Here is a 461373-nt window from a genome sequence, read left to right as displayed (position 1 = left end):
GGGCAGCGCGACGTCGTGGTCCCCGCGCAGGTCCAGCACGCGGGCGACGAAGGCGGGGTGCAGCAGCGGCAGGTCGACCGACGCGACGAACGCCGCCTGCGCGCGGCCCGCGACGGCGGCCAGCCCGGCGCCGATCGCGGGCAGCGGGCCGAGCCCGGGGACCGGGTCGTCGACGACCTCGGTGCCCGGCGGCAGCTCCGGCAGCTCCTGCCCGGCGGCACGCACCACGACCAGCGGCCCGTCCACCGCCCGGCCCAGTACGGCGACGGTGCGGGTCAGCAGTGCCGCCCCGTGCCAGTCCAGCGACGCCTTCGCCGACCCCATCCGCGAGGACGCACCGCCCGCCGGCACGATCCCTGCCCCCGGCCGCCGACCCCCGTACCCGCGCACGCGGCCGATCCTCCTCCTACCCTGGGGGGTCGACAGCGGGAGGGGATCGGAATGGGACGGCTCACCGTGCGGCGCCCGGTGCTGCACCTGAACGCGGACGGCAGCACCCGCTCGCGGCCGGACACCCTCGTGGCCGAGGAGCCGCTGGAGCTGCGCGTCGGGGGGAAGGCGCTGTCGGTGACGATGCGCACCCCCGGCCACGACGTGGAGCTCGCGCACGGGTTCCTGCTGACCGAGGGTGTGATCGGCTCCGGGCTGGACCTGGCGGGGGCCCGCTACTGCAACTCCGTCGACGAGCAGGGCCGCAACACCTACAACGTGCTCGACGTCGACCTGGCCGAGGGGGTCGCCCCGCCGGACGCGTCGGTGGAGCGGAACTTCTACACCACCTCGTCGTGCGGGGTGTGCGGGAAGGCCTCGCTGGACGCGGTGAAGCTCAAGACCCGCCACTCCCCGGCCGCGGACCCACTGCGGATCGGCCGGGAGCTGCTGCTGGAGCTGCCCGACCGGCTGCGCGAGCACCAGAAGGTGTTCGGCTCCACCGGCGGGCTGCACGCCGCCGCCCTGTTCGACGCCGACGGCGGCCTGCTCGCCGCCCGCGAGGACGTGGGCCGGCACAACGCGGTGGACAAGGTGCTGGGCCGGATGGTGATGGACGGCCGGGTGCCCGCCACCGGCACCGTGCTGATGGTGTCGGGGCGGGCGTCGTTCGAGCTGGTGCAGAAGGCCGTGATGGCCGGGGTGCCGATGCTCGCGGCGGTGTCGGCGCCGTCGTCGCTGGCGGTGGAGCTGGCCGAGGAGTCCGGGATGACCCTGGTCGGGTTCCTGCGCGGGCGGACCGGCAACGTCTACACGGGGGCCGAGCGCATCGAGCTCTGATGACGTGGGTCAGGCCCGCGGGGTGAGGGTGGCCCAGGCCCGTTCGTGGCGGTCCACCACCCGGCGCAGCCGCCCCGTGGTCCCGGCCGGACCGACCAGCGCGGCGACGGTGGCGACGACCAGCGCGCAGCCCGCGACCTGCCACGCGGTCAGGGTCTCCCCGAGCACCAGCATGCCGAGCACCACCGACAGCACCGGGTGCACCAGCAGCAGCGCCCCCGCGGTGCCCGGCGCCAGCCCGGCCGAGCCGCGCCCGATCAGCACCCAGGACACCACCTGCCCGGCCAGCGCCAGCACGATCAGCCAGGCCCAGGTCGTCGCGGGCAGGGCGACCGCGATCCCGCCCCCGGCGACGCCGACGATCCCGCACGTCACCCCGGCCCCGACGGTCGCCAGCGCGACCGGGGTGACCAGGTGCCGCGGACGGCCCCGCGACACCGAGCGGTTCAGGTGCAGGAAGCCGGCGTAGGCGATCCCGGCGAGGGTGCCGAGCACCGCGCCGCGCACCGGCTCCGGTCCGCCGACCCCGGCGCCGAGCACCCCGCCGGCCAGCGCGATGCCGCCCAGCAGCAGCGGCGCCGCGTACACCAGCCGGCGCGGGACCCGCTCCCCCGCGACGACCCAGGCGATCAGCGGCAGCGCCAGCACCTGGATGTTGAGCACCACGTTCGCGATCCCGGCACCCGCGTCGAGCACCGCGCGGGTCCACAGCAGGAAGTCCGCCCCCAGGAACACCCCGGACAGCAGGGACCAGCCGACCGTCGCGAGCGGGAGGCCACCGGCGCGGCGGTACTCGGCCAGTGCCCACGGCCCCAGCACGACCAGGGCGAGCACGCACCGCCAGACCGACGCCGTCGCCGGGTCGGCGCCCGCGAGCGCGACGAGGATGCCGGTCCAGGCCAGGACCGAGGCGCCGGCGACGAGAAGGAGGGCGGAGTGCGGATCGGGGGTGGTGCGTGCGTTCACGTGACCCACGATCCCCGCCTGTACCGCGAAGCTCCAATGATTGTTCCTACCCGGTACCGCTAAGCTGTGCTGTGTGATTTCCTGGGACCGGCTGCGGGTGTTCGACGCCGTCGCCGAACACGGGTCGGTCGGCGCCGCCGCGGCCGCGCTGCACATCACCGGGCCCGCGGTGACCCAGCAGCTGCGCAAGCTCGAACGCGAGACCGGCACCCGGCTCGTCGAACCGGACGGGCGGGGCATCCGGCTCACCGCGGCCGGGCACGTGCTGGCCGGGCACGCGGCCACCGCGGCGGCGACCGTCGCCGGCGCCGAACGCGACCTCGCCGCCCTGCACGACGACGCCGCCGGACCCCTGCGGATCGGCTCGGTCGCGAGCGCCCTGCGGACCCTGCTGCCCGAGGTCATCGACGGACTGGCCGCCGCGCACCCCCGGCTGGTCCCCACCGTCGACGACGGCGAGGTCGTCGACCTGCTGCCCGCGCTGCAGTCGCGCGACCTGGACGCGGTGCTCATGGAGAGCTGGACCCAGCGTCCGGCCCGGCTGCCCGCGGGGATCCGGGTGACCGCGCTGGCCACCGAGCCCGCGATGCTCGCCGTCCCCGCCGACGACCCGCTCACCGGGCCCGACCCGGTGCCGCTGCGCACCCTGGCCGGGCGGGTGTGGACCTCCGGCCCGGTCGGCACCGAGCCCTACGAGGCGCTGCTGCAGCTGCTGCGCGGCGTCGGGACCGAGCCGGACATCCGCTATCGGGTCGGCGACTTCGCCACCCAGCTGGCGCTGGTCCGCGCGCGGCTCGCGATCGCGCTGGTCCCGGGCATGGCGGTGGCGGGGTCCGCGGTCCCCGGCGGCACCGGCCCGGTCCCGGTCACCGCCGACGACGGCGTGCGCCTGCTGCCCTGCCGGCCCGCGGCGGGCCGTTCACTGGTCCTGGCCACCCGCGGGTCCGACGCCGACCTCCCCGCCCTGCGCGCCCTGGTCGACGGTCTGCGCGCCGCGGCGGCCCGCATCATCCCCGCCTGACCACCGGGGCCGCAGCCACGCCCTCCGGCCGCCGCCCAGCAGGGGATGTGAGCCCGCTCAGGCGAGCATGTCGCGCACCATCGGGATGACCCGGGTGCCGTACAGCTCGACCGCGCGGAGCCGGGCCGACACCGGCTGCGGCCCGACGGTGTAGATCAGGTCGAAGCGCTGGGCGCCCAGCGAGCGGACCGAGTCGGCGATGCGGCGGGCCACCGTCTCGGGGGACCCGACGTGCAGCGCACCGCCGGAGACCTCGGCCTCGAACCGGGCGCGGTCCAGCGGCGGCCAGCCGCGCTGGGCGCCGATCCGGTCCATCTGCGCCTTGTACGGGCGAAGAAGATCTCCTTCGCCTCCTCGTCGGTGTCGGCGACGAAGCCCGGCGAGTGCATGCCCACCGGCTTCGCCGCGTGCCCGAACTGCTCGACGGCGCGGTGGTAGAGGTCGACGTAGGGCGCGAAGCGTCCGGCCGGGCCGCCGATGATGGCGAGCATCAGGCCCAGGTCGTGGCGGGCGGTGCGGACCACCGACTCCGGCGAGCCGCCGACACCGACCCACACGGGCAGCCTGCGGCCGGTCGTCGGGAAGACCTCGACGCCGTCGAGCGCGGCTCGGGTGGCGCCCCGCCAGGTCACCGGCTTCTCGTCGAGGAGCTGCACGAACAGCTCCAGCTTCTCCTCGAACAGCTGCTCGTAGTCGTTCATGGAGTAGCCGAACAGCGGGAAGGACTCGGTGAACGAGCCGCGGCCCACGATGACCTCGGCACGGCCGTCGGACAGCGCGTCGAGGGTGGCGAAGCGCTGGTACACCCGCACCGGGTCGTCCGAGCTGAGCACGGTGACGCCGGAGGACAGCCGGATCCGGGACGTGCGGGTCGCGATCCCGGCGAGCACCGTCTCCGGGGTGGTGATGGCGTACTCGGGGCGGTGGTGCTCCCCCAGCGCGACGACGTCGACGCCGGCCCCGTCGGCCAGCACCACCTCGTCGACGACCTGGCGGATGGACTGCGGGTGCGACAGCGGCGTGCCGTCGTCGCCCACCGGCACGTCGCCGAAGGTGTCCATGCCGAAGACGATGTCGCTCATCCGCTCCCCCAATATGGTTGATTCTTCAACCATCATGCCACGGAGGCGGACCGTGCGTGGACGGGGCCCGGAACGGGGAACCCGGGCACATGCGACGTACCGCGCCCGCGCTGCTGGCCCTGTTCCTGCTCTCGGGGTGCGGCACCGCCGCACCCACCGTCGACCTGGACGACCCGATGGGCACCGCGGGCGACGCGTTCGCCTCGATCGGCACGATCGAGATCCGCGACGCGGCCATCGCACCCGCCGACGACGCCGAGGGCGGGATCGCCCATCCCGCGGGCTCCGACGTCGAGCTGCGCCTCGTCGCGGTCAACAGCGGCGACGCCGCCGACCGGCTGGTCTCGGCGAGCTCCCCGCTGGCCGAGGACGTCGCCGTCGGCGGCGAGCAGTCCTTGCTCGGCGGCGCGACGCTGCTGGTGGGTGACACCGGGTCCACCGTCCCCGCCGGCGCGGCGTCGGTCACCCGGGCCACGGTGACCCTCGACGACCTGCGCCAGGCCCTGTCGGTCGGCCCGACCTACCCGGTCACCCTGACCTTCGAGCGCGCCGGGTCGGTGACGCTCGAACTGCCGGTCGACAACTCCTGAGCCGTCAGCGGTCCTCGAGGGCCTCCCGGAAGGACCGCTCGGCCAGCACGAGGTAGCGCTCCACCCCGGCCCGCTGCTCCGGGTCGAGGTCCGCCAGACCTTCTCCGATCGGGTCGCGGACCCGGGCCAGCAGCTCGTCGAGCCCGCCGGGCAGCACCCCCGTGTGCACGACCAGCACCCGCCGCCGGTCTTCGGCGTCGACGACCCGCCGGGCCACCCCCGCGGCGACGAGCCGGTCCACCACCCGGGTCGCCGACCCCGCGGTCAGGCCGAGACGCCCGCCCAGTGCACCGGTGGTTGTCGGTCCGTCGAGCTCGAGCAGGCTCGCCGCCTGGTAGTCGGTCGGGCCCAGCCCGGACCGCTCGGCGGCGACCAGATGGAACCGCACCACCGCGGCCAGGTAGCGGCGGTAGAGATCAGCGGACGGGGACGTCGCGAGCACGGTGCACCTCCGATTTCACTTGCAGATGTGCAACTATACCTGCTATCCAATGATTGCACGCACGCAACCATTGGAGGAGCCGTGACCACTCCGTCCGCACGAGCCCGGGTCCGCCGCCGGACCCGCATCGCCCTCGCCGCCACCGGTGCGCTCGCCGCCCTCGCCGCGGCGGGGTACGCCTGGTTGTCGGCAGGCGCGTACCCCCAGGTCACCGGGCATCCGGACTGCCAGGCGGCCCCGGTCACCGGCCCCGTGGAGCCGGGCGGGCCCGACCACCGCGCGGTCTGCGCCGTCCTCGGCGACCTCACCCGGGCCTGGGACACCCATGACGCCGACGCCTACGGGGCGCTGTTCACCACCGACGCCACCTACACCAGCTGGGTCGGCACCCACTACGCCGGACGGCGGGACATCGTCGCCGGCCACCGGGCGCTGTTCGACGGTGTCCTCGGCTCGACCCGGCTCACCGACCGCGTCCTGTCCGTGCGGTTCGCGACGCCGGACGTCGCGCTGGTGGCCACCCGCGGCGACACCTACGAAACCGCGCCGCCCGCGCAGCCGTCGAAGGTGCAGACCTACACCGTGGTCCGCGACGGCGGCGCGTGGCGGATCGCGTCGTTCCACAACAGCGCCCGCCGCCCGGTCCTGGAGCGCGTCCAGTTCCTGTGGATGCCGGGATCCCGACCGGAGGCCGAACGGTGAGCGCCCTCAGCGCTCACGCGCTCCCAGGCGACGCAGCAGGTTGGCTGCGAACCGGTCCCCGGTCGCGTCCATCGTCGCCTTCATCGTGCGGGTCACCACCGGCGCCGCGAGCCGCGACAGCGGCATGTCGACGTCGACGGTCAGCGAGATCTCCAGATGCGTCGCCGGCGAGCCGTCCGGCTCCGGGTCGGCGTCGCTCAGCGCGTAGTAGCCCTCCGCGCCCGCCCACTCGCTGACCCCGGTGGGCGGCGCGTGGGTGAACTCGATCCGCTTCCCCTCGACGAAGGTCATCCGCTCGGTGAACACCGGCTTGATGCCCACCCCGAGCACCGCGATCCGCACCATGTGCCAGCGCCACAGCTCGTAGCCGTCGACGGCCGCGTCCCGCGCGGAGTCGGCGTCGATCCGGTTGAGCAGCGGCGTCAGCGTCGGCAGCACATCGGGATCGGTCAGGACGCGCCAGACGTCGTCTCGCGAGGCCGTCACGACGGCCTCGGACGCGGTGGTCGCGGAGAAGCGGGTCAGGACGCCCCGTCCCCGCCCAGTGCCCCACCGGCGGCCGGGGTGTCGTCCCCGCCCGCCACGTCGGGCTCGGGCTCCTCGGTGCCGCGGTTCGCGGCCGGGAGCAGGTCGGCCAGCGCCGCACCCTCGAGACGGCGGAAGGTCCGCCGTGGCCGGGTCCGGTCGAGCACCGCGACCTCGAGCGCCTCGGCGCCCAGGACCCGCGGCTGCGCGTTCGCGCCGTTGCCGGGCGACGCCGGGTCCGCGCCCGGCACCTGCAGCCCGCCCAGCGCCACCTCGATCGCCGCGCCCAGCTCCAGGCCGTGCTCGTAGGTCTCGGACAGCTTCTGCGAGATCGGCTCGGTCTGACCGCCCATGACGACGAACCGCGGCTCGTCGGTGATCGACCCGTCGTAGGTGATCCGGTACAGCTGGTCCCCGGCGGCCTCGACGCCCACCTCGGCGACGCAGAGCTCCACCTCGAAGGGCTTCTGCTGCTCCACGAACGCGGTGCCCAGCGCCTGGGCGTAGGCGTTGGCCAGCATCCGGCCGGTCACGTCGCGCCGGTCGTAGGTGAACCCGCGGAAGTCGGCCATCCGGATCCCGCCGGTACGCAGGTTCTCGAACTCGTTGTACCGGCCGACCGCGGCGAAGCCGATCTTGTCGTAGATCTCGGAGACCTTGTGCAACGCCGTCGACCGGTTCTCCGCGACGAACAGCACGCCACCGGCGTAGGTCAGCACGACCACGCTGCGGCCGCGCGAGATGCCCTTGCGGGCCAGCTCGGAACGGTCGCGCAGCAGCTGGTCGACGGAGGAGTAGAACGGCATCGTCATGGGGAGGCGCTCCAGGCTCGTGCTTCGTGCGGGGAGGGGTCAGCGGGACGGACCGCCGGGGCGCTCCCGGCGCCCGGCGATCACCTGGTCGACGACGGCGGCGATCTCGGCGTCGTCGCGGCGCACGGCGCCCTCGGCGGTGATGCCGACGACCACCGGGTAGATGCGCCGCACCGTGTCCGGCCCACCCGTGGCGGTGTCGTCGTCCGCGGCGTCGTAGAGCGCCTCGACCGCGGTGCGCACCGCGCCGTCGAGGTCCGCGGCCGGGTCGTGCAGCTTCTTCAGCGACGACTTCGCGAACACCGAGCCGGAACCGACCGCGTGGAAGCCGAGGTTCTCGTCGTACCGGCCGCCGGTCGGGTCGAAGGTGACGATCCGGCCGGCCTGTGCCGGGTCGGCGGCGTCGGTGTCGTAGCCCGCGAACAGCGGGACGACGACGAAGCCCTGCATCGCCGCGCCCAGGTTCTGGCGGACCATGCCGGCGAGCTTGTTGGCCTTGCCGTCGAGCGAGAGCGGGACGCCCTCGAGCTTCTCGTAGTGCTCGAGGTCGACCGAGAACAGCCGGACCATCTCCAGCGCGATCCCCGCGGAGCCGGCGATGCCGACGGCGGAGTGGGTGTCGGTGACGAACACCTTCTCGATGTCGCGCTGGGCGATCACGTTGCCCGCGGTCGCGCGCCGGTCACCGGCGATCACGACGCCGCCGGCGAACAGCAGCGCGACGATCGTGGTGCCGTGCGGGACGCCCAGGGCGTCGGCGGAGGTGCCGGGACCGGCTGTCCGGTCCAGGCCCGCGCCGGGGAGCAGGTGCGGGGCCGCGCCGCCGACGAAGTCGGAGAACGACTGCGACCCGGTCAGGAAGGTGCCGAGCTGACCCGTGTGGTGCCCGGGCACCAGCCCGGAGGTGACCGACGGCCGGAACTCCATCTCTCGGACGTGCCTTTCGTTCGAACTGCGTGCGCCGGTGGTCCCGCTCCCCCACGTCGGCGGGGTCTGCGGCCCTTCCGGCACGGCCGGGCCCGCAGGTGCGGACCCGGCCGGGACGGTACTGCTGGTGCCGGGGTGCGGCAGGGTGAGCGGCCCCGTGGGGCTCACTCACCGCCCTTCTGCACGTAGGACCGCACGAAGTCCTCCGCGTTCTCCTCCAGCACGTCGTCGATCTCGTCGAGGATGGTGTCGACGTCCTCACCGAGCTTCTCGCGGCGCTCCTGACCGGATCCGGACGCGTTCTCCCCGGACTCGTCGTCTCCGTCGCCGCCACCCTGGCGCTTGGTCTGCTCCTGGGACATGACGCCTCCTCCTCGCAGAGTTGCCTGCAGGTTCACCCTACCCACCGGGGGCGACAAAATCGCCTGTTGCGCAGCGGCGTGTGATCCGCTCCCCCGGCGGGCGGGCTCAGGAGGCGGTGAGCTTGTCGACCAGCTCCTCGGCCGTCGACACCGCCTCGAACAGCTCCCCCACGTGCTTGCGGGTCCCGCGCAGCGGCTCCAGCGTCGGGATCCGCACCAGGGACTCGCGGCCCAGGTCGAAGATCACCGAGTCCCAGGACGCGGCGGCGACCTCCACCGGGAACCGGCCCATGCAGGTGCCGCGGAAGTAGGCGCGGGTGTCCTCGGGCGGCTCGGTCATCGCCGCGGCGACCTGCTCCTCGGTGACCAGCCGGCGCATCGACCCGCGGGTGACGAGCCGGTTGTAGAGACCCTTGGCCAGCCGCACGTCGGAGTACTGCAGGTCGACCATCCCGAGCCGGCCCGACGCCCAGGTCAGGCCGTCGCGCTCGCGGTAGGCCTCGAGCAGCTTGAGCTTGGCCGTCCAGTCGAGCCGGTCGGCGGTCAGCATCGGGTCGCGCTCCAGGTCGACCAGCACCGACTCCCACTCCTCGACGACCTCGCGGGTGTCGGGGTCCCACTCCTCGCGGCGCGCGGAGACGGTCTGCTCCATGTGCTCGACCGCGCGGGCCAGGTACTCCTGCTGGATCTGCACCGCGGTGAGGTGACGGCCGTCGGCCAGCGGGACGGTCCGCTGCAGCGTCGGGTCGTGGCTGATCCGCGAGACCGACTTCACCGGCTCGGCCAGGCGCAGGTCCTCGAACGAGCGCCCCTTCTCGATCATGTCGAGGACCAGGGCGGTGGTGCCGACCTTGAGCAGCGTGGAGATCTCGGACAGGTTCGCGTCGCCGATGATGACGTGGAGGCGGCGGTACTTGTCGGCGTCGGCGTGCGGCTCGTCGCGGGTGTTGATGATGCCGCGCTTGAGCGTGGTCTCCAGCCCGACCTCGACCTCGACGTAGTCCGAGCGCTGGGCGATCTGGTAGCCGGCCTCGTCACCCTGCTGGCCGAGGCCGACCCGGCCGGCGCCGCAGACGACCTGACGGGTCACGAAGAACGGGGTGAGGCCGGTGACGATCGACGGGAACGTCGTCGTCCGGGCCATCAGGTAGTTCTCGTGGGAGCCGTAGCTGGCGCCCTTGCCGTCGACGTTGTTCTTGTAGAGCTGCATCCGCGGCGCGCCCGGCACGGTGGCCGCGCGGTTCGCCGCCTCCAGCATGATGCGCTCGCCGGCCTTGTCCCACGTCACGATGTCGCGCGGGGACAGGACCTCGGGAGTGGAGTACTCCGGGTGGGCGTGGTCGACGTAGAACCGGGCGCCGTTGGTGAGGATGACGTTCGCCGCGCCGAGGTCGTCGAGGTCGGTGTCGAGCTGCGGCGCCAGCGACGGCGCCGACAGGTCGAACCCCCGGGCGTCGCGCAGCGGCGACTCCACCTCGTAGTCCCAGCGCGCCCGGCGGTTGCGGGGCACGTCCGCCGCGGCGGCGTAGGCCAGCACCACCTGCGTCGAGGTGACGACGGGGTTCGCGGTGGGGTCACCGGGCACGGCGATGCCGTACTCCACCTCGGTGCCCATGATCCGGCGGGCCGTCACGACCGGCCCCCTGCGCGAGAGTGCATTGCACGAGACTAACCGTCCGCGCCCCCACCCGGGGTGCACCGCGGCCCGGCGGGATCATCGTGGCGTGACCGATCCCGCACGTGAGCGCCTGACCGTCTTCGACGCCGGGGGCACGCCCACCGGCGTCGCCGAGCGCGGCGAGGTATACGCGCGCTCGCTGTGGCACGCCACGACGGCGGTCCTGCTCCGCTCCGCCGACGGCACGCGGGTCTACGTGCACCGTCGCACCGACACCAAGCTGGTCATGGCCGGGATGTGGGACTGCCTCGCCGGCGGGGTCCTCGACGAGGGCGAGACCCCCGACGCGTGCGCCGCCCGCGAGCTGGGCGAGGAACTCGGCGTCACCGGCGTACCGCTGGAGAAGCTGGCCGTGGTCGCCTTCGACGCCGCCGCGCTGGGTGTCGACACCGGGCCCGGCACCGGCCCGGACGGTCTGCGCGCCCACGTGCACGTCTACCGCGCCTTCTCCGACGGCCCGGTGACCCACCAGCCCTCGGAGGTGGCCGAGGGCGGCTGGTGGACCCTCGACGAGCTGGCGGCCCGGATCGGCGTGCCGGACCGGGCCTGGGTCCCCGACGGCCTGTACGTCACCCGCCTGCTGCTGGCCGACCTCGTCCGTTAAGGTCCTCGGGCCAGCGCGTTCACCAGTGGGTAACATTTGTCACCCACATCGGTGCCTGAATCGGTCAACACCGGGCGGGTCGCGCGACGCCACCCCGGGAAGGGCCCAGCGTGGGGCCTTCCCCGAGGCCCACCACGCCCACCACGCGACAGTTCCAGGAGTCACCCATGGTCAGCATCTCGGTCTCGGCCCGTTCCCTCGCCGCCGCCAGGCTGATCGATCCCGACGTCAACACCGCCGCCGTGCAGGCCGCGGTGGAGGCGGCACTGGCCGCCGAGCGGCACGAGCAGCGCGCCGCCGCGGGCTCCACCACGCGCCGCGAGCACACCGCCCGCCGCGAGCCGGACTCCCGCCGCTCCTGACCCTCCCCGCCCGCCGGCGGGTCCCGTGGCCCCGGAGGCGGGGCCGGACAGCGCGACGGGCCCGCACCCCGGGTGGGATGCGGGCCCGTCGCGGCCGTGATCAGAAGTTGATCATGTGGCCGGCCAGGCCGTGGATCGCCTCCTGCAGGCACTCCGACAGGGTCGGGTGCGCGTGCACGTTGCGCGCCATCTCGTGGACGGTCAGGTCCCACTTCTGGGCCAGGGTCAGCTCGGGCAGCAGCTCGGTCGCCTCGGCGCCGATGATGTGCCCACCCAGCAGCTCGCCGTAGGTGTCGTCGGCGATCAGCTTGACGAAGCCGGCGGGCTCGGCCATGCCGTGCGCCTTGCCGTTCGCGGTGAACGGGAAGGTCCCGGTGTTGACCTTCCAGCCCTTCTCGTCGGCCAGCTCGCGGGCCTCGGCCTCGGTGTAGCCGAACGACGCGACCTGCGGGTTGCAGAAGGTCGCGCGCGGCATCATCTTGTAGTTCAGCTCCTGGGTCTCGGCGCCCGCCAGGGTCTCGGCGGCGACGATCCCCTGCGCTTCGGCGACGTGGGCGAGCATGAGCTTCGCGGTGACGTCACCGATGGCGTAGACGTGCTCCACGCTGGTGCGCATGTAGTCGTCGATCTCGATGGCGCCGCGCTCGGTGAGGTTCACGCCGAGCTTGTCGAGGCCGTAGCCGTCCACCCGCGGGGCGAAGCCGATCGCCTGCACGACCTTGTCCGCGCGCAGGTCCTCGCTGCCCTTGGACGAGGAGACCGAGACGGTGACGCCCTTGCCGTCGTCGGTGATGGACTCGACCTTGGTGGAGGTCCGCACCGTCACGCCGAGCTTCTTGTAGGCCTTGAGCAGCTCCTTGGACACGTCCGCGTCCTCGAGCGGGAGCAGCCGGTCCAGGTACTCGACGATGGTGACGTCGACGCCGTAGTTGGCCAGCACGAACGCGAACTCGACACCGATCGCACCGGCGCCGGCGATGATCACGCTCTCCGGCAGTTCGCGGGTGAGGATCTGCTCCTCGTAGGTCACGACGCGGTCGGACAGCTCCGTGCCCGGCAGCAGCTTGACCGTGGATCCCGCGGCGATGATCACATCGTCGTAGGTGACGGTCTCGTTGCCGCCCTTCGACAGCTCGACCTCGATCTCGCCCGGCTTGGTGAACCGGCCGAACCCGTCGAGCTCGGTGATCTTGTTCTTCTTCATCAGGAAGTGCACGCCCTTGACGCGCCCGTCCGCGACCGAACGGCTGCGGTCGAAGGCGGCGCCGAAGTCGAGCGACACCTCACCGGACAGACCGAAGGTCTTCTGCTCCTTGGTGACGATGTGGGCGATCTCGGCGTTGCGCAGCAGCGCCTTGGAGGGGATGCAGCCCACGTTGAGGCAGACACCGCCCCAGTACTTCTCCTCGATCACCGCCACACTGCGGCCGAGCTGGGCAGCACGGATGGCCGCCACGTATCCACCGGGTCCGGCTCCGAGTACGACGACGTCGAAATGAGGCATGTGCCCAGCCTAGGACGCCTGGGCCGGGTCCGGGCCGTCCGGTCCCGAGTCCCCGGTCACCGGCCACTGCCCGCTCCCGGACAGGTGCGCCACGACCGCCTCGCACGCCTCGCGCAGCCCCGCCTGCTGGGTCGGGGTCAGGCCGTCGAACACCGCCTCGCGCACGCTCTCGACGTGGTCCGGCGCCGCCGCGGCCAGCACCTCGAACCCGCGGTCGGTGAGCCGGGCGAGCTGGCCCCGCCGGTCGGTGGGGCACGACCGCCGCTCGACCCAGCCGGCCTCCTCCATCCGGGCCACCGCGTGCGAGACCCGGCTGCGTGAGGACAGCGCGCAGTCGGCCAGCGCGCTCATCCGCAGCGTGCGCTCCGGCGCCTCGGAGAGCCGGACCAGGATCTCGTAGTACGCCTGGGGCATCCCGGCCCCGGACTGCAGTCGTCGCTCGACCTTGTCCGACACCAGCCGCTGCGCGGCGAGGAACGCCCGCCACGTCCGCTGCTCCTCGTCGTCGAGCCAGCGTGTGTGACCCACAGCACCCTCCGAAACATTTGAGCGTTACCCTTGTTGTCCCTAGTATCGCTCTCAACAAGTGAAAGTTCAACTATCTCCCGAGGAGACATCATGACCACAGCCACCACGATCCCCGGCTACGTCGTCGGCACCTGGGACATCGACGCGGCGCACTCCGACGTCTCGTTCTCCGTCCGTCACATGATGGTCAGCAAGGTGCGCGGGCGCTTCACCGGCGTCTCGGGCGAGCTCGTCACCGCGGAGAAGTTCGAGGACTCCACCGTCACCGCGACCGTCGACGCCACCTCCCTCACCACCGGCCAGGACCAGCGCGACGGCCACATCCGCTCCGCCGACTTCTTCGATGTCGAGAAGTACCCGGAGTGGACCTTCCGGTCCACCGGCATCGCTGCGAAGGGTGACGACCACGTCCTCACCGGCGACCTCACGATCAAGGGCGTCACCAGGCCGGTCGAGTTCGACCTCGAGCTCAACGGCTTCGGCCCGGACCCCTACGGCGGCACCCGCTCCGGCTTCACCGCCACGACCACCATCAAGCGCTCGGAGTTCGGTGTCGACATCGAGCTGCCGATGGACGGCGGCGGCGTCGTCGTCAGCGAGAAGGTGAACGTGCAGCTGGAGATCGAGGCGGTCCTGCGCGCCTCCTGACCCTGCGCACGCGGCCACGGCCCCGGACCGGCGACGCCGGCACCGGGGCCGTCCCGCGTCCGTAGGCTGGCGCGGTGCGCAGCTACGCCGAGACGCCCCCCGCCGGGCCGCTGCGCGCGGTCGTCGAGGTGGCCTGGCGGGCGCACACCGGGACCGCGCCGCACACCCAGCGGGTGCTCCCCGACGGCTGCATGGACCTGCTCCTGTCCGGCGGCGAGGCGGTCGTCGCGGGCCCCGACACCACGGCGCACCTCGCCGGCTCGCCCGCGGGCGGCGTGACCACCGGCCTGCGCTTCCGCCCCGGTGCCCTCCCGGCCCTGCTGGGCGTCCCGGCCGACGCGCTGCGCGACCGCCGCGTCCCGCTCTCCGACGTGCTCGACCCCGGCCGGCGCCGGCTCCTCCGGCCCGCCCCGGCCGACGGCGACGACAGCGGAGACACCGGCGACGCCGCGTGGCTCGCCCGACTCGCCCTCGCCCTGCACGCGGCGGCCGGGGACGACCGGACTCCCGCCTCGCTCCCCCAGCCCGCGCTGCGCGCCCTGGCCGGGGGCATGCCCGCCGCGGAGCTGGCCGACCGGCTCGGCGTCACCGGTCGCACCCTGCACCGGCGCTGCGTCGCCACCCTCGGGTACGGACCGGCCGTCGCACGGCGGGTGCTGCGCTTCCGGGCCGCGGCCGCGCTGCTGTACGACGGCGTCGCCCCGGCCGCGGTCGCCGCCCGCACCGGCTACGCCGACCAGCCCCACCTGTCCCGCGAGGTCCGGGCCCTGGCCGGGGTGTCCCCCGGTGCCCTCCCGGCCGCCGCCCGGCCGGGCTCCTAGGCCCGGTCTCCCGTGCCGGGGGGCGCGACCGGTGCCGCCCACCGCGCGTGCGCCGGCAGGGGCGGCCGTACCGACGCCCCGGTCAGCAGCCCGGCGAACGCGGACGCGGCCGGGACGGGGCGGCGTCCGCGCGGGAGCACCAGCGCGATCCGCCGCCGGACGACCGGATCGGCGAGCGGGACCGCGACCAGTCCGGCGAAACCGGTGAGCGGCACCACCAGCCCGGGCACGGCCGTCACGCCGAGGCCGGCCGCGACGAGCCCCGCGACCGCGGCGATGTTGCGGGCCGCGACGCCGCGCCCGGGGCGGCTGCCCGACTCGGCCAGCGCCCGGTCCACGTGCTGGCGGATACTCGTGGACGCGTCGAAGTCGACGAACTCCTCACCGTCGAGGTCGGTCCAGCGCAGCTCCGAGCGCCCGGCGAGCGGGTGCCCCGGAGGCAGGAGGGCGCAGAACCGGTCGGCGGCCACCGGGGTGACCAGGAGGTCCTCGGAGGCCCGGCCGTGCACGACGGTGACGGCGAGGTCGGCCCGGCCGGAACGCACCCGCTCGGTGACCTCGTCGGCGAGGGCGTCGGAGATCTCCGGGCGGACCCCCGGGCGGCGGCGCAGGAACGCCGACACCACCCCCGGGAGCAGGATCGCCGCAAGCGACGGCAGCGTCGCGATCCGCACGGTGCCCGCCTGCCCGTCCAGGACGTGCTCGACGTGGCGCAGCTCCGCCGCGACCCCGTCGAGGGCCCGGCGCGCGGCCGCGACGACCGCCGCGCCGGCCGGGGTCGGCTCCAGGCGGCGGGTGGTCCGCTCGAACAGCCGCGCCCCGAGGAGCCGCTCGACCTCGGCGACCGTGCGGCTCAACGAGGGCTGCGCAGTCCGCAGCACGACCGCGGCCGCGGTGAATCCGCCCGCGTCGTGCACCGCGACCACCGTCCTGAGCTGCTGCAACGTCAGATCCATGTCGCCACCGCATCAGTCGATCCGGATTCGATCTTTGACGATCATAGGTACCGGCCCGCACCGTACGTCCGGGCCGATGCCGGCCCGGACGCCGACGAGGAGGTCGACGATGCTCGCCGCGATCGGATTCCTGACCATCGCCGTGTTCCTGGCGGCCGTGCTGTCCGGGCGGGTGTCGGTGCTGCTGGCCCTCACCGTCGTCCCGGCCGCCGCCGCCGTCGCCGCCGGGCTGGGCGGCGGGCTGGGCGAGTACGTCGCGACCGGTCTGGAGACCGTCGCCCCGGTCGCCATCATGATCACCTTCGCGATCCTGTACTTCAGCCTGATGCTCGACACCGGGCTGTTCGACCCGGCGATCCGCCGGGTGGTCCGGTGGGCGGGCGGGGACCCGTTGAAGATCTGCATCGGCACGGCCGCGCTGACCGTGCTCGTCGCCCTCGACGGTGATGGCGCCTCCACCTTCCTGATCATGGTGAGCGCCATGCTGCCCCTCTACGACCGGCTCGGGATGCGCCGGATCGTGCTGGCGGCGCTGGTGTGCCTCGGGGCCGGGGTGATGAACATGATCCCGTGGGGCGGCCCGACGGCGCGGGCGATGGCCGCGCTCGACCTCACCGCCTCCGACGTGTTCGTGCCGCTGCTGCCCGCCATGGCCGCCGGCATCGCCTGGGTGCTGCTCGCGGCCTGGGTCATCGGTCGCCGCGAACGCGCCCGCCTCGGCGTCGTCGCGCTGCCCGAGCCCGCCGACGCACCCGGGGCCGCCGGGGCGCCCGCCGTGCGGTCGCGGGCAGACCGGGTCCGGTTCGTGGTCAACGTCGTGCTCACCCTGACCCTGGTCGTCGTGCTGCTCCTGCAGCTGGCCGACCTGCCGGTGGTGTTCCTCTGCGCCTTCGTCGTCGCACTGCTGGTCAACCGGCCGACCTGGGACGGCCAGCGCGCGCTGTTCGAGAAGCACGGCCACAACGTCGTGCTGGTGACGGCGATGATCTTCGCGGCGGGCGTGTTCACCGGTGTCCTGGGCGGCACCGGGATGATCACCGCGATGGCGCAGTCGCTGGTCGGGCTCGTCCCCGAGGGCGCGGGCGGTGTGCTCCCGGTCGCGGTGGCGCTGACCTCGATGCCGCTCAGCCTGGTGTTCACCCCGGACGCGTACTACTTCGGCGTCCTGCCGGTGCTGGCGGAGACCTCGGCCGCGCTGGGCGGCGACCCCGCGGAGATCGCCCGAGCCGCGATCCTGGGCCAGATGACCACCGGGTTCCCGCTCAGCCCGCTCACCGCCTCGACCTTCATCCTGCTCGGGCTCACCGCCGTCGAGCTGGGCCGCCACCAGCGGTTCGTCTTCGGGTGGGGGTTCGGCACCACCGCCGTCATGACCGTCGTCGCGCTGCTCACCGGCGCCCTGAGCGCCTGAGGAGAGACCCCGATGCCCTCGGCCACCACCCGGATCGGCAGCGGTGCAGGCTTCGCCGGTGATCGCATCGGGCCCGCGGTCGACCTGGCCCGCCGCGGCGCGCTCGACGACCTCGTCCTGGAGTGCCTCGCCGAGCGCACCATCGCCCTCGGCCACCGCCGGCGCCTCGCCGATCCTGCCACCGGGTACGACCCCCGGCTCGGGCAGCGGCTGACCGCGCTGCTGCCGGACCTGCTCGCGGGCGGGGTCCGGCTGCTCACCAACATGGGGGCGGCCAACCCACCGGCGGCCGGTCGTGTCGTGCGCGAGCACCTCGACCGCCTCGGGTCGGCCGCGCCGGTGGCCGTCGTGACCGGCGACGACGTGCTCGACGTGGTCGACCCGGCGGCGCGCGCGGCCGAGGACGGCGTCCCCCTGCACGAGCACGGCGAGCTCGTGTCGGCCAACGCCTACCTCGGCGCCGACGCGATCGCGCCCGCGCTGGACACCGGGGCCGCAGTCGTCGTCACCGGGCGGGTGGCGGACCCGTCGCTGTTCCTCGCGCCACTGGCGCACCGGCTCGGGTGGGATCTCGACCACCCGGACGAGGCCGCCGCGGGCACCCTGGTGGGACATCTGCTGGAGTGCGCCGGACAGCTGACCGGCGGGTACGCCGCCGACCCCGGGCACCTCGACGTCCCCCGGCTCGCCGATCTCGGGTTCCCGTTCGCCGACGTCGCCGCCGACGGGACCGCGCGCTACGGCAAGCTCGACGGCACCGGCGGCCGACTCGACCGGCACACGGTCCGCGAGCAGCTGCTCTACGAGGTGACCGACCCGACCGGCTACCGCACCCCCGACGTCGTCCTGGACCTTCGCGGCGTGTCCGTGGACGACGACGGGCCCGACCGGGTCCGCGTCACCGGCGCCACCGGCCGGGCCCGCCCCGACGAGTTGAAGGTCAGCGTCGGCTACCGGGCCGGGCACCGGGTCGAGGCCGGGATCTCCTACGTGGGCCCGAACGCCGCGGCCCGGGCCCGGCTGGCCGCCGACGTCGTCGCCGAGCGGGTCCGCGGCCTCGGCGTCGCCCCCCGGATCGAGGTCCGCGGCGGCGACACCGACGCGCGGCTGCGGGTAGCGGCGCTGCACCACGACCCGGACGTGCTCGACGTCCTCGCCCACGAGGTGGAGGCGCTCTACACCAACGGCCCGGCGGGCGGGGGCGGTGTGCGCACCCGGCTCGACGAGGTCGTCGGTGTGCTGTCCACCCTCGTCCCCCGCGCGGCCGTCGTCCCGCGGGTCACCGTCCTGGAGGCCGGCTGTGCTGCTGCATGAGATCGCGCACTGCCGCGCGGGGGACAAGGGGACGGTGGCGACGCTGACCGTGGTCCCGTACGACGACGCGTCCTACCCGCTGCTCGTGGCCGTGCTGACCCCGCAGCTGGTGCAAGCGGGTCTGGACCGCTGGGTCGGCGGCGAGGTAACCCGCTACGAGCTGCCCCGGGTGAGCTGCCTGCAGTTCGTCTGCACCGGGATCCGCGGCGGCGGGGTCACCGTGTCGACCGAGCTGGACACGCACGGCAAGTCGTTGTCGTCGCGGCTGCTGGCACTGGCGCTCCCGCCGCCGCCCGGCCCGCGGTGAGCGGGGTCCGCGCCGCGGGTCAGGCCCAGGCGAACAGGTCCAGCGACGAGCCGTCGGGGTCGGTGACGGTGGCGTAGCGCTGCCCCCACGGTGCGTCGAACGGGTCCAGCACCGAGGCGTGACCGGCCGCGGTGATCAGGCGCCAGGCGTCGTCGACGGCCGCGGCGGTCGGCAGCCGGAACGCCAGCCCGATCCGTCCGTGGCCGTCCGGGGCGACGCCCGGGTGGAAGCCCTCCACCATCGACTGCAGGTCCAGGGCCAGGCGCACACCGCCGCGCAGCGTGGTCTCCACGTGCGCCTCCGTCTCGGAGCCCTCGGGGAACTCCAGCCCCAGCAGGCGATAGAAGGCCAGCGAGCGGGTCATGTCGGTGACCACGATGCCGATCATGTCGAGCTCGGCGCCGATCGAGGTGTCCATGCCCACGACGCTAGGCCGCGGCAGGCCCGGCGTCGTGAACGGATCGGACAGCGCTCAGCGCTTCCCGCGGAAGCGGCGCAGCATGTCCTGCGCCCGCTGCCGGTTGCGCGGATCGCTCGCCATCCGCTTGGCCTGGTCGCTGTAGCGACGCCCCTGCGGGCTCTTCAGGAATGCGCTGATGCGCCCGATGATGCCGGCCATGACGACCTCCGTGGTGGCGGGCCGCGACACGGACGTGTACGGCTCCGTGCACAGGATGCCCGTTTCGTCCGGACATCATTCCACCGGGTGACGATCCCCGGACACACGACGGGCCCCGCCGCAGGATGCGGCGGGGCCCGTGTGCGCGGAGCGCGCCTACAGGTACTGGCCGGTGTTCGACGCGGTGTCGATCGCGCGGCCGGTGGCGTCGTTCTTGCCGGTGACCAGGGTGCGGATGTAGACGATCCGCTCCCCCTTCTTGCCCGAGATCCGCGCCCAGTCGTCGGGGTTGGTCGTGTTCGGGAGGTCCTCGTTCTCGGCGAACTCGTCGACGATCGCGTCCAGCAGGTGCTGGACCCGCAGGCCCGGCTGGCCGGACTCGAGCACCGCCTTGATCGCGGACTTCTTCCCGCGGTCGACGATGTTCTGGATCATCGCGCCGGAGTTGAAGTCCTTGAAGTAGAGGGTCTCCTTGTCGCCGTTGGCGTAGGTGACCTCGAGGAACCGGTTCTCCTCGGACTCGTCGTACATCCGCTCGGTGATCCGCTGGATCATCCCGTCCACGCAGGCCTTGCGGCTGCCGCCGAACTCGGCGACGTCGTCGGCGTGGATGGGCAGCGTCTCGGTCAGGTACTTCGAGAAGATGTCCTTCGCGCCCTCGGCGTCCGGACGCTCGATCTTGATCTTCACGTCGAGCCGGCCCGGCCGCAGGATCGCCGGGTCGATCATGTCCTCACGGTTCGAGGCACCGATGACGATGACGTTCTCCAGTCCCTCGACGCCGTCGATCTCGGCGAGGAGCTGGGGGACGATCGTCGTCTCCACGTCGGAGGACACACCCGAGCCGCGGGTCCGGAAGATCGAGTCCATCTCGTCGAAGAACACGATCACCGGGGTGCCGGCGCTCGCCTTCTCCCGCGCGCGCTGGAAGATCAGCCGGATGTGCCGCTCGGTCTCGCCGACGAACTTGTTGAGCAGCTCGGGGCCCTTGATGTTGAGGAAGAACGCGCGCCCCTCGTCCGGGTCGTCGCCCCGCTGCTTGGCGATCTTCTTCGCCAGCGAATTCGCGACGGCCTTCGCGATGAGCGTCTTCCCGCACCCGGGCGGCCCGTAGAGCAGCACGCCCTTGGGCGGACGCAGCTCGTACTGAGTGAACAGCTCGGTGTGCAGGAACGGCAGCTCGACCGCGTCCTGGATCTGCTCGATCTGCCGGGACAGGCCGCCGATGTCGGAGTAGGCGATGTCCGGGACCTCCTCGAGCACGAGGTCCTCGACCTCGGCCTTGGCGACCCGTTCGTAGGCGTAGCCCGCCCGCGAGTCGACCATGACCGAGTCGCCGGACTTGAGCGGGCTGGTGCCCTCCTCCTGTCCGAGCTCGAACAGCGGCGCCGCCAGCCAGACGACCCGCTCCTCGTCGGAGTGGCCGACGACCAGGCCACGACCGGCCGAGCCGTCCTCACCCGGACGGGAGATGATCTCCCGCAGCGAGTAGAGGTCACCGACCTGCTCGAAGCCCATGGCCTCGACCACGGTGAGCGCCTCGTTGAGCCGGACGGACTGGCCGCTGCGCAGCGTCTCGCCCTCGACCGCCGGGGACACGGGGACCCGCATCCGGCGGCCGGAGGTGAAGACGTCGACCGTGTCGTCGTCGTACCGGCCGAGGAAGACCCCGTAGCCGGACGGCGGCTGCGCGAGCCGGTCGACCTCCTCGCGGAGCGCGACCAGCTGGCCGCGGGCCTCCTTGAGGGTCTCGGTCAGCTTCTCGTTCCGAGCGTTGAGCGCGGAGAGCCGGCTCGTGGTCTCGGCGAGACGCTGTTCCAGCACTCGGGCGTGCCGGGGCGTCTCGGTCAGCCGTTGACGCAGCGTGGAGATCTCGTGCTCGAGGTGACGGATGTGCTCGGCGGCCTCAGCGGGGCTGAGGTCGCGGTCAGACTGGAAACCCTGGTTGCCGGGACCGTCGTCGTAGGGGTGGTTCACGGCAGCCTCCCTCCGTGTTCCGTCTCACCACGGTACCCGTGACGGGTGACCGCGACGGTGCGTCGAACCGGTGATCCGGGCCTCAGCCGGTCGGCACCATGTGGTCACTCTGCGGCTTCACGGGCGTCACCGCCACGTCCACACGGAGGGTAGTTCGTAACGTTCTCGTTCCGCGCTCGGGCGCGTCGTGGTCGTGATCCGGTCGAAACCGGACAGAACGCCCGAGTTCAGCGGCCGGTCGGCCGTCGCTGCTGCCGGGGCGGCGTGACGCCGTCGGCGAGCCGCCGGGTGGTCAGCAGGAAGGCCGTATGGGCGATCATCCGATGCTCCGGACGGACGGCCAGACCCACCACGTGCCAGGGGCGGACCATCGCCTCCCACGACTCGGGCTCGGTCCAGCACTGCATCTCGCGCAACGCCTCGGTGAGCACCGACAGCTGGGTGGTGGTCGCGACGTAGCCGACGAGGATCCCGCCCGGCACCAGGCAGTCGCGGACGGTGTCGAGCACGTCCCACGGCGAGAGCATGTCCAGCACGACCCGGTCGACCTCGCCGCGGTGCTGCCGGACGTCACCGACGGTCAGCTCCCAGTGCGGGGGCCGGTGGCCGAAGAAGGTCTCGACGTTGGTGACCGCGTGCGGGGCGTGGTCGTCGCGGACCTCGTAGGAGATCACCTTGCCGGTCGGCCCGACGGCCTGCAGCAGCGAGCAGGTCAGCGCACCGGACCCGGCGCCGGCCTCCAGCACCCGCGCGCCGGGGAACACGTCGCCCCACATGAGGATCTGCGCGGAGTCCTTGGGGTAGATCACCTGGGCGCCCCGGGGCATCGACAGCACGTAGTCGGCCAGGCGGGGGCGCATGGTCAGGTACGGCGTGTTCGCCGCCGAGTGCACGAGCCCGCCCTCGGGCGAGCCGATGATGTCGTCGTGGTCGATCTGGCCGCGGTGGGTGTGGTACGCCCCGCCGGCCTGCAGGACGACGGTGTAGCGGCGGCCCTTGGGGTCGGTGAGCTGCACCCGGTCGCCCTCGCGGAACGGCCCGCCGCGGCGCGGGGGCACCCAGGTGGCCGGCTCGGGCTCGGCCGGCTCGTCGGCGGAGGGGACGGTGTCGATAATCTCCGCGTCGATGATCGCCGCGTCGACGGGCGCCGCGTCGACGGGCTCCTCGGCCTGCGGGGTGTCGAGGGGCGCGGACTCGGTCGGCGCGTCGGGCGTCGGGGCGTCGTGCACGGGCGACGACGCTATCCGCGCGCACCCCCGGCCCCGACGCCGGGGCACGTGGGCTCCCCCGCGGCGCCCGGAACCGTCGGGGGTCGCGGCTAGCCTGCCGCCATGACCGCAGCCCCCGCCGACGAGCCCGGCCCGGACCCGGCCGCACCGGGCCCCGCGGTCGTCCCCGCACCGGTCGCGGCACCGCCGCGGCCGCCCGCGCTGTCACCGTCGCGGGCGGCGGACTTCCGCCGCTGCCCGCTGCTCTACCGGTTCCGCGCGGTCGACCGGCTGCCGGAGCCGCCGTCGCGGGCGCAGGTCCGCGGCACCCTGGTGCACGCCGTGCTGGAGCAGCTGTTCGCGCGGGACCCGGCCGACCGGACCCCACAGGCCGCCCGGGAGCTGCTCGGCCCCTGCTGGGACGACCTCGCGGCCGCGGAGCCCGCCGCGGCGGCGCTGTTCACCGGCCCGGAGGACCCGCAGCTCGCGCTCTGGCTGGACTCGGCCTCGGCGCTGCTCGACCGCTACTTCGCGCTGGAGGACCCGGCCGGCGTCACCGCGACGGCGGTGGAGGCCCGCATCGAGGCGACCCTGCCCGGTGCCGACGGCGCGGCGCCGGTGCCGCTGCGCGGCATCCTGGACCGGCTCGACGACGGCCCCGACGGGCTGCGGGTGGTCGACTACAAGACCGGCGCGACGCCCGGCGAGGGCTACGAGTCCGGCGTGCTGTTCCAGCTCAAGTTCTACGCGCTGGCCGTCCTGCTGACCCACGGCCGCGTCCCCGACGAGCTGCGCCTCCTCTACCTGGCCGACGGGACCGCCCTGACCTACCGGCCCGACGCCGAGGAGCTCACCCGCTTCGGGCGCCTGCTCGAGGCGGTGTGGACCGCCATCCGGCTCGCCGCCCCCACCGGGGACTTCCGGCCCCGCACCGGCCCGGCCTGCCGCACCTGCGACCACAAGGCCCACTGCCCCGCCTGGGGCGGCACTCCCCCGCCCTACCCCGGCTGGCCGGGCGGCGCGGCATGATCGACGGGTGAGCGCACCGCCCCCGATCCCGCCCGGCCCGTTCTACCTGCCCCGCGGCGAGCAGACCGCCGACGGCGTCACCCACGCCGCGTTCGAGGCGACGCCGTCGACGACCGGCCCCTGGTTCGCCGACGCCCAGCACATGGGCCCGCCCTCGGCGCTGCTGGTCCGCGCCCTCGAACGGCTGCCCGAGTCCCGCCCCGGCGGCGCCGAGGCCGGGTGGCGGATCGCCCGCGTCACCGTCGAGGTGCTCGGGGCGGTGCCCGCCGGGCCGGTCACGGTCACCGCGGGCGTCGAGCGGCCCGGGCGGACGATCGAGCTGCTGTCGGCGACGATGCGCGCCGGTGACCGGGACGTGCTCCGGGCCCGGGCCTGGCGGCTCGCCGCGTCCGACACCGCCGTCGTCGCGCAGGGGCAGGCGGCCGCGCTGCCCGGGCGGGACGCCGCCGTCGTGCGCACCGAGCGGCCGGACGGCTGGCTGCCCGGGTTCCTCGACGCGATCGAGTGGGCCTGGCTCGACGGGGGCCGCCTCGGCGACGAAGGCCCGGGGCGCGGCTGGATCCGCATGCGGGTCCCGCTCGTCGAGGGCGAGGAGCCGAGCCCGGCGCAGCGGCTGATGGTCGCCGCGGACTGTGCGAACGGGCTCGCCGCACCGCTGGACGTGACGCGCTGGCTGTTCGTCAACACCGAGCTGACGGTGCACCTGCACCGGGCCCCGGCCGGCGAGTGGATCGGCGTGGATGCCGCGACCGTCGTCGGGCCGGACGGGCTGGGCACCTGCTCGGCCACCCTGTTCGACGACGACGGGCACACCGGCCGGATCGCCCAGTCCCTGACCGTCCGGGCCCGCTAGCTGTGATGCCCAGCCAGGTTGTTCAACCTGGTGATGGGTGTGGCCTTTCCGATTGCCGAGTGGGGCCTGTGGTGGTTGTAGTCGTGGACCCATGCTGGCAGAGCCGCGAGTCGGGCTGACTCGGAGTTGTAGAGCTTCTTGAAGGCCCAGCCCTCGGCCAGGGTCCTGTGGAAGCGCTCGATCTTCCCGTTCGTCTGCGGCCGGTAGGGCCGTGTCTTTTTCGGGGTGATGCCCAGCTCGGCACAGGTGTCGCGCCAGAGATGAGACTTGTAGCAGCCGCCGTTGTCGCTGAGCACGCGTTTGACCGTGACACCGCGGCAGGCGAACCAGGCGACCGCGTTACGCAGGACCGCGGCCGCGGTCTGCTTGGTCTCGTCCTCGTGTGCTTCGACATAGGCGACTCGAGAGTGATCGTCGATGACGGTGTGCAGGTAGCAGGTGCCCAGCAGAGGCTGGTGGTACCGACTCCTGGGCAGACCGGTTCGTGTCGAGGTCACCGCACGGTTCTTCTCGCCTTGTCGACGACCGACGTAGCGCCATCCGCCTCCGTCGGGGACCTTGCCGAGCTTCTTGACATCGACGTGGATCAAGTCGCCGGGCGCCTCGTGCTCGTAGCGGCGGATCGGCTCGCCAGTAGCCCGGTCGATGTGGGTGAGCCGGTTGATGCGACAGCGCACGAGCACGGCGTGCACGGTCGAGGACGCCATGTCGAGCCGGTCGCCGATCTCGACCGGTCCCAGGCGCTGCTTCCAGCGCAGGTGCACGATCTTGCGGACCACCGGCGCCGGCGTGCGGTTCGGCTGGTGACGGGGGGCCGAGGACCGGTCGTGCATCCCGGCCGGGCCTTCATCGCGGTAGCGCTGGGCCCACTTGTTCGCAGTCCGCCACGAGACGTCGTAGCGCTCGGCGGCGCGGGCCACAGACCAGCCTAGATCGACGACCAAGCGAGCGAGTCGGAGTCGGGCACGACAGGTGAGCGCGGCATTGGAGTGGGTAGCGTGGGACACGAAGGCCTCCTGGGTGCGGAGCGGTTCCTCGACAGCTCCACTCCACACCCGGGAGGCCTTCGCCCATCTACAGATCAGACCGTGTCGTCACACGATCTCGACCAACGTGCCTGGGCATCACAGCTAGCCGTACGGCGGCACTGCCCGGGCGACGCGACGGCGGCCCGCCACCGGAGTCACCGGGGGCGGGCCGCCGTGGGGGGAACGGACGTCGGACGGGGTGGGCTCAGTGGCCGTGGCCGTTGACCGTCATCGCGCGGCAGGACCGGATCTCCGAGGTGAGGATCGCGGTGGCGCCGATGTCGGCGAGCTTGTCCATCACGCGGTTCGTGTCCTTGGTGCGCACCATCGTGCGGACCGCGACCCAGCCCTTCTTCGACAGCGGCGAGACCGTCGGCGCCTGCAGGCCCGGCGCGACCTTCTCCACGGCCTCCAGCAGCCCCTCCGGGCAGTCGAAGTCCATCATCAGGTACTCGCGGGCCACGACGACGCCCTGCAGCCGGTCGGCGAAGACCTTCTTCAGGCGGGTGGTCTCTGCGTCCTCGGCGCGGTCGTGCCGCTTCTCCCGCTCGATGAGCGTGGCCTGCGAGGTGGCGATGGCCTCGCCGATGATCTGCAGACCGTGCTGGCGCAGCGTGCGCCCGGAGGACACGACGTCGGCGATCGCGTCGGCCAGACCCAGCTGGATGGAGATCTCCACCGCGCCGTCGAGCTTCACGATCTCCGCGCCGATCCGCTTGCCGGACAGGTACGAGCGGACCAGGCGGGGGTAGGACGTCGCGATCTTGCGGCCGTCGAGGTCCTCGATCTTCCAGTCGGCGTCGGCCGGGGCCGCGAAGTGGAACCGCGACTTGCCGAAGCCGAGCGGGATGATCTCCTGGGTCTGGCTGCCCGACTCCTCCATGAGGTCGAAGCCGGTGACGCCCAGGTGCAGGTCACCCTTGCCGACGTAGGTCGCGATGTCCTTGGGCCGCAGGTAGAAGAACTCGATCTCGTTCTCGTCGTCGACCACGCTGAGGTCGCGTGAGTCGGTCCGCTGGCGGTACCCCGCCTCGCGCATCATCGTCGCGGCGGGCTCGGCCAGGGTGCCCTTGTTCGGCAGTGCCACGCGGAGCATTTCCGCTCTCCTGACGGTCGTCGTCGGTGGTGGTGTCGGTGGGTCGGGTCGACCTACAGATGCTTGTACACGTCCTCGAGGGTGAGCCCCCGCTGGAGCATGATCACCTGCAGCCGGTACAGCAGCTGCGAGATCTCCTCCGCCAGCTCGTCGTCGCCCTGGTACTCGGCGGCGATCCAGACCTCACCGGCCTCCTCGAGCACCTTCTTGCCCTGGGCGTGCACCCCGGCGTCCAGCGCGGCGACGGTTCCCGAACCGGCCGGCCGTTCCTGGGCCTTGGCCTGCAGCTCGGCGAACAAGTCGTCGAATGTCTTCACGGGTACCAGTGTGAACGGTGACCCACGCCGCACGCCGGGCGCATCCGGGGCGGTAAGCCGTGTGGGCAACGGACCGCGCCGGATGGTTCACCCGGAGTGAGCAAGACCAGGTCGAGGTGCCGCTCGTCGCCGCGAACGGCCCGCTCACACCGGCCGTTGGGCCGTTCAGCGGACCCGGACCTCCGCGAGGACCGCCCCGAGCTCGGCCGGCCCGATCCCGGCGAGGGTCTCGCGCAGCACCCGGCGCGGACCGGCGGGCACGTCGAGCTCGCAGGGCACCACCAGCACCGCGCAGCCGGCCCGCTCGGCCGACAGCGCACCCGTCGGCGAGTCCTCCACCGCGACGCAGTCGCCCGGGTCGACCCCGAGCAGCTCGGCGCCGCGCCGGTAGGGCTCGGGCTGCGGCTTGGGCTCGCGCACCTCGTCGCCGGGCACGACGGCGGTGAAGTGCTCCCGGCCCAGGGTCTCCAGCGCCCGCTCCACCAGCACCCGGATGGTGTTGGTGACGAGCACGGCCGGGATGCCCGCCTCGCGCAGGGCGCCGAGCAGCTCCCGGGCGCCGGGCCGCCACGGCACGCCGTGGGAGAACAGCTCCCCGGCGCGGTCGTAGAGCCACTCGCCGGTCTCCCGGTACTCGTCGGCGGGGATCGTGTCGGGGTCGCGCCCGGCCTCCCGGAAGCAGATCCGCAGCGACGAGTCGAGCGAGCCGCCGACGGACTCCAGCCGGGCCTCGAGGCTCAGCTCCGGGGCGCCGAGGTGCTTCATGAGGTCGTTGAGGGCGACCTCCCACACCTTCTCCGAGTCGATCAGGGTGCCGTCCATGTCCAGCAGCACACCCGCGGGCCGGGTCGTCGTCGGCTCAGGCATCGGGGGTGTACCCCAGGTTCGGGCGCAGCCACTTCTCGACGACGGCGACGTCCACGCCGAGCCGGCCGGCGTAGTCGGCGACCTGGTCGGGCCCGATCCGGCCGACGGTGAAGTACCGCGACTCCGGGTGGGCGAACATCATGCCGCTGACCGCGGCCGCCGGGGTCATGGCGAAGGACTCGGTGAGCCCCACGCCGGTCTCCTCGGCGCCCAGCAGGTCGAACAGCGGCCGCTTGAGCGTGTGGTCCGGGCAGGCCGGGTAGCCGAACGCGGGCCGGATGCCCCGGAACCGCTCGGCGTGCAGGTCCTCGACGGCCTGGTTCGCGTCGGGCTCGAACCACTCGCGGCGGGCCTGCCGGTGGGCGTACTCGGCGAAGGCCTCGGCGAGCCGGTCGGCCAGCGCCTTCACCATGATCGCCTTGTAGTCGTCGAGCGCGGTCTCGAACTCCTTCGCCATGTCCTCGGCGCCGTGGATGGACACCGCAAACGCGCCGAGGTGGTCCCCGGCGGGCGCCACGTAGTCGGCGAGGCTGCGGTTGGCCCGCCCCTGCGGCTTGACCGTCTGCTGGCGCAGCATCGGCAGCCGCACGTCACCGCCGTCGGGTGAGATCACGATGTCCTCGCCCTCGGCGCGGGCCGGCCAGAAGCCGTAGACGCCGCGGGCGGTGAACCGGTCCTCGGCGATGATCTGGTCGAGCATCGCGTTGGCGTCGTCGTAGAGCTCCTTGGCGACCGGCGAGTTCAGGATCTGCGGGAACTTGCCCTTCAGCTCCCAGGCCAGGAACAGGAACTGCCAGTCGATCAGCTCGCGGAGCTCGGCGATCGTCGGCTCGCACGGCCGGACCCCGGTGAACTCCGGGACGGGCAGCTCGCCGAAGTCGATGCTCTCGCGGTTGGCGACGGCGTCGGCGAAGGGCAGCAGCGGCTTGGCCTGCCGTCCCTCGTGCTGCTCGCGCAGCCGCTGCTGGTCGGCGTCGTTGCGCTGGGACAGGGCCTCGGCGCGGTCGTCGTCGAGCAGGTCGGAGACGACCCCGACGACCCGGGAGGCGTCGATGACGTGCAGGACGTCGCCCTGGTACTGCTGGGCGATCTTCACCGCGGTGTGCTGGCGGGAGGTCGTGGCGCCGCCGATGAGCAGCGGCAGCTTCAGGCCGCGCCGCTCCATCTCGGTGGCCACGTTCACCATCTCGTCGAGCGAGGGGGTGATGAGGCCGGACAGCCCGACGACGTCGGCGCCCTCGGCGACGGCGGTGTCGAGGATGGTCTGCGCGGGCACCATCACGCCGAGGTCGATGACCTCGTAGCTGTTGCAGCCCAGCACGACGCCGACGATGTTCTTGCCGATGTCGTGCACGTCGCCCTTGACCGTGGCCATGACGACCTTGCCGTGGCCGCGGGCGTCGATCTCGCCGCGGGCCTTGGCCTCCTCCTTCTCCTTCTCCATGAAGGGCTCGAGGTAGGCGACGGCGCGCTTCATCACGCGGGCGGACTTCACGACCTGGGGCAGAAACATCTTGCCGTCGCCGAACAGGTCGCCGACGACCTTCATGCCGTCCATCAGCGGGCCCTCGATGACGTCGAGCGGCCGCGCGGCCTGCGCGCGGGCCTCCTCGGTGTCGGCCTCGACGAAGTCGACGATGCCGTGCACGAGCGCGTGCGACAGGCGGGCGCGGACGTCGGCCTCCCGCCAGGACAGGTCGACCTTGCGCTGGGTGCCCTCGCCCTTGAACCGGTCGGCGTTCTCCACGAGCCGGTCGGTGGCGTCGGGGCGGCGGTTGAACAGGACGTCCTCGACCATCTCGAGCAGGTCGGCCGGGATGTCCTGGTAGACCGCGAGCTGACCGGCGTTGACGATGCCCATGTCCAGGCCGGCCTTGATGGCGTGGAACAGGAAGGCCGAGTCCATGGCCTCGCGGACGACGTTGTTGCCGCGGAAGGCGAAGGACAGGTTCGAGACACCACCGGAGATGTGGGCGCCGGGGCAGCGCTCCTTGATCCGGGGGCAGGCCTCGATGAAGTCCTTCGCGTAGTCGTTGTGCTCCTCCATGCCGGTGGCGATGGCGAGGATGTTCGGGTCGAAGATGATGTCGTGCGGGTCGAGCCCGGCCTTCTCGACGAGCAGGTCGTAGGCGCGGCCGCAGATCTCGACCTTGCGGTCGGCGGTGTCGGCCTGGCCGGTCTCGTCGAAGGCCATGACCACGACGCCCGCGCCGTAGGCCTTGACCTTGCGGGCCTGCTCCAGGAAGGGCTCCTCGCCCTCCTTGAGGCTGATCGAGTTGACGACGCCCTTGCCCTGCACGCACTGCAGGCCCGCCTCGATCACCGACCACCGCGAGCTGTCGATCATGATCGGCAGCCGGGCGACCTCGGGCTCGGTGGCCAGCAGGTTGAGGAAGGTGCGCATCTCGTCGGCGGACTCGAGCAGGTCGGCGTCCATGTTGACGTCGAGCATGTTCGCGCCGCCGCGGACCATGTCCAGCGCGACGTCGAGCGCGCCGTTGTAGTCCTGGGACTCGATGAGCCTGCGGAACCGCTTGGAGCCGGTGACGTTGGTCCGCTCACCGATCATCACGAAACCGGTGTCGGGGCCGATCTCGAAGCGCTCCAGGCCGGAGAAGCGGGTGCGCCGCGGGGCCTCGGTCGGCACCCGCGGCGGCAGCCCCTTGACCCGGTCGGCGATGTGGCGGATGTGCTCCGGGCCGGTGCCGCAGCAGCCGCCGACGATGTTGACCAGCCCGGACTCGGCGAACTCCTTGAGGAAGTCCGCGGTCTGCTCGGGGGTCTCGTCGTAGCCACCGAAGGCGTTCGGCAGGCCCGCGTTGGGGTAGGTGGCGACGAACGCGTCGCTGATCTCGGCGAGCGCGACGGCGTGCGGGCGCATCTCGTCGGCGCCCAGCGCGCAGTTCAGCCCGACGACGAGCGGCGCGGCGTGGCGCACCGAGGTCCAGAACGCGTCGACGGTCTGCCCGGACAGGGTGCGCCCGGAGCGGTCGACGATGGTCACCGAGATCCACACCGGAAGGTGCGGGGCGACGTCGTGCGCGGCCTGCAGCGCGGCCTTCGAGTTCAGCGTGTCGAAGATGGTCTCGATCAGCAGGATGTCGACGCCGCCGGAGTCCAGCGCGGCGATCTGCTGGGCGTAGGAGTCGTAGACCTGCTCGTAGGTCACCGCGCGGTAGGCGGGGTCGTCGACCTTCGGCGACAGCGACAGCGTGACGTTCAGCGGACCGATGGAGCCGGCCACCCACTTGGGCTCGCCGGTGGCCTTCTCGGCCTCGTCGGCGGCCTCGCGGGCCAGCCGCGCCGCGGCCACGTTCATCTCGTCGACCTTCGACTCCAGGCCGTAGTCCGCCTGGCCGATCGTGGTCGCGGTGAAGGTGTTGGTCGTCGTCAGGTCGGCGCCCGCGTCGAAGTAGTTGCGGTGCGCCTGGAGGATCAGGTCCGGACGGGTGAGGTTGAGCAGGTCCGGGTCGCCGTTGGTGTCCTTGGGGTGGCCGTGCAGCCAGTCCGCGGAGTAGTCCTCCGGGGTCAGGCCGAGGCCCTGGATGACGGTGCCCCAGGCGCCGTCGATCACACCGATGCGACGACCGAGGAGCTCCGTCAGCTGCTCGGTACGCTGCGCCGCCCGCCGGACCCGTTCGGGGTCGACCGGACGGAGGGTGCTGTCGTGCGCAGAGGTGCCCACCGAGTGATCCGCTCCCGTCGTAGATGACACGATCAGCCACGGTACCTGGTAGAGGGGGAGGAACCCGGCCCCGCGCCCGCGGGGTCGTAGGCTGGGGTGATGACCGACCGAGAGCCGAGCATCACGGGTGGCGACAGCACTCCGCAGCTGGTCGATCCGGTCCTCATCGCCGCGTTCGAGGGATGGAACGACGCCGGTGAGGCCGCGAGCACCGCGCTGGAGCACCTCGAGCTCAGCTGGGACGCGAAGCCTCTGACCTCGATCGATCCCGAGGAGTACTACGACTTCCAGGTCACGCGCCCGCACGTCAAGCTCTCCGACGGCGTCACCCGGCGGATCGAGTGGCAGACCACGCGGCTGTCGTGGGCGACGCTGCCGGGCACCGACCGGCATGTCGTCCTGGTGAACGGGATCGAGCCGAACCTGCGCTGGAAGACGTTCTGCGCGGAGCTGGTGGGCCACGCGGAGCGTCTCGGCGTGACGAAGGTCATCACATTGGGAGCCCTGCTCACCGAGGTCCCGCACACCCGTCCGACGCCGGTGAACGGCACCTCCTGGGACGCGGAGTCGCAGAAGGCGATGGGCACCGAGCCGTCGAACTACGAGGGCCCGACCGGGATCGTCGCGGTCTTCCAGCAGGCCTGCGTGCAGGCCGGCATCCCGGCCGTCTCCTACTGGGCCGAGGTGCCGCACTACGTCTCGCAGGCCCAGGTCCCGAAGGCCGCGGTCGCGCTGCTGCACCGGATCGAGGAGTCCCTCGACGTCGAGGTGCCGCTCGGGGTGCTGCCGGAGAAGGCCGAGGAGTGGGAGCGGACCGTCTCGGAGATGGCCGACGCCGACGACGAGGTCCGCGAGTACGTGCGCCAGCTGGAGGAGCAGGCCTCGGAGTCCGACGACGAGGAGGCCCGCACCGAGCTGCGCGAGACCTCCGGGGACTCCATCGCGGCGGACTTCGAGCGCTACTTGCGCCGCCGCGGCCCCAACTCCTGACCGGCCGCGGCTCGTGGTGGCGCTGCGCCGAGCGGCGCTGTTCCTGGGCGCCTTCCTCGGGCCCTTCGGCGGTGGCCTGACCGCGGCGATGCTGCCGGAGCTGGGCGCCGACTTCGGCGTCCCGACGGCGACGGCGTCGGTGTCGATCACCGCGTACCTGCTGCCGTTCGCCGGGGTCATGCTCGTCTCGGGCACCCTCGGCGACCGGTGGGGCCGGGGCCGCACCGTCGTCGCCGGGTACGCGCTCTACGTCGTCGCCTCGCTGGCCTGCGTGCTGGCGGTGGCCTGGCCGGTCTTCCTGGCCGGGCGGGCGCTGCAGGGCGTCGCGAACGCGTTCACCACTCCGGTGCTGCTGGCGGCGCTGGCCGCCGCGGTGGAGCCGGACCGGCTGGGCCGGGCGCTGGGCTGGTTCGGGTCGCTGCAGGCGGCCGGGCAGACCTCGGCCCCGCTGTTCGGCGGGCTGGCCGCCGAGGTCGACTGGCGGTGGGCCTTCTGGGGTGCGGCCGGCGTCGCGCTGCTGCTCGGCGTGGTCGGGATCCCCGGCGGCTCGGCCCGCGCCACCGGCGACGCCCGCCCCCGGCTGCGCTCGGCGTGGACCGGTCCGGTACTGCGGCTCGGGCTGGTCGCGGCGATCGGCTGGGGCTGTCTGGCCGGGCTGAACTTCCTGCTCGCCCTGCGCCTGGAGGAGCAGTTCGGGCTGGGTGCTGGGCCGCGCGGGCTGGTGCTGACCGCGCTGGGGGTGGCCGGGATCCTCACCGCGCGTCTCATCGGCGGCGCGGTGGACCGGCTCGGCCCGCGCCGCTGCGTGCTGGCCGGGGCCGTCGGGGGCGGCGTACTCGTCGCCCTGATCGGACTGGTGCCGGTGCTGGGCGTGGTCGTCGCACTGTGGGCGCTGGGCGGTGTGTGCAGCCAACTGATCCTGGTCGGGGTGAACGCACTGGTCCTCGGCCCTGCCGGAGGGGGCGGGGGCGGGGCGGTGTCGGTGGTGCAGGCGGTGCGCTTCGCCGGGACGGCCGCATCGCCGGTGGCGCTGACGCCGGTCTACCACGCGGACCCGCTGGTGGCGTTCTTCGCGCCCGCGGCGCTGCTCGCAGCGGGCGTGCCGGCCGTGCTCGCGGTCGACCGGACGCGCCGCGCCTGAGTCTCACCCGGCGGCGTGCGCCCGCAGGTCGTCGAGGTCGACCCACTCGAGGGTGCGGGCGTGCGTCGCCTCGAGCACCACCGGCGGTGCGACGCCCTCGCGCAGCGCCTCGGCCCAGCGGCTCGCGCACAGGCACCACCGGTCCCCCGGCATTAGGCCGGGGAACCCGAATCGCGGGTTCGGGGTCGTCAGGTCGTTGCCCTGCTCGCGGGAGAAGTCGAGGAACTCGGCGGTGACGCGGGCGCAGACGGTGTGCACGCCCGCGTCCTCGCCCCCGGTGTCGCAGCATCCGTTGCGGTAGAAGCCGGTGAGCGGATCGGTCCCGCAGGCCTCCAGCTCACCGCCCAGCACGTTGAGGGCCATCCGTGGAGTGTCCCGGCCGGGCGCCCGCCCCGCCGGTCGGGACGGGTGCCGGACCGGCTACAGGGTCACGCCGAGCAGCGCGTCCAGCGCGGTGCGCACCTGCTGCGGGGCCGTGGTGTCGGTGCCGCGGCGGGTGAGCGCCTCCTCGGCCCAGGCGTCGACGGCGGCGAGCGCACCGGGGGTGTCGAGGTCGTCGGCGAGGTGGGTCCGCAGCTTCGCGACCAGCTCGGCCGCGTCCGGCCCGGCATCGAGACCGACGGCCTCGCGCCAGCGGGTCACCCGCCGGTCGCCCTTCGCGTGCACCTCGTCGGTCCAGGACCGGTCGGTGCGGTAGTGCCCGTCGAGCAGGGCGACCCGGATGACGTTCGGGTCGACGCGGGCGTTGCGCAGCTTCGAGACGAAGACCAGGTTGCCCTTGGACTTCGACATCTTCTCGCCGTCGAGGCCGATCATGCCGGTGTGCACGTAGTGCCGGGCGAACGGGTGCTCACCGGTGAGGGACTCGGTGTGCAGGGCGCCGCACTCGTGGTGCGGGAAGATCAGGTCCGAGCCGCCGCCGTTGAGGTCGATCTGCGGGCCGAGCCGGTTCAGGCCGATCGCGGCGCACTCCACGTGCCAGCCGGGGCGGCCGCGGCCGAGGCCGGAGTCCCAGGCGGGCTCGCCGGGGCGCGCGGTGCGCCACAGCAGCGGGTCGAGCCGGTTGCGCTTGCCCGGCCGGTCCGGGTCGCCGCCGCGCTCGGCGGAGAACCTCAGCATGGTGTCGAGGTCGTAGTTCGACTCGTAGCCGAAGTGCCCGGTGGCGGTGACGTCGTGGTAGACGTCGGGGTACTCCGGGTCGTCGATCCGGTAGGCCGCACCGGCGGCGACGAGCTTCTCGACCAGCTCGGCGATCTCGGGGATCGCCTCGACCGCGCCGACGAACTGGCGGGGCGGCAGTACCCGCAGCGCCTCCATGTCCTCGCGGAACAGGGCGGTCTCGCGCAGGCCCAGCACGACCCAGTCGTCCTGGTCGCGTTCGGCGCGCTCCAGCAGCGGCTCGTCGATGTCGGTGACGTTCTGGACGTAGTGCACGTCGTGACCGAGGTCGCGCCAGTAGCGGTTGACCAGGTCGAACGTCAGGTAGGTGGCGGCGTGGCCGAGGTGGGTCGCGTCGTAGGGGGTGATCCCGCAGACGTACATCGTCGCGACCGGGCCCGGCGCCGTGGGCCGGACCCGGCCGGTGGCGGTGTCGTGCAGGCGCAGCGGCGGGCCGCTGCCCTCCAGTGCCGGGACGTCGGTCGGGGCCCAGGTCTCCATGCGGTCAAACCTACCTAGCTCTCGGAAGCGGTCACGCATGCGAACGCGCAGCGTCCGTCGCAGATTCCGGTGCGGGACGGGGTGCCGGTCACCACCACTCGGCGTCGAGCTTGGACTCGATGTCGCGGACGTGCCGGCGGGCGCAGGCCGGGCACAGCCGGCCGTCGCGGCCGCGCTCGTCGCGGTCGGTCACCCAACCCGCGACGGCGGCGACCCCGGCGTCGTCGGGACCGGGGGCGCCACAGAGACGACAGGCGGACGGCGTCACGCCCGCGATGGTGCTCCGGCGGCCCGGTCGCTGTCGAGCGCCGCGCGGCGCCGGCCGACCCGGTCGGCGATCATCGCGCACGCCATCAGCTGGATCTGGTGGAACAGCATGAGTGGCAGCACCACCAGCGCACCGGCGGGACCGCCGAACAGCACTCCGGCGATCGGCAGCCCGCTGGCCAGCGACTTCTTCGACCCGCAGAACACGATCGCGATGCGGTCGGCGTCGTCGAAACCGAGCGCGCGGGCCCCGAGCGAGGTCACCGCGAGCACCAGCGCGAGCAGCACCAGGCAGATCCCGAGCAGCACGAGCAGCGAGACCGGGGTGAGCCGTCCCCAGATGCCGGCGACGACGCCCTCGCTGAACGCGGCGTAGACGACGAGCAGGATCGAGCCGCGGTCCACCAGCGACAGCCGCTTCTTGTGCCGGGCCACGAACCGGCCGACCAGCGGCCGTGCGGCCTGCCCGGCGAGGAAGGGCACCAGCAGGCGCAGCGCGATGTCACCGAAGCTCGACGCGTCGAACCCGCCGCTGGTGGCCAGCAGCAGCGCGGCCAGCACAGGGGTGAGGACCACCCCGAGCACGTTCGACACCGACGCCGCGACGATCGCGGCGGGCACGTTGCCGCGGGCGATGCCGGTGAAGGCGATCGAGGACTGCACGGTCGACGGCAGACAGCACAGGAACACGACGCCGGCGGCGAGCGGCGCGGGCAGCAGCCACTCCGGCAGCAGCAGCACCGACAGGCCGAGCAGTGGGAACAGCACGAACGTCGCCGCCAGGACGGTGCCGTGCAGCCGCCAGTTCCGCAGCCCGCCCAGCGCCTCGGCGGCGGAGAGGCGGGCGCCGTAGAGGAAGAACAGCAGGGCGATCGCGGCGGTGACGGCGACGTCGACGACCCCGACCATCGCGCCGCGCGCGGGGAACAGCGACGCGACGCCGACGGTCACGAGGAGCAGCACCAGGAACGGATCGGGACGGACGCGCATGGGTTCCATCCTGCAAGCCGTCAGCCCATCGGGAAACCGACTGATCACCATGACTGTGTCCGCGATCTATGATGACAGGGTGCTCGACCCCGTCCAGCTGCGGTCCTTCGCCGCCGTCGCGCGCGCCCGCAGCTTCACCCGGGCCGCCGCCACGCTCGGCGTCGGTCAGTCCACCGTGAGCCAGCACGTGCGGCGTCTGGAGGCGACGGTCGGCCGCCCACTGCTCGACCGCGACACCCACTCGGTGTCGCTCACCGTCGACGGCGAGGCGATGCTGGAGTTCGCCGCCACCATCCTCGACGCGGGTGACCGGGCGATGGCGCACTTCCGGGCGTCGCGGGTGCACGGCCGGGTGCGGTTCGGGGTGTCGGAGGACCTGGTCCTGACCCGGCTGCCCGCGGTGCTCGCGGACTTCCGGCGCCGCCACCCCGAGGTCGACCTGGAGCTGACCGTCGGTCTGGCCGGCGGGCTCGAACACCGTCTCGACGCCGGGGAGCTGGACCTGATGTTCGCCAAGCGCCTCCCCGGTCCCGACGACGGCCGGCTGGTCGTCCGCCGCGACCGCTTCGTCTGGGTCGGGGCGCCCGGACTGCCGCTCGGCCCCGGTGATCCGGTACCGGTCGTCGCCTATCCCCCGCCGAGCCTGTCGCGCACCGCCGCCGTCGGGGCCCTGGAGGCGGTCGGGCGGCCGTGGCGGATGGCCTGCACCAGCGGCAGCCTGTCCGGCCTGCGGGCCGCCGCCCTCGCCGGGCTGGGCGTGCTCGCGCACGCCGCGACGCTGGTCCCCGACGGGCTGGAGGTCGTCGGGGACCGTGCCGGGCTGCCCGAGCTGGGCCCGGTCGAGCTGGTGCTCGCGCACGGGCGGCGGCGCAGCGACCCGGCCGAGGCGCTGGTCCGGAGCATCCGCACCGCAGACCTCCGTCCGGAGTCGTGGACACCCCCGAACGGCGGCTAGGGTCCCGGGCCGTGCGCCGCCTGCCGATCGTCCTGCTGCTCGCGATGCTGGTCGCCGGATGCGGTGCGCCCGCCGCACCGGGGCCCCCGACGCTGGACCGGGTCGCGTCGTCGGACGTGCTGCGGGTCTGTTCCACCGGGGACTACCGGCCGCTGACCGCGCTGGCCGCGGACGGCACCTGGTCCGGGATCGACGTCGACATGGCACGCGACCTCGCCGCCGAGCTCGGTGCCCGCGCCGAGCTGGTCCGCACGACCTGGGCGACCCTGCTCGACGACGTCGTCGCCGGGCGCTGCGACATCGCCGTCGGCGGCGTCTCGGTCACCCCGGACCGCGCGGAGCGGGCCGTGTTCACCGAGCCCTATCTCCGCGACGGCAAGACACCGATCGCGCGCTGCCCCGACGTCGCGCGCTACGGCACGGTCGCCGACATCGACCGGCCCGGCGTCCGGGTCGTGGTGAACCCGGGCGGGACCAACGAGCGCTTCGCCCGGGCGACCTTCACCCGCGCGACGATCGTGGACCACCCGGACAACTCGACGATCTTCGACGAGATCGTGGCCGGCCGCGCGGACCTGATGGTCACCGACGCGATCGAGACCCGCTGGCAGGCCGCACAGCACCCCGGGGTGCTGTGCGCGGTGCACCCCGACGCCCCGTTCACCGACTCGGAGAAGGCCTACCTGACCCCGGCCGGCGACCCGGCGTTCACCGAGCGGGTGAACACCTGGCTGCGCACGGCGCGCACCGACGGCACCTGGGACCGCCTCGCCCGCCCCTGGCTCGGCTGAGTCCACACCCCCTGCCGGGCGGCCCTGCCCGGTACGACGGGGTGCGGCAGCCGGTGAACGGGTGTGGCTGTCGAACCCCTGTGCGACGGTGCGGGGATGCGCATCGTGGTGACGACACCGACCGGCACCGTCGGCTCCCGGCTGCTGCGCCTGCTCGTACAGGCCGGGGTGCACCCGGTGGCCCTGCTCCGCGACCCGGCCACGCTGCCCCCGGACCTCGCCGGGCTGGTCGAGCCGGTGGTCGCGAACCAGACCGACGCCGACGCCGTCGTCGGCGCCACGCTCGGCGCAGACCGGCTGTACTGGGTGAACCCGCCCGCACCGCCCGGCACCGACCCGCTCGCCCACCAGGGAGCCTGCGCCGCAGTCGTCGCGGAGGCCCTGCGCCGCAACGGGATCGGCGCGACGGTGCTGCAGAGCAGCGGTGGCGCGGAGCTGCGCCGCGGCGCCGGGGACATCGACGGCCTGGCCGCGACCGAGCAGGCGCTCGACGCGACCGGTACCCCGGTGCTGCACCTGCGGTGCGGCTACTTCATGTCGAACCTGCTGAGGTCGGCCGACGAGATCGCCGGCGGGACGCTGTCGACGCCGTGGCCGCTCGACCACCCCCTGCCGTGGGTCGCACCGGCCGACATCGCCGCCGTCGCCGCGGTGCGGCTGCTCGGGCCGGCGTGGTCGGGGCGGTTGGTGCAGGCCGTGCACGGACCGGCGGACCTGACGTTCGACGACGCCGCAGCAGTGCTCACCGGGACACTCGGCCACCCGGTCCGCGCGGCGCACCTGCCCCGCGACGGGTTCCGGTCGATGCTGGCCGGCCTCTGCATGACGGCACCGGAGATCGACGCGGTCGCCGGGATGGCCGAGGGTCTCTCGGCCCCCGGGTACGTCCCCGAGCAGCGCCGCGACGCGGTGTCGACGACCCCCACGACGCTGCGCGCCTGGGCCGCGGAGCACCTGCACCCCGCCCCCGCCTGATCCCACCGGCCCGCCGGGTACCAGCAGCGTCCCGCCCTGGCCCGCCGCGACCTGTCACGTGCTGCGGCGACCCCTCGCGTGCTGCGGCGACCCACGCGGGGGGCGCCACGGCACGCGACGGGTCGCCACGCGGTCAGCCGGTGCGGCGGCGCAGGTAGTCCGAGACCACCTCGGCGCCGAGGCCGTCGAGGTCGGGCTGCACCACCCGTCCCCCGGCGCGGCGGGCGAGCCGGTTCACGAACGACAGCAGCCCGGGGTCGTCGCCGAGCACGAAGAACGTGAACGCCGCGTCCATCCCGATCAGCCGGTCCAGCCCGTCGACGGTCGCCCGCAGCGTGTGCGGGCTGGGCGGGTAGTCGAAGAACGCCTCGCCGTCGCGTTCCAGGTGCGCGGTCGGCTCGCCGTCGGTCACCACCAGGACCACCGGCGTCGCGTCGGGCTGGCGGGCCAGCCGTTCCCGGGCCAGGAGCAGGGCGTGGTGCAGGTTGGTGCCCTGCATGTACACGCCCTCCAGCCCGATCAGCTCGGCCAGGTCCACGGTCTGCGCGTGCCGCCCGAAGGTGATCAGCGACAGGTCGTCGCCGCGGAACCGGGTGGAGATGAGCTGGTGCAGCGCCAGCGCGGTGCGCTTCATCGGCACCCACCGGCCCTCGGCCACCATCGACCACGACGTGTCGACCAGCAGCGTCACCGCGGCCCGGGTGCGCTGCTCGGTCTCGACGATCTCGACGTCGGACACGTCGAGCGCCCGGTCGTCGCCGCCGGCGCGGCGCAGCTGGGCGTTGAGCAGGGTCCGCGGCACCGACCAGGCCTGGGTGTCACCGAAGGCCCACGACCGGGTCGCCCCGGTCGCGTCGCCCGCCGCCCCGGCATGCCGGGTGTCGCGCTGCCCCTGGCGCCCGGAGATCCGGTCGGCGACGTCGCGCAGCACCGACTGCCCGAGCGTCCGCAGCGCCTTGGGCGAGAGCATCAGCGAGCCGTCGGGGGCGCGGCGGAACAGGTCCTGGCGCTGCAGCTCGCGTTCCAGCTCGGCCAGGGTGCGGGCGTCGGCGGCGGCCTCCGGGCCGAGCATCTCGGTGAGCGCGTCGAGGTCGATGTCCTCCATCCGCGCGCCGGGGTAGCTCTGCGCGAGCTGTTCGGCCAGGGCGTCGAGCTGCCCCAGCTCCTCCATCGCGCGGGTCGCCTCGCCCATGCCCATCGGGTTCTCGCCGCGGAAGTTGCCCTCCCCCGACCAGTCCTCGCCCGGGCGCAGGCCCTGCAGCTGGGCGTCGAGCCGGGCCAGCGACTGCGACAGACGCGGGTCGCCGAACGCCTGCTGGGCCAGCTCGGCCAGCTCGGCGCGCTGCTCGGCCGACATCGAGTTCATCATCCGCTGGGCCGCGGCGGCCCGGGCGGCGAGGGCGTCGACCAGCTCCTCGGTGTTCTGCGGGTTCTCCGGGAAGTGCTCGCCGTGCTCGCCCATGAACTCGGCGAACTGCTCGGTGGTGTCCTCGCCGCGGGCGTGGCGGTCGAGCAGGTCGTTGAGGTCGTCGAGCATGGCGTTGATCCGCTCGACATCCTCGGGGGTGGCGTTCTGCATCGCCTGCTTCATGCCCTCGAAGCGCTGGTCGAGCATCTCCCGGCCGAGCAGGTCGCGGATCTCCTGGTAGGCCTCACGGGCGTCGGAGGACCGCCAGCCGTAGGAGTTCAGCTCCCGCACCGAGCCGCCGGTGTCGGGCGGCAGGGCGTCGAGCTGCATCTCGCGGAACCGCGCGTCGTCGGAGTCCTCGTTGCCCAGCGCCTCGCGCTCGGCGTCGAGGGCCCGTTGCAGCAGCTCGCGGACCTCCTGCAGGGTCCCGTCGATGCGGTTGTCGCGCTGCAGGTCCCGGCGCCGCTCCCACACCCGGCGGGTGAGGTCGTCGAGCCCGCGCCGCCCGTCGAGGCCGCGACGGAGCAGCTCCTGCAGCGCCTGGCGCGGCGAGGAGCCCTCCATGACGTCGCGGCCGATCTGGTCCATCGCCGCGCGGATGTCGTACGGCGGCGCCAGCGGGTCGGGCCCGCCGGCGTAGGGGCCGTAGGCGTACCGGCGGCGACGACGCCTGGGATCAGCCATACGACACCGTGTCACCGTCGTCGGACTCGTCCTTGGCGAGCTTGCGGGTCAGGAACAGGTACTCCAGCGCCAGCTCCGCGGCCGAGGCCATCGGGCCCGGGTCCTCGGTGCCCGCGGCGCCGAGCTTGGCGGCGATATCGGTGAGGGCGTCGACCTGCGGCAGCGCGGCGACGACGTCCTTCGCCGGGATCCGCTCGCCGGTCCGGACCGGGCGGGTCGAGACCGCGACGGCCAGCTCGTCGAGGTCGACCCCGCGCAGCGCGAACCGCGCGGTGTCGGCGGTCGCGCGGCGCAGCAGGTGCTCGAGCACCTCGTCCTCGCGGCCCTCCTCCCCCGACGCGAACTCGATCTTGCCGCGGAGCACCGCGGGGACCGACTCCAGGTCGACGGGCCGGGCGTAGGGGAGCTCCTCGCCGGTCAGCGCGGCACGGCGCAGCGCCGCGGCGGCGACGGTCTCGGCCGCGGCCACGGCGAACCGGGCCGACACCCCCGAGCCCTGGTCGACCGCGGAGGAGTCGCGCAGGTGCCGGGTGAACCGGGCGACGACCTCGAGCAGGTGCCGCGGCACCTCGGCGACGAGCTCGGCCTCCTGCGCGACGAGCTCGACCTCGGGGGCCAGCTCCAGCGGGTAGTGGGTGCGGACCTCGGCGCCGAACCGGTCCTTGAGCGGGGTGATGATCCGCCCGCGGTTGGTGTAGTCCTCGGGGTTCGCGCTGGCCACGAGCAGCACGTCCAGCGGCAGCCGCAGCGTGTAGCCGCGGACCTGGATGTCGCGCTCCTCCATCACGTTGAGCAGCGCGACCTGGATGCGTTCGGCCAGGTCGGGCAGCTCGTTGATGGCGACGATGCCGCGGTGCGACCGCGGGACGAGCCCGAAGTGGATGGTCTCGGGGTCGCCCAGCGAGCGGCCCTCGGCGACCTTGACCGGGTCGACGTCGCCGATCAGGTCGGCGACCGAGGTGTCGGGCGTGGCGAGCTTCTCGGTGTAGCGGTGGTCGCGGTGCACCCAGGCGACCGGCAGGTCGTCGCCGAGCTCGTCGGCGCGCCGGATCGAGGCGGGCACGATCGGCTCGTAGGGGTGCTCGCCGATCTCGGAGCCCTCGATGACGGGGGTCCACTCGTCGAGCAGGCCGGCCAGCGAGCGCAGCAGGCGGGTCTTGCCCTGGCCACGCTCACCGAGCAGGACGAGGTCGTGACCGGCGATGAGGGCCCGCTCGAGCTGCGGGACGACGGTGTCGTCGAAGCCGACGATGCCGGGCCAGGGGTCGCGGCCCTCGCGCAGGGCCGCCAGGAGGTTGTCGCGGATCTCGTGCTTCACGGGGCGCTGTACGTGACCGGACGCACGCAGCGCACCGACGGTACGGGGAAGGTCAGGTGTGACGGGCACGATCTCCACGCTACGCCCGGTTCCGGGGTGCAGCGCGTCGTCGCGGAACCGCGTTCCGCGGACCGGACTGGAATCTGTCTGGTTGTACAGATAGTTTGTCGGGTATGGCCGACCCCACCCCCGACGGGCGACGACGACGCGGCGCCGACACCCGTCGCGCGCTGGTGCGGGCCGCCGTCGACGTCGTCACCGCGCACGGCTTCGACCGGCTCACCCTGCGCCAGGTCGCCGACCGCGCCGGCGCCTCGGCCGCGTCGGCGACCTACCACTTCGGCACCGTCGACGCGCTGCTGGAGGCGGTCGCCGCCGAGCTGGAGCACGACGCCGTCGCACGGCTGGGCGAGCTGACCCGGCGGGCCCGCTCCGGTGACCTGACCCTGCTCGACGCCTGCACCGCCTACCTGGTCGACCTGCTCGGCCCCCGCCGGCCGGTGTTCCTGACCATGCTGGAGCTGCGCGTCCGCGTCGCCCGGGGCCACGGCGGCACCGCCACCGGCCCGGCCGCCGCGGAGCCCGACGCGGCGCTGGTCGACCTCATCCAGGACCACGTCGGGAACCGGGAACGGGCCCGCGAGCTGTTCGCCGGGGTCTTCGGGCTGTCCGCGCTGGCCGCGTTCGCCCCCGTCCCGCCGGGCGAGCCCGAGCTGCGGGCCCGGATGGCCCGGCTGCTCGCCGGAGCCGGGCTCGCCACCCACGACGACCGCGCCACCCCGCACGAGACCCCGCACGAGACCCAGGAGGACCGGTTCCCGTGACCGCCACCCGACCCCCCGGCGCGCCCGACCGCGACGCCCTCGCCGCCCGCTTCGGCCCCCGGCGGGCCGACCTCGCGCTGCGCGCCCGGACCGCGGGCGACCCGCTCGCCGACGCCGTCGTCGCCGAGATCCGTGCCGCGGGCCGCGAGGGCGGCCGCGCGCTCACCGCGGCGCTGCAGCGCGGCATCCGCGACGGGCTCGCCTCGCTGACCGATCCCTCCCCCGCCCTCGCGGCCCTGCTCACCTCGGCCGAGTCGCTGCCCGCGGGCACCGACCCCGCGATGCTCGACACCGGGGTCCGGCCCATGTTCACCGCGCCCCCCGCGGTGCACACCCTGTCGCTGTCGGCCGGGGCGCTGCTGCGCACCTACGGCTCCCCGTCGATCGCAGTGCTGCTCGGCACCACCGGACGGCTGGTGGAGTCCGCCGAGCGCCGCCTGACCGAGACCGGCACCTGGCTGCTCGCCGCCACCCTGCCCGGCGGCATGCGCCCCGGCAGCCCCGGCTACGTCGGCACCCTGCAGGTCCGGGTGCTGCACGCCCACATGCGCGTACTCGCCCGCGAGCGCGGCCTCGACGAGGCCGTGCACGGCGTCCCGGTCAACCAGGTCGACCTGGTCCGGACCTGGCTGGACTTCACCCTCGTCTCGATGCGGGCCGAGGCGACCATCGGGTTCGGGCTCACCCCCGCCGAGACCACCGAGGTCTACGCCTGCTGGCAGCTGCTGGCCCACCAGCTCGGCATCGACCCCGAGCTGGTCCGCGACGTCACCTCGCACGCCGACGCCGAGGAGCTCGACGCGCTGGTCACCGCCGTCACCGGACCGCCAGCCCCCGAGTCACGCGCGCTGGCCGGGGCGCTGATCGGGGCCGTCGCCGCGCTGCTCGTCCAGCCGCTGCGGCTGCCCGTGCCGCAGGGGCGCCGCCTGCTGCAGGCGCTGGCCCGGCGCTTCCACGGCGCCGCGGTGACCACCGGGCTGGGTCTGCGGCGCAGCCCCGGCTGGGAGGTGGCCGTCGCCGTCCTGGGGCGGGTGATCGCGGTGCAGCGCCGGTGGGTCCGGCGCAGCCCGGCGTCGCTGGAGGCCGCGCGGGTCCGCAACGTCGCCGCCACCCGGGCGCTGCTCGCCGACGACCGCGGCGGCCCCTCCCTGTTCGAGACGCACGGCGCCTGAGGTCAGGCCGGGTCGTCCCACCAGCGCTCGGACAGCCCGGCGGCCCCGACGGCCGCGGTCAGCGCGTCGCGGCGCCGGTCCGGCCCGACCAGGACCAGGCCGCCGTGGCCCAGCGCGGCCGCGACCCGGTCGGCGGGCTGCAGGTGCAGCCCCGGCCCGAGGTCCGGCGAGCCGAGCTGCGGGTAGGTGTCGGCGACGGCGAGCAGCGGCCCGCCCGGCCCGTCCCGGCGCCCCCACAGCGCGACGACGTGCGCGACCGACCAGTCCGGCCCCGGCCGGGCCCCGGCGTCGAGGTCGGCGACCGGGGTGGCCGCGGCGACCAGCTCCCCGGTCCACAGCGCGGCCAGCACGCCGACCGGGCCGTCGGCGATGACGGCGTCGAGCAGCGCGGTCAGGCGCGAGGCGGTCCAGTCCCCCGCGGCCGGGACCGCGGCGAGCGACTCCCCGGAGAACTCCTCGACCGCACGACCGAGACCGGCCACCGGGGTGCCCGCCCGCCCGTCGTCCGCGGCGACCGGCAGGCCCCGCAGGTAGTCGGCGTCCGCCGGCGCCCCGGGCGGCCGCGACGACGCGTCGTCGCCGGCCCGCACCCGGGTGCCCGCCGCGTGCGCGAAGGCGGCCACGGTCGGTGCCGGCAGCGACGACAGCGCGGCCACGAGCAGCCGGGCGACGAACGGCCCGGCCAGCTGGTCGGGCTGGGGCAGCGACGCCGCGTGCACCCGCAGCAGAGCCTCCGCCCCGGGGAACGCACGGACCGCGCCGGGCACCGGGGTGCTCACGGGGCGACCAGCAGCCACACCGGCACCGCGACCAGCGCGACGGCGACCAGCCGGACCAGCCAGCGCACCAGCACCGGCAGCGGCGTGGGCGGGGAGGTGATCCGGTCGATCCGGGCCTCCAGCGCGTCGGTGAACGACGACAGCGCCGCCGCCGGCGCGGACCCGCCGACGGCCTTGAGCGCGGTCGCCAGCTCGGTCGGGTCGCACAGCCTCCGGGCGACGTCGTCGGCCCGCATCTCGATCAGCCGGGCGACCGCGAGCTGGGCGTGCACCATGCCGCGCACGAACGGCGCCGTCGCACCCCACGCCACGAAGGGCAGCACGACCAGGTCGTGGCGTTCACGCAGGTGCGCCCGCTCGTGCGCGAGGACGGCGACGACCCCGGCGGTGTCGAGCGCGTCCAGCACCCCCGCCGACACCACCAGCCGGGAGCTGCGCCCGGGCAGGCAGTACGCGACCGGGACGGGATGGTCCAGGACGCGGGTACCGGAGGCGTAGGGCCAGGGCGTGGCGAGCACGTCGAGCAGGTCGCGGTGGCGGCGGCGGGCCCGCAGGGTCCGCACGGTGGTGATCACCAGGACCGACAGCAGCCGCAGCAGCACCCCGACCGCGATCAGCAGTGCCCCGACGTGCAGCGGGTCCATCCGGTCCGGCCACCGACCCGCCGACACCGACTCCGACAGCGCCGCGGCGGCCGAGGGCAGGCTGTGCCCCATCGGGGAGAGCCCGTAGGCCAGCCCCGCGCCGAACAGCGAGATCCCGCCGCCGAGCCCGACGGCCTGCCACAGCAACAGGGCGCCGACGGGGTCGCGGCCGGGCCAGCTCGCCCGGGCCAGGGCACGGCTGACCGGCTCGGCGAGCAGTACGCCGAGCAGTCCGAGTCCGAGCGCGGTCAGCTGCATCGCGTCACATCGTCGCGGAGCGCGCGGCGCGGCGCCGCATCACCCCCGCGACCGGACAGGGTCCTCGACCGTCCGGCGCTCAGCCGAGCAGGTCACGCAACCGCGACCGCTCCTCCTCCGACATCGAACCGAGGAACCGCGCGAGGGCGGCACCCCGGTCGGACGCGTCGTCGAGCGCGTCGGTCATCAGCTCGGCCACGTGGTCCTCCCGGCTGGCCACCGGGCGGTAGTGGTGGGCGCGGCCGTCGCGGATGCGCCGGACCAGCTGCTTGCGCTCGAGCCGCCCGAGGACGGTGAGCACGGTCGTCGTGGCCAGGTCGCGGTCGGCGAGCTGGTCCTGCACCTCACGGGCGGTCATGTCCCGGTCGGTCTCCCAGAGGACGTTCATGACCGCCCGCTCCAACTCGCCCAGACTCGTCACGAAGGTCATCCTTCGCGAACCTTTCTACCTCGCGTAGAACCCCTGCGGGAGATGGCTCACACCGGGCGTGTCGTCAGTGGATCTGCACCTGGTCGCCGACCTGGAGGTAGCCGAACCACTGGCGGGCGTCGGCCTCGGCGAGCTTGACGCAGCCGGCCGAGGGGGTCGAGAGGTCGCCCTGGTGGAAGGCGATCCCGCCCTGGGCGAAGAACACCGACCACGGCATCTGGGTCAGCCGTTCCCGGCTGGTCCACTCCTCGGCCTTCCACTGCACGGCGAAGGTGCCGGTCGGCGTCGGGGCCTCCGGGTCGCCGGGGCGCATCGCGACCGGTCCGGCGACGACCTGACCGGCGTCGACGAGCCAGGTGGAGCGGCTCTCCAGATCCACGCAGGCCCGCGCCGAGGACGTGCACGGTGTGCCCGGGACGAGCTCGCCGGTGGCGACCTGCCGGTCGGTGGGGTCGGGCTGCTCCGACGGCTCGGCCAGGGCGGGGCCCGCCACGAGCCCGGCGGTCAGGGCGCCGGTCAGGGCGACGCCCACCGCGAGGAGCCCGGCGGTCCGGCTCCGTCCCCGTGCCCGCATCCGTCCGCCCCTCCGCCGGGCCCGGCGGGCTCGACGTCCTCGGCCCGCCCGGACCGACCGGACGCGCTGCGCAGCCGGTCGGTTCCGGACCGTAGCCCAACATGATCTTGGGCTGAACGGGTGTATCGCATACCGCCGATCGACGGTTGCCGGGGTGCGCCGGACGGTCGTTGCGGCGTCCAGTACTCCGGTCAGCGGCCCCGGAACACCGGGGTGCGCTTCTCGGTGCGGGCGGCGCGGCCCTCGGCGATGTCCTCGGCGGCCCAGCAGCCGCGGAAGTCCGCGGTCAGCCCGTCGACGACGGCCGGGTCGGTGTGCCCGCCGCGGCCGAACGCGTCCACCGAGCGCTTGTTGTAGGCCAGGGTCAGCGGGGCCATGGTGGCGATGTCGCGGGCCAGGGCGAGCGCGGCGTCGCGGTCGCCGAGGGTGTCGGCGAGGCCGCGGGCGTGCGCGGTGGTGGCGTCGACGGTGGCGCAGGCCAGCAGCAGGCTGCGGGCCGTGCCGCCGCCGGCGATCTGCACCAGGCGCTCGATCGTCCACGGGTCCACGGCCAGCCCGAGCCGCGCGGTCGGCAGCCCGAACACCGCCTCCGGGGCGGCGACCCGCAGGTCGCAGGCCAGGGCCAGCTGCAGCCCGCCGCCGATCGCGGGCCCGGTCACCGCGGCGACGGTCGGCATCGGCAGGTCGGCGACCGCGTGCAGCCCGGTGTAGAGCGCGTCGAGGAACTCGTCGGTGTAGACCTCGCCGAAGTCGGCGCCGGAGCAGAACGCCGGCCCGTTCCCGGCGACGACCACCGCCCGTGCGCCGGCCGCGCGGACCTCGGCCGCGGCGTCGACCAGCTGGCGGCAGGTCGCGATGTCCAGGGCGTTGCGACGCTCAGGGCGGTTCAGCTCGATCAGACCGACGTCGTCGTGGGTACTCACGGAGATCACGGGCCGGACCCTAACCCGCGGCCGCGGCCCCGGACCCGTCCGCGTGACCGGCGCCGCGCCCGGCGGGGGCGGGCTCGCTCCAGGTCTGTCCGCACAGCTCCCGGGCCAGCCCGACGGCGAGCTGGTCGATCCGGCGCAGCAGCCGCGCCGCGGCCAGCCGGCGCGTCCGCTCGGTCCCGGCACCGGCGGCGGTCCGCGACGCCGCGTCCGCCTCGGCGGCGTCGAGCAGCTCCTCCGCGGAGCCGACGCCGTAGTCGGCGGGGCCCGCGCCACTCGGGTGCTCGCGCCGGTCGGCGGGGCCCCAGCCGTCGTCGAGGATGCGGCGCAGGCCGTCGAGGTCGGCGCGGACCCGCTCCGCCGCGGGCTCCAGGGTCGCGGCCCAGCCGGGCACCGACGCGGTCGCGGCCTGGGCGGCGAGCTGGCGGGTGTAGTGGTCGACGGCCCCGACGACCCGCACCGTGTGGTGCACCCCGCGACGCAGCGGCCTGCGGGCGACGGGGTGCTGCAGCGGCACCGCGCGGGTCCGCACGGTGGCCACCGCGGTGTCGACGGCGCGGGCCTTCTCCAGCGGGTCACCGGCGCCGGGGCGGCCCAGCGCCGCGTCGACCGAGGTGCGCAGGGAGACGTCGACGGCGGTGAGGGCGTCGTCGAGGGCCTCGGCGAAGGCCGTGCGCGAGCGGGTGGGCAGGATCAGGTAGGCGGCGAGCATGCCCAGCGCGCCGCCGACGACGGTCTCCTCGACCCGCAGCACCAGGGTCTGCACGCTGAACTGGCCGATCACGCCGTAGAGCAGGGCCAGCACCGCGGTGATCCAGAACGCCATCATCGCCTGCGAGATCCGCACCAGGTACAGGGCGAGGAACACGCAGACGAACAGCAGCGCGAGGCTGGCGACGACGTTGCCGCCCACCAGCAGCGCCAGGAGCATCCCGGCCACGACCCCACCCGCGGTGCCCACCGCGCGGGCCCAGCCGCGGCTCAGGACGTCGCCGCGGCTGGCGGTGCCGGCGAACACCACGAACGCGGCGATCACCGCCCAGTACCAGCGGGCCGGGGAGATCAGCTCGCCGACGACGATCGCGAGGCTGGTGGCGACGCCGACCTGCACGGCCTGGCGGGTGTGCAGCGCGAGCCCGCCGAACCGGTCCCGGCCCGCCGGCGGCTCCACCTGCTCGGGGACGGGCTCGGGTGCCGGGTCGCCGCCCGCGGTCTCCCGGTCGGTGTCATGGTGCTCGGCGATCCGCAGGCGGGCCTGCTCGACGGTGGTCTGCATCGCGTCGGCGAGCCGGACCACGGCGAACCCGATGCGCTGCTCGCGCGCGGCGGGCCCGACCCCGGCCGGCCGGTCCACGATGCCGGCGACGGCGGACCGTGCGCCGTCGTAGAGGCGGGCGGCGATCGCGCCGGGCGTCCCGACGGCGGTGGCCGCGGCGAGGGCCCGCAGCCCCTCGGCCAGCTCGGCGCGGTCGTCGTCGGGGATCGGGTCGTGGTGCTCGACCGACCGGCGGACCGACATGGCGACCCGTTCGGCGGCGAGCTCGGAGTCGATGATCCACTGCCGCAGGCCCGCGACGGGACCGGCCGCGGCGTCGGGGCCGTCGTCGGTGTCGTCCAGCCGGTCGGTCACCAGCAGCGCGGTCTCGTTGAGCCGGGCCTGGGCGCGCACCAGCGGGTCGAGGTCGGGCTCACCGGCGGTGGTCTCCACCGCCTCGACCGCGGTGAGCAGCAGCGCGTGCAGCCGCGCCTCGAACGCGCGGAACAGCGCGTCCAGCACGGCCTCGGAGCGGCGGGTGAACACCAGGCAGCGCAGCAGGAAGGTGCTGCCGATGCCGATCACCGCCCCGGCCAGCAGGTACGGCAGCTCGCCGGGACCGGCGTGCAGGAACTGCACGAAGAAGAACGGCATGAACGCCGCCATCCCGAGCGCGACCCCGCGCGGCCCGTACCGCCGGACCGCGACGGCGACCATCATGACCAGGACGAACACGACGTCGGCCGCGACCCGGTTCGTCGCCAGCAGCGCGGACACCGTCGCCGACGCCGCGGCGGGCAGGACCATCAGGGCGGTGGTGACGCGCCGCCGTCGCAGGTCGTTCTCGTTCACCGCCAGGTTGCTGATCATCGCCAGCACCACGGAGAACAGCACGATCGTGATCGGCTGCCCGGTCAGGGCGCGCAGCACGCTCGCGGCGACCGCGGCCAGCAGCATCGCCGCGGTCGCGACCGAGGCCAGGTGCAGCCGGGTGTGGCCCGGGTCGACCGCGGCCGCCCACGTCCGCAGCTCGTCCCACCGGGCCGGCACCGGCAGGCGTCGTCCCCGCTCGACCGTCCCCGTCACGGTGCGAGTCTGACACGCACCGCGGCCCGGAGGTCCCTGCCTCAGTTCGCGGTGCGGGCCTGCGGCGGCAGCGACGCGGTCGGCACCGGGTTGGTCGCCCCCGGGACCGGCTGCGAGGTGGGCCGGGCGACCCGGATGCCGAGCACGTCACCGGCGGCCGCGGCCATCGCGCGCATGCCCTGGGCGTTGGGGTGCACCGGCGCGGCGGGCGAGGTCGGGACCAGGCCCTCGACCCACTTCACGCCGGGCAGCGTGCAGGCGTCGTGGCCGATGGTCGGGGTGTAGGTGTCGACGTAGTCGACACCGGCGTCGCGGGCGGCGTCGGCCAGCATCGCGTTGAGCTTCTTCTCGGTCTCGCGCAGGTAGGCGGTGTCGCCCGGGCTGAACGGGATGACCGGGTAGCAGCCGGGACCGGTGTCCGGGAGGATCGACGGGTACCCGACGACGGCGACCCGCGCGGCCGGCGACCGGTCGCGGATCTTCGCCAGCACGTCGGACACCTTGGACTCGGTGCCGTCGATCCGCTCGGCGAGCTGGTCGGTGCCGCCCGCGGTGTAGAAGTCCTTGCAGGCCGCGCCGAACAGGTTCGCCGAGGAGCGGCGCACGCACTCGGTGATGATCCCGGAGAAGCCGATGTCGTTGCCGCCGATGGTCAGGGTGACCAGCGACTCGGAGCCGTCGAGGGCGTCGAGCTGCGGCGGGTTCGGGCCGGCCTGGACCTGCTGGGGAGCCGTCATGTCCTCGGTCGTCGCGCCGCTGCAGGACACGTCGGTGAAGCGGCCGATGCCGGCCGAGCGGGCGAGCACCGACGGGTAGTTCTGGTTGGAGCGCAGGCACCCGGACGGCGTGCCCTGCTGCACCGGGACCAGCGGGCCCGCGGCGTAGGAGTCGCCCAGGGCGACGAAGCGCCCGACCGGGGCGGTGTCGAGGTTGCGCGCGGACAGCGTGGTCTCGGCGAACGTGGTCGGCGCCTCCGCCTGCGCGGGCGCGAGGGCGCTCATCCCCGCCGAGCTCAGCAGGGTCATGGTCGCCACGGCGAGCCACCGGGACGGACGGGGACGGCGCACGGGCTCTCGGACCTCCGGTCGGACGTCGCCGGCGTGGGCACGCCGGTCCTGTCCGACCAACGATCATCGTCGCCGACCGGTTACGCCCCGTTCGGCGCACGTGACGGGCCGGGTAGGACCCGGCCCGTCACGCACCGTGGGCGGGGCTCGCTCAGTCGGTGAGCCTGCGCAGCGACAGCGGCGCCACCAGGCGGTGCCGCAGCGCGGTCGCGTCCCAGAGCTCCGGCTGCGACGGCATCGACGCGAGCCGCCCGGCGGCGACCGCGCCGGGGTCGTCCATCGGCTCGCGGACACCGGCGAGGAAGGCCCACTCGTGCTCCTCGCAGCCGATGTAGACCCCGCGCCCGCCGGTCTCGCCGAACACCGCGGCGAAGCGCTGCCAGGCCGAGCGCAGCGTCGCGTCCCGCCACACCGCCGGGCTGCCGGCCTGGAACACCAGGACCCCGCCGGGGGTGAGCCGCTGCGCGCAGGCGCGGACGAAGTCCTCCTCGTAGAGCCGGTTGATCTGGGCGTCGGGCTCGTCGGGGCGCTCGTCGGGCAGGTCGACGACCACCAGGTCCCAGTGCTCGTCGGAGTCCAGGACGAACTGCCGCCCGTCGCCGTAGGTCAGGTGCACCGGGCCGTCGCCGCGCTCGGCCGCGGCGAGGGACTCGGGGGTGTAGCCGTAGGGCAGGTGCTCGGCGCAGATCCGGACGGCCTCGGCGTCGATGTCGACGTGGTCGACCCGGCTCGCACCGGCCGCGACCGCCATCTCCGACGCGACACCCTCCGAGGAGCCGACGATCAGCACCCGGTCCAGCTCGCGGGCCAGCAGCGCACCCGGCCACACCAGCGCCTCGTGGTAGGTGAGCTGGGTGTGCTCGGTGGACTGGCGCTCGTCGTCGCAGAACAGGGTGACGCCGTGCGCGGTGTCGGCGACGACGACGTGCTGGAACCCGGTGTGCGCGACGTGGTGGACCCGGCCGAGGTCCCAGCGCCGGGTCAGGCCGGGCGAGATGGGCTCGGTGACCGTGCGCGGGGCGCCGCCGCGGGCGACGACCTGCAGCGCGGTGTCGGTCGCACCGACGCGGTCGGCGAGGCGGCGCACGGCGTCGACCGGGTCGGCGCTCTCGCCGCAGGTGAACACGTCGACGTGCATGCCGCCGTGCTCGGGCCAGGTGTGGATCGAGGCGTGCGACTCGGCCAGGACCGCGACGACGGTCGCCCCCTGCGGCTCGAACCGCTCGACGACCACCTGGCGGACCTGGGCCCCGGCCTCGGTCAGCGCGGCGGTCAGGTCGCTGCGCAGGCGTTCGCAGTCGTCGAGGATCTCGGGGGCGATGCCGCCGAGCTCGGCCAGGACGTGTCTGCCGACCGGTGACGACGTGCTGGGCAGCGCGGGTGCGCCCGTCCCGAGCCCGACGGCCGGATGCAGTTCTCCGGCCGCGGCGGCGGGCACGGACATGATCGGCGAGGTGGAGGATGACACGTCCGGACACGTTAACCGGGATGTGGGAGCGACGCCCCCTCCCCCGCGACGATCACCTCGAGCGGTCCGAACCCGTTGAACCCCACCGAGGCGTAGCTCGAGGTGTAGGCGCCGGCCCCGATCAGGTCGACGACGTCGCCCGCGGCCAGGTCCAGCGGCAGCGCGACCGGGGTGCGGCGGTAGAGGACGTCGTCGCCGTCGCAGGTGGGGCCCGCGACGACGACCGGTCCGCACGGCCCGGTGCGCCCGGGCACGCGCAGCGGGTAGGCGATCGCCTCGCCCTCGGTCTCGGCGAGGCCCTGGTAGCGGCCGACGTCGAGGTACACCCAGCGGCGGTGGTCGACGCCCGGGCGGCGGGACACGCGCAGGACCCGGGCGCGCAGCACCCCGGCCGGGGCGACCAGCGCACGGCCCGGCTCCAACAGCAGCGTCGCGCCGTCCACGTGCCCGGCGTCGACGGCCGTGGCCACCGCGGTGCGCACGGCCGCGGCGTAGTCCTGCGCGGGGGCGACGCCGGCGCGGTAGGCCACCGGCCAGCCGCCGCCCAGGTCGAGCTCGGGACGGCGCAGCCCGGCCCGCCCGGCGGCCGCCAGCGCGAGCGCGACGGCCCCGGCGTAGGTGGCGGGGCGGGTCTGCTGGGAGCCCGCGTGGAAGGTGACCCCGGCCGCGACCAGGCCGCGGTCGGCGACCCGGCGCAGCAGCGCGACGGCGGCGTCGGGCGGCGCCCCGAACTTGCCGTGGAACGGCGTCGCCGAGCCGGTGTCGTCGACCGAGAGCCGGACCTGCACCCGCGCGCCGGGGACCTCGGCGGCGAGGGCGTCGACGTCCTCGGCGCTGTCGGTGACGAACCGGGTGACGCCGTCGCGGGCGGCCCGGGCGGCGGCACCGGGGCCACGCACCGGGTTCCCGTGCTGCAGCGTCGCCGGGTCCGCACCGGCGGCCAGGCACAGGTCGATCTCGGCCTGGGAGGCGACGTCGAACCCCGCTCCGGCCGCGACGAGGGCGCGCAGCACGGCGGGCTCCGGGCAGGCCTTGACGGCGTAGAGGATGCGGGCGTCACCGAACGCGGCGGCCAGCGCGCGGTAGCGCTCCCCGGCGACGGCGGGGTCCAGCGCCAGGTACGGCGTGGGACGGTCGATGGCGAGAAGCTGCTCCAGGCCGGGGCTCAGGTCGTGCACGTGGTGATGCTCTCCCCGGCCGCACCACCCGCACCGGCCGGGGTCTGATCTAGGTTCGGACCATGACCGCACCGAAGCCGCAGCGCCGCGCCCGGAAGATCGCGATGACCCCGGAGGAGGTCACCGCCTTCCTCGACGCCGAGCGCACCTGCCGGGTCGCCACCAACGGCGTGAACGGCCCGCACGCCACCCCGCTCTGGTACCTCTGGGACGGCGAGGCGCTCTGGCTGACCTCGCTCTCGCGCTCGCAGCGCTGGGCGGACCTGCAGCGCGACCCGCGGATCGCCGTCGTCGTCGACGCCGGGCACGACTACACCGAGCTGCGCGGGGTCGAGCTGCGCGGCTCGGTCGAGGTCGTCGGCGAGGTGCCCCGCACCGGCGAGCCGAACCCGGAGCTGGAGCGGGTCGAGCAGGCCTTCGCCGCGCGCTACACCGGCGACCAGGTCGTGATCGACGGACGGCACGCGTGGCTGCGGCTGCGCCCGGAGAAGATCACCAGCTGGGACTTCCGGAAGATGTGATCGCCGGGCGTGAGGGGCCCGGTGCCGGATGTGGCACCGATCCCCTCACCCGTGGCGATCACCGGGTTCGGGCCGGGTTCAGGGCCGCCCGGTCACCAGCGGCCAGAGCCCGTCGGCGCCCGCGTCCAGCGCCGCCGCCCCGACCCGGTCGTTCCAGAACGCCTCGTCGCCGTCCTCGTCGCGCCAGGCCCACAGCCGGGTCGTGACCAGTCGCAGCGCGTGCTCGCGGGTGAACCCGATCGCCCCGTGCACCTGGTGGGCGATCCGCGCGACGGCCGTCGCCGCCTCCGAGCAGCGGGCCTTCGCCGCGGCGACGGCGAACGCGGTCTCCGGGGCGGCGAACCCCGCGCGCCGCGCGGTCGAGGTCGCGGCGGCGGAGGCGGCGGCGGCGGCCGCGACCTCGGCGCCCGCCTCGGCGAGCATCTGCTGCACGGCCTGGAAGCGGCCGATGGGACGACCGAACTGGGTGCGCTCCCCGGCGTAGGCGACCGAGCGGGCCAGTGCGCCGCGGGCCGCGCCGGCGAGCAGCAGCGACCGCGCCAGCGCCGCCCGCAGGGTCAGCTCCGCGGCCGCCCCGGCGGGGGCGGTGCCGGTGGCCAGGGGCGTGACGCCGTCGAGGGTGAGGCCGTCGCGGGGCTCCTCGGCGAGGTTGGCGCCTTCGGTGACCGCCGCCGCGCCCGTGTCGAGCACGAGCACCCGGTCGCCGTCGAGGACGACGACCGCGGCCAGCGAACGCCCCCACGGCACCCGGGTCAGCGTCGCCGACACCGTGCCGGCCCTGCCGCCGCTGCCGGTCACCGTGCCCCCGGCAGTCCCGGCCGGGCGGTCCCCGCCGGTCGCGTCGGTGACGACGGCGGCCAGCGGCCCGTCCGGCACGGCGAGCCCGGCGGCGCGGGCCAGCCACCCGGCGAGCAGGTCGGTCTCGGCCAGCGGCAGGCGGGCCGCGTCGGCACCGGCGACCTCCAGCAGCACGGCGGCGTCGTCGAGGGTGCCGCCGGTGTCCGGGTCGGTCAGCGAGGTCAGCCCGGCCCCGGCGCACGCCTTCCAGGCCGCGGTGTCCAGGCCGGTCCCGTCGCGGTCGTCGGACCCGGCGGCGAGGATCGAGGCGGCCAGGTCGGCCAGGTCGCTGTTGCGGGCCATCAGCGCAGTCCCATCCCCCGCGCGACGATGCCGCGCAGGACCTCGTTGGTGCCGCCGCGCAGGGTGAACCCGGGCGCGTGCAGCACGGCGTCGGCGAGCAGCCGGGCGAACCCGGACTCCGCGCCGGGGTCCGGCGGGATGTCGACCAGCAGCCGGGCGGCGTCGACGATCTCGTTCTCGTAGCGGGTGCCGAGGTCCTTGACCAGGGCCGCGGCCAGCTCGGGGGCCCGGCCGGACTCCAGCGCCCCGGCGACGGCCAGCGACATGGCCCGCAGCGTCCACAGCCGCGACACCAGCGACCCCACGCGACGACGGGTGCCGGCGTCGGCGCGGCCCGCCCCGGCGAGCTCGCCGACCAGCGACGCCAGCAGCGGGTAGGTCGACAGGAACCGCTCCGGTCCGGACCGCTCGAACGCGAGCTCGCCGGTGACCTGGGCCCAGCCGTTGCCCAGCTCGCCGAAGACCCGCGCGTCGGGGATGAACACGTCGTCGAAGCGGACCTCGTTGAAGTGGTGCGCCCCGGTGAGCAGCGGGATCGGGCGGATCTCCACCCCGGGCGAGTCCAGCTCCACCAGGAACTGGGACAGCCCCGCGTGCCGGTTCGTGTCGTCGCGCGGCTCGGTGCGCACCAGCGCGAAGAACGCGTGCGCGTGGTGCGCCCCGGAGGTCCACACCTTGGTGCCCGACAGCCGCCACCCGCCGTCGACGCGGGTCGCCCGGGTCCGCACCGACGCCAGGTCGGAGCCGGAGTCCGGTTCGGACATGCCGATGCCGAAGTACACCTCGCCGCGGGCTATCCCGGGCAGGAACGCGCGACGCTGCTCCTCGGTGCCGTGGCGCAGCAGCGACGGCCCGATCTGGCGGTCGGCGATCCAGTGCGCGGCCACCGGGGCGCCCGCGGCGAGCAGCTCCTCGGTGACGACGTAGCGCTCCAGCGCGGTCCGGCCGTGCCCGCCGTACTCGGTGGGGATGGTCATCCCGAGCCAGCCGCGCTCCCCCAGCCTGCGGGAGAACGACTCGTCCCAGCCGGAGAGCCACACGTCCGCGCGCGGGGTCCAGCGGGCGGCGCCGCGCTCGTCGTCGAGGAAGGACCGGACCTCGGCCCGCAGGTCCGCCAGCCCGGCGGGGAGCTCGACCGGGTCGGGCACGAGCTCGGGCAGGGCCGCTGCCGGTGTCGATGTCGCTGCCACGGGCCTCATCATGACCCAGCCCCGCCGGCGCCGCCGGTGTCTATGGGCCGACTCACCGGGGTACGTTCCGGGCATGACCACCAATGCTGACGAGCGCAGGGTGCTGGATGCCGTCCCCACCGGCCTGTTCATCGGCGGCCAGTGGCGGCAGGCGGAGAACGGCGCGACCGCGAAGGTGGAGGACCCGGCCACCGGAGAGGTGCTGACCGAGGTCGCCGACGCCTCCCCCGCCGACGGCATGGACGCCCTCGCCGCCGCGCACGCCGCGCAGCCCACGATCGCCGCGATGGCGCCGCGGGAGCGCAGCGAGATCCTGCGCCGCGCCTACGACCTGCTCCACGAGCGGATCGACGACCTGGCCCTGCTCATGACCCTGGAGATGGGCAAGCCCTTCGCCGAGGCCAAGGGCGAGGTCGTCTACGCCTCGGAGTTCCTGCGCTGGTTCTCCGAGGAGGCCGTGCGCATCGACGGCGGCTACCAGGTCGCCCCGAACGGCCAGACCCGCTTCCTCACCATCCGCCAGCCCGTCGGGGTCTGCGTGTTCGTGACCCCGTGGAACTTCCCGCTGGCCATGGGCACCCGCAAGATCGCCCCGGCGGTCGCCGCCGGCTGTGCGTCGGTGATCAAGCCCGCGCCGCAGACGCCGCTGACCATGCTCGCGTTCGCGCAGGTGCTGGCCGACGCCGGCCTGCCCGACGGCGCCCTGAACGTCATCAACGCCACCGACGCCGGCGCGGTGATGGAGCCGATCCTGCGCGACGGCCGCGCCCGCAAGATGTCGTTCACCGGGTCCACCCCGGTCGGGAAGCTGCTGCTGTCCCAGGCCTCGGACAAGGTCATGCGCTCGTCGCTGGAGCTGGGCGGCAACGCCTCGTTCATCGTGCTCGACGACGCCGACGTCGACGCCGCCGTCGAGGGCGCCATGATCGCCAAGATGCGGAACATGGGCGAGGCCTGCACCGCCGCGAACCGGTTCTACGTCCAGCGCGGCGTCGCCGAGGAGTTCACCGCGAAGCTCGCCGAGCGGATGGGCGCGCTCAAGGTCGGCCGCGGCACCGAGGAGGGCGTGAACGTCGGCCCGCTGATCGACGCCAAGGGCCTGGACAAGGTGACCGACCTGGTCGCCGACGCCGTCGCCGCCGGCGCCTCGGTCGCGATCGGCGGGAAGGCCCAGGACGGGCCGGGCTACTTCTACCCGCCGACCGTGCTCACCGACGTGCCGGTGAACTCCCGGCTCAACCACGAGGAGATCTTCGGCCCGGTCGCGCCGATCACCGTCGTCGACAGCGCCGACGACGCGCTGGCCGCGGCCAACGCGACCGAGTTCGGCCTGGTCAACTACGTCTACACACGCGACCTGAACCGGGCGCTGCACATCGCCGAGAACCTCGACAGCGGCATGATCGGGCTCAACACCGGTCTGGTGTCGAACCCGGCCGCCCCGTTCGGCGGCGTCAAGGAGTCCGGACTGGGCCGCGAGGGCGGCAACGTCGGCATCGACGAGTTCCTGGAGACCAAGTACGTGGCCATCGGCTACAGCGGCTGACCCCACGCACGACCGAGGGCCCCGGTGCCGTACGGCACCGGGGCCCTCGTGTGTCGCGGGTCGGTCAGTTGGCCGGGGCCGCGGGTGCCGCCGGGGCCGGGGCCTGCGGCTGGATCGGCACCGCCGGGTCCTGCCCGGGCAGCGGCTCGGCGGGCTGGGTCACGTCGGCCCGGCCCCCCGAGACGAGCTCGACCAGCTCGACGCCGCCGTTGAGGGTCAGCAACACGACAACCAGCGCCACCGAGGCGACGGCGGCCGCGGTGAGCCCGCGCTGCGCGGACCCGCTGGTGACCAGCCGGCCACGGCTGGTCTCCACCACCCAGGCGCGGGCGGCGAACACGGCCAGCATCAGGCCGAAGGCGAGCCAGGTCAGGAGGAATCCGTTCACGGGTTCGGCACCTCCCCGCCGGCCGCCGGGGCCGGGGCCGTCGCCGGTGCCGGGACGCCCGGCGCCGGGAGCGGCTCGTTGCGCACCAGGATGGCGTCGAAGCCGCTCTCGTAGGTCGCGCGGTACTGGCCCGACGCGATGAGCTGGTTGCGGATCTCGATCGTCCAGCCCGGCTGGCGGTCGTTCAGGACGACGCCCTGCTTCTCGATCGCCGGGTAGAACAGGATCGTCTGCGGCTGGACCTGGTCGATGCAGCGGAACGGGTCCGCGGCGAGGACCGCGCAGCCCTGACCGCCCGAGGCCATGTTGTTGTTCTCGCCGACGCCCTCCAGGGCGTAGGGCCCGACCGTCGACAACGGCTGCACCGTCGCCCCGGGCGGCGCCTCGGCGTAGGCCTTGCGGGTCATCTGGACGTCCTCGGTGGTGACGTCGGTGTAGGCCTCGTTACCGCCGCGGATGAAGATCAGCAGCCCGAAGACGACCACCATGCCCACCGCGAGCAGCCGTTCGCGCTTGCGGTCGACGCGGGCGAAGGCCCGCAGCGCGTCGACGGCCAGGATCGACAGGATCGGCAGGCCGTAGAGCAGCACGCGCAGGAGCAGCTCGCCGCCGTAGCTCTGCACGACCGCCATCCCCATCGGGATGATCGCCAGCAGGATCGGCACGAGGTCGCGGCGGCGGCGCCAGTAGACCCAGGCACCGGCGAAGCCGAGGACGTAGGTCAGGCCGGTCATCGCGACCCGGAACCCCTTGCCGACGAGCTGGCCCGTGTCGCCCTGGAAGCGGTCCGCGACGCCGGCCTGCAGCGCGCTGCCGTCGTCGCCGCTACCGATGATCATGCTGATCTGGTTCATCCAGAAGTCGCGGGCGCCGATCAGCACGAACACCGTCACCGCGGCGATCGCGACGATCACCAGCCCGCGGCCGCGGAACCGGCCGACGACCGCCAGCACGGCCAGCTGGCCGATGATGGCGAACGGGGTCAGCTGGTGGGCCGGGGCGACGGCGATGACGCACAGCGCCGCGCAGAAGTAGATCAGCAGCAGCTGCCGGGCGGGCAGCGTCGGTGTGTTCGGCGGGGTCAGCGCCGACACCAGCCAGCGCCGCCACCGGGGCAGCGGTGGCGCCCCGCGGTGGGCCCGTGGCCAGCCCGGGACCCCGGCGTTGTCGACGCGGCGGGTCGCCAGCGGGCCGAGCGCGAAGGTCAGCACCGTCAGCAGCAGCACGATCGCGGTCGCCTGCGGCGAGAAGTAGTCCTGCTCGATCCAGTTCAGGCCGATGAACAGCCAGGCCGCGACCCACGGCGCGCGGGTGCCCCCGAGCATCGAGCGGGCCAGGGCGTAGACGCCGATCGCCCACACCGCGGTGACCGCGGGCGGGTACCAGCGCAGGATCGTGTCGAGCTGGTCGGCGCCGGCGGCGTCGCGGATCCAGGCCCACTGGGCGAAGAACGCGGGCCAGTAGAACCGCGCGTCCACGCCGGTGGGCGGGACGCCGTTGTTGCGGGCGACCGCGTCGACGAACCCGGAGATCAGCCAGGCGGTGGTGAACCGGGCCTGCGGCTGCACGACCGAGGGCAGGCCGGTGGAGCACAGCAGCAGCACACCCGTCGCGGCACCCAGCATCGGGATGCGCGGGCGGCGCGACCAGAGCTCGAGCAGGCAGGCGCCGATGGCGAGCAGCAGCGCGACCCACGCGAACGGGCTCAGCGCCGGGGCCAGGCCCCAGCCGCCCAGGTCGGACAGGTCGGTCGTCGCGGCGGCGACGGGCAGCAGCAGCACCGCGAGCACGGCCAGGACCGGCGCGCCCCAGACCCACAGCGGGGACAGCGGCTCGGCGGTCTCGGGTGCGGGCGGCGGGGGCGGCGGCGGGCCGTCACCGGGCGGGCGCGGGACCGGGCCGCGGACGGCCATGGTCGGCGAGTCCGGGCCGGGCGGCGTGACGAACTGGGTCCGCTCGCTCGCGCTCTCCTCCGCGACGCGGGTCCGCGCGACGGCGGGCTCCTCGCCGCGGTGGCCGCGGGTGGACGGGTCGGGGCCGCCCGTCCGGCGGGTCTCCGACGTCACGACTTCACCTCCGGTGTGCTCCGGCGGTTCCACGCCGGGACGAATCTGAGTGCCAGTGCGCAGAGGATCTGCGCGCCGACGTAGCCGAGGACGACCGGCAGCATGGTCATGCTGACCGATGCGGTTCCGGGGTCCGGCAGCGGGACCAGACCGGCGAAGACCACGACCAGGCCGGTGTTGAGCAGCTGGATCTTCGCGTAGCCCATCCCGTCGCCGTCGGCCTGGCGGCGGGCGAGCTCGAACACGACGATCAGCCGGAAGAACAGGCCGCCCATGAGCACGGCCAGCGCCGGGGCGCCGGGCGCGTAGCCCTCACCGAGCAGCGACAGCACCGGGTAGCCCAGTGCCGCGCCGAGCCCGAGCGCCGGGACGAACAACAGGAGCATCCGGCGCCGGGCGACGCGGGCGAACTCCTCGGCGCGGTGCGGCTCCCGGGCGGTCTGCACGGTCAGGGAGTTGGTGAAGAACGTCGCGGCCAGGTCGATGACGGTCACCGCCTGCCAGCAGATGAAGAAGACCGCGCCGATCTCGTTGCCCATCCGGAAGTTCGCGAACAGCGGGACCTGGTTGTAGAGCAGCGCGTTGCCGCACTGCGCCAGCGCGGTCGGCGCCAGGAACGCGATCATCTCCGGGCGCGACGGCAGCGTGCCCGGCCCACCGGAGCGGGCGAAGCGCCGCACCATGAACCAGAGCAGCACGGTGCCCGCGGCGATCCACAGCACGACCGGGATCGCCCAGGACAGCACCAGCGCCTCGGAGGCGAGCGTGGTGCCCAGTGCCAGCAGCAGCACGATCCGGGTCACGGCGAAGGTGCCGTTGCGCCACACCGCCACCCACGGCCGCCCGATGGCGACCATGACGAAGTCGTGGACGACGAACACGCACCAGCCGGCGCAGGTCAGGACCAGGACGACCAGGCCCCAGCCGAACGATCCGCCGCCCGCGGCCTCCGCGACCCGGGGCACGAGCGTGCCGTAGATCAGGCCGATCAGCCCGGACAGCGGCATGATCAGCAGCAGCGAGCCGAAGGTGAGCCGGACCGACCTGCGGCCGGCGCCGGGAAGCCAGCGCAGCAGCGCCAGCCCCAGGTTGAGCTGGGCGACGCCGCCGATCAGCTGGAAGGCCGACACGAACTCCGAGGCCCGGCCGACCTCGGCCTGCGGCATGATCCGGGTCGCGATCAGCACGCCGAGCAGCCCGGCGACCGAGCCGAAGCCGGAGCACAGGGTCAGGGCGATGCCGTCGCCGATGCCGCCGTTGCGGTCCGGGACCTGCTCGCCGTCCTCACCGCCGCCGTCTCCGCCGCCCGGTCCGGGCGGTGGGGTGGGCGGCGGGGTCGGCGGGTTCTCGCCGGGACCGCGAAGCCCGACCAGCGGCGGGAGGTACTCGGTGTGCTGCTCGGCGTTGCGGCGCGAGTGCGCCCGCGCGTGGGCGGTGGCGAGACGCTGGGTCGGGGCGTCCGGGTCGACGCCCGCCGCCTGCGGTCCGGGGACGGGGCCGGGACCGGACGTACCCGCGGCGGGGCGGGGACGCGCCGGCCCGACCGGCCTCACCGGGAGGTCCCGCTCACTGGGCCACCACGGCGTGGCGCAGCAGGAACGGGACCGACAGGAGCGTGACGACGAACAGGGCGACGCTCGGGTACCAGAGCCCCAGGCTGACCATGAGCTGGCCGCCGATCAGGGTGACGGCGGTACCGACCCCGAGGGTCAGCAGCCAGACGTGCGCGGCGGGCGCGCGGCGCAGGAAGCCCGCGGCGGCCCAGCCGGGACCCAGCAGCAGGAAGCCGATGGTGACCAGCAGCCGGAACTCGCCCAGCGCGCCCCCGCTGATCCCGGCGATGCTCAGGCCGCAGGCGATGACGCCGGCGGCGACGAGCAGGATCGCCACGTACCGCCGCGCGGTCCTCGCGCGGGTCAGCTCTGCTGCGGACTGCACGCTCACCGCGGCTCACTCCTCTTCACTGGTGGTTCTCCCGGCGCCACGCCCCTCGTGGGGCGTGGGCCGGTGGGGCACGGACCGGCCCGATCCGGTCCCGGGGCGCTCAGGACGCCTCTTCCCCCCATGCGTACCGCACACCGGTCCGCTCGGGACGGGCGGACCCGTCGCGCTCGGCGCCGACGGGGCGCTGCTCGCGGGCGACCGGCGACGGGGCCGGCTGCTGCGGGGCGGCCTGACCCGCACCGGGCTGCGGCTGCGGGGCCGGACGCGACGGCTGCTGCTGCGGGCGCTGCGGGGCCGGAGCGTCGGCGTGCGGCCGCGGGGCCGGGCGCTGCGGCTGCGCCGCCGGGACGGCACGGTCCGGCACCGCGGGCGGCACCGGCGCCGTGGCCGGGGTGGCGGGCACCGCCGGGTGTCCGGCGGGCGGGACCACCGCGGCGGGGCCGGGGACGGCCGTGCCGGGTGCGGCGGGCCGGTCGTCGCGACCGGCACGGCGCCGCTCGGCGGCGAGGGTCCGCAGGACGCGGGTGCCGTCGGCGAAGGTGCGCAGGTTCGTCTCGCCGAACATCCGCTCCTTCTCCACCGAGGGGACCTCGGTGATCGACAGACCGGCGGCGGCGACGCGGCAGTTCAGGACCGTCTCGATCTCGAACCCGTCGCCCCAGTACATCCCGCCGTCCGGGTGCGGCGGCATGTCGACCGCAGGCAGCTCCAGCAGCGGCAGGATGTCGGCCCAGAAGGCGTTGTAGCCGTAGCAGAGGTCGCTGTAGCGGGTCCCGAACAGAGTGTTCGCGATCAGGTTCAGACCGGCGTTGCCACCCTTGCGGAGCAACGTGATGTCGTCGCTGCCGCCCCCCTTGGTGAACCGGCTGCCCTTCGCGAAGTCGGCGCCCTCGACGAGCGCGGCGACGAAGCGCGGGATCTCCTGCGGGTCGGCCGAGCCGTCCGCGTCGAACATGACGATGGCGTCGCCGGTGGCCGCGGCGAAACCGCAGGCCATCGCGTTGCCCTTGCCCTTGCGGGTCTGGCGGACGATCCGGACGCCGGGCAGGACACGGCGTGCGGTCTCGACGGTGCCGTCCTTGGAGTCGCCGTCGACGACGATCACCTCGTACACGGCGGGACGCACGGCCGCGACGGCCGGCAGGACCACCTCGAGGTTCCGTGCCTCGTTGCGGGTCGGCACGATCACCGACACCCTCGGTTGGTTCGGACGACGTGGTCCGTGGTCAGGGCGCTTGTTCACCGGTCTCTCCCCCGAATCGATCGGTCCTGGCGCGCGGTTGGCGAGCAGTGCGTGTCCGGTCGTGACGACGATGCCGACCTCGACCGGATCCGTTACCCCACAACGGGGGTCATCCGGCATATCTCCGGCGCCGTCGGTCGCGTTACGTGACCCGCACCGCATGGGGTGTCGCCCGGACGGCGCAAGGCCTCCGGACTCCGTCGCCGCGGCGTGGACCGACCACGCGAACACGACGACGGATACTACGGACGTCGCCCGGGCCGCCGCGGCGCGGGACCGGCCCTCCGGGGCCCCGGCCGACGAGCGGTGATCGTCGGGCGGCGAGCGGCGGGACGTCCGGCCGGTGATCACAGTGCGTATCCGTTCCGTCCCGATGGTCCCGGTCGGACGTCGCTCGTCCGCGCCGCCGTCCGGCCCGCCGACCGGGGCGGGTAGCGTGGGTCGCCGCCTGCTCGTCCGATCCGTTCCACCCCTGCGAGGTACCCGATGAGGCCCGGCGGCTTTGTGCCCAGCGTGTCCGTCTGCATCCCGGTCTACAACGGCGAGGCCTATCTCGCCGAGACCATCCGCAGCGTGCTGGAGCAGACCTGGCGGGACTTCGAGCTCGTCGTGCTGGAGAACGGCAGCACCGACGCGAGCTGGGAGATAGCGACCTCGTTCCGCGACCCGCGGATCCGGGTCGAGCGCAACCGGCAGACCCTGCCGCAGGGCGACAACTGGAACCGCGCCGTCGAGCTGTGCCGCGCACCGCTGGTGAAGCTGGTCTGCGCCGACGACCTGCTGCACCCGCGCTGCCTGGAGCTGCAGGTGCCGCCGATGCGCGACGACCCGTCGCTGTCGGTGGTGGCCTCGCGCCGGCACATGATCGACGAGCAGAGCCGGGTCATCGTCCCGCGCCGCGGCCTCGGCGGCGGCCTGGTCGGGCTGCACTCGGGCAGCGAGGTCGCACGGCGGGTCATCCGCAACGGCGCGAACCCGATCGGCGAGCCGGGCAACGTCCTGTTCCGTCGCGAGCAGTTCGTCACCGCGGGCGGGTGGCGCCCGGAGCGGCGCTTCATCATGGACCTCGACCTCTGGATGCGCCTGCTCCAGTACGGCGACTTCCTCGGCGTCCCGGAGACCCTGGCCGCGTTCCGGATCGCCCGCGGCTCGGTCTCCTCGGAGTTCGAGCAGCAGATCTCCGAGGAGCAGCAGCTGCTGTTCGACGAGCTGGGCGACTCCGGGGTGTTCGACGTCCGCCCGATCGACGTGCGGATCGGCCGGCTCGCCCTGCCGCTGGGCCGGGCCCGGCGCAAGGCGCTGTTCAAGGTCTCGCGCATCGCCGCCCGCAAGGACGACAAGCTGATCGCCGAGCGCGACGAGGCCGCGGCGGCCGACGCCCGCTGACCGCGGGCGCCCGACCGCGCGCCGCCCGGACGGACGGCATCCCGGACTCTCCGATCGGCGGGGCCGATACCGGACATCCGGGACATGCAGTCGCCTATCTACTGCCAGGTCTTTGCGGCAGCACTGCCGTCGCGTTGAATCCCCTCACCCGGCCGGGTGGCGGCCGGTCCGACCGGTGAGGGGGCGCGATGCAGACGCACGCGGTCGCCATGCACATGAGCGACGGGCTGGTGAACGGCCCGACGGCGCTGCTGTTCGCCGTCGTCGCGGTGATCGCGCTGACGGTCGCCGTCCTGCGCGCCCGCGCGGATCTCGACGACCGCACCGCGCCGATGGCCGGGCTGGTCACGGCGTTCGTCTTCGCCGTCCAGATGATCAACTTCCCGATCCTGCCCGGGGCCAGCGGGCACCTGCTGGGCGGTGCGCTCGTCGCGATCCTGGTCGGCCCGTGGGTGGGCATGATCGCGATCTCGATCGTGCTCGTCGTGCAGGCGCTGCTGTTCGCCGACGGCGGCATCACCGCGCTGGGCCTCAACATCACGAACATGGCCGTGATCGGGGTGGTCGTCGGCTGGCTGGTGGCGCGCTCGCTGCGCCGGTTCGCGGTGCGTTCCCGCGGCGGGCTGGTCGCCGTCGCCTTCGTCGCGGCCCTGCTCAACACCGTCGTCGCCGCGATGGGCTTCGTCCTGGAGTACGCGATCGGCGGCGCCGGCGGCGCCACCCTCGGCACGGTGTTCGCGCTGATGGGCGGGCTGCACGTGCTGATCGGCATCGGTGAGGGCGTGATCACCGCGGCCACCGTGGGCGCGGTGGCCGTCGCCCGGCCGGACCTGGTGTACCTGCTGCGCGGCACCGGGCGCCCGCTGGTCCGCCGCTCGACCTCCGAGGAGGGTGCGCGATGAGCGCCACCGCCCGCCGTCGCCCGCTGCTGTTCTTCGCCGGGTTCCTGATCGTGTCCCTGGTCGTGGCCGGGCTGGTCTCCTCCTTCGCCTCCCCCGACCCCGACGGCCTGGACACCGTCGCCCGGGACGGCTGCACCGCGGTCGCGACCCCGGACGGCGGGGAGCGGCTGGAGGGCACCTGCATCGCGGCCCACGAGAGCGACCACGCCATGGCGTCGAGCCCGCTCGCCGGGTACTCGGTCGTGGGCGGCGAGGGCACCACCGGCGTCGCCGGGGTGGCCGGGGTGCTGGTGACGGTCGTCGTCGCGGGCGGGGTGTTCCTGCTGCTGCGCCGCCGGGACGGCTGATGGGCGCCGGGCACGCGCACCCGCTGTACCTGCACCGCGACTCCCCCGTCCACCGGCTCCCACCCGAGGTGAAGATCGTCTCGGCGCTGCTGGTGGTGGTCTGCGTGGTCGCGACCCCGCGCGAGGCGTTCGCGGTGTTCGGCGGGTTCGCGCTGCTGCTGGCTTCGGTGTGGGCGATGGCCGGGGTGCGCCCCGGCTGGATCCTGCGGCGCTCGGTGATCGAGCTGCCGTTCGTGGTGCTCGCGGTGCTGCTGCCGTTCACCGGCCCGGCCCCGACGCTGGACTGGCTCGGCCTCACGCTGTCCCAGCCGGGGCTGCTCGGGGCGTGGAACATCCTGGTCAAGGGCACCCTGGGCGTCCTGACCTCGCTGACCCTCGCGGCGACGACGCCGATGCGCGACCTGCTCGTCGGCCTGCAGCGCCTGCACGCCCCGGCGATCGTCACCACGATCGCCACCCTGATGCTGCGCTACGCCGACGTGATCACCGGCGAGGCCCGCCGGATGCGGCTGTCCCGGATCTCCCGCGGCCACGACCCGCGGTTCCTGTGGCAGGCCGGGGCGACCGCCCGCGGGATCGGCTCGCTGTTCGTGCGGTCCTACGAGCGCGGCGAGCGGGTGCACCTGGCGATGCTGTCGCGCGGCTGGACCGGCACCATGCCGCCGTCGGGCGACGCCCCGACCACGTCGCGGCAGTGGCTGGCCGGGCTGACCGTGGCCGGGGTCGCGGTGCTGCTGGCCGGGTCCGGCTGGGTGGCCGCATGAGCGCGCCGTCGCTGCGGCTGACCGACCTCGCCTTCGCCTACCCCGACGGCCACCAGGCGCTGTTCGGCGTCGACCTGACGATCGCCCCCGGCGAGCGGGTCGCGCTGCTCGGCCCGAACGGCGCCGGGAAGACCACCCTGGTGCTGCACCTCAACGGGATCCTCGGCGGCGGCGGGGACGGCGCCGCGGGCACCGTCGAGGTCGGCGGGCTCCGGGTGGAGAAGCGGCACCTGCGCGAGATCCGCCGCCGGGTCGGGATCGTCTTCCAGGACCCCGACGACCAGCTGTTCATGCCCACCGTCGCCGAGGACGTGGCGTTCGGCCCGGCGAACTTCGGGCTGCGCGGGCCCGCGCTGCGCGAGCGGGTCGACGAGGCCCTGGCCGCGGTGGGGATGGCCGACGCCGCCGACCGCTCCCCGCTGCACCTGTCCGGCGGGCAGCGCCGCCGGGTCGCGCTGGCCACGGTGCTGGCGTGCGACCCGGAGATCCTGGTGCTCGACGAGCCGTCGTCGAACCTGGACCCGGTGGCCCGCCGCGAGCTGGCCGAGGTGCTGCTGGGGCTGGGCCGGACCATGCTCATGGTCACCCACGACCTGCCGTACGCGCTGCAGCTGTGCCCGCGCAGCGTCGTGCTGGACGGGGGCACCGTCGTCGCCGACGGGCCGACCCGCGAGCTGCTGGCCGACGCCGAGCTGCTCGCCCGGCACCGCCTGGAGCTGCCCTACGGCTTCGTGCTCGCCTGATCCCGGCCCACCCGGCGGCGTAGGACGAGCACCGCCAGCAGGATCACGGCCAGCGCGCCGAAGGCGACGAACTCCATCGACGTCGGTCGTGCCGGGTCGACCTGCGTGCTCAGCACGCTGAAGTCCCACCAGCCGTGCGCGAGCATCGCCGCCGTCAGCGCCCCGGTGCTGCGGAACACGAGGTAGAACACGAACCCGGTTCCCGTGGTCAGCACGACCTGCAGGAGTGCGTTGCCGTACTCACCGGTGACGAGCCCGTTCGAGCCGTGCGCCACACCGAAGACGACGCTGGTCCACAGACCGACCCGGAACTCGCTGCACCCGCTCCGGCGGAAGACCTGCACCCCGACGCCGCGGAACAGGAGCTCCTCGGAGAACCCGACCATGAGGGTGGCGACCAGCAGCGCCCCGGTGAAGGTGAGGCCCTTGCCGGCGAGGCCGCTGTAGTCGGTCACGACCAGGCCGGTCACCAGCAGCACGACCGGGATCGCCAGGACCCAGGCGCGCAGCCGGCGGGGTTCGACGAAGACCGTCTGCCAGGCGCGCAGGTAGGTCACGATCCCGAGGACGAACGCGGCACCGATCCCGACCGGGACGACGACCTGCCGGAGGATCGCGTCCGTGGAGGTCAGGCCGTGCGCGTCGGCGCCCGGCTCCGCGGCCAGCAGGAGCACCGCGCCCTGGACCAGGACCAGGTATCCGACGACCAGGACCAGGAACTGCCACACCTGCAGCCGCGGCCCCCGGGAGCCGGCGTCCTCCGGGCGGTCGCTGCCCGGAGCCGCACCCGCGTGCCCGGGTGTCGAGGCCGTGACCACTGTCGATCTCCTTCTCGTCGGCTGATCGGGAGCCGTTGTACACGACACCGCCCCACCCGGCGAACCGGATGGGGCGGTGTCGTCACCGTTCGGGTGACGTGCGGCCGAGGTGGCTCAGCCGCGCTGCTCCTGGCCGTTCGGGTGGCCCTGCACCGCGCCCGGGGCGCCGATGCCGGGGACCTCGCGGGAGGCCTCCAGCTGGGCCGGGGCCGCACCGCTGCCGCCGTTGCCGGCCTCGGCGCCGGGGACCGGCGGGACGTCCGAGCCGACCGGCGGGACCTCCTGCTGGGCCGCCGCGGTGGCCGCCGCGACCTGCTTGGCGATCTCCGGGTCGGACGAGGTGTCGAACCAGTCCTCGACGCCGTCGTCCTCGGCGGGCCGGGAGACGGTGCCGTCGTCGGGGCTGGGCTCGTAGCGGAAGACGCCGTCCTCGCCGGGCGCACCCAGCATCCGGGTGAAGCCCTCCAGGGCCTTCCCGAAGTCGGACGGGACGACCCACAGCTTGCTGGCCTCGCCCTCGGCCATCTGCGGCAGCGTCTGCAGGTACTCGTAGGCCAGCAGCTCCGGGGTGGGCTTGCCGGCCTTGATCGCGGCGAACTTCTTCTCGATCGCCTTCGACTCACCCTGCGCCTCGAGGTACAGCGCGGCCCGGCGGCCCTGCGCCCGCAGGATCTCCGACTGCCGCTCGGCCTCCGCGGCGAGGATGGCCGCCTGCTTGGCGCCCTCCGCGGTGAGGATCTGGGACTGCTTGTTGCCCTCGGCGCTGCGGATGGCCGACTCCCGCTGGCCCTCCGCGGTGAGGATCATGGCCCGCTTCTCGCGGTCGGCCTTCATCTGCTGTTCCATCGAGTTCTGGATCGAGGGCGGCGGGTCGATCGCCTTGATCTCGACCCGGGCGACCCGGATGCCCCAGCGCTCGGTGGCCTCGTCCAGCTCACCGCGCAGCGCCGTGTTGATCCGGTCCCGCGAGGTCAGCGTCTGCTCCAGCGTCATGCCACCGACCACGTTGCGCAGCGTCGTGGTGGTGATCTGCTCGACACCGGCGATGTAGTTGGCGATCTCGTAGACCGCCGCCTTCGCGTCGTTGACCTTGAAGTACACGACCGTGTCGATGTTGACGGTCAGGTTGTCCTGCGTGATGACCGGCTGCGGCGGGAACGACACGACCTGCTCACGCAGGTCGACCCGCTCGCGGGTGCGGTCGACGAACGGCACCAGGATGGCGGGGCCGCCCTCCCGGATGCTGTGGTAGCGGCCCAGCCGTTCGATGATGTAGGCCCACTCCTGCGGGACGATGACGACCGACTTGACGACGATCGTCACGACCAGCACGAGCAGGATGATGCCGATGATGAACTCGGCGCCCATGTGCTCTCCCCTCCTGCGCGCCGGAGAACCGGCGCCCGTGTCGCCCCGGAGTCCCCGGGGCGTCGTGCCGTCCCACCGCGGTGGCGGGTCAGGACGGCGGTAGCTCCCCCCGACCGGTGACGAGCACGGCCGCCCCGGTCACCTGCAGGATCGTGACGGTGGCGCCGGCCTCGAGGACCTCCACCCCGTCCATCGACCGCGCCGACCACACCTCGCGCCCGATCCGCACCTGCCCGCGCTCGCCGTCGACGCGCTGCACGACCTCGGCGGAGGCGCCGACGAAGCGGTCCTGGTGGCGTTCGAGCGTGCCCATGTGCTCCTGCAGCCTGCGTTTCGCCACCGGTCGCACGGCCAGCAGCAGCAGTACCGCGACGGCGCCGCCCACCCCGGCGGCCGGGAGGAGCGTCAACCCGAGTGCGGCCCCGGCCGCCGCGGCGAGTGCGCCGCCGCCGAGCATGACGAGGAACAGCTCTCCGGACACGACCTCGCTGCCGATCAGTACGAGACCGATGAGCAGCCAGATCAGTGCCGGATCCATGGCTCCAGGGTGCCAGAATGTCCGATTCCCTGTCGGCGTTTCGTCGGGATGCTCCGCACCGGTCGACCAGATCGTTACCGGTCGGTGCCGGAGTTCGCCCGCGGTGTCGGGGTCAGGCCCCCTCGGCGGTGACGAAGTCGATGAGGCGCTCGACCGCGCCGATCATCGGGGTCTCCAGGTCGCGGTAGCTGCGCACGGCCCCGAGCACCCGGCGGGCACCGTCGGCGGGCTCGCCCCACCGCAGCGCCGCGCAGACCCCGGTCTTCCAGTCGGTGCCGCGCGGGATCACCGGCCACTCGCGGATCCCGACGACCGAGGGCTTCACGGCCTGCCAGACGTCGACGTAGGGGTGGCCGGTGACCAGCACGTTCTGCTGGGCGTCGCGGGTGGCGCGGTAGGCCTCGCGGGCCTGCCGGGTCTCCTTGGTGCCCTCGACCAGGTGGTCGACGAGGATGCCGAGGCGCCGGTGCGGTCCCGGGTCGAAGTCGCGGACGGCCGCGGCCAGGTCGTCGACGCCGTGCAGCGGCTCCACGACGACGCCCTCGACCCGCAGGTCGTGGCCCCACACCCGTTCGACGAGCGCGGCGTCGTGCAGGCCCTCGACCCAGATCCGGGCGGCGCGCGCGGTGCGGGCCTTCAGGTTCGCGACGTGCACCGAGCCGGACGCGGACAGCGTGCGGCCCGCGGGGGCGGCCCGGGGCCGGACCAGCGTCGCGGGGCGGCCCTCGTACAGGAACCCGGCGGGGCGCAGCGGGAAGATCCGCCGGCCGCCGAAGCGGTCCTCCAGCGTCACCTCCGAGCCGGTGACGGTCACCACGGCACCGCAGAACCCGCTGGCCGGGTCCTCGACGACCAGGCCCGGCTCGGCGGCGACCTCGGTCACCCGGCTCTCCCGTGGCGCACGGGTCCCCGCGGTGTCGAACATGCCCCGGTAATCGTGGGTCCGGCTCATGGTGAGCCAGTATCGGTCGACGCCGGTCGGTGACCGCGGCGCGACACGCCCACACTCCGGTGGTCACGCTCAGCGTGAACCTCGTAGCGCTACGTCACCCACGTGCCGGGTGTGCGACGCCGGACGGGCCGTTAGCCTGACCGCCGTGTCCTGTGCCTCCACGACCTTCGCCGTGTGGGCCTCGGCCTGGCTGGCCGGGTCCGCCGCACCCGACGACGTCCTCGACGCGCTCGCGCCGTGGTCGGAGGCGCACGACGTGCTCGCCGCCGACGACGTCACCGCCGCCACGACCGGACTGCCCGGCCCCGGGTCGGCGCCGACCTCGACGGCGATGCTGCTCGCCGCCGTCCGCCGCGGCGCCCCGCGCGGACAGGCCCGGCTGGTGCTGCCGGCCCCCGGGGACGTGCGCGGCCTGCCCGGCCCGGGCCCGTTCTCCGACGCAGCGATCACCGCGGGCGAGGGCGTGCTGTTCGCCGACGCCGGGTTCGGCGTCGTGCCGTCGCCGATCGCCGACGGGGTGGTCCGCTGGACCGCGCACGCCGTCGCCGACCCCGGCCCGGTCCCCGAGTACGTGGCGCTGAACGAGGCCGAACGGGAGCTGCGCGGCCAGGTGCGGGCCGCCGCCGCGGCGCTGACCGACCTGGGGGCGGCCCGGCACCGGCCCGGTGTGCGCGAGGAGATCGCGGCCTGGCTGCGCCGCCGCCCGCAGGCGCTGTGGCCCGGCGGGATGCCCCCGCAGGCTCTGCGGGTGCTGCAGCAGGCCGACGAGGTCGACGCGATCCTGTCCGCCGCCTCCGGCGACGAGCCCGGCGGCGCACTGTCGGCGTCGGCGGCCGTCGCCCGCTCCGACGCGCTGCGCCCCATCGCCACCGCGGTGCGGGTCGCGCGGCGCGCCGCCGTCGCCGAGGCCGTCCGGGTCCTGGTGTCGGTCCCCCGCTGATCCCCGCGCCGGGCGCTACCGGAGCAGGGACTCCAGCAGCGCCCGCGCCGCCGGTCCCCCGGGCCCGCCCGAGCGCCACACCAGGTGCAGCCGGGTCCGGATCTCCGGGGTGATCGGCACCGCGACGGGCGGCCGGGCCAGGGCCGCCACCCCGGCCGCGCCGAGCGCGGGTTCCGGGACCACCGCCACCCCCGCCCCGCGCGCGGCCAGGCGCAGCAGCAGCGTCATCGCGCCGGACTCGAACCCGACCCGCGCGGTGAGCGACCGGGCCGCCAGCGCCGCGTCCAGCGCGGCGCGCAGGCCGTGCCCGCGGGGCAGGCAGATCAGCGGCCGGGCCGCGAGCTCGTCCAGGGTCACCGCGGCCCGCCCGGCGAACGGGTCGTCCGCCGCGACCGCCGCGACCAGCGGGGACTCGACCAGCACCCGTCCGTCGAGACCGTCGGGCGGGGCGTGCGGGAACCCCAGCACGGCGACGTCGAGCCGCCCGGCCCGCAGCTCGTCGACCAGCTCGTCGGTCGTCCCCTCCCGCAGGGTCACCTCCAGCTGCGGGTGCGCGGCGGCGAAGTCCCCGACCGGGTCGGCGAGCACGGTGTCGGGCAGCGACGTGGCCATGCCGACCGCGACCCGGCCGCGCAGCAGCCCGTGCAGCGCGGCGACGGCGTCGCGCGCGTCCTCCACGGCGGCGAGCGCGGCGCGGGCGTGCGGCAGGACCGCCCGCCCGGCCTCGGTCGGGGTGACCGCGCGCGGGCCGCGTTCGACCAGCGGTGCGCCGAGCTCGCGTTCCAGCTGCCGCAGCTGCGCGCTCACCCCGGGCTGCGCGACGTGCAGCGCCGCGGCGGCCGCGGTGACGGTCCCGCAGTCGACGACCGCGACCAGGTAGCGCAGGTGCCGCAGTTCCATAACCGATGATGCTAGCCGGTAGACGATCCATCTCTTCGACTTCTGCCGCGGCCGGGCCCAGGCTCGGTGCCATGACCAGCACACGCAGCTTCCAGACCGGGATCACCCACCGTCCGTCGGCCGTCGTGGCCGCCACCGGCGCGCACGACGTCGTCGCCGCGCTGGCGCGGGCCGGCCGCGACGGCCTCGCCGTCACCGTGCACTCCACCGGGCACGGCCTGCGCCGCCCCTGCGACGGCGGCCTGCTGATCGACACCGCGGCGATGGCCGGGGTCACGGTCGACCCGGGCACCCGCACCGCCCGCGCCGGGGCCGGCGCGACCTGGGGCGACGTCGTCGCCGCGGCCGCGCCGCACGGCCTGCGCCCGCCACACGGCAGCGCACCGTCGGTCGGCGTCGTCGGGTACCTGTCCGGCGGCGGGCTCGGCCTCACCGTCCGCGCCGACGGCTGGGCCGCCGACCACGTCCACGCCGTCGAGCTCGCCCGCGCCGGCGGCACCGTCCGGGTGTCCGCGGCGTCGGACCCGCGCTACTTCGCCCGGCTGCGCGGCACCGGCCCCGACGACGGCGACGTCGTCACCGCGGTCGTCGTCGGGCTGCTCGGCTCCGACGGCCTGGTCGGCGGCGGCCTCGTCCGCGTCCTCGGCGCCGCCGACGCCCCCGGCGACCCGTCCGCGCTGCACGCCTGGGCGGACTGGACCGCGACCCTGCCCGACGACGTCACCTCCGGGGTGTCCGTGGTCCCCTACCCCGACCTGCCGTTCCTGCCCGCCCACCTGCGCGGACGCCGCGTCCTGCGGGTCGGGGTCGTCGGCACCGGCGGGCCCGGCCGCACCGACGCGCTGCTCGCACCGCTGCGCGCCGCCGTCGCCTGGGACGACGACACCGTCGCCCCGCTGGACCCGCGTGCGTCGGCCCGGGTGTACGCCGAGCCGGAGTTCCCGCACGCCTACCTCGGCGACGACCTGCTCGTCGACGGGCTCGACCGCGACGGCCTCGACCGGGTCGTCGCCCGCACCGGGCCGATGGTCGTCACCGGGATCCGGCACCTCGGCGGCGCGGCCGGGCGGGCCCCGGCCGTCGCCGACACCGTCCGCGGCCGCGACGCCGCCCACTGCGTGAACGTCCTGGCCCCGTTCGGCGACGACGCCGTCCCCGCGCCGGTCGCCTGGCGGGAGGTCGACCACGTCCTGGCCGGGTTCGCCCCGCGCGCGACCCGCGAGCGGTCGCACCCGGCGTTCCGGTTCGGGCCGCCCCGCCCGGACGCCGGCTGAGCCCGTGCCCCGCCCCGGGTCAGACCGGCGGGGACAGCCCGGCGTCGTGCACCAGCAGCGCCACCTGGACCCGGTTGTTCAGGTCGAGCTTGGTCAGGATCGCCGAGACGTGGGTCTTCACCGTCGCCACGCTGATGTGGTTCCGGGCGGCGATCTCGGCGTTGGACCGGCCCGCGCCGAGGTCGAGGGCGATGGTGCGCTCCCGTTCGGCGAGGCGCTCCAGCCGTCGCCGGGCCGCGGCCCGGGTGCTGTCCCGGTCGGTCTCGGCGACCCGGTCGATGAGCCGGCGGGTCACCTCCGGCGAGAGCACCGGGCGGCCCGCGGCGGCGTGCCGGACGGCGAGGACGAGCTCGTCGGGCGGGGTGTCCTTCAGCAGGAACCCGGCGGCGCCGGCCCGCAGCGCGCGCAGCACGTGGGCGTCGGCGTCGAAGGTGGTGAGCACGACGACCTGGGGAGCGCCGGGGCGGCGGCGCAGCGTCTCGGTGGCGGTGAGCCCGTCGGTGCCCGGCATCCGGATGTCCATCAGCACGACGTCGGGCCGGTGCCGCTCGGCCAGCGCGACACCCTCGGCGCCGTCCCCGGCCTCGGCGACGACGGTCAGGCCGTCGGCGCCGCGCAGCATCATCGACAGTCCGAAGCGGACGACCGGGTCGTCGTCGACGATGAGCACCGCGACGGGGTCGGAGGCGGTCACGACGGCCACGGTAGCCGCATCCCGGTCCGCCACCCGCCGTCCGGGGTCGGGCCGTGGTCCAGCCGGCCCCCGACGAGCGTCGCCCGCTCGGCCAGCCCCCGTAGCCCCTGCCCGGCCCCCGGCCGGTCGGCGCGGGCGGGCCGGACCGGTGCCGGGTTCGCCACCTCGACGACGAGCCCGTCCCCGGCCCCGCCGGTCACCGTCACCGTGACCGGGGCACCCGGCGCGTAGGTGCGCGCGTTGGTGAGGGCCTCCTGCACCAGCCGGTAGGCGGTGCGCCCCGCGGTCTCGGGCACCGGGTGCTCCCCTGTGGTCACGCCGGGCCCGTCGTGCAGGACGACCGCGGTCCCGGTCCGGCGGGTCTCCTCGAGCAGCTCCCCGACGTCGGTGATCCCGGGCAGCGGCAGCTCCCCCACCGGCGCCCGGAGCACCCCGATGACCTCGCGCAGGTCCTGCAGCGCGCGGTGGGCGTTCTCCCGCACGACCTCGGCGGCCCGCGCGGTCTCCTCCGCCGGCGCGTCGCGGTGGAACGCCAGCGCCCCCGCGTGCACGCTGAGCAGCGACAGCCGGTGCCCGAGCACGTCGTGCATCTCCCGGGCCAGCGCCTCCCGCGCCTCGTGCGCGGTGTGCTCGGCCCGCAGCGCCGCCGCGGACTCGGCCATCGCGGCCCGCTCCCGCAGCGACGCGACCAGCAGCCGGCGGCTGCGCACGAGCAGCCCCCAGCCGAACACCGCCGCGTGCACGGCCACGACCGCCCCGACCAGCAGCCACAGCGGGGCCTCCGGCGCGGGGCGCCAGGAGTAGTACACCGCGAACGAGGCGAAGCTGCCCAGGAACACCGCGGCCGAGACCCGGGCCGGGCAGCGGGCGGCGACCGCGAACAGCGCGACCAGCCCCGGGACCGACGCGACCTCGGAGAACGTGCACAGCACGACGATGCCCACGGCCACCGGCAGCGGGTACCGGCGCCGCCACCAGAGCGCGACGCAGGCGAGCATCCCCGCCACGACGTCGACACCCAGCAGCACCTCGGGCCCACCCGGCGACGCCACCACCCGCAACCGGGCCATGAGCAGCCCGATCAGGGCCGTCACCACGACCACCAGGCCGTCGACGACCCACCGCCGGTACGCCGCGACATCGGTCATGACGCCGAGGCTAGGGCCCGTACCGGCCCGGGCACCTCCGTCCCGGGACCCGGACGCACTCATCCTTCGGACGGACCCCGGACGGGCAGGACACTCCCCCGGACCGATCCGGACGGCCGGGTGGCCGCCGCAGCATCGGCCCCATGCCCGTCCCGCACCGACGCCTCCGACCGCTCGCCGTACTCGCCGCCGCCGTCGCACTGGCGGTCACCGGCTGCGCCGCGGCCGTACCCGACGCGCCCGCCGGCCCGCCGCCCGACCCGGTCACCTGGACCGGGTGCGGTCCCGGCCTGGAGTGCGGCACCCTCGAGGTCCCCCAGGAGTACACCGACCCCGGCGGCCCCCGGATCACACTCGCGGTGATGCGGCACCGTGCCACCGACCCGCAGCGCCGGATCGGCACCCTATTCTTCAACCCGGGCGGCCCCGGGGTCGCCGCGACCGACACGCTGCGCGCGATGCCCGCCACCCCGGGGTCGCCGGGCACGTTCGGGCCGGAGGTGCTGGCGCGCTTCGACGTCGTCGCGATGGACCCGCGCGGCGTCGGCGCCTCGTCGGGGGTGCGCTGCCGCACCGACGCCGAGCGCGCCACGGCCGCCGCGAGCACCGCCGCCGACCCCGCCGTCCCGGGCGGTGCCCCGCTGCCGACGCTGCTCGCCGAGGCGAGGGCGCTGGCCGAGGGCTGCGCGGCGCACCGGGACCCGGCGTTCCTGGCGAGCCTGTCCACCGACAACGTCGCCCGCGACCTCGACCGGCTCCGCGCCGCGCTCGGCGAGGAGACGATCACCTACTACGGCATCTCCTACGGCACCGTCGTCGGCCCGATGTACGCCACCCTGTTCCCGGACCGGGTCCGGCAGATGGTCCTCGACGCACCCGTCGACACCACGCTGTGGACCGGGGACCCCCTGGAGTTCCTCGACGAGGTCGCCGTCGCGAGCGAGCGGACCCTCGACGCCTGGTTCGACGCCTGCCGTACGGAGGGCACCGCGGTCTGCCCGGTCGGCGACGGCGACCCGGCCGCCGCGTTCGACGCGCTCGTCGCCGGTCTGGAACGGCGCCCCGCCCCGGCCCGGGCGGTGGAGGGTCTCGCCCCGGCCGGCGTCGTCGACGGCGCGATGCTGCTGGAGACCGCCCGCGGCGCGGCGGGCGACCGGACCCTGTGGCCGGTGCTGACGACGGCGCTGGCAACCGCGCAGCGGGGCGACGGCACCCTCGCCCACCTGCTGTACCGCAACCTGACGGTCTCGCCGTTCGGTGTCCCGACCGCGACGCAGGAGCAGCACACCGCGGTGCGCTGCGCGGACTGGACCACCCCGGCCGACGTCGCCGCGCACACCGCGGCCGCCGAGCGGGCGGTCGGGCACGCACCGCGGATCGGCACCCGCGCCGCCTACAGCGCGCTGGCCTGCGCGGTGTGGCCCGCGCCGAACACCGACCGGGTCACCGCGCCGCTGACCGGCGCGGGCGCCCCGCCGACGCTGGTGGTCGGCGGCCGCCTCGACCCGGTCACCCCCCACACCTGGGCGAAGCGCACGGCCGACACCCTGGAGCAGGCGGTCCTGCTGACCCGCGAGGGTGTCGGGCACGGCTCGTACGGCACCGACCCCTGCGTCGACGCCGCGGTGGAGGCCACGCTGCTCGACACCACGCTGCCGGCGGCGGGCACCGTGTGCACACCGCCGCCGGCCACCACCCGTCCCGGGGCGGTCCCGGGCGGCTGAGGTCAGCCGTGCGCGAGCAGCTTGACCACGATGACGAGAGCGCCGAGCCCGACGAGCGCGACGACCAGCAGCACCCGTCGCCACCACGACAGCGGAGTCCGCCGGGCCGCGAGCACGGCGAACAGGGCCAGCACCAGCACCGTCACCCCGGTCGCGAGCTCCAGCGCGGTGGTCAGCTCCAGCAGCCCGGCCGCGGCGGCGGCGAGCAGCACCACCGGCGCGGCGGAGGCCTGGAGGATCTGCCCCGAGCTGCGCAGCGCGGCGACGAGCTCGTGGCCGCGGGGCCCCTGTCCGTGCACGGCCAGGTGGGCGACGACGTCGGAGAGCAGGCTCGCCGCCCACAGGGCGCCCGCGGCCACCACGACGTCGACGATCGCGGACCCGGCCGAGGAGCCCTCGCCGCCGTGGCCGAGCAGGACCAGCAGGGTCGACAGGCAGGACAGGGTGCCGTAGAGCCGCTCCCGCAGCACCGTCACCACGACCGGGGCGGGAGCCTCGCCGTCGGGGCGACGACGCGAGGGGACACGGGAGGTCATGGCGCCGAGCGTGCCAGGCCGCAGCGACGGCGGGTCACCACGGCCAGGTGCAGCCCCGGCGACGCCACCGGCCGCGGGCGCGGTGCCGCCCGCGCCGGAGCCTGCCCAGCATCCATCTCATGTGGACCCCGTGACCGTGGTCGGCATCGACGGTGACACCTCCTGCATCCGGCCAACTTACAGTCACGCGTGACCGTCGGTAGGTCCGAACGGCCTAGTACTACAGTCGCGTTTATGTTGAGGGTGATCGGTGTGTTTCCGGTTCTGGTGTTCGTGACTGTGTTAACCCTTGGCGGTGGGTGACGATATTGGTGTGGCGGATGTGCGGGAGTGGGCGGCGGGTCTGGACGAGATCGCGCGGTTGATTGGGTCGCGGTTCGCGCGTTCGGAGCCGCGGGCGAACGCGGTCGCGTATGTGCGGGGGCTGCTCTCGGAGCGGGAGCGGAAGAACTCGTGGACGATCTCCGAGCAGGCCGGTCAGCCGGTGCCGGATCCGATGCAGCGGCTGCTGTCGACGACGGACTGGGATCCCGATGCAGTGCGGGACGATCTGCGCACGTATGTCGTTGCGCACCTGGGCGACCGGGCTGGGATCCTCGTCGTCGACGAGACCGGGTTCCTGAAGAAGGGAGACCGGTCGGCGGGTGTCGCGCGGCAATACACCGGCACGGCGGGTCGGATTGAGAACGCGCAGGTCGGTGTGTTCCTGACCTATGCGACGCCGCATGGGCGGACGTTCCTGGACGGGGAGCTGTATCTGCCGAAGGCGTGGACCGAGGATCGCCCCCGATGTGACCGTGCGGGGATCCCTGCTGATCGTGAGTTCCGCACCAAGCCCGAGCTGGCGGTCGAGATGATCGCCCGCGCGATCGACGGCGGGGTTCCGGCGTCGTGGGTGACCGGCGATGCCGTCTACGGACAGCACTACCGGCTCCGCAAGAGCCTCGAAGACCGTCAGATGAGCTACGTGCTCGCGATCCCCTCCAACCAGCGCGTGATCGCCAAGACCACCTCGTCGATCATCGGGAGCGAGTACCGGGCCGACGCGCTCATCGCAGGACTGCCGGCCACCGCGTGGCGCAGCAGGTCAGCCGGCGCCGGATCGAAGGGCGACCGTCGCTACGCGTGGGCGCGGGCGCGGATCAACGGGGAACGCGATCCCGACGCCGAGTACTGGCTGCTGGCCCGCCGCAGCCTGACTGCCCCCTCAGAGCTGGCGTACTACCTCTGCCACACGCCCAAGCGAGTCGCGCTCAGCGAGCTGGCCCGGGTCGCCGGCGCGCGGTGGGCGATCGAGGAGACCTTCCAGACCGCGAAAGGCCAGACCGGCCTCGATCATTACCAAGTCCGGCAATACACCGGCTGGTACCGGCACATCACTCTCTCCATGCTCGCGCACGCCTTCCTCACCGTGACACGGTCAAAAAGGGGGCTCTCCACGCCGACAGCGGCGAGCTCATCGCGCTGAGCCTGCCCGAGATCCGCCACCTCATCGCCACCCTCGCACTGGACACGATCGCCGACCCCGGCCACGTGCTGCGCCGCTCACGCTGGCGACGAAGACACCAACACACCGCCCAACAGCACCACTACCAACACCGCAGCCACAACCCATAAACGCGACTGTAGTACTAGCCGCGGGCCCGCAGGGCGGAGACGACCTGCTCGGCCATCGGTGCGCTCGACGCCGGGTCCCGACCCGCGACCGGGTTGCCCCTGTCCGAGCGGGAGCCCGGCCGGCCCGGTCGCCGGCCGCCGGGCCTCACCCGCGCACCGCGGCCGCGAGGGCCGCGAGGTCGTCGGGGTGCATCCGGGCCGGGCCCGGCTCCGGTGCCGCGGCGCGCAGCCGGTCCCGTTCCGCGGCGAGCCCGTCCCGCTCCCGGCGGGTGTCGTCGAGCCGGCGGGTCAGCTCCTCGGCCGCGGTGCGGGCGGTCTCGTGCTGCGCGCGCAGCCCCTCGGCGACGGCCCGGGCCTCGGTCAGCAGGTCGCGCTGCGCGGCGAGCCGGCTGCGCTGCTCGACGACGGTCTCGACCAGACCTGCCCGGTCGGCGATCACCGCGGCGTGGTCGGCCCGCAGCGCCGCCAGGTCGGCCTCCAGGCGGTCCCGGTCGTGGGTGGCGGCATCGGCGCGGGCGAGGGCGGCGTCGCGCTCGTGCTCGGCGGTCCGGGCGGCGAGCACCGCGGCCTCCCGGTCCCGGGTGGCGGCCGCGGCGGTGTCCCGGGCCTCGCGGGCGTCGGCGACGGCGGCGTCCCGGGCGGCGACGGCGTCGGCGGCCTGCTGCCGCGCCGCACCGAGGGCCTCGGTCGCCGCGAGCGCGGTGGCGGCGGCCTCCTCGGCCCGGGTCACCGCCTCGGCCCGCTCCTGCCGGGCCTCGGTCGCGGCCCGGTCCGCCTCGCGGGCCCGGCGCTCGGCCGTCTCCCGGGCGGTGTCGGCCTGCTGCCGGGCGGCGTCGGACTCGGCGGCGCCCGCGCGGGCGGCCTCGGTGGCGGCCAGGGCGTCGCGCTCGATCTCGTCGAGCCGGTCCAGCACGGAGGTCAGCGCCCCGGACAGCTCGGCCACCGGCCCGGCGAGCGCGCCGACGTGCTCGCGGAGCCGGTCCGCGTCGAGCGCGAACGCCCCGGTCCCGGTGTCGAGGCCGAGCGCACCGAGGGCCTCCCGCTCGGCGCGGGCCATCTGCGCGCACGTCCGCCCCTGCTCCCACCGGGTGTCCCGGCAGAACGACCGTGGACGGCCGCCCTGCGGCCCGGGCGAGGGCAGCTCCGCCCGGCACCGGCTGTATCCGCACCGCACCACCGTGTCCGTCACGCCGACCATGCTACCGGTTCAGGTTGTAAGAACCATGAACCGGTTTCAGGTTAGTTATCGTGGAACATGCGACACACGGGATAATGCAGAGAATCCCGGGTTGTCCGGGCCCCGGGTGCACCGACCGACGCCGGGGCGCGCGGGAGCACACGGGGGCGCACGGGGGCGCCGTGGTGGAGAGGGACCGCCGGGGCGGTGGAGGGTGTGCGGTCAGGCCGGCACGGAGGCGCCGAGCCACTCCGCGATCATCGTCGCGACCACGTCGCTGTTGGTGTCCATCATCGGCATGTGGCTGTTCCCCGCCCGGCCGGCGGCGGGCAGGTCCAGGTGCCCGACGGGCCCGGCCGCTCCCCCGACGTAGGCCGACCACTGGGCCCGGAGCCGCCGGTACAACGGGGTCCGGTCGAGGAAGTCCCCGGACACGAGCAGCTGCCGGACCCCGGCCGGTCCCCCGTCGTCGGGCAGGCCGTGCGGCTCGACGAGCACGAGCGACTCGACGAGCGCGGGCGTGGCCGCCGCGGCCGCGACGGCGATGCCGCCACCCTGGCTGTGCGCCACGACCCGGCACCGCCCGATCCGCTCGACCAGCGCCGTGACCGCCCCGACCGCGAGCGCGGTCGTGGTCATCCACCGCGGGACCTGCTGACGGGCCAGCGCCTCCAGCGCCTCGACCGGGAACAGGCAGCCGGGATGGCACGCGCGCGCCGGGTAACCCTCCGGCGGCCCGATGCGGAACGCGTCCCAGGCCTCCTGCTCGGTGCGCAGCAGCGCGCCGTCGGTGGGGCCCGCGGGATCCGGGAGCCAGCCGGCCCGGCCGCGCTCGACGTTGTCGACGACGTAGCAGGGGTGGCCCCGCCGGAGGAAGTACTGGAGCCAGCCCTCGCGCCCGTCCGGGGTGCCCTCCCAGGTCGTCCCCGCCATGCCGCCGCCGTGGACGAACACCAGCGGCGGGTGCCCGACCGGTTCGGGGACGAAGTACTGCACGTAGGCGTGGTCGACGGCGTACGTGCCGTTCGGGTCGACCGGGTAGGCCGGCAGGTCCCGGGAGAGCTGGACGTGCCGCAGCGGGAGGCCGGTGACCTCGGCCCGGCGCCCGGCGACCGTGAAGCTGCCGAAGGTCGACAGCGCGAACGGTTCCCGTCCCTGCATCAGCGGTCCCCTCCCGGCGGCGGAGCAGCCCGAGCGTAGCCGTCGCCGCGCGGCACGCCGGCCCCGATCACCGGCCCGGGTCGAGGCTGATCCTCCCGGTGTCGGTGTCGAAGTCGAACAGCTCGCCGTAGCGGCCCCAGTCGATCGCGGTGTCGAGCTGCTGCTGGGCGTCCTCCGCCGAGAACCCGCGCCGCAGCAGGTCGAGGAAGAACGTGGCCCGCAGCGACCCGTCGCTGCTCGCCGACAGGGCCCGGTGGATGGTGCGCACCAGCGGCGCCCGCTCCCGGGCCTGCCCGGCGAAGATCCGCTTGCTCTCCTGGATGTCGGCCGTGGTGAACGCCGTACCGGTCGGGGTGAGGTGCAGGTCCGCCCCGGAGACCGCGACCAGGTCGAGCATCGCCGCGGCGTCGACGAGCGGCAGCAGGTCGTCGACCTCGAAGCTCAGCTCGCCGGCGAGGTCGGGCAGGTCCGCCCGGCCGCCCCGGGCGTGCACGATCTCGGCGAGCCCGGCCAGACCACCCACCGAGGCGGCGGGCAGCGGCCGGGCCGTCGGGGTGAGGTCGCCCGCCCCGGACGGGAGGTCGTCGGGCTCCCGTCCGGTCAGCAGGTCGTAGAGCCGGTCGACCAGCGCGGTGAACGCCGGTGCGGTGCGGTCCCGCGGCCGCGGCAGGTCCACCTCGACCTCGGCGCGGACCCGACCCGGGCCCGCCTCCAGCACGACCACCCGGTCGGCGAGCAGCACCGCCTCCTCGATGTTGTGCGTGACGATGCAGATGCCCGTGGTCGGGAACCGCCCGCCGGTCCACAGGCCCATCAGCTCGCTGCGCAGGTTCTCCGCGGTGAGCACGTCGAGCGCGGAGAACGGCTCGTCCATCAGCAGCAGGTCGGGCTCCAGGACCAGTGCCCTGGCGAACCCGACGCGCTGCCGCATCCCGCCGGAGAGCTCCTTCGGGTAGGCGGACTCGAACCCGTCCAGCCCGATCAGGTCGATCGCGGCGAGCGCGCGCTCCCGGCGCTCGGCGGCCGGGACACCGCGGGCGGCCAGACCCAGCTCGACGTTGTCCTGGACGGTCAGCCACGGCATCAGGGCGAAGGACTGGAACACCATCGCGACGCCGGGGTTCGCGCCGTTCAGCTCCCGCCCGCGGTAGCGGACCGAGCCGGAGGTGGGGGCGATGAGCCCGGCGACGGTGCGCAGCAGCGTCGACTTGCCCGAGCCGGACCGGCCGAGCAGCGCGACGACCTCGCCGGCGTGCAGGTCGAGCCGGATGTCCTGCAGGACCCGCAGCTCACCGCCCTCCGCGCCGGGGAAGCTGGTGCTGACCGCGTCGACGGAGATCAGGACGTCGGACCGGGTGGGGGTGAGGGTCGACATGGTTCCTCCTGGCAGCGGGACGGTCACAGGGCGAAGCGGCGCTCGGCCAGCGTCTGCAGGGGACGCCAGAACAGGCGGTTGAGCCCGACGACGTAGACGCTCATGACGAGCACGCCGATCAGGATCCGGGGCCCGTCACCGGCGGCGGTGGCCTGCGCGATGTAGGCACCGAGCCCGGTGGCGGTGAGGGTGACGGGGCCGTAGGACACGATCTCGGCGACGATCGAGGCGTTCCAGGCGCCGCCCGCGGCGGTGATCCCGCCGGTGACGTAGCTCGGGAAGACCGCGGGCAGGGCGAGCCGGCGCCACCACAGCGCCCGCGGGAGGCGCAGGTTCGTCGCGGCCTCGCGCAGGTCGTGCGGGACCGCCGAGGCCCCGGCGATGACGTTGAACAGGATGTACCACTGCGCGCCCAGGCTCATCAGCAGGATCCCGCCCCAGTCCAGGCTGATCCCCGTGGCCACGAGTACGCCGGTGACCAGCGGGAACAGGAAGTTCGCCGGGAACGAGGCCAGGATCTGCACCACCGGCTGGGCGAGCCGGGACACCCGGGGGTTCATCCCGATCCACACCCCGACCGGCACCCACACCACGGTCGCGACGACCACCAGCACGACCACCCGGCCGAAGGTGACCAGCCCCAGCAGCAGGGCGTGCCCGACCTCGCCGAAGCCGGTCGTCGCCGCGATGTAGCCGGCCGTCCGGACCAGCCCGTAGGCCGGCAGCGCCACCACCGCGGCGGTCAGGACGACGTCCCCGGCCCGGCGGCGCGCCACCGACCCGCGCAGCGGGTGCTCAGCACGGCCGAACACGGCCATGACCCGGTCCGTGGGCCCGACCAACCGGCCCGCGACGACGCCGAGTGCCCGCGGGACCCGCGAGCGGCGCAGCAGGTCGAGCACCACGCTGCGCGAGGCGTCGGCGCCACCGGAGTCCTCGACCCGGAACCGCTCGGCCCAGGCGGTCAGCGGACGCCAGAACAGCACGTTGACCCCGACGACCATCACGACCATCACCCCGATGGCCAGCAGCACCCGGCCGAGATCGGCGTCCTCGGTCGCGGTGGCGACGTAGGCGCCGATGCCGGGCAGGGCGTAGGAGCGCCCGCCGACGGTGAGGGCCTCCGAGGCGACCAGGAAGAACCAGCCGCCGCCGAAGCTCATCATGCCGTTCCAGACGAGCGGGATCATCCCGCTGGGCACGTCCACCCGCCAGAAGCGCTGCCACTTCGACAGCCGCAGCAGCCGGGCCGCCTCGTCCAGCTCCCGGGGCTGGGAGACCAGCGACCGGTGGAAGGCGAAGGTCATGTTCCAGGCCTGGGAGGTGAAGATCGCGAAGATCGACGCGCACTCCAGCCCGAGCTCGGACCCCGGGAACAACGCCAGGAACCCGGTGACGGTCACCGACAGGAACCCGAGGATCGGCACCGACTGCAGGATGTCCAGCACCGGCAGCAGCACCTTCTCCGCCCGCCGCAACCGGGCGGCCGCGGTCGCGTAGACGAAGGTGAACAGGACCGACAGCGCCAGTGCGACGAACATCCGCAGCAGCGAGCGCGCGGCGTAGTAGGGGAGCTCGGCCGGGTCGGTCGAGATCCGCGACGGGGCGGTGGCCTCGTCGAACGGCACGTCCAGCCCGTGCGAGAGTTGCACCAGCGCCCACAGGAGCGCGGCCGCACCCACCAGTACGGCGACGTCGACGGCACCCTGCCGCGGCCGGGACAGGGCCTCGCGGGAGGGGAACACACGCAGCACCACGACGATGTCCTCTCTGCCTCGCGGGGCTCAGCTCGCCGCGCCGGTGTCGCGGGCCGGGGTCCGCACGTCCCAGCGCACGCTGGTCACCGAGGGCTCGAGCGAGAGCCTGCTGACCGCGGACTCCATCTGGGTGTCGTCGCGGTGGTCGGCGGACAGGTCGGCGCGGACCTCGACATAGCCCTCGGTCGGGGTGTTGCTCGACCGCACCGACGCGAGCCGGAAGTCGGTGCGCCCCAGCGCCTGGACGAGCAGGGCCCGCACGTGGGCCTCGGCGTCGTCGCGGGTCACCGCGTGGAAGCTGTAGACGGTCGGGGTCTCGTCACCGGCCTCGGGACGGCGGTCGATCGCCCTCCCGAGCGGGCGCAGCGCCAGGTTGACCACCACCACGACGGCGGTTCCCGCGGCGGCGACCTGGTAGAGCCCGGCCCCGGACAGTGCACCGACCGCGGCCGAGCACCACAGGGTCGCCGCGGTGTTGAGGCCGCGCACGGTCAGGCCGTCGCGCAGGATCACCCCGGCGCCGAGGAACCCGATCCCGGACACGATCTGGGCCGCCACCCGGGTGGGGTCGGCGCTGCCGGCGTCGGACAGTCCGCCGAACCCGTGCGCCGACAGCAGCACGAACAGCGTGGCGCCCACGGCGACCAGTGCGTTGGTGCGCAGCCCGGCCATCCGTGCCCGGTACTGCCGTTCGAACCCGATCACCGTGCCCAGGCCGACACCGGCTCCCAGACGCAGCAGCATCTCGACGGTCGTCATCGTCGTACTCGCGCTCGTTCGTGCGGAGGTGGACGGCCCGGACCACCTCCGCCGCCGCGCGGCGGGCACCGGCCGCCGGACGGCGGTGGAGCGGGCGCGCGCACGGGAGGGCGCCGGCCGTCAGGGCCGGTGCGCGGGCACCACGGTGTGGGGCGGTCCCGTCGGCGGAGGCGTGGTCGAGGCCTCGGACACCACGTGGACCGCCGGGCTCAGCCCGGTGTCTCCCGGTAGGGCCGGGGACCCACGTGGTCGTACGTACTGTTCCCCTCGTCGGACACCCGGCTCACCTCCCCTGTGGACGTTCCGGACCCGCTGCGTCCCGCGGACCGGCTGCACGACCAGTAGACCGTATCGAGCTGCAACGATCAAACGGTTGTGAGAATGTTTGACCGTCGTCACGTGCGACGACACCGCACGGAAGGAGCCCGGTTGCCCGCCGACCCTCCCCCGCCGGGCCCGGCGGACCCACCGCCCGAGGAGCTGCTGCACGAGACCGCCGCCGCCTTCGGCATGCTCTCGGCCACCGTCCGCCTGCACATCATGTGGCTGCTGGCCTCGGGCGAACGCGACGTCGGGACCCTCGCCGAGGAGCTGGGGCACTCGGTCGCGACGGTCAGCCACCACCTGGGCAAGCTCAAGCTGGCCGGCTGGGTCCGTGCCCGGCGCGAGGGCAGGCGGCAGATCTACCTCGTCGACGACGACGAGGTCGTCGACATCGTCCGGCGCGCCGTGCACCACCAGCACGAGCTCCGCCACACCGCGCGCGCCCGGCGGCGGCGGCGCGGGGCCTGACCGGCGCTAGCCTGGCCGGGAACCGGGCGGGAGGAGCAGCGATGGACAGGACACCGTGGTTCGGGCCGAAGCGGGTCGGGTGGGGACTGCGCCCGCAGACCTGGCAGGGCTGGGTGGTGACCGCGGCGTTCGCCGCGGCACTGCTCGTCGTCGCCGCGGTCGTGCACTGACCGTGCCCCCGGTCCCGCGCCCCGCCGACCTCGACGCCGTCCGCGACTCCTACGACCGCGTCGCCGACAACTACGTCGACATGGTCGTCACCACCGGCCTCGGTGACGTCCGCACCCACCCCTGGCTCCGGGCCGCCATGGACACCTTCGCCGACGCCGTCGCGGGCCGCGGGCCGGTCCTCGACGTCGGCTGCGGGCCGGGGCAGGTCACCGCCCACCTCGTGGAGCGCGGCGTCGACGCGTCCGGGGTGGACCTCTCCCCCGCCATGGTCGCCCACGCCCGGCGGCTGTACCCGCACTGCCGGTTCTCGGTCGGCTCGGCCACCGAGCTCGCGGTCCCCGGCGGCTCGCTCGCCGGGATCCTGGGCTGGTGGTCGCTGTTCCACCTGCCCCGCGACGTCCTGCCGCACGTCCTGGCCTCCTTCACCCGTGCCCTCGCCCCCGGTGGGCGGCTGATCCTGGCGACCCACGTCGGCGACGGCGAGCTCGAACGCACCGAGTGCTACGGCGGCGTGCCCGTCCGCTGGACCACCCACCTGTGGCGGCCCGAGCAGCTGCGCGACCTCCTCGGGCGGGCCGGGCTGCACCCCGAGGCCGAGCTCCTCCTGCACCCCGACGAGCGGACCGGCCCGGGCGTGGTGATCGTGGCGCGGGCGCCGGGACCGGCAGGATGACCCCGTGACCGACCCCGCCCGCACCGGCGTCCCCGGCGCCGAGCTGCTCGCGCCGCAGGTGGACCTCCCGCTGACCGAACAGGAGGCCGCCTACGTCGCGGCCGCCCGGTCGGCCAACACCCGTCGCGGCTACGCGTCGGACTGGCGGGAGTTCAGCGGCTGGTGCGACCGGCACGGGCACGCGGCGCTGCCCGCCGCCCCCGAGGCGCTGTCCGGCTACATCACCGAGCTCGCCGGGGCCGGGGCGAAGGTCGGGACCATCAGCCGCCGGCTGTCCTCGATCCGCTTCGTGCACGTCATGCGTGACCTGCCCGACCCCACCGACGCCCGCCGCGTCACCGCGGTCTGGGAGGGGATCCGCCGCACCCACGGCGCCCCGCCGGTCCAGGCCCGTCCGCTGATGCCCCCCGACCTCGACGACGTCGTCGACGCCTGCCCCACCACCCGCAGCTACGTGACCCGCGCGGGCGAGGACGACCTCGCCGGCCTGCGCGACCGGGCCCTGCTGCTGGTCGGGTTCTTCTCCGCGTTGCGCCGCTCCGAGCTGGCCGCGCTCACCGTCGCCGACGTCGCCGACCACCCGCGCGGCCGCGTCCTGTCGATCCCCCGGTCCAAGACCAACCCCTACGGCACCGAGCCCGAGCTCGTCGTCCTCCCGCACGCGCACCGGGCCGCGCGCTGCCCGGTCACCGCGCTGCGGACCTGGCTCGACGCCGCCGGGATCACCGAGGGCCCGGTGCTGCGCAAGGTCACCCGCGGCAACCGGGTCACCGACCGGCCGCTGCACCCGGAGTCGGTCAACGAGATCGTCCAGCGCGCGGTCGCCCGTGCCGACATCGGCCCCGGCCCCTGGTCGGCGCACTCCCTGCGCGCGGGCCACGTCACCTACGCCCACCAGCGCGGCGCCTCGGACCGGGCCATCGCCCACCAGACCCGGCACCGCTCCCTGGCCACCGTCGGCGCCTACATCCGCATCGACAACGCCTGGGAGGACAACTCCGCCGCCCTGCTGGCAGGTTTGTAGCCGTGCCCCTGTACCCGCCGATCGAGCCCTACGACGCAGGCACCCTCACCACCGTCGACGGCCAGGCCCTGTACTGGGAGACCTGCGGCAACCCCGACGGGCGCCCCGCCCTGGACCTGCACGGTGGACCCGGATCGGGCGCCTCGGCCGGGACACGCCGGTACTACGACCCCGAGCGGTACCGGATCGTGCTGCTCGACCAGCGCGGCTGCGGCCGCAGCAGGCCGCTCGCCTCCGACCCCGCCGTCGACCTGGGGCGCACCCAGACCACACAGCTGCTCCTCGACGACATCGAGCGGCTCCGCGAGCTGCTGGCCGTCCCCTCCTGGGTCGTGCAGGGCGGCTCCTGGGGCAGCACTCTCGCCCTCGCCTACGCCCAGGCCCACCCGGAGCGCGTCGACGCGCTCGTCCTCGCCGCGGTCGTGACGACGACCGAGCGGGAGATCCGCTGGGTCACCGAGGACATGCGCCGGATCTTCCCCGCCGCGTGGGACCGCTTCGCCGACGCCGTGCCCGCCCACCTGCGCGGCACCCGTCTCGTCGACGCCTACGCGACCCTGCTCGCCGACCCCGACCCGGCCGTCCGCGAGGACGCCGCCCGCGAGTGGTGCCGCTGGGAGGACACCCACGTCTCCCTCGCACCGGGCCACCTGCCGAGCCGACGCTACGAGGACCCGGCGTTCCGGCTCGTCTTCGCCCGGCTGGTCACGCACTACTGGCGGCACGCCGCGTTTCCCCCCGACGGCGCCCTGCTCCGCGGCGTGTCCCGGCTCGCCGGGATCCCCGGGACCCTGATCCACGGCCGGTACGACGTCAGCGGACCCCCGGACATCGCCTGGCACCTGCACCGGCGCTGGCCGGGCAGCGAGCTGCGGATCATCGACGACGCCGGGCACGGCGGCGCCGGGGCGTTCACCGACGCCGTCGTCGACGCGCTGGACCGGGCCGCCGAGCGACCCCGCTGACCCGGGGGCGGGCACCGCCCCGCACACCGGTCCCCCGGCCGGCGTCACCGGACCTCCCCGGCCGGCGCCGGTCCCTCAGGGTCCGGGCGGTTCGGTCGTCGTCGTTTCGTCGACGATGTGCTGGCGTCAATGTTTCATTGACTTCGAAGGACCACGACGTGTCGACGAGCCGGGGTGGCCGGCGCCGTCGATCGCACCGGCGGGCCGCTCGTCGGCCGGTGCAGCTCCTGCCGGTGCGGTCGCCCCGGACCTCCCGGCCTGGACCCGATCGGCGCGGGAACCCGTCGACCCCCGGCGGCACGCGACCGTGTCCCGACACCACCGACGTGCGCCGTCGACACCGGACCGGGCCCGGGAGCCGAGGCGCGGCCGGCGCCCCGTCGTCGCACCGGCCCGACCGGACCGCGGAACCGTCCGATGATCCGCACCGGCGGGACCCCACCGGCACCCCGCGCCCGGTGACGGCCGTCCCGGCCCGACCGCGCGAGCCGGCCTCCCCTCCCCCGGCTCCGCGGCCGGCGGGTGTCGCCGCTCGGTTGACCGCGCGTAGGCGTCAATGATTCCTTGACAAGGTGAGTCCCGACGCCACGGCCCCTGCCGCGTTGACCCCCTGCCCGCGGCGGCTCTAGATTCGAACGATCCCGGTGCCGACTCCGTGCACCCCGCCTGTCGCTGGAGTGCACCCTGTCCACGATCCCGCTGTCGTGCCTGGACCTGAACCCGGTCCGGCCCGGCGGAACCGCCACCGACGTCGTCTCCGACGCGGTCGTGCTCGCACGCCACGTCGAGTCGCTCGGCATGTTGCGCTACTGGGTCGGCGAACACCACCTCAACCCGGCACTCGGGTCGACCAGCCCGATGCTGCTGCTCTCGCACCTCGCGGCCCGGACCGACCGCATCCGGCTGGGCGTCGCCGCGACCCTGGTCGCCTACCACCCGCCGCTGCGCATGGCCGAGGACGCGACGCTGCTGTCCGCGCTGTCCGGTGGCCGCACCGACCTCGGGCTGGGCCGGTCGGTCGCCGCCCGCACGCCGCGCACCGTCGGGCTCGACCACGACCGCCCGCACGTCGAGGCCCGGCTGCTCGAACGCGGCCTGGGCACCTTCACCGGGCGCTGCGACCAGCTCCTGCGTCTGCTTGCCGGCAAGGAGCCGGGGCTGCAGGGCACGCCGGTCGACCTGCTCGACGCCGTGACCCCGCAGGTCTGGGTGCATGCGGCGGGCGCGGGCGAGAGCGCCGAGTACGCCGCGCGCAACGGGCTGCCGATGGGCGTCGCCTACTTCTCCCGGCCGACCACCGTGCTCGAGGCGATCGACCTGTACCGCGAGCGGTTCGTACCGGGCCCGTACCGGGACCGCCCGCACGTCGCGATCGCGGTATCGGCGCTGGCCGCGGACACCGAGGACGAGGCCGCCGCGCTGGGCTCCGGCTACGACGTCTGGCTGCGCGGGCTGGCCCTCGACGCCGGCGCGCACCACTATCCCACCGCCGACGAGCGGGCCGGTCTCCCCCCGCTGGACCCGGACGAGCAGGTCGCGCTCGACGACCGCCTGCGGACCCGCGTCGTCGGCCGGGCGGACGCCGTCGCGCGCCGGCTCGCCGCGATCGTCGAGGCCGCGGAGGCCGACGAGCTCGTCGTCGAGACCGTCGCCCCCACCCTGGTGGACCGCCTGCGGTCCTACGAGCTGCTCGCGCGGGCGTGGGCGCGGATCTGACCGCGGCCCACTTGACCTGAACCCGGGTTCATCCCCGACGCTCCCCCGTGTCACCACCGGCGAGGGAGCACTCATGGACACCACACCACCCGTGGCCCGCTTCGAGCAGGCCTACCGCGACGGCGACCCGCCCTGGGTCATCGACGAGCCGCAGCCGGTCGTCGCCGCGCTGGCCCGCGACGGCGCCGTCACCGGGACCGTCCTCGACCCCGGTTGCGGCACCGGCGAGCACACGATCCTGCTCGCCGGGCTGGGGTACGACGTGCTCGGCGCCGACGCCGCCCCGACCGCGGTCCGGCGGGCCCGGGAGCGAGCCGCGGCCGCGGGGGTGGACGCCCGGTTCGTCGTCGCCGACGCGCTCGCCCCGGACGGCCTCGGCCCGTTCGACACGGTGGTGGACAGTGCCCTGTTCCACCTGTTCGACCCCGGTGACCAGGCCCGCTACGCCCGCGCACTGGCCGGGGTGGTGCGTCCCGGCGGCGTGGTGCACGTGCTCGCCCTGGCCCGGACCGGCGCCGCCGCCGAGTTCGGCCCGGTGATCGACGCGGCCGACATCCGGGCCGCGTTCACCGGGCCGGACTGGACGGTGGAGACCGTCGGACCGGCGTCCTACCGGGGGGTCGTGACCGCCGGCCTGGCCGGGTCCTACGGCGAGCCGGCCGGGACCCGGGTCGAGGTCCCCGCCCATCTGGCCCGGGTGCGGCGCCGCTGATCAGCTCGGCCGGGCGGGCCGCCGCTGCGGCACGCAGCAGTCGACCGCGCAGGGCGCCCCGTTGCGGGTGCACCCGGCGGACGGGCCGGTGCCCAGCCGCCGGGCGGGCACGCCGTCGGAGTGCTCCCGCACGAGCTCGACCACCATGTCGGCGAAGCGTGGGTCGGGTCCGGCGGTGGCGGCGCGGGCGAAGCCCATGCCGTGCTCGGCGGCGCGCTCGGCCGCCTCGTTGTCGAGGTCCCACACGACCTCGACGTGGTCGGACACGAACCCGACCGGCGCGACGACGACCGCGGGCACGCCCTTGGCGTGCAGGTCGTCGATGTGGTCGACGATGTCGGGCTCCAGCCACGGCACCTGCGGCGGACCGGAGCGGGACTGCCAGACGACGTCGAACTCGTCGACGCCCACCTCGGCGGCGACCAGCGCCGCGGCCTCGGCGACCTGGCGGGAGTAGCGGTGCCCGCCGTCGGCCGGGGTCCCGGCGGCCGCGTCGGCCGAGGTCGGGATGGAGTGCGCGGTGAACACCAGCCGCGCCGCCTCGCGACGGTCCTCGGGCAGCTGCGCCCACGCGGTCCGCACGGCGTCGGCGTTGGCGCGCACGAAGTCCGGGTGGTCGTAGAAGTGGCGCAGCTTGACCAGCTCGGGGGCCGCGTCACCGACCGCGTCCCGGGCCCGGGAGATGTCCTCGTGGTACTGGCGGCAGGCGGAGTAGCCGCCGTAGGCGCTGGTCGCGAAGACCAGCGCCCGCTCGACGCCGGCCTCGGTCATCTCGCGCACGGTGTCCTCGGCGAAGGGCCGCCAGTTGCGGTTGCCGAAGTACACCGGCAGCTCGGTGCGCGCGGCGATCGCCGCGATCAGCTCGCGGTTGCGGGCGTTGATCGGCGAGACCCCGCCGAAGTGCTGGTAGTGCTCCTCGACGGCGTCGAGGCGCTCCGGCGGGACCCCGCGCCCCCGGGTCACGTTCTCCAGGAACGGGCGGACCTCGTCGGGGGCCTCGGGGCCGCCGAAGCTGAGCACCAGGATGGCATCGGGGTCGGAGCAGGGCTGTTCGGGCACGGTCCCGATTATCGACGCCACCCGGTGCGCGCGCTCCCCGGCCTCACACGCCGACGGCGTGCACCCCGCCGTCGGCCATGATCATCGAACCGGTGGTGGTCGGCATCCAGTCCGACAGCGCGGCGCACACGGTCTTGGCGACCGGCACCGGGTCGTTCATGTCCCAGCCGAGCGGTGCGCGCTTGTCCCACACGTCCTCGAACGCGGAGAAGCCCGGGATCGACTTGGCGGCCATCGTCTTCACCGGGCCGGCGGCGACCAGGTTGACCCGGATGCCGTCGCGGCCCAGGTCGCGGGCCAGGTAGCGGGTGACCGACTCCAGCGCGGACTTCGCGACGCCCATCCAGTCGTAGGCGGGCCACGCCTGCCGGTTGTCGAAGTCCATGCCGACGATCGAGCTGCCCGGGCCGAGCAGCGGCTTGCACGCCATCGCCAGGGACTTCAGCGAGTACGCCGACACCTGGATCGTGGTGGCGACGTCCTCCCACTGCGCGTTGAGGAACGCGCCCTCGCCGAGCGCACCGGCCGGGGCGAACCCGATCGAGTGCAGCACGCCGTCGAGGCGGGGCTCGTCACCCAGGTGCGGGGTGATCCGCTCGACGAGCGAGTCCAGCTGCTCCTGGTCCGAGACGTCCAGCTCGACGACCGGTGCGGGCTTCGGCAGCCGCATCGCGATCCGCTCGACCAGCCGCATCCGGCCGAAACCGGTGAGCACGACCTCCGCGCCCTGCTCCTGGGCGATCTTGGCGGAGTGGAAGGCCAGCGAGGCGTCGGTGATCACACCGGTGATCAGCAGCCGCTTGCCGTCGAGCAGTCCCATGACGTCCTTTCGAGAGTTCTGCGTGGCCGGGCCGGTGGCCACGGTGTCGATGTCCGCTCCGCGGGCGTCGCTCAGTGACCCATGCCCAGGCCGCCGTCGACCGGGACGACCGCCCCGGTGACGTAGCCGGCGCCGGGCGAGGCGAGGAAGGCGACGACCGAGGCGATCTCGCCGGTGTCGGCGTAGCGGGAGAGCGGGATGGTCCCGAGGATCTCCTCGCGCCGCTTCTCGGGCAGCGCGCGGGTCATGTCGGTGTCGACGAACCCGGGGGCGACGACGTTCGCGGTGATGCCGCGGCTGCCCAGCTCGCGGGCGACCGAGCGGGCCAGGCCGACGAGCCCGGACTTCGAGGCGGCGTAGTTGACCTGCCCGGCCGAGCCGGAGAGGCCCACGACCGACGAGACGAAGATCATCCGGCCCTTCTTGGCCTTCAGCATCCCGCGCGAGGCCCGCTTCGCGACCCGGTAGGCCGCGGTGAGGTTGGCGTCGACGACCTTGGTGAAGGACTCCTCGGCCATCCGCATGAGCAGGCCGTCGTCGGTGATGCCGGCGTTGGACACCAGCACCTCGACCGGGCCGTGCGCGGCCTCGACCTCGGTGAACGCGGCGTCGACGGACTCGGCGTCGGTGACGTCGCAGTGCACCGGCAACAGCCCGTCGGGGATGTCGTCCTTCCCGGAGCGGTACGTCACCGCCACCTGGTCGCCCTCGGCCGCGAACGCCTGTGCGATCGCCAGGCCGATGCCGCGGTTTCCTCCGGTCACGAGCACGCTACGTCCCACGGGGGGTGAACCTAACGCACTACCGGCCGGTACCCGCGAGCGGAGATCACCCTCACGGCAGTCGCCTGCCGAGCAGGATGCCAGCACCGAGCCCGCCGATCAGGAGCACGAACCCGCCGATCATCCAGGGCCTGCTCGCGTCGACCTCGCGTTCCTCGTAGCCGAGCTCCTCGGACAGGTCGGAGTAGACCGCGCGCAGCTCGGACTCGGTGGCGGCGGTGAAGAACCGGCCGCCCGAGAGCTGCGCGATGCGCTCCATCGAGGCGTCGTCGACGGCGACGGGGGTGCGCCCGCCGTCGAGCTCGATCGTGCCGTAGCTGGTGCCGAAGGAGATCGTGGACACCGGGATGCCGCGGTTCTTCGCCTCGGCGGCCGCGGTGAACGAGCCGCGCGGTTCCGTCTCCCCGTCCGGCCCCGGCACGGTCTGGGTGCCGTCGGAGAGCAGCACGATCCGCGCCGGTGGCGGCACACCCGCCGCGTCCGGGCCGCCCTGCAGCGAGCGCGAGAAGGTGTCGATCGACTGCATCGCCGTGAAGATCGCCTCGCCGGTCGCGGTGGACTCGGCGAGCTGCAGGTTGTCGACGCCGTTCTTGACCGCGCTGCGGTCGGTCGTGGGCGAGACGAGCACCGCCGCCGTCCCGGCGAAGGACACCAGCCCCAGGTTGACGCCGGGGGTCAGCTGGTCGGCGAACTGCTTGGCCGCGGCCTGCGCGGCGGCCAGCCGGGTCGGGGCGACGTCGGTGGCCTTCATCGACAGCGACACGTCGATCACCAGCATCACCGTGGCCCGGTTGCGCGGCACCTTCGCCATCGCCTGCGGCCCGGCGAGCGCCACGGTGAGCACCGCCAGCGCCGCGATCAGCGCGATCGCCGGGAGGTGCCGCCACCGGCCCGGCCGCTTGGGGGCGACCGACTCCAGCAGCTCCAGGTTGGTGAACCGCACGACGTCGCGACGGCGCCGCCGCAGCAGCCACACGTAGGCCACCGCGAGCGCGGCGACGACGAGCAGCCCGAGCAGCCACCAGGGGGCGGTGAACGTCACGCGAGCCTCCGCGGAGCGGCGGCGTGCTTGCGGGCGACGGCGAACCGCACGATGTCGGCCACCCAGTCGGTGTCGGTGCGCAGGGTCAGGTGCCCGGCCCCGCAGCGGCGCAGCGCGTTGGCCACCCGGTCGCGGTGCTCGGAGGCGGCGGCGGCGAACTCGCGGCGCAGCAGCGGCGTGGTGTCGACCTCGCGCTGGCGCCCGGTCTCGGGGTCGGCGAGCACGACGGTCCCGACGTCGGGCAGCTCCAGCTCCCGCGGGTCGACGACCTCGATCGCGAGCAGCTCGTGGCGGGCCGAGAGCGCCCGCAGCGACCGCTCCCAGGTGGGCTCGCCGAGGAAGTCCGACACCACGACGACCAGCCCGCGCCGGCGCGGCGGGCGGCGCAGCTCGTCGAGCGCACCGGACAGGTCGCCGCGGGTGCCCTCGGGCGCCGGCGGCATCGTCGCGACCCGGCGGACCAGGCCGCGGGCGTGCGCCAGTCCGCCGCGGGCGGGCAGCCGCAGCGTCGACTCCCCGTTCGCGACGACGGCGCCGAGACGGTTCCCGCCGCCGGTCGTCAGCTGGGCGACCGCGGTGAGCCCGGCCAGCGCCAGGTGCCGCTTGTCGGTGCGGGCGGTGCCGTAGTCGATGCTGCGCGACAGGTCCACCACCGCCCAGGTCTCCAGCTCGCGGTCGGCGACGGTCTCGCGCACGTGCGGCGCGGTGGTGCGGGCGGTGACCGACCAGTCCATCCGGCGGACGTCGTCGCCGGGCTGGTAGGGCCGCGCGTCACCGGGCTCGGTGCCGGGCCCGGGCAGCAGGCCGATGTGGTTGCCCTGGAGCAGCCCGTCCAGCCGGCGCCGGACGGTGAGCTCCAGGGTCCGCAGGGATGCCTCGAGCCGGACGAGGTCGGCGGACCCCGCCGTCACGCCGGGCCCTGGCCGGCACCCGGTGCGGGCGGCCACGCCGTCGACGCTCCCTCGGGACCTCCCCCGGGACGGGCGCTGACCTGCGGCAACGGCACGGTCTGCAGGACCCGGGTGACGATGTGGTCGACCGGCACCTGGTCGGCGATCGCGTCGTAGGACAGCACCAGGCGGTGGCGCAGCACGTCCGGGGCGACCTCGAGCACGTCCTGCGGGAGCACGTAGTCCCGGCCGCGGACCAGGGCCAGCGCGCGGGCGGCGGACACGATGCCCAGCGACGCGCGCGGCGAGGCGCCGTAGGCGATCCAGGACGCGACGTCGGACAGGCCGTGCTCGGACGGCAGCCGGGTCGCGACGACCAGCCGCACGACGTAGTCGACCAGGGCGTGGTGCACGAACACGTCCGCCGCGGTGCGCTGCAGCCGGACCAGCTCCTCGGGGGTGAGGATCTGGGAGGGCACCGGCGGGGTGGACCCCATCCGGTAGATGATCTCCCGTTCCTCCTCGACGCCCGGGTACTCGATGATCAGCTTGAACAGGAAGCGGTCGCGCTGCGCCTCGGGCAGCGGGTAGACGCCCTCGTTCTCGATCGGGTTCTGGGTGGCGAGCACGAGGAACGGGTCGGGCATCGGGTGGTCGCGACCGGCGAGGGAGAGCTTGCGCTCGGCCATCACCTCGAGCATCGCCGACTGCACCTTGGCCGGGGCGCGGTTGATCTCGTCGGCGAGCACGAAGTTCGCGACGACCGGACCGAGCTCGACGTCGAACTCCTCGCGGCCCTGCCGGTAGATGCGGGTGCCGAGGATGTCGGCGGGCACCAGGTCGGGGGTGAACTGCAGGCGGGAGAAGCTGCCGCCCACGACCGTCGCGAAGGTCTCCACGGCGAGGGTCTTCGCGACGCCGGGGACGCCCTCCAGCAGCAGGTGCCCCTTCGCGAGGAGCCCCACCAGCATCCGCTCGACGAGGCGGTCCTGGCCGACGATCACCCGCTTCACCTCGAGCACCGCACGCTCGAGCCGCTCGGCGTCGCGGGCGGGGGTGATCGGGTCCGGACCGGTCGAGGCAGTCGTGCTCACGGTCCCATCCCACCGTGTCGGCCGTGTGGATCCGGTGAGGCGTGCGGCTCCGGGCCGCCGGGCCCGCCCGCGGCGGGGTCCTGCGCGGCGAACCGGATCGTCATCGCCAGGTAGTCGCGCAGCGACACGGTCCGCGGCACCGCCCGGTGCCGGGTCCAGACCGTGTTCGCCCGGGCCGGGGTCAGGCCGTGGGCGTGCGCGACGACGGCCCGCGCCTCGGCCGGACCGATCTCACGACCGGCCAGCGCGGCGAGGGCCACGGCCAGCTCGGCGGCGCGGTCGTCGTCCACGACCCCAGGAGAGCAGACACCCCCGACAGTTCCGGGCGCTCACTCCACCAGCAGGAACACGATCGCCGCGACCCCGATCACGACGATCACGGTCCGCAGCACCGCGGGCGGCAGCCTGCGGCCGACCTTCGCGCCGAGCAGCCCGCCGACGATCGAGCTGACCGCGATGATCCCGACGACCGTCCAGTCGACCGGCGCGACGACGGCGTAGATCGCCCCGGCGACGATGTTCACGACCGAGGCGAGGGTGTTCTTGAAGGCGTTGAGCCGCTGGAGCGGGTCCGCGACGAGCAGCCCCATCACCCCGACCAGCATGATCCCCTGGGCGGCGGTGAAGTAGCCGCCGTAGACGCCCACCAGGAACACCAGCACGTAGAGCACCGGCGAGCCGGTCCGGTCCGGACGCGGGCGGTCGCGCAGCCGGCGGGCCAGCAGGGGCTGCACGGCGACCAGGAGCACCGAGGTGCCGACCAGGACCGGCACGATCGTCTCGAACGCGTCCGGCGGCAGCGACAGCAGCAGCGCCGCACCGACCACGGCCCCCAGGAACGACGCGACGCCGTACTTCGCGAGGCGGCGGCCGTGCCCGGCCCACTCCTTGCGGTAGCCGACGGCGCCGGTGATCGAGCCGGTGATCAGGCCGATGGCGTTCGACGTCGTCGCCGTCACCGGGGGGAAACCCAGCGCCACGAGTACCGGGAAGGTCACCAGCGTCCCGGACCCGACGACGGTGTTGATCAACCCCGCCCAGAGCCCGGCCAGCGCGATGACCCCGACCTCCCACAACTCCATCGGGACACCCTACGAACCGCACGCCGCCGCTCCTCCCGGCGCGGTACGCGTAGGGCTTACGCATCGTGCGTAGGGCTGTCTACGAGGTGCGTGGCATGATCGACGCCGTGACCGCCGCCGACGACCCCCGCTGGGCCGCTCCCACGGCCCCGGTGCGCCGGACGCTGGACCGCGGGTCGATCGTCGCCACGGCGCTGCACCTCGCCGACGCCGACGGGCTGGCCGCGGTGTCGATGCCGCGGCTGGCCCGCGAGCTGGGGTCCGCGCCGATGTCGCTGTACCGGCACGTGCCCGGCAAGGACGCGCTGGTCGACCTCGTCCTGGACGTCGCGCTGGGCGAGCCGCCGGACCTGTCGGGCTGCGGGCTGCGGCTGGGCTGCGAGATCTGGGCGACCGCCCTGCGCGATGTGCTCGACGAGCACCCGTGGACCGTCGGGCTGCTCGCCGGTCCCCGCGCCACCGGGCCCGCCGAGTGCGCGTGGTCGGAGGCGCTGCTGGCACACGTCGTCGGGGCGGGGCACCCGCTGCACGCGGCCGTCGAGGTGCTGCACCTGCTGCACGGCTACGTCCGGGGCGCGGCGGCCCTGGCCGGGGACCGCCTGCCCACCCTCGACGACGTCCGCCGCTCCGGCCGGGCGGAGGGGCTGCCGGTGCTGTCCCGGCTGCTCGGCGGCGCCGTCGTGCGCGGGCCCGGCGGCGGCGAGCCGCTGTTCGACTCCGGGCTGCGCCGCACCCTCGACGCCGTCGAGGCCGGGCTCCGGCCCTGATCACCCGGCCGGGCCGAGCTCCAGCCGCGGCCAGTCGGCCAGGTCGCGCAGCAGCTGCCGGTCGTGGGTGGCGACGACGACGGCCGCCGAGGTGTCCCGGACCATCCCGGTGAGCTCGTCCACGAGCCGCGCGGACAGGTGGTTGGTCGGCTCGTCGAGCAGCAGCGTCGTCGGGCGCTCCGCCAGCGCGCGGGCCAGGTCGAGCCGGCGTCGCTGGCCCTCCGACAGCCGGCCCACCGGGGTCCGCAGCGCCGCCGCGTCGAGCAGGCCGTGGGCGCCACCACCGGTGTGCTCCAGCACGGCGCGCGCGGGCCGCCGCGGGTCGAGCACCGCGGTCTCCTGCCCCAGCCGGACGACCCGGGCGCCGCGCGCGGTGCGCACCGTCCCGGCATCCGGAGCGAGCACCCCGGCCAGTACGGCGAGCAGCGTCGACTTCCCGGCCCCGTTCGGCCCGGTCACGAGCAGCCGGTCGCCCGCATCGAGGACCAGGTCGACCGGACCGGCGAGCCGGCCCCGCACGCCGACCCCGTGCGCACGCAGCTGGGGCGCGCCGGGGCGCACGTCGAGGTCGGGCCGGCGCAGCGACGACGGCGGCACCGGTACGTCGATCCGGTGCGCGTCGAGCTCGGCGCGGCGCCGGTGCAGTGCCTGCACCACCCCCGGGGCCCGGGACTGGCGGGCGTGCTTGCCGGTCCCCTTGTCCGGGCGCCAGCCGGTCGAGAGCCGGTCCCGCGCGGTGGCGACGGCGTCGGCGAGGCGACGGTGCTCGGCCTGCTGTTCGGCGTGCTCGGCCTCCCAGGCGGCGCGGGCCCGGTCCCGCGCGGTCCGCCAGCCGTCGTAGCCGCCCGCGGTGAGCCGGGGCGTGCCGTCGCGGCTCGGGTCGAGGTCGCAGAACTCCTCGGCGACGTCGCGCAGCAGGGCCCGGTCGTGGCTGACCACGGCGAGCCCGCCCGGGTGCGCGCGCAGGGTGCGGGTCAGGAAGTCGAGCCCGGCGGCGTCGAGGTGGTTGGTGGGCTCGTCGAGGAGCAGGACGTCGTGGCGGGCACCGAGCAGGCACGCCAGCCGCACGCGGTGGCGCTGCCCCACCGACAACGTCTCCAGTGGCCGGGTGCGGTCGGTGCAGGCGCCGAGCGCGCCGAGGGCGACGTCGACGCGGCGTTCGGCGTCCCAGGCGTCGAGCCGGGTCGCGGTGTCCAGGGCGGCGGCGAACCGGTCGTCGGCGCCGGGCGCGCCGTCGGTGAGCGCCGCGGTCGCCGCGTCGAGCTCGCGCAGCGCCGTCCGCGGGGCGGCGAGGGACTCCGCGGTCAGGGTGCCGACGGTCTCGCCGTCGCGGGCGGGCACCTCCTGGCGCGCCAGGGCGACGGTGCCGGCGCGGTGCACGACCCCGGCGTCCGGGACGAGCAGGCCCGCGAGGACGTGCAGGAGCGTGGACTTGCCGCGCCCGTTCTCGCCGACGACGGCGAGCCGCGAGCGGGCGGAGACGGTCAGCGTCACGCCGGTGAGGACGCGGTGCGACCCGCGGGTGACGACGACGTCCTCGGCACGCACGTGGGCGGCCGCGCCAGCGTCGAGGGCGGGCAGGGGTGAGGACGGTTCGGGGGTGGTGTGCACGAGAGAGCTCCGCGGCATCCGAGATCGGAGCCGGGCAGCACGGGATGCGCCGCCCGGCGGGGACCGGGACGGCGGACGCGCGTGCGACGTCGCGAGGACGAAGGGAGGGGCGCCGCCGTCAGCGGGCGGAGCGGACCTTCTGCGACCAGATGCCTCGTGCCATGGTTCGAGCCTATCCATCGGCAGGTGTCCGTGTCGCCCGGTTTCGGACACGCCCACCCGCCCCGTCCCGCCGGAGGACCGATGCCCGCCCGTGCCCTGCCGTTCCTGACCTTCCAGCCGCCGCGTGGCCCGAGCGCGAGCGAGGCGATGGAGTTCTGGACCTCCCTGTTCGACGACGGCGAGATCGTCTCGGTCACCCACCGCCCCGACGACCCGACCGCGGTGGCGCTGGCCGAGTTCGTCGTCGCCGGGCAGCGCCTGCGGTGCAGCGACAGCCCGCCGGTGCACCAGTGGGACTTCTCCCCCGCCGTCTCGCTGTGGGTGGACTGCGAGTCCGGCGACGAGCAGAAGCGGCTGCTGGCGGCCCTCGCGACCGGTGGGCGGGAGTTCATGCCGCTCGACGACTACGGCTTCGGTCCCTTCGCCTGGGTCGAGGACCGCTTCGGCGTGTCCTGGCAGCTCGCCGCCCCGGCGGCCTGAGCAGCGCTCAGAAGGGCGCTACGACAGCGTCGGCGTCGTGGTCGGCCGCGTCCGGCAGCGGATCGGTGAAGACCCGGTGGTCGAACGGCCGCGTCGTCGCCCGGCGGCCGCACGGTGCCACCCAGGTCAGGCTGCCGTCGGCCCCGGCGAGCACCTGCCAGCCCGGCGCGTCCTTCAGCGCGTGGTCGGCCCGGCACAGCCCGAACAGGTTCTCCGCGCTGGTCGGCCCGTCCCGGCCGCCCAGGGGCGGTGGTGGTCGAGGTCGCGGACCCGGCGGCTGCACGCGGGGCCGCGACAGGTGCAGTCCCGCGCCCGGACGTGGTCGGCCATCGCGACCGGCGGGCGGTAGCGGGTGCGTCCGACGTCGAGCACCGTGCCCGACAGCGGGTCGGTCACCAGCCGCTGCCACACACCGCCGGCGGCGAGGGCCCGGGCGAGGTCGGCGGGGATCGGGCCGTGCCCGACCAGCTCGGCCGGTGCCGCACCACCCATCAGCGTGCTGAGCGGGACGACGACCTGGATCAGCGGACGGCGCCCCACCGCCTCCTCCGGGTCCGGCTTCGCGGCGAGCACCCGCGCGACCGCTGCGAGCAGGCCGTCCTCGTCGGCGCCCTTCCCGTCCGCGCCGAGCCCGTCCCGCACCGTGCCGACGTCGGTGAGCGTCAGCGTGCCCTGCAGCAGCTGGTGGGCGAGGTCGACGCGCTTCTGGTCCAGGGTGCGGTCGTCGCACGGGTCGTCCAGGGAGCGCGCCAGCCGGTCGACGCACTGCCACGACGCCTCCACCTGCGCGGCGGTGCCACCCAGCCACAGCGAGCCCATGCCGTCGTCACCCGGGGAGATCGACATCCGCCGTTCCGACCGGGCCCGTTCATGGCGCTCGCGGGCACCGTCCGGGTCGACCCGGACGATGTGGCGGCGCAGCCGGTCCCGCAGCAACCGGCGGTGCGCCTCCGGAGCGCCCGGGAGGACCGCGGCCTGCACCCGGCGGGCGCGCTCGTCGTCCAGGACGAGGGTCGACGACGAGATCGCCTCGGCGGCGCCCTGGTCGATCGCCCCCGACTCCCACGCGGCCAGGGTCTCCGGCAGCACCTGGGCGAACCGCTGCGCCTGCCCGATCAGCGACCGTGCGTGGTCGCGCGGGACCCGCAGCACGATCGCCACCTGGTCCGGCAACCACCGCGAGACGGGCTGAACCGCACGCGGGTCCGCGCCCGGCGGCGCGGCGCCGCTCCCGGCCGGGTGGCGCTCCGCGATCTGCGCGACCGACCGCATCCGCAGAGCGGTCGAGCGCCGCACCCAGTGCTCGGCGCCCTCCAGGACGTCGAGCACCTGCAGGTCGGTGAGCCGGTCGGTCGGGACTCCGGCGACCAGGCACCGCAGCGCCTCCCAGGCGACGTCGTCGATCCCGCCGGAGCGGTCGGACGGGGGCTCGGGACCGCACATCTCGCCGCACAGGTCGATCGCGAGACCGTGCGGGCACCGGGTCGCCTCCTCCACCGCCTCGCGGCGGCGCCGGTGTTCGAGCCAGGCCGGGTCGTCGGCGGGATCGGTGTGGCTCACCACGTCCAGCACGTCCACCTGATCGATCATACGTTCGATTATAGGTCTCCTGGCTGGGCGTCTCCAGGTCGTTCGGCGCTCGCATCCGGCCGTCCGCCGCAGCCCGGCAGCGGACGATCCCCGCGCACCAGCTCGCGCCGCCATCTCCTCGGCCTCATCACGCCTGGGCCTCGCGCCCCCGCGGCCACTCCCCGAGCCCCCGACCGACGCGCCCGCCGGAGCACGGCGGTCGTGCCTCGACGGCCGGGCCGTCCCACCACGACTCGAGCTCCGCTCCGAAGACGGCGTCCCGGACCCGGCCACTCGGCTGGACGGCGGAGGCGCGCGACCCCCGCACGCGCGAGGATGACCCCGTGCCCCGTCTCGCCGTCCCGTTGCTCGTCGCCCTGGCGCTCCTCGCCCCGACGAGCCCGGCCGGCGCGACGGATGCGGCCGGGGAGACCGCGAGACCGTCGGCCCGCACGTCGTGCGTCCCCGGCCCCCTCCGCTCCGAGCACGCGTTCACCGGCACCGTCGCCTCGACCTCCGCCGACGGCCGCGTCGCGCAGGTCCGCACCGACGACGGCCGCGACGTCCAGGTCGTCGGCTCCTCGAACCCACTGCCGAACACCGCGACCACGGTCGACCGGTCGTACGCCACCGGGACCCGCTACGAGTTCCACCCGTTGAACCCGGCGAGCCCGTACGAGGACAACATCTGCACCGCCACCCACGAGGTCGCGGCCGTACCCGCGGCACCGCCCGAGCCCCCGGCGACCACGGTGTCGACGGGTGCGTTCGTGACGGCCCTCGTCGCGCTCGGGGTCGTCGCCCTGGTCGGGACCGCGGCGGCGTTCCTCGTCCCGAGCCGCCGTCGCCGCAACCGCCGGCGGCGCCGGCGCGCCTGACTCACGGCCCGGACAGCAGGTCCCACCGGTTCCCGGCGACGTCGCGGAACACCGCGACCGTGCCGTAGGCCGCCACCCGCGGCGGTCCCTCGAACTCCGCCCCGAGTGCCACGAGCCGCTCGTACTCCGCGGCGGCGTCGTCGACCTCCAGGAAGTGCCCCACCCGCCCGGCGAACTGGTCACCGACGGCGGCCCGCTGCCGGTCGCCGTCGGCGCGGGCCAGGAGCAGGCCGGTGTCGGCGCCGGGCGGACGCACGACGACCCAGCGCTTCGCCGCCCCGGTCGTCGAGGTCGTCGCGGGCGAGTCCTCGACCAGCTCGAAGCCGAGCACGTCGACGAAGAAGGTGATCGCGGCGTCGTAGTCGTCGACCACGAGGGTCGTGTAGCGCAGCCTCATACCGTCACCTCTACCCGACGCCGGGCCGGCGCGGACGCCACCAGCACCCCGCCGACCACCACCGCCCCGGCCACCAGCTCGGTCACCGACGGCCGCTCCCCGAGCAGCACCATCGCCAGGCTCATCCCGACCACCGGCACGAGCAGCGAGTGCGGCGCGACGAGCCCCGCCGGGTAGCGGCGCATCAGCCCGGTCCAGATCCCCGCGGCGAGCACCGTCGCGACCAGCGACAGGTACACGAGCGCGACCAGCCCGGCGACGCCGTCGGGGGTCACCATCGCGACGACGTCGCCCCAGGCGCCCGGACCCTCCACCACGGCCGAGGCGGCCAGCATCGGCACCGGCGGCACGACGGTCATCCACAGCGTCAGGTGCAGCGGGTTGACCGCCTCGCCGTCGCGCTGGGCCAGGCGGCTGCACAGGTTCCCGGCCGCCCAGCCGAGCGCGCCGAGCAGGGTCAGCACGACCGGCAGCAGCGCCGCGGACTGGGCGCGGGCGAGGGCGATGCACCCCAGCCCGACGACGGCGACGCCGATCCCCGCCCACTGCCGTGGCGTCACCCTCTCGCGCAGCAGCAGCGCGCCCAGCACGAGCGTGAACGGCCCCGACGCCTGCAGCACCAGCGACGCGAGCCCGGTCGGCATCCCGGCGTACATCCCCAGGAACAGGAAGAGGAACTGCACCGTGCCGAACCCGAGCCCGTAGCCGACGAGCCAGCGCAGCGGCACCCGCGGCCGCGGCACGAGCAGCACCGTCGGGACCGCGAGCACGAGCATCCGCAGCCCGGCCAGGAACAGCGGCTGGAAGTGCTCGAGCCCGACGTGGATGGCGATGAAGTTGGCGCCCCACAACACGGCGACGACGACGACGAGCAGGCGGTCACGAACGGTCACGGCGTCCACGCTGCCGTCCCGGGACCGTGCAGACCAGCGACTAGAACTGAAACGATGTTGTAGCGTTCCTGCATGGACGTGCGGCGGCTCCGGATCCTGCGCGAGCTCGCCGACCGCGGCTCGGTCACCGCCGTCGCCGCGGCGCTGAACTTCACCCCGTCCGCGGTGTCCCAGCAGCTCAAGGCGCTGTCCCGGGAGGCGGGCCTGGAGCTGACCGCGCCGGACGGGCGCGGGCTGCGGCTCACCGCGGCCGGGCGGGCCGTCGTCGACGGGGCGCAGGAGGTGCTCGACGCGCTGGGCCGGCTGGAGGAGACCGCCGCGGGCCTGCGCGAGCAGCCGCTGGGCACGGTGCGGGTGGTGTTCTTCCCGTCGGCGGCCCGGCTGCTGCTGCCCGGGCTGCTGCGCCGGGCGTCGGCCCACCCCGGGCTGGCGCTGTCCTGCCGCGACCTCGACCTGCGCCCGGAGGAGGTACCGGCCGCCGCGGCCGACGCCGACGTCGTCGTCACCCACCACGACGAACGGTTCGATCCGCTGCGCACGGGCCGGCTCACCGTGCACCCGCTCCTGCGCGAGCCCCTCGACGTCGCGCTGCCCCCGGACCACCCGCTGGCCCACCGTGCCGAGGTGCACCTGTCCGACCTCGTCGACGCCGACTGGATCTCGGTCGCCGTCGGGTGGCCGGTCGACGACGTGCTCACCTCGCTCGCGCTGGTCACCGGCACCGTGCCGCGGGTGGTGCAGCGGATCAACGACTTCTCGGTCACCGAGGAGCTCGTCGCACACGGGCACGGCGTCGCGCTGCTCCCCCGCTACTCCACCGACCACCGCGACGGCGCCCGGCTCGCTCTGCGCCCGCTCGCCGGGGTGCGGGCCGCCCGCCTGGTGCGGGCCGTGACCCGCGGTGCGGTGACCCGGCCCGCGGTGCGGCTGGTCCTCGACGAGCTGACCGCGGAGGCGGCGGCCGTCAGAGCATCCGGGTGACCTTGTTCAGGCCGCCGTAGCGGACCGGGGTGACCCGCACGCTCGCACCGGAGTAGGGGGCCTCGAGCATCTTCCCGTCGCCGAGGTAGATGGCGATGTGGTGGGTGCGACCGCCCTCGGCCCAGGACAGCATGTCCCCGCGCCGCATGTCCGAGATCGGCACCAGCTGCCCGGCGTTGGCCTGGTTGCCGCTGTAGCGGGGCAGGCTGATGCCGACCCCGGCGAAGGCGAACTGCATCAGCCCGGAGCAGTCGAAGCCGACCTTGCGGAAGTCGCCGTGGGCGTCGGCGACGCCGCCGTCGCGGATCCCCCGGGTCGGTCCGCGCGAGTTGCCGCCGCCCCAGGCGTAGATGGTGCCGAGCTGGGCCATCGCCCGGTCGATCACGGTCTCGATCGCCGCCGACCCGGTGCGCCGCGGCGCGGGCCCCTCCGACGGCCCGGCCTCCTGTGCGACCCGCGACGCGGCCTCCTCCCGGGCCCGCCGGTCGGCCTCGGCCTGCAACCGGGCCTGCTCGGCCCGCCACGCCTCGTAACGCTGGCGCTGGGCCCGCAGCCCGGCGTCGGCGTTCTCCGCGGCGTCGAGGCGGGACTGCACGTCGGCGCGCTCGGTGTGCACGGCGTCGAGCCGCACCTGCTGGGCGTCGGCCGCCGCGACGGCCTCGTCGACGGCGGAGTCGGCCGCCGCGGACGCCTGCTCGGCGTCGGCGCGGCGCCGGTCGGCCTCCTCCTGCGCCGCGCGGGCGAGGGAGTCGGCGTTGGCCTGGGCGATGCGGGCCTGCTGGAGCTGCTCCAGGACGGCGGCCTGGTCCTCGCTCAGCGCGTCGGTGAGCCGGGCCCGGTCCATCAGGTCCTGCGGGTCGGTCGCCCGCGAGAGCAGGCCGAGCGGGCCCAGGTCGAGACCGTGGGTGTAGACGTCGCCGACGAAGGCGTCGATCCGGGTGCGGGCGTCGTCGACGGCGCGGCCCGCGGCCTCGGTCGCGGCGCGGGCGTCGGCGGCCCGGGCCGCGGCGGTCTCGGCCTCGCGGCCGGCGGCGTCGGCGGTGTCCCGGGCGGCGAGTGCCTCCTCGTTGCGCCCCGCGACCTCCATCTGCAGCTGCTCGGCCTGCGCGTCGAGCTCGGCGAGGCGGGCGGTGAGCCTGCCGACTTCGGCGGCCCGGTCCTGCACCGACTGGCGGCTGCGCTCCAGCTCGTCGTCGCCGGGGTTGGGCGGCGGCGGGGGCGGGGGCTGCGCCGGGAGCACCGCGGCGGCGGGCACGACGGCGGTCGCGGCCGCGCCCACCCCGGGCGAGGCCAGCGCGACCGCGACGAGCGCGGCCACCACGACGAGGGTCGCCGGCGGCTGGCGCGTCACGGGGAGGTCCTTCCGGGGGGCGGGCGGGATCGACGGGGAATCGACTGGGAACAGTGCCACTCGTGTCACCCGAACCCCGTGCGACACACCGGACCCGTCCACCGCACGGGGGACCCCACCCGCCCGACGGCACCGCGACCCCGGCCACACCCGCCTCGCCAGGCTTATAGGACAGGCGTACTATTTGCGGTACGAGGGTCCGCGCTGCTGCCGACACGGCGGTGCGCGAGACTCCGACACGACGCAGGTGAGCACCTCCTCCCCCGCGAGGCGGGGCGGGCTCACCGCACCGGACAAGCGACCGCCCACCACCACGGGAGGACCACCAAGTGGCCAGCACCGACAGCTTCGGCGCCAGAGGACAGCTCGACGTCGGGGGCACCGGTTACGAGATCTTCCGGCTCTCCGCAGTGGAGGGCTCGAAGCGCCTGCCGTTCAGCCTGAAGGTCCTGCTCGAGAACCTGCTCCGCACCGAGGACGGTGCGAACGTCACGGCGGACCACATCAACGCCCTGGCGAACTGGGACCCGCAGGCCGACCCGGACACCGAGATCCAGTTCACCCCCGCCCGGGTGATCATGCAGGACTTCACCGGCGTGCCCTGCGTCGTCGACCTGGCGACCATGCGCGAGGCCGTGACCGAGATGGGCGGCGACCCGTCCAAGGTCAACCCGCTCGCGCCCGCCGAGCTGGTCATCGACCACTCGGTGATGATCGACTTCTTCGGCACCGCCGACGCGTTCGAGAAGAACATCGAGTTCGAGTACGGCCGCAACAAGGAGCGCTACCAGTTCCTGCGCTGGGGCCAGGGTGCCTTCGACGAGTTCAAGGTCGTCCCGCCCGGCACCGGCATCGTGCACCAGGTCAACATCGAGAACCTGGCGCGCGTGGTCATGCCGCGCAACGGCCAGGCCTACCCCGACACCCTGGTCGGCACCGACTCCCACACCACCATGGTCAACGGCCTGGGCGTGCTGGGCTGGGGCGTCGGCGGCATCGAGGCCGAGGCCGCGATGCTCGGCCAGCCGGTCTCGATGCTCATCCCGCAGGTGCTCGGCTTCAAGCTGACCGGGGAGATCCCGACCGGCGTGACCGCCACCGACGTGGTGCTCACGATCACCGAGATGCTGCGTCGCCAGGGCGTCGTCGGCAAGTTCGTCGAGTTCTACGGCGCCGGCGTCGGCGCGGTGCCGCTGGCCAACCGCGCCACCATCGGCAACATGAGCCCGGAGTTCGGCTCGACCGCGGCGATCTTCCCGATCGACGACGAGACCGTCCGCTACCTGAAGCTGACCGGCCGCTCCGCCGAGCAGATCGCGCTGGTCGAGGCCTACGCCAAGGAGCAGGGCCTCTGGCACGACCCGGACCACGAGCCGGTGTACTCCCAGACGATGGAGCTGGACCTGTCGACGGTCGTCCCGTCGATCGCCGGCCCGAAGCGCCCGCAGGACCGCATCGAGCTGACCGACGCCAAGCCGGCGTTCCGCAAGACCGTGCACGACTACACCGACGACGGCGTGGCCCCGAGCCCGCTCGCCGGCGTCGACGAGTCGTCGAACGAGTCCTTCCCGGCCAGCGACGCCCCGGCGCTCTCCTTCGCCGACGACGACGCCGCGCCGGTCATCATGTCGGCCGCGGACGGCTGCGAGGGCCGCCCGTCCAAGCCGGTCACCGTGAAGTCGGACTCGCGCGGTGAGTTCGTGCTCGACCACGGCGCCGTGGTGATCGCCTCGATCACCTCGTGCACCAACACCTCGAACCCGAGCGTCATGCTCGGTGCCGCGCTGCTCGCCAAGAACGCCGTCGACCGGGGCCTGACCACCAAGCCGTGGGTCAAGACCTCGATGGCCCCGGGCAGCCAGGTCGTCACCGACTACTACGAGAAGGCCGGTCTCTGGCCCTACCTCGACAAGCTCGGCTACAACCTGGTCGGCTACGGCTGCACCACCTGCATCGGCAACTCCGGCCCGCTGCCGGAGGAGATCTCGGCCGCGGTCAACGACAACGACCTCACCGTCGTCTCGGTGCTCTCGGGCAACCGGAACTTCGAGGGCCGGATCAACCCCGACGTCAAGATGAACTACCTGGCGTCCCCGCCGCTGGTCATCGCCTACGCGCTGGCCGGGACGATGGACTTCGACTTCGAGAACCAGCCCCTGGGCCAGGACTCGGACGGCGCCGACGTCTTCCTGCGCGACATCTGGCCCTCGACCGAGGACATCAACGCGGTCGTGGACTCCTCGATCACCTCGGAGATGTTCACCAAGAGCTACTCCGACGTGTTCCGCGGCGACGACCGCTGGCGCGCGCTGCCCACCCCGGAGGGCCGGACCTTCGAGTGGGACCAGAAGTCCACCTACGTCCGCAAGCCCCCGTACTTCGAGGGCATGAAGGGCGAGCCGGACCCGGTCACCGACATCTCCGGTGCCCGCGTGCTCGCGCTGCTCGGCGACTCGGTCACCACCGACCACATCTCGCCGGCCGGTGCGATCAAGCCGGGCACCCCGGCCGCGGAGTACCTGGACTCCCACGGCGTCGAGAAGAAGGACTACAACTCCTTCGGCTCGCGGCGCGGCAACCACGAGGTGATGATCCGCGGCACGTTTGCGAACATCCGGCTGCGCAACCAGCTCCTCGACGACGTCTCGGGTGGCTACACCCGCGACTTCACCCAGGACGGGGCCCCGCAGTCGTTCATCTACGACGCCGCGCAGAACTACGCCGCGCAGGGCACCCCGCTGGTCGTGCTGGGCGGCAAGGAGTACGGCTCCGGCTCCTCGCGTGACTGGGCGGCCAAGGGCACCGCGCTCCTGGGCGTGCGCGCCGTCATCGTCGAGTCCTTCGAGCGGATCCACCGTTCGAACCTGATCGGCATGGGCGTCGTCCCGCTGCAGTTCCCCGACGGCGAGTCGGCGAAGAGCCTCGGACTCGACGGCACCGAGACCTTCGACATCGCCGGCATCACCGAGCTGAACGACGGGAAGACCCCGAAGTCGGTGCACGTGACCGCCACGAAGTCCTCCGGCGAGACCGTCGAGTTCGACGCGAAGGTGCGCATCGACACCCCCGGTGAGGCGGACTACTACCGCAACGGCGGCATCCTGCAGTACGTCCTGCGGGGCATGCTGAAGAGCTGACGCGCGCAGTACCCACCACCACGCGGAGCCCGTCCCCTCACCGAGGGGGCGGGCTCCGTCGTGCTGCGGGGTCGTTGCTGCGGGGTCGTTCCTACGGGCGGGCCCCTAGGTCGCGGGAGATGCGCCGGGCGGCGTCGGCGGCGGCGCGGCCGTGGTCGTCGAAGACCTCCTCGGTCATGCGCACCGTGGGGCCGGACACCGACAGCGCCCCGACCGGGCGGCCGTCGGGACCGAGGACGGGGGCGCCGACCGCGGCGATGCCGTCGGAGAGCCCCTCGGGGTTGACCGACCACCCGCGCTCGCGCACCTCGGCGATCCGGGCCCGCAGCCGGTCGGGGTCGACGACGGTGTGCCGGGTGGAGGGGTCCAGCGGGCCGGCGAGGTAGGCGTCGACCTCCGCCGGGGTGCAGGCGGCGAGGTAGGCCTGGCCGGTGGCCGAGGCGTGCAGCGGGATGCGGTGGCCCAGCGGCAGGAACGCGCGCAGCCGGTGCGCGGTGTCGAGCCGTTCGAGCAGGACCAGCTCGCGGCCGTCCGGGGCGGCCAGGTGCACGGTCTCCCCCGTCGCGAGCTGCAGCTCGTGCAGCACCGGGACCGCCACCGCGCGCAGGCCACCGGCGTCGCGGGCCTGGTTGCCGACGGCGAACGCGCGGTAGGTGAGCCGCCAGCGCGCGGTGTCGTCGGCGACGCACCAGCCGACCTCGGCCAGGGTGCGCAGGATCCGCTGCACGGTGGACTTCGGCAGCGCGACGGTGCGGGCGAGGTCGGACAGCCCGACGGGCTGCCGCTCCCCCACCGCCTCCAGCACGCGGACCGCGGAGACGACGCTGTTGGTCGGAGCCATGGCCGGTGTTGACCTCCCCCGTTCGGGCGACCTAGTGTCCGCCACCAAACGGTCCACTGTACGAACCACTGTGCCACCAGGTGGACCGATACGACAAGCGCGTACCAACGGGGGTAGGCATGGCGGTGCAGGTCATCACGCTGGTGGTGTTCGCGGCGGTCTTCGTGATCGCCGAGGTCCGCCGGTCCCACATCGGGATCGTCATGTTCGCGGCCGCCGCCGGCATGGGGCTGCTCGTCGCGGGCCTGCCGCTCGACGACATCGTCGCGGGCTTCCCCGTCGACATCCTGGTCCTGCTGGTCGGGGTGACGTTCTTCTTCGGGATCGCGAAGTCCAACGGCACCATCGGCCGGCTGGTGGACCGGGCGCTGGTCGTCGTCGGCGACCGGACCGCGGCGCTGCCGCTGACGTTCTTCGTGCTCACCGGTGTGGTGTCGGCGATGGGGTCGCCGCTGGGCGGGCTGGTCATGGCGCCGATCGGGATGACGGTGGCGCACCGGCGCGGGATCGACCCGATGCTGATGGCGCTGGCGATCGGGACCGGGCTGTCGGCGGGCGGGTTCGCGCCGACGTCGCTGTTCGGGATCGTCACCTGGGGGACGGCGTCGGCGGCGGGCATCGCGCTCAACCCGCTGACCCTGTTCGCGGTCGCGATCATCGCGAACCTGGTGCTGCTGGGCGCGTCCTACCTGATGTTCTCCGTCCGCAGCCGCGTCCCGGTCACGGCGGGCGGCGGCGGGCCCGAGGTGCCCGGCGACGAGGAGCCCCCGGCCCGCGAGCCGTTCCGCGCGACGCACTGGATCACCGTCGTCGCGATGCTCGGCCTGGTCGCGGCGGTCGTCGTGCTGGCGGTGCTCGGCGCCGAGCCCGACGTCGGGGTGCTCGCCTTCGCCTTCGGCGCGGTGCTCACCCTGATCGACCCGGACAGCGGCCGCGGCGCCCTGAAGGAGATCGACTGGTCCACCGTCCTGCTGGTCGGCGGGATCATCACCTACGTCGGTGTGCTGCAGGAGATCGGCTCGGTCGACCTGCTGGGTGACCTCGCCGCGAGCCTCACCGTCCCGCTGCTCGCCGCCCTGGTGATCTGCGCGGTGTGCGGGCTGGTGTCGGCGTTCGCGTCGACCACCGGCATCCTCGCCGCGCTGGTGCCGCTGGCGATCCCGCTGGTCCAGCAGGGCGGGATCCCGGGCTGGGCGCTGATCTGCGCGCTCGGGGTCTGCTCGTCCATCGTGGACGTGTCACCCTTCTCGACGGTGGGTGCGACGCTGGTCGCCACCACCGTCGACGAGCAGGAACGTCCCCGCATGACCGCGCTGCTGACCCGCTGGGGCCTGTCCATGGTCGTCATCGGCCCGATCGCGCTGGTGGGAGCCCTCGTGCTGCCCGCCATGGCGGTCTGACCCCGTCACCACCAGGAGAACGACGTTGTTCCTCACCTCGCTCACCGGCACCCGGGACCTGGAGCGTGCCGTCACCGTCGGCGACGACGTGCTGTCCCGCGCCGAGCTCCTCGACCGGGCCGGCCGGTTCGCCGCCGGCATCCCCGGCGACGGCCCGGTCGCCGTGCACGCGACCGCCTCGATCGACACCGTCGTCGCCATCACCGCCGCGATCCTCGCCGGGGTGCCGGTCGTGCCGGTCCCGCCGGACTCCGGGCCCGCCGAGCGCGGCCACGTCCTCTCCGACTCGGGTGCGACGGCCTGGGCCGGGGAACGACCCGACGACGTCGACCTCCCCGTGGTCGTCCCCGGCTCACAGCCGATCGGCCCCCGTCCGGTCGACCCCGCGGCCACCGCGATGCTGCTCTACACCTCCGGCACCACCGGACGCCCCAAGGGCGCCCAGCTCTCCGGCGCCGCGATCGCCGCCGGCCTCGACGCCCTCTACGAGGTCTGGGACTGGACCCCCGACGACACCGTCGCCCACGGCCTGCCCCTGTTCCACGTCCACGGCCTGATCCTCGGTGTCCTCGGATCACTGCGCCGCGGCTCCCGCGTCGTGCACACAGTGAAGCCCCAGCCCGCCCGCTACGCCGCGGTCGAGGCGTCGATGTACTTCGGGGTGCCGACGGTGTGGAACCGGATCGTCGACGAACCCGACGCCGCCCGCGCCCTGTCCCGCGCCCGGCTCCTGGTCTCCGGCAGCGCACCGCTGCCCGCATCGCTGTTCGACCGCATCGCCGCCCTGACCGGGCAGGCGCCGGTGGAGCGCTACGGCATGACCGAGACCATGATCACCCTGTCCGCACACGCCTCCGGAGAGCGCCGCGCCGGCTGGGTCGGGTTGCCCGTCCCGGGCGCCGAGACCCGGCTGCTCCCCGCCACCGACGACGCGACCGACGCCGACACCGTCCCCGACGACGGCGAGACCGTCGGCCGCCTGCAGGTCCGCGGCCCCATGCTGTTCGACGGCTACCGGGGCCGCCCCGACGCCGACGACGAGTGCTGGGCCGGCGAGGGCTGGTTCCGCACCGGCGACCTCGCCGTCCGCGACCCCGGCGGGTTCCACCGCATCGTCGGCCGCGAGTCCACCGACCTCATCAAATCCGGCGGCTACCGCATCGGATCCGGCGAGATCGAGGCCGTCCTGCTCGACCACCCCGCCGTGTCCGAGGTCGCCGTCGTCGGCGCCCCCGACCCCGACCTCGGCCAGAAGATCGTCGCCTACGTCGTCGGCGACGGACACGACGCCCAGGCGCTGATCGACCACGTCGCCGCACAGCTGTCCTGGCACAAGCGGCCGCGCGAGGTCGTGTTCCTCGACGCCCTGCCCCGCAACCCGATGGGGAAGGTCCAGAAGAAGCTGCTCGGAACCTGAGCGGACCGGGCCGATCGGTCCTAGGTTCGGATCATGCCCGGTGCGCACTCACCCTCGGAGGACCGCGGCGACGACCGCGCGGTCCCGGTCAACCCTGTCTTCGCGGCGGAGCCCGTCGACATCCCCCGCTTCCGCATCCCCGACACCGGGATGCACCCGGAGATCGCCTACCAGGTAGTGCACGACGAGCTGATGCTCGACGGGAACGCCCGGCTGAACCTCGCCACGTTCGTCACGACGTGGGCGGAGCCCCAGGCCGCGCGGCTGATGGCCGAGTCCTTCGACAAGAACATGATCGACAAGGACGAGTACCCGCGGACCGCGGACCTGGAGCAGCGGTGCGTGCGGATGCTCGCCGACCTGTGGCACGCCCCCGACCCGGGGCGGGCCATCGGCTGCTCGACGACGGGGTCGTCGGAGGCGTGCATGCTCGGCGGGCTGGCGCTCAAGCGGCGCTGGCAGCACCGGCGGAAGGCGGCGGGTCTCCCGACGGACCGGCCGAACATCGTGATGGGCGTGAACGTCCAGATCTGCTGGGACAAGTTCGCGAACTACTGGGACGTGGAGCCGCGGCTGGTCCCGATGGAGGGCGACCGGCTGCACCTGGGCGCCGAGGAGGCCGTCGCGCTGTGCGACGAGAACACCATCGGCGTCGTCGCGATCCTGGGATCCACCTTCGACGGCAGCTACGAGCCGGTCGCGCAGCTGTGCGCGGCGCTCGACGACCTGCAGTCCCGCACCGGGCTGGACGTGCCGGTGCACGTCGACGGCGCGTCCGGGGCGATGGTCGCGCCGTTCTGCGACCCGGACCTGGAGTGGGACTTCCGGCTGCCGCGGGTGGCGTCGATCAACACCTCCGGCCACAAGTACGGCCTGGTGCACCCGGGCGTCGGGTGGGCGGTGTGGCGCGACACCGACGCACTGCCCGAGGACCTGGTGTTCCGGGTGAACTACCTCGGCGGTGACATGCCGACGTTCGCGCTGAACTTCTCCCGCCCCGGCGGCCAGGTCATCGCGCAGTACTACAACTTCCTGCGGCTGGGGCACGAGGGCTACGCCCGGGTGCAGGGCACCTGCCGGGAGATCGCGACCGGACTGGCCCGGCGGATCGAGGCGACGGGCGCGTTCCGGCTGCTCACCGACGGCTCGCAGCTGCCGGTGTTCGCGTTCACCGTCGCCGACGGCGAGCCGTTCTCGGTGTTCGACGTGTCGGCGGGTCTGCGCGAGACGGGGTGGCTGGTCCCGGCGTACACGTTCCCGGAGAACCGGGAGGACCTGGCGGCGCTGCGGATCGTGGTCCGCAACGGGTTCAGCCACGACCTGGCCGCGCTGCTGCTCGACGACCTGGCGCGGCTGCTGGAGCGGCTGCGCCGCCAGGCCGGTCCCGTCCGCGGGAGCGAGGCCGCGGGCTTCGCCCACGGGACGTGAGCCGGTCCCGGCGGGACACCCGCACCGCGTACCTGCTGCTGGCCCCCAGCCTGGTGGGCGTGGTGCTGTTCCTGCTGGTCCCGGTGCTGATCGTGCTGGGGCTGGCGCTGTTCCGGTGGGACCTGGTCGGGCCGCGGACCTTCGTCGGGCTGGACAACGTCGTCGCGGTCGCCGCGGACGGCCGGTTCGCGCGGTCCCTGCTGGTGACGGCGTTCTTCGTGCTCATCGTCATCCCGGTGCAGACCGTGCTCGGGCTGGCGGCCGCGCTGCTCCTGGACCGCGGGCTGCCCGGGACGACGGTGTTCCGGGTGGTCTTCGTGCTGCCGTGGATCTGCGCGCCGCTGGTGCTGGGCGTGGTGTGGCGGTGGATCCTGTCCCCCACCGACGGCGCGCTCAACGCGCTGCTCGGGATCCGCGTCGAGTGGCTGGCCGACCCGGCGCTGGCGCTGCCGTCGGTCGCCGCGGTGACCGCGTGGACCCAGGTCGGCTACGTCGCCCTGTTCTTCCTGGCCGGGCTGCGCGCCATCCCGGACACGATCGTGGAGGCGGCCCGGCTCGACGGGGCCTCGGCGTGGCAGCTGCTGTGGCGGATCCGGTTGCCGCTGCTGCGCCCGACGCTGTTCTTCGTGCTGGTCACCGGGGTGATCTCCAGCTTCCAGGTGTTCGACTCGGTGTACGCCCTCACGCCGAACGGCGGCCCGCAGGGTGTCACCGACGTCGTCGCGGGGCGGATCTACTACGAGGCGTTCGAGAACCGCGCGGTCGGGCAGGCCGCGGTGATGGCGGTGGTGTTGTTCGTGATCCTGGTGGTGGTGACCGTGGCCCAGCAGCGGTGGTTCAGCCCTCGCACGACCTACGAGCTCGACACGTGAGGCGCGGAAGGCTCGTCGACGCGGCCGTGCTGGTCGCGCTGCTGATGGGCGCGGTGGCGACGCTGGCGCCGTTCGTGCTGAGCGTGACGACGGCGCTGAAGACGACCCGGCAGTTCGCGTCGACGCCGGTGCTGTCACCGCCGGCTCCGCCGACGGTGGAGAACATCGTGACCCTGTTCGGCCGGGACTACGACTTCGTGACCCCGATCGCGGTGACCGCCCAGGTGGTGGTCGTCGTGCTGGTGGGGCAGCTGCTGTTCTCGGTGCTGGCGGCGTACGCGTTCGCCCGCCTGGAGTTCCCCGGCCGGGACGCGCTGTTCTGGGTGTACCTGGGGACGCTGATGGTGCCGCAGGCGGTGACGGTGATCCCGCTGTACCTGATGATGACCGAGGTGGGGCTGCGGAACACGTTCTGGGCGCTGGTGCTGCCCTACGTGCTCGGGTCGCCGTTCGCGATCTTCCTGTTGCGTGAGCACTTCCGGACCATCCCGCAGGACCTGATCGACGCCGCCCGGCTCGACGGCGCCGGGACGGTCGGGATCCTGCGGCACGTCGTCGTGCCGGTGAGCCGGCCGATCCTCACGACGCTGGCGGTGATCACCGTGGTGACGCACTGGAACAACTTCCTGTGGCCGCTGGTCATCACCTCCGGCCGGACCTGGCAGGTGATGACGGTGGCGACCGCCGGTCTGCAGACGCAGTACAACGGGAACTGGCCGGTCGTGATGGCGGCGACGACGGTCGCGATCGTCCCGCTGATCCTGCTGTTCCTGGTCTTCCAGCACAGCGTCGTCCGCTCGATCACGATCACGGGGTTCCGGTGAGACGGCGGCTCGGCGCCGCCCTGGCGCTGGTCGGGGTACTGCTGCTGGCGGCGTGCTCACCGGCGTCCCGTTTCGACGACGACGCCGACGGCGTCACCACGGTGACGCTGCGGCTGTGGGACACCCAGGTCGCGGCGGCCTACGAGCGCTCGTTCGCGGCGTTTTCGCAGGCCAACCCGGACATCCGGGTCGAGCTCGTGCAGGTGCCGTTCAAGGACTACTTCACCTCGCTGCCGCTGGACGTCGCGTCCGGCACCGCGACCGACATCTACTGGGTCAACTCGTCGAACTTCGGGGCGTTCGCCGACGCCGGGAAGCTGATCGACGTCGGTGCCGCACTCGCCGACCAGCGCGCCGGCTGGGTGGACGCCGCCGCCGCGCAGTACACCCGCGGCGGGACCCTGTGGGGCGTCCCGGTGGTGACCGACGGCCGGATCGCCGTGTTCTACAACAAGGACCTCGTCCGCGCGGCGGGCGTCGACCCGGCCGCGTTGCGCTGGGACCCCACCGACCCGGCCCGCGACACCCTGCTCCCCGCGGCCCGGAAGCTGACCCGCGACGCCGCCGGACGCAGCGCCGGCACGCCCGGGTTCGACCCGGGCACCGTGCGCCAGTACGGCTTCAACGCCGCCCGGGACCTGCAGGCGATCTACCTCGACTTCCTCGGCTCGGCCGGTGGCCGGCTCCAGGCGCCCGACGAGACCTTCGACGTCGCGACGCCCGCGGGCGAGCAGGCGTTCGGCTACCTGGTGAACATGATCAACACCGAGCGGGTGGCGCCGTCCGCGGCGGACACGAACCAGAACCCGGACTTCAGCCGCGACCAGTTCCTGCAGGGCCGGATGGCGCTGTTCCAGAGCGGCACCTACAACCTGGCCAACATCGCCGAGGGCGCCACGTTCGACTGGGGCGTCGCCCCCATGGTCGAGGGCCCGCGGGGCCGGGTCAGCGTGGTGTCGAGCATCGTCGCCGCCGGCAACGCCGACAGCCCGAAGCGCCCGGAGATCCTGCGGGTGCTGCGCTGGCTGGGATCGCCCGAGGGCGCCGCCCCGGTCGGCGACAGCGGCGCCGGGCTGCCCGCGGTGACGGCGGCCCAGCGAGGCTGGTTCGACTACTGGGCCCGGCGCGGCGTCGACACCCGGGAGTTCGTCGCGGACGGCCCGACGACCCCGGCCCCGGCCGGCCCGAAGGTGGGCGCGGCGACGACGGCGATGGAGCCCGCGCTCGACGAGCTGTTCGCCGGCCGGGTCCCGGTCGGCCCGGGGCTGCGGGCCGCGCAGGACATCGGCAACGCGGCCCTGCGCTGATAACCTCCGCGGTGCGCCCCCGATGGGCCCAGCCGGAAGGAGTTCTCGCCAGTCCCGCACGGGCCCGCGGGCGCAGCTCCTTCCGCAGGTCGTTCGCGTGGTCCCCGCTGTCGTCAGGAGACCCGTATGACCTGCACGTTCAACCACACGATCATCGCCACCCGCGACCGGGTGGCCTCCGCCGCGTTCTACCGGCACGTCCTGGAGGCGGCCGAGGCGCCGTCCTGGGGGCCGTTCACCAACATCGCCCTCGACGGCGGTGTCCTCGTCCAGTTCGCCGACCTGCCGCTCCACGTGGTGCCCGAGATCCAGCCACAGCACTACGCGTTCCTCGTCGACGACGCACTGTTCGACCGCGCGTACGCCCGCCTCGTCGAGGACGGGACGGAGCACTGGGCCGACCCGCAGCGCACCCGTCCCGGGGAGATCAACCACGGGCACGGCGGGCGCGGGGTGTACTTCCTCGACCCGGCCGGTCACTATCTGGAGATGATCACCCGGCCGTATGTGTGACGTCGCCGCGGCCCGGCGCTGGCTCGACGCCGCCCGGCCCGACCCCGGCCGGGCCCCGGACTGGATGGGGCCGCTGCTGCGCGGGCTGGAGCACGCCGGGCCGCGCGACATCAGCACGAACGACCTGCCCGCCGACCACGTCGGGCCCCGGCAGTCGGCCGTGCTGGTACTGCTCGGCCAGGGCCCGGACGGCCCGGAGGTCGTGCTGCAGCGGCGGGCCCGGCGGCTGCGCCACCACTCCGGGGAGATCTCCTTCCCCGGTGGGCGCGCGGACCCGGGCGACGCCGACCCGGCCGCGACGGCGCTGCGGGAGGCCACCGAGGAGACCGGGCTGGACCCGTCCGGTGTGGACGTCGTCGCGATGCTGCCGCGGCTGATCCTGCTGACCGGGTTCCACGTGACCGCGGTGCTCGGGCACTGGCGGTCGCCGACCCGGCTGCACGCGGTCGACCCGGCCGAGACCGAGGCGGTGCTGCACGTGCCGCTGGCGGTGCTGGCCGACCCGGCGCACCGGTTCCGGCTCCGGGCCGGTGGCGGGGTGTGGCGGGGCCCGGGGTTCCGGGTGGGCGAGGACGTGGTGTGGGGGTTCACCGGCGACGTCGTCGACGCGGTGCTGCGCCTGGGCGGGTGGGAGCGGCCGTGGCCGCCCGGCCCGGAGCTGGAGTGGGAGTCGCTGTCGCCGTCGTGACTACCGGCCACCGCCGACCGGCCCCGGTGCGCGATCCCCCGACGGCTCCAGAGCGACGGCGACGACGGCACGCAGCTCGGCGGCGGTCGCGCCGCCACGGCTCAGCACGGCGAGCAACTGGTCGACCGCGGCGCAGTGCAGCGTTCCGCCGTCGTCAGCGATCCACCACGGCACATCCGTCAACCATCTGCCGGCAGGAGGACCGCGCGACCGACGATCCGCCCCTCGCGGAGCCGCGCCACGGCCTCGTCGGCCGCCACCAGCGGGAACGGCACGGTCTCCACATCGAGCGATCCGGCGAGCGCGAGGCCCACAACCTCCTCCAGCTCCGGCCGGGACCCCCAGAACGGCAGCCGCAGGCATCCGCCGAACGGGAGCGGACCGGGCTTCGTCACCGCCAGCACGCCTCCACCCGCGCCCACGTAGACGAGCTCGCCCGCGGTACGCAACAGCGTCGCGGCGAGCTCCACGGTGCGGGGAGCGGCGACGAAGTCGAGGACCGCGTCGGCCCCACGACCGTCGGAGACCTCGGCGACCACCTCGGCCGCCTCCGCCGGCCGGGCCACGGCGTCCGCGCCGCACCGCCGGGCGAGGTCCAGTGCGTCGTCTCGGGTGTCCAGGGCGACGATCCGGGCCCCGGTCGTCGCCCGCAGGATCCGGATCGCCAGATGCCCGAGTCCCCCGACGCCGAGCACGACCGCCACGGAGCCGGGTCGATCGAGCGACGCGCGACAGGTGCCGATCGCGTGATAGGAGGTCAGACCCGCGTCGGTGAGCGCCGCCGCGGAAGCGGGGTCCAGCCCGTCGGCGGCGACCAGGTGGTCGGCGCCGACGACGACGGCGTCCGCCATCCCCCCGTCCGTGCCGAGCCCGATCCCCGCGACGGGGACGGCGGCGCGGCGGTCGCAGTAGTTCGTCCGGCCGCACCGGCAGCGGTCGCACGCCCCGCATCCGATCGGGGCGTGGACGACCACCTGGTCCCCGACGACGACCTCCGCCACACCCTCCCCCAGAGCGGCGACCCGACCACAGATCTCGTGCCCCAGGGTCATCGGCAGCGGCCATCCCGATCCGGCCGATCCTGCGAGCACCGCCAGGTCCGAGTGGCACAGTCCGGCCGCCGACACGTCGAGACGGACCTCTCCCGGTCCGGGCTCGGGGTCCGGGAGGTCCACGAGCCCGGCCCGGCCCGGGCCGGTCATCCGGTAGGCACGCATGCCTACGCCTGCCTGCCGTGGTCGGAGAGCAGCCCGCTCATCGAGTGCGGGCCCTGGTCCGGCGGCATCACCGAGGCACCGCCGTCGGCGAGCAGGACCTGACCGGTGATCCACTCCAGCTGGGGTCCGCACAGTGCCGCGACGATGCGGCCCACATCGGCGGGCCTGGCCAGCCGACCGGGCACGGTGACCGCCGACTGCCAGGAGCGCAACCGGTCGAGTCCGGCGTCGTCCAGACCGCGCACGATCGTGGCGGTCTCGACCGGCCCGCTCGCGACGGCGTTGACGCGGACACCCGCCGGACCGAGCGCCGCCGCCAGGTACGTCACCGCACGCTCGACCGCGGCCTTCGCGCTCCCCATGGCGAGATGCATGCTGCTCACCACCGAGTGCGCCGACGTGCCCGACAGCGCGACGACCGACGCGCCGCGCGTCAGGTTCGGGGCGAACGCCTTGACCGCACCGACCAGTCCCCCGGCGAACACGTCGAGTGCCCGGTCCCATGCGTCCTGGGAAAGCTCGTCGAGCGGCCGGAAGTCGCGGTCACCGGCCGGGGAGTACACGAGGGCGCGGACCGGCCCGTCGACCCGGGCGGCGACCGCCGCCAACGAATCCCAGTCGGACACGTCGCAGCGCAGAGCCTCGGCCCGGTAGCCCTGCTCGGTCAGAACGGCACAGGCCGACTCCCCGCTCGACGAGCGACCGCGGGTCAGGACGACGGCGCGGTCGAAGCCGCCGCCGCGCAGCTCGATGGCCGAGGAGACCGCGATGTCCCCGGCGCCGACGAGCACCACCGTGCTCACAGCAGGGCCTCCCCGCCGTCGACGGCCAGGTTCGCGCCGGTGACGAAGCCCGCACCGCCGCCGAGCAGGAACACCGCGGCCCGGGCGACGTCGGAGGGCAGACCCGCCCGTCCCAGCGGGATCCGCTCCGCGGCGATCTCCTCGACGTCGGGCGTCCGCTCCAGCATCAGCGGGGTGACCGTCATACCCGGGGCCACGGTGTTGACCCGGATGCCGTGCGGCGCGAGCTCGATCGCCGTCCCGCGCACGAACTGGTCCACCGCCGCCTTCGAGCACGAGTAGGCGAGGGTCCCCGGACGGAACTGACGAGCCCGGACCGACGACACGACGAGAATCGAGCGGTCGGTGCCGGGGTGCGGGATCATCAGCCGGGCCGCCATCTGCGCGACGAGGAACGTGCCGCGCAGGTTGACGGTCATGATCCTGTCCCATTCGGCCACGTCGAGATCGAGGAACGACGTGAGGCCACCCGTTCCCGCGTTGGCGACCAGGCCGTGCAGCACCGGGATCCGCTCGCCGAGCTCGGCCCCGAGTCGCTCGACGGCCGCGGCGTCCCCGGTGTCGGCCTGGAAGGCGGCGACCTGCGAACCGGCAGGGGCGGCCGCGTCGAGTTCGCCCCGTGCGGACTCCAGATCGGCGGCGCTCCGGGCGACGATGCCCACGTGGGCCCCGCGGGCCAGCAACGCGTGGGCGATGCCGAGGCCGATGCCCTTGCTCCCGCCGGTGACGACGATCCACCGTCCGTCGAGCCGCTGGTCCTGCGGTGCGGTCATGGCTGCAGCTCCTCCCGGAAGTCGGCACCCCTGGTCTCCGCCATGGTCCACAGCGTCAGCAGCGCGACCAGCGCAGCGAAGATCATGTAGAAGGCCGGCATGAGCATGATGCCGGTGACCGCGATCAGCCAGGTGACGACCAGCTGGTAGGGCGCGGCGCCGACGACACCGGCGAGGTTGAAGCCGATGGACACACCGCTGTAGCGGACGCGAGTCGGGAACAGCTCCGCGAAGATCGTGTACATGACCCCCTGGATGATGCCGTAGGGGACGTTGAGCACCAGGCCCGCGACGAGGGCGAGCCCCAGGCTGCCCTGCTCCATCAGCCAGAAGCAGGGGATCGCGAGCACCGCGAACCCGATAAACCCCGCTGCGACCACCCGCTTGCGTCCGAGCCGGTCGGACAGACCGCCCGCCCAGGGCATGAGCGCGATCGGCATGACGGCGATGACGGCGATCAGCCACGTGGAGCCGGTCAGCGCGTACCCGAGCTGGGAGAAGTGCACGACGAGGTAGACCGAACCGATCCCACCCGCGACCATCTGGCCGAACGCCAGGCCGATCAGCTGCAGAACCGCCCTGGGGTGCCGGCGGAAGACCTCGCTGACCGGCGCCTTGGGCGGCTCGTGCTTCGCCGCCATCTCCTGGAAGACCGGCGAGTCCTCGATCCGCACCCGGTAGAACAGGCAGAGCACGAGCAGGGGGAAGCTCACCAGGAACGGCACGCGCCAGCCCCAGGTCGTCATCTGGTCGCCCGCGATCAGGGCCACCAGCCCCACCACGACCGCGGCGGACGCCATACCCGCCGCAACGCCGATGGACGTGGCCGAACCGAACAACCCGCGCCGCTTGTGCGGCGCGGACTCGGCCACCAGCGCCGCGGCGCCGCCGATCTCGCCGCCCGCCGAGAAGCCCTGGACCACCCGTAGGAGGGTGAGCAGGGCCGGGGCGGCCAGACCGATCGTCGCGTAGGTCGGGAGCAGCCCGGTGAGCACCGTCGCGACGCCCATCAGCACGACGGTGATCAGCAGGACCTTGCGCCGTCCGACGCGGTCGCCGAGACGACCGAAGAACAGGCCGCCGAGCGGACGTGCGAGGAAGCCGCTCCCCAGCACCGCCAGCGTCGCGAGCAGGCCGGTGACCGGGTCGTCGTTCGCGAAGAACAGCGCGGCCAGCACGGTGGTCATGTACCCGTACACGGCGAAGTCGTAGTACTCGATCGCGGTCCCGGCCGCGGCGGCAATGCTCGCCCGGCGGCCGGTGGCGGCTCGCTCCGCCTCCGAGAATCGGGACCCGCCGGTAGCGGGATGGGTGGGTTCGGTAGTCGCCATCGACCACTCCACACTCGTCGGTCGGGGCGCCGCCGACGGCGCCCTCGAGGCTTCCAGCTTGGACGAACTCGAAGTTGCCGTCAAGTTCGAATTGTTCGGGTGTCCCGACCCGGCGGCACCGGGCAGGCGTCGGCCGTGTCCGGGGAGAGAGGCCTCCCCGGACACGCAGCAGCCGCGGACAGCTTGTGGCCGGCGCAGACGCGTCAGGTGGGGTCAGGTCAGGTCGACGATGCTCTTGCCCACGGAGCCGCCGTCGAGCATGTCCAGGAAGGCCGGCCAGGCCGCCTCGATGCCGCCGGTGACCCGCGTCTCCAGTGGACGGACCATGGAGGCTCGCAACCACGCACGCATGTCCCGCTCGAAGTCGGGTCGCAGGTCCTCGTGGTCCCCGACGAGGAAGCCCTCCATCCGCAGCCGACGCCAGATCATCAGCAGCAGGTTGCGCGGTCCCGGAACCGGTTCGGTCGCGTTGTACGTCGCGATGGCGCCGCACAGGGTGAGCCGGCCGCCCTCGCGCATCCGGCGGACCGCGGCTTCGAGCTGCTCGCCCCCGACGTTGTCGAAGTAGACGTCGATGCCGTCGGTACCCGCCCGTTCGAGGGCTGCGGCGAGCTGCTCGCGGGCGGGCCCGGCGCGGTGGTCGAAGGCGGCGTCGAAGCCCAGCTCCCCGGTGAGCCGGGCGACCTTCTCCGGCGAACCTGCGCTCCCGACCACGACGCATCCCTGTGCCTTCGCGATCTGGCCGGCCGTGGAGCCGACGGCGCCTGCGGCGGCCGAGACGAACAGGGTCTCCCCGGGGCGGAGGGCGGCGATGCGCCGCAGGCCGACATAGGCGGTCATGCCGGTGAGCCCGAGCACGCCGAGGAAGGCGGCGGGGTCGACGCCCTCGACGTCCACGACGTCCACGGCGTCGCCGGGGACGACGGCCAGCTCGCGCCACCCCAGCTCGTGACGGACCCAGCTCCCGACCGGCGGTCCGTCCGGACCCGATGCGACCACCCGACCGACGGCGTGCCCGGTCATGGGCGCGCCGAGGGGGTAGGCGTCGGCATAGGAGCGCGTCTCCGACATCCGTCCGCGCATGTACGGCTCCACCGACATCGCGGTGTTGCGGACCAGCACCTCGCCCGGCCCCGGTTCGGGCACCATCACCTCGACGAGCGCGACGTCGTCGGCGGTGGGGGTGCCACGCGGCCTGCGCCGAAGGTGCCACTCCCGGCCCTTCACGAGCCCACTCCGACCAGTTCCAGCACGCGCTCGTGACGCCGGTGCCGGTCCCCGAACAGCACGGCGTCCGTCGCCGCGCGCCGGACGTGCAGATGCGCCGGGTGCTCCCAGGTGAAGCCGATCCCGCCGTGGACCTGGACGTTCTCCGCGGCGACCCAGGTGTAGGCCTCACCGCACACCGCGCCGGCGGTGGTGACGGCCAGTTCGGTGTCCGGGGCCCCGTCGCTCACGGCTGCGGCGGCCCACAGCGCGGCGGACCGCGCGGCCTCGACCCGGACCATCATCTCCGCGCACCGGTGCTTGATCGCCTGGAAGCTCCCGATCGGGCGACCGAACTGCAGCCGGGCGCCGGCGTAGGCCACCGCCATGTCCAGCGCCGCCGCGGCCCCGCCGGCCTGCTCGGCGGCCAGCGCCGCCTCCGCCCGGTGCCGGACCCGCTCGACCAGCGATGCCGCATCGGTGCTCAGCAGTCGTGCCGGGCTGTCGTCGAACCGGACGTGCGCAAGCTCCCGGGTCGGGTCCATCGCCCGCAGACGCTCGCGTACGGCGCCGTCCTCGACCGCGTAGAGCGACCCGCCGGCGGGCACGAGGACGACGTCCGCGCTCGCCCCGTCCACGACGAGCGGCGCCTCGCCGCTCAGCCTCCCGTCGGTGGCGACCACCTCGGCGCCGATCGCCAGGGTCCCCGTCGCGTCACCGGTGAGCAGCCGCTGCAGCAGATCCGGGGCGTCGAGCTCCCGGAGGGCACCGACGGCGAGCACCGAGGTGCCCAACCAGGGCAACCGGGTCACGGACCTGCCGAGCTCCTCGGCGACGACCGCCACCTCGCGGAACGTCGCCCCGGCCCCGCCGTGCTCCTCGGGCACGTCGAGCGCCACGGCACCCAGCTCGGTGGCGAACCGGGCCCAGGTGGCGGAGGACCACCCGGGACCGTCGTCCGGCCCGGCCGGGCAGTGCCTGTCCAGGAACGCCCGGACGACTCCCCGGAGCTCCTCGGCGTCCTCGTCGGGGGTCAGTCGCACATCTGCTCCACTCGTGTGTCCAGCTCGGCGCGCAGCACGCGGCGCAGCGCCTTGCCGGTGTCGGTGTGCGGCAGGCTGCCGCGGAGGAACACCCGCGCCGGCGTCTTGGCCGAGCGGAGCCGGGTCCGCACGTACTCACGGAGCCGCAGCTCGAAGTCCGCCGGCACGTTGCCGACCGGCACCACGGCGGCGACGGGGACCTCGCCCCACTCCGTGTCCGGCACGCCGAGGACCATGGCGTCGGCGACCTGCGGGTGGGTGAGCAGGACGTCCTCGATCTCGCCGGGCGAGAGGTTCTCCCCGCCGCGCACGATCACGTCGTCGGCCCGGCCGTCGAGGAACAGGTAGCCGTCGGCGTCGAGGTGGCCGCGGTCGCGGGTGGGGAACCACCCGTCGGCACCGGTCGCGTCGTGCGAGAGGTACTCGCCCGAGACCTGCTCCCCGCGGACGTGGACCTCGCCCACCTCGCCCGGCTCCGCCCGTCGGCCGTCGGCCGACCGGACCTCGACCTCGACGCCGGGCAGCGGGCGGCCCACGGAGCCGAGCCGCGCACGCACCGCGGGGTCCGGCGAGTCCACGGCGGCACGGTGGTCGGCCGGGCCGAGCACCGCGATCGTCGAGCTCGTCTCGGTGAGGCCGTAGGCGTTGACCAGGTCCACATGTGGGAGCAGGCGGAGCGCGCGCTCCACGACCGGGCCGGGCATCCGGCCCCCGCCGTAGGACAGATGCCGGAGCAGGGGCAGGCCCGTCCCCCGCTCCTCCAGGACGTCCAGGATCCGCCCCAGCATCGTCGGCACGACCATCGCGTGGGTCACCGACTCGGCGATCACCTTGTCGACCCAGGCCTGCGGGGTGAACGACGGCAGCACGACGATGCGGCGGCCGGCGAACAGGCTCGTCAAGACCGTCGAGACCCCGGCGATGTGGTAGGGCGGGACCGCGACGAGCTGCGTCTCGTCCTCCCCCGCGGACAGGAAGTCCACCGTGGACAGCACGTAGGACGTGAGGTGACCCGGCCGCAGCACGGCGATCTTCGGATCGCCGCTGGTCCCCGAGGTGAACAACAGGACGCTGACTGCTGTCGCGTCGTCGGGCTGCGCGGGGGCGGGCAGGGTGTCGTGGTCCGGGGCACCAGGTGGCGCGTCGAGCACGGTGATCCCGTCGATCCCGGCACACCGGCCGTGCTGGCCCTCCCCCGCGACCACCACGGCGGGGGCGATCCGGGCGAGCGCGGAGCGCAGGCCGTCGTCGGAGAGCCGGTAGTTCAGGGGGACGAACGGCAACCCGGCGCGCTGCGCCGCGTAGAACAGCACCGGCACGGTCTCGGAGTACTCGTCAACGAACGCCACGTGGGTCGCCCCGGTCTCGTGGAGAGCGGCCGCCACGGCGGTGGCGCGCGCGTCGAGTTCGGCGTAGGTCGTCCCACCCACCGCACGACGGTCGGGCGCGGCGCCGGCGACCATCTCCAGGAGCAGCGACGGGTTCATCAGTCGCTCGCGGGGAGGGCGCGGGCACCGACCATGTCCATGGTCCTGCCGTCGACGGCGAGCGGACCGGAGCCGCCGCGGGTGCAGAGCACCTCCAGACCGGAGCCGGGGTCGCTGTAGCGCTTCCCCAACACGGTCCCGCCGGACGGCGGACCACCCGCGGACTGCTCGCTGTCGACCATCGTGGCTCCGCCACAGGTGACCGCGACGTCACCGGTCGGCGGACGCACGACCACGATCGCCGTCGAGGACTCGGGCGACCACAGCCGGGCACCGGGCTTGAGAATCATGACTGTCCTTCCAGGTCAGGCGGCGGAGCGGGGTGCACGCAGGCGGGCCATACCGCGCTCGACGAGCACGGCGATGTGGTCGCCACGGGCCGCCATCCGTTCGTCCGTGGTCTCCCCGCGCACAAAGCGCGCGTAGAGCTGTTGGAGGATCACAGCGGTCTTGAAGCAGCCGTAGGCCTCGTACCAGTCGACCTCGTCGACCGCCACGCCGGAACGGACCGCGTAGCGCTCGACCAGCTCGTCGCGGGCGGGCAGGCCCAGCGACGACAGACCGAGGGCCGCGAGTGCCCCCGCGTCGCCGTACTCGGGGTCCGGCCAGTAGTTCAGCAACGTACCGAGGTCCACCAGCGGGTCCCCGAGCGTGGCCATGTCCCAGTCGAAGACCGACACCACCTCGTCGGGATCGGACGGGGCGAACTGGCAGTTGTCGATCTTGAAGTCGTTGTGCAGGACCGCCGGGGGGCCGGAGGCCGGCAGGGTGGCGGCCAGGCTCTCGCCGAGGCCCGCGGCGTGCGGGTCGGCATCCGGCGTGGCCGCCAGGTCCCACCGCTTGCGCCACCCTCGGACCTGGCGTGCGAGGAACCCGTCGGGCCGCCCGAGGTCACCGAGTCCGCATTCCTGCGGGACGACCCGGTGGAGGTCGGCGAGTGCGTCGACCACCGCGAGCCCGATCCGACGTCCCGCCTGCGGGACCTCGGCCATCGACGCGGGCACGGCGTCCCAGACCACGACGCCGGACCGGTACTCGACCAGCAAGAAGTCCGATCCCACGATCTCGTGGTCGGTGCACAGCATCAGCGCCCGAGGCGCGCGGGGGAACACCGCGCCGAGGCGGGACAGCACGGTGTACTCCCGCCCCATGTCGTGGGCTCCCGGCGCGATGCGTCCGAACGGTGGCCGGCGCAGCACCAGCCTCGTGTCGCCGAAGCGGAGCTGGTAGGTCAGGTTGGCGGAGCCGTGCGGGAACTGCAGAACGGAGAACTCCCCCGTGAGCTCCGGCAGCTCGGAACGCAGATGCGCCTCGACGCGTGGCCAGTCCAGGTCCTCGCCGGGACGGACGGGAGCGGTGTCGCCGTCCCGGTTGGTGGGCTCAGGCACGGACCTCGCCTCCGTCGTCGGCCGCCGCCGCGAGGACCTCGGCGAACCGCTCTCGCGACTCGGCGCGTCGAGTGGGCAGGATGTAGGGCGGGAACAGGCCGTCGTCGGGTTCGGTCCCCCGCAGCAGGAACTGCGCGAGGTTGACCTTGTGGACCTCCGTGGCGCCGTCGGCGAGTCCCATGTGGAAGGACTCCATGACCCACTTGCCGAACGGCAGCTCCTTGGAGATGCCCAGCGAGCCGTGGATCTGGATCGCCCGGCCCGCCACGTCGGCGAGGATCTTCGGCATCGCGGCCTTGACCGCGGAGATGTCGGCCCGCACCCTGCGGTAGTCGTTGTACCGGTCGATCCGCCAGGCCGTGCGCAGCACCAGCAGCCGGAACTGCTCGATCTGGATCCAGGAGTCCGCGATCATCTCCTGTACCAGCTGCTTGTCCGCCAGTCGCTCACCCTTGGTCGTCCGCGAGACCGCGCGGCGCTTCATCATCTCGAAGGCGCTCTGCACCAGCCCGACCGTGCGCATCGCATGGTGGATCCGCCCGCCACCGAGCCTGGTTTGGGCCACGGCGAAGGCCTGGCCGCGCTCGCCGAGGAGGTTCTCGGCGGGCACTCGCACATCGGTGTAGCGCAGGTACTGGTGGGTGCCCACCGGCTCGTCGTGACCCCAGACGCTGACGTCGCGGACGCGCTCGATCCCGGGGGTGGCGGCCGGGACCACGAACATCGACATCGACCGGTGCGCCGCGGCGTCCGGCTCGGTCACCGCCATCACGATCAGGAACTCGGCGAACAGGGCGTGGCTGGAGAACCACTTCTCCCCGTTGATCACCCACTCGTCGCCGTCGAGCCGGGCGGTGGTCCGGAATCCCGTCGGGTCCGAGCCCCCGTGCGGTTCGGTCATCGAGAAGCAGGACACGATGTCGCCCTCGACGAGCGGCTCGAGGTAGGTCTTCTTCAGGTGGTCCGTGCCGTAGTGCGCGAGGATCTCCGCATTGCCGGAGTCCGGGGCCTGGCAGCCGAAGACGACCGGGCCCGAGTGGGTTCGGCCCAGCTTCTCGTTGAGCAGCGCGAGCCGCAGCTGGCCGTAGCCCGGTCCCCCGAGCTCGGGCCCCAGGTGGCAGGCCCAGAGCTTGCGGTCGCGGACCTTCTGCTGCAGAGGCCTGATCAGGGCGTTGCGCACCGGGTCCCGTGGGTTCCACGCGTGCTCGATCACCTGGTCGATCGGTTCGACCTCGGTCCGTACGAACTCCTCGACCCAGTCGAGCTCCTCCTGGACCTCGGGGTCGTTCTCGAATCCCCAGCTCATCGACTCACTCCTAGCGGGTCAGGACGGTGCAGGCGGAGATGCCCGGCGCCCCGTAGACGTGGGTGAACCCGACTCGCGGGCCCCCCGGGACCTGGTGCCCGTCCGCCCGGCCGCGGAGCTGGAGGACGTTCTCGTAGACCTGGCGCAGGCCGGAGGCACCGATCGGTTCGCCGTTGGCGATGCAGCCGCCGTCGGTGTTGATCGGGAGCCGTCCGTCAACGGCGGTGGCCCCGGAGCGGATCAGCTCCTCCTGTTCACCGTGGGCGCACAGACCGGTCTCGGCCATGTGCATCAGCTCGGCGCCGCTCTCGGTGTCCTGGATCTGCGCCACGTCGACCTCGGACGGGTCGACGCCGGCCGCCCGGAAGGCGGCGGCTGCGGCCTCCACGGTCGGTGAGTCCGCACGGTCGGTCGCCAGCCACGGGGAGAACACCTCCACGGAGCCGTACCGGCGGGAGCGGAAGGCCGCGCCGGCCAGGAACACCGGGTCCTGTGCGTGGTGACGCGCCAGGTCGGCGCGGCAGAGGACGAGCGCGACCGCACCCTCCCCCGGGCTGCAGTACATGGACTGGGTCAGCGGATCGGAGATCATCGGAGCCGTGGCGATCTCGTCCGCCGGGATCTCCTTGCGGCGCCACGCCATCGGGTTGCGGGCACCGTTGCGGAAGGACTTCTCCGCGATCGTCGCCAGAACCCCCGGGGCCAGATCGTGTTCGTGCAGGTATCGCTGGATCTTCATACCGAAGAACTGGGTCGTGACCATGAGACCGGTCTCGCCGTACCAGGAGCCGATGCCGTGCTCGGACGGGTCGGTGTTGAACGCACCCCGGGGATGCTTGTCGAACCCGATCACGATGCCGATGTCGTGCTGCCCCGACCTGATCGCCGCGTCCGCCGCGATCAGCGCCGAGCCGCCGGTCGCACAGCCGTTGGCGACGTTGATGAACGGCAGCCCGGTCAGCCCCAGCTCGGACACGAGGGTGTCCGCGTCCCCGGCGGAGTGCGAGCCCCCGAAGCCGAACTGCATGTCGGAGAACCGCAGTCCGCAGTCCGCCAGCGCGGCGCGTGCGGCGTGCACCGCCTGGGCCCGTCCCGACACCCCGGGGGTGCGCCCGAAGCGGTGCATGCCGATCCCGACGACGGCGACCTCAGACATCGCGCACCGCCACGAACGCGAACGTGTGCACCGGCCAGCCGTAGTCGTCGTCGCGGAAGGGGACCAGGACGAGTTCCATCGGCATCCCGATCTCGAGATTCGACGGGGTCGTCTCCACCAGCCTGGTCTCCACGATCAGATGGCCGGGGAGCTCGACGTACCCCACCCCGAACGGCTCGTAGGACTCCGTACCGGTGTACGGCGTCTTGGGCCGGAAGCCCTGGCTCGTCCAGGACCACAACCTCCCGCGGCGGGGAAGCGCGACATCCTCCATGGCGTCGCCGGTACAGCGCGGGCACCCGTCCTGGCGGGGGAACGTGCAGGCCCCGCAGGTGGTGTAGCGGCTGCCGAGCAGAGCCGTGCGGTCCTCGGTGAACAGGGAGTCGTCGACGGTCCGGACGGCGGCGGCCACGGGACCGGAACCGGCGTCGGCGGTCACGGCGCGGCCAGCCTTCCGCCGTCGACGGCCAGCAGTGCACCCGTCGTGTAGGTGGCGTGCGGACCGCACAGGTACAGCGCGGCCCCGACGATCTCCTCCGGCTCGCCCACCCGCCGGGCAGGCCAGTCCCGGGCCATCGCGGCGACGGTCGCCGGGTCCCAGGACCTGCTGATGTCGGTGGCGAACGGTCCGGCCAGGATCGTGTTCACCCGGACCGACGGGCCGTACTCCTGTGCGAAACCGGCCGTCAGGGTGTTCAGCGCGGACTTCGCCGCGGTGTAGGGCAGGTCCGCCGTCGTGGGGCGCTTCGACCCCATCGACGACACGTTCAGCACGACGCCGCCGTCCCGGTCGGCCATCCGCCTCCCCGCCGCGGCCATCAGCCGGAACGGGCCCTTCACGTTGACCGCGAAGACCTTGTCGAACAGAGCCTCCGACACCGTGTCGAGCGAGTCGTAGAGCGGCGCCATGCCGGCGTTGTTGACCAGCACGTCGAGCGGGCCCAGCTCCTGCTCGACCTCGTCGAGCAGGGGGTCCAGCCGGTCCCAGTCGCCGACGTGCGCGGCGTGCGCGCTCACGCGGCGTCCCGTCGCGGCAGCAAGCTCTGCGGCCAGGTCCTCGCACGCGTCCTTCTTCCGGGAGGCCACCGCCACGTCGGCGCCCGCCGCCGCGAATGCGATCGCGATCTCCCGGCCCAGCCCGCGCGAGCCACCCGTCACCAGCGCCCGCCGGCCTGCCAGGGGCTGTCCGGCCGCGGCCCCGGAACGGGCCGACGCCACGGACCGTTCCACCGTCGTCGTCATCTCGGGATGTCCTTCCACGCCACGCCGCGGTCGGCGCGCGGTTCCGGCGGCAGGCCCAGCAGGCGCTCCGCGATGATCGTGCGCTGGACCTCGTCCGAGCCACCCGCGATCCGGTAGCCCGGTGCGCCCAGGTAGTGCTCGGTCCAGCGGTAGGTGCCGTCCCCGGCGTCGGCCACGAGCCGGGGCCCCAGGACCACGGCCGCGGCGTCCGACACCTGCTTCAGCCGCTGCGCCCAGTCCAGCTTGCGCAGTGACCCCATCGGCCCCGGTTCGGCCCCGTCGAGCCGGGACTCCCGGTCGCGCTGCGCCGACAGCGCCCCCACCTTCTCCGCCAGCCAGACTTCCGCCAGCGCCCTGCGGACCTCGGGGTCACCGGTGCGGCCGAGCTTCCGCGCGTCGTGCGCGAGCTGGGCGAACCCACCACCCACGTCGGCGGTCGCGCCGGAGTGGCCGCGCTCGAAGCCGAGGGTGGCGAGCGTGACCGCCCACCCGCTCCCGACCTCCCCGAGACGCAGTGCGTCCGGGATGCGGACGTCGTCGAGGAACACCTCGCAGAACGACGACCCGCCCGACATCTGCCGGAGCGGCCGTACGTCCACTCCGGGTGTGTCCATCGGCAGCAGGAAGGCGGTGAGGCCCTTGTGCTTGGGCACGGACGGGTCGGTCCGGCAGATCAGTTCCCCCCACCCGGCGAACTGTGCCCCCGAGCTCCAGACCTTCTGCCCGTTCACCACCCACCCGGTCCCGTCGGGCACCGCCCGGGTGGCGAGGCCCGCCAGGTCCGACCCGGCCGAGGGTTCCGAGAACAGCTGGCAGGCCAGCTCATCGCCACGCAGCAGGGGTTCGACGAGCCGTTGCCGCTGCAACGAGGTCCCGAACATCTGCACGGTCGGGGCGATCAGCGCCGTGGACACGGAGGTGAGCTCGTGCTGCCCCGGCGTCACGAACTCCCGCTCGACCTCCGCGAAGGCCTCCTCGTGCAGCGGGGTCAGTCCGGCTCCGCCGTGCTCGCGCGCCCAGGAGATCGCGCCGTAGCCCGCGTCGTACCGGACCCGCAGCCAGTCCTGGATGCGGCCGATCAGCGCCCGTTCCTCGTCGTGGGGCAGGTCGTGGAACACCGCCACCGACTCGCGTGGATCGCCGCCCCGGACCGGCAGCCGCGAGGCGAGCCAGGCCCGGGCGGCGTCGGCGAACTCCTCCACGCCGGGAGCGTCCCGGGCGGTCACGCCGGCTCCCACTGCGGCACGACGACCCCGGCGCGGTCGTCGAATCGGACTCGCATCGGCTGTCCGGCTCGAAGGTCCGGAGAACCGGGAAGGTCCCCCACGAAGCGGACCCTGGGATGGTCGTCGAGCTCGACGAGCACGACGGTGTACGGAGCCGGGAACGCCGGGTCGACGGTGTGGACGGTGACCGTCCACGAGTGGAGCCTCGCCGTTCCGGCGGCCTCCACCCAGCGGATCGGCGTGTTGTGTCCGGCGTTGCGGGGCGGGTGCACGGCGGTGCCGTCCTGGCCGATCGCGACCAGCAACCGCCCCTCGGCGACACCGGCCCAGAACTCGGCCTGGTCCGGGTCGGTCGTGCGGGGTACCGGCAGACTCACGAGTCCCTCCTCAGGATCAGCGCGCTCGATGCGGGGGGTGACCCGCCGGTGACCAGACAGACCTCACCGCCGGCGACCTGTGACGTCGATCCGCCCCGCATCTGGCGCACGCCCTCGACGACGTGGTTCAGGCCGTGGATGTAGCCCTCGGACAGGTGCCCGCCGCCGGTGTTGATCGGGAGCGAGCCCCCCGGCCCGATCGCACCGCTCGCGGCGAACGGGCCGCCCTCGCCCTTCGCGCAGAACCCGTAGTCCTCGAACTGCACGAGCGCGGTGATGGTGAAGCAGTCGTAGAACTGTGCGACGTCGACATCGCGCGGCCCGAGCCCGGCCCGCGTCCACAGGGTCTCGGCGACCGCGGCGGACGGGAAGGTCGTGTACGACTCGCGGAACAGCGCCGGGAAGACCACGCCGCCCCGGGGCGACGGGCCGCTGCCCATCGCGACCGCGCGGATCAGGACTCCTCCGTGCCGCGCGTCGCGGGCCCGTTCGGCGGAGGTCACGACCAGCGCGCAGGCTCCGTCGGTCTCCAGACAGTAGTCGAACAGCCGCAGGGGGTCGGAGATGATCCGGGCGGCGTCGTAGTCGGCCCTCGTCATGGGCTTGTGGTGCATCTGCGCGCGCGGGTTCGCGTTGGCCCGCTCACGGCAGGTCAGTGCGATGTGTCCCAGCTGCTCGGGGGTGGTGCCGTACTCGATCATGTGCCGGCGGGCGACCATCGCATAGGCCTGGCCCGCCGCGGCGAGACCGTAGGGCAGGAAGTACTCGTCGTAGGTGCTGCCCCCGCCCACCTCCGCAGGCCCGTCCACCGGCCGCCGGCTCTGCCCGTACCGGTCGCCGCCCGACCGTCCGTTGAGAGCACGGAACACCAACACGGTCGAGGCCTGTCCGCTCTCGATCGCCGCGACCGCCTGGGCGATCTGCGCCGGAGCTGCGGAACCGCCGGCTCCGTTCAGTCCCCAGTAGGTCAGGTTCGGGATCCCGAGGGCGTCGGCGAGCTCGTTGTGGGTGACGGTGTCGAAGTCGTTGCGGACGATCCCGTCGACCTCCGACGCCGGGATGCCGGCGTCCGCCAGGGCCGCCTCGCACGCTGTGACGGCGAGTCCGAGTTCGCTCGTCCCGGACGCCCTCGTGTAGGCGGTCTCCCCGATCCCGGCGACGGCACAGCGATCGCGGTGCGGTGCGTAGTCGTTCATTCGCGGACCACACCCGCGGCGAGCAGCTCCTCGACGTCGGCGACGCCGAGCTCGCGGAGGATCTCGCGGGTGTGCTCGCCGAGCATCGGCGAGCGTCCGGACGCCCGCGCACCGGCCAGGTCGAACAGCCGTCCGGCCATCTCCATGTCTCCCGTCATCGGGTGGTGGAACGCGGCCATGAGGCCACGCTCCTTCAGGTCCGGGTCGTCGAACAGCACGGTGCCCGGGCCGGGGGCGACGACCTCGGCGGGGACGCCGTGGTCGTCGAGGGTCTTGATCCACGCCTCCGCGGTGCCCGAGGCGAACGCCTCGGCGAGTCCCTCGGCCAGCGCCTCCCCGGCCAGACCGGCGACGTCGGGGACGGCGGCGTCGAGTCGGACACGGTCGGTCTCGTCACGCAGAGCGAGGCACAACCAGCCCTCGGCCGCGGGGTAGATCCGGTGCGTCGGTGAGATCCCCCAGCTCTGTGCGTCCACAGCCGGCCGATTCCCGGTGACGGAGCCGTCCGGTGTCGTCCAGGCCGCGGAGGCGTTCGCCAGGTGGGCGTAGAGGATCGAGGTGTCGACGAGCTGGCCACGCCCAGTGCGGTCACGGTGGTAGAGGGCCTGCAGCACACCGATCGCGGACAGTAGGCCGTTTCCGGTGTCACCCAGCGAGGTCGACGGCCACAACGGTGTCCCGCCGCCGTCCGCGGCGCCGTCCACCCATTCCGTACCCGCCAGCGCTGCCGCCGTCTGGTCGTTGGCCGGCTTGCCCTCCCGGTCACCGTGCTCGTAGCCCCGGGTGTGGCAGTAGACGAGCGCCGGGTTGATCGCGCGCAGGGACTCGTAGTCGACCTGCAGACGCTGCGCCGCCGGGTAGCGCATGTTGTGGTGCACCACGTCGGCACTGCGCACCAGGTCGTGGAACAGCGCGAGGCCGCGCGGGTCCTTCAGGTCGATCGCCAGGCTGCGCTTGCCGCGGTTGGACATGTGTGAGTACTGGGTGCGCATCCAGAAGTCGTCCCGCATGGAGTTGACCTTGATGACGTCGGCGCCCAGGTCCGCCAGCAGCTGCGCGCCGTAGGGGCCCGCGATCGCCAGGCCGAGGTCCAGGACCCGCACTCCCGCCAGCGGCGCCGCCGCGTCCGCTCCCCCTGCCCACGGCACGGCGGTCGCCACGGCGGCCTGCTCCCGGGCCCAGGCGGTGTCGGCACCCTCGGCCGCCGTGCCGCGCTCGATCGGTGCCGGGCAGTCGCCGAGACGCACCACCGACCCGACACAGCGGACGGCACCCAGCTCCGGGTCCGGCAGTTCCACGACGCTGCCGTCGGCGAGCAACGCCGGGTCCCGCAACGCCTCCTCCGGGGAACGGACGATCTCGAACGGCACCCCGGCCGCCGCCGCGACGCGCTCCCAGTCCTGGGCCGGGAAGCGTGCCGCCGCCGCGGCCATCTCGGGGTGGAAGTGCTGCAGCAGCACCATCTCGGTGTACGAGGTCTCGATGCGCAGGTCCGCGTCCTTGGGTGATGCGCCCCGCTCGGGCAGCACCAGCTCGTCACCGGCGCTGACCCCCAGCATGAAGCCGGGCAGCTGGACCCACTGCTGGATCCACCGGCCGTCGGAGGTCCGGTAGAAGCCCTTGGGCGCCCGCGGATCGGTGGTCCACCCGAGGTAGTCCTCGGCGTCCGGGTTCTCCGCCCGCTGCCAGGCGATCGCGGTCGAGCAGATCACTCCCTGCAGCAGCGACGTGGACACGTGTTGCCCGCGACCGCCGACCTCGCGTGCGCGCAATGCGGCCGCGACGGCGATCGTGGCGAGGTAGGCCGCGCCGTTGCTGGCCCACGGGATGCCCATGAACATCGGGCCCTCGCGATCCGGGCCGACGGCCGTGTCCGGGTCCACCTCCAGGTCGGCCAGTGGGTCGACCCGCCCCGACAGGGCACCGATGGTGGTCCCCGGGACACCCCGGGCCTCCCAGTACAGGCCGGTACGGGCTGCGACGAGTGCATCCACCGCCGGCCTGCCCCGGTGTGCCGCCGCGTCGCCGTAGGCGGTGATCGAGCAGTGCACGAGTCGCGGGTTGAGACGTGCGAGCGCTGCCGGGTCGAGTCCGTCGGGTGCCTGCTCGAACGTCTCGACCAGCACGTCCGCACCGGCGATCAGACCGCGGACGGTGTCGAGGTCGGCGACCGGGTCCAGGCTCGCGCGGCGCTTCCCCCGATGCCACACACGGTTGCCGGAGAGCTCCGCGAACCGGTCGTCGGGCTGGTCGATGCGCACCACCTCGGCCCCGGCGTCGGCCAACAACATCGTGGCCATCGCCCCGGCGATGCCCTGGGACAGGTCAACGACCCGCAGGCCCGAGTACACGGCCACCATGCCGACCCCCTGTGCTCATCCGCTCTGATGGGCCGAGGCTACGTCGATCCTGACTTCGACGTCAAGTTCGGATCTAATGATGGGGAGGCGGGCCCAACGGCACCGTGACAGGGCGCCACACGCACGGGGGCGACGGCTGTCGCGGCGTCAGCGACGGTGCGGGGGAACCCGGACCCCCAGGGCGTTGGCCCAGAGGAGCGAGAGCTGCTCCGCAGCCCGCGTCACGTCGAAGTCCGCTCCGCTCGCCGACCATCGATAGGCGAAGTTGCTGACCATCCCCGTGAGTGCGAGGGCGGCGTAGCGCGCGTCGAGCCCGGGGTCGGCGGCCCCCGTCTCCTGCCAGTGCCGTACGACCAGCTCGATACGCCCTGCGAAACGCTCGCTCGCCGCGTGCCGCAGTCGCTCGACCTGGGCGTCCAGTGTGGCGACCTGTTCCCACACGATCATGATCGCCGCGTGCCTGCGGTAGGCCTGGAGGTAGTCACGGTTCGCGCGGAGGATCGACTCGTAGGGTTCGTGGGCCCGGACTCCGTCCTGCACGCCGTCGTCCCGCCCGGGACTGCGCAGGTCCTCCTCGAGCTCGTGGATCAGCGCCACGAAGATCTCTTCCTTGGAGGAGAAGTAGGTGTAGAACGAGCCGTGCGCCACCTTCGCGGCGTCGGCGATGTCGGTGATCCTGGCCTCGGAGAACCCGTCACGGGCGAAGACCGTGCGTGCGGCGTCCAACAGCGCCTGCCTGCTACGTCTGCCGCGGGCCGTGGCCGGCAACGGACGCGGCCGGCGGTCCAGTTCGTCCACCCCGTCGGCGCCGTCCATGCATGCTCCTCACCGGGTCGGCGCACCGTCACGCGCGACCGAACTCGACGTCGGATTCACAGTAGCATCCGGCCGGTCCGCGTCCGGGTCAACGCATCGGCACCCCGCCGATCCACACCTGCCGCACCCCGTCCATCGAGGGGGCCTGCAGCGCGACGTCCAAGGGTTCGTGCATCAGTACCAGGTCGGCCTCGGCGCCGGCGGTGACGCGCCGGACCGGCCCGCCCGGTCGTCCTGCGAGGTAGAGGTCGAGCGCGTCGCGGGCCGACACGGCCTCTCCCGGGCCGAGCGCGTCGCCGTCGGGCGTCGCGCGAGTCACTGCCGCGTCGATGACCCGCCAGGGATCGACCGGACCGTAGGGGGCGTCGGAGGAGAACGCGACGGGCACGCCGTGGTCGCGCAGGCTGGCGCACCGGTAGAGGTCGGGGTGCTCCACCGCGGGCACCTCCCGGCGGAACAGGTCGCCCCTGTCGGCGAGGAAGCCGGGCTGGGTCACGACCGCGAGACCACGCAACTCCCCGATGAGCTCCGCCGGTACCAGCGCGGCGTGCTCGACACGGTCGCCCGGTAGCCGGCCGGCGTCGTCCAGAGCCGCGAGCAGCAGGACCAGCGACTCGCGCGTCACGGTGTGGACCGCGACCGGTCGCTGCGCCGCGTGGGCGGCCCGGATGCGGTCGGTCAGCTCATCCAGGTCGGGGAGACCTGAGTCCGCGAGCACCATCTTGTAGGGGCCTGTGACCGTCCCCTCGGGAGCGGTCTCCCCCAGCGGCACGCCGAGCAGGGTGAGGCGCTGCGGCACCGCGGTGAGCGAACGGGCCGCCCCTGCCTCGACGTCGGGGGTGGCGTCGGTGAGGGCGGTCAGGCCGAGCCCGGCCAGACGGGCTCCCAGGGCGGCGAGGTCGAACGGTTCCGCAGGCGGCAGCCGGCTGCGCAGCCAGTCGTCCCCGCGGAGGATGCGCCCGGTCGGGGCTCCCGCCACCCGCTCGACACCGGGGTGGTCCAGCGGTCCGATCCGCTCGAGCGCCGCGGTGTTGAGCACCCACAGGGCACCGCTGCGGTGCTGGACGCGTACCGGGCGCGAGGGGTGCAGCCGGTCCAGGAGGTCGACGTCGAGGTCGTCCCCCGGGAAGCCCACACCGCGGACCCATCCGTGCACGTCACCGGCCGCTGCTGCGAGGACACGTCCCAGTGCGGCCGGGTCCGACGGGCAGCGCACGGACCGTTCGGCCGCCGCCAGCGCGTGCAGGTGGAGGTGATGGTCGACGAGACCGGGCAGCAGCGCGCCGCCCGCGCACTCGACGACCTCGTCGACCCGGCGGCCGTCGACAGGGACCACCCGACCGTCCCGTACGAGGACGTCGGTCCGGCGCCCGTCGACCTCGGCGCCGCGCAGGAGGAACGAACGAACCGTGGTCCGTCGGCGTCCGGCGGTCACGGACGGATCCCGAGCCGAGCGAGTACTGCGGCCGTACCCCGCCCGCCCCCGGGAGCGGGATCCGGGACGGGACGGTGCCGGGGCCGCGGCGCCTCGGCGGACGGCCCGCCGACGGTCCCGTCGAGGGTGCCTGCGACCACCGCCGTCATCGAGACGTCGTGCAGCACCCCGGGCTCGGACGCCGCGAGCGCGGCAGCGGTGAGACCGGTGAGCGGGTCGGCGATCGCGTCACCGACGAAGACGGGCGCCCCGTCCGCGTCCCGTGCGACCAGACCCGCTGCGGCAGCCACGTCGTCGCCGAAGCCGACCCGGTCCGAGGACCGCCCGGCCGCGGTGATCGAGACCCAGGTCGCACCGCGGGCCACCTCCTGCTCCGCGCTGAGCCCGAAACCCCGCAGGGCACGCGGACGGGACGCCTCGATCACGACGTCGGCGGCAGCCACGAGGGCGTGCAGCGCGGCCCGGTCCCGGTCGGGGTCCAGCACGACCTGCTGCTCCCCGTGGTGCAGCAGTGCGTAGAAGCGGGGGTCACCACGACGCGCGCCGTCGGGCCGCTGCGGGGTCTCGACCGTCACGACGTGCGCCCCGGCCCGACCCAGCAGTTGGGCACACAACGGCCCGGCCCAGAGCGCCGCGAACGAGACGACGAGCCGGCCGCGCAGGTCGACGTCATCGGAGACCGTCGGCGCCGCCGTCCCCCCCGGGGTCGAGAGCGGCGCGGCGGGCACACCGATCAGTTCCGCCCGCTCGGCCAGCTCCCGTCCCGGCATCGCGGCCAACGCGGCGGTGACCACCGGCCACGGGTCGTCGTCGGGGAGGACCTGCTCCACGACGGCACCGAGGAGTACCGGATCGTCCGGACGGGCGCACGACACCGCCGCCCAGCCGTCCGCGGTGCGCAGCAGCCGGGATGCTCCCCCCACCGCCGTGCGACCGGCCCGACCGCGACCGGACAATGCGGCACGCTCGCCCAGCAACGCCGCGCCGTCGACCCCGAACGGCCAGCCCAGCGCCGCGGCCACCGTTGCCGCCGAACCCGGCGGGACGAGAGCCGGGCCGTCCGGATGACCGGTCAACGCGACGACCCCCGAGGCCGTCCAGTCCTCCCACGCCCCCACGGTCGCGGACCCTACCGGGACCCGACGGTAGGGTCCGACTCGATGAGCGTCCCCGTCGTCGCCCCCCGGGAACTGCTGGGTCCCGGGCTCGCACCGGACCGGCTCGACGAGCTCGCCGACCCCCTGGTGGTGGTCGACCTCGACGGTCCCGGTGCGGAGGACCCGGCCGTGGCCTCGGCCGCCGGACGGTCCGACCGGATCCTGGTCGGGGTCGGGACCCCGGGCCCCCTGTGCGAGGCGCTCGACACCACGCTCGTCCGTAGCGCGGGCGACCATCGCCACGTGGCGGTCGGCGACGTCGACGCCGCCGTGCCCGCACTGTACGACCGCGCTCGTGCACACCCGCTCGCTGCGACCGTTCTCGCCCGGCTGTTGCGGTGGTCGGCCACCCTTCCGGTCGACGCGGCTCTGGACGCCGAGTCGCTGGCCTACTCGACCCTGCTCGGCGGCCGCGAGTTCACGGCCTGGACGGAGCGACGCGGATCCCGCCCCACCCCGGTCGACGTGGCGGAACCCGTCGTCGCCGCCCGGACCGGTCACCTCCTGCGGCTCACGCTGAACCGCCCGGAGCGGCGCAACGCCTACGGCCGTCAGCTCAGGGACGCCCTCGTGTCGTATCTGGACATCGCGCTGCTCGATCCGTCCGTCGAGCGGATCCTGCTCGACGGCGCAGGAGCTTCGTTCTGCGCGGGCGGTGATCTCGACGAGTTCGCCACGACCCCCGATCTCGTGACGGCGCACCTGATCCGTACCCGAGCCGGCGCGGCCCGTCCGCTTCACCGGCTGCGTGACCGGATGCAGGTGCACCTGCACGGCGCATGCGTGGGCGCGGGGATCGAGCTGCCGGCATTCGCCGGCCGGGTCGTCGCCGCGCCGGGAACGACGATGTGGCTGCCCGAGCTGCCGATGGGGCTCATCCCCGGAGCGGGCGGAACCGTGAGCATCACCCGCCGGATCGGCCGGTGGCGGACCCTCTGGCTCGCCCTCTCGGGCGTCGCCGTGGATGCCGACACCGCACTCGCCTGGGGTCTGGTCGACGAGATCGCGGACGTCGGTCCGGCTGCGCCGCACCGACCTGGATGATGCAGGCCGGAACAGTCGGCCGCTGCTCGTGGCCCAGCGGCGGCGGGCGGGTACCCCCGACCCGCAGGAGTCCGGCGACCGGCCGCCGGTGAGGTGGGGAGTGGAAGGCCTCCAGGTGCGGGCGCAGCGCCATCGGCCGGGCCGGGGCGGGCAGGTCCGTCCAGCGCGGCACCGGGAGGCGCCACCGCATCGGTGCCGCCGCCCCCACCCCCGCAGCGTCCCCGGAGCCCACACGCCCGGGTGAGGGCGGGCCCCGTATCGTCGCCCGCCGTGAGCGCAGTGCCGTCCGAGGTGCCCTGGGCGCCGCCGCCCGTGGCGCCGTCCCGGGCGACACCGGTCGTCGCCGCGGTGGTCGCCGTCCTGGTCGTCGCCCAGCAGGTGCCGGGCCTGGTCTTCCGGCAGGGGACGGCGGTACCGGTGCTGCCGGTCGGGCTGTGGCGGGCCTGGCTCCCGCTGATCCTGGCGGGGCTGGTGCTGCTCGCGCTCGCGGCGCTGTGGGGTCGCCGGCACCCGGGGCCGGCGGGCACCGCGGGCCGGGTCGTGGGGCTGCTGCTCGCGCTGGGACCGGCGACGCTGCTCGCCTATCGCGGGCGGCTCGTGGATCCGCTGGCCGTGTTCACCCTGGGGCTGGACCCGTCGGTGCGGGCGTGGCCGGTGATCGACGTCGTGCTGGGGACGCTGCTGGCGCTCGCCCTCGTGGCGGCGCTGCTCAGTGCGGTGGGTGCAGGGGGTCGACCCAGGGGACGTGCTCGGGGTCGGGCACCCCGGTGACGTCGAGGTTGACCACGATCGGCTCCTGACCGGACCGGGTCAGCACGCACTCCAGCGGCTCGTCGTCCAGGGCGTTGATCTCCTGGTGCGGCACGAACGGCGGCACGAAGATGAACCCGCCTGGCCCGGCCTCGGCGGTGAACTCCAGATTCTCGCCCCATTTCATCCGGGCGCGGCCACGGACGACGTAGATGACGCTCTCCAGCTCACCGTGGTGGTGCGCGCCGGTGCGGGCGCCGGGGTGGATGGTCACCGTGCCCGCCCACAACCGCTGCGCGCCGACCCGGTCCCCGGTGACGGCGGCGGCGCGGTGCATGCCGGGCGTCTGCGGGGTGTTGGCGTCGAGCATGTCGCCGGGGATGACCCGGACGCCGTCGTGGCGCCAGTCGGTGCTCATGCACCCGACCCTAGCCGCGGCCGGCCCGGAACCGGAACGACCGCGCACCCAGCTCGGTCTCCGGCCGCGCGAGCCCGGCCGCCCCGAGCCGCCGCGGCAGCGTCGCCGGATCGACCGCGGTCAGGGTGTCCCCGATGTGGATCGTCCGGAACCGCAGCGACATCCGGGAGTCGATGCCGGCGAACGTCCCGCCCGGACGCAGTACCCGCGCGGCCTCGGCGAAGAGCCGGTCCTGCTCGCCGGGCGTCGGGACGTGGTGGAGCATCGTGAAGCAGACGACGGCGTCGAAGCTGCCGTCCGGGAAGGGCAGGGCGGCGCCGTCGCCGTGCCGGACGTCGACGCCGAACTCACCCCCGATGCCCGCCCGCAGCTCCGCGGCCAGCTCCGGGTCGACCTCCAGCGCGGTCAGCGGCCCCGTGCGCGGCGCGAGCCAGCGGGTGGTGACGCCGTAGCCGGGGCCGATCTCCAGGACCTCGCCGGTGAGGTCGACGTCGCGGACGGCCCAGGGCAGCGTCGTCCCGTGCATCCGGTCGGCCCAGGAGTCGGAGCGGCAGATCCGTCGGTGCAGCGCGTTCATCGCCATGCCCGCGACGCTAGGCGCCACCCGCGGTGGCCGGGAGCCGTTAGGCTGCCGCATCGTGTCGCGTTCCGGCCTGCCCGCGCACGTCCCCGACGTGCCGGGCGCCGCGGTGCTGGTCTCCCGCATCCCGCTCGACCGCGGGCACGCGTTCGCCGAGCACACCCACCCGGCCCACCAGCTCGCCTGGGCGGCGGCCGGGGTCCTGCGGGTCACCGTCGCCGACACCAGCTGGGTCCTCGGCCCCGGACGGGCGCTGTGGCTGCCGGCCGGGGTCCCGCACGTCACGGCCGCCACCGAGACCGCGGCGATGCGCGGGATCTACCTGTGGCCCGGCCGCTGCCCGATCGACTGGCCCACGCCGTGCGTGCTCGCGGTCGAGCCGCTGGTCGCCGCCCTGCTGGAACACCTGGCCGGGCCGGGACCCGCGACGCCCGAGCGGGCCCGGGCCGAGGCGGTGCTGTTCGACCGGCTCCGCCCGGCCCGCGACGCCGGCGGGCCCGGCGCGGCGGTCCGCCTCGTCCTGCCCACCGACCCGCGGGCCCGCCGGGTCGCCCTGGCCCTGCTCGACGACCCCTCCGACGACCGGGACACCGCGGCCTGGGGCCGGGCCGTCGGGGCGGGGGAACGCACCCTGTCCCGGCTGTTCCGCGCCGAGACCGGGGTGGGTCCGGGCCGGTGGCGGACGCTGCTGCGGATGCGGGTCGCGCTGGAGCAGCTGGCCGCGGGCCACCCGGTCGGCGTGGTCGCCCGGCAGGTCGGCTACGCGACGCCCTCGGCGTTCGTCGCGGCGTTCCGCCGGGAGACCGGGACCACGCCGTCGGCGGTGCTGCGCCCCGCCGGCGCAGCACCGCCGGACCTCAGGCGGCGGTGAGCAGCGTCAGCGCGAACCGCGCGTCGGGGTCGACCCAGCGCCGCGTCGTGGCGAACCCGGCGGCGGCGGCGAACGCGTCGACCGTCGCGGGGGTGAACTTCGCCGAGATCTCGGTGGCGAGCTCCTCCCCCGCGGCGAACGCGACGTCGAGGTCGAGGTCGGCGATCCGGACCCGCATGTCGCGGGTGGCGCGCAGCCGCATCTCGATCCAGGAGTTCTCCGCGTCCCAGACGGCGACGTGGTCGAACGCCTCGACGTCGAAGGTCGCGTCGAGCTCGCGGTTGAGCACGTGCAGCACGTTGCGGTTGAACTCCGCGGTGACCCCGGCTGCGTCGTCGTAGGCGGGGACCATCACGGCCGGGTCGGTGGCCAGGCCGGTGCCGAGCAGGAGCTGCTCACCGGGCCGGAGCACCGAACGGACGTGGCGGAGGAAGTCGTGGCGCGGGCCGGGCATCAGGTTGCCGATGGTCCCGCCGAGGAAGGCGATCATCCGCTTCCCGCCGGGCTCGGCGCCGGGCAGCCGGTCCAGGTCGCGGGTGAAGTCGCCGACCACGCCGTGCAGCTCCAGCTCCGGGTAGTCGCGGTGCAGCTCGTCGATGGCGCCGCGCAGGGCGGACTCGCTGACGTCCTGGGGCACGTAGCGGCGCAGCGTCCCGGCACGGGCGAACGCGTCGAGCAGCAGCCGGGTCTTGGTCGACGACCCGGACCCCAGCTCGACGACGGTGTCGGCGCCGGAGGACCGGGCGATGTCGTCCACGGAGTCGGCGAGCAGCGCCCGCTCGGTGCGGAACGGGTAGTACTCGGGCAGCTCGGTGATCCGCTCGAACAGCTCGGACCCCCGGGCGTCGTAGAACCACTTGGGCGGCAGCTCCTTCGGTGACGCGGCGAGCCCGCGCGTCACGTCGGACCGCAGCGCGGTGCCGGCATCGGTGTCGGAGAGGTGGACGTCCAGCTGGATGGCGCCGGGAGTGCTCACGGAGCTCCTAGGTCATGACTCTCGTGATGGCCCGGTCGGGCCACCACCAGGTGCCGGTCGGGCACCTGTGTCCAGTCGGGGAACACATCGGTGGGTTCGGAGGCGACGGTGACGCCCGCCGATCCGGCCCGGACGGCGAGTGCGTGCCGCCAGGCCGTGGCCCAGATCGTCGTGCCGTCGGTCAGCAGCAGGTTCAGCCTCGAGCCGGGTGCGCTCCGCTCGGTGTCGACGCAGACCCTGGCCAGCAGGTCGGCGGGGTCGGCGCCGTCGGCGAGACCGCGCCGGACCACCGCCCACAGCAGCGCGGCGTCGGTGGGGGCGTCGAGGGTCATCAGGTCGGTGACGGGCAGCGCCGCCGCGGCGGCCGCGAGGGAGTCCGGCCAGCCGCGGACGACGCCGTTGTGGCTGAACAGCCACCGCCCGTCGGTGAAGGGGGCGGCGGCGGTCGCCGTCACCGGCATCCCGACCGTCGCCGAGCGGACGGCGGCGAGCACGGCGCCCGACGTCGTCGCCCCGGCCAGCGCGGCGTAGGAGGTGTCGGCCCACAGCGGCGACGCCGAGCGGACCCGCACCGGCGTCGTGGCACCGGGCGGGTACCAGCCGGTGCCGTGGCCGTCGGCGTTGATCGAGCCGCCGCCGCGCATGTCGGCCGGGGCGTAGGACTGCGCGAGCAGCCCGTGCTCCGGCTCCAGGACCAGCGACGCCAGTGTGGCCGGCTCCCCCAGGTACGCGAGGTGCCTACACACCGGCGTCGCGGACCAGCCGGAACCCGGCGAAGATCTGCCGTCGGATCGGGTGGTCCCAGTTGCGGAACGTCGCCCGGATCGCGGCCGGGTCGGTGCCGAAGGAACCGCCGCGCAGGACGGCGTAGTCCCCGCCGAAGAAGACCTCGGAGTACTCGGGGTAGGGGAACACGGTGAACCCCGGGTAGGGGTGCCAGCCGGAGTCGCACCACTCCCAGACGTCGCCGACCATCTGTTGCACCCCCAGCGCGGACGCCCCCGCCGGGTAGGAGCCGATCGGGGCGGGCTGCAGGTGCCGCTGCCCGAGGTTGGCGTGCTCGGCGCGCGGCTCGTCGTCGCCCCAGGGGAAGCGCCGCGAGCGGCCGGTCGCCGGGTCGAAGCGGGCGGCCTTCTCCCACTCCGCCTCGGTGGGCAGCCGCTTGCCGGCCCAGCGGGCGTAGGCCTGCGCCTCGTGGAAGGACACGTGCACGACGGGCTCGTCGTCGGGCACCCGCTCGACGACGCCGAACCGGCGCCGCCACCAGGTGCCGTCGCTGTCGCGGGACCAGAACCGCGGTGCGACCAGCCCCTCCTCGGTGCGGTGCGCCCACCCGGCGTCGGTCCACAGCCGCGGGTCGTCGTAGCCGCCCGCGTCGACGAACGCCGCGAACGCGCCGTTGGTCACCGGGTGGACGTCGATCCGGAACGCGGGCAGGTCCACGACGTGCGCGGGCCGCTCGTTGTCCAGCGCCCACGGCTCGGCCGAGGTGCCCATCTCGAACGGGCCCGCCGGGACGAGCACCTCCGCGGACGGGTCGACCGCACCGGCCGGGCGGGGCGGCGGGGCGGCGTCGAGCACCGGCCCCCCGGAGCGCAGCTGGTGGGTGGCGAGCATGGTCTCGTCGTGCTGCTGCTCGTGCTGCACGATCATCCCGAACGCGAAGCCCTCGGCCTCCAGCGGGCGACCGCGCAGCGGGCTGCGGTGCAGCGCGTCGAGCGCCTTGTCCCGCACCTCGGCGACGTAGCCGCGGGCCTCGGCCGGGGTGAGCAGCGGCAGCTCGACCCGTGAGGAACGGGAGTGCTGGAACGCGTCGTAGAGGCCGTCGATCTCCGGGCGCAGCGGCTCGCGGCCGCCCACGTCGCGGACGAGCCACAGCTCCTCCATCGACCCGATGTGCGCGAGGTCCCAGACCAGCGGCGACATCAGCGGCGAGTGCTGGGCGGCCAGCTCGCCGTCGTCGAGGGCGGTGAGCGCGGTGCTGCGGTCGCGGGAGCGGCCCAGCAGGGCGGCGACGCGGGTACGCATCGTCTCCGGGCTCTCCCCCGGGGTCGCGGGGCCGGTCAGCGGTCCGGCGGGAACGGCGGGATCGGCGGTCATGCCACGTCCTCCTGAGCAGCCTGGTCGGCGGTGTCGACGGCGGACCGGCCGGGTCCTCGACCGGTCCCCTCACGTGCGGCGGGCGCGCCGGGCACGGCGGAGCCCAGGTGGAGCCCCGGCGGGAACGGGTCGGCGGTCGGGCCCGCCCCCTGCTCGGCGGGGTCGGTGTCGTCGGCGGGGCAGCGCCCGCGCAGCACCCGCTGTCCGGTGACCTCGCGCAGCCGGTCCAGCACCGGCCCCGGCACGGTGGTCAGCGGGTGGTCCGCGGCGGCCAGCACGTCGCAGGCCAGCGGGAACAGCCCGGCGGCCGCGGCGGCGAGACCGGGGTGCTCCAGCCCGTCGCGGGCGGCGGCGACCCACTCGTCGCGGACCGGCTCGCACAGCTCCCGGACCCGGTCGACGACCGCGCCGGAGGAGGTGAGCGCCAGCAGCACCGCGGTCGGCAGCGCCCAGTCGTCGCCGGCCTGGCCGTCGACGTAGCGCACCTCGAGGTGCCCGTGCGGGCGGACCGGCGGGAACAGGGTCGAGACGTGGTAGTCGAGGTCGGCCAGTGTCGGCGGCCGGTCGAGGACCCCGCCGCGGGCGCGGCCGGACACCCAGTCGGCGAAGGTGACCCCGGTCGGCACCGACCAGGTCCCGGTGCCGCGCACGCACAGCAGCGGGGTGTGCAGCACCCGGCGGGCCCAGGCGCCCGCGACGTCCTGCCCCGGCGCCGGGATGGGCGGCGGGGCGGTGCGGGCCGGGTCGAGGCTGAGCCAGCACGCCTGGCGGGAGGACTTCCAGCCGGTGCGCCTGCCGTGCTGGACCGGCGAGTTCGCGAACGCCGCGACGAGCACCGGGCCCAGCTCGTGCAGGGCCGCCCAGCGGTCGGCGATCCCGGCGGCCGGGCCGGCGTCGAGGCAGACCTGCACGGCGGCGGTGGAGCACATGCCGCTGCGTCCGTGCGGGCCGACACCGTCGAACACGCACTCCATGGCCGCGTAGCGCGGCAGGTCCAGCAGCCGCCGGGCGGGCCGGACCGGGTCGGCGGCGCGGGCATGCGGGCGCAGGTCGTGCTCGGCGAGCAGTCCGTGGAGGTGGGCGGAGTCGGCGCCGAGGGCGCCGAGGAGGGCCTCGAGCGAGTCCGCGGGAGCGCTGGAGATCTCGATCTGGCCGCCCGGCTCGACGGTCACGGTGCCGCCCGCGGGGAGCGGGGCCGCGTGCGAGGCGGGGTCCAGGGAGGCCGGGCAGTGCGGGCCGAGAGCGGCACGCACGGCGTCGAGGTCGACCGGGTCGGCCGGTCGACCGGGTCGGTGGAGCATCCATTCGATCTCGACACCGGCCAGGGTCGGGGGGCCGTGTTTGAAGCAGACCGAGGCCACGTAGGCCTCGGCCTCCCCCACGCTGCGGAGCACACCGTCGGTGCTCTGGTCGTCCAGGGTCACCACGTCGACGCTACCCCCGCCGTGTGACACCCGCACGCGATGAAATCGTGGTCGTCGGCACCGCGGGTGACCGGCGACACGACCGTCCACACATGCAGGACAAGCGTACGGAATACTGGGGTGCATGCCCCGCGTCAGCACCGACCAGCTCGCCGCCCGCCGGCAGCAGATCCTCACCGGTGCCCGGACCTGCTTCGCCGACCACGGCTACGAGGGCGCCACCGTCCGGCGGCTCGAGGAGTACACCGGGCTGTCCCGTGGCGCGATCTTCCACTACTTCCGGGACAAGGAGGCGCTGTTCCTGGCCCTGGCCGAGCAGGACGCCACCCGGATGGCCGACGTCGTCGCCGAGCAGGGCCTGGTGCAGGTCATGCGCGACCTGCTGCGCGGCGGCTCGGACCGCAGCTGGCTGGGCACCCGGCTGGAGGTCTCCCGACGGCTGCGCACCGAGCCGGAGTTCCGGGCCCGCTGGCAGGAGCACTCCGGCGCGCTGACCGCCGCGACCCGGGCCCGGCTGGAACGCCAGGCCGCGGCCGGCGCGCTGCGCGACGACGTGCCGGTCCCGGTGCTCGCCCAGTACCTGGAGCTGGTGCTGGAGGGGCTGGTCTCGCACCTGGCGATGGGACTGCCCGCCGACGACCTCGGCCCGGTGCTCGACCTCGTGGAGAACGCCGTCCGCGCGCCGTTGATGCGCTGACCGCCCACGGCCAGCATGATCGGCGCCATGCCGTTCCCCTTCCACCCGGCGGGCGACGACCCCGTCCCGGCCGCCGTCCGCGGGTTCGCCCGGGCCCACGCCGACCTCGTCGCGCTGCACGAGGACCCGATCCACCTGGTCGCGCGTCACCGGGCGCCCGGCAGGCGGGTCGGGCTGGTCTCCGGCGGGGGTTCCGGCCACGAGCCGCTGCACGCCGGGTTCCTCGGCCGCGGGATGCTCGACGCCGTCGCCCCCGGCCCGGTGTTCACCTCCCCGCACAACAAGGCCGTGCTGCACGCGTCCCGGGCCGCCGCGGGCCCGGACGGGGTGGTCCACGTCGTGAAGAACTACACCGGCGACCGGATCAACTTCGGCATCGCCGCCGAGCGGCTGCGGATGGAGGGCGTCGACGTCGCCCGGGTGCTCGTCGACGACGACCTGGCCACCGACGGGCTCGACACCGCGACCGGGCGGCGCGGGACCGGGGCGACCGTCGTCGTCGAGAAGATCCTCGGCGCCGCCGCGGACACCGGCGCCGGGCTGGCCGAGCTCGCGACGCTCGGTGCGGACGTCGCCGCCGCCTCGCGCAGCCTCGCCGTCGCCTCCCGCGCGCAGACCTCGATGCGCACCGGGGAGCCCGCGTTCGCCCTCGACGGGCAGCTCGACTACGGCGTCGGCATCCACGGCGAGCGGGCCCGGCGCTCGGTCGACCGGCCGCCCACCGAGGAGCTCGTCGACCGGATGCTCGACGAGGTCGTCGCGGGCCTGCCCGACGGCCCCGACCAGGTCGTCCTGGTCGTCAACGGCATGGGGGGCACGGCACTGCTGGAGCTCTACGTGCTCGCCGAGCTGGCCGCCGCCGGGCTGGAGGCGCGCGGGCTGGAGCGGGTGGGCCTGCTCGTCGGCACGTTCGTGCCCGCCCTGGACATGGCCGGGTTCTCGCTCACCCTGACCCGGATGCGCCCGGAGTGGACGGGCCTGTGGGCCGCGCCGGCGCAGACGGCCGCCTTCCCCCGGACGGAGACCTCATGACCGGCCACCCCCTCGACCAGGACGCCGTGCTGGCCCGCTTCGCCCGGGCCGTCGAGGACGGCCACGGCGTGCTCACCGACCTCGACCAGCACTCCGGCGACGGCGACTACGGCGACAACCTCCGCGCCGGGGTCCGGTTGGCCGTCGCACTGGCCGACCGCGGACCGCAGCGCGGGTTCGGCGCGCTCGGCGAGGTCTTCCTCGACGAGGTCGGCGGCACCAGCGGCCCGCTGCTGGGCCTGCTGTTCTCCGAGATCGCCCGCGCTCTGTCCTACGGTTCGGCCGACACCGCCGCGTTCGCCGCGGGCGCCCGGGCCGGGCTGACCGCGATCCAGCGGGTCGGCGAGGCCGAGGTGGGCGACCGGACGATGGTCGACGCGCTGGCCCCGGCCGTGACCGCGCTCGACCGTTCGGGGTACGCCGCCGCGGCGGCCGCGGCCCTCGACGGCGCCGAGCGGACCGCGGAGCTCGCGGCCCGGCACGGTCGCGCGTCCTACGTCGGCGAGCGTGCGAAGGGCGCGCCGGACCCCGGCGCGGTCGGCGTCGCGCTGCTGTTCGCCGCGGTCGCCGCGGTGGCCGAGCCCGGCGCCGAGGTGGCGGACCCGCTGGCGGGCCGGGCCTGAGCGCCGTCCCATCCGGTGGGACGGCGGGCGGCGGTTCGTCCCGCGACACCCGCGACGTCCTGATTGAGGTTAGCCTGTCCTCTTGTAAGCCTTGACTGCATACTCTGCGTCGTCTTCTCTCTCGCCCGGACGAGTGAGCGGGAGGAACCGTGGGACGACGGGGCAGGAACAGGCGCGCGGCACGCGCCGGGAGCGCGACGCGCCGCTGGAGTGCCGCGCTGCACCGCTGGCTCGGGCTGCTGGTCGCCGCCGTGCTGGTCTTCCAGCTCGCCTCGGGGACCCTGCTGCTCTACCGGCCCGAGATCTTCGCCCTCACCCACCCGGAGCTGTTCGCCGCCACCGCGGGCACGGTGGCCGCGGGCCCGGCCGAGGCGCTGGCCGCGCTGCACCGCGCGCTCCCGCAGTTCAGCACCTCCTACGCGGCGTCCGTCGAGGGTGTGTGGCAGATCTGGGACGCCGACTACCACCGGGCCGCCTACATCGACCCCGGTACCGGGAACCTGCTGGGCACCGCCGAGCCCGACGGCGGCTTCTGGGGCGTGCTGCTCAACCTGCACGACTGCGGGCTCAGCTGCGAGACCTACCCCGGCTACGTCGCCGCCCTGAACGTGACGGTCCCCGGGGCCGACGAGCTGACCTGGGGCGGGCTGGTGCTGGGTGTGCTCGGACTGGCCCTGCTCCTGCTCACCCTCAGCGGCACGGTCGCGTGGTGGCCGTCGATGGGTCGGTTCCTGCGGGCGCTGCGGACGAAGATGCGGCCGCGCCTCGACCGCGGCGCCTACCGGGCGCACCGGGACCTGCACGACGTCGGCGCGGTGCTGGCGCTGCCGCTGATCGTCGTCTGGGCGGTGACCGGTGCCGGGTACGCGCTGCCGTTCGTCGGCGACGCCTGGTACGCCGTCACCGGCGGGGTCGCCCCCGAGCACTCCTTCACCGCCGACGCGGCCCCCGAGGGCGCACCCGACATCGGTCCCGACGCGGCGCTCGCCGCGGCCCGCACGGTCCTGCCCGGCCAGGAACTCGTGTTCGTCATACCACCGGGGCCCGACCAGGACCACTACCTGGTCGGCTTCCAGGACGGGGTCGCTCCCGCCCGCTACGGCGGTGTCCGGACCTTCTCCGAGAGCGACGTGGCCGTCGACCCGCACACCGGCCGCGCCGCCCTCTACGACGGCGGCCCCGGCCAGCCGTGGCCGGAGTGGCTGTGGGAGTCGGGCAACTACGGCGTCCACTTCGGCTACCTCGTCCCGTGGTGGGCACGGGCCCTGTGGTTCGCCGCCGGCAGCGTGTCGGTCTACCTGGTCGGGTCGGGCCTGTGGACCTGGTGGTGGCGACGGCGCCGGATCCGACGCGCCGCCCGTCCCGTCCCGGCGCCGCGCCGTGCCGCCGCGGCGGTGGAGCAGGTGCCCGCGGAGTAGCTCAGCCCGCGGTCGTCGCCGCCGGGAGGAACTGGGTGCGGTAGAGCGTGGCGTAGCGGCCGTCGGCGGCCAGCAGCTCGTCGTGGGTGCCGGACTCGACGACCTGCCCGCCCTCCAGCACCGCGATCCGGTCGGCCGCCCGCACGGTGGACAGCCGGTGCGCGATGACGATCGCGGTCCGCCCGACCAGCGCCTCGGCCAGTGCCTCCTGCACCGCGGCCTCGGACTCGGAGTCGAGGTGGGCGGTGGCCTCGTCGAGGATCACCACCCGCGGGCGGGCCAGCAGCAGCCGGGCGATGGTCAGGCGCTGGCGCTCGCCGCCGGACAGGCGGTAGCCGCGCTCCCCCACCACGGTGTCGAGGCCGTCGGGCAGCGTGTCGAGCAGGTCGCCGAGCCGGGCGCGGCGCAGCGCGTCGACCATCTCGTCGTCGGTGGCGGCGGGCGAGGCGTAGCGCAGGTTCCCGGCGATGGTGTCGTGGAACAGGTGCCCGTCCTGGGTGACCATGCCGACGGCCCCGCGCAGCGTGGCGAACGACAGGTCCCGCACGTCCACCCCGGACAGCTCGACCGAGCCGGCGTCGACGTCGTAGAGACGTGGGACCAGGGAGGCGAGCGTGGACTTCCCGGCCCCGGACGACCCGACCAGGGCGAGCAGCCCGCCGCCGTGCACGTGCAGGTCGACGCCGTGCAGCACCTCGGCGTTGACCCGCTGGTCGAGCACCGCGACCTCCTCCAGCGAGGCCAGGGAGACGTCGGTGGCGCTGGGGTAGGTGAACCGGACCCCGCGCAGGGCGACGTCGACGGGGCCGTCGGGCAGCGCGGCCGGGTCGGGCCGCTCGGTCAGCATCGGGCGCAGGTCGAGCACCTCGAAGACCCGCTCGAAGGCGACCAGCGCGGTCATCACGTCGACGCGGGCGTTGGCCAGCGCCGTCATCGGGGTGTAGAGCCGGGTCAGCAGCAGCCCGAGCGCGACGACGGTGCCCGCCGGGATCGCCCCGGTCACCGCGAGGTAGCCGCCGAGGCCGTAGATCATGGCCTGGGCCAGCGCCGACACCAGCTGCAGCGCGGTGACGAACAGCCGCGACACCATCGCCGACCGGACACCGATGTCGCGCACCCGCGACACCTGGCCGCGGAAGACGGCGGCCTCGGAGTCGGGGTCGCCGAACAGCTTCACCAGGGTGGCGCCGGGCGCGGAGAAGCGCTCGGTCATCTGGTTGCCCATGGTGGCGTTGAGCTCGGCGGCCTCGCGGCGCAGCTCGGCGAGCCAGGTCCCCATCCGCCGGGCCGGGAGCACGAACACCGGCAGCAGCAGCATCGCCAGCACGGTGACCTGCCAGGCCAGACCGATCATGACCGCGATGGCCAGCACGAGCTGGATGCTGTTGGACAGCACCGTGGACAGGGTGCCGGTGATGGCGGTCTGGGCGCCGATCACGTCGTTGTTGAGCCTGCTGACCAGCGCCCCGGTCCGGGTGCGGGAGAAGAACGCCAGCGGCATCGACTGGACGTGGCGGAACACCGCGACCCGCAGGTCCTCGATGAGGCCCTCGCCGAGCCGCGCGGAGAACCAGCGGCCGGCGAGCCCGACCACCGCCTCCAGGACGGCCATCCCGGCGATCGCCCCGGCGATCACCATCACGACGCGGGCGGCGTCGGGCAGCTCGTTCGCCGCGACGATCGTGTTGACCACGCGCCCGGCCAGCACCGGTGTCGCGACCCCGATGACCGCGGTGACGGTGGTCAGGGCCAGGTAGGACAGCAGCCAGCGGCGGTAGGGCCGGACGAAGCCCCAGATCCGGGGCCAGGTGCCCGGCGCGATGGAGCCACGGCGGATGGACGTCGAGTCCGCCCCCCGGATGACCCCGCGCATCAGGGTGAGCGGGCGATCCAACGGTGTTCCCCTTCGCCGGTGGTGGACGGCGAGGGTTCACGTTACGGCGCGTACGGCGGGCGGGCGCGGTGGTCCCGCGCGCGGCGCCCCACGACGCACCCCGGACACACGACGACGCCGCCCCGGGCTCGCTTCTCGACCCGGTCGGCGGCGCCGACGAGAGGACTACTTCTTCTTGGTACGGGTGGCGCCGCCGCGCCCGCGCAGCGTCACACCCGTCTCGGACAGGACCCGGTGGACGAATCCGTACGACCGCCCGGTCTGCTCGGCCAGCGAACGGATGCTGGCGCCCTTCTCGTACTTCTTCTTCAGGTCGGCAGCGAGTTTGCCCCGCTGCGTCCCGGTGATCCGGGCGCCCTTCTTGAGCTCGGCCATCGGCCCTCCTCATCCCCTCCGCGGATGCCCCCGCGGACCGCCGCATCAGGCGCGACGATCAGGCCATGATGATCCAGTTGACGATTTATGACCAGAACGCGGAAAACGCGATCGGCGAACGGTTACCCCGAACGGCGCAGCACTGCGGGTACCGTTCGGAATCGTCATCCGTCGGGCAGCGCAGTGCATTACCCCGTCGGAACGGGTCGTGCACGATTCCGACGGCCGCACGCGGTACGGCCCGGACACGTCCGATGATCTTGGTGGTCCGGTCGGGTGATCACCGCGGCGTGCGGTGACCGGTCACGCGAGCTGGACGAGTTCCAGGTAGTCGGCCGACCAGTGGTCCTCGGTGCCGTCGGGCAGGACGATCACCCGGTCCGGCTCCAGCGCCTCGACCGCGCCCGGGTCGTGGGTGACGAGCACGACCGCGCCCTCGAAGCGGCGCAGCGCGTCGAGCACCTGCTCGCGGCTGGCCGGGTCCAGGTTGTTCGTCGGCTCGTCGAGCAGCAGCACGTTCGCCGCCGAGGACACCAGACCGGCCAGTGCGAGCCGGGTCCGCTCACCGCCGGACAGCGTCCCGGCGGGCTGCTCGAGCTGCTCCCCGGAGAACATGAACGACCCGAGCAGGGTCCGCAGCTGCTGCTCGGCGGCGTCCGGGCTGGCGTGGCGGATGTTGTCCCAGACCGAGGCGTCCATGTCGAGCGTGTCGTGCTCCTGGGCGAAGTAGCCCCGTCGCAGCCCGTGGCCGGGCACGACCCCGCCGGAGTCGGACTCCTCGGTGCCGGCCAGGATCCGCAGCAGCGTCGTCTTGCCGGCACCGTTGAAGCCCAGCACCACGACCTTCGACCCGCGGTCCACCGCGAGATCCACCCCGGTGAACACCTCCAGCGACCCGTAGGCCTTGGACAGGTTCTCCGCGGTGAGCGGGGTGCGCCCGCAGGGCGCCGGGGTCGGGAACCGGATGTGCGCGACGCGGTCGGCCTGACGCTCGTCGTCGAGACCGGCGAGCAGTGCGTCGGCCCGGCGGGCCATGTTCTTGGCGGCGACGGCCTTGGTGGCCTTCGCGCCCATCTTGGCGGCCTGGACGTGCAGCGCGGACGCCTTCTTCTCGGCGTTGGCCCGCTCGCGGCGACGACGCTTCTCGTCGGTGGAGCGCGCCTCCAGGTACCGCTTCCAGTCCATGTTGTACTGGTCGGCCTCGCCGCGGGTCGCATCGAGGAACCAGACCTTGTTCACCACTGCGGCCAGCAGGTCGGTGTCGTGGCTGATGACGACCAGACCGCCCTCGTGCTGCTGCAGGAACCCGCGCAGCCAGGTGATCGAGTCGGCGTCGAGGTGGTTGGTGGGCTCGTCGAGCAGCAGCGTGGTCGCCGACTGCGACCCGCCGTCGGAGGCGGCGAACAGGATCCGGGCCAGCTCCACGCGCCGGCGCTGACCGCCCGAGAGCGTGCGCATCGGCTGGGCCAGCACCCGCTCGGGCAGCCCCAGGTGCGTGCAGATCCGCGCGGCCTCGGACTCCGCGGCGTAGCCGCCGAGGGCGGAGAACCGCTCCTCGAGCCGTCCGTACTCGCGGACCGCCTTGTCGTTCGCGGCCGGGTCGGCCAGCTCGGCCATCGCGGTCTGCGCCTTCTCCATCTTCGCCAGCAGCACGTCCAGGCCGCGGGCCGAGAGCACCCGGTCCTTCGCCGTGACCGACAGGTCGCCCTCGCGCGGGTCCTGCGGCAGGTAGCCGACCGGGGAGTTCGCGCTACGCTGCCCGGAGTACGGCTCGCCCTCGCCGGCCAGCACCCGCATCGAGGTGGTCTTGCCCGCGCCGTTGCGCCCGACCAGACCGATCCGGTCGCCGGGCTGCACCCGCAGGGTGGCACCGGAGAGCAGGATGCGGGATCCGGCGCGCAGTTCGAGGTCGGTCGTGGTGATCACGTGGAAGAGCTCCAGACGGAGGACGAGGAGTGACGCTGAGAGGACCGGATGCGGGCACGGTCGTGCCCGGGGCGCCGGTCTACTCGATCAGGATCACGCGACCAGACTACCGGCCGGGTCCACCGGATTCCCCACGTAGGGTCGGGCCCCATGACCGATCTCACCTCCCTGGCCGGTCGGGCGGCACTGGTCACCGGCGCCTCGCGGGGCATCGGGTACGGCGTCGCCGCCGCGCTGCTGGCGCGCGGCGCGTCGGTGACGATCACCGGTCGGCGCGCCCCGGAGCTCGACGCGGCGGCGGCCGAGCTCGCGGCCGGCGCGGGGGTCGGCACCGGCCGGGTGCTCGCCGTCGCCGGCAACGTCGGGGACGCGGCGCACCGGGCCGCCGCGGCGGAGGCGACGGTGGCCGCGTTCGGCTCGCTGGACGTGCTGGTCAACAACGCCGGGATCAACCCCCAGCACGGGCCGCTCGTCGAGGCCGACCTCGACGCCGTCCGCAAGATCCTCGACGTCAACGTGGTCGCCGCCCTCGGGTTCGTCCAGCAGGCGCACCGGGTGTGGATGGGCGCGCACGGCGGCGCCGTCGTCAACGTCGCCTCGGTCGCGGCGCTGCGGCCCACCGGCGTCATCGGGGCCTACGGGGCGTCGAAGGCGGCGCTGCTCACCCTGACCGAGGAGCTGGCCGGCCAGCTCGGCCCCGGCATCCGGGTCAACGCCGTCGCCCCCGCCGTGGTGCGGACGCGGTTCGCCGAGGCGCTCTACGCCCACGACGAGGCGTCCGTCGTCGCGGGCTACCCGCTGGGGCGCCTCGGCGAGCCCGCGGACGTCGCCGAGGCGGTCGCGTTCCTCGTCTCCGACGCCGCGTCCTGGGTCACCGGGGCCACCCTGCGGATCGACGGCGGCAGCCTGTCCGCCGGGCGGCACCGGCCGGGCCCACAGTGACCGGGACGACGAGCGGGACGGCGTCGTCGAGCCGGTCGGGCACCCCCGGCACGACGGTGGCCGACGTGCTGGTCCTCGGCGGCGGTCCGGCCGGCCGGGCGCTCGCGGCGGCGTGCGCGGAGGCCGGGCTGCGCCCCACGCTCGCCGACCCCGCCCCGGAGCGGGCGTGGACGGCGACCTACTGCGCGTGGCCCGAGGAGCTGCCCCCGCACCTGCCGGCGGCGATGGTCGCGACCCGGCCGGAGGCGGTGGCCGTGCTGCCCCGCGGTGGCACCCGCGCGCTGGGCCCGTACGCGGTGCTCGACACCGCCGGGCTGCGCGCCCACCTCGACGCCCGGCTCGCCGGGGTCACGGTGCTGGCCGGGCGCGCCGCCGCCGACGACGTCCGGCCCGACGGCCACCGGTACCGGGTGCGGCTGCACCCTCCGGGCGGCCGGGGCGGGAGCGGCGACGCCGGCGACGGCGGGGCCCCGCGGGACGACGCGGCGCGGGTCGTCGACGCGGCCCTGGTCGTCGACGCCACCGGGGCACCGTCACGGCTGCGCCCCGGCCCGGCGGGCGGGACCGAGCAGACCGCGTGGGGCGTCGTCGTCGACGAGCGGGTGGCCGCGCCGGTGGTGGGGCCCGGCGAGGCCGTCTTCATGGACTGGCGCTCCCCCGGCCCGCACCGCCCGGAGTGGACGGACTGGCCGACGTTCCTCTACGCCGTCCCCTACGGCGACGGCACCGTCCTGCTGGAGGAGACCTCCCTGGCGCGACGGCCGGGGCTGGGGCTGCCCGAGCTGCGCGACCGGCTCGCGGCCCGGCTCGCCGGGGCGGGGGTCATCGTGCCCGACGACGCCCCCGTCGAGCGGGTCCGCTTCCCGGTCGACACCCCGCGCGGCCCGCGGCACCCCGTCGGGTTCGGGGCGGCGACCCCGCTGGTGCACCCTGCGACCGGGTTCAGCGTCGCCCCCGCGCTCGGGCTGGCCCCGCAGCTCGCCGCGGAGCTGGCCCGGCACCTGCCGCACGACCCCGCCGCCGCGACGACGGCGGCCCGCCGGCTGCTCTGGCCCCGGTCGGTCCGCGCGGTGCACCGCCTGCGCCGGCACGGGCTGCGCACCGTGCTGGAGATGCCGCCGCGGCTGGTGCCGGACTTCTTCGACGCGTTCTTCGCCGGCCGCAGCGGCCGGGCGTTCCTCACCGGCCGCGACGACCTGACCGGCACCCTCGCCGGGATGGCCGGTGTGTTCCGGGCCGCTCCGCCACCCGTACGAGCGCACATGCTGCGATCGGCCGCCGCATTTCACTCGAAAGGGCGATGACGGGAGGGAGTCGGGACAAGTTGATCGGATACCACGTAGTAACGTCGTCGCACGCGGTGACGCCGGCCGCAGACCCGGCGACGCGCGACCGTTCCCCCGGGAGGCACCTGTGTCCGCATACAAGACCATCGTCGTCGGCACCGACGGCTCGTCGACGTCGTTCGCGGCCGTCGAGCGCGCGGCCGGGGTGGCCGCGGACAGCGGCGCGAAACTGGTCATCGTCTCCGCCTACACCCCGGCCAGCCGCGAGGACACCTCGGCCGCGGAGGACGCGCTGAAGGACGAGGCCTTCCTCGTCACCGGCTGGACCCCCGCCGAGGAGGCGCTGCGCGAGGCCTCCGACCGGGCCGCCGCCGCCGGCGCGAAGGACGTCTCGACCTTCGCCGAGGACGGCGCGCCGGTCGACGTGCTCCGCAAGGCCGTCAAGGAGCACAGCGCCGACCTGCTCGTGATCGGCAACCGCGGTCTGAACACCTTCTCCGGGCGGCTGCTCGGCTCGGTGCCCGCCGACGCGACCCGCCGTGCCGGCGTGGACGTGCTCGTCGTGCACACCACGTGATCGCGTGACGTCCGAACCCGGACCGCCCCGTCCGATGCCCGACCCCGCCTCCATCGACTGGAGCGAGATCGACGACGGGGCGCTGGACGAGTTCATCCTGGGCGCGCCCCGCGAGTTCACCCGCGACGAGCTGGTGGAGGCCGCGGGGCTCGACCCGGAGGAGTCGGGGCGGCTCTGGCGTGCGCTGGGGTTCGCGGACTCGGATCCGGAGGACCGGGTCTACACCCGCGCCGACCTGGAGGCGGCCAGCACCGTCGCCCGACTGACCCGGGACTGGCTGCCCGACAAGAACGCCCGCGAGGCCGTCGCCCGCGCGGTCGCGCAGTCGCTGTCGCGGCTCGCCGAGTGGCAGATCGGCATGCTCGCCCAGGTCGCCGCCGCGCACATCGGCGAGCTGACCCCGCGCGACGCGGCCCGGCTCGCCGCCGACGTGCTGCCCGAGCTGGAGTCGCTGCAGTCCTACGTGTGGCGGCGCCACCTCGCTGCGACGGCGTCGCGCTGGGTCGCGGGGGCGCAGCGGATGGACGCCGCGGACATCGCGGCCGACACCTGGCCGCTGTCGGTCGGGTTCGCCGACATGGTCGGCTTCACCCGCACCACCCGCCGCCGGTCGATGGACGAGCTCGGCGAGATGATCGAGCGGTTCGGCTCGGTGACGACCGAGGTCATCGCGAACGGCCGGGGCCGGGTGATCAAGACCGTCGGCGACGAGGTCCTCTACGTCACCGAGCACCCCGCCGACGCCGCGGCCATCGCGCTCGGCCTGCGCGACCGGGTCCGGACCGAGCCGGCGCTGCCGCAGCTGCGGATCGGCCTCGCCCACGGCATGGTGCTGGCCCGCTACGGCGACGTCTACGGCGAGGTCGTCAACGTCGCGGCCCGGCTCACCTCCGAGGCCCGCCCGGACACGGTGCTGGTCGACAAGGAGATGTTCGAGTCGCTGCGCGACGACCCGCGCTTCGACCTGCGGCGGATCGCGACACTGCACACCCGCGGCTACTCCCACCTGCGGGCGTGGGCACTGCGCGGCGCCCGCGAACGCTGATCCTTGACCTGAACCCGGGTCGAGGTGACAGCCTCGGGCACCATGACGAGCACGGTGACCACCTCAGCCGCCGCGTACCTCGACCTCCTCGGGGTCGACCGGGCGACACCGGACCGGGCGCTGCTCGACCGGGTCGTGACCGCGCACAACGCGACCATCCCGTTCGAGAACCTCGACCCGTTCACCGGCGTCGAGCCGCCGACCACCTCCGACGGCGTCGCGGCGAAGCTGGTGCACGGCCGGCGCGGCGGCTGGTGCTTCGAGCACAACCGCCTGCTGTACGACGTGCTGGCCGCGGTGGGGTACCAGGTCACCCCGCTCGTCGGCCGGGTCCGCCTGGGCCTGGCCCCGGCGGACCCGCCGACGTCGCGCACCCACCGGCTCACCCTCGTCGACACCACGGAGGGCCGCTTCACCGTCGACGCCGGGTTCGGCTCGACGGTGCCGACCACCGCGCTGCGGCTCGTCGCCGGACTGGAGCAGCCCACCCCGCAGGCGACCTACCGCTACGCCCGCGACGACCACGGCGCCTGGGTCCTGCAGCGGCGCGGCAGCGGTGACTGGGCCGACCAGTACGTCTTCGACCTGGTCCCCGCCCCGGACGTCGACTTCGCGATGGGCTCCTGGTATCTGACCCACCACCCGGCGTCGCACTTCCGGACCGGGCTCGTCGCCGCGCGCACCACCCCGGAGCACCGGACCACCCTCGACGGGACCCGGCTCACCGTGCGCACCGCCGACGGCGACGCACAGCGGCACGACCTCACCTCCCCCGCCCGGGTCCGGGACGCGCTGGAGGAGCACCTCGGTGTCGACACCGGCGCCGTCGCGGGGCTGGAGGACCGGCTGCGGGAGGTCTACTTCCGGTGAGACGACGACGGGCCGGACCCCCGGGTGGGGATCCGGCCCGTCGGGTCGGTGCGGGGTCGTCAGACCCGGAAGCCGAGGGCGCGCAGCTGCTCGCGGCCGTCCTCGGTGATCTTCTCGGGGCCCCACGGCGGCATCCAGACCCAGTTGATCCGGACGTCGTCGACGAGGCCGCCGTCGGGACCGGCGGTGAGCGCGGAGCGGGTCTGCTCCTCGATCACGTCGGTCAGCGGGCAGGCCGCCGAGGTCAGCGTCATGTCGATGACCGCGGTCCCGCCGTCCCGGTCGATGCCGTAGACGAGGCCGAGGTCGACGACGTTGATGCCCAGCTCGGGGTCGACGACGTCCTTCATCGCCTCCTCGAGGGCCTCGAGGGTCGCGCCGTCACCGGCGTCGGCCCGGGCGGGCGGCTCGGGCATGCCCGCCGCGCCGCGCACCACGTCCTCGGAGGTGCTCTGTTCGGTGGTCTCGCTCATGCCGGACTCCCCTCGGAGTTCTCGATGCGGGCGTCGGTGCGGCTCACCGCGTCCTTGAATGCCATCCAGCCCAGGAGAGCACACTTGACCCGCGCCGGGTACTTGGCGACGCCGGCGAAGGCCACGCCGTCGCCGATGACGTCCTCGTCGGGCTCGACCCTGCCGCGTCCCTGGGCCATCTCCTGGAACGACGCCATGATCTTCCACGCCTCGCCGACCGGCTTCCCGGCGACGAGGTCGTGCAGCACCGACACCGACGCCTGGCTGATCGAGCAGCCCAGCGTCTCGTAGGACACGTCGGTGACCACGTCGCCGTCGACCTTGACCCGCAGCGTGACCTCGTCCCCGCAGGTGGGGTTCACGTGGTGGGTCTCGGCGTCGTAGGGCTCGCGCAGACCGGCGCCGTGCGGGTCGCGGTAGTGGTCCAGGATGATCTCCTGGTACATCTGCTGCAGCTGCACGTCACACCGTCCCGAAGAACTTCTGGGCGGCGCGCACCCCGTCGGCCAGCGCGGTGACCTCGTCCAGGGTGTTGTACACCGCGAACGACGCCCGGGCGCTGGCCACGATGCCGAAGCGCCGGTGCAGCGGCCACGCGCAGTGGTGACCCACGCGGATGGCGACGCCGGCGTCGTCCAGCACCTGGGACAGGTCGTGGGCGTGGATGCCGTCCACGACGAACGACACCGCTCCCCCGCGGTCGACGGTGCCCGTGGGCCCGACGATCCGCAGGCCGTCGATCGCCGACAGCTGGTCCAGCGCCGCCGCGGTGAGCGCGTGCTCGTGCGCGGCGACGGTGTCCATCCCGATCGCCCCGAGATAGTCGACCGCGGCGCCGAGGCCGACGGCCTGCGACGTCATCGGCACCCCGGCCTCGAACTTCTGCGGCGGCGGCGCCCAGGTCGCGCCCTCCATCCGGACGGTCTCGATCATCGAGCCACCGGTGAGGAACGGCGGGAGCGCCTCGAGGAGCTCCCGGCGGCCGTAGAGGACGCCGACCCCGGAGGGCCCGAGCATCTTGTGCCCGGAGAAGACCGCGAAGTCCACCCCGAGCCGGTGCAGGTCGACCGGCATGTGCGGCACCGACTGGCAGGCGTCGAGGACGGTCAGCGCGCCGACCGCGGCGGCCCGCTCCACCAGCTGCGCGACCGGCGCGACGGCGCCGGTGACGTTGGACTGGTGGGTGAAGGCCACGACCCGCGTCCGGTCGGTGAGCTCGAGCGAGTCGAGGTCGATCCGGCCGTCGTCGGTGACGGAGTACCAGCGCAGGGTCGCGCCGGTCCGCCGGCACAGCTCCTGCCACGGGATGAGGTTCGCGTGGTGCTCCAGCTCGGTCACGACGACCTCGTCACCGGGGCCGAGCGCGAACCGCTCGGAGGCGGCGTCGAGCCCGGTCCGGACCGAGGCGTTGCCCAGGCCGTAGGCGACCAGGTTGATGCCCTCGGTCGCGTTCTTGACGAACACGACCTCGTCGTCGTTCGCACCGGCGAACGCCGCGATGCGTGACCGGGCGGACTCGTAGGCGTCGGTGGCCTCCTCGGCGAGCTGGTGCGCGCCCCGGTGGACGGCCGCGTTGTGCCGCTCCAGGAACGTGCGCTCGGCGTCGAGCACCTGGCGCGGCCGCTGGGAGGTCGCACCGGAGTCGAGGTAGACCAGCGGCTTCTCCTCGCGCACGGTGCGCGCGAGGATCGGGAAGTCCGCCCGGATCCGGGCCACGGCGTCGGCGTCGAGGCCGGCCGTGGTCCCGGTTCCGTGGGTGAGGGTCATGGTCAGGCCAGTGCCTTCTGGTCCGCCGCCGCCTTGTCGGCCTGGGTGAACCGGACGTAGCCGTTCTTCTCCAGCTCGTCGGCCAGCTCGGGGCCGCCGGACTCGACGACGCGGCCGCCGGAGAACACGTGCACGCGGTCCGGCTTGATGTGGTTCAGGATCCGCGTGTAGTGCGTGATCAGCAGGACGCCGGTCTCGCCGCTCGACCGGTACCGGTTCACGCCCTCGGACACGACGCGCAGGGCGTCGACGTCGAGGCCGGAGTCGGTCTCGTCGAGCACGGCGAACTTCGGGTTCAGCAGCTCGAGCTGGAGCACCTCGTGGCGCTTCTTCTCACCGCCGGAGAAGCCCTCGTTGACCGAGCGGTCGGCGAACTCCGGGGAGATGTCGAGGCCGGCCATGGCCTCCTTGACCTCCTTGACCCAGGTCCGCAGCTTCGGCGCCTCGCCGCGGGTGGCGGTGGCCGCCGAGCGCAGGAAGTTCGCCATCGACACGCCCGGGACCTCGACCGGGTACTGCATGGCCAGGAACAGCCCGGCCCGCGCCCGCTCGTCGACCGACATCTCCAGGACGTTCTCGCCGTCCAGCAGCACCTCGCCACTGGTGACGGTGTACTTCGGGTGCCCGGCGATGGCGTAGGCCAGCGTGGACTTGCCGGAGCCGTTCGGCCCCATGATCGCGTGCGTCTCGCCCGCGCGGACGGTGAGGTTCACACCGCGCAGGATCTCCTTGGGGCCGTCCTCGGTCTCGACCGAGGCGTGCAGGTCCTTGATCTCCAGAGTGGACATCGGTGGTGGTCGCTCCGTATTCGGGAAAGTGTGCGGAATCGGTGCCGAGCTGCGCTCAGACGCCGGTGAGCGCGAGCTCGGCCTCGACGGCCGCCTCGAGGCGCTCCTTGAGCTCCGGCAGTGTGATCTTGTTCAGGACCTCGCCGAAGAACCCGCGGACGACCAGGCGACGGGCCTGGTCCTCGGGGATGCCGCGGCTGCGCAGGTAGAACAGCTGCTCGTCGTCGAACCGCCCGGTGGCGCTGGCGTGGCCCGCGCTCACGATCTCGCCGGTCTCGATCTCCAGGTTGGGCACGGAGTCGGCGCGGCAGTGCTCGGTGAGCACCAGGTTCCGGTTGAACTCGAAGGTCTCGGTGTTCTCGGCGGCGGCCCGGATCAGCACGTCGCCGATCCACACCACGTGCGAGGAGTCCTTCGTGAGGCTCTGCAGCGCGTTCTTGTAGAGCACGTTGGACTTGCAGTTCGGCATCGCGTGGTCCACCAGCAGCCGCTGCTCGAGGTGCTGGCCGGCGTCGGTGAAGCCGAGCCCGATGAGCTCGGCGTCGCCGCCGGGGCCGGCGTAGCGCACGGTCGAGGAGACCCGGACCAGGTCGCCGCCCAGCTGGACCGTGGTGGCCCGCAGGGTGGCGTCGCGCCCGATCGAGTAGTGCTCGGCGCCCACGTGCACGGCGTCGTCGGCCCACTCCTCGGTCACGACCAGCGTGAGCTGCGAGCCGTCGCCCAGGACGACCTCGGTGTTGTCGGCCAGCACGCCCGACCCCCGGTGCACGACGACGACCGTCGCCTGCGTGTGCGGGGTGGTGCGGATGTGCAGGTGGCCGGCCGCCGTGACGCCCTCGCCGGGGCCGTCCACGGTGATCGTCACCGGGTCGAGCTTCTCCCCGTCCAGGGTGACCAGGGTGGCCTCGCCGAACCCGGACCAGGCCGCGGCGGCGACCCGATCGAACGGGACACCGCCCTCGCCGATCCGGGCGTCGTCGCGGCCGACCTTCTCGACGGTCACCCCGGCGGCCTCGGTGACCGAGACCGGCGCGGTGCCCTCGAACGCGGCACTGCCGTCGTGCAGGCCCTTGAGCCGGCGCAGCGGGGTGAACCGCCAGTTCTCCTCGCGGCCACCGGGGACCTCGAACGCCTCCACGTCGAAGGACTGGAAGCGCTCGCCGGCCGAGGCGATCGGGACCTCGCCCTGCCCCTCCTTGGCGCCCTTCAGCTCGGGCGCGAGGCCGGCAACGTCACTCGTCGTCATCCGACGGAACCCTCCATCTGCAGCTCGATCAGCCGGTTCAGCTCCAGCGCGTACTCCATCGGCAGCTCGCGCGCGATGGGCTCGACGAACCCGCGCACGACCATGGCCATGGCCTCGTCCTCGGTCAGACCGCGGCTCATCAGGTAGAAGAGCTGGTCGTCGGAGACCTTGGAGACGGTGGCCTCGTGCCCCATTGACACGTCGTCGTTGCGGATGTCGACGTAGGGGTAGGTGTCCGAGCGCGAGATCGTGTCGACCAGCAGCGCGTCGCACTTCACCGTCGAACGGGAGTTCTTCGCGCGCGGGTTGACCTGGACCAGGCCGCGGTAGGACGTACGCCCGCCGCCGCGCGCCACCGACTTCGACACGATCGTCGAGGAGGTGTTGGGCGCGAGGTGGACCATCTTGGCGCCGGCGTCCTGGTGCTGGCCCTCGCCCGCGAACGCGATCGAGAGGACCTCGCCCTTGGCGTGCTCGCCCATCAGCCACACGGCCGGGTACTTCATGGTCACCTTGGAGCCGAGGTTGCCGTCGACCCACTCCATGGTCGCGCCCTCCTCGGCCTTGGCGCGCTTGGTGACCAGGTTGTAGACGTTGTTCGACCAGTTCTGGATCGTGGTGTAGCGGCAGCGGCCGCCCTTCTTGACCACGATCTCGACGACGGCCGAGTGCAGCGAGTCGGTCTTGTAGATCGGCGCGGTGCAGCCCTCGACGTAGTGCACGTAGGCACCCTCGTCGACGATGATCAGCGTCCGCTCGAACTGGCCCATGTTCTCGGTGTTGATCCGGAAGTAGGCCTGCAGCGGGATGTCGACGTGCACGCCCGGCGGGACGTAGATGAAGGAGCCACCGGACCAGACCGCGGAGTTCAGGGCGGAGAACTTGTTGTCACCGGACGGGATGACCGAGCCGAAGTACTCCCGGAACAGCTCCGGGTGCTCCTTCAGCGCGGTGTCGGTGTCCAGGAAGATGACGCCCTGCTGCTCGAGGTCCTCGCGGATCGAGTGGTAGACGACCTCGGACTCGTACTGCGCGGCGACACCGGAGACCAGGCGGGCCTTCTCGGCCTCCGGGATCCCCAGCTTGTCGTAGGTGTTCTTGATGTCCTCGGGCAGGTCGTCCCAGGTGGCGGCCTGCTTCTCCGAGGAGCGCACGAAGTACTTGATGTTGTCGAAGTCGATCCCGGACAGGTCGGAGCCCCAGCGCGGCATCGGCTTCTTGCCGAAGATGTCGAGCGCCTTCTGCCGGAACTCCAGCATCCACTCGGGCTCGCTCTTCAGGCGGGAGATGTCGGCGACGACCTCGGAGGACAGGCCACGCTTCGCGATGGAGCCCGCCTCGTCGGAGTCGGCCCAGCCGAAGTCGTACCGGCCGAGCGCCGCGATCGTCTCCTCCTGCGTGAGCTCGGTGCGCACATCAGGAGTGGTCGTCATAAGGACTGCCTCCCTTTCGGGGACCGTGGTGGGAGAAGGTCCCGCCGTCGGCGGGGCCCCCTTCTTCTTGCACCTGCCGCACCTGCGCAGTGGGTCTCCCACTCACGGTGACGGAACGGCCTTGCTTCTTACCTCGTGCCCGCGCGAGGAGTTCGGGATCCTCGAGCGGGACGTGTGTGGTGCACGCGGCGTCGCCGCGGGCGATGGTGGCCAGCCGCTGCACGTGCGTGCCCAGGAGCTCGGCGAAGGCACGCGTCTCGGCCTCGCAGAGCTCCGGGAACTCGGTGGCCACGTGGGCCACCGGGCAGTGGTGCTGGCACAGCTGCACCCCGAACCCGCCGTGGCGGGCCTGCGCAGCGTAGCCGCGGGCGCTGAGCACCCGGGCGAGCGCTTCGACCCGTTCCGCGGGTTCCGCCGGGGCGGTCACCGCGTCGAGGTCGGACCCGAGCAGCTCGCGCACCCGGTGCCGGGCGAAGGCGTCGACCGCCTCCTCCCCCGCCGTCTCGGCGAGGAAGCGCAGCGCCTGGGTGGCCAGGTCGTCGTACCCGTGCCCGAACCGGACCCGGCCCGTGTCGGTGAGCAGGTACTCCCGGGCCGGACGGCCCCGGCCGCGCGGACGGGCGGACCGGGCCGGGGCCCGGACCTCCGCCTCGCCGTCGGCGATCAGCGCGTCGAGGTGCCGGCGCACGGCGGCCTCGGTGAGCTCCAGCTCGGCCGCCACGACGGCGGCCGTGACCGGACCCTGCTCCATGAGCACCCGTGCCACGAGGGCGCGGGTACCCGTCCCGGACGCGGCGGGCACCACGGCGTCGCCGCCGACGCCGTGCCCGCAGGCAGGGTCGTCGAGGCGCCGCGGCGCTGTCCGGTCCGTTTTCACAACATCAGTGTTGCGTATATCGGTCGGCACGGCAAAACAGACCCCCCGCCGTGGTGACCGGGCTCACTCCACCCGCAGGTGAGGGCCGGTACCGGACCCCCCGTGGCCGCACCACTAGCCTCTTCTCCCATGGTGACGCCCGAGGTCGCCCCGCCCGGGCGCGACGACCCCCCGACGCGTGCGGCGCCGTCCGATCCCCCCGCCACACCGCCGTCGACCGGCCACCGGGCCCGGCGCGGCCTGCGCGAGCAGGCCCGGATCGCGCGGATCCTCGGCCTGACCGGCGCGCTCCTGATGGGGATCAGCGCGCTGGGGTCCGGGGCCTTCCCGGTGCCGAACCCGCTCAACGGGCTGCGCGTGATCGGGCTGCCGTCGCGCAACGTCACCCTCGCGATCGCCGTCACCTACGCGGGCCTGCTCATGGTGGTCACGGCCTGGCTGTGGATCGCCCGGATGCTCACCACCCGCGGGGCGCACCACCCCGCTCCCGAGCGCCGCGAGCTCGGTCGCACCGCGATCCTGTGGGGGGTGCCGCTGGCGCTGGCGCCGCCGATGTTCTCGAAGGACATCTACAGCTACCTCGCCCAGAGCGCGACGCTCGCCCGCGGGATCGACCCGTACTCGATCGGCCCGGCGCAGGCGCTCGGCATCGACGACCCGCTGGTCCGCGGCATCCCCACGGTCTGGCGCGACACCCCGGCGCCCTACGGCCCGCTGTTCCTCGGCCTCGGTCGCGGGATCACGGCGCTGTCCGGGGAGAACGTGGTGCTCGGCATCCTCGAGCACCGGGTGCTCGCGCTGGTCGGCGTCGCGCTGATGGTGTGGGTGCTGCCCCGGCTGGCCTCCCGGTTCGACCTCGACGCCGGCCTGGTCCTGTGGCTCGGCGCGGCGAACCCGCTGGTGCTGTTCCACATGGTCAGCGGCATCCACAACGAGTCGATCATGCTGCCGCTGCTGCTGCTCGGGCTCTGGGTGATGCTCGGGCGCGACGACACCGTCCAGCCGTGGTGGCGGATCACCGGCGGTGCCGCGCTGATCGTCGCCGCGGCCTCGGTGAAGCTCCCGGCGCTGCTCGCGCTGGGCTTCGTCGGTGTGTACCTGGTCCGCAGGCGCGGCGGCAGGCTCGTCGACTGGGCCGTGATGACGGCCTGGCTGTCCGCGATCGCCGCGGCCGTGCTCACCTTCTTCAGCCTGGCCACCGGGCTGGGCTTCAACTGGGTGCGCGGGCTGTCCGCGCCCAGCGTGCTCATCTCGCCCATGTCGATCAGCACCAACCTGGGGCTGCTCGCCGGGCAGGTCGGCAGACTCGCCGGGCTCGGTGACCACACCGAGACCACGATGGGCCTGATGCGCAGCCTGTTCGTGCTGCCGATCGCGGTGATCGTGGTCGTGCTGCTGCTCGGCTGCCTGCGCGGGCGGGTCGACCCGGTCACCGGCACCGGCCTCGGGCTCGGCGCCGTCGTGCTGCTCGGCCCCGTCGTGCACCCCTGGTACCTGTTCTGGGCGCTGCTGCCGCTGGTCGTGACCCGGGCGATGCCGTTCTACCGCCGCGGCCTGCTGCTGCTGTCGGTCGTGCTCGCGCTGGCCGTGCCGCCCACCGGCGCCGACTTCTTCTTCCGCGGGTTCCAGCTGCCGCTGGCCATCACCGCGGGCGCGGCCATGTACACCCTCGCGCTGTACGTCGTCGCCCGGCTGATCCGCTCCCCCGGCGACGCCGGTGACCCGGCCCGCCCGGACGGGGGCACCGACGGCAGCGGCACCGACGGCAGCGGCACCGACGGCAGCGGCACCGACGGCAGCGGCACCGACGGCAGCGGCACTCCGGGCGACACCGGCGCCGGGACCCGCGCGCCGTCGGACCAGGAGCCCGCCCGGTGAGCGCCGCCCTGGAGATCCGCGGCCTCGTCGTGCGCTACGGCGCCACGACCGCCGTCGACGGGATCGACCTCGACCTCGCCCGCGGCGAGGTGCTCGCCCTGCTCGGCCCGAACGGCGCCGGCAAGTCCTCGACCGTCGAGGTGTGCACCGGGTTCCGGGCGCCCTCGGCCGGACGGGTGCGGGTCCTCGGCCACGACCCGGCCGACGAGGCCGTCCGCCCCCGGGTCGGCGTCATGCCGCAGGGCGGCGGCGCCTACCCGGCCGTGCGGACCGGGGAGATGCTGCACCTGGTCGCCGACTGCGCCGCGCACCCGCTCGACGTCGACATGCTCATCGACGTGCTCGGCCTGCGCCCGCGGGCGGGCACCCCGTACAAGCGGCTGTCCGGCGGGGAGCAGCAGCGCCTGGCGCTGGCGTGCGCCGTCGTCGGGCGCCCGGAGCTGGTGTTCCTCGACGAGCCGACCGCCGGTCTGGACCCGCAGGCCCGCCACCTGGTGTGGGACCTGGTCCGGGCGCTGCGCCGCGACGGCGTGGGGGTGCTGCTGACCACCCACCTGATGGACGAGGCCGAGCAGCTCGCCGACGACGTCGTGATCATCGACCACGGCCGGGTCGTCGCGCACGGCTCGCCCGCCCAGCTCACCGCGGGCGACCAGACCGAGCTGCGCTTCCGGGCCCGGCCCGGGATGGACGTCGCCGGTCTCGACGCCCGGCTGCCCGCCGGCTACGCCAGCTGCGAGACCTCCCCCGGCCGCTACCGGGTCCGCGGCCGGATCGACCCGGGCGCGCTCGCCGCCATCACCTCGTGGTGCGCCGACCAGGGCGTGCTCGCCGACGACGTCCAGGTCGTGCGGCGCAGTCTGGAGGACGTCTTCCTCGACCTCACCGGACGGGAGCTGCGCTCGTGACGACCCCGCGGACGACGCCGCCGTTCCCCGACGGCATGTTCACCCCCGCGCCCGGCCGCGGCCGGGCGCTGACGATGCTGCGGGCCCAGGGCGGTCTGGAGACCCGGCTCGCGCTGCGCAACGCCGAGCAGGTGCTGCTGACCCTGCTCATCCCGGCGGCCCTGCTGGCCGGGCTCACGCTCGTGCCCGCGGTGCCCGCCCCGGAGCCGCGGGTGGCGTGGCTGTTCGCCTCCATACTGGCGCTGGCCGTGATGAGCTCGGCGTTCACCAGCCAGGCCATCGCGCTCGGTTTCGACCGCCGCTACGGGGCGCTGCGCAGGCTGGCCGCGACGGCGCTGCCCCGCTGGCTGCTGGTGTGCGGGCGACTGGCCGCGGTCGCCGCCGTCGTCGTGATCCAGGTGGTGCTGCTCGGCGTGCTGGCGGCGCTGCTGGGCTGGTCCCCGGCCGGTGCCCGGCTCGACGGCGCCGCGCTGGCGGTGCTGCTGGGCGCGGCCGCGTTCGGGGCGCTGGGCATCCTGCTGGGCGGGACGCTGCGCGCGGAGATCGTGCTCGCCGTCGCCAACCTGGTGTGGTTCGCGCTGCTGCTGGCCGGTGGGATCGTCGTGCCGGTGGCGGACCTGCCGGGGCCGCTGGCGGCGCTCGCGCCGTGGCTGCCCTCCGGGGCGCTGGCCGAGGCGCTGCGCTCGGCCCTCGGCGCGGGCGAGTTCCCCGCGGCCGGGCCGCTGCTGGTGCTGACCGGCTGGGCCGTCGTCGCCGGGGTGGCGGCGTCGCGGCTGGTGCGCTGGACCTGAGCCCCATCTTCTACGATGCGTAGTGTGCTGCTGTCGCGCGTGCCCTCCACCCCGCCGGTGCTGATGCGCCGGCTGGCGATCGCGAACCTCGTCGCCCAGATCGGGATCGGGGTGACCGGCTCGGTGGTCCGGGTCACCGGCTCCGGCCTCGGCTGCTCGACCTGGCCGCAGTGCGAGCCGGGCAGCATGATCCCGGTCGACCACGCCGAGATCGCTCCGCTGCACATGTGGATCGAGTTCTCCAACCGGCTGCTCGGCATCCTGGTGGTGCTCACCGCGGGCGCGGCGCTGCTCGGCGCGCTGTACACCCGGCCGCGGCGCCGCCGCCTCACCGGGCTGGCGCTGGCGATGCCGCTCGGCGTCGTCGCGCAGGCCGTCATCGGCGGGATCACCGTGCTGCTCGGGCTGGCCTGGTGGACGGTGATGCTGCACTTCCTGGCCTCGATGGTGCTGGTCTGGTTCGCGGTGCTGCTGGTCGGCGCCGCCGGCGAGGCCGACGGCCCGGTGACCCGCACCGTGCCCGTCGCCGGGCGTGGGCTGGTGCTGTTCTCCACCGCGGTGCTGGGCGTCCTGCTCGTCGCGGGGACCCTGGTCACCGCGGCCGGTCCGCACGGCGGCGACCCGGAGACCCCGCGCCTGGACGTGCCGATCCCCGCGCTCGCGCAGCTGCACGTCGACACGCTGTTCCTCTACCTCGGCACCCTGGTCGGGCTCGGGTTCCTGCTGCACGCGGTGTCCGCCCCGCGGGCGCTGCTGCGCCGGTTCCGGGTGCTCGTCGTGGTCGTGCTCGCCCAGGGCGCGCTCGGCGGGGTCCAGTACGCCCTCGGGGTCCCGGAGCTGCTGGTGTCGCTGCACGTGCTCGGCGCCGGGCTGACCGCCGCCGCGGCCGCCTGGGTGTGGGCCGGCACCGCGACCCGCCCGGCCGCCGCCGACCCCCGCGCGACCCCGACCGGCGACCCGGCGGACGCCGCCGCGCCGGAGCCCGCCGCCGCGTCGGTCTGAGTCGGTCCGACCGGCCGCTGCACGATCGGGTGACACTCGGGCACTCTGGAGTCATGACCTCCGCATCCCGGTTGCGACGCGGCGGGATCGCCGTGGTCCTCGCGGCCGTCCTGGCCGTCGCCCTCATCGTGTCGCTGTCGGTGGGCCTGCTCACCACGCGGGCCTCCGCCGCCCCCGAGCTGCCGCCCGTCACGCCGGAGCAGCTCGTCGCCTCGGTCGTCGCGGCGGAGCCGGTCGCGCTGGCCGGCACCGTCGCCGTCGACAACCGGCTGGGGCTGCCCGCCGTGCCGGGCCTGCCCTCCGACGGGCTGACCGACGGCACCTCCACCGCGCGGGTCTGGTCCGACGGGAAGGGCGACGGTCGCCTCGCCGTCCCGAGCGACGACGGCGAGCGCACCTACGTCCGCGACGGCGCCACGACCTGGGCCTACGACTCCACCGACCGCACCGCGACCCGGTTCCCGAGCCGGGGGCACGCCCCGGACGCCGACGCCGCGAAGGACCCGGCCGAGGTCGCCCGGACCGTCGTCGCGCGGCTGAGCGCCACCAGCGTGCTGCGGGTCGACGGCACCACCGAGGTCGCCGGCCGCCCCGCCTACACCCTGGTCCTGGCGCCGAAGCCCGGTGAGCGCACCGTGCTGCGCGAGGTCCGCGCCGCCGTCGACGCGCAGACCCGGACCCCGCTGGAGCTAACCGTCCTCGGCGCCGGGACCGACCCGGTGCTGCGGATCGGCTTCGACGACGTCACGTTCGGCCCGCAGGACCCGGCCCTGTTCACCTTCACCCCGCCGCCCGGCGCCACCGTCCGCGACGGCACCGCCGGGACGGTGAAGCAGCCCGGCCCCGGCATCCGCCCCGGCCCCGCCAACCCCGGCACCGGCAGCCCCGGCAGCACGCCCGCACGGGCCGCCGCGCCGACCGTCGTCGGCGAGGGCTGGGACACCGTGGTCGTCGGCCGGGTCCCGCAGCGCTCCGGCGACGGGCAGGGCCCGGACCTGTCCGCGCTCGGCACCCCGGTGTCCGGACCGTGGGGCGCCGGCCGCGAGATCACCACGAACGCGGGCTCGGTGATCCTGGCCGACGACGGCCGCGTCGCCGCCGGTGCCGTCGGCCCGGACGTCCTCGGCGAGGCCCTGGCCCGGTGACGACCACCCGCTCCGCCCCCGCTGGCCACGTGGCGGACGGGGCCGCGGACGAGCAGCTCCCGGCCGCCCGCGTCCGGGACCTGCGCAAGGTGTTCGGGCGGGTCACCGCCGTCGACGGGGTGGACCTCGACGTCCCGGCCGGGTCGGTGTTCGGGATGCTCGGCCCCAACGGCTCGGGCAAGACGACACTGATCCGGATGCTGCTCGGGCTGACCACGCCGACCTCGGGCAGCGTCGAGCTGCTCGGGCTCCCGGTGCCGGGCGGGCTCGCCACGACGCTGCCCGACGTCGGCGCGCTGGTCGAGGGGCCGGGGTTCCATCCGTTCCTGTCCGGGCGGGAGAACCTGCGCCGGGTCGCGGCGACCGAGCCGCGGCTCGCGGCCGGTGAGGTGCGGCCCGCGGTGGAGGCGGCACTGGAGCGGGTCGGGCTGGCCGCGGCCGCCGGGCGCCGGTTCCGCGGCTACTCCCTCGGGATGAAGCAGCGCCTCGGGCTGGCCGCGGCGCTGCTCGTCCCGCGCCGGCTCGTCGTGCTCGACGAACCCACCAACGGTCTCGACCCGGCCGGCACGCGGGAGATCCGGACGATCGTCGCCGAGCTGCGGGCGGGCGGGGCGACGGTGCTGCTGTCGTCGCACCTGCTGTCGGAGGTCGAGGCGGTGTGCACGCACGTGGCCGTGCTCAAGCAGGGCACGCTGCTCGCGGCGGGACCGCTGGACCGGCTGCTCGGCGCCGCCGACGGCGACTGGGAGATCGCGACCACCGACCCGGCGGCGGCGCTGCGGGAGCTCGGGGCCGCCGGCGCCGACGCCCGGGCCGAGGGCGCGGCCGTCGTCCTGGCCGCCGACGCCGACGGACCGCGGCTGTTCGCCGGCCTCGTCGGGGCCGGGGTGGCGGTGCACGGGCTGGCCCGGCGCCGCACCGGCCTGGAGGAGCTGTTCACCCGGATCACCGAGGGCGACGCGTGAGCGCCCCGCCCGCCCCGCCCCGGCCGGTGTCGTGGCGGCGGCTGCTCGGGGCCGAGCTGCGCTGGGTGCTGCGCAGACCCCGGACCTGGGTGATGGTCGCGCTGCTCGGCGCGGTGCCGGTCCTGATGGCGGTCGGGCTCGTGCTGGCCGACGGGCCGCGCCGCGGCCTGCTGTCGGAGGTCGTCGGCAACGGGCTGACCCTGCCCGTCGCGGCGCTGACCCTGCTGATGGCGCTGCTGCTGCCGCTGGTGGTCACCGTCGCGGCCGCGGACGCGATCGCCGGGGAGGCCCAGCACGGCACCCTGCGCGGCCTGCTGCTGGCCCCGGTGGGGCGGCTGCGGCTGGTCGCGATGAAGGCGTTCGGCGTGCTGGTGGTGGCCGCGGTCGCGGTCGCCGTGGTCTGCGTGGTCGGGCTGGTGGCGGGGTGGGCGCTGATCGGGCCCCCCGCCGTCGTCGGCGACGGCGGCGCGCTGCTGACGATGTCCGGCTCGGTGCTGGACCTGACCTCCGCGGCCGGTCGGATCGCCCTGGTCGCGCTGTGGACGCTGGGTCAGCTCGCCGCGGTCGGCGCGGTGGCGCTGGTGGTGTCGTCGTTCACCGAGCACCCGCTGGTGGTGCTGTCCTCGGTGCTCGGCGGGATCATCCTGTCCGGGGTGCTCGGCGCGATCCCCGCGCTGGAGCCGATCCGCCCGTTCCTGCTCACCGACGGCTGGGCCGCCGGGGTCGACGTGCTGCGCGACCCGCTGCCGACCGACGGGCTCGTGTCGAGCACCGGGCTCGCGGCGGGCTGGTTCGCCGTCGCCGCGGTCGTGCTCGTCTCCCGGATGCTCCGCCGCGACGCGTGAGGGCATGATCGGGCCCGTCAGCAGCGGCGAGCGACGAGGAGGACACATGCGTGCGGTACGGGTGACGAGGCCCGGCGGGTCCGAGGTGCTGGAGGTCGTCGACACCGACGCCCCGGTGCCGGGTCCGGGCGAGGTGCTGGTGGAGGTCGCCGCGGCCGGGGTGAACTTCATCGACACCTACCAGCGCGAGGGCATCTACCCGATGGAGACGCCCTACGTCGCCGGGCTGGAGGGTGCGGGCCGGGTCACCGCGCTGGGCGCGGACGTCGACGGCGTCGCGGTCGGGGACCGGATCGCCTGGGCCAACACCCTGGGCAGCTACGCCGAGCAGGTCGCCGTGCCCTGGGGGAAGGCCGTCCCGGTGCCCGAGGGCGTCGCCGACGACGTCGCGGTCGGCGCGGCACTGCAGGGCATGACCGCGCACTTCCTGGTCAACGACTGTGTCGCCCTGCGCGGCGGGGAGACGATCCTGCTGCACGCCGCCGCCGGTGGCGTCGGGCTGCTGCTCACCCAGCTGGCCGTCGCGAAGGGCGCCCGGGTGATCGCGACGACGTCGACGCCGGAGAAGGCCGAGCTGGCCCGCGGCGCCGGCGCCGACGAGGTGATCGACTACACCGCCGTCGACGACCTGGCCGCCGCCGTCCGCGACCTCACCGGCGGCGCGGGCGTGCACGCCGCGTTCGACTCGGTCGGGCGCACCACCTTCGACGCGAGCCTCGCCTCGGTGCGCCCGCGCGGCACGCTGGTGCTCTACGGCGCCGCGTCCGGCCCGGTCGAGCCGTTCGACCCGCAGCGGCTCAACGCGGCCGGGTCGCTGTACCTGACCCGCCCGAAGCTGTTCGACTACATCGCCACCACCGACGAGCTGCGCACCCGCGCCGCCGCCGTCTACGGCGAGGTCGCCGCGGGCCGCCTCGACGTGCGGATCGGGCACCGCTACGACCTGGCGGACGCCCGCACCGCGCACGACGACCTGCAGGGCCGCCGCACCACCGGCAAGGTGCTGCTCGTCCCCTGACGGGTCCGGAACGGGGTCGGTCCGCCGCGCGGCGTGCGGTAGAACCGACGGCGTGACCGACACCCCCTTCCACGACCTCGACGCCTACGTCGCGCTCCCCCGCCTCGGCGGGCTCGCCCTGTCCCCCGACGGCACGCGGCTGGTCACCGGGGTCGCCGAGCTCGACGCCGACGGCACCCGCTACCGGACCGCGCTGTGGGAGGTCGACCCCGCGGGCGAGGCCCCGGCGCGGCGGCTGACCCGGGGCGCGGCCGGCGAGTCCGGGCCGGTCTTCACCCCCGACGGCGACCTGCTGTTCCGGTCGGCCCGCCCGGACCCCGACGCCACCGGGGAGACCGAGCCGCCGACCGCGCTGTGGCGGCTGCCCGCGGCCGGCGGTGAGGCCGCGCCCGCCGGGTCGCGGCCCGGCGGGATCTCCGCCGTCGCCGTCGCCGCCGACGCGGGGACGGTCGTCGTGTCCTCCCCCACGCTGCCCGGCGCGGTCACGACCGACGACGACGAGCAGCGCCGCACCGCGCGCACCGAGGGCAAGGTCACCGCGATCCTGCACACCGGCTACCCGGTGCGGCACTGGGACCACGACCTCGGCCCGGCCGAGGAACGGCTGCTCCTGGCCTCCCCCGAGGACACGGACCCGTGGACGGACCTCACGCCGGCACCCGGCCGCGCGCTGGACGAGACCGCCTTCGACGTCTCCCCCGACGGCGGCTCGGTGGTGACCGGCTGGTACCGCGCGCACGGCCACGGCACCTGGCGGCCCGGCCTGGTCGTGGTCGACACCGCGACCGGGGAGCACCGCGACCTGACCGACGACGACGGCCACGAGTACGGCGCGCCCCGGATCAGCCCGGACGGGCGGACCGTCGTCGCGCTGCGCGAACGCGTCTCCACCCCGGAGGTCGCGCCGCGGATCGACCTGGTCCTGGTGCCGCTCGCCGGTGGCGCGCCGCGTCCGGTGGCACCGGGCTGGGACCGCTGGCCGACCGCGGCCCGCTGGACGCGCGACGGGTCGGCGCTGATCGTGACCGCCGACGAGAACGGTCGCGGCCCGCTGTTCCGGGTCGACCCGGGCGCGACCCCGCAGGACGACACCGTCACCCGGCTCACCGGTGACCACGGCACCTACTCCGACCCGTGCCCGTCGCCGGACGGGCGATGGGTCTACGCGCTGCGCCACGCCTACGACGCGCCCCCGGCCCCGGTCCGCGTCCCCGCCGACGGCCGCGACGCCGACCCCGAGCTCCTGCCCGCCCCCGCCGCCGCCGCGCCCGTGCTGCCCGGCACGCTCACCGAGCTGGAGACCACCGCGGCCGACGGCACCCGGGTCCGCGCCTGGCTGGTCCTGCCCGACGGCGCCGACGCCGAGCACCCGGCGCCGCTGCTGCTGTGGATCCACGGCGGCCCGCTGGCCAGCTGGAACGCCTGGTCGTGGCGGTGGAACCCGTGGCTGATGGCCGCGCGCGGCTGGGCCGTGCTGCTGCCCGACCCGGCACTGTCGACCGGCTACGGCCAGGACTTCGTCCAGCGCGGCTGGGGCGCCTGGGGCGGCGCGCCGTTCACCGACCTGATGGCCGCGACCGACGCCGCCGTCGCCCGGCCGGAGATCGACGGGACCCGCACCGCGGCGATGGGCGGCTCCTTCGGCGGCTACATGGCCAACTGGGTGGCCGGGCACACCGACCGGTTCGCCGCGGTCGTCACCCACGCCAGCCTGTGGGCCCTCGACCAGTTCGGGCCGACGACCGACCACGCCGAGTACTGGCTCACCGAGATGACCCCGGCGATGGCGCAGGCCAACAGCCCGCACCACCACGCCGACGCGATCGTCACCCCGATGCTGGTGATCCACGGCGACCGTGACCATCGGGTCCCGATCGGCGAGGGGCTGCGGCTGTGGTGGGACCTGGTGTCCCGGCAGGCCGACCCGGACGCCAACCCGCACCGGTTCCTGTACTTCCCCGACGAGAACCACTGGGTGCTCGCGCCGAACCACGCGAAGGTCTGGTACCGCACGGTGTGGGCGTTCCTGGACTACCACGTGCTGGGCGCGGAGTGGGAGACGCCGCACCTGCTGCGGTGACCGGCGGCCCTCAGCCGCGCAGGGACCGGGCCGCGTCGTCGAGCACCCGGGCCGCGCTCGCGTAGCCGCGGTGCACCCACGTGCCCCGGTCCACCGTGACGGCGCGCCCGGCCCGGACCGCGGGCAGGGACCGCCACAGCGGGTCCCGGGCGACCTCGGCGTCGTCCTCGCCCTCGGCGACCCGCACCAGCAGGAAGACCGTGTCGCCGGCCACCTCGGCCAGCCGCTCCCGGCTGACCCCGAGGTAGCCGTCGGCGTTCCAGGACACCCCGGGCGGGGTGGGCGCGGTCGTCGCGCCCGCCTCGCGGAGCAGGGAGCCGGCGAAGGAGTCCGGGCCGTAGACGCGGACGCCGTCGCTGTCGACCTGCAGGACCGACACCGTGCCCGGCCGGGAGGCGAGCACGGTGCGCGCCCCGGCGACGTGCCGGGCCAGCTCCTGCTCGGCGGCGGCGGTCGCCGGGGCCCGGTCCATCGCCGCGGCGGCGGCCGCCACGTACTCCCGCCACCGCGCGGCCGGCTGCGGGACCGCGATCTCGGCGGTCGGCGCGATCCGGCGCAGCAGGTCGGCGTGGTTGTCCGGACCGGTCTGGGTGAGGATCAGGTCCGGCCGCTCGCGGGCCACCCGCTCGAGGTCGACGCCAACACCCGCGTTCGTCAGCGGGACGCCGTCCGCGAGCCCGGTGAGGTGCGGGGGCAGGGTGCTCCCGACGACGGCCGCCAGCACCGGTCGCACCCCGACCGCGAGCGCGGCGTCGAGCAGCGCGGGCACCAGCGTCACGACCTGTGCCCCGGCCTCCGCGGGATCCGGGCCGCCGGGCGCCGGGCCTCCGGACGCCGGGGTGCCGGGCGCAGAAGTGCCGGGCGCAGAAGTGCCGCAGGCGCCGAGGACCGCCGCCCCGAGCAGCCCGAGCGCGGCACGCCGGGACACGCGACCGCCCACGCGGCCGGGCACGGGGGCGGGCACCGGGGCGCTCACCGGGCCACCGCGGTGACGGTCGCGGACCGCGGGTCGGGGCGTCCCCGCTCCCCCGCCGAGCACGACGTCAGGCGTTCGGGCAGCGGCGCCGGGCTCAGCCGGACCCGGTCCCGGCCGCCCGGCCGGTCCACCACCACCCCGTCCCCGCAGGGGTCCCCGCAGGGGAGCGGGACCACGTCGTCGATCCCGCGCAGACCGTGCCGCTCCCGGACCACGTGCTCGGCGATCTGCAGCTCCGGCGGGTCGCAGCACCGCCCGCGCAGGTGCCGCAGCGACAGCAGCCCCCGGTCGGTGTCGGCGGCCAGCGCCCCGGCGTCGGCCGGGTCGACGTGGCCGAGGTAGTAGCCGTGCGGCAGGACGACCACCGCCGCCGCGAACCGGTCGCCACCCAGGTGCGTGGTCTCCCACACCCGCCCGGTCGGCGCCAGCGCCCGCGCGACCGGTCGGCCCAGCACCGCGCAGCAGGCGTCCTTGCGGCCGTGCGTGCACACCAGGAACCACGGCCGGGTCACCGGCGTCCCGAGGCCGGGCGCCGACGCCGACGCCACCACGGCCGGGTCGAGGTCCAGCAGCGCCGAGAGGTCGTCGACCCGCAGCTCCTCGTGCCACGGCCCGCTCCGCCCGGAGTGCACGAGGTGCACCCGGCGCCGGCCACCGGTCCGGGCCCGGCCCGGCTCGCGGACCAGCAGGACCCGGGCCCCCGCCTCCGCGAAGCGCTCCTCGACCAGCGCGCCCCAGCGCTCGTCGGCCCGGTCGAGGGCGCCGTCGCCCCACGGGCCGGAGTGCTCCACGAGCAGCCAGCCCGCGGCGGTGGCGGCCGTGCCGCGCAGGGGTTCCCGCAGCGCGCGGGAGATCGCCGCGCACGCCGGTGGTGCGGTCGGCAGGTCCGTGATCGTCACCGGGACACCGTAGGAGTGTGGGCAGCCTAGCCTGTGTTCATAAACGGTCCCATGATGTCGAGTTCCCGACAGCGGCGGCTGACCGTCGGGGTGCACGTCCGCGACGAGCGCCCGGACCGTCGCGGCGACCGCGTCTGGACCCGGTGGACCTCACCGCCACCGGCGGACGTGCACGTGCGGGTGCACCAGCACCCGTGCCACGAGCTGGTCTGGGCGGCGTCCGGGCCGCGCACGGTCGAGATCGACCGCCTGTCCTGGATCGTGCCGGTCGGCGCCGGGATCTGGATCCCCGCCGGGACACCGCACCGGGGCGTCGTGACCGGCCGGACCGGGTACCGGTGCACGTTCGTCGAGCCGGGCCGGTGGGCCCCGGAGCTGCCGCCCGGGGTCGTCCGGTTCGGGCCGGCCTGGGCCGGTCTGGTCGAGCACCTGGACCGCGGGGACCTGCCCGAGGAGGCACGGCGGCGCGCGGAGGCCGTCGCGCTGGACTCGGTGGAGCCGGTCACCGGTGGCGTCGCCGACCTGCCGATGCCGACCGACCCCCGGCTGGCACTCGTCGCCCGGGGCATCGTCGCCGCGCCGGGTGCGGCGCATCCCGCCGAGGTGTGGAGCCGCCGGGTCGGGTGGAGCGCGCGGACGCTGCTGCGCCGGTTCCGCGAGGAGACCGGGATGACCTTCGCCCAGTGGCGGACGCAGGCCAGGGTGCGGGCCGCGGCCCGGCTGCTCGCCGAGGGGCGCAACGTGACCGAGACCGCGCACGCCGTCGGCTACCGCACGGCGAGCTCGTTCGTCCGGGCCTTCCGCGAGGCGACCGGGCGGACCCCGGGCGCCCTGGGCACGACGGGCCGGCGGTCCCGCTGACCGCGGGCGGGCCGGGTCAGAACAGGACCGGCAGCCCCAGCGCGGCGTCGACGGCGATCGCCGCGAACAGCACGCACAGGTAGATGTTCGACAGGTGGAACAGCGGCATCGGGGAGATCTCGCCGCCGGACTTCACCTGGTGGTGCAGCCGGTGCGCCCGGAACACGAAGTACGCCCCGCCGAGCAGCGCCACCGCGAGGTACACCCACGACGTCGCCGGCAGCAGGAGCAGGCTCCAGGCCACCATCACCCAGCTGTAGACGACGATCCGCACCGACACCGCGGGCGCGGGTGCGACGACCGGGAGCATCGGCACCCCGGCGGCGGCGTAGTCCTCGCGGTAGCGCATCGCCAGCGCCCAGAAGTGCGGCGGCGTCCAGAAGAAGATCACACCGAACATGACCAGCGCGGGCCACTCGACGGTGCCGGTCACCGCGGCCCAGCCGATCACCACCGGCATGCAGCCCGCGGCACCGCCCCACACGATGTTCTGCGAGGTCCGCCGCTTGAGCAGCATCGTGTAGACGAGCACGTAGAACGCGATCGCGGCCAGCGAGAGCGCGGCGGCCAGCCAGTTCGTGGTCAGGCCCAGCCACACCGAGCTCAGCGCGGCCAGGACCAGGCCGAACACCAGCGCGTTGCGCGTGGGGACCTGTCCCCTCGCCAGCGGGCGGCGGGCGGTGCGCGCCATCTTCTGGTCGATGTCGGCGTCGACGACGCAGTTCAGCGCGTGCGCCGCGGCCGCGGCCATCGCGCCGCCGACCAGGGTGGCCGCGATCAGCAACAGCGACGGCACACCGCGCTGGGCCAGGAACATGGCGGGCACGGTGACCACGAGCAGCTGCTCGATGATCCGCGTCTTGGTGAGGCCCAGATAGGCCGCCACCGTGGCGCGGACGCGCGCGAGACGCCCGGTCGGTGCCGCCGGCACCACCACGGTCGTGGCGGGGGGCGTCGCCGCCGGCGCGGCGTCCGGTCCGGCCGGGACGTGCTCGGCCGGGACCCCGGCCTCGTCGGCCCGGCTCCGCCCTGACGCGGGTGCGCTCACCTGTCCGTACCTCGCTCGGTTCGACGTAGTGATCCCGTGCCGCGCCGCCCGAGGGGCCGCACCGGCTCGGTGCCGTGGACACGGGGTGGTCGCCGCGGTGGCGACCTCCCTAGTTCTACAGCGCGTCGATGCTAACCGGTGGCATGCGTCGCGGGCCCGCCGGGTACGCGGTTCCCGGCGGGCCGGACCGCCGATCGCCACGAGGCGCAAAGCCGCAGGCCGCGGGCGTGAGCAGTAGGGTGTTCCGCGTCGGGGCGGCGACGATGCCGCCAGGTGATCCGGGTCGCACCACACACCCGCCGACGTCGCCGCCTGCGGAACGGCCGCGACCACCGGGCGGGCATCCGGATCCACGACCGGCAGACCGACATTCGTCGACGCGAGTACAGGAGCCATCGCCTTGTCCGACACCGCTACGTCCCCCCACGCCGGGGACGGCGCCGTCGCCGCGCTCACCCGCGCGCACGTCCCCGACGACTGGACCGACCTCGACCGCAGGGCCGTGGACACCGTTCGTGTACTGGCCGCGGACGCGGTCCAGAAGTGCGGCAGCGGACACCCCGGCACCGCGATGAGCCTGGCCCCGCTGGCGTACACGCTGTTCCAGCGCGTCATGCGGCACGACCCGGCCGACCCCGACTGGATGGGCCGCGACCGGTTCGTCCTGTCCGCCGGGCACTCCAGCCTCACCCTCTACATCCAGCTCTTCCTGGCCGGCTACGGCCTCGAGCGCGAGGACCTGGAGCAGCTGCGGAAGTGGGGCTCGCTGACCCCGGGCCACCCGGAGTGGGGCCACACCCGCGGCGTCGAGATGACCACCGGCCCGCTGGGCCAGGGGCTGTCCTCGGCCGTCGGCATGGCGATCGCGGCCCGCCGCGAGCGCGGCCTGTTCGACCCGGACGCCCCCGAGGGTTCCTCACCGTTCGACCACCAGATCTACGTGATCGCCTCCGACGGCGACATCGAGGAGGGCGTCACCTCCGAGGCGTCGTCGCTGGCCGGTCGCCAGGAGCTGGGCAACCTCACGGTGATCTACGACGCGAACGAGATCTCCATCGAGGACGACACCAACATCGCCCTCAACGAGGACACGGCGAAGCGCTACGAGGCCTACAACTGGCACGTGCAGGTCGTCGAGGGCGGCGAGAACGTCACCGGCATCCTCGCCGCGCTGGAGGCCGCCAAGGCCGAGACCGACCGCCCGTCGATCATCATCCTGCGGACGGTGATCGGCTACCCGTCGCCGAACAAGATGAACACCGGCGCCGCGCACGGTGCCGCGCTGGGCGACGACGAGGTCCGCGAGGTCAAGAAGGTCCTCGGGTTCGACCCGGACCAGGACTTCGAGGTCGACGACGACGTCCTCGCCCACACCCGCGCGGTCGGCGAGCGCTCCCGCGCCACGCACGACTCCTGGCAGGGCACCTTCGACGAGTGGGAGCAGCGCGAGCCCGCGCGCAAGGCGCTCCTGGAGCGGCTGAAGGCCGGCCGGCTGCCCGACGGCTGGGAGGCCTCCCTCCCGCACTGGGACATCGACGAGAAGGGCATGGCCACCCGGAAGGCCTCCGGCGCCGTGCTCGGTGCGCTGGCCGACGTGCTGCCCGAGCTGTGGGGCGGCTCGGCCGACCTGGCCGAGTCGAACAACACCACGATGAAGGGTGCCGACTCGTTCGGCCCCAAGTCGGCCTCGACCGGCATGTGGACCACCTCGCCCTACGGCCGCACGCTGCACTTCGGTGTCCGCGAGCACGCCATGGGCGCGGTGCTGAACGGCATCTCGCTGCACGGCCCGACCCGGGCCTACGGCGGCACGTTCCTCGTCTTCTCCGACTACATGCGCCCGGCCGTGCGGCTCGCGGCGCTGATGAAGACGAACCCGATCTACGTGTGGACGCACGACTCGATCGGCCTCGGCGAGGACGGCCCCACCCACCAGCCGATCGAGCACCTGGCGTCGCTGCGGGCCATCCCCGGCCTGTCGATGGTGCGCCCCGGTGACGCCAACGAGACCGCCTACGCCTGGAAGGCCGCCCTGGAGCGGCCCGACGGCGGCCCGGTCGGCTTCGCGCTGACCCGCCAGAACGTCCCGACCGTCGCCGGGACCTCCGCCGAGGGCGTCGCCCGCGGTGGTTACGTGATCTCCGAGGCGTCCTCGGGCGTCCCGCAGGTGATCATCATCGCCACCGGCTCCGAGCTGCACCTGGCGCTGGCCGCCCGCGAGCAGCTCGAGGGCGAGGGCGTCGGCACCCGGGTCGTCTCGATGCCGTGCGTCGAGTGGTTCGAGGCCCAGGACGAGCAGTACCGCGAGTCGGTCCTGCCGACCGCGGTCAAGGCCCGCGTCTCGGTCGAGGCCGGCATCGCGATGCCCTGGTACCGCTACGTCGGCGAGCTCGGCCGGTCGGTGTCGATCGAGCACTTCGGTGCCAGCGCCGACCAGGCCACCCTGTTCGAGAAGTTCGGCTTCACCGCCGACACCGTCGCCACGGCCGCGCGGGAGACCCTCGCCGCGACCGAGAAGTCCTCCTGAACCGACGGCACCCGATCGCAAGGAGAGAATCATGAGCAACGATCGACTGGCCGCACTGTCCGCGGCCGGGGTGTCCATCTGGCTCGACGACCTGTCCCGGGAGCGCCTGGCCAGCGGCAACCTCGCCGCCCTGATCGAGGACAAGCACGTCGTCGGGGTGACCACCAACCCGACGATCTTCGCCGGTGCGCTGTCCGACGGCGCCGCCTACGACGAGCAGGTCCGCGAGCTGGCCGCCCGCGGTGCCGACGTCGACACCGCGATCCGCGAGATCACCGTCGCCGACGTCCAGCACGCCTGCGACGTGTTCTCCGGCACCTGGGAGCGCACCGGCGGTGTCGACGGCCGGGTCTCCCTGGAGGTGGACCCGCGCCTCGCGCACGACACCGAGGGCACCGTCGCGCAGGCCCAGGACCTGTGGAAGGCCGTCGACCGGCCCAACCTGCTGGTGAAGATCCCGGCGACCGAGGAGGGCCTGCCGGCCATCACCCGGGCGACCGCCGAGGGCATCAGCGTGAACGTGACGCTGATCTTCTCCGTCGAGCGCTACAAGCTCGTCATGGACGCCTACCTGACCGGCCTGGAGCAGGCGCGGGAGAACGGGCAGGACCTGTCCCGCATCCACTCGGTCGGCTCGTTCTTCGTGTCCCGGGTGGACTCCGAGATCGACGGCCGGCTGGAGAAGATCGGTGGTGACACCGCGCTCGGCCTGCGCGGCAAGGCGGCCGTCGCGAACTCGCGGCTGGCCTACGCCGCCTACCGCGACGCGTTCTCCGGTGCCCGCTGGGACGCCCTCGCGGAGCACGGCGCGCACGCCCAGCGCCCGCTGTGGGCCTCCACCGGGGTGAAGAACCCGGACTACCCGGACACGCTGTACGTGTCCGAGCTGGTCGTGGAGAACACCGTCAACACCATGCCGGAGAAGACCCTGACGGCCTTCGCCGACCACGGTGAGGTCGACGGGGACAAGGTCAGCGACACCGCGGGCGCGTCCCAGACGGTGTTCACCGACCTGGAGGACCTCGGCATCGACCTCGACGACGTGTTCCTCACCCTGGAGAACGAGGGCGTCGAGAAGTTCGAGAAGTCCTGGACCGAGCTGCAGGACACCGTCCGCGGCCAGCTCGACTCCGCGAAGTAGTTGAACGAGGCCACTCCCGGTGGCGACGGGGCCGACCTCGGCTCCGCCGCCACCGGCGGCCCGTCCGCACCCGCACCGTCCCCGGTGCGGGTGCGGCTCGCCGGTGAGCCGTTCGCCGGAGCGGCCCGGCGGATCGCCGCCGAGCTGGCCGGCGAGACCGTCGCCTCCCGGCTCGCCGACGCCGACCCCAGCGTCTGGGGGCCCCGCGCCGCGGGGGCCCCGCCCCGGACCGGCTGGACCGGGCTCGCCGCCCGCAGCCGGCCCCTCGTCGGACAGGTCGCCGCGCTGCGCGAACGGTTCGCCGTCGCCGGTGCGCACCGGGTGCTGCTCGTCGGCACGCCCGACGCGGTCGCCGCGGCCCGCGTCGTCGCCGGCACCGACCCGGGCGGGACCCGGCTGACCGCGCTGGACTCCGCGGACCCGGTGCAGGTCGCGGAGGCGCTGTCCGGGGAGCTCGCCGAGACCGTCCTCGTCGTCGCCGACGCGGCGGGCACCGACCCCGTCGTCGCGGCCGTGACCCGGGTGGTCGCCGCCGCGATCGCCGAGGAGGTCGGTGCCGCCGCCCTCGCCGCGCGCACCGTGCACCTGACCGAGCCCGGCTCGCCGCTGGACGTCCCCGGCGACCCCGGCCCGGTCGTGGTCACCCTCGACGCCGACGTGCCGGGCCGCTTCGGCGTGCTGGGCCCGCTCGGGCTGGTCCCCGCGGGGCTCGCCGGGGCGGACGTGCCCGCCGTCCTGGGCGACGCCGTCGCCGCCGAGCGCGCGCTGGCCGCCGACGACCCGGACAACCCGGCGCTGCTGCTGGCCGGCGCGCTGGCCGCGGGCCGTGGCTCGCTGCTGGCCCTGCGCGACGCCGAACGCTCCCCCGCCCTCACCGGCTGGCTGGCCCCGCTGCTCACCGCCGCCGGGCTCACCGTCGTGCCGGTGCCGCCCGACGAGCCGGTCGGCGCGGGCCCCGCCCCGCAGGAGCCCACCGCACCCGCGGGCGTCGTGGACGTGCACGCCGACGGCACCGGCCCGCGGCCCGGGCCGGGCCACGGCGCGGTGCGGCTCGACGCGGGCCCGGGTGCCGCGGTCGTGCTGTGGCAGGCCGCCGCGGCGCTGGCCGGGCGGGTCCTCGACACCGACCCGTTCGCGCCCGCTCCGCCCGCGCCGGCCGACGGTCCCGACCCCGAGCCGTCGTTCGTCGACGGCGGGATCGCCGTGCACGCCGGGGACTGGCTGCCGCCCGGCACCCGCACCGTCGCCGGTGCGCTCGACGCGCTGGCCGCCGTCGCCGAGGGGGCCCCCGCGGTGGTCTCGGCCTGGCTGGACCCGGAGTCCGACGCCTCGGTCACGGTGCTGCGCGGGCCGCTGGTGGCCCGGCTCGGGCTGCCCGTCGCGTTCGGCTGGGCCCCGGCCTGCCGCAGCGGCGACACCGGCGCACCGGACGTCGCGGTGCACTGTCACCTGACCGGGAACGGTCCCGGCGGTGATCTTCCGGGGTCCGTCGGCGCGGACACCGTGCCGCACGGGCCGGGACTGGATAGCCTGCACGCGGCACAGGCCCGGGCGGTCATCGACGACCAGCGACGCCGGGGACGTCCGGTGCTCCGGCTGCACCTGACCGACCGGCTCGCCGGGCTGGTCACCCTGGCCAGGGCGGTGACATCGACACAGACGTCGACAGAGCCCCCGACAGAACCGTGACCCCGGTGCCCCGATCACGAGAACACCAGTACTAGGAGGGGCGATGCCCACCGCGAACGGCGGACGGACCAACCCGCTGCGCGACCCCCGTGACAAGCGGCTCCCCCGGATCGCCGGCCCCTGCGGACTGGTGATCTTCGGAGTGACCGGGGACCTGTCCCGCAAGAAGCTCATGCCCGCGATCTACGACCTCGCCAACCGGGGGCTGCTGCCGCCGGGCTTCGCCCTCACCGGCTTCGCCCGCCGCGACTGGGACCACGAGGACTTCGGCCAGGTCGTCTACGAGGCCGTGCGCGAGCACGCCCGCACCCCGTTCCGGCAGGAGGTGTGGGACCGCCTCGCCGAGGGGCTGCGGTTCGTCCAGGGCTCCTTCGACGACGACGCCGCCTTCGACGAGCTGGAGCGCACCGTCCGCGAGCTGGACGAGAAGCGCGGCACCGGCGGCAACCACGCGTTCTACCTGTCGATCCCGCCCGGCGCGTTCCCGGTGGTCTGCAAGCAGCTCGCCCGCTCGGGGCTGTCCGCGCAGGAGGACCCGGACGTGTGGCGCCGGGTCGTCATCGAGAAGCCGTTCGGGCACGACCTCGCCTCGGCCATCGAGCTGAACGCGATCGTCAACGACGTCTTCCCCGAGGACTCGGTGTTCCGCATCGACCACTACCTCGGCAAGGAGACCGTCCAGAACGTGCTGGCGCTGCGGTTCGCCAACCAGCTGTTCGAGCCGATCTGGAACGCCAACTACGTCGACCACGTCCAGATCACCATGGCCGAGGACATCGGTCTGGGCGGTCGTGCCGGCTACTACGACGGCATCGGCGCCGCCCGCGACGTCATCCAGAACCACCTGCTGCAGCTGCTCGCGTTCACCGCGATGGAGGAGCCGACGTCGTTCTCCTCCGACGAGCTGCGCGCCGAGAAGATCAAGGTCCTCAAGGCGGTCAAGCTCGCGCACCCGCTCGACGCCACCACCGCCCGCGGCCAGTACGAGGGTGGCTGGCAGGGCGGGGAGGAGGTGCCCGGCCTCAAGGAGGAGGAGGGCTTCAACCCGGAGTCGACCACCGAGACCTTCGCCGCGATCACCTGCGAGGTCGAGAACCGCCGCTGGGCCGGGGTGCCGTTCTACCTGCGCACCGGCAAGCGGCTGGGCCGCCGCGTCACCGAGATCGCCGTGGTGTTCAAGCGGGCCCCGCACCTGCCGTTCGACGCGACGATGACCGAGGAGCTGGGGCAGAACGCCCTGGTCATCCGGGTGCAGCCGGACGAGGGCGTCACCATGCGCTTCGGGTCCAAGGTGCCGGGCAGCCAGATGGAGGTCCGCGACGTCACGATGGACTTCGGCTACGGCAACGCCTTCACCGAGGCCTCTCCCGAGGCCTACGAGCGGCTCATCCTCGACGTGCTGCTGGGCGAGCCGTCCCTGTTCCCGGTGAACGAGGAGGTCGAGCGGTCCTGGGAGATCCTCGACCCGGTCCTGGAGCACTGGGCCGCCGACGCGCGCGGCCCGGACTCCTACCCCGCCGGGTCCTGGGGCCCGGTGTCGGCCGAGGAGATGCTGGCCCGCACCGGGCGCCACTGGAGGCGGCCGTGAGCGCACGGACGGCAGTCGCGGAGAAGACGGAGACCCCATCGTGATCATCGATCTCCCGTCGAGCACCACCTCGGCGGTCAACCGCAAGCTCGTCGAGCTCCGCGAGTCCGGTGGGGTGTTCGCGCTGGGCCGGGTGCTGACCCTGGTCGTCGTCACCGACGACGGGCCCGAGCTGGAGCGCGCCGTCGACGCCGCCAACGCGGCCAGCCGCGAGCACCCGTGCCGGGTGATCGTCCTGGCCCGCGGGCAGCGGCGGGCCTCGCCGCGGCTCGACGCCCAGATCCGGGTCGGCGGCGACGCCGGCGCCAGCGAGGTGATCGTGCTGCGCGGCTACGGGCCGCTGGCGGCCGAGGAGGCGGGGGCGGGCATGGTCATGCCGCTGCTGCTGCCGGACGCCCCGGTCGTCGCGTGGTGGCCGAACGAGGCGCCCGCCTCGCCGTCGGAGGACGCGGTGGGCCGCCTCGCGCAGCGCCGCATCACCGACGCGCTGTCGTCGAAGAACCCGGTGAAGGCGTTCGAGGCGCGCCGCAAGGACTACGCGCCCGGCGACACCGACCTGACCTGGACCCGGCTCACGCAGTGGCGGGCGCAGCTGGCGGCCGCGCTGGACGTGCCGCCGTACGAGGACATCAGCTCCGCGGTCGTCGCCGGGGAGGCGGTGTCGCCGTCCACCGAGCTGATCGCGGGCTGGCTCGCCGCGAGCCTGGGGGTGAAGGTGAAGCGCTCGCCGTCGGAGAAGGACAACGGGCTCTCGCTGGTCCGGCTGACGCGCCCGTCCGGTGACGTCGAGCTGGCCCGCCCGGACGGCAAGACCGCCCGGCTGACCCAGCCCGGCCAGCCGGAACGGCTGATCGCGCTGGCCCGGCGGCACGTGTCGGACTGCCTCGCCGAGGAGCTGCGCAGGCTCGACCCGGACGAGGTCTACGCCGAGGCCCTCGCCGGGGTGGCGAAGGTGACCCGCGGCCGCACCCCGGTGAAGGTGCGCGCGTGAGCGCCGCGACGCAGGTCCAGGTCGCGGTGCACCCGGACAAGGACGCACTCGCCGCGGCGACCGCGGCCCGGCTGGTCACCGCACTGGTGGACCTGCAGGCCGCGGGCACCGTCCCGCGGCTGGTGCTCACCGGCGGCGGGGTCGGGATCCAGCTGCTGCGCGACGTCGCCGCCTCCCCGGCGCGCGACGCCGTCGACTGGGCCCGGGTGGACCTGTTCTGGGGCGACGAGCGCTTCGTGCCCGCCGACGACGACGAGCGCAACGACCGCCAGGCCCGCGAGGCCCTGCTCGACGCGCTGCCGCTGGACCCGGCGCGGGTGCACCCGATGCCCGCGGCCCCGGCGGGCGGCGGCACCCGCGACGACGCCCTCGCCGCGGCCGCCGACTACGCCCGGCTGCTCGACGACCTGGCCGGCCCCGACGAGGACGGTGTCCCCGCGTTCGACGTGACCCTGGTCGGGATGGGCGAGGAGGGCCACACCCTGTCGGTGTTCCCCGACTCCCCCGCCGTGCACGAGCAGGCGGCGACGGTCGTCGCGGTGTTCGATTGCCCGAAGCCGCCGCCGACCCGGATCTCGCTGACCCTGGCCGCGGCGCGCCGCTCCCGCGAGGTGTGGGTGGTGGCCGCCGGGGCGGGCAAGGCACCGGCCGTCGCGGGTGCGCTGACCGGCACGCCGGAGACCGAGCTGCCGGTCGGTGGTGCCCGCGGCACCGTCACGACCCGCTGGCTGCTCGACACCGAGGCCGCCGCGGACCTGCCCGACGGGTTCGTCGCCCGGGTCTCCTGACGGGCGGCCCCCGGATGTGAGATGCCGCGCCCGGGCGGGGTGTCGCACGTGGACCTGCGGTTAGGGTCCCCGTCATGCGTATCGGCACCCCGCTCGGCCCGGACCCCACCCGCGTGCTGCTGCTCGGCTCGGGTGAGCTGGGCAAGGAGGTCGCGATCGCGTTCCAGCGCCTGGGCGTGGAGGTCGTCGCCGTCGACCGCTACCCGCACGCCCCCGCCCACCAGGTGGCGCACCGCTGGCACGCGATCGACATGACCGACCCGGTGACGCTGGCGACGCTCATCGAGCAGGAGGCGCCCGACCTCGTCATCCCGGAGATCGAGGCCATCGCCACCGGTGCCCTGCTGGAGATCGAGGCGGCCGGCACGACCGTGGTGCCCACCGCGCGGGCCGCGAAGCTGACCATGGACCGCGAGGGCATCCGGCGCCTGGCCGCCGAGGAGCTGGGCCTGCCCACCTCCCCGTACGTCTTCGCCGACACCCTCGACGAGGTCCGCGAGGCCGTCGCGACGGTCGGGCTGCCGTGCGTGCTCAAGCCGGTGATGTCGTCGTCGGGCAAGGGGCAGTCGGTGCTCACGACCGCGGACGACGCCGAGGCGGCCTGGGAGTACGCCCGCACCGGCGCCCGGGTGTCGAACCCGCGGGTGATCGTCGAGGGCTTCGTCGAGTTCGACTACGAGATCACCCAGCTCACCGTCCGGCACGCCGGCGGCATCGCGTTCTGCGAGCCGATCGGGCACCGCCAGGAGAACGGCGACTACGTCGAGTCCTGGCAGCCCCAGCCCATGTCCGACGCCGCGCTGGCCGCCGCCCGCGACGTCTCCGCCCGGATCACCGAGGCGCTCGGCGGGTGGGGCCTGTTCGGGGTGGAGCTGTTCGTCCGCGGCGACGAGGTGCTGTTCTCCGAGGTCAGCCCGCGCCCGCACGACACCGGCCTGGTCACCCTGGCGACCCAGCGGCTCTCGGAGTTCGAGCTGCACGCCCGCGCGGTGCTGGGCCTTCCGGTGGACACCGCGCTGCGCTCCCCCGGTGCGTCGGCGGTGGTCTACGGCGGCAAGGAGATCGACGCCCCGGCCTACGAGGGTGTCGCCGAGGCGCTCGCGGTCGAGGGTGCGGACCTGCGGCTGTTCGGCAAGCCCACCGCGACCGAGCGGCGCCGGATGGGCGTCGCGGTCGCCCACGCCGACGACGTCGACACGGCCCGGGAGCGCGCGACCCGCGCCGCCGGGCTGGTGCGACCGGTCCCCCGGGAGCGATGAGCGGGGCGCTCCGCGCCGGTCTCCCCTCGTGTGACGCCGAGAGCCGGCGTCGCGGGGAGGGGACGACATCATGAAGCCGATCACGCCGTGCCTGTGGTTCGACGGCGTCGCCGAGGAGGCGGCACGGTTCTACACCGGCATCTTCCCGGACTCGGGCATCGACACCGTCATGCACTACGGCCCGGAGGTCCCCGACCAGGAGGGCCGGGTCCTGACCGTGGGGTTCCGGATCAACGGCCAGCCGTACACCGCGCTGAACGGCGGCCCGGTGTTCACCCTCTCCGAGGCGATCTCGATGGAGGTGCACTGCGAGTCCGTCGAGGAGGTCGACCGCTACTGGGACGCCCTCGCCGACGGCGGTGTCGAGCAGCCCTGCGGGTGGCTCAAGGACCGCTACGGGGTGTCCTGGCAGGTGATCCCGCCCGGCGTGCGGGAGTGGCTGACCTCACCGGACGCCGACGCCCGGTCCCGGGTCGCGCGGGCCGTGTACGCCACCCACGGCAAGCTCGACGCCGTCGCCCTGGAGAAGGCCTACCGCGGGTAGCCTGGCCGGGTGGCTCGGACCGGACTCGTCGTGGCCGGCGCCGGGGCGCGCGGGGCCTACGAGGCGGGCGCGCTGACCGAGCTCCTGCCGCGGATGGCGCGGCGGTGGTCGGCGCCGTCGGTACTGGTCGGCACGAGTGCCGGCGCGCTGAACGTGGCGGCGCTGGCCGGGCTGTCCGACGTCGCCCCGGACGCCGCGGCCGCCGAGCTCGTCGCCCGCTGGTCCTCGGTGCGCACCGACGAGGTCGTGGCGTTGCCGTCGTCGGCGGTGGAGGCGACCGCGGCCTACCTCGGGGACCTCGCCGGTGTCCCGTCGTGGCTGCGCAGGCTGCTGCTGGTGCCGGACCGGGTGACCCGCCTCCTCGACGCCGACCGGCTGCGCCCGGTGGTGGACCGGGTCGTCGACTGGGACCGGCTGCACGACGCCGTCGCCCGCGGCCGGGTCGACGCCGTCGGGGTGGCGTGCACCGCCGCCGGGACCGGCGGGACCACGGTGTTCGTCGAGCGCGGGCCGGACGTGGCGCTGCCGCCGTACGACCCGGGGCGCGACATCCGCTACGTCGACGCCCGGCTGGGCCCGGACCATCTGCTCGCCTCGGCGGCGGTGCCGGTGCTGTTCGCGCCGCGCCGCATCGAGGGCGAGGCGGCCGGCTGGTACCTCGACGGCGGGGTCCGGCTCAACACCCCGCTCAAGCCCGCGCTGCGCCTGGGCGCGGACCGGGTCGGCGTCGTCGCGACGACACCGGACGTCCCGTTCGGCGAGTCCGCCGCGGCGCTGTCCCCGGCGGACCGGGTGCCCGACGTGTACGCGGTCGCCGCGCTGGCGCTGCGCATCGTGCTGGGCGCCGGGGTGACCGAGGACCTGCGGACCCTGCGTGCGGTCAACGCGCTGGTCGACCGCGGTGAGGACCGGCGGCACCGCCGGATCGCGACCTGGTTCGCCGGGCCGCCGGCCGACCGGGCCACCGAGCTGGCGGAGCTGGCCGACGCGGTGCGCCGCCGCGAGTACGGCGGGCTGCGCGCGCTGCGGAACCCGTCGCTGGCGGTCCTGGAACGGCTGGTGGGCGGCGCGGTGCCGGACGCCGACACCACTCACGGCGCGGAGCTGCTCAGCTTCCTGTTCTTCGACCCGGTGTTCGCCGCCGCGGCGGCGGAGCTGGGTGCGGCGCACGCCGCGGGCGCCGTCGCCCCCGAGGGCGGGGCGGCGCGTCGCCGGACGGCCCGTCCGGCGACGCGCTGAGGGCTCAGACGGCGTCGCTGCCGCGTTCGCCCGTGCGGACCCGCACGATGGTCTCGACCGGCTGCACCCAGATCTTGCCGTCGCCGATCTTGCCGGTGCGGGACGCCTCGACGATGGCGTCGACGACCTTGTCGGCGATCTCGTCGTCGACGACGGTCTCGATGCGCACCTTCGGCACGCAGTCCACCGAGTACTCCGCGCCGCGGTAGATCTCGGTGTGCCCCTTCTGCCTGCCGTGCCCGCGGACCTCCCCGACGGTCAGTCCGAGCACGGCGAGGTGTTCGAGCGCCCCGCGGACGTCCTCCAGCGCGAACGGCTTGACGATGGCGGTGACGAGCTTCATCGGGTCTCCCCCACGGGCTCGCGGGTGGCCGGCGTCGCGGGGCGGGAGGCCCCGGCGAGCGCGCGGGTGCCCAGCGACGAGAAGTCGTAGGCGGTCTCGGCGTGCTCGGTCTCGTCGATGCCGGTGGCCTCGTTCTCCTCGTCGATGCGGAACCCGATGGTCACCTTGATCAGGTAGCCGAGGACCAGCGCGACGACGAAGGAGTACAGCAGCACCGCGCCCGCGGCGAGCGCCTGGCGGCCCAGCTGGACCAGCCCGCCGCCGTAGAACAGGCCGTTGTCGCCGACGGCGGCGGAGTTGACGCTGTTGTCGCCGAAGAAGCCGATGAGCAGGGTGCCCACGATGCCGCCGACGAGGTGGACGCCGACGACGTCGAGGGAGTCGTCGAGGCCGAAGCGGAACTTCAGCCCGACGGCCAGCGCGCACACCGCACCGGCGATGAGCCCGATGGCCAGCGCCCCGACCGGCTGCACGAACCCGCAGGCCGGGGTGATCGCGACCAGCCCGGCGACGGCACCCGAGGCCGCACCGAGGGTGGTGGGGTGGCCGTCGCGGAACTGCTCCACGAGCAGCCACCCGATCAGCGCGGTGGCGGTGGCGAGCATGGTGTTGGTGAACGCCGTGGCGGCGAGGTCGCCGGCGGCGAGCGCGGAACCGGCGTTGAAGCCGAACCAGCCGAACCACAGCAGCGCCATGCCCAGCAGCACGAAGGGCAGGTTGTGCGGGCGCATCGGCTCGCGCGGCCAGCCGCGCCGCTTGCCGAGCACGATCGCCAGCGCGAGCGCCGCGGCACCGGCGTTGATGTGCACCGCGGTGCCACCGGCGAAGTCCTCGGCCTTGAGGGTGTTGGCGATCCAGCCGCCGACGTTGTCCGGGCCGGTGAAGCCGTCGAAGGCGAACACCCAGTGCGCGACCGGGAAGTAGACGATGCTCACCCACAGCACGACGAACGCGGTCCAGCCCCAGAACTTCGTGCGGTCCGCGACGGCGCCGGAGATCAGCGCCGGGGTGATGACCGCGAACATGAGCTGGAACATCACGAACGCCAGCGCGGGCAGGGCGTCGGGGCCCGGCCACGGGGCCGAGTCGCTGCCGACGCCGACCATCGCGCCGACGGTGTTCGCCAGCCCGGCGAACTCCCCGCCGCCGATCAGGCCGCCGCCCACGTCGTTGCCGAAGGCCCAGCTGTAGCAGTACAGCGCCCACAGGACGCTGACCACGGCCAGGCAGATGGTGCTCATCATCAGCATGTTGAGCACGGACTTGCTGCGGGTCATCCCGCCGTAGAAGAACGCCAGTCCCGGCGTCATCAACATCACCAGCGCGGCGCTGACCAGCACCCACGCGGTGTCTCCCGCATTCACGCCCACGCGTGCCCTCCGTTGGTCTCGTCCCGACCCCGGCACAGATGTTTCGCGGGCGGTGTTTCACGGAGAGACGGTGCGCGGTTTCCTGTGGGTGTCGGGTCCGGGCATCCGGCACGCCCCGCGCAGACGCCGCCGACGCGACACACGACGCAGCCGGGACCGACGGTCCGAACCCGGACCGGGCGCACCGATGAGTTCCGGCGACGGCCCCGGTCTCCTCTGCAACGGCGGCCCCGGCCCGGGACCGCGAGCACCGAGGGAGCCCGCCATGACCACCACCGCCCGTACCGGGACCGCGTCCACCACCTCCGCCACCCGTCGCCCGCGGGCCGCCACCGTCGGCCTGTGGGTGCTGCAGGTGCTGCTGGCGGGGGTCTTCGTGATGGCGGCGCTGCCGAAGGTGAACGCCGACCCGGTCGCGGTCGCCGGGTTCGACCTGCTGGGCCTGGGGACCGTCGGCATGGTCGTGGTCGGCTGGCTGGAGCTGGCCGGCGCGGTCGCCCTGCTGGTCCCGCGGCTGTGCGGGCTCGCCGCCGTCTGCCAGGTCGCGCTGACGGTCGGGGCCACCGCGGTCACCGTGGTGCTGATGCCCGCGATGGTCGCGTTCCCGGCGCTGACCCTGGTGGCGGTGTGCGTGGTCGCGTGGGCCCGCCGCCGCGACACCGCGGCCCTGCTGCGCGGCCTGCGCCGCTGACCGCCCGCACGGCGACGGCCCGTCCCCCTGGTCCGGGGGACGGGCCGTCGTGGTGCGGGCGGAGCTCAGCCGATCCCGTCAGCCCATCTCGTCGAGCCGGCCGTTCGTGTAGTCGTCGTAGGCGGCGAGGTCGAGGAAGCCGTGACCGCAGTAGTTGAACAGGATCACCTTCTCCTCCCCGGTCTCCTTCGCGGCGAGCGCCTCGTCGATGGTGGCGGCGATGGCGTGCCCGCACTCCGGCGCCGGGATCTTGCCCTCGGTGCGCGCGAACTGGATGGCGGCCTCGAACACCTTCCCCTGCGGGTAGGCGACGGCCTCCATCCGCTCGTCCTTGACCAGCGAGGACACCAGCGGCGAGTCACCGTGGTAGCGCAGCCCGCCGGCGTGGATCGACGGCGGCACGAAGTCGTGGCCCAGGGTGTACATCGGCATCAGCGGGGTGAGGCCCGCGGTGTCGCCGAAGTCGTAGTCGTAGCGGCCCTGGGTCAGCGTCGGGCACGACAGCGGCTCGACGGCGAGCAGCCGCACGCCGGAGTCCGGCACGAACGGGAAGGCGATCCCGCCCAGGTTGGAGCCACCACCGCACGGCGCGATGACGACGTCGGGCAGCCGCTCCCCCGCCAGCGCGAGCTGTTCCTTCGCCTCCAGACCGATCATGGTCTGGTGCAGCAGCACGTGGTTGAGCACCGAGCCGAGCGCGTAGTGGGTGTCGGAGCGGCCGACGCAGTCGCGGACCGCGTCGGAGATGGCCGAGCCCAGCGAGCCGGGGTGGTCGGGCTCGTCGACGGGCGACGGCACGACCTCGCCGCCCCAGGTCTCGATCGCGATCCGCCGGTAGGGCTTCTGCCCGTAGGACGCCCGCACCATGTAGACCTTCAGGTCCAGGTCGAACTGGGCCGCGGCGAACGACAGCGCGGTCCCCCACTGGCCGGCTCCGGTCTCGGTGGTGAGCCGGGTGGTGCCCTCCCGGGCGTTGTAGAACGCCTGGGCCACGGCCGTGTTGGTCTTGTGGCTGCCCGAGGGCGAGATGGACTCGTCCTTGAAGTAGATCCGCGCCGGGGTGCCCAGGGCCTTCTCCAGCCGGGTCGCGCGGACCAGCGGCGTGGGCCGCCACAGCCTCAGGATGTCGAGGACCTCACCGGGGACGTCGATCCACGGCTCGGCGCTGACCTCCTGCTCGATCAGGGCGGTCGGGAACAGCGGCGCCAGGTCCTCGGGGACGACCGGCTCGCGGGTCCCGGGGTGCAGGGGCGGCTGCGGCGGGGTCGGCAGGTGCGGCACGACGTTGAACCATGCCGAGGGGATCCGGTCCGGGGGCAGCGTCCAGCGGCTCATGACCACCGAATCTAACCCGGACGTGCGCCCGGTCACGACCCGGGCGCGCCGTGGGACCGGTTCAGAGCTCCCGGGAGGCCCGCAGCCGGCCGAGTGCCTCCTCGAGGATGGCCTCGCCGTCGGCGTCGCTGCGCCGCTCCTTCACGTACGCCAGGTGCGTCTTGTACGGCTCGGTGCGGGGCGCGGCGGGCGGGTTCTCCGCGTCGCGTCCGCCCGGCAGCCCGCAGCGCGGGCAGTCCCAGGTCTCGGGGACCTCGGCCTCCGCGGCGAACCAGGTGTTGTTGACGTGCCCGTTCGCGCAGTAGAACGGGATGCGCTCGCGCGGGGCGGTCTCGCCCCGCTCGTTCTCACCCATCGGTCCCGCACCGACCCGGGTACCGCGGATCGCGTTGCCGCCTGCCATGTCCCGCTCCCTCTCGTCCGTCCGACCGTCAGCCGGTGGCCAGCAGCAGGCCGTTGCCGACCACCGCGATGAGCCAGATGAGGCCGACGAAGACCGTGTAGCGAGCGATGTTGCGGTCCGCCGCCGCCGAGCCGGACAGGCTCGACTGCACGCCGCCACCGAAGAGACTGGTCAGACCACCACCCTTGCTGCGCTGCAGCAGGACCATCGCGATCAGCAGGAGGCTGGTCACGATCAGGATGATCTGGAGGGTCAGGATCACGTGCGCTTCCCCATCAGTGGTCGCTCGCCGGAGTGGCCGAGAATACTCCAGCGGCCCCGGCCCCCTCTGACAGGGGACCGGGGCCGCGGGAACGGTACGGAGCGGGCCGCCTACGGCAGCGGACCACCCGCGGCGATCGCCGACAGCTTGGCGAACTCCTCGGCGTCCAGGCTGGCGCCGCCGACGAGTGCGCCGTCGACGTCGGTCTGGGCCACGATCTCGCCCACGTTCGACGACTTCACCGAGCCGCCGTAGAGGACGCGGACCGTCCCGGCGACCTCGTCGGAGTACAGCTCGGCCAGCGTCGCGCGCAGCGCGGCACAGACCTCCTGCGCGTCGGCCGGGCCCGCCACCTTGCCGGTGCCGATCGCCCAGACCGGCTCGTAGGCGAGCACGAGACCGGCCGCCTGCTCGGCGGTGACGCCCTTCAGCGCCCCGCGCAGCTGGTCGGTGCAGTGCTGCACGTGGGTGCCCGCCTCGCGGACGTCCAGGCCCTCGCCGACGCACAGGATCGGGGTGATCCCGTGCCTGAGCGCGGCGAGCACCTTGGCGTTGACGACCGCGTCGTCCTCGCCGTGGATCTCGCGGCGCTCCGAGTGCCCGACGGCGACGTAGGTGCAGCCCAGCTTGGCCAGCATGACGCCCGACACGTCACCGGTGTAGGCACCGGAGTCGTGCGGGGACAGGTCCTGGGCGCCGTGGACGAGGCGCAGCTTGTCGCCGTCGATCAGCGTCTGCACGCTGCGGATGTCGGTGAACGGCGGCAGGACGGCCACCTCGACCTTGTCGAGGTACCGGTCGGGCAGGGCGAAGGCGAGCTTCTGCACCACCGCGATGGCCTCGAGGTGGTTGAGGTTCATCTTCCAGTTGCCCGCGATGAGGGGCTTGCGGGTGGCCATCAGGCGTCCTCCTCCAGCACGGCGACGCCCGGCAGGGTCGCGCCCTCCAGGAACTCCAGGGACGCGCCGCCCCCGGTGGAGATGTGGGAGAACGCGTCCTCGGCGATGCCGAGCGCCCGGACCGCGGCGGCGGAGTCCCCGCCGCCGACGACGGAGAAGGCGTCGCCGTCGGCGATCGCCTGCGCGACACCGCGGGTGCCCTCGGCGAACGGCGCCAGCTCGAACACGCCCATCGGGCCGTTCCAGAAGATCGTCTTCGCGTCGGCGATGCGGGCCGCGAACTCCCGCACCGAGTCGGGCCCGATGTCGAGGCCCATCCAGCCGTCGTCGATCCCGTCCACCGGCACGGTCCTCGTGGTCGCGTCCGCGGAGAACGCGTCGGCGACGACGACGTCGGTCGGGAGGACGATCTTGCCGGACTCCAGGAGCGTCCGGCAGGTGTCGACCTGGTCGGACTCCAGCAGCGAGGAGCCGACGCCGTGGCCCTGCGCGGCGAGGAACGTGAAGCACATCCCGCCGCCGACGAGCAGCGTGTCGACCTTCGGCAGCAGCGCCTCGATCACGGCCAGCTTGTCCGAGACCTTGGAGCCGCCGAGCACGACCGCGTACGGCCGCTCCGGCGAGCCGGTGAGCGTGCGGAGCACCTCGACCTCGGACAGGACGAGCCCGCCGGCGTAGGCGTCGAGCCGCTGCGCGACGTCGTAGACCGACGCCTGCTCGCGGTGCACCACGCCGAACCCGTCGGAGACGAACGCCGCGTCGTCGCCGACCAGGGCGACGAGCTCGTCGGCGAACGCGCCGCGCTCGGCGTCGTCCTTGCTGGTCTCGCGGGCGTCGAACCGGATGTTGTCCAGCATCACGACGTCACCGGCGGCCATCGACGGCAGCGGCTTGCCGAGCTCGACCAGGCGCACCGGGGCGCCGAGCAGCTCGCCGAGCCGCTGCGCGACCGGGGCGAGCGAGAACTTCTCGTCGGGCCCGTTCTTCGGACGGCCGAGGTGCGCGGTGACGACGACCTGGGCGCCGCCCTCGTAGAGGGCGTTGATCGTCGGCACGGACGCGCGGATGCGGCCGTCGTCGGTGATGTTCCGGTCGTCGTCGAGGGGAACGTTCAGATCGGAGCGGACCAGCACGGTCCGGCCCTGTACGCCCTCGGCGACGAGGTCGTCGAGGGTCCTCACAGCTTCGACGCCACCAGACCGGTGATGTCGACGAGGCGGTTGGAGTAGCCCCACTCGTTGTCGTACCAGCCGACGATCTTGACCTGGTTGCCGATGACCTTGGTCAGGCCCGAGTCGTAGATGCACGAGTGCGGGTCGGTCACGATGTCGGAGGAGACGATCGGGTCCTCGGTGTACTTCAGGACGCCCTTGAGCGGGCCCTCGGCGGCGGCCTTCATCGCGGCGTTGATCTCCGCGGCGGTGACCTCCTTGCGGACCTCGACGGTCAGGTCGGTGGCCGAGCCGGTGGGGATCGGCACCCGCAGCGCGTAGCCGTCGAGCTTGCCCTTGAGGTGCGGCATGACCAGCGAGATCGCCTTCGCCGCACCGGTGGAGGTGGGGACGATGTTCAGGGCGGCGGCGCGGGCGCGGCGCAGGTCCTTGTGCGGGCCGTCCTGCAGGTTCTGGTCCTGGGTGTAGGCGTGGATCGTGGTCATCAGACCCTTCTCGATCCCGGCCAGGTCGTCGAGCACCTTCGCCATCGGCGCGAGGCAGTTGGTGGTGCAGGACGCGTTCGAGACGATGGTCTGCGAACCGTCGTAGTCGCCGTCGTTGACGCCCTTGACGATGGTGATGTCCTCGTCGGTCGCCGGCGCGGAGATGACGACCTTCTTGGCGCCGCCGTCGAGGTGCTTGGCCGCGGCCTCGCGCTTGGTGAAGATGCCGGTCGACTCGACGACGACGTCGACGCCCAGGTCCTTCCAGGGCAGCTCGGCGGGGTCGCGGACGGCCAGGCCCTTGAAGCCCTTGCCGTCGACGACGATCTCGTCGCCGGAGGTGGAGACCTCGTAGGGCAGGCGCCCGAGGATCGAGTCGTACTTCAGCAGGTGCGCGAGCGTCGCGTTGTCGGTGATGTCGTTCACCGCGACGATCTCGATGTCCGTGGTGCCGGCGGCGCGCTGGGCGTCCACCGCCCGCCAGAAGTTCCGGCCGATGCGGCCGAAGCCGTTGACTCCTACGCGGACCGTCACAGATGCCTCCAGGGCTCGTCGTGCCTGTCGTCTTCTCCCCCGGCCCGCCGGGTCCCGGCGGTGGGGTGTGGCAGGTCGATCGCGGGTCGGCACCCGGGTGGGCGCCGGCGCGTGCCGTGCTCGGCAGCCACCCTATCGGCGCATCGGCCGTCGCGACCCCCGTAGGGCCCGTGACCTGCGCCGCGCTCGGGGATCGGGCGCGGTCGGGCCGCTCCGGACGGTCCCCGGTGTGGGGACGGACCGGTACCGGCCGGTATCCGGACACGCGACGGCCCCGTGCCCGGGCGGGTCACGGGGCCGTCGCGGGCGTGCTCAGGCCAGGCGGAGCAGGCGGCGCCAGCCCGGACGGGTGTCGGGGACGTCGGCGGCGGCGCGCTCGTCGTCGGAGAAGCCCTCGACCGGCTCGTGCGGACGCCCGTCGCGGGCGCGGGTCACGAACGCCGAGGCCGCGGACAGCGCGGCGGTCACGCCGGTCGCACCCGGACCCGCGGTGATGGTGGCGGTGACCGGCACGCCGAAGCGCTCGGCCCCGTCGCCCGCGGGCCGCTCGGCGACGGCGACGGCGGCGTCCCCGCCCTCGCCCCGGTTCTCCCCGGACGCGGCCGCCCGGGCACCCGCGGCGGCCGGGATCGTGCCGGTGGTCACGTCGACCAGCACGAACTCCCAGGCGTAGGTGCTCTGCTGGTGGACGATCCGCTCGCGGACCGCGGAGGTGTCGCCGACCGCGCCCTCCCCGACGAGCAGGACGACGACCCGCTCGGGGCGGTCGGCCTCGTCGCGGGCGGCGAGCTCGTCGCCGACGGCGCCGAGCAGCCGGGCCGCGCCGCCGCGCAGGTCCGGGCCGCCCAGCGGGCGCAGCTTCGCGGGCAGTGCGGTGCGGGCCTCGGCGGCACCGACCGGGACGGCGGGCGGGTGCGTGCCGTCGGGCAGCGAGCGGGTGAGGTCGTCCCCGGTGGCGACGACGACCTGCAGGTGACCGTCGTGGGCGTCCTGCTCGGCGAGCAGGTCCGCCAGACCGGAGCGCAGTGCGGGCAGGAGCGGCCGCAGCATGCTGGATCGATCGAGATGAACGGCGAGGAGGGTGGAGCCCGGGATCGTCACGGCGGCATCATGCCCGACGCCCCGCACCCCCCTCGTGACGGGGTGTGACCGCGGTCAGCGCCCGCCGCCCTCCTCCTCCAGCATCTCGGCGGTGACGGCGGACTCGGTGTCGGGGATGCCGAGCTCGGCGGCCTTCTTGTCCGCGGTCTGGAGCAGCCGCCGGATCCGGCCGGCCACCGCGTCCTTGGTCATCGGCGGGTCGGCCAGCTGGCCCAGCTCCTCCAGCGACGCCTGGGTGTGCTCGGCCCGCAGCCGCCCGGCGGCCTGCAGGTGCTCGGGCACCTCGTCGCCGAGGATCTCCAGGGCGCGGCTGACCCGGGCCGCCGCGGCGACCGCGGCCCGCGCCGAGCGGCGCAGGTTGGCGTCGTCGAAGTTCGCGAGCCGGTTCGCCGTCGCCCGGACCTCGCGGCGCATCCGCCGCTCCTCCCAGGACAGGACGCTCTGGTGGGCGCCCATCCGGGTCAGCAGCGCGCCGATCGCGTCACCGTCGCGGACGACGACCCGGTCGGCACCGCGGACCTCGCGGGCCTTCGCCGCGACGCCCAGCCTGCGTGCCGCGCCGACCAGGGCCAGCGCGGCCTCGGGGCCGGGGCAGGTGACCTCCAGGGCGGAGCTGCGGCCCGGCTCGGTGAGCGACCCGTGCGCGAGGAACGCGCCGCGCCAGGCGGCCTCGGCGTCGGACAGGTCACCGGAGACGACGGGCGGCGGCAGCCCGCGCACCGGACGGCCGCGGTTGTCGAGCAGCCCGGTCTGGCGGGCGAGTCCCTCGCCGTCGCGGATCACCCGGATCACGTAGCGGGCGCTGCGGCGCAGCCCACCCGCGGTGATCACGTGCGCGTCGGCGGTGTGGCCGTAGAGCTCGTGGATCTCGCGGCGCAGCCTGCGGGCGACCGAGCCGGTGTCGACCTCGGCCTCGATCACCACCCGGCCGCCCACGATGTGCAGGCCGCCTGCGAAGCGGAGCAACGAGGCGACCTCCGCGCGCCGCGACGACTGCTTGGTGACGGTGAGCCGGCTCAGCTCGTCCTTCACCGTGGCGGTCATGGCCATCGGGAGCTCCTTCCGCGCTGCGGGCTGTCGTGCTGCGGGCTGTCGTGCGTGCCGTTCTCCGTCGGGACCCGGCCGGGGGTCAGAGCGCCGAACACGTCGGCGAGTGCCCCGGCCAGTGCGTCCGGGTCGTGCCGCGGGGTCGCCGCCCGGGCGTCGGCGACCGCGGCCGGCCACACCCGTCCGCCGGGGACCAGCAGGTCGGCGGCGGCCGCGTCCAGCCGGTCCGGCAGGCTCACCGACCCGGCGTCGGCCAGGACGGCGTGCACCCGCAGACCGGGAGCGTGCCCGGACAGTACTTCAAGGTGCTGTTCGGGGGAGAAACCGGCGGTCTCCCCCGGCTCGGGGGCCAGGTTGAGCAGCACGACCCGGGCCGCCGGGGTCTCCAGCAGCGCGTCGCGCAGCCCGGGCACGAGCAGGTGCGGGAGCACGCTGGTGAACCACGAGCCGGGTCCGAGGAGCACGACGTCGGCGTCGCGCACCGCGCGGACGGCCTCGTCGCAGGCGGGTGGGTCGGCGGGCCGCAGCCAGACCCGGCGCACCCGGCCCGGGGTGGAGGCGACGGCGACCTGGCCGCGGATCAGGTGGGCGCCGTCGACGCCGTCCAGCGCGACCTCCGCCTCGATGTCCAGCGGCACCCGGGCCATCGGCAGGACCCGTCCGGCGCAGCCCATCAGCTCGCCGACCGTCGCCAGCGCGCGCACGGGGTCGCCGTCGCGTTCCAGCAGCCCGGCGAGCAGCAGGTTGCCCACCGCGTGCCCGGCCAGGGCGCCGGTCCCGCCGAAGCGGTGCTGGACCAGCCCGGACCAGAAGCGGCCCCGCTCGTCGTCGCCGGCCAGCGCCGCGAGGGCCATCCGCAGGTCGCCGGGCGGGAGCAGGCCGAGCTCGCGGCGCAGCCGCCCCGAGGAGCCGCCGTCGTCGGCGACGGTGACCACGGCGGTGATGTCGGTGACCGGCGGGCAGCGGCGCAGTGCGGTCAGCGTGGCGTGCAGGCCGTGCCCACCGCCGAGCGCGACCACCCGCAGTCCCCCGGTGCGCTCGGGTGGGCGTGGGCTCACTCGCGCCCCATGTCGCGGTGCTCGACGTTGACCTGGATGCCCTCGCGGTCGGCGAGCCGGCGCCCGATCTCCTCCGAGATCGCCACCGAGCGGTGCTTGCCGCCGGTGCAGCCGACGGCCACGGTCAGGTACCGCTTGCCCTCGCGCCGGTACCCGGCGCCGACGAGGTCGAGCAGCTCCAGGTAGCGGTCGACGAACTCCTCCGCGCCCTCCTGGGACAGCACGTAGTCGCTGACCTCCCGGTCGCGGCCGGTGAACGGGCGCAGCTCGGGGATCCAGTGCGGGTTGGGCAGGAACCGCACGTCGACGACGAGGTCGGAGTCCAGCGGCAGCCCGTACTTGTAGCCGAACGACAGCACCGTCACCCGGGTCGCGGCGTGCGCGCTCTCCTGGGCGAACGAGCCCTCGATCCGGGTGCGCAGGTCGTGCACCGACAGGTTCGAGGTGTCGACGACGAGGTCGGCGTCCTCGCGCAGCGGCCGCAGCACCTCGCGCTCGGCGTTGAGGCCGTCGGTGATGCGCCCGGCGCCCTGCAGCGGGTGCGAGCGGCGGTTCTGCTCGAAGCGGCGCACCAGCACCGCGTCGGAGGCCTCCAGGAACAGCAGCTTGGGCCGGTAGCCGCGACCGTCGAGGTCCTTGATGACGGCACCGAGGTCGTCGGTGAACGCGCGGGAGCGCACGTCCATCACCACCGCGATCCGGGCCACCTCGCCCCGGGCCCGCGACCCCAGCTCGACCATCGTGGCGATGAGCTCGGGCGGCAGGTTGTCCACCACGAACCAGCCCAGGTCCTCCAGGACCTTCGCCGCGGTGCTGCGCCCGGCCCCGGACAGGCCGCTGACCACCGCGACCTCGATCCCCGGGCCCGCGGTCACCTCGCCGTTGTCGTCGGTCATGCCTTCTCCCCCTCGGTTCCGGCGTGCAGGGCCGCGACCACGGACTCGGCGGTCCGGCGACCGAAGCCGGGCACACCGGCGATCTCGTCGACGTCGGCGGCGCGCAGCTTGCGCACCGACCCGAAGTGCTTGAGCAGCGCCTGCTTGCGGGCCGGGCCGAGCCCGGGCACCCCGTCGAGAGCGGACGCCGTCATGCCCTGCGAACGACGCTGGCGGTGATAGGTGATGGCGAACCGGTGCGCCTCGTCCCGGATCCGCTGCAGCAGGTAGAGCCCCTCGCTGGTCCGGGACAGGATCACCGGGTCGGTGTCGTGGGGCAGCCAGACCTCCTCGAGGCGCTTGGCGAGCCCGCACACCGCGACGTCGGTGATCCCCAGCCCGGCCAGCTCCGCGGCCGCCGCGTCGACCTGCGGCTTCGCACCGTCGACGACGAGCAGGTTCGGGGGGTAGGCGAACTTCTTGGGCCGCCCGGTCTCGGGGTCGATCCCGGTGCGCACGGTGTCGCCCGGCGCGACCTCCCCGGAGCCCTCGGTGGGGGCCGGCTCGTCGGCCGTCTCGGCCAGGTAGCGGCGGAACCGGCGCCGCACCACCTCGGCGATCGAGGCGACGTCGCCCTCCTGTGCCGCGTCGCGGATCTCGAAGCGGCGGTACTCGGACTTGCGGGGCAGCCCGTCCTCGAAGACCACCAGCGACGCGACCACGTTCGTGCCCTGCACGTGGCTGATGTCGATGCACTCGATGCGCAGCGGCGCCTGGTCGAGCTCCAGGTTCTCCTGGATCTCCTGCAGCGCGGCCGACCGGGCGGTGAGGTCCCCGGCGCGGCGCAGCTTGTGCTGGGCGAACGCCTCCTTCGCGTTCCGCGCGACGGTCGCGGCGAGGTCCCGCTTGTCGCCGCGCTGCGGCACCCGGATCCCGACCCTGGAGCCGCGCAGCCCGGTCAGCCAGCGCTCCAGCGCGGGCGTGTCGGAGGGCAGCACCGGGACCAGGATCTCCTTGGGCACCGGCTGCGCCGCGTCGTCGGCGGCGCCGGCGAGGGCGTGCTGCTCGCCGTAGAACTGGGAGACGAACCGCTCGACGAGCTGCTCGGTGTCGGTGGGCTCGACCTTGTCGATCACCCAGCCGCGCTGGCCGCGGACCCGGCCGCCGCGGACGTGGAAGACCTGGACCGCGGCCTCCAGCTCGTCCTCGGCGAAGGCGACGACGTCGGCGTCGGTGCCGTCACCCAGCACGACGGCCTGCTTCTCCAGGGCGCGGCGCAGGGCGCCGAGGTCGTCGCGCATCCGGGCCGCGCGCTCGAACTCCAGGTTCTCCGACGCCTCGGCCATGTCGCGTTCGAGCTGGCGGACCATCCGGTCGGTGCGCCCGGACAGGAAGTCGGAGAAGTTCTCGACGATGTCGCGGTGCTCGTCGGCGCTGACCGTGCCCACGCAGGGGGCGGAGCACTTGTCGATGTAGCCGAGCAGGCAGGGCCGCCCGATCTGGCCGTGCCGCTTGAACACCCCCGTCGAGCAGGTGCGCGCGGGGAAGACCCGCAGCAGCAGGTCGAGGGTCTCGCGGATGGCCCAGGCGTGGGCGTACGGGCCGAAGTAGCGCACGCCCTTGCGGCGCGGGCCGCGGTAGACGTGCAGCCGCGGGTACTCCTCGTGCATCGTCACGGCGAGCACGGGATAGCTCTTGTCGTCGCGGTAGCGGACGTTGAACCGCGGGTCGTACTCCTTGATCCAGTTGTACTCGAGCTGGAGGGCCTCGACCTCGGTCCCGACGACCGTCCACTCCACCTTCGCCGCGGTGGTGACCATCTGCCGGGTGCGCGGGTGGAGGCCGGACAGGTCGGCGAAGTAGGAGTTCAGCCGCTGCCGCAGGCTCTTGGCCTTGCCGACGTAGATCACCCGGCCACGGGGGTCGGAGAAGCGGTACACCCCGGGCGACTCCGGGATCGTCCCGGTCGCCGGACGGTAGGTGCTGGGGTCGGCCATGGTGACTCCCAGGGTAGTTGCGGGCACCGACGGTCCCGGTCCGGCCCCGGCCTCGGCGCGGGCCCCGGACGAGGTGTAGGGACGCGTGTCGGCCGGGGACCTCGCGCGGCGCCGCCGGAACTGTCGGTAGGGTCCGGTACACCTCGCCCTCGAACACGAGTTCGACCATACCGAGCCCGAGGAGACCGCCGTGAGCACCGCGCAGGAGACCGGCCCCCGCACCGACATCGGCACCGCGCCGGGTGAGCAGGTGCCCGGGGCCCGGCTGGACCGGATCCGCAAGCTGCTGGCGAAGGCGGAGCGGGCCGGCACCCCGGACGAGGCCGAGATCTACACCGACAAGGCGTTCGCGCTGATGGCGCGGCACGGGATCGACGAGGCGCTGCTGGCGGCGGCGCCCGGCGCCGGGCCGTCGCGGGCCGACCCGATCGGCCGGAGCCGGATCACCGTCGACAACCCCTACAGCGGGGCGAAGGCCCGGCTGCTGGGGTGGACGGCGTCGGCGCTGCGCTGCCGGTGGGTGATGCACGACCAGCGGGGCGGCTCGGTCGCCGCGGTGACCGTGTTCGGGTTCGCCTCGGACCGGGAGCGGGTGGAGCTGCTCTACACCTCGCTGCTGCTGCAGGCCACGGCCGCGCTGGCCGCGGTCCGCCCGCCGGACCCGGGCGAGTCGGTGGCGGCCTACCGGCGGTCCTGGATCTACGGCTTCGCGGGCCGGGTGTACGAGCGGCTGTGCGAGGCCGAGCGCTCCGCGCTGGGCGAGACCGAGGCCGAGACCGGGCGGGCGGCGGCCTCGACCGAGCTGGTGCTGGCCGACCGCGGCGCCGAGGTCGACCGCGCCTACGACGCCGAGTTCGGCCGGCTGCGCCGCGCCCGCCGCCCGCAGGTGTCGGGCAGCGGCTTCCGGCACGGGGCCGCCGCGGCCGACCGGGCCGACCTGGGCGGCCCGCGCCTGGACGGCCGGGCCGGGGCGCCGGGCATCGGCGCCTGAGCCGGGGTCACTCCCCCAGGACGGCGGTGCGGTGCAGGGTGCGCAGGGTGCGGACGTGGCGCACGGCCAGCCCGCGGTCGACGGCCTGCACGGCGAGCACCGACTGGTACTCGTCGTCGGGCAGCTCCAGGCGGGCCGAGGCGGCGCCGTCGGGGAACGAGACGCCGTGCACGTCGGCCCAGTCGTACCACCGGGCGGTGATGACGTTGCGGACCTCGATGCCGTGGCTGTCGGCGCGCACCCGGGGGCGGGCCATGAGCAGCAGCCCGCCGGCGACGAACGCCCCGATGACCATCATCGCGACCTGGTCGGCCGGCTGGAAGATCACCCCGGTGTCCTCGGCGGGCATGAAGTAGGCCGCGATGAGGAAGAACACCATCACGCCGGCGGCGCTGAGCCAGGCGGTCCAGCGGATGACCCGCGGGCGCAGGGTCACCGCGTCCGGTCCGGGCCCGGTCCGGGTCCGGGCCACCGGGGCGGCAGGGGCGGGGGTGGTGGAGTCGGTCGGCTGCTCGGTCACTGGAGTCTCCCTGTGCTGACCCGGGTCGGGGTCACGGGCGGGTCGGGGCATCGGCGCGCAGGTCGCGCAGCGCCAGCGCCGATTCGAGTGCGGCGATGCAGGCCTCGGCACCCTTGTCCTCGGCCGCGCCCGGCGCGCCGGAGCGGTCGATCGCCTGGTCCACCGTGTCGGTGGTGAGCACGCCGTTGCCGACCGGGGTCGACTCGTCGAGCGCCACGCGGGTGAGGCCCGCGGTGACGGCGTCGCAGACGTACTCGAAGTGCGGGGTGCCGCCGCGGACGACGACACCGAGCGCGACGACGGCGTCGTGGCCGCGGGCGAGCTCCTGGGCGACGACCGGCAGCTCGACGGTGCCGGGCACCCGCACGACGGTGGGCTCGGCACCGGCCTCGCGGGCCGCGGCGACGGCCCGTTCCAGCAGCCGGTCCACGATCTCGGCGTGCCAGCGGGCCGCCACCACCCCGACCCGCAGTCCGCTCGCGTCCAGCTGCGTGGCCCCGGAGGGCCGGCCCTCACCGCTCATGGGCCGATTCTCGCCTCTCGGCCCGCGCGCCGCGCCACGGGGTCTCCCGGTGCACGGCGCACGGCCGGGGTCAGAGCGCCGGGTCGGCGACCTCGCCGAGATCGGGCAGGTCGTGGCCCATCCGGTCGCGCTTGGTCCGCAGGTAGCGCAGGTTCTGCGGGGTGGCGCGCACCGGCATCGGCTCGCGGCCGACGACGCGCAGCCCGTAGCCCTCCAGCCCGGCGCGCTTGTCCGGGTTGTTGGTGAGCAGCCGCATCGACTTCACGCCGAGGTCGGCGAGGATCTGGGCGCCGATGCCGTAGTCCCGGGCGTCGGCGGGCAGCCCCATCGCGAGGTTGGCGTCGACGGTGTCGGCGCCGGCCTCCTGGAGCTGGTAGGCCTGCAGCTTGTGCAGCAGGCCGATCCCCCGGCCCTCGTGACCGCGCATGTAGAGCACGACGCCGCGGCCCTCCTTGGCGACGGCCTCCAGGGCCGCGTCGAGCTGGGGGCCGCAGTCGCAGCGCAGCGAGCCGAGGACGTCGCCGGTGAGGCACTCGGAGTGCACCCGGACGAGCACGTTCTCGCCGTCGTCGGCGGGGGTCGCGATGTCGCCCATCACCATGGCGATGTGCTCGGTGCCGTCGAGGGTGCAGTCGTAGCCGTGGGCGAGGAAGTCACCGTGGCCGGTGGGGATCCGCGCGGTCGCGACCCGCTCGACGTGCTTCTCGTAGCGGCGCCGGTAGGCGATGAGGTCGGCGATGGTGATCAGGGTGAGGTCGTGGTCGGCGGCGAACACGCCGAGCTCCTCGCCGCGGGCCATCTCGCCGGTGTTCTTCTCCGAGACGATCTCGCAGAGCGCGCCCGCGGCGGGCAGGCCCGCCATCCGGGCGAGGTCGACCGCGGCCTCGGTGTGCCCGGGGCGGCGCAGCACGCCGCCCTCGCGGGCCTGCAGCGGCACGACGTGGCCGGGCCGGACCAGGTCGTGCCGGTCGGTCTCCGGGTCGGCCAGCGTGCGGATCGTGTGCGCGCGGTCCTGGGCGGAGATGCCGGTGGTGACGCCCTCCTTCGCGTCCACGGTGACCGTGTACGCGGTGCGGAAGGAGTCCCGGTTGGTGTGGTGCATCGGCGGCAGGTCGAGCCGCTCGCACGCCTCACCGGTGATGGCCACGCAGACGTAGCCGGAGGTGTAGCGGACGGTGAACGCCAGCAGCTCCGCGGTCGCCTTCGACGCCGCGAAGATGAGGTCGCCCTCGTTCTCGCGGTCCTCGTCGTCCATCACGACGACCGGCTTGCCCTCGGCGATGTCGGCGATGGCCTTCTCGATCTGGGCGAAGCGCTCGGCCCGCTCCGAGGGCGACATCGCGGTGTGCGGGGCGTCCGGCAGCTTGCCCGACCCCTGGCCTGCCGGCGTGACCGGCGACTCCCACGGCTCGCTCACCGGGCGACCCCTTCCTGTCCGGACCCGGGCCCCTGCAGGTACCCCGCGGTCATGCGTTCCACGTACTTGGCGATCACGTCGACCTCCAGGTTGACCGGATCACCCGGGGCGCGCGACCCCAGGGTGGTCTCGGCCAGGGTCGTCGGGATCAGCGCCACCCCGAACCCGTCCGGGTACACGGTGGCGACGGTCAGCGAGACCCCGTCGACGGCGACGGAGCCCTTCTCGACGACGTAGCGGGCCAGCTCGGCGGGCAGCGAGAAGCGGACCTCGTCGCTGCGCTCGCCGGGGGTGCGGGACACGACGGTGCCGACGCCGTCGACGTGGCCCTGCACGATGTGGCCGTCGAGCCGGCCACCGGCGGGCACCGCGCGCTCCAGGTTGACCCCGGACCCGGCGCCGACGGCGCCGAGCGAGGTCCGCTTCAGCGTCTCGGGAACCAGCTCGAGGGTCAGGGTGGCCGCGCCCGGCCCGGTGACGACGGCGGTGAGGCAACAGCCGTTCACCGCGACCGACTCCCCGTGCCCGACCTCGGCGGCCAGGGCCGCGCGCACGGTCAGCACGACGACGTCGTCGTCGGTGCGGACGTCGACGACCTCGCCGACCTCCTCCACGATCCCGGTGAACATCGCCCGTCCCTCCTACTGCGGCACGTCCGGCCCGGTCGGGCCGGGTGCCGGTCGTGCGTCGATGACCACGTCGTCGCCGGCGCGGTGGATCTCGTCCACGTGCAACCGCACGATGTCGGCGATCGTTACCACGCCCGCGTCGCCGAGGGCGTGCGGTCCCGCGCCGAGCAGGGCCGGGGCCAGGTGCACGAGCACCCGGTCGACGAGTCCTGCGGCGACGAACGCACCGGCGAGGGTCGGTCCGCCCTCGAGGAGCACGTCCACCACGGTCCGGTGGCTGAGCTCGGCGAGCACCTCCCCCGGATCGCGGGTGCGGAGGTGGAGCACGTCGGCGGTGCCGGCTTCGTCGGTCCGGGCCAGCCGGGCGCCGGGCGGGACGTCGCGGTGTCCCACCACCACCCGCAGGGGCTGGCGGTCGAACAGGGTGCCGTCGGGCCGGCGGGCGGTCAGCGCCGGGTCGTCGGTCAGGACGGTACCCGTGCCCGCAACGATCGCGTCCATCCTGCGGCGCAGGTCATGCACCGTGCCGCGCGCGGCCGGGCCGGTGATCCAGCGGCTGGTGCCGTCGGCGGCGGCCACCCGGCCGTCGAGCGTGGTGGCGACCTTCCAGGTCACGTGGGGGCGGCCGGTGCGCGTGCGGTGCAGCCAGCCGCGCAGCGGACCGAGGGCCACCTCGTCGGCGAGCGTGCCGAGCGTCACATCCACACCGGCGGCACGGAGCCGGTCCAGCCCGCCCGCCGCGACCGGGTTGGGGTCGGCGACGGCGGCGTGCACCCGGGCGATCCCGGCCTCGAGGAGGCCGTCCACGCACGGCGGGGTGCGGCCGGTGTGGTTGCAGGGCTCCAGGGTCACCACGGCGGTCCCGCCCGCGGCGCGGTCCCCCGCCTCCGCGAGCGCGGCGCGTTCGGCGTGCGGACCGCCGGGCGGTGCGGTGGCACCGGTGCCGACGACGACGCCGTCGCGGTCGAGGACCACGCAGCCGACGGCCGGGTTGGGGCTGGTCGTGCCGTGGACGCGGGCGGACGCGGCGAGGGCGCGGCGCATGGCGGCGGCCGTGCGCTCGTCGGTGCCGGTCGGGCGGTCCACTCCGGTGTGCTCCGTCGCTCGGTCGTCCGCGGCGGGCTCAGTCGGCCCAGCGGTGCGGGTTCGCCCGGCGGACGCTGTCCCGCAGCGCGGCGACGGCGCGGCCCGGGTCGTCGGCGCCGTAGACGGCGGACCCGGCGACGAAGCAGTCGACGCCGGCCTCGGCCGCCTGGTCGATGGTGTCGGCGTTGATGCCGCCGTCGATCTCGACGAGGACCGTGAGGTGCCCGGTGTCGACCAGGTTGCGGACGGTGCGGACCTTGTCGAGGACCTCGGGGATGAAGCTCTGCCCGCCGAAGCCGGGCTCGACGCTCATCACGAGCAGCGTGTCGTAGTGGCGGAGCACCTCGACCCACGGGTCGAGCGGGGTGCCGGGCTTGATCGACAGCCCGGCGAGGGACCCGGCGGCGCGCAGGTTCTTCGCGAGCATCACCGGGTCGTGGGCGGCCTCGGCGTGCACGGTGACGTTGCGGGCGCCCGCCTCGGCGTAGCCCGGGGCCCAGCGGTCCGGGTCCTCGATCATCAGGTGGCAGTCGAGCGGGATGTCGGTGGCGGCGCGCAGGCTCTGCACCACCGGCAGGCCGAGCGTCAGGTTCGGCACGAAGTGCGCGTCCATGACGTCGACGTGCAGCCAGTCCGCGCCGTTCCCGGTCCCGTCGCCGCCCACGGCGGCGGCCTCCTCGCCGAGTCGGGCGAAGTCGGCCGAGAGGATGCTGGGCGCGATCATCGGGTGCACGCGGAGGAGGTTACTGGCCGCTCGCCGGCGGCCCCGCACCCGTGGGCGAGGCCGCCGTCACACCGCGGTCACTCCTCGAGCGGGCGGCGCAGCAGCGCCAGGAACATCGCATCGGTGCCGTGCACGTGCGGCCACAGCTGGACGGTCGGCCCGTCCCCGAGGCCGGGGACCTCGCCGGGCAGCGAGGCGCGCGCGTCGAGCTGTTCGACGGCACCGGCCGGACCGGGGCGTCCCTCGCGGCCGACGATCCGGCCGACGACGCCGACGGTCTCCGACACGTGCGGCGAGCAGGTGACGTAGGCGACGACGCCGCCGGGGCGGACGTGACGCAGCGCGGCGACGAGCAGCTCGCGCTGCAGCCGGGTCAGCGTCGCGATGTCCTCGGGGCGGCGCCGCCAGCGGGCCTCGGGGCGGCGGCGCAGCGCGCCCAGCCCGGTGCAGGGCGCGTCGACGAGCACCCGGTCGTAGCCGCCGTCGGGCAGCGGGGCCTCCCGGCCGTCGGCGACGTGCACGGTGACCGGCAGCTCCGCGACGGACCGGCGCACGAGGTCGGCGCGGTGCTCGCTGGACTCGACCGCGTCGAGCGTCCCGCCCCGGGCGGCGACGAGCCCACCCAGCAGCGACGCCTTGCCGCCCGGCCCGGCGCACAGGTCGAGCCAGCGGCCGGTGTCCTCGCCCAGCAGCTCGGCGCGGGCGAGCGCGGCAGCGACGAGCTGGCTGCCCTCGTCCTGGACGATCGCGAGCCCCTCGGCGACGGCGTCGAGCTCGCCGACGTCGCCGCTGCCCGGTTCCAGGTGCACCCCGTAGGGCGAGTACGGCGCCTGCTCGCCGCCGGTGGCCAGGGCCAGCTCCTCGGCGGTGATCTCACCGGGCCGGGCGAGCAGGTGCACGCGGGGCCGGGTGTCGTCGGCGGCGAGGGCGGCGGTCAGCTCCTCGCCGGTGCCGCCGAGCGCGTCGGCGAAGGCCTGCGCGATCCAGCGCGGGTGGGCGTGGCGCAGCGCGGCGTCGCCGACCGGGTCCTCGGCGGGGTCGGGGGCGAGGCGGTCGAGCCACTCGGCCTCGGTGTGCTCGCCGATGCGGCGCAGCACCGCGTTGACGAACCCGGCCGACTGCGAACCATGATCGGACCGGACCAGCTCGACGCAGGTGGTCACGGCCGCGTGGTCGGGCACCCGGGTGCGCAGCAGCTGGTAGGCGCCCAGGCGCAGCGCGTCGAGCAGCGCGTGCTCGATCTTGGCCAGCGGGCGGTCGGTGCAGGCGTCGATGATCGTGTCGAGCAGGCCCTGGGCGCGCAGGGTGCCGTAGCCGAGCTCGGTGGCCAGGCCGGCGTCGCGGTCGCGCAGCCGGTGGCGGCGCAGGATGCCGGGCAGCGCGAGGTTGGCGTAGGCGTCGCGCTCGCGGACGGCGGTCAGCAGCTCGTAGGCCGCCTGCCGGGCGGGGTCGACGGCCGGGGGCCTGCCGGGGCCGCTGCGGCCGCGGGGCGGGCCGGAGTTGCGGGGGCCGGAGGTGCGTTCGCGGCGGGGGCCGCGGTCGCCGCCCCGGTCCCCACGGTCGTCGCGGCCGCCGCGGCGGTCGTCGCCGCGGTCGGGGCGGGGACGGTCGCCCTGCGGGCGGTCACCGCCGGGACGGTCGCTGCGGGGACGGTCGCTGCGGGCGCGGTCGCCCTGAGGACGATCGCTCTGGGGACGGTCACCGCGGGGCCGGTCGCTGCGGGGGCGGTCGTCGCGGGGCCGGTCGCTGCGGGGGCGGTCGTCGCGGTCGTACCGCGGACGGTCGCCGGCGGGGCGGTCACCGCGGGGGCGGTCGTCGCGGGGGCGGTCGTCGCGGGGGCGGTCGTCGCGGGGGCGGTCGTCACGGCGGTCGGGGCGGGGCCGGTCGCCACGGGCACGGTCGCCGCGCGGGCGGTCGTCACGAGAGCGGTCGTCACGGGAGCGGTCCCCGCCGCGGGCGCGGTCGTCGCCCCGCGGCCGGTCGTCGCGGCCCCGGAACGGGCGGTCGCCGCGGGGACGGTCGTCGCGCGACCGGTCCCCGCCGTCGCGCGGGCGGGCCACGTCGCCGCCGGAGCGGGAGTGGCTGGGCCGGTCGGAGTCGCGCCACCCACCGCCACGGCGCTCACCGGAGCCGCCCGAGCCGGAGCCGGAGCCGCCGCGCCGGTCGCCGGGCCCCGGGCCGCCGCCCCAGCCGGACCCGGTGCGCGGGCCGCGGTCGTCGCGCGACCGGTCCCCGCGGGCCCGGTCACCACCCGACCTGTCGCCACCGCGGTGCCGGTCGTCGCCGGCACGCCGCTCGGGGCGGTCGGACCGGTCGGGCCGGTCGCGGTCGGGTCGGGGGTCCTGCTCGCTCACGTGGTCTCCTCGGCGGGGTCCGCCGTGGCCGGGGGCCGGCCGTCGTCCGGGATGTCGGAAGGTCCGGGATGTCGGAAGTCGGTGTGGTGTCGGGAGGTCGGTGCGCCGGACCGGGGCGGGTGGCGGCGGTCAGCCCAGGTACTCGACGCCGTCGATCCGGGCGCCGCGGGCCCAGTCCGGCGCGGGCATGAACCGCTTGCCCTTCGGCTTCACCTCGCCCAGCTCGACCGGGACGGTCGCGGTCCCGGCCAGCACCCGGCGCCGCTCGACCCGCAGCTCCCCCGGCGCGAGCTCGACCTCGCCGGTGCGCAACGGGCGGACCGGGCCGAGCCCGAGGCGGTCGTCGCGGAACCCGCACCACGCGCCGGGCTCGGGGGTGACCGAGCGGATCAGCCGTTCCAGCGCGGCGGCCGGGGTGGTGAAGTCGGCGCGGGCGTCGGCGGTCGTGACCTTCGGCGCGAGCGAGACCCCCTCGGCGGGCTGCGGGACGGCGGTCAGCGTGCCGTCGGCGATGCCGTCCAGGGTCGCGGCGAGCAGCCGGGCACCGGACTCGGCGAGCCTGCCCAGCAGGTCGCCCGCGGTGTCGGTCGCGCCGACGGTCTCGGTGACCAGGCCGTAGGTGGGCCCGGTGTCCATGCCCTCCTCGAGCCGGAACGTGGTGGCGCCGGTGACGTCGTCGCCGTGCCGGATCGCGGACTGCACCGGGGCCGCGCCGCGCCAGGCGGGCAGCAGCGAGAAGTGCAGGTTGACCCAGCCGTGGACGGGCACGTCCAGCACCGGGCGGGGCAGCAGCGCCCCGTAGGCGACGACCGGGGCGCAGTCCGGGGCGAGCGCGCGCAGCGTGTCGAGGAACTCCGGGTCCGACGGCTTCGCGGGGGTCAGCACCGGGATCCCCGCCGCGTCGGCGAGCTCGCCGACCGGGGAGCGGGTGAGCCTGCGGCCGCGCCCGGCGGGGGCGTCCGGGCGGGTCAGCACCGCGACGACCTCGTGGCCGGGGTGCTCCAGCAGCGCCCGCAGCGACGGCACCGCCGGGTCGGGGGTGCCGGCGAACAGCAGCCTCATCGAGCCTTGCCGAACATGGGGTGCGGGCTCGCCTTGACCACCGGCTCGGGCTCGCCGAACCAGGCGGCCTCCCGGATCTCGCGCATCGCGAGCTTGCGGGTCTCGGCGTCGAGCCGGTCGACGAACAGCACGCCGTCGAGGTGGTCGGTCTCGTGCTGGATGGCCCGCGCCAGCAGCTCGGAGCCCTCGACCACCTGCGGCTCGCCGTGCATGTCCCAGCCCCGCGCGACGACGTGCAGCTTGCGCCGGCAGTCCCAGCCGAGCCCGGGGATGGACAGGCAGCCCTCCATGCCGAACTGCTCGTCCTCGCCGACGGCCTCCCAGGTCGGGTTGACCAGGTGCCCGGAGAAACCGTCGCAGTCGTAGACGAACACCCGCTTGCCGACGCCGATCTGCGGCGCGGCCAGGCCAGCGCCGCCCTCGTCGTGCATGGTGTCGGTCAGGTCGCTGACGAGCTTGCGCAGCTCCGCGTCGAAGTCGGTGACCTCGGTGGCGCGGGTGCGCAGGACCGGGTCGCCGAACAGCCGGACGGGCTGGATGGGCACGGGCTTCCCCTCACGGCGGACGAGTGCGGTGATCAGCGCTCCATTGTGCCACTGCGACACCGCCGCTCCCGTCCGGTGTCACGCCGGTGACGCGGCGCACCGCTCAGTCGATCTCGTCGGGGTCGAGCCGGACCCGGACGGTCTCGGGGGCCTTGCGGGCGGTGCGCAGGGCCTGCGCGTCGTGCAGGGCGCGGGCCAGGTCGCGCCCGGCGCGGCGCGGGACCCGCAGCAGCGCGCGCTCGCGGACCTCGTCGACGGCGCCGTGACCGGCCCCGGGCCGGTCCGGCGGGTCGATCTCGACCGGTCCGAGCAGCTCCACCCCCTCGGGCGGGGACGGGTCGACGCGCCCGGCGCCGAGCACCGCGTCGCAGATCTCGGCGACGGCGGCGGGCGGCCCCTCCACCGAGGCCATCCGGATCGCGGGCGGGAACCCCACCTCGGCGCGTTCGGCGAGCTCGGCCTCGGCGTGCCCGGCCGGGTCCCACCGCACCAGCGCCTGCACCGTCGGCACCGACGCCTCGGCGACGACGACGACCCGTCCGCCGTCGGTGTGCGGCACGACCCCGGCGGCCGCGGCGAACCAGCGGCGCAGCGTCTCCTCGGCGACGCGCAGGTCGGGCCGGGCGAGCATCGCCCAGCCGTCGAGCAGCAGCGCGGCGCCGTAGCCCGCCCCGCCGCCGCCGTCGACGACCGGCTCCGCCCCCGGGGTGGCGACGACCAGCGCGGGCCCGGCCGGGACGGTGTCGAGGACCTCGGCGCCCCCGCCGGAGGTCCGCACGGTGACGCCGGGGAACGCGCGGCCGAGCTCCTCGGCGGTGCGACCGGCGCCGACCACCCCGGCCCGCAGCCGTCGCGACCCGCAGTGCCCGCAGCGGAACGCCGGCTCGGCGCGGCCGCACCAGCGGCAGGCGGGCAGCGCACCCTCCGACCCCGCGCCGGAGCGCGGCAGGCCCAGCGGCCCCGCGCAGTGCCGGCAGCGGGCGGCGTCGCGGCAGGACGCGCACGCCAGGAACGGCAGGTATCCCGACCGCGGCACCTGCACCAGCACCGGGCGCCCGGCGGTCAGCGCGGCGCGGGCGGCCTCGAACGCGACGCCCGGGACGCGGGCCGCGCGGGCGGCCGGGTCACGCACGAGCTGGGTGTCGGTCTCCCCGATCGCGGTGACCCGCGGCATCCGGGCGCGCACCCCGGCACGGTCGGCCGCGATGGGACTCGCCCAGCGGGTCTCGACGAGCACCTGCGCCTCGGCGGTCCGGGCGAACCCCGCGAGCAGCAGCGCGGCGCCCTCGCGGTGTGCGCGCAGCACCAGCACGTCGCGGACCTGCGGGTAGGGGGCGCGGGGCTCGGAGTGGGAGTCGTCGCCGTCGTCCCACACGGCCAGCAGGCCGAGCTCGCCGAGCGGTGCGAACGCCGCGGACCGGGTGCCGACGACGACCCGCACGCTCCCCCGCCGCACCGCCAGCCAGCGCCGGTAGCGTTCGGCGGGCCCGAGCTCCGCGGTCAGGGCCACCACGCCGTCCTCGCCGAGCAGTGCCGCACAGGCCGCGTGCAGCCGGGCGACGTCGCGCTGGTCGGGCACGACGAGCAGCGCCGAGCGTCCCGCAGCCCGGGTGGCGACGGCGGCCTCGGCCAGCCGGGCCGCCCACTCCTCCCCCGGCAGCGCCTGCCAGACGGCGTGTGCGGCGCGCCCGCCCGCCAGCGCGTCGAGGAACGCCCCGCCGCGCGGGTAGGCCTCCCAGCCGGCGCGGTCCACCGGGGCCGGGCCGGTCGTGTCGCGCTCGCGCGGGGTCTCGGACTCGACGCGGGCGTGCCGGGCGGGCACCGCGAGCCGCAGGACGTCGGCCATCACCCCGGCGTAGCGGTCGGCGACGGCCCGGGCCAGCCCGGCCACCTCGGCGGTGAGCACCGGTTCTGGCGAGACGACCTTGTCGACCCAGGCGAGCTTCCCGGCGTGGGCGGTGTCGTCGGAGCGTTCCAGCAGGAAGCCGTCGACCAGCCGGCCGGCGAAGCGCACCCGCACCCGCACGCCGGGGACGGCGGCGTCGTCGAGGTGGGTCGGGACGCGGTAGTCGAAGGTCCGGTCCAGGTGCGGCAGCGCGACGTCGACCAGCACCCGCGCGACCGGACGGGCCGGAGCGGGCTGCCACTGCCCCCGGTCGCGCCCCGGGCGGCGGGCGCGGGCCGCCGGGGCCGTACGCGGAGAGCTCACGCCGAGGGTCTACCACGCGGCACCGACGACCCCCGGAGACGCCCGTGGCCGCCGACCGCACGGGGCGGTCGACGGCCACGGGGCACGTGCTCGGCGCTCAGCCGCCGACGACCGACTTCAGGGCGTCGGCGCGGGAGGTGTCCTCCCACGGCAGCTCGACGTCGGTGCGGCCGAAGTGGCCGTACGCGGCGGTCGGGCCGTAGATCGGGCGCAGCAGCTTCAGGTCGCGGATGATCGCGGCCGGGCGCAGGTCGAAGACCTCCTCGATGGCGGCCTGGATCCGCGCCGGGTCGACGTTCTCCGTGCCGAAGGTCTCCACGAACAGCCCGACCGGGGCGGCCTTGCCGATCGCGTAGGCGACCTGGACCTCGATCCGCCCGGCGAGCCCGGCGGCGACGGCGTTCTTGGCGACCCACCGCATGGCGTACGCGGCGGAGCGGTCGACCTTCGACGGGTCCTTGCCGGAGAAGGCGCCGCCACCGTGGCGGGCCATGCCGCCGTAGGTGTCGACGATGATCTTGCGGCCGGTGAGGCCCGCGTCACCCATCGGGCCGCCGAGCACGAAGCGGCCGGTCGGGTTGACCAGCAGCCGCGGCTGCGACGGGTCCCAGCCCAGCGCCTCCACCTCGGGGGTGACGACGTGCTTGAGGATGTCGGGGGCCAGCATGCCGTCGAGGTCGACGTCCGCGGCGTGCTGGGAGGACAGGACCACGGTGTCGAGGCGGACCGGCTTGTCGCCGTCGTACTCGATGGTGACCTGGGTCTTCCCGTCCGGGCGCAGGTAGGGCAGCGTGCCGTTCTTGCGGACCTCGGTCAGCCGGCGCGACAGGCGGTGCGCCAGCGCGATCGGCAGCGGCATCAGCTCGGGGGTGTCCTCGCAGGCGTAGCCGAACATCAGGCCCTGGTCGCCGGCGCCCTGCTTGGCGATCTCGTCCTCGGCGGACTCGACGCGCTTCTCGTAGGCGGTGTCGACGCCCTGGGCGATGTCGGGCGACTGCGCGCCGATCGCGACGTTGACGCCGCAGGAGGCGCCGTCGAAGCCCTTGGCGGAGGAGTCGTAGCCGATCTCGAGGATCTTGTCCCGGACCAGCTGCGGGATCTCGACGTAGGCGTTGGTGGTGACCTCACCGGCGACGTGCACCTGGCCGGTGGTCACCAGGGTCTCGACGGCCACCCGGCTGCTCGGGTCCTGCGCGAGCATCGCGTCGAGGATGGTGTCGCTGACCGCGTCACAGATCTTGTCGGGGTGGCCCTCGGTGACCGACTCGCTGGTGAACAGGCGACGGCTCGTGGTTGACACGCGCAGTTTCTCCATCCCGTTGGAAACGTTCTCCGCTCCGGCGCGACGACCCCGTCACGCTCGCTCGGACGCACGACCATGATCGCGAGCGCCCCTCGGCATGCAGAGTAGTCCAGACCAGCCGCCCGTACGGGAGTACCCACGACGGAACTCACACACGGAGCGTGACGGCGCGCCGAAATGACGCTACCCAGTGTCGCCGGATGGGGTGATTGACCCTCCGCTCACGAATCGAACGGGCGTCGGCTCGTTGGGCGGGACAACACCTCGCACGCCCCGCGGGGTCGCCCACGAACGGATCCGCACGGTGGCCTCCCCGGCCCCGGCGGCACGGAGGTTGTTCCACCATGAAGCCGAACTCGCGACGCGTCGCAGCCGTCCTCGGCGCACTGGCCGTGGCCGGCGTCACCACCACCGGGATCATCGCCGGCACCGCGTCGGCCGCCGGTACCGGCACCTGCACCCAGAGCGTCAACGTCCGCTCCGAGCCCGAGGCCGACGCGCCGATCGTCGGCGTGTGCGAGCGGGGTGAGTCCACCTCGACCGGGGAGACCCGGGACGGGTTCGTCGAGCTCCCCGAGTACGGCGGCTGGGCGATGACCCGGTACGTCTCGACCTCCGGCGCCGAGCGCTCCGGGTCCTCGGAGGACTCGCTGACCCCGAGCAGCACCGAGCGGTCGGCCCCGTCGACCTCGTCGCCGTCCACGTCGTCGGCGACGCCGTCGACCGCGAGCCCGCGCTCGACCTCCTCGGCGACGCCGTCCACGTCCTCGCCGCGGTCGACCTCGTCGGCCACGCCGTCCACGTCGGGTGAGGGGTCGGGCGAGGGGTCCGACTCCTCCTCCGACGAGGCGGCGCCGACCCGCAGCTCCTTCTTCGACGAGGACTGAGTCCGGTCGCACACGACGACGGGCCCGCACCGGGAGCTCTCCGGTGCGGGCCCGTCGTCGTGTGTGCGGGGGTGCTCAGCGCAGGCGCGGGGTGACCGCGTCCCAGATGCGGGAGGCGAGCAGCGCCTTGGAGCCGAACGGCAGCTCGTCCTCGCCGCCGTCGCGGGCGAGCAGCCAGCCGGCGTTGTCCGTGGTCTCGAAGGCCTTGCCGTCGCCGACCGCGTTCACCACCAGCAGGTCGCAGCCCTTGCGGGCGAGCTTGGCGCGGCCGTGGTGGAGCACGTCGCCGTCGGCGTCGCCGGTCTCGGCGGCGAACCCGACCACGACCTGGTCCGGCCGCGGCGGGTCGGCCACGAGCCCGGCGAGGATGTCGGGGTTCTGGGTCAGCCGCAGCGGCGCCGGCTCCGCGTCGCCGCGCTTGATCTTGTCGGCGGCGGTGTCGACCGGGCGGAAGTCCGCGACCGCGGCGGCCATCACCACGGCGTCCGCGTCGGCGGCGGCACCGCGGACGGCGGCCTCCATGGCGACGGCGGTCCCCGCGGCGACCACGTCCACCCCGGCCGGGGCGCCGAGGTCCGCGGTGTGCCCGGCGACGAGCGTCACCCGCGCGCCGCGCTGGGCGGCGACCCGGGCCAGCGCCCAGCCCTGCCGGCCCGAGGACCGGTTGCCGAGGAACCGGACCGGGTCGAGGTTCTCCCGGGTCCCGCCGGCGCTGACGACCACGTGGCGGCCCTCCAGGTCGCGCGGCAGCGCGTCCGGGCGCTCCAGCAGCAGCCGGGCCAGGTCGACGATCTCGGCCGGGTCGGGCAGCCGGCCCTTGCCGGTGTCCGCGCCGGTCAGCCGGCCCGCGGCGGGCTCGATCACCACGGTGCCGCGGGCGCGGAGCAGGGCGACGTTGTCGACCGTCGCGGGGTGCTCCCACATCTCGGTGTGCATCGCGGGCGCCAGCACCACCGGGCACCGGGCGGTCAGCAGCGCGGCGGTCAGCAGGTCGTCGGACCGGCCGTGCGCGAGGCGGGCCATGAGGTCCGCGGTCGCCGGGGCGACGACGACGAGGTCCGCGCCCTTGCCGAGGGCCACGTGGGGCACCTCGTGGACGTCGTGGAACACCCCGGTGGCGACGGGCCGGCCGGACAGGGCCTCGAACGTCGCGGCCCCGACGAACCGCAGCGCGGACTCGGTGGGGATCACCCGCACGGCATGGCCGGACTCGGTCAGGCGACGCAGCACCTCGGCGCTCTTGTAGGCGGCGATGCCGCCGGAGACGCCGAGGAGCACCTCGGGAGGAGCCATCGAGAGGTCTTACTCGCCCTCGGTGTGCTCGAGCATCCCCGCCTGGATCTCGCGCATCGCGATCGACAGCGGCTTCTCGCGCGGGCCCGGCTCGACGAGCGGGCCGACGTACTCGAGCAGGCCCTCACCGAGCTGGGAGTAGTAGTCGTTGATCTGCCGGGCGCGCTTGGCCGCGTAGATGACCAGCGCGTACTTCGAGCTGACCTGGCCGAGCAGGTCGTCGATCGGCGGGTAGGTGATGCCCTCGGGGGCGGTGGAGGTGCCGGTGGGCGTGCTCACGTGGTGGACTCCTGAAGAACGAGGGGGACCTGGGGCGCTCAGACGGCGCCGCGGTCGACCGCCAATGCTACCAACCGGCCGATCACGGCCTGCAGGTCGTCGTTGACGACCACCTCGTCGAACTCCCCCTGGGCGTCCATCTCCTCGATGGCGGTCCGCAGCCGGCGCTCGCGCTGCTCGGGGGTGTCGGTGCCGCGGTCGGTGAGCCGGCGGGCCAGCTCCTCCATCGACGGCGGCGCGACGAAGACGGTGACGGCCTCGGGCAGGACCCGTTTGACGGACCGGGCGCCCTGCAGGTCGACCTCGACCAGGACCGGACGGCCCCGGTCGAGGGCCTGCTCGACGGGCACCCGGGGCGTGCCGGAGCGCTGCAGGCCGCCGTGCACCTCGGCCCACTCGAGGAGCTCGCCGCGCTCGATGAGCGCGTCGAACTCCTCGCGGGACACGAAGCGGTAGTCACGGCCGTCCACCTCGCCCGGCCGCGCGGGCCGGGTCGTGGCGGACACGCTGAACAGCAGCTCCGGCAGCGCCTCGCGCAGTCCCGCGACCACGCTGCTCTTGCCCACCCCGGAGGGCCCGGCCAGCACGAGCAGCCGCCCGCGGGCGGGGCCGGTCCGGCCGGAGGACATGACGGAGGAGGTGTCGGTCACGGGACGCCCGGATCAGCTCGGGTAGCGCTCGGGTAGCGCTCGAGCAGCGCCTTGCGCTGACGGTCGCCCAGGCCACGCAGACGGCGGCTGGTCGCGATCTCCAGCTCCTCCATGATCTGCTGGGCGCGGACCTTGCCGACGTTCGGCAGGGCCTCGAGCAGCGCCGAGACCTTCATCTTGCCGAGGACCTCGTCGGTCTCGGCCTTCTTCAGCACCTCCTCGAGGGTGGTGCCGCCGCGCTTGAGGCGGTCCTTCAGCTCGGCCCGAATCCGGCGCGCGGCCGCGGCCTTCTCCAGCGCTGCGGCGCGCTGTTCCTCGGTCAGCTGGGGAAGGGCCACGGTTGGTTCCTCCGTACTTTCCTGTGTCGTTCTCGTCGTTCTCGCCGCCGTGATCCCGGCTCGCGCCGGGGTGTCGCGTCAGCGATCGGGTGGTGGGTCGCACCGACCCGTCCGGGGGACGTCCCCGGCGTCGTCATTCGAACGTACCCACGACCTCCACGGAAGCGTCAATGGGGGTCCCACCTCCGGTTTCGGCCATCAGGAGGTGATCAACGGCACCCTGTTCGAACCACAACAGGGGTGCCATCCGGCTCCCCCGTACGGCGGGTCGGCGCAGTGCTGCCCGCCGGACGGGGCAGCCGGCCCGCCGCCGGACGCGCCCGATCGACGTCCCGGTGCGCCCGGGGGCGTCCGGCGGGTGGAGCGGACCGCCCGGCGCGCGTCCGGCGCAGCCGGGCCGCCACCGGGCCCGCGTCGCCCGGACTCCATGATCGCGACGCGTGAGGGGTCGGTGCCGGATCCGGCACCGACCCCTCACGGGAGACGATCACCCGGCCCGGCGGCCGCTCAGTGCGACCCGGCGGCCGTGGCGGCCAGCTCCTCCCCGAGCAGGTGCGCCGCGTCCCGCAGGGCGACGGCGTCGGGGCCGGCCGCCAGCACACCGCGCGCCGACACCGGCAGGACCGGGCCCGCGGTGCCCGCGAACCGCGACACCACGTCGGCCGGGCTCGCGCCCTGGGCACCGAGCCCGGGCACCAGCACCGGGCCGTTCAGCGCGGTCAGGTCCAGGCCGTGCTCGTGGGTGCCGCCGACGACGACCCCCACCGCGCCGCGGGGCCGCGCACCGGCGTTGCGGGCGGCGGCGTCGTCGACCATCCGCTGGGCGACGCTCACCCCGTCCGCCGTCGTGGCGCACTGCACCGCGGCACCGTCCGGGTTGGACGTGCGGGCCAGCACGAACACCCCGCGCCCGGCCTCGTCGGCGGCGGTCAGCGCCGGCTCCAGCGACCCGAACCCCAGGTAGGGCGACAGCGTGAGCGCGTCCGCCCCGAGCGGCGCGCCGACGCGCAGGTAGGCGTCGGCGTAGCCGTCCATGGTGGAGCCGATGTCGCCGCGCTTGGCGTCGAGCAGGGTCAGCGTGCCCGAGCCCGCGAACCCGGCGAGCAGCCGCTCCAGCACCGCGACGCCCGCCGAGCCGTGCCGCTCGAAGAACGCCGCCTGCGGCTTCACCACCGATACCGCCCCGGCGAACGCCGCGTGGCAGCGGTCGGCGAACGCGGCGAGGCCGTCGGCGTCGTCGGTGAGGTCCCAGGCCGCCAGCAGCGCCGGGTGCGGGTCGATCCCGACGCACAGCGGCCCGTGGGCGGCGACGGCCCCGTCGAGCCGGGCGGCGAAGCTCACGCCTTCGCCTTCAGCGCCGCGTGCGCCTGCTGCAGCGACCGCACGCCGAGCCCGCCCGAGGCGAGCGCCTCGATGCCCTGCACCGCGGCCGCGGTCCCCTGCACCGTGGTGATGCACGGCACCCCGCGCGACACCGCGGCGGCGCGGATCTCGTAGCCGTCGACGCGCGGACCGGGGTTCCCGACCGGGGTGTTGACGATCAGGTCGACGTCCCCGGCGAGGATGGTGTCGACGATCGTCGGGGTCTCCGGTCCGGAGCCCTCGCTGTGCTTGCGCACCACGGTGACGTCGATCCCGTTGCGGCGCAGCATCTCCGCGGTGCCCTCGGTGGCGAGGACCTGGAAGCCCATGTCGGCCAGGCGGCGGATCGGGAACACCATCGCCCGCTTGTCGCGGTCGGCGATGGACACGAACACCGTGCCCGAGGTCGGCAGCGACCCGTAGGCGGCGGCCTGCGACTTGGCGAACGCCGGGCCGAAGGCGGAGTCGAAGCCCATGACCTCGCCGGTGGACTTCATCTCCGGGCCGAGCAGCGGGTCGACGCCCTGGCCCGCGGTGTTGCGGAACCGGTTGAACGGCAGCACCGCCTCCTTGACCGCGACCGGGGAGTCGGCGGGCAGCGCGCCGCCGTCGCCGGTGGCCGGGAGCAGGCCCTCGCCGCGCAGGTCGGCGATGGTGGCGCCGAGCATGATCCGGGCGGCGGCCTTGGCCAGCGGCACCGACGTCGCCTTGGACACGAACGGCACCGTCCGCGACGCCCGCGGGTTGGCCTCCAGCACGTAGAGCACGTCGCCGTGCAGGGCGTACTGGACGTTGAGCAGCCCGCGCACGCCGACGCCGTGCGCGATGGCGGCGGTGGCCTCGCGGACCTTCGCCAGCACCGACGAGCCCAGCGTGATCGGCGGCAGGGTGCAGGAGGAGTCCCCGGAGTGGACCCCGGCCTCCTCGATGTGCTCCATCACGCCGCCGAGGTAGATCTCCTCGCCGTCGCACAGGGCGTCGACGTCGATCTCGATGGCGTCGTCGAGGAACTTGTCGACCAGCACCGGGCGGTCCGGGGAGATGGTGGTGGCGCGGGCGATGTAGCCGGCCAGGGTCGCCTCGTCGTAGACGATCTCCATGCCGCGCCCGCCGAGCACGTAGGACGGCCGCACGAGCACCGGGTAGCCGATCCGGGTCGCGATCCCCCGGGCCTGCTCGAAGGAGGTCGCCATGCCGAACTCCGGGGCGGGCAGGCCGGCCTTGCGCAGGACCTCGCCGAACGCGCCGCGGTCCTCGGCCAGGTCGATCGCGGCCGCGGAGGTCCCGACGACGGGCACCCCGGCGTCGGTGAGGCGCTGCGCGAGCCCCAGCGGGGTCTGCCCGCCGAGCTGCACGATGACGCCCGCGACGGTGCCGGAGGCCTGCTCGGCGTGCACGACCTCCAGGACGTCCTCGAAGGTCAGCGGCTCGAAGTAGAGGCGGTCGGCGGTGTCGTAGTCGGTGGACACCGTCTCCGGGTTGCAGTTGACCATGACGGTCTCGAACCCGGCGGCGCGCAGCGCCATGACCGCGTGCACGCAGGAGTAGTCGAACTCGATGCCCTGCCCGATGCGGTTCGGGCCGGAGCCGAGGATCAGGACCTTCGGCTTCTCGGTCTGCGGGGCGATCTCCGACTCGGCCGAGGGGTCGGTCTCGTAGGCCGAGTAGTGGTACGGCGTCCTCGCCGCGAACTCGGCGGCGCAGGTGTCGACGGTCTTGTAGACCGGCCGGATGCCGAGGCGGTGGCGCAGGGTGCGCACGCCGTCCTCGCCGGCGAACTCGGGGCGCACCGCGGCGAGCTGACGGTCGGACAGGCCGTAGCGCTTGGCCCGGCGCAGCAGGTCGGCGTCGAGGACGGGCGCGGCCTCGAGCTCGGCGCGGATCTCCCCCAGCAGCGCGATCTGGTCGACGAACCAGGGGTCGATGCCGGAGGTCTTGGCGACGTCGTCGACCGACTGGCCGCAGCGCAGCGCGCGCTCGACCTCGTAGATGCGGCCGTCGACCGGGACGGTGTACTCCGGCTCGCCCTCGGGGTCCGGGGCGGTCCAGAAGCCGGCCCGGGCCCGCTCCATCGAGCGCAGCGCCTTGCCCAGCGCCTCCGGGAACGAACGGCCCAGCGCCATCGCCTCGCCGACGGACTTCATGGTCGTCGTCAGCTCGGGGTCGGCGCCCGGGAACTTCTCGAACGCGAACCGCGGGATCTTGACCGCGACGTAGTCCAGCGACGGCTCGAACGCGGCGATGGTCTCGCCGGTGATGTCGTTGCGGATCTCGTCGAGGGTGTAGCCGACGGCCAGCTTCGCGGCGATCTTGGCGATCGGGAAGCCGGTGGCCTTCGACGCCAGCGCGGAGGACCGCGAGACGCGCGGGTTCATCTCGATCACGACCAGGCGCCCGGTCTCGGGGTGGATCGCGAACTGGATGTTGCAGCCGCCGGTGTCGACACCGACCGCGCGCAGCACGGCGATGCCGACGTCGCGCATGTGCTGGTACTCGCGGTCGGTCAGGGTCATCGCCGGGGCGACGGTGATCGAGTCACCGGTGTGCACGCCCATCGGGTCGATGTTCTCGATGGAGCAGATGACGACCACGTTGTCGTGGTGGTCGCGCATGAGCTCCAGCTCGTACTCCTTCCAGCCGAGCACCGACTCCTCGATGAGGACCTCGGTGACCGGGGAGGCGGCGAGCCCGGCGCCGGCGAGGCGCTCCAGGTCCTGCGCCGAGTGCGCCATGCCCGAGCCGAGCCCACCCATGGTGAACGACGGCCGGATGACCACGGGCAGGCCCAGCTCGTCGGCGGCGGAGCGGACCTCCTCCATGGAGTGGCAGACCCGGGAGCGGGGGACGTCACCGCCGACCCCGATCACGATGTCCTTGAACTTGAGCCGGTCCTCGCCGCGCTCGATGGCGTCGACGTCGGCGCCGATCAGCTCGACGCCGTGGCGCTCCAGGGCACCGTTCTCGTGCAGCGCGATCGCGGTGTTGAGCGCGGTCTGCCCGCCCAGGGTCGCGAGCATCGCGGTGACCGGGGTGCCGTTGTCGCGCTCGGCGATGATGACCTTCTCGACGAACTCCGGGGTGATCGGCTCGACGTAGGTGGCGTCGGCGAACTCCGGGTCGGTCATGATCGTCGCCGGGTTGGAGTTGACCAGCGAGACCCGGATGCCCTCGGCCTGCAGCACTCGGCACGCCTGGGTGCCGGAGTAGTCGAACTCGCAGGCCTGACCGATGACGATCGGCCCGGAGCCGATCACCATGACGTGGTCGATGTCGTCGCGGCGGGGCATCAGTGGTCCTCCTGCCGGGCCTGGTCGTGCCGGTCCGGGTGCTGCGGGGTGGATGGGGATCCGGTGGGCGGTGGCGGCCACGGGCGGTCGTCGACGGGCCGGGCGCGGCCGGACACCGGGTCGCCGCCCGGTGCCGGCTCCGCCGGGGTGCCCTCGGCGTCCGGGTCGGCGGTGGCGCCCGGGTGGGCGGGCGTACCGCCGTCGCGGCGCAGCGCGTCCTCGATGTCGGAGAACGGCGCCGTCAGCGGGTCCGGGGTGCCGGGGCGGCCCACGGCGGGCATCCGGCTGGTGGGCGGCTCGATCTCGTCGCGGCCGGTGGCCGGGGTCCCGGCCGGCGGGGTGACGGGCAGCCGGGTGGTGTGCTCGTCGGCGGCGTCCGGTCCGGCGTCGGCCCCGGTGTGCGGGCCCTCCGGGCTGCCCGGCTCGAACCCGCCCGCGGCCGGGGCCGGGGCCGGGGCCGGTGTCGGCGAGGGCGCGGGCGGGGTGGGCCGCAGGTCGACCGACGGGGCCGCGGTCGCCGACGGCGGCGTGGCCGGGTCGGGCTGGGCGGTCATCGCCGGCGCGGGCGCCGCCCCGGTCCCGGACCCGGGCCGGGCCTCGGACCCGGGCTCGGGGGCCTCGGAACGGGCCTCGTCCTCGGGCCGCGGGTACGGCGCGGGCGCGGTGCCCTCGGGCCGCTGCCCGGCGACACCGGCGTAGCCGACCGGGTACTCGGTCATGAGCGCCACGAAGCGGTCGAACAGGTCCGACGCGTCGTGCGGGCCCGCGGCGGCCTCCGGGTGGTACTGCACGGAGAATGCCGGGAAGTCGAGCCCGGCCATGCCCTCGACGCAGCCGTCGTTGGGGCAGGTGTGGGTGATCTGCGCGCGGCCGTAGGGGGTGTCGAACTCCTCGCCCGCCTCGCCGGACACCGCGAAGCCGTGGTTCTGCGAGGTGATCGCGATCCGCCCGGTGGCGTGCTCGACGACCGGGATGTTGATGCCCCGGTGGCCGTAGCGCAGCTTGTAGGTGGACCGGCCGAGCGCGCGGCCGAGGATCTGGTTGCCGAAGCAGATCCCGAACAGCGGGATGCGCCGCTCCAGGACCTGCCGGGCGAGCGCGACCGGGCCGTCGGCGGTGGCCGGGTCACCCGGGCCGTTGGCCAGGAAGAAGCCGTCCGGGCGCAGCGACTCGACGGTCTCGATGGTGCTCGACGCGGGCAGGACGTGCACCTCGATGCCGCGGGCGGCCATCATCCGCGGGGTGTTGAACTTGATGCCGACGTCCAGGGCGGCGACGACGAAGCGCCGCTCCCCCACCGCGGGCACCACGTAGGTCTCGGCGGTGGTGACGGCGCCGTAGAGGTCGGCGCCCTCCATCTGCGGGGACTGCTTGACCCGCTCGACCAGCTCGTCGTCGGCGGCGAGGGCGGGGCCGGAGAAGATCCCGGCGCGCATGGCGCCCTGCTCGCGCAGGTGGCGCACCGCGGCGCGGGTGTCGATCCCGGCGATCCCGACGACCCCCTGGGCCCGCAGCGCGTCCTCCAGCGAGCCGGTGGCCCGCCAGTTCGACGCCCGCCGGGCGGGGTCGCGCACGACGTAGCCGGCGACCTGGATCGCCCGCGACTCGTCGTCCTCGTCGTTCCAGCCCGTGTTGCCGATCTGCGGTGCGGTCTGCAGCACGATCTGCCGGTGGTACGACGGGTCGGTCAGGGTCTCCTGGTAGCCGGTCATGCCGGTGGTGAACACGGCCTCACCGAGCGTCTCCCCGGTGGCGCCGTACGCCTGTCCGCGGAAGATCCGCCCGTCCTCGAGCACCAGTAGCGCGGTCACTGCACAACCTTCCCGTCCTGCGCGGTGATGCGTCCCCGCAGCACCGTCGCGACCACCGTTCCGGGCAGTCGCATTCCCTCGTACGGCGTGTTCGCCGCCTTGCTCGCCAGCTCCGCACCGCGGACCGTCCAGACCCCGTCCGGGTCGACCAGCGCGAACGTCGCCGGCTCCCCCTCCGCGATCGGACGGCCCTGGTCGGGCAGGTTCCCGATCTCCGCGGGGCGCTCCGACAGCACCCGCGCGACGCCGTGCCAGTCCAGCAGGCCCGGCTCCACCATCGTCTCGACCAGCACCGACAGGGCGGTCTGCAGGCCCAGCATGCCCGGCTTCGCGGCCTGCCACTCGGTGTCCTTGTACTGCGCGGCGTGCGGGGCGTGGTCGGTCGCGACGACGTCGATCACGCCCTCGGCCAGCGCCTCGCGCATCGCGCGGGTGTCGTCGGCGGTGCGCAGCGGCGGGTTGACCTTGTTCACCGGGTCGTAGCCGGTCAGCCGGGAGTCGGTGAGCAGCAGGTGGTGCGGGGTGACCTCGGCCGACACCCGCACGCCCTGGGCCTTGGCGGCGCGCAGCACGTCGATCGTGCGGGCGGTGGAGATGTGGCAGACGTGCAGCCGCGCGCCGGCCTCGCGGGCCAGCGCGCAGTCGCGGGCGACGATCGTCTCCTCCGCGGTGGCGGGCCACCCGGCGAGCCCGAGGCGCGCGGCGACGGCGCCCTCGTGCGCCTGGGCGCCGCCGGTGAGGCGGTGGTCCTCGGCGTGCTGGGCGATGACGACGTCGAGCGCGGAGGCGTACTCCAGCGCGCGGCGCATGATCAGCGGGTCGTTCACGCAGCGGCCGTCGTCGGAGAACATCCGCACCGCGGCGCGGGAGGCGGCCATCGTGCCGAGCTCGGCGAGCTTCTCGCCGCCGAGGCCGACGGTGACCGCACCGACCGGGTGCACGTCGACCAGCCCGATCTCCTCGCCGCGCCGGCGCACGTGCTCGACGACGACGTCGGAGTCGGCGACCGGGGTGGTGTTCGGCATCGCGAACACGGCGGTGAACCCGCCGAGCGCCGCGGCCCGGCTGCCGGTCTCGATGGTCTCGGACTCCTCGCCGCCGGGCTCGCGCAGGTGCACGTGCAGGTCGACGAAGCCGGGCAGCAGCACGGCGCCGTCGGCGTCGAGGGTCTCGGCGCCCTCGGGCGCGGTCAGGCCGGTGCCGATGGTGGCGACGACGCCGTCGGCGACGAGCACGTCGACCGGGTCCCCGCCGTAGGGCCGGGTGTTGCGGATCAGCAGGTCGGTCATTCGGGAGCTCCGGCGAGAAGGTGGTAGAGGACGGCCATCCGCACGTGCACGCCGTTGCGGACCTGGGCCAGGACGGCGGCGTTGGGGGCGTCGGCGACCGCGGGGGCGATCTCCATGCCGCGGATCATCGGGCCGGGGTGCAGGACGACCGCGTGGTCGGGCAGGAGCCTCGCGCGGTCCTCGGACAGCCCGAAGCGCACCGCGTACTCGCGCGCGGAGGGGAAGAAGCCGCCGTGCATCCGCTCGGACTGCACGCGCAGCATCATGACCGCGTCGAGCGCGGGCAGCTCGGCGTCCAGCTCGTGGGACACCCGGCACGGCCAGGACTCGACGCCGGTGGGCAGCAGCGTCGGCGGCGCGACGAGCACGACCTCGGCGCCGAGGGTCGCGAGCAGCAGCACGTTGGACCGGGCGACCCGGGAGTGCAGGACGTCGCCGACGATCCCGATCCGGCGCCCGGCGATGCCGCCGAGCCGGTCGCGCAGGGTCGCGGCGTCGAGCAGCGCCTGGGTGGGGTGCTCGTGGGTGCCGTCGCCGGCGTTGACGATCGCGGTGGGGGTGCCGGTGACCTCGCGGTCGGCGTCCACCCAGTGCGCGAGCCGGTGCGCCGACCCCGAGGCGGGGTGGCGCACGACCACGCAGTCCGCGCCCATCGAGGACAGGGTCAGCGCGGTGTCGCGCAGCGACTCCCCCTTGGAGACCGACGAGCCGGAGGCGGACACGTTCACGGTGTCGGCGCTCATCCACTTGCCGGCGATCTCGAACGACACCCGGGTGCGGGTGGAGTTCTCGTAGAACATCGTGATGACCGTGCGGCCGCGCAGCGTCGGCAGCTTGCGCACCTCGCGGCCGAGCAGCGCCTCGCGCAGCCGGTCGGAGGTGTCGAGCAGCGCGGTGGCCTCGGCGGCGTCGAGGTCGGCGACCGAGAGCAGGTGTCTCACCTGTCCCCCTCTCCCTGGGTGATCCAGACGCCGTCGCTGCCGTCGATCTCGGTCAGCGAGACCAGGATCTGCTCCGAGCGCGACGTCGGGACGTTCTTGCCGACGTAGTCGGCGCGGATCGGGAGCTCCCGGTGGCCGCGGTCGATCAGCACGGCGAGCTGCACCGCGCGCGGGCGGCCCTCGTCGCGCAGGGCGTCGAGCGCGGCGCGGGTGGTGCGCCCGGACATGAGGACGTCGTCGACGAGCACGACGAGCCGGTCGTCGACCCCGCCCTCGGGCACCGCGGTGGACTCCAGCGCGCGGGCCGGGCCGCGGCGCAGGTCGTCGCGGTAGAGGGTGGCGTCGACCGAGCCGACGGCCGGTGCGGCCCCGGCGAAGTCGGTGATCGCGGCGGCGAGCCGGTGGGCCAGGTGCACGCCGCGGGTGGGGACGCCCAGGAGCACGAGCCCGTCGGGGTTCTCGGCGCTGAAGGCGGTCTTCTCGATGATCTGGTGCGCGATGCGCGCGACGGTGCGGGTGACGTCGGCGGCGGACAGCAGTTCCCGTGCGGGCTGCTGCGCGTCGGCGTCCCCGCGGCGGTTCTGCGCCACGAGGTGGTCTCCTTCCCCGCCTCACCGGACGGGTCTTAAAGGACGGTCGTGCAAGAGCTGTGCGCCAACCTAGCAACCCGGCGGGTGTCCGCGCGGGCCCGCCGCAGCGCGTCACACCGCGAGCCGCGCCACAGCCGCGTCACTCGTTCGAGGTCACGTTCCCGTCACGATGCGCGATGGTCGACTGCGGACCGGTGCGACACCTTGCGATACCCGATTCTGCCCATGCGCACCCACAGGGGCGGGTGGTGGGATCGCGGACCCACACCCTGCGCTACCGCTGACGAGGGACGTGGACTGCCCCGTTCGTGTGGGAAACCGCTCGTCAACCCCCCGAGCAGGGGGTCGAACTTGACGGTGCCGGACCGGACCCGGAGGATTACTCTCCGTATCAATCAGCACGCGTGCAGCAGCGCCGCGACGCGCGGGACGGTCGGGACGCCGGCCCCCGCCGGAGCTGCCGCCTCGAACGGGACCACCCACAGGGGCGACGACGCGGCAGGCGCGACAACGGACCGGTGCACCGCCGGTGACCGGCCGGTCCGGCCACACCGGTACGGACCGTCAGGAACGAGGAGATCGATGGGCGACTACGCCAAGGCGCTCGGGGGCAAGCTCCGGGCGATCAGGCAGCAACAGGGGCTCTCCCTGCACGGCGTCGAGCAGAAGTCGGGCGGACGCTGGAAGGCGGTCGTCGTGGGCTCCTACGAGCGCGGGGACCGTGCGGTCACCGTGCAGAAGCTGGCCGAGCTGGCCGACTTCTACGGCGTCCCGGTGGCCGAGCTGCTCCCCGAGGGCCGCATCCCCTCCGGCAGCGAGCCCGCGACGAAGATCGTGATCAACCTGGAGCGGCTGCAGCAGCTCCCCGCGGACAAGGTCGGGCCCCTGGCCCGTTACGCCGCGGCCATCCAGAGCCAGCGCGGCGACTACAACGGCAAGGTGCTCTCGATCCGCGCCGAGGACCTGCGTTCGCTCGCGATCATCTACGACATGTCCCCCGGCGAGCTGACCGACCAGCTCATCGACTGGGGAGTGCTCCCGCCCGAGGCGCGTCCCGGGCAGCACGTGGGATGATCTGTTCCACCGGCCGCGTCCCAGGGGAAGGGTGACGCGACCGGTCGGGCGGTGGCCGGGGTCTGCACAGTCCCCCGGCCACCGCCCTTCGTGCGTTCAGGCCCTGGTCAGAGGGTCGCGCGCAGGTGCTCGGCGATGTCGGAGATCTGCCCGAGCACCCCGTTGACGTAGCGCGGGGAGTCGTCGGTCGACAGCGTCCGGGCCAGCTCGACGGCCTCGGTGATCGCGACCGGGTCGTCGACGTCGTCGACCCACAGCAGCTCGTAGATCCCGAGCCGCAGCAGGCCGCGGTCGACCGCGGGCATCCGGTCGACGTCCCAGCCCTCGGCGTGCTCGGCGATCAGCTGGTCGATCCGGTCCCGGTGGGTGGCGACGCCCTCGACGAGCCGCGCCGCGTAGTCCTGCACGGGCGGCGCGTCGTCGGTCTCGCGGCGCGCGGTGAGCACGGACAGAGCGTCCTCACCGCGTGCCTCGGCCTCGAAGAGGATGTCCAGTGCCCGTTTACGGGCCTTGGTGCGTGCGCGCACCTCAGCTCACGCGGCCGAGGTAACGGCCGTCCCGGGTGTCGACCTTGACCTTGGTGCCGCTCTCCAGGAACAGCGGCACCTGGATCTCGGCGCCGGTCTCCAGGGTCGCGGGCTTGGTGCCGCCGGTGGAGCGGTCACCCTGCAGGCCCGGGTCGGTGTGGGAGATGACCAGCTCGACCGAGGTCGGGAGCTCGATGAACAGCGGCTCCCCCTCGTGCAGCGACACCTGGGCGGAGGCGTTCTCCAGCAGGTAGCGCGCGGCGTCGCCGACGGCCTTCTCCGGGATCGGGATCTGGTCGAAGGTGTCGCCGTCCATGAAGACGAAGTCGGTGCCCTCGCGGTACAGGTAGGTCATGTCGCGGCGGTCCACCGTCGCGGTGTCGACCTTGGTGCCCGCGTTGAAGGTCCGGTCCACGACCTTCCCGGACATCACGTTCTTCAGCGTGGTGCGAACGAACGCACCGCCCTTGCCGGGCTTGACGTGCTGGAACGCCGTCACGGTCCACAGCTGGCCCTCGATGTTCAGGACCAGGCCGTTCTTCAGGTCGTTCGTGGTCGCCACGTGCGCGCTCTCCTGCTCGGATCTCGGATTCGTGCGTCGGTCAGGGTACCGCCACCCGGTTCACCGGCCCGCCCGAGGGGCGGGCGACCTGCCAGGATGGGCGCCATGACGGTGCGGGTGGTGGTGGCCGACGACCAGGCGGTGGTGCGGGCGGGGCTGCGGACGGTGCTGGCGGCGGCGCCGGACATCGACGTCGTCGGGGAGGCCGGGGACGGCGCGGAGGCCGCCGAGCTGGCCGAGACCCTGCGCCCGGACGTCGTGCTGATGGACGTCCGGATGCCCGGAACCGACGGCATCGAGGGGACCCGGCGGATCCGCGCGCTGCGCGACCCCGGCATCCGCGTGCTGGTGGTGACGACCTTCGACCTGGACCGCCACGTCTACGACGCGCTGCGGGCCGGCGCGTCCGGCTTCGTGCTGAAGGACGTCGAGCCGGAGGACCTCCAGGTCGCGGTCCGCACCGTGCACGCCGGGCACGAGCTGTTCGCGCCGTCGGTCACCCGCAGGCTCGTCGGCTCGTTCGTCCCGGCCGACCCGCCCGCCCCGGCCGGGCCCGCGGCCGGGCTGACCGAGCGGGAGCGGGAGGTGCTCGGGCTGGTCGCCGCCGGGCTGTCCAACGCCGAGATCGCCGACCGGCTGGTGCTGGGCGGCACGACGGTCAAGACCCACGTCTCGAACCTGCTCACCAAGCTGGGGCTGCGCGACCGGGTGCAGCTGGTGGTGTTCGCCTACGAGCACGGGCTGGTGGGAGCGGCCGGTGCCGACGGCTGAGCCCGGCCCGGACGGTCCCGCCGCCCCCACCCCGCTGCCCGGCACCCGCGCCGGAGACGTCGCGCTGGCGGTGCTGGCGCTGATCCTGGTCGCCCAGGAGCTGGTCACCGCCCTGGTCCTGGAGATCCCCGGCTACGCCCACCGGCTGGCCCCGCCGCTGTCCGTGGCGCTGGCGGCGGTGCTGAGCCTGGCGATGGCCGCCACCGTGCTGCTGCGCCGCCACCGGCCGCGGCGCGCCTACCTGGTCCTGGCCGTGCTCGCCGCCCCGGCGATGGCGTTCCTCGGCGGGTTCGCGGCGCTGCTGTGGCCGCTGCTGGCCTTCTCCGTCGCGCGGGCTCCGCAGCGCGGACCGGTCGGCGCGGCGGCCTGGGTGACGCTGCCCTGGCTCGGTGCGCTCGGCCTGGCCGGGCTGCTGCGCGTCCCGGTGTCGCCGGATCCGGCGACCGAGGCGGGGATGCTCGTCGGCGGCTCGGTGGTGGTGGCGCCGCTGCTGGTAATCGCCGCCGTCGCGGGGCGCTGGAGCCGGTCCGCCGCGCTGCGCGCCGACCGGGAACGGGCCGAGACCGACCGGCTGCGGCACGGCACCGCGCTGGACGCCGAGCGGTCCCGGATCGCCGAGGAGATCGGCGGCGGGGTGCTCAGCGGTCTGCGCGGCCTGGTCGCCCAGGCCGGGGCGCTGGGCCCCGGCGCGACCGAGGCCGACCTGCGGGCCGTGCGGGAGCGGGCCCGGTCGGTGCTGGCCGCGATGCGCCGGGTCCTGGGCGTGCTCCGCGCGCCCGCCGCCGCCGAGCCGGGGCCCGTCGCCGCCGCGGTGCCGGTGCCCGCCGCACCCCCGCGGCGGCGCCGGCTGCCGCTACCCGACCGGGCCGGGCTGTGGGCGCTCGTCGCGTTCGTGGTCCCGGCACTGCTGATGGGGGCGCTGGTCGCCCCGGTGGCCGGCCTGGACACCGGGCAGCCGGTCGTCGACGGGTTCCTGCGCATGCTGGCGCTGCCCTGGCGGAACCCGGCCGCGGCGGTCGTCGTGGTGGCGCAGTTCGCACTCGTCGCCTGGTGGCGGACCGCCCCGGTGCCGGCGCTGCTGCTCGCCGGGGCCGGGTCGCTCGCCGCGGGCCTCCTCGACGGCTCGAACGTGTTCGCCGAGTCGGCCTGGATCCTGCTGGTCTGGGGCGCGGCGACGGCGGCGCCGGTCGTGACGTCCGCGGTGGCCGTGGTGGTGTCGACGCTCGTCGTCGTCGCCGGGGGTGTCCTGACGGGGGTGTGGGACCGGCTCGGCTACCCGGAGTCGGTGGTGGTGCTGAACTTCCTGGCCGTGGTGCCGCTGTGGGCGGCCGGGGTCGCGGTCCGCCACCACCGGCTCGACACCGCGGCCCGGCGGCGCGCGCTCACCGAGGCGGGCGTGCGCGACGCGCTCACCCGCGAACGCCTGCGTGTGGCCCGCGACCTGCACGACGTCGTCGCCCACCACGTCTCCGCGGTGGCGGTGCAGGCCGGGGCCGCGCGGCTCGCCGCCGACCCGGCGGCGCGCGCCGAGGCGCTCGGGCACATCGCCGACTCGGTCCGCCGGGTCGCCGAGGCGCTGCCCGCGCTGGCCGACCTGGGTCCGGACCCGGACGGCGCGGACCTGTCCCCCGCCGCGCTGGAGGTGCTGGTCGCGCCGTCCCGCTCGGCGGGTCTGCCGGTCACGGTGACGGTCGAGGGCTCTCCGGCGGAGACGCCCGGCGAGGCGGAGCTGTTCGCCCGGCGCATCGTCACCGAGGCCCTGACCAACACCCTGCGCCACGCCGGGCCCACCCCCACCCGGGTGCGGGTCACCCAGGGCGGCGCCGACGAGCCCGTCGTCGTGGAGGTCGGCGACGACGGCCCGGTGCCCGGCCACCGGCCCGACGGCACCGGCTCCGGCCTGGGCCTGCTCGGCATGCGGGAACGGGTCGCGCTGCTCGGCGGCGACCTGTACACCGGCCCCGGCGACGGTCCGGGGTGGACGGTCCGCGCGGTGCTGCCCCGCAGCCCGCTCGTCCGCGAGGACGACCCCGCCGCGTCGCCGATCTCGTCCTGCGCGCCGATCCGCGAGGGGGCACCCGGCTCGTAGCGTCGGCCCCCACGAGCGGGGAGGGACCGATGACAGCACAGCAGCAGCAGCTCCGGGCCGGGCCGGTGACCGGCACCGGCGCGACGCTCGAGATCGACGCGCTGACCAAGCGCTACGGCGGCACCGTCGCCCTGGACGGGGTGAGCTTCGACGTCCGCCCGGGCGAGATCTTCGGCTTCGTCGGCTCCAACGGCGCCGGGAAGACGACGACCATGCGGATCGCCCTCGGGGTGCTGGCGGCGGACTCCGGGCAGGTCCGCCTCGGCGGGCGCCCGGTCGACCTCGACGTGCGCCGCACGATCGGCTACATGCCCGAGGAGCGCGGGCTGTACCCGAAGATGAAGGTCGGCGAGCAGCTCACCTACCTGGCCGAGCTGCACGGCGTCGACCGGGCCGCGGCGCGCCGGGCGGTGCTGCGCTGGGCCGAGCAGCTCGGCGTCGACCACCGGCTCGGTGACACCGTCGACGCGCTCAGCCTGGGCAACCAGCAGCGCGTGCAGCTGGCCGCCGCGCTCGTGCACGACCCGGCGGTGCTGGTGCTCGACGAGCCGTTCTCCGGGCTGGACCCGGTCGCCGTCGACGTGATGAGCGAGGTGCTGCGGGAGAAGGCCCGCGCCGGGGTGCCGGTGCTGTTCTCCAGCCACCAGCTCGACCTGGTGCAGCGGCTGTGCGACCGGGTCGGGATCCTCGTCGCCGGCCGGATGCGGACCGTCGGCACCGTCGGCGAGGTGCGCCGCGGTGGCGGCACCCGGCTGGAGGTCCACGCCCCTGCCGCCGCGCCCGGCTGGGCGCAGGGCCTGCCCGGGGTCACCGTGCTCGCCCACGACCGCGGCCGCACCGTCCTGGCGCTCGGCGACGGCGCCGACGACCAGCGGGTCCTCGCCGCGGCGCTCGCCACCGGGCCGGTGCGCGGCTTCACCGTCACCACGCCGTCCCTGACCGATCTGTACCGGGAGGTCGTCGCATGACCGGGTCCGCCACCCTGCCCGCGCACCGCGCGGTCGCGCTCGTCGCGCGTCGCGAGTTCCGGGTGCAGGTGCACAAGCGCAGCTTCTGGATCAGCAACGCGATCATGGTGCTGGTCATCGTCGGCGGCATGGTCGCCTACGCGGTGTTCGGCTCCGGCGGCGACGACCGGCCCACCGTCGGGGTGGCCGGGGACGCCTCGCTCGCCGCGGCGGTCACGACCGCCGGGGAGCGGCTCGGCCTGCCCGTCGAGGTCCGGGAGGTGCCGTCCGCGGCCGCCGGGCGCGACGCCGTCGCCGCCGGGGACCTCGACGTCGCCCTGACCGCGGACGGCCCGGCGGGCGCGGTCGCCGTCGTCGACTCCGAGGTGCCGTCGGCGACCCGCGCGGTGCTCGACGCCGCGCTCGCCGACCGGGCCACCGCGGCCGCACTGGCGACGGTGGGCCTCACCTCGGCCGAGCTGGCCGCCGCGACCCCGCCCGCCGGGCTCACCGTCGACGCGCTCGACCCCGCCGACCCCGAGGCCGGGCAGCGGACCGCGCTGTCGTTCGTCGTGCTGATCGTGATGTTCATGCAGATCGTGGGCTTCGGCCTCACCGTCGCCATGGGCGTGGTCGAGGAGAAGTCCAGCCGCGTGGTGGAGCTGCTGCTGTCGACGATCCGCCCGCTGCACCTGCTGTGGGGCAAGGTGCTGGGCATCGGCGCGGTCGGGCTGGTGCAGCTGCTGGTCTACGGCGTCGTCGGCATCGGCGCCGGGCTCGCCACCGGGCTGCTGACGATCACCGGCACCGCGCTCGGGGTGTTCGGCGCGGCGCTGGGCTGGTTCGTCCTCGGCTACGCGTTCTTCGCGGTGCTCTACGCCGCCGCCGGGTCGCTGGTCTCGCGCCAGGAGGACGTCAACACCACCACCGGGCCGCTGATGATGGTGCTGTTCGCGATGTACGGCGTCTCGTTCTGGTACATGAGCTCGCCCGACTCCGCGGTGCTCGACGTGCTGTCCTGGATCCCGCCGTTCCCGGCGATGCTGATGCCGCTGATGATCGCCGAGGGGTCGGCGACCGCCTGGCACGTCGCCGGGTCGGCCCTGGTCATGCTGGTGGTCCTGGCCCTGCTCGCGAAGGCGGGCGCCCGGGTCTACGAGCGGTCGGTGCTGCGGATCGGGGCGACCGTGCCGTGGCGGGAGGCGCTCAGATCTCGATGAGCTCGCGGGGCAGCCCGGTCAGCGGCACGGCCGGGCCGCCCGCGACGACGTGCAGGGTGTCCTCGATCCGCACCCCGCCCCGTCCGTCGAGGTAGACGCCCGGCTCGACGGTCACGACGTTGCCGGCGTCGATCCGCCCGGTGGCGGTGATCCCGAGCCACGGCGGCTCGTGCACCGCGAGCCCGACCCCGTGCCCGAGGCCGTGCGGGAACCGTCCGCCGTGCCCGGCGGCGGTGATCACGTCCCGGGCGGCCGCGTCGACGGCGGTCACCGACGCCCCGTCGACGAGCGCGGCCCGCCCGGCCGCGGCGGCGGCGTCGACCAGGGCGTGCAGCTCACGCTGCCAGTCCGCGGCCGGGCCCAGGCAGAACGTGCGCGTGGTGTCGGAGTGGTAGCCGTCCAGCGCCGCCCCGAAGTCGATCTTGACGAGGTCGCCGCGGCGCAGCTCGGTCCCGGTGGGGCGGTGGTGCGGCACCGCGGAGTGCGGGCCCGCGGCGAGGATGGTGTCGAAGGCGGGGCCGTCGGCGCCCAGGCGGCGCATCCGGTCGTCGAGGTCGAGCGCGACGTCGGCCTCGGTGCGGCCCGGGCGCAGGCCGCCGTCGTCGAGCAGGGCGCGCAGCGCGGTGTCGGCCAGCGCGCAGGCCGCGGCGATCCGCTCGACCTCGCCGACGTCCTTGACCGCGCGCAGCCGCCCGGCCAGGCCGGGGGCGCGGCGCAGCCTGCGGCCGGGGACGGCGTCGCGGACCGCGGCCAGCCCGTCGACGGTCAGCGTCGCCGAGTCGTAGCCCAGGGTCAGCCCGGCGGGGACCCGGGCCGCGGCGGCCGGCGCGCTCGGCCGGTCGACGAGGACCTCCAGGTCGGGGCACTGCTCCGCGGCCTGGACGCGGTAGCGCCCGTCGGTGCAGAGCAGGTCGTCGCCCGGGTCGGCGGCGATCACCGCGGCGGCGTTGGAGCCGGTGAACCCGGTCAGGTGCCGGACGTCGAGCAGGTCGGTGACCAGCAGTGCGTCCAGTCCGGCGGCGGGGAGCAGGGCGCGCAGGGTGTCGCGCCGGGCGGGGTGGGACATGGCCCGAACCCTATGTCTAGGGTCGCGGCCATGGGTCTCTACTTCCGCCAGCTGCTGTCGGGCCAGGACTACGCCGTGGGTGACCCGGTGGCCACCCAGATGGTCAACTTCTCCTACCTGATCGGCGACGACGAGACCCGCGAGGCGGTCGTCGTCGACCCGGCCTACTCCCCCGACGAGCTGCTCGCGACCCTCGACGCCGACGGCATGCGCCTGACCGGGGTGCTCGCCACGCACCACCACCCCGACCACGTCGGCGGCACGATGATGGGCTTCGACCTCGTCGGGGTCGCGCAGCTGGTCGGGTCGCACCCGGTGCCGATCCACGTGCAGCGCGCCGAGGCCGACTACGTGACCCGGGTGACCGGGCTCTCGGCGACCGACCTGACCCCGCACGACCACGACGACGTCGTCGCGGTCGGGAACGTCGCGATCCGGCTGCTGCACACCCCCGGCCACACCCCGGGCAGCCAGTGCTTCCTGGTGCCCGGCCCGGACGGCGACCGGCTCGTCGCCGGGGACACGCTGTTCCTGCAGGGCTGCGGGCGCACCGACTTCCCGGGCGGCGACACCGCGCAGATGTACCACTCGCTGCAGCAGCTGGCGGCGCTGAAGGGCAACCCGACGGTCTACCCGGGGCACCGGTACTCGCCGGCGTCGAACGCCCCGCTCGACGACGTGCGGGCCACCAACACCGTCTACCGGGCGACCTCGGCCGAGCAGTTCGTGGCCGCGTTCGGGTCATGACGGCCGGACCGTGACCCCGGCCGCGGTGGTGCTCGTCGAGGGGGCCAGCGACGCCGCGGTGCTCGAGACCCTCGCGCGGCGCCGCGGCACCCCGCCCGGCGACGTGGCGATCGTCGTCCTGCACGGCTACACCAACCTGGGCACCGCGCTGGCGGCCCTCGCCCCGGCCGACGCGGACCGGGTCGCCGTGCTGTGCGACGCCGGCGCCGCGGCGTACTGCCGCCGGGTCGCCGGGGCGGCGGTGCCGGTCCGGGTGTGCGACGCCGACCTGGAGGACGAGCTGCTGCGCGCGCTCGGCACCGCGCGGGTGCACGCCGTCCTCGACGCCTGCGGTGAGCTCGCCGCGCTGCACGCCCTGGCCCGTCAGCCCGGCCGCCGCGGCCGCGGCGCCGACGAGAACCTGCGCCGGTTCCTCTCGGCGCGCTCCGGGCGCAAGGTCCGCTACGGCGCGCTGTTCGCCGCCGAGCTGGATCTGCGGGCGCTACCGGACCCGCTGCGCCGGGTCCTCGACGACGTCGGCCTCTGACCGGGGTGCGGGGTCGGTCCCGTCGGTCGCGATCCACGCCGCGGAGAACACCAGCAGCCGCGACAGCAGGAACAGGAAGAACAGTGTCGCGAGCACGGTGCCGAACACGGCACCGCCCGCGGTGTCGGACACGACGCCGACGACCAGCGCGACCCCGAGCTTGAGCAGCTCCAGCGCGACCGCGCCGACGGCGGCGGGGCGCACGACCCGGCGCAGCGGGACCGGCCGGCGCGGCAGCCGGGCCAGCACGAAGCAGAACACGGCCCAGTCCAGGACCAGCACCACGACGGCGCCGAGCACCCGCAGCGCGACCCGGCCGCCGAGCGCGTCGCGGACGCCGACCAGCTCCAGGGTGAACCCGGCCAGCCCGGTCACGGCGAACGTCACCACCACCGAGGCGAGGACGGCGGCGCCGAGCACGGCCAGCGCGCCCAGGTCCCACAGGACCCGGCGCGGCGAGACGATCCACTCGGCGGGCAGCCGGAACTGCGCCGACAGCGCCTCCCGCAGGTACGACGTCCACGTCGACCCGGCCCACAGCACCCCGAGCGCGCCGATCCCGACGAGCGACCCGCTGCGGTCGGCCGCGGCCTCGACGGCGGGGGCGACGGCGTCGGTCAGCCCGGCCGGGAACGCCGCCTCGACGGCGAGGACCAGGTCGTCGCGGGAGGTGGTGCGCCAGAACACGAGCAGCCCGAGGGCGAAGAACAGGACGAGCAGCAGCGGCACCGCCGCGATCACGGTGTAGAACGCGACCGCGGCGGACAGGTGGTTGCCGCGCAGGTGGCGGTAGCGGTCGGCGGCCCGGCGGGCGTGCGCGACCCCCGCCCGGACCGCCACCTCAGCCGCTGATCGCCGCGTACGCGGTCGCGAGCAGGCCCGCGTCCGGGCCCTCCAGGCGGCCGGGCTCCGCGAGCCCGTCGAGGACGACGAACCGCAGCGTCCCGGCCCGGGACTTCTTGTCCCCGCGCATGGTCTCGGTCAGCTCGTCGAGCACGCCGGGCTCGTAGCGCGTCGGCAGCCCGACCAGCTCCAGCACCTCGCGGTGCAGGTCGGCGGTGGCGTCGTCGAGCCGCCCCGCGGCGCGGGCCAGCTCGGCGGCGAACACCAGGCCGACCGCGACGGCGTTGCCGTGCCGCCACCGGTAGCGCTCGCGGCGCTCCACCGCGTGGCCGAGGGTGTGGCCGTAGTTGAGGATCTCCCGCAGGTGCGACTCGCGCAGGTCCGCCCCGACGACGTCGGCCTTCACCCGGATCGCGCGGCGCACCAGCTCGGCCAGCACCGGCCCGGCCGGGTCCAGCGCGGCGGCCGGGTCGGCGCGGACGCGGTCGAGGATGACCGGGTCGGCGATGAACCCGGCCTTCCACACCTCCGCGGACCCGGCGACGAGCTCGGGACGCGGCAGCGTGCGCAGCGTGTCGAGGTCGACGAGCACCGCGGACGGCTCGTGGAAGGCGCCGACCAGGTTCTTCCCGGCGGCGGTGTTGATGCCGGTCTTCCCGCCGACGGCGGCGTCGACCATCGCGAGCAGCGTGGTCGGGACGTGCACGACCCGCACCCCGCGCATCCAGGTGGCGGCGACGAACCCGGCGAGGTCGGTGACCGCTCCCCCGCCGAACCCGACGACGACGTCGGCCCGGGTCAGTCCGGCCCGGGCGCAGGCGTCCCAGCAGTCGGCCAGCGAGGCCAGGGACTTGCCGTCCTCGGCGTCGGGCACCTCGTGGGTGGCCGCGGCCAGACCGGCCGCCGCCAGCTCGGCGCGGGCGGCGCCGGCGCGGTCGGCGAGCGTCGGCGGGTGCAGCACGAGGACCCGGCCCGCCCCGGTGCCGGCGACGACCTCGGCCAGCCGCGCGGCCACCCCGGCGCCGACGAACACCGGGTAGGGCGCCTCGGTGCGGACGTCGATGCGGACCGAGCCGTCGGACTCGGTGGTGCCGGACGTGTCGTTCATCGGGCCTCCGCCCGCTCGGTGCCGGTGCCGTCCTGCGGCGAGCCGAAGCCGGGCGCCGGCAGTGTCGAGTCCTGGCGCGGGGTGGGCCGGTCGAACGGGTCGGCGGCGTCCGGGGACGCCTCGGGCAGCGCGGACGGGCCGTGCCCGAGCCCGGCCAGCACGGCGGCGACGACCTGGTTGGGGCTGCGGCGCACCGTCGTGACGGCCACGGTGGCGACCTCGGCGTAGAGCGGGGCCCGCTCGGCGAGCAGCGCCCGGAACGTCGCGCGCGGGTTCACCCCGGCCAGCAGCGGGCGCGCGGTGGACATCCCGGTGCGGCGCATCCCGTCGGCGAGATCCACCTCCAGGGCGACGACGCGGTGCCCGACGAGCAGCGCGCGGGTCTCGGCGGCCAGGACCGAGCCGCCACCGAGGGCGAGGACGCCGTGCCCGGCCCGCAGCTGCTCGGCGACGACCTCGCGCTCCAGCGCGCGGAACGCGGCCTCGCCCTCCTGCACGAACATCTCCGCGATCGGCTTGCCGATGCGCGCGACGATCGCGGCGTCGGTGTCGGCGAAGGTCAGGCCGAGCCGCTGCGCGAGCAGCGAGCCGACCGTGCTCTTGCCGGACCCGGGCGGGCCGACGAGCACCACCCAGGGGCGGCCCTCGGCATCGGGGGCCGGGGTGGGGGCCGGCGCGGTCACCGCTGCCCCGCCAGGTAGGAGGCGAGGTTGCGGCGGGTCTCGTCGAGCGAGTCGCCGCCGAACTTCTCCAGCGCGGCCTGGGCCAGCACCAGCGCCACCATCGTCTCGACGACGACCCCGGCACGCGGCACGGCGCAGGCGTCGGACCGCTGGTGGATGGCGGTGGCCTCCTCGCCGGTGGTGGTGTCGATCGTGCGCAGCGCCCGCGGCACGGTGGAGATGGGCTTCATCGCGACCCGGACCCGGACCGGCTCGCCGTTGGTCATGCCGCCCTCGATGCCGCCGGCCCGGTTGGTGAGCCGGGTGACCGGGACGGTGCCCGCCGGGCCCTGCCCGGGCGAGCCGGCGGGGACCATCTCGTCGTGGGCGACGGAGCCGCGGCGGTGCGCGGTGCGGAAGCCGTCGCCGATCTCGACGCCCTTCATCGCCTGGATGCCCATCAGCGCGGCGGCGAGCCGGGCGTCGAGCCGGCGGTCGGCCTGCACGTAGGTGCCGACGCCGACCGGCATCCCGTAGGCGATGACCTCGATGACCCCGCCGAGGGTGTCGCCGGCGTCGTGCGCGGCGTCGATCTCGGCAGCCATCGCGGCGCCGGTGGCGTCGGTGAAGGCGCGCACCGGGTTGGCGTCGATGCGGTCGAGGTCGGCGGGGCCGGGCAGCGGCTCGTCGTCCGGGGCGTCGACGGCGCCGATGCCCACGACGTGGGACACGATCGTCACGCCGAGGGCCTGCTGCAGGAACGCCTTGGCCACGGTGCCGAGCACGACGCGGGCGGCGGTCTCGCGGGCGCTGGCGCGCTCCAGGACCGGGCGGGCCTCGTCGAAGCCGTACTTGGTCATGCCGGCGAGGTCGGCGTGGCCGGGGCGGGGCCGGGTCAGCGGCGCGTTGCGGGCCCGGTTCGCGATCAGCTCCGGGTCCACCGGGTCGGCGGCCATCACCGTCTCCCACTTGGGCCACTCGGTGTTGGCGATGCGGACCGCGACCGGCCCGCCCTGGGTGACGCCGTGCCGCAGGCCGCCGATGACCTCCAGCTCGTCGGCCTCGAACGCCATCCGCGGGCTGCGGCCGTAGCCGAGCTTGCGGCGGGCCAGCTCGGCCTGCAGCTCCTTGGTGGTGACCGAGACCCCGGCGACCATGCCCTCCAGCACGCCCACCAGGGCCGGACCGTGGGACTCCCCGGCGGTGATCCATCGCAGCACGGCGACCATCCTCTCACCCGGGGATCCGGGGCCCCGGTACGGCCACCGCGACGACGGCGAGCGCCACCCCGAGCAGCACCGGCCCGTGCGGGAGCCTGCTCCCCCACCCGGCCCGGCCGGCCACGACCGCGACGAGCGCCACCGCCGCCGAGGCGACCGCGGCGCCCACCGCGACCACCGGGAGCAGCGCCCACCCCGCACCGGCGGCCGCGGCCCCCACCGGGGCGGCCAGCTTCACGTCGCCGCCGCCCATCGCGTGCGGCGAGACCAGGTGCACCACCAGGTAGGCGCCGCCGAGCAGGACCGACCCGGCCACGCCGCGCTGCACGGCGCCGCTCCCGGCCGGGACGAGCGCGACCAGCACCAGCCCGAGTGCGGGCACCGTCAGCGCGTTCGGGAGCCGCCGGACCAGCAGGTCGGTCGCCGACCCGGCGACGGCCAGCCAGGACAGCGCCGCGAGCAGCGCCGCCCACCGCGGGTCCAGCCGCCCGGCCTGCACCGCCAGCGCGACCGCCGCCCAGCACGCCGCGAGCCCCGCCTCGCACCACCCCACCGGGACCGGCGCCCCGCGCGGCAGCCGGACCAGCAGCCACCGGGTGCCCGCCCCGGCGACGAGACCCAGGGCGGCGGCGGGGACGACGAGGCTCATATCCCGATCCTGGGGGCCGCGACGCCGTCCGGACCGACGGGTTGCCCGCCTGTGGACAACCCGCCGGGCGCGGGCAGGATGACCGGAATGGGTTCCAGTGCGCCGCAGGGTGACCGCCGGGCCGGGGCGGTGGTCCGCGCCGAGGTCGACCACGGTGTCGCCGAGCTGGTGCAGGACGCGGCGCGGCCGTCGTCGTGGACGCTGCTGCTCGACGGGACCGCCCAGTCCCACGTCGACCTCGACGACCCCGAGCACCTCGAGTTCGAGTACGTCCGCCGGATCGCCCACCTCGTCGACCTCGCCGCGCCGCCCGCCGTGCCGCTGCGGGTGCTGCACCTGGGCGGCGGGGCGTGGACGCTGGCCCGCTACGTCGCCGCGACCCGCCCCGGGTCGGCCCAGACCGTCGTCGAGCTCGACGGCGAGCTGGCCGCCCTGGTCGCCCACCGGCTGCCGGGCCCGGGGGTCGCCGACGGGCTGGCCGTGGTCACCGGGGAGGCGCGCGCCACCCTGGGCCGGTTCGCACCGGCCTCGTTCGACGTCGTGGTCGTCGACGTGTTCGCCGGGGCCCGCACCCCGGCCCAGGTCACGACGGCGGAGTTCCTCACCGCCGTCCGCCGGGTGCTCGCGCCGACCGGGATGCACGTGGCGAACCTCGGCGACGGCGCCCCCTGGCCGTTCCTGCCCGGCCAGATCGCGACGGCCGGGGCGGCGTTCGCCGAGCTCGCGCTCGTCGCCGCCCCGGACGTGCTGCACGGGCGCCGGTTCGGCAACCTCGTGCTGGCCGCGTCGGACCGGGAGCTGCCGGTGCCCGGGGTGACCCGCCGGGCGGCCGGGGACCCGTTCCCGGCCCGGGTGCTCGACGACGCCGACACCCGCGCCCTCGGGCGCGGCGCGGGCGTCGTCACCGACGCGTGCGCCGCACCCTCGCCCCGGCCGCCGGAGGGCTTCTGGGGGCAGTGACCCCCGCTCAGGCCAGGGACGGGTCGACCAGGACCTTCATCTTCCGGCCCGCGTGCAGCGCCTCGAAGCCCTCCTCGACGACATCACGCATGGCGATCTTCTCCATCCAGCCGGTGGTGTCGTAGTGGCCGTTCGCCATCAGCTCGATCACTGCCCGGTAGTCCTCGTGGGTGTAGCAGAGCGAGCCCTGGATGCGGGACTCGCCGAGGACCAGGTTGAGCAGCGGGGTCACCAGCGGCGTCTCGTAGATCGCGACGCTGACCATCGGGCGGCCCGCCCCCAGCGAGTCCAGCGCGGTCGCGACGGCCGGGGCCACGCCCGCGGCGTCGTAGCAGGCGTCGGCGCCGCGGCCGTTCGTCGTCTCCGCCACGATCGCCGGCACGTCCTGGGCGGTCGGGTCGAGGGTGTGCGCGCCGAGCCGCTCGATCGCGCCGCGCCGGGTCGCCGACGGCTCGACGACGCGGACCTTCTCCACGCCCATGCCGCGCAGCGCGAACCACAGGCCGATCCCGATCGGCCCGGCGCCGAACACCAGCGCGGTGTCGCCCGGGTTCACCCCGCCGAGCTTGGCCGCGTGGTAGGCCACGGCCATGGGCTCGACGAGCGCGCCCATCTCCAGCGACACGTTCTCCGGCAGCGGGTGCAGCATGTGCGCCGGGACGACCGTCGTCTCGGCCATGCCGCCGTCGGCCATCAGCCCGTGGAAGCCGATCTGCGCGCACACGTTGTAGCGGCCCTCGGAACAGCGTGAGCAGGTCCCGCAGGTGTAGAGCGGCATCACCGCGACCCGGTCGCCCTCGGTGACGCCCTCGACCCCGGACCCGATCTCGACGACGGTCCCGGAGAACTCGTGGCCGAGGGTCAGCGGCAGCTCGCGGCCGGTCAGCGGGTGCTTCTCCCCGTTCGGGATGAAGATCGGGCCCGCGTAGTACTCGTGCAGGTCCGAGCCGCAGATGCCGTTGAACCCGACCTTGAGCCGGACCTCGCCGGGACCCACCTCGCCCTCGGGCACGTCGGTGATGTCGAGGTCCCCGGGTCCCCGGTAGACGACCGCACGCATCGCTGGCTCCTCTCGCCTGACGTCGCTGTCAGGTCCCGGTCTACCGGCGGGGGGTGAGCGCCGTCACGGGTTGGGCCCAGGTTGCATGCGCGCCCGGTGATGGGTCAGAACGCTCCGGCGGCGCGGGCGCGGTCGACGTTGCCGAGGTGCTCGGGGTAGGTCGTGGCGAAGCAGGAGGCGCCCTCGGTGGTGCACCGCACGAAGAACAGCCACGGGCCCGCGGCCGGCTTCTCAGCGGCCGAGAGCGCCGCGGTGGACACCGAGGCGACGGGCGTCGGCGGCAGCCCGGTGTTGAGGTAGGTGTTGTACGGCCCGGGGGTGCCGCGGGCCTCAGCCGTGGTGCGCAGCGCCTGCACGTCGAGCGGGTAGTTGACGGTGGAGTCCATCTCCAGACGCTGGTTCACCGCGAGCCGGTTCTCGATCACCCGGGCCACCTTCGGCATGTCGGGGACGAGCGCCTCCTTCTCCACGACGGAGGCGAGGACGAGGGTGCGGTAGGCGTTCTCCCCGCCCAGCCCGGCGGCCGCCAGCCTGGTCGCCGACGCGGTGAGCACCTGGCGCAGCACCTGCTCCGGGGTGCCGCGCGGGTCCAGGTCGTACGGCCCGGGGGCGACCAGGCCCTCCATCCGGCGTCCGGGGGCGGCCGCCCGGTAGCCCGCGCGGGCCCACTCGGGGACGGCGATCGCGGCCGGGTCGGCGTCGGCCATCGCGGCGCGCAGCGCGTCGACGTCGGTGCAGCGGGCGTCGCCGTCCGCGGTGCCGAGGCAGGTGGCGCGGGAGATCTGGGACAGCACGCCCGGGGAGACGGTGCCGTCCGGGGCGCGGGTGTCGTCGAGCTGGACGCCGCCCTTGACGTCGAAGAACCCGACACGCCGCTCCGGGTCGAGCAGCCCCTCGACCGCGGAGTCGCCCGACATCTGCGAGCGGAGCTCGTAGTAGCCGGGCTGGACCCGCTGGATGTCGGGCTCCTCGGCGGCGGCCTCGACGAACGCGGCCCGGGACTTCACCACGTCCAGCCCGACCAGGGTCTCCCCGATCGCGCTGGTGGTGTCGCCGGACTCGACGCGCACCACGACCGAACCGCTGCCGGAGCCGGCGTAGTCGTCGGCACCGCGCAGGTACAGGCCGACGGCGACGAGCACCGCGCCGGCCAGCAGCGCCGACCCCAGCAGGGCGAGCCGCCGCCGCCGGAAGTGCACCGGGGTCGGACGGTGCCGTACGGGCCCCGCGGTCACGCTCACATCGGGCCCCGGGACGTCACGTCGTTCTCGCCGGCGCCGGTCACGCGGTCGAGGGTATCCGCCGCGGGCCCGGCCCGTGGTCACCCCCGGTCACGGTGATCAGGTTCCGCGGGTGGTATCCAGCCAGCCCTGCAGGATGGCCACCGCGGCCTGCTGGTCGATGACCGCACGCTGCTTGCGGCCGCGCACGCCGCGCCCGGCCAGCTGCCGGGTCGCGACGACGGTCGTCATCCGCTCGTCGGTGAGCTCGACCGGGACCGCGCAGCCGGCCGCGGCGAGCCCCGCCTCCAGCGCGGCGGCGAACTCCCGTGCGGCGACGGCGGCCGGGCCGTCCTCGCCGCGCAGGTTCCGGGGCAGCCCGAGCACGACGCCGACGACGTCGTGCTCGGCCACCAGCGCGGCGATCCGGCGCACGTCGGCGCCGCCCTCGGCGTCGCGGGGCACGGTCTCGACCGGGGTCGCGAGGATCCCGTCCGGGTCGCACATCGCGACCCCGACGCGGACGGCGCCGACGTCGATGCCCAGGCGCCGCCCGCGGGTGGGGGTCACGGACGCAGCGCGGCGCGCAGCTTCTGCACCGCGGCGTCGATCCCGGCCGGGTCGGTGCCACCGCCCTGGGCGAGGTCGGGCTTGCCGCCGCCGCGCCCGCCGACGGCCGCGGCGAACTCCCCGATCAGCTTCCCGGCGGCGATCCCGTTGTCCCGGGCCGCCTTCGTGGTGGCGACGACGAAGGACACCTTCTCCCCGTCGACGCCGAACAGCACGACCACACCGGGCCGGTCGCCCAGCTTGCCGCGGACGTCGGCGGCGAGGGTCCGCAGGTCGTTGCCACCGACACCGTCCGGCGCGGTGACGGCGACCAGGGCGGTCCCGTCGAGGTCCTCGGCCTGCTGGGCGAGCGCCCCGGCCGAGGCCAGGACGGCGTCGGCGCGGTGCTTCTCCAGGTCGCGCTCGGCGGTCCGCAGCCGCTCGACGATCCCGTTGATCCGCTCCGGCAGCTCCTCCGGACGGGCCTTGAGCTGGTCGGCGAGCTGGTTGACCAGCAGGTGCTCGGTGGTGGCGTGCTTGAAGGCGTCCAGCCCCACCAGCGCCTCGACGCGGCGCACCCCGGAGCCGATGGAGGCCTCGGACAGCACCCGGACCAGGCCGAGCTCGCCGGTGCGCCCGACGTGGGTGCCACCGCACAGCTCGCGCGAGTAGTCGCCCATGTCGACCACGCGCACGCGGTCGCCGTACTTCTCGCCGAACAGCATCATCGCGCCGAGCGTGCGGGCCTCGTCGATGGAGGTCTCGTAGGTCTGGATCTCCCGGTCCTCCTGCAGGACCGAGTTGACCTCCTCCTCGATCTCGACCAGCGCCGCGGGCGGCACGGCCCCGGTCGGGGAGGTGAAATCGAACCGCAGCCGGCCCGGAGCGTTGAGCGACCCGGCCTGGGCGGCGGCGCTGCCGAGCGCGCCGCGGACCCCGGCGTGCACGAGGTGGGTGGCGGTGTGCGCGCGCGAGATCGCGGACCGACGGGTGCGGTCGACCTCGGCGACGACCTCGGCGTCGAGGGTCACGGTGCCGGCGGTGACGACGCCGCGGTGCACCCGCAGCCCGGCGACCGGGGATTGGACGTCGTCCACCCGGACCTCGAAGGACGCGCCGCGCAGCACGCCGGTGTCGGCCTGCTGGCCGCCGGCCTCGGCGTAGAACGGGGTGCGGTCGAGCAGCACCTCGACCTGCTCGCCCTCGTGGGCGGCGGGCACGGTGGCGCCGTCGCGCAGCAGCCCGACGACCCGGGACTCCGACTGCAGCGTCTGGTAGCCGAGGAAGTCGGTGGCGCCGTGGGTGTCGAGGACGGCGCGGTAGACCGAGGCGTCGACGAAGCCGACCTTGCGCCCGGCGGCGTCGGCCTTGGCCCGCGAGCGCTGCTCGTCCATCAGCGCGGTGAAGCGCTCCCGGTCGACGGTGAGCCCGGCCTCGGCGGCCATCTCCAGCGTCAGGTCGATCGGGAAGCCGTAGGTGTCGTGCAGCGCGAACGCCTGGTCACCGGGCAGGGTGTCGCTGCCGGCGGAACGGGCGCGGGACACCGCGCCCTCGAAGATCCGCTCGCCGGCGGTCAGCGTGGCGCGGAAGGTGTCCTCCTCGGCCCGGATGACCGCGGAGATCCGCTCGAAGTCGGTGGCGAGCTCGGGGTAGGTCGGCGCCATGGTGTCGCGGACGACGGCGGCGAACTCGCCCAGGCACGGCCCGGTGACGCCCAGCAGCCGGGCCGAGCGCACGATGCGGCGCAGCAGCCGGCGCAGCACGTAGCCGCGGCCCTCGTTGCCGGGGGTGACGCCGTCGCCGACGATCATCAGCGACGAGCGGGCGTGGTCGGCGATGACGCGGAAGCGCACGTCGTCGATCTCGCCCTCCGGGCCACCCGCGCCGTAGCGCTTCCCGGACAGCTCCTCGGCCTTGGCGATGACCGGGCGGACGAGGTCGGTCTCGTAGACGTTGTTGACGCCCTGGAGCAGGAACGCGACCCGCTCGACACCCATCCCGGTGTCGATGTTCTTGTGCGGCAGGGTGCCGATCGGCGGGTGCCCCTTCTTCGGGGACAGCGCGCCGCGCTCGTCCTGCATGAAGACGAGGTTCCAGATCTCGAGGTAGCGGTCCTCGTCGGCCTCGGGGCCGCCCTCGGCGCCGAACTCCGGGCCGCGGTCGACGTAGATCTCCGAGCAGGGGCCGCCGGGGCCGGGGACGCCCATGTCCCAGTAGTTGTCGTCGCCGCCGCGGCGCTGGATACGCTCCTCGGGCAGGCCGGCGATCTCCTTCCAGAGCGCGATGGCCTCGTCGTCGTCGTGGTAGACGGTGACCCAGATGATCTCGGGGTCGAAGCCGTAGCCGCCCTCGTCCTGGCTGCGGGTGATCAGCGACCAGGCGAACTCGATGGCGCCGCGCTTGAAGTAGTCGCCGAAGGAGAAGTTCCCGGCCATCTGGAAGAACGTGGTGTGCCGGGTGGTCTTGCCGACCTCGTCGATGTCCGGGGTGCGGACGCACTTCTGGATCGACGTCGCGCGCGGGTAGGGCGCGGGGACGTCGCCGAGGAAGTACGGCTTGAACTGCACCATGCCCGCGTTGACGAACAGCAGCTGCGGGTCCTCGAGGATCAGCGAGGCGCTGGGGACGGGCGTGTGCCCGTTGCTCTCGAAGTGGGCGGTGAAACGACGGACGATCTCGTGGGTCTGCACCGGTGGGTCTCTCGTGACGGGTACGGCTGGCGACGGGTCGGCGACGGGGCGGGCGCCCTGCGCCCGCGCCACACCGTAGGCCGCGCGGCGTGGGGACGCCGCGGGAGGCCGGTCGTGCCAGGTTACCGGCACCCGGAGGAGGGAACGGCCGGTGCCGGTGCGCGCCCGAGCGCACCGGCACCGGCCGTCTGCGGGTCCCGCCGTGCTCCCGGTCCGGGGGGTCGACCGGAGGGCCGGCGGGTCCGCCGTCACGCCCCGGTCAGACGGCGACCGGCAGCGGGGCGTCGAGGGGGGTCCGCGGCGCGGGGACGAGGACCCGGGGGGTGTGGACGGGGGTCCGCGGAGCGGGGACGGCGACGACCCGGACACCGGCCCGGCGGGACGCGCGGTCCTCGAGCTCGCGGCGCAGCCGCTGCAGCGCGCGGTGCTGGGCGACGCGGACCGCGCCGGGGGTGGAGCCGAGCGCGTCGGCGGTCTCCTCCGCGGTCAGCCCGACCGCGATGCGCAGCGTGAGGATCTCGACCTGGCGCGGGCCGAGCAGGCCCATGAGCTCGGACAGGCGGTCGTTGCGCTCGGCGTCGAGCACCACCTGCTCCGGGTCCTCCTCGCGGCTGAGCCGCTCGGGGAGCTCCTCGACGGCGTCGCAGCGGTTGCGGGCCATCGCCCGGAACGCGTCGGCGATCTTGTGCCGGGCGATGCCGAACACGAACGCCCGGAACGACATCCCCGAGGGCCGGTAGTCCGGGAGCACGGCCAGCACCGCCATGCAGACGTCCTGCGCGACGTCGTCGGCCGAGCCGAGGATCGTCTCGCGCCGGCCCAGCCGGGCCCGGCAGAAGCGCTCCACCTGCGGGTGCACCTTCGCCAGGAGCAGCGCGACCGCGCGCTCGTCGCCGGCGACGGCCGCGGCCAGCATCTCCGGCGGGAGGAGGTCCGCCGCCTGCCGGGAGTCGGCCTCCTCGGCGGTGTCCTCGGGTGCGGTCGCGATGGCCACGGGTCCGTCGTGCATCTGCCCAGCTCTCCTCAGTCGCGACCCGGGGGCCGCGTCAGGCGCCGGCACCGCCCGTCCGACCCAGGAGAGGTCGGGCGGTGCGACTGTCGCGCTGTCCTCCGCCGGTGGTGGTCGGCGCTGCCGGCAGGTCCGCTCGGCCGCGCCCCGGCCTGCGATCAACCCTTCCGGTGCACCCTTTCGGGGTCAATCAACATGCACAATTTGCGGTATAGGTAGACGGACAGTAGGGGCTTTGGTCCTCATGGGGGCAACCTCGGGCACGGACGGACGTCCACCCCTTTCGGAGGGGTGTCCTCCGCCTGCGGGCCGTGACCCGGGCGGAGCAGCGTCGTTGGGCCGGGTGTCACGCTCCGCTCGCCCGAAGGACCGCTCGTGTCTCTGCGTCGCCCGCACCGCCTCCTGCTCGCCGCTCTCGGCACCGTCGCGATCGGTGTGGGGGTGGCCGTGCCGGCGACCGCGGCCCCGGCGCTCCCCCTGGTCACGGTCGGCGAGGACGCGGCCGCGGCGCTGGTGCCCGCGGTGACCGAGGCCCTCGGGCCCGCGCTGGCCGGGACGTGGCTGGCCGACGGACGGCTGATGGTGGGCACCTGGGACGCCGCGGCCGCCCCGCTGGTCACCGCGCTCGGCGCGACGCCGGTGGTGCGCGACGAGCCGCGCCGCGACCCGGCCGCGGTGCTCTCGGCGCTGGCCGGGCGCACCGCGACGGGGATGCCCGCCGGTCTGGACTCCTACGGTGTCGACCCCCGCACCGAGCAGGTCGTCGTGAGCGTCGTCGACGGGCCGGGGGCCGACGCGCTGGCCGCGGGCCTGACCGGCGGTCTCGACCCGTCCGCGGTGCGGGTGGAGCGGGTGGCGGCACCGGCGCACCGGCAGGCCGCGGTCGGCGGGGGCGACACGATCACCGACGGGACCCGCCGCTGCACGGCCGGGTTCGCCGCCTCCGACGGCAGCAGCGACTGGCTGATCACCGCCGGGCACTGCACCCGGGGCTCGTCGTCCTGGTACGCCACCGACGGCTCGACGATCGGCTCCGAGGTCGAGACCGCGGGCCGCGGGGTGGACGTCGGCGCGATCGCGGTCGAGTCGGGCAGCGTGTCGGCGACGGTGTCGGGGATCCGGGTGGCCGGGAGCCGTCCGGCGCCCGTGGGCTCCACGGTCTGCCTGTACGGGTCCACCAGCGGGCGGTCCTGCGGCACGGTCCAGCGCACCGACATGACGGTGAACTTCGAGGGCCAGAGCCAGTCCGGGCTGACCTCGGTGGCGGCGTGCGCCCAGGAGGGCGACTCCGGCGCCCCCTACATCACCTCGTCCGGGCAGGCCCAGGGCGTGCACACCGGCGCGGGCGGCGAGGGCAACTGCACCAGCTACTTCACCCCGATCCGCACCGCGACCGGGGCGCTCGGGCTGACCCTGACCACCGGCTGAGCGCGCGGGCTCAGTCCCGGGTGCCGCGCACGACGCGGCGCAGCTTGGGCAGGCGCTCGGCGAGGACGCGTTCGTGCCCGCGCCCGGACGGCGCGTAGTAGTCGACGCCGACGACGTCGTCGGGCGGGTACTGCTGACGCAGGACGCCGTCGGGGTCGTCGTGCGGGTAGCGGTAGCCGACGGCGTTGCCGAGCTTCTGCGCGCCGGCGTAGTGGCCGTCGCGCAGGTGCGGGGGTACCCCCCCGACCCTGCCGGAGCGGACGTCGGCCATCGCAGCGTCGATCGCGGTGATCACGGAGTTCGACTTGGGTGCGGTCGCCAGGTGCACGGTGACCTGGGCGAGCGCGATCCGCGCCTCCGGCATCCCGACGAGCTGCACGACCTGGGCGGCCGCGGTCGCGGCGGGCAGCGCGGTCGGGTCGGCCAGCCCGACGTCCTCCGAGGCGTGGATCATCAGTCGGCGCGCGATGAACCGGGCGTCCTCCCCCGCGACGAGCATCCGGGCCAGGTAGTGCAGGGCGGCGTCGGGGTCGGAGCCGCGGATGGACTTGATGAACGCGCTGATGACGTCGTAGTGCTGGTCGCCCGCGCGGTCGTAGCGCACGGCGACCTCGGTGACGGCGCGCTCGACGGCGGCGAGGTCGATCACCGGCTCGCCGCCGGCGCCGAGGACACCGTCGGCGGCCGCCTCCAGCGCGGTGAGCGCGCGACGCCCGTCGCCCGCGGAGAGCCGGACCAGTGCCTGTTCCCCGTCCTCGGCGAGCTCGACGGTCGCGTTCAGGCCCCGCTCGGAGGTCACGGCGCGCCGGAGCAGGGTGCGCACGTCGTCCTCCCCCAGGGACTGGAGCTGCAGCACCAGGGAGCGGGACAGCAGCGGGGACACGACGGAGAACGACGGGTTCTCGGTGGTCGCGGCGACGAGCAGGACGAGCCGGTCCTCGACCGCGCCGAGCAGGGCGTCCTGCTGAGTGCGGGAGAAGCGGTGGACCTCGTCGATGAACAGCACCGTGGTGGTGCCGCTGCGGTCGCGACGCCGGCGGGCCTCCTCGATGACCGCCCGCAGCTCCTTCACCCCGGCCGAGAGCGCCGACAGGGCGACGAAGTGGCGCTCCGCTCCCCCGGCGCCGGCCATCAGCCGGGCGAGGGTGGTCTTGCCGGTGCCGGGCGGGCCGTAGAGCAGCACCGACGCCGCGGCACCGCCGTCGAGCAGGCGGCGCAGCGGCGCGCCGGGGGTGAGCAGGTCGGCCTGGCCGACGACCTCGTCGAGGGTGCGCGGGCGCATCCGCGCGGCGAGCGGCGCGTCGGGGCGGACGGCGTCGCCGTCACCGGTGTCGCGCTCGTCGCCCCCGGGGTCGATGTCGAACAGGCCGTCGGTGCTCATCCGTCCCAGCCTGCCAGGACACCGGCCCCGGGGGGGACGGGCGGCTCAGGCGCGGTCGATCTCGTCGGCCAGGACGGGGGTGTGCACCGGGTTGTGCTCGTGGAAGCGGCACTCGGCGTAGGTGACGATCATTGCGGCGACGCCGGCGATCTGCACCGGCAGCTGCAGCAGGGTCCCCACGACCTGCCCCAGGACGGGGCTGAGGTACGTCAGCGGCGCGACGACGACCAGCGAGATCACCAGCGAGTACACGATCGCGATCAGGAAGAAGACCACGAGCCGGCCGAACACGGGGAAGAACCGGGGGTTGACCAGCGTGAACGTGCGGCCGATCCCGGCCCGCTCGATCACGACGACCCCGATCAGCGCGCCGGTGAACACCACGCCCAGGTAGATGGCCGGGATGATCAGCAGGAAGAAGCCGATGACCACCAGCAGCCCGGCCAGCAGCGACCAGCCGATCACCGGGAGCGCGCGGTTCTTCGCGAACGCGATGACCTGGTCCTGGCTCCAGGGGCGCTGGGCCGCGTCGCGCACGACGACGAACACCGACGCCGCGTAGCCGAGCGCGGACAGCACGATCGCGATCACGGTCAGGAGCAGGGTGGTCAGGCCGAGGCTCGCCACGAACCCGGTGCTGAGGTCGAGGTCGACGGGGTCGAACGACGACGTCGTGCTCCCCCCGAGGAGGTAGCTGATGCCGCTGAGGACCGCGGTCGGGATCAGCACGATCAGGTTGATGATCAGCAGCGGCTTCCAGCTGCGCTGCAGCACGCCGACGATCTTCGAGAACCAGTCGCCGAAGGAGAACGGCACCAGCGGGTCCGGGGAGGTGCCGCTGGGCGGGGCGCCGCCGGAGGGGTAGGCGGGCTGGCCGTAGCCGCCCTGCGGGTACTGGCCGCCGTACTGCTGGCCGGTCGGGTACTGGCCGGGGTACTGCTGCCCGGCCCCGGGGTACTGGCCGGGGTACTGGGCCCCGTACTGCTGCTGGCCGCCGTACTGGCCCGCGCCGGGGTACTGGCCGGGGTACTGCTGCTGTCCGTAGGGCTGGCCGGGGTACTGCTGCCCCGGGTCCTGCCCGTACGGGGCCTGGCCGTACTGCTGACCGTGCTGCGGGCCGTACTGCTGGCCGTACTGCTGGCCGGGGTCCTGCGCGTACGGCCGGCCGTACTGCTGTCCGGGGTCCTGGCCGTACTGCGGCTGCCCGGGGTCCTGGCCGTGCTGGGACGGGGCGGCGGCGCCGTACTGTCCCGGCTCCTGCGCGCCGGTGGCGGCGTCCTCCTGCCCGGCCTGCTGCCCGCCGGGATACGGCGTGCCCGGCTGGCCCCCGCTCCCGGCCGCCTGCCCGGGCTCCTGGGCGCCACCGGGCGTCGCGGCTCCCCCGGGACCGGCCTGCGGGTCCTCGCCCCGCGGCGGTTCGTTGCTGCTCATGCGCGCGGACCCTAGTTGCGGGCGGGGTGCGGCGGTGCCGAATTCACCGGCTCGCCCCCGATTCGTGACCGATGCGTACGCAGCGTGATCGTCACCGACCCCGGATCGTCGCCGGAACGCAACGCCGCGGACGCGCGGTGTCACCGGCCCGCAACAGAGCCCGTGCACGCTCACGGGGCATGGACACGATCCCGAGATGCCCGCTCTGCTCCCGTCCGCGCACCCCCGCGGACGTCCGCGGACTCGTCTGGAGCAGCCACCACGGCCCGACCGGCACGGTGTACGTGTGCGGTCCGTGCACGCGCGCCCACCTCGTCGACCTCGAGTGCGGGCTGCTCGACCCGGCCCGCGGCGGTGTCGCGCCGGTCGTCGCGGCCCCGCTGCCGCACGCGGCCTGACCGGTCGGACGGGGCGGGCCGGCACCGACCCGCCCGGCCCGCGGAGCGGCGACGGGCGATCGTCGTAGGGTCACGCCGTGCGCGAGATCCTCGAGTTGCTCGAACGTGACGCGTCGTTGAGCCACGACACCGTCGCCACCATGCTGGGTCTGCCCCGGGACGAGGTCGACGCCCGGATCGCGGAGTGGGAACGCTCCGGGGTGATCCGCAGGCACAAGGCCGTCGTGGACTGGGCCCGGTACGAGGACGGCGGCAACGGCCACTCCGGCGCGGGCCGCGCCGGGGCGCAGGTGACGGCGTTCATCGACGTGTCGGTGGCCCCGGCCCGCGGGGTCGGGTTCGACGACGTCGCCGCCCGCATCTCCCGCTTCGACGAGGTCCGCGACTGCTACCTCGTCTCCGGTGGGCACGACCTGCGCTGCACGGTCGTCGGCCCGGACATCCGCGCGGTCAGCGACTTCGTGTCCCAGAAGCTGTCCACAATCGACCGGGTCCGTTCGACCGCCACGCACTTCGTGCTGGCCACGCACAAGCGTGACGGCGACTCCTTCGCCGAGCCGGAGCCCGACCACCGGCTGCCGGTGACCCCGTGAAAGCGCTCAACGCGACGATCTCGGCGATCCCGCCGTCGGGGATCCGGCGGTTCTTCGACATCGCCGCCGAGATGGACGACGTCATCTCCCTCGGTGTCGGTGAACCCGACTTCGTGACGCCGTGGCGGATCCGCGAGGCCGGGATCTACGCCCTGGAGCGCGGCTACACCACCTACACCGGCAACGCGGGCCTGCCGAAGCTGCGTGAGCTGGTGTGCGCGGACCTGGCGTCGCGCTACGACGCCCACTACGACCCCGCCACCGAGTGCCTGGTGACGACCGGGGTGTCCGAGGGGCTCGACCTGGCGTTCCGGGTGCTGCTGAACCCGGGCGAGGAGGTCATCGTCCCGGAGCCCTGCTACGTCGCCTACCAGCCGTGCGTGGCGTTCGCCGGTGGGGTGCCGGTCGGGGTGCCGACCCGCGCCGAGGACGGGTTCGCCATCGATATCGCCGCGGTCGAGGCCGCGGTGACGCCGCGGACGAAGGCGATCCTGATCGGCTCGCCGGCCAACCCGACCGGCGCGGTGCAGCCGCCCGAGGTGCTGCGCGAGCTCGTCGCGCTGGCCGAGCGGCACGACCTGTACCTGCTCTCCGACGAGATCTACGACCGCCTCACCTACACCGGCGCCCACACCTGCCTGGGCGCGGTCCCGGGTGCCCGGGAGCGGACGGTGGTCCTGGGCGGGTTCTCCAAGGCCCAGGCGATGACGGGGTGGCGGGTCGGCTGGCTCGCCGCGCCGGAGCCGATCGCGGAGCTGTGCCTGCGGGTGCACCAGTACACGATGCTGTGCGCGCCGCACATCTCGCAGATCGCCGCCGTGGAGGCGCTGACCAGCGCGGAGGGCGACGTCGCGGAGATGGTGGCCGACTACGACCGTCGCCGCCGGGTGTTCGTGAAGGGGCTGCGCGAGGCCGGGCTGGACTGCCCGGAGCCGGCGGGCGCGTTCTACGCGTTCCCCTCGATCCGCGCCTCCGGACTGGACTCGGAGACCTTCGCCGAGCGGCTGCTGCGGGAGGAGTCGGTCGCGGTCGTCCCGGGCAGCGTGTTCGGGCCCTCCGGCGAGGGGCACATCCGCTGCTCGTACGCGACGGCGCTGCCGCAGCTGGAGCAGGCCGTGGAGCGGATCGGGAACTTCCTGCGACGCCTGTGACCGGGCCGCACCCGGGCGATGTGCCGGCCGGGTAGTTCGCGGACGTGGTGGTGGAACTCGCACACCCCACGCCCGTTCCCCGGCTCCGTCGACCGCGTCGGGCCCGACCACCGCGGGCACGCCCCGCGCCGGAGTGGTCGACCGCGACCGGGTCGGCGGGATCAGGCGGGCACCTTCCGCGCCCGCGCCCCCTCCACGAGCCCCCGCACCATCACCGGCCCGAGGTCCCGGGACCGCCGCACGAGCCACGGCACCCCCTGCACCACCAGCCACGCCCCCCGCTGCCAGGCCGTCACCTCCCGCCCACCGGCGGCGTCGAGCCCGATCTCCCCCGGCACCGCGAACCCGGCGGCGCCGAGCAGCCTGGCGAAACCACGCGCGAGCAACCGGTGCCCCAGCTCGGACGGGTGCAACCGGTCCACGCTCCACGCCGCCGGGTCGTAGCTGCCGGCGGTGTCGAGGTCGAGGATCCCGACGGCGGACCGCCTCGTCGCAGCGACGGCGTCGGCCACCGCCCCGTCGACGGCCCCGTTCAGGGCGGCGATCCGGGTGGCGAGCGCCCGCTGCAACAGCCCCGGCAGCGGCCAGACGCGGGTGTGGTCGTGGAAACGGAGCAGCAGCACGGTCGCACCGGCCCGCAGCAGCAGCTCCAGCGACTCGGCGCAGTCCCGCCGGATCGCGGCCGGGTCGAAGTCCGAGCGCAGGGTGTCGTTCATCCCGGCGCACAGCACGACGACGTCGGGCCCCGACGCCGCGGCCGCGGGCACCTGCCCGTGCCGGGCGTCGGCCATCCGCGCCCCGGTCCGGGCGTGGTTGTCCAGCCGGACCGAGCCGGGGTGGGCGGGATCGTCGAGGGCGTCGCGCAGCAACGGGCCGAACCCGCGCCAGCCACCGCCGGGCAGGGGGTCACCCAGCCCGACGGCGGTGGAGTCGCCCAGCAGCACGAGGTGCCGGACGGGCCGCCCGGTCGCGCGCGGTACGGCGACGGGACGGACGGGGCGGAGGACCGGATCGACGACGGACGGACGCGCGGTCATCGGGGACACGCCGACACGATCACCGCCGCAGCCACCGTTTCCGTGTGCAACCGGTGACGGGTCCCGTACCGCCGTGGGAACTCTCGGGGCGGGCCCCTACCACTCGCCGCCGCGGAAGGCGGGGAACAGCGGCAGCGTCGACGACGCGTCCGGGAAACGGGTGTCGAGCGCGGTCACCACGGCCTCGGCCAGCGCGGCCGTGCCGGGCCGGGCGGTCGCCTCCGCTGTGACGCCGAGGCCCCGCCAGTAGTGCCGCAGCGCCGTGGAGATCCGCGGGGACCGGCCGGCGTCGGGACCGATCGGGCCGTCGCGCTCGGGCACCCGCGGCAGCAGCTGCCAGGTCGACCACCACACCCACAGCACCTGGGCGTCGGCGAGGCGCGACTCCAGCAGCTCGGGGTCGTCCAGCTCGGGCCACACCGGCGCGACCTCGGCCCGCCAGGCGTCGAGCATGGCGTCGGCGACGGCGTCGGGCAGGGCGAAGCTCGACGAGCAGCCGGGGAACGGCACCCGCACGTAGGCGGCGTCGAGGACGACGTCGCGGAAGCAGCCCCACTCGAAGTCGACGAACCGCACCCCGCGGCTGGTGACCAGGTTGTTGTCCGGGCAGGTGTCGGACGGGCTGAACGCGCGGAACCCGGTGCCGCCGAGCAGGCGCACCCCGCCCTGGGCCTCGAACAACGCCATCTCCGGCACCTCGACGCCGAGGATCCCGGCCAGCAGCTCCGGCAGACCGGCCAGCGCGGCACGGGCCTGGTCGGCGACCGGGTCCCGGCGCGCCTTCTCCCCCAGCCGGCGCAGCAGCGCCCCGAAGTCACCCTCCCGCCCGGCGGTCGCGGCCTGCATCCGGCCCAGGCCGCGGGCCCAGCCGAGCAGGCAGGTCCGGGCGGCCTGGGCGTCCGGGCCGAACAGCTTGTCGGCCAGGGTCAGGCTGCGGCCGAGGTCCTCCAGGACGAGCAGCCGCTGCAGCGGGTCGTGCGCGATGATCACCGGGCTGGGCCGGACGTCGCTGGGCAGCGCGGTGAACAGCTGGCAGGACGCGACCTCGTAGCGGAACGGGTCCGACGCCAGGTCCGCGCCGTCCTCGGGCGGCGCGTAGTGCTTCACGACGACGCTGCGCCGGTCGGAGAACGGGTTCTTCGCCATCCGGGCCCGGGCGACGACGGAGCGGCCGCTGCCGCCGAGGTCCTCGGGCTCGAACAGCTCGACCTCCGAGCCCGCCCGCCGCGACAGCAACCGCGCGGCCCCGGCCACCGCCGCGACCGCGCCGGGAGTCGACTGCGGATCGGTCATCGAAGGGGACCCTACCCTTCGGAGAGCGCGCGGTCCGCGCCCCGACGACGGGATCCGCGACGGGCCAGCACCAGCACCGCGGCCGCCGCACCGATGGCGCCCACCAGGTTGACCCCCAGCTGCAGCACCGACTGTGCCGCCTCGCTCCAGCGTCCCTCGATCACCGCGACCGAGGCGTAGGCGGCGGCCGGGACGGTCGTCACCGAGATGAACACCCCGACCAGCGCCGACGAGCGCGCCGAGGTCAGCGACAGCATCCCGGCCGCCCCGGCGAGCACGGCGACGACCAGCGAGAACGGCCCCACCTCGTAGATGAAGTCCATCTGCTCGAGACCGTCGAGCCCGGCGGAGGACAACCAGCCGAGCAGGTCGAACACCAGGGTCGCGACGGCGGTGACGGCCATCGCCAGCGGGAACCCGGCGGCGAGCGCGAGCGCACCGCGCGAGACCAGGTCGCGGCGGCGCAGCACCAGCCCGATCGCCATCGCCGCCATCGGGCCGAACTCCGGGCCCAGCACCATCGCCCCGACCACCGTGACCGGTGAGTCGGTGACCGCGCCGACGGCGGCGAGCAGGCAGGCGATGGTGAGGAAGGTCAGGAACGTCGCGGACAGCCGCGACTCCTCACCGGTGCGCTGGATCAGCTCGTCCCAGACGACGGCGTCGGCCCCGTCCCCCGGCGCGGCCTCCTCGGCGGCGTCGGCCCGGTCGGACAGCACCGTGTCGAGCTGTTCGAGGGTGATGCCGCCGTCGTGGTCGACGCCGAGGTCGGCGAGCCGGCCCAGCAGGTCGTCGGCGCACTCCCGGGCGACGTCGGCCTCGACCAGGTCACCGGCCGGGTGCACCGCCACCCCGGGGTGGACCACCAGGTGGGCCACCCCGGGTTCGGCGTCGAGGACGCTGCGGACCTCGACCGTCCGCCCGGGTGGGCAGACCACCCGCAGGTGCAGCACCTACGCGGCCGGGCCGGGCTTCTCCGGGGTGCGCTCGGGCTTCGCGTCGACGCCCGCCTCCTTGCGCTGGGCGGCGGTGATCGGCGCGGGGGCCTGGGTCAGCGGGTCGAACCCGCCACCGGTCTTCGGGAACGCGATGACCTCGCGGATCGAGTCGACGCCGGCGAGCAGCGCGGTGATCCGGTCCCAGCCGAACGCGATCCCGCCGTGCGGCGGCGGGCCGAACGAGAAGGCGTCGAGCAGGAAGCCGAACTTCTCCTGCGCCTCCTCCGCGGACAGGCCCATGATCTCGAAGACGCGCTTCTGCACGTCGGCCGAGTGGATACGGATCGAGCCGCCGCCGATCTCGTTGCCGTTGCAGACGATGTCGTAGGCGTAGGCCAGGGCGTTGCCCGGGTCCTTCTCGAAGGTGTCGATCCACTCCGGGGTCGGCGAGGTGAACGCGTGGTGCAGCGCGGTCCACGCACCGCCGCCGACGGCGACGTCGTCGGTGTCGGCGGCCGACTCGAACAGCGGCGCGTCGACGATCCAGACGAACGACCAGGCCGACTCGTCGATCACACCGGTCCGCCGCGCGATCTCGCCCCGGGCCGCACCGAGCAGCGCGCGGGCCTCGGCGGGCTTGCCGGCGGCGAAGAAGATGCAGTCGCCGGGGTTCGCGCCGACGGCCTCGGCCAGCCCGGACCGCTCGGCCTCGGACAGGTTCTTGACGACGGGGCCGCGCTCGTCGACCTGGCCGTCCTCACCGATCAGCACGTAGGCCAGGCCGCGGGCGCCGCGCTGCTTGGCCCACTCCTGCCAGCCGTCGAGCACCTTGCGGGGCTGCGACGCCCCGCCCGGCATGACGACGGCGCCGACGTAGGGGTTCTGGAAGACCCGGAACCCGGTGCCCGCGAAGTACGACGTGAGCTCGGTGAGCTCGATGTCGAAGCGCAGGTCGGGCTTGTCCGAGCCGTAGCGGGCCATCGCCTCGGCGTAGGGCATCCGGCGGATCGGGGCCTCGATCTCGTACCCGACGAGGCGCCACAGCGCGGTGAGGACCTTCTCGGCGAGTGCGATGACGTCGTCCTGCTCGACGAAGCTCATCTCGATGTCGAGCTGGGTGAACTCCGGCTGGCGGTCGGCGCGGAAGTCCTCGTCGCGGTAGCAGCGCGCGATCTGGTAGTACCGCTCCAGCCCGCCGACCATCAGCAGCTGCTTGAACAGCTGCGGGCTCTGCGGCAGCGCGTACCAGGAGCCGGGGCGCAGCCGGGCCGGGACGACGAAGTCGCGCGCACCCTCCGGGGTGGACCGGGTCAGGGTCGGCGTCTCGACCTCGATGAAGTCCTCGGCGGCGAGCACGTCGCGGGCGGCCTTGTTCACGTCGCTGCGCAGCTTCATCGCCGCGGCGGGCCCGGAACGGCGCAGGTCCAGGTAGCGGTGGGAGAGCCGGATCTCCTCGCCGACGCCGGTGTGCTCGTCGATCGGGAACGGCAGCGGCGCGGACTCCGACAGCACGGTCAGCTCGGTGACCGTGACCTCGATGTCGCCGGTCGGCAGGTCGGAGTTCTCGTTGCCCGCGGGCCGGCGGACGACCTCGCCGACGACCTGGATGCAGAACTCGGAGCGCAGCCGGTGGGCCCGCTCGGCCATCTCGCCCTCGCGGAACACGACCTGGGCCGATCCGGAGCGGTCCCGCAGGTCGATGAAGATCACGCCACCGTGATCGCGGCGGCGGGCCACCCATCCGGCGAGGGTCACGGTCTGGCCGGCGTTCTCGGCACGCAGCGTGCCGACGGGATGGGTTCGCATCACGGCGGTCAAGGCTATCGGCACCCCCCGGGCCGCCTGCCACCAGGTTTCCGGCGGGTTCTCACAGCAGGCTCAGCTGCCCGTCGCCGGGCTCCGCCGCCCGCGGCGCCGCGACCGGCTGCCGGGTCCACCCCGGGTCGCGCGGGTTCGGTTCGGGCCGGTCCAGGCCGTGCCGGGCCAGCAGCGGGGCGACCCGCCGGGCCAGAGCCCCGCGGTAGTCCCGGGTGGCGTAGGCCCCGCCGCGGTAGAGCCGCTCGTAGCGCGGCAACAGCGCGGGGTGGGTCCGCCCCAGCCAGGCCAGGAACCACTCCCGGGTCCCGGGACGCAGGTGCAGCGCGAGCACCGTGGCCCGGCTCGCCCCGGCGGCGGCGATCTCGCCCAGCAGGGCGTCGAGCGCCTCGGTGGAGTCGGTCAGCCACGGCAGCACCGGGGCCACCATGACCCCGCAGGGCAGGCCGGCGTCGGTGATCCGGCGGACCAGGTCGAGGCGGGCCCGCGGGCTCGGGGTGCCCGGCTCCAGGTGCGACTGCAGCTCCCGGTCCAGCAGCGCGATCGACACCCCGGTGCCGACGCGGACGTCGGCGTTCGCGGCCGCGAGCAGCGGAAGGTCCCGGCCCAGCACGGTGCCCTTGGTGAGGATGGAGAACGGCGTGCCGGAGCGGGCCAGCGCGGTGATCACCCCGGGCATCAGCCGGTAGCGGCCCTCCGCCCGCTGGTAGGGGTCGGTGTTGGTGCCCATCGCGACGTGCTCGCGCCGCCACGACGGCCGGGCCAGCTCCCGCTCCAGCACCCGCGCGACGTTCACCTTGACCACGATCTGGGAGTCGAAGTCCGCGCCCGCGTCGAGGTCGAGGTAGGTGTGGGTGTTGCGGGCGAAGCAGTTGTGGCTGACCACCCCGGCGGCGACGAAGTCCCCCGTGCCGGTGGTGATGTCGACCATCGGGCGGAGGGTGCCGGTGTCGCGGACCGCCACCACCCGCGGCGCTCCCCCGGGCGGCTCCTCGACGCGGGCACCGCCGACGTCGCGCACCCGGGCCACGGCCGGGTCGGTCACCGCGACCAGCCGCAGCTGCTCGGCGACCCCGCCCAGCACCCGCAGCGCCCGCACCCCGGGCCGGGCCGACGGCTCCGAGGCCACCCGGAACCCGAGCCGGCGCAGCGCGTCGACGCAGGCGCGGGCGAGCTCCTCGTCGCCGGGCACGATCCGCAGCACCCCGGCGGAGACCTCACCGCAGGCGTCGACGATCCCGCCGACGAACCCGGCCGACCAGCCGCGGGCGGGCCGCTGCGGCCAGGCCGTCGGCGACGGCGCGGGTGCCGCGAGCATCCCGGCGGCCACAGGCACCGGCCGTGCGGTCAGCAGGTGGTGGGCGCGGGCGAGCGCCTCCAGCTCGACCCAGCCGGTCGGGAACGGCTCGGCCCGCACCCGGCCGCGCACCGCGTCGGCCCGGACCAGCCCGCAGAGCCAGCCCTCGGCGTACCCGTCGGGCCGGGGCCCGCCCGGGACCGCGGCCGCACCGGGCCCGACCAGCGCCGTCCCCGGGCTCAGGTGCGGCCGGTCCGCCGAGGACCGGCAACGCCCCGGGCGCACGTGCGCCCAGCCGGAGGTGGTGAGGAAGCGGTGCTCGGCGGAGGTGACGAGCCGCGTGCCGTCGTCGAGGGTCACCTCCTGGGCACGGCGCCGCGTCGACCAGCGCGCGAGCACCGGGGTCCGGACGAAGCGGCGCCGCCCGCCGCCGTCGGTGACGGTGCCGACCACCTCGTCCCCCGGGCGCAGCTCCCCGATGGGCCGCGACCGGCCGTCGGCGGTGAGCACCGGGGTGTCCGGGACGAGGCAGTAGGTGCAGGCGTGCGAGCAGCCGCGGTAGGGGTTGACCGTCCAGCCGAACGGCACCGGCGACGACGACGGCACCCGGTTCAGCACCGAGCGCGCCTCGACCTCGTGGAACACCGTGTCCGCGAACCCGGGCGTGCGCACCGAGCGCAGCAACCCCCGCATCCCCGGCAGCGCCGTCGCGTTCCCGACACCGTCCGCCCCGACCTGCTGTCCGTCCCATCGCACCGCTCCAGTCGAACACAAGTTCGAACATCGGACAACCGGTCGTCGCCGGGCGGTCGCGTCCGGGCGAACGGCACCCCGCCAGGCGAAGATCGTTTGCAAGGATGCGGACGTGCCCCCGCCCCCGCCCGTCCCGCGCGACCCGTCCGCCCCCGACGGCGGGCGGCCCGCCGCCCCGCGGACGGGTGGGCGGCGGCGCGCCGAGGACCGGCCCCCGGGCGCCTCGGGCGGGCACCGGCTCCCGGCTGGCGAACCGGCGCGACACCGGGCACGTCAGGCACCCTCCCCGCGCCGTCCGGCCCCCGTGGAGAACCGCCCCGGGCCCGCACCGGCGGGCGGCGCGGCGGCGGACCCCGCCGACGGCACCGAGACCGGTCCGATCCCCCACCCCGGGCACCCGGGCGGCTGGGGCGACTGCCCCGGCCAGGCCGACCTCGGCGCGGCACCCGGCCCGGCGGCCCCGCCCGACCCCCGCCGGGGACACGGGCAGGGGCACCCACAGGGACACGGCCACGGACACGGACATGGCGCCGCCTCCCCCGCCGGGCGACGGGTGCGCAGGCTGCTGGTCGCGCTGCTCGTGCCGTGCGCGCTCGCGACGCTCGCCGGGGTGGCCCTGCTCTGGCCGGGCGCGACCCCGGTCCCGGAGATCCCGCCCACCCAGCAGGTGCACGGCACCGTCACCGCGGTGCAGGTCGCGGACTGCTCCCCCGGCGCCGGGGACCGTCGCTGCACCGGGGTGACGGTCGCACTGTCCGACGGACCGCGCGCCGGACGGGACCTGGTGCAGCTGGTGCCGAACGAGCCGTCGACGCCGCGGTTCGCGGTGGACGACCCGGTCACGCTGTCCTGGTCGGGCGCGAACCCCGACGACGCGGGCTCCTACCAGCTCGTGGACTTCCAGCGCGGCGCCCCGCTGGGGTGGCTGGCGGCGGCGTTCGCACTGGCCGTCGTCGTACTGGGGCGGCTGCGCGGGTTCGCGGCGCTGGTCAGCCTGGCGCTGAGCTTCGTCATCCTGCTGTGGTTCGTGCTGCCGGCGATCCTGTCCGGCGGCTCCCCGCTCGCGGTCGCCGTCACCGGCGCCTGCCTGATCATGTTCGTGGTGCTGTACCTGACCCACGGGTTCACCGCGCGGACCTCGTGCGCGGTGCTCGGCACGCTGGCCTCGCTCGCCCTGATCGGGGTGCTCGGCTACCTGTTCACCGTCACCTCGCGGCTCACCGGGCTCGACGACACCACCGCCACCCTGATCGGCACGCTCGGCCCCGGCGTGCCGATCGACCCGCGCGGCCTGGTGCTGGCCGGGCTGGTGATCGGCGCGCTCGGGGCGCTCGACGACGTCACCGTCACCCAGGCCTCCGCGGTGTGGGAACTGGGCGCGGCGAACCCCGAGCTGGGGGTGCGCGAGCTGTTCGCGGCCGGGATGCGGATCGGGCGCGACCACGTCGCGTCCGCGGTGAACACCCTGGTGCTGGCCTACGCCGGCGCCGCGCTCCCGCTGCTGCTGCTGTTCACGGTGGCGGCGGGCGGCGTGACCCAGGTGCTCACCAGCCAGGACGTGGCGACCGAGATCGTGCGGACCCTGGTGGGCAGCATCGGGCTGGTCGCCGCCGTCCCGGTGACGACCGGGCTGGCCGCGCTGGTCGTCGGCCGGCGCTGAGTCCGGTCCGGCGACCTAGCCGGCGGGCTGGAGCACGAAGTCGTAGCGGGCCTCGTACCAGGGGACCTCGCTGTGCCCGCCGTCCGGCGTGGGGCCGGGCTCGCGGCGGGTGAAGCCGACGACGAGCTCGCGCTTGACCCCGAACACGACGTCGGAGTCGAGGAACTCGGTGCCCTCCCGGAACAGGTGGGTGATCAGCGGCTCGTAGCCGGGCACGGCCAGCAGGAAGTGGATGTGCGCGGGCCGCATCGGGCTGATGTCGGTGCGCGAGACGAGGTCGCCGACGGGGCCGTCCATCGGGATCGCGTAACCGAGCGGGGCGATGGTGCGCAGGCAGTAGCCGCCGTCGTCGCCGGTGGTGTACTTCGCGCGCAGCCGGGCCTCGTCGACGTCGAGCTGGGCCTCGTAGGTGCCGTCGGCGTCGGACTGCCAGACGTCGAGGACGGCTCCGGTCACCGGGGTGCCGTCGAGCGCGCGGACGCTGCCGTGCACGAACAGCGGGTCGCCGGGCAGCCCGTCGGACATGTCCTCGCCGGAGGCCTTCTCCGGGGAGCCGTCGATGTGGAACGGGCCGAGCACCGTCGCCGGGGTCGCGGCCGGGTCGAGCCGGTGGTTCTGCTGGACGACGAGCATCGACAGCCCGAGCACGTCGGAGGCCAGGATGAACTCCTCGCGCTTGTCGTCGGAGATCTGCCCGGTGGCGGTCAGCCAGCGCACCGCGGCCATCCACTCGTCCTCGGTGAGGCGGGTCTCGCGGGCGAAGTCGTGCAGGTGCCGCACCAGGGCGGTCATCAGCTCGGCGGTGCGCGGGTCGTGCGCGGTCGCCCAGCGCGCGACGGCGGCGTCGGTGATCGTGTCCTCGGTGACGGTGGTGGGCTGCGTCATCGCAGGTCTCCCTCGGGCTCGTACGGGTCGGGGTCGACGGACCGGTTGTGCAGGTCCACCGACAGGAAGATGTCGTTCGCGACGGGGTGGCGCAGCTCCTCGGCGAGCTGGCCGATCAGGCCCGCGGTGCGGGCGAGCAGGGCGAAGCCGCGCAGCAGCTCCAGCGGCAGCCCGAGGTCGGCGAGCGCGGCGCCGCAGACCCCGGCGCCGTTGAGCGGCAGGGTGCGGCCGAGAACCTGCGAATGCACCCGGCCGATCGCGGCGAACAGGCTCAGGTGGTCGCCGAGCAGGCCCTCCTCGGCGGCGATCGCGAACAGCCGCGGGGTGCGGGGGTCGCCGTCCTTGTGGACGTGGTGGCCCAGGCCCGGCACGAACCGCTTCGCCGCCCGCTGGGCGGTGACGATCTCCAGCGCGACGGCGTCCCAGCCGTCGTCGGTGGTCGGGCGCTCGGCGGGCAGGTGGTCGTGCAGGAAGCGGCCGCAGTCCTCGGTGACGCCGAGGAAGCGCGACCCGCCCCCGAGCAGCCCGGCGGCGAGCGCGCCCTGCACCGAGTCCGGCGCGGACAGGTGGGTGAGCCGGGTGACGATCGCGGTCGGGGTGAACCCGTGGTCGGCCAGCGCGGCCAGCACCGCCTCGAACACCCGGGTCTCGCCGGGGGTGGGCCGGCGCTGGGTGGCCAGCCAGAACGCGAGCTCGCCGAACCCGACCGAGCCCATGACGTCGTCGGCGAGGTCGTGGCCGAGCAGGGTGATGGTGTCCTTCGTCGAGGCACCCAGGGCGGTCGGGTAGGTCATGAGTCGAGCCACTTCCTCAGGTCGGCGCCGTGCTCGTCGAGCCGCGGCGGGGGGAGCCGGTAGACGGCCGGGGTGGCGGAGAACCGGACCGGGTGCCGGGTGGTGGGCACCGCGCGGTCGCCCTCCCCGACGGTGACGACGGGGTCGAGCCCGAAGCGCTCGGCCATCGCGAACCCGCCGTCGATGGTCTGGATCGGCCCGGAGGGCACGCCGGCGGCGGTGAGCAGCTCGAACCACTCGACGGCACCCTTCGTCGCGAGCCGCTCGACCAGCAGCGGGCGCAGCTCCTCCCGGTTGACCGTGCGGTCGGCGTTGCGGGCGAAGCGCGGGTCGTCGGCGAGGGCGGGGACCTCGAGCACGCCGCAGAGCTTGCGGAACTGGGCGTCGTTGCCCGCGGCGACGATCAGGTCGTCGTCGGCGGTGGGCATCGGCTCGTAGGGGAACACCGAGGGGTGGGCGTTGCCCATCCGGTAGGGCACCGTCCCGCCGGCGACCCAGGCGGAGCTGTGGTTGACCAGCCCGGTCAGCGCGGAGGACAGCAGGTTGACCTCGACGTGCTGACCGGCGCCGGTGCGGTCGCGGTGGCGCAGCGCGGCGAGGACGCCGATCGCGGCGTGGTTGCCGGCCATCACGTCGAACACCGAGATGCCCGCGCGGTACGGCGGCCCGTCCGGGCCGCCGGTGAGGCTCATCAGCCCGGACATCGCCTGCACCATGAGGTCGTAGCCGGGGACGTGCGCGCCCGCGCCGGAGCCGAACCCGGAGATCGAGGCGTAGACCACACCGGGGTTGTCGGCGGCGACGGCCTCGTAGTCCAGCCCGAAGCGGGCCATCCCGCCGGGCCGCAGGTTCTCGATGACGACGTCGGCGCGGCGGGCGAGCTCGCGGGCCGCGGCGAGGTCGCCGGGGTCGCGCAGGTCGAGCGCGATCGACCGCTTCCCCCGGTTGATGCCGAGGTAGTAGGTGGCCTCGCCGTCGCGCTCGGGCGGGGTCCAGGTGCGGGTGTCGTCGCCCGCCGGTCCCTCGACCTTGATGACGTCGGCGCCCATGTCCGCCAGCAGCATCGTCGCGTACGGCCCGGCCAGGATCCGGGAGAAGTCGGCGACGAGTACGCCGTCGAGCGGCCCGCCGGTTCCGGGTTCCGCCATCGGTGTCCCTCCGAAGTGATCGCTGTGCGGACGAGTGTCCGCCAGACGATCGTGACCCCGGGCGCGGGCGGCGGTCAAGCCGTCGCCGACACCGTCACGTGCGGCGCGGAGGCGAGCCGGGCGAAGTCGGCACTGATGTCGCCCGCGGCCTGCAGCAGCAGCGGCAGGTGGTGTTCGAGCAGGGTCTCCAGCGAGGTCTCCGCGGCGTGACAGTTGACGTTGACCCCGGCGACGACCCGGCCCTCGCCGTCGCGCAGCGGGGCGGCGACCGAGCGGATGCCCGGGGCGAGCTGCTCGTCGGTCAGCGCCCAGCCGCGGGCGCGGACCTCGCGCAGCTCGGCGTCGCGCTCGGCGGACGCCGGGGCGTGCCGCGGGGTCAGCCCGGAGCGCGACGGCTCGGCCAGCACCCGCTCCAGCTCCTCGGGGGCCAGCGCGGCGAGCTGCACCTTCCCCAGCGACGTCGACGCGGCCGGGAACCGCGTTCCGATCTGCACCGACAGCGCGACGATCTTGGGCACCGCGACCCGCGCGACATAGACGATGTCGCTGCCGTCGAGCTGGGCGATCGAGCAGGACTCGTGGGTCCGCGCGACGAGGCGCTCCAGGTGCGGCCGGGCGACGTCCCACAGCCCGGTCGACCGGACGTAGGCCACGCCCAGGTCCAGCACCCGCGGGGTGAGGGCGTAGCCGCGCTCGCCGGAGCGGACGTAGCCGAGCTCGGTGAGGGTGAGCAGCACCCGGCGCACGGTCGGGCGGGCGAGCCCGGTCGCGCCCGCCAGGTCGGCGAGGGTCATCTCCGCCCGGCCGGGCCGGAAGGCGGTGATCACCTCGAGACCGCGGGCGAGCGCCTCGATGAAGTCCGGGCCGGTCCCGTCGCGTGCCATGGGCCCACGGTAGCCGGACACCCCCGCGACCCGGCCGTTGACAGCACAAGAAGGGTGCGCGACAGTGGCCGCCGTTCGTGCGATGTCCGCACAGCGGACGCTTGTCCGCAGGAATGAGGGGTGCGTCGATGAGCGTCGTCTTCCGCAACGGGACCGTCCTGACCGTGGACGCGGGCCGGACGGTCCTGTCCGGCCACGACGTCCTGGTGACCGGTGACCGGATCGCCGCCGTCGGGGTCGGTCTGGAGGTGCCCGAGGGCACCGAAGAGGTCGACGCGACCGGCGGGATCGTGATGCCGGGCATGGTCGACACCCACCGGCACATGTGGCAGACCTCGTTGCGCGGGTACGGCGCCGACTGGACGCTCACCCAGTACTTCGTCTGGAACTACCTGGAGTGGGGCAAGATCTTCCGCCCGGAGGACATCCACGCGGGGAACCTGCTCGCCGCGCTGGAGGCCCTCGACGCGGGCGTCACCACCACCGTCGACTGGTCGCACGGGCTGCAGACCCCGCAGCACGCCGACGCCGCCGTCGACGCTCTGACCTCCACCGCGGGCCGGTTCGTGCTCGCCTACGGCAACATCCACGACGCCCCCGCGAACTGGACCGCCGACCCCGGGTTCCGCGAGTTCGTGTCGCGGCGCATCACCCCCGGCGACGACATGCTCGGCTTCCAGCTCGCCTTCGACGTCACCGGTGACCCGGCGTTCCCCGAGCGCCCCGCGTTCGAGGTGGCCCGCGAGCTCGGCGTCGGCGTCACCACGCACGCCGGGGTGTGGGGCGCGACCAACGACGACGGCGTCCGGCTCATGCACGAGCACGGCTTCGCCGGGCCGGACACCGTCTACGTGCACGCCGCGACCCTGTCCGCGGACTCCTACCACCGGATCGCCGCCACCGGCGGCTCGGTGTCGGTGTCCACCGAGAGCGAGCAGAGCGCCGGGCAGGGCTACCCGCCCACCTGGGCGCTGCGCGAGCACGGGATCCCGGTGTCGCTGTCGATGGACACCTCGATGTGGTGGAGCGCGGACCTGTTCTCGGCGATGCGCACCACGCTGGGCGCCGACCGGTCCCGCGAGCACCTGGAGGCGCACGCGCGCGGGGACACCGTCACCCACTCGTCGCTGCGGGCCGAGCAGGTCGTGGAGTGGGCGACCCGCGGCGGGGCCCGCGCGATCGGGCGCAAGTCCGACCTCGGCTCGGTCGAGGTCGGCAAGAAGGCCGACCTGGTGCTGCTGCGCAACGACCACTCGCCGGTGTCGTTCCCGCTGCTCAACCCGCACGGTCACGTCGCGTTCCAGGCCCAGCGCGGCGACGTGCACACCGTCTTGGTGGACGGGCGCGTGGTGAAGCGCGACGGGCGCCTGGTCGACGTCGACCTCGCCGCCGCGCGGACCGCGGTCACCGCGACCGTCGAGCACCTGCGCGCCACGATGGGCGAGGAGGCCTGGCAGGCCGGGATGAACCCCGAGATCCCCGAGACCAAGGTCCTCGACAACCCCTACACCTACACCGACTACCGCAGCGCGGCCACGCACGGCGGCTGATCAGGCGGGGAGGCGGGCCACCAGGTGCGCCTCGCCGTTGCCCTCGCCGTGGGCGAGGACCTCGAGGCCGGCGAACGCGGCGGTCAGCTCACCGGGCACCGCCCGGAACGGGCCGCCCGCGTCGCCGACCTCGGACAGCACCGTGACCACCAGCAGCCCGCCCGGGGCGAGCGCCGCATGCAGCGCCGGGTAGAGCGCCGGGTCGCGGAACCGCTGACAGACGACGACGTCGTAGCGGTCGTCGTCGCGGGGGAAGCCGGCGTCGAGGTCGGCCTCCACCCAGCGCACCCGGACGTCGTGGGCGGCGGCCAGCCCGGCGCCCGCGGCGAGCCCGGCCGGGGACACGTCGACGGCGACGACGTCGAGCCCCCGCATCGCCAGCCACACCGCGACCGCGCCGCGCCCGCAGGCCACGTCCAGCGCCCGGCCCGAGGACGGGAGCAGGTCCGTGCGCCCGCGCATCGCGTCCGGCGGGAGCGGCGCCCCGGCCCCCGCGGCGGTGTGCCGGGCGTCCCAGCGTTCGCGGTCCGAGGCCGCCACCGCGGCCTCAGCCCGCCAGGGCGGTCACGACGGCGTCGGTGACCGCGTCCAGCGGGACGTCCTGCTGCTCGCCGGAGACGAGGTCCTTGAGCCCGACGGTGCCGTTCTCCAGGTCCCGGTCCCCCAGGACCAGCGCGAACCGCGCGCCGGACCGGTCGGCGGACTTCATCGCGCCCTTGAGCCCCCGGCCGCCGTAGGCCAGGTCGACCCGCAGGCCCCGGGCCCGCAGCTGCGCGGCGACCACGACCAGGCGGCGCTGCGCGGCGTCGCCGAGAGACACCCCGAACACCTCGACGCGGGCGTCCGACCAGGGCTGCACACCCTCGGCCCGGCAGGCGAGCAGCGTGCGGTCGACGCCGATGCCGAACCCGACGCCGGACAGCTCCGGTCCGCCGAGGGTCGCCATCAGGCCGTCGTAGCGGCCGCCGCCGCCGATGCCGGACTGCGCGCCGAGACCGTCGTGGACGAACTCGAAGGTGGTCTTGGTGTAGTAGTCCAGACCGCGGACCATGCGCGGGTTCGGCGTGTAGGCGACGCCGAGGTCGTCGAGGTGGGCCAGGACCCGGGCGTGGTGGTCGGCGGCGGCGTCGGACAGGTGGTCCATCAGCAGCGGCGCGTCGGCCATCGCGGCACGGACCTCGGGGCGCTTGTCGTCGAGCACGCGCAACGGGTTGATCTCCGCCCGGGCCCGGGTCGCCTCGTCGAGGTCGAGCCCGGCGAGGAAGTCCTGCAGCAGCGTGCGGTAGGCGGGGCGGCACTCGGCGTCGCCCAGCGAGGTGATCTCCAGCCGGTAGCCGGTCAGGCCGAGGGACTTGAAGCCCTCGTCGGCGATCGCGATGACCTCGGCGTCCAGCGCCGGGTCGTCCACACCGACCGCCTCGACGCCGACCTGCTGGAGCTGCCGGTAGCGCCCGGCCTGGGGCCGCTCGTAGCGGAAGAAGGGGCCCGCGTAGCGGAGCTTGACCGGCAGGCCCTGCTTGTCGAGGTTGTGCTCGATCACCGAGCGGACCACACCGGCGGTGCCCTCGGGGCGCAGCGTCACCGAGCGGTCGCCGCGGTCGGCGAAGGTGTACATCTCCTTGGAGACGACGTCGGTGGACTCCCCCACGCCGCGGGCGTAGAGGCCGGTGTCCTCGAACACCGGCAGCTCGATGTGGCCGTACCCGGCCCGCTCGGCGGCGGCGGCGAGGGTGTCCCGCACGTGCACGAACCCGGCCGAGGACGGCGGGAGGTACTCGGGGATGCCCTTCGGCGCGGCGAACGGCTCGGGCCTGCGGGCCCGGCTCACCTGCGGCTCGGTGGCGGTCACGGTTGCTGCACGTCCTCTCCGGGGATCAGATCGGGGTCGTCCCAGCCTAGAACCGGTGTCTCTCAGGTTTCTCCCCAGGTCGCCCCGATACCCTCACCGCGCGTACGAGTGATCAAGTCAGGGAGTTGGGCGGGACGTGGCGACGAACGAGCAGCGCCGGGAGGCGGCCAAGCGCAAGCTGGAGGCGCAGCAGGCCCACCGGGCCGAGCGGCAGCAGCAGCGCAAGCGGAACACGACGATCGCGGCCGTCGTGACGGTGCTGGTCGTGGTGCTGGCCGCGGTCGGGGTGTACGCACTGACCTCGGCCTGGGGCGGCTCCGACGACGCCGGGCAGAGCGCCGCGGCGGCGCCGCCCGCCGGGGACGGCCCGGACACCGCCGGTCGGCCGACCGTGCCGCTGCCGACGCGCCCGACGGCGCTGCCGGCATCGGTGGACTGCACCTACCCGAAGTCCCCCGAGCCCGCCTCGAAGCCGGTGAACCCGCCGGCCGCGGGCCCGACCTCGGCGCAGGGCACGGAGACGGCGAACCTGCAGACCAGCGCGGGTCCGATCGACCTCACGCTGGACCGCGGCCTGGCGCCGTGCACGGTCAACAGCTTCGTGAGCCTCGCCCGGCAGGGCTACTTCGACGGCACGTCCTGCCACCGGCTGACCACCAGCCCGGGCCTGCAGGTGCTGCAGTGCGGTGACCCGAGCGGCAGCGGGCGCGGCGGCCCCGGCTACTCCTTCGCCGACGAGGTGTTCCCCGGCCTCACCTACGGTCGCGGGCTGCTCGCGATGGCCAACGCCGGCCCGGACACCAACGGCAGCCAGTTCTTCATGATCTACGGCGACGCCCAGCTGCCGCCGAGCTACACCGTGTTCGGCTCGATCGGCTCCGAGGGCCTCGCGACGCTGGACAAGGTCGCCAAGGGCGGCGAGTCCGTCGGCTCCGGTGACGGCGTGCCGAGCATCCCGGTCGAGATCCAGCGCACCACCCTCGGCTGACCGGCTCCCCGGTCCGCCCCGGGTGGGGCGGGCCGGGGTCAGGCCGCGCTGGTGACCCGGTAGACGTCGTAGACGCCCTCGATGTTGCGCACCGCCTGGAGCAGGTGCCCGAGGTGCTTCGGGTCGCCCATCTCGAAGGAGAACCGGGAGATCGCGACGCGGTCGCGGGAGGTGGTCGTCGTCGCCGAGAGGATGTTGACCTTCTCGTCGGCCAGCACCTTCGTGACGTCGGACAGCAGCCGGTGCCGGTCGAGCGCCTCGACCTGGATGGCGACCAGGAACACCGACTCCGGCGACACCGACCAGGTCACGTCGACCAGCCGCTCCTCGCGCGCGGTGAGGTCCCCGGCGTTGGTGCAGTCGGTGCGGTGCACGCTGATCCCGCCGCCGCGGGTGACGAACCCGAGGATCTCGTCGCCCGGCACCGGGGTGCAGCAGCGGGCGAGCTTGATGTACAGGTCGCCGAGGGCCTGCCCGTCCTCGCCGGTGACGACGACGCCGGCGTTGCCCGACGGGCGCCGGTGGCGGACCGTCGACGGCGTCGCCCGCTCGGCGAGCTCCTCCTCGGCCTCCTCCTCGCCGCCGAACCACGCGACGAGGCGCTGCACGACGTGCTGGGCGCTGGCCTGGTGCTCGCCGACGGCGGCGTAGAGCGCGGAGACGTCGGAGTAGTGCATCTCCCGGGCGAGCGCGGACATCGCGTCGCCGGAGATGAGCCGCTGCAGCGGCATCCCGGTGCGACGCGCCTCCCGGGTGATCGCCTCCTTGCCCTCCTCGACGGCCTCCTCGCGGCGCTCCTTCGCGAACCACTGCTTGATCTTGGCCTTGGCCCGCGGGGACTTCGCGATCTGCAGCCAGTCCCGCGACGGCCCCCCGTCCTCGGCCTTCGAGGTGAAGATCTCGACGACGTCGCCGGAGGAGAGCTGCCGCTCCAGTGCGACGAGCTTGCCGTTGACCCGGGAGCCGATGCAGCGGTGCCCGACCTCGGTGTGCACGGCATAGGCCAGGTCGATCGGGGTGGAGCCGGTCGGCAGGGTGACGACGTCGCCCTTCGGGGTGAAGACGAAGATCTCCCGCGCGGCCAGGTCGAAGCGCAGCGAATCGAGGAACTCGCCGGGGTCGGCGGCCTCGCGCTGCCAGTCGAGCAGCTGGCGCATCCACGCCATCTCCTCGACCTCGACCTCCTTGTTGCCGCCGCCCTTGACCTCCTTGTACCGCCAGTGCGCGGCGATGCCGTACTCGGCGGTGCGGTGCATGGCGTGGGTGCGGATCTGCACCTCGAGGGGCTTGCCGTCCGGTCCGATCACCGTGGTGTGCAGCGACTGGTAGACGCCGAACCGGGGCTGGGCGATGTAGTCCTTGAACCGGCCGGGCATCGGCTGCCACAGCGCGTGCACCATGCCGATCGCGGCGTAGCAGTCGCGCACCTCGTCGACGAGCACCCGGACCCCGACGAGGTCGTGGATGTCGTCGAAGTCGCGGCCCTTGACGATCATCTTGCGGTAGATCGAGTAGTAGTGCTTCGGCCGGCCCTCGACCTTGGCCGGGATCCGCGCGGAGTCCAGCTGCGCGGACACCTCGTCGATGACCTGGCGCAGGTAGGTGTCGCGCGACGGCGCCCGGTCGGCGACCAGCCGCACGATCTCCTGGTACTTCTTGGGCTGCAGGATCGCGAAGGACAGGTCCTCCAGCTCCAGCTTCACCGTGGCCATGCCGAGGCGGTGCGCGAGCGGGGCGAACACCTCGAGGGTCTCGTTCGCCTTCTTGACCTGCTTCTCCGGGCGCAGGAAGCGCATCGTGCGCATGTTGTGCAGCCGGTCGGACAGCTTGATGACCAGCACCCGCGGGTCCCGGGCCATCGCGACGACCATCTTGCGGATCGTCTCGGCCTCCGCGGCGGTGCCGAACTCGACCTTGTCGAGCTTGGTGACCCCGTCGACGAGGTGCGCGACCTCGTCGCCGAAGTCGGCGCGCAGCCGCTCCAGGGAGTAGTCGGTGTCCTCGACGGTGTCGTGCAGCAGGGCCGCGACCAGCGTCGTGGTGTCCATGCCCAGCTCGGCCAGGATCGTGGAGACGGCGAGCGGGTGGGTGATGTAGGGGTCCCCGGACTTGCGGGTCTGCCCGTCGTGCTTGTCCTCGGCGACGTCGTAGGCGCGCTGGAGCAGCACCAGGTCGGCCTTGGGGTGCAGCGAGCGGTGGACCGCGGCGAGCGGCTCCAGCACCGGGGTCACGATGGCGACGCGCTGCGGCGTCATCCGCCGGGCGATGCGGGCACGGACCCGGCGGGTCGCGGACGGGCGCGGCGGTTCGTCGTCGGGCGTCAGCGGGCGCGTGGCCGGATGGGCGCCGGTCCGGTCGACCTCGGTCACCGCACCTCCTGCTCGTGCTCGGGTGGCGGGAAGGGTCCCGGGGCCGAGGATAGTCCGCGAATCGGGGCCCGTCGTGGTCAGGCGTTCAGCAGCGCGTCGATCCGCAGGTCACCCAGCTTGGCCCGGCCGTTCAGCGCGGCCAGCTCCAGCAGCGTGCCGAACCCGACGACCTCCGCCCCGGCGTCGGCCAGCAGGGCGCAGGCGGCCGCGGCGGTGCCGCCGGTGGCGAGCACGTCATCGACCACGTAGACCCGCGTCCCCGGCTCGACGACCCCGGCCGGCAGCTCCAGGGTGGCACTGCCGTACTCCAGGTCGTAGCTGCGCGACGCGGCGACCGCGGGCAGCTTGCCCGCCTTGCGGACCGGCACGGTCCCGACCCCGGCGACGAGCGCGACGGCCGCGCCGAGCAGGAACCCGCGCGCCTCCACCCCGACCACCAGGTCCGCCTCGCCCGCGTTGGCGGCCAGCTCGGTGGTGACGGTCGCGAAGGACTCCCCGTGCGCCAGCACCGGGGTGATGTCACGGAACAGCACCCCGGGCTGCGGGTAGTCGGGTACCGAGCGGACCAGCTCGGCGACCCGGAGCAGGTCCTCCGCGGAGTCCCCGGTGATCCCGGGCCCGACCCGGATGCCGTCGACCTGTGCCCCGCTCACCCGCGACGCCGTCCGGTCTTGCCGGTCGGGCGGGCGCCGGGCCGCGGGGCGGCGGGTGCGGAGGAGCTCACGGCGGCGAGGGTATCGGTGGCCGGATCGTCCTCGACGTCCGACTCCGTGTCCCCCCGGCCGGCCGCGCGGGCACGACGGGCCTCGACCCGGGCGGCCTGGTCCCGGACGCGCTTGTCGCGCAGCTTGATGTCGACCAGCGCCGGGGTCGCCAGCAGCAGCGAGGAGATGACACCGGTGATCATGCCGACGAGCTGGACCAGGGCCAGGTCGGCCAGGGTGCCGACGCCGAGCAGCCCGACGCCGATCACGAGCAGGCCGAGCACCGGCAGGATCGCGATCAGCGAGGTGTTCATCGACCGCATCAGCGTCTGGTTCAGCGCAAGGTTCGCGGCCTCGGCGTAGGTGCGCCGGGTCAGCTTCAGCAGCCCGCGGGAGTTCTCCCGGACCTTGTCGAACACCACGACGGTGTCGTAGAGCGAGAACCCGAGGATGGTCAACAGGCCGATCACGGTGGCCGGGGTGACCTCCAGCCCGATGATCGAGTACACCCCGGCGGTCACGACGATGTCGTTGACGAGCGCGATCAGCGCCGCGGCGGCCATCGCCCGCTCGAAGTAGAACGCCAGGAACAGCGTGACCAGCACGATGAACACCGCCAGCGCGATCAGCGCCTGCGTGGTGACCTCACCGCCCCAGGTGCCCGAGACCTGCGAGTCGCTGATCGAGGCGGCGCTGGGGGTGCCGTCCGCGCCGAGCGGCTGCAGCTGGGTGAACAGCGCCTCGCGCAGCGGCACGAGCTGCTCGGGGGTCAGCGGCTCGGACTGCAGCACGATCGACGCGGCGTCGCCGGACCCGACGGACTGGGTGACCTCGGGCGCGAAGCCGATCACGCCCTCGTAGACCCGGTCGACCTGCTGGGTGCTGATCGTGCCGGCGGCGCCGTTCGCGGGCAGCTGGATCTGCGAGCCGCCGGTGAAGTCGATCCCGAGGTTGAAGCCCCGGAAGACCAGCGACAGCACGCAGACGGCGATGAGCACGCCGAAGCCGATGTACCAGGTCTTCCGGCGGCCGATGATGTCGACGTTCGCGGTGCCGGTGGTGAGCCGGGTCCAGCCCGACAGCGACTCGGGGTTCGTCATGCGCCCGCTCCCTTCCCGGTGGTGGCCGCGCGCCTGCCGACGGCCGGCTTCTCACGGCGGTGCCGCGACCCGATCCGGTCGACCGCGGCGAGTCCGGACAGCCCGGGCCTGCCCAGCGACTTGGACCGGGAGATGAGCACGACCAGCGGGAACGTCACGAGGAACACGACGACGAGGTCGAGGACCGTGGACATGCCCAGGGTGAACGCGAAGCCGCGGACCTCGCCGACGGCCAGGATGTAGAGCACCGCGGCGGCGAGGAAGCTGACCGCGTCGGCGGTGAGGATCGTGCGCCGCGCCCGCTCCCAGGAACGCGGGACGGCCGAGCGGAAGGTGCGGCCGTCGCGCATCTCGTCCTTGAGCCGTTCGAAGAAGATGACGAACGAGTCGGCCGTGATGCCGATGGCGATGATGAACCCGGCGACGCCCGCCAGGTCCAGGGTGAACCCGATCCAGCGCCCGAGCAGGATCAGCACCGCGTAGACGACCAGGCCGGACAGGGCCAGCGACAGCATCGTCAGGATGCCGAGCAGGCGGTAGTAGAACAGGCAGTAGGCGAACACCAGCACCAGGCCGACGGCGCCGGCGATGAGCCCGGCCTCCAGCGAGGCGAGCCCGAGGCTGGCGGAGACGGTCTGGGCGTTGCCGGAGTCGAACGACAGCGGCAGCGAGCCGTAGCGCAGCACCTGGGCGAGCTGCTGGGCCCGGTCCTGGTTGAACTGCCCCGAGATCTGGGTCTGCCCGAAGATCGGCTGGTTGATCGTCGGGGCCGAGACGACGTCGCCGTCGAGGACGAACGCGACGTTCTTGCCGACGTTCTCGGTCGTGTACCGGCCCCAGGTGTCGGCGCCCTGCGGCTTGAAGGTCAGCCCGACCACCCAGCCGACGCCCTGCTGGTTCTGCTGGGCCTGGGCCGAGGCGATCTCGGTGCCCTCGAGGAACGACGGGCCGAGCAGGTACTTGGTCTGCCCGTCCTCGCTGCAGGCGACCAGCGGCTTGGTCGGGTCGTCGTAGCCCTGCAGGGGGTCCGGTGCGCCGCAGTTCAGCGACAGCAGCGCCTGCAGCTGGGTGGCCTGGTCGGTGCTCTGCCGGGTCTCGCGGAGCTTCGTGACCTCGGCGGCGACGCGCGGGTCGTCCGGCGCGAGCCCGCTCGGGCTCGGCGTCGGGGACGGCGCGGGTGTCGGCGGCGGGTCCTGCAGCGGCGCGACCTGCGCGACCGGCGCGACGGGACGGCTCTGCTCACCCATGCCCTGCGGCTGCGCCGGGGCGGGGCTCGCGGGGGCCTGGCTCGCGGGGGCCTGGCCGGACTGCGCGTCCTGGCCCGGCGCGGGCTGCTGCCCGGCGGCCTGGTTCGCGGGGACGGGGCCCTGCAGCACCTCGCGGAAGCGCAGCTGCGCGGTCTGGCCCAGGGAACGGGCCTGCTCGCCGGCGTCGCCGGGGACGGTGATGACGATGTTGCTGCCGTCCAGCTGGACCTCGGCGCCGCTGACACCGAGCCCGTTGACGCGCTGCTCGATGATGTCCTGCGCCTGGATCAGCTGGTCACGCGGCGGTGGCTGCCCGTCGGTGGTGCGGGCGGTGAGCGTGACGCGGGTGCCACCCTGCAGGTCGATGCCCAGCTTCGGCGTGAGGTTGCCGCCCCCGGTGAGGAACACCAGTGCGTACAGCACCACGACGATGCCTGCGAAGGCCGTCAGGTAGCGCCAGGGGCGCACGTGCTGCTGCCCCGACGACGTTGCCACGTGATCGTTCTCCTGATCCGACTCGTGCGGCGGCCGCGGCCGGCCTCACGGTCGGTCGCCGTCCCACCGGGCCGGTGCGGCAGAGCCGCGGCCGGGCCCGGTACGGACGCCGAGGCCGCCGGAACGGGCCGCCCGGCCCGTTCCCGACGTGCTCAGTGGATGGTCGGCTTGTTCTCCGACGCGTCCTTGTCGGCCGGCTCGGCGACGGTCTCCTCCGTCGCCTCCTCGGCCGCGACCTTCTCCCGGATCGCCGCACGCAGCCAGGTGGTGACCACGCCGTCGGCGATCTCGAGGTCGATCGTGTCCTCGTACGAGGCGTCGACGATGGTGCCCCGCAGCCCGGACGTGGTGACGACGACGTCGCCGTCCTCCAGCGCCTGCTGCATCGCCTGCGTCTCCGCCATCTGCCTGCGCTGCTTGCGGCCGTTCAGGAACAACGGCACGAACAACAGCAGGATGATGAGGAACGGCAGCAGGGAGAAGATGCTCGAGCCGCCACCGGCCTGCTGGGCGAGGATTGAAGTCATCGTGCGGGGTCTCCGTCTCGTCTCGTAATCGTGAGTGTGCCAGCCGGGACCGACACCGACGGCCGGCCCCCTCCCGGAGGCGGACCGCTCGTCGCAGTGCGACGGGCCGAACGGCGTCACCCGGGGCCCGCCGGCTGCCCGACATGCCCCGGAACGAGCCGGACGCCCGGATCGTTCCGGTACGCCCGCATCAGGACGCCCGCCGGGCACGCGGTGTCCGGAGGACTCCGCGCGGTGCGCGGACACCAGGGTGCCCGTGGTCCCGGCCGGGCGGTGCCCGATCCGTTCGGTCCGTCCGGATCCTCCCATGTGTGACGGGTCGCGCACTCCGGTGCCCCGACGGCACGCCGGGTCAGAACAGCGGGTCGACCCGGTGCCCGGCCGGTGCGTCCGCGGGCGGGGTCAGCCCCAGGTGGGTCCAGGCCAGCGGGGTCGCGACCCGGCCGCGCGGGGTGCGGGCGATCATCCCGGCCCGCACCAGGTAGGGCTCGCAGACCTCCTCGACGGTCCCCGGCTCCTCCCCCACGGCGACGGCGAGGGTCGAGACGCCGACCGGGCCGCCGTGGAAGGAGCGGACCAGCGCGCCGAGCACGGCGCGGTCGAGCCGGTCGAGGCCGAGCTCGTCGACGTCGTAGACAGCCAGCGCGTCGCGGGCGACCTCCCGGGTGACGACGCCGTCCGCGCGGACCTCGGCGTAGTCGCGGACCCGGCGCAGCAGCCGGTTCGCCACCCGCGGGGTGCCGCGGCAGCGCCCGGCGATCTCGGCCGCGCCGTCCGTGCGCAGGTCGATGCCGAGGATCCCGGCGGCACGGCGGAGCACGCGTTCCAGCTCGGGGACGTCGTAGAACTCCATCTGCCCGGTGAACCCGAACCGGTCGCGCAGCGGACCGGTCAGCGACCCGGCCCGCGTCGTGGCCCCGACCAGGGTGAACGGTGCGACGTCGAGCGGGATCGAGGTGGCGCCCGGGCCCTTGCCGACCACCACGTCGACCCGGAAGTCCTCCATCGCGAGGTAGAGCATCTCCTCGGCGGGGCGGGCGGTGCGGTGGATCTCGTCGATGAACAGCACGTCGCCGGGCACGAGGTTGGACAGCATCGCGGCGAGGTCCCCCGCCCGCTCCAGCGCGGGGCCGGAGGTGAGCCGGATCGCGGCGCCCATCTCCTGGGCGATGATCATGGCGAGGCTGGTCTTGCCGAGGCCGGGCGGGCCGGACAGCAGGATGTGGTCCGGAGGGTCGCCGCGGCGCCGGGCGCCCTCCAGCACCAGCTGGAGCTGCTCGCGGACCCGTGGCTGCCCCACGAACTCCTCCAGCGAGCGGGGCCGCAGCGACGCCTCGACGTCGGTGTCCCCGGGCTGGGCCGCGGCGTCGACGGCCCGCTCGTCGAGATGTCCGTCGATCCCGGCGTAGGGGTCGGGGTCGGTCACCGCGACCTGCCGAGGCTCGACAGCGCGGTGCGCAGCAGGTCCCGGGCGTCGGTGTCGGGTGCGTGGGCCAGCACCGCGTCCACGGCCTGCTCGGCCGGGCGCTGGGTGAAGCCGAGCCCGAGCAGCGCCTCGACGACCTGCTCGCGCACCCCGAGCACCGGGGCCGGGGCGGCCGCGACGGCACCCGCGGGCACCGCGACGGGCGCGGTCACCTTGTCGCGCAGCTCCACGACCAGGCGCTCGGCGCTCTTGCGCCCGACGCCGGGGATGCGGGTGAGCACGGCGAGGTCGCCGTCGGCGAGGGCACGGCGCAGCGTGTCCGGCTCCAGCACCGCGATCGTGGCGAGCGCGAGCCGCGTCCCGATCCCGGACACCGTCTGCAGCAGCAGGAACAGCTCGCGTTCCTCGGCGTCGGCGAACCCGTAGAGGGTCAGGGAGTCCTCGCGCACCACCAGCGTGGTCGGCAGCCGGGCCTCCTCGCCGCGACGCAGCCCGCCCAGCGTGGCGGGCGTGGCGTACACCGCGAGCCCGACCCCGCCGACCTCGACGACGGCGTGGTCCAGCCCGATCTCCAGCACCGGACCGCGCACCGAGTGGATCACTGACAGGTCCCCCTCCCACGAACGACCGTTCGAGGCACCGACGCTACCGGGCCGCACCGACGGGACCGCACGCGACACCACGCCACCACCGGGCGAGACGGGTCAGCGCGCGCGCCATCCGCCCGCCGAGCGGGCGTCGGCCGCGGCGCGGGCCGCGGCCCACTGCTGGGCGGCACTGGGCCGGGCGCCGCCCTGCTCCCGCTGCGCCTCGGCGAGCCGGGCCCGGTGCACCGCGGCCAGCTCCTCGGCGCGGGCCTGCGCCTGCGCCATCCGGTCGATCATCGGGGAGCGCCAGCAGTGGCAGATGGCCAGCGCGAGCGCGTCGGCGGCGTCGGCGGGCTTCGGGGGTGCGTCGAGGCCGAGCAGCCGGGTGACCATCGCGGTGACCTGCGCCTTGCCCGCGCGGCCCTCCCCGGTGACGGCGGCCTTGACCTCGCTGGGGGTGTGGAAGGCGACCGGCAGCCCGGCCCGTGCGGCGACGAGCGCGACGACCCCGCTGACCTGCGCGGTGCCCATCACGGTGCGGACGTTGTTCTGGCTGAACACCCGCTCGACGGCGATCACGTCGGGGCGGTGCCGGGCCACCCAGCGCTCCACCTCGTCGGCGACGGTGAGCAGCCGCCGTTCCAGCGGCAGGTCCGGCTCGCTGCGGGCGACGCCGACGTCGACGAACCCGACGGTCCGGCCCGCACCGGCCTCGACGACGCCGATCCCGCACCGCGTCAGTCCGGGGTCGACCCCGAGCACCCGCACCGCGTCCCCCTCGCCTCGGATCCGCACGGCCGTTCGAGAACCGTACCGGTGGGGGCGCTCCCACCCGTGCGGCACGCCGGACCGGCGGGTCCGGGCCGGGCCGGGCGGACCGGGATGACAGGGTGCGCGGGTGACGTCGTTCCTCCGGGTCCTCGCGTGGGTGTGGGCCGCGCTGCTGCTGGTCGTGCTGGTGGGGACCTTCCGCCCCGAGACCCCGGCGATCGGGCTCGCGGGGTCGTTCCTGTCCGGCGCGTACCCGCTGCACGTGGCACTGGCCGCGGTGCTGGGGATCCTGTTCGGGCTGGCGGCGCGGGCCGCGGGTGCCCGGTTCACCGGCGTCGCGACGGCGGTGCTCGCCCTGGCGGCGGTCGTCGGGTCGGTCACGGTGCTGGCCGCGCAGGGCCGGGCCGCGTCCGAGCAGGGCGTCCCGCTGGACTGGACGGCGGCGCTGACCGAGCTGGGCCAGCCGGACGGGAGGCCGGACCGGTCGGTGGAGTTCGCCCCCGGCCGCACGCTGGACCTCTACCTGCCGACCGGCGCGGGTCCGCACCCGACGATGGTGTGGGTGCACGGCGGGTCGTGGACGGGCGGGGACCGCGGCGACCGCACCGCGCTGAACCGGTGGCTCGCCGAGCGCGGCTGGGCGGTCGCGGCGGTGGACTACCGGCTGCCGCCGCCCGAGCCCGTCGGCCGCGACCAGCAGCGCGACGTCGCGTGCGCCGTCGACTGGGTGCGCGCGCACGCGGGCGAGGCGGGTCTGGACCCCGCGCGGCTGGTGCTGGCCGGGCAGTCCGCCGGCGCGACGCTGGCGCTGTCGACCACGTCCGGGCTGCTCGACGGGACGCTGGCGTGCTCCGAGGCACCGGCCGCGTACGGCGGCACCGGCCCGGCCGACGCCCCGCCGCCGACGCCCGGCCCGCCGCCGGTCGGCGTGGTCGCCTACTACCCGCCCGTCGACCTGACGCTGGTCGACCCGGACCTGCAGCGCACCCTGTTCGGCGGCACCGCCGACGAGGCGCCGGGCCTGCTGCGGCTGCTCTCCCCCGCCGAGCAGGTCCGCCCGGGGCTCCCGCCGACCCTGCTGCTGCTCGGCTCCGCGGACCACTACGTCCTGCCCGACCGGGTCGCCGCCTACGACCGGGAGCTCCGCGCCGCGGGGGTCGACGGCAGGCTGGTCACCATCCCCTACGCCGACCACGTCTTCGACCGGCCCTTCGGCAGCCCGGGCGCGCAGCTGACCCGGGAGGCCGTGATCCGGTTCCTGACCGGGCTGAACTGATGCGGGTCGAGGTCACCGCCCTGCTGGCCGCGTCCCGGCACGCCTACGAGGGCAGGCCCGCGGACGGGCCCCGGCCCGACCCGGAGCCGCCGCTGCGCCGCGAGATCCGGGTCCGCGCCGGCCACGGGATCGTCGGCGACCGCTACGCCGGCCGCCCGGCCCACGCCCGCGCCGCGGTGACCCTGCTGGCCGCGGAGTCGCTGGACCACCTGCGCGCGGTCCTCGGCGACACCGTCGACGCGACCCCGCTCGCGGCGCGGCGCAACGTCGTCCTGCGCGGCGCCCCGGTCGATGCGCTCGCCGCACCGGGCCGCGGCGGCACCGGCGCGCTGTTCGCCCTGGACTCCGGCGACGGGCCGGTCCGCTTCCGCGCGCACCGCGCCGCCGCGCCGTGCCGCTGGATGGACACCGAGATCGGCGACGGCGCGTGGGCGGCGCTGCGCGGCCGGGGCGGTGTCCGCTGCGAGCCCCTCGACGACGGCGTGCTCCGCCTCGGACCGGCCGAGCTGACGATCCTGGAACCGGCGGCAGCCGTACCGCCGGACGCCGGGCACGGACCGTCCGGCGGGGTGTCCACACCGTCCGCCGCGACGACGTAACAGCAGGTGGGAGGTTTGCGACCCTACCGGCGTCGGCCCCGGAGGAGGTGACGCCGATGCCCCTGGTCCCGCATCCCCGCCGCCCCGACGAGCCACCGGCCGTCCCCACGCAGGCGGGCGTCGTCGTCCACCGGGGTCTGCCCGGGGACCGGGCGACCTGGGCGCGCCGGGCCGGCCGGATCGGCGGGCTCCTGGTCGCCCTGGCCGACGCCGAGTCCGCCGGACTGGAGCTGCCCGCGTCGCTGGCCGGGCGCCGCGCGCTGTGGGCGTGGTCGCGTTCCGCGGAACGCGCGGTCGCCGCGGCGGGCGACGCCGACGCGGTCGTCGTGATCCACACCGACGACGCCGACGTCCTCGCCGCCGCCGGACGTGACCTGGCCGCGGTGCTGCGCCACGAACGCGACACCCGCCGCACCGCCACCCCCGGCGACGCCCCGAGCGGCGGCACGAACGGCGGCACGGCCGCGACGGGCCCGGCCGGACGGCTCTGCGCGATCCTGCACGCGGCGGCCCGCCGGCAGGACGTCGCGGTGGAGCAGCTCGTCGCCGAGCTGGGCCGTGCCGCCCGGGTCCTCGCGCCCGGACACCTGCGCCACCCCTCCGGAGCCGGGTACGGCACCGGCGCCGCCCCCGCACCGGGAGCGGTCGCCGGCTGACCCCGGCCCCGGGGGCCGGGGCCCGGGTCAGTGCGCGGCGGCGTCCCAGCTGCGGCCGGACCCGACCGACACCTCCAGCGGCACCGACAGGTCGGCCGCGGCCGCCATCTCCCGGCGCACGAGTGCCTCCAGGGTCTCGCGCTCGCCGTCGGCGACCTCGAGGACGAGCTCGTCGTGCACCTGCAGCAGCATCCGGCTGCGCAGCCCCTCGGCCTGCAGCGCGCGGTACACCCCGAGCATCGCGACCTTGATGATGTCCGCCGCGCTGCCCTGGATCGGGGCGTTGAGCGCCATCCGCTCGGCCATCTCCCGGCGCTGACGGTTGTCGCTGGTCAGGTCGGGCAGGTAGCGGCGCCGCCCCAGGATGGTGGCGGTGTAGCCGTCCTTGCGGGCCTGGTCGACGACACCCGCGAGGTAGTCGCGCACCCCGCCGAACCCGGCGAAGTAGTCGTCCATCAGCCCCTTGGCCTCCTCGGTGGAGATCCGCAGCTGCCCGGACAGGCCGTAGGCCGACAGCCCGTAGGCCAGGCCGTAGTTCATCGCCTTGATCTTGGCGCGCTGCTCGACCGACACCTCGGTCGCCGCGACGCCGAAGACCCGGGCCGCGGTCTCGGCGTGGAAGTCGTGCTGCGAGCGGAACGCCTCGATCAGCGCGGCGTCCTCGGACAGGTGCGCCATGATCCGCATCTCGATCTGGCTGTAGTCCGCGGTGAGCAGCTCCGCGTACGGCGCGCCGTCGGGCCCGGACCCGACGACGAACGCGTCCCGGATTCGGCGCCCGGCGGCGGTGCGGATCGGCACGTTCTGCAGGTTCGGGTCGGTCGAGGACAGCCGGCCGGTCGCGGCGATCGTCTGCGAGTACGTGGTGTGGATCCGGCCGTCCTCGGCGACGGACTTCATGAGCCCGTCGACGGTCACCTTGAGCCGGGTCGCGTCGCGGTGCTGCAGCAGGAACTGCAGGAACGGGTGCTCGGTCTGCTCGTAGAGGCTCGCCAAGGCGTCCGCGTCGGTGGTGTAGCCGGTCTTGGTGCGCTTGGTCTTGGGCATCTCCAGCTCGTCGAACAGGACGACCTGCAGCTGCTTGGGCGAGCCGAGGTTGATCTCCTTGCCGATCACCTCGTAGGCCTGCCGCGCGGCCTCGCGGACCTGGCCGCCGAAGTCGGACTCCAGGTCGGACAGGGTCTCGCCGTCGACGGCGATCCCGGCGGCCTCGCAGTCGGCCAGCACGAACGCCAGCGGCAGCTCCAGGTCGGCCAGCAGCTCGCTGCCGCCCCGCTCGGCCAGGTCGGCGTCGAGGGCGTCGGCGAGCTCGGCGATCGCCGAGGCCGCGAGCATCTCCTGCCCCGCGGCCTGGGCGTCGGCCTCCTCCTCGCCGCCGAGCAGCGACAGCTGCCCGTCGGCGGGCTCCTCGGTGCGCAGCTCGCGGCGCAGGTAGCGCAGCGCGAGGTCCGCCAGGTCGAAGGTCCGCTGCCCGGGCTTGGCGAGGTACGCGGCGAGCGCGGTGTCGCTGGTCAGCCCGCCCAGGGTCCAGCCCCGCGCGCGCAACGCGTGCAGCACCGGCTTCACGTCGTGCGCGGCCTTCGGCACGGACGCGTCGGCGAGCCAGTCGCCCAGGGCGGCCTCGTCGTCCGGGGTGAGGCCGGTCAGCGCGAGGTAGCCGGCGGCCGGGACACCGGCGGTGGCGCCGGCGGCCCGTTGCTCGACGGTCGGCTCCCCCGCGGCGAGCGCGATCCCGTCGAGGTCGCGCCCGGCGATCGGGCCGGTGACCCCGGCGAAGCTCACCGCGACGCGACGCCCGTCGCGGGCGTGGGCGTCGAGCCAGGCCCGCACCGCGCCGGGTGCGACGACCTCGCCGGCGACCTCGAAGCCGGACTCGGCCTCGGGCTCGGCGGAGGACAGGGTGGAGAACAGGCGCTCGCGCAGCACCCGGAACTCCAGCTCGTCGAACAGGCGGTGCACCGCGTCGCGGTCCCACGGGCGCAGCTCGAGCTCCTCGGGGGCGGCGCCGAGGTCGACGTCGCGCACCAGCTCGGTGAGCTGGCGGTTGAGCAGCACGTTCGCCAGGTTGGCCCGCAGGTTGTCCCCGGCCTTGCCCTTGACCTCGTCGACCCGGTCGGTGAGCTCGGCGAGCGAGCCGAACTCCCGGACCCACTTGGCCGCGGTCTTCTCCCCCACCCCGGGGATGGAGGGCAGGTTGTCCGAGGGGTCGCCGCGCAGCGCCGCGAAGTCCGGGTACTGGGTCGGGGTGAGCCCGTAGCGCTTGTCGACCTCGGCCGGGTCGATCCGGCCGAGGTCGGACACGCCGCGCTTGGGGTACAGGACGGTGACGTCGTCGGTGACCAGCTGGAACGCGTCACGGTCGCCGGTGGTGATGAGCACCTGGTAGCCGTGCCCCTCGGCCTGGGTGGCGAGGGTGGCGATGAGGTCGTCGGCCTCGTACCCGTCGACGGCGAACACCGGGATGTTCAGCGCGGTCAGGACCTCCTTGATGAGGTCGATCTGGCCGCGGAAGTCGTCCGGCGTCGACGAACGGTTCGCCTTGTACTCGGCGTACCGCTCGGAGCGGAAGGTCTTACGCGACACGTCGAAGGCCACGGCGAGGTGGGTCGGCTCCTCGTCGCGCAGCAGGTTGATCAGCATCGAGGTGAAGCCGTAGACCGCGTTCGTGGTCTGCCCGGTACCGGTGCGGAAGTTCTCCGCGGGCAGCGCGAAGAACGCCCGGTAGGCCAGGGAGTGGCCGTCGAGCAGCAACAGGCGCGGCTTCGCCGGTGCCCTCTTCTTCGCCGAGGCCGACTTCTGGGTGCCCTGCGTCGCTGTGCTCATCGGCGGCGAGTCTAGAACCGACCCCCGACAGTGAACGCGGCCGCCGGTCAGCTCCCGGCCCGGCCCAGCGGCACACCGTCACCCGCGGCGGTGCGCTCCAGCAGCGGCACCAGCGTCCGCAGCGCCCAGTCCACGCTCAGCGGGGACAGGTTCTCGGTCAGCCCCCGGGCGAGCACCGGGCTCAGGACGCTGTAGCGGCCGGCCGCCACGGCGGGCAGCCGTCGCCACAGCTCCGAGGCCTCCGCCGCGGCGGTCCCGGCGGCGTCGGTCGCCGGGCAGAGCAGGACACCCGCCGGCCGCAGGACGTCCACCTGCTCGGGCGAGTACTCGGTGACCGCGTCCGGGCCGGTGGTGTGCACCGTCAGGCCGAGGTCGCGCAGCAGGCCCACCATCGGGCTCGCGTCGCCCTGGACGTAGACCTGCCCGTGGTAGGTCGACCCGACGACTACCGGCAGCCCGCCCAGCCCGCGCAGCCGCGCCGCCGCCGTCGCCACCGTGTCCCGGTACCGCTGCGCCAGGCCCTCGACCCGGTCCTCGCGGCCGAGCGCCGCGGCCACCGTCGCGAGGCCGTCGTGCCAGGTGGTCTCCCACCCGAGGCAGACCGTCGGCGCGATCCGGGAGAGCACGTCGTACTGCTCGCCGGCGGGGGGCATCCCGACCAGCAGGTCCGGCCGGGCCGCCACCACCCGCTCGGGCTCGGCCTGCGACGTCGGGATGTCCATCCGGGTCAGCCCGGCCACCCCCGCCTCGGTCTGCCACGGCAGGTTCCCCGAGCCCCAGGCGTCGGTGAACCCGTAGAGCACGGGCCGCACGCCCAGCGCGAGGACCAGGTCCAGGTCGAGGTAGTCCGACAGCGCCACCACCCGCTCCGGGGCCGCGGGCACCGTGGTCTCCCCCGCCTCGTGGCGCACGGTCCGGGGGAACCCGCCGGCGGCCGGCGCCCCGTCGGTGTCGCCGGGGGCGGGGCGCCCGCAGGCGGCGAGCAGGGCCAGGCCGAGGCTGCCGGCGAGCAGCCGGCGACGACTGGTGGCGGGGGCGGGCATGCGGGTCTCCGTCGTGGTCGCGCCGTCCCGTGTGGACGGCTCCCGGGGCAGGAGTCTCGCCCGGTCCCGGCGTGTCAGACGGACACGACGTGTCGGCAGACGGTCAGCCCGTCCCGTCGAGCCGGGCGACCGGCGCCGACCAGCGTCCCGGTGTGGTCCCGGTCTCCCGGCGGAACGCGGCGACGAACGCCGCCTCCGACCGGTAGCCGACCCGGTGGGCGACCGCCCGCACCGGCCGCGCACCGGTCAGCAGCGGGAGCGCGGACAGCACCCGGCAGCGCCGCCGCCAGCTCTCGAAGCCCAGCCCGGTCTCCTCGGTGAACCGCCGGGTCAGCGTGCGGGCGCTCACCCCGACCACGAACCCCCACTGTTCCAGGGTGCGCCGGTCCTGCGGGGTGCCGAGCAGCGTGGTCGCGACCAGGCGCACCGGCGCGGACCGCGGCATCGGCAGGTCCGGGAGCACCGTCGGCCCGCCGACGAACTGGTCGCACAGGACCTCCTCGGCCCGGGCGCGCACCGGCGCGTCGAGGACCGGCGACATCAGGTGCTCGGCGAGCGCGGTCGTCAGCGGCGGGGTCGGGAACCCGGTCAGCCCGACCGGCACCGTCGCGCGCCGGTCGCGGTCGACGTAGCCGACGAGGAAGGTCGTGCCGGCCGGGGCCGACACCGCGTGCCGGACACCGGCGGGGATCCAGACCCCGCTGCCCGGCACCGCCGTCCGCACGAGGTCACCGGCCCGGACCCGGACGCCGCCGGAGACCACGACGAGGAACTCGTGGTCGACGTGGGAGTGGACCGCCCACGCGGTGGGCGCGGTGATGATCCACCGGTACACCTCGATCCGCGGCCCGACCGCCCGGTCGACCACCTCGAGGACCTGCGCCCCCACCGACACGACCACCACCCCCACTCAGGACAGGCTCACCTTACCCAGTGGCGTGCCGACCCCGAGGACGACGATGCGGCCGCCCCCACCAGGGGGACGGCCGCACCGGGCCGGGACCTGCCGCTCAGCCGACCTCGGCCATGACCTCGTCGGAGACGTCGAAGTTGGCGTAGACGTTCTGGACCTCGTCGGAGTCCTCGAGCGCCTCGATCAGCTTGAAGACCTTCTTCGCGCCGTCGGCGTCCAGTTCGACCTGCATCGACGGCACGAAGACCGCCTCCGCGGAGTCGTAGTCGATGTCGTTCTGCTGGAGCGCGGTCCGCACCGCGACGACGTCGGTCGGCTCGGAGACGACCTCCCAGCTCTCGCCGAGGTCGTTCACCTCCTCGGCCCCGGCGTCCAGGACGGCCATCAGCACGTCGTCCTCGGACAGCTCGGCCTTCGGCAGCACCACGACGCCCTTGCGCTGGAACAGGTACGCCACCGACCCCGGGTCGGCCATGGTGCCGCCGTTGCGGGTCATCGCCGTCCGGACCTCGGTCGCCGCCCGGTTCCGGTTGTCGGACAGACACTCGACCAGCACCGCGACCCCGTTCGGGCCGTAGCCCTCGTAGGTGATCGTCTGGTAGTCGGCGCCACCGGCGTCGGCACCCGAACCACGCTTGACCGCACGGTCGATGTTGTCGTTCGGGACCGAGCTCTTCTTCGCCTTCTGGATGGCGTCGTAGAGCGTCGGGTTGCCGTCGGGGTCACCGCCGCCGGTCCGGGCCGCGACCTCGATGTTCTTGATCAGCTTGGCGAACATCTTGCCGCGGCGGGCGTCGATCACGGCCTTCTTGTGCTTGGTCGTCGCCCACTTGGAGTGACCGCTCATCGGCTCGTCTGCCCACCTCTCGTGCTCGCACCGCGCACGCGACGCGCGGTGAGGGGCAGGTCCGACGCCCCGCAGCGCGAGCTGCGGTCGGGCCGACCTGCGGGAACCCGTCAATGTTACCGACGACGCGGCTCCGCGCCGGGCCGGGCCCGCGCACACCCCGCGCGTCACCGACATATGCAAGATCGACTATGCTTCGCCACCGCGTCCCGCCGGGAACCCGGCGAGGACTACTCTGACAACCGTTATCGGCACCTGCACCGGGCGCCGGTCGCGAGAGGAGCGCACGTGTTCGGAGCAGTGGCAGGCAAGGCCGTCGGGCTCGTCGTGAGCGGGCTGGCCGGCGCGGTCGCCTACGACGGCGTCAAGAAGGTCGCGCGCTCCGGCGCCGTCCGCGAGGCCGCCGTCTCGGTGACCACCTGGGGCCTCAAGGGCGCCCGCGCCGCCGAGACCGGTGCCGAGAAGGCCCGGCTGGCGACCGCCGACATCGTGGCCGAGGCCCGTGGCCGCATCGGCGAGGAGGCCCCCGCCCCGGGCAACGGCCACGGGCACGGCCACGAGCACTGATCCCGGTCCTCCGGGCACGACGAGCGAGACGAGCGAGACCGTGAGCACCGACACCGCCGGCCCGGACGCCACCGTCCACAGCGACGCCGCGGGCCGCATCCGCTTCGCCGTCCCCGCGCTGCGCGGGCGCACCGCGCTGGCCGTGGCCGTCGAGGACGAGCTGGACCACGTCGGCGGGGTGCGGCAGGTGCACGCCTACCCGCGCACCGGCAACGTCGTCGTCTGGTACCGCCCCGGCTGCGACCGCGTCGAGCTCGTCGAGGCCATCGGCAAGGGCCTGGGTGCCGAGCCGGAGGCCACCGCGGCCCGCACGCCGCGCTCGGCCGACCAGCACAACGGCGAGCTGGCCCGGCTGGTCGTCGGCGGGGTCGCGCTGGCCGCGCTCGGCTTCCGCCGCTACGCGCTGCGCCGCCCGCCGCTGCTCGGCCCGGCCAGCCGCACCGTCGCCACCGGCGTCACGATCTTCACCGGCTACCCGTTCCTGCGTGGCGCGCTGCGCTCGCTGGCCGGCGGCCGGGGCGCGGGCACCGACGCGCTCGTCTCGGCGGCGACCGTCGCCAGCCTCGTGCTGCGCGAGAACGTCGTCGCACTGACCGTGCTGTGGCTGCTCAACATCGGCGAGTACCTCCAGGACCTGACGCTGCGCCGCTCCCGGCGCGCGATCTCGGAGCTGCTCACCGGCGCCACCACCCGTACCTGGACCCGCACCGTCACCCCCGACGGCGGCACCGTCGAGGTCGAGGTCGACATCGCCGACCTGTCGGTGGGCGACGAGGTCGTGGTGCACGAGCGGATCGTGCTGCCCGTCGACGGCGAGGTCGTCGAGGGCGAGGGCGTCGCCGACCAGGCCGCGATCACCGGCGAGCAGCTGCCGGTCTCGGTCGCCCCGGGCGACACCCTGCACGCCGGGTCGGTGCTGCTGCGCGGCCGGATCGTGGTCCGGGCGACGGCCGTCGGCCAGGACACCGCGATCGGCCGGATCATCGACCGGGTCGAGCAGGCCCAGGACGACCGGGCCCCGATCCAGACCGTCGGCGAGAACTTCTCCCGCCGGTTCGTGCCCGCCTCGTTCCTCCTCTCGGCGCTGACCCTGGTCGTCACCCGCGACGTGCGGCGCGCGATGACGATGCTGCTCATCGCCTGCCCGTGCGCGGTCGGCCTGTCCACCCCGACGGCGATCTCCGCGGCGATCGGCAACGGCGCGCGGCGCGGCATCCTCATCAAGGGCGGCGCGCACCTCGAGGCGGCAGGCCGGGTCGACGCGGTGGTGTTCGACAAGACCGGCACGCTCACCCAGGGCCGCCCGGTCGTCACCAACGTCATCTCCTTCCACGACGACTGGTCGCCCGAGCAGGTCCTGGCCTACGCCGCGTCGTCGGAGATCCACTCGCGGCACCCGCTGGCCCAGGCGGTCATCCGCTCCACCGAGGAGCGGCGGATCGAGATCCCGCCGCACGAGGAGTGCGAGGTCCTGCTCGGCCAGGGCATGCGCGTCCAGGCCGACGGCCGGGTGCTGCTCATCGGCTCGCGCGACCTGCTCCGCGCCCAGGGCGTCACGGTGCCGCGCAAGGCCGCGGACTGGGTGCGGCGGCTGCAGAAGGCCTCGGAGACGCCGCTGCTGCTGGCCGTCGACGGGGCACTGGTCGGCCTGGTCTCGCTGCGCGACACCGTGCGGGCCGAGGCCCGTGACGTGCTGGACCGGCTGCGCGCCGACGGCGTCACCCGGATCGTCATGCTCACCGGCGACCACCCGCAGACCGCGAAGGCCGTCGCCGAGGAGCTCGGCATCACCGAGTACCGGGCCGAGGTCATGCCCGAGCAGAAGCAGGACGTGGTGCGGGCGCTGCAGGCGCAGGGCCACACCGTCGCGATGATCGGCGACGGCACGAACGACGCCCCGGCGCTGGCGCTGGCCGACATCGGGATCGCGATGGGCGTGGCCGGGACCGACGTGGCGGTCGAGACCGCGGACGTCGCCCTCGCCGCCGACGACCTCAACGCACTGCTCGACCTGCGCGACCTGGGGCGGCGCTCGATCACCCTGATCCGGCAGAACTACGGCATGTCGATCGCGGTGAACGCGGCCGGGCTGCTGGTCTCCGCCGGCGGGGCGATGTCACCGGTGGTCGCGGCGATCCTGCACAACGCCTCCAGCGTCGCGGTCGTCGCGAACAGCTCCCGGCTGATCCGCTACCGGATCCCCGCGGGGGTGGCGACGACCCTCGTCGAGGGTGAGGTCGTCGCCGGATCCCCGACCGCCTGAACCCCGCAGCCGGACCGGCGGCGGTTCAGCGCGCGGCCCGTCCGCCGGGACCACCGCGGTAGAAGGCCCGGGCGGCCGGGTGGAACAGCAGCGACATCGCGGCCACCACCTCGACGACGTGCAGGGCACGCAGGGACGCCGCGAGGAGCTCGGCGCTGCTCGCGTCGGCGAGGAAGCCCGCGACGGTGGTGCCGGCCGCCAACGCGCGCAGCGGCTCCGCCACCAGGGACGCCGTCCCGAGCAGCCCGAGCACACCGACCACCGTCCAGCGGTGCACCGCCGACCCGGACCGCAGCTGGACCACCAGCACCACCAGCACGGTGTACACCGCGCTCCGGAACGCGACCTCGGCGCCGCTGGGCGGGAGCGGACCGGCCAGCCGCACGAGCGTCTCGCTCAGTCCCGCCAGTAGCGCGCCCAGCCACAGCACGACGCTCGCCACCACCGCACCGGGCGGCGGGGCCGGGCGCAGCGCGGTCGGGTCGACGAGGAGGGACACCCCATCACTGTCCCCGCGGCGGACGGCCCGGCCCACACGGCACGCCCCCGGGTGGCCCTGGGGAATCCCCCACCCCGGGTCCGGTTCCCCGCGCGCGGGGACTAGCGGGGTCCGGCGCCCGCCCGGCGCTTCGCCGCGCCCCAGACGGCGGTGCCGACGAACAGGACGACCCCGATCACCGTCAGCCAGAACAGCCCCTTGACCACCAGGCCGAGGACGGCGAGCACCAGCCAGACGACGAGCAACACACCGATGAGAACGAGCACTCTTCAACCGTACGCCGGTGCAACGGTGCCGTGCGTGGCCGCGACCGGCCGCGGGCGGGTCAGCCCGCCGCGGCGCGCACCATGTCCACGAACAGCCCGTGCACCCGGCGGTCCCCGGTCAGCTCGGGGTGGAACGAGGTGGCGAGCACCGGGCCCTGCCGGACCGCGACCGCGCGCCCGGCCGCCTCACCGGCGTCGGCACCGGCGCTGGTGACGTCCGGGACGGAGGCGAGCACCTCGACGTCGCCGCCGGTCTTCTCCACCCACGGGGCGCGGATGAACACCGCGTGCACCGGACCACCGGTGAGCCCGGTGAACTCCAGGTCGGTCTCGAACGAGTCGACCTGGCGGCCGAAGGCGTTGCGCCGCACGACGACGTCGAGACCGCCGAGCTGGTGCTGGTCGGGGCGGCCGTCGAGGATCTCCTCGGCCAGAAGGATCATGCCGGCGCACGAGCCGTAGGCGGGCAGCCCGTCGCGCAGCCGGGCCCGCAGCGGCTCCAGCAGCTCGAAGGTGTCGAGCAGCTTGGACATGGTCGTCGACTCGCCGCCGGGCAGGACGATGCCGTCCACCGTGGCCAGCTCGGACGCACGGCGGACCGGTACGGCCTCGGCGCCCGCCGCGGTCAGCGCCGCCACGTGCTCGCGGACGTTGCCCTGCAGGGCCAGCACACCGATCCTCACCGCCATGCCCGCCAGCCTAGACCCGTGCGACCTGCGGTAACCGCCCGTCCGGGGGTGAGCCGCGGCACCGTACGGCGGTGCCGCGGCCCGGGGTGCGGGACGGATCCTGGGTTCCCGCGCGGTGCCGGGCACGGTCCGCCCGGGGACACGGGGGTGGGGCGTCATGGACATCGGAGCGACGGTGCGGGTCTTCCGGGCCGACCCCCTGGCCGCGCCGGGCGACCCGGTCCGGGCACCGGCGCACCCGCCGACCGACGGGGCGGCATCCCCGGGCGCGCCGGTCCCGGACGGCACGCCACGGCGGGTACCCGACCGGGCCGGTGAACCGGTGTGTGCCCCGCGCTGACCCCACCGTCGGACGGCACCGCGCCGGACGTCGCGGGCGTCGTCGTCGGCTGGCGGTGCTGGCGTGTCGCGGGCCCGGCCACCGCGCCGCGGCTGCGCTCCCCGGTGCACGTGGCCACCGAGTGGCCGCCCGGTGGGGCCCTCGCCGCGCACTGCGAGCTGCGCGGACACGAGGCACCGGACCCGGCCTGCACCTGCGGGGTGCACGCGGTCCGCGACCCGGCCCGGGTCGGCGGCGTCGGGTTCGGTCCCGGCACCGTGCTGGGCTGCGTCGCGCTGTGGGGTCTCGTCGTCGAGGGCGAGCACGGCTGGCGGGCCGGCGCCGCGGCACCGCTGGTGCTGTTCTGCGGGCCCGCACTGGGCGACCCCGAGCGCAGCGGGCTGGCGCGGACCTACCGGGTCGGGGTGCACCGGCTGCCGCTCCCGGTCGCGGCCACCGTCGAGCTACCGCTCCCGGTCGCGACGGCGGGCGCGGTCCGGGCCGCCGCCGCCGACGGCCGGGGCCTCGACGACGCCGCGGCCGCGTTCGTGACGGCCGTGCCCGTGCCGGACGCCCCGGCGCGCCCGGTGCGCGTGCCGCGACCCCGCCGGTTCGCGCTCGGGACGACGGCGGTGCTGGCCGTGCTCGCCGCGGCGGCGGCCTCCCCCGTCGAGCACCTCCCCGTGCCCGGGCCGGTGCCCGCGCCGCCCGGGGTGGTCGTCCCCCGGTGAGCCGGGTCAGCCCGCCTCGACCTCGCCGCGCTTCGCCTGCTTCGCCGCGGCACCGCGCAGCGCCTCGGCGACGGCCGGGGCCACGCTCGTGTCGAACACGCTCGGCACGATGAACGACGGGTTCGGCTCGGCGACGACGTCGGCGATCGCCTCGGCCGCGGCGAGCATCATCTCGTCGGTGATGTCGTGCGCCTGGGCGTCGAGCAGCCCGCGGAACACACCGGGGAACGCGAGCACGTTGTTGATCTGGTTCGGGTAGTCCGACCGGCCGGTCGCGACGACGGCGGCGTGCTTCATCGCCAGCGTCGGGTCGACCTCGGGGTCCGGGTTGGCCAGCGCGAACACGATCGAGTCGTCGTTCATCGACCGCAGCTCGTCCTCGCCGAACAGGTTCGGCGCACTGACCCCGATGAAGACGTCGGCCCCGACGAGTGCGTCGGCCAGGGTGCCCCGCTTGCCGCCGGAGTTGGTCTGCGCGGCGATCGAGACGAGGTTGTCGTCCATCCCCTCGCGTCCGGTGTGGACGATGCCGTCCACGTCGACGGCGACGACGTCGGCGGTCTGCTCCGAGCCGAGCAGCCGGATGATCGCCGAGCCGGCCGCGCCGACCCCGCAGACGACGACGCGGATGTCGGAGAACTTCTTGCCGACCACGCGCAGCGCGTTGCGCAGCGCGCCGAGGACGACGACGGCGGTGCCGTGCTGGTCGTCGTGGAAGACCGGGATGTCGAGCAGCTCGCGCAGCCGGCGCTCGATCTCGAAGCAGCGCGGCGCGGCGATGTCCTCCAGGTTGATGCCGCCGTAGCCGGGGGCGATCAGCTGGACGGTGCGGATGATCTCCTCGGTGTCCTGGGTGTCGAGGCAGACCGGCCAGGCGTCGACGTTGGCGAACTGCTTGAACAGCGCCGCCTTGCCCTCCATCACCGGCATCGCCGCGGCGGCGCCGATGTTGCCCAGACCGAGCACCGCGGACCCGTCGGTGACGACGGCGACGGTGTTGCGCTTGATCGTCAGGCGCCGGGCGTCGGACGGGTTCTCCGCGATCGCCATCGACACCCGCGCGACGCCCGGGGTGTAGGCGCGCGACAGGTCGTCACGGGTGCGGAGGTTCACCTTGGACCGCACCTCGATCTTGCCGCCGAGGTGGAGCAGGAAGGTCCGGTCCGAGACCTTGCGGACCGAGAAGCCCTCGAGCTGCTCGATGGCGGTCTTGATCTCCTCGACGTGCTCGGTGTTGCGGGCGTTGACCGAGATGTCGACGACGAGACTCTCGGTGCGTGCCTCGACGACGTCGAAGGCGGTGACGACGCCACCGACCTGGCCGACGGCGGCGGTGAGGTCACCGGCCGAGGTGGGGTGGGCGGGGGCGTCGACGCGTGCGGTGATGGCGTAACCGGGACCGGGAATGGACACGGCCCGGAACAGTACCGCCGGGAGTGTGGTTACCGTGGGGTCAACGATGTGACGACGCGCGTCACCGCTCGTCGGCGTCGTCCGCGGGGATCCGGGGCAGCGGCCCGGTGGGGGCGTCGGCGACGGCCATCTTCGCCGCCGAGTCGGTCGGGGCGTGCCCGCCGAGCGCGGCGAGCGCGGCGTCGTTGCCGACGTCGGCCCCGGCCCGCTCGGACAGCAGCCAGCGCACCTCCAGCAGGTCGCAGTAGGCCTGCACGGCGTCGCCCGCGCCGCCGAGCGCGGCGTGCGCCCGCGCGGACCCGGGGTCGAGGCAGTGGTCGATCCAGCTGCGGGCCGCGGCGCGTTCGGTGACCGGGTGGCCGGTGCGGCGCTGCATCCAGTCGCGGTGGGCGTTGAGGTCGCCGAGCAGGATCCGGGCCTGGCCCTCCCCCACGCCGACGCCGGTCAGCCTGCGCAGCGTCTCGGAGTGGTAGTTGCGGTCGCCGACGGCGATGTGCAGTCGCGACCGGCCGTCGCCGACCGGGAGCAGGGACACCTCGTCGACGGCGAAGCCCAGGTCGTTGAGCTCGCGGATGGCGCCCTCGACGCGGTAGCGGTCGCCGAAGGCGAAGACCGGCGAGGTGTGCAGCGCCTCCCACAGCTCCCGGTAGCGCTCGGGCAGGGCGGTCGCCTCGTCGATGAGCTGCGGGATCATCTCCGGCGGGCGTTCCAGCGAGGTCGCGAGGTCGATCATCCCGGCGGCGATGTTCTCGACCAGGATGGTCACGTCGTGCTCGCGCTGGCCGTCGGACAGGCCGTCCGGGTGCACCTCGCTGGTCTCGGCGTCGACGAGGAAGGCCTGCAGGGTCTGCCCGTCGCGGGTGAACAGGGTGTTGTTGAGCGAGCAGTCGCCCCAGAACACGCCGTGCCGGTGCAGCTCGACCAGCAGCGAGATCATCGCGTCGAACAGCCGGGCGCGGTGCCGCGGCCGGTTCGGGGGCAGCCGCAGGAACAGCCTGCGGTACTGCCAGGACCCGCTCAGGTACCGGGTCACCAGGATCGCGGTCTCGTGCGCGGGCTGGTTCACCAGCCCGGCCGGGCGGACCGCGGGCAGGCACTGGTGCTCGAGGCGGCGCAGCACGTCGTACTCGCGACGGGCGATCCGCTCCGGCATGTCCTTGAGTGCCCACAGTGCACCGTCGGCCTCGACGAACCGGACCAGGTGCCGGCTCGGGCCGACCTCCATGTCGCGCAACGGGACCCGCGTCTCGTCCCACTGTTCCAGCGGCTCGTTCCAGGGCAGCGCGATCAGCTCGGGGCCGGGGGCCCGCAGCACCAGCTCCGGCGGCGCGTCCATTCAGGACACCCCCCGCGCGCCGCGGGCCGGTGGGGCGGTGGAGCCGCGGATGACCAGCCGGGTCGGCAGGGTCGCGAGCGGCTCGACCGGCTCGCCGGCCAGCGTCGCCAGCGCCATCCGGGCCGCGACGGCACCCTGCTCGGCCGCCGGCTGGGCCACGGTGGACAGATCGGTCAGCGCGGCCAGCGGGTGGTCGTCGATGCCGATGACCGACACATCGCCGGGCACCGCGAGCCCGGCCCGGCGCAGCGTGCCGACGGCGCCGAGGGCGACCTCGTCGGTGTGGGCGTAGACCGCCGTCGGCGGGTCGGACAGCCCGAGCAGCTCCCCCATCGCGCGCGCCCCGCCCTCCGGGCTCCAGGGCACGCTCACCGTCAGGGCGGGGTCGTACTCCACGCCGGCGTCGGCGAGCGCCGCCCGGTAGGCGGCGGCACGCCCCTCGGGCTGGCCCGGGTCGAGCTCCGGGTCGGTGGTGACGATCATCCCGATCCTCCGGTGTCCGAGGTGGAGCAGGTGGTCGACGGCCTGCCGACCGGCGACGCACTCGTCGATCGACACCGAGGGGTGGTTGCCGATCCGGGTCCCCGCCGACACGATGCCGACGCCGATCCGCTCCAGCCGGGCGCGCTCGGCGTCGTCGACCCCGAACCCCAGCAGCACGACGGCGTCGGCACGCCGGCGGGCGGGCAGCTCGGCGAAGAACGCGCGCCGGGCCGCGGCGTCGCCCAGGTGGTAGAGCAGCACGTCGCGCCCGGCCTCGCGCAGCACGTCGGACAGCCCCTCCAGCGCGGCCCCGAACCACCACCGCGACAGGTGCGGGACGACGACGGCGATCCGCCCCGTGGTGCCCCGCGCGAGCCCGGAGGCGTCCGGGCTGACGACGTACTCCAGGGCGCGCGCGGCCTCCCACACGCGGGCGCGGGTGGCCTCGGCGACGTGGGGGTGATCGCTGAGCGCGCGTGACGCGGTGGCCGGTGAGACCTTGGCCAGCCGGGCCACGTCGGCCAGGTTGACCGGTTCGGGCACGACACATGTATGCCCAAAGCTGGAAGCGATTGCAAGAGCGGATGTTATCCGACTGCGCTGGACCATCGCCTGTCGATCAGTAAGGATCGTCGCCGACCAGCCCGACTGCTGTGAGCCTTGACACTCCCGAGTGAAAGGCTCACAGTCTCGGTTGGAAACGCTTCCAACGTCGCCGACGAGCGACGGGACACAGCAGCGGTATCGGACACGGGAGTTCGGAGTTGACCATGCGTCGCACACGGTGGAGGAGGACGCTGGCCGCCGGTGCGGCCACCGTCGCCCTCGCCCTGCTGGCGGGCTGCGGAGGCGCACCCGCGGGCCCGCCGGTCCTCAACTGGTACATCAACCCCGACGACGGGGGGCAGGCGGAGATCGCCCAGCGCTGCTCGGCGGCGTCGAACGGGCAGTACCAGATCGCGGTGTCGGTGCTGCCGCGCCAGTCCGCGGAGCAGCGTCAGCAGCTGATCCGCCGGCTCGCGGCCAACGACAGCTCGATCGACATCATGTCCATCGACCCGCCCTACATCCCCGAGTTCGCCGAGGCGAAGTTCCTGGCCCCGGTGCCCGAGGAGGTCGCGCAGCGGACCACCGCCGGGATCGTGAACTCCGCGAAGGAGGGCGCGAGCTGGAACGGCAAGCTGGTCACGGTGCCGTTCTGGGCCAACACCCAGCTGCTCTGGTACCGCAAGTCGCAGGTCGCCGGCACCGGGCTGGACCTGTCGAAGCCGGTCACCTGGGACCAGGTCGTGCAGACCGCGCAGGCCAAGAACTCGATCATCGCCGCGCAGGGCATCCGCGCGGAGTCGCTGACCGTCTGGCTGAACGCGCTGGTCGAGGGCGGCGGCGGGCAGATCGTCACCAACGCCTCGCCGCAGAACCCGGAGGGCGTCCAGCTCGGCCTGGACTCCCCCGCCGCGACGAAGGCCGCCGAGATCATGAAGGCCGTCTCGGCCGTCGGCGGTCCCGGCTTCTCGACCAACTCCGAGGACGAGAACTCCAACGCCTTCCAGTCCGGTGACGCGATGTTCCAGGTCAACTGGCCGTTCGTCTGGGGCAAGGTCAACAGCGCCGTCGAGGAGGGGACCGTCCCGCAGTCCACGCCGGACGACTTCGGCTGGGCGCTCTACCCGCAGACCGAGGCCGGCAAGCCCTCGGCCCCGCCCTACGGCGGCATCAACCTCGGCGTCGGCGCCTTCAGCAAGCACACCGACCTGGCCTACCAGGCCACCGAGTGCATCACCTCGACCGAGAACCAGAAGCAGTACTTCCTCACCAACGGCAACCCGGCCGCCCGGATCTCGGTCTTCACCGACCCGGACGTGGTGAAGAAGTTCCCGATGGCCAAGGTCATCGCGCAGTCGCTGCAGCAGGCCAAGCCGCGCCCGCAGACGGCGTACTACAGCGAGGTCTCCGAGTCCATCCAGCGCACCTACCACCCGACCGCGGGCATCGACCCGCCGACCGTCGGCCCCGCGACCGCCGCGCTGATCAAGGCGGTCCTCGCCAAGGAGGAGCTGCTGTGACCACGACGACCGAGCGGCCCGGGACCGGGACCGGGGCCTCCCCGGCCCCGCGCGGTGCCAGCGACCGCAGCCGGGCCGAGCAGAAGCTCGGCTGGTACCTCGCGGGCCCGGCGTTCGCCGTGATGCTGCTGGTGACGGCCTACCCGATCATCCAGGCCGTCTACTACTCGCTGTTCGACTACCGGCTGACCGACCCGGACAACATCTCCTTCGTCGGCCTGAAGAACTACGCGGTCATCCTCACCGACTCGATCTGGTGGACCTCCTTCGGCGTCACAGTGTTCATCACCGTGGTCACCGTCGCGGTCGAGCTGGTGCTGGGCTTCCTGCTCGCGCTGGTCATGATGAACGCGCTCAAGGCGATCCGGCCGGTGCTGCGCGCCGCGATCCTGATCCCCTACGCGGTCATCACGGTCGTGTCGGCGTTCGCCTGGCAGTACGCGTTCTCCCTCGACTCGGGCTTCGTGAACTCCTGGTTCGGCTGGCTGCCCGGGATCTCGGCCGACACCGACTGGTTCGGCTCGACCGGCTCGTCGCTGTTCGTGATCTGCCTGGCCGAGATCTGGAAGACCACCCCGTTCATCTCGCTGCTGCTGCTCGCGGGTCTGGCCCAGGTGCCCGACGTGCTGCAGGAGGCCGCCCGCGTCGACGGCGCGACCTGGTGGCAGCGGATGTGGAAGGTCACCCTCCCGAACATGAAGGCGGCGATCATGGTCGCCCTGCTGTTCCGGACCCTGGACGCGTTCCGCGTGTTCGACTCGGTGTTCGTGATGACGGCCGGGGCGAACAGCACCGAGACGGTGTCGTTCCTGGCCTACCGCCAGACCATCGCCCGCGTCGAGATCGGGCTCGGCTCCGCGGTGTCGGTGCTGCTGTTCCTGTCCGTCGTGATCATCTGCATCGGGTTCATCAAGGGGTTCAAGGTCGACCTGTCCCAGGCCCGAGGGGAGAAGTGATGTCCACCCGCGAGAGAGTCCTCTGGATCGTCGCCGGCATCGCGATCGTCGTCTACGCCCTGTTCCCGGTGGGCTGGATCGTGTCGCTGTCGCTGAAGTCGAGCGACGACATCGCCAACAAGCAGTTCCTCCCGACCTCGGTGTCGTGGAGCAACTACGAGCAGATCCTCGTCGGGGACGCGGCCGGGCTGTTCCTGCCCGCGCTGCGCAACTCCTTCGGCATCTGCATCATCGCGACGTTCCTGGCGTGCGTGCTGTCGATGTTCGCCGCCTACGCGATCGCCCGGCTCGACTTCCGGGGCAAGAAGCTGATCCTGTCGACCGCGCTGGCGGTGGCGATCTTCCCGGTCATCTCGATCGTGACGCCGCTGTTCAACCTGTGGCGCCAGATCGGGCTCTACGACACCTGGCCCGGCCTGATCATCCCCTACCTGTCGCTGACCCTGCCGCTGTCGATCTGGACCATGTCGGCGTTCTTCCGCGAGATCCCGTGGGAGATGGAGCAGGCCGCCCAGGTCGACGGCGCCACCACCTGGCAGGCGTTCCGCAAGGTGATCGTCCCGCTGGCGACGCCCGGGGTGTTCACCACCGCGATCCTGGCGTTCTTCATCGCCTGGAACGACTTCGCCTACGGCATCTCGCTGACCTCGACCGGCGCGTCCCGCCCGGTCCCGGCCGCGCTGGGCCTGTTCTCCGGGGCCTCACAGTTCGAGTCGCCCAACGGCCCGATCGCCGCCGCCGCCGTGATCGTGACCATCCCCGTCGTCGTGCTCGTCCTGCTGTTCCAGCGGCGCATCGTCGCCGGTCTGACCAACGGCGCCGTCAAGGGCTGACACCCCGTACACAGAGAGAGGAACCGACCGGCCATGGCGTCGATCGAGATGAAGAACATCGTCAAGAAGTACGGGGACGGCTTCCCGGCCGTGAACGACGTGAGCATGGACATCGCCGACGGCGAGTTCATGATCCTCGTCGGCCCGTCCGGCTGCGGGAAGTCGACACTGCTGCGGATGATCGTCGGTCTGGAGGACATCACCTCCGGCGACATGGTCATCGCCGGCAACCGCGTCAACGACAAGGCCCCGCGGGACCGCAACCTGTCGATGGTGTTCCAGAACTACGCGCTCTACCCGCACCTGTCGGTCTTCGAGAACATCGCGTTCCCGCTGCGCCTGGCCAAGGCGCCCGAGGACGAGATCAAGCAGAAGGTCGACACCGCGGCGAAGGTCCTGGAGCTGCAGGAGCACCTGCAGCGCAAGCCCGCGAACCTGTCCGGCGGCCAGCGCCAGCGGGTCGCGATGGGCCGTGCCATCGTCCGTGACGCCGACGCGTTCCTGTTCGACGAGCCGCTGTCCAACCTGGACGCGAAGCTGCGCGGGCAGATGCGCACCGAGATCGCCCGCCTGCAGCGCCGCCTCGGTATCACCACCGTCTACGTCACGCACGACCAGACCGAGGCGATGACCCTCGGCGACCGGGTCTGTGTCCTGCGCAAGGGCGTCATCCAGCAGGTCGCCTCGCCGCGCGAGCTCTACGAGCAGCCGGTCAACCTCTTCGTCGCCGGGTTCATCGGGTCGCCGCCGATGAACTTCCTGCCCGCGACCGTGGCCGGGAACAAGCTGGAGACGCCGTTCGGCCCGATCGAGCTCGACGCCGCGCGCGCAGAGAAGGTCGCCGGGCGCGAGCTGGTGCTGGTCGGCATCCGGCCGGAGTACTTCGAGGACGCGTCGCTGGTCGACGAGGCCAAGAAGCACGTCGGGTCGACCTTCACCGCGAAGGTCGACGTGACCGAGTGGCTGGGCGACTCGCAGTACGCCTACATCCCCTATGAGGCCCCGGCCGAGGTGGAGACCAAGCTCAAGGAGCTGTCGCGGGAGCTCGACGCCGATCAGCTGCGCACGCAGGCGATCGTGTCGATCGACTCGACCAGCCGGATCCGCGAGGGCCGCGACGCCGAGTTCTGGCTGGACGCGCGCAAGATCCACGTGTTCGACCCGGAGTCGGGCGAGAACCTCACCCGCGACCCCGAGGCCGGAGCCGAGCTGACCCGGCTCGCGGCCGAAGACCGCGCCGAGCAGGTGGCGCAGGCCCGCGGCGAGGGCTGAGCCTGTCCGACCCCCGGGGGCGCCTCCGTGACGCACGACGTCACGGGGGCGCCCCCGGTGCCGTCCCCGGTGTCGCGGCGGGGACGGGTCAGAGGGCGCGGACGTCGCGCCGGTAGCGGGTCTCGGCGACCCCGGCCAGCGTCCGGGCCATCACCGCGAAGACGAAGCGCTGCGACGGGTAGGCCGCCAGCCATCCCAGCCGACCGGCCATCCCGCGCGGGGTGAACCGCAGGGTCTGGGTGTACCGGCTGGTCAGCCGGTCGGTCGGGGTGACGGCGAGCTCGAGCCGGGCGTCGCCGGGGAGTCGGTCCGCGGCACGCAGCACCAGCCGCCGCCCCGGCTCGACCGTCTCCACGGTCCAGCGGTCCAGCGGCTCCCCCGGGACGAGGCGGGCCGGGCCGTCGCCGTGCCGGCGCGGGACGACACCGGGACCGCCCGCGAGGACGTCGAGGTGACCGGTCAGCGTCGCGACGCCCGGGACGGTGTACCAGCCGTGCGGGCCGCCGAGCGTCTCGATCACCGACCAGACGGCGCGGGCGGGGGCGGCCACGTCGTGGGTGTCGGTCGTCGACCACTCCAGCGGACCGCTGCCGGGCGGGTCGGACGGTCCCGGCCCGGCCGCGCCGACGCCGTCGAGGGCACGGCGGACCGCCGTGCGGTACGGGGTCCGTCCACCGGGCGGGGTGCCGATGAGCGCGTCGAGGGCCGCGAGGTCGTCGGGGTCGGCCACCAGCTCGTGGCGCATCGACTCGACCAGCGGCTCGGCCAGGCCCCGGCCGACCGGGGTGAGCGCGGCGACGGCGCGGGCGGTGAGCCGCGGCGCCGACAGGGGGACGGGCACCGGGAACGGCCGCAGCAGCCCCGCCTCGGCGGCGAACTCGCTCATCAGGGACCGGTAGGTGTGCACGTCGGGGCCGCCGACGTCGAACGCCCGGTCCACCCCGGCGGGCAGGTCGAGGCAGCCGACGAGGTCGTACAGCACGTCGTCGACGGCGATCGGCTGGATGCGGTTCCAGGCCCGGTCGGGCAGCGGCAGGACCAGCGGACCGCCCATCGCGGTCTCGGTGAGGTGCCGGATCATCTCGAAGCTGGCCGAGCCGGTGCCGACGACGATCCCGGCCCGCAGCACGGCGGCCGGGACCGGACCGGCGAGCAGGATGTCCCCGACCTCGCGGCGCGACGACAGGTGCTGCGACACCCGCAGGGTGCCGGCCTCGGGCTGCAGCCCGCCCAGGTAGACGATGCGGCGCACGCCGGCCGCGGCGGCGCCGTCGGCCAGCGCGTGCGCGGCGGTGCGGTCGCGGTCGGCGTAGCCGGGGCCGTCCATGGCGTGCACCAGGTGGACGACGGCGTCGACGCCCGCACAGGCCCGGCGCACGTCGGCCGGGGTCCGGGCGTCGCCGCGCACGGCGTCGACCGCCTCGCCCCACGGGTGCGCGGCCAGCTTGCCCGGGGTGCGGACGAGCACCCGGACGTCGTGGCCGGCGTCGAGCAGGCGCGGGACGAGCCGGGAGCCGACGTAGCCGGTGGCGCCGAGGACGAGCACGTGCATGGGCTGATCCTCGCGGTCCCCGGCGCCCGGCGCGCGCCGGGGTGACGACCGGCTCAGGCGATCCCGGCCAGCCGCAGCCCGGCCGTCGTCGCCGCGGCGAGGACGACGACCAGCACGAACGGCACCCGGAGGACCAGCGCACCGGCGGCCACGGCGACCCCGGCCGGGCGGGCCCAGCCGGCGAACCCGGCGCCCTCGAACCAGGTGCCGGTGGCGACGAGCGCGACGAGCAGCCCGACCGCGCCCAGCTCGACCAGGCGCACGGTGCGCGGGGACAGGGTGACCCGGTCGTGCAGGACGAGGGGCAGCAGCCGCATGAGGTAGGTGCCGCCGGCGAGGACGAGCAGCGCGGCGACGGTCACGACTCCTCCTCCGTCCGCCCGGCGGCGGTGACGCCGAGCAGCCCGGCCAGCACGGGCAGGCCCGCCGGCAGGAACGGGGCGCAGGCCAGCGAGACCGCGGCGGCGGCCGCACCGACCCGGCGGGCGTCGACCCGGCGCAGCATCGGGACGAGCATCGCCAGCATCGCCGCCGGGAAGGCGGCGTCGAGGCCGAACGCGGCCGGGTCCGGCACGCTCGCGCCGAGCACGAGACCGGCCGCGGTGCCGAGCTGCCAGGACACGTACTTGACGACGCCGAGGATCCGGAACGCGCGCCACCCCCGGCCGGGGACGTCCGTGCGGGCCAGCACGAACGCCGTCGACTCGTCGGTGACGACGTGTGCCGCGGGCACCCGCGCCCAGCCCCCGCCCAGGTGCCGGGCCAGTGCCAGGCCGAACGGCAGGTGCCGCAGGTTGAGCACCAGCCCCGCGGCGACGGCGGCCCACACGCCTCCCCCGGCGGCCAGCACCCCGGTGACGAGCAGCTGGGCGCCGCCCGCGAACACGAGCAGCGACATCGCCATCGTCATGGCCGGGGACAGCCCGGCGGCCGGCGCGAGCGCGCCGAACGACACCCCGACGACGGCGACGGCCACCGAGATGGTGACGGCGTCGCGGACGTCCCCGCGGGTCGTTCGCTGTATCGAACGCATGCCCGATACAGTGAACAACGATGCCTGTGTTCGTCAAGCCGAACGAGGAGACCGATGGACCGAACGCCTGGGCCGCCGCTCGCGACGATCGCGGCGGCGATCCGCCGGGAGCGCGAACGCCTCGGGATCTCCTCGGCCGAGCTGGCCCGCCGGGCCGGGATCGCGAAGTCGACGCTGTCGCAGCTGGAGGCGGGGACCGGGAACCCGAGCGTCGAGACGCTGTGGGCGATCGCCGTCGTCGCGGGGGTGCCGTTCAGCGCGCTGGTGGAGCCGCCGTCGTCGCCGGTGCGGGTGGTGCGCTTCGCCGACCGTCCCGCGATCCGGTCGGAGGAGGCCGCGTACACCGGAGCGCTGCTGTCGCCGTGCCCGCCGGGCGCCCGCCGCGACCTGCACCTCATCACCTGCGAGCCCGGGCCGGCGCGGACGGCGCACGCCCACTCCCCCGGCACCGTCGAGCACATGGTGGTGTCCACGGGCCGGTGGAGCGTCGGACCGGACGACGAGCAGATCGAGCTCGACCCGGGTGACCACGTCACCTTCCCCGCCGACCGGCCGCACAGCTACCGGGCGCTCACGCCGGGTGCCACCGCGGTGCTGGTGATGGAGTACCGCTGATCAGGTGCCGCTGGCGCCGCGGGTCGCCGAGCCGGGCTCGCGGTCCGGGCCGCCCTCGGTGATGCGGTGCAGCAGCCCGTCGAGGAGCCCCTCGTCGTTGCCGCCCGCGTCGCCGGAGTCGTCCCCGCCCTTCTCGGACTCGGGCAGGGCGTACTGGCGGACCCAGTCGACCTGCATCTCCGAGGGCTTCACGTCGCCGCCGCCCTTGGGGAACCAGTCGAGCTGGATCGTCAGGTGCATCGGCCCGGGGGGCAGGACCGAGGTGTCGTCGGTGTGCCACCACTGCTTGCCGTCGACGAAGGCGGTCACGCCCTTCGGCGTCCACTCGACCGCCCAGTTGTGCCACTGGGTCGCGTCGATGTCGACCGAGCCCTGGACCTGGGAGTTGTCCTCGCCGTAGTGCAGGAACAGGTTGGTCTTCTGCCGGGTGTGGTCGGTCATCTCCATGAAGTCGATCTCGCCGCCGACCGGGAAGTTCTCGGCGGTCGGCCAGAGCAGCAGCAACGCGTTGTACGACGGGTCCGACGCGGGCGCCCGCACCCGGCCCTCCCAGCGGCCGTACTTCTGGCTGCTGTCGGACCAGGCCATGCCGCCGGTGGTGCCGTCGGCGTCGCCGTCGATGGTGAGCAGACCGTCCTTCACCGAGATCGCCGACGGGGAACGGGTCCCCTTGCCGGCGTGGCCGGGGCCGTCGTAGGGGCTCCAGCCCGTGAGGGCGTCGCCGTCGAAGTCGTCGACCTTGGTGGGCTCGCCCCAGTCGTGCGCGACGGCGGCGGTGGTCGCCGCGCCCGGGTAGGACGGGACCGCCGGGGTAGCCGGGGCCGCGCCGGCGGCGCAGTCCGCGGGGGCGGGGGCCGCGCCGGGGGCCGGCTCGCCGGCCGGGGTGGTCGCGGCGCCGCCGGGTGCCGTGCCCGGGGTCCCGTTCGCCGAGGTCGTGTCGGCGGGTGAGCCCGGGGCGCCGGCCTGGTCGCCGGCCGAGCCGGCCTGGTCGCCCTGGTCTCCGGCCGAGCCGGCCTTGTCACCCCGGTCGCCGGCCGGACCGCGGTCGCCGCTCGACGCGCCGTCCTCGCCCGATGTCGTGTCGTCGCCCGAGCCCGTGTCGGGGCTCGTGTCGCCGCCGGAGCCCTGGTCGTCGCCGGAGCCCTGGTCTCCGCCCGGTTTCCGGTCGCCGCCGGAGTCCTGCCCCTTGTCGCCGGTGCCGGAGTCGCCCGCGCCCGATGTCGTGTTGCCGGAGTCCCCACCGGAACCCGAGCCCTGGTCCGAGCCGGACCCGGAACCGCGGTCGCCCCCCGAGCCGGACCCCGCGTCGTTCCCCGAGCCGCCCGATCCCGACGGTCCCCCGTCGCCGCCGGAGCCGTCGCCGTCATCGGACCCGGAGCCGGAGCCGGAGTCGTCGCCGCTCCCCGAGCCGCCGTCGTGCCCCGACCCGTCGCCGGAGGAGCCGTGGTCACCACCGGAGGAGCCGTGGTCGTCCGAGGAGCCGTGGTCGTCGCCCGAGCCGCCCGCGGAGGGGCCGTCCCCCTCGGGCCCGGCCGCCCCGGGAGTGGCGGAGGCGCCGGGCTTCCCCGACCCGGCGCCTCCGTCACCACCGGTGGCCGGACCACCCGAACCGGCTCCCCCACCCGGGGCGACACCCGTCGTGGGGCAGTCCGCGGTCGTCGTCGTTCCCGGTCGGCCGTCCCCGGTGTCCGCGAACGCCGCAGCCGGAAAGCTGATCAACATCGCGGCGGCGATCGCCACGACCCTCACAGAGCGTCCCATCAGGCTCCTCCGTAACAGTGGTCTCCTGATCCCCACGGAACGCTAGATGCCACAGAGTCACCATGAGCACCTGTGTCACCACATCGAGTAGGCAACCCCTCCACCGAGCGACCGCGGACCGTGGCCGGAACGGACACCCCACGCGTCCGAGGGACCGATCGGGTCACCGGACCGTGGCCCGCACCCGGGCGGGAACGACGAGAGCCCCGTCCGGCGGTGTGCCGGACGGGGCTCTCGGGGCGGAACGGGGGTGCTTACCAGCCGCGAGCGGCGTAGCGCTGCTCCTCGGGGATGTCGGCGATGTTGATGCCGACCATGGCCTCACCGAGACCGCGGGAGACCTTGGCGATCATCTCGGGGTCGTCGTGGAAGGTCGTGGCCTTCACGATCGCCGACGCGCGCTGCGCCGGGTCGCCGGACTTGAAGATGCCGGAGCCGACGAACACGCCCTCGGCGCCGAGCTGCATCATCATCGCGGCGTCGGCCGGGGTCGCGATGCCACCGGCGGTGAACAGCACGACCGGCAGCTTCCCGGTGCGGGCCACCTCGGCGACCAGCTCGACCGGGGCGCGCAGCTCCTTGGCCGCGATGTAGAGCTCGGCGGCGTCGAGCGAGGCGAGCCTGCCGATCTCGGCGCGGATCGAGCGCATGTGCCGGGTGGCCTCGACGACGTTGCCGGTGCCGGCCTCGCCCTTCGAGCGGATCATCGCCGCGCCCTCGGAGATGCGGCGCAGGGCCTCACCGAGGTTGGTGGCACCGCAGACGAACGGGGCGGTGAAGCTCCACTTGTCGATGTGGTGCGCCTCGTCGGCCGGGGTCAGCACCTCGGACTCGTCGATGTAGTCGACGCCGAGGGACTGCAGGACCTGGGCCTCGACGAAGTGGCCGATGCGGGCCTTCGCCATGACCGGGATGGACACGGCCTCGACGATGCCGGTGATCATGTCCGGGTCCGACATGCGGGCCACGCCGCCGTTGGCACGGATGTCGGCCGGGACGCGCTCGAGGGCCATGACGGCGACGGCCCCGGCGTCCTCGGCGATCTTGGCCTGATCCGGGGTGACGACGTCCATGATCACGCCGCCCTTCAGCATCTCGGCCATCCCGCGCTTCACCCGCGCGGTGCCGTGCTGCGGACCGGCGGTGTCGGGGGTGTTCTCAGCTGCGGACACGGGTGATCGGAGCTCCTCACATGACGGTCGGACTGCGTGGCGATTCTACGTGAGGTCGCGCAGGTGAACGCGGCGGTTCCGGATCGGCGATCTCGAAGTACACCGGCTCCGGTGCGGTGCCGTGCAGCCGCAGCATCCGCACCAGCCGCCGGGACCGCAGGGCACGGGTGTCGCGGACGGCGTCGTTGTGCACCCGGCGGGCCAGCACGACCAGTACCTCGGCGTCGGCGAGGTCGCCGCAGGGCCCGGGCTGCCCCGGCCCCCGCCCGACGACGGCGAGCTGCCTGGTCAGGGCGTTCTCCGCGGCCTCGCGGGCGGCGCGGCTCCCGGCCGGGTCCCGGCCGTCCGGGGCAGGAGCGGGCAGTGCCCGCGCGGCGACGGCGGCCCGGCGCAGGTCCGGCGGTGCGGCGGGACCGAGCGCGTCGGCGACGGCGAGCGCGACCCGGGCCCGGGCGTCCAGCGCCGCGGCGAGCCCGGCCCGGGCGGCGTCGACCCGCACGTGCAGCCGGTGCAGGCGCCGGACCCGTGTCACGCACCACAGGGTGAGAGCCGCCACCAGCAGCGCCGCGACGACCACTCCCCCGACGACGACGACCGTGCTCACCGCGCGCCCCCGCGCACCAGCGGCCGCGGTGCGCCGGCGATCGCCGCCCGGTACACGCGCAGCACGTCGGAGGCCACGACCGGCCAGTCGTAGCGCTGCGCCCGGTCCCGCCCCGCGGCGGCGAGCCGGGCGCGGGCGGTCTCGTCGTCGAGCAGGCGGGTGAGCGCCGCGGCCAGGGCGAGGTCGTCGCCGGGTGGGAACAGGGCACCGGCACGGCCGTCGTCGAGGACGGCGCGGAAGGACTCGAGGTCCGCGGCCAGCACCGGGGCGCCCGCGGCCATGGCCTCGGTCAGCACCATCCCGAAGCTCTCCCCGCCGCGGTGCGGTGCGCAGAACACCGCGACCGAACGCAGCGCGGCGGCCTTGGTCGCCTCGTCGACCGGCCCGAGCAGGTCGATCCGGCCCGCCAGCCCCGGCCCCGCGGCGCGCCGCAGCCGGTCGCCGTCGCCGCGGCCGACGACGAGCAGCCGCACGTCCGGGCGGTCGGCCACGACCCGGCGCAGTGCGGCCAGCAGCACCGGCATGCCCTTGCGGGGCTCGTCGAAGCGGCCGACGTAGCCGACCCGCACCGCGCGCGGCAGGTCCAGTGCCGGCCCGTGGGCGAACCGGGCGACGTCGACGCCGTTGGGGATCTCGGTGGCGTCCCCGCCCAGGTGCTCGACCTGGACCCGGCGGGCGGTCGCCGACACCGCGATCCGCGCCGTCACCCGTTCCAGCAGGGGGCGCGCCACGGGTCCGAACGCGGCGAGGACCCGGGACCGCTCGGTGGAGGTGTGGAAGGTCGCGACGACCGGCCCGCGGGCGTCGAGCAGCGCGAGCGCCGACACCGACGGGGTCGTGGGCTCGTGGACGTGCAGCACGTCGAAGTCGTGCGCGGCGAGCCAGCGCCGGGTGCGGTGGCGGGTCAGCGGGCCGAACGCGACGCGGGCGACGGAGCCGTTGTAGGGGACGCCGACGGCCCGCCCGGCCGGGGTGACGAACTCGGGCGCGGTGCCGGTCGTCGGGGCCAGGACCTCGACCGTGTGCCCGAGCGTGCGCAGCGCGGCGGCCAGGTCCAGGACGTGGCGCTGCACTCCCCCGGCGACGTCGAGGGAGTACGGGCAGACGATCCCGATCCTCATCCCGTGCCGACCGGCTGGAGCATGTGCCAGTCCCACGGACGGCGGGCGATCATGTCGCCGAACGCGTCGGCGAGGTGCTGGACGGCACCGGGGCCGGGCGGGACCGGCGCGCCGACCTCGACGCCCCAGGCGTCGTCGGTGAAGTAGGGGTAGGCCGGGTGCAGCGCGGCGCCGGTGAGCCGGGCGAGCCGCGCCGGGCCGGACGGCAGCCGGGCGGGCCCCCCGAGGAACGTCACGTCGGTCCCGGTGCCGGTCAGGTCACGGTCGGCGACCAGGCAGACGACCCCGCCGCGTCGCAGCCGCCCGGTCAGCGCGCGGTGCGCGGCGCGGGGGTCGTCGGCGGTCACGACCTCGAACCCGAGCGCGCGCCGGTAGGCGAGGAACCGGCGGAACAGCGGCTCGGGGCGCAGCCGCTGCACGACGGTGGTCAGCGCCGGTTCGAGCCCGAGCCGGTCGAGCTCGCGCAGCAGGTAGAGCCCGGCGAGGTCCCAGTTGCCGGCGTGCGGGAGGGCGAACACGACCCCGTGCCCGGACCGGGTGGCCGCCAGCGCGCCGGCGACGCCGTGGGCGTGCGGGTGCATCGCGGCGTGCACCGCGGCGGGGTCGAGGCCGGGCAGCGCGAACGCCTCGCGCCAGTAGCGGGCGTAGCTGCGCATCCCGGCGGCGACCAGGGCGTCGAGCTCGGCGGGTGTCGCGTCGGGGCGGGCCCGGTGCAGGTTGTGGCGCAGCCGTCGCACCCCGGGGCCGTCGCGGCGGACCGCGAGCGCGGCGCCGGCGTCGAACGCCCGTCCGACGACGCCGGCCGGCAGCCGCCCCGCGACCCGCCAGCCCGCCGCGTACCCGGCGGCGCTCAGCGCGTCGGTGGTGCGCGTCCGCAGGTCAGGCACGCGGGGCCTCGCGGGAGCTGAGCCGCACCGCCAGGATCCGCTGGCCGAGGGTCACCGCCGTCCCGATCGCCAGCACGACGAGGGTGACGGTCAGCGCCCACGGCACCCCGATGCCGGACAGGAACGCCCCGACCAGACCGAGGATGAGCCGTTCGGCGCGTTCGACGAGGCCGCCCTCGGCGGTGAGCCCGACGGACTCGGCGCGGGCCTTGACGTACGACACGATCTGGCCGCCGACCAGGGCCACCAGCGCCGCGGCGCCGGCCAGGGGCTCGGCCCCGCCGGTCAGCGCCCACCAGGCGAGCCCGGCGAACAGGGCGCCGTCGACGATCCGGTCGCAGGTGGAGTCGAGCACCGCCCCGAACGGGGTGCCGTGCCCGCGGGCGCGGGCCATCGCGCCGTCGATCAGGTCGGTCAGCACGAACAGCGTGACCAGCACCGCGCCGAGGGCCAGCCAGCCGGTCGGCAGGAACGCCAGCGAGCAGGCCACGGCCCCGACGGTGCCGAGCACGGTCACGGTGTCCGGGCTGACACCGCGGTCGATCAGGGCCCGCCCGACGGGGTCGGTGAGCCGGTTGACGTGCGCGCGGGCGAACAGGTTCAGCATCGGCGGCTGCGTGCTCCCGTGCAGGACGGCGGCGGTGGGGGACGCTGCCAGCGTAGTCCGACACCGGGTCCGCCCGCCGTCGGCGCGGCCGCAGTCAGCGGCGTGGCGGTTCCCACGCCTGCGCCAGCTGGTCGCGGGTCTCGGCGAGCAGCTGCGGGATCACCTTCGTCTGCCCGACGACGGCGATGAAGTTCGCGTCCCCGCCCCAGCGCGGGACGACGTGCTGGTGCAGGTGCTCAGCCAGCGACCCGCCCGCGACGTGGCCCAGGTTCAGGCCCACGTTGAACGCGTGCGGCGCCGCGACCTTCTTCATGGTCACGACGGCCTGCCGGGTGAACGCCATCAGCTCGCCGGCCTCGGAGTCGGTGAGGTCCTCCAGGTCCGCGACGTGCCGGTAGGGCAGCACCATCAGGTGCCCCGGGTTGTACGGGTGCAGGTTCAGCAGCGCGAACACCTCGTCGCCGCGCGCGACGACGAGGTTGTCCGCGTCCGGGTCCGTCGAGTCGCCCAGGGTGTCCCCCCGGGCGATCCGGCAGAACGGGCAGCCGGTGTCACCGGCGCCCTGGATGTAGGCGAGCCGGTGCGGGGTCCACAGCCGGGCGAACCCGTCGGGCGTCCCGGTCCCCTCCTGCGGGACCCACTCCTGCTCCATGAGCCGATCCTAGGCGCCGGGCCCCGCGGCGCAGGACCGTGCCCGGGTGCTCACCCGTCGATCTCGCAGAGCACCGAGCGGACGCTCACCGCGTCCCCGGGCGCCACGGCGAGGCCGCGGACGGTCCCGTCGCGGTGGGCCAGGACCCGGTTCTCCATCTTCATCGCCTCCAGCACCGCGACCAGGTCGCCGCGCGCGACCCGGGTGCCGTCGGTGACCGCGACCGCGACGATCGTGCCCTGCATCGGTGCGGTCACCACCGGCCCGGACGCGCCCGCGGTCTCCGCCCGCCGCAGCGCCGCCGACTCCTGGCGGATCCGCGCCGCGGTGTCGCCGAGCACCGCCAGGCCGGGCACCGGGACCGGGAGCGACCTGCGGCCGACCCGCACGGTGAGGGTGTCACCGACCGGCCCGGGCCCGACGGCGACGGGTCGTTCCTCTATCCACCGGTTGTGCACGGCGAAGGTGTGACCGTCGCCGGTGAAGTCGGGGTCGACGACGACCTCGCGGTAGAACGGCAGCGGTGTCGGCACCCCCTCGATCCGTGCCTCGGCCAGGGCGCGCCGGGCGCGGCGCAGCGCCTGCGGCCGGTCCCGGCCGGTGACCACGAGCTTGGCGAACATCGAGTCGAACCGGCCGTCGACGACGTCGCCCTCGACGACGCCGGAGTCCACCCGCACGCCGGGGCCGGACGGCATCCGGAACACCCGCAGCGGCCCGGGTGTGGGCACGAACCCGGCCGCCGGATCCTCCGCGGTGAGCCGGAACTCGATGCTGTGCCCGCGGTCGGGCACCGGCCCGCCGGTGAGCCTCGCGCCGCCCGCGATCCGGAACTGCTCGGCCACCAGGTCGACCCCGGTGGACTCCTCGGTGACCGGGTGCTCCACCTGCAACCGGGTGTTGACCTCCAGGAAGGACAGGGTCCCGTCCCCGCCGAGCAGGTACTCGACGGTCCCCGCACCGACGTAGCCCGCGGCCGCGCAGATGCGCGCGGCCGACCCCCGCAGCTCCTGCTCCTGGGCCGCGGTGAGGAACGGGGCGGGCGCCTCCTCGACGAGCTTCTGGTTGCGGCGCTGCAGCGAGCAGTCCCGCAGCCCGACGACCTGCACCGTGCCGTGCGCGTCGGCCAGCACCTGGGCCTCGACGTGCCGGGCCCGGTCCAGGAACCGTTCGACGAAGCACTCGCCGCGTCCGAACGCCGCGGTGGCCTCGCGGACGGCCCCGGCGAACGCCTCCGGGATGCCGGCGGCGTCGCGCACCACCTTCAGGCCGCGCCCGCCGCCGCCGAAGGCGGCCTTCACCACGATCGGCAGCCCGTGCTCCTCGGCGAACGCCCGGACCTCGCCCTCGTCGCGGACCGGGTCCCGGGTGCCCGCCGCAAGCGGGGCACCGACCTCGCGGGCGATCCGGCGGGCCGCGACCTTGTCCCCCAGCGCCCGGATGGTGCCCGGCGGTGGCCCGATCCACACCAGTCCGGCGGCGACGACGGCGTCGGCGAACCCGGCGTCCTCGGAGAGGAACCCGTAGCCGGGGTGCACCGCGTCGGCGCCCGCGGACAGGGCCGCCGCGACCAGGGCGCGGGCGTCGAGGTAGGTCGACGCGGCGTCGTCGCCGGGCAGCGCGACGGCGGCGTCGGCCGCGTGGACGTGCAGCGCGTCGCGGTCCGGACCACCGTGCACGGCGACGCTGCGCAGGCCGGCGTCGCGGGCGGCGCGGATCACCCGCACGGCGATCTCGCCGCGGTTGGCGACGAGGACGGTGTGCAGCGGGCGGGGTGGTTCGTCGGTCAGCACGGGGGCTCCTCCCGGCGGAGCGCGTTCCTCACGCGTCCCCCGCCCGGGCCAGGACACCCCTGGCCATCGCGATGTGCACGGCGTCGACCATCCGCCCGTCGACGACACCGACGCCACCACCGGCGGCGTCCAGCACCCGGCGGGCCCGGGCGAGCTCGTCGGCCGACGGGGTGAAGACCTCGTGCGCCGCCCGCACCTGCAGCGGGTGCAGGCAGATCTTGCCGTGGTAGCCGAGGTCGCGGCCGCGGGCGGCGTCGGCGCGGAACCCCTCGGTGTCCCGGACGGCGACGACCGCCTGGTCGACCACCGGGACCCGGGCGAGGTGTGCCGCCAGCCGGACGGCGCTGCGGGCGTGCAGCACCTCGTCGCCGCCGGCGGTCCGCCGTCCGCCCAGGTCGGCGACCAGGTCCTCCGCGCCGAAGTAGGCGGCGTCGGGCCCCTCGGCGAGCAGCGCACGGGCGTCGGCCACCCCGAGCGCGCTCTCCAGCCCGACGACGACGCGGGCCCCGGACGGCAGTGCGTCCCGCACCGCGCGGAGCCGGCCGGGGTCCTCGTACTTGGGCAGGACCACCCCGTCGGCGGCCGCGCCCGCCGCGGCGGCGAGGTCGTCGTCGTGCCAGGGCGTGCCGGGCGGGTTGACCCGGATCAGCACCGTGCCCGCGCCGGGGCGGTCCGCGGCGAGCGCGGTGACCACCGTGTCGCGGGCCCGGGCCTTGTCGGCGGGGGCGACCGCGTCCTCCAGGTCGGCGACGACGACGTCGGGCCGGCTGCGGACGACCTTCGCGAGCAGCTCCGGGGCTCCGCCGGGCACGAACAGGACGCTGCGCACCGCGAGGGTCACGACCGGCCCCCGGGAGCGGGGCGCCGGTGCATCAGCCCGGTGCGGCGGGCCCGGCAGACCAGGTCGCCGTGCTGGTTGTGGGCGCGGTGCTCGAACACGACGATCCCCGCGTCCGGCCGGGAGCGGGACTCGCGGGCGGAGACGACCTCGGTCTCCACCCGGACGGTGTCGCCCGGGAACACCGGGTGCGGGAACGCGACCTCGTCGAGGCCGAGCTGGGCGACGATCGTGCCCAGGGTGAGCTCCGGGACCGAGAGCCCGACGACGAGCGCGACGGTGAACATGCTGTTCACCAGCGGGCGGCCGAACTCGGTGCCCGCGGCGTACTCGGCGTCGAGGTGCAGCGGTGCCGGGTTCATCGTCATCGTCGTGAACAGGACGTTGTCGGTCTCGGTGACGGTGCGCCGGGTGGCGTGCCGGACGACGGTCCCCACCTCGAGCTCCTCGAACCAGCGACCGGACACGGCCCGGTCGGCCCGGTCGGCATCAACCTCGGCGCCGCTCATCCGCGCACCACCGCGGCGGTGACGTCGAGGGCGGACCGGTCCTCCATCGCGGAGGTGTCGCCGGTGGGCTCGCCGTGCACGACCAGGTCGCGCAGCAGCCTGCGCATGATCTTCCCGGTGCGGGTCTTCGGCAGTGCCGTCGTGACGTGCACCCGGTCCAGCCGGGCGTAGCCACCCAGCTCCGCGACGACCCGGCGGCCGATCTCGGCCGCGACGTCGCCGGACCCGTCGCCCGGACCGAGGGTGACGAACGCGATCGGGACGGTGCCCTTGGTGGGGTCCGGCACCCCGACCACCGCCGCCTCCACCACCGCCGGGTGCGCGGTGACCACGGCCTCGATCTCCATCGTCGAGATCCGGTGCGCCGCCACGTTGATCACGTCGTCGGCCCGGCCGAGCACCCACAGGTGCCCGTCGTGGTCGACCACCGCCTCGTCGTGGGTGGCGTACCGGCCCGGGAACCGCCCGAAGTAGGTGTCCAGGTACCGCTGGTGGTCGCCCCACACCGTCCGGGCCAGGGTCGGGAACGGCGCGGTCAGCACCAGGTTCCCCTTCACCCCCGGTGCCACCTCGACCCCGTCGTCGTCGACGACGACCCAGTCGTGCCCGGGCACCGCCGTCCCCACCGAGCCCGCCTTGAGCGTCTCCACCCCGGCCACCGGATAGGTCCAGGTCGAGCCGGTCTCGGTCTGCCCGTAGGCGTTGACCACCGGCACGTCGAACGTCCGGGTCGTCCACGCGAAGGTGTCCGCGTCCAGCGGCTCGCCCTGCATCGTGATCAACGACAGCGCCACCGGGTGCGCCGCGGCCAGGTCGTCACCGAACTTGCGCAGCATCCGCGCCACCGTCGGCGCCATCAGCACCTTCGTGACCCGGTGCCGGGCACAGATCTCGTAGAACCGCGAGCTCGACGGCGTGTCCAGCGCGCCCTCGAAGCAGGCGATCGTCATCCCGCACGCCAGTCCGCCGACCACCGCCTGGATCGGGAAGGTCAGCCAGCCCACGTCCGCCGCCACCCAGTACACGTCCCCGTCCTGGCGGCCCGCCTGCCAGTACGCGTTCGCCCAGGTCCCCACCAGGAACCCGCCCACCGAGTGCACCACCCCCTTCGGGGTCGACTCGGTCCCGCTGGTGAAGATCAGGAACGCCGGCTCGTTCGGGTCCAGCGCCACCGCGTCGCACCCGGCCGCCCCCGAGGTGAGCAGGTCGGCGTAGCGGTGCTCGCCCCCGGTCAGTGCGGTGTCGTCACCGGTGCGGTCGACCACCACCGTCGCCCGGACCGACGGGGCCCGCGAGCGTGCCGCCCGCAGCGTGGCGAGCAGCTCCACCCGGTTGCCCCGCCGGTAGCTCGCGTCCGCGACGACCACCACCGACGCACCCGCCGCGGCCAGCCGCGACGCCACGGCCTGCTCCCCGAACCCGGCGAACAGCACCGTGTACACCGCACCGATCCGGTTGCACGCCTGGATCGTGGTGAACGCCTCCACCAGGTTCGGCATGTAGACTGCGACGACGTCACCACGGGACACGCCGAGCTCGCGCAGGCCCGCGGCCAGCGCCGACACCTCGACGGCCAGCTCGCCGTAGGTCAGCGTGCGGGTGTCGCCCGGCTCGCCCTCCCACACCACCGCCGCCCGGTCCCGGGTGGCGGGGTCCTCGGCCCACCGGTCCACACAGTTGTCGGCGACGTTGATCAGGCCGCCGTCGAAGTAGGTGAAGTCGGGCAGCCCGCCGGTGCGCAGCCGCTCCCAGGGCCGCATCCAGCGCTGCCGGCCCGCCGCCCACTCCCAGTACTCGTCGGCGGTGCCGAACCCGCGGACGTGGGCCAGCTCGGCCTCCCGCTCCGGTACCCGCCACCGCTGTGGCAGCACCCGCAACGGCTCCGCGATCAACGCGGCCAGCGGGTCCGTGCTCTCGGACATCGTCGTCCTCTCGCAGATCTACACAGGGCTGATCAGGTGGTGCCGACGGCCGGTCGTGCGGGTCCAGCCGTCGGCGTCGTTCATCCGTGCGACGAGCTCGGTGCGCAGCTCCCCCGGTGCGACGACGGCGTCGACGACCAGGTCGCTCCCCATCCGCAGCAGGTTCACGTCCGCCTCCTGCTCGGCGGTGCGGGCCGCGACGTAGGCGGCCCGCTCGCCGTCGTCGCCGATGGCGGCGATCTTGTTGGCGTACACCGCGTTCACCGAGGCCTCGGCCGCCATCGGGCCGATGGTGGCGGTGGGCAGCGCGAGGGTCGCGCGGGGCTCGAAGCCGGGGGCGCACATCGCGTAGTAGCCGGCGGCGTAGGCCTTGCGCAGCACCACGGTGAACTTCGGGACCTCCGCCGAGGACATCGCGGCGATCAGCTTCGCGCCGTGCCGGATGATCCCCTGCCGCTCGACGTCCACCCCGACCATGAACCCGGGGACGTCCTGCAGGAACACCAGCGGGATCCCGTAGGCGTCGCACATCGAGACGAACCGGGCGGCCTTGTCCGCGGAGTCGACGAAGATCGCGCCGCTGCGGACGTCGGGCTGGTTGGCCACCAGGCCCACCACCCGCCCCTCGAGCCGGGCCAGTCCGACGACGATCTCGCGTGCCCAGCGGGCCTTGATCTCGAAGAAGGTTCCCGCGTCGACGACGCCCTCGATCACGTCGCGCACGTCGTAGGCCTGGTTCGGATCGGGCGGCACGACGTCGCCGAGCACCCGTTCCGGCGGGACCGGCTCGGCGCGGGCGGGCGGGGACCGGTAGTCGTCGGGCAGGTAGGACAGCAGCAGGCGGGCGGCCGAGACGGTCTCCCAGTCCGAGCCGAACACCTCGTCGCCGCAGCCGGAGACCGAGGCGTGCATCTGCGCCCCGCCCATCTCCTCCAGGGTGGTGCGCTCACCGGTGACCTTCTCGGCGACCCGCGGGCTCGCCAGGTACATCGAGGCGTGGTGCTCGACCATCCCGACCCAGTCGCAGAAGGCGGGCATGTAGGCCCCGCCGGCGGCCGAGGGGCCGTGCAGGCAGCAGATCTGGGGGACCCGCCCGGAGAGCCGGACCTGCAGGTGGAAGATCGCCGAGGCACCGCGCCTGCCGGGGAAGAAGCCCATCTGGTCGGTCAGCCGGCCACCCGCGGAGTCCACCAGGTAGACCACCGGGAGCAGGTCGCGGTCCGCGCGTTCGAGGATCCGGATCTGCTTCTCGCACGTCAGCTCCCCCCAGGACCCGGCCTTCACGGTGAAGTCGTGGGCGATCACCGCGACCCGGCGGCCGTCCACCCGGCCGACCCCGGTGACGACGCCGTCGGCGGGCAGACCGTCGGCCGCCACCGGAGGCGAGCAGACCGTCCTCGACGAACGTGCCGGGGTCGAACAGCACCCGCAGCCGGTCGCGCACCGGCATCTTCCCGGGCCAGCGGGAGGCGTCTCCCCCGGCCAGCGCCCGCTCCCGGGCGGCGGCGACGTCGGCCCGGGTCGGCGCGCCGGTGGTCGAGGCGCTCATCCGGCGGTCCCCTTGGCGAGGATCTCCAGCTGGATCTCGTCGGTTCCGCCCCCGATCCGCAGGACCCGGGCGTCGCGGTAGTGCCGGGCGACCGGGGACTCCTCGACGAACCCGGCTCCGCCGAACAGCTGCACGGCCTCGTCGACGATCCGGTTGGCCGCGATCGCGGCCACGTACTTGGCCCGGGCCACCGAGGTCTCCGCCTCCGGGTGCCCCGAGGAGAGCCGGGCCGCGGCCCGGTGGGTGAGCAGCCGGGCCGAGTCCAGCTCGATCTCCATCACCGCGACGCGGTGCCGGATCGTCTGCAGCCGGGCGAGCGGGGCGCCGAACGCCTCGCGCTCGCGGACGTAGGACCGGACCAGGTCCAGGCACTCCGCCGCGTGGCCCAGCCCCATCCCGGCCAGCGCGATCCGCTCGAGCTGGAACCCCTCCATGATCTGGTGGAAGCCGCGGTTCTCGGTACCCACGACGTCCTCGGGGCCGACGGCGACGCCGTCGAGGACCACCTCGCGGGTGTCCGAGGAGTGCCACCCCATCTTGCGCAGCGGGCGGCCCACGGACAGGCCCGGCGCGTCGGTGGGCACCACGAACAGGGTGATCCCCGAGTGCCGGGGCCCGCCGGTCCGCGCGGCGACGACCAGCACGTCGGCCAGCCCGGCGTTCGTGATGAACATCTTGCGGCCGTCGATCGTCCAGCCCCCGCCCGCGGGCCGGGCCGTGCTGGTGATGCCGGCGACGTCGGACCCGGTCCCCGGCTCGGTCACCGCGATCCCGGCCATCGCCTCGCCCGCGGCGAGCGGGCCGAGCCAGCGCCGCTGCTGGTCGGGGCTGCCGTGGCGGACCAGGTGGGGCGCCGCCATGTACCCGCTGACCAGAGCGGTCACCGCGATCCCGCCGGTGGCCCTGCTCAGCTCCTCGGCCAGCAGCGCGACGGCCAGGGCGTCCGCGTCCGAGCCGCCGTGCTCCTCGGGGGTGACCAGCCCGAGCAGGCCGGCCGCGCCGAGACGCTTCCACAGCTGCATCGGGATCGCCCCGGCCTGCTCGGCCTCGTCGACCACCGGCCGGATCTCACGGTCGGTGAAGTCCCGACAGGTCCGCCGGAACGCCTCGTGCTCCTCGTCGAGCTCCCACATCTATGGCGCGCCTCACAAAATCGACCGACCGGACGGTCGAATACTGGGCCGACCGGGCAGCCCTGTCAACCCGCCCCGGGGCTACCGTGAGCGGGCCCGACCGCACGACGGAAGGAACCCGATGGCCGGCACGGCCCTGACCAAGGCGGACGCCCGTCGGATGCGCGTCCTCGCGCTCTCGGCCGAGATCTTCTCCCGGCGCGGCTTCCGGGCGACGTCGATGAACGAGATCGCGGCCGCGGTCGGGCTGTCGAAGCCGACGCTCTACCACTACTTCCGCAGCAAGGAGGAGCTGCTGGTCCGGCTCTACTCCGACGTGCTGGACGAGAGCCTGGTGCTCGCCCGCGAGACCCTCGCCGCCGCGGGCTCACCGCTGGAGGCGATCCGCGACCTGATCGCGTCCCGGGTCGCCTACACCTGCCGGCACCAGTCGCTGCTCAAGGTCTGCTTCGAGGAGGAGCACGAGCTGCCGGTCGAGCTGGCCGGCGAGGTGCTCCGGCGACGGCGCGCGTTCGAGGACGTCTTCCTCACCGCGCTGCGCGACCACCTCGCCGCGCACCCCGGCGCACTCACCGGGATGACCCCGAAGGTCTACATGAACATGTGCCTGGGCGCCGCGAACTGGAGCTACAAGTGGTACCGCCCGGACGGGAGGTCCACTCCGGAGGAGCTCGGCGCCGGGATCGCCCGGTCGCTGACCACGGCGATCGACCCGGACGCCCGCGGGTGACGGGGTGCGCCCGGGCGGCACCCGGGCGCACGACCGTCAGGACGCGGGGAAGGTCTCCGCGGTCGGGGAGACGTTGCTGCGCGACGACACCCACGCGGTGATCGCCGCGACGGCCTCGTCGACCGGCACCGCATTGGTCTGCGAGCCGTCGCGGAAGCGGAAGCTCACCGCGCCGGCCTCGACGTCGCGACCGCCCACGAGCAGCAGGAACGGCACCTTCTGCAGCGTGTGGGTGCGGATCTTCTTCTGCATCCGGTCGTCGCCGGAGTCGACGTCGATCCGGATGCCCGCGGCGCGCAGCCGGGCGGCGACGTCGCGGACGTAGTCGTCCTGGGCCTCGGTGACCGGGATCCCCACCACCTGGACGGGGGCCAGCCACGCCGGGAAGGCGCCGGCGTAGTGCTCGGTGAGCACGCCGAAGAAGCGCTCGATCGAGCCGAACAGCGCGCGGTGGATCATGACCGGGCGCTGCCGGGAGCCGTCGGAGGAGGTGTACTCCAGCTCGAAGCGGTCCGGCAGCATCAGGTCGACCTGGATGGTCGACATCTGCCAGTAGCGGCCGATCGCGTCGCGGGCCTGCACCGAGATCTTGGGGGCGTAGAACGCGGCGCCGCCCGGGTCGTCGTGCAGGGTCAGCCCGAAGCTCTCGGCGGCGTCGCGCAGCGCCTGGGTGGCCTCGGCCCACGACTCGTCGGAGCCGATCGACTTCTCCGGGTTGCGGGTCGACAGCTCCAGGTAGAAGTCGTCGAGGCCGTAGTCGCGCAGCAGGTCCAGCACGAACTGCAGCAGGCTGCGGATCTCACCCTGCATCTGCTCGCGGGTGCAGTAGATGTGCGCGTCGTCCTGGCTGAACCCGCGGGCCCGGGTCAGGCCGTGCACCACACCGGACTTCTCGTAGCGGTAGACGGTGCCGAACTCGAACAGCCGCAGCGGCAGCTCGCGGTAGGACCGTCCGCGCGAGGCGAAGATCAGGTTGTGCATCGGGCAGTTCATCGGCTTGAGGTAGTAGTCGACGGCCGGCCGCTTCAGCTCGCCGTCGGCGGTGTACTCCGCGTCGAGCTGCATGGGCGGGTACATGCCCTCGGCGTACCACTCCAGGTGGCCGGACTTCTCGAACAGCGCGCCCTTGGTGGCGTGCGGGGTGTAGACGAACTCGTACCCGGCCGCGGCGTGCCGCTCGCGGGACAGGTCCTCCAGCTCCTTGCGGACGACGCCGCCCTTGGGGTGGAAGACCGGCAGGCCCGACCCGATCTCGTCCGGGAAGCTGAACAGGTCCAGCTCGCTGCCCAGGCGGCGGTGGTCGCGCCGCTCGGCCTCGGCGATGCGCTCCAGGTAGGCGTCGTGCGCCTCCTGCGACTCCCACGCGGTGCCGTAGATCCGCTGGAGCTGGGCGTTGCGCTGGTCGCCCCGCCAGTACGCGGCGGCCGAGCGGGTCAGCGAGAACGCCGGGATGAACTTGGTGGTCGGCAGGTGCGGGCCACGGCACAGGTCCGACCAGACGACGGCGCCGGTGTGGGCGTGCACGTTGTCGTAGACGGTGAGCTCGCCGGAGGAGTCGACCTCCATGACCTCGCCGTCGTCGGCGCCGCCCTTGAGGTCGATCAGCTCCAGCTTGTACGGCTGGTCGGCCAGCTCCGCGCGGGCCTCGTCCTGCGAGGCGTAGCGACGGCGCTCGAAGCGCTGCCCCGCCTTCACGATCTTCTTCATCGCCGACTCGATCTTCTTCAGATCCTCGGGGGTGAAGGGGGTGTCGACGTCGAAGTCGTAGTAGAAGCCGTCGGTGACCGGCGGGCCGATGCCCAGCTTGGCCTTCGGGAACAGCTGCTGGACGGCCTGGGCGAGCACGTGCGCCGCCGAGTGCCGGATGACGCTGCGCCCCTCCTCGGTGTTCGCCGGGACCGGCACGACCTCGGCGTCGGCCTCGGGGGCCCAGGCCAGGTCGCGCAGGGCGCCCTCGGCGTCGCGCACGACGACGATCGCCTCGGGACCGCTGGTCGGCAGCCCGCCCTCCCGGACGCGCGCGCCGGCGGTCGTCCCGGCCGGCACCCGGATCGGGGCGGACGCGGGCGGGGCGGACGGTGCGGACACGGGGGTGCCTCCAGGGTGGTGCGAACGGATGGACCTCCGATGCTAGTCGGGGGCCGCGAACCGGTTTCGACCGCCGGGAAGACACCCGGCGGGTGCGGGTGTTGCAGCCGTCGTGGTCCCTCTCTCCGTGCTCGACCTGGTCCCCGTGGCCGACGGCTCGTCGGCCACCGACGCGCTGGCGCACAGCACCCGCCTGGTGCGACGGGCCGAGGAGCTGGGCTTCACCCGCTACTGGGTCGCCGAGCACCACGGCATGCCCGGGATCGCCAGCTCGTCGCCGCCGGTGCTGATCGCGCACCTGGCCGGGGCGACCGAGCGGATCACCGTCGGCTCGGGCGGGGTGATGCTGCCCAACCACCGCCCGCTCGTCGTCGCGGAGCAGTTCGGCACCCTCGAGGCACTGCACCCCGGCCGGATCGACCTCGGCATCGGGCGCGCCCCGGGCACCGACCCCCGGACCGCCGCCGCGCTGCGCGGGACCGGGGCCGACCGGCTGCACGCCCCGGACGACTTCCCCGACCAGCTCGTGGAGCTCGCGGCCTACTTCCGTGGCGACGCCGGGGTGCTCGCCGTCCCGGCCGCGGGGAACGCGCCGACGATGTGGCTGCTCGGCTCGTCGGGCTACTCGGCGAAGGTCGCCGGGATGCTCGGGCTGCCGTTCGCCTTCGCCCACCACTTCTCGGCCGCGAACACGCTGCCCGCGCTGGAGCTCTACCGCGAGCACTTCCGGCCCTCGGCGATGCTGGCGCAGCCGTACTCGATGATCGCCACCGCCGTGACCTGCGCCGACACCGACGAGCGCGCCCGCGAGCTGGCACTGCCCTCGGCGCTGCAGTTCCTGCACCTGCGCCTCGGCGACCCACGCCCGCTGCCCGGCCCCGAGGAGGTCGCGGCCTTCGACTGGACCGACGCGGCCCGGGCGTTCGTCGAGCAGCGCCAGGCCGACCAGGTCATCGGGTCGCCGGAGACCGTGCGGGCCGGCGTCGAGGAGCTCGTGGCCCGGACCGGGGTGGACGAGCTGATGGTGACGACCTCGACCTTCCGCGGCGAGGACCGGCTGCGCTCCTACGAGCTGCTGGCCGGCGCCGTCGGCCTGCGCCCGGCGGCCGCGGCCGCCTGACCCGGGGAGTGTGGGGCATGATCGCGGGCGTGAACGACGCCGCCGCCCGCTTCCGGGCCGCGATCGAGGCCGGAGACCTCGACGCGGCCGTCGCCCTCTGCCGCGACGACGTCGAGTTCCGCTCGCCGGTCGTGCACCGCCCCTACCGGGGCCGGGACGCGTTGCGCCCCATCCTGGGCGCGGTGTTCACCGTCTTCGGCGGGTTCCACTACGTCGCCGAGTACTCCGGCGACGACGGGCACGTCCTCGAGTTCGCCGCGACCGTCGGGGAGCGCGAGGTGCAGGGCGTCGACGTCCTGCGCACCGACGACGAGGGCCGGATCCGCGAGCTCACCGTGCTCGTGCGGCCGCTGTCGGCCGCGGTCGCGCTGCGCGACCGCATGGGCCCGCTGCTCTCCTGACCCGTCGCCGCAGGTCGCCGTCGGGGTTGCCGCCGCCCGTCGATCGACGACGGCCGGTCGTCCCGCCGGGTGCGGCCGTCCGGCCGTCCGGCGCTGGGCCGCCCGCGCGTCGTCGCACGCAACCGGCCGTTGCTCGACGCAGTGATCGTGTCGCCTGTGCATCCCTTCGGCCGCGGGCACGATGGTCCGCATGCCGCACCATGATCGGGCGATCCGGTCACGGAGCGCGCCATCACCCCGCTGACGTGCCGACATTCGAGTGACGTCGATCAGGTGGGCACAACGCCGCCCTCCGGTCCCTCGTTGACACAGCGAACTCGTTGACCGGGTGAGACCACGCCACCGTCCGGCTCCGCCGGCCGTCGACCAGAAGGGAGAGCCGGTTGCCCGCAGGCCCGCCCCCACCGCCGCGGTCGCGCCGCTCCCCCGAGTCCGATTCCCACGGATCGTCCGGCTCCGGTCGTGCGGTCGACACCGAGGAGCGCCCGACCGGTCGGCACGGCAGCGACCAGGTCGCCCGCGACGACTCCGGCGCCCCGGCCCGGCACGGCGCCCCCGCCGGTGGACGGCGCGCGCGGTCCGCCGAGCCGGAGGCCCGTTCCTTCGCCGACGTCGTCCGGGCGACCGGGTCGACCGGACGTTCCGGCCCGGACGGGGCACGCGGCACCGGGGAGGACGGCGGCACCGGCCGTCGGCGCTCCCGGCGGGCCGGCGAGGCCGCTCCCGCGACCGCCGCCCCCGGTACCGGGGCCCCGGCGGATGGCGCCCCCGCACACAGCGCCCCTGCGAACGGCGCTCCCGTGAACGGCGCTCCCGTGAACGGCACCTCTGCGAACGGCTCGAGCAACGGCTCCGGGGGCAGCGGCTCCGGCACCCCCGGCCCCGCGGGCAGCGGCTCGGGCGGCAACGGCTTCGGCACCCACGGATCCGGGGGCAACGGCTCCGGCGTCAACGGCTCCGGGGGCACCACGAAGGTCGGGCTGCGCGTGCGCGGCGGCACCGTGCCCCGCGAGCCCGGCAGCACCCCGCGGCCCGGCACCACCGGCGCGACCCCCGCGGGCCCGCCCCCCGCGGCCGAGCCCCGGCACACCACCGGCCCGCAGCGGCGCCCCGGCGCCGGCGGGCCCGGCCGACCGGGCCCCGCGCCGTCGTTCCCGGCCGGGCAGCCCACCGCGCCGGCCCCGGCCGGGCCGGTCGACCACCCGGGGACCGGGGCACCACGGCCCGGCACCGGCGACGCCCACGGCGCCGCGCCTGCCCCGGGGCACCGGAACACCGGGCCGCAGGCCCGGCCCCGCCCCGCCCCGGCGGCGCCGAGCGCCCCCGGCGCCGGTCCGCAGAGGGCCGCGCCGCGCCCCGGGCAGCACCCGTCGCTGCCGCCGGTCCCCCGCCCCGCCGTGCCCCCGACCGGTGCCACCCGGCCCGGCCCGGCCTCCGCCGCCACCTCGGCCAGCACCGGGGCCACCGCTGCGGCCACCACGGCCGTCGCCGCGCCCTCGGCACCGTTCCCGGGCCCGGCGGCCCCGGACGGCGCCGCCGCGGCCACCCGCACCGGCCGCCGTCGTCGTCCCGAGCCGGACGAGGGCGCCGGGTCCACCACCGACGCCCTGCCCGCGCGCACCGGCGGGCGCCGCCGCCGTCCCGGACCCGGCGACGCCGCGACCGCGCTCGCCCCCGCCGCCGAGGCCCCGACCGGGCTCGTGCCCGCCACCGCCCCGCGCGGCGACGGCGGTGCGCCCACCGCCCTGGTCGCCGCCCCCGGCGACGAGGCGGGCACCGAGTACGTCGACGCCGCGGCCCCCGGCCCGCGCCGCCGTCGCCGCGCCGAGCCCGACGGACCGTTCGACCGGGTCATCGCACTCGTCGGGCCCGGCGTGGGTGTCGTGCGCCGCCGCCTCGGCATCCTCGACGCCGACCAGAAGGCCGCCCTCACCCCCGAGGAGCGCCGGACCCGGCGTCGCCGGCAGGTCGTGTACTCGCTGGTCGGGACGGCCGCGTCGATCGTGCTGCTGCCGCTGCTGCTGCTCGGGCTCGGCTGGCTGCTGTTCCCGATCCCCAGCACCGACGACGCGGTGCAGAACCAGATCGCCACCGTCTCCTACGCCGACGGCGGCCAGCTCGCCCGCCTCGTGCCCGAGCAGGGCAACCGGATCAAGGTCGGGATGGACGCCATCCCGGTGCACGTGCGCGAGGCCGTGCTGGCGGCCGAGGACCGGTCGTTCTACTCGAACCCGGGCTTCGACTTCACCGGCATCCTGCGGGCGATGGTCGCCCAGCTGACCGGCGGCGTCGGCGGCGGGTCGACGATCACCCAGCAGTACGTCAAGAACACCCTGGTCGGCAACGACGCGACGTACTGGCGCAAGTACAAGGAACTGATCGTCTCGCTGAAGGTCTCCGGGCAGAAGTCCAAGGACGAGATCCTCAACGACTACCTCAACGCCATCTACTTCGGCCGCGGCGCCTACGGCATCGAGTCCGCCAGCCTCGCCTACTACGGCAAGCCCGCGGCCCAGCTGACCCCCAGCGAGGGCGCGCTGCTCGCCGGGATCATCCAGTCGCCGTCCAACTGGGACCCGGCGAACTCCCCGGACCGGGCGAAGCAGCGCTGGAACTTCGTCCTCGACGGCATGGCCGCCCAGGGCTGGATCTCCAAGGCCGACCGGCAGGCCGCCGTGTTCCCGCAGACCATCGCGCCGGAGAACACCTCGCGCTCGTCGTCGCTGACCGACGCCCGCGGCCACATCCTCAACGCGGTCCGCTCCGAGCTGGGCTCGCTGGGCATCTCCGAGCAGGCGTTCGCCCAGGGCGGCCTCCAGGTGACGACGACGATCGACCCGCAGCGCCAGCAGCAGCTCACCGACTCGGTCGAGCAGAAGCTGCGCGGCGAGCCGGAGCTGCTGCGCACCGGCGCGGTCGCGATCGACCCGCGGACCGGCGGCATCCTCGGCTACTACGGCGGGTCGAACGGCACCGGCCTGGACTACGCCCAGGTCATGAAGCAGCCCGGGTCGACGTTCAAGCCGTTCGCCGTGCTCGCCGGGCTCCTGAACGACCCGCCGATCGGCCTGGGCACCACCTTCGACGGCTCCGAGCGGCCGGGGCTGCGCAACGCCGAGGGCGCCAACTGCCCGCGCTGCGACCTCAAGCAGGCGATGACGATCTCCAACAACGTCGTCTTCACCAAGCTCGCCGCGCAGGTCGGGCCGCAGAAGGTCGCCGACGCCGCCCGCCTCGCCGGGATCACCGCGCCGCTGGAGAACCCCGACGCGCGGCTCCCGCTGGGCAACAAGGAGGTCACGCCGGTCCAGCTGGCGTCGGCCTACGCCACCATCGCCGCGGGGGGCGTCTGGCACGCCCCGCACATGGTGTCCAAGGTCGTCGACTCCGACGGCCGGGTGCTCTACGAGTACCAGCCGGGCGAGGGCGAGCAGCGCTTCCCCGAGCAGGTGGCGCGCAACGTCGTCGAGGCGATGATGAACGTCGTCGACAACGACGGGCTGCAGCTGCCCGACGGGCAGGAGGCCGCCGGCAAGACCGGCACCGTCCAGTCCCGCTTCGAGGGCCAGAACAACGACGCCTGGTTCGCCGGTTTCACCCCCGGGATCGCGACGGCCGTGTGGGTCGGCACCGACCGCAACGACCCGATCCAGGACTCCGCGGGCCGCCCGATCAACGGCGCCGACCTGCCCGGATCGGTGTGGAAGGCGTTCATGTCCGACACCGTGCGCACCACCGGCACGGCCGAGTTCCCGGCGTTCAGGCCGATCGGCGAGTCGCCCTCCACCCTGGCGCCCAACGAGCCGACCGCCCCGCCGACGCCGACGAGCACGCCGTCGGCCGAGCCCACGCCGGAGCCGAGCACGGACCCGGTCGCCCCCACCGATCCCCCGGCCCCGATCGAGCCGACCGGCGTCCCGGAGACCACCGGCGACCCGGTGCCCGCCCAGCAGGACGAGACGCAGCCGGGTGCCGACGCGGGCCGCGCCGCCGACCCGACCGTCGGCTGATCCGCCCCGTTCGCGCCGCGGCCGGGCTACCGTGGACGGGTGACCGGTGACCATCACTTCGAGGTGGTGGCCTGGCGGGCGGACCGCAGGCTCACCCTCTACGTGCCGGGCATCGAGGCGTCGACCACCGTCGACGACCCCCGGGTGGCCGAGGACGCGGTCCGCGACCTGATCGCGGACCTCACCGGCGTCGACCGCGGGGTCATCACCTGCGACATCCGGCTCGGACGCCCCTGGCGGTCCGGGATCTGAGACCTCCCGGTCAGCGGGCCGGCGGCACCAGGATCGTCGCCGCCGCCGCGCAGACCGACTCGGTGAGCGCGTCGAGCACCGTGGTGCTGAGCTTCCAGTGCTGCCAGTACAGCGGGACGTCGAGGTGGCGCTCGGTGTCGAGCAGCACGAGCCGCCCGGCGGCCGCGGCCTCCCGGGCCGGGCCGTCGGTGAACATCCCCCAGCCCAGACCCGCACGGATCGCCTCGTGGTAGCCGTCGGCGGCGGGCACCCGGTGCGCCGGGCCGGTGCACGGCCGGTGGGTGAGCCCGCGGACGAACCGGGTCTGCAACACGTCCTTCGACCCGAAGTCGACCCGCGGGGCGAGCGGGAACGCCTCGGCCGGGTCCCGCCCGGCGAACCACCGGTCGTACACCGCCCGGGCGGCGACGGGCCGGTAGCGGGTCGCGCCCAGCGGCCGGACCGCGCAGCCCTGCACCGGTGCCGACGACGTCGTCACCGCCCCGACCACCGAGCCCTCACGGAGCAGGGCCGCGGTGTACTTCTCGTCGTCGACGTGCAGGTCCAGCCGGACCCCGTGCCGGGCGGCCAGGGGGACCACCGCGGACAGGAACCAGTGGGTCACCGAGTCCGCGTTCACCGCGATCGGCAGGTGCGTGCCCGCGGTGTCGGCGCTGCCGAACCCGGCCTCGACCTCCCCCTCCAGCACCGCGATCTGCCGGGCCAGCCGCAGCAGCGCGGCCCCCTCCTCGGTCGCGACGCACGGACGCGTACGGCGCACCAGGATCCGGCGCGCCTGCCGTTCCAGGGCCTTGATCCGCTGGGACACCGCGGACGGCGTGATCGACAGCCGCGCGGCGGCGGCGTCGAAACCGCCCTCCTCCACCACGGCGCTCAGGGTGGCCAGCCGCTCCCGGTCGTACATGAAGCAGATCTACAGTTCATGACGTTCTTTCAGTTGCTGACGTCTTCCTGACGCGGTCGGCCTAGCGTCGGTGACGTGAGTGTGCTGGCGGGATTCGGGACGGGACTGTCGCTGATCGCGGCGATCGGGGCGCAGAACGCGTTCGTGCTGCGGCAGGGGCTGCGACGCGAGCACGTGCCGGCGGTGGTCGTGTTCTGCGTGCTGGCCGACCTGGTGCTGGTGACCGCGGCGGTCGCGGGCGTCGGGCTGCTCGTCGACCGCGTACCGGGGCTGGTCGAGGTGGTGCGCTGGGGCGGCGTGGTGTGGCTGACCGCCTACGGCCTGCTGGCGCTGCGGCGCGCCCTCCGGCCCGGTGCGCTCGACGCCGACCCCCACGGCTCGGCCCGGCCGCTCGTGCCCGTCCTGGGGAGCGCGGCGGCCCTGACCTTCCTCAACCCGCACATGATGCTGGACCTGCTGGTGCTCGGGTCGCTGGCCGCCGCGCACGGCGACGACGGCCGGTGGACGTTCGGCGCCGGGGTGGTCGTGGCCAGCCTGATCTGGTTCTCCGGGCTCGGCTTCGGCGCGGCGCGGCTCGCGGGGCTGTTCGCCCGGCCGACGGCGTGGCGGGTGCTCGACGGCGTCGTCGCCACGGTGATGCTCGGCCTGGCGGTCGCGCTGGCCGCCGGATGAGGAGTGGGGGTACAACATCGTCCATGTCCGCCGAGTACGTGCCGGGGCGACCGCCCGCCGCGCTGCGCGGGCACGTGCTGCGCTACCTCGGCTACCGCGAGCACGCCGCCGCTCCCCTGCGTCGTCGCCAGCCGCCGTCCGCCGGGACCGCGCTGATCCTGGGGCTGCACCCGCTGACGCTGTCCGGGCCGGCCGTCGGGACCGGGTCGGCGGCCGCGTTCGTCGGCGGCCTGAGCGACACCTGGGTGCTGACCGAGTTCACCGGCCCGCAGGCCGGGGTGCAGGTGGACCTGACCCCGGCGGCGACCTACACCCTCCTCGGCGGGCGGGCGCTGCCCGGCGGCACGGTGCCCCGCCTCGACGAGCTCGACGACCCCGTGCTCGCCGCGCTGCCCGCCCGGCTGGCCGCCGAGCCGACCTGGGACGGCCGGTTCGCGCTGGTCAGCGCGCTGCTCGCGGACCGGCTCCTGGACGACCGGGCCCGCGTCCCCGCACCCGAGGTGCGTTACGCGTGGGACCGGCTCAGTGCGACCGCGGGCCGGGTCGGCGTCGCGGAGCTGGCCGCCGAGACCGGCTGGAGCCGCCGCCACCTGCAGTCCCGGTTCCGGACCCAGGTCGGTCTCGCGCCCGGGACCGTCCGCCGGGTGCTGCGCTTCGCGCGCGCCGCGGAGCTGGTCGGGGCCGGGCGGGCACCGCTCGCCGTGGTCGCCGCCGGCTGCGGCTACGCCGACCAGGCCCACCTCACCCGCGAGTTCCGGGCGCTCGCGGGGATCACGCCCGCCGCGTTCCGGGCCGAGCAGTTCCCATTGCTTCAAGACGCGCCGCCGCGTCCCGGTCAGGATCGGGCGTCATGAGCATCCACCCCACCCTCCGCTACGACGACCCCCGCGCCGCGATCGCGTTCCTCACCACCGCGCTCGGCTTCCGGGAGGTCGCCGTCCACACCGGCGACGACGGCGGGGTCGCCCACGCCGAGCTCGCCTGGGACGACGGCGACGACACCGGCCTGGTCCTGATCGGACCGCGCCGCGCCGGGGGCGACCGCTTCGACACCGGTCGCGCCGTGATCTACCTGACCTGCGACGACCCGGACGCGGTGCACGCCCGCGCGGCCGCCGCCGGCGCGGAGATCACCATGGCGCCGGTCGACCAGGACTACGGTTCGCGCGAGTGCGCCGTCGCCGACCCGGAGGGCAACACGTGGAGCGTGGGGACCTACCGGCCGTCCCCGGGGCGCCCGTGACCGCACGCCACCCGGACCCCGCCGACCCGCTGCCGTGGCTGCGGGAGATCTGCCTGTCCCTGCCCGAGGTGACCGAGAAGGTCAGCCACGGGTCGCCGTCGTGGTTCGTGCGGAAGATGTTCGTCTCCTACGCCGAGCACCACCACGGCCACCCGCACCTGGCGTTCTGGTGCGCCGCGCCGCCGGGCGTGCAGGCCGAGCTGGTCGCCGAGGACCCGGCCCGGTTCTTCCGGCCCGCCTATGTCGGCCACCGCGGCTGGCTCGGGGTGGTGCTCGACGGCACCGGCCCCGACGCCGCCGACCGCGACGAGATCACCGAGATCGTGACCGACGCGTGGCGCTGCGTGGCCCCGGCCCGGCTGGCCGCCCGGCTCGACAGCTGACTCAGGCCGCGGCGCCCGACTCGCGGACGGACCGGAGCAGCGCCGTCAGCAGCCGGGCGTGGTCGGCGTCGGCCTGGCTCGGGACGAGGAAGCGGCGGCGCAGGAAGGCATAGGACAGCTCGTTGCGCGGGTCGGCGAGCGCCTGCTGGCCGCCGGCTCCGCTGTGGCCGAACGACCCGGCCGCGAGCATCGGGTAGACCTCCGAGGAGGCGTGGAACCCGACCGCCCACGCCTTGTGCCGGCGCAGGACCAGGTCGAACCCGGCGGTCTGGATCTGGGCGAACGCGGCGAGGGTGTCCGGGCGGAGCAGCGCGGGGCGGCCGTCGACCGGGCCGGTCGCCGCGGCGTAGAGCGTCGCGAGCGCGCGGGCGGTCCCGATCCCGCCGAGCGAGGCCGGCCCGCGGGAACGGACGACCGGGTGGGCGGGCAGCTCCCACACCTCGCAGCCGTCGGGGTGCCTGCGGTTGAACGCGATCCCGGGGAGACCGTCCGGTGCACCCGCGCCCGCGGCGAGCTCCCGCAGCCGCTCGGGCGTGGCGATCATGGGCTGGGGGGCGAGGAACCGCTGCTCGTCCTCCGCGGGCAGCCCGAGGTGCAGGTCCAGGCCCAGCGGCCCGGTCAGCAGCTCGCGGACGAGCGCGCCGACCTCGGCCGAGGTGGCGCGGCGGACGACCTCGCCGGTGAGGGCCGACTCCACCAGGGCGTGGTAGCCCGACGACGTGCCGGGACGCCAGAACGGGCGCTGTGCGCCGAGCCGCTCGGCGACCAGGTGGTCGTCGGAGAGCTCGTCGACGGAGAACCCCTCGGGTGTGCCGACCAGACCCGCCTGGTGGGCGAGCAGCTCGCGCAGCAGCAGGTCCTGCTTCCCACCGGTGGCGAACTCCGTCCAGTAGTGCGCGACCCGCTCGTCCAGGTCGAGGACGCCCTGCTGGACGAGCAGCGCGACCAGGAGGTGCGTCACGCCCTTGGACGCCGAGTAGATGCCCTGCAACGAGTCGGGCGCGGTCTCCGGCCCGGCCCACAGGTCCACCACCGGGCGCCCCCGGTACCGGGCCGCGACCTGGGCGTCGAGCGGCGCCCCCTCGGCCGCGAGCAGCGCGGCGAACGCGTCCCGCACGGGCTCGAACCCGTCGGCCACCGTGCCCCGGACCGTGTCCGTCGCCGTTCCCGTGATCGTCATACCGCTCCCCGCTCTCCCGCCGACCGCCAGTTAGTAACCGTCGGATACTAACCGATTCGGGAACCCGGCCGAGCCGGCTCACGTCCTAGAGTCCGGGGCATGACCCGGACGCCGGAGGAGCCCGCAGCGAAGCGACCGCCGGGCCGCCCGGCGCGGATCAGCCGCGACGCGATCGTCGAGGCGGTCGCCGCCACCGCGAACCTCGACACGATGACCGTGCGCGAGGTGGCCGCGCGGTTGCAGGTCACCCACGGGGCGCTCTACCGCTGGGTGCGCACCCGCGACGAGCTGGTCGACCTGGTCAGCGGGACCCTGGTCGACCGCGTCGTGCGCAGGATCGACGGCGCCGCCGGGGAACCACCGACCGCCCCGGAGCTCCTGCGACGCCTGGGGTGGGCCATGCACGACGAGTTCCTCGCCCTGCCCGGCTACGCCACCCACCTGTCCCGGCCGCACCGCCACCACGGGCCGTCGGTGGAGCGGATCCGGGACACCGTCGTCACGGCGCTGGTCCGCGACGGCGTCGACGGGGCGATGGCCGAGCAGAGCTGGCAGATCTTCGTCACGTGCACGGTCGGCTGGCTGGCCGCCGTCGAGAACGCCCAGCACCCCGGCGCGGGGACGCCGCACTTCGCGGTCTTCCTGGACGTCCTCGTCCGGGGGCTGCCCGCCCGGGCCCCCGGCACCGGCCGGTAGCGCGGGACCACGCGCTCCCGCGTCCGGGTCCCCGCGGGAGGCACGGCGGTGATCACCGGTTGTGGAGGACGGCGCCCGCGTCGCGAACGGATCGCTCCACAACCGGTGATCTTCTGATGCCGGCCGGGCCGAGGCGACGCCCGGTCAGGCGTTCGCGCCGCTCACCGCGGAACCGGCCGGAGCCGGGGAGGTGTGCTCGGCGGCCGGCGCCGCGGCCTTCTGCGGCCGGCGGGCGCGCAGCCGCGCGAGCAGGCTCCCCTCGGGGCGTTCGGCCAGTGCCGAGGTGAACCGGTCCAGGAAGATCGCCACGATGACGACGGCGAGCCCGCCCTCGACGCCGGTCGCGATGTCGAGCTGGGTGACCGCGCTGACCACCGTCGTGCCCAGCCCGTCGGCACCGGCCAGGCCCGCGACGACCACCATCGACAACGCCAGCATGATCACCTGGTTGACGCCGGCCATGATCGACGGCAGCGCCATCGGCAGCTGCACCTCGCGCAGGATCTGACGCGGGTGCGCCCCGAACGCGTGCGCGGCCTCCACGACCTCGCCGTCGACGCCCCGGATGCCCAGCTCGGTGAGCCGGACCGCCGGCGCGATCGAGAACACGATCGTCGCGACGACGCCCGGCACCACGCCGATGCCGAACAGCAGCACCACCGGGATCAGGTAGACGAACGCCGGGACCGTCTGCGCCAGGTCGAGGACCGGGCGCAGCGTCCGGCTCGCCGCGCGGCTGCGGGCGGCCCAGATGCCCAGCGGCACACCGATCGCCACCGCGATCAGCGCCGCGACGAGCACCAGACCGAAGGTCTCCATCGTCTCGGTCCACAGGTCGAACGAGGACACGAGGAGGAAGCCGACCAGGGTGAACACCGCGAACCCGACCCCGCGCACGAGCAGCGCGAGCGCCACGAGCAGTACCAGCCAGACCCACCACACCGGGGCGGTGAAGATCGAGGTCACGGCCTCGACGACCGCGGTGATCGCGACCCCGATGGCGTCGAACACGACCCCGGCGTTCTGCAGCAGCCAGAGGATGAACGCCTCGACGTAGCTCCCGAACTCGAACCTGGGCATCAGGCGTTCCTCCCGTCGGCGGTGGCCTCGTCGTGGGTCGACAGGGCGGCGAGCACGGCACCCCGCGGGACGACGCCGGTGAGGCGGCCGTCGTCGACCACCGCGAGCGGGACCGGGTTGCGTCCGACCTGGTGCAGCAGGTCGATGAGCGGCCGGTCCGGTTCGGTGGTGCGGTACTCCTCGACCAGCGCGGACCGGTCGATGCCGGTGGCGCCCCGTCCCGCGGCGTGGCCGAGCCAGTCGTCGCGGACGACGCCGAGGATGCGGTGGTCGTCGTCGACGACGTAGGCGCCGGTCGCCTCGGCCCGGCCGAGCCGGACCAGCACGTCGGCGGGGCGCTCGTCGAGGGTCACCGTGATGCGGGCCTCGCGGATCACGTCGGCGGCGGTGAGCACCCGGCTGCGGTCGACGTCGGAGACGAACTCGGCGACGTAGTCGTCGGCCGGGGACTCCAGGATCTGCGGTCCGGTGCCGACCTGGACCAGGCGGCCGTCCTTGAGCAGCAGGATGCGGTCGCCGAGCAGCATGGCCTCGTTGAGGTCGTGGGTGATGAACACGATGGTCTTCTTCAGGTCCCGCTGCAGGCGGACGAGCAGCTGCTGCATGTCGCGGCGGATCAGCGGGTCCAGCGCGGAGTAGGGCTCGTCCATCAGGAGCACGTCGGTGTCGCTGGCCAGCGCCCGGGCGAGCCCGACGCGTTGCTGCATGCCGCCCGAGAGCTGGCCGGGCAGCGCGTCGGCGCGCTCGCCGAGGCCGACCTGCTCCAGCGCCCACTCCGCCTTCTCCCGGCGGGCGCGGGCGTCGACGCCGCGGATCTGCAGCCCGTACTCGGCGTTCTGCCGGACGGTGCGGTGCGGCAGCAGTGCGAAGTGCTGGAACACCATCGCGATCCGCTCGTTGCGCAGGGTGCGCAGGTCGGCGTCGCCGAGGGAGCCGAGGTCGCGGCCGTCGACGGTGATGCTGCCCGAGGTCGGTTCGATGAGCCGGTTCAGCAGCCGGACCAGCGTCGACTTGCCCGACCCGGACAGGCCCATGATCACGAACAGCTCGCCGTCGGCGATGTCGAAGGACACGTCGTGCACGGCGAGGGTGGCGCCGGTGCGGCGTTGGATCCCGCTGCGCCCCTCGCCCTCCCCGGCGAGCCGGACGGCCTCGTCGGCGGCCCTGCCGTCGCCGAAGACCTTGGTCAGGTTCCGTACCTCGATCATGCTCCGGCTCCCACCCACTGGCGGACGCGGTCCGGGTGCGCGGTCACGTAGTCCCGCGCCACCACCTCCACGTCCTCGTTGTCCACGTCGACCCGCTGGAGCATCTGCTCGACATCGGCCAGCGGCAGCTCGAACCGGCGCAGCATCGCCGCGAATCCGGGGCTGGTGCGTGCCAGGTCCGGGCTCGCCGCGGTCCAGGCCGAGTACGCCGGCATGGCGCAGGCGCCGTCGCCGGTGGTGTAGCAGTCCTCCCGTGCCGGGGTCGGCTCCGTCAGCTTCGTCAGCCGGAGCTCCTCGAAGATGTAGTGCGGGCGGTACAGGTAGACCAGGATCGGCTGGCGGCGCTCGTAGGCGCGGCGCAGCTCCGCGATCTGCGCGGCCTCGCTGGAGGTCACCTGCTCCAGGTCCAGCCGGTAGCCGGCGAGGCGCTTCGCGTTGTACTCGGTGGTGAGGAAGCTGGGGTCGGAGTCGACGAGCCGGTTGCCGAGGGCGTCGGCGTAGTCGTTCAGCTGGGTCACGCTGGTCAGCCCGGCCAGCGGCTGACCCGGCTCGACCGCGTAGCTGGGGACGTACCAGCCCTGCTCGGCTCCCTGGTAGGTCGGGTGCACCAGCCCGATCCGGTCCTGCGCCTTCGCGGCCAGCTCGGACTGGTTGGGCATCGCGACCTCGGTGAGGGCGTCGACGTCGCCGCGCTGGGCGCCGGCCCAGGCGGTCGCGGGTCCGACCTGGATGGTCTTGAGCCGCCCGACGCCGAGCTCCGGGTGGGTCGCGACGACCTCACCGAGGATCGCGTTGGTCAGCTTCGCCGCGCTCCACGGGAACTGGGCGAGCCGGACGGTCGGGCCGCCGGCACCGGCGGACGCGCAGCCGGATGCGGCCAGCAGTACCGCGAGCAGGATGGTGACCAGGCGGATCGTCCTGGTCCGGGGTACGGCAACGGGCGGATCGGCCACGGGGGCACGTCCTCTCGGGGGTCGTCGACTCTCCGCGTCCCGGTCGGCTTCAGGACACGCGGGCAGGCGTCAACGACAGGCGGACGACCACATCCGGCACAGGTCGACGTGCAGACGCGACGTCAGCCGGAGGTCGGGAATCACGCAAACGAGCCTTCACGACCGTTCCGGACGGCGCAACAGCGAGCACTACGATCGTGATGTGCCTGCGACGTCGCTGCTCGAACTGGACGGTCTGCGCCACGAGTACTCCGACACCGGCGGCCCCGGCGACGGCCGTGCGCCCCTGCTGTTCCTGCACGAGGGGCTCGGCTCGGTCGGTCTGTGGCGCGGGTTCCCCGAGCGGGTCGCGGCCGCGTCCGGGCGCCGGGCCGTCGCGTACTCCCGGCTCGGGCACGGCCGCTCCGACCGGCCCCGCGACCCGCGGACCACGGCGTTCATGGCGACCGAGGCGACGACGACCGTCCCGGCCCTGTGCGCCGCGCTCGGCCTGGACCGCCCGGTCCTCGTCGGACACTCCGACGGCGGCACGATCGCGCTGCTCGCGGCCGCGGCGATGCCGGTGAGCGGGGTGGTGGTCCTCGCCCCGCACGTGCTGACCGAGCCGTTCGCCCTCACCGCGATCCGGGCGGCCCGCACCGCGTTCGACGACGGCGACCTCCGCACCCGGATGGCCCGCCACCACGACGACCCGGACGCCGCGTTCCGCGGGTGGAACGACATGTGGCTGGCCGAGGAGTTCACCTCCTGGGACGTCCGCGACGCGCTGGCCGGCATCACCGCCCCGGTGCTGGGTCTGCAGGGCGATGACGACCCCTACGGCACCGTTGTGCACGTGCGCGCGGTGGCCGAGCGGGCGTCCGGCCCGGTCACGGTCACCGAGCTGCCGTGCGGGCACGCGCCCCACCTGGAGCTCCCCGACGAGACCGCCGAGGCGATCACCGCGTTCCTGCGCACCCTGCCCTGATCATGGGTTCGCGCGCGGAACCGCGGTGCGCGCGCGACGGGACGCACGCGGGGTCCGGATCCGCGCGCGGACACGTGATCATGGGGGTGGGGTGGCGGTCCAGGCGGTCCAGCGGGTGGGGGTCAGGGCCAGGACCGGGCCCTGCGGTGGCTGCGCGGCGTACGGCTCGTACCTCTCCGCGAGCGCCGCGACGGCGCGGGCGTGCAGGTCGCCGTCGTCGTGGATCGCGCAGGTGGCGTCCAGGCGGACCCACCACAGCTGCGACCAGTCGTCGTCGTAGTGGTCGGCGAGCAGGGCCACCCGCGGGTCGGCCTCGATGTCGCGCAGCCGCGCGAGGCGGCGGTGCCGCTTGGGCTTGACGTCGTCGACGGCCGACACCACCAGCCCGTCGACGAGTGCGAAGGTGACCGGCACCAGGCGCGGGGTGCCGTCGGTGGCGCGGATCGTCGCGAGCCGCGCCACCTGCGCGCCGGTCAGCAGCGCGCGGGCGGCGGTCTCGTCGAGGGAGGGCACGGGCTCAGGCCGCCGGGACGTCCACCCGGACGGCGAGCAGCTGCGCCAGGCGGGTGTCGCGGCGCTCGTGCTCGGCGAACCCGGGGGCGGTGCAGAGGAACAGGGTGTGGCCGTCGTCGCCGCCGAGTGCGCAGGCGTAGGTGCCGACCTGGCCGGTGGAGACCTCGCCGTCGACCATCCCGCCGGGGCGGACCCGGATCGCCCGGTTGCCGATGGCGTCGGCGACCCAGATCGCACCCTCCGCGTCGGGGGCGGAGATGCCGTCCGGGGCGACGGTGAGCTCGGCGATGGCGTCGAACGGGTCCTCGGCGGCCGACGGCGGACCGAACAGCGCCCAGTCCCGGCGCGGGCCGAGCGTGCCGTCGTCGCCGACCGCGAAGGCGGACATCCGGTTGCCGAAGGTCTCGGCGACGACGAGGTCCTCACCGGACAGCGCGGGTCCGTTCGCGAAGTGCAGCGGCTCGCTCGCCACCGACACGGAACCGTCCGGCGCGACGCGCAGCAGCGGCGCGGCGGCGCGCGGGGCGCCGTTCATCAGGTCGAAGCCGAAGCTGCCCACCCAGAGGCCGCCGCCGTCGTCGACGATCATGTCGTTGAGCACGTGCTCGGCGTGGCCGGACAGGTCGGCGTGGGTGACGAGGGTGCCGTCGGTCTCGCGGCGCAGGATCCGCCGGTCCCGCATGGACACGATCAGCAGCCTGCCGTCGGGCAGCCAGCCCAGGCCGGAGGGCTGCTGGGGCACCTCGGCCTCGGTGCGCAGGTCCGACCCGTCGGCGCGGGCCGAGAGCACCCGGTGGGTGTAGAAGTCGCTGACCCAGATCCTCCCGTCGTGCCAGCGTGGCCCCTCGAGGAACGACATGTCCGACAACACCGTCGACAGCTGCGTCATGGCGATCAGTCTGGCCTCCCGGGAATCGGGGCGCCAGCGCGGTCGTTGACCGTGCAACAACCACCGACCGTGGAGGTCCCGATGCCCGCCGTCTCCGTCGCCGACGTCAGCGCCCTGCCCCGCGTGCCCGTCCCGGGCCCGACCGACCTGGACCGGGGCGTCCGCAGCGTCACCACCGCCCCGCGCGGGTACGAGGGCGAGGGCTTCCCGGTCCGCCGTGCCTTCCAGGGGGTGGACCTGCGCGATCTCGACCCGTTCCTGCACATGGACCAGATGGGCGAAATCGAGTACGCCCCGGGCGAGCCGAAGGGCACCTCCTGGCACCCGCACCGCGGCTTCGAGACCGTCACCTACATCATCGACGGGACCTTCGAGCACGGTGACAGCCACGGCGGCGGTGGGACGATCACCGACGGCGACACCCAGTGGATGACCGCCGGCTCGGGCCTGCTGCACATCGAGCGCCCGCCGGAGTCGCTGGTGCGCAGCGGCGGGCTGTTCCACGGCCTGCAGCTGTGGGTGAACCTCCCGCGCGCGGACAAGTGGCTGCCGCCGAAGTACCAGGACCTGCGCGGCGGTGAGGCCGCCCTGGTCACCACGCCCGACGGCGGCGCGCTGCTGCGGGTGATCGCCGGCGACGTGGCGGGCGCGTCCGGACCGGGCTCGACCCACACCCCGATGGCGATGGTGCACGCGACCGTCTCCCCCGGCGCACAGCTGCGGCTGCCCTGGCCGCGGCCCTACAACGCGCTGGTCTACGTGCTGAGCGGGTCCGGCACCGTCGGCGCGGACCGGCGCCCGGTCCGCACCGGCCAGCTCGCCGTGTTCGGCCCCGGGGACCTGATCACCGTCGAGGGCGGCACGAGGCAGGAGTCCCGTCACCCGTCGCTGGACGTGGTGGTGCTGGGCGGGCAGCCGATCCGCGAGCCTGTCTCGTGGGCGGGCCCGTTCGTGATGAACACCCGCGAGGAGGTGCAGCAGGCGTTCGAGGACTACCAGCGCGGCCGCCTCGGCGTGGTGCCGTCGGACTACGTGCCGCACGGCTCCCTCCCCGGCTCGTTCAACTGACGGGTTGAATACGGGGTCTCCCGGCGCTACGGTGTATTCAACCGAGAGGTTGAACGAGGAGGAGACGTGGAGGACCGGCTGAACCGGGTCTTCGCCGCACTGGCGGACCCGATCCGGCGCGACATGGTGGCCCGGCTGGCGACGGCCGACGCGACCGTGAACGAGCTGGCCGAGCCCTACGACGTCTCCGTGCAGGCCGTCTCCAAGCACATCCGGGTGCTGGAGGACGCGGGGCTGGTCCGGCGCAGCCGGCAGGCCCAGCGCCGTCCGGTGCACCTCGAGGCGGAGGTCTTCGACCTGATGACGGCCTGGATCGAGCGGTACCGGCGGCAGGTGGAGGAGCGCTACGCGCGCCTCGACGACCTGCTCGCCGAGGGCGCACCCACCGAGCACGAGGAGACGGCATGAGCACCACCGGTACCCGCGGCACGGCCATCGACACCGTCGACGACCTGCCTGCCATCCGCATCACCCGCGAGTTCGACGCCCCGCCGGAGCGGGTCTTCGACGCCCACGTCGACGAGGACAAGGTCGTGCGCTGGCTGGGCCCGCGCGGGCTGACGATGACCGTGCACCGCTGGGACGCCGCGACCGGCGGCGGCTACCGCTACACCCACGCCGACGAGGGCGGCGAGTACCGCTTCTTCGGCTCGTTCCACGAGGTCCGGGCCCCCGAGCGGATCGTGCAGACCTTCACCTTCGAGGGCTTCGGCGACAGCGTCTGCCTGGAGACGATGACCCTGACCCCGCTGCCCGGCGGGCGGACCCGGCTGGTCGCGGAGTCGCTCTACGACTCGTTCGCCGCCCGCGACGCGATGCTCGCCTCGGGGATGGACGTCGGGGTGAACGAGGGCTACGAGCAGCTCGACGAGCTGCTCGCCGAGCGGGCGCCCTCCCGGTAGGCCGCCGGGGTCAGGCCCGTCGCGCGTTTGAACACCTGCCCGAAGTGCGACGGCCCGCGGAACCCCCACCGCGACCCGATCGCCGCGGCAGGCACGTCGGCCAGTGCGGGGTCGGCCAGGTCGCGCCGGCACATCTCGACCCGCCGCGCGCGGATCCAGGCCGCGGCGCTCGTGCCGGTCCCCGCGAACAGGTTGTGCAGGTGGCGCGCGGAGACGAAGTGCGCGGCGGCGATCCCGGCGGGGGCGAGGTCCGGGTCGCCGAGGTGCGCCTCGACGTGGGCCTTGATCCGGTCCAGCAGGTCGCAGTGCGGGGCGGGCTCGGCGCCGGCGGTGCTCCGCAGCAGCACCCCGACCAGATCCACGGCGTGCCGCACCGCGACGGCGGCGTGCGGGCCCATCGCGAGCCGGTGCACGTCGAGGTGGCGCAGGGTGTCGCAGACGTAGCCGGCCAGGCCGGGGCCGGCGTCGAAGGCGGTGCCCGCCACCCCGGTGAGCGGCTCGCCGCGGGGCTCGACGCGGTCGCGCGGGAACCGCACGCACAGCGCGCGGAACGCCCGGTCCGCGGTGGGGGTGCCCGGGTGGGCCGGGTCCAGCAGCGCCCACCGCCCGGGGACCAGCGGCTCGCCGTCGCCGAGCAGGGCACTGCCCGCGAGCGCCACGACCAGCACGAGCCGGTCGTCGCCGGGAGTGGGCAGGTCGCCGGTGACGGTGGTGAAGGAGACGCCGTCCGGTCCGGGGACGGAGCCGGGTCCGGAGTCGGTGGGACGGTCGGCGACGGTCGTCATCGGCGGCTCCTGGTCGTGCTGGTGGCCGCACCCAGCCTAGTCACGCCGTAGCCGCCCGCCGGGCCGGTGCGGGCGTGCACGCGGGCGACAGCGGTCTGCGCCCGTCGGCGATGTGCCGCGGCCGCGGTGTTCCTAGCGTCGGGCACGTGGCTCATGTCGAAGGCTCGCACCATGTGACCCTGTCCGTCGCCGGCGCCCAGGAGGACGTCGACTTCCACACGAAGATCCTCGGCATGCGCTTCATCAAGCGCACCGTCCTGTTCGACGGCTCGCTGCCGATCTACCACCTCTACTACTCCAACGCCGACGGCGACCCGTCCAGCGTCGTCACCACGTTCCCGTGGGCGCAGGCGGGCCAGTTCGGCACCCGCGGCACCAACCAGGCCCGCGAGGTGCTGCTGTCGGTGCCCGAGGACTCGCTGGACTACTGGTCGGCGCGGCTGCGCTCGCACGACGTCGAGGCGACCGACCTGGAGCGCTTCGACCGGCGCCGCCTGGCGTTCCGGCACCCGTCGGGCATCGAGTACCAGTTCGTCGGCACCACCGGCGACCCGCGGCGCGGCTACGAGGGCAACGGTGTGCCCGGTGAGCACGCGATCCACGGCATCCACGGCGTCGGGGTGCACATGACCACCCCGGACCGGATGGTCGAGTTCGCCGACACCTCGTTCTTCGCCCAGGGCGCCCCCGCCGAGGACGGCGACGTGTTCGGCCTGCGGATCGGCGACGCGAAGGTCGGCAACCACCTGGAGATCACCGTCAACCGCCGCGAGGACCAGGGCACCTGGCGCTACGGCGCGGGCACCTACCACCACTTCGCGTGGAACGTGTCCGACCTGGCGAACCAGGACGCGGTGAAGTTCGACATCGAGGGCGCCGGCTACACCGACATCTCCGAGCTCAAGGACCGCAAGTACTTCAAGAGCGTCTACGTCCGGACGCCGAGCGGGGCGCTGTTCGAGCTGGCCGTCACCCACGACGAGGGCGGCTGGACCTGCGACGAGTCCCCGCAGGAGCTCGGCACCCGGTTCCAGCTGCCCGAGCAGTTCGAGCACCGGCGCGAGGAGATCTTCGCCAAGCTGGAACCGATCGAGGGCTGATGGCGACCTGGGGGGATCCGGACGCGCCGCTGGTCGTGCTCGCCCTGCACGGGCGGGGCCGCGACCCCGACGACATGCGGGCCACCGCGGCCCGGTTCGGGGACGTGCCCGCCCGGTTCGTCGCGCCGCCGGCGCCGGGCGGCAGCTGGTACCCGAAGCCGTTCCTGGAGCCGTTCGACGAGAACCGCGACGCGCTGCTGCGTGCCCTGGGCATCGTCGACGACGAGCTGGCCCGGCTCGCCGACGCCGGTGTCGGCCGGGACCGGCTGGTGCTGTGGGGGTTCTCCCAGGGCGCCTGCCTGGCCGCGCACCACCTGCTGGTGCGCGACCCGCGCCCGTGCGCGGGACTGGTGCTGTTCACCGGCGGGTTCGTCGGTCCGGACCCGGTCCCGGCGCCGCCGGCCGGGGCACTGGCCCCGACCCCGGCGGTGCTGCGCTCGATCTCGCACGACCCGTGGGTGCCCGCGCACCGGGTCACCGAGACTGCATCGCTGCTGGTGGCCGGCGGTGCGCGGGTGGACCTGCGGATCGACGACGGCGACGAGCACGTGATCACCGACGAGGCGTGCGCGGCCGCGGCCGGGCTCCTGCACGCGGTCGCTGTCGGGGGTCGCCTCTAGCGTGGGGGTGTGTTCGTCGTCCACGCCCTGCACTCCCCCACCCGGGGCGTCCTGCTGTGGGCGGAGGACGGCGAGCGCACCCCCCGCACCGACCGCCGGTCGCTGCGCACGGCGCGGCCGAACCCGTTCGCGGTGCCGTCGGACGAGCTGGCCGCGATCCATCCGGGCAAGCCGGCGTCGGTGACGGTGCTGCTGCCCTCGCACCCGTCGGGCCCGCAGGACTCCCCCGGCCTGGTCCGGTCCCGGCCGCGCACCCGGAGCCGAGGCACGCCGACGCTGGCGCCGTGGACGGTGCCCGCGGTCGTCGTCGACCCCTCCGAGCTGACCGACCCCTCCGACGAGGTCCGCTACGGCGCCGGGTTCGCCCACCTCGCCGACCTCGCCCGGCTGGCCGAGGAGCTCGCGGCCCGCGGCCGGGTGCTGCCGGTGCTGCTCACCGAGTCCGGCCGGCCCGCGGCGCGCTGGCGCCCGGTCGTCCAGGGTCTCGACGCGGTCGCCCGCGCCGACCTGGTGCGGCGGCTGCCCCCGGTCGCACGGGCCGAGCAGCGCCGCCCCGGCGACGTCGCCGGGCAGGACCCGGACACCCTGGTCGACGCCGCGCTGGCCCGGTTCACCGACGCCGCCGTCCGCGAGCGGCTGGGGCGCAGCGCCGCGATGCCCGTCCCGCTGCCCGCCCGCGCGGACGCCCCGGCGTCGCTGCTGCACGCGCTGACCGGCCCGTCGGCGGACCTGCCCGCGACCGGTGCCGGGCTGCGGGTGCTGCGCGAGGCACTGGCCGTGTGGGACGACGTCGGCCGCGAGCAGCCCGGCGCCGCCACCGCGCTGTTCCGGCTCGCCGAGGTCTCCACCCTGCACGACCCGGCCGACCCCGGCCCGGACCTCGACGACCAGACCGGCGACGGCACCCGGTGGGAGCTCCAGTTCGCGCTGCGCTCCACCGAGGACCCGAGCCTGGTGTTCGACGCGGCCGGCGTGTGGGCCGGGGAGGCCGACGCCCTGGTCTCCGGCGCGCAGGACGTGCTGCTGGCCGAGCTGGGGCGGGCCGCGCAGGTGCTGCCCGGGCTGGTGCCCGCACTGCGCCGGGCCCGCCCGACCGGGCTCGAGCTCGACGTCACCGGCGCCCACCGGTTCCTCACCCGGGACGCACCCGCGCTGCTCTCGGCCGGGTTCGGGGTGGCGCTGCCGCGCGGCTGGGACGGGCGCCGCCCGCTGGGGCTGCGGCTGTCGGCGTCGTCGGCCCCGGCGCCGGGGGTGATCACCCGCGGCGGGCTGGGCCGTGACGAGCTGGCGGAGTTCCGCTGGTCGCTCGCCGTCGGCGACGAGGAGCTGGGCGAGTCCGAGATCGCCGCGCTGGTGGCGGCGAAGGCGCCGCTGGTCCGGCTGCGCGGGCGCTGGGTCGCCGTCGACGCCCAGGCGCTGGCCCAGGGGCTGGACTTCCTGCGCCGCCACCGGGACCGGCCGCCCACCGTCGGCGAGGTGCTGGCCGCGGCCCGTGGTGAGGCGGGCGCCCCGCTTCCGGTGACCGACGTGTCCGCCCGCGGGCACCTCGGGGCGCTGCTGGAGGGCACCGCCGAGGCGACGCTGACGCCGGTGCCGTCGCCGCCGGGGTTCACCGCGACGCTGCGCCCCTACCAGGAGCGCGGGGTGGCGTGGCTGGCGTTCCTGTCGTCGCTGGGGCTGGGGGCGTGCCTGGCCGACGACATGGGGCTGGGCAAGACCGTCCAGCTGCTGGCCCTGGAGGCCCACGACCGGTCCGGCGGGCCGACCGGCGCCCCGACCCTGATCGTGTGCCCGATGTCGATGGTCGGCACCTGGCAGCGGGAGGCCGCGACGCCGGGGACCTGCGGGCGTGGCGGTTCCACCGGCTCGTCCTCGACGAGGCCCAGATGATCAAGAACGCGCACGCGGCGGCGTCGCGCACGATGCGGTCGTTCGACGCCGGCCACCGGGTCGCGCTCACCGGCACCCCGATGGAGAACCGGCTGGCCGAGCTGTGGTCGGTGATGGACTTCCTCAACCCCGGCGTGCTCGGGGTGCCGGAGGTGTTCCGGCAGCGGTTCGCGGTGCCGATCGAGCGCCACCGCGACGCCGGGACGGCCCGCACGCTGCGCCGGATCACCCGGCCCTACCTGCTGCGGCGGGTCAAGACCGACCCCACGGTGATCGACGACCTGCCGGAGAAGATCGAGATCGTGGCCGACCACCGGCTCACCCGGGAGCAGGCGTCGCTGTACCGGACCGTCGTCGACGACATGATGGAGAAGATCGAGGGCAGCGACGGCATCGAGCGCCGCGGCAACGTGCTGGCCGCGATGAGCAAGCTCAAGCAGGTCTGCAACCACCCCGCGCAGCTGCTGCACGACGGGTCCCCGATCCACCGCACCGGCGGGCGGCACCGCTCGGGCAAGGTCGCCCGGCTGGAGGAGATCCTGGAGCCGGTGCTCGCCGCCGGGGACCGGGCGCTGCTGTTCACCCAGTACACCGAGTTCGCCGCGATGCTGCGCCCGCACCTGTCGGCGCGGTTCGACACCGAGGTGCTCTACCTGCACGGCGGCACCCCGAAGAAGCGGCGCGACGAGATGGTCGCCCGGTTCCAGTCCGGGGAGGGACCGTCGCTGTTCCTGCTCTCGCTGCGCGCGGGCGGCACCGGGCTCACGCTCACCGCGGCGAACCACGTGATCCACCTGGACCGGTGGTGGAACCCGGCGGTGGAGGACCAGGCCACCGACCGGGCGTTCCGGATCGGGCAGCGGCGCGCGGTGCAGGTGCGCCGGTTCGTGTGCCCGGGGACGGTCGAGGAGCGGATCGAGGATCTGGTCACGGCGAAGCGGTCGCTGTCGGACATGGTGGTGACCGGCGGGGAGGACTGGCTGACGTCGCTGTCGACCTCCGAGCTGCGTGCGGTGTTCGCGCTCGGCTCGGACGCGGTGGCCGACCCCGACGAGGAGACGGGCGACGCCGATGAGTGACCGGCCGTTCTGGGCGCAGGAGGACTTCACCGGAGGGCCGCCGCGCCGCGTCGAGGGCGGGATCCGGATCCACGCGTCGAGGGGCGCGGTGGTGGTCGGCGCGGTTCCTGGCGGTGCTGGAGCGGCTCGGTGTCGGCGGGCGGCTCTCGCGCGGCCGCAGCTACGCCCGGTCGGGGCAGATCGTGTCGCTCGACGTCGACGCGGGCGCCGTGGTCGCGCTGGTGCAGGGCACCCGGCCGCAGCCGTACCGGGTGCGGATCGGGCTGGGGGTCTGGGACAAGACGCAGTGGCGGCGCGTGGAGCAGGCCCTGGCCGCCGACGCCTGGTACACCGCGGCCCTGCTGTCGGGGACCGTGCCCCCGGAGATCGAGGAGCTGCTCGACGGCCTGGAGCTGTCGTTGTTCCCCGCCGCGGGCGCCGACCTGTCGCAGGACTGCTCGTGCCCGGACCACACGGTGCCGTGCAAGCACCTGGCCGCGGTGTTCTACGTGCTGGCCGAGCGCTGCGACACCGACCCGTTCACCCTGCTCACGCTGCGCGGACGCGACCGGGACACGCTGCTGGAGCGGTTGCGGGCCGAGCGCGACAGCGGCGCCGGCCCGTCCGGACCGGCCGGGCCGGCGCCGCTGGCGGACCTGCTGGACAGCTTCTGGGAGGGCGCGGCGGGGTCCGCTCCCCCGCGGCCGCCGGACACCGAGCCGGGCGCGGTGCTGGACCAGGTGCCCGAGCCGTCACTGCGGTCCGGCGGCGGGCGGCTGACCGACGCGTTGCGGCCGGTGTACCGGGCGCTGGCCCACCCGGACGCGTGAGGAGCCGGAAATATGTGAGGGCCCGGTCGCCGTGGTCGAGCGACCGGGCCCTCGTCCCGAACTGACGCGCCGCTCCCACCACGAAGCGACACGTGGAACTTAGCCAAGGCTTACCTACGCTGTCAAGCCGTGGGCGGGAGCGGATGCTCCCGGAGAGCCGGGGACCGGCGCCGCCGGGTTCCGCGGCACCGTCGGCGCGACACCGACCCCGGAACGCGGGACGGCCCGGCCGCTGTGGTCGATGCGGCCGGGCCGTGTTTCCCGAACTGACGCGCCGCTCCCACCACGAAGCGACGAGCTGAAGTTAGCCTAGGCTTACCTCAACCGTCAAGAGCGGCACGGGAATCCGGGAGGACTCAGCCGGCGACGGGCTGGGCGCGGGCCGGGTCGAGGCGGCCGGTGGCCCCGGCGTGGCGCTCGAACCAGATCGTCGTCAGCGGCGGGATGCTCGCGAGCAGGCCGATCACGGTGGTGCGCAGGTCCCAGCGGAACAGCCGCGCGGTCCACAGCGTGACGAGCATGTAGGCGACGAACAGCGCCCCATGGATCGGCCCCATGACCTGCACCCCGACCTCGGTGGTGGCCAGCACCCACTTGAAGAACATGCCGATCAGCAGGCCGGTCCAGGACAGCGCCTCGGCGATCGCCACGACGCGGAAGGCCTTGGCGACGAGGGACGGGTCGTTCATGACGGTGCTTCCTCCAGGCGGACGGGACGTCGGAGACCACTCTGCCGTATCCCCGGCACCACCTTCTACCGGGTGTCGAAAGACACGCGGTGCGATGAGTCGGCGCGCCGCGACCGGTCGGAGCAGGCAGGGCCCCGCGACCGTGGGGCGCCGACCCGACCGGAGGTGGCATCCGTGCTCGATCTCGCCCCGACCGCCCGCGCCGTCGCCGACGTCGTCGCCGGTGTCCGCGACGACCAGCTCCACGACCCGACCCCCTGCGACGACATGACCGTCGCCGCCCTCCTCGACCACCTGCACGGTCTGGCGTGGGCGTTCCGGGTCGCGGCGCAGAAGTCCCCCGAGGCCGCGGGTACCGCGCCGAGCGCCGACGCCGCGCACCTCGTCGCGGACTGGCGCACCGCGGTCCCGGCCCGGCTCACCGCGCTGGCCGAGGCCTGGCGCGAGCCGACCGCCTGGGAGGGCTTCACCGCCGCGGGCGGGATGGACCTGCCCGCCGAGGTCGCCGGGGTCATCGCCCTCGACGAGCTGGTCCTGCACGGCTGGGACCTCGCCGTCGCGACCGGCCGCCCGTTCACCCCCGACGACGACGCCGTCGCCGCCGTACTGGAGTTCACCACCGCGATGTCCGCACCCGGCCAGGAGGCGTCGCGGGAGGGACTGTTCGGGCCGGTCGTCGCGGTCGGGGACGACGCACCGGCGTTCCACCGGGCGCTCGGCAACAGCGGTCGCGACCCGCGCCGGGGCCGCTGACGCGGGGTAGCGTCGACCGGCGTGGTGACGTCCCCGCACGGCAAGGTCCGCATCGGCGTCGGCTTGGTGGGGCTGCGCGCCACCGACCCCGGCTCGGAGTTCGACGAGTTCGTCGACGCCCTCGAACGCGCACGCATCGACTCGCTGTGGCTGCCCGACCTCGTCTCCGCCCCCGGCGTCGACGCGCTGGTCGGCACCACCTGGGCGGCCGCCCGGACCCGGACGCTCAAGGTCGGCACCGGCGTCACGATCCTGCCCGGCCGCAACCCGATGCTCCTCGCGGCCGAGCTCGCATCACTGGCGGTGCTGGCGCCGAAGCGGATCCTGCCCGCGTTCGGCATCCGGGCGGCGACGCCGTCGGAGCGCCAGCTGTTCCCCGTCCCCGGCACCCGGGCCGCGGTGTTCGAGGAGTCCCTCCTGGTGCTGCGTCGGCTGCTGTCCGAGGAGTCGGTGACCCACCACGGCGAGTTCTTCACCCTCGACGACGCGACCGTCGCACCGCGCCCGGCCCGCCCGCTCGACCTGTGGCTGGGCGGGCGCGCCGAGGTCGGCCTGCGCCGGGTCGGCCGGCTCGCCGACGGCTGGCTGGGCAGCTTCCTCACCCCCGACGAGTCCGCCCGCGCCCGCACCGTCATCGAAGCCGCCGCCCGCGACGCCGGCCGGGCGATCGACGACGACCACTACGGCACCAACGTCACCGTCGTGCTGCCCGGCGAGGGGTCCGGTGCCGCCGCCGACCACGCGCTGCACCGGGCCGCCCAGCAGCGGCCCGACGCGGACCCCGAGCAGCTGGTCGCCCGCGGCTGGGACGGCGCCGCCGAGCAGATCCGCCGCCACGTCGAGGGCGGGCTGACCAAGTTCGTGGTGCGCCCCGCCGCCCCGGCGCAGGACTGGGCCCGGTTCCTCGACGAGTTCGTCGCCGAGCTGGGGCCGCTCGAGTCGGACTGAATGTTCCCGAACGGGTGACCGATCACCTACGGTGAGTGAGTGGCCGACTCCCCGCACGGCAAGGTCCGCATCGGTCTCGGCCTCGTCGGGGCCCGCGACCTGCCCACCTTCGCCGACGAGTTCGACGAGCTGCTCCACGCCCTCGACGCTGCCGCCGTCGACTCGCTGTGGCTGGCCGACATCGCGTCGAAGTCGGTGGTCGACCCGATGGTCGGCAGCACCTGGACCGCGGCGCGCACCCGCACCCTGAAGGTCGGCACCAGCGTCACGGTGCTGCCCGGGCGCAACCCGATGCTGCTCGCCTCCGAGCTCGCGTCGCTGGCGGTACTCGCGCCCCGGCGGATCCTGCCGGTGTTCGGGCTGCAGGCCGCCCAGCCCTGCGACCGGCAGCTGCACCCCGTACCGGGCCGGCGCGCCGCGGTGTTCGAGGAGTCCCTCGTGGTGCTGCGCCGGCTGCTCACCGAGGACTCCGTGACCCACCACGGCGAGTTCTTCACCCTCGACGACGCCGCCGTCCTCCCCCGCCCGGCCGCCCCGCTCGACCTGTGGCTGGGCGGACGCGCCGACGCCGGGCTCCGGCGCGCCGGGCGGCTCGCCGACGGCTGGCTCGCCAGCTTCCTCACCCCCGCCGAGACCGCCCGGGCCCGCGGGATCATCGAGACCGCCGCCCGCGACGCCGGCCGCACGATCGACGACGACCACTACGGCACCAACCTGTGGGTCGCCCCGCCCGGCGCGGACCCCGGCCCCGCCCGGGCGCTCGCCGGGGCCCAGCGTCCGGACGTGGACTGGCGCGACATCGTCGGCGACGGCTGGGACGGCGTCGCCGAGCTGGTCCGCCGGCACGCCGACGGCGGCCTCACCAAGTTCGTGGTGCGCCCGACCGGCCCGGTGGCGGACTGGCCGGGGTTCATCGACCGGTTCACCACCGAGCTCGGGCCGCTGCAGTCCGGCTGAGCGCCGCGGTGCGGCGCCGGGTCAGCGCGTCGTCCAGATCCCCCCGTCGACCGGCAGCACCGCGCCGGTCACGTAGGACCCGGCGGCCCCGGCCAGGAACAGCGTCGCCCCGACGACGTCCGAGGGCTTCCCCAGGCGTCCGAGCGGGGTGGAGTCGGCGATCTCGTCGCCCGCCGCCTCCAGCGTGGCGCGCATCATCCGCGACGGGAACGGACCCGGCGCGATCGCGTTCACGGTGATCCCGCGCCCGGCGAGGTCGCGGGCCAGCACCCGGGTCAGCTGGTGCACCCCGGCCTTGCTGGCCGAGTAGCTGTAGTTCGGCAGCTCGGGGACGCGCAGCCCGTCGATGCTGCCGATGTTGATCACCCGGGCCGGGTCCTCGGCCGACCCGGCGGCCTCCAGCAGCGGCAGGAACGCCCGGGTCAGGAAGAACGGCGCCTTCAGGTTGAGGTCGAGCACCTTGTCCCAGGCGTGCGCCGGGAACTCCTCCAGCGGCGCACCCCAGGTCGCGCCGGCGTTGTTGACGAGCAGGTGCACCCGCTCCTCGCGCTCCCCGACCTCGGCGGCCAGCCGGACGCACTCGTCCTCCGACGACAGGTCCGCGGCGATGCCGGTGCCGCCGATCTCTGCGGCGGTGTCGGCGCAGGCGTCGGCCTTGCGGCTGGACACGTAGACCCGCGCCCCGGCCTCGGCGAGACCGCCCGCGATCATGCGGCCGATGCCGCTGGTGCCGCCGGTGACCACGGCCACCCTGCCGCGGACGTCGAACAGTTCGGTGATCATGACGCACGCTAACCGGAGAGCTGGCACCCTCGCAGGCATGACCCGTTCCCGCGACCGCGACGACCGGGGCCGTGCCCGCAACGCCCGCCCCCGCGACGCCGCCGGGCGTCCGCTCCCGCACGGCGCACCCGGCGTCGAGCGGGTGCCCGAGGACCTGGTGCTCTCCCCCGCCGACGCCGTCACCGAGGCCCAGCGGCTGCTCGACTCGGGCCTGCCGTTCAACGCCCACGAGATCCTCGAGGGCGCCTGGAAGGACGCGGGCGACGACACCCGCGACCTGTGGCGGGCGCTGGCGCAGCTCGCGGTCGGGCTGACCCACGCCCAGCGCGGCAACGCCCGCGGCGCCGTCGCGCTGCTGCGCCGCGGCGCGGAGGGCGTCCGGCTGTGGCGGGTGCTCGACGTCGCCGTCCCGGCCGGGCTGGACCTCGACGGGCTGGTCGCGCACACGGACGCCCTCGCCGACGACGTCGAACGCGACGGTGCCGGCGCCGTCACGGCGGCGCGGCTCGCCCCGCGACTGCGCGGGACCCGGGCGCCGGGGAACCCGGGAGCCTGATCGCCGCGCGGCCGCGCGCCGGGAGCCACCCGCCGGGGAGTCCGACGCCACCCCACGACGTCCGTGACTCCGGCCCGTCCCCCGGGCCACCATGGGGCCGTGCCCCTCCACCTCGTGTCCCGCCCCGCACACTGACGGTGGCCGCCCGTCCCACCTCCCGGTCCTGGCCCCGCGCGCTGCTGCGTGAGGCCCGGTCGCTGCCCACGCTGGCGCTGCTCGGGCTGATCGCCGTCGTCGGTGTCCCGCTGGTGATCCTGCTGACGCCGGAGAACCACGTCGAGGTGTTCGGTCAGGACGTCGGCGTGGGCGCCCGGGTGCCGCCGCTGACGCTGTCGGGGCCCGCCCAGATCGCCCAGCTCGGCAACGCCGAGTTCGACCTCACGACCGTGCAGGTGTGGGGTCCCATCCGGCCGCGGCTGTCGATCGGGCCGTTGAAGCGGCCCGCCGACAACGGCCCGGTGCTGGGCCCGCACACCGTCGACGGCGCGGGCGACGCGGTCCGCGACCTCGGTGAGGGGTTCGTGACCTGGTACCTGTGGGGCGCCGCGGGCATCGTGCTGGTCGCGCTGCTGGGCAGCGGGCTGATGGCGACCGCGCGGCTGCTGCTGGCGCTGCGCCGGACCCGCACCCGCCGGTACCGGCCGGTGCACTGGGACGACCTGGCCGGGCCGATCGGGCGGATGACCGTCGTCGCGGTGACCGCGTCGGTGCTGCTGTGGGCGGGCGCCGGGGTCGCCGCGCTGCACGGCACCCTCACCGGTCTGGGGCGGGTCACCTCGCTGACCGACCTGGTCGGGGCGGCGACGGTCACCCCGTCGCCGGTCGGGCCCGCGGTCACCGGGGTCGCGGGCGCGGTGATCGGGGACTCCCGCGCGGCCCGGATCGGCGGCCCGCCGCTGCGGCAGGACGACGGCACGGTCACCGACGAGGACCGCGCCTGCGGGCGCAGCACCGACTCCACCGCCGCCGAGCTGGCCCGGCTGCGCGGCGAGGACGTCCTGAACCTGGCCTGCGTCGGGGCGGGCGTCGCGACCGGGCTGCGCGGGCCGCAGCTGCGCGAGGGCGTCACCGTCGACCCGCAGGTCGGGCGGCTCAAGCAGGTCCGGAACCTGCAGTGGGTGGTCGTCGCGGTCGGCCCGAACGACCTGGCCTGGTCGGACTTCCTGCTGTACTGCTACGGCCTCGCCACCTGCGACGACCGGCTCTCCGACGGCGAGTTCGAGTCCCGCCTCGCCGGGTTCGCCCGCGACGTCGGCGCCCTGTTCACCGACCTCGACACGCTGCCGGGGCGCCCGCGGGTGGTGGTCACGCTGTCCTACGACCCGTTCCCGGCCCGGTTCGACCCGACCTGCGCGGACATGCGCGGCCCGGCCGGCACCCCGGGGCTGGACCAGGCCAAGCTGGACCTGCTCGCCGAGCGGAACCGCCGGCTCAACGACGTGCTGGCCGACGGCGCCGCCCGCTTCGGGTTCAGCACCGCCGCGCCCGCCCTGGCGCCGCTGTGCGACCCGGACCGCGACCGGATGCCGCCGGACATCATGGGGCTCGCCACCCCCGACCCGTTCCACCCGACGGCGGTCGGCTCGCTGCGGATCGCGGCGTCGGCGGCGGCGGCGACGGCGCTGGCCGGTCCGCGCCCCACCGGGACGCCGTGACCCGCCGCCGGGCCGCTCAGGCGTCGGCGTCGCGCAGCACCCGCAGCGCGTTGCGGTGGGCCAGCTTCGCCAGGTCCTCCGCGCTCCACCCGCGGTCGGCGAGCGCGTCGAGCAGCCGCGGGTAGGTGGAGACGTCGGAGAGCTCGTCGGGCAGCTCGGTGGTGCCGTCGAAGTCGCCGCCGATGCCGACGTGGTCGATCCCGGCGGCTTCGCGCAGGTGCTCGACGTGCGCGACGACCTCGGCGAGGGTCGCGCGGGGCTGCTCCGGACCGTCCCAGCCCGCGATGAACCGGTTCCGGGCGGCGAGGTCGCGGTGGTCGGCCCCGGCGTCGGCCATCGCCTCCCGGACCCGCCCGTCCCACGCGGTCACGGCGGTGGAGACGAAGCGGGGCACGAACGTCGCCATGACCACGCCGCCGTTGCCGGGCAGGGCCTCCAGCACGTCGGCGGGGACGTTGCGCGGGTGGTCGGTGACGGCGCGGGCGCCGGAGTGGGTGAACAGCACCGGCCGGGTGGTGACGGCGAGGGCCTGGCGCATCGTCGTCGGTGCGACGTGCGAGAGGTCGACGATCATGCCGATGCGGTTCATCTCGGCGACGACCCCGCGGCCGAACTCCGACAGCCCGTCGTGGCGGGGCGTGTCGGTGGCCGAGTCGGCCCAGTTGTTGTTCAGGTTGTGGGTCAGGGTCAGGTAGCGGACCCCGAGCCCGCGCAGGACCCGCAGCACGGCGAGGGAGTCGGCGATGCAGTGCCCGCCCTCGGCCCCCATCAGGGAGGCGACCCGCCCGGAGCCGACGACGGCGTCGACGTCGTCGGCGGTGTCGGCGAACGCCAGGGCGTCCGGGTGGGCCGCGAGCAGCCGCCGCACCCGGTCCACCTGGTCGAGCACCGCGGTGACGGCCTCGTCGTGGCCCAGCTCGCCGGGCACGTAGACCGACCAGAACTGGGCGCCGACCCCGCCGGCCCGCAGCCGCGGGAGGTCGGTGTGCAGCCGCGGGTCCCCGGCGGCGACGTCCGGCTCGCGGGCCGGGTCGCCGCCGGAGAGCTCGCGCAGCGCCCAGGGCAGGTCGTTGTGTCCGTCGAGTACGTAGACCATGCCCCGGAGCCTGCCAGGGCTCAGTAGCGGATGACGCCCCGGATGTTCTTGCCCGCGTGCATGTCCTCGTAGGCCGTCGCGACCTGGTCCAGGGTGTAGGTGGTGGTGACCAGCTCGTCGAGCTTCAGCGCGCCGGCGCGGTAGAGCTCCAGCTGGCGCAGGATGTCCCAGTTCGGGTTGGACATGCCGAACATCGCGCCCTGGATCCGCTTCTGGAACAGGGTGACGTCGGCCAGCGACACCGGCAGCGGCTCGGTCGAGTTGATGTCGCCGAGCGCGGTGACGACGACGGTGCCCGCCTTGCGGATCGACGCCATCGCCTGTCCGATGTGGTCGGGCTTCACGACGCCGACGGTGACGACGGTCTGGTCGGCGCCCTGACCGTTGGTGAACTGCTTCGCGATCTCGGTGGCCTCCTCCATCGTCTCCACCGCGTGCGTGGCGCCGAGCTCCTGGGCCTTCTCGCGCTTCAGCGCGACCGGGTCGACGGCGATGATGTTCGCGGCGCCCGCGTGCGAGGCACCCTGGACCGCGTTGATGCCGATGCCGCCGATGCCCATGACGATCGTGGTGTGGCCCGGCTGCACGCCGCCGGCGTTGACCGCGGAGCCCCAGCCGGTGCCGACGCCGCAGCCGACCAGGCAGGCGACCTCGAGCGGGATGTCGTCGGGGACCTTCACGCAGGAGTCCTCGGAGACCACGGTGGTCTCGCAGAAGGTCGAGATGCCGCACATCTGGCCGACCGGGGTGCCGTCGTCGGCGAGCCGCAGGCGGGTGGTGGGCTCCTCCCAGCGGGTGCCGGCGAGCAGACCCGCGCCGAGGTCGCAGAGGTTCTGCATGCCGCTGGCGCACCAGCGACAGTGCCCGCAGGAGGGCAGGAACGAGAAGACGACGTGGTCGCCCTCCTTGAGGCCCTTCTTGTTCGCCCCGGCGCGGGTGACGATGCCGGAGCCCTCGTGGCCACCGGCGAACGGGTAGGTGCCGACCGGGATGTCCCCGGTGGCGATGTGGTCGTCGGAGTGGCACAGCCCCGACGCGACCATCTTGACCTCGATCTCGCCGGGGCGCGGCTCGTCGAGTTCGAGGTCGACGACCTCGTACTTGCCCGGAGCGCTCCGGACGATTGCTCCACGGGTGTGTCCCACGGTGGTTCACCTCAGACGTCGTCGTCCAACAGGATGCGCACGCGACGATATGAGCCCGGTCACTCCAGGGGAAGTGCCACACGCAGATCGCGGGACACCGTTCGCCTGTAGACCGTGTCGCTAACGGGGCATCCGACGCCAGACGGCGCGGGGCAGCAGCCGCAGCCCGAGGAACAGCAGCCGCAGGGTGCCGGGCACCCAGACGTCGGCGTTGCCCCGCCCGCGCCGGACCGCGCGCACCGTCGCGTCGGCGACCTGCGCGGGCGTCGACGACAGCGGCGCCGGGCTCATCCCCTCGGTCATCCGGCCGACGACGAACCCCGGGCGGATCAGCACCAGCCGCACCCCGGTCCCGTGCAGCGCGTCGGCCAGGCCGGAGGCGAACCCGTCGAGCCCGGCCTTGGCGCTGCCGTAGACGTAGTTGGCGCGCCGCACCCGCACGCCGGCCACCGAGGAGTAGACGACCAGCGTCCCGCTCTCCTGCGCGCGCAGCACCTGGGCCAGCTCGGTGAGCAGGTGCACCTGGGCGAGGTAGTCGGTGTGCACGATCGCGGCGGCGTGCGCGGCGTCGGTCTCGGCGCGGGCCTGGTCGCCGAGGATCCCGAACGCGACGACGGCGACGTCGATCCGCCCGTGGCGCGCCGTCACGTCGTCGAGCAGCGGGCGGTGGCCGGTGAGGTCGTCGGCGTCGAAGGCGACGGTGTCCACCGCGGCGCCCGCGGCCCGGACCCGGGCCGCCTCCGCGGTCAGCGCCTCCGGGCGGCGCGCGGCCAGCACGACCGTGTCGGTGTCCCCGGCGGCGAGCCGTTCGGCGACCTCCAGCCCGATCTCGCTGCGACCACCCAGGACCAGGACCGTGCGCTCCGAACCACCCACACGGTGCAGCCTCCCACCCCGTGGCGGACCATCGTCGCCATGGGGTCGGACGGGGAAGCCGGTGCGGTGTACGACTCGGTGCTCGACGCGGTCGGGGCCACCCCGCTGGTCCGGCTGCGCCGCATCGTGCCCGAGGGGTCGGCGCAGGTCTGGGTCAAGACCGAGTGGACCAACCCGGGCGGCTCGGTGAAGGACCGCGCCGCGCTGGCGATGGTGCTCGACGCCGAGGAGTCCGGGGCGCTGCGCCCGGGCGGCACGATCGTCGAGGGCACCTCGGGCAACACCGGCATCGGCCTGGCGATGGTCGCCGCCGCCCGCGGCTACCGGGCGGTGTTCGTGGTGCCGGACCGGACCACCGCCGAGAAGCAGGCGCTGCTGCGTGCCTACGGCGCCGAGGTCGTCCGCACGCCGGGACTGGTGCCCCAGGACGACCCGCGCCACGTGCGACGGCTGGCCGGCCGGATCGCCGCCGAGACCTCCGGCGGCTGGCTCGCCGACCAGTACGACAACCCGGCCAACCCGGCCGTGCACGAGCGGACGACCGGCCCGGAGATCTGGGCGCAGACCGGCGGCCGGGTCACCCACCTCGTCGCGGGGGTGGGGACCGGCGGCACCCTCACCGGCGCCGGCCGGTACCTGCGCCGGCACGGCGTCACCGTCGTCGCGGCCGACCCGTGGACCTCCCGCTACGGCGGCGGCGACGGCAGCCCGTACTACGTCGAGGCCGTCGGCCACTACCTGCACCCGCTGACCGGCACCGACACCTGGCCGCGGGTCTACGACCCGGCGGTGCACGACGGCGTCGAGCGGATCGGCGACGGCGACTCGCTGCGCACGGTGCGCAGCCTCGCCCGGTCCGAGGGGCTGCTGGTCGGCGGCTCCTCGGGGACGGCGGTGGCCGCGGCGCTGCGCGTGGCCGCCGAGGCCGGGCCGGACGCGGTGGTCGTCGCCGTGCTGCCCGACTCCGGGCGGATCTACCTGTCGAAGTACTTCGACGACGACTGGCTGACCCGCCTCGGGTTCCTCGACGCCGTCGCCGGGCCGCGGGTGCGCGACACGGTCGGCCCGTACGCGCCGGGGCTGCTCGTCGCCCCGGCCACGACGACCGTCGCCGGGCTGCTCGCGGCCCTGGACCGGGCGGGCCCCGGCGGCGCGGTCCCGGTGGTGCTGCCGCGCGAGACCGAGGCCGTGACCTGGTCGGCACCGGACGTCATCGGCAGCGTGCGGCCCGCCGACCTGGTGGGGCTGCGCCCCGACGAGCGGGTCGGGGCGCACGCCGGTCCCCCGCCCGCGACGGTCGGCCACGGCGAGTCCACCGCGGCCGCGACCGCGCGGCTCGACGCCGCCGCCGTCGGCCAGCACGACGCCGTCCTGGTGCTGGTCGACGGCCGTGCGGTCACCCAGGTGCGCCGCGACCGGCTCGGCGGCCACCCCGCCTGAGGCCGGTGTGGGTCCGCTCACACCGGACCGGGCGGGGATGGGCGGGGACGGCGCCGTCGTTGTCTGCTGTCACGGGGCGCGCCCGCCGCGTCCGGGAAGGGGACCGTCGTGGACCTCCTGCTGCACCACGGGCTGACCGCGTTCGGGCAGTTCGTGTCGTGGGCCGAGCTCGTCGGGCAGATCGGCGCCATCGCCGTGGTGTTCCTGGCGCGCCGGCGCAGCCTCGCGACCTGGCCGGTGCAGATGGCGGCCTGCGTGCTGCTGTTCACCGTCTACGCCTCGGCACACCTGGGCGGGCTCGCGTTCCGGCAGGTCATCGTGCTGGCCATCTCGGTGTTCGGGCTCGTCGCGTGGCTGCGCAGGCGCGACCCGGTCTACGGCCTCGCGGTCCGCCAGGCGAGCACCGCGCAGCGGCTCGGGCTGGTCGGGCTGCTCGTCGGCGGCACCGTGGTGATGGCGCTGGTCCTCGAGGCGCTCGACGCCAGCTGGGCGCCCTGGCCGGACGCCGCGATCTTCGTCGGCACCGCGGTCGCGTTCCTCGCCCAGGGTCTGCGGTTCATCGAGTTCTGGGTGATCTGGCTGCTGGTCGACGCCGTCGGCGTGCCGCTGCAGCTGGCCTCGGGGCTGTGGCTCTCCGCCGCGGTCTACGTCGTGTTCGCCGGGCTGGTCGTGCACGGCTGGTGGAGCTGGGCGCGGGCCCGGCGCACCGTGGGGGCCGCGCAGCGGGAGCCGTCGCGGGCGGTCTGAGCCCCCACGGGATACTGCTCGGATGAGCACGTCCCCCGTCCGCCGCGCCGCCGTCCTCGGTTCCCCGATCGCCCACTCGCTCTCGCCCGCGCTGCACAACGCCGCCTACACCGCGCTCGGGCTGACCGGCTGGTACTACGACCGGCACGAGGTCGACGAGGCGGGCCTGGCCGGGTTCGTCGCCGGGCTCGGCCCGGAGTGGGCGGGACTGTCGCTGACGATGCCGCTCAAGCGGGTGCTGCTCGACGTCGCCGACCACGTCGCGCCGGGGGCGGCCGCGATCGGCGCCGGCAACACCCTGGTCTTCGAGGGCACCGGCGCGACCGCACACAACACCGACGTCACCGGCATCGCGCGCTCGCTGCGCGCCGCGGGCGCGGGCGGCGGGCGCGCCGTGGTGCTCGGGGCGGGCGGGACCGCGCAGGCCGCCGTCGCCGCGCTGCACGACATGGAGGTCGACGCCGTCGACGTCCTGGTCCGCGACGCGGGGCGGACCTCCGCGCTGCGCGGGACGGCCGAGCGGCTCGGCACCGAGGTGACGGTGCACGCGGTGCTCACCGACACGCCCGCCGCGGCGCGGCTGCTCGAGGGCGCCGACGCGGTCGTCTCCACCCTCCCGGCCGGGGCGGCCGACGCACTGGCCGGTGCGCGCTGGCGGCCGGGGACCGTGCTGCTCGACGCCGTCTACGCGCCGTGGCCGACGGTGGTCGCGGGCGGCGCGGCGGCGGCCGGGGCGCGGATCGTGTCCGGCCTGGAGATGCTGCTGCAGCAGGCGGTCGCGCAGGTCGAGCTCATGACCGGGCGTCCCGGTCCGGAGGCCGCCATGCGCGAGGCGCTCGACGCGGCCGTGCTCGCCCGCAGCTGAGCCCCCGGCCCGGCGGCGCCACGGCCCGGGTGGCGCTGCTCAGGCCCTGATGATTCTCGGCGAGCGGAGCGCCGCGGGCGGGACGACCATGACGGTCGTGGAGGAGAAGAGCTGCGTGGTCTGCGGGCGGCGGATCGAGTGGCGGAGGAAGTGGGCCGACGACTGGGAACAGGTGCGCTACTGCTCCCAGGGCTGCCGCAGGCGCAAGGTCCGCCCGGTCGACACCGAGCTGGAGTCGGCGATCACCGGGCTGCTCGACCGCAGGAAGGGCGGGGCGACGATCTGCCCGTCCGAGGCGGCCCGCGCCGTCGACCCCGACGGCTGGCGCGACCTCATGGAACCGGCGCGGATGGCCGCGCGCCGGCTCGTCGACGCCGGGCGGGTCGAGATCGTGCAGTCCGGCCGGGTCGTGGACCCGTCGACGGCGAAGGGCCCGATCCGGATCCGCCGCGTGCCCGGCTGAGCGCCGTGCCAGGCTGACCCCGTGCCCCGCGACACCTACACCCACGGCCATCCGGGCGTCGTCGTCCGGTCGCACGCGGCCCGCACCGCGGAGAACTCGTGCGCCTACCTGCTGGACCGGCTCACGCCCGGCACCAGCCTGCTCGACGTCGGCTGCGGCCCCGGCAGCATCACCGCCGACCTGGCCGAGCGGGTCGCACCCGGCCGGGTCCGCGGCGTCGAGGTGGTGCCCGGACCGCTGGAGCAGGCCCGCGCCGGTGCCGCCGCCCGCGGCCTGGACGTGGAGTTCGCCGTCGACGACGGCTACGCCCTGTCCGACCCGGACGGCACCTGGGACGTCGTGCACGCCCACCAGGTGCTCCAGCACGTGTCCGACCCGGTCGCGGTGCTGCGCGAGATGGGCCGGGTCGCCCGGCCGGGCGGCCTGGTCGCCGCCCGCGACGCCGACTACGCCGGGTTCCACTGGTGGCCGCACGACCCGCGGCTGGACCGCTGGCTGGAGCTGTACCGGGCCGTCGCCCGCGGCAACGACGCCGAGCCCGACGCCGGACGACGGCTGCTCGGCTGGGCGCACGCGGCCGGGTTCACCGAGGTGACGCCGTCGGCGTCGGTCTGGTGCCACGCGACCCCGGAGGCCCGCGCCGCCTGGGGCGGGATGTGGGCCGACCGCATCCACACCGGCGTCGGGCGGATGGCCGTCGAGCGCGGGCTGGCCGGGGAGTCCGAGCTGGACGGGATCTCCGCGGCGTGGCGGGAGTGGGCGGCGCACCCCGACGGCTGGATCGTCATCCCGCACGGCGAGGTCCTCTGCCGGGTGCCCGACCGGCCCTGAGCCGCCCGGGTCAGGCGCGGCGGTGCAGGGCGACCACGTAGTCGCCGCCGGACCAGGGTGCACGGTCCCAGGTGGACCACCGCGCGACCGGGTCGAGCCCGGCGGCGGTGCACCAGGCGTCGTGGTCGTCGGGGGTGGGCCAGCCCGGCTGTGTGGCGAACCCGGCCAGCAGCAGGCCGCCCGGACGCAGGTGCCGGGCACAGCCCGCGACCACCCCCGCGCGGTCCTCGGCGTAGGGGATCACGTTGCCCGCCAGCACGACCAGCCCGAACCGCTCGGGCAGGTCCAGGGTCTCCAGGCCGGTGGTGACCCAGCGCAGCGCGGGCGCCTTGGCCCGCGCCGCGGCGATCATGTCGGGGTCCGGGTCGACGCCGACGACCGCGACGCCGCGCCGGTCCAGCTCGATCGCGACGCGGCCGGTGCCGCAGCCGCCGTCGAGGACGGGGCCGTCCCCGCGCAGCGCGCAGACCAGGTCGGCCTCGCCGTGCGGGTTCTCACCGGCCGCGGCCATCGCCGCCCACCTGCGGTCGTAGTCGTCGAGGTCGACCCGGCCGCGCCAGGCCTCCCAGTCGTCGGGGAGCCCGCCGGGGCCCGGCTCACCGGGGTCGGCACGGGGTCCGCTGCGGTCGGACAGGACGTGGTCGTGCGGGGTGTGGTCGTGCGGGGCGTGGTCGTCCGGGGCGTGGTCGGGCACCCCCGCAGGTTAGGCGGCGACCCCGGAGCCCAGCCGACCGCGCAGCCACCGGCCGACGCCCGCCCCGCGCAGGCACGGGTGGAGCACCACGACGGGCTCGGGCACACCGGCGTCGGTACCGAGCAGTGCGGCCACGCCGACCAGGTCACCGGCGGCGGTGCGCAGCAGCAGCGCCGGTGCGGCGACGGGCGCCAGCAGCCCCGCGAGGTCGGCGGGCGTCCAGTCCACGGCCGGTTCCCCGGCCAGGCAGGTCCGCAGCAGCACGTCGAGCTCGGCGGTCTCCTCCCCCGACGCGGGTTCCGCGACGAGCTCGGCCCCGCCGGGCAGCAGCACCGTCGCCCGGGGCGCCGGGGTCGCCGCGCCCGCGCGCAGGAACGCCTCACCCCGGGCCCGCTCGGTGACGGTGAACGGCGCCCAGTCCCGGCAGGCGAGCACCGGCGGGCCGGCCGGGGCGGTGAGCTCCAGGACGTGCGTGCCGGCCGCGACCGGGCCGGTGCCGACCTCGTCGGCGTGCAGGAGCGCGGCGAGACCGTCGAACAGCCCGTCCCGGCCGCGGGCGGCGGCCACGAGGTCGAGCGCCCGGGTGGGCCCGTCGACCAGCTCGTGCGGGTCGGCCGGGGTGACCTGCACGGTGTCCGGGCCGGACCCGCGCAGCCGTCGCCGGATCACCCGCGACAGCCGGTCCGCGGTCACCCCGCCGCCGACGAGCATCTCGTCGACGACGGTGCCCGCGTCGCGGCCGTGCACCGACAACGACAGGATGTTGCCGCCGACCTCGGCGACGGCCGCGGTCAGCCGGGCCAGCGCACCGGACTCGTCGGGCAGCCGGACGCGGACCTTGAGCAGCGGCGCCGGTCCCGGCTCGGCCGCGGTGCCGAGGACCGCCGGGTCGAGGTCCGCCGGGCCGGGCTCCGTCGAGCCGGGGTCCGCGGCGTCCACGACCCGCAGCACCGGCGGGACGGACGGGCCGTCGACGAGGGTCTGCCCGGGGCCGACGGCGGCGTGCCCGGCCGCCCGCAGCGCGGCCCACATCGTCACCTGGTTCGCGGTGAGCACCGGCTTGCCGAGCTCGCGCTCCAGCCCGGCGATCGCGTCGTAGGTGGGCAGGTTGGTGCAGGAGACGAAGACCGCCTGCGCGTCGGGGTGGTCCGCGGCGCGCACGGCCGCGGCGACCTGCTCCGGGGTCGTCGTCCAGATGTGGCCGAGCAGGCCCAGGCCGTGCCGGGCGACGGTGTCGACCCCGGCCCCGGCGAGGAAGTCGGCGAGCAGCCCGGTGAGGTCGTCGACGTAGGGGGTGGCGACGGCGAGCCGGGTGACCCCCAGCTCGGCGCACGCCGCGACCAGCGACCCCGCCGTCGTGACCGCCGCCGGCGCGCCCGCGGCCAGCACCGCCTCGCGCAGCGCGGCCTCCCCCGCCACGCCACCGACGAAGCTGCCCGAGGTGCACGAGTACGCGACCACGGCGGGCCCCGGGGTCAGCACGTCGCGGGCGGCCCGCCGGACCATCGCCGGGTCGGAGATCAGCCGGGCCTGCGCGGCGTCGGCCGGGGTCGCGACGAACGGCGTGCGGGTCACGTGCAGGGTGACCCGCTCCGGGACCCACCGCCACATCTCACGGTCGAGGGCGAAGTCGTACGGCACGACCACACCCACCCGGTCCCGATCCCGCGGGGACGACAGCTCACCCATACCGGCCTCCATGACGCAACGATCACCGTCCATCGTTGCCGCCACGGGTCGCGGCGGTTTCGCGATGGTGAGGACGCCCGCCGGAGGCCGTGTGGGTACTGCCCGTTCTCGATCGTCCTGCCCGCAGGATGCCAGCGGTGGCGGCTCCGTGACCTCCGTGCCACGCCGACCGGCGCCTGCGGTGCGCCGAGTGCGCTACGCGCCGGCCCAGCCGCGCGGGTCGGACTCCGGGCGCGTCGCGACCGCGCGCAGGAACGCCTGGGCCCGGGCCACCTCGGTGACGGTGAACGGCGCCGCCCGCCGGGCGACCAGCCGGGTGCCGTCGGGCGCGGTCAGCTCCAGGTCGTGCTCGTCGCGCGCACCCGGCTCGTCCGGGCCCGGCGTCCGGACACCCGACGCGCCGAGCAGCGCGGCGACCCCGTCGGCGGGGCTCTGACCGGCGGCGACGATGTCCAGTGCCCGGGTGGGCGGGTCGACCAGGTCGTGCGGGTCGGCGGTCATGACCAGGACCCCGCCGTCGGGGGCCGCCCCGCAGACCGCCACCGACAGCTCGCCGACGCTGCACGGCCCGGACACCAGCAGCTCGTCGACGACGGAGTGCGCGTCCTGACCGTGCACCGACAGGGCGAGGATGTTGCAGCGCACCTGCGCCAGCGCCGCCGTCAGCCCGGCCAGGGCACCGGGTTCGTCGGGCAGCCGAACCCGCACCCGGTAGAGGCCGTTGGTCGTCCCGGGATCGGTGCTCATCACCACCAGCCTGCGGGACCGATGTTGCGGCCCTGTGTCGGGGCGGTGTCGGGTGCGTCGCGGCCGGCGCGCCCGTCCGCCGGGCGCGCCGGCCACGCGGGTCAGCCGCAGACCGCCCCGTCGGCCGCCGAGGACACGAGCTTCGCGTACTTGCCCAGCACCCCGCGCCGGTTCGTCGGCTCCGGGCACGTCCACTCCGCGCGCCGCCGCTCCAGTTCGGCGGGCTCGACGCCGATGTCGATCGTGCGGGCCTTCATGTCCAGGGTGATCGTGTCGCCGTCGTGGACGAGCGCGATCGGTCCGCCGTCGGCGGCCTCGGGCGAGACGTGCCCGACGCACAGCCCGGTCGTCGCACCGGAGAAGCGGCCGTCGGTGACCAGCAGGACGTCCTTGCCGAGGCCCGCGCCCTTGATCCGCCCGGTGACGGCGAGCATCTCCCGCATCCCGGGCCCGCCGCGGGGGCCCTCGTAGCGGATCAGGACGATCGTGCCGGGCCCGATCTCGCCGGCGTCGACGGCGTCGAGCGCGCCCTGCTCGCCGTCGAAGACGCGGGCGGTGCCGGTGAAGGTGGCGGCGTCGAACCCGGCGGACTTGACGACGGCGCCGTCGGGCGCGAGCGAGCCGCGCAGGATCGTGAGGCCGCCGGTGGGGTGGATCGGGTCGGCGAGGTCGTGGATGACCGAGCCGTCGAGGCCCGGCGGGTCGAGCTCGGCGAGGTTCTCCGCGACCGTGCGGCCGGTGACGGTGCGGGCGTCGCCGTGGATGAGGCCCGCGTCGAGCAGTGCCTTCATCACCACCGGTACGCCGCCGACCTGGTCCACGGCGTACATGAGGTGCCGCCCGAACGGCTTGACGTCGGCCAGGTGCGGGATCCGGTCGCCGACGGTGTTGAAGTCGTCCAGGGTCAGCGGCACCTCGGCCTCCCGGGCGATGGCCAGCAGGTGCAGCACCGCGTTGGTGGACCCGCCGAAGGCCATGACGACGGCGATCGCGTTCTCGAAGGCCTCGCGGGTCAGCACCGACCGCGCCGTCAGGCCACGGGCGATCATGCCGACCGCGGCCTCGCCGGAGGCACGGGCGACGCCGTCGCGGCGACGGTCCACCGCGGGCGGGCTGGCCGAGCCGGGCAGCGCCATCCCGAGCGCCTCGGCGGCCGCGGCCATCGTGTTCGCGGTGTAGAAGCCGCCGCAGGCACCCTCCCCCGGGCACATGGCCCGTTCCAGGGTGTCGAGCTCGTCGGGGGTGATCAGGCCGCGCGCGCACGCCCCGATGCCCTCGAACGCGTCGCCGATGTTGACCTCCCGGTCACCGACCCGGCCCGGCATGATCGATCCGGCGTAGACGAACACCCCGGCGAGGTCGAGCCGGGCCGCGGCCATCAGCATCCCGGGCAGCGACTTGTCGCAGCCGGCCAGGAGCACCGTCCCGTCGAGCCGCTCGGCCTCGACGACGGTCTCCACCGAGTCGGCGATGATCTCCCGACTGACCAGCGAGTAGTGCATGCCCCGGTGCCCCATCGAGATGGCGTCGGAGACCGAGATCGTGCCGAACTCCATCGGGTAGCCGCCCGCGGTGTGCACGCCCTCCTTCGCCGCGGTCGCGAGCCGCTGCAGCGACAGGTTGCACGGGGTGATCTCGTTCCAGGACGAGGCGATGCCGATCTGGGGCTTGGCGAAGTCGTCGTCGCGCATGCCGACCGCGCGCAGCATGCTGCGAGCGGCGGTGGCGCCGATGCCGTCGGTGACCTGGTGACTGCGGGGCTTGCGGGAACTGGTGGTGGCCATGCGCGCTCCTCGGCCGGACTCCGGTGTCGGGACGGGGCCGATCCTCCCGCACATCACCGGCGCAGGCCCGTTTCCGGCTGCAACGCATAGCCCGTCCGGGCGTATCCGTTGCTACGGGTGATCGTTGGACTCTCCGGCAGCACCGTCATTCACCCGAGAGGACCCGAGCGACACTCATGGCGCACACGAACGAACCCACTCCCCGTAGCACTCGCCGGGTGCGTCGCCGCCGCGCACTGGTCGTCGCGGCCACCGGGCTGGTCATCGGGCTGGGCGCCGCGGGCACCGCGGTCGCCGCCGGCACCGGCTCCGGTGTCGCCGGCACCCCGTGCTCGGCGACGGCGAAGGCCTGTGTGGACCTGGCGTCCCAGCAGGCGTGGCTGATGAAGGGCGGGAAGGTCACCTACGGCCCCGTCGACGTCGCCACCGGTGGGCACGGCACGGAGACCCCGACCGGGGACTTCGCCGTCTACGACAAGGACCGCGACCACCACTCCGCCGAGTTCGACGGCGCCCCGATGCCGTGGTCGGTGTTCTTCGCCCCCGGCGGCATCGCCTTCCACGAGGGCGACCGCGGATCCGGGTCCGCGGGCTGCGTGAAGATGCGCAACCAGGACGCGACGGTGTTCTTCGGCAAGCTGGCGCAGGGTGACCGGGTCGAGGTGCGCTGACCCTCCCCCACCGACGACGACAGGGGCCCCGCGCGATCCGCGCGGGGCCCCTGTCGTGTGCCGTGGGTCAGCGGGCGCCGGCGTTGTCCCGGTCGCGGCGCACGTTGGCCTTGCGGCCCTTCAGCGTCGTCGCACCGCGCAGCGAGCGCAGCACGTCGTCCGCGGCGTGCTCGGGCACCTCGACCAGCGAGTGGCGCTCGTGGATCTGGATGGCGCCGATGTCGCGGCCGGACAGCCGGGACTCGTTCGCCAGCGCACCCACGATGTCCTGCGGGCGCACACCGGAGGCACGGCCCGCCGAGACGAACAGTCGGGTCGCCCCGGCCTTCGGCGGGCGGGCGCCCTGGCCGCGGGCACCGCCCGGACGGCCGTCGCGGTCGCGGCGCGGGCCACGGTCGCCGGGGCCGCTGTCACGGCCACCGCGCGAGCGGACCTGCGGGATCTCGATCTCGTCGTCCGGCACCGAGTTGCCGGCGCGGGCGAGCCGGATCGCCGCGGCGGCGATCGAGGCGAGGTCGTGGTCGCGGGCCAGCTCGACGACGAGCTGCTCCACGCCGTCCTGCGGCGGGGTGTCGGCGTCCTGACCGGCCTGCTCGCGCAGGGCCAGCGCGGTGCGGGCGAGCCGCACGGTGCGCAGGTCCTCCGGCGAGGGCACCGGCGCGCTGGGAACCGACGCCCCGATGAGGCGCTCGATGTTGCGCAGGTGACGCACCGACCCCGGGGTGACCAGGGTGATCGCGACGCCCTCGCGTCCCGCCCGGCCGACCCGGCCGATGCGGTGCACGTAGGACTCCGGCGACGACGGCACGTCGTGGTTGACCACGTGGGTCAGCGAGTCGATGTCGAGGCCGCGGGCCGCGACGTCGGTGGCGACCAGCAGCTCGGTGCGGCCGGCGCGCAGGCGCTCGACGACCCGGGTGCGGTGCTCCTGGTCCATGCCGCCGTGCAGCGCCTCGGCGCGCAGGCCGCGCGCGGTGAGGGTCTCGGTGACGGCGTCGACGTCGGCGCGGGTGCGGCAGAACACGATCGCCGCGGTCGGCTGCTCCATCTCGAGCACCCGGCCCAGCGCGACGGTGACGTGGCTGCGGGGCACGTGGTACGCGGTCTGGCGGACCTTGGGGGCCTCGCCCTCGGGCGTGGCCTCCTTCTTGATCCGGATGTCGGTCGGGTCGCTCAGGTGGGTCCGCGCCAGGCTCTGGATGCGGCCCGGCATGGTCGCCGAGAACAGCACGGTCTGGCGGCCCCGCGGCGTCGCGCCGAGGATCGTCTCGATGTCCTCGACGAAGCCCATGTCGAGCATCTCGTCGGCCTCGTCCAGGACGGCGACCTCGATCGCGTCCAGGGCGAGCGCGCCGCGGTTGACCAGGTCGATCGCGCGGCCGGGGGTGGCGACGACGATGTCGACGCCGCGGCGGAGCTGGCCCAGCTGCGGGCCGATGGGCGCGCCGCCGTAGACGCAGGCGACCGAGGCGCCGAGCGCGGCACCGTACTTGGAGACCGCGTCGCCGACCTGCATGGCCAGCTCGCGGGTCGGGGCGAGCACCAGGCCGAAGGGCTTGGTGCCGCGGGAGCGCGAGGTGCGGCCGTCGGCCAGGCGCTGCAGCATCGGCAGCGAGAACGCGGCGGTCTTGCCGGTACCGGTGGCGGCCTGGCCCAGCAGGTCGCGCCCGGCGATCAGCGGGCCGATCGCGGCGGCCTGGATCGGGCTCGGCGAGGCGTAGCCCAGCTTCTCGAGGGTGTCGAGCAGCTGCGGCGCGAGGCCCAGGTCGGCGAAGGTCGGGCCGGCGGGGGTGTCGTCGACGGGCTCGTCGGCGGTGTCCGCGTCCTCGGTGTCCGCGTCCTCGGCCACGTCGGCGGAGGGGGTGCTCTCCCCGTCGTCGGTCGTGTCGGGGGTGGTGGCGGCGTCGGCGATCTCGGTGTCGAGCTCGGCGGCGGCGTCGGCGTCCGTCATGGCGGCGGAAGTGGTGATCTCGTCTCCGGAGTCGTTCAGGTCGGGGTGCTGGTCCAGCAGAATGCTCACTCGGTCCTCAAATGGCGCGCGCAGGGGGGTGCGCTGTGTCGTCGGGCGGCTCTCGCCCGCTCTCCCAGCCCGCCAGGCCCGCGTGCGGCATCTCGATCCAGATGATGTGCCGGTGAACCCAGACCTCCGGGGCTCGCGGCCGTGCGTCGTCGCCGACGGCCGTCGATCGACCAGTGTGCCATGTCCCGGTGCGGTCCGTGCGTCGGGTCCCGCGTGACCGACACCACCGATGCCCCTGGTCACGACCCTCGGCGCGGCCGCGGGGAGATCACCGACCCTGGCCGGGTGACGGCATTCCTCTCCAGCGCCGCGACCCGGCGCCCGGCGAACCTGCGTGATCTCGGCGGTCTCCGCACGACGGACGGCTACCGGGTACGGCACGGGGTGCTCTACCGGTCCGACGCACCCCGCCCCGGCGACCCGCGCGACGCCCGGGCCCTCGACCTGCCCGAGGGATCGCCGTGGCCGCCGCGGACCGTCGTCGACCTGCGCTCGGCGGCGGAGACGCGCGAGCCGCACCCGCTCGCCGACGTCGCCGACGTCCGGCCGGTCCCGCTCGGCGCGTCGCTGACCCCGGAGCGGGTCGCGACGGCCGCCGCCGGGCAGGACGGGCTCGGGTGGGCCTACCGGCTGCTGGCCTCCGAGGCCGGCGCCGAGCTCGCCGGGATCGTGCGGACCGTCGCCGACGCGCCCGCCCCGGTGCTCGTGCACTGCGCCGCGGGCAAGGACCGGACCGGGATCGTGGTCGGGGTGCTGCTGGCCGTGCTGGACGTGCCGCGCGCGACGATCGTCGCGGACTACCTGCGCACCAACGACGTCCTGCCGACCCTGTGGGACCGGCTGCGCGCCTGGGGCCAGCCCGAGCCCGACGACGAGGCGCTGCTCGGGGTGGACGCCGCCGCCCTGGAGGCCGTGCTCGACGACCTCGACGCGCACCCCGGTGGCCCGGCGGGCCGGCTGCGCGAGTGGGGCGTCGGCGACGACGACCTGCGCCGCCTCGCCGAGCGGCTGCTGGAGCCGGTCCTCCCGCACTGACGCGACCGGGCCCCGCGCACCCGGGGTGCGCGGGGCCCGGTCGTCGTACGGGGCCGGAGCTCAGGACTTGCCGAAGCCCGCCTTGCGCAGCGCCTCGGCCATCGCGTCGTTGGCGGGGCCGCGGTCCTGCCGGCCGCCGCCGGAGCCGCCGCGACCGCCCTGGCCGGCCTGGCCGCCGGAGCCGCCGCGTCCGCCGCCCTGACCGCCGCGTCCGCCGTCGCCGCGGCCACCGTCGCGGCCACCGCGGCCGCGGTCGCCGCTGCCCTGGCCGCGTCCGCCGCCCTGGCCACCGCCCGGACCGCGCCCGCCGCGCTCGCCGCCGTCGCGACCCCGGCCGCCCTGGCCACCGCCCTGGCCCTGGCCGGGCCCGCGGGACCGGCCGCCGCGCTCGCCGGCGCCGGGCTCGTCGTCCAGACGCAGGGTCAGCGAGATCCGCTTGCGGGCCTCGTCGACCTCCAGGACCTTCACCTTGACCACGTCACCGGACTTGGCGACGTCGCGCGGGTCGGACACGAAGTCCTTGCTCATCGCGCTCACGTGCACGAGGCCGTCCTGGTGCACCCCGACGTCGACGAACGCGCCGAAGGCCGCCACGTTGGTGACGACCCCCTCCAGCAGCATCCCCGGCCGCAGGTCGGAGATCTTGTGGACGCCCTCGGCGAAGGTCGCGGTCCGGAACGCCGGCCGCGGGTCCCGGCCGGGCTTCTCCAGCTCGGCCAGGATGTCGGTGACGGTCGGGAGCCCGACGCCGTCGTCGACGTAGTCCTTGGGCTTGATCTGGTGCAGCCGTGCGGCGTTGCCCATGAGGGCGGACACGTCGAGCGTGGTGCGCTCCACCATCCGCCGGACGACCGGATAGGACTCCGGGTGCACGCCGGTCACGTCGAGCGGCTCGTCGCCCCCGCGGATGCGCAGGAAGCCCGCGCACTGCTCGAACGCCTTGGGCCCCAGCCGCGCGACGCCGGTCAGCGCGGTCCGGTTCCGGAACGGGCCGTTCTCGTCGCGGTGGGCGACGATCGCGCCCGCGAGGGACTCCGAGATGCCCGAGACCCGGCGCAGCAGCGGCGCGGACGCCGAGTTCACGTCGACGCCGACGGCGTTCACACAGTCCTCGACGACCGCGTCGAGCGAGCGCGACAGCGACGACTCGGGCAGGTCGTGCTGGTACTGCCCGACCCCGATCGACTTCGGGTCGATCTTGACGAGCTCGGCGAGCGGGTCCTGCAGGCGCCGCGCGATGGAGACCGCGCCGCGCAGCGAGACGTCCATGTCGGGCAGCTCGGCCGAGGCGTAGGCCGACGCCGAGTACACCGACGCGCCGGCCTCGGACACCATCACCTTGGTCAGCTTCAGGCCCGGGTTCGCCGCGATGAGCTCACCGGCCAGCGCGTCGGTCTCCCGCGAGGCGGTGCCGTTACCGATCGCGATCAGCTCGACGGAGTGCTTCGTGCACAGCGCCGCCAGGGTCTTCAGCGACCCGGCGCGGTCCTTGCGGGGCTCGTGCGGGTAGATCACCGCGGTGTCGACGACCTTGCCGGTCGCGTCGACGACGGCGACCTTGACCCCGGTGCGCAGGCCCGGGTCGAGGCCCAGGGTCGCGCGGGTGCCCGCGGGGGCGGCGAGCAGCAGGTCGCGCAGGTTCGCCGCGAACACGCCGATCGCGCCCTCCTCGGCGGCGGTGCGCAGCCGGACCCGGATGTCGATGCCGAGGGCGGTGAGCAGCCGGGTCCGCCACGCCCACCGGACGACGCCGAGCAGCCAGGCGTCGCCGGCGCGGCCGCGGTCCGCGACGCCGTACTCGGCGGCGATCAGGGCCTCGTAGGGGTTCGGCTCGTCGTCGGCGACGCCGGCGTCGAGGGTGACGTCGAGCGCCTCCTCGGACTCGCCGCGGAAGGCCGCGAGGATCCGGTGCGAGGGCAGCGTGGTGAACTTCTCGGCGAAGGAGAAGTAGTCCGAGAACTTGGCCGCGGCCTGGTCGTTCTCCTTGCCCTCGCGGACCGTGGTGACCAGCCGCCCGTGCGCCCACATGCGCTCGCGCAGGCCGCCGACGAGGTCGGCGTTCTCCCCGATCCGCTCGACCAGGATCGAGCGGGCGCCCTCCAGCGCGGCGCCGGCGTCGGCGACCTCGTCGGTCACGTAGGAGGCGGCCGACGAGTGCGGGTCGAGCGTCGGGTCGGCGAGCAGCGCGTCGGCCAGCGGCTCCAGGCCCTGCTCGCGGGCGATCATCGCCTTGGTGCGGCGCTTGGGCTTGTAGGGCAGGTAGATGTCCTCGAGCCGGGCCTTGGACTCGGCGGCGAGGATGGTGGCCTCGAGGGACTCGTCGAGCTTGCCCTGCGACCGGATGGAGTCGAGGACGACGGTGCGCCGCTCCTCCAGCTCCCGCAGGTAGCGCAGCCGCTCCTCCAGGGTGCGGAGCTGGGCGTCGTCGAGGCCGCCGGTCGCCTCCTTGCGGTACCGGGCGACGAAGGGGACCGTCGAGCCCTCGTCCAGCAGGGCCACCGCGGCCCCGACCTGGTCCGGCCGGGCGCCGAGCTCGTCGGCGATGCGCTGGTTGATCGAGCGGTGCTGCTGGATGTCCGGGGGTGCCGTGCCTGTCACCGCCCCATCGTGGCGAACGGTGTCGCGGGCGCCACCGCCGGGTGGGGGGTCGGGCCCGCGCCCGTCCGGACGGCGGTCCCCGCGACCGCTGTCCGGTGTCCGACATCCGATGGAGAACCCGGTGGGTGAGCGCCCGCTCACCCGTGCCAGACTGCCGCCCGTGGCTCGCTGTGGATCATGGCCCGCCGGGCGGCCCGCCGTCCGCGGCCAGCGCGGCGAGCCCGGTCGCGAGCGCGTGCACCATGCGGCTGTACAGGTCGGGCGGCGCCTCGCCGGGCACACCGAGGCGGTACTCCCGGACGAGGCCGTGGAACAGCGCGATCATCGCGGTCGCCACCTCCTCGTCCGGCACGCCGAGGTCCACCCCGTTGGCCGCGCGGCCGCGCGCCACCATCGCGGCGGCCTCGGCACGGACCCGGCGGTGGTGGTCGGACACGGCCGCGCGCAGTGCCGGGCTGCGCATCGCGGCGGCCCAGCTCTCGGCGTCGAGCAGGGTCGCCGGGCGCGAGCGGGCGGTCTCCAGCAGCACCGTCTCCAGCTCGGCCAGCCCCTGCTCGGGGCCCGTGTCCATACCGGACCGCACCCGGTCCAGGTCGCCCTCCAGGTAGCCGGTCATCAGCGCCCGGAACAGGTCCTGCTTGCTGCCGAAGCGGCTGTAGATCGACCCCACCACACCCCGGCGGCGCGGGCGATCTCGTCCACCGAGGCGCCGTCGTAGCCGCGCTCGGCGAACACGTCGGCCGCCGCGGCCAGCAGGGCCGCCCGCGTGCGCGCCACGCCGTCGTCCCGTGTCTCCCGGCGCCTGCCCCCGGGCGTCGCTCCCGTCACGTCGTCCCCCCGTCCGCTCCCCCAGGTCCCGGAGGTTCCCATGCGGTTGCGCAGTCTGCTGTCGTCCGTGCTCGTCGGAGTGATCGTCGCCGGAGCAGGGGCGGGTGTCGCGTCCGCCTCCACCTGTGACGACGCCTGCCGGGTCGACGGTGCCCGCGCCTACGTCGCCGCGCTCGCCGACCACGACCCGTCGGCGGTGCCGTTCCACCCGCACGCGACCCGGGTCGAGGCGGGGCTGCCGACCGGGTTCTCCGGCGACCAGCTGCGCGCCGACCTGCGGTTCGGCCCGCAGTACCGGATCATCCGCGCCGTCTCCGACGAGACCTACCGGGTGCGCGGGGACGGCGTCGTCGTCGCGGAGTTCACCCTGTCCGTCGGGGCGGGTCCGATCGGCCTCACGACCGCGCGGGTGCACGAGACCTTCCGCTACGAGGACGGCCTGATCCGCGAGATCGTCGCCGACATCCGGATCGGGGGCTGAGCCGGATGCGGGTGACCAGCCGCCGGGGCTTCCTGACCGGGGCCGCGCTCGGCGCCGCCGCGCTGGGTGCCGCCGGGACCGCGACCGCCGCGCCGGCCCTGCTGCGCCGCGAGGTCACCGCGATGTCCGCACCGGCCGTCGTCGTCGGGAGCGGGCTCGGCGGGTCGATCGCCGCGGCCCGGCTCGCCGAGGCGGGCGTGCGCACCCTGGTCCTCGAACGCGGCCGCCGCTGGACCACCCCGGCCGCCGACACGTTCCCGCCGTTCCTGCGCCCGGACCGCCGCTCGTCGTGGCTGACGCCCGCGCCGGTGTTCCCCGGCCAGCCGCCGACGCTGTACAAGCCCTACACCGGACTGTTCGAGAAGGTGTCCGGGCGCGGGATGAGCGTGCTCTGCGGGGCCGGGGTCGGCGGGTCGACCCTGGTCTACGCCGGGGTGTGGATCCGGCCGGACGCGGCGGTGTTCTCCGCGGCGGTCCCCGGCATCGACCACGACGAGCTCGCCGCCGTCCACTACCCGCGCGCCGCCGCCCGGGTCGGGGTCTCGCCGATCCCCGACGACGTCCTGGCCCACCCCGCGCACGTCGGCACCCGGCTGTTCCTGGAGCAGGCCCGCCGCGCCGGGCTGGCCGCGCAGCTGCTGCCCAACGCGACCGACTGGGACGTCGTGCGCGCCGAGTTCGCCGGGCGGGCGACGCCGTCGATGTCGGTCGGCGAGTACTTCACCGGCGTCAACTCCGGGGCGCGGCTGTCGGCGGACAAGAACTACCTGCGCGACGCCGAGGCCTCGGGCCTGGTGACCGTCGCCCCGCTGCACCGGGTCACCGACCTGACCGCGGTCGGCGGCGGGCGCTACCGGCTCGACGTCGAGCGGATCGACACCGACGGAGTCGTGCAGGAGCGGATCGCGCTGACCACCGGTGCGGTGTTCCTCGCCGCCGGGTCGACCGGGACCTCCCGGCTGCTCGTGCGGGCCCGCGAGACCGGGACGCTGCCCGACCTCACCGCCGACGCCGGCCGGTTCTGGGGCAACAACGGCGACCGCATCCAGCTGCGCGTCGGCGTCCCCGAGCCGGCGGGCGGACCGCAGGCCGGACCGATGGCGGCCGGCATCCGCCCGCCCACCGACGACCGCGCCGAGGCCGTCACGCTCACCTTCGGCCCCGCGCCGCTGCCGTTCGACGTCCGCGCGATGTCGCTGCCCGGGTTCGGGGCCTGCGACCCGGTCGGCGAGTTCCGCTTCGACGGCGCCACCGGCGAGGCCGTGCTGCATTGGCCCACCGACGGCGACGCCGACGCCCAGCGCACCGTCCGCGACCTCACCCAGCAGCTGATCGCCCCGGACGCCCCGGTCGGCGCCGGCCTCGGACGGGTCGTCTCCGACGTCGCCTCCCGGCTGCCCGCAGGGCTCTCCGGCCTGGTCGCGCGCGCCGCGGACGCACCCTCCGGGGTCCTCGACCTGGGGACCCTGGACCCGGTCACCTGGCACCCGCTGGGCGGCGCGGTGCTGGGCCGGGTCACCGACGACCGGGGACGCGTGGCCGGGCACCCGGGGCTGCACGTCGTCGACGGGGCGCTGGTGCCGGGGACGACGGGGAGCACGAACCCGTCGTGGACGATCGCGGCGATCGTGGAGCGGGCGATGGACGGGATCCTGACCGACGGGCTGTGAGCCCAGTCCGCGGCGCCCCTCCCCGGTCCGCGGCACCCCGTGCGCGGGTCGCCGCGCGACGTCACGGGGCGCCGCGGGCCTGGTTCACCAGGTGACCGGCAGCGCCCGCACTCCCCCGGTGACCTGCTCGGCCCGCACGTCCAGGTCCTCCGGGGCGACGGCGAGCCGCAGCCCGGGCAACCGCCGGAACAGCCGCGCGAACACCGTCGCGAGCTCGGTGCGGGCCAGGCTCGCACCGATGCAGAAGTGGCCGCCGTAGCCGAAGGACACGTGCGGGTTGGGCCGGCGGGTCGGGTCGAAGGCGTCGGCGTCGTCGAACACCTCGGTGTCCCGGTTCGCCGACGCCGTCGAGATCATCACCGCGTCACCGCGGCGGATCGTGACGCCCCCGACCTCGATGTCGGCGTGCGCGTAGCGCAGCAGCGCGAGCCCACCGGGGGCCGACATGCGCAGGACCTCCTCGACGGTGCCGTGCAGCCGGCCGTCGACGTCGGCGACGAAGGCGTCCCGGCGGGCGGTGTCGGTGAGCAGCAGGAGCACGCCGAGGTCGATGCGCCCGACGGTCGTCTCGTGCCCGGCGAACAGCAGCCCGGCGGCGAGCCGGGTCAGCTCGGCCTCCCCGAAGCCGGGGTCCTCGGCCTGGGCCCGCACGAGGTCGGTGACGACGTCCTCCCCCGGGGTCTCCCGCTTCGCCGCCGCGAGCCGTCCCATGTAGCCGCGGAACTCGGTCATCGCGGTCTCGGCGTCGCCCCCGGAGCGGATGGTCGCGACCCGCTCGGACAGCCCGCTGAAGTAGCCGCGGTCGGCGAAGGGCACGCCGAGCAGCTCGCAGATGACCAGCACCGGGAGCGGGAACGCGAGGTGGGCGTGCAGGTCCGCGACGCCGTCGGGGGACGTCTCCCTCGCGGCGACGAGGTCGTCCAGACAGCCGTCGACGAGCTCGCCGACGTGGTCACCGAGGCGCCGCATCCGCTTGGCCGAGAACGCGGGGACGAGCAGCCTGCGCATCCGGTCGTGCTCGGCCTTCTCGGTCTCCACGGTGCCGGTGGGGCCGCCCAGGATCGCCGCCTCGGACACCCGGGCGGCCTGCTCGGGCGCGGGGTGCGAGCGACCGAGCCGCGGGTCGGCGAACAGGGAGCGCGCCTCGGCGTGCCGGGTGACCAGCCACGCCGGGTCACCGACCGGGGTGCGCACCGGCACGATCGGTCCCTCGCGGCGGAGCACCGCGTACAGCGGCGCGACGTCGATGACGTTCGGACGGTCGAAGGGCAGCTGCGGGGCCTCGGCGGTCGTCACGGGGACACTCCCTCGTCGTCGTGATCCGGACACCGGAACGGTAGCCATCTATCGTTTCGTGGCGCAACCGGGAGTCCCGTTCGTCCCGCCGGCGCGCGGCCGTCCGGCCGGGCGACGATGCTGTGCCCATGGCGACAGGGAAGCGCATGCTCCGCACGGCCGCCGTGCTCGTCCTGGCGCTCCTCGCCGCGGGCTGCACGTCCCCGCCCGACGGCCCGGCCGCACCGGGACGCGCGGGTACCCCGGTGCGGTTCGCCGAGCCGCTGCCGCCGCCCGCCGAGCCGGGCGTCGCGCCGCCGGTGACCGGCACCCCGCCCGGGCGGACCGTCGCGGTCGGCGCGGTCCCGGAGGGCATCGTCGCCGACGGGCCGACGCGCCGCGTCGCGGTCGGGGTGCGACAGCCCGACCGGCTCGTGCTGCTCGACGCCGACACCGCCGCCGTCGTCGGGCGGGTGCCGCTGCCGGGCGTGCTGCGCCACCTGCAGCTCGCCGGGCCGGGCGGGCCGGTGCTGGTCCCGAGCGAGAGCGCGAACGGCCTGCTGCGCGTCTCGCTGCCCGGCGGCCAGGTGTCGTCGGAGGTGATGACCGGCCCGATGGCGCACGACGCGACCGAGACCGCGGCCGGGACGGTGTTCGTCGCCAACGAGGCGGGTGGCAGCGTGTCCGTGGTCCGCGGGGACCGGGTGGTGCGCCAGCTGACCGACGTCACCCAGCCCGCCGGGCTCGCCCCGGTCGGCGACCGGGTCGGGCTGATCGACGTCCGCGAGAACACCCTCACCGTCTACGACGCCGCGACCGGCGACGGCATCCGCGAGCTCCCGGCCGGCGACGGCCCGACCCACCTGGTCGCCGACCGGCACGGCCGCATGATCGCGACCGACACCCGGGGCGGGCACCTGATCGTCTTCGATCCGGCGGGCACCCCCGCCGAGGTCGGACGGGTGGACCTGCCCGGCGAGCCCTACGGGATCGCCTACGACCCGGTCCGCGACCGCGTGTGGGTCACCGCGACCGGGGCGAACCTGCTCGTCGGCTACGACATGACCGACCCGACGCCGCGGGAGGTGGCCCGGATCCCCACCGTGCGGCAGCCGAACACCGTGGCGGTGGACCCGGACACCGGGCGGCTCTTCGTCACCGGTACCGCCGACGGTGTCGTGCAGGTCGTCGACGGGCCCGCCTAGTACTACAGTCGCGTTTATGTTGAGGGTGATCGGTGTGTTTCCGGTTCTGGTGTTCGTGACTGTGTTAACCCTTGGCGGTGGGTGACGATATTGGTGTGGCGGATGTGCGGGAGTGGGCGGCGGGTCTGGACGAGATCGCGCGGTTGATTGGGTCGCGGTTCGCGCGTTCGGAGCCGCGGGCGAACGCGGTCGCGTATGTGCGGGGGCTGCTCTCGGAGCGGGAGCGGAAGAACTCGTGGACGATCTCCGAGCAGGCCGGTCAGCCGGTGCCGGATCCGATGCAGCGGCTGCTGTCGACGACGGACTGGGATCCCGATGCAGTGCGGGACGATCTGCGCACGTATGTCGTTGCGCACCTGGGCGACCGGGCTGGGATCCTCGTCGTCGACGAGACCGGGTTCCTGAAGAAGGGAGACCGGTCGGCGGGTGTCGCGCGGCAATACACCGGCACGGCGGGTCGGATTGAGAACGCGCAGGTCGGTGTGTTCCTGACCTATGCGACGCCGCATGGGCGGACGTTCCTGGACGGGGAGCTGTATCTGCCGAAGGCGTGGACCGAGGATCGCCCCCGATGTGACCGTGCGGGGATCCCTGCTGATCGTGAGTTCCGCACCAAGCCCGAGCTGGCGGTCGAGATGATCGCCCGCGCGATCGACGGCGGGGTTCCGGCGTCGTGGGTGACCGGCGATGCCGTCTACGGACAGCACTACCGGCTCCGCAAGAGCCTCGAAGACCGTCAGATGAGCTACGTGCTCGCGATCCCCTCCAACCAGCGCGTGATCGCCAAGACCACCTCGTCGATCATCGGGAGCGAGTACCGGGCCGACGCGCTCATCGCAGGACTGCCGGCCACCGCGTGGCGCAGCAGGTCAGCCGGCGCCGGATCGAAGGGCGACCGTCGCTACGCGTGGGCGCGGGCGCGGATCAACGGGGAACGCGATCCCGACGCCGAGTACTGGCTGCTGGCCCGCCGCAGCCTGACTGCCCCCTCAGAGCTGGCGTACTACCTCTGCCACACGCCCAAGCGAGTCGCGCTCAGCGAGCTGGCCCGGGTCGCCGGCGCGCGGTGGGCGATCGAGGAGACCTTCCAGACCGCGAAAGGCCAGACCGGCCTCGATCATTACCAAGTCCGGCAATACACCGGCTGGTACCGGCACATCACTCTCTCCATGCTCGCGCACGCCTTCCTCACCGTGACACGGTCAAAAAGGGGGCTCTCCACGCCGACAGCGGCGAGCTCATCGCGCTGAGCCTGCCCGAGATCCGCCACCTCATCGCCACCCTCGCACTGGACACGATCGCCGACCCCGGCCACGTGCTGCGCCGCTCACGCTGGCGACGAAGACACCAACACACCGCCCAACAGCACCACTACCAACACCGCAGCCACAACCCATAAACGCGACTGTAGTACTAGGAGCGCGCGGAGCTCACCGGCGGGCCCCGAGGGCCGGCAGCAGCACGTCGTCGCAGACCGACCGCAGGTACCCGGCGTCGGCGACGGCCGACGGCCCGTCCAGCAGCGTCGGCGCCACCACCGCGCCCGCCAGCAGGTAGGGCAGGTGCCGGGCGGCGGGCGGGTCGGCGGGCAGCTCCCCGCGGGCGACGGCCCGCACCACCACCGCGCGCAGCGCCTCCACCTGCGGCAGCAGCCGCGAGGACAGCGCGGCCAGCAGGGCGGGGTCGCGCTGCCCGGCCCCGGCCAGCCCCAGCACGATCGGCACGTCGACCCGGGCCCGCGCGGCCAGCTGGTCGACCACCGCCGCGAGGTCCCCGGCCAGCGACCCGGTGTCGATCCGGTCGATCGCGAGCGGGCTGCCCGCCGAGACGGCCTCCACCACCAGCGCGGCCTTGTCTCCCCACTGCCGGTAGAGCGTGGCCTTGCTGGTGCGGGTCGCCGCGGCGACGGCCTCGACGGTGGTCGACTCATAGCCGCGTTCCGCGACGAGGTCACGGGTCGCGGCGAGCACCTCCCGGCGGCGCTCGTCGGGGAAGCGGCTGGTCACTCGCGACGCAGGAAGAACAGGAACGGGTGGGCCAGGCCGCGCATGTCCATGGCACCGAGGACGGTGTCGTCGTCGACGCGCCGGAAGACGTCGTGGATCGGCAGGTCGTCGTAGCACATGGTGGCGCTGGCGACCCCGCGGTACTCGGTGGTGCGCAGCCGCGCCTTCGGGGCCCGGGTGGCGAGCGCGGGGCCCGCGGTGCGGGCGATCCGCGCGAGGGTCGCGTTGCGCAGCGCGGCCGGGTGACGCAGCAGTGCGGGCAGCGGGACCAGGGCGGGGTTGAGCGAGAACCGGCCGCCGCGGGGGTGGTCCATGACGAGCGGGTGGACGTCGTCGACGCCGTCGAACCGCTTGCCGTGCCAGCCGAAGCGCCCCAGCAGCCCGTCCATCGGGTTGCCGGTGGGGATCTCGCCACCGGACCAGTCACCCAGCATCTCCTCGACGCGGACGGCGGGCAGCGCGTCGAAGAACCCGAGGCCCTCCTCGAGCGTGGCGCCGTGCGCGAGGTGGCGCAGCGTGTCGGCCGGTGCGGTGCTGGTCATCGCGAGCTCTCCATCGAAACGGTGGCGTTTCGATGGAGCGTACCCGCTCAGCGCAGGGCGGAGCCCTTCGTCTCCGGCAGGGTCAGCACCGCGACGAAGGAGATCACCGCCCCGACGGCGACGTAGACGAAGAACAGGATCGCCAGGTCCGCCTCCTGCAGCGAGGCGATGACCAGCGGCGCGGTCCCGCCGAACACGGCGACGGTCAGGTTGTACCAGGCACCGATGCCCAGGGCGCGGACCTTCGTCGGGAACAGCTCGCTCATGATCGCCGGCGCGACCGAGGTCATCGCCGTGTAGAGCCCCAGCCCGACGACGAACACGACGAACATGTTCCAGAAGCCGGGCCCGATCAGGAACGACAGCGGTACGACGAGCACCGCGGTGGCCGCGGACCAGACCAGCATCTGCGGCTTGCGGCCGTACCGGTCGGCGGCGGCCCCCATCGGGTACTGCAGGAGCACGAAGATCGCCGTGGCGATCGACAGCGCGAGGAACACCTCCGTCGCGTCGGCGCCGCGGGAGCGGGTGGCGAACGGGGTCAGCGCGGAGAAGAACGTGTAGTAGCAGAGCGTGTGCAGGATCGTGAAGCCGACGAGCTGCGCGACCGCCCTCGGGTGCTCACGCAGGGTCAGCATCAGCGGGTTGCGGATCCGGGCCGCGGACTCCTTGTTCTCCTCGAACTGCTCGGTCTCGCTCATCTGGCGCCGCATCCAGATCCCGACGATCCCGAGCACCCCGCCGAGCAGGAACGGGATCCGCCAGCCCCAGGAGGCCAGCTGGTCCTCGGTCAGCGTCGCGGCCAGCACGAAGCCGGTGAGCGAGGCGAACAGCACCGCGGTGCCGGTGGAGATGTAGAAGAACGACGAGTAGCGCCCGCGCCGCTCGCGCGGGGCGATCTCGGCGAGGTAGGCCGAGGCGTTGGAGACCTCCCCGCCCAGCGACATGCCCTGGGCGATGCGCGCGAGCAGGAGCAGCACCGGCGCGAACCAGCCGATCATCGCGAACGTCGGCAGCAGGCCGATGACGAACGACCCGCCCGCCATCAGCAGGATCGTCACCAGCATCGCGGTCCGGCGGCCCTTGAGGTCGGCGAAGCGGCCCAGCAGCAGACCGCCCAGCGGCCGGAAGAAGAAGGCGAGCGCGTAGGTCGCGAGCGTCGAGATGAGGGCCAGCGCCGCGTTCTCGGGCGGGAAGATCTGCGTCGCGAAGTAGATCGAGAACGTCGCGTAGATCGTCCAGTCGTACCACTCGACCGCGTTGCCGATGGACGCCGCGACGAGCGTCCGAACCGGGAGACGGTGACGTTCCGTCGTTCCGGTGGTGGGTGCCTGGGACACGGTTCCCCCTGACGTGTCGGCCGAACGGTCGGCGAACGGTAACCGTTACAGCCCGACAATTCGACCGGACGGGTCAGGAGAGGACCAGGCCGACGATCGTCGCGGTCCCGAAGACGAGCGTCACCACGTGCCCGAGGACGGCGAGCCCGCGGCGGCCGCGCCGGGTGCCGAGCACCACCGCCGTCGTCCAGGGCAGGTAGCCGAGCAGGGCCACGCCGAGGAACGGCAGGGTCAGCGCGGCGAGCACCCCGGTCGTCCCGGTGGGCACCGCACGGTCACCGGCGGGGGTCAGCTGCGCCGCCACGACCTCCCCGGCCGACGAGTCCGGCGAGGCGTCGACGGCGATCGGGTCACCGCCGGCGTCGGGCCGGAACAGTCCGTTGCAGTCGTAGCGGCCCTCCCCCAGGTCGGTGCAGTCGGTGACCTCCAGGACCCCGGGCGCGCCGACCGAGCCGGTGGCCAGGCGCAGGTCGTCGACGGCGAACCACCCGCACGCGAGCGCGAGCAGCAGCCACAGCGCCAGCAGGAACCCCATCCAGCCCGGGGTGGGGGTCTCCGGGTCGTCCCAGTCGACCTCGACGTCGGGGTTCCGGCGCTCACTCACACGCGCGAGTATCGCCGTCGCGACCCGGGCACCCCATCATCATTTCTCGGTACACCGAGCCGTCCGTCCCACGATTCCGGAGGATCCCCGCGATGCCACTGTCCACCGCCACCGACGGCTTCCGACTAGCCTACGACCGCCACGGGGAGCCCGGTGCGCCGCCGGTCCTGCTGCTGCACGGCTGGCCGGGCGACCGGACGGACATGACCGCCGTCGCCGAGCGGCTGGCCCCCGCGCACGACGTCGTCGTCCCGGACCTGCGCGGGTTCGGCGGGTCCGACAAGCACGACCGCGACCCGGCCGAGCAGTACTCGGCGGCCGCGCAGGCGCGCTCGCTGACCGCGCTGCTGGGCGAGCTGGACCTGTCCGATGTGGTCGTCGCCGGCTACGACGTCGGTAGCCGCGTCGGCCAGCAGGTCGCGAAGGACCGGCCCGACCTGCTGCGCGCGCTCGTGGTCACCCCGCCCGCGCCGGGGGTCGGGCAGCGGATCCTCGCGGAGCGGCCCGTGCGCGAGTTCTGGTACCAGTCCTTCCACCAGCTCGACCTGGCCCGCGAGCTCGTCGACGGCGACGCCCGTGCCGCCCGCGCGTACCTGCGCCACTTCTGGTCGCACTGGTCCGGCCCGGGGTTCACCCCCGACGACGAACGCCTCGACCACCTCGCCGCCTCCTACGGGGCGCCGGGCGCGTTCGTCGCGTCGATCAACTGGTACCGCTCCGGCGGCGGCGCGGTGGCCCGCTCGCTCGCCGAGACCACACCCGACCCGGCCGACCGCGTCACCGTCCCGACGACGTTCCTGTGGCCCGAGCACGACCCGCTGTTCCCGCGCGACTGGTCCGACCGGGTCGGGGAGTTCTTCACCGAGGTGACCGTCACCCCCGTCGACGGCGTCGGGCACTTCGTCCCGGTCGAGGCACCGCAGGTGTTCGCCGACGCGGTGGCCGCGGTGGCCGCCCGGTAGGACCTGTCGTCGCGGCCGCCGCTGTGGTCCGATGATCGTCGTGGTCCGGGGATGGCGGTGGATCGGCGGGGCGGCGGTCGCGGTGCTGGCGCTCGTGGCGCTGCTGTCCTGGGTGCGCTGGGCCGGGCTGCCCGCGGACGTCGCCGTCCCCGCGACCACCGGCGGTCCCGTCGCGGTCACCGAGCCCGGGACCCGCTGGGTGTACCTGGAGACCCGCAGCGGCTACGGCTCCGCCGACGCGCTGCCGACGGTGACCGGCCCGTCCGGCCCGGTGCCGCTGGTCCCGGCGACGATGGACGAGACCTACTCCGTCGGTGCCCGCTCCGGCTTCCTGATCGGGTCGTTCGAGGTCGAGGAGCCGGGCACCTTCACGCTGTCCGCCGCGCCGGGGGCACGCGGGATCGGGGTCGCGCTGGTCGTCGCCGCGGCCGGGATCGCCCCGCTGATCGTGGCGATCCTGACGACGGTCGCGGCCGGCGTCGGCGCGATCGTGCTGCTGGTGCTGGTCCTGGTGCTGCGGCGACGACCCCCGCGCACCGCCCCGCCGCCGTGGACGGTGCACTGATGGGGACCCCGCGGGTGCACGACGACGGCGCGGTCCGGACCGTCACCCTGGACCGTCCCGAGGCCGCCAACGCACTGCACCTCGACGACGTCGACGCGGTCACCCGGGCCGTCACCGACCTCCCGGACCGGGTGCGGGTCGTGGTGGTCACCGGGGCCGGGGACCGCGCGTTCGGCGCCGGGATGCACCTCGACGTGTTCCGCGACGCCGCCCCCGGCGACGGTCGCGCGATCATCACCCGGCTCGCGACCTGCCTGCGCGCGGTGCGCACCGCACCGGTGCCGACGATCGCCCGGCTGAACGGCGCCTGCCTCGGTGCGGCGTTCGAGCTGGCGCTGGCCTGCGACCTGCGCGTCGCCCACACCGGGGTGCGGGTGGGGCTGCCCGAGGTCCGCCTCGGGATCCCGTCGGTGGTCGACGCGGCGCTGCTGCCCCGCTACGTCGGCGCCGCGCTCGCCCAGGAGATGGTCCTGACCGGCAGCGTGCACCGGGTCGACGAGCCCGGGACGGCGCCGCTGGTGAACCGGCTCGTCGACTCCCCCGCCGGGCTCGACGCCGCCGTCGACGACCTCGTCGCGACACTGCTCGCCCCGACCCGCGAGGTCCTGGCGGCACAGAAGGAGCTGCTCGAGACCTGGCGCGAGCAGGGCATCACCGGCTCGGTGGACGCGAGCGTCGACACCTTCGCGGAGGTGTTCGCGCTGCCCGCGACCCGCGCCGCGATCGCGCGGTACCGGCCGTAGGGTCGCCGCCATGGCCGTCACGACCAAGATCGCAGACCTGACCGGGCCCGGGTACACCGACCGGTTCGGGATCGGCGGCACCGACCTCGGCATCCTCGCCACCGCCCCGGACGGGCGCCTGGTCGCCGTCTTCGGCGACACCTTCGACCGGGCCGGTGTCGGCGGGCCCGGCTGGCGCTCCCCGGTCGTGCTGTTCGCCGACCCCGACGACGTCCGGGGCGGCCTGCGCTGGACCGGCTCCGGCGGCGACGCGGCCGACTACGCCTGCCGGCTCGTCAGCAAACCGGCGACGAACTGGTTCCGGCTGCACCGCCGCGTCACCACGATCCTGCCCGCCGACGTCATCACCGTCGGCGACACGATGTACCTGCACGTCATGGCCAACAAGGGCCTCGGCAACGTGCTGTGGAGCGAGATCGTCGCCTCCCGCGACAACGGCGTCACCTGGCAGCGGACCGGCTGCGACTGGCCCGGCGACCACCACGACGGCCTGTTCCAGCAGCTGACCTGGTGCGACGGCGGCGACGGGTACGTCTACGCCTACACCACCGGCTTCCAGCGCCGCGACGGTCTGCTGCTGCACCGGGTGCCCGCCGACCGGATCACCGACCGCGACGCGTGGAAGCCGTGGGGCTTCGCCGGGGAGCGCTGGGACTGGGGCAACCCGCCGACGCTGACGCTGCCGGGCGCGTTCGGCGAGCTCAACCTGCGCCGGGTGCCCGGCCCGGACGGTCGCGAGCACCTGCTGCTCACCGTCTTCGACGCCGGGAACTACCGGATCGACACGCTGCTGCTCGACCGCCCGGACGCCGACCTGCACCGCGCCCCGCGGACCACCGTGCTGACCGGCTGCGGCTGGGACGACGAGGACCACGCCACCGGCCGCGTCGCGCAGCTCTACGGCGGCTACGTCGTCCCCGGCTCGACGCTCGACGACCTGCACCTGGTCGTCAGCCAGTGGAACACCACGACCAACTGGCCCTACCGCGCGATGCAGTTCCGGACGGACGTCACGGAGCTGCTGCGGACGGAGTAACCCCAGGTCCCGGCGTCATGAGAAGTGGGTATCTCCCGGCCGGGACCGCATCCGGACGGGGGCTCCGCTCGTAGGGCACTCCATGAGCTCGGAGCACGACGGGACGCGCCCCTTCACCGCGACGGTGGTCGTCGGCGGCTGTCCCCTCACCGCCGACGAGCTGCGCGTGCTGGCGCGGACGCTGCCCGAGCTGTCCCGGGTGCGGACCGCGCACCACGACGGCGAGCTGCTCCTGCAGGCGCGCCTCGACGACGTCGACGGTCCCGCCGCCGTGCGACGGCTGCGCCGCGCGGTGCCGCGGCTGCTGACCGGGTTCCCCGGTGTCGTCGTCGCGGCAGGCCCCGGGCCCGCGCCCCGGCCGTGGACGCCGTGGCGGCGCCCGGCCGTCAGCCCGGTTCCCGCTCCCCGGGCGGCAGGAGGCTGAAGTACCAGCGGCCCGCCTCCTCGGTGACCGACAGCGTCACCAGCACCGGGCCCGAGCGCACCTCGACCCGGTCCGGCCCGGTGGGCAGCACGGCAGGCGACCCGGCCGCCTGCAGGCGCTCGACGTAGTCGTCGACGAAACCGCGGTCCGGGGCGTCGAGCAGCAGCTCGTGCAGCCGGGCGCCGCCGCCGTCGGGGGTCCGCAGCGCGGCGCCGCCCCGTTCGTAGAGCGCGGCCCGGTCGTCGGCGCCGCGCTCCCCCGCCGCCGCGATCAGCGTGACCGTCCCGACGATCCACGCCCCGACGAACGCGACGGCGATCCACCCCAGCAGGGTGCGGGTGCGCGCAGGACGTCTCATCAGGCCGAGACTGTGTCATACCGGACACCGTCGTCCGCCGCACACCGGTCGCCGTTCACCGGTCCGTGCCGGTGTCCACCCGAACCCCGCGGGTACCCGCACTCGTAGACCCGGGTGGAGGTGGTCGACGGTGGCCCGATGGTGGCGGCCCGTGCTGCTGGTGACGCTGGTGGCCGCGGGCTCCGCGGTGCTGCTGGTCACCGGCTGGCCGACGGTCGAGGGCGTCCGCGCGACGACGTCGGCCGCGGGCTGGGCGGCACCGGTCCTGTTCACCCTGCTGTTCGTCGGGTTCACCCTGGTCCCCGCGCCCGCGACCGTGATGGGCATCGCCGCCGGGGTCCTGTTCGGCCTGCCCGTCGGCCTGGCGACGACGATGACCGCCGTCGCCGTGGGCTCGCTGATCGGCTTCGTGCTGTCGCGGACACTGGGCCGCGAGGTCGTCGCCGGCATCGGCAGCGCCCGCATCCGCCGTCTCGACGCGCGGCTGCGCCGGGGCGGGCTGTGGGCCGTCGCCGGGGGCAGGCTGCTGCCGGTGATCCCGTTCCCGGTGCTGAGCTACGCCTGCGGGCTGACCGCGATCCGGCTGCGCGACTACCTCGCGGGATCGGTGCTCGGGGTGGCCCCCTCGGCGGTGGCGTTCGTGACGATCGGCGCCTACGGCGGGGACCCGGGCTCGGTGCCGTTCGTGGCCGCCGTCGCCGGGCTGGTGCTGCTGACGGCCGCGGCACTCGTCGCGGGTCGGCGACGGCGGCGACGCACGGAGCCCGGTGCCGCTCCGCCGGTCCCGCCGGTCCCGGTGGGCTGAGGCCCGGCTGCCCGACCCCGCCCCGGCGCCGCCCGGGCTGCGCTCGCCGCCTCCCGGCCGCGCCGACATCGATCAGTACCTCAGCGCTGTCCTCCCGGCACGCGACCGCCCTGAGGTACTGATCGATCGCCGGAGCCGGGTCCGAGGGAGTGGGCGAACGCCCGGAGGTCGTCGAGGTGGACGGCCAGCCGTGCACCAGCAGCAGCGGGACGGCGTCGGTCCGCGTCGAGCGGCGGACCAGCGCGTGCACCCCGGCGTGGTCGGGGGTGTCGACGACGACGGAGTCCGCGGCCAGCCGCTCCTCCACCGCCCGCCAGTCGAAGCGGTGCCGCCAGTGGTCGGAGAGCGCGCGCAGGTGGTCGGGCGGGACGCCGTAGGACCACCCGGCGCCGGCCGGCACGTCGGGCCAGCGGGTGTCGTCGAGACGGGCGTGCAGGCGGTCGATCTCCGCCTGCGGGACGGGGAACGGGTTCGGTGCCACGACACGACCGTGGCACCGGACCCGGACGGATCCCGTCCTCGGAGGTCAGGCCGAGACGACGGTCCCGACGTGCTCCCCGGCGAGGGCCTTCGTCAGGTTCCCGGCGACGGTCCCGTTGACGATCCGCACCGACCGGACGTGGCGGGCGCGCTGCAGCGTGCGCAGCGCCTCCCGGTCGACCGGCAGGGTCCGGGCGGCGTCGGCGAGCAGGTCGGCCGCGGACGCCTCGCGCAGCACGGTGTCCCCGTCGAGCACGCCGTCGACGTCGCGGACGTAGGTCAGCGACGCCGCGCCCCACGCGTCGGCGAGCAGCAGCGCGCCGGTGTCGGTGCGGTGCGCCGGGATCTTCCCGGCCGCCGACGGCAGCTCGTGCACGCCGTAGGGCGGGTAGCCGTTGGTGACGGCGGCGTTCGACGCGGCCAGGTGCACCGGCAGCTGGTGGGCGACGGTGTCGTGCCCGAGGTAGGCGACGCCCTGCTCGGCGAGCAGCGCGGCGACCAGGTGCCCGTTCTGCTCGGCCTCACGGCCGGCGATCTCGGCGAGCGCACCGGTCGGCAGGCCCAGGTCGAGGCCGACGCCGAGCGCGTGCCGGGCGCGGATCCCGGCACCGGTGGCGATCAGCAGCGGGTCCCCGGAGATCGCGGCGCGCAGCTCCTCGACGAGCGGCAGCAGCACGTCGCGGCCGCGGTCGACGATCGAGCGGCCGCCGAGCACGACCACGCGCAGGCGGGGCAGCATCCGGATGACCGGCTGCTGCTGGTCGACGGGGCGGACCTGCTCGCGGTCGAGCAGGGTCTGGCGGGCCAGCGGGGACTCGACGTCCTTGGTGTGGGTGGTGCTCATCGGGCGTCTCCCGCGGTGATGATCGTGCCCACGTGCTCGCCGGCGAGCGCGCGGGTGAGGTTGCCGGGCTTGAGACCGTTGACGATCTGGATCGAGCGGACGTGCGTCGCGTGCCGCATGAGCTCCAGCACCGGGCGCTCGACGATCAGGTCGGGCAGGTCCCGCTCGATGAGCTCGTCGACGGTGATCTCGGGGATCAGGGTCGCCGACGGGTCGTTCTTCGGGTTCGCGGTGTAGAGACCGTCCTCGTCCTTGACGAAGATCATGTTCTTGCAGCCGTAGGTCTCGGCGACCAGGTAGCAGCCGGCGTCGGTGCGGTAGGGCGGGATGACGCCCTCGTCGGGCAGCGGCTGCCACATCGCGTACGGCGGCATGCCGGCGAAGATCGCCGCGCGGACCTCGGACAGCGACAGCGGCAGCGCGTCGAACCCGCCCCCGGCGACGACCGGCACCCCGTGCCGGGCCATCAGGTAGCCGAGCATGGTGGCGTTCTGCCCGGCGACGGCGCTGCCGACCGAGCTGAGCACGCCGGTGGGCAGGCCGAGCTCGGCGGCCAGGGAGTACGCGTGCCGGGCCCGGGTGCCGCCGCCGGTGCCGATCAGCAGCCGGTGCTCCGACCGGGCCTCCAGCAGCTCCTCGACGAGCGGGAACACCGCCTCGCGGCCGCGGTCCATGAAGCTCTGCCCGCCGACCTTGACCACGGACACGTCGGGCAGGACCCGGGTGTCGGGGGTCCGCTCGGTGGCCGCGGCGAGCTCCGGGTCGTCGAGCGACCGGGTCAGCAGCAGCGACTCGAGCTCGGCCGCGCTCGCGGCGTGCCTCATCGCATCTCCTCGTGTTCCGATGCGCGCGCCCGGACGGGCGGCGCGGTCCAGCGCGAACCTAGCGACTCCGGGTCGCGTCGTGCCCGGCGGCGCCACGGGCACCTCCGGCCGGGCTGCGGCACCGGCTCCGGGCGCCGCGCCGTCGGCGCGGCCGGTCGTGCACGACCGGCCCGCATACGCTGATCGCGACGCCGTCCGGGTGATCCATGCCACTGTCCGGCGCCCGTTCCGCAGCTCCGCCCTCTCCCGCACTCGGCCCCCGCACCCGCGGTGCACCCCCACCACGTGCGGCGCCGCACGGGTTCCGGTTCCGCCGCACACCCCCGGACGTGTGCGGTGCGCTCGGAACCTGTGCGGCGCGGGTCCGGTGGGGGCGGCGACCGCCCGGCGTCGAACCGGCCCGGCGCGGGCGGTGCGCCGGACGCGGGCGGGGCGGCCGAACGCGAGCGGGGCAGGGCGGCGCGGGTGTCTCAGGCGCGGAGGCGGAAGGTGCCGGTGGGCGCGTCGAAGGCCAGCTCGTCGGTGTCGAACGCCGCCCCCACCGCCCCGGAGGCGGCCAGCTCACCGGGCGTCCCCGTGTGCAGCGCGCCCGCGCCGTCGAGCAGCCAGGCCCGGTCCGCCAGACGCAGTGCCGGCTCCAGGTCGTGGGTGGACAACAGCACCGCGAGGTCCTGCTCCCCCGCCAGCCGGCGCAGCGTCCCCAGCAGCGCGACCCGGGAGGAGACGTCGAGGAACGCGCTCGGCTCGTCGAGCAGCAGCAGCGACGGCTGCTGGGCCAGTGCGCGAGCGACCATCATCCGCTGCCGCTCGCCGTCGGACATCCGGGCCAGCGGGCGTCCGGCCAGCGGGCCGGCGCGGACCGCGTCGATCGCGGCGTCGACGGCGGCCTCGTCGTCGGCGGTGAGCAGGCCGGTGGCGCCGGTGTGCGGCAGCCGCCCCAGCTCGACGACGTCGCGGCCGGTCAGCTGCCCCGGGTCCGGCCGGTCGGTCAGCACCACCCCGACCCGGCGGGCCCGCTCGGGCGGCCGCAGCCCCAGCAGGTCGGTGCCGTCGAGGGTCACCGCCCCGCCGAGCGCGGGCTGCAGCCCGGCGAGGGTCCGCAGCAGCGTGGACTTGCCCGCGCCGTTCGCCCCGAGCAGCACGGTCAGCTCGCCGCGGGCGGCGACGGCGTCCACCCCGGACAGCACCGGGCGCACCCGGCCACGGCGCAGCGCCCCGCCCTCGGCGTACCCGACGACGAGCCCGGACAGCACCAGCCCGGCGCTCACCAGGCCGAGCCCAGGCGTCGGGAGCGCAGCAGCACCGCGATCACGACCGGCGCCCCGACCAGCGAGGTCACCACGTTCAGCGGGATCACCGTGCCCAGCCCCGGCGGGTTCGCGACGATCGCGCAGGCCAGCCCGACCAGCGCCCCGGTCAGGGCGGTGGCCGGGACGAGCACCCGGTGCCGCGAGGTGCCGACCGCCATCCGCGCCAGGTGCGGCACGGCGATGCCGAGGAACCCGATCGGCCCGCAGAACGCGGTGACCGTCCCGGCGAGCACGGCGGCGACGAGCAGCACAACCACCCGTACCCGGGCGACGTCGACGCCGGCGGTGCGGGCGTAGTCGTCGCCGAGCAGCAGCCCGTCGAGCGGCTTGGCCAGCACGACCACCGCCAGCAGCCCCGCGGCGACGATCCCGCCGAGGACCGGCAGCTCGCCGCGGCCGACGCCGGACACCGAGCCGAGGCCCCACATCAGGTACTGCTGCGCGGTGCGCGGGTCGGTCCAGACCAGCAGCAGGCTGACCACCGAGGTGACCGCCGACCCCAGCATCACGCCGATCACGAGCAGCGCGGTGACGGACCGGGCGAACCGCGACAGGGCCAGCACCAGCGCGAGCACGGCGGCGGCACCGACCGCCGCGGCCGCGACGGTCGTGAGCCGCCCCCCGACGACCGGTGCGGCCCCGAGCCCGCCGGTGGCGAACGCGGCGGTCCCCGCGGCCGCGCCGAGCGTGGTCACCAGCGCGACGCCCAGCCCGGCCCCGGCGCTGACCCCGAGCACGTAGGGCTCGGCCAGCGGGTTGCGGAACAGGGTCTGGGTGAGCAGCCCCGCGGTGCCCAGCCCGACGCCGACGGCCGTCGCGGTCACCGCCCGCGGCACCCGCAGGTCGGTGACGAGCAGGTCGAGCCGGGCGTCGGGGGTGCCGATGCCGAGCAGCGCCGACAGCGTCCGGTCGAGCCCGATCACCACCGACCCGGTCGAGACGGCGAGGGCGAACAGCACGACGACCCCGGCGGCGAGCAGCGCCAGGACCAGCGGCGCCCGGCGTCCCGAGCGCTGCCCGGCCCGGTCCGGGGCCCGGGTCGCCGGAGCGGGCGACGCCGGTGCGGCCGGCCTCATCCGGCGGGCACCTGCCGGTAGTAGGTGAACGCGTGCCCGGGCAGGGCCTGCGGGTGCAGGATCGCGACGAGGTCGGCGAGGATCTCGTCCTGGTGGAGCGCGCCGCGCTCGTAGAGGGCGTTGCCGCCGTCGGCGGTGGTGGCCCGGTCGCGGGTCCACAGCTGCCCGCCGGGGCGGGCCGCGGCGAGCGAGGACAGCCGCGGGTCGAGCGTCGCGACGTCGGCGGTCGTGGCGAACGGGCCGTCGGCGAGCCAGACGCGGGCATCGCCGTCGTCGGCCAGCACCCGCTCCAGCGACTGCGCCTGGGTGCCGGTGCCGGGCATCCCGGCGCCCAGCCAGGTGGCGCCGGCGTCGCGGAACAGGATGCCCGCGGTCGACTCGGCGGCCGGGACGTTCCAGGTGCCCTGGTAGGGCTGCCCGGCGACGATCGGGGTCGGCGGCAGGCCGCGCACGCGACCGGCGAGGTCGGTGTAGCGGCCCGCGATGCCGTCGAAGACCTCCGCGGCGCGGGCGTCCTGCCCGGTCAGCGCACCGACGACCTTGATCCACTCGGCCTGGCCGAGCGGACCGGTCTCCAGGTAGTCCGCCCAGCCGACCACCGGGATGCCGGCGGCGGCCAGCGCCGGGAAGGCCGGGTCGTCGGTCCCCGCCGACAGCACGACCGGCGGCGCGGCGGCGACGACGGCCTCGGCGTCGATCGTGGAGTTCGGCGCGAAGTCGACGGCGGCACCGGAGTCGACGCGCGCCCGCACGGCCGGATCGGTGACCAGCGCGGCCCCGCCGACGCCGGTGATCCGGTCGAGCCCGCCCAGCTCGGCGATCATCGGCAGCTGGGTGGTCGAGCCGGCGAAGATCCCGCTCACCGGGGTGTGCACCACCGGGGCCCCGGCGAGCGCCGCGGGCAGCGCCGGGTCGCCCTGCCCGCAGCCGACGAGCACGACCGACTGCGGCTGCCCACCCGGGAAGGGCGTGCGGACGGTCAGGACCCGGTAGCCGTCGCCGCCGGTGATCGTGACGTTGGTGGCGTGGGTGAAGGCGACCGTGTCGTCCGGGGCGGACGCGGCGCCGGGCACGCAGTCCTGCGCCGCCGCGCCGGTCCCACCGGGGGCCGGCGGTGCCACGGCGGGTGCCGAGCACCCGGCGACGAGGGCCAGTGCGAGCAGGGCCGCGAGGACCCACCGAGGACGCGTCACCTGAACAGTCTCACATATGTGGATCAGGCCCCGACGAAGTCGGAGAGCCCGTCCAGGAGCCGGTCGACGTCGGCGTCGTCGGTGTAGCAGGCCAGCCCGATCCGCAGGGATCCGGTGTCCCCCAGGCCGAGCCGCCGCGAGCACTCCAGCGCGTAGAACGACGAGGCGGGCGCCGCGATCCGCCGCTGCGCCAGGTGCCGGTAGGCGTCGGCGGCGTCGCGGTCGTCGAAGGTCACCAGCAGGGTCGGGGTCCGCCGCGCCGCCCGGGAGCGCACCGTGACCCCGGGCAGGGCGGCGAGGTGGGTCTCGATGCGCTCGCGCAGCGGCCGCTCGTGCTCCTCCACCGCGGCCATCGACGCCTGCAGCCGCGCCCGGCGGTCCCCGGTCGCCGACGGGTCCAGGGCGGCGAGGAACTCGACGGCGGCGGTGGTCCCGGCGAGCAGCTCGTAGGGCAGGGTGCCGAGCTCGAAGCGCTCGGGCACGGCGTCGCTCGACGGTGCCAGCTTCGCCGGGTGCAGGGTCTCCAGCAGCGCCGGGTCGGCGGCGAGCACCCCGCAGTGCGGGCCGAGGAACTTGTAGGGCGAGCAGGCGTAGAAGTCGGCGCCGATCGCGGCGACGTCGATCGGGGCGTGCGCGGTCAGGTGCACGCCGTCGACCATGAACAGTGCCCCGGCGGCGTGCACGGCGGCGGCGATCGCGGGCAGGTCGGGGCGGGTCCCGACCAGGTTCGACGCCCCGGTCACCGCGACGAGCCGGGTGCGGTCGGACAGCAGCGGCGTCACGTCGTCGAGCTCGGTGGTGGCGGGGTCGAAGTCGAGCCACCGCACCGTCACGCCGGCCGCCTGCGCCGCGGTCACCCAGGGGCGGATGTTCGCGTCGTGGTCGAGGCGGGTCACGACGATCTCGTCGCCCGGCGACCAGGTCGCGGCCAGCGTGCGGGCGAGGTCGAAGGTCAGCGCGGTCATGCTGCGCCCGAACACGATCCCGCGCGGGTCCGCGCCGAGCAGGTCGGCCGTCGCGGCGCGGGCGCCGAGCACGATCGCGTCGGCGGCGCGCTCACCGCTGGTGACCGTCCCGCGGTTGGCCAGCGGGGAGGTCATGGCGGCGGCCACCGCCCCGGCGACGGCGTCGGGGACCTGGGAGCCGCCGGGCCCGTCGAAGTGGGCGATCCCGGCGCGCAGGGCGGGGAAACGGCTGCGGACGGCGGCGACGTCGTAGCTCATGGCCGGAACCCTGTCACGACGGCGCCCCGGACGCGCCCGGGCAACGATCACATGTCGTCGGGGTGTCGTACCGCCCGTGTGGGTGACACGCGGGCCATGATCCTCGGCATGTCGAGGTCCTGGGAGCACTCGCGCGGGCGCCACACCCCACGCCGGCGGCGGCGCTCGGTGCACCGTCGCACCTGGGCGGTGCTCGCCATCTCGCTGGTCGCGCTGGTGGCGCTGCTCGCGGGCGGGACCGCCGCGATGGCGGGCGGCCGGATCGGCGACGGCGACGGCTCGCTGGCCCGCAACCTCGCGGGCGCCGTCGACCGCCTCCGTCCGGCGCCGGCCGTGCCGCCCGCGCCCCCGGTCCCCGAGGTCCTCACCAGCGTCCCGGCCGGCGGTGCCCCGGTCGCCCCGCGCAGCCCGGTCCGCACCGAGGTCAGCACCGGGACCCTCGACGGGGTCGCGCTCACCGCCGACTCCGATGACGGGCCGGTCACCGTCGCGGGCACCCTGTCCCCCGACGGCCGCAGCTGGACCGCCACGGAGCCGCTGGACCTCGCCACCACCTACCACTGGTCGGGCAGCTGGGTGCTGGGCCCGCAGGACCGGCGCCCGGTGCCCGCGGCCCCGTTCACCACCGTCGACCCCGACGACACCGTCGACGCCACCATGAACATCCGCGACGGCGGCGAGGTCGGCATCGGCGCCCCGGTCGTGCTCACCTTCGGCGAGAAGCTCCCCGACGCCGCGAAGGCCACCGTCGAGCGGGCGCTGAGCGTCACCGCGTCGCGGAAGGTCGAGGGCGCCTGGGCGTGGCTGCCCGACACCGCCGAGGGCTCGCGGGTGCACTACCGCCCGAAGGCCTACTGGCCCGCGCACACGCAGGTCCACGTGCGGGGCGCGCTGCGCGGACTCGACCTGGGCGACGGCACCTTCATGACGAAGGACCTGGACCGGACCTTCACCGTGGGGCGCAGCCAGATCGTGAAGGCCGACACCCGCAGCCACGCGATCGTCGTCGTCCGCGACGGCAGGGAGGTCGCCCGCTACGACGCCTCCTACGGCCTGGAGTCCGACCCGCGCCGGGTGACCCGCTCCGGCATCCACGTGGTCATGGCCAAGTCGGAGAAGGTGCTGATGAGCAACCCCGACTACGGCTACGTCGACGAGCCCCAGTTCTGGGCGGTCCGGATCTCCAACAACGGCGAGTTCATCCACGCCAACCCCGCGTCGTCGTGGGCACAGGGCAACCGCAACGTCAGCCACGGCTGCGTCAACCTGTCCACCCGCGACGCCAAGGAGTTCTTCGCGAGCGCCGTGTTCGGCGACCCGGTCGAGGTGACCGGCAGCTCGCAGCCGCTGACCGCCCGCGACGGCGACCTGTACGACTGGACGATCCCCTGGGACGAGTGGCGCTCGCTCAGCGCGCTGTCCTGACCGCACCCCCGTCCTCGGTGGTCCGCCCGCCGGGGACTCCTCCGCACCGAACCGGACCGTCTGGTCCGGGACCGATCGGTCCGGTATCGTGGCCCCATGGCTCGCACCCCCGCCCCGGGCACCCGGGAGCGCATCCTCACCACCGCGTCGCGCCTGTTCTACGCACACGGGGTCCGCGCGATCGGGATGAACCAGATCATCGCCGAGGCGGGCACCGGGAAGAACCTGCTCTACCAGCACTTCACCACCAAGGACGACCTGGTCGCCGACTACCTGACCCGGGTCCGCGAGCGCCGCTCGGACGCGGTCCACCGGGCCCTCGACGCCGCGGGCGACGACCCGCGCGCACGGCTGGTGGCCCTCGTCGCCGAGATCGGGGACCTGGTGACCCGCACGGGCTCCCGGGGCTGCGCCTTCCGGAACTACCTCGTCGAGTTCCCCGACGACGGCATCGCCGGGGACACCCCGGCCGCGGTCGCCCGGGGGCACCTGGCCGACGTCCGGGCGATCGTCGAGCGGCTCGTCGGCGAGCTCGGGGCCGACGACCCCGACCGGCTCACCGGGGAGCTCTGCCTGATCACCGACGGGCTGTTCATGCAGGCCGCCCACCGCGATCCGGCCGACGTCCGGCGTGGCGCCGACGCCGCCGTGGCGCTCACCCGCCGCCTCGTCGGCGCCTGACCATCCGCTGAACCACTCGCCGTACCACCCCGCACTGTCCGCACGTCACCCCGGACCGATCGGTCCGCTTCGAGAGGACGACCATGCCCGCCCCCAGACCCGGTGTCGTCCTGCTCATCACGTCGGCGGCGGCGTTCCTGTCCAGCCTCGACCTGTTCATCGTCAACATCGCCTTCCCCGACATCCGTGCCGCGTTCCCGGGCACCGACCTCGGGCAGATGTCGTGGATCCTCAACGGATACACGGTGGTGTTCGCGGCGTTCCTCGCCCTCGCCGGGCGGCTGGCCGACCGCGTCGGCCACAAGCGGATCTTCCTGGTCGGCCTCGCCGTGTTCACGCTCGCGTCGGCCGCCTGCGCGATGGCGCCGAGCGTGTGGTCGCTGGTCGCCGCACGGACGGTCCAGGCCGTGGGCGCGGCCCTCGTCATGCCCACCTCGCTGTCGCTGCTGCTCACCGCCCACCCGCCCGAGCGCCGCAGCCGGGCCGTCGGAGCCTGGGCCTCGATCGGGGCCGTCGCCGCGGCGCTGGGACCTCCCCTGGGCGGGCTGCTCGTGCAGGCGTCGTGGCACTGGGTGTTCCTGGTCAACGTCCCGGTGGGGGTCGTGGCGCTGGTGGCCGGGGCACGGGCGCTGCGCGAGTCCGACCTCGAACGCACCGGGATGCCCGACCTGCTCGGCGCCCTGGCACTGGTCATGGGCATCGGCGCGCTCGCCTGGGCCCTCGTCCGCGTCCCCGACCGGGGCTGGCTCTCCACCGAGGTGCTCGCCGCCGCCGGGGTCGCGGTCCTCGGCCTCGTCGCCGTCGTCGTGCGGTCGCGGCGGCACGCGGTCCCGGCCCTGGACCTCGCGGTCGTCCGGGTGCCGTCCGTGGGGTTCGCCGCGCTGACGATGGTCGCGTTCACCTGTGGTTTCGCCGGCATGCTCGTCGTGAACGTCCTCTACCTGACCGGAACCTGGGGCTGGACGGCGCAGGCCGCGGGCCTGGCGCTCGCGCCGGGGCCGATGGTCGTGGTGGTCGTCTCGCGGCTCGCCGGGCGGCTCGCGGCGCGGATCGGGGTCGGTCCGACGGCGGGGCTCGGCGCCCTGTCCTTCGCGGCCGGGCCCCTCTGGTGGCTGGCCCACCTCGGCCTCACCCCCGACTACGCCGTCGGCATGCTCCCCGGACAGCTGCTGACCGGGCTCGGGGTCGGGCTGATCCTGCCCACGTTCTCCTCCGTCGTCGGCTCCGCCCTGCCCGCCTCGCAGTGGGGCTCGGGGTCGTCGCTGATCAACACCGCCCGCCAGGTCGGGTCGGTGCTGGGGGTCGCCCTGCTCGTCTCGGTGATCGGCGCACACACCACCGGTCTGCCATCGGAGTTCGGCGCGGTCCGGGCCGGGTGGGTGCTCCTGGCCGGGTCGGCCGGCGTCGCCGCGCTGCTGGCGCTCGTACTCGCCGTCGCCGAACGGCGGCCGGCGCCGGTCGTCGACGGCGGGGTCCCCGGCCTGACGCCGGTACGCCCGGGCGCGGAGGGCGCCGGCGCACCCTGACCCGTCACCGCCGCCCGGTCACCGGATCCGGCGCTCCTGCCCGGCCCACGCCTCGTCGCGCAGCACGAACTTCTGGATCTTCCCGGTGGAGGTCTTCGGCAGCTCGGCGAAGGTGACCCGCTTGGGCGCCTTGAACCGCGCCAGCCGCCCGCGCACGTGCTCGACGATCTCGTCCTCGGTGGCGCTCTCGCCCTCGCGCAGGGTCACCCAGGCGGCCGGGACCTCGCCCCACCGCTCGTCGGGGACGGCGATCACCGCGACCTCCAGCACGGCCGGGTGGTCGGCGATGGCCTGCTCCACCTCGACGCTGGCGATGTTCTCCCCACCGGAGATGATCACGTCCTTGGAGCGGTCGCGGAGCTCGACGTAGCCGTCGGGGTGCATGACGCCGATGTCGCCGGTCCGGAACCAGCCGTCCGGCGCGGCGTCGCGGGTGGCCTGCTCGTCGTCGAGGTAGCCGAGCATGACGTTGTTGCCGCGCAACGCGATCTGGCCGGTCGTCTCCCCGTCGGCGGGGACGTCGGCGCCGTCGTCGTCGATCACCCGGACGGCGCAGGCGATCATGTTCCCGACGCCCTGGCGGGCCTTCATCCGGGCCCGGGCGTCGGCGTCGAGGTCGTTCCACTCCGGACGCCAGTCGCAGATCATCGCCGGGCCGAAGGTCTCGGTGAGCCCGTAGAGGTGGGTCACCTCGAACCCGAGCTCGGCCATCCGGCGCAGGATCGCTGGGCTCGGCGGTGCTCCCCCGGTCGCGACGGCCACCGGGGTCTCCACCGGCCCGGCCTCCGGCGCGTAGGCGATCATCGACAGCACGGTGGGGGCGCCGTTGAGGTGGGTGACGCCCTGGTCGCGCACGAGCTCCCAGATCCGGGACGGCTCGACCTTCGGCAGGCAGACGTGGGTCGCGGCGGCCGCGGTGACCGCCCAGGGGAAGCACCAGCCGTTGCAGTGGAACATCGGCAGCGTCCACAGGTGCACCGACGACGCGGTCAGCCCGGTGTGGCCGACCATCGCCAGCGCCTGCAGGTAGGCGCCCCGGTGGTGGTACATCACGCCCTTCGGGTTCCCGGTGGTCCCGGACGTGTAGTTGATCGACAGCAGGCCGCGCTCGTCGGCGGGCCGCACCGCGGTGGGCTCCCCCTCCTCGACGAGGCGCTCGTAGTCCGGGCCGACCCGCACCGTGTGCGGCGGGGTGTCGAGGCGGGCGAGGACCTCGTCGACGAGGTCGTCGAACACCGGGTCGGCCACCAGCACCGAGGCGCGGGAGTGCTCCAGGATGTAGGCGACCTCGCCCGCCGACAGCCGGGTGTTGACCGCGACCAGCGCCGTCCCCGACCACGGGACCGCGTGCGCCGCCTCCAGCCCGACGTGGGTGTTCGGCACGAGGACCGCGACCGGGCGCCCGTCGTGCAGCGCGGCGAGCGATCCCGCCAGGCGCCGGCAGCGGTCGCGGAACTCGGTGTAGGTGAACCGCAGGTCGCCGTCGACGACCGCGACCCGGTCGCCGTGCGCCGCCGCGGCCCGGTCGAGGAACGCCGTGGGGGTCAGCGGCTCGTAGGACAGGTCCACCAGGTCGGCCGGGACACCCGCCGGGTGGACGGGGACGGGAGCCTCGTCGGTCATCCCCCGAGCCTCCCCGGCAGCGCCCGGGCACGCAATCGCCCCGCCCACCCGGAGATCCGCCGCCCGCCCGGGGCCACTGCCTGCCCGGGGGGGCCACCGTCCGCCCGGGGGGCACCGTCGGCCCGGGGGGCACCGTCCGCCCGGGGGGGACCGTCGGCGCGGTGACTCGCAGCCCGCGCGCGATGTGCAGCCTGCGCGGTGATCCGCGCCCACACAGTGATCCGCTTCCCGCGCGGTGATCCACCGTCCGCGCGGTGATCCGCTCCGCGCGTGCGTCCGGACACGCGCGGGCCGCGGATCTCCGCGCGCACTGTCGACCACCGGTTCGGCCGACCACCGACCACCGGCCCCGCCGATCACCGCACCGTCGGCTACCGGCACCACCGACTGTCGGCACCGTCGGCTGCCAGCACCGCCCGACCACGGGCACCGTCGACCACCGACCACCGGCACCACCGACCACCGGCACCACCGACTATCGGCACCGTCGGCTACCGGCACCGCCCGACCACGGGCACCACCGACCACCGACACATGGCACCGTCGGCTACCGGCACCGTCGACCACCGGCTCGGCGGCGGCCCTGTCCCCGTCGTGGCGGGCTGGGTTACGTTCGCAGTGGCAACGAGGCTCGTCGGGAGGCGGACGCAATGGCGTGGGACTTCAGCACCGATCCGGAGTTCGAGGAGAAGCTGAAGTGGATGCGCGGCTTCGTCCGCGACGAGATCATCCCGCTGGAGACCCTCGACCTGGACCGGGAGACCTTCGCCCGGATCACCGCCCCGCTCAAGGAGCAGGTCAAGGAGCAGGGTCTGTGGGCGGCGCACCTGCCCCCGGAGCTCGGCGGCGGCGGGTTCGGCCAGGTCTCCCTCGGGCTGATGCACGAGATCCTCGGCCAGTGCCGCTACGCGCCGGGGGTGTTCGGCAACCAGGCCCCCGACTCGGGCAACGCCGAGCTGCTCGCGATCGGCGGGTCGCCGGAGCAGAAGGAACGCTGGATGCACCCGCTGCTGCGCGGTGAGCTGCGGTCCTGCTTCTCGATGACCGAGCCCGGCGCCGGCGCGGACCCGACGATGCTGTCCACCCGGGCCGTGCGCGACGGCGACGACTACGTCATCAACGGTCACAAGTGGTTCTCCTCGAACGCCACCGGCTCGGACTTCCTGATCGCGATGGTGGTGACCGACCCGGACGCGCCGCCGTACCAGCGGGCCTCGATGATCGTCGTCCCGACCGACACCCCGGGCCTCGACGTCGCCCGCGACATCCCGGTGATGGACCACCCCGACGTCGGCGGCGAGATCTACGGCGGCCACGCCGAGGTGTTCTACCGCGACGTCCGGGTACCGGCGACGAACCTCGTCGGCAACCCCGGCGACGGGTTCCGGCTCGCCCAGCAGCGGCTCGGCCCGGGGCGCATCCATCACGCGATGCGCTGGCTGGGCCAGTCCCGGCGGGCGTTCGACATGCTCTGCGAGCGCGCGGTGTCGCGGACGGCGAGCGGCACGCGGCTCGCCGACAAGCAGATGGTGCAGGACATGATCGCGCAGTCGGCGGCGGACATGGCCGCGGCGCGACTGCTGACCCTGCACGCGGCGTGGACGATGGACCAGGTCGGCGCCTCGAACGCCCGGATCGAGATCGGGATGATCAAGTACTGGGGCGCGAAGGTGCTGCACGACGTGATCGACCGTGCGATCCAGGTGCACGGCTCGCTGGGCTTCTCCGGGGACCTGCCGCTGGAGCAGATGTACCGGGCGGCCCGGGCCGCGCGCATCTACGACGGTCCCGACGAGGTGCACAAGGAGTCCGTCGCGCGGCGCATCCTGCGCGGCTACACCCCGGTGGAGGTCCCCACCGAGCACGTCCCGACCCGCACCGAGGCCGCGCGCCGCAAGTTCGCGGAGTACCTGGACACCGCGGCGGCGAACGCCTGATGCCTCAGGCCGGCGTGGACTTCCGCGCCGGCCCGGAGGCGAGGTCGGCGCGGTAGTCCGCGACCAGCGCGTTCATCGCGGTGAGGAAGCGGGCCGCGGCGGCGAGCTCGTCGTCGTCGAAGCCGGCGAGCACGGCGTCCATCCGGGCACCGAGCGGGCCGAAGAACGCCCCGCCGACCTCGGCGGCGTTCTCGGCCTGGCGCAGGGTCACCCGCCGCCGGTCGGTGGACTCGCGGCTGCGGCGCACGTGGCCGGCGCGCTCCAGGCGGTCGACGAGCGCGGTCGTCGCACCGGTGGACAGCCCGAGCCGGGCACCGAGGACGCCCGGGGTGAGCGGTTCGCCCGCGGAGTCCGCGCGCATCACAGCGAGCAGCGCGTGCAGATCCGTGGGGTGCAGCCGGTGCCGCCCGGCGAACTCCTGGCCGAGCAGCTCGGCCTCGCCCGCGTAGTCCTGCAGCAGCGCGACCAGGTCCTCACGTCGCGTCCGGGCAGGCATGCCGACGAGCCTAGTCGCGTGCGGCGACATACCGGGCGCGGGTCAGCGCTCCGGCCGGCGCGGCGGCGTACCGGGCGGGGGTCCGGCGCGGCGGCGTACCGGGGCCGGGTCAGCGCCCCGTCCAGCGCGGCGGGCGCTTCTCCAGGAAGGCCGCGATCCCCTCGGTCTTGTCCGCGGACCGGTCGATCGCCGCCGAGGCGATCTCGGTGGCGTTCCAGCCGCGCTCGTCCGGCTCGGACACCACACGTTCCAGCGCGCGCAGCGACACCGACACCGCCAGCGGCGAGTTCTCGCACACCGCGGCCGCGAGCGCCAGCGCCGCCGCCTCCGCCCCGCCCGGCTCGACGAGCTCGGAGACCAGGCCCAGGGTGTACGCGCGCTCGGCGTCCAGCGGGCGCCCGGTGACCAGCAGCTGCTTGGCGATGTTGAGCGGCAGCGGCCGCGGCGCCCGGAACAGCGCCCCGCAGTTCGCGACCAGGCCACGGGCGACCTCGGGCAGCCCGAACCGCGCCGTCGTCGACGCGACGACCATGTCGCAGGCCAGCACGATCTCGAACCCGCCGCCGTAGGCGACGCCCTCGACGGCCGCGATCAGCGGGCGCCGCCGGTCCCGCCGGACGACGCCGTAGTTGCCGCCGCGCGGCGTCGGCCCGCCGGAGCCCGCGGCCAGGTCGGTGCCCGCGCTGAACGCCGTCGCGTCCCCGGCGAGCACGCCGCACCACAGGTCCGGGTCGTCGTCGAGGGTGTTGAGCGCCTCGTCGAGCCCGGCCGTCATCGCCGCGTCGACGGCGTTGCGCTTGTCCGGCCGCGTCATCCGGATCAGGAGCACGTGTCCGTGCCGCTCGGTGGTCACCCGTGTCCCCGTCATGCCGTCCGTCACGATCGTGACTGTAGGTGGGGAGCGGGCCCGGGCGTTCGTACTGTGGTGATCGTGTCCCGCAGCAAGCGCGTCCCGACCGCGGCCGTCCTGTCCGTCCCGCTCGCCCTGACCGGGGCCCTCGCCGCGCTCGGCGTGCACGTGCGCCGCAACATGGGGGCCCGCGCGGGCGAGCTCCACCGGATCGCCTCCGGGTCGCCGAACGCCGTCGACGGCGTGTTCGCCAACACCGAGCCGGGTCTGCCGCGGGCCAAGGCCTCGGCCCGGATGATCCTGAACATGCTGGTGGGCCGCCGGTCCGAGGGCGTCGCGCCGGCCACGGTGCCGCTCGCGCCGCTGCGGACCCCCGACGCGCCCGCCGGGCTGGCGGTGACCTGGCTGGGCCACGCCGGGGTGCTGCTGGAGATCGACGGCCGACGGGTACTGGCCGACCCGGTCTGGTCGGAGTACGCCTCCCCCGTGCCGCGCTTCGGGCCGCGCCGCCTGCACCCGCCGGTCGGGCCGCTGTCCGCGCTGGGGTCCCCGGACGTCGTCGTGATCAGCCACGACCACTACGACCACCTCGACCGCCCGACGGTCACCGCGCTGGCCCGCGACACCTCCGCGGTGTTCGTCGGCCCGCTCGGGGTGGGCGCGCACCTGCGGGCCTGGGGCGTGCCCGGGCACCGGGTCGTCGAGCGCGACTGGGAGGGCGTGGTGACCGTCGCCGGGCTGGAGCTGACCTGCCTGGAGACCCGGCACTTCTCCGGACGCGGGCTGCGCCGCAACACGACGCTGTGGGCCGCCTGGAAGGTCGCCGGGCCGCGGCACACCGCCTACCTGGGCGGGGACACCGGCGCCACCCGGGCGCACGCGCGCACCGGGGCCGCGCACGGCCCGTTCGACCTGACGGTGCTGCCGATCGGCGCCTACGCCGACCTGTGGCCCGACATCCACGCCGACCCGGAGCAGGCCGTCGCCGCGCACCGCGAGCTGGGCGGCCGGGTGCTGCTGCCGATCCACTGGGCGACGTTCAACCTGGGCTTCCACCCGTGGGACGAGCCCGCCGAGCGGGCCCGCAAGGCCGCCGCCGACCAGGACGTGGTCCTGGCCCTGCCGCGCCCGGGCGAGCGGATCGACCTGACCGGCGTCACGACCGTCGACGACGCCCGCGCCGCGGTTCCCACCGAACCGTGGTGGCCGACCGCGCGCTGATTCGCGTCACGTTCACCGCTGACCCTTTTCGCCCATTCCCGTCGCCCGGACGCCGTATCCCCCGACCCGAAACGACGGCGCCGGACTATTTCCGGGTAGGGGTTCGACAGGTCGGTTCGGCATCCTTTATCGTTCTGCCCGAAGAATCGGTTCCGGCTCCGACCGGGCGATTCCCGTCTCCGGCCGATCCGGTGATTCCCCCGTGGAAGGAATGACGACGTGGCGCAGCAGACGACCATCACACTGGTCGACGACCTCGACGGCACCGAGGCCGACGAGCAGGTGGAGTTCTCCGTCGACGGCCGCGCCTACGAGATCGACCTGTCCACCAAGAATGCCGAGAAGCTGCGGGAATCGTTGGCGCCCTACGTCGCGGCCGCCCGTCGCGGGTCCGGTCGGCGCAGTCCCGCTTCCGGCGCCTCGTCGTCGAACGGTTCCAGCGCCTCGGAACGCGCCGCGAACCGCGCCGTGCGGGAATGGGCGGTGGCCCAGGGCATGAAGATCTCCGAGCGCGGGCGTATCCCGTCCTCGGTTCTCGAGGCCTATCAGAACGCGCACTCCTGACCGCTGCCGCCGCCGGGGTCGCCCCGGATGGCAGGATCGGGCCGACGAGAGACGTGCGCCGGGCGATCCGCGGCGCGCCCCGACGGAGAGGCCCCGATGTACCCAGGCACGCATGCCGCGACGACCCCCGACAAGCCGGCCGTGATCATGGGGGGCTCGGGCGCGACCCTGACCTTCCGTGAGCTGGAGGAGGGGTCCGCCCGGCTCGCGAACCACCTGCGTGCGGCCGGTCTGCAGCGGGGCGACGTCGTCGCGCTCGTCGCGGAGAACACCGCGCGGGTCTACGAGGTGTACTGGGCCGCCCAGCGGTCGGGGCTCTACATCACCGCGGTGAACCACCACCTGTCCGCGCCCGAGGCGGCCTACATCGTGCGGGACTGCGGCGCGAAGGCGCTCGTCGTCTCCGCCGGTGTCGCCGGTCTGGCCGCGGCGATCGAGGACCACGTCGACACCCCGGTGCGGCTGGCCTTCGGGGGCGAGATCCCCGGTGCGTCGCGTTACGCCGACTACGACGAGACCCTCGCCGCGGTGTCCGCCGAGCCGCCGGCCGACCAGCCGCGCGGCGCGGACATGCTCTACTCCTCGGGCACCACCGGCCGCCCCAAGGGCATCAAGCCGACGCTGCCCGACCGGCAGGTCGACGAGCCGGGCGACACCTACCAGGCCCTGTTCGGGTCGATGTACGGCTTCGACACCGACACCGTCTACCTGAACCCGGCCCCGCTCTACCACGCCGCGCCGCTGCGGTTCACCGCCACGGTGCAGGCGCTCGGGGGCACCGTCGTGGTGATGGAGCGCTTCGACCCCGAGAAGGCGCTGGCGCTGATCCAGAAGTACTCGGTCACCCACTCGCAGTGGGTGCCGACGATGTTCGTGCGGATGCTCAAGCTCCCGGAGTCCGTCCGCGCCTCCTACGACGTGTCCTCGATGCGGGTCGCGATCCACGCGGCCGCGCCGTGCCCGGTGGACGTCAAGCAGGCGATGATCGACTGGTGGGGCCCGGTCCTGCACGAGTACTACGCCGCGACCGAGTCCAACGGCATCACCTTCATCGACTCGGCGCAGTGGAGCGAGCGTCCCGGCTCGGTCGGGCGCGCCGGGCTCGGCACCATCCGGATCGCCGACGACACCGGCGCCGTCCTGGCCCCGGGCGAGATCGGGACGGTCTACTTCGAGCGCGACGTCCGGCCGTTCGAGTACCACAACGACCCGGGCAAGACCCTCGCCGCGACCCACCCCGAGCACGAGAACTGGACCACCACCGGGGACCTGGGCTACCTCGACGAGGACGGCTACCTCTTCCTCACCGACCGCAAGGCGTTCATGATCATCTCGGGCGGGGTGAACATCTACCCGCAGGAGGTCGAGGACGCCCTCGCGCTGCACCCGAAGGTGCTCGACGTCGCCGTCATCGGGGTGCCCGACGACGAGATGGGCGAGAAGGTCAAGGCCGTCGTCCAGCCCCCGGAGGGCGTCGACGCCGGCCCGGAGCTGGAGCGCGAGCTGATCGACTTCGTGCGGGAGCGGATCGCGCGCTACAAGGCGCCGTCGTCGGTGGACTTCACCGACTTCCTGCCGCGCACCCCCACCGGCAAGCTGGTCAAGCGGGAGCTGCGCGACCGCTACGTGTGACCACGCCACTCCCCCGCGTCGCCCGCGGCGCGGGGGAGGTCAGGTGGCCCGGCGGGCGTAGCGGGCGCGGGTCCAGGCGGCGACCAGCGCCAGCGGCACCGAGGCCACCAGGGCGGCGGCGAACAGCGGGGCGAAACGCCCGGCGTCGGCCAGCGGGGCACCCAGCGTGGTCCCGGCCGAGCTGCCCAGGAACAGCAGCGTCGCGAACAGCGCGACGGCGGTCGCGCGGGCCTGCGGGACGACCTCGGTCGCCCAGGTCTGCAGGGTCGAGTGCAGGAACGCCCACGCCCCACCCAGGCAGAGCCCGGCCGCGGCGACCGTCACCGGGTGCACGACGACCAGCGGGAACACCCAGGCGACGACGAGGAACCCGCCGCCGGTGCCGGCCAGCGCGGCCGGGCGCAGGCGCCCGACCAGGCGTCGCACGACCCGGGAGAACAGCACCGCGCCGACGCCGTAGCCCCCGGCGGCGAGCCCGGCCAGCGCGGCGGAGCTGCCCCCGGCCTGCAGCGACGGGGCCAGGTAGGTCAGCACCCCGAGCACGACGGCGCCCTCGACGAAGGCGAGCGCCAGCACCAGCCGCGCCCAGCCGTTCCCGGCGACCGCGGCCAGCGGGCGGAGCACCGCGTCGACGATCCCGCGCGAGGTGGTGCGGGCGCCGTCGGGTTCGGGCAGCGCCCGCAGCGCGACGAACAGCACCGCGCAGCCGGCCGCCGTCGTCCCGAGGACGACGCGCCACCCGGCCAGGTCGGCGAGCAGTCCCGCCCCGGCCGTGGCGACGGCGGTGCCGAGCGCGGTCGCGGCGAGCAGGTCCGACAGCGGCCGCTGCCGGACCGCGGCGGGCCAGGTGTCACCGACGTAGACCAGCGCCGCCGGGATCAGCGCCGCCGTGCACGCGCCGGTGACGACCCGGGCGACGACCAGCACCGCCAGCGTCGGGGCCAGCACCGAGGCGACCCCGCCCAGCACCGCGCCGACCAGGGCCAGGCGCATCACCCGGACCCGGCCGATCCGGTCGGACAGCACCCCCCACACGACCTGCATGAGGCCGTAGGCGAGGAAGTAGCCCCCGGCCGCACCGGCCGCCGCGGCCAGCGGCGCCGAGAACGACGCGGCGATCGGCACCAGCAGCGGCGCGATCGCGAACCGGTCGACGGTGCTCGTCAGCGACGCCAGCTGCAGCAGCCGGAGCCGCCGGGTGCCGTCGGGGACGGCACCGCCGGGGTCGGCTCCGTCGGGGTCGGCTCCGTCGGGGTCGGCTCCGTCGGGGGTCGTGCTCACCGGCGTCACCCTGCACGGCGGGCCGTGATCTTGCCCCACCGGGGTGAGCGGGACCACAGTGGCGGGGCAGTCGAGGCTCGGGAGGCCACCGGTGGGCACGATCACGGGACACGGGATGACCGCGGCGGACGTCGTCGCGCGGCACGCACGGACCACACCGGACGGGCCGGCGCTGGCCGACCCGCGGACGTCGCGGACCTGGGCGCAGCTCGACGACCGGGTGTCCCGGCTGGCGACCGTGCTCGCCGACCGGGGGGTCGACCGCGGGGACCGGGTCGCGGTGCTCGGGCTCAACTCCGTCGAGCTCGTCGAGAGCTACCTGGCGGTGCTGCGTCGCGGCGCGATCTGCGTGCCGCTGAACTTCCGGCTGACCGCGGGCGAGGTCGCGTTCCAGCTGACCGACTGCACCCCGGTGGCGGTGCTGTGCGACGACGCCTTCGCCGCCACGGTGGAGTCGGCGCGGGAGCAGGCCCCGTCGGTGCGGACGGTGCTCACTCTCGGCGACGGGTTCGACGCACTGCTCGCCGGGACCGGTCCCGGCGACTGGGGCGACGACGTCGCCGACGACGAGCCCGCCTACATCATGTACACCTCGGGCACGACCGGCCGTCCGAAGGGCGCGGTGCTGACCCACCGCAACCTGATGCTGCACGCGTTCCTGTCGATCACACACCTGGGCACCGCGGGCGACGACCGGGTCTCGATGTCGGGGGCGCCGCTGTTCCACATCGCCGGGCTGTCCGGGATGCTCCCGACCCTGATCGCGGGCGGCCGGGTGATCATCCCGCCGTCGGGCGGCTTCGACCCGGTCGCGACGGTCGACACCCTGGAGCGGGAGCGGGTGTCGTCGTGCTTCTTCGTCCCGGCGCAGTGGCAGGCGATCTGCGCCGTGCCCGGCATCGCGCAGCGGGACCTGTCGGCGCTGCGCCGGATCACCTGGGGTGCCGCTCCCGCGTCGACGACGCTGATCCGCACCATGATCGACACGTTCCCGGAGGCCATGGTGGTCACCGCGTTCGGGCAGACCGAGTGCAGCCCGGTCACCTGCGCGCTGCGCGGCGAGGACTCGGTGCGCAAGATCGGCTCGGTGGGGACGCCGATGGTCGGCGTCGAGGTGCGGGTGGTCGACGCGGAGATGAACGACGTGCCGCGCGGCGAGGTCGGCGAGATCGTCTACCGCGGTCCGACCGTGATGCGGGAGTACTGGGGCCGCCCGGAGGCGACGGCCGAGGCGTTCCGCGGCGGCTGGTTCCACTCCGGTGACCTGGTGCGCGAGGACCCGGACGGCTTCTACTACGTCGTCGACCGCGCCAAGGACATGATCATCTCCGGCGGGGAGAACGTGTACAGCGCCGAGGTCGAGGAGGTGCTGGCCGCGCACCCGGGCGTCGCCGACGTCGCGGTCGTCGGAGTGCCCGACCCGCGCTGGGGCGAGACCCCGCTCGCCGTGGTCGTGCCCGCCGACCCCGCGGCCCCGCCGGACCTGGACACGCTCACCGCGTGGTGCGCCGACCGGCTGGCCCGCTACAAGCAGCCGAGCCGGCTCGCACTGGTGGAGGCGTTGCCCCGCAACCCGTCGGGCAAGGTGCTCAAGACCGAGCTGCGCCGCGTCCACGGGTCCGTGTGAGACGAACCCGCTCGCGTCGGCGGCGGTGGGACGCCTAGCGTCGCGGGGGTGTCCGTCGTGGAGTCCGTGAACACCGGGGTGTCCCGTCCGATCCTCGCCAAGGCGGGGGCCTCGGGTATCGACAAGCGGCCGGTACCCGGTCCGGTCCGGGTGGACGTCCCGGCGCCCGCGGCGAGCGGGCTGGCCGGCGACACGATCTGCGACGCCGACCACCACGGCGGCCCGGACCAGGCCGTCTACGCCTACGCCCGGGAGGACCTGGAGTCCTTCGCCCCCGAGCTGGGCCCGCTGCGGGCGGGGATGTTCGGGGAGAACCTCACCACGCGCGGCGTCGACGTGTGCGGCGCGGAGCTGGGCGAGCGCTGGCGGGTCGGCGGGGTGCTGCTGCAGGTGACCGCGCCGCGCATCCCGTGCCGGACCTTCGCCGCGCACCTGGAGCGGGCGGGCTGGGTGAAGCGGTTCACCGCGGCCGCCCGCCCCGGCGCCTACCTGCGGGTCCTGTCCCCCGGCGAGATCCGCGCCGGCGACGCCGTGACCGTCGAGCACCGGCCCGGGCACGGCGTCACCGTCGCCGACGCGTTCCGGGCGCTGCTCGCCGAGCCGGCCCGGCTCCCGGACCTCCTGGCCGCGGGTGAGCACCTGCTGCCGGAGATCCGGGAGACCGTCACGAAGCGGACCGCGTCCCGGCGCTGACCCGGCCGTAGCGCATCCCCATGGCCGTGCGGACCGCGTCGAGCGTCTCGTCGGCCAGCGCGTTGGCGCGGGCGTTGCCGCGGGCCAGCACGTCGTCGACGAGCCCGGGGTCGCGGGCCAGCTCGGCGCGCCGCGCGCGGTGTCCGGCGAGGTGGTCGTTGACCGCGTCGGTGGTGAGCCGCTTCAGCGCGGCGGCCCCGTCCAGGGTCGCGGCCAGCTCGTGCGGGTCGCGGCCCAGGCACAGGGCCGCGGTCGTGAGCAGCCCGTACACCCCGGGCCTGCCGTCCGGGTCGACGGTGATCCGCCGCTCGGGGTCGGTGCGGGCGCGGCGCACGAGCGCCGCGGTCTCGTCGGCGGTCGCGCCGAGCGGGACGGCGTTGCCGCGGGACTTGGACATCTTGTGCCCGTCGAGCCCGGGCAGCTCCGGGGTCTCGGTCAGCATCGGCTCGGGCGGGGTGAACACCGGGCCGTAGCGCTCGGCGAAGCGCCGGGCCAGCACCCGGGTGAGCTCGATGTGCGGGAGCTGGTCCTTGCCCACCGGCACGAGGTCGGCGCGGCAGGACAGGATGTCCGCGGCCTGGTGCACCGGGTAGGTCAGCAGCAGCCCCGACAACGCGCGCCCGGACGCGGCGTGCTCGGCCTTCACCGTCGGGTTGCGGTGCAGCTCGGCCTCGGTGACCAGCGACAGGAACGGCAGCATGAGCTGGTTCAGCGCGGGCACCGCGGAGTGGGCGAACACCGTCGTGCGGTCCGGGTCGAGCCCGGCGGCGAGCTGGTCGAGCACCGCGCCCCGGACGTGCTCGGCCAGCCGGTCGGCGACGTCGCGGTCGGTGATCACCTGGTAGTCGGCGAGGATCACCAGCACGTCCACCCCGGACCGTTGCAGCCGGACGCGTTCGGAGATCGTGCCCACCAGGTGCCCCAGGTGCAGCGGGCCGGTCGGCCGCTCCCCGGTCAGCACCCGGTGCGACGACGGGTCGGCGGCGACGGCGGCACGCAGCGCGGGCATCCGGGCGACGGTGGCGGCGAGGGAATCCATGATCAGCTCCTGCGGAACGGGGAGCTGCACGAGACACACCGGTTGCCGCCGGGCTGCTCGGGCAGCCCGGGGTGACGGTGACGTGCGTCTACGCGGCTGCGGGGAGCAGCCGCCACCAGACGGGACGGGAGGAACGCACGGGGGCACCCTACACCCGGTCAATCGACAATCGTTATCATCACCGGCATGGCCGACCGTCGCGTTCCCGTCACGATCCTGTCCGGCTTCCTCGGCGCGGGGAAGACGACGCTGCTGGAGCACCTGCTCGCGCACCGCGCGGGCAGGCGGATCGCCGTCGTCGTCAACGACATGAGCGAGGTCAACATCGACGGAGCGCTGGTCGACCTGCACCGCAGCCAGGAGAAGCTGGTCGAGCTCACCAACGGCTGCATCTGCTGCACGCTGCGCGAGGACCTGCTGACCACGGTCGGCGAGCTGGCCGCGCAGCGGCGCTACGACCACGTCGTCGTCGAGTCGACCGGGATCTCCGAGCCGATGCCGGTCGCGGCGACGTTCGAGTGGACCCTCGACGACGGCACCGCGCTCTCCGACGTCGCGCGGCTGGACACGATGGTCACCCTCGTCGACGCCTCGACCTTCGAGATGCTCCTGACCAGCGAGGACTCGCTCGCCGACCGCGCGCTGCAGGCGACGCAGGGCGACGAGCGGACCCTGTCGGACCTGCTCGCCGACCAGGTCGAGTTCGCGGACCTGCTGGTGCTCAACAAGACCGACCTCGTCGCGCCGCACGCGCTGGGCCGGATCGAGGCGCTGCTGTCGCGGATGAACCCGGGCGCCCGGATCGTGCGCGCGGTGCGCGGGGACGTGCCGCTCGCCGACCTGCTCGACACCCGCCGGTACGACCCCGCCGCGGCCTCGGCGACGCCGGGCTGGGCCCAGGAGCTGAACGGCTCGCACACCCCCGAGACCGGGGAGTACGGGATCGCGAGCGTCACCTGGCGGGCGGCGCGCCCGTTCCACCCGGCGCGGCTGCTCGACGCGCTCGGCGAGTGGCCCGGCCTGCTGCGCAGCAAGGGCTTCTGCTGGCTGGCGACCCGGCCCGACGTCGCCGGGATGTGGTCGCAGGCCGGCCCGAACATGGCGCTGGACCCGGCCGCGCCGTGGTCGTCGTTCGACGGGCCGCGTGGGCAGGAGATCGTGTTCATCGGGCTCGGCCTGACCCGCGACGCCGTCACCGCGCGCCTCGACCCGGCCCTGCTCACCGACGACGAGCTGCTCGCCGGGCCCGGCTCCTGGCGTGACCTGGACGACCCGCTGCCCGTCTGGGACCTCGACGACCTGCACGACCACGGGATCCACGAACACGCTCCCGCGGCCGGGTAGCGTCCGGGCACGTGCCCGACCTCACCCCGGACGAGTTCCGCGCCCTCGGCCACCTGTTCGTCGACGCCGTCGCCGACGCCCGCGCCGGGATCGAACGCCACCCGGTCCGCGACGTCGTCGAGCCCGGCACCGTGCGGGCCCGCTTCCCCCGCGAGGCGAACGAGGACCCCGAGCCGCTGGCGGCGTTCCCGTCGCTGGTCGAGGCCGTCACCGGTGACGCCGACACCCGCTGGCAGCACCCCGGGTTCCACGCGTTCTTCCCGGCGAACGCCTCGCTGACCTCGCTGCTCGGCGAGCTGCTCTCCGGCGGTGCCGGGGCGCAGGGGATGCTCTGGTCGACCTCGCCCGCGTGCACCGAGGTGGAGCAGGCGGTCACCGACCAGCTGGCCAGGGCGCTCGGGCTGGACGAGACGTTCACCCACGACGGCGGCGGGGGCGGCTCGATCCAGGACTCGGCGTCCTCGGCGGCACTGGTCGCGCTGACCGCCGCGCTGCACCGGGCCGCGCCGGACCCGGACTCCGGCTGGCGGGTGCGCGGGGTGACCGGCCGGGAGCGCGTCTACGTCACGGCCGAGACGCACTCGTCGCTGGCCAAGGCGGTGCGGGTGGCCGGGCTCGGCTCCGACGGGCTGCGGACCGTCCCGTGCACCCCGGGCTCCCGGGCGATGGATCCGGCCGCGCTGGCCGACACCCTCGCCGCGGACGTCGCCGCCGGGCTGGTCCCGGTGCTGGTGTGCGCGACGGTCGGGACGACCTCGACCGGGTCGAGCGACCCGGTCGCGGCGCTGGTCACGGCGGCGCGGCCGTACCGGGCCTGGGTGCACGTCGACGCCGCGTGGGCGGGCGTCGCGGCGCTCTGCCCGGAGCACCGCTGGGTACTCGACGGCGTGAACCCGGGCCCGGGGCCCGGCGTCGACTCCTTCTGCACCGACGCCCACAAGTGGCTGCTCACCGCGTTCGACGCCTCGCTGCTCTGGGTGCGCGACGCCCGTGCGCTGCCGGCCGCGTTGTCGATCACCCCGCCCTACCTGCGCGACGCGCACTCCGACTCCGGCGCCGTCGTGGACTTCCGGGACTGGCAGGTCCCGCTCGGGCGGCGGTTCCGGGCACTGAAGCTGTGGGCGGTGCTCCACGGCCAGGGGCTGTCCGGGCTGCGGTCGCACCTGCGCGGGCACGTGGACCTCGCCGCCGAGCTGGCCGAGCGGGTCCGCGGGCACGACGACCTGGAGCTGGCGTGCGCACCGGTGCTGTCACTGGTCTGCCTGCGCTCGCGCTCCGGCGACGCCGCGACCACCGCGCTGCTGGAGCGGGCCAACGCCGACGGACGGGTGCTGCTCACCGGCACCGAGGTCGACGGGCACCCGGTGGTGCGGGTGGCGTTCGGCGGGGTCACCACGGGCCGCGAGCACCTCGACATCGTGTGGGATGTCCTGTCTGCCCGATCGTGACCGCCATGGGTAAGGTTCGCCTGTCCACCCGGAAGGGTGTACTGACCTGATCCCCCGGCGCCCGGTGCACCCCGCCCGCACGGGTCCCGTCGAAAGGACCGCCCCCATGCCCCGACCCCTGCTCCGCGCGCTCGCCGCGTGCGTGGTCCTGCTGCTGGCACTCGCCGGCTGCTCCTCCGGGGGCTCCGGCGACGCGGCACAGCCCGCCCCCGCCGGCGACGCCCCCACCGGAGCGTTCCCGGTCACCCTCACCCACGCCTTCGGGCAGACGACGATCCCCGCCGCGCCGCAGCGCGTGGTGACCGTCGGCTTCAACGACGCCGACTTCGCCCTCGCCCTCGGCGTGAAGCCGGTCGGGGTCCGCGAGAACATCGGCGACTACGACTACGCGAAGCGCCCCTGGGCGCAGGAGGCACTCGGCGGGACGCAGCCGCAGCTGCTGACCGGGTCCGAGATCCCGGTCGAGCAGGTCGCCGCGCTCAAGCCCGACCTGATCCTCGGCGTCTACTCCTTCATGGACCAGGCGACCTACACCGCGCTGTCGCAGATCGCGCCGACCGTCGCCCAGGGCACCCCCGACGGCACGAACGCCGCGGGCTGGGAGGAGCAGACCCGCATCACCGGGCAGGCCACCGGCCGCACCGAGCAGGCCGAGCAGGTCATCACCGCGACCCGCGCGACGTTCGACGAGGCCAAGGCCGCCCACCCCGACTTCGCGGGCAAGAACCTCAAGATGGACTTCTTCATCGAGGGCGTCCCCTACGACATGGGCACCGACGACCTGCGCGCCCAGATCTTCGCCGGCCTCGGCTTCACCGTCCGGCCGGACTCGCAGACCCTCTCGCTGGAGCGCCAGGGCGACCTCGACAGCGACGTGCTCGTGGTGCTGGGCCGGTCGCGCGCCGAGTCCGAGGCCGACCCGGTGTTCCGCGCGATCCCGGCGGTCCAGCAGGGCCGGGTCGCCTACCTCGGGCCGTTCGAGACCGAGTTCGCCGCCGCGCTCGGCTACTCCAGCCCGCTGTCGCTGCCCTACGCCATCGACACCGTCGCGCCGCAGCTCGACGCGGCGCTCAAGGGCCAGGCCCCCGGCAACTGAAGCCGGCCGTGCACCGGTGGACGTGGACGTCACGTCCACCGGTGCCCCGCCGGGACCCTCAGGTCAGGTAGCCCCCCATGCGGCGGAAGTGGTCACCGGCGACGTGCTCGACACCGTCGGCGTCGCGCACCCGCTGCAGGACCAGGCCGTACTGACCGCCGCGCCAGGCGTCCGGCCCGGCGACGACGACCACCCCGCTCCCCTCGCGGGCGAAGATCCGCCCGTTGGTCCCGCCGCAGCGCTCCCGCGACACCGTCGCCTCCAGCACCCGAAGCCGCGCGCCCTCGTGCAGGCACCAGGCGTTCGGGTACGGCCCGGTCTGCGCGCGCACCAGGTTGACCAGGTCGGCGGCCGGACGGTCCCAGGGGATGCGGTTGTCCTCGTCGGCCCGCTTGTGGAAGAACGACGCGTGCGCCGGGTCCTGGGTGAGCCACTCGTGCGGACCGTGCTCGACCCGGTCGAACGCCTCGAGCGCGAGCGGTCCGAACAGGAGCACGGTGCGCTCGAACAGGTCCTCGGTGGTGTCGGTCGGGGTGACCGGCACGGTGCGCTGGCAGATGATCGGGCCGCGGTCGAGCTCGGCGTCCATCCAGTGCGCGGTCACGCCCACCTGGCTCTCGCCGTTGATCAGCGCCCAGTTGAGCGGGGAGAACCCGGCGTAGCGCGGGAGCAGCGAGTCGTGGGTGTTGACCGTGCCGCGCGGCGGGGCGGAGAACACCTCCGGGGAGATCCAGGTGCGCCAGTTGCAGGCCACCCCGATCTCGGCGCCGGAGCCGGTGATCGCGGTGACCAGCTCGGCGTCGACGGCCTTCTCCCGGTAGAGCACCGGGATCCCGTGCTCACGGGCCAGGTCGCCGAGCGACTCCTGGAAGATCACCGGGGACGGCTCGCCCTCCTCCGGGTGGCTGACGACGAGCACCACCTCGTGCCGCGAGTCCAGCAGGTCGGCGAGCAGCCGGGCTCCCCACTTCTGGTAACCGAACAACACGACACGCACGGGATGTCGACCTCCTCCTGGGATGCGGCGCGACGACGGGCGCCGGACGGTGCGCGACCCGGAAAGCGGCGGACCACACACCCACCGTCATGATCGCCGCGCGTCGGTGAGGTTAGCCTCCCTTCATGACCGCGCACAGGGGCACCGGTGACACACAGGTCACCGCACGAGAGGTGGTCCGCAGCACCATCAGGTCGTTCCGCGGCCGGGTCGCGGCGGCGACCGTCCTGCTGTGCGGGCACCAGGTCGGAGAGGCACTGGTGCCGGTCCTGGTGGGCGTCGTGATCGACCGCGCGGTCGCGACCGGCGACGTCGGCAGCCTGGTGATCTGGCTGCTCGTGCTGGCCGCGGACTTCGCGATGCTGTCCTACAGCTACCGGTTCGGCGCACGGCAGGCCCTGCACGCCGACCTGCGTGCCGACGCCGGGCTGCGCACCCGGGTGGCGGCCCGGCTGCTGGACCACCGCGGCGGCGCCGAGACCGGCAGGCTGCCCGGCTCGATCACCTCGATCGCCGTGGCCGACGCCAAGCGCGTCGCCGTGATGAACTTCTGGATCCCCACGGCCGCGGCCGCCGCGGCCGCGCTCGTGGTCGCCGCCGTCGCGCTGCTGCGGATCTCGCTCCCCCTGGGCCTGCTCATCCTGCTCGGCACCCCGCCGCTGCTGTGGCTGATCGGCCGGGTCGGGCGGCCGCTGGAGCGGCGCAGCGGCGCCGAGCAGGAGCGGGCCGCGCGCGCCGCCGGCACCGCCGCCGACCTCGTGTCCGGGATCCGCGTCCTCAAGGGGCTGGGCGCCGGGCCCGCCGCGGCCGAGCAGTACGCGGCCAGCAGCCGTACCGCGCTGGGCGCCACGCTGCGGGCGACCCGCGCCGAGGCCGGGTTCCTCGGCACCGTCCAGCTCGCGAACGGCCTGTTCCTCGCGGTCATCGCGCTCGTCGGCGGTCTGCTCGCCCTCGACGGGTCCATCACCGTCGGCAACCTGGTCTCCGCAGTCGGGCTCGCCCAGTTCCTCGTCGGGCCGCTGCAGACCCTCGGTATCGCCGGGGCGCGCTTCGCCCAGGCGCGGGCCTCGGCCGGGCGGATCGCCGAGATCCTCTCCGCACCGCCCGCCGTCGGCCCCGGCCGCGACGGCCGGGACGCCGGCCCCACCGACCCCGCCGCCGCGCTGGCGGTCACCGGGCTGCGGCACGGCCCCCTCGACGGCCTCGACCTGGAGGTGCCCGCCGGTCAGCTGCTCGGCGTGGTCGCCCCCGACCCGTCCGCGGCGACCGCGCTCGCCCGCTGCCTGGCCCGCGACGTCGCACCCGACTCCGGGCGGATCCTGCTCGGCGGCACCGGCGTCGACGACCTCGCCCCGGCCGCCACCCGGTCCACGCTGCTGGTCGCGGCGCACGACGCGCACCTGTTCACCGGCACCGTCCTGGACAACGTCACCGCCGCGACCGGCGACGGCGCCCCGGGGTCCGCGACGGTCGCGGCGATGGCCGCGGCCCGCGCCGACCAGGCCGTCGAGGCCCTCCCGCAGGGTGCGGACACCCCGGTGACCTCGCGCGGCAGCTCGCTGTCGGGCGGGCAGCGCCAGCGGGTCGCGTTGGCCAGGGCGCTGGCCGCCGACCCCCCGGTCCTGGTGCTGCACGACCCCACGACGGCCGTCGACGCCGTCACCGAGTCCGAGATCGCGGCCCGGCTGCGCGAGCACCGCACCGGCCGCACGACCGTGCTCCTCACCACCAGCCCGGCGCTGCTCGCGGTCACCGACCGCGTGGTGGTGCTGCGCGACGGCCGCGTCGTCGCGGACGCGACGCACACCGAGCTGATGACCGACGACACCGACTACCGCAGGGTGGTGACCGGATGACCACCGGGACCGAGCCGTCCGGACCCCGCCTGCTGCCCGTCGCCGACGGGCGCCGCACCCGCGCCGTCCTCGGCGAGCTGCTGGCCCCGCGCCGTGGGACCGCCGTCGCCGCACTCGTCGCCCTGGTCGCCGGGGCGGCGGTGAGCCTGGTCGCGGCACCGCTGCTGGGCCGGATCGTCGACCTCGCCGCGCGGGGGTCGGAGCCGTCCGCGCTGACCGCGCCGGTCGCCGCCCTGGCCGGGGTCGCGGTCGTCCAGGGTGTGCTCGCCTTCGCCGGGATCGCGCTGATCGCCCGGGTCGGGGAGACGATGCTGGCCCGGCTGCGGGAGCGCTTCGTCGCCCGCGCGCTGGACCTGCCGCTGGAGACCCTGGAGCAGGCCGGGTCCGGTGACCTCACCTCGCGCGTCACCGACGACGTCAAGGTCGTCGGCGAGGCGGTGCGCGAGGCACTGCCCGAGTTCGCCAGGGCCGCGCTGATCATCGGCCTGACCCTGGTCGCGCTCGCCGCCCTGGACTGGCGGTTCCTGCTCGGCGCGCTGCTGGCGGTGCCGATCCAGGTGGTCACCGCCCGCTGGTTCCTGCGCCACTCCGGCCCGCTCTACGACGACGAGCGCATCGCGGGCGGGGCCCAGCAGCAGCAGCTGCTCGACACCGCGGCCGGGGTGAGCACGGTGCGCGCGTTCCGCCTCACCGACGACCACCTGGACCGGGTCCGTGCCCGCGCCGAGGCCGTCGCCGGGATCGGGCAGCGGCTCGTGGTGCTGCAGACCCGCTTCTTCGGCCGGCTCAACGCCGGTGAGGTCCTCGGCCTGAGCGGGGTGCTGGTCGCCGGGTTCGTGCTGGTCGGCAGCGGCAGCACGACGATCGGTACGGCGAGCGCGGCGGCGCTGTACTTCATCAACCTGTTCACGCCGATCAACATCATGCTGTTCCAGCTCGACGCCGCCCAGTCCGCGGTCGCCGGGCTGCGGCGCATCGTCGGCGTCGCCGAGATCGACCCGCCCGCCCCGCCGGCGGACCCGGCCGTGCCCGCCGACGCCCGGGTGCGGGTGCGCGGCCTGACCCACTCCTACGTCGACGGCCACCCGGCGCTGTCCGGGGTGGACCTCGACCTCGCCCCCGGCACCCGGGTCGCGCTGGTCGGCACCAGCGGTGCGGGCAAGTCCACGCTGGCCAAGCTCGTCGCCGGGATGCACACCCCGGACGCCGGGGTCGTCGAGATCGGCGGCGTGCCGCTGGAGCGCATCGACCACCGCGGCGGGCGGGCGCCGGTCGTACTGGTGACCCAGGAGGTGCACGTGTTCGCCGGGCCGCTCGCCGAGGACCTGCGCCTGGCCCGCCCGGACGCCACCGACGACGACCTGCGCGCCGCCCTGGCCACGGTCGGCGCGGCGCCCTGGGTGGACCGGCTGCCCGACGGGCTGGAGACCGTCGTCGGGGACACCGGGCACGCCCTGACCGTGGTGCAGTCCCAGCAGCTCGCGCTGGCCCGGCTGGTGCTGGCCGACCCGCCGGTGGTGATCCTCGACGAGGCGACCGCCGAGGCCGGCAGCGCCGGCGCGGCGGAGCTGGAGCGCGCCGCCGACGCCGCACTGGCGGGCCGCACGGCCGTCGTCGTGGCGCACCGGCTCAGCCAGGTCGCCGACGCCGACCTCGTGCTGGTGCTCGAGGCCGGGCGGACCGCGGAGACCGGCACGCACGCCGAGCTGGTCGCCTCCGGCGGCCGGTTCGCCCAGCTGTGGCAGGCCTGGACGGGCCTGCGCGGGGAGCCCGTCCGGCGTACCGGCGACTGAGGTAAGGGTCTCTTGACCTGGCCCGGGACTTAGGTAAGCCTCAACTGCCACAGCGGATCACCGGGCAACGACGGCCCCCGTCGTCCCGGGTCGAGAGAACAGGAACGTCATGCCTCACGCCTCACCGTCCAGGGGACGGTTCCGCCCGCTCCTCGTCGCCCTGCTCGGTGTCCTCGTCCTCGCCGGGTGCTCCTCGGCGCCCTCGGGCGGCAGCGGTGACGGGACGCCGGCCACCCCGGCCGCGTCCGGGACGTTCCCGGTGACCGTCGAGCACAAGTACGGGTCCACCGAGATCACCGCCGAGCCGAAGCGGGTCGTGACCCTGGGCTACACCGACCCGGACGCGCTGCTCGCCGTCGGGATCGCGCCGGTCGGGATCGTCGACTGGTTCACCCAGCCCCCGGCCGGCAACAAGTGGCTGTGGCAGGAGCAGGGCTTCGCCGGGCAGACCCCCGAGGTCGTCGGCGTCCGCGAGGAGTACCAGCTCGAGAAGATCGCGGCGCTGAAGCCGGACCTGATCATCGCGTCGTACTCGGGCATGACCCAGGAGCAGTACGACCAGGTCTCCCGGATCGCGCCGACGGTCGCCCAGCCCAAGGGCTTCGAGGACTACACCGCGTCCTGGCAGGTCATGACCCGGGAGATCACCAAGGCCGTCGGCCGCGAGAAGCAGGGCGACGAGCTGGTCGCCGCGACCGAGAAGAAGATCGCCGACGCCAAGGCCGCGCACCCCGACTGGGCGCAGCAGACCGCCGTCGCGGTCTCCTACGACACCCCGAACTACTTCGCGTTCGCCGGTGGCGACATCAAGGCCGACCTGCTGGCCCAGCTCGGCTTCCGTGCCCCCGAGGCGATCACCCGGGCCGCCGCCGGGACGAGCGAGGCGCAGCTGAGCCCGGAGCAGGCCGGCGAGTTCGACGTCGACAAGCTGCTCGTGCTCGCCCCGACCGAGGCCGCGAAGGCCGAGATCGAGGCGCGTCCGGAGTTCAGCAGGCTCAAGGCCGTCCAGCAGGGCCGGGTGCTGTGGATGCTCAGCTCCGAGCGCACCGAGCCGCTGCCCGCCGCGCTGAGCTACGGCAGCGTGCTGAGCCTGCCCTACGCCCTGGACAAGCTGGTGCCGGAGCTCGAGGCGCTGCCCGCCGCCCAGGGCTGAGCCCGGGGCGCTCCCCGCACACAACGACAGGGGGCCGGTCGCACCGCGACCGGCCCCCTGTCCTGTCTCGTGTCGTCGCTCAGTCCCGCCCGGTCAGCTCCCGCAGCGCCGCGGTCCACCGGCGCCCGAGGTCGGCGACGACGTCGTCGTCGAGCACCGCGGCCGGGTGGATCAGGTCGGCGTGCACCCGGGGCCCGTCCGCGCCGTCGACGGTGCGGGCGATGACGGTCAGCGGGAACCGCTGGCGCATGTCCGGCTCGACGGCGATGTCGAGGACGTCGTCCTCGTCGGCGAAGCCCCAGTCGCGCGGGGCGCGCCGGTCGAACCGGCCCAGGTAGTTGAACTCGATCTCGGGCAGCGGGAGCGGCGCGAGCTCCGCGGCGGTGTCCGGGTTCAGGTGGCGCAGCAGGCCGAACCCGAGGCCGTGGTCGGGTTCGGCGTCGAGGTCGGCGACCAGCCGGTCGCGCACCTGCCCGGCGGGTCCGCGCGGGTCGACCGCGACCGGCCGGATCGCGGTGAACCAGCCGACGGTGCGGGACAGGTCCGGGCGCGCCGCGACGGCCTCCTCCTCCCGGCCGTGTCCCTCCACCGCGAGCGGCACGACCCCCTCGGCGGGGGCGCCGTGGTGACGCGCGAGGCCGGCGACGGCGATCCCGAGCGCGGCGGCCAGTGCCCGGTCCGCACCGGCGGCGAGGACGGCGGCCGACAGGTCCGCGGGCAGCTCCACCGGGTGCACCCGGTTGGTGCCGTGCCGGTCGCGGTCCGGGTCGAACGGCGTCGCCAGCGGCAGTGCCACCCGCGGTCCGGCCAGGACCGAGCGCCACCGGCCGGTCTCGGCGACCCGCTGCGGGCGGGCGGCCTCGGCGGCGAGCATCGACGCCCAGGCGCGGTAGGACACCGGGACCGGCGGCGGCGCCGGCTCGCGCCCCGCGTCCTGGGCGGCGACGGCAGCGGCGAGGTCGTCGAGCAGGATCCGCCACGACACCCAGTCCACGGCGACGTGCGCGACCACCAGCAACAGGCGTCCGGGGGCGTCCGGTCCGGCATCGAACCAGACCGCCGACAGCATCGTGCCGGAGCCGGGATCGAGCCGGTCGCGCGCGGCGAGCGCCTCTTCCCCCAGCAGCTCGCGCACCTGGTCGGCGGTGTTCGCCGCGCCGACCGGCACCTCCCGCAGCACCGGGCCGGGCACCGCGGGCGGGACCTCCAGGCCGTCGGCGGTGCGCCGGGCGCGGAGCATGCCGTGCGTGGCGAGCAGCGCGCCCAGTGCGCGGCGCAGCACCGGCCCGGTCAGCCCGGCCGGGGTGCGCACCAGCACCGACTGGTTGTAGCCGGGCGCGTGCGGGTCGACCTCGGCGAGCCAGTCCAGGATCGGGGTGGACCCGACCGGACCGACGCCGTCGTCGTGGGTGTGCTCGCGCTCCACCGCCCCGGCGACGGCGGCCAGCCCGGCGACCGTGCGGTGCCGGAACACCTGGCGCGGGGTCAGCGCCAGCCCGGCCGCGCGGGCCGCGGACACCAGCCGGATCGCGATGATCGAGTCGCCGCCGAGGGCGAAGAAGTCGTCGTCGGCGCCGACCCGGTCCACGGCCAGCAGCTCCGCGACCAGCCCGGCCAGCAGCCGTTCGGGCCCCTCGGCGGGCTCCCGGCCGCTGCCGGCCGCCGGGGCGGGCTCGGGCAGCGCCCGCTTGTCGACCTTCCCGTTCGGGGTGCGCGGCAGCGGCCCGTCCAGCGCGACGAGGTGCGCCGGGACCATGTGCTCGGGCAGCCGCCCGCGCAGGTGCTCGGCGAGGCCGTCGGGCACCGCCGTGCCGCCGCCGGCCGGGACGACGTAGCCGTCGAGCCGGGTGACCGGGCCCCGCCGTCGTACGACGACCGCGGCCTGCGCGACGTCCGGGTGCGCGGCCAGGACGGCCTCGATCTCGCCGGGCTCGATCCGGTGGCCGCGGATCTTGACCTGGTCGTCGGAGCGGCCGAGGAACTCCAGGACCGGCTCGCGGTCGGGGTGCTCGGCGCCGTCGTCGAAGCGCAGCCGGACGCGGTCGCCGGTGCGGTACATCCGCTCCCCCGGCTCCCCGAACGGGCAGGCCACGAAGCGGTCCGCGGTGAGCGCGGTGCGCCCCAGGTAGCCGCGGGCCAGGCCGGCCCCGGCCACGTACAGCTCGCCGGGGACGCCGGGCGGGACGGGGGTGAGGGCGTCGTCGAGGACGTAGGTCCGCACGCCCGGGTCGGGGCGCCCGATCGGTGACCGGAACGCGGTGCCCGGCCGCGAGTGCCACAGCGTGGAGTTCACGGTGGCCTCGGTGAGCCCGTAGGCGACGTGCAGGTCCAGGTGCGCGCCCCAGCGGTCGATCAGGTCCGGCGGGACGGCCTCGGTCCCGGCGAGCACCGTCGACCCGGCCGGGAGCGACGCCTCCGGCGGCAGCGCGGTGATCAGCGACGGCGGCAGGATCAGGTGCGTGAGCCGCTGCTCGGCGAAGAACCCGGTCAGCTCGGCCGGGTCGGCGTCGCGGCCGCGCAGCCGCTCCGGGGCGACGACGAGCCGGGCCCCGGAGCACAGCGCCATGCACAGCTCGAACACGAGCACGTCGAAGCCGGGCGCGGAGAACTGCAGGACCCGGGAGTCCGGGGTCAGCCGCATCCGGTCGCGGGCCAGCTCCAGCAGCTCGCCGATGCCGGCGTGCGGCAGGACCGCGCCCTTCGGGCGTCCGGTCGAGCCGGAGGTGTAGATGACGTAGGCGGCGCCCGCCGGGTCGGTGGGCGGGTCCGCCGGGGCCGGGCCCGGCTCCGGCGGCGCCGGGACGAGGTGGGTGACGCCGTCGACGGCGGGCAGCAGGGCCGCGGCGTCGCCGGTGGTCACGACCAGCCGGGTGCCGGAGTCGGTGAGCAGGTACTCCAGCCGTTCCGGGGGCAGGTTGAGGTCCAGCGGCAGGAACGCGCCACCGGCGCGCAGCACCGCCAGCACCGCGACGATCATCTCCACCGACCGCGGCACCGCGACCCCGACGACGGTCTCCGGGCCGACGCCGCGGGCGCGCAGCTCGCGGGCCAGCGCGGCGGTCTCGACGTCGAGCCCGGCGTAGTCGAGCTCGCGGTGCTCGTCGGCGACGGCGACCGCGCCGGGCCGGTCGGCGACGGACCCGGCGACCATCTCCCACATCGTGCGGGCGGCCGGGACCGGGCCGCCGTCGAGGGCACAGCGGGTCCGGCCGGCCTCCCCGTCCGCGGCGACGTCGATCCGGCGGACCGGGCGCCGCGGGTCGGCGACGACGGCGCGCAGCACCGTGGTCAGCCGCTCCCCCAGCGCGTGCACGGTCGCGGCGTCGAACAGCTCGGTGCGGTACAGCAGCCGCACCCCCAGCGGCTCCTCCGGCCCGCCGTCGCGGAACTCGACGACCAGGTCGAACTGGGCGCGGGCGGGCGGCTGCGGCTGCTCGCCGACGGTGACCCCGGGCAGGACCAGGCCGGACTCGCGGGCGGTCCCACCGGCCCGGTGCACCACCATCACCTGGAACAGCGGGGTGGTGTCGGCGCTGCGGTCCGGGTTGACCGCGCGCACCACCGACTCGAAGGGCACGTCGGCGTGCGCGAACGCCTCCAGGTCGGCGGTCCGGACCCGGTCCAGGACCTCGGTGAACCCGGGGTCGCCGGACAGGTCGGTGCGCAGCACCAGGGTGTTGACGAAGAACCCGACGACGTCCTCCAGCGCCTGGTCCGAGCGGCCCGCGACCGGGGCGCCCAGCGGGATGTCGTCGCCGGCGCCGAGGCGGTGAAGCAGGACCGCGACGGCGGCCCGGGCGAGCATGAAGGTGCTCGCCCCGGCGGCGCGCGCCGTGCGGCGCAGCTCGGCGCCGAGCGCGGGGTCGATCGGCACCTCGACCGCGTCGCCCGCCATCGTCGGGGACGCGGGCTCGGGCCGGTCGGTCGGCAGGTCCAGGCGTTCGGGCAGCCCGGCCAGGGTGCGGGTCCAGAACGCGAGCTGGCGGCCCGCGACCGACGACGGGTCGGCCGGGTCGCCGAGCAGCTCCCGCTGCCACAGGGTGTGGTCGGCGTACTGCACCGGCAGCGGGGTGAGGCGGGGCGCGCGGCCCGCGGCCCGGGCCGCGTAGGCGGTCGCGAGGTCGGCCAGGAACGGCCGGTCGGACCACTCGTCGGTGGTGACGTGGTGCAGCACGAGCACCAGCACGTGCTCGCCGGTGTCGGACTCGGTGAGCAGCAGCGCCCGGATCGGCAGGTCGGAGCCCAGGTCGAACGGGCGCCGGATCTCCGCCGCCACCGCCGCCGGGGTGGCGGCGGCGTCGACGGTGCGGCGCACGAACGGCACCCGGGCCGTCGCGGCGTCGACGACCACCTGGACCGGGACGCCGTCGCCGTCGTCGACGAGCAGGGTGCGCAGCGACTCGTGGCGCCCGGTGACGTCGTGCAGCGCCGTGGCCAGCGCGTCGGCGTCCAGGGCGCCGGCCAGCCGGAAGGTGATCGGGAAGTGGTAGGCGCTGTCCCGGCCGGCGTCGGCGTCGAGACGGTCGAGGACCCACAGCCGGTGCTGCGCCGACGAGGCCGGCAGCGGCTCCGGGCGGGGCCGCGGCGCCAGCACGGGGCGGGCGGTGCCGTCGCCGCGGTCCTCGCCGGGGTCTCCCGCGTCGAGGCGGGCCGCGAGCCGGGCCGGGGTCGGCTCGGTGAACAGGTCGCGGATCGACACCTCCGCCCCGATCGCGGTGCGCAGCCGGGCGACGATCCGGGTGGCGAGCAGCGAGTGCCCGCCGAGGTCGAAGAAGTCGTCGTCCACGCCGACCTCGTCGAGGCCGAGGACCTCGGCGAACACCGTGCACAGGGCCTGCTCGGTCGCGGTCTCCGGGGCCCGGGACGGCGCCGCGGCGGCGCGGGCGTCGGGGACGGGCAGCGCGCGGGTGTCGAGCTTGCCGTTGGCGGTCAGCGGCAGCTCGTCGAGCAGCACGAACGCCGACGGCACGAGGTGGTCGGGCAGGCTCGCCCGCAGGTCCTCGCGCAGGACCGGGACCAGCTCGGCGGCGAACCGCGCCGCCGCCGGGTCGGTCGCCTCCGGGGCGGCCGGGTCCCCGGCGCGGTGCAGCCCGACCAGCGGGCGGCCCGCCGGGTCGGCCGCGACCAGCACGACGTCGAGCATGCCGGGGCCGTCCGGGGACCAGGTCGGCTCGGCGTCGCGGCCGTGCCGGGCGGCGAGCGCACGCAGCGCGTCGGGCTCCGGCCCGTCGCCGGGGTTCCCCTGCTCGGTGGCGAGCCGGACGTCCGGGACGCCGGTGAGGCGCAGCGCGGTGTCCCCGGCGTCGGCGAGGAGCCGGTCCAGCTCGTCGAGGGAGGTCATGTCGGTGCCCCAGCGCAGCGTGCGGGCCGGGTCGGCGCGGCGCACGTCGGCGCCGGGCAGGTGCAGCTCGACGTCGTAGCGGTGCCGGGTCAGCTCGTTGTGGGCGTCGCCGCGCTTGGCGCGCACCGCGACCTCGGCGCCGAGACCGGCCGCGACCCGGTCGAAGAACGCCGGGGCGAGCAGAAGCTCCTTCTCCAGGGCCAGCGACCGCTCCGCCGCGGCGTCGACCGCGGCGGGGTCGGCGCCGTCGCCGAGCCGGGTCCGGGCGATCGCGGTGTGGAACGCGTGCAGCGTGTCCGGGCGGCGCACGTCCCCGACGACGATCCGGCCGCCGGGGGCGAGCAGCTCCGCGGCGCCGGTGAGGACCCGCTCCAGGTAGCCGGCGTCGGGGAAGTACTGCACAACCGAGTTGATGACGACGGTGTCGAAGTGGCCCCGCGGCAGCCCGGACAGGTCGTCGGCGGGCCGGGTGTCGAGCTCGACGTGGCCGTAGCGGTCCGGGTCGGTCGCGAGCGCGGTGCGCAGCGCGGTGATGACCGGCTCGGCGAGGTCGGTGCCGCGGTACTCGGCGCAGCCGGGGGCGAGCGGGCCGAGCAGCAGCCCGGTCCCGACCCCGATCTCCAGCACACGCTCCGGGCGCAGCGCGCGGACCAGGTCGACGGTGGCCTCCCGCCACTGCGCCATCTCCGCGAACGGGATCGGCTCGCCGGTGTAGGAGGAGTCCCAGCCGGCGTAGTCCTCGGTGAACACCGCGACCGGGATCCGGGAGTACTCCTCGGAGTAGATCGCGCGCCACTCGTCGACGGCGCCGGCGGCGGTGGCCGCGCGGTCGGCCTGGTCGGGGGCGGCGGGGACGACGTAGCCGACCAGCCGGAGCGACCCGCCGTCCGGTGCGGGGACCGGCACGACCGCCGAGCGCGACACCAGCGGGTGCCGGTCCAGGCGGGCGGTGACCTCGCCGGGCTCGACGCGGTGCCCGCGGATCTTGACCTGGTCGTCGGTGCGGCCCAGGAAGTCGAGCAGCCCGCCGGTGCCGGGGCGGCGCCGGACCAGGTCACCGGTGCGGTACATCCGCCCGCCCGGGCTCCACGGGTCCGCGACGAACCGCTGCGCGGTCAGCGCGAACCGGTCCAGGTAGCCGCGGGCCAGACCGTCACCGGCGATGTACAGCTCACCGGCGACGCCGTCGGGCACCGGGCGCAGCCACGGGTCCAGCACGTGCGCGACGGTGTTGGTGATCGGCGTCCCGACGGCGGGGGTGTCGGAGTCCGCGGTCCCGGTGCCGAGGGTGTTGATCGTGTACTCGGTGGGGCCGTAGAGGTTGTAGCCGAGCACACCGTCGGCGTCGCGCAGGGCCGACCAGACCGCGTCGGACACGGCCTCGCCGCCGAGCAGCACCAGCGGCATCGGGCGCCGGGCGAGCAGCCCGGTCTCCAGCAGCGCCGCGGCGTAGGTCGGGGTCACGTTGACGACGTCGACGTCGTGGGTGTCGCAGTAGGACACCAGCCGGTGGGCGTCGCGGCGCAGCTCCTCATCGGCCACGTGCACCTGGTGCCCCTCGACCAGCCAGAGCAGCTCCTCCCAGCTCATGTCGAACGCGAAGGACACGGTGTGCGCGACCCGCAGCCGCGCGTCGGGGCCGCGGCGGGCGCGGACGTCGGCGACCACCGGGTCGAAGATCTCGCGGCGGTGGTTGAGCTGCATGTTCGTCAGCCCCCGGTACGGGGTGACGACGCCCTTGGGCCGCCCGGTGGAACCGGAGGTGTAGATGACGTAGGCGGGCAGGTCGAGCCGCGCCGGGTTCTCGCGGGCGAAGGAGCCCAGCTCGGCGTCGGGGATCGGGCCGGGGTCCAGTGCGGCGCGCTCGGCGGCGACGGCCGGGTCGTCCAGCGCGACCGTGGGCACCCCCGCCCCGGCGAGCGTCGGGGCGACCGCGGTCGTGGTGAGCACCGCGACCGGGCGGGCGTCGGGGCGACCGCGGTCGTGGTGAGCACCGCGACCGGGCGGGCGTCGCGCAGGGTCTCGACCAGCCGGGCCGCGGGGTGATCCAGCTCCAGCGGCAGGTACGCGGCGCCGGTGCGCAGCACCGCGAACAGCGCGACGACGGTCTCGGCGGAGCGCGGCAGCCCCAGCGCGACGACGGTCTCGGGCCCGGCGCCCCGGGCGCGCAGCAGCCGCGCGGTGCGGTTCACCGCGGCGTCCAGCTCGGCGTAGGTGAGCCGGACGTCCCCGGCGACGACGGCGAGGTCGTCGCGGGCGAGGGCGGCCCGCTCGGCGAGCAGGTCGGCGATCGTCGCGGTGCCGAGGTCCACCCGGCGCCCGGTGCGGTGCGCGACGACCTCGGCGCGCTCGTCGTCGCCGAGGGCGTCGATCCGCGCGACCGGGGTGTCGGGGGCGTCGAGCAGGCCGTGCAGCACCCGCCGCACGCGCTCCACCCAGCGGGCCGCGGCCGGCTCGCCGACGGTGTGCGACAGGGTCAGCCGGAACCGCTCGCCGGGGGTGACGGCGAGGGTCAGCGCGTAGTGGGTGGTGTCGGTGCTGGTCAGGTCGGTGATGCCGTGCCGGGCGCCGAGGTCGGCGACCCGCTGCTCGCCGCCCTCGGGCCGGTAGACGAACAGCGTGTCGAACAGGGTCCGGTGCCCGGAGGACTGCTGGATCTCCCCCAGCCCGACGGTCTCGTGCGGCAGCAGCGCGAGCCGCTCGGCCTGCACCCGGGCGAGCAGCCGCGTGCCGGTCTCGCCGGGGCGCAGGGCGACCCGGGCGGGCACGGTGTTGAGGAACAGCCCGATGATGTTCTCGACGTCGGGGACGGTCGCGGGCCGGCCGGCGACCGAGGTGCCGAACACGACGTCGTCGCGGCCGGTGCCGGCGGCCAGGGCCAGCGCCCACACCGTGGACAGCACGGTGTTGGGGGTGACCGCGCTGGCGCGGGCCAGCTCGCGCAGCCGCGCCGAGGTGTCCGCGTCGAGGTCGAGGTGGGTCTCGGCGACCCGCCGCGGGCTCGCGGCGGGGGTGGGCGCGGTGAGGGTGGGCTCGTCGAGCCCGGCGAGCGCGTCCCGCCAGGCCGCCCGTCCGGGCTCCGGGTCGCGGGCGGCGATCCAGGCCAGCAGGTCGTCGTAGCCGCCGCCGGGCGGCGGGGGCGGCGACCCGGCGTAGGTGTCGAACAGCCCCTCCAGGAACAGCCAGGCCGACCAGCCGTCCCAGATCAGCAGGTGACGGTGGATCAGCAGCCGGTCGCGGCCGTCGCCGCGCAGCACGGTGATCCGGAACAGCGGCGGGGCGCTCAGGTCGAACGGCGCGGTCCGGTCGGCGGCGGTGAGCCGGTCCCGCTCGGCCTGCGAGCCGGTGTGCACCAGCCGGACCGGCGGGGCCGGGTCGGCGGCGACGAACTGCACCGGCCCGTCGAGGCCGTCGGCGGTGAACCCGGCACGCAGCGTGGGGTGGCGGCGCAGCATCGCGGTGACGGCGTCGCGCAGCCGGTCGAGGTCGATCTCGTGGTCGAGCTCGACGGTCTCCTGCACGGTGTAGGCGTCACCGGCGGCGGTGACGGTGCCCGCGGTGCCGTCGAGGGTGGCGTGGAAGTAGAGCCCCTCCTGCAGCGGGGACAGCGGCCAGACCCGGTCGACGTCGTCGCCGGCGATCTCCCGCACCCGGGCGAGGACGGCCGGGCCTGGCTCGGGCAGCGGCGGGACCGGCTCGGCGGCGGCCCCGGCCCGACCGGCGACGGCGGCCGGGGTGCGCCCGGCCAGGACGTCACCGGGGCCGACGTCCAGGCCGGCCCGCCGGGCCCGCGAGGACACCGCGATCGAGGTGATGGAGTCCCCGCCGAGGGCGAGGAAGTCGTCGTCGGGGCCGACCCGGTCGCGGCCCAGGACCTCGGCGAACGCCGCGCACAGCACGCGTTCGACCTCGGTGGCGGGCTCCCGGTCCGACCCGCCCGCGGCGACGCCCGGGGCGGGCAGCGCGGCCTGGTCGAGCTTGCCGTTGGGGGTCAGCGGCAGCTGCTCCAGCACGACGACCGCGGCGGGCACCATGGCCTCGGGCAGCACCCGGGCCAGCGCGGCGCGCAGCCCGTCGCCGTCGGGGGCCGCGCCGGCGGCGGGCACGACGTAGCCGACCAGCGCCGGGGACGGCCCGTCCCGGCGGACGACGACCGCCGCGCGGCCGACCCCGTCGGTCGCGGCGAGCGCGGCCTCGACCTCGCCCGGCTCGATGCGCTGCCCGCGGATCTTCACCTGGCCGTCGGAGCGGCCGAGGTAGACCAGCTCGCCGTCGACGCGGCGCACGACGTCGCCGGTGCGGTAGAGCCGCTCCCCCGGCGCGCCGAGCGGGTCGGCGACGAAGCGGTCCGCGGTCAGCCCGGGGCGGGCGTGGTAGCCCCGCGCCAGCTGCACGCCGCCGAGGTACAGCTCGCCGGGGACCCCGTCGGGGACCGGGCGCAGGCAGGCGTCGAGGACGTGGGTGCGGGTGTTCGCGACCGGCACGCCGATCGGGACGACGGTCCCCGGGTCGGGCGCCACCGTGTGCGCGGTGACGTCGACGGCGGCCTCGGTGGGCCCGTAGAGGTTGTGCAGCGCCACCCCGGTCAGCGCGTGCCAGCGCCGGGCCGCGGCGGCGGGCAGCGCCTCGCCGGAGCAGAACACCCGCCGCAGCGTGGCCGCCCACCGCGGGTCGGCGACGACCTGTTCGGCGGCGAGGAAGCCCTCCAGCATCGAGGGCACGAAGTGCAGCGTGGTGATGTGCTCGTCGCGGACCAGCCGCGCCAGGTACTCGGGGTCGCGGTGCCCGCCGGGGGCGGCGAGCACGACGGTCGCGCCGGTCGAGGGGCCCCAGAAGAACTCCCACACCGACACGTCGAACCCGGCGGGGGTCTTCTGCAGCACCCGGTCGTCGGAGGTGAGCGGGTACGCGTCCTGCATCCAGTCGAGCCGGTTGCCGATGGCGCGGTGGCTGACCACGACGCCCTTGGGCCGCCCGGTCGAGCCGGAGGTGTAGATCAGGTAGGCGGCGTCGTCGGGGTCCGGGTCGGGCAGCGCGGCGGGCACCGGGCCGTCGGCGAGCTCGGCGACCGCCAGGCGGCGCACCCCGGGCAGGTCGGGCAGCGGGTCGGTGCCCGCGGGCACCAGCACGGTGTCGACGCCCGCGTCGGCGGCGGTGAACGCGATCCGCTCCGCCGGGTGCTCCGGGTCCAGCGGCAGGTACGCGGCCCCGGCGCGGACGACGCCGAGCAGCGCGACCATCAGCTCGGTCGAGCGCGGCACGGCGACCCCGACGACGCTGCCCGGTCCGGCGCCGCGCTCGCGCAGCGCCCCGGCCAGCGCGGCCGAGCGGCGGTCCAGCTCGGCGGCGGTGAGCGTCCCGTCCGGTGCGACGACCGCGGTGCGGCCGGGGTCGGCGGCCAGCCCGTCGGCGACCCGGCGGGCCAGGGTCCGCGGGTCGGCGGCCCGGGCGGGGCCGTGCACGCCCTGCTCGGGACGGGTGCGCAGCGGCAGCGAGGCGACGGTGCGCTGCGGGCCGGTGGCCAGCGCGGTCAGGGTGCGCTCGAACATCTCGAGCAGCAGGCCCGCGGTGGCGTCGTCGACGCGTGCGGTGTCGTGCTTGAGCACGACGGAGGTCTCCCGGCCCGGCCGCACGACCAGCGCCAGCGGGTAGTGCACCGCGTCGCGCACCTCCACCCCGGTGACCAGGCCGTTCGCGGTCTGCTCCGCGGTGTAGTTCTCGATCACCACGATGGAGTCGAACAGCTCCCCGCGGCCGCGCTGCAGCTCGGCGAGCCGGACCTGCGGGTGGTCGAGGACGGCGGTGCGGCCGTCCTGCATGCGGCGCAGCGGCGCGGACAGGGGCTCGCCGGGCGACCACCGCATCCGCACCGGGACGGTGTTGACGAACAGCCCGACGGCCTCGCCGATGCCGTCGACGGCGGCGTCGCGGCCGGACACGGTGCTGCCGACGAGCACGTCGCGGCTGCCGGTGAGCGCGCCGACGGTGAGGGCCCACGCGGTGTGCAGCACCGTCGACGGGGTGACCCCGCGGGCGCGGGCGGCGCGGTCCAGCGCGGCGGTCGCGGCGACGTCGAGGGTCAGCCCCCGCTGGGCGTGCGGCCGGTCCCCGCCCTCGGCGACGGTCCGCGGGGCGGGGAGGGCGTCGAGCAGCCGGACGGGTTCGGCGCCTGCCAGCTCCGCGTCCCACACCGCGCGGGCGGCGGACCGGGCGTCGTCGGTGTCGAGGGCGGTGAGGTGGGCGAACCAGGCGCGCAGCCGCGCCTCGGCCCGGGCACGCGGCCCAGCGGGGTCCTGCGGGGTGCCCGCGGCCCGGGCGGCGTGGGCCTGCTCCAGCTCGGTGACCAGCAGCGCGACCGACCAGCCGTCGAGGATGGCGTGCTGGAAGGTCAGGGCGAGGCGGGCGCGGTCGTCGTCGTGCAGGAGCGCGGCGCGCAGCAGCGGCGGGCGGGCGAGGTCGAAGGGGCGGGTCCGCTCGGCGTCGAGCACGGCGGCCGGGTCGGTGCCGCGTACGTCGTGCTCGGTCCACGGCAGCGTGACGTGGTCGGCGACGCCCTGGACGACGCGGCCGTCGGCGCGCTGGGCGAACCCGGCACGCAGCTGCGGGTGCCGGTCGAGCAGGTCGGACAGGGCAGCACGCAGGGCGCCCGGGTCGACGTCGGCGGGCAGGTCGAGGACCTCCTGCACGACGTAGGAGGTGTCGGCCGGGTCGAGCGCGGCGTGGAAGAAGAAGCCCTCCTGCAGCGGGGACACCGGCCCGGCGAGGGTGACGGGGCCGAGCACGGCGGCCGCGGCGTCGTCGAGGACGGTCGTGTCGGGCCCGGTGGGCGCGGCGACGGCGTGGTGCTCGGTCACGAGCGGCGCGAGCTCGGCGACGGTGCGGTGTGTGAAGACCTGCCGCGGGGTGACCAGCAGGCCGGACTCGCGGGCCCGCACGACCAGCCGGATCGACAGGACCGAGTCGCCGCCGAGGGCGAAGAAGTCGTCGTCGACGCCGAAGCCGGGCACCCCGAGGACCTCCGACACGAGGTCGCAGAGCAGCGCCTCGCGTGGTGTGCCGGGGCGGGTGCCGCGGACCTGCGCGGACAGGTCGGGGGCGGGCAGCGCGGCCCGGTCGGTCTTGCCGTTGGCCAGTACCGGCACCGACGGCAGCGGGACGACGGCGGCGGGCACCATCCAGTCCGGGAGCCGGTCGCGCAGGTGCTCGCGCAGGGCGCCGACCAGGGCGTCGACGTCCCGGAAGGGGGCCGGGCGGTGGAACGCGGGGCCGGTCGCGTCCGTGGTCGCGCGGTGCAGCGGCCCGGGGTCGACGCCGGGCCGGGAGAACAGCAGCTCGACCGTCGCGCCGGGTCCCCAGGTGCCCTCGGCGTGGTGGCCGAGGGACTCGCCGAGGGCCAGCAGCTCCTCGGGGTCGGCGCCGGCGGGGGGCTCGGGCTCGCCGTCGATGCGGGCGCGGGTGGCGCGGTCGGCGGCCGAGCGCAGGTCGGGGACCCCGACCACGCGCACCGCGTCCGCGCCCCCACCGGCGAGCGCGGCGCGCAGGGCGTCGGTGAGCGCGGCCGGGTCGGCCCCGGCCCCGTCCCAGTCGATCACGAGCGGGGCGGTGGCGGGGCCGGGCCGCGCGGCGGCGCCGGGCCGGAGCACGACGTCGTAGCGGTAGCGCGAGAGCTCGTCGTGCGCGCGGGCCCGCTTGATCCGGATGCTGCTCGCGTCGAACCCGTCCAGCGCGGTGAAGAACTGCGGCGCGCAGAGCAGCTCGCCCTCCCAGGCCACGGCGCCGTCGAGGGCGCGGCGCAGCTCGGCGGGCTCGGCGTCGGGCCGCCGGGCGGCGACGACCCCGGCGCGGAAGGTGCGCAGCAGCCCGGCGTGCCGGACGTCGCCGACGACGATCGCGCCGCCGGGGGCGAGCAGTGCCGCGGCCCGGGTCAGCACGTCGGTCAGGTACTCGGGGCCCGGGAAGTACTGGGCGACGGAGTTGATCACGATGGTGTCGAAGGGGCCGGTGATGCCGTCGAGCTCGTGGGCGGCGGCGGGGGCCAGCTCGACGCGCCCGCGCAGCCCGGGGCGGGTCGCGACCCACCGCGACAGCGCGGCGACGGCCTCGGCGGACACGTCGGTGCCGACGTAGCGGGGACAGTCCGGGGCCAGCTCGGCGAGCAGCAGGCCGTTGCCGACGCCGAGCTCCAGGACCCGGCCGGGGCCGAGCTCGCGGATCCGGGCGACGGTGGCGTCGCGCCAGGCCCGCATGTCCGCACGCGGGATGGGGGTGCCGTCGTAGGTGGAGTTCCAGCCGGCGAAGCCGCCCTCGTAGCCGGTGGGGTCGCCGTCGTCGGCGGAGGTGGCGGCGTAGAGCAGCTCGTGGACGTCGCGCCAGTCGGCGACGCGCTCGGCACCGTCGTCGGCGGGGGTGTCCCCGGCGGTCGCGGGGACGACCCACGCGGTGAGGCGCCGGTCCCCCGGCGCGGCCTCGTGCACGCCGACGACGGCCTCGGCGACGTGCGGGTGGGCCCGCAGCACCGACTCGATCTCACCGGGCTCGATCCGGTAGCCGCGGACCTTCAGCTGGTCGTCGACGCGGCCCAGGAACTCCAGCTCGCCGCGCTCGTCGACGCGCACGAGGTCGCCGGTGCGGTAGAGCCGCCCGCCCGCGGGCCCGAACGGGTCGGCGACGAACCGCTCCGCGGTCAGGCCCGGCCTGTTCAGGTAGCCCCGGGCCAGGCCGGGGCCGCCGAGGTAGAGCTCGCCCTGCTCGCCGTCGGGGACCGGGGCCAGGTCGGGGCCCAGCACGTAGGCGTCGGTCATCGGGTCGGCGACGCCGATCGGCACCACCGGCCCGGTCCGCGCCGGGTCGCACCGGCCCAGCGTGGAGTTGACGGTGACCTCGGTCGGACCGTAGGCGTTGAACATCGCCCGGCCCCGCGCCCAGCGCGCGACCAGCTCCGGGGACACCCGCTCGGTACCGGCGAGCAGGGTCGCCGGGGGCAGCGTGACGTCCGGGCCCAGCGCGGCGAGCAGCGCGGGCGGCAGCACCATCACCGTCACCGCGTGCTCGTGGGCGTAGTCGGCGAGCTCGGGCACCGGCAGCCGCAGCTCCGAGGGCACCACGACCAGCCGCCCGCCGGAGAGCAGTGCCATGCACAGCTCCCAGAACGCGACGTCGAAGCCGGTCGAGGCGAACCCGAGGATCCGGTCGTCCGCGCCGACGCCGAGCCGCTCGGTCTGGGTGGCGACGAGCTGGGTGACACCGCTGTGGGTCAGCACGACGCCCTTGGGCCGCCCGGTGGAGCCGGAGGTGTGGATGACGTAGGCGGCGCCGAGGACGTCGACGTCGGGCACCGGGGCGACCGGGGCGGCGGCGATCGCGGCCCGGTCGGCCTCGTCGTCGAGCAGCACGGTCGGGGTCCCGTCGGGCAGCGGCAGCTCCGCGGCGACACCGGCCGTGCTCAGCACGACGGCCGGGCGGGCGTCGTCGAGCACCAGCGCGGTCCGCGCCGGGGGCTGGTCCGGGTCGACCGGCAGGTACGCCGCGCCCGCCCGCAGGATCGCCACCTGCGCGACGACGAGGTCCACCCCGCGCGGTACGGCGAGCGCGACCAGCCCCTCCGGTCCCGCGCCGCGCCCGCGCAGCACCGACGCGAGCCGCCCCGCCCGCTCGTCGAGCCCGGCGTAGGTCAGCTGCTCGCACTGCTCCCCCGAGCCGCACTGCACCGCCACGGCGTCCGGCGTGGCCGCGACCTGCCGGGCGAACAGCTCCGGCCACGTCGCGAGCGCACCGTCCGGCAGCGGTCCCGGGCGCGGGTCGGACGGGGACGGCAGCGTGCGGGTCACGGGAGGCGCTCCTGGGGTGGTGGTGCGGGACGGGCGGCGCTGGGGCGGGTCAGCCGGCGGCGCGTTCGCGCAGGCTGCGCGGCCGCAGGTCGGTCCAGTGCGTCTCGACGAAGGACAGGCACGACGGCTTGTCGGCCGGCCCGTGCTCGACCGTCCAGCCGGCGGGGACCTCGGCGAACGCGGGCCACAGCGAGTACTGGCCCTCGTCGTTGACCAGCGCGTAGAAGCTGCCCTCGGGGTCGTCGAAGGGGTTCGTGGACATGGCTCTCCCTGGGATCGGCGGAACGGGTGGGGTCGCGCTCAGACGACGACGGGCGTCGGCGCCGTCGACGGCACGGGCGCGCCGGTCAGCGAGGCGACGACCTCGCCGGACCGGACCGCGATGTTGGACAGCAGGGTCGAGGTGATGCCGTGCGTGTGCTCGGTCGGTCCCTGCAGGTAGAAGCCGGCCCGCACCGCGGTGCCGTCGGCCAGCGCGGTGGTGCCGAGCTGGTAGTCGCGGTGCACGTCGAGCCGGCCGCGGGCGTCGCGGGCGCAGGCCTCGTCGAGACCGCCGGAGAGCAGCCACAGCGGGTCGGCGGGACGGTAGCCGGTCGCGTAGACGACGGCGTCGGCGGTGATGACCTCGCGCGAGCCGTCGATCAGCGACTCGACGGCCAGCTCCACCCGGTCCCCGACGTCGACGACGTCGGCCACCCGGGACACGTTGCGGAAGCGCAGGCGCTCGGTCCCGGCGACCCGCTCGTGGTAGTGGGTCCGGTAGAGGCCCTCGATGAGCTCCGGGTCGACCACGGAGTAGTTGGTGTTCGCGTGGTAGCCGAGGATGCGGTCCTTGACCTCGTCCGGCGCGGTGTAGAAGTCGTCGACGGCGGCCGGGTCGAAGATCCGGTTGGCGAAGGAGGTGTCGTCGGCGGGGCTGTAGCCGTAGCGGGCGAACACCGCGTGCACCTCGGCGGTCGGGAAGGTGCGGTGCAGGTGCTCGACGGTCTCGGCGGCACTCTGCCCGGCGCCGACGACGGCGAAGCGGGTCGGCTCGGTCCCGGCGAGCTCGCGGGTGCGGAACAGCAGGTCGCGGTTGTGCCAGACGCGGCCGCCCACGGTGATCCCGCGCGGCAGGACGGGGGTGAGCCCGCAGGCGAGGACGACGTTGCGGGCGCGCAGGCGCTCCACCCGGTCCCCGGTGCGGACGACGACGTCGACGAGCTCCACGCCGTTCCCGCCGCGGACCGGCTCGATCTCGACGACCTCGCTGCCGTAGTCGACCGTCACCGCCGACCCGGCGGCCGCGCTGATCTCCCCCACCCGGGCCGCGGCCCACTCCAGGTAGTCGTGGAACTCGCGGCGGGTCGGGAACGACGAGCCGTAGTTGATGAAGTCGGCGAGCCGGTCCCGGTCGTGGAGGTAGGACAGGAAGGAGAAGCCGCTGGTCGGGTTCCGCAGCGTGACCAGGTCCTTGAGGTGCGAGACCTGCATGGTCGCGTCCTCGAGCAGCATCCCGCGGTGCCAGCCGAACCGCTCCTGGCGCTCGACGAAGCGGGCGCTCACCCGTGCGTCGGCCGGGACCGTCGCGTTGTGCTCGAGCAGGGCGATGGCGATGCCGAGGTTCGACGGCCCGAACCCGACCCCCACCACGTCGAGTACCTCCGGGGTGGAGTGGGGGTTCGCGTTCGCGGGGTTCGCCATCACGGTCCTTTCGTTGCTTCGGCACGCCTCAGATAAGGCGAGGCTAACTGCAACACGAAGGTGGATGTCCCGCCTAGGGGGTGATCGCCGGGGCCCGGCCGCGAGGGGCCGTCCGCACTGGTCAGCGCCGCGACGTGACGCAGGTGTCACCCATTGGGAGTACAGAGCGCAACGGTGCACGCACCGCCGCACGAGGGTGTCGCATGCCCCGACCGCGCGTCATCAGATCTGATGAGAGGGCCTCTCCGGCCACTCGGGGCGTGAGCGCGCCGGCCGGTGGCGACCCCGGCCGCGCGACGGCGCGGAACGGCGCGGAACGGCGGCGCCGCGCGGGACGACCGAACGTCCCGCGCGGCGCCGATGACGGTTCACCAGTCCCAGTTGCGCACGAGCGATCCCCCCTCGACCGGAGTGCTTCTCCCCGTCCCGGAACGGACGCCGTTGCGCTCCGCACGTGAGGACGCACGGCGTGCTCCACGATCGAGTGATGACGTGGCCAGAGTAAGCGACGGACAACGCTCCGTCACGATTTAACGTAAACCTGAGGCGTTCGCCGTCGGTTCCGGGCCGTTCGGCGCGGATTCCGGCCACCCGGGCACGAACGGCAAAGGCTTGCCTTACCCGCGGGTAGCCTCGGTCCATCCCCTGACGCAGCCGACGAACAGGCAGGCGACGTGACCTCTGGCCCGGTGGCACCGCGTCCGGCCGGGCGCCGCCGTCGTGCGCCGGACGCCCGGTCGCTGCTCGGCCTGCCGGTGCGCCCGCTGCTGCTGGTCCTGGTCGTGGAGACCGCCGCGGTGGCCGCGGTCGTCGCGGGTCTGCTCACCGGGGACCCGCCGGTGCGGACCGACGTGCTGCTCTGCGGGCTGCTGGTGCTGGTGGCCGCGGTGCACACCGAGCTGTCGGTCAACGCCGAGCGCCTGCGGCGCCGGATCGCCGCGACCCGCTACATCAACATGACCTCGGTGTGGACCTTCGCGGCCGCGCTGCTGCTGCCGCCGGGGCTCGCGACGGTCGTCGTCGCCGTCATCTACCTGCACCTCTACCTGCGGGTGGCCCGCCCGAGCGGCACGCCGCCGCACCGCCAGATCTACAGCGCGGCCACGGTGCTGCTCGCCGTGCACGCCGTCGCGGGGCTGCTCGCGCTGGTCGACGGCCGGGCCGGGGCGCTGGCGACCCCGCAGAACGCGGCGCTGGTGCTGGCCGCGCTGGTCGCCTACACGACGGTGAACACGCTCCTGGTCGTGTCGGTGCTGCGGCTGACCGCGCCGGGCTCGCGGTTCCTCGCGATCCTGCTGGGCGGCGATATCGGCCTGGAGCTGGCGACGCTGTCGATCGGCGGGCTGGTCGCGGTCGTGCTCGCCAACACCTCCCCCTGGTTCGCGTTGCTCGCGGTGCTGCCGCTGCTCGTCGTCGAGCAGACCACCCTGGTGCGCCAGCTGGAGGCGCAGGTCGACACCGACGCCAAGACCGGGCTGCTCAACCCGGCGGCCTGGCGCTGGCGCAGCCGTCAGATGCTCGAGCGCGACACGCGTACCGACCGGGCCGCCGCGGTGCTGATCCTCGACCTCGACCACTTCAAGGCGGTCAACGACCAGCACGGCCACCTGGCGGGCGACGACGTGCTCCAGGCCGTCGCCGACGTCCTCACCGCCGAGGTCCGCGACCACGACCTGGCCGGCCGGTTCGGCGGCGAGGAGTTCGTGGTCGCGCTCGGCGGGATGCGTGCCGACGACAGCCCGGCCGACCGCGCCCGCGAGGTCGCCGAGCGGATCCGGCGGGGCGTGCGCGCGCTGCAGGTCGACACCGCGACCGCCGGGCCGGTCACCGGGCTGTCGGTGTCGGTCGGGGTCGCGACGACGCCCGACCACGGCACGGACCTCGACGGCCTGCTGGCCGCCGCGGACGCCGCGCTCTACGAGGCCAAGCACGCGGGCCGCGACCGGGTCGCGGTCCGGCGCCCGGCACCGCCGGTCGTCGCCGAGGGCGCGACGCCGCCGTTCGGGCTGAGCTTCGGCACCTGAGGCGCCGGGTCACCGGGTCACGGCCCGAGCAGCACCCGCGCCAGGTCCTTCCACTGGGGCAGCATCGCGTCGCCCGCGGGGTCGCGCGGGTCGAAGGTGTAGGTCAGCGCGGTCCCCCGCATCGAGGTGAGCAGCAGGTCGCGCAGCTGCTTGAACCGCGGGCGGCCCGCCAGCTCGTCGCCGAACATGCGGGCCATCGACGCGCGGATCGCCGCACCGAGCCGCTTCTCCTCGGGACGCAGCGCCTCGGCGATCTCGGAGTTGGACCGGGCCGCGGTCCACAGCTCCACCGCCGCCCAGAAGTGCGGCTCGGAGAAGCTCTCCCACAGCAGCTCGATGACCCGGTCGGCGCGTTCGAACAGGCCGACCTGGTCGGCGTCGAGCACCCGGCGGACGCGTTCCTCGGTGTCGGCGACGCGTTTGACCGCGAGGTGCTGCGCCGCCGCGACCAGCAGCCGGTCCCGGCTGGGGAAGTGGTGCAGCAGCCGACCACGCGAGACGTCGGCGGCCGACTGGATGGTCAGGGTCGTGGATCCGGAGTAGCCGCCGTCGATGAGGCAGGCGACGGCGGCGTCCAGGATCCGGGCGCGGCTGTCCGAGGACCGCTGCGCCCGGCTCCTGACCACCGGGGTGGGTTCGGTGTTCATGATGTGCTCATGATCGCCTGTCGGTCATCGGCTCAGAGTCCCAGACCCCGGCCGATCACCTCCTTCATGATCTCGGTGGTGCCGCCGTAGATCCGGGTGATGCGGGCGTCGGCGTAGGCCTTGGAGACCGGGTACTCGCTCATGTAGCCGTAGCCGCCGTGCAGCTGGAGGCAGCGGTCGGCGACCCGGCCCTGCAGCTCGGTGCACCAGTACTTCGCCTTCGAGGCGTCGACCGCGGTGAGCTCGCCCGCGTTGAGCGCGCGGACGCAGTCGTCGACGTAGTGCTCGGCGAGGTCGATCTCGGTGTCCATCTCGGCGAGGGCGAACTTGGAGTTCTGGAACGACCCCACCGGCGAGCCGAAGGCCTTGCGCTCCTTGACGTAGGCCAGGGTCCCGTTCAGCACCGCCCGGGCCGCCGCGGCACCGGCGATCGCGATCGACAGCCGCTCCTGGGGCAGCTTCTCGACCAGCTGGACGAAGCCCTTCCCCTCCTCGGGCCCGAGGAGGTTCTCCACCGGGACCTTCACGTCGGTGAAGGACAGCTCCGCGGTGTCCTGGGCGTGCATCCCCAGCTTGTCGAGGTTGCGGCCCCGCTCGAAGCCCTCCATCCCGCGCTCGAGCACCAGCAGGCTCATGCCCTTGTGCTTCTGCGACGGGTCGGTCTTCACCGCGACGACGATCAGGTCGGCGTTGATCCCGTTGGTGATGAAGGTCTTCGCGCCGTTGACGACGTAGTGGTCGCCGTCGCGGATCGCGGTCGTCGACATCGACGCCAGGTCCGAGCCGATGCCCGGCTCGGTCATGGCGATGGCGAGGATCGTCTCGCCGCTGACGACGCCCGGCAGCCAGCGCTGCTTCTGCTCCTCGGTGCAGTAGGTGAGCAGGTAGGGCAGCACGATGTCGTTGTGCAGGGTCAGGCCCAGGCCGGACCCGGCGGCGCCGACGCGCAGCAGCTCCTCGCTGATGACGGCGTTGAAGCGGAAGTCCTTGACCCCGCCGCCGCCGAACTCCTCCGGTGCGTCGATGCCCAGGAAGCCGTTCGCACCGGCGGTGGTGAACAGCTCCCGCGCGACGGCGCCGTCGCGTTCCCACTGCGCCTCGTGCGGGACGATCTCCTTCTCGACGAAGGCGCGGAACGCCTCCCGGAAGTCCTCGTGGTCGGACTCGTAGAGCGTGCGCTTCACGGCGCCGCCTCCCCTCGGGTGGTGGTGGTTAGCGCGGCTGCATCCGGATCGCGCCGTCGAGGCGGATCGTCTCGCCGTTGAGCATCGGGTTCTCGACGATGTGGGCGGCGAGCTTGCCGTACTCGGTCGGCTGGCCCAGCCGCGACGGGTGCGGGACCTGCTTGCCCAGCGAGGTCTTGACGTCCTCGGGCAGCCCGGCCAGCAGCGGGGTCTCGAACAGGCCGGGGGCGATGGTGTTCACCCGGATGCCGATGCTCGCCAGGTCACGGGCGATCGGCAGGGTCATGCCGACGATGCCGCCCTTGGACGCCGAGTAGGCGGCCTGCCCGATCTGGCCCTCGAACGCCGCCACCGAGGCGGTGTTGATGATGACGCCGCGGTCGCCGTCGACGTGCTCGGCCTTGGCGATGCGCTCGGCCGCCAGCCGGATCACGTTGAACGTGCCGATCAGGTTCACGTTGACGACCTTGGTGAAGTCGGCCAGCGGGAACGGGCCGGTCTTGCCGTAGGTCTTGATGCCGTTGCCGATGCCGGCGCAGTTGACCGCGACGCGGACGGTGCCGAGCTCCTCGGCGGCGTCGAGGGCGGCCGAGACCTGCTCCTCGTTGGTGACGTCGGCGGCGACGAAGCGGACGTTCTCGCCCAGCTTGTCGGCGACGGCCTCGCCCTGCGATGACGGCAGGTCGATGATCAGGACCTTGGCGCCGAGCTCCACGAACTTCTCCGTGGTGGCGAGGCCCAGGCCGGACGCACCGCCGGTGACGACGGCGACGGAACCGTTGATGTCCATGTTCTGTCTGTTTCCTTCCGGGTGGGGAGCGGGTGTCAGAGGAGCTCGAGGATGGTGGCGTTGGCCTGGCCGCCGCCCTCGCACATGGTCTGCAGGCCGTAACGGATGCCGTTGTCGCGCATGTGGTGGATCAGGGTGGTCATGATCCGCGCGCCGGAACCGCCCAGCGGGTGACCGAGTGCGATCGCGCCGCCGTTGGGGTTGAGCCGCTCGGCGACCGAGGTGTCCTCACCGGCGATGTCGGCCAGCCAGGCCAGGGGCACCGGGGCGAAGGCCTCGTTGACCTCGAACGCACCGATCTCCTCCAGCGACAGACCCGACCGCGTGAGTGCCTTCTGCGTCGCGGGGATCGGCGCGGTCAGCATGATGACCGGGTCGGCACCGGCCAGCACCGCGGTGTGCACCCGCGCGATCGGGGTCAGACCCAGCTCCGTGGCCTTCTCGCTGGTGGTCATCAGCAACGCGGCCGAGCCGTCGGAGATCTGCGAGGAGTTCCCCGCGTGGATCACCCCACCCTGGTCGGCGTCCTTGAACACCGTCTTGAGCTGGGCCAGGCCCTCCAGGGTGCCGCCCCGGCGGATGCCCTCATCGGCCGAAACGCCCGCGATGGGTGCGATCTGGCCCTCGAAGCGGCCGTCGTCCTGCGCCTGCGCGGCACGCTCGTGCGACAGCAGCGCGAACTCGTCGAGCCGGGTACGGGAGAAGCCCCACTTCTCGGCGATCATCTCCGCGCCCACGCCCTGGTTGGGGGCCACCCCGTAACGCGCGGCGAAGTCCGAGCCCAGCGGGTCCTGCCCCTGGCTGGAGGAGAACATCGGGACACGGGTCATCGACTCGACACCACCGGCGACGGCGACGTCGTACTGGCCCGCGATCAACCCGGCCGCGGCGAAGTGCACCGACTGCTGACTCGACCCGCACTGCCGGTCCACGGTCACACCGGTGACGGTCTCGGGGAACCCGGCGGCCAGCGCGGCGTTGCGGCCGATGTCGAAGGTCTGCTCGCCGACCTGGGACACGCAGCCCCAGATGACGTCGTCGATGTGGGCCGGGTCCACGCCGGACCGCTCCACCAGGCTGCGCAGCACGTGCGCGGAGAGGTCGGTGGGGTGGACGTCCGCCAGGCCGCCCTTGCGCTTGCCGACCGGGCTGCGTACGGCCTCGACGATGACTGCGTCTCGCACGGTGTTCGCTCCTTCGCGACGGTGGACGGCGCCCGGACGGGGCCGTCGACTCGCCACGACGGTAGCAGGAAACAGTCAGTGTTGACTGCCACGGGGCGGTGCGACCCGGGTCACGCCGACCACGGAGCTGCCCCGGCCGGCACGCCCCTGTCGATCAGTACCTCGGCGCTGCCGGGGCGCGCCGGGGCAGCGCCGAGGTACTGATCGATTCCGGACCGGCGGCGCGCGGCCCGGGCGCGTCGGACCGGTGCGCGACCGGGGTCAGGCGGAGGTGGCCGACACCCGGTCGGCCGTCGCACCCTCGCCGGAGGCGGTGGCCTCGGTGGGGTCGGTGTCCTCGGTGGCGTCGATGGGATCGGCGGCGTCGCGCCCGAGGATCCCCTCCTGCGCCGCGACGAGCGTCGGCACGGTGATCTGCCCGGCGACGTTGGTGGCGGTGCGCATCATGTCGAGGATCGGGTCGATACCGATCACGACCGCGATCCCGGCCGCGATCACCGCGGGCGGCATCCCGACCGCGGCGAGGGTCAGGGTCAGCATGGTGAACCAGCCGGTCGTCCCGGCGGTGGCCAGCGCCCCGAACACGGCGACGGCGACGATCACCAGGTACTGCCACGCCGCGAGCTGCACCCCGGAGACGTGCGCGATGAAGATCGTCGCGAGCGCCGGGTAGACCGCGGCGCAGCCGTCCATCTTGGTGGTGGTGGCCAGCGGGACGGCGAACCCGGCGTAGTTGCGGTCCACGCCGAGGTCGATCGCGGCCTGCCGGGACATCGGCAGGGCGGCGCCGGACGAGCGGGACACGAAGGCGAACTGCAGCACCGGCCAGGTAGTGCCGAAGAAGCGGCGCGGCCCGATGCCGGCCACGACCTTGAGCAGCAGCGGGTAGACGCCGAACAGGACGATCGCGCAGCCGAGGTAGACGGTGACGATCAGCCCGGCCAGGGACCCGACGACACCGCTGCCGTAGGTGGCGAACGCGTTGCCGATCAGGCCGAGCACGCCGATCGGGGCGAGCACGACGATCCAGCGGATGATCGTCAGGACGATCTCGAAGGCGGAGCGGGAGAACGCGACGAACGGCTCGGCCTTCTCCCCCAGCGCGTAGGCGGCGGCACCGACCAGCAGCGCCGCGACGACGACCTGCAGCACGTTGTCCGCGGCGAACGCGGCGACCGGGTTGTCCGGGACGAGGTTCGACAGCAGCGCCTCCCACGAGCCCGCGGTCTTCGCGCCCACGGCCTCGACGTCGGCCGGGTCGGCGGCGATCGTGACGCCCTCGCCGGGCCGCCCGATCAGCCCGATCGTGATGCCGATCAGCACCGCGACCAGGGAGGTCCCGGCGAACCACGCGACGGTGCGCCCGCCGAGCCGGGCCGCGGTGCGGCCGCCGCCGAGGTCACGCAGGCTGACGATGCCGACGACGATCGCGAGGAACACCAGCGGCGCGACGGTGAACTGCAGCAGCCCGGTGAACAGGCCGCCGACGGTGTCCAGCGTGGACGCCAGCCCGGTGGAGCCGGTGACCCGAGCGGTCAGCCCGAGCAGGGCGCCGAGGACGAGCCCGGCGACGGTGAGCAGTGCGAACACGCGCGGGCGCTGCCAGGCGCGTGCGGCACGGACGGCGAGTGACACGGGGATCCTCCAGGAGGTGTGCGGACGGACGTGGGCCATCGGGAGCCCGGACAGCCCGTCGCGGGGCGGCGGCACAGGTCGATCACCCGCCGGCTCACCAGCCACACACCCGTCCCCCGCACAGGTGGGAGCAACGCGCCCGTTCGCCGCGTTCTTCCCGCCGGACGGAGGTACGCAGCGTGACCCGTACCTCCGTCCGGGACCGTCACCGCACCGGTGGGGTGGTCGCGTGCGCGGGTTGCTCGGCCCCGTCGAGGCCGGCGGTCGCGAGGTCGATCCCCCGGGTCTCGGGCAGCAGGTACACCGTCAGCCCGGACACCAGCAGCAGCGCGATCGCGTAGCCGAGGAACAGGCCGGGCCTGCCGATCTCGGCGAACAGCGTCTGCAGGTAGGGCGCGGTCCCGCCGAACAGCGCGACGGAGATCGAGTACGGCACGCCGAGCCCGGCGGCGCGCACCCCGGTCGGGAACATCTCGGCGTAGAGGGCGGGTCCGACGGCGCAGCCCGCCCCGATCAGCGCGAGCGCGACGGTCATCGCGACGAACAGCGTCGGCCCGTCGTGGATCATCGCGTCGAGCGGGAACAGCGCCAGGACGAGCACCGCGCCGGGCACGAGCAGGGTGCGGCGGCGGCCGAACCGGTCCGAGGCCGCGCCCCACAGCGGCAGCAGCACCATGAACACCGCCAGCGCGCCGGCACCGGCCCACAGCGCCGCCGCCGGGTCCACCCCGCGCGCGGTGATGGCGTACGCCGGGGCCGCGACCGACCAGACGTAGTAGACGACGGTCAGGCCGCTGGTCAGGAACACCACCCGGGCCAGCGCCTTCGGCCGGGCCAGGACCTGGCGCCACAGCGACGGGCGGCCGGGCGTCGCGGTGCGGGCCTCCTCCTCTCGGGAGTAGGTGTCGGACTCACGCATCCGCAGCCGCATGACCAGCGCGTACAGCCCGAACAGCCCGCCCAGGACGAACGGCACCCGCCAGCCGTAGGCGGCCATCTCCTCGCGGGTGAGCACGCTCGACAGGACGGCTCCGAGCACCGTCCCGACCAGGATGCCCGCGGTGCCGGAGAAGTAGATGAGGCTCGACCACAGCCCGCGCCGGGCGGGCGGGGCCATCTCGGCGAGGTAGGTCTGTGCGGCGGGCAGCTCGCCCCCGTGCGCGAGGCCCTGCGCCAGCCGGGCCAGGACCAGCACGACCGGTGCGGCGATGCCGATGACGGCGTGGGTCGGGACGAGCCCGATCACCAGGCTGCCCACCGCGGCGGTCGCCACGCACAGCGCCATCGACAGCTTCCGGCCGCGGCGATCGGCGATCCAGCCGAACAGGAAGCCGCCGAACGGGCGGGCGACGAACCCGACGGCGAACACCGCGAGCGTCTTGAGCAGGGCGGTGCCGGTGTCGTCGCCGGCGAAGAACTGCGGGGCGAAGAACGCCGAGAACGTCGCGTAGACGTTCCAGTCGAACCACTCCATGGCGTTGCCGGCGCCGATCCCGAGGATCGTGCGACGCCGCTCGGTGCGCTCGGTCATGCCGCCACCCCCGCGGCCGGGGCGAGGCGGGTGGTGGCGAGCGCGGCGTACAGCGCGGTCGCGTCGGCGAGGACGCCGTCGTCGAAGCGGGCGAGCGGCGAGTGGTTCATCGGCGCGGTGTCGGGGTCGGCGCCGGGTGGGCAGGCGCCCATCCCGAGGAACGCACCGGGGACGGCGGCGAGCACCCGGGAGAAGTCCTCGGAGCCGCTGACCGGGTTCGGGGCGAGCCGGAACCGGTCCTCGCCGAGCAGCTCGGCGCACACCCCGGCGGCGAACGCGGCCTCGTCGGCGTCGTTGACGGTGCGCGGGTACTCGTCGGTCCAGACGACCTCGGCGCGGACGCCGTGGGCGGCGGCGACACCGTCGCAGACCTCGCGGACCAGCACCGGCAGCGTCGCGGCGTGGACGTCGGAGAAGCTGCGCACGGTGGCCTCGAAGCGGGCCGTGTCGGGGATGACATTGCGCCGGGTGCCGGCGGCGACGACGCCGACGGTCAGCACGACCGGGTCGAACATGTCGAAGCGGCGGGTCACCATCGTCTGCAGTGCGGTGATCATCTCCGCGGCCGCGGCGATCGGGTCCCGGGCGGTGTGCGGGTTGGAGCCGTGGCCACCCGCCCCGTGCACGACGACGTCGAGCGCGTGCGAGGCGGACAGGAACACCCCGGGTCGGGTCGTGACCAGCCCGGCGGGCATCCGGTTGGCGAACACGTGCAGGCCGTAGGCGTGGTCGGCGCGCCGCCCGGCCGCGGTCAGGACACCCTCGGCGAGCATGTGGCCGGCGCCGTCGAAGCCCTCCTCGCCAGGCTGGAACATGAACACGACGTCGCCGGCGAGGTGGTCGCGGTGGGCGCTGAGCAGCCGCGCGGCCCCGGCCAGCGCCGCGGTGTGCAGGTCGTGGCCGCAGGCGTGCATGGTGCCGGTCCGCGCCGCGAAGTCCTCGCCGGAGTTCTCCGTGACCGGGAGGCCGTCCATGTCGCCGCGCAGCAGGACCACCGGGGCGTCCGCGCCGCCGCCCGGGGCGGTGCCGCGCAGGACCGCGGTGACCGACGTCGTCGTGGTCCCCCCGGTGATCTCCAGCGGGAGTCCCGCCAGTGCGTCGAGGACGCGGTCGCGGGTCCGGGGCAGGGTCAGGCCGACCTCGGGGTCGCGGTGCAGCTCCCGGCGCAGGTGCGCCAGGTCCGGCTGCAGCGACCGGGCGTCGTCACGAAGATCCACAAGCGTCCCCTCGGGTCGTACCGGAGGGCCACGCTGCCCGCCGGAGGTCCTGCCCGAGTCTCGGAGCCCGCGCGTTACGGCACGTAACATCGACCGATCCGATCCGGATCGGGGGCCCCGTGGACGGAACCGACCGCCATCCGCTGTCCGAGGACGACTTCGCGCTCGTCCACGCGCTGCAGCTGCACCCGCGCGCGAGCTGGGCCGGGCTCGGCCCGGTGCTCGACGCCGCGCCGGTGACACTCGCCCGGCGCTGGGCCCGCCTGCAGGGGTCCGGGCACGCGTGGATCAGCTGCTACCCGGTGGTCGGCGAGGACGCCATGCAGGTGGCGCTGGTCGAGGTGGACTGCGCCCCGGGGCGGCTCGCGGGGGTCGCCGCGGCGCTGGACTCCGAGCCGTCGGTGATGACCATCGAGTACGCCGCCCGCGGCCGGGACCTGCTGCTGACGGTGAACGCGGCGTCGTTCACGGAGCTGTCCGGGCTGGTGCTGGACCGGATCGGGCGGGTCGCCGGGGTCGCGTCGGTGCGCACGCACCTGGCGTCGCGGGTGCACCGGGAGGGCAGCCGGTGGCGGCTCGACGCGCTCGACGCCCGGCAGGTCGCGGCCGTGCGCGCGCTGCGCCGGGCGGACACCACACCGCAGGCGGGCGGCGTCGACCTGCGGGGTCCGGTGTACGCGCCGCTGGTGCGGGAGCTGTGCGCCGACGGGCGGGAGAGCGCCGCGGAGCTCGCGGCCCGGGTCGGGCGGCCGGCGTCGACGGTGCGCCGGCAGCTGTCGGCGCTGGTGCGCTCGCGGGCGCTGGTGTTCCGCTGCGAGGTCGCACAGCTGCTGACCCGGTGGCCCATCTGCGTGACGTGGTGGATCCGGCTGCCGACCGCCGCGGTCGAGGCCGCGGTGCGCCGGGTCCGGACCGACCCGCGGGTGCGGCTGTGCCTGTCGCTCACCGGGCCGGAGAACCTGCTGCTCACCGCCTGGACGCACTCGCTGGGCGAGCTGGTGGGAATGCAGTCGGCGCTGGAGCGGTCGCTGCCGCAGGCGCAGATCGTGGACACCTCGGTGATCCTGCGGACCCGCAAGCGGATGGGGTGGCTGCTGCACCCCGACGGCCGGGCCACCGGGACGTGCGTCCCGGTGTTCCCCGGCTGAGGCGGCGCCGGGTCAGAGCCAGGCGTCGCGGACGTCGAGGGTGGTCCGGTCCAGCGACGCGAGCAGGTCCAGCTGCGGTCCGGTGCGGGGCAGCTCGTGGCGCACGAAGTAGCGCGCGGCGGCGCGCTTGCCGTCGTACAGGTCGCCGTCGCGGCCCTCGGCGGCGAGCGCCTGCTCCAGCCAGATCCAGGCGAGCACGACGTGCCCGACCGCCTCCAGGTAGACCGAGGAGTGCGCGACGGCGAGCGCCGGGTCGTCCTGGCCGTGCACGGTCCCGGTGACCTCGACGACCCGGTCCGCGGCCGCGGCGACGGCGTCGGCGTGCGCGGCGAGCTCCCCGCCCGCCGCACGGCCCCGCGCCACGGTCTCCCCGATCGTCTCCCGCAGCAGCGTCAGCCCGGCACCCCCCTGCATCACGACCTTGCGCCCCAGCAGGTCCAGGCCCTGGATGCCGTGGGTGCCCTCGTGGATCGGGTTGAGCCGGTTGTCCCGGTAGAGCTGCTCGACGTCGTGGTCGCGGGTGTAGCCGTAGCCGCCGTGGATCTGGATCGCGAGGTCGTTGGCGTGCAGGCACCACTGCGACGGCCAGCTCTTCACGACCGGGGTCAGCACGTCCAGCAGCAGGTGCGCCCGGCGTCGCTCCTGCTCGGTGCCTGCGGTGCGCTCCTCGTCGAGGAGCCGCCCGCAGTACAGGTTCAGCGCGAGCGCACCCTCCACGTAGGACTTGCTCGCGAGCAGCATCCGGCGCACGTCGGTGTGGGCGACGAGCGGGACCTGCGGGCTCGCCGGGTCCTTCGCGCCGGCCGGGCGGCCCTGGGTGCGGGTGCGGGCGTGCTCGAGGGCCAGCAGGTAGCCGGCGTAGCCGAGTGCGGTGGCTCCCGCCCCGACCCCGACCCGGGCCTCGTTCATCATGTGGAACATCTGGGCGAGGCCGGTGTGCGGCTCCCCCACCAGGTAGCCGACGGCGCCCGCCTCGCCACCCGGCGTGGCGCGGCCCTCGCCGAAGTTCAGCACGGTGTTGACGGTGCCGCGGTAGCCCATCTTGTGGTTCAGCCCGGCGAGGGCGACGTCGTTGCGTTCGCCGTTCTCCAGCACCCGGGGCACCACGAACAGCGAGATGCCCTTCACCCCGGCCGGTCCGCCGGGGATCTTCGCCAGCACCAGGTGGACGATGTTCTCCCCCAGCTCGTGCTCGCCGCCGGAGATCCACATCTTGGTGCCGGTGATCCGGTGCGTGCCGTCGTCGCGGGGCTCGGCCCGGGTGGTGACGTCCGCCAGCGACGACCCGGCCTGCGGCTCGGACAGGCACATCGTGCCGAAGTAGCGGCCCTCCACCATCGGGCGCACCCAGGTCTGCACCTGTTCTGAGCTGCCGTGGGTGAGCAGCAGGTTGGCCGCGGCGACGGTGAGCATCGGGTAGGCGGCGGTGGCGACGTTGCCGGCGTGCAGCCAGACGAAGCAGGCCTGGACGACGACGGCCGGCAGCGCCATGCCGCCCACCCGCGCGTCGAGCCCGGCGCCGACGATCCCTGTGTCGCCCAGCACCTTCAGCGCGGCGCGGACCTCGTCGGGGAGGGTGACGCGCTCGCCGTCGAACTCGGGCTCGCGGGTGTCGGAGATCTTGCGGTGCGGCGCGAAGTGCTCGGTCGCGACCTGCGCGGCGAGGTCGACGACGGCGTCGATGGTGTCGCGGTCGTGCTCGGCGTAGCGCTCGCGGTCGCAGAGCTCGACCACCCGCAGCCAGTCGTGGAGCAGGAAGTCGAGGTCGGCACGGGAGATCAGCTGCGCTCGCACGGCACCCACGATCGCACCCCGGGGCGGGTCCGGGGAAGCGGGCCGCTCAGCCCCCGACCGCGAGCGCCGGGGCGAACGCCGGCGACCCGGACCGGCCGGTCCGCACCAGGTCGGCGACGAGCTCGCCGACGGCCGGGGCGTACTTGAAGCCCTGGCCGGAGAACCCGCCGAGGACGACGGTGCGCGGCTCCCCCGGGCGAGCGCGACGATGCCGCGGCGGGTCGGGGTGTAGCCCTCGACGTAGGACTCCAGCCGGGCGGGCCGGTCGGACATCCCGGCGAGGCGGGCGGCGACCGCACCGGCCCAGTCCGGGTGTAGCCGGCCTCGACCAGCGGATGGTGGTCGGCCGGCGAGTGGACGCGGGGCTGCGGCTGCTGGTGGTTGATCTTGACGGTGGCGCCGTCGACGGCGGGGAAGAACGAGTGCACCGGTGCCGCGGTGTGGATCCCGGGAGGGAAGACCGCGGGCGCGAACCGGGCGGGGTCGCGCACCCCGAACCAGCTCAGCACGACGCGGCGCTGCTCGATCCCGGTGGCGCCCGGGACGAGACCGGCGCCGTGGCCGGTGGCGATCACGACGCTGTCGGCGACGGTCTCGCCGTCGACGGTGTGGAGCACGACGCGCCCGCGCCGCCTGCCGATGCCGACGACGGTGAACGCCCTCCCGGACGGCCGCCCCGGCCGCGGGCCTCCGCGACGAGCCCGCGGGT

At 74.8% G+C, this 461373-nt stretch carries 425 protein-coding genes and 4 pseudogenes (1 of these 429 only partly in view); 170 read left to right on the top strand and 259 right to left on the bottom strand.

The genetic code is table 11. The features are described from left to right. Window positions 1-390 carry the 5' portion of a molybdenum cofactor guanylyltransferase gene (locus tag KPL60_RS05530; RefSeq protein WP_226365115.1) on the bottom strand. It extends 399 nt beyond the left edge of the window, so the window shows 390 of its 789 coding nt (coding positions 1-390); its start codon is at window positions 388-390; its stop codon lies off the left edge, out of view. A gap of 51 nt (window positions 391-441) precedes the next feature. On the opposite strand from KPL60_RS05530, the gene fdhD reads away from it, so the two are divergent. Further along, window positions 442-1269 carry a formate dehydrogenase accessory sulfurtransferase FdhD gene (gene fdhD / locus KPL60_RS05525; protein WP_062395101.1) on the top strand — a complete coding sequence of 276 codons (828 nt, stop codon included), beginning with the start codon at window positions 442-444 and terminating at the stop codon, window positions 1267-1269. Window positions 1270-1278: 9 nt separating this feature from the next. On the opposite strand, the gene KPL60_RS05520 is transcribed toward fdhD, so the two are convergent. Further along, window positions 1279-2235, bottom strand: coding sequence for a DMT family transporter (locus tag KPL60_RS05520; protein WP_226365114.1), 957 nt, complete (start codon window positions 2233-2235; stop codon window positions 1279-1281). Window positions 2236-2308: 73 nt separating this feature from the next. On the opposite strand from KPL60_RS05520, the gene KPL60_RS05515 reads away from it, so the two are divergent. After that, a complete protein-coding gene (locus tag KPL60_RS05515; protein WP_062395109.1) occupies window positions 2309-3256 on the top strand; it encodes a LysR family transcriptional regulator in 948 nt (315 codons plus the stop codon). A gap of 57 nt (window positions 3257-3313) precedes the next feature. On the opposite strand, the gene KPL60_RS34515 is transcribed toward KPL60_RS05515, so the two are convergent. Together KPL60_RS34515 and KPL60_RS05510 are read right to left on the bottom strand one after the other, a co-directional pair. Further along, entirely contained in the window at window positions 3314-3469 is a 156-nt protein-coding gene (locus tag KPL60_RS34515) for a hypothetical protein (protein WP_308016660.1), read from the bottom strand. Next, complete coding sequence (locus KPL60_RS05510; protein WP_308016659.1) at window positions 3412-4338, bottom strand: LLM class flavin-dependent oxidoreductase; 927 nt, start codon at window positions 4336-4338, stop codon at window positions 3412-3414. Before KPL60_RS05510 ends, KPL60_RS34515 begins: the two co-directional genes overlap by 58 nt. Window positions 4339-4427: 89 nt before the next feature. Between KPL60_RS05510 and KPL60_RS05505 the strand changes: the two genes are divergently transcribed. Further along, window positions 4428-4928 carry a copper chaperone PCu(A)C gene (locus KPL60_RS05505; RefSeq protein ID WP_226365113.1) on the top strand — a complete coding sequence of 167 codons (501 nt, stop codon included), beginning with the start codon at window positions 4428-4430 and terminating at the stop codon, window positions 4926-4928. Between the two features lie 4 nt (window positions 4929-4932). Here the strand turns inward: KPL60_RS05505 and KPL60_RS05500 are convergent, their stop codons facing one another. After that, window positions 4933-5370: a MarR family winged helix-turn-helix transcriptional regulator gene (locus KPL60_RS05500; protein WP_226365112.1), complete on the bottom strand. Its 438-nt coding sequence runs from the start codon at window positions 5368-5370 to the stop codon at window positions 4933-4935. Window positions 5371-5451: 81 nt separating this feature from the next. Here KPL60_RS05500 and KPL60_RS05495 point away from each other — a divergent pair, with 81 nt between their 5' ends. Further along, window positions 5452-6072 (top strand): SgcJ/EcaC family oxidoreductase, encoded by a 621-nt coding sequence (locus KPL60_RS05495; RefSeq protein ID WP_226365111.1) that lies wholly within the window; start codon window positions 5452-5454, stop codon window positions 6070-6072. Window positions 6073-6078: 6 nt separating this feature from the next. Here the strand turns inward: KPL60_RS05495 and KPL60_RS05490 are convergent, their stop codons facing one another. From KPL60_RS05490 to dop, 5 genes are all read right to left on the bottom strand, one after another. Then, window positions 6079-6558: a hypothetical protein gene (locus KPL60_RS05490; RefSeq protein ID WP_062395116.1), complete on the bottom strand. Its 480-nt coding sequence runs from the start codon at window positions 6556-6558 to the stop codon at window positions 6079-6081. A 35-nt stretch (window positions 6559-6593) separates the two neighbouring features. Next, window positions 6594-7409: a proteasome subunit alpha gene (gene prcA / locus KPL60_RS05485; protein WP_062395119.1), complete on the bottom strand. Its 816-nt coding sequence runs from the start codon at window positions 7407-7409 to the stop codon at window positions 6594-6596. 39 nt (window positions 7410-7448) lie between these two features. Beyond that, on the bottom strand, window positions 7449-8336 hold the full coding sequence (prcB, locus tag KPL60_RS05480) for a proteasome subunit beta (protein WP_083474099.1): 888 nt from the start codon (window positions 8334-8336) through the stop codon (window positions 7449-7451). Between the two features lie 164 nt (window positions 8337-8500). Next, window positions 8501-8698 carry a ubiquitin-like protein Pup gene (locus KPL60_RS05475; protein WP_020626587.1) on the bottom strand — a complete coding sequence of 66 codons (198 nt, stop codon included), beginning with the start codon at window positions 8696-8698 and terminating at the stop codon, window positions 8501-8503. A 106-nt stretch (window positions 8699-8804) separates the two neighbouring features. After that, window positions 8805-10313, bottom strand: coding sequence for a depupylase/deamidase Dop (gene dop, locus KPL60_RS05470; RefSeq protein ID WP_226366034.1), 1509 nt, complete (start codon window positions 10311-10313; stop codon window positions 8805-8807). A 109-nt stretch (window positions 10314-10422) separates the two neighbouring features. Here dop and KPL60_RS05465 point away from each other — a divergent pair, with 109 nt between their 5' ends. Both KPL60_RS05465 and KPL60_RS05460 read left to right on the top strand, forming a co-directional pair. Next, entirely contained in the window at window positions 10423-10980 is a 558-nt protein-coding gene (locus KPL60_RS05465; RefSeq protein ID WP_226365110.1) for an NUDIX domain-containing protein, read from the top strand. 167 nt (window positions 10981-11147) lie between these two features. Further along, window positions 11148-11342, top strand: a complete 195-nt coding sequence (locus tag KPL60_RS05460) for a hypothetical protein (protein ID WP_062395124.1) — start codon at window positions 11148-11150, stop codon at window positions 11340-11342. Between the two features lie 100 nt (window positions 11343-11442). On the opposite strand, the gene lpdA is transcribed toward KPL60_RS05460, so the two are convergent. Next, the gene (lpdA, locus tag KPL60_RS05455; RefSeq protein ID WP_226365109.1) at window positions 11443-12846 is read right to left on the bottom strand and encodes a dihydrolipoyl dehydrogenase; all 1404 of its coding nucleotides are present in this window, start codon (window positions 12844-12846) and stop codon (window positions 11443-11445) included. A gap of 9 nt (window positions 12847-12855) precedes the next feature. After that, window positions 12856-13374 carry a MarR family winged helix-turn-helix transcriptional regulator gene (locus KPL60_RS05450; protein WP_226365108.1) on the bottom strand — a complete coding sequence of 173 codons (519 nt, stop codon included), beginning with the start codon at window positions 13372-13374 and terminating at the stop codon, window positions 12856-12858. A 90-nt stretch (window positions 13375-13464) separates the two neighbouring features. Here KPL60_RS05450 and KPL60_RS05445 point away from each other — a divergent pair, with 90 nt between their 5' ends. Together KPL60_RS05445 and KPL60_RS34510 are read left to right on the top strand one after the other, a co-directional pair. Then, entirely contained in the window at window positions 13465-14022 is a 558-nt protein-coding gene (locus KPL60_RS05445; RefSeq protein WP_226357192.1) for a YceI family protein, read from the top strand. A gap of 74 nt (window positions 14023-14096) precedes the next feature. Beyond that, window positions 14097-14843, top strand: a complete 747-nt coding sequence (locus KPL60_RS34510; protein ID WP_226365107.1) for a helix-turn-helix domain-containing protein — start codon at window positions 14097-14099, stop codon at window positions 14841-14843. Here the strand turns inward: KPL60_RS34510 and KPL60_RS05435 are convergent. Continuing rightward, entirely contained in the window at window positions 14840-15799 is a 960-nt protein-coding gene (locus KPL60_RS05435; protein WP_178373765.1) for a LysR family transcriptional regulator, read from the bottom strand. The genes KPL60_RS34510 and KPL60_RS05435 overlap by 4 nt on opposite strands. A gap of 109 nt (window positions 15800-15908) precedes the next feature. Here KPL60_RS05435 and KPL60_RS05430 point away from each other — a divergent pair, with 109 nt between their 5' ends. From KPL60_RS05430 to KPL60_RS05420, 3 genes are read left to right on the top strand one after another with little or no spacing between them, the layout of a single operon-like run. Next, complete coding sequence (locus KPL60_RS05430; protein ID WP_226365106.1) at window positions 15909-17210, top strand: CitMHS family transporter; 1302 nt, start codon at window positions 15909-15911, stop codon at window positions 17208-17210. A 12-nt stretch (window positions 17211-17222) separates the two neighbouring features. Then, a complete protein-coding gene (locus KPL60_RS05425; RefSeq protein ID WP_226365105.1) occupies window positions 17223-18524 on the top strand; it encodes an acyclic terpene utilization AtuA family protein in 1302 nt (433 codons plus the stop codon). Then, window positions 18511-18831, top strand: coding sequence for a hypothetical protein (locus tag KPL60_RS05420; protein WP_226365104.1), 321 nt, complete (start codon window positions 18511-18513; stop codon window positions 18829-18831). The genes KPL60_RS05425 and KPL60_RS05420 overlap by 14 nt, the downstream gene beginning before the upstream one ends. 19 nt (window positions 18832-18850) lie before the next feature. On the opposite strand, the gene KPL60_RS05415 is transcribed toward KPL60_RS05420, so the two are convergent. From KPL60_RS05415 to KPL60_RS05400, 4 genes are all read right to left on the bottom strand, one after another. Next, window positions 18851-19249, bottom strand: a complete 399-nt coding sequence (locus KPL60_RS05415) for a VOC family protein (RefSeq protein WP_178373761.1) — start codon at window positions 19247-19249, stop codon at window positions 18851-18853. A gap of 54 nt (window positions 19250-19303) precedes the next feature. Further along, window positions 19304-19450, bottom strand: a complete 147-nt coding sequence (locus tag KPL60_RS05410; RefSeq protein ID WP_168172083.1) for a hypothetical protein — start codon at window positions 19448-19450, stop codon at window positions 19304-19306. 156 nt (window positions 19451-19606) lie between these two features. Further along, window positions 19607-21427 (bottom strand): proteasome ATPase, encoded by a 1821-nt coding sequence (gene arc, locus KPL60_RS05405; RefSeq protein WP_226357195.1) that lies wholly within the window; start codon window positions 21425-21427, stop codon window positions 19607-19609. A gap of 227 nt (window positions 21428-21654) precedes the next feature. Continuing rightward, window positions 21655-22485, bottom strand: a complete 831-nt coding sequence (locus tag KPL60_RS05400; RefSeq protein ID WP_073575314.1) for a tRNA (adenine-N1)-methyltransferase — start codon at window positions 22483-22485, stop codon at window positions 21655-21657. Window positions 22486-22758: 273 nt separating this feature from the next. Here KPL60_RS05400 and KPL60_RS05395 point away from each other — a divergent pair, with 273 nt between their 5' ends. Both KPL60_RS05395 and KPL60_RS05390 read left to right on the top strand, forming a co-directional pair. After that, window positions 22759-23664 (top strand): PD-(D/E)XK nuclease family protein, encoded by a 906-nt coding sequence (locus tag KPL60_RS05395; protein ID WP_226365103.1) that lies wholly within the window; start codon window positions 22759-22761, stop codon window positions 23662-23664. A 7-nt stretch (window positions 23665-23671) separates the two neighbouring features. Further along, a complete protein-coding gene (locus tag KPL60_RS05390; protein WP_226357197.1) occupies window positions 23672-24517 on the top strand; it encodes a thioesterase family protein in 846 nt (281 codons plus the stop codon). Here KPL60_RS05390 and KPL60_RS05385 read toward each other — a convergent pair. The 5 genes from KPL60_RS05385 to metH all read right to left on the bottom strand — a co-directional run bounded on the left by KPL60_RS05385 (window position 24514) and on the right by metH (window position 31510). Continuing rightward, a complete protein-coding gene (locus KPL60_RS05385; protein WP_226365102.1) occupies window positions 24514-25524 on the bottom strand; it encodes an IS481 family transposase in 1011 nt (336 codons plus the stop codon). The genes KPL60_RS05390 and KPL60_RS05385 overlap by 4 nt on opposite strands. A 226-nt stretch (window positions 25525-25750) precedes the next feature. Further along, on the bottom strand, window positions 25751-26641 hold the full coding sequence (gene hisG / locus KPL60_RS05380) for an ATP phosphoribosyltransferase (protein ID WP_100877718.1): 891 nt from the start codon (window positions 26639-26641) through the stop codon (window positions 25751-25753). A 53-nt stretch (window positions 26642-26694) separates the two neighbouring features. Then, on the bottom strand, window positions 26695-26958 hold the full coding sequence (locus KPL60_RS05375) for a phosphoribosyl-ATP diphosphatase (RefSeq protein ID WP_062395155.1): 264 nt from the start codon (window positions 26956-26958) through the stop codon (window positions 26695-26697). A gap of 165 nt (window positions 26959-27123) precedes the next feature. Continuing rightward, window positions 27124-27825, bottom strand: coding sequence for an HAD family phosphatase (locus tag KPL60_RS05370; protein ID WP_226365101.1), 702 nt, complete (start codon window positions 27823-27825; stop codon window positions 27124-27126). Further along, window positions 27818-31510, bottom strand: coding sequence for a methionine synthase (gene metH, locus KPL60_RS05365; protein WP_226365100.1), 3693 nt, complete (start codon window positions 31508-31510; stop codon window positions 27818-27820). The genes KPL60_RS05370 and metH overlap by 8 nt, the downstream gene beginning before the upstream one ends. A 99-nt stretch (window positions 31511-31609) precedes the next feature. Between metH and KPL60_RS05360 the strand changes: the two genes are divergently transcribed. Both KPL60_RS05360 and KPL60_RS05355 read left to right on the top strand, forming a co-directional pair. After that, the gene (locus KPL60_RS05360) at window positions 31610-32500 is read left to right on the top strand and encodes a PAC2 family protein (protein ID WP_226357200.1); all 891 of its coding nucleotides are present in this window, start codon (window positions 31610-31612) and stop codon (window positions 32498-32500) included. Window positions 32501-32516: 16 nt separating this feature from the next. Then, window positions 32517-33641: an MFS transporter gene (locus tag KPL60_RS05355; RefSeq protein ID WP_226365099.1), complete on the top strand. Its 1125-nt coding sequence runs from the start codon at window positions 32517-32519 to the stop codon at window positions 33639-33641. Window positions 33642-33644: 3 nt separating this feature from the next. Here the strand turns inward: KPL60_RS05355 and KPL60_RS05350 are convergent, their stop codons facing one another. The 4 genes from KPL60_RS05350 to KPL60_RS05335 all read right to left on the bottom strand — a co-directional run bounded on the left by KPL60_RS05350 (window position 33645) and on the right by KPL60_RS05335 (window position 36557). Continuing rightward, window positions 33645-34004 carry a DUF2237 family protein gene (locus KPL60_RS05350; protein WP_226365098.1) on the bottom strand — a complete coding sequence of 120 codons (360 nt, stop codon included), beginning with the start codon at window positions 34002-34004 and terminating at the stop codon, window positions 33645-33647. Window positions 34005-34061: 57 nt separating this feature from the next. Next, complete coding sequence (gene mshC / locus KPL60_RS05345; protein ID WP_062395167.1) at window positions 34062-35300, bottom strand: cysteine--1-D-myo-inosityl 2-amino-2-deoxy-alpha-D-glucopyranoside ligase; 1239 nt, start codon at window positions 35298-35300, stop codon at window positions 34062-34064. Window positions 35301-35388: 88 nt separating this feature from the next. After that, complete coding sequence (locus KPL60_RS05340) at window positions 35389-35568, bottom strand: hypothetical protein (RefSeq protein ID WP_226365097.1); 180 nt, start codon at window positions 35566-35568, stop codon at window positions 35389-35391. Next, window positions 35565-36557: a bile acid:sodium symporter family protein gene (locus KPL60_RS05335; RefSeq protein WP_218622014.1), complete on the bottom strand. Its 993-nt coding sequence runs from the start codon at window positions 36555-36557 to the stop codon at window positions 35565-35567. The genes KPL60_RS05340 and KPL60_RS05335 overlap by 4 nt, the downstream gene beginning before the upstream one ends. A 79-nt stretch (window positions 36558-36636) precedes the next feature. On the opposite strand from KPL60_RS05335, the gene KPL60_RS05330 reads away from it, so the two are divergent. The 3 genes from KPL60_RS05330 (at window position 36637) to KPL60_RS05320 (ending at window position 39278) form a co-directional block, all read left to right on the top strand. Then, complete coding sequence (locus KPL60_RS05330; protein WP_073575310.1) at window positions 36637-37512, top strand: LysR family transcriptional regulator; 876 nt, start codon at window positions 36637-36639, stop codon at window positions 37510-37512. An 11-nt stretch (window positions 37513-37523) separates the two neighbouring features. Continuing rightward, window positions 37524-38303 (top strand): transporter substrate-binding domain-containing protein, encoded by a 780-nt coding sequence (locus tag KPL60_RS05325; protein ID WP_374228599.1) that lies wholly within the window; start codon window positions 37524-37526, stop codon window positions 38301-38303. 63 nt (window positions 38304-38366) lie between these two features. Beyond that, window positions 38367-39278 carry an NAD(P)H-binding protein gene (locus tag KPL60_RS05320; protein ID WP_226365096.1) on the top strand — a complete coding sequence of 304 codons (912 nt, stop codon included), beginning with the start codon at window positions 38367-38369 and terminating at the stop codon, window positions 39276-39278. A gap of 133 nt (window positions 39279-39411) precedes the next feature. On the opposite strand, the gene KPL60_RS05315 is transcribed toward KPL60_RS05320, so the two are convergent. Both KPL60_RS05315 and KPL60_RS05310 read right to left on the bottom strand, forming a co-directional pair. Beyond that, the gene (locus KPL60_RS05315; RefSeq protein ID WP_226365095.1) at window positions 39412-41370 is read right to left on the bottom strand and encodes a VWA domain-containing protein; all 1959 of its coding nucleotides are present in this window, start codon (window positions 41368-41370) and stop codon (window positions 39412-39414) included. Next, on the bottom strand, window positions 41363-42757 hold the full coding sequence (locus KPL60_RS05310; RefSeq protein WP_226365094.1) for a sigma 54-interacting transcriptional regulator: 1395 nt from the start codon (window positions 42755-42757) through the stop codon (window positions 41363-41365). Before KPL60_RS05310 ends, KPL60_RS05315 begins: the two co-directional genes overlap by 8 nt. Before the next feature lie 104 nt (window positions 42758-42861). Here KPL60_RS05310 and KPL60_RS05305 point away from each other — a divergent pair, with 104 nt between their 5' ends. Together KPL60_RS05305 and KPL60_RS05300 are read left to right on the top strand one after the other, a co-directional pair. Beyond that, window positions 42862-43512 carry a TetR/AcrR family transcriptional regulator gene (locus tag KPL60_RS05305; protein WP_226357209.1) on the top strand — a complete coding sequence of 217 codons (651 nt, stop codon included), beginning with the start codon at window positions 42862-42864 and terminating at the stop codon, window positions 43510-43512. Further along, window positions 43509-44684, top strand: a complete 1176-nt coding sequence (locus KPL60_RS05300; protein WP_226357210.1) for an oxygenase MpaB family protein — start codon at window positions 43509-43511, stop codon at window positions 44682-44684. Before KPL60_RS05305 ends, KPL60_RS05300 begins: the two co-directional genes overlap by 4 nt. 2 nt (window positions 44685-44686) lie before the next feature. Here KPL60_RS05300 and KPL60_RS05295 read toward each other — a convergent pair whose 3' ends face one another. From KPL60_RS05295 to KPL60_RS05255, 9 genes are all read right to left on the bottom strand, one after another. After that, window positions 44687-45463 (bottom strand): hypothetical protein, encoded by a 777-nt coding sequence (locus KPL60_RS05295; protein ID WP_226365093.1) that lies wholly within the window; start codon window positions 45461-45463, stop codon window positions 44687-44689. Next, window positions 45460-46365, bottom strand: coding sequence for a M56 family metallopeptidase (locus KPL60_RS05290; protein WP_226365092.1), 906 nt, complete (start codon window positions 46363-46365; stop codon window positions 45460-45462). Before KPL60_RS05290 ends, KPL60_RS05295 begins: the two co-directional genes overlap by 4 nt. A gap of 79 nt (window positions 46366-46444) precedes the next feature. Continuing rightward, window positions 46445-46786 carry a BlaI/MecI/CopY family transcriptional regulator gene (locus KPL60_RS05285; protein ID WP_100880464.1) on the bottom strand — a complete coding sequence of 114 codons (342 nt, stop codon included), beginning with the start codon at window positions 46784-46786 and terminating at the stop codon, window positions 46445-46447. Window positions 46787-46859: 73 nt separating this feature from the next. After that, window positions 46860-47369 (bottom strand): L,D-transpeptidase, encoded by a 510-nt coding sequence (locus KPL60_RS05280; protein ID WP_226365091.1) that lies wholly within the window; start codon window positions 47367-47369, stop codon window positions 46860-46862. Window positions 47370-47560: 191 nt separating this feature from the next. After that, window positions 47561-48301, bottom strand: coding sequence for an enoyl-CoA hydratase (locus KPL60_RS05275; protein WP_226365090.1), 741 nt, complete (start codon window positions 48299-48301; stop codon window positions 47561-47563). 10 nt (window positions 48302-48311) lie between these two features. Next, window positions 48312-50639 carry an FUSC family protein gene (locus tag KPL60_RS34505; protein WP_226365089.1) on the bottom strand — a complete coding sequence of 776 codons (2328 nt, stop codon included), beginning with the start codon at window positions 50637-50639 and terminating at the stop codon, window positions 48312-48314. Between the two features lie 41 nt (window positions 50640-50680). Then, entirely contained in the window at window positions 50681-51664 is a 984-nt protein-coding gene (locus KPL60_RS05265) for an SGNH/GDSL hydrolase family protein (protein WP_226357216.1), read from the bottom strand. A gap of 193 nt (window positions 51665-51857) precedes the next feature. Further along, window positions 51858-53174 carry an adenosylmethionine decarboxylase gene (gene speD / locus KPL60_RS05260; protein WP_226357217.1) on the bottom strand — a complete coding sequence of 439 codons (1317 nt, stop codon included), beginning with the start codon at window positions 53172-53174 and terminating at the stop codon, window positions 51858-51860. 11 nt (window positions 53175-53185) lie between these two features. Beyond that, on the bottom strand, window positions 53186-54343 hold the full coding sequence (locus KPL60_RS05255) for a type III PLP-dependent enzyme (protein ID WP_255655481.1): 1158 nt from the start codon (window positions 54341-54343) through the stop codon (window positions 53186-53188). A 71-nt stretch (window positions 54344-54414) separates the two neighbouring features. Here KPL60_RS05255 and KPL60_RS05250 point away from each other — a divergent pair, with 71 nt between their 5' ends. Continuing rightward, a complete protein-coding gene (locus KPL60_RS05250; RefSeq protein WP_062395201.1) occupies window positions 54415-54873 on the top strand; it encodes a pyridoxamine 5'-phosphate oxidase family protein in 459 nt (152 codons plus the stop codon). A 78-nt stretch (window positions 54874-54951) separates the two neighbouring features. Here KPL60_RS05250 and KPL60_RS05245 read toward each other — a convergent pair whose 3' ends face one another. Next, a complete protein-coding gene (locus KPL60_RS05245) occupies window positions 54952-56013 on the bottom strand; it encodes an acyl-CoA dehydrogenase family protein (RefSeq protein ID WP_226365087.1) in 1062 nt (353 codons plus the stop codon). Next, window positions 56013-57212: an acyl-CoA dehydrogenase family protein gene (locus tag KPL60_RS05240; RefSeq protein ID WP_226366032.1), complete on the bottom strand. Its 1200-nt coding sequence runs from the start codon at window positions 57210-57212 to the stop codon at window positions 56013-56015. Before KPL60_RS05240 ends, KPL60_RS05245 begins: the two co-directional genes overlap by 1 nt. A 64-nt stretch (window positions 57213-57276) precedes the next feature. On the opposite strand from KPL60_RS05240, the gene KPL60_RS05235 reads away from it, so the two are divergent. Next, a complete protein-coding gene (locus tag KPL60_RS05235) occupies window positions 57277-58749 on the top strand; it encodes an NAD-dependent succinate-semialdehyde dehydrogenase (protein ID WP_226357221.1) in 1473 nt (490 codons plus the stop codon). A 64-nt stretch (window positions 58750-58813) separates the two neighbouring features. Here KPL60_RS05235 and KPL60_RS05230 read toward each other — a convergent pair whose 3' ends face one another. The 5 genes from KPL60_RS05230 to KPL60_RS05210 form a co-directional block, all read right to left on the bottom strand. Continuing rightward, a complete protein-coding gene (locus KPL60_RS05230) occupies window positions 58814-59137 on the bottom strand; it encodes a hypothetical protein (protein ID WP_226365086.1) in 324 nt (107 codons plus the stop codon). Then, complete coding sequence (locus tag KPL60_RS05225) at window positions 59134-61203, bottom strand: hypothetical protein (RefSeq protein ID WP_226357223.1); 2070 nt, start codon at window positions 61201-61203, stop codon at window positions 59134-59136. The genes KPL60_RS05230 and KPL60_RS05225 overlap by 4 nt, the downstream gene beginning before the upstream one ends. After that, window positions 61200-62756 carry a lipopolysaccharide biosynthesis protein gene (locus KPL60_RS05220; RefSeq protein WP_226357224.1) on the bottom strand — a complete coding sequence of 519 codons (1557 nt, stop codon included), beginning with the start codon at window positions 62754-62756 and terminating at the stop codon, window positions 61200-61202. The genes KPL60_RS05225 and KPL60_RS05220 overlap by 4 nt, the downstream gene beginning before the upstream one ends. Window positions 62757-62769: 13 nt before the next feature. Next, window positions 62770-63147 carry a hypothetical protein gene (locus KPL60_RS05215; RefSeq protein ID WP_062395221.1) on the bottom strand — a complete coding sequence of 126 codons (378 nt, stop codon included), beginning with the start codon at window positions 63145-63147 and terminating at the stop codon, window positions 62770-62772. A gap of 100 nt (window positions 63148-63247) precedes the next feature. After that, the gene (locus tag KPL60_RS05210; protein ID WP_226365085.1) at window positions 63248-64336 is read right to left on the bottom strand and encodes a glycosyltransferase family 2 protein; all 1089 of its coding nucleotides are present in this window, start codon (window positions 64334-64336) and stop codon (window positions 63248-63250) included. A 558-nt stretch (window positions 64337-64894) separates the two neighbouring features. Here KPL60_RS05210 and KPL60_RS05205 point away from each other — a divergent pair. From KPL60_RS05205 to KPL60_RS05185, 5 genes are all read left to right on the top strand, one after another. Beyond that, the gene (locus tag KPL60_RS05205; protein ID WP_226365084.1) at window positions 64895-65776 is read left to right on the top strand and encodes a glycosyltransferase; all 882 of its coding nucleotides are present in this window, start codon (window positions 64895-64897) and stop codon (window positions 65774-65776) included. 188 nt (window positions 65777-65964) lie between these two features. After that, window positions 65965-66678, top strand: a complete 714-nt coding sequence (locus KPL60_RS05200; RefSeq protein ID WP_226357227.1) for an energy-coupling factor ABC transporter permease — start codon at window positions 65965-65967, stop codon at window positions 66676-66678. Then, window positions 66675-67025, top strand: coding sequence for a PDGLE domain-containing protein (locus KPL60_RS05195; RefSeq protein ID WP_226365083.1), 351 nt, complete (start codon window positions 66675-66677; stop codon window positions 67023-67025). The genes KPL60_RS05200 and KPL60_RS05195 overlap by 4 nt, the downstream gene beginning before the upstream one ends. Continuing rightward, entirely contained in the window at window positions 67025-67789 is a 765-nt protein-coding gene (gene cbiQ / locus KPL60_RS05190) for a cobalt ECF transporter T component CbiQ (RefSeq protein WP_226365082.1), read from the top strand. The genes KPL60_RS05195 and cbiQ overlap by 1 nt, the downstream gene beginning before the upstream one ends. Next, a complete protein-coding gene (locus tag KPL60_RS05185) occupies window positions 67786-68532 on the top strand; it encodes an energy-coupling factor ABC transporter ATP-binding protein (protein ID WP_226365081.1) in 747 nt (248 codons plus the stop codon). Before cbiQ ends, KPL60_RS05185 begins: the two co-directional genes overlap by 4 nt. On the opposite strand, the gene KPL60_RS34500 is transcribed toward KPL60_RS05185, so the two are convergent. The 4 genes from KPL60_RS34500 to KPL60_RS05165 all read right to left on the bottom strand — a co-directional run bounded on the left by KPL60_RS34500 (window position 68511) and on the right by KPL60_RS05165 (window position 72208). Further along, complete coding sequence (locus KPL60_RS34500; protein WP_226365080.1) at window positions 68511-69350, bottom strand: CPBP family intramembrane glutamic endopeptidase; 840 nt, start codon at window positions 69348-69350, stop codon at window positions 68511-68513. The two genes, KPL60_RS05185 and KPL60_RS34500, sit on opposite strands and share 22 nt — an antisense overlap. Window positions 69351-69464: 114 nt before the next feature. After that, on the bottom strand, window positions 69465-70718 hold the full coding sequence (locus KPL60_RS05175) for an SPFH domain-containing protein (RefSeq protein WP_226357232.1): 1254 nt from the start codon (window positions 70716-70718) through the stop codon (window positions 69465-69467). A gap of 88 nt (window positions 70719-70806) precedes the next feature. After that, on the bottom strand, window positions 70807-71256 hold the full coding sequence (locus KPL60_RS05170; protein ID WP_226357233.1) for an NfeD family protein: 450 nt from the start codon (window positions 71254-71256) through the stop codon (window positions 70807-70809). Window positions 71257-71368: 112 nt separating this feature from the next. Then, window positions 71369-72208, bottom strand: a complete 840-nt coding sequence (locus KPL60_RS05165; RefSeq protein WP_226365079.1) for a DUF3097 domain-containing protein — start codon at window positions 72206-72208, stop codon at window positions 71369-71371. 145 nt (window positions 72209-72353) lie between these two features. Here KPL60_RS05165 and KPL60_RS05160 point away from each other — a divergent pair, with 145 nt between their 5' ends. Beyond that, window positions 72354-73148 carry a hypothetical protein gene (locus tag KPL60_RS05160; RefSeq protein WP_226365078.1) on the top strand — a complete coding sequence of 265 codons (795 nt, stop codon included), beginning with the start codon at window positions 72354-72356 and terminating at the stop codon, window positions 73146-73148. Window positions 73149-73163: 15 nt separating this feature from the next. On the opposite strand, the gene KPL60_RS05155 is transcribed toward KPL60_RS05160, so the two are convergent. Then, a complete protein-coding gene (locus tag KPL60_RS05155; protein WP_226365077.1) occupies window positions 73164-74048 on the bottom strand; it encodes a LysR family transcriptional regulator in 885 nt (294 codons plus the stop codon). 71 nt (window positions 74049-74119) lie between these two features. Between KPL60_RS05155 and KPL60_RS05150 the strand changes: the two genes are divergently transcribed. After that, window positions 74120-75322, top strand: coding sequence for an FAD-binding oxidoreductase (locus KPL60_RS05150; RefSeq protein ID WP_226357236.1), 1203 nt, complete (start codon window positions 74120-74122; stop codon window positions 75320-75322). Window positions 75323-75341: 19 nt separating this feature from the next. Here KPL60_RS05150 and KPL60_RS05145 read toward each other — a convergent pair whose 3' ends face one another. Together KPL60_RS05145 and KPL60_RS05140 are read right to left on the bottom strand one after the other, a co-directional pair. Then, window positions 75342-76016, bottom strand: a complete 675-nt coding sequence (locus tag KPL60_RS05145; protein WP_226357237.1) for a response regulator transcription factor — start codon at window positions 76014-76016, stop codon at window positions 75342-75344. Next, entirely contained in the window at window positions 76013-77164 is a 1152-nt protein-coding gene (locus tag KPL60_RS05140; protein ID WP_226357238.1) for a sensor histidine kinase, read from the bottom strand. The genes KPL60_RS05145 and KPL60_RS05140 overlap by 4 nt, the downstream gene beginning before the upstream one ends. Window positions 77165-77307: 143 nt before the next feature. Here KPL60_RS05140 and KPL60_RS05135 point away from each other — a divergent pair, with 143 nt between their 5' ends. Continuing rightward, complete coding sequence (locus tag KPL60_RS05135) at window positions 77308-78888, top strand: alpha/beta hydrolase (protein WP_226365076.1); 1581 nt, start codon at window positions 77308-77310, stop codon at window positions 78886-78888. A 2-nt stretch (window positions 78889-78890) separates the two neighbouring features. Here KPL60_RS05135 and KPL60_RS05130 read toward each other — a convergent pair whose 3' ends face one another. Further along, complete coding sequence (locus tag KPL60_RS05130) at window positions 78891-79424, bottom strand: hypothetical protein (RefSeq protein WP_226357240.1); 534 nt, start codon at window positions 79422-79424, stop codon at window positions 78891-78893. Between the two features lie 313 nt (window positions 79425-79737). On the opposite strand from KPL60_RS05130, the gene KPL60_RS05125 reads away from it, so the two are divergent. Next, window positions 79738-80892, top strand: coding sequence for an IS701 family transposase (locus KPL60_RS05125; RefSeq protein WP_374228582.1), 1155 nt, complete (start codon window positions 79738-79740; stop codon window positions 80890-80892). A 294-nt stretch (window positions 80893-81186) separates the two neighbouring features. Here KPL60_RS05125 and KPL60_RS34240 read toward each other — a convergent pair whose 3' ends face one another. The 5 genes from KPL60_RS34240 to KPL60_RS05100 all read right to left on the bottom strand — a co-directional run bounded on the left by KPL60_RS34240 (window position 81187) and on the right by KPL60_RS05100 (window position 87270). Next, on the bottom strand, window positions 81187-82230 hold the full coding sequence (locus KPL60_RS34240; RefSeq protein ID WP_308016655.1) for a response regulator receiver protein: 1044 nt from the start codon (window positions 82228-82230) through the stop codon (window positions 81187-81189). Window positions 82231-82440: 210 nt separating this feature from the next. After that, on the bottom strand, window positions 82441-83379 hold the full coding sequence (locus KPL60_RS05115) for an alpha/beta fold hydrolase (RefSeq protein WP_226365075.1): 939 nt from the start codon (window positions 83377-83379) through the stop codon (window positions 82441-82443). A gap of 67 nt (window positions 83380-83446) precedes the next feature. After that, entirely contained in the window at window positions 83447-84754 is a 1308-nt protein-coding gene (locus KPL60_RS05110) for a nitrate/sulfonate/bicarbonate ABC transporter ATP-binding protein (RefSeq protein WP_226365074.1), read from the bottom strand. A gap of 23 nt (window positions 84755-84777) precedes the next feature. Further along, window positions 84778-86511, bottom strand: coding sequence for an ABC transporter permease subunit (locus tag KPL60_RS05105; RefSeq protein WP_226365073.1), 1734 nt, complete (start codon window positions 86509-86511; stop codon window positions 84778-84780). Between the two features lie 27 nt (window positions 86512-86538). After that, a complete protein-coding gene (locus tag KPL60_RS05100) occupies window positions 86539-87270 on the bottom strand; it encodes an MgtC/SapB family protein (RefSeq protein ID WP_226365072.1) in 732 nt (243 codons plus the stop codon). 429 nt (window positions 87271-87699) lie between these two features. Between KPL60_RS05100 and KPL60_RS05095 the strand changes: the two genes are divergently transcribed. From KPL60_RS05095 to KPL60_RS05070, 7 genes are all read left to right on the top strand, one after another. Beyond that, window positions 87700-88062, top strand: a complete 363-nt coding sequence (locus KPL60_RS05095) for a helix-turn-helix transcriptional regulator (RefSeq protein ID WP_226357247.1) — start codon at window positions 87700-87702, stop codon at window positions 88060-88062. 41 nt (window positions 88063-88103) lie between these two features. Next, window positions 88104-88232, top strand: a complete 129-nt coding sequence (locus KPL60_RS33555; protein ID WP_255655316.1) for a hypothetical protein — start codon at window positions 88104-88106, stop codon at window positions 88230-88232. Window positions 88233-88312: 80 nt separating this feature from the next. After that, on the top strand, window positions 88313-88906 hold the full coding sequence (locus KPL60_RS05090) for a class I SAM-dependent methyltransferase (RefSeq protein WP_255655476.1): 594 nt from the start codon (window positions 88313-88315) through the stop codon (window positions 88904-88906). Window positions 88907-88910: 4 nt separating this feature from the next. Then, window positions 88911-89930 (top strand): site-specific integrase, encoded by a 1020-nt coding sequence (locus tag KPL60_RS05085; protein ID WP_226365070.1) that lies wholly within the window; start codon window positions 88911-88913, stop codon window positions 89928-89930. Between the two features lie 2 nt (window positions 89931-89932). Continuing rightward, window positions 89933-90895 (top strand): prolyl aminopeptidase, encoded by a 963-nt coding sequence (pip, locus tag KPL60_RS05080; protein ID WP_226365069.1) that lies wholly within the window; start codon window positions 89933-89935, stop codon window positions 90893-90895. Window positions 90896-91561: 666 nt separating this feature from the next. Further along, window positions 91562-92611, top strand: coding sequence for an MsnO8 family LLM class oxidoreductase (locus KPL60_RS05075; protein ID WP_308016742.1), 1050 nt, complete (start codon window positions 91562-91564; stop codon window positions 92609-92611). 73 nt (window positions 92612-92684) lie between these two features. Then, window positions 92685-93323: a class I SAM-dependent methyltransferase gene (locus KPL60_RS05070; RefSeq protein WP_226365068.1), complete on the top strand. Its 639-nt coding sequence runs from the start codon at window positions 92685-92687 to the stop codon at window positions 93321-93323. Here KPL60_RS05070 and KPL60_RS05065 read toward each other — a convergent pair whose 3' ends face one another. The 8 genes from KPL60_RS05065 to KPL60_RS05030 all read right to left on the bottom strand — a co-directional run bounded on the left by KPL60_RS05065 (window position 93324) and on the right by KPL60_RS05030 (window position 100092). Continuing rightward, window positions 93324-94382 (bottom strand): ferrochelatase, encoded by a 1059-nt coding sequence (locus tag KPL60_RS05065; RefSeq protein WP_226365067.1) that lies wholly within the window; start codon window positions 94380-94382, stop codon window positions 93324-93326. A 43-nt stretch (window positions 94383-94425) separates the two neighbouring features. After that, window positions 94426-95202, bottom strand: a complete 777-nt coding sequence (gene fabI, locus KPL60_RS05060; protein WP_226357253.1) for an enoyl-ACP reductase FabI — start codon at window positions 95200-95202, stop codon at window positions 94426-94428. Window positions 95203-95273: 71 nt separating this feature from the next. After that, window positions 95274-95984 carry a 3-oxoacyl-ACP reductase FabG gene (gene fabG / locus KPL60_RS05055; RefSeq protein ID WP_208820828.1) on the bottom strand — a complete coding sequence of 237 codons (711 nt, stop codon included), beginning with the start codon at window positions 95982-95984 and terminating at the stop codon, window positions 95274-95276. 52 nt (window positions 95985-96036) lie between these two features. Then, window positions 96037-97026, bottom strand: coding sequence for a VWA domain-containing protein (locus KPL60_RS05050; RefSeq protein WP_226357255.1), 990 nt, complete (start codon window positions 97024-97026; stop codon window positions 96037-96039). After that, window positions 97023-97937: a DUF58 domain-containing protein gene (locus KPL60_RS05045; RefSeq protein WP_226365066.1), complete on the bottom strand. Its 915-nt coding sequence runs from the start codon at window positions 97935-97937 to the stop codon at window positions 97023-97025. The genes KPL60_RS05050 and KPL60_RS05045 overlap by 4 nt, the downstream gene beginning before the upstream one ends. After that, entirely contained in the window at window positions 97934-99010 is a 1077-nt protein-coding gene (locus KPL60_RS05040) for a MoxR family ATPase (RefSeq protein WP_226357257.1), read from the bottom strand. The genes KPL60_RS05045 and KPL60_RS05040 overlap by 4 nt, the downstream gene beginning before the upstream one ends. Further along, the gene (locus tag KPL60_RS05035; protein ID WP_226365065.1) at window positions 99007-99300 is read right to left on the bottom strand and encodes a hypothetical protein; all 294 of its coding nucleotides are present in this window, start codon (window positions 99298-99300) and stop codon (window positions 99007-99009) included. The genes KPL60_RS05040 and KPL60_RS05035 overlap by 4 nt, the downstream gene beginning before the upstream one ends. A gap of 39 nt (window positions 99301-99339) precedes the next feature. Then, window positions 99340-100092 carry a sulfite exporter TauE/SafE family protein gene (locus KPL60_RS05030; protein ID WP_208820818.1) on the bottom strand — a complete coding sequence of 251 codons (753 nt, stop codon included), beginning with the start codon at window positions 100090-100092 and terminating at the stop codon, window positions 99340-99342. A 95-nt stretch (window positions 100093-100187) separates the two neighbouring features. Here KPL60_RS05030 and KPL60_RS05025 point away from each other — a divergent pair, with 95 nt between their 5' ends. Further along, window positions 100188-100859 carry a TetR/AcrR family transcriptional regulator gene (locus KPL60_RS05025; RefSeq protein ID WP_226365064.1) on the top strand — a complete coding sequence of 224 codons (672 nt, stop codon included), beginning with the start codon at window positions 100188-100190 and terminating at the stop codon, window positions 100857-100859. Here KPL60_RS05025 and KPL60_RS05020 read toward each other — a convergent pair whose 3' ends face one another. Beyond that, a complete protein-coding gene (locus KPL60_RS05020) occupies window positions 100860-102470 on the bottom strand; it encodes an ABC-F family ATP-binding cassette domain-containing protein (protein WP_226365063.1) in 1611 nt (536 codons plus the stop codon). A gap of 243 nt (window positions 102471-102713) precedes the next feature. On the opposite strand from KPL60_RS05020, the gene KPL60_RS05015 reads away from it, so the two are divergent. Further along, window positions 102714-103112, top strand: a complete 399-nt coding sequence (locus tag KPL60_RS05015) for a VOC family protein (RefSeq protein ID WP_226357261.1) — start codon at window positions 102714-102716, stop codon at window positions 103110-103112. Window positions 103113-103119: 7 nt separating this feature from the next. Here KPL60_RS05015 and KPL60_RS05010 read toward each other — a convergent pair whose 3' ends face one another. Then, entirely contained in the window at window positions 103120-103266 is a 147-nt protein-coding gene (locus KPL60_RS05010; RefSeq protein ID WP_226365062.1) for a hypothetical protein, read from the bottom strand. 20 nt (window positions 103267-103286) lie between these two features. Next, window positions 103287-104702 (bottom strand): DUF222 domain-containing protein, encoded by a 1416-nt coding sequence (locus KPL60_RS05005; RefSeq protein WP_226365061.1) that lies wholly within the window; start codon window positions 104700-104702, stop codon window positions 103287-103289. Between the two features lie 323 nt (window positions 104703-105025). Between KPL60_RS05005 and KPL60_RS05000 the strand changes: the two genes are divergently transcribed. Then, window positions 105026-105559 carry a hypothetical protein gene (locus tag KPL60_RS05000; RefSeq protein WP_226357263.1) on the top strand — a complete coding sequence of 178 codons (534 nt, stop codon included), beginning with the start codon at window positions 105026-105028 and terminating at the stop codon, window positions 105557-105559. A 1-nt stretch (window position 105560) separates the two neighbouring features. Here the strand turns inward: KPL60_RS05000 and KPL60_RS04995 are convergent, their stop codons facing one another. Beyond that, entirely contained in the window at window positions 105561-105956 is a 396-nt protein-coding gene (locus tag KPL60_RS04995) for a VOC family protein (protein WP_226365060.1), read from the bottom strand. Then, window positions 105953-106849 (bottom strand): EamA family transporter, encoded by an 897-nt coding sequence (locus KPL60_RS04990; protein WP_226365059.1) that lies wholly within the window; start codon window positions 106847-106849, stop codon window positions 105953-105955. The genes KPL60_RS04995 and KPL60_RS04990 overlap by 4 nt, the downstream gene beginning before the upstream one ends. A gap of 72 nt (window positions 106850-106921) precedes the next feature. Between KPL60_RS04990 and KPL60_RS04985 the strand changes: the two genes are divergently transcribed. Next, window positions 106922-107830 carry a LysR family transcriptional regulator gene (locus KPL60_RS04985; RefSeq protein WP_226365058.1) on the top strand — a complete coding sequence of 303 codons (909 nt, stop codon included), beginning with the start codon at window positions 106922-106924 and terminating at the stop codon, window positions 107828-107830. Here KPL60_RS04985 and KPL60_RS34495 read toward each other — a convergent pair. Then, on the bottom strand, window positions 107814-109181 hold the full coding sequence (locus KPL60_RS34495) for an NlpC/P60 family protein (protein WP_226365057.1): 1368 nt from the start codon (window positions 109179-109181) through the stop codon (window positions 107814-107816). The two genes, KPL60_RS04985 and KPL60_RS34495, sit on opposite strands and share 17 nt — an antisense overlap. Before the next feature lie 329 nt (window positions 109182-109510). On the opposite strand from KPL60_RS34495, the gene KPL60_RS04975 reads away from it, so the two are divergent. Further along, window positions 109511-112318: an aconitate hydratase gene (locus KPL60_RS04975; protein WP_226365056.1), complete on the top strand. Its 2808-nt coding sequence runs from the start codon at window positions 109511-109513 to the stop codon at window positions 112316-112318. A gap of 91 nt (window positions 112319-112409) precedes the next feature. Here KPL60_RS04975 and KPL60_RS04970 read toward each other — a convergent pair whose 3' ends face one another. Further along, window positions 112410-113159, bottom strand: coding sequence for an IclR family transcriptional regulator (locus KPL60_RS04970; RefSeq protein WP_226365055.1), 750 nt, complete (start codon window positions 113157-113159; stop codon window positions 112410-112412). A 119-nt stretch (window positions 113160-113278) separates the two neighbouring features. On the opposite strand from KPL60_RS04970, the gene KPL60_RS04965 reads away from it, so the two are divergent. The 8 genes from KPL60_RS04965 (at window position 113279) to KPL60_RS04930 (ending at window position 121608) form a co-directional block, all read left to right on the top strand. Beyond that, a complete protein-coding gene (locus KPL60_RS04965) occupies window positions 113279-114559 on the top strand; it encodes an SLC13 family permease (RefSeq protein ID WP_226357270.1) in 1281 nt (426 codons plus the stop codon). Window positions 114560-114584: 25 nt separating this feature from the next. Next, window positions 114585-115976, top strand: coding sequence for an acyl-CoA synthetase (locus KPL60_RS04960; protein WP_226365054.1), 1392 nt, complete (start codon window positions 114585-114587; stop codon window positions 115974-115976). A gap of 33 nt (window positions 115977-116009) precedes the next feature. Continuing rightward, complete coding sequence (locus KPL60_RS04955; protein WP_226365053.1) at window positions 116010-117404, top strand: glutamate decarboxylase; 1395 nt, start codon at window positions 116010-116012, stop codon at window positions 117402-117404. After that, complete coding sequence (locus tag KPL60_RS04950; RefSeq protein WP_226365052.1) at window positions 117401-118276, top strand: carbohydrate ABC transporter permease; 876 nt, start codon at window positions 117401-117403, stop codon at window positions 118274-118276. The genes KPL60_RS04955 and KPL60_RS04950 overlap by 4 nt, the downstream gene beginning before the upstream one ends. After that, on the top strand, window positions 118273-119100 hold the full coding sequence (locus tag KPL60_RS04945) for a carbohydrate ABC transporter permease (protein ID WP_226365051.1): 828 nt from the start codon (window positions 118273-118275) through the stop codon (window positions 119098-119100). Before KPL60_RS04950 ends, KPL60_RS04945 begins: the two co-directional genes overlap by 4 nt. Further along, on the top strand, window positions 119097-120407 hold the full coding sequence (locus tag KPL60_RS04940; RefSeq protein ID WP_226365050.1) for an extracellular solute-binding protein: 1311 nt from the start codon (window positions 119097-119099) through the stop codon (window positions 120405-120407). Before KPL60_RS04945 ends, KPL60_RS04940 begins: the two co-directional genes overlap by 4 nt. 126 nt (window positions 120408-120533) lie before the next feature. Further along, window positions 120534-120920, top strand: coding sequence for a VOC family protein (locus KPL60_RS04935; protein ID WP_226357276.1), 387 nt, complete (start codon window positions 120534-120536; stop codon window positions 120918-120920). Further along, window positions 120913-121608: a CoA pyrophosphatase gene (locus KPL60_RS04930; protein ID WP_226365049.1), complete on the top strand. Its 696-nt coding sequence runs from the start codon at window positions 120913-120915 to the stop codon at window positions 121606-121608. The genes KPL60_RS04935 and KPL60_RS04930 overlap by 8 nt, the downstream gene beginning before the upstream one ends. Here KPL60_RS04930 and KPL60_RS04925 read toward each other — a convergent pair whose 3' ends face one another. From KPL60_RS04925 to KPL60_RS04825, 21 genes are all read right to left on the bottom strand, one after another. Then, window positions 121609-121782, bottom strand: coding sequence for a hypothetical protein (locus KPL60_RS04925; protein ID WP_226365048.1), 174 nt, complete (start codon window positions 121780-121782; stop codon window positions 121609-121611). Between the two features lie 5 nt (window positions 121783-121787). Next, window positions 121788-122825 (bottom strand): alcohol dehydrogenase catalytic domain-containing protein, encoded by a 1038-nt coding sequence (locus tag KPL60_RS04920; RefSeq protein ID WP_226365047.1) that lies wholly within the window; start codon window positions 122823-122825, stop codon window positions 121788-121790. 2 nt (window positions 122826-122827) lie between these two features. Then, on the bottom strand, window positions 122828-123628 hold the full coding sequence (locus KPL60_RS04915; RefSeq protein ID WP_226365046.1) for an SDR family oxidoreductase: 801 nt from the start codon (window positions 123626-123628) through the stop codon (window positions 122828-122830). After that, on the bottom strand, window positions 123625-124401 hold the full coding sequence (locus tag KPL60_RS04910) for an SDR family NAD(P)-dependent oxidoreductase (RefSeq protein WP_226365045.1): 777 nt from the start codon (window positions 124399-124401) through the stop codon (window positions 123625-123627). Before KPL60_RS04910 ends, KPL60_RS04915 begins: the two co-directional genes overlap by 4 nt. After that, on the bottom strand, window positions 124398-125732 hold the full coding sequence (locus KPL60_RS04905; protein ID WP_226365044.1) for an MFS transporter: 1335 nt from the start codon (window positions 125730-125732) through the stop codon (window positions 124398-124400). The genes KPL60_RS04910 and KPL60_RS04905 overlap by 4 nt, the downstream gene beginning before the upstream one ends. 213 nt (window positions 125733-125945) lie before the next feature. After that, entirely contained in the window at window positions 125946-126959 is a 1014-nt protein-coding gene (locus KPL60_RS04900) for an NADP-dependent oxidoreductase (protein WP_226365043.1), read from the bottom strand. After that, the gene (locus KPL60_RS04895; protein WP_226365042.1) at window positions 126956-127981 is read right to left on the bottom strand and encodes an acyl-CoA dehydrogenase family protein; all 1026 of its coding nucleotides are present in this window, start codon (window positions 127979-127981) and stop codon (window positions 126956-126958) included. Before KPL60_RS04895 ends, KPL60_RS04900 begins: the two co-directional genes overlap by 4 nt. Continuing rightward, window positions 127972-129468 (bottom strand): class I adenylate-forming enzyme family protein, encoded by a 1497-nt coding sequence (locus KPL60_RS04890; RefSeq protein ID WP_226365041.1) that lies wholly within the window; start codon window positions 129466-129468, stop codon window positions 127972-127974. Before KPL60_RS04890 ends, KPL60_RS04895 begins: the two co-directional genes overlap by 10 nt. Beyond that, a complete protein-coding gene (locus tag KPL60_RS04885; RefSeq protein WP_226365040.1) occupies window positions 129468-129758 on the bottom strand; it encodes a hypothetical protein in 291 nt (96 codons plus the stop codon). The genes KPL60_RS04890 and KPL60_RS04885 overlap by 1 nt, the downstream gene beginning before the upstream one ends. A gap of 15 nt (window positions 129759-129773) precedes the next feature. Continuing rightward, complete coding sequence (locus KPL60_RS04880) at window positions 129774-130856, bottom strand: phosphotransferase family protein (RefSeq protein ID WP_226365039.1); 1083 nt, start codon at window positions 130854-130856, stop codon at window positions 129774-129776. Further along, window positions 130849-132162, bottom strand: coding sequence for an acyl-CoA dehydrogenase family protein (locus KPL60_RS04875; RefSeq protein ID WP_226365038.1), 1314 nt, complete (start codon window positions 132160-132162; stop codon window positions 130849-130851). The genes KPL60_RS04880 and KPL60_RS04875 overlap by 8 nt, the downstream gene beginning before the upstream one ends. Window positions 132163-132172: 10 nt before the next feature. Continuing rightward, window positions 132173-133318: a thiolase family protein gene (locus KPL60_RS04870; RefSeq protein WP_226365037.1), complete on the bottom strand. Its 1146-nt coding sequence runs from the start codon at window positions 133316-133318 to the stop codon at window positions 132173-132175. Then, on the bottom strand, window positions 133311-133757 hold the full coding sequence (locus tag KPL60_RS04865; protein WP_226365036.1) for a Zn-ribbon domain-containing OB-fold protein: 447 nt from the start codon (window positions 133755-133757) through the stop codon (window positions 133311-133313). The genes KPL60_RS04870 and KPL60_RS04865 overlap by 8 nt, the downstream gene beginning before the upstream one ends. Beyond that, complete coding sequence (locus KPL60_RS04860; protein ID WP_226365035.1) at window positions 133754-134560, bottom strand: SDR family NAD(P)-dependent oxidoreductase; 807 nt, start codon at window positions 134558-134560, stop codon at window positions 133754-133756. Before KPL60_RS04860 ends, KPL60_RS04865 begins: the two co-directional genes overlap by 4 nt. Next, a complete protein-coding gene (locus KPL60_RS34490; protein WP_226365034.1) occupies window positions 134557-135786 on the bottom strand; it encodes an acyl-CoA dehydrogenase family protein in 1230 nt (409 codons plus the stop codon). Before KPL60_RS34490 ends, KPL60_RS04860 begins: the two co-directional genes overlap by 4 nt. Then, a complete protein-coding gene (locus KPL60_RS04850; protein WP_226365033.1) occupies window positions 135783-136163 on the bottom strand; it encodes a Zn-ribbon domain-containing OB-fold protein in 381 nt (126 codons plus the stop codon). The genes KPL60_RS34490 and KPL60_RS04850 overlap by 4 nt, the downstream gene beginning before the upstream one ends. Next, window positions 136160-137359: a lipid-transfer protein gene (locus KPL60_RS04845; protein WP_226365032.1), complete on the bottom strand. Its 1200-nt coding sequence runs from the start codon at window positions 137357-137359 to the stop codon at window positions 136160-136162. The genes KPL60_RS04850 and KPL60_RS04845 overlap by 4 nt, the downstream gene beginning before the upstream one ends. Next, complete coding sequence (locus tag KPL60_RS04840) at window positions 137356-139719, bottom strand: CoA transferase (RefSeq protein ID WP_226365031.1); 2364 nt, start codon at window positions 139717-139719, stop codon at window positions 137356-137358. Before KPL60_RS04840 ends, KPL60_RS04845 begins: the two co-directional genes overlap by 4 nt. Before the next feature lie 147 nt (window positions 139720-139866). After that, window positions 139867-140535, bottom strand: coding sequence for a TetR/AcrR family transcriptional regulator (locus tag KPL60_RS04835; RefSeq protein ID WP_226365030.1), 669 nt, complete (start codon window positions 140533-140535; stop codon window positions 139867-139869). 88 nt (window positions 140536-140623) lie between these two features. Then, window positions 140624-141970, bottom strand: coding sequence for an amidohydrolase family protein (locus KPL60_RS04830; RefSeq protein ID WP_226365029.1), 1347 nt, complete (start codon window positions 141968-141970; stop codon window positions 140624-140626). Further along, on the bottom strand, window positions 141967-143088 hold the full coding sequence (locus tag KPL60_RS04825) for a CoA transferase (RefSeq protein ID WP_226365028.1): 1122 nt from the start codon (window positions 143086-143088) through the stop codon (window positions 141967-141969). Before KPL60_RS04825 ends, KPL60_RS04830 begins: the two co-directional genes overlap by 4 nt. 42 nt (window positions 143089-143130) lie before the next feature. On the opposite strand from KPL60_RS04825, the gene KPL60_RS04820 reads away from it, so the two are divergent. Together KPL60_RS04820 and KPL60_RS04815 are read left to right on the top strand one after the other, a co-directional pair. Beyond that, window positions 143131-144171, top strand: a complete 1041-nt coding sequence (locus KPL60_RS04820; RefSeq protein ID WP_226365027.1) for an enoyl-CoA hydratase/isomerase family protein — start codon at window positions 143131-143133, stop codon at window positions 144169-144171. Window positions 144172-144441: 270 nt separating this feature from the next. Then, window positions 144442-144942 carry a hypothetical protein gene (locus KPL60_RS04815; protein ID WP_226365026.1) on the top strand — a complete coding sequence of 167 codons (501 nt, stop codon included), beginning with the start codon at window positions 144442-144444 and terminating at the stop codon, window positions 144940-144942. Here the strand turns inward: KPL60_RS04815 and KPL60_RS04810 are convergent. Then, window positions 144881-145339, bottom strand: a complete 459-nt coding sequence (locus tag KPL60_RS04810) for a cupin domain-containing protein (protein WP_062395347.1) — start codon at window positions 145337-145339, stop codon at window positions 144881-144883. The two genes, KPL60_RS04815 and KPL60_RS04810, sit on opposite strands and share 62 nt — an antisense overlap. Before the next feature lie 10 nt (window positions 145340-145349). Further along, window positions 145350-145922 carry a class I SAM-dependent methyltransferase gene (locus tag KPL60_RS34235; RefSeq protein WP_062395349.1) on the bottom strand — a complete coding sequence of 191 codons (573 nt, stop codon included), beginning with the start codon at window positions 145920-145922 and terminating at the stop codon, window positions 145350-145352. A 55-nt stretch (window positions 145923-145977) separates the two neighbouring features. Between KPL60_RS34235 and KPL60_RS04800 the strand changes: the two genes are divergently transcribed. Next, window positions 145978-146790 carry a helix-turn-helix domain-containing protein gene (locus tag KPL60_RS04800; protein WP_226365025.1) on the top strand — a complete coding sequence of 271 codons (813 nt, stop codon included), beginning with the start codon at window positions 145978-145980 and terminating at the stop codon, window positions 146788-146790. Here the strand turns inward: KPL60_RS04800 and egtD are convergent. The 4 genes from egtD to egtA form a co-directional block, all read right to left on the bottom strand. After that, a complete protein-coding gene (gene egtD / locus KPL60_RS04795; protein WP_083474117.1) occupies window positions 146777-147766 on the bottom strand; it encodes an L-histidine N(alpha)-methyltransferase in 990 nt (329 codons plus the stop codon). The genes KPL60_RS04800 and egtD overlap by 14 nt on opposite strands. Next, window positions 147763-148512, bottom strand: coding sequence for an ergothioneine biosynthesis protein EgtC (gene egtC, locus KPL60_RS04790; RefSeq protein WP_226365024.1), 750 nt, complete (start codon window positions 148510-148512; stop codon window positions 147763-147765). Before egtC ends, egtD begins: the two co-directional genes overlap by 4 nt. Continuing rightward, a complete protein-coding gene (gene egtB / locus KPL60_RS04785) occupies window positions 148505-149794 on the bottom strand; it encodes an ergothioneine biosynthesis protein EgtB (protein ID WP_374228654.1) in 1290 nt (429 codons plus the stop codon). Before egtB ends, egtC begins: the two co-directional genes overlap by 8 nt. 68 nt (window positions 149795-149862) lie before the next feature. Continuing rightward, entirely contained in the window at window positions 149863-151290 is a 1428-nt protein-coding gene (gene egtA, locus KPL60_RS04780; protein ID WP_226357287.1) for an ergothioneine biosynthesis glutamate--cysteine ligase EgtA, read from the bottom strand. Window positions 151291-151414: 124 nt separating this feature from the next. Here egtA and KPL60_RS04775 point away from each other — a divergent pair, with 124 nt between their 5' ends. The 4 genes from KPL60_RS04775 (at window position 151415) to KPL60_RS04760 (ending at window position 155060) form a co-directional block, all read left to right on the top strand. Next, the gene (locus KPL60_RS04775) at window positions 151415-151987 is read left to right on the top strand and encodes a TetR/AcrR family transcriptional regulator (protein ID WP_226357288.1); all 573 of its coding nucleotides are present in this window, start codon (window positions 151415-151417) and stop codon (window positions 151985-151987) included. Between the two features lie 27 nt (window positions 151988-152014). After that, window positions 152015-153019, top strand: a complete 1005-nt coding sequence (locus KPL60_RS04770) for a dihydroxyacetone kinase subunit DhaK (protein WP_226365022.1) — start codon at window positions 152015-152017, stop codon at window positions 153017-153019. Continuing rightward, a complete protein-coding gene (locus tag KPL60_RS04765; protein ID WP_226365021.1) occupies window positions 153016-153642 on the top strand; it encodes a DAK2 domain-containing protein in 627 nt (208 codons plus the stop codon). The genes KPL60_RS04770 and KPL60_RS04765 overlap by 4 nt, the downstream gene beginning before the upstream one ends. A 149-nt stretch (window positions 153643-153791) precedes the next feature. Further along, window positions 153792-155060 (top strand): PepSY domain-containing protein, encoded by a 1269-nt coding sequence (locus KPL60_RS04760; RefSeq protein WP_226365020.1) that lies wholly within the window; start codon window positions 153792-153794, stop codon window positions 155058-155060. Window position 155061: 1 nt separating this feature from the next. Here KPL60_RS04760 and KPL60_RS04755 read toward each other — a convergent pair whose 3' ends face one another. The 3 genes from KPL60_RS04755 to KPL60_RS04745 form a co-directional block, all read right to left on the bottom strand. Next, window positions 155062-156933, bottom strand: a complete 1872-nt coding sequence (locus tag KPL60_RS04755) for an ABC transporter ATP-binding protein (protein ID WP_226366030.1) — start codon at window positions 156931-156933, stop codon at window positions 155062-155064. A 186-nt stretch (window positions 156934-157119) separates the two neighbouring features. After that, window positions 157120-157329 (bottom strand): helix-turn-helix domain-containing protein, encoded by a 210-nt coding sequence (locus KPL60_RS04750; protein WP_010240451.1) that lies wholly within the window; start codon window positions 157327-157329, stop codon window positions 157120-157122. 303 nt (window positions 157330-157632) lie between these two features. After that, a complete protein-coding gene (locus tag KPL60_RS04745) occupies window positions 157633-159255 on the bottom strand; it encodes an ABC-F family ATP-binding cassette domain-containing protein (protein WP_226357292.1) in 1623 nt (540 codons plus the stop codon). A 150-nt stretch (window positions 159256-159405) separates the two neighbouring features. Here KPL60_RS04745 and KPL60_RS04740 point away from each other — a divergent pair, with 150 nt between their 5' ends. From KPL60_RS04740 to KPL60_RS04720, 5 genes are all read left to right on the top strand, one after another. Then, window positions 159406-160197 carry an SDR family oxidoreductase gene (locus KPL60_RS04740; protein WP_226365019.1) on the top strand — a complete coding sequence of 264 codons (792 nt, stop codon included), beginning with the start codon at window positions 159406-159408 and terminating at the stop codon, window positions 160195-160197. Next, window positions 160194-161501, top strand: coding sequence for a lycopene cyclase family protein (locus KPL60_RS04735; protein WP_308016653.1), 1308 nt, complete (start codon window positions 160194-160196; stop codon window positions 161499-161501). Before KPL60_RS04740 ends, KPL60_RS04735 begins: the two co-directional genes overlap by 4 nt. Window positions 161502-161610: 109 nt before the next feature. Next, window positions 161611-162060, top strand: coding sequence for a universal stress protein (locus tag KPL60_RS04730; protein ID WP_062395375.1), 450 nt, complete (start codon window positions 161611-161613; stop codon window positions 162058-162060). A gap of 34 nt (window positions 162061-162094) precedes the next feature. Next, a complete protein-coding gene (locus tag KPL60_RS04725) occupies window positions 162095-163105 on the top strand; it encodes an adenylate/guanylate cyclase domain-containing protein (protein WP_226365018.1) in 1011 nt (336 codons plus the stop codon). 42 nt (window positions 163106-163147) lie between these two features. Next, the gene (locus tag KPL60_RS04720) at window positions 163148-163975 is read left to right on the top strand and encodes an arylamine N-acetyltransferase (protein WP_226365017.1); all 828 of its coding nucleotides are present in this window, start codon (window positions 163148-163150) and stop codon (window positions 163973-163975) included. A gap of 59 nt (window positions 163976-164034) precedes the next feature. On the opposite strand, the gene KPL60_RS04715 is transcribed toward KPL60_RS04720, so the two are convergent. The 7 genes from KPL60_RS04715 to KPL60_RS04685 are packed head-to-tail and all read right to left on the bottom strand — an operon-like array spanning window position 164035 to window position 170487. Next, window positions 164035-164448 (bottom strand): metal-sulfur cluster assembly factor, encoded by a 414-nt coding sequence (locus tag KPL60_RS04715; RefSeq protein WP_020624271.1) that lies wholly within the window; start codon window positions 164446-164448, stop codon window positions 164035-164037. Next, on the bottom strand, window positions 164445-164909 hold the full coding sequence (gene sufU, locus KPL60_RS04710) for a Fe-S cluster assembly sulfur transfer protein SufU (RefSeq protein WP_062395379.1): 465 nt from the start codon (window positions 164907-164909) through the stop codon (window positions 164445-164447). The genes KPL60_RS04715 and sufU overlap by 4 nt, the downstream gene beginning before the upstream one ends. A 1-nt stretch (window position 164910) precedes the next feature. Continuing rightward, the gene (locus KPL60_RS04705) at window positions 164911-166215 is read right to left on the bottom strand and encodes a cysteine desulfurase (RefSeq protein WP_226365016.1); all 1305 of its coding nucleotides are present in this window, start codon (window positions 166213-166215) and stop codon (window positions 164911-164913) included. A 2-nt stretch (window positions 166216-166217) separates the two neighbouring features. Next, window positions 166218-167003: a Fe-S cluster assembly ATPase SufC gene (gene sufC / locus KPL60_RS04700; RefSeq protein ID WP_226357297.1), complete on the bottom strand. Its 786-nt coding sequence runs from the start codon at window positions 167001-167003 to the stop codon at window positions 166218-166220. A gap of 55 nt (window positions 167004-167058) precedes the next feature. Next, a complete protein-coding gene (sufD, locus tag KPL60_RS04695; protein ID WP_226357298.1) occupies window positions 167059-168249 on the bottom strand; it encodes a Fe-S cluster assembly protein SufD in 1191 nt (396 codons plus the stop codon). Continuing rightward, window positions 168246-169682: a Fe-S cluster assembly protein SufB gene (gene sufB / locus KPL60_RS04690; protein WP_226365015.1), complete on the bottom strand. Its 1437-nt coding sequence runs from the start codon at window positions 169680-169682 to the stop codon at window positions 168246-168248. Before sufB ends, sufD begins: the two co-directional genes overlap by 4 nt. Continuing rightward, window positions 169666-170487, bottom strand: coding sequence for a metalloregulator ArsR/SmtB family transcription factor (locus KPL60_RS04685; RefSeq protein WP_226357509.1), 822 nt, complete (start codon window positions 170485-170487; stop codon window positions 169666-169668). Before KPL60_RS04685 ends, sufB begins: the two co-directional genes overlap by 17 nt. Window positions 170488-170688: 201 nt before the next feature. Here KPL60_RS04685 and mptB point away from each other — a divergent pair, with 201 nt between their 5' ends. From mptB to KPL60_RS34485, 9 genes are read left to right on the top strand one after another with little or no spacing between them, the layout of a single operon-like run. Beyond that, window positions 170689-172437 carry a polyprenol phosphomannose-dependent alpha 1,6 mannosyltransferase MptB gene (mptB, locus tag KPL60_RS04680; protein WP_226365014.1) on the top strand — a complete coding sequence of 583 codons (1749 nt, stop codon included), beginning with the start codon at window positions 170689-170691 and terminating at the stop codon, window positions 172435-172437. Further along, window positions 172434-173345 (top strand): ABC transporter ATP-binding protein, encoded by a 912-nt coding sequence (locus tag KPL60_RS04675; RefSeq protein WP_226357301.1) that lies wholly within the window; start codon window positions 172434-172436, stop codon window positions 173343-173345. The genes mptB and KPL60_RS04675 overlap by 4 nt, the downstream gene beginning before the upstream one ends. A gap of 35 nt (window positions 173346-173380) precedes the next feature. Then, entirely contained in the window at window positions 173381-174136 is a 756-nt protein-coding gene (locus KPL60_RS04670) for an ABC transporter permease (protein WP_226366028.1), read from the top strand. A 15-nt stretch (window positions 174137-174151) separates the two neighbouring features. Further along, window positions 174152-175138: a heme A synthase gene (locus tag KPL60_RS04665; RefSeq protein ID WP_374228596.1), complete on the top strand. Its 987-nt coding sequence runs from the start codon at window positions 174152-174154 to the stop codon at window positions 175136-175138. A gap of 53 nt (window positions 175139-175191) precedes the next feature. Continuing rightward, a complete protein-coding gene (locus tag KPL60_RS04660; protein ID WP_226365012.1) occupies window positions 175192-176283 on the top strand; it encodes an outer membrane lipoprotein carrier protein LolA in 1092 nt (363 codons plus the stop codon). Beyond that, entirely contained in the window at window positions 176280-177248 is a 969-nt protein-coding gene (locus KPL60_RS04655) for an ABC transporter ATP-binding protein (protein WP_374228595.1), read from the top strand. The genes KPL60_RS04660 and KPL60_RS04655 overlap by 4 nt, the downstream gene beginning before the upstream one ends. Further along, window positions 177245-178093, top strand: a complete 849-nt coding sequence (locus tag KPL60_RS04650) for an ABC transporter permease (RefSeq protein WP_226365011.1) — start codon at window positions 177245-177247, stop codon at window positions 178091-178093. The genes KPL60_RS04655 and KPL60_RS04650 overlap by 4 nt, the downstream gene beginning before the upstream one ends. Before the next feature lie 46 nt (window positions 178094-178139). Further along, on the top strand, window positions 178140-179111 hold the full coding sequence (locus KPL60_RS04645) for a quinone oxidoreductase (protein ID WP_226365010.1): 972 nt from the start codon (window positions 178140-178142) through the stop codon (window positions 179109-179111). A 52-nt stretch (window positions 179112-179163) separates the two neighbouring features. Next, complete coding sequence (locus KPL60_RS34485) at window positions 179164-181191, top strand: prolyl oligopeptidase family serine peptidase (protein WP_226365009.1); 2028 nt, start codon at window positions 179164-179166, stop codon at window positions 181189-181191. Between the two features lie 10 nt (window positions 181192-181201). Here the strand turns inward: KPL60_RS34485 and KPL60_RS04635 are convergent, their stop codons facing one another. Both KPL60_RS04635 and KPL60_RS34480 read right to left on the bottom strand, forming a co-directional pair. After that, the gene (locus KPL60_RS04635; RefSeq protein ID WP_226365008.1) at window positions 181202-182167 is read right to left on the bottom strand and encodes an ABC transporter substrate-binding protein; all 966 of its coding nucleotides are present in this window, start codon (window positions 182165-182167) and stop codon (window positions 181202-181204) included. Next, on the bottom strand, window positions 182164-183066 hold the full coding sequence (locus tag KPL60_RS34480) for a sucrase ferredoxin (RefSeq protein WP_226365007.1): 903 nt from the start codon (window positions 183064-183066) through the stop codon (window positions 182164-182166). The genes KPL60_RS04635 and KPL60_RS34480 overlap by 4 nt, the downstream gene beginning before the upstream one ends. A 54-nt stretch (window positions 183067-183120) precedes the next feature. Here KPL60_RS34480 and KPL60_RS04625 point away from each other — a divergent pair, with 54 nt between their 5' ends. After that, complete coding sequence (locus tag KPL60_RS04625) at window positions 183121-183927, top strand: AraC family transcriptional regulator (RefSeq protein WP_226365006.1); 807 nt, start codon at window positions 183121-183123, stop codon at window positions 183925-183927. Between the two features lie 16 nt (window positions 183928-183943). Here the strand turns inward: KPL60_RS04625 and KPL60_RS04620 are convergent, their stop codons facing one another. Beyond that, window positions 183944-184864: a heme o synthase gene (locus KPL60_RS04620; protein WP_226357512.1), complete on the bottom strand. Its 921-nt coding sequence runs from the start codon at window positions 184862-184864 to the stop codon at window positions 183944-183946. A 511-nt stretch (window positions 184865-185375) separates the two neighbouring features. On the opposite strand from KPL60_RS04620, the gene tkt reads away from it, so the two are divergent. From tkt to KPL60_RS04575, 9 genes are all read left to right on the top strand, one after another. Further along, on the top strand, window positions 185376-187502 hold the full coding sequence (gene tkt, locus KPL60_RS04615; protein WP_226357310.1) for a transketolase: 2127 nt from the start codon (window positions 185376-185378) through the stop codon (window positions 187500-187502). 31 nt (window positions 187503-187533) lie between these two features. After that, window positions 187534-188643, top strand: a complete 1110-nt coding sequence (tal, locus tag KPL60_RS04610) for a transaldolase (RefSeq protein ID WP_226365005.1) — start codon at window positions 187534-187536, stop codon at window positions 188641-188643. Continuing rightward, window positions 188644-190332, top strand: a complete 1689-nt coding sequence (locus KPL60_RS04605) for a hypothetical protein (RefSeq protein WP_226365004.1) — start codon at window positions 188644-188646, stop codon at window positions 190330-190332. Window positions 190333-190375: 43 nt separating this feature from the next. Beyond that, window positions 190376-191920 carry a glucose-6-phosphate dehydrogenase gene (gene zwf / locus KPL60_RS04600; RefSeq protein ID WP_226357313.1) on the top strand — a complete coding sequence of 515 codons (1545 nt, stop codon included), beginning with the start codon at window positions 190376-190378 and terminating at the stop codon, window positions 191918-191920. A 40-nt stretch (window positions 191921-191960) separates the two neighbouring features. After that, on the top strand, window positions 191961-192911 hold the full coding sequence (gene opcA, locus KPL60_RS04595) for a glucose-6-phosphate dehydrogenase assembly protein OpcA (RefSeq protein ID WP_226357314.1): 951 nt from the start codon (window positions 191961-191963) through the stop codon (window positions 192909-192911). Then, entirely contained in the window at window positions 192908-193699 is a 792-nt protein-coding gene (pgl, locus tag KPL60_RS04590) for a 6-phosphogluconolactonase (protein WP_226357315.1), read from the top strand. Before opcA ends, pgl begins: the two co-directional genes overlap by 4 nt. A 74-nt stretch (window positions 193700-193773) precedes the next feature. Further along, complete coding sequence (purT, locus tag KPL60_RS04585; RefSeq protein WP_226365003.1) at window positions 193774-194958, top strand: formate-dependent phosphoribosylglycinamide formyltransferase; 1185 nt, start codon at window positions 193774-193776, stop codon at window positions 194956-194958. Between the two features lie 70 nt (window positions 194959-195028). Continuing rightward, entirely contained in the window at window positions 195029-195502 is a 474-nt protein-coding gene (locus KPL60_RS04580) for a VOC family protein (protein WP_226357317.1), read from the top strand. 9 nt (window positions 195503-195511) lie between these two features. Further along, a complete protein-coding gene (locus KPL60_RS04575; protein ID WP_226357318.1) occupies window positions 195512-196741 on the top strand; it encodes a patatin-like phospholipase family protein in 1230 nt (409 codons plus the stop codon). 4 nt (window positions 196742-196745) lie between these two features. Here the strand turns inward: KPL60_RS04575 and KPL60_RS04570 are convergent, their stop codons facing one another. After that, window positions 196746-197084, bottom strand: coding sequence for a P-II family nitrogen regulator (locus tag KPL60_RS04570; RefSeq protein ID WP_226365002.1), 339 nt, complete (start codon window positions 197082-197084; stop codon window positions 196746-196748). After that, entirely contained in the window at window positions 197081-198400 is a 1320-nt protein-coding gene (locus KPL60_RS04565; RefSeq protein ID WP_374228650.1) for an ammonium transporter, read from the bottom strand. Before KPL60_RS04565 ends, KPL60_RS04570 begins: the two co-directional genes overlap by 4 nt. A gap of 319 nt (window positions 198401-198719) precedes the next feature. Between KPL60_RS04565 and KPL60_RS04560 the strand changes: the two genes are divergently transcribed. Continuing rightward, window positions 198720-199145: a DoxX family protein gene (locus KPL60_RS04560; RefSeq protein WP_226365001.1), complete on the top strand. Its 426-nt coding sequence runs from the start codon at window positions 198720-198722 to the stop codon at window positions 199143-199145. A gap of 78 nt (window positions 199146-199223) precedes the next feature. Here KPL60_RS04560 and KPL60_RS04555 read toward each other — a convergent pair whose 3' ends face one another. The 11 genes from KPL60_RS04555 to uvrC all read right to left on the bottom strand — a co-directional run bounded on the left by KPL60_RS04555 (window position 199224) and on the right by uvrC (window position 210313). Next, complete coding sequence (locus KPL60_RS04555) at window positions 199224-200480, bottom strand: TrpB-like pyridoxal phosphate-dependent enzyme (RefSeq protein WP_226365000.1); 1257 nt, start codon at window positions 200478-200480, stop codon at window positions 199224-199226. Between the two features lie 61 nt (window positions 200481-200541). Beyond that, window positions 200542-200883, bottom strand: a complete 342-nt coding sequence (locus tag KPL60_RS04550; RefSeq protein ID WP_020627702.1) for an RNA polymerase-binding protein RbpA — start codon at window positions 200881-200883, stop codon at window positions 200542-200544. Between the two features lie 28 nt (window positions 200884-200911). Then, window positions 200912-201145: a preprotein translocase subunit SecG gene (secG, locus tag KPL60_RS04545; RefSeq protein WP_020627703.1), complete on the bottom strand. Its 234-nt coding sequence runs from the start codon at window positions 201143-201145 to the stop codon at window positions 200912-200914. A 110-nt stretch (window positions 201146-201255) separates the two neighbouring features. Next, the gene (gene tpiA, locus KPL60_RS04540; RefSeq protein WP_226364999.1) at window positions 201256-202044 is read right to left on the bottom strand and encodes a triose-phosphate isomerase; all 789 of its coding nucleotides are present in this window, start codon (window positions 202042-202044) and stop codon (window positions 201256-201258) included. After that, a complete protein-coding gene (pgk, locus tag KPL60_RS04535) occupies window positions 202044-203225 on the bottom strand; it encodes a phosphoglycerate kinase (protein WP_226364998.1) in 1182 nt (393 codons plus the stop codon). Before pgk ends, tpiA begins: the two co-directional genes overlap by 1 nt. Continuing rightward, on the bottom strand, window positions 203222-204235 hold the full coding sequence (gene gap, locus KPL60_RS04530; protein WP_226357323.1) for a type I glyceraldehyde-3-phosphate dehydrogenase: 1014 nt from the start codon (window positions 204233-204235) through the stop codon (window positions 203222-203224). The genes pgk and gap overlap by 4 nt, the downstream gene beginning before the upstream one ends. Before the next feature lie 312 nt (window positions 204236-204547). Further along, window positions 204548-205285, bottom strand: coding sequence for a hypothetical protein (locus tag KPL60_RS04525; protein ID WP_226357324.1), 738 nt, complete (start codon window positions 205283-205285; stop codon window positions 204548-204550). A 105-nt stretch (window positions 205286-205390) separates the two neighbouring features. After that, window positions 205391-206386, bottom strand: coding sequence for a DNA-binding protein WhiA (gene whiA / locus KPL60_RS04520; RefSeq protein WP_062395598.1), 996 nt, complete (start codon window positions 206384-206386; stop codon window positions 205391-205393). After that, complete coding sequence (gene yvcK, locus KPL60_RS04515) at window positions 206377-207408, bottom strand: uridine diphosphate-N-acetylglucosamine-binding protein YvcK (protein WP_226357514.1); 1032 nt, start codon at window positions 207406-207408, stop codon at window positions 206377-206379. Before yvcK ends, whiA begins: the two co-directional genes overlap by 10 nt. 29 nt (window positions 207409-207437) lie before the next feature. After that, window positions 207438-208337, bottom strand: a complete 900-nt coding sequence (gene rapZ, locus KPL60_RS04510) for an RNase adapter RapZ (protein WP_208821208.1) — start codon at window positions 208335-208337, stop codon at window positions 207438-207440. Further along, a complete protein-coding gene (uvrC, locus tag KPL60_RS04505) occupies window positions 208334-210313 on the bottom strand; it encodes an excinuclease ABC subunit UvrC (RefSeq protein ID WP_226357326.1) in 1980 nt (659 codons plus the stop codon). Before uvrC ends, rapZ begins: the two co-directional genes overlap by 4 nt. Before the next feature lie 190 nt (window positions 210314-210503). On the opposite strand from uvrC, the gene KPL60_RS04500 reads away from it, so the two are divergent. Next, window positions 210504-211304, top strand: coding sequence for a DUF2786 domain-containing protein (locus KPL60_RS04500; protein ID WP_308016651.1), 801 nt, complete (start codon window positions 210504-210506; stop codon window positions 211302-211304). A gap of 7 nt (window positions 211305-211311) precedes the next feature. On the opposite strand, the gene KPL60_RS04495 is transcribed toward KPL60_RS04500, so the two are convergent. The 11 genes from KPL60_RS04495 to metK form a co-directional block, all read right to left on the bottom strand. Then, a complete protein-coding gene (locus KPL60_RS04495) occupies window positions 211312-211824 on the bottom strand; it encodes a PH domain-containing protein (RefSeq protein WP_374203892.1) in 513 nt (170 codons plus the stop codon). A 31-nt stretch (window positions 211825-211855) separates the two neighbouring features. After that, window positions 211856-212347 carry a 6,7-dimethyl-8-ribityllumazine synthase gene (gene ribH, locus KPL60_RS04490; RefSeq protein WP_226364997.1) on the bottom strand — a complete coding sequence of 164 codons (492 nt, stop codon included), beginning with the start codon at window positions 212345-212347 and terminating at the stop codon, window positions 211856-211858. Between the two features lie 70 nt (window positions 212348-212417). Further along, the gene (locus KPL60_RS04485) at window positions 212418-213686 is read right to left on the bottom strand and encodes a bifunctional 3,4-dihydroxy-2-butanone-4-phosphate synthase/GTP cyclohydrolase II (RefSeq protein WP_226357516.1); all 1269 of its coding nucleotides are present in this window, start codon (window positions 213684-213686) and stop codon (window positions 212418-212420) included. 74 nt (window positions 213687-213760) lie between these two features. Then, window positions 213761-214393 carry a riboflavin synthase gene (locus KPL60_RS04480; RefSeq protein WP_226357327.1) on the bottom strand — a complete coding sequence of 211 codons (633 nt, stop codon included), beginning with the start codon at window positions 214391-214393 and terminating at the stop codon, window positions 213761-213763. A gap of 12 nt (window positions 214394-214405) precedes the next feature. Continuing rightward, window positions 214406-215437, bottom strand: coding sequence for a bifunctional diaminohydroxyphosphoribosylaminopyrimidine deaminase/5-amino-6-(5-phosphoribosylamino)uracil reductase RibD (gene ribD, locus KPL60_RS04475; protein WP_226366025.1), 1032 nt, complete (start codon window positions 215435-215437; stop codon window positions 214406-214408). A 79-nt stretch (window positions 215438-215516) separates the two neighbouring features. Next, complete coding sequence (rpe, locus tag KPL60_RS04470) at window positions 215517-216203, bottom strand: ribulose-phosphate 3-epimerase (RefSeq protein WP_226357518.1); 687 nt, start codon at window positions 216201-216203, stop codon at window positions 215517-215519. Window positions 216204-216280: 77 nt separating this feature from the next. After that, window positions 216281-217627, bottom strand: a complete 1347-nt coding sequence (locus KPL60_RS04465) for an RsmB/NOP family class I SAM-dependent RNA methyltransferase (protein ID WP_226366024.1) — start codon at window positions 217625-217627, stop codon at window positions 216281-216283. Window positions 217628-218686: 1059 nt separating this feature from the next. After that, a complete protein-coding gene (fmt, locus tag KPL60_RS04460) occupies window positions 218687-219619 on the bottom strand; it encodes a methionyl-tRNA formyltransferase (protein ID WP_226364996.1) in 933 nt (310 codons plus the stop codon). Then, window positions 219616-220164, bottom strand: a complete 549-nt coding sequence (def, locus tag KPL60_RS04455) for a peptide deformylase (protein WP_062403164.1) — start codon at window positions 220162-220164, stop codon at window positions 219616-219618. The genes fmt and def overlap by 4 nt, the downstream gene beginning before the upstream one ends. Before the next feature lie 103 nt (window positions 220165-220267). Further along, window positions 220268-222373, bottom strand: a complete 2106-nt coding sequence (locus KPL60_RS04450; protein ID WP_226364995.1) for a primosomal protein N' — start codon at window positions 222371-222373, stop codon at window positions 220268-220270. Between the two features lie 97 nt (window positions 222374-222470). Next, window positions 222471-223673 (bottom strand): methionine adenosyltransferase, encoded by a 1203-nt coding sequence (gene metK, locus KPL60_RS04445; protein ID WP_374228592.1) that lies wholly within the window; start codon window positions 223671-223673, stop codon window positions 222471-222473. 347 nt (window positions 223674-224020) lie between these two features. On the opposite strand from metK, the gene KPL60_RS04440 reads away from it, so the two are divergent. After that, window positions 224021-224563 carry an SH3 domain-containing protein gene (locus KPL60_RS04440; RefSeq protein ID WP_226357331.1) on the top strand — a complete coding sequence of 181 codons (543 nt, stop codon included), beginning with the start codon at window positions 224021-224023 and terminating at the stop codon, window positions 224561-224563. Between the two features lie 75 nt (window positions 224564-224638). Here KPL60_RS04440 and coaBC read toward each other — a convergent pair whose 3' ends face one another. From coaBC to pyrR, 10 genes and pseudogenes are all read right to left on the bottom strand, one after another. Then, window positions 224639-225856: a bifunctional phosphopantothenoylcysteine decarboxylase/phosphopantothenate--cysteine ligase CoaBC gene (coaBC, locus tag KPL60_RS04435; protein ID WP_226357332.1), complete on the bottom strand. Its 1218-nt coding sequence runs from the start codon at window positions 225854-225856 to the stop codon at window positions 224639-224641. 9 nt (window positions 225857-225865) lie between these two features. After that, window positions 225866-226135 carry a DNA-directed RNA polymerase subunit omega gene (gene rpoZ / locus KPL60_RS04430; protein WP_020627644.1) on the bottom strand — a complete coding sequence of 90 codons (270 nt, stop codon included), beginning with the start codon at window positions 226133-226135 and terminating at the stop codon, window positions 225866-225868. 38 nt (window positions 226136-226173) lie between these two features. Continuing rightward, a complete protein-coding gene (gmk, locus tag KPL60_RS04425) occupies window positions 226174-226764 on the bottom strand; it encodes a guanylate kinase (RefSeq protein WP_226357520.1) in 591 nt (196 codons plus the stop codon). A 17-nt stretch (window positions 226765-226781) separates the two neighbouring features. After that, window positions 226782-227123 (bottom strand): integration host factor, actinobacterial type, encoded by a 342-nt coding sequence (mihF, locus tag KPL60_RS04420; RefSeq protein ID WP_226364993.1) that lies wholly within the window; start codon window positions 227121-227123, stop codon window positions 226782-226784. A 507-nt stretch (window positions 227124-227630) separates the two neighbouring features. Beyond that, window positions 227631-228464, bottom strand: a complete 834-nt coding sequence (pyrF, locus tag KPL60_RS04415) for an orotidine-5'-phosphate decarboxylase (protein ID WP_226357334.1) — start codon at window positions 228462-228464, stop codon at window positions 227631-227633. After that, window positions 228461-231772 (bottom strand): carbamoyl-phosphate synthase large subunit, encoded by a 3312-nt coding sequence (carB, locus tag KPL60_RS04410; RefSeq protein ID WP_226364992.1) that lies wholly within the window; start codon window positions 231770-231772, stop codon window positions 228461-228463. Before carB ends, pyrF begins: the two co-directional genes overlap by 4 nt. 716 nt (window positions 231773-232488) lie before the next feature. Continuing rightward, a pseudogene (carA, locus tag KPL60_RS04405) lies at window positions 232489-233583 on the bottom strand (glutamine-hydrolyzing carbamoyl-phosphate synthase small subunit); the annotation flags it as partial. Then, window positions 233580-234872: a dihydroorotase gene (locus tag KPL60_RS04400; RefSeq protein WP_226364991.1), complete on the bottom strand. Its 1293-nt coding sequence runs from the start codon at window positions 234870-234872 to the stop codon at window positions 233580-233582. The pseudogene carA and the gene KPL60_RS04400, both read right to left, overlap by 4 nt. Further along, window positions 234869-235813 (bottom strand): aspartate carbamoyltransferase catalytic subunit, encoded by a 945-nt coding sequence (locus tag KPL60_RS04395; protein WP_226357337.1) that lies wholly within the window; start codon window positions 235811-235813, stop codon window positions 234869-234871. The genes KPL60_RS04400 and KPL60_RS04395 overlap by 4 nt, the downstream gene beginning before the upstream one ends. Further along, the gene (pyrR, locus tag KPL60_RS04390; RefSeq protein ID WP_062395627.1) at window positions 235810-236403 is read right to left on the bottom strand and encodes a bifunctional pyr operon transcriptional regulator/uracil phosphoribosyltransferase PyrR; all 594 of its coding nucleotides are present in this window, start codon (window positions 236401-236403) and stop codon (window positions 235810-235812) included. The genes KPL60_RS04395 and pyrR overlap by 4 nt, the downstream gene beginning before the upstream one ends. Window positions 236404-236985: 582 nt before the next feature. Between pyrR and KPL60_RS04385 the strand changes: the two genes are divergently transcribed. Further along, window positions 236986-237477 (top strand): transcriptional regulator, encoded by a 492-nt coding sequence (locus KPL60_RS04385; protein WP_020625790.1) that lies wholly within the window; start codon window positions 236986-236988, stop codon window positions 237475-237477. A gap of 107 nt (window positions 237478-237584) precedes the next feature. Here KPL60_RS04385 and nusB read toward each other — a convergent pair whose 3' ends face one another. Both nusB and efp read right to left on the bottom strand, forming a co-directional pair. After that, window positions 237585-238004 carry a transcription antitermination factor NusB gene (gene nusB / locus KPL60_RS04380; RefSeq protein ID WP_100877619.1) on the bottom strand — a complete coding sequence of 140 codons (420 nt, stop codon included), beginning with the start codon at window positions 238002-238004 and terminating at the stop codon, window positions 237585-237587. Between the two features lies 1 nt (window position 238005). Next, the gene (gene efp / locus KPL60_RS04375) at window positions 238006-238566 is read right to left on the bottom strand and encodes an elongation factor P (protein ID WP_073574689.1); all 561 of its coding nucleotides are present in this window, start codon (window positions 238564-238566) and stop codon (window positions 238006-238008) included. A gap of 105 nt (window positions 238567-238671) precedes the next feature. Between efp and KPL60_RS04370 the strand changes: the two genes are divergently transcribed. From KPL60_RS04370 to KPL60_RS04355, 4 genes are read left to right on the top strand one after another with little or no spacing between them, the layout of a single operon-like run. Continuing rightward, a complete protein-coding gene (locus KPL60_RS04370) occupies window positions 238672-239337 on the top strand; it encodes a response regulator transcription factor (protein WP_073574688.1) in 666 nt (221 codons plus the stop codon). Further along, window positions 239324-241426, top strand: a complete 2103-nt coding sequence (locus KPL60_RS04365; RefSeq protein WP_226364990.1) for a histidine kinase — start codon at window positions 239324-239326, stop codon at window positions 241424-241426. Before KPL60_RS04370 ends, KPL60_RS04365 begins: the two co-directional genes overlap by 14 nt. A 29-nt stretch (window positions 241427-241455) precedes the next feature. Further along, complete coding sequence (locus tag KPL60_RS04360) at window positions 241456-242394, top strand: ABC transporter ATP-binding protein (protein WP_226364989.1); 939 nt, start codon at window positions 241456-241458, stop codon at window positions 242392-242394. Beyond that, complete coding sequence (locus tag KPL60_RS04355; protein ID WP_226364988.1) at window positions 242391-243593, top strand: ABC transporter permease; 1203 nt, start codon at window positions 242391-242393, stop codon at window positions 243591-243593. The genes KPL60_RS04360 and KPL60_RS04355 overlap by 4 nt, the downstream gene beginning before the upstream one ends. Here the strand turns inward: KPL60_RS04355 and KPL60_RS04350 are convergent. Beyond that, window positions 243580-244659, bottom strand: coding sequence for a Xaa-Pro peptidase family protein (locus KPL60_RS04350; protein WP_226364987.1), 1080 nt, complete (start codon window positions 244657-244659; stop codon window positions 243580-243582). The two genes, KPL60_RS04355 and KPL60_RS04350, sit on opposite strands and share 14 nt — an antisense overlap. Window positions 244660-244689: 30 nt before the next feature. Between KPL60_RS04350 and KPL60_RS04345 the strand changes: the two genes are divergently transcribed. Together KPL60_RS04345 and KPL60_RS04340 are read left to right on the top strand one after the other, a co-directional pair. Beyond that, entirely contained in the window at window positions 244690-245406 is a 717-nt protein-coding gene (locus tag KPL60_RS04345; protein WP_226364986.1) for an MBL fold metallo-hydrolase, read from the top strand. 10 nt (window positions 245407-245416) lie between these two features. Then, a complete protein-coding gene (locus tag KPL60_RS04340) occupies window positions 245417-245932 on the top strand; it encodes a hypothetical protein (protein ID WP_226364985.1) in 516 nt (171 codons plus the stop codon). On the opposite strand, the gene KPL60_RS04335 is transcribed toward KPL60_RS04340, so the two are convergent. Genes KPL60_RS04335 through KPL60_RS04315 form a run of 5 tightly spaced genes read right to left on the bottom strand, consistent with a single transcriptional unit; the run spans window position 245888 to window position 250414 of the window. After that, a complete protein-coding gene (locus KPL60_RS04335; RefSeq protein WP_226364984.1) occupies window positions 245888-246772 on the bottom strand; it encodes a YhjD/YihY/BrkB family envelope integrity protein in 885 nt (294 codons plus the stop codon). The genes KPL60_RS04340 and KPL60_RS04335 overlap by 45 nt on opposite strands. 1 nt (window position 246773) lies before the next feature. After that, complete coding sequence (gene aroB / locus KPL60_RS04330; RefSeq protein ID WP_226364983.1) at window positions 246774-247883, bottom strand: 3-dehydroquinate synthase; 1110 nt, start codon at window positions 247881-247883, stop codon at window positions 246774-246776. After that, window positions 247880-248566 carry a shikimate kinase gene (locus KPL60_RS04325; RefSeq protein ID WP_308016650.1) on the bottom strand — a complete coding sequence of 229 codons (687 nt, stop codon included), beginning with the start codon at window positions 248564-248566 and terminating at the stop codon, window positions 247880-247882. The genes aroB and KPL60_RS04325 overlap by 4 nt, the downstream gene beginning before the upstream one ends. Next, entirely contained in the window at window positions 248563-249765 is a 1203-nt protein-coding gene (aroC, locus tag KPL60_RS04320; RefSeq protein ID WP_226357345.1) for a chorismate synthase, read from the bottom strand. Before aroC ends, KPL60_RS04325 begins: the two co-directional genes overlap by 4 nt. Window positions 249766-249778: 13 nt before the next feature. Then, the gene (locus tag KPL60_RS04315; RefSeq protein ID WP_226364982.1) at window positions 249779-250414 is read right to left on the bottom strand and encodes an A24 family peptidase; all 636 of its coding nucleotides are present in this window, start codon (window positions 250412-250414) and stop codon (window positions 249779-249781) included. An 87-nt stretch (window positions 250415-250501) separates the two neighbouring features. Here KPL60_RS04315 and KPL60_RS04310 point away from each other — a divergent pair, with 87 nt between their 5' ends. Next, window positions 250502-251374 carry a spermidine synthase gene (locus KPL60_RS04310; protein WP_224402313.1) on the top strand — a complete coding sequence of 291 codons (873 nt, stop codon included), beginning with the start codon at window positions 250502-250504 and terminating at the stop codon, window positions 251372-251374. Window positions 251375-251381: 7 nt separating this feature from the next. Here KPL60_RS04310 and KPL60_RS04305 read toward each other — a convergent pair whose 3' ends face one another. The 5 genes and pseudogenes from KPL60_RS04305 to shbA all read right to left on the bottom strand — a co-directional run. Next, window positions 251382-252434, bottom strand: a complete 1053-nt coding sequence (locus KPL60_RS04305) for a 2,3-butanediol dehydrogenase (RefSeq protein WP_226364981.1) — start codon at window positions 252432-252434, stop codon at window positions 251382-251384. A gap of 104 nt (window positions 252435-252538) precedes the next feature. Next, on the bottom strand, window positions 252539-253633 hold the full coding sequence (mltG, locus tag KPL60_RS04300) for an endolytic transglycosylase MltG (protein WP_226357348.1): 1095 nt from the start codon (window positions 253631-253633) through the stop codon (window positions 252539-252541). A 141-nt stretch (window positions 253634-253774) separates the two neighbouring features. Further along, window positions 253775-254224 (bottom strand): Holliday junction resolvase RuvX, encoded by a 450-nt coding sequence (gene ruvX / locus KPL60_RS04295; RefSeq protein ID WP_208826928.1) that lies wholly within the window; start codon window positions 254222-254224, stop codon window positions 253775-253777. Then, window positions 254221-256893, bottom strand: coding sequence for an alanine--tRNA ligase (alaS, locus tag KPL60_RS04290; RefSeq protein WP_226357350.1), 2673 nt, complete (start codon window positions 256891-256893; stop codon window positions 254221-254223). The genes ruvX and alaS overlap by 4 nt, the downstream gene beginning before the upstream one ends. A 394-nt stretch (window positions 256894-257287) precedes the next feature. Beyond that, a pseudogene (shbA, locus tag KPL60_RS04285) lies at window positions 257288-257809 on the bottom strand (RNA polymerase sigma factor ShbA); the annotation flags it as partial. 468 nt (window positions 257810-258277) lie between these two features. On the opposite strand from shbA, the gene KPL60_RS04280 reads away from it, so the two are divergent. After that, window positions 258278-259330: a S1 family peptidase gene (locus KPL60_RS04280; protein ID WP_226364980.1), complete on the top strand. Its 1053-nt coding sequence runs from the start codon at window positions 258278-258280 to the stop codon at window positions 259328-259330. Between the two features lie 10 nt (window positions 259331-259340). On the opposite strand, the gene KPL60_RS04275 is transcribed toward KPL60_RS04280, so the two are convergent. Both KPL60_RS04275 and KPL60_RS04270 read right to left on the bottom strand, forming a co-directional pair. Next, window positions 259341-260711 (bottom strand): replication-associated recombination protein A, encoded by a 1371-nt coding sequence (locus KPL60_RS04275; RefSeq protein WP_226364979.1) that lies wholly within the window; start codon window positions 260709-260711, stop codon window positions 259341-259343. Between the two features lie 45 nt (window positions 260712-260756). Continuing rightward, window positions 260757-262142: a hypothetical protein gene (locus tag KPL60_RS04270; RefSeq protein WP_226366082.1), complete on the bottom strand. Its 1386-nt coding sequence runs from the start codon at window positions 262140-262142 to the stop codon at window positions 260757-260759. Between the two features lie 179 nt (window positions 262143-262321). Here KPL60_RS04270 and KPL60_RS04265 point away from each other — a divergent pair, with 179 nt between their 5' ends. The 3 genes from KPL60_RS04265 to KPL60_RS04255 all read left to right on the top strand — a co-directional run bounded on the left by KPL60_RS04265 (window position 262322) and on the right by KPL60_RS04255 (window position 264284). After that, complete coding sequence (locus tag KPL60_RS04265) at window positions 262322-262540, top strand: hypothetical protein (protein WP_226364978.1); 219 nt, start codon at window positions 262322-262324, stop codon at window positions 262538-262540. 77 nt (window positions 262541-262617) lie between these two features. After that, window positions 262618-263133, top strand: a complete 516-nt coding sequence (locus KPL60_RS04260; RefSeq protein WP_073574671.1) for an Lrp/AsnC family transcriptional regulator — start codon at window positions 262618-262620, stop codon at window positions 263131-263133. Next, window positions 263130-264284 carry an aminotransferase class I/II-fold pyridoxal phosphate-dependent enzyme gene (locus tag KPL60_RS04255; RefSeq protein ID WP_100877600.1) on the top strand — a complete coding sequence of 385 codons (1155 nt, stop codon included), beginning with the start codon at window positions 263130-263132 and terminating at the stop codon, window positions 264282-264284. The genes KPL60_RS04260 and KPL60_RS04255 overlap by 4 nt, the downstream gene beginning before the upstream one ends. 161 nt (window positions 264285-264445) lie before the next feature. Here KPL60_RS04255 and KPL60_RS04250 read toward each other — a convergent pair whose 3' ends face one another. The 5 genes from KPL60_RS04250 to KPL60_RS04230 form a co-directional block, all read right to left on the bottom strand. Beyond that, complete coding sequence (locus tag KPL60_RS04250; protein WP_226364977.1) at window positions 264446-265321, bottom strand: GDSL-type esterase/lipase family protein; 876 nt, start codon at window positions 265319-265321, stop codon at window positions 264446-264448. A 96-nt stretch (window positions 265322-265417) separates the two neighbouring features. Continuing rightward, the gene (locus KPL60_RS04245; RefSeq protein WP_226364976.1) at window positions 265418-266614 is read right to left on the bottom strand and encodes a hypothetical protein; all 1197 of its coding nucleotides are present in this window, start codon (window positions 266612-266614) and stop codon (window positions 265418-265420) included. An 11-nt stretch (window positions 266615-266625) separates the two neighbouring features. Continuing rightward, window positions 266626-267567, bottom strand: coding sequence for a DUF389 domain-containing protein (locus tag KPL60_RS04240; protein ID WP_226357356.1), 942 nt, complete (start codon window positions 267565-267567; stop codon window positions 266626-266628). Further along, window positions 267568-269361 (bottom strand): aspartate--tRNA ligase, encoded by a 1794-nt coding sequence (gene aspS / locus KPL60_RS04235; RefSeq protein WP_226364975.1) that lies wholly within the window; start codon window positions 269359-269361, stop codon window positions 267568-267570. It lies immediately after the preceding gene. A gap of 58 nt (window positions 269362-269419) precedes the next feature. Next, window positions 269420-271420 (bottom strand): intein-containing Rv2578c family radical SAM protein, encoded by a 2001-nt coding sequence (locus KPL60_RS04230; RefSeq protein WP_226364974.1) that lies wholly within the window; start codon window positions 271418-271420, stop codon window positions 269420-269422. Window positions 271421-271721: 301 nt separating this feature from the next. Here KPL60_RS04230 and KPL60_RS04225 point away from each other — a divergent pair, with 301 nt between their 5' ends. Next, entirely contained in the window at window positions 271722-273077 is a 1356-nt protein-coding gene (locus KPL60_RS04225; RefSeq protein WP_226364973.1) for a YibE/F family protein, read from the top strand. 15 nt (window positions 273078-273092) lie between these two features. On the opposite strand, the gene KPL60_RS04220 is transcribed toward KPL60_RS04225, so the two are convergent. From KPL60_RS04220 to KPL60_RS04205, 4 genes are all read right to left on the bottom strand, one after another. Beyond that, complete coding sequence (locus tag KPL60_RS04220; protein ID WP_226364972.1) at window positions 273093-273962, bottom strand: dioxygenase; 870 nt, start codon at window positions 273960-273962, stop codon at window positions 273093-273095. Next, complete coding sequence (locus tag KPL60_RS04215) at window positions 273959-274756, bottom strand: citryl-CoA lyase (protein ID WP_226357361.1); 798 nt, start codon at window positions 274754-274756, stop codon at window positions 273959-273961. The genes KPL60_RS04220 and KPL60_RS04215 overlap by 4 nt, the downstream gene beginning before the upstream one ends. Further along, complete coding sequence (locus KPL60_RS04210; RefSeq protein ID WP_226357362.1) at window positions 274753-275904, bottom strand: CaiB/BaiF CoA-transferase family protein; 1152 nt, start codon at window positions 275902-275904, stop codon at window positions 274753-274755. The genes KPL60_RS04215 and KPL60_RS04210 overlap by 4 nt, the downstream gene beginning before the upstream one ends. A 74-nt stretch (window positions 275905-275978) precedes the next feature. After that, window positions 275979-276788: an IclR family transcriptional regulator C-terminal domain-containing protein gene (locus KPL60_RS04205; protein ID WP_226364971.1), complete on the bottom strand. Its 810-nt coding sequence runs from the start codon at window positions 276786-276788 to the stop codon at window positions 275979-275981. Window positions 276789-276916: 128 nt separating this feature from the next. On the opposite strand from KPL60_RS04205, the gene KPL60_RS04200 reads away from it, so the two are divergent. Then, window positions 276917-278338, top strand: coding sequence for an amidohydrolase family protein (locus KPL60_RS04200; RefSeq protein WP_226364970.1), 1422 nt, complete (start codon window positions 276917-276919; stop codon window positions 278336-278338). Here KPL60_RS04200 and KPL60_RS04195 read toward each other — a convergent pair whose 3' ends face one another. Further along, a complete protein-coding gene (locus KPL60_RS04195) occupies window positions 278339-278878 on the bottom strand; it encodes a bifunctional 2-polyprenyl-6-hydroxyphenol methylase/3-demethylubiquinol 3-O-methyltransferase UbiG (protein ID WP_226364969.1) in 540 nt (179 codons plus the stop codon). Between the two features lie 7 nt (window positions 278879-278885). After that, entirely contained in the window at window positions 278886-280187 is a 1302-nt protein-coding gene (gene hisS / locus KPL60_RS04190; RefSeq protein WP_226364968.1) for a histidine--tRNA ligase, read from the bottom strand. 136 nt (window positions 280188-280323) lie between these two features. Here hisS and KPL60_RS04185 point away from each other — a divergent pair, with 136 nt between their 5' ends. After that, the gene (locus KPL60_RS04185; RefSeq protein WP_226364967.1) at window positions 280324-281175 is read left to right on the top strand and encodes a peptidylprolyl isomerase; all 852 of its coding nucleotides are present in this window, start codon (window positions 280324-280326) and stop codon (window positions 281173-281175) included. Between the two features lie 38 nt (window positions 281176-281213). On the opposite strand, the gene KPL60_RS04180 is transcribed toward KPL60_RS04185, so the two are convergent. The 8 genes from KPL60_RS04180 to ruvC form a co-directional block, all read right to left on the bottom strand. Continuing rightward, entirely contained in the window at window positions 281214-283499 is a 2286-nt protein-coding gene (locus KPL60_RS04180; RefSeq protein ID WP_226357523.1) for a bifunctional (p)ppGpp synthetase/guanosine-3',5'-bis(diphosphate) 3'-pyrophosphohydrolase, read from the bottom strand. 122 nt (window positions 283500-283621) lie between these two features. Then, window positions 283622-284155 carry an adenine phosphoribosyltransferase gene (locus KPL60_RS04175; protein ID WP_226357524.1) on the bottom strand — a complete coding sequence of 178 codons (534 nt, stop codon included), beginning with the start codon at window positions 284153-284155 and terminating at the stop codon, window positions 283622-283624. Between the two features lie 38 nt (window positions 284156-284193). Beyond that, window positions 284194-285348, bottom strand: a complete 1155-nt coding sequence (gene secF, locus KPL60_RS04170; protein WP_226364966.1) for a protein translocase subunit SecF — start codon at window positions 285346-285348, stop codon at window positions 284194-284196. After that, entirely contained in the window at window positions 285345-287090 is a 1746-nt protein-coding gene (gene secD / locus KPL60_RS04165; RefSeq protein WP_226364965.1) for a protein translocase subunit SecD, read from the bottom strand. Before secD ends, secF begins: the two co-directional genes overlap by 4 nt. 152 nt (window positions 287091-287242) lie before the next feature. Next, window positions 287243-287617, bottom strand: a complete 375-nt coding sequence (gene yajC / locus KPL60_RS04160; protein WP_226357370.1) for a preprotein translocase subunit YajC — start codon at window positions 287615-287617, stop codon at window positions 287243-287245. Window positions 287618-287969: 352 nt separating this feature from the next. Then, the gene (ruvB, locus tag KPL60_RS04155; protein ID WP_226357525.1) at window positions 287970-289016 is read right to left on the bottom strand and encodes a Holliday junction branch migration DNA helicase RuvB; all 1047 of its coding nucleotides are present in this window, start codon (window positions 289014-289016) and stop codon (window positions 287970-287972) included. 23 nt (window positions 289017-289039) lie between these two features. After that, window positions 289040-289645, bottom strand: coding sequence for a Holliday junction branch migration protein RuvA (ruvA, locus tag KPL60_RS04150; RefSeq protein WP_062395706.1), 606 nt, complete (start codon window positions 289643-289645; stop codon window positions 289040-289042). A 102-nt stretch (window positions 289646-289747) separates the two neighbouring features. Continuing rightward, window positions 289748-290398: a crossover junction endodeoxyribonuclease RuvC gene (gene ruvC, locus KPL60_RS04145; protein WP_226357526.1), complete on the bottom strand. Its 651-nt coding sequence runs from the start codon at window positions 290396-290398 to the stop codon at window positions 289748-289750. A 130-nt stretch (window positions 290399-290528) separates the two neighbouring features. Here ruvC and KPL60_RS04140 point away from each other — a divergent pair, with 130 nt between their 5' ends. The 3 genes from KPL60_RS04140 to KPL60_RS04130 are packed head-to-tail and all read left to right on the top strand — an operon-like array spanning window position 290529 to window position 292932. After that, complete coding sequence (locus KPL60_RS04140) at window positions 290529-291677, top strand: alpha/beta hydrolase (protein WP_226364964.1); 1149 nt, start codon at window positions 290529-290531, stop codon at window positions 291675-291677. Beyond that, window positions 291677-292276 carry a molybdenum cofactor biosysynthesis protein gene (locus KPL60_RS04135; RefSeq protein WP_226364963.1) on the top strand — a complete coding sequence of 200 codons (600 nt, stop codon included), beginning with the start codon at window positions 291677-291679 and terminating at the stop codon, window positions 292274-292276. Before KPL60_RS04140 ends, KPL60_RS04135 begins: the two co-directional genes overlap by 1 nt. Window positions 292277-292332: 56 nt before the next feature. Beyond that, window positions 292333-292932: a hypothetical protein gene (locus tag KPL60_RS04130; protein WP_226357373.1), complete on the top strand. Its 600-nt coding sequence runs from the start codon at window positions 292333-292335 to the stop codon at window positions 292930-292932. 27 nt (window positions 292933-292959) lie between these two features. Here the strand turns inward: KPL60_RS04130 and polA are convergent, their stop codons facing one another. From polA to KPL60_RS04110, 4 genes are all read right to left on the bottom strand, one after another. Beyond that, window positions 292960-295755: a DNA polymerase I gene (polA, locus tag KPL60_RS04125; RefSeq protein WP_226364962.1), complete on the bottom strand. Its 2796-nt coding sequence runs from the start codon at window positions 295753-295755 to the stop codon at window positions 292960-292962. 47 nt (window positions 295756-295802) lie between these two features. Further along, on the bottom strand, window positions 295803-296798 hold the full coding sequence (locus KPL60_RS04120; protein ID WP_226364961.1) for an ABC transporter substrate-binding protein: 996 nt from the start codon (window positions 296796-296798) through the stop codon (window positions 295803-295805). 103 nt (window positions 296799-296901) lie between these two features. Then, window positions 296902-297708, bottom strand: coding sequence for an AraC family transcriptional regulator (locus KPL60_RS34475; protein ID WP_226364960.1), 807 nt, complete (start codon window positions 297706-297708; stop codon window positions 296902-296904). 100 nt (window positions 297709-297808) lie between these two features. Next, complete coding sequence (locus tag KPL60_RS04110; RefSeq protein WP_208823674.1) at window positions 297809-298558, bottom strand: YebC/PmpR family DNA-binding transcriptional regulator; 750 nt, start codon at window positions 298556-298558, stop codon at window positions 297809-297811. A gap of 288 nt (window positions 298559-298846) precedes the next feature. Between KPL60_RS04110 and KPL60_RS04105 the strand changes: the two genes are divergently transcribed. Together KPL60_RS04105 and KPL60_RS04100 are read left to right on the top strand one after the other, a co-directional pair. Continuing rightward, window positions 298847-299125: a DUF1490 family protein gene (locus tag KPL60_RS04105; RefSeq protein ID WP_226357377.1), complete on the top strand. Its 279-nt coding sequence runs from the start codon at window positions 298847-298849 to the stop codon at window positions 299123-299125. Between the two features lie 40 nt (window positions 299126-299165). Continuing rightward, entirely contained in the window at window positions 299166-301388 is a 2223-nt protein-coding gene (locus tag KPL60_RS04100; protein ID WP_226364959.1) for a cation-translocating P-type ATPase, read from the top strand. Window positions 301389-301413: 25 nt separating this feature from the next. On the opposite strand, the gene KPL60_RS04095 is transcribed toward KPL60_RS04100, so the two are convergent. From KPL60_RS04095 to pdxT, 3 genes are all read right to left on the bottom strand, one after another. Beyond that, a complete protein-coding gene (locus KPL60_RS04095; protein ID WP_226357379.1) occupies window positions 301414-301887 on the bottom strand; it encodes a hypothetical protein in 474 nt (157 codons plus the stop codon). A 101-nt stretch (window positions 301888-301988) separates the two neighbouring features. Then, window positions 301989-302153, bottom strand: coding sequence for a hypothetical protein (locus KPL60_RS04090; protein WP_226357380.1), 165 nt, complete (start codon window positions 302151-302153; stop codon window positions 301989-301991). Window positions 302154-302212: 59 nt separating this feature from the next. Then, the gene (gene pdxT, locus KPL60_RS04085) at window positions 302213-302842 is read right to left on the bottom strand and encodes a pyridoxal 5'-phosphate synthase glutaminase subunit PdxT (RefSeq protein ID WP_226357381.1); all 630 of its coding nucleotides are present in this window, start codon (window positions 302840-302842) and stop codon (window positions 302213-302215) included. A gap of 324 nt (window positions 302843-303166) precedes the next feature. Between pdxT and KPL60_RS04080 the strand changes: the two genes are divergently transcribed. Beyond that, window positions 303167-303892, top strand: coding sequence for a hypothetical protein (locus KPL60_RS04080; protein ID WP_226364958.1), 726 nt, complete (start codon window positions 303167-303169; stop codon window positions 303890-303892). 6 nt (window positions 303893-303898) lie between these two features. Here the strand turns inward: KPL60_RS04080 and KPL60_RS04075 are convergent, their stop codons facing one another. From KPL60_RS04075 to KPL60_RS04065, 3 genes are all read right to left on the bottom strand, one after another. Then, on the bottom strand, window positions 303899-305305 hold the full coding sequence (locus tag KPL60_RS04075; protein ID WP_226364957.1) for an NAD-dependent malic enzyme: 1407 nt from the start codon (window positions 305303-305305) through the stop codon (window positions 303899-303901). A 61-nt stretch (window positions 305306-305366) separates the two neighbouring features. Continuing rightward, window positions 305367-306641 (bottom strand): DUF4032 domain-containing protein, encoded by a 1275-nt coding sequence (locus KPL60_RS04070; RefSeq protein WP_226364956.1) that lies wholly within the window; start codon window positions 306639-306641, stop codon window positions 305367-305369. Further along, window positions 306642-307667, bottom strand: a complete 1026-nt coding sequence (locus KPL60_RS04065) for a LacI family DNA-binding transcriptional regulator (RefSeq protein ID WP_226364955.1) — start codon at window positions 307665-307667, stop codon at window positions 306642-306644. Between the two features lie 227 nt (window positions 307668-307894). On the opposite strand from KPL60_RS04065, the gene KPL60_RS04060 reads away from it, so the two are divergent. From KPL60_RS04060 to KPL60_RS04045, 4 genes are read left to right on the top strand one after another with little or no spacing between them, the layout of a single operon-like run. Continuing rightward, window positions 307895-309190, top strand: a complete 1296-nt coding sequence (locus KPL60_RS04060) for an extracellular solute-binding protein (protein WP_226357387.1) — start codon at window positions 307895-307897, stop codon at window positions 309188-309190. Further along, window positions 309187-310146, top strand: a complete 960-nt coding sequence (locus KPL60_RS04055; protein ID WP_062395722.1) for a carbohydrate ABC transporter permease — start codon at window positions 309187-309189, stop codon at window positions 310144-310146. The genes KPL60_RS04060 and KPL60_RS04055 overlap by 4 nt, the downstream gene beginning before the upstream one ends. After that, window positions 310146-310979: a carbohydrate ABC transporter permease gene (locus KPL60_RS04050; RefSeq protein WP_062403183.1), complete on the top strand. Its 834-nt coding sequence runs from the start codon at window positions 310146-310148 to the stop codon at window positions 310977-310979. The genes KPL60_RS04055 and KPL60_RS04050 overlap by 1 nt, the downstream gene beginning before the upstream one ends. 33 nt (window positions 310980-311012) lie before the next feature. Further along, on the top strand, window positions 311013-312251 hold the full coding sequence (locus tag KPL60_RS04045) for an ABC transporter ATP-binding protein (RefSeq protein ID WP_226364954.1): 1239 nt from the start codon (window positions 311013-311015) through the stop codon (window positions 312249-312251). 88 nt (window positions 312252-312339) lie between these two features. On the opposite strand, the gene KPL60_RS04040 is transcribed toward KPL60_RS04045, so the two are convergent. Genes KPL60_RS04040 through KPL60_RS04030 form a run of 3 tightly spaced genes read right to left on the bottom strand, consistent with a single transcriptional unit; the run spans window position 312340 to window position 314836 of the window. Continuing rightward, window positions 312340-313803 (bottom strand): DUF2867 domain-containing protein, encoded by a 1464-nt coding sequence (locus tag KPL60_RS04040; RefSeq protein WP_226364953.1) that lies wholly within the window; start codon window positions 313801-313803, stop codon window positions 312340-312342. A 53-nt stretch (window positions 313804-313856) separates the two neighbouring features. Then, window positions 313857-314165, bottom strand: coding sequence for an AzlD domain-containing protein (locus KPL60_RS04035; protein WP_226357392.1), 309 nt, complete (start codon window positions 314163-314165; stop codon window positions 313857-313859). Beyond that, the gene (locus KPL60_RS04030; RefSeq protein ID WP_226364952.1) at window positions 314162-314836 is read right to left on the bottom strand and encodes an AzlC family ABC transporter permease; all 675 of its coding nucleotides are present in this window, start codon (window positions 314834-314836) and stop codon (window positions 314162-314164) included. Before KPL60_RS04030 ends, KPL60_RS04035 begins: the two co-directional genes overlap by 4 nt. Window positions 314837-314890: 54 nt before the next feature. Between KPL60_RS04030 and KPL60_RS04025 the strand changes: the two genes are divergently transcribed. Beyond that, on the top strand, window positions 314891-315451 hold the full coding sequence (locus KPL60_RS04025; protein ID WP_226364951.1) for a helix-turn-helix domain-containing protein: 561 nt from the start codon (window positions 314891-314893) through the stop codon (window positions 315449-315451). On the opposite strand, the gene KPL60_RS04020 is transcribed toward KPL60_RS04025, so the two are convergent. The 13 genes from KPL60_RS04020 to KPL60_RS03960 all read right to left on the bottom strand — a co-directional run bounded on the left by KPL60_RS04020 (window position 315452) and on the right by KPL60_RS03960 (window position 329999). Beyond that, window positions 315452-317212, bottom strand: coding sequence for a glycoside hydrolase family 16 protein (locus KPL60_RS04020; protein ID WP_226364950.1), 1761 nt, complete (start codon window positions 317210-317212; stop codon window positions 315452-315454). Window positions 317213-317466: 254 nt separating this feature from the next. Next, window positions 317467-318384, bottom strand: coding sequence for a pyridoxal 5'-phosphate synthase lyase subunit PdxS (pdxS, locus tag KPL60_RS04015; RefSeq protein ID WP_226357396.1), 918 nt, complete (start codon window positions 318382-318384; stop codon window positions 317467-317469). 16 nt (window positions 318385-318400) lie between these two features. Beyond that, window positions 318401-318988 carry an NUDIX hydrolase gene (locus KPL60_RS04010; protein WP_226364949.1) on the bottom strand — a complete coding sequence of 196 codons (588 nt, stop codon included), beginning with the start codon at window positions 318986-318988 and terminating at the stop codon, window positions 318401-318403. Further along, window positions 318985-320109 carry a glycosyltransferase family 4 protein gene (locus tag KPL60_RS04005; RefSeq protein WP_226364948.1) on the bottom strand — a complete coding sequence of 375 codons (1125 nt, stop codon included), beginning with the start codon at window positions 320107-320109 and terminating at the stop codon, window positions 318985-318987. The genes KPL60_RS04010 and KPL60_RS04005 overlap by 4 nt, the downstream gene beginning before the upstream one ends. Beyond that, window positions 320106-320996: a phosphatidylinositol mannoside acyltransferase gene (locus KPL60_RS04000; protein ID WP_226364947.1), complete on the bottom strand. Its 891-nt coding sequence runs from the start codon at window positions 320994-320996 to the stop codon at window positions 320106-320108. Before KPL60_RS04000 ends, KPL60_RS04005 begins: the two co-directional genes overlap by 4 nt. After that, window positions 320989-321603: a phosphatidylinositol phosphate synthase gene (pgsA, locus tag KPL60_RS03995; protein WP_226357400.1), complete on the bottom strand. Its 615-nt coding sequence runs from the start codon at window positions 321601-321603 to the stop codon at window positions 320989-320991. The genes KPL60_RS04000 and pgsA overlap by 8 nt, the downstream gene beginning before the upstream one ends. A 94-nt stretch (window positions 321604-321697) precedes the next feature. Then, window positions 321698-322255, bottom strand: coding sequence for an HIT domain-containing protein (locus KPL60_RS03990; protein ID WP_226357401.1), 558 nt, complete (start codon window positions 322253-322255; stop codon window positions 321698-321700). A gap of 50 nt (window positions 322256-322305) precedes the next feature. Beyond that, complete coding sequence (locus tag KPL60_RS03985) at window positions 322306-324048, bottom strand: biotin carboxylase N-terminal domain-containing protein (RefSeq protein WP_226364946.1); 1743 nt, start codon at window positions 324046-324048, stop codon at window positions 322306-322308. A 28-nt stretch (window positions 324049-324076) separates the two neighbouring features. Further along, entirely contained in the window at window positions 324077-324889 is an 813-nt protein-coding gene (locus tag KPL60_RS03980) for a CoA ester lyase (RefSeq protein ID WP_226364945.1), read from the bottom strand. After that, a complete protein-coding gene (locus KPL60_RS03975; RefSeq protein WP_226364944.1) occupies window positions 324886-325395 on the bottom strand; it encodes a MaoC family dehydratase in 510 nt (169 codons plus the stop codon). Before KPL60_RS03975 ends, KPL60_RS03980 begins: the two co-directional genes overlap by 4 nt. Beyond that, window positions 325392-327317: an AMP-binding protein gene (locus KPL60_RS03970; protein WP_226364943.1), complete on the bottom strand. Its 1926-nt coding sequence runs from the start codon at window positions 327315-327317 to the stop codon at window positions 325392-325394. Before KPL60_RS03970 ends, KPL60_RS03975 begins: the two co-directional genes overlap by 4 nt. Before the next feature lie 18 nt (window positions 327318-327335). Beyond that, window positions 327336-328694, bottom strand: coding sequence for a carboxyl transferase domain-containing protein (locus KPL60_RS03965; RefSeq protein ID WP_226364942.1), 1359 nt, complete (start codon window positions 328692-328694; stop codon window positions 327336-327338). A 168-nt stretch (window positions 328695-328862) separates the two neighbouring features. Further along, a complete protein-coding gene (locus KPL60_RS03960) occupies window positions 328863-329999 on the bottom strand; it encodes an acyl-CoA dehydrogenase family protein (RefSeq protein WP_226364941.1) in 1137 nt (378 codons plus the stop codon). A gap of 121 nt (window positions 330000-330120) precedes the next feature. Between KPL60_RS03960 and KPL60_RS03955 the strand changes: the two genes are divergently transcribed. Beyond that, window positions 330121-330729 carry a TetR/AcrR family transcriptional regulator gene (locus tag KPL60_RS03955; protein WP_226364940.1) on the top strand — a complete coding sequence of 203 codons (609 nt, stop codon included), beginning with the start codon at window positions 330121-330123 and terminating at the stop codon, window positions 330727-330729. Between the two features lie 36 nt (window positions 330730-330765). On the opposite strand, the gene thrS is transcribed toward KPL60_RS03955, so the two are convergent. Further along, a complete protein-coding gene (thrS, locus tag KPL60_RS03950) occupies window positions 330766-332817 on the bottom strand; it encodes a threonine--tRNA ligase (RefSeq protein ID WP_226364939.1) in 2052 nt (683 codons plus the stop codon). Between the two features lie 112 nt (window positions 332818-332929). Between thrS and KPL60_RS03945 the strand changes: the two genes are divergently transcribed. The 4 genes from KPL60_RS03945 to KPL60_RS03930 all read left to right on the top strand — a co-directional run bounded on the left by KPL60_RS03945 (window position 332930) and on the right by KPL60_RS03930 (window position 338600). After that, the gene (locus KPL60_RS03945; protein ID WP_226364938.1) at window positions 332930-333937 is read left to right on the top strand and encodes an LLM class flavin-dependent oxidoreductase; all 1008 of its coding nucleotides are present in this window, start codon (window positions 332930-332932) and stop codon (window positions 333935-333937) included. Between the two features lie 29 nt (window positions 333938-333966). Continuing rightward, the gene (locus KPL60_RS03940) at window positions 333967-334338 is read left to right on the top strand and encodes a nuclear transport factor 2 family protein (RefSeq protein ID WP_226364937.1); all 372 of its coding nucleotides are present in this window, start codon (window positions 333967-333969) and stop codon (window positions 334336-334338) included. Between the two features lie 383 nt (window positions 334339-334721). After that, window positions 334722-338348 carry a transglycosylase domain-containing protein gene (locus tag KPL60_RS33520; protein WP_255655312.1) on the top strand — a complete coding sequence of 1209 codons (3627 nt, stop codon included), beginning with the start codon at window positions 334722-334724 and terminating at the stop codon, window positions 338346-338348. A gap of 39 nt (window positions 338349-338387) precedes the next feature. Then, complete coding sequence (locus KPL60_RS03930) at window positions 338388-338600, top strand: hypothetical protein (RefSeq protein WP_073574628.1); 213 nt, start codon at window positions 338388-338390, stop codon at window positions 338598-338600. 10 nt (window positions 338601-338610) lie between these two features. Here KPL60_RS03930 and KPL60_RS03925 read toward each other — a convergent pair whose 3' ends face one another. Next, the gene (locus tag KPL60_RS03925) at window positions 338611-339504 is read right to left on the bottom strand and encodes a LysR family transcriptional regulator ArgP (RefSeq protein ID WP_226364936.1); all 894 of its coding nucleotides are present in this window, start codon (window positions 339502-339504) and stop codon (window positions 338611-338613) included. A gap of 75 nt (window positions 339505-339579) precedes the next feature. Between KPL60_RS03925 and KPL60_RS03920 the strand changes: the two genes are divergently transcribed. The 4 genes from KPL60_RS03920 to KPL60_RS03905 are packed head-to-tail and all read left to right on the top strand — an operon-like array spanning window position 339580 to window position 341802. After that, window positions 339580-340176, top strand: a complete 597-nt coding sequence (locus KPL60_RS03920) for a LysE/ArgO family amino acid transporter (RefSeq protein ID WP_226364935.1) — start codon at window positions 339580-339582, stop codon at window positions 340174-340176. A 23-nt stretch (window positions 340177-340199) separates the two neighbouring features. Beyond that, on the top strand, window positions 340200-341030 hold the full coding sequence (locus KPL60_RS03915; protein ID WP_226364934.1) for an AraC family transcriptional regulator: 831 nt from the start codon (window positions 340200-340202) through the stop codon (window positions 341028-341030). Then, window positions 341027-341419 carry a VOC family protein gene (locus tag KPL60_RS03910; RefSeq protein WP_226357408.1) on the top strand — a complete coding sequence of 131 codons (393 nt, stop codon included), beginning with the start codon at window positions 341027-341029 and terminating at the stop codon, window positions 341417-341419. The genes KPL60_RS03915 and KPL60_RS03910 overlap by 4 nt, the downstream gene beginning before the upstream one ends. Further along, window positions 341416-341802 carry an MmcQ/YjbR family DNA-binding protein gene (locus KPL60_RS03905; RefSeq protein WP_226357409.1) on the top strand — a complete coding sequence of 129 codons (387 nt, stop codon included), beginning with the start codon at window positions 341416-341418 and terminating at the stop codon, window positions 341800-341802. The genes KPL60_RS03910 and KPL60_RS03905 overlap by 4 nt, the downstream gene beginning before the upstream one ends. Window position 341803: 1 nt before the next feature. Here the strand turns inward: KPL60_RS03905 and KPL60_RS03900 are convergent, their stop codons facing one another. Further along, complete coding sequence (locus KPL60_RS03900) at window positions 341804-342982, bottom strand: serine hydrolase domain-containing protein (protein WP_226364933.1); 1179 nt, start codon at window positions 342980-342982, stop codon at window positions 341804-341806. 99 nt (window positions 342983-343081) lie between these two features. Here KPL60_RS03900 and KPL60_RS03895 point away from each other — a divergent pair, with 99 nt between their 5' ends. Next, window positions 343082-343678 (top strand): TetR/AcrR family transcriptional regulator, encoded by a 597-nt coding sequence (locus tag KPL60_RS03895; RefSeq protein WP_226364932.1) that lies wholly within the window; start codon window positions 343082-343084, stop codon window positions 343676-343678. Between the two features lie 144 nt (window positions 343679-343822). Here the strand turns inward: KPL60_RS03895 and KPL60_RS03890 are convergent, their stop codons facing one another. Genes KPL60_RS03890 through KPL60_RS03880 form a run of 3 tightly spaced genes read right to left on the bottom strand, consistent with a single transcriptional unit; the run spans window position 343823 to window position 346919 of the window. Continuing rightward, entirely contained in the window at window positions 343823-344758 is a 936-nt protein-coding gene (locus KPL60_RS03890; RefSeq protein WP_226364931.1) for a proline/glycine betaine ABC transporter permease, read from the bottom strand. Continuing rightward, a complete protein-coding gene (locus KPL60_RS03885) occupies window positions 344758-345966 on the bottom strand; it encodes a glycine betaine/L-proline ABC transporter ATP-binding protein (RefSeq protein ID WP_226364930.1) in 1209 nt (402 codons plus the stop codon). Before KPL60_RS03885 ends, KPL60_RS03890 begins: the two co-directional genes overlap by 1 nt. Next, a complete protein-coding gene (locus KPL60_RS03880) occupies window positions 345963-346919 on the bottom strand; it encodes a glycine betaine ABC transporter substrate-binding protein (RefSeq protein WP_226364929.1) in 957 nt (318 codons plus the stop codon). Before KPL60_RS03880 ends, KPL60_RS03885 begins: the two co-directional genes overlap by 4 nt. A 202-nt stretch (window positions 346920-347121) precedes the next feature. Here KPL60_RS03880 and KPL60_RS03875 point away from each other — a divergent pair, with 202 nt between their 5' ends. Next, on the top strand, window positions 347122-347886 hold the full coding sequence (locus KPL60_RS03875) for an alpha/beta fold hydrolase (RefSeq protein ID WP_226364928.1): 765 nt from the start codon (window positions 347122-347124) through the stop codon (window positions 347884-347886). 78 nt (window positions 347887-347964) lie between these two features. Here the strand turns inward: KPL60_RS03875 and KPL60_RS03870 are convergent, their stop codons facing one another. Together KPL60_RS03870 and KPL60_RS03865 are read right to left on the bottom strand one after the other, a co-directional pair. Continuing rightward, window positions 347965-348399 carry a TIGR03668 family PPOX class F420-dependent oxidoreductase gene (locus KPL60_RS03870; protein WP_226364927.1) on the bottom strand — a complete coding sequence of 145 codons (435 nt, stop codon included), beginning with the start codon at window positions 348397-348399 and terminating at the stop codon, window positions 347965-347967. Between the two features lie 4 nt (window positions 348400-348403). Then, entirely contained in the window at window positions 348404-349288 is an 885-nt protein-coding gene (locus tag KPL60_RS03865; RefSeq protein ID WP_226364926.1) for an SMP-30/gluconolactonase/LRE family protein, read from the bottom strand. A gap of 81 nt (window positions 349289-349369) precedes the next feature. Here KPL60_RS03865 and KPL60_RS03860 point away from each other — a divergent pair, with 81 nt between their 5' ends. The 3 genes from KPL60_RS03860 to KPL60_RS03850 all read left to right on the top strand — a co-directional run bounded on the left by KPL60_RS03860 (window position 349370) and on the right by KPL60_RS03850 (window position 351258). Next, window positions 349370-350356, top strand: a complete 987-nt coding sequence (locus tag KPL60_RS03860) for a pirin family protein (protein ID WP_226364925.1) — start codon at window positions 349370-349372, stop codon at window positions 350354-350356. 66 nt (window positions 350357-350422) lie between these two features. Continuing rightward, window positions 350423-350764, top strand: a complete 342-nt coding sequence (locus KPL60_RS03855; RefSeq protein ID WP_226357419.1) for a helix-turn-helix transcriptional regulator — start codon at window positions 350423-350425, stop codon at window positions 350762-350764. After that, on the top strand, window positions 350761-351258 hold the full coding sequence (locus tag KPL60_RS03850) for an SRPBCC family protein (RefSeq protein ID WP_226357420.1): 498 nt from the start codon (window positions 350761-350763) through the stop codon (window positions 351256-351258). The genes KPL60_RS03855 and KPL60_RS03850 overlap by 4 nt, the downstream gene beginning before the upstream one ends. Here KPL60_RS03850 and KPL60_RS03845 read toward each other — a convergent pair. Next, window positions 351210-352043 (bottom strand): helix-turn-helix domain-containing protein, encoded by an 834-nt coding sequence (locus KPL60_RS03845; RefSeq protein WP_226364924.1) that lies wholly within the window; start codon window positions 352041-352043, stop codon window positions 351210-351212. The genes KPL60_RS03850 and KPL60_RS03845 overlap by 49 nt on opposite strands. A gap of 146 nt (window positions 352044-352189) precedes the next feature. On the opposite strand from KPL60_RS03845, the gene KPL60_RS03840 reads away from it, so the two are divergent. The 5 genes from KPL60_RS03840 (at window position 352190) to KPL60_RS03820 (ending at window position 357541) form a co-directional block, all read left to right on the top strand. After that, on the top strand, window positions 352190-353143 hold the full coding sequence (locus tag KPL60_RS03840) for a VOC family protein (protein ID WP_226364923.1): 954 nt from the start codon (window positions 352190-352192) through the stop codon (window positions 353141-353143). Further along, window positions 353143-353763: an alpha/beta hydrolase gene (locus tag KPL60_RS03835; protein WP_226364922.1), complete on the top strand. Its 621-nt coding sequence runs from the start codon at window positions 353143-353145 to the stop codon at window positions 353761-353763. The genes KPL60_RS03840 and KPL60_RS03835 overlap by 1 nt, the downstream gene beginning before the upstream one ends. A gap of 9 nt (window positions 353764-353772) precedes the next feature. Beyond that, window positions 353773-355653 (top strand): SNF2 helicase-associated domain-containing protein, encoded by a 1881-nt coding sequence (locus KPL60_RS03830; protein WP_226364921.1) that lies wholly within the window; start codon window positions 353773-353775, stop codon window positions 355651-355653. Next, the gene (locus KPL60_RS03825; RefSeq protein ID WP_226364920.1) at window positions 355551-356732 is read left to right on the top strand and encodes a DEAD/DEAH box helicase; all 1182 of its coding nucleotides are present in this window, start codon (window positions 355551-355553) and stop codon (window positions 356730-356732) included. The genes KPL60_RS03830 and KPL60_RS03825 overlap by 103 nt, the downstream gene beginning before the upstream one ends. A 113-nt stretch (window positions 356733-356845) precedes the next feature. Then, window positions 356846-357541 (top strand): SWIM zinc finger family protein, encoded by a 696-nt coding sequence (locus KPL60_RS03820; protein ID WP_226364919.1) that lies wholly within the window; start codon window positions 356846-356848, stop codon window positions 357539-357541. A 356-nt stretch (window positions 357542-357897) separates the two neighbouring features. Here KPL60_RS03820 and KPL60_RS03815 read toward each other — a convergent pair whose 3' ends face one another. Continuing rightward, a complete protein-coding gene (locus KPL60_RS03815; RefSeq protein WP_226364918.1) occupies window positions 357898-358230 on the bottom strand; it encodes a DUF3817 domain-containing protein in 333 nt (110 codons plus the stop codon). A gap of 174 nt (window positions 358231-358404) precedes the next feature. Between KPL60_RS03815 and KPL60_RS03810 the strand changes: the two genes are divergently transcribed. The 3 genes from KPL60_RS03810 to KPL60_RS03800 are packed head-to-tail and all read left to right on the top strand — an operon-like array spanning window position 358405 to window position 360888. Next, entirely contained in the window at window positions 358405-358983 is a 579-nt protein-coding gene (locus tag KPL60_RS03810) for a TIGR03086 family metal-binding protein (RefSeq protein ID WP_308016643.1), read from the top strand. Between the two features lie 21 nt (window positions 358984-359004). Next, the gene (locus KPL60_RS03805; RefSeq protein ID WP_226364916.1) at window positions 359005-359931 is read left to right on the top strand and encodes a TIGR03854 family LLM class F420-dependent oxidoreductase; all 927 of its coding nucleotides are present in this window, start codon (window positions 359005-359007) and stop codon (window positions 359929-359931) included. A gap of 39 nt (window positions 359932-359970) precedes the next feature. Next, window positions 359971-360888 carry a TIGR03854 family LLM class F420-dependent oxidoreductase gene (locus KPL60_RS03800; protein WP_226364915.1) on the top strand — a complete coding sequence of 306 codons (918 nt, stop codon included), beginning with the start codon at window positions 359971-359973 and terminating at the stop codon, window positions 360886-360888. A gap of 21 nt (window positions 360889-360909) precedes the next feature. On the opposite strand, the gene KPL60_RS03795 is transcribed toward KPL60_RS03800, so the two are convergent. Further along, on the bottom strand, window positions 360910-361671 hold the full coding sequence (locus KPL60_RS03795) for an SDR family oxidoreductase (protein WP_255655311.1): 762 nt from the start codon (window positions 361669-361671) through the stop codon (window positions 360910-360912). A 37-nt stretch (window positions 361672-361708) separates the two neighbouring features. Between KPL60_RS03795 and KPL60_RS03790 the strand changes: the two genes are divergently transcribed. Further along, window positions 361709-362227, top strand: a complete 519-nt coding sequence (locus KPL60_RS03790) for a DUF309 domain-containing protein (RefSeq protein WP_226357430.1) — start codon at window positions 361709-361711, stop codon at window positions 362225-362227. A gap of 137 nt (window positions 362228-362364) precedes the next feature. Further along, complete coding sequence (locus KPL60_RS03785) at window positions 362365-363882, top strand: GDSL-type esterase/lipase family protein (protein ID WP_226364914.1); 1518 nt, start codon at window positions 362365-362367, stop codon at window positions 363880-363882. Window positions 363883-363898: 16 nt separating this feature from the next. Here the strand turns inward: KPL60_RS03785 and KPL60_RS03780 are convergent, their stop codons facing one another. From KPL60_RS03780 to KPL60_RS03770, 3 genes are all read right to left on the bottom strand, one after another. Further along, a complete protein-coding gene (locus KPL60_RS03780) occupies window positions 363899-364978 on the bottom strand; it encodes a dipeptidase (RefSeq protein ID WP_226357432.1) in 1080 nt (359 codons plus the stop codon). A 20-nt stretch (window positions 364979-364998) separates the two neighbouring features. Then, on the bottom strand, window positions 364999-366123 hold the full coding sequence (locus tag KPL60_RS03775) for an NDMA-dependent alcohol dehydrogenase (protein ID WP_226357433.1): 1125 nt from the start codon (window positions 366121-366123) through the stop codon (window positions 364999-365001). A 120-nt stretch (window positions 366124-366243) separates the two neighbouring features. Continuing rightward, window positions 366244-366999, bottom strand: a complete 756-nt coding sequence (locus tag KPL60_RS03770) for an SDR family NAD(P)-dependent oxidoreductase (protein WP_226364913.1) — start codon at window positions 366997-366999, stop codon at window positions 366244-366246. 3 nt (window positions 367000-367002) lie between these two features. Here KPL60_RS03770 and KPL60_RS03765 point away from each other — a divergent pair, with 3 nt between their 5' ends. From KPL60_RS03765 to KPL60_RS03745, 5 genes are all read left to right on the top strand, one after another. After that, window positions 367003-368439: a PLP-dependent cysteine synthase family protein gene (locus KPL60_RS03765; protein ID WP_226364912.1), complete on the top strand. Its 1437-nt coding sequence runs from the start codon at window positions 367003-367005 to the stop codon at window positions 368437-368439. A gap of 108 nt (window positions 368440-368547) precedes the next feature. Beyond that, window positions 368548-369186, top strand: a complete 639-nt coding sequence (locus tag KPL60_RS03760) for a nicotinamide mononucleotide transporter family protein (RefSeq protein ID WP_226364911.1) — start codon at window positions 368548-368550, stop codon at window positions 369184-369186. A gap of 22 nt (window positions 369187-369208) precedes the next feature. Beyond that, entirely contained in the window at window positions 369209-370051 is an 843-nt protein-coding gene (locus tag KPL60_RS03755) for a shikimate dehydrogenase (RefSeq protein WP_226364910.1), read from the top strand. Between the two features lie 49 nt (window positions 370052-370100). Beyond that, window positions 370101-370514, top strand: coding sequence for a DUF2256 and DUF3253 domain-containing protein (locus KPL60_RS03750; protein WP_226364909.1), 414 nt, complete (start codon window positions 370101-370103; stop codon window positions 370512-370514). 21 nt (window positions 370515-370535) lie between these two features. Continuing rightward, window positions 370536-371345, top strand: a complete 810-nt coding sequence (locus tag KPL60_RS03745) for a methyltransferase domain-containing protein (RefSeq protein WP_226364908.1) — start codon at window positions 370536-370538, stop codon at window positions 371343-371345. Window positions 371346-371355: 10 nt separating this feature from the next. Here the strand turns inward: KPL60_RS03745 and KPL60_RS03740 are convergent, their stop codons facing one another. The 4 genes from KPL60_RS03740 to ilvD all read right to left on the bottom strand — a co-directional run bounded on the left by KPL60_RS03740 (window position 371356) and on the right by ilvD (window position 376259). Next, window positions 371356-372039, bottom strand: a complete 684-nt coding sequence (locus KPL60_RS03740; RefSeq protein WP_226364907.1) for a bifunctional 2-polyprenyl-6-hydroxyphenol methylase/3-demethylubiquinol 3-O-methyltransferase UbiG — start codon at window positions 372037-372039, stop codon at window positions 371356-371358. A 9-nt stretch (window positions 372040-372048) separates the two neighbouring features. After that, window positions 372049-373728 (bottom strand): hypothetical protein, encoded by a 1680-nt coding sequence (locus tag KPL60_RS03735; protein ID WP_226364906.1) that lies wholly within the window; start codon window positions 373726-373728, stop codon window positions 372049-372051. Between the two features lie 195 nt (window positions 373729-373923). Continuing rightward, entirely contained in the window at window positions 373924-374475 is a 552-nt protein-coding gene (locus KPL60_RS03730) for an ACT domain-containing protein (protein ID WP_226357442.1), read from the bottom strand. Between the two features lie 101 nt (window positions 374476-374576). After that, a complete protein-coding gene (gene ilvD / locus KPL60_RS03725; protein WP_226364905.1) occupies window positions 374577-376259 on the bottom strand; it encodes a dihydroxy-acid dehydratase in 1683 nt (560 codons plus the stop codon). 218 nt (window positions 376260-376477) lie between these two features. Here ilvD and KPL60_RS03720 point away from each other — a divergent pair, with 218 nt between their 5' ends. Next, a complete protein-coding gene (locus KPL60_RS03720) occupies window positions 376478-376930 on the top strand; it encodes a L,D-transpeptidase (RefSeq protein WP_308016642.1) in 453 nt (150 codons plus the stop codon). Window positions 376931-376997: 67 nt separating this feature from the next. Here the strand turns inward: KPL60_RS03720 and KPL60_RS03715 are convergent, their stop codons facing one another. Beyond that, window positions 376998-378950, bottom strand: coding sequence for a DEAD/DEAH box helicase (locus KPL60_RS03715; RefSeq protein ID WP_226364903.1), 1953 nt, complete (start codon window positions 378948-378950; stop codon window positions 376998-377000). A 285-nt stretch (window positions 378951-379235) separates the two neighbouring features. Here KPL60_RS03715 and KPL60_RS03710 point away from each other — a divergent pair, with 285 nt between their 5' ends. Next, entirely contained in the window at window positions 379236-379985 is a 750-nt protein-coding gene (locus KPL60_RS03710) for a tyrosine-protein phosphatase (RefSeq protein WP_226364902.1), read from the top strand. Between the two features lie 60 nt (window positions 379986-380045). Here the strand turns inward: KPL60_RS03710 and KPL60_RS03705 are convergent, their stop codons facing one another. The 3 genes from KPL60_RS03705 to KPL60_RS03695 all read right to left on the bottom strand — a co-directional run bounded on the left by KPL60_RS03705 (window position 380046) and on the right by KPL60_RS03695 (window position 383453). After that, window positions 380046-382583 carry a Tex family protein gene (locus KPL60_RS03705; RefSeq protein ID WP_226364901.1) on the bottom strand — a complete coding sequence of 846 codons (2538 nt, stop codon included), beginning with the start codon at window positions 382581-382583 and terminating at the stop codon, window positions 380046-380048. Between the two features lie 175 nt (window positions 382584-382758). Beyond that, window positions 382759-383253 carry a TetR/AcrR family transcriptional regulator gene (locus KPL60_RS03700; RefSeq protein ID WP_226364900.1) on the bottom strand — a complete coding sequence of 165 codons (495 nt, stop codon included), beginning with the start codon at window positions 383251-383253 and terminating at the stop codon, window positions 382759-382761. Next, on the bottom strand, window positions 383199-383453 hold the full coding sequence (locus KPL60_RS03695) for a TetR family transcriptional regulator (RefSeq protein ID WP_226364899.1): 255 nt from the start codon (window positions 383451-383453) through the stop codon (window positions 383199-383201). The genes KPL60_RS03700 and KPL60_RS03695 overlap by 55 nt, the downstream gene beginning before the upstream one ends. Here KPL60_RS03695 and KPL60_RS03690 point away from each other — a divergent pair. Together KPL60_RS03690 and KPL60_RS03685 are read left to right on the top strand one after the other, a co-directional pair. Further along, on the top strand, window positions 383452-383892 hold the full coding sequence (locus KPL60_RS03690) for a hypothetical protein (protein WP_226364898.1): 441 nt from the start codon (window positions 383452-383454) through the stop codon (window positions 383890-383892). The two genes, KPL60_RS03695 and KPL60_RS03690, sit on opposite strands and share 2 nt — an antisense overlap. An 11-nt stretch (window positions 383893-383903) precedes the next feature. Then, window positions 383904-385562: a GMC oxidoreductase gene (locus tag KPL60_RS03685; RefSeq protein WP_226364897.1), complete on the top strand. Its 1659-nt coding sequence runs from the start codon at window positions 383904-383906 to the stop codon at window positions 385560-385562. Window positions 385563-385646: 84 nt separating this feature from the next. Here the strand turns inward: KPL60_RS03685 and KPL60_RS03680 are convergent, their stop codons facing one another. Continuing rightward, on the bottom strand, window positions 385647-386906 hold the full coding sequence (locus KPL60_RS03680) for a cytochrome P450 (RefSeq protein ID WP_226357451.1): 1260 nt from the start codon (window positions 386904-386906) through the stop codon (window positions 385647-385649). Window positions 386907-386986: 80 nt separating this feature from the next. Here KPL60_RS03680 and KPL60_RS03675 point away from each other — a divergent pair, with 80 nt between their 5' ends. Beyond that, complete coding sequence (locus tag KPL60_RS03675) at window positions 386987-388042, top strand: YncE family protein (RefSeq protein WP_226364896.1); 1056 nt, start codon at window positions 386987-386989, stop codon at window positions 388040-388042. 95 nt (window positions 388043-388137) lie between these two features. Then, window positions 388138-389292 (top strand): IS701 family transposase, encoded by a 1155-nt coding sequence (locus tag KPL60_RS03670; protein ID WP_374228582.1) that lies wholly within the window; start codon window positions 388138-388140, stop codon window positions 389290-389292. Window positions 389293-389472: 180 nt separating this feature from the next. Here KPL60_RS03670 and KPL60_RS03665 read toward each other — a convergent pair whose 3' ends face one another. The 4 genes from KPL60_RS03665 to KPL60_RS03650 all read right to left on the bottom strand — a co-directional run bounded on the left by KPL60_RS03665 (window position 389473) and on the right by KPL60_RS03650 (window position 392534). Then, the gene (locus tag KPL60_RS03665) at window positions 389473-390048 is read right to left on the bottom strand and encodes a TetR/AcrR family transcriptional regulator (protein ID WP_226357453.1); all 576 of its coding nucleotides are present in this window, start codon (window positions 390046-390048) and stop codon (window positions 389473-389475) included. Beyond that, complete coding sequence (locus KPL60_RS03660) at window positions 390045-390590, bottom strand: DUF4334 domain-containing protein (protein ID WP_226357454.1); 546 nt, start codon at window positions 390588-390590, stop codon at window positions 390045-390047. Before KPL60_RS03660 ends, KPL60_RS03665 begins: the two co-directional genes overlap by 4 nt. 47 nt (window positions 390591-390637) lie before the next feature. Beyond that, a complete protein-coding gene (locus tag KPL60_RS03655) occupies window positions 390638-391930 on the bottom strand; it encodes an MFS transporter (RefSeq protein WP_226364895.1) in 1293 nt (430 codons plus the stop codon). A gap of 73 nt (window positions 391931-392003) precedes the next feature. After that, window positions 392004-392534 (bottom strand): hypothetical protein, encoded by a 531-nt coding sequence (locus KPL60_RS03650; RefSeq protein ID WP_226357456.1) that lies wholly within the window; start codon window positions 392532-392534, stop codon window positions 392004-392006. Between the two features lie 92 nt (window positions 392535-392626). Between KPL60_RS03650 and KPL60_RS03645 the strand changes: the two genes are divergently transcribed. The 5 genes from KPL60_RS03645 to KPL60_RS03625 all read left to right on the top strand — a co-directional run bounded on the left by KPL60_RS03645 (window position 392627) and on the right by KPL60_RS03625 (window position 396264). Beyond that, a complete protein-coding gene (locus KPL60_RS03645; protein WP_226364894.1) occupies window positions 392627-393496 on the top strand; it encodes an alpha/beta fold hydrolase in 870 nt (289 codons plus the stop codon). A 31-nt stretch (window positions 393497-393527) separates the two neighbouring features. Next, the gene (locus KPL60_RS03640) at window positions 393528-394061 is read left to right on the top strand and encodes a hypothetical protein (RefSeq protein WP_226357458.1); all 534 of its coding nucleotides are present in this window, start codon (window positions 393528-393530) and stop codon (window positions 394059-394061) included. After that, on the top strand, window positions 394061-394804 hold the full coding sequence (locus tag KPL60_RS03635) for an enoyl-CoA hydratase/isomerase family protein (RefSeq protein ID WP_226357459.1): 744 nt from the start codon (window positions 394061-394063) through the stop codon (window positions 394802-394804). Before KPL60_RS03640 ends, KPL60_RS03635 begins: the two co-directional genes overlap by 1 nt. Window positions 394805-394814: 10 nt before the next feature. Further along, window positions 394815-395840 (top strand): DUF4185 domain-containing protein, encoded by a 1026-nt coding sequence (locus KPL60_RS03630; RefSeq protein ID WP_226364893.1) that lies wholly within the window; start codon window positions 394815-394817, stop codon window positions 395838-395840. A gap of 82 nt (window positions 395841-395922) precedes the next feature. After that, on the top strand, window positions 395923-396264 hold the full coding sequence (locus KPL60_RS03625) for a hypothetical protein (RefSeq protein WP_226357461.1): 342 nt from the start codon (window positions 395923-395925) through the stop codon (window positions 396262-396264). Here KPL60_RS03625 and KPL60_RS03620 read toward each other — a convergent pair. Beyond that, window positions 396227-396622 (bottom strand): hypothetical protein, encoded by a 396-nt coding sequence (locus tag KPL60_RS03620; protein WP_226357462.1) that lies wholly within the window; start codon window positions 396620-396622, stop codon window positions 396227-396229. The genes KPL60_RS03625 and KPL60_RS03620 overlap by 38 nt on opposite strands. A 130-nt stretch (window positions 396623-396752) precedes the next feature. Between KPL60_RS03620 and KPL60_RS03615 the strand changes: the two genes are divergently transcribed. Continuing rightward, window positions 396753-397427: a TVP38/TMEM64 family protein gene (locus KPL60_RS03615; RefSeq protein ID WP_226364892.1), complete on the top strand. Its 675-nt coding sequence runs from the start codon at window positions 396753-396755 to the stop codon at window positions 397425-397427. Between the two features lie 235 nt (window positions 397428-397662). Here KPL60_RS03615 and KPL60_RS03610 read toward each other — a convergent pair. The 7 genes and pseudogenes from KPL60_RS03610 to KPL60_RS03580 all read right to left on the bottom strand — a co-directional run. Then, window positions 397663-397908 (bottom strand): annotated as a pseudogene (locus KPL60_RS03610) (epoxide hydrolase N-terminal domain-containing protein); the annotation flags it as partial. 45 nt (window positions 397909-397953) lie between these two features. Next, a complete protein-coding gene (locus KPL60_RS03605) occupies window positions 397954-398751 on the bottom strand; it encodes a molybdenum storage protein subunit alpha (protein ID WP_226364891.1) in 798 nt (265 codons plus the stop codon). Further along, window positions 398748-399575, bottom strand: coding sequence for a uridine kinase (locus tag KPL60_RS03600; protein WP_226364890.1), 828 nt, complete (start codon window positions 399573-399575; stop codon window positions 398748-398750). The genes KPL60_RS03605 and KPL60_RS03600 overlap by 4 nt, the downstream gene beginning before the upstream one ends. A 470-nt stretch (window positions 399576-400045) precedes the next feature. Next, window positions 400046-400843: an ABC transporter ATP-binding protein gene (locus tag KPL60_RS03595; RefSeq protein ID WP_226364889.1), complete on the bottom strand. Its 798-nt coding sequence runs from the start codon at window positions 400841-400843 to the stop codon at window positions 400046-400048. Continuing rightward, a complete protein-coding gene (locus KPL60_RS03590) occupies window positions 400840-401961 on the bottom strand; it encodes an iron ABC transporter permease (RefSeq protein WP_226364888.1) in 1122 nt (373 codons plus the stop codon). The genes KPL60_RS03595 and KPL60_RS03590 overlap by 4 nt, the downstream gene beginning before the upstream one ends. Further along, window positions 401958-403154, bottom strand: a complete 1197-nt coding sequence (locus KPL60_RS03585; RefSeq protein ID WP_226364887.1) for an ABC transporter substrate-binding protein — start codon at window positions 403152-403154, stop codon at window positions 401958-401960. The genes KPL60_RS03590 and KPL60_RS03585 overlap by 4 nt, the downstream gene beginning before the upstream one ends. Window positions 403155-403177: 23 nt before the next feature. Then, window positions 403178-404377 carry a cysteine desulfurase-like protein gene (locus KPL60_RS03580; RefSeq protein ID WP_226364886.1) on the bottom strand — a complete coding sequence of 400 codons (1200 nt, stop codon included), beginning with the start codon at window positions 404375-404377 and terminating at the stop codon, window positions 403178-403180. A 108-nt stretch (window positions 404378-404485) separates the two neighbouring features. On the opposite strand from KPL60_RS03580, the gene KPL60_RS03575 reads away from it, so the two are divergent. The 3 genes from KPL60_RS03575 (at window position 404486) to KPL60_RS03565 (ending at window position 408009) form a co-directional block, all read left to right on the top strand. After that, window positions 404486-405802: an Ig-like domain-containing protein gene (locus KPL60_RS03575; RefSeq protein ID WP_226364885.1), complete on the top strand. Its 1317-nt coding sequence runs from the start codon at window positions 404486-404488 to the stop codon at window positions 405800-405802. 96 nt (window positions 405803-405898) lie between these two features. Continuing rightward, the gene (locus KPL60_RS03570; RefSeq protein WP_226364884.1) at window positions 405899-406483 is read left to right on the top strand and encodes a TetR/AcrR family transcriptional regulator; all 585 of its coding nucleotides are present in this window, start codon (window positions 405899-405901) and stop codon (window positions 406481-406483) included. A gap of 83 nt (window positions 406484-406566) precedes the next feature. Beyond that, a complete protein-coding gene (locus KPL60_RS03565) occupies window positions 406567-408009 on the top strand; it encodes an MFS transporter (RefSeq protein WP_226364883.1) in 1443 nt (480 codons plus the stop codon). A gap of 18 nt (window positions 408010-408027) precedes the next feature. On the opposite strand, the gene KPL60_RS03560 is transcribed toward KPL60_RS03565, so the two are convergent. Next, the gene (locus tag KPL60_RS03560; protein WP_226364882.1) at window positions 408028-409632 is read right to left on the bottom strand and encodes an AMP-binding protein; all 1605 of its coding nucleotides are present in this window, start codon (window positions 409630-409632) and stop codon (window positions 408028-408030) included. A gap of 650 nt (window positions 409633-410282) precedes the next feature. Here KPL60_RS03560 and KPL60_RS03555 point away from each other — a divergent pair. Next, window positions 410283-411569, top strand: a complete 1287-nt coding sequence (locus KPL60_RS03555; RefSeq protein WP_226350676.1) for an acyl-CoA dehydrogenase family protein — start codon at window positions 410283-410285, stop codon at window positions 411567-411569. 4 nt (window positions 411570-411573) lie between these two features. Here the strand turns inward: KPL60_RS03555 and KPL60_RS03550 are convergent, their stop codons facing one another. Then, window positions 411574-412065 (bottom strand): MarR family winged helix-turn-helix transcriptional regulator, encoded by a 492-nt coding sequence (locus KPL60_RS03550; protein ID WP_226350675.1) that lies wholly within the window; start codon window positions 412063-412065, stop codon window positions 411574-411576. Between the two features lie 109 nt (window positions 412066-412174). After that, window positions 412175-412945, bottom strand: a complete 771-nt coding sequence (locus KPL60_RS03545; protein ID WP_226350674.1) for an enoyl-CoA hydratase-related protein — start codon at window positions 412943-412945, stop codon at window positions 412175-412177. Between the two features lie 51 nt (window positions 412946-412996). Here KPL60_RS03545 and KPL60_RS03540 point away from each other — a divergent pair, with 51 nt between their 5' ends. From KPL60_RS03540 to KPL60_RS03530, 3 genes are all read left to right on the top strand, one after another. Continuing rightward, entirely contained in the window at window positions 412997-414136 is a 1140-nt protein-coding gene (locus tag KPL60_RS03540) for an MBL fold metallo-hydrolase (protein WP_226364881.1), read from the top strand. Window positions 414137-414355: 219 nt separating this feature from the next. Then, a complete protein-coding gene (locus KPL60_RS03535; protein ID WP_226350672.1) occupies window positions 414356-414700 on the top strand; it encodes an Lsr2 family protein in 345 nt (114 codons plus the stop codon). A 96-nt stretch (window positions 414701-414796) separates the two neighbouring features. Continuing rightward, window positions 414797-416332: an acyl-CoA synthetase gene (locus KPL60_RS03530; RefSeq protein ID WP_226364880.1), complete on the top strand. Its 1536-nt coding sequence runs from the start codon at window positions 414797-414799 to the stop codon at window positions 416330-416332. Between the two features lie 39 nt (window positions 416333-416371). Here the strand turns inward: KPL60_RS03530 and KPL60_RS03525 are convergent, their stop codons facing one another. Further along, window positions 416372-417613: an MFS transporter gene (locus KPL60_RS03525; protein ID WP_226350670.1), complete on the bottom strand. Its 1242-nt coding sequence runs from the start codon at window positions 417611-417613 to the stop codon at window positions 416372-416374. A 115-nt stretch (window positions 417614-417728) separates the two neighbouring features. Between KPL60_RS03525 and KPL60_RS03520 the strand changes: the two genes are divergently transcribed. Beyond that, window positions 417729-419240 carry a long-chain-fatty-acid--CoA ligase gene (locus tag KPL60_RS03520; RefSeq protein WP_226366021.1) on the top strand — a complete coding sequence of 504 codons (1512 nt, stop codon included), beginning with the start codon at window positions 417729-417731 and terminating at the stop codon, window positions 419238-419240. A 48-nt stretch (window positions 419241-419288) separates the two neighbouring features. Then, window positions 419289-419933 (top strand): MOSC domain-containing protein, encoded by a 645-nt coding sequence (locus tag KPL60_RS03515; RefSeq protein ID WP_226364879.1) that lies wholly within the window; start codon window positions 419289-419291, stop codon window positions 419931-419933. Here KPL60_RS03515 and trpS read toward each other — a convergent pair. Beyond that, entirely contained in the window at window positions 419905-420972 is a 1068-nt protein-coding gene (trpS, locus tag KPL60_RS03510; protein ID WP_226350668.1) for a tryptophan--tRNA ligase, read from the bottom strand. The two genes, KPL60_RS03515 and trpS, sit on opposite strands and share 29 nt — an antisense overlap. A gap of 186 nt (window positions 420973-421158) precedes the next feature. Between trpS and KPL60_RS03505 the strand changes: the two genes are divergently transcribed. The 3 genes from KPL60_RS03505 (at window position 421159) to KPL60_RS03495 (ending at window position 424860) form a co-directional block, all read left to right on the top strand. Continuing rightward, window positions 421159-422316, top strand: a complete 1158-nt coding sequence (locus KPL60_RS03505) for a GTP-binding protein (protein WP_226364878.1) — start codon at window positions 421159-421161, stop codon at window positions 422314-422316. Window positions 422317-422327: 11 nt separating this feature from the next. Further along, window positions 422328-423764 carry an aspartate aminotransferase family protein gene (locus KPL60_RS03500; RefSeq protein WP_226364877.1) on the top strand — a complete coding sequence of 479 codons (1437 nt, stop codon included), beginning with the start codon at window positions 422328-422330 and terminating at the stop codon, window positions 423762-423764. A 106-nt stretch (window positions 423765-423870) separates the two neighbouring features. Further along, entirely contained in the window at window positions 423871-424860 is a 990-nt protein-coding gene (locus tag KPL60_RS03495) for an ABC transporter substrate-binding protein (protein ID WP_226350665.1), read from the top strand. 58 nt (window positions 424861-424918) lie between these two features. On the opposite strand, the gene KPL60_RS03490 is transcribed toward KPL60_RS03495, so the two are convergent. After that, a complete protein-coding gene (locus KPL60_RS03490) occupies window positions 424919-425857 on the bottom strand; it encodes a methionyl-tRNA formyltransferase (protein WP_226350664.1) in 939 nt (312 codons plus the stop codon). A 125-nt stretch (window positions 425858-425982) separates the two neighbouring features. Here KPL60_RS03490 and KPL60_RS03485 point away from each other — a divergent pair, with 125 nt between their 5' ends. The 3 genes from KPL60_RS03485 (at window position 425983) to KPL60_RS03475 (ending at window position 430659) form a co-directional block, all read left to right on the top strand. Then, window positions 425983-427713 (top strand): ABC transporter ATP-binding protein, encoded by a 1731-nt coding sequence (locus tag KPL60_RS03485; RefSeq protein ID WP_226364876.1) that lies wholly within the window; start codon window positions 425983-425985, stop codon window positions 427711-427713. Continuing rightward, on the top strand, window positions 427710-429506 hold the full coding sequence (locus KPL60_RS03480; RefSeq protein WP_226364875.1) for an ABC transporter ATP-binding protein: 1797 nt from the start codon (window positions 427710-427712) through the stop codon (window positions 429504-429506). The genes KPL60_RS03485 and KPL60_RS03480 overlap by 4 nt, the downstream gene beginning before the upstream one ends. 109 nt (window positions 429507-429615) lie before the next feature. Then, window positions 429616-430659, top strand: a complete 1044-nt coding sequence (locus KPL60_RS03475; protein ID WP_226364874.1) for an iron-siderophore ABC transporter substrate-binding protein — start codon at window positions 429616-429618, stop codon at window positions 430657-430659. A 79-nt stretch (window positions 430660-430738) separates the two neighbouring features. Here KPL60_RS03475 and KPL60_RS33510 read toward each other — a convergent pair whose 3' ends face one another. The 4 genes and pseudogenes from KPL60_RS33510 to KPL60_RS03455 form a co-directional block, all read right to left on the bottom strand. Next, on the bottom strand, window positions 430739-437950 hold the full coding sequence (locus KPL60_RS33510) for a non-ribosomal peptide synthetase (protein ID WP_308016639.1): 7212 nt from the start codon (window positions 437948-437950) through the stop codon (window positions 430739-430741). An 86-nt stretch (window positions 437951-438036) separates the two neighbouring features. Next, window positions 438037-445827 (bottom strand): annotated as a pseudogene (locus KPL60_RS03465) (amino acid adenylation domain-containing protein); the annotation flags it as partial. Between the two features lie 49 nt (window positions 445828-445876). Continuing rightward, window positions 445877-446089 (bottom strand): MbtH family protein, encoded by a 213-nt coding sequence (locus KPL60_RS03460; protein WP_062395825.1) that lies wholly within the window; start codon window positions 446087-446089, stop codon window positions 445877-445879. A 38-nt stretch (window positions 446090-446127) separates the two neighbouring features. Further along, window positions 446128-447510, bottom strand: a complete 1383-nt coding sequence (locus KPL60_RS03455; protein WP_226364873.1) for a lysine N(6)-hydroxylase/L-ornithine N(5)-oxygenase family protein — start codon at window positions 447508-447510, stop codon at window positions 446128-446130. 689 nt (window positions 447511-448199) lie between these two features. On the opposite strand from KPL60_RS03455, the gene KPL60_RS03450 reads away from it, so the two are divergent. Beyond that, window positions 448200-449534, top strand: a complete 1335-nt coding sequence (locus KPL60_RS03450; RefSeq protein WP_226364872.1) for a GGDEF domain-containing protein — start codon at window positions 448200-448202, stop codon at window positions 449532-449534. 17 nt (window positions 449535-449551) lie between these two features. On the opposite strand, the gene KPL60_RS03445 is transcribed toward KPL60_RS03450, so the two are convergent. The 7 genes from KPL60_RS03445 to KPL60_RS03415 all read right to left on the bottom strand — a co-directional run bounded on the left by KPL60_RS03445 (window position 449552) and on the right by KPL60_RS03415 (window position 457722). Continuing rightward, the gene (locus KPL60_RS03445) at window positions 449552-450181 is read right to left on the bottom strand and encodes a TetR/AcrR family transcriptional regulator (RefSeq protein ID WP_179762537.1); all 630 of its coding nucleotides are present in this window, start codon (window positions 450179-450181) and stop codon (window positions 449552-449554) included. A gap of 32 nt (window positions 450182-450213) precedes the next feature. Beyond that, window positions 450214-451365: an acyl-CoA dehydrogenase family protein gene (locus tag KPL60_RS03440; protein ID WP_226357538.1), complete on the bottom strand. Its 1152-nt coding sequence runs from the start codon at window positions 451363-451365 to the stop codon at window positions 450214-450216. A 28-nt stretch (window positions 451366-451393) separates the two neighbouring features. Continuing rightward, window positions 451394-452155 carry a 3-hydroxyacyl-CoA dehydrogenase gene (locus tag KPL60_RS03435; protein WP_226357539.1) on the bottom strand — a complete coding sequence of 254 codons (762 nt, stop codon included), beginning with the start codon at window positions 452153-452155 and terminating at the stop codon, window positions 451394-451396. Window positions 452156-452190: 35 nt separating this feature from the next. After that, window positions 452191-453339: an acetyl-CoA C-acyltransferase gene (locus KPL60_RS03430; RefSeq protein ID WP_226364498.1), complete on the bottom strand. Its 1149-nt coding sequence runs from the start codon at window positions 453337-453339 to the stop codon at window positions 452191-452193. Window positions 453340-453600: 261 nt separating this feature from the next. After that, window positions 453601-454974, bottom strand: a complete 1374-nt coding sequence (locus tag KPL60_RS03425) for a dicarboxylate/amino acid:cation symporter (RefSeq protein ID WP_226364499.1) — start codon at window positions 454972-454974, stop codon at window positions 453601-453603. 205 nt (window positions 454975-455179) lie between these two features. Beyond that, window positions 455180-456505 (bottom strand): MFS transporter, encoded by a 1326-nt coding sequence (locus KPL60_RS03420; RefSeq protein ID WP_226357542.1) that lies wholly within the window; start codon window positions 456503-456505, stop codon window positions 455180-455182. Continuing rightward, window positions 456502-457722 (bottom strand): M20 family metallopeptidase, encoded by a 1221-nt coding sequence (locus KPL60_RS03415; RefSeq protein ID WP_226364500.1) that lies wholly within the window; start codon window positions 457720-457722, stop codon window positions 456502-456504. Before KPL60_RS03415 ends, KPL60_RS03420 begins: the two co-directional genes overlap by 4 nt. A 119-nt stretch (window positions 457723-457841) precedes the next feature. Here KPL60_RS03415 and KPL60_RS03410 point away from each other — a divergent pair, with 119 nt between their 5' ends. Beyond that, entirely contained in the window at window positions 457842-458870 is a 1029-nt protein-coding gene (locus tag KPL60_RS03410) for an Lrp/AsnC family transcriptional regulator (protein ID WP_226364501.1), read from the top strand. A gap of 12 nt (window positions 458871-458882) precedes the next feature. Here the strand turns inward: KPL60_RS03410 and KPL60_RS03405 are convergent, their stop codons facing one another. Then, window positions 458883-460664, bottom strand: a complete 1782-nt coding sequence (locus tag KPL60_RS03405; RefSeq protein ID WP_226364502.1) for an acyl-CoA dehydrogenase — start codon at window positions 460662-460664, stop codon at window positions 458883-458885. Between the two features lie 393 nt (window positions 460665-461057). On the opposite strand from KPL60_RS03405, the gene KPL60_RS03400 reads away from it, so the two are divergent. Continuing rightward, a partial coding sequence (locus KPL60_RS03400) for a hypothetical protein (RefSeq protein WP_226364871.1) occupies window positions 461058-461373 on the top strand: 316 nt, incomplete at its 3' end.

Source organism: Pseudonocardia sp. ICBG162, assembly GCF_020496225.1.
Lineage (GTDB): Bacteria > Actinomycetota > Actinomycetes > Mycobacteriales > Pseudonocardiaceae > Pseudonocardia > Pseudonocardia alni.
This window is presented reverse-complemented; position numbering and strand designations above follow the sequence as displayed.

Bases quoted from the DNA above. Each gene is read 5' to 3' on its own strand.
- fdhD (WP_062395101.1), top strand. From the start codon at position 442: ATGGGACGGCTCACCGTGCGGCGCCCGGTGCTGCACCTGAACGCGGAC.
- KPL60_RS05510 (WP_308016659.1), bottom strand. From the start codon at position 4,338: ATGAGCGACATCGTCTTCGGCATGGACACCTTCGGCGACGTGCCGGTG.
- KPL60_RS05505 (WP_226365113.1), top strand. From the start codon at position 4,428: ATGCGACGTACCGCGCCCGCGCTGCTGGCCCTGTTCCTGCTCTCGGGG.
- prcA (WP_062395119.1), bottom strand. From the start codon at position 7,409: ATGACGATGCCGTTCTACTCCTCCGTCGACCAGCTGCTGCGCGACCGT.
- prcB (WP_083474099.1), bottom strand. From the start codon at position 8,336: ATGGAGTTCCGGCCGTCGGTCACCTCCGGGCTGGTGCCCGGGCACCAC.
- KPL60_RS05475 (WP_020626587.1), bottom strand. From the start codon at position 8,698: ATGTCCCAGGAGCAGACCAAGCGCCAGGGTGGCGGCGACGGAGACGAC.
- dop (WP_226366034.1), bottom strand. From the start codon at position 10,313: ATGGGCACCGAGGTGGAGTACGGCATCGCCGTGCCCGGTGACCCCACC.
- KPL60_RS05460 (WP_062395124.1), top strand. From the start codon at position 11,148: ATGGTCAGCATCTCGGTCTCGGCCCGTTCCCTCGCCGCCGCCAGGCTG.
- lpdA (WP_226365109.1), bottom strand. From the start codon at position 12,846: ATGCCTCATTTCGACGTCGTCGTACTCGGAGCCGGACCCGGTGGATAC.
- KPL60_RS05445 (WP_226357192.1), top strand. From the start codon at position 13,465: ATGACCACAGCCACCACGATCCCCGGCTACGTCGTCGGCACCTGGGAC.
- KPL60_RS05435 (WP_178373765.1), bottom strand. From the start codon at position 15,799: ATGGATCTGACGTTGCAGCAGCTCAGGACGGTGGTCGCGGTGCACGAC.
- KPL60_RS05430 (WP_226365106.1), top strand. From the start codon at position 15,909: ATGCTCGCCGCGATCGGATTCCTGACCATCGCCGTGTTCCTGGCGGCC.
- KPL60_RS05425 (WP_226365105.1), top strand. From the start codon at position 17,223: ATGCCCTCGGCCACCACCCGGATCGGCAGCGGTGCAGGCTTCGCCGGT.
- KPL60_RS05415 (WP_178373761.1), bottom strand. From the start codon at position 19,249: ATGGACACCTCGATCGGCGCCGAGCTCGACATGATCGGCATCGTGGTC.
- KPL60_RS05410 (WP_168172083.1), bottom strand. From the start codon at position 19,450: ATGGCCGGCATCATCGGGCGCATCAGCGCATTCCTGAAGAGCCCGCAG.
- KPL60_RS05395 (WP_226365103.1), top strand. From the start codon at position 22,759: ATGACCGCAGCCCCCGCCGACGAGCCCGGCCCGGACCCGGCCGCACCG.
- hisG (WP_100877718.1), bottom strand. From the start codon at position 26,641: ATGCTCCGCGTGGCACTGCCGAACAAGGGCACCCTGGCCGAGCCCGCC.
- KPL60_RS05370 (WP_226365101.1), bottom strand. From the start codon at position 27,825: ATGCCTGAGCCGACGACGACCCGGCCCGCGGGTGTGCTGCTGGACATG.
- KPL60_RS05360 (WP_226357200.1), top strand. From the start codon at position 31,610: ATGACCGACCGAGAGCCGAGCATCACGGGTGGCGACAGCACTCCGCAG.
- KPL60_RS05350 (WP_226365098.1), bottom strand. From the start codon at position 34,004: ATGGCCCTCAACGTGCTGGGCGGTGAGCTGGAGGCCTGCGGGACCGAT.
- mshC (WP_062395167.1), bottom strand. From the start codon at position 35,300: ATGGAGACCTGGGCCCCGACCGACGTCCCGGCACTGGAGGGCAGCGGC.
- KPL60_RS05335 (WP_218622014.1), bottom strand. From the start codon at position 36,557: ATGCGCGTCCGTCCCGATCCGTTCCTGGTGCTGCTCCTCGTGACCGTC.
- KPL60_RS05315 (WP_226365095.1), bottom strand. From the start codon at position 41,370: ATGGCTGATCCCAGGCGTCGTCGCCGCCGGTACGCCTACGGCCCCTAC.
- KPL60_RS05305 (WP_226357209.1), top strand. From the start codon at position 42,862: ATGGCCGACCCCACCCCCGACGGGCGACGACGACGCGGCGCCGACACC.
- KPL60_RS05290 (WP_226365092.1), bottom strand. From the start codon at position 46,365: ATGCAGCTGACCGCGCTCGGACTCGGACTGCTCGGCGTACTGCTCGCC.
- KPL60_RS05280 (WP_226365091.1), bottom strand. From the start codon at position 47,369: ATGCGGGCACGGGGACGGAGCCGGACCGCCGGGCTCCTCGCGGTGGGC.
- KPL60_RS05265 (WP_226357216.1), bottom strand. From the start codon at position 51,664: ATGACCCTGCTGAGCTCGGCGGGGATGAGCGCCCTCGCGCCCGCGCAG.
- KPL60_RS05250 (WP_062395201.1), top strand. From the start codon at position 54,415: ATGACCGCACCGAAGCCGCAGCGCCGCGCCCGGAAGATCGCGATGACC.
- KPL60_RS05245 (WP_226365087.1), bottom strand. From the start codon at position 56,013: ATGGCCCGCAACAGCGACCTGGCCGACCTGGCCGCCTCGATCCTCGCC.
- KPL60_RS05240 (WP_226366032.1), bottom strand. From the start codon at position 57,212: ATGAGGCCCGTGGCAGCGACATCGACACCGGCAGCGGCCCTGCCCGAG.
- KPL60_RS05235 (WP_226357221.1), top strand. From the start codon at position 57,277: ATGACCACCAATGCTGACGAGCGCAGGGTGCTGGATGCCGTCCCCACC.
- KPL60_RS05200 (WP_226357227.1), top strand. From the start codon at position 65,965: ATGCAGACGCACGCGGTCGCCATGCACATGAGCGACGGGCTGGTGAAC.
- KPL60_RS05195 (WP_226365083.1), top strand. From the start codon at position 66,675: ATGAGCGCCACCGCCCGCCGTCGCCCGCTGCTGTTCTTCGCCGGGTTC.
- cbiQ (WP_226365082.1), top strand. From the start codon at position 67,025: ATGGGCGCCGGGCACGCGCACCCGCTGTACCTGCACCGCGACTCCCCC.
- KPL60_RS05185 (WP_226365081.1), top strand. From the start codon at position 67,786: ATGAGCGCGCCGTCGCTGCGGCTGACCGACCTCGCCTTCGCCTACCCC.
- KPL60_RS05175 (WP_226357232.1), bottom strand. From the start codon at position 70,718: ATGGGCGCCGAGTTCATCATCGGCATCATCCTGCTCGTGCTGGTCGTG.
- KPL60_RS05170 (WP_226357233.1), bottom strand. From the start codon at position 71,256: ATGGATCCGGCACTGATCTGGCTGCTCATCGGTCTCGTACTGATCGGC.
- KPL60_RS05165 (WP_226365079.1), bottom strand. From the start codon at position 72,208: ATGAGCCGGACCCACGATTACCGGGGCATGTTCGACACCGCGGGGACC.
- KPL60_RS05155 (WP_226365077.1), bottom strand. From the start codon at position 74,048: ATGGAACTGCGGCACCTGCGCTACCTGGTCGCGGTCGTCGACTGCGGG.
- KPL60_RS05150 (WP_226357236.1), top strand. From the start codon at position 74,120: ATGACCAGCACACGCAGCTTCCAGACCGGGATCACCCACCGTCCGTCG.
- KPL60_RS05140 (WP_226357238.1), bottom strand. From the start codon at position 77,164: ATGACCGATGTCGCGGCGTACCGGCGGTGGGTCGTCGACGGCCTGGTG.
- KPL60_RS05135 (WP_226365076.1), top strand. From the start codon at position 77,308: ATGCCCGTCCCGCACCGACGCCTCCGACCGCTCGCCGTACTCGCCGCC.
- KPL60_RS05130 (WP_226357240.1), bottom strand. From the start codon at position 79,424: ATGACCTCCCGTGTCCCCTCGCGTCGTCGCCCCGACGGCGAGGCTCCC.
- KPL60_RS05115 (WP_226365075.1), bottom strand. From the start codon at position 83,379: ATGCAGGGACGGGAACCGTTCGCGCTGTCGACCTTCGGCAGCTTCACG.
- KPL60_RS05110 (WP_226365074.1), bottom strand. From the start codon at position 84,754: ATGTCGACCCTCACCCCCACCCGGTCCGACGTCCTGATCTCCGTCGAC.
- KPL60_RS05100 (WP_226365072.1), bottom strand. From the start codon at position 87,270: ATGACGACCGTCGAGATGCTGCTGCGTCTGGGAGCCGGTGTCGGCCTG.
- KPL60_RS33555 (WP_255655316.1), top strand. From the start codon at position 88,104: ATGGACAGGACACCGTGGTTCGGGCCGAAGCGGGTCGGGTGGGGACTG.
- KPL60_RS05090 (WP_255655476.1), top strand. From the start codon at position 88,313: ATGGTCGTCACCACCGGCCTCGGTGACGTCCGCACCCACCCCTGGCTC.
- KPL60_RS05070 (WP_226365068.1), top strand. From the start codon at position 92,685: ATGGACACCACACCACCCGTGGCCCGCTTCGAGCAGGCCTACCGCGAC.
- fabI (WP_226357253.1), bottom strand. From the start codon at position 95,202: ATGGGACTGCTCGACGGCAAGCGGCTGCTGATCACCGGTGTGATCACC.
- KPL60_RS05030 (WP_208820818.1), bottom strand. From the start codon at position 100,092: ATGGAGTTGTGGGAGGTCGGGGTCATCGCGCTGGCCGGGCTCTGGGCG.
- KPL60_RS05025 (WP_226365064.1), top strand. From the start codon at position 100,188: ATGATCGACGCCGTGACCGCCGCCGACGACCCCCGCTGGGCCGCTCCC.
- KPL60_RS05015 (WP_226357261.1), top strand. From the start codon at position 102,714: ATGCCCGCCCGTGCCCTGCCGTTCCTGACCTTCCAGCCGCCGCGTGGC.
- KPL60_RS05005 (WP_226365061.1), bottom strand. From the start codon at position 104,702: ATGATCGATCAGGTGGACGTGCTGGACGTGGTGAGCCACACCGATCCC.
- KPL60_RS04995 (WP_226365060.1), bottom strand. From the start codon at position 105,956: ATGAGGCTGCGCTACACGACCCTCGTGGTCGACGACTACGACGCCGCG.
- KPL60_RS04985 (WP_226365058.1), top strand. From the start codon at position 106,922: ATGGACGTGCGGCGGCTCCGGATCCTGCGCGAGCTCGCCGACCGCGGC.
- KPL60_RS04970 (WP_226365055.1), bottom strand. From the start codon at position 113,159: ATGGCTCCGACCAACAGCGTCGTCTCCGCGGTCCGCGTGCTGGAGGCG.
- KPL60_RS04965 (WP_226357270.1), top strand. From the start codon at position 113,279: ATGGCGGTGCAGGTCATCACGCTGGTGGTGTTCGCGGCGGTCTTCGTG.
- KPL60_RS04955 (WP_226365053.1), top strand. From the start codon at position 116,010: ATGCCCGGTGCGCACTCACCCTCGGAGGACCGCGGCGACGACCGCGCG.
- KPL60_RS04935 (WP_226357276.1), top strand. From the start codon at position 120,534: ATGACCTGCACGTTCAACCACACGATCATCGCCACCCGCGACCGGGTG.
- KPL60_RS04930 (WP_226365049.1), top strand. From the start codon at position 120,913: ATGTGTGACGTCGCCGCGGCCCGGCGCTGGCTCGACGCCGCCCGGCCC.
- KPL60_RS04920 (WP_226365047.1), bottom strand. From the start codon at position 122,825: ATGCGTGCCTACCGGATGACCGGCCCGGGCCGGGCCGGGCTCGTGGAC.
- KPL60_RS04910 (WP_226365045.1), bottom strand. From the start codon at position 124,401: ATGACCGCACCGCAGGACCAGCGGCTCGACGGACGGTGGATCGTCGTC.
- KPL60_RS04905 (WP_226365044.1), bottom strand. From the start codon at position 125,732: ATGGCGACTACCGAACCCACCCATCCCGCTACCGGCGGGTCCCGATTC.
- KPL60_RS04890 (WP_226365041.1), bottom strand. From the start codon at position 129,468: ATGAACCCGTCGCTGCTCCTGGAGATGGTCGCCGGCGCCGCGCCCGAC.
- KPL60_RS04885 (WP_226365040.1), bottom strand. From the start codon at position 129,758: ATGATTCTCAAGCCCGGTGCCCGGCTGTGGTCGCCCGAGTCCTCGACG.
- KPL60_RS04875 (WP_226365038.1), bottom strand. From the start codon at position 132,162: ATGAGCTGGGGATTCGAGAACGACCCCGAGGTCCAGGAGGAGCTCGAC.
- KPL60_RS04870 (WP_226365037.1), bottom strand. From the start codon at position 133,318: ATGTCTGAGGTCGCCGTCGTCGGGATCGGCATGCACCGCTTCGGGCGC.
- KPL60_RS04860 (WP_226365035.1), bottom strand. From the start codon at position 134,560: ATGACGACGACGGTGGAACGGTCCGTGGCGTCGGCCCGTTCCGGGGCC.
- KPL60_RS04845 (WP_226365032.1), bottom strand. From the start codon at position 137,359: ATGAACGACTACGCACCGCACCGCGATCGCTGTGCCGTCGCCGGGATC.
- KPL60_RS04840 (WP_226365031.1), bottom strand. From the start codon at position 139,719: ATGGTGGCCGTGTACTCGGGCCTGCGGGTCGTTGACCTGTCCCAGGGC.
- KPL60_RS04835 (WP_226365030.1), bottom strand. From the start codon at position 140,535: ATGGACGGCGCCGACGGGGTGGACGAACTGGACCGCCGGCCGCGTCCG.
- KPL60_RS04820 (WP_226365027.1), top strand. From the start codon at position 143,131: ATGAGCGTCCCCGTCGTCGCCCCCCGGGAACTGCTGGGTCCCGGGCTC.
- KPL60_RS04810 (WP_062395347.1), bottom strand. From the start codon at position 145,339: ATGAGCACCGACTGGCGCCACGACGGCGTCCGGGTCATCCCCGGCGAC.
- KPL60_RS34235 (WP_062395349.1), bottom strand. From the start codon at position 145,922: ATGGCGATGAACGCGCTGCACCGACGGATCTGCCGCTCCGACTCCTGG.
- egtB (WP_374228654.1), bottom strand. From the start codon at position 149,794: ATGCGTACCCGCGTCGCCGCCCTGCTGGGCCGCTCCCGCGACCGCAGC.
- KPL60_RS04775 (WP_226357288.1), top strand. From the start codon at position 151,415: ATGCCCCGCGTCAGCACCGACCAGCTCGCCGCCCGCCGGCAGCAGATC.
- KPL60_RS04770 (WP_226365022.1), top strand. From the start codon at position 152,015: ATGCCGTTCCCCTTCCACCCGGCGGGCGACGACCCCGTCCCGGCCGCC.
- KPL60_RS04765 (WP_226365021.1), top strand. From the start codon at position 153,016: ATGACCGGCCACCCCCTCGACCAGGACGCCGTGCTGGCCCGCTTCGCC.
- KPL60_RS04755 (WP_226366030.1), bottom strand. From the start codon at position 156,933: ATGCGCGGGGTCATCCGGGGGGCGGACTCGACGTCCATCCGCCGTGGC.
- KPL60_RS04750 (WP_010240451.1), bottom strand. From the start codon at position 157,329: ATGGCCGAGCTCAAGAAGGGCGCCCGGATCACCGGGACGCAGCGGGGC.
- KPL60_RS04740 (WP_226365019.1), top strand. From the start codon at position 159,406: ATGACCGATCTCACCTCCCTGGCCGGTCGGGCGGCACTGGTCACCGGC.
- KPL60_RS04725 (WP_226365018.1), top strand. From the start codon at position 162,095: ATGCCCGACCCCGCCTCCATCGACTGGAGCGAGATCGACGACGGGGCG.
- KPL60_RS04720 (WP_226365017.1), top strand. From the start codon at position 163,148: ATGACGAGCACGGTGACCACCTCAGCCGCCGCGTACCTCGACCTCCTC.
- KPL60_RS04715 (WP_020624271.1), bottom strand. From the start codon at position 164,448: ATGAGCGAGACCACCGAACAGAGCACCTCCGAGGACGTGGTGCGCGGC.
- KPL60_RS04705 (WP_226365016.1), bottom strand. From the start codon at position 166,215: ATGACCCTCACCCACGGAACCGGGACCACGGCCGGCCTCGACGCCGAC.
- sufC (WP_226357297.1), bottom strand. From the start codon at position 167,003: ATGTCCACTCTGGAGATCAAGGACCTGCACGCCTCGGTCGAGACCGAG.
- sufD (WP_226357298.1), bottom strand. From the start codon at position 168,249: ATGACGACGAGTGACGTTGCCGGCCTCGCGCCCGAGCTGAAGGGCGCC.
- sufB (WP_226365015.1), bottom strand. From the start codon at position 169,682: ATGACGACCACTCCTGATGTGCGCACCGAGCTCACGCAGGAGGAGACG.
- mptB (WP_226365014.1), top strand. From the start codon at position 170,689: ATGGTGACGCCCGAGGTCGCCCCGCCCGGGCGCGACGACCCCCCGACG.
- KPL60_RS04670 (WP_226366028.1), top strand. From the start codon at position 173,381: ATGTTCACCCCCGCGCCCGGCCGCGGCCGGGCGCTGACGATGCTGCGG.
- KPL60_RS04665 (WP_374228596.1), top strand. From the start codon at position 174,152: ATGCGTAGTGTGCTGCTGTCGCGCGTGCCCTCCACCCCGCCGGTGCTG.
- KPL60_RS04660 (WP_226365012.1), top strand. From the start codon at position 175,192: ATGACCTCCGCATCCCGGTTGCGACGCGGCGGGATCGCCGTGGTCCTC.
- KPL60_RS04645 (WP_226365010.1), top strand. From the start codon at position 178,140: ATGCGTGCGGTACGGGTGACGAGGCCCGGCGGGTCCGAGGTGCTGGAG.
- KPL60_RS04625 (WP_226365006.1), top strand. From the start codon at position 183,121: ATGTCGAGTTCCCGACAGCGGCGGCTGACCGTCGGGGTGCACGTCCGC.
- tal (WP_226365005.1), top strand. From the start codon at position 187,534: ATGAGCAACGATCGACTGGCCGCACTGTCCGCGGCCGGGGTGTCCATC.
- zwf (WP_226357313.1), top strand. From the start codon at position 190,376: ATGCCCACCGCGAACGGCGGACGGACCAACCCGCTGCGCGACCCCCGT.
- purT (WP_226365003.1), top strand. From the start codon at position 193,774: ATGCGTATCGGCACCCCGCTCGGCCCGGACCCCACCCGCGTGCTGCTG.
- KPL60_RS04580 (WP_226357317.1), top strand. From the start codon at position 195,029: ATGAAGCCGATCACGCCGTGCCTGTGGTTCGACGGCGTCGCCGAGGAG.
- KPL60_RS04570 (WP_226365002.1), bottom strand. From the start codon at position 197,084: ATGAAGCTCGTCACCGCCATCGTCAAGCCGTTCGCGCTGGAGGACGTC.
- KPL60_RS04565 (WP_374228650.1), bottom strand. From the start codon at position 198,400: ATGTTGATGACGCCGGGACTGGCGTTCTTCTACGGCGGGATGACCCGC.
- KPL60_RS04560 (WP_226365001.1), top strand. From the start codon at position 198,720: ATGACCACCACCGCCCGTACCGGGACCGCGTCCACCACCTCCGCCACC.
- KPL60_RS04555 (WP_226365000.1), bottom strand. From the start codon at position 200,480: ATGAGCCGCTGGACGCTGCCCCCGGACCGGATCCCCTCGGCATGGTTC.
- KPL60_RS04550 (WP_020627702.1), bottom strand. From the start codon at position 200,883: ATGGCAGGCGGCAACGCGATCCGCGGTACCCGGGTCGGTGCGGGACCG.
- tpiA (WP_226364999.1), bottom strand. From the start codon at position 202,044: ATGGCCACCCGCAAGCCCCTCATCGCGGGCAACTGGAAGATGAACCTC.
- KPL60_RS04525 (WP_226357324.1), bottom strand. From the start codon at position 205,285: ATGCTGCGGCCGCTCCTGCCCGCACTGCGCTCCGGTCTGGCGGACCTG.
- whiA (WP_062395598.1), bottom strand. From the start codon at position 206,386: ATGGCCATGACCGCCACGGTGAAGGACGAGCTGAGCCGGCTCACCGTC.
- rapZ (WP_208821208.1), bottom strand. From the start codon at position 208,337: ATGACCGACGACAACGGCGAGGTGACCGCGGGCCCGGGGATCGAGGTC.
- uvrC (WP_226357326.1), bottom strand. From the start codon at position 210,313: ATGGCCGACCCCAGCACCTACCGTCCGGCGACCGGGACGATCCCGGAG.
- ribH (WP_226364997.1), bottom strand. From the start codon at position 212,347: ATGAGCGGTGAGGGCCGGCCCTCCGGGGCCACGCAGCTGGACGCGAGC.
- KPL60_RS04485 (WP_226357516.1), bottom strand. From the start codon at position 213,686: ATGTCGCCCTCGGAGCGGGCCGAGCGCTTCGCCCAGATCGAGAAGGCC.
- KPL60_RS04480 (WP_226357327.1), bottom strand. From the start codon at position 214,393: ATGTTCACCGGGATCGTGGAGGAGGTCGGCGAGGTCGTCGACGTCCGC.
- ribD (WP_226366025.1), bottom strand. From the start codon at position 215,437: ATGCGCCGCGCCCTCGCCGCGTCCGCCCGCGTCCACGGCACGACCAGC.
- rpe (WP_226357518.1), bottom strand. From the start codon at position 216,203: ATGATCGCGCCCAGCATCCTCTCGGCCGACTTCGCCCGACTCGGCGAG.
- fmt (WP_226364996.1), bottom strand. From the start codon at position 219,619: ATGAGGCTGCTGTTCGCCGGCACCCCCGACCCGGCGGTGCCGTCGCTG.
- KPL60_RS04440 (WP_226357331.1), top strand. From the start codon at position 224,021: ATGAAGCCGAACTCGCGACGCGTCGCAGCCGTCCTCGGCGCACTGGCC.
- coaBC (WP_226357332.1), bottom strand. From the start codon at position 225,856: ATGGCTCCTCCCGAGGTGCTCCTCGGCGTCTCCGGCGGCATCGCCGCC.
- gmk (WP_226357520.1), bottom strand. From the start codon at position 226,764: ATGTCCTCCGGCCGGACCGGCCCCGCCCGCGGGCGGCTGCTCGTGCTG.
- carB (WP_226364992.1), bottom strand. From the start codon at position 231,772: ATGCCCCGCCGCGACGACATCGACCACGTCATGGTGATCGGCTCCGGG.
- KPL60_RS04400 (WP_226364991.1), bottom strand. From the start codon at position 234,872: ATGACCGACCTGCTGATCCGCAACACCCGGCCCTACGGCGGGGACCCG.
- KPL60_RS04385 (WP_020625790.1), top strand. From the start codon at position 236,986: ATGGGCGACTACGCCAAGGCGCTCGGGGGCAAGCTCCGGGCGATCAGG.
- KPL60_RS04370 (WP_073574688.1), top strand. From the start codon at position 238,672: ATGACGGTGCGGGTGGTGGTGGCCGACGACCAGGCGGTGGTGCGGGCG.
- KPL60_RS04360 (WP_226364989.1), top strand. From the start codon at position 241,456: ATGACAGCACAGCAGCAGCAGCTCCGGGCCGGGCCGGTGACCGGCACC.
- KPL60_RS04355 (WP_226364988.1), top strand. From the start codon at position 242,391: ATGACCGGGTCCGCCACCCTGCCCGCGCACCGCGCGGTCGCGCTCGTC.
- KPL60_RS04350 (WP_226364987.1), bottom strand. From the start codon at position 244,659: ATGTCCCACCCCGCCCGGCGCGACACCCTGCGCGCCCTGCTCCCCGCC.
- KPL60_RS04345 (WP_226364986.1), top strand. From the start codon at position 244,690: ATGGGTCTCTACTTCCGCCAGCTGCTGTCGGGCCAGGACTACGCCGTG.
- aroB (WP_226364983.1), bottom strand. From the start codon at position 247,883: ATGAACGACACGTCCGGCACCACCGAGTCCGACGGCTCGGTCCGCATC.
- KPL60_RS04315 (WP_226364982.1), bottom strand. From the start codon at position 250,414: ATGAGCCTCGTCGTCCCCGCCGCCGCCCTGGGTCTCGTCGCCGGGGCG.
- KPL60_RS04310 (WP_224402313.1), top strand. From the start codon at position 250,502: ATGGGTTCCAGTGCGCCGCAGGGTGACCGCCGGGCCGGGGCGGTGGTC.
- KPL60_RS04305 (WP_226364981.1), bottom strand. From the start codon at position 252,434: ATGCGTGCGGTCGTCTACCGGGGACCCGGGGACCTCGACATCACCGAC.
- KPL60_RS04275 (WP_226364979.1), bottom strand. From the start codon at position 260,711: ATGAGCACCGACGGCCTGTTCGACATCGACCCCGGGGGCGACGAGCGC.
- KPL60_RS04270 (WP_226366082.1), bottom strand. From the start codon at position 262,142: ATGAGCAGCAACGAACCGCCGCGGGGCGAGGACCCGCAGGCCGGTCCC.
- KPL60_RS04265 (WP_226364978.1), top strand. From the start codon at position 262,322: ATGGACACGATCCCGAGATGCCCGCTCTGCTCCCGTCCGCGCACCCCC.
- KPL60_RS04250 (WP_226364977.1), bottom strand. From the start codon at position 265,321: ATGACCGCGCGTCCGTCCGTCGTCGATCCGGTCCTCCGCCCCGTCCGT.
- KPL60_RS04245 (WP_226364976.1), bottom strand. From the start codon at position 266,614: ATGACCGATCCGCAGTCGACTCCCGGCGCGGTCGCGGCGGTGGCCGGG.
- KPL60_RS04220 (WP_226364972.1), bottom strand. From the start codon at position 273,962: ATGACGCAGCCCACCACCGTCACCGAGGACACGATCACCGACGCCGCC.
- KPL60_RS04215 (WP_226357361.1), bottom strand. From the start codon at position 274,756: ATGACCTACCCGACCGCCCTGGGTGCCTCGACGAAGGACACCATCACC.
- KPL60_RS04210 (WP_226357362.1), bottom strand. From the start codon at position 275,904: ATGGCGGAACCCGGAACCGGCGGGCCGCTCGACGGCGTACTCGTCGCC.
- KPL60_RS04205 (WP_226364971.1), bottom strand. From the start codon at position 276,788: ATGGCACGCGACGGGACCGGCCCGGACTTCATCGAGGCGCTCGCCCGC.
- KPL60_RS04200 (WP_226364970.1), top strand. From the start codon at position 276,917: ATGAGCGTCGTCTTCCGCAACGGGACCGTCCTGACCGTGGACGCGGGC.
- secF (WP_226364966.1), bottom strand. From the start codon at position 285,348: ATGACGAACCCCGAGTCGCTGTCGGGCTGGACCCGGCTCACCACCGGC.
- yajC (WP_226357370.1), bottom strand. From the start codon at position 287,617: ATGACTTCAATCCTCGCCCAGCAGGCCGGTGGCGGCTCGAGCATCTTC.
- KPL60_RS04135 (WP_226364963.1), top strand. From the start codon at position 291,677: ATGCGGGTCGAGGTCACCGCCCTGCTGGCCGCGTCCCGGCACGCCTAC.
- KPL60_RS04130 (WP_226357373.1), top strand. From the start codon at position 292,333: ATGCCCCTGGTCCCGCATCCCCGCCGCCCCGACGAGCCACCGGCCGTC.
- polA (WP_226364962.1), bottom strand. From the start codon at position 295,755: ATGAGCACAGCGACGCAGGGCACCCAGAAGTCGGCCTCGGCGAAGAAG.
- KPL60_RS04120 (WP_226364961.1), bottom strand. From the start codon at position 296,798: ATGCCCGCCCCCGCCACCAGTCGTCGCCGGCTGCTCGCCGGCAGCCTC.
- KPL60_RS04110 (WP_208823674.1), bottom strand. From the start codon at position 298,558: ATGAGCGGTCACTCCAAGTGGGCGACGACCAAGCACAAGAAGGCCGTG.
- pdxT (WP_226357381.1), bottom strand. From the start codon at position 302,842: ATGGCGGTGAGGATCGGTGTGCTGGCCCTGCAGGGCAACGTCCGCGAG.
- KPL60_RS04070 (WP_226364956.1), bottom strand. From the start codon at position 306,641: ATGGACGCGCCGCCGGAGCTGGTGCTGCGGGCCCCCGGCCCCGAGCTG.
- KPL60_RS04060 (WP_226357387.1), top strand. From the start codon at position 307,895: ATGCGTCGCACACGGTGGAGGAGGACGCTGGCCGCCGGTGCGGCCACC.
- KPL60_RS04050 (WP_062403183.1), top strand. From the start codon at position 310,146: ATGTCCACCCGCGAGAGAGTCCTCTGGATCGTCGCCGGCATCGCGATC.
- KPL60_RS04045 (WP_226364954.1), top strand. From the start codon at position 311,013: ATGGCGTCGATCGAGATGAAGAACATCGTCAAGAAGTACGGGGACGGC.
- KPL60_RS04040 (WP_226364953.1), bottom strand. From the start codon at position 313,803: ATGCACGTGCTCGTCCTCGGCGCCACCGGCTACGTCGGCTCCCGGCTC.
- KPL60_RS04030 (WP_226364952.1), bottom strand. From the start codon at position 314,836: ATGCGTTCGATACAGCGAACGACCCGCGGGGACGTCCGCGACGCCGTC.
- KPL60_RS04025 (WP_226364951.1), top strand. From the start codon at position 314,891: ATGGACCGAACGCCTGGGCCGCCGCTCGCGACGATCGCGGCGGCGATC.
- KPL60_RS04020 (WP_226364950.1), bottom strand. From the start codon at position 317,212: ATGGGACGCTCTGTGAGGGTCGTGGCGATCGCCGCCGCGATGTTGATC.
- KPL60_RS04005 (WP_226364948.1), bottom strand. From the start codon at position 320,109: ATGAGGATCGGGATCGTCTGCCCGTACTCCCTCGACGTCGCCGGGGGA.
- pgsA (WP_226357400.1), bottom strand. From the start codon at position 321,603: ATGCTGAACCTGTTCGCCCGCGCGCACGTCAACCGGCTCACCGACCCC.
- KPL60_RS03990 (WP_226357401.1), bottom strand. From the start codon at position 322,255: ATGGAGCAGGAGTGGGTCCCGCAGGAGGGGACCGGGACGCCCGACGGG.
- KPL60_RS03975 (WP_226364944.1), bottom strand. From the start codon at position 325,395: ATGAGCGGCGCCGAGGTTGATGCCGACCGGGCCGACCGGGCCGTGTCC.
- KPL60_RS03970 (WP_226364943.1), bottom strand. From the start codon at position 327,317: ATGTCCGAGAGCACGGACCCGCTGGCCGCGTTGATCGCGGAGCCGTTG.
- KPL60_RS03960 (WP_226364941.1), bottom strand. From the start codon at position 329,999: ATGTGGGAGCTCGACGAGGAGCACGAGGCGTTCCGGCGGACCTGTCGG.
- KPL60_RS03955 (WP_226364940.1), top strand. From the start codon at position 330,121: ATGGCCGGCACGGCCCTGACCAAGGCGGACGCCCGTCGGATGCGCGTC.
- KPL60_RS03925 (WP_226364936.1), bottom strand. From the start codon at position 339,504: ATGTACGACCGGGAGCGGCTGGCCACCCTGAGCGCCGTGGTGGAGGAG.
- KPL60_RS03915 (WP_226364934.1), top strand. From the start codon at position 340,200: ATGTCCGCCGAGTACGTGCCGGGGCGACCGCCCGCCGCGCTGCGCGGG.
- KPL60_RS03910 (WP_226357408.1), top strand. From the start codon at position 341,027: ATGAGCATCCACCCCACCCTCCGCTACGACGACCCCCGCGCCGCGATC.
- KPL60_RS03900 (WP_226364933.1), bottom strand. From the start codon at position 342,982: ATGACGATCACGGGAACGGCGACGGACACGGTCCGGGGCACGGTGGCC.
- KPL60_RS03895 (WP_226364932.1), top strand. From the start codon at position 343,082: ATGACCCGGACGCCGGAGGAGCCCGCAGCGAAGCGACCGCCGGGCCGC.
- KPL60_RS03890 (WP_226364931.1), bottom strand. From the start codon at position 344,758: ATGCCCAGGTTCGAGTTCGGGAGCTACGTCGAGGCGTTCATCCTCTGG.
- KPL60_RS03885 (WP_226364930.1), bottom strand. From the start codon at position 345,966: ATGATCGAGGTACGGAACCTGACCAAGGTCTTCGGCGACGGCAGGGCC.
- KPL60_RS03865 (WP_226364926.1), bottom strand. From the start codon at position 349,288: ATGACGCAGCTGTCGACGGTGTTGTCGGACATGTCGTTCCTCGAGGGG.
- KPL60_RS03860 (WP_226364925.1), top strand. From the start codon at position 349,370: ATGCCCGCCGTCTCCGTCGCCGACGTCAGCGCCCTGCCCCGCGTGCCC.
- KPL60_RS03850 (WP_226357420.1), top strand. From the start codon at position 350,761: ATGAGCACCACCGGTACCCGCGGCACGGCCATCGACACCGTCGACGAC.
- KPL60_RS03845 (WP_226364924.1), bottom strand. From the start codon at position 352,043: ATGACGACCGTCGCCGACCGTCCCACCGACTCCGGACCCGGCTCCGTC.
- KPL60_RS03835 (WP_226364922.1), top strand. From the start codon at position 353,143: ATGGCGACCTGGGGGGATCCGGACGCGCCGCTGGTCGTGCTCGCCCTG.
- KPL60_RS03815 (WP_226364918.1), bottom strand. From the start codon at position 358,230: ATGAACGACCCGTCCCTCGTCGCCAAGGCCTTCCGCGTCGTGGCGATC.
- KPL60_RS03795 (WP_255655311.1), bottom strand. From the start codon at position 361,671: ATGATCACCGAACTGTTCGACGTCCGCGGCAGGGTGGCCGTGGTCACC.
- KPL60_RS03790 (WP_226357430.1), top strand. From the start codon at position 361,709: ATGACCCGTTCCCGCGACCGCGACGACCGGGGCCGTGCCCGCAACGCC.
- KPL60_RS03780 (WP_226357432.1), bottom strand. From the start codon at position 364,978: ATGGTCTACGTACTCGACGGACACAACGACCTGCCCTGGGCGCTGCGC.
- KPL60_RS03755 (WP_226364910.1), top strand. From the start codon at position 369,209: ATGAGCACGTCCCCCGTCCGCCGCGCCGCCGTCCTCGGTTCCCCGATC.
- KPL60_RS03750 (WP_226364909.1), top strand. From the start codon at position 370,101: ATGATTCTCGGCGAGCGGAGCGCCGCGGGCGGGACGACCATGACGGTC.
- KPL60_RS03735 (WP_226364906.1), bottom strand. From the start codon at position 373,728: ATGGGTGAGCTGTCGTCCCCGCGGGATCGGGACCGGGTGGGTGTGGTC.
- KPL60_RS03730 (WP_226357442.1), bottom strand. From the start codon at position 374,475: ATGAGCACCGATCCCGGGACGACCAACGGCCTCTACCGGGTGCGGGTT.
- ilvD (WP_226364905.1), bottom strand. From the start codon at position 376,259: ATGGCCACCACCAGTTCCCGCAAGCCCCGCAGTCACCAGGTCACCGAC.
- KPL60_RS03690 (WP_226364898.1), top strand. From the start codon at position 383,452: ATGCGGTTGCGCAGTCTGCTGTCGTCCGTGCTCGTCGGAGTGATCGTC.
- KPL60_RS03695 (WP_226364899.1), bottom strand. From the start codon at position 383,453: ATGGGAACCTCCGGGACCTGGGGGAGCGGACGGGGGGACGACGTGACG.
- KPL60_RS03680 (WP_226357451.1), bottom strand. From the start codon at position 386,906: ATGGCTACCGTTCCGGTGTCCGGATCACGACGACGAGGGAGTGTCCCC.
- KPL60_RS03675 (WP_226364896.1), top strand. From the start codon at position 386,987: ATGGCGACAGGGAAGCGCATGCTCCGCACGGCCGCCGTGCTCGTCCTG.
- KPL60_RS03660 (WP_226357454.1), bottom strand. From the start codon at position 390,590: ATGACCAGCACCGCACCGGCCGACACGCTGCGCCACCTCGCGCACGGC.
- KPL60_RS03645 (WP_226364894.1), top strand. From the start codon at position 392,627: ATGCCACTGTCCACCGCCACCGACGGCTTCCGACTAGCCTACGACCGC.
- KPL60_RS03640 (WP_226357458.1), top strand. From the start codon at position 393,528: ATGATCGTCGTGGTCCGGGGATGGCGGTGGATCGGCGGGGCGGCGGTC.
- KPL60_RS03635 (WP_226357459.1), top strand. From the start codon at position 394,061: ATGGGGACCCCGCGGGTGCACGACGACGGCGCGGTCCGGACCGTCACC.
- KPL60_RS03630 (WP_226364893.1), top strand. From the start codon at position 394,815: ATGGCCGTCACGACCAAGATCGCAGACCTGACCGGGCCCGGGTACACC.
- KPL60_RS03625 (WP_226357461.1), top strand. From the start codon at position 395,923: ATGAGCTCGGAGCACGACGGGACGCGCCCCTTCACCGCGACGGTGGTC.
- KPL60_RS03620 (WP_226357462.1), bottom strand. From the start codon at position 396,622: ATGAGACGTCCTGCGCGCACCCGCACCCTGCTGGGGTGGATCGCCGTC.
- KPL60_RS03605 (WP_226364891.1), bottom strand. From the start codon at position 398,751: ATGAGCACCACCCACACCAAGGACGTCGAGTCCCCGCTGGCCCGCCAG.
- KPL60_RS03600 (WP_226364890.1), bottom strand. From the start codon at position 399,575: ATGAGGCACGCCGCGAGCGCGGCCGAGCTCGAGTCGCTGCTGCTGACC.
- KPL60_RS03590 (WP_226364888.1), bottom strand. From the start codon at position 401,961: ATGAGGCCGGCCGCACCGGCGTCGCCCGCTCCGGCGACCCGGGCCCCG.
- KPL60_RS03580 (WP_226364886.1), bottom strand. From the start codon at position 404,377: ATGAGCTACGACGTCGCCGCCGTCCGCAGCCGTTTCCCCGCCCTGCGC.
- KPL60_RS03575 (WP_226364885.1), top strand. From the start codon at position 404,486: ATGTCGAGGTCCTGGGAGCACTCGCGCGGGCGCCACACCCCACGCCGG.
- KPL60_RS03570 (WP_226364884.1), top strand. From the start codon at position 405,899: ATGGCTCGCACCCCCGCCCCGGGCACCCGGGAGCGCATCCTCACCACC.
- KPL60_RS03565 (WP_226364883.1), top strand. From the start codon at position 406,567: ATGCCCGCCCCCAGACCCGGTGTCGTCCTGCTCATCACGTCGGCGGCG.
- KPL60_RS03560 (WP_226364882.1), bottom strand. From the start codon at position 409,632: ATGACCGACGAGGCTCCCGTCCCCGTCCACCCGGCGGGTGTCCCGGCC.
- KPL60_RS03555 (WP_226350676.1), top strand. From the start codon at position 410,283: ATGGCGTGGGACTTCAGCACCGATCCGGAGTTCGAGGAGAAGCTGAAG.
- KPL60_RS03550 (WP_226350675.1), bottom strand. From the start codon at position 412,065: ATGCCTGCCCGGACGCGACGTGAGGACCTGGTCGCGCTGCTGCAGGAC.
- KPL60_RS03530 (WP_226364880.1), top strand. From the start codon at position 414,797: ATGTACCCAGGCACGCATGCCGCGACGACCCCCGACAAGCCGGCCGTG.
- KPL60_RS03520 (WP_226366021.1), top strand. From the start codon at position 417,729: ATGACCGCGGCGGACGTCGTCGCGCGGCACGCACGGACCACACCGGAC.
- trpS (WP_226350668.1), bottom strand. From the start codon at position 420,972: ATGGATTCCCTCGCCGCCACCGTCGCCCGGATGCCCGCGCTGCGTGCC.
- KPL60_RS03505 (WP_226364878.1), top strand. From the start codon at position 421,159: ATGGCCGACCGTCGCGTTCCCGTCACGATCCTGTCCGGCTTCCTCGGC.
- KPL60_RS03495 (WP_226350665.1), top strand. From the start codon at position 423,871: ATGCCCCGACCCCTGCTCCGCGCGCTCGCCGCGTGCGTGGTCCTGCTG.
- KPL60_RS03485 (WP_226364876.1), top strand. From the start codon at position 425,983: ATGACCGCGCACAGGGGCACCGGTGACACACAGGTCACCGCACGAGAG.
- KPL60_RS03480 (WP_226364875.1), top strand. From the start codon at position 427,710: ATGACCACCGGGACCGAGCCGTCCGGACCCCGCCTGCTGCCCGTCGCC.
- KPL60_RS03475 (WP_226364874.1), top strand. From the start codon at position 429,616: ATGCCTCACGCCTCACCGTCCAGGGGACGGTTCCGCCCGCTCCTCGTC.
- KPL60_RS03460 (WP_062395825.1), bottom strand. From the start codon at position 446,089: ATGTCCACGAACCCCTTCGACGACCCCGAGGGCAGCTTCTACGCGCTG.
- KPL60_RS03455 (WP_226364873.1), bottom strand. From the start codon at position 447,510: ATGGCGAACCCCGCGAACGCGAACCCCCACTCCACCCCGGAGGTACTC.
- KPL60_RS03445 (WP_179762537.1), bottom strand. From the start codon at position 450,181: ATGAACACCGAACCCACCCCGGTGGTCAGGAGCCGGGCGCAGCGGTCC.
- KPL60_RS03435 (WP_226357539.1), bottom strand. From the start codon at position 452,155: ATGGACATCAACGGTTCCGTCGCCGTCGTCACCGGCGGTGCGTCCGGC.
- KPL60_RS03420 (WP_226357542.1), bottom strand. From the start codon at position 456,505: ATGACCGAGCGCACCGAGCGGCGTCGCACGATCCTCGGGATCGGCGCC.